The 444,451-nt window shown below is 60.3% G+C and carries 457 protein-coding genes, 10 tRNA genes and 15 pseudogenes (2 of these 482 running past the window's edge); 177 read left to right on the top strand and 305 right to left on the bottom strand.

Going from position 1 to position 444,451, the window contains the following annotated elements:
- From QMO82_RS11310 to QMO82_RS11295, 4 genes are all read right to left on the bottom strand, one after another.
- Positions 1–660, bottom strand: partial view of an ABC transporter ATP-binding protein gene (locus tag QMO82_RS11310; RefSeq protein WP_183607406.1) — the 5' portion only. Its footprint begins 414 nt before the window's first position; 660 of the gene's 1,074 nt are visible here — the first part of the coding sequence; the start codon lies at positions 658–660; its stop codon lies beyond the left edge, outside the window.
- 22 nt (positions 661–682) lie between these two features.
- Positions 683–1,531, bottom strand: a complete 849-nt coding sequence (locus QMO82_RS11305) for a carbohydrate ABC transporter permease (protein ID WP_003539503.1) — start codon at positions 1,529–1,531, stop codon at positions 683–685.
- Positions 1,524–2,462, bottom strand: coding sequence for a carbohydrate ABC transporter permease (locus tag QMO82_RS11300; protein ID WP_183607407.1), 939 nt, complete (start codon positions 2,460–2,462; stop codon positions 1,524–1,526). Before QMO82_RS11300 ends, QMO82_RS11305 begins: the two co-directional genes overlap by 8 nt.
- A gap of 82 nt (positions 2,463–2,544) precedes the next feature.
- A complete protein-coding gene (locus tag QMO82_RS11295; protein ID WP_183607408.1) occupies positions 2,545–3,849 on the bottom strand; it encodes an ABC transporter substrate-binding protein in 1,305 nt (434 codons plus the stop codon).
- 202 nt (positions 3,850–4,051) lie between these two features.
- On the opposite strand from QMO82_RS11295, the gene QMO82_RS11290 reads away from it, so the two are divergent.
- From QMO82_RS11290 to QMO82_RS11280, 3 genes are read left to right on the top strand one after another with little or no spacing between them, the layout of a single operon-like run.
- Positions 4,052–5,251, top strand: a complete 1,200-nt coding sequence (locus QMO82_RS11290) for an ROK family transcriptional regulator (protein WP_183607409.1) — start codon at positions 4,052–4,054, stop codon at positions 5,249–5,251.
- A 34-nt stretch (positions 5,252–5,285) separates the two neighbouring features.
- Positions 5,286–6,386, top strand: coding sequence for a Gfo/Idh/MocA family protein (locus QMO82_RS11285; protein WP_183607410.1), 1,101 nt, complete (start codon positions 5,286–5,288; stop codon positions 6,384–6,386).
- Positions 6,387–6,404: 18 nt separating this feature from the next.
- Positions 6,405–7,046 (top strand): ThuA domain-containing protein, encoded by a 642-nt coding sequence (locus tag QMO82_RS11280; protein WP_183607411.1) that lies wholly within the window; start codon positions 6,405–6,407, stop codon positions 7,044–7,046.
- Between the two features lie 264 nt (positions 7,047–7,310).
- Here the strand turns inward: QMO82_RS11280 and QMO82_RS11275 are convergent, their stop codons facing one another.
- Both QMO82_RS11275 and QMO82_RS11270 read right to left on the bottom strand, forming a co-directional pair.
- The gene (locus QMO82_RS11275; RefSeq protein WP_183607412.1) at positions 7,311–7,787 is read right to left on the bottom strand and encodes a DUF2938 domain-containing protein; all 477 of its coding nucleotides are present in this window, start codon (positions 7,785–7,787) and stop codon (positions 7,311–7,313) included.
- Between the two features lie 111 nt (positions 7,788–7,898).
- Positions 7,899–8,327 carry a MarR family winged helix-turn-helix transcriptional regulator gene (locus QMO82_RS11270; protein ID WP_246718270.1) on the bottom strand — a complete coding sequence of 143 codons (429 nt, stop codon included), beginning with the start codon at positions 8,325–8,327 and terminating at the stop codon, positions 7,899–7,901.
- Between QMO82_RS11270 and QMO82_RS11265 the strand changes: the two are divergent.
- A pseudogene (locus QMO82_RS11265) lies at positions 8,326–8,802 on the top strand (FAD-dependent monooxygenase); the annotation flags it as partial. The gene QMO82_RS11270 and the pseudogene QMO82_RS11265 overlap by 2 nt on opposite strands.
- 217 nt (positions 8,803–9,019) lie before the next feature.
- On the opposite strand, the gene QMO82_RS11260 reads toward QMO82_RS11265, so the two are convergent.
- From QMO82_RS11260 to QMO82_RS11250, 3 genes are all read right to left on the bottom strand, one after another.
- The gene (locus QMO82_RS11260) at positions 9,020–9,271 is read right to left on the bottom strand and encodes a hypothetical protein (protein ID WP_183607413.1); all 252 of its coding nucleotides are present in this window, start codon (positions 9,269–9,271) and stop codon (positions 9,020–9,022) included.
- Positions 9,271–9,441 (bottom strand): hypothetical protein, encoded by a 171-nt coding sequence (locus tag QMO82_RS11255; RefSeq protein ID WP_162039352.1) that lies wholly within the window; start codon positions 9,439–9,441, stop codon positions 9,271–9,273. The genes QMO82_RS11260 and QMO82_RS11255 overlap by 1 nt, the downstream gene beginning before the upstream one ends.
- Positions 9,442–9,564: 123 nt before the next feature.
- On the bottom strand, positions 9,565–9,822 hold the full coding sequence (locus QMO82_RS11250) for a DUF982 domain-containing protein (RefSeq protein ID WP_183607414.1): 258 nt from the start codon (positions 9,820–9,822) through the stop codon (positions 9,565–9,567).
- Between the two features lie 433 nt (positions 9,823–10,255).
- On the opposite strand from QMO82_RS11250, the gene QMO82_RS11245 reads away from it, so the two are divergent.
- Complete coding sequence (locus QMO82_RS11245; protein ID WP_183607415.1) at positions 10,256–11,083, top strand: nickel-binding protein; 828 nt, start codon at positions 10,256–10,258, stop codon at positions 11,081–11,083.
- 137 nt (positions 11,084–11,220) lie between these two features.
- Here QMO82_RS11245 and QMO82_RS11240 read toward each other — a convergent pair whose 3' ends face one another.
- Entirely contained in the window at positions 11,221–11,514 is a 294-nt protein-coding gene (locus QMO82_RS11240) for a DUF982 domain-containing protein (RefSeq protein WP_183607416.1), read from the bottom strand.
- A gap of 317 nt (positions 11,515–11,831) precedes the next feature.
- Here QMO82_RS11240 and QMO82_RS11235 point away from each other — a divergent pair, with 317 nt between their 5' ends.
- Entirely contained in the window at positions 11,832–12,014 is a 183-nt protein-coding gene (locus tag QMO82_RS11235; protein ID WP_097618799.1) for a hypothetical protein, read from the top strand.
- Between the two features lie 480 nt (positions 12,015–12,494).
- Positions 12,495–13,232, top strand: a complete 738-nt coding sequence (locus QMO82_RS11230) for a hypothetical protein (RefSeq protein ID WP_183607417.1) — start codon at positions 12,495–12,497, stop codon at positions 13,230–13,232.
- A gap of 31 nt (positions 13,233–13,263) precedes the next feature.
- Here the strand turns inward: QMO82_RS11230 and QMO82_RS11225 are convergent, their stop codons facing one another.
- Positions 13,264–14,757, bottom strand: a complete 1,494-nt coding sequence (locus tag QMO82_RS11225; RefSeq protein WP_183607418.1) for an FAD-dependent monooxygenase — start codon at positions 14,755–14,757, stop codon at positions 13,264–13,266.
- A 134-nt stretch (positions 14,758–14,891) separates the two neighbouring features.
- Positions 14,892–15,059, bottom strand: a complete 168-nt coding sequence (locus QMO82_RS11220) for a hypothetical protein (protein WP_183607419.1) — start codon at positions 15,057–15,059, stop codon at positions 14,892–14,894.
- 363 nt (positions 15,060–15,422) lie between these two features.
- On the opposite strand from QMO82_RS11220, the gene QMO82_RS11215 reads away from it, so the two are divergent.
- Positions 15,423–15,650, top strand: a complete 228-nt coding sequence (locus QMO82_RS11215) for a hypothetical protein (RefSeq protein ID WP_183607420.1) — start codon at positions 15,423–15,425, stop codon at positions 15,648–15,650.
- A 73-nt stretch (positions 15,651–15,723) separates the two neighbouring features.
- Here QMO82_RS11215 and QMO82_RS11210 read toward each other — a convergent pair whose 3' ends face one another.
- A complete protein-coding gene (locus tag QMO82_RS11210) occupies positions 15,724–15,927 on the bottom strand; it encodes a CsbD family protein (protein WP_183607421.1) in 204 nt (67 codons plus the stop codon).
- Between the two features lie 252 nt (positions 15,928–16,179).
- Here QMO82_RS11210 and QMO82_RS11205 point away from each other — a divergent pair, with 252 nt between their 5' ends.
- Together QMO82_RS11205 and QMO82_RS11200 are read left to right on the top strand one after the other, a co-directional pair.
- Entirely contained in the window at positions 16,180–16,374 is a 195-nt protein-coding gene (locus QMO82_RS11205) for a hypothetical protein (RefSeq protein ID WP_024321921.1), read from the top strand.
- Positions 16,375–16,497: 123 nt separating this feature from the next.
- Positions 16,498–16,697: pseudogene (locus QMO82_RS11200) on the top strand (hypothetical protein).
- Here QMO82_RS11200 and QMO82_RS11195 read toward each other — a convergent pair.
- Positions 16,677–16,847, bottom strand: a complete 171-nt coding sequence (locus QMO82_RS11195; RefSeq protein WP_183607422.1) for a hypothetical protein — start codon at positions 16,845–16,847, stop codon at positions 16,677–16,679. The pseudogene QMO82_RS11200 and the gene QMO82_RS11195 sit on opposite strands and share 21 nt — an antisense overlap.
- Before the next feature lie 377 nt (positions 16,848–17,224).
- Entirely contained in the window at positions 17,225–17,620 is a 396-nt protein-coding gene (locus QMO82_RS11190; RefSeq protein WP_183607423.1) for a hypothetical protein, read from the bottom strand.
- A 226-nt stretch (positions 17,621–17,846) separates the two neighbouring features.
- On the opposite strand from QMO82_RS11190, the gene QMO82_RS11185 reads away from it, so the two are divergent.
- A complete protein-coding gene (locus tag QMO82_RS11185) occupies positions 17,847–18,245 on the top strand; it encodes a hypothetical protein (protein ID WP_183607424.1) in 399 nt (132 codons plus the stop codon).
- A 225-nt stretch (positions 18,246–18,470) separates the two neighbouring features.
- Here QMO82_RS11185 and QMO82_RS11180 read toward each other — a convergent pair whose 3' ends face one another.
- Both QMO82_RS11180 and QMO82_RS11175 read right to left on the bottom strand, forming a co-directional pair.
- Positions 18,471–19,262, bottom strand: coding sequence for a site-specific integrase (locus QMO82_RS11180; protein ID WP_246718271.1), 792 nt, complete (start codon positions 19,260–19,262; stop codon positions 18,471–18,473).
- Between the two features lie 116 nt (positions 19,263–19,378).
- A tRNA-Lys gene (locus QMO82_RS11175) sits at positions 19,379–19,454 on the bottom strand.
- A 210-nt stretch (positions 19,455–19,664) separates the two neighbouring features.
- Here QMO82_RS11175 and QMO82_RS11170 point away from each other — a divergent pair.
- Entirely contained in the window at positions 19,665–20,414 is a 750-nt protein-coding gene (locus QMO82_RS11170; RefSeq protein WP_183607425.1) for a cytochrome c biogenesis CcdA family protein, read from the top strand.
- A 41-nt stretch (positions 20,415–20,455) separates the two neighbouring features.
- Entirely contained in the window at positions 20,456–21,418 is a 963-nt protein-coding gene (locus tag QMO82_RS11165) for an AEC family transporter (protein WP_183607426.1), read from the top strand.
- On the opposite strand, the gene QMO82_RS11160 is transcribed toward QMO82_RS11165, so the two are convergent.
- Genes QMO82_RS11160 through cysG form a run of 5 tightly spaced genes read right to left on the bottom strand, consistent with a single transcriptional unit; the run spans position 21,386 to position 26,588 of the window.
- Complete coding sequence (locus QMO82_RS11160) at positions 21,386–22,594, bottom strand: UbiH/UbiF family hydroxylase (RefSeq protein WP_183607427.1); 1,209 nt, start codon at positions 22,592–22,594, stop codon at positions 21,386–21,388. The two genes, QMO82_RS11165 and QMO82_RS11160, sit on opposite strands and share 33 nt — an antisense overlap.
- A gap of 38 nt (positions 22,595–22,632) precedes the next feature.
- Positions 22,633–23,145 carry a DUF934 domain-containing protein gene (locus QMO82_RS11155; protein ID WP_183607428.1) on the bottom strand — a complete coding sequence of 171 codons (513 nt, stop codon included), beginning with the start codon at positions 23,143–23,145 and terminating at the stop codon, positions 22,633–22,635.
- 10 nt (positions 23,146–23,155) lie between these two features.
- Positions 23,156–24,826 (bottom strand): nitrite/sulfite reductase, encoded by a 1,671-nt coding sequence (locus QMO82_RS11150; RefSeq protein ID WP_183607429.1) that lies wholly within the window; start codon positions 24,824–24,826, stop codon positions 23,156–23,158.
- Positions 24,827–24,834: 8 nt separating this feature from the next.
- On the bottom strand, positions 24,835–25,149 hold the full coding sequence (locus tag QMO82_RS11145) for a DUF2849 domain-containing protein (RefSeq protein WP_003579112.1): 315 nt from the start codon (positions 25,147–25,149) through the stop codon (positions 24,835–24,837).
- 2 nt (positions 25,150–25,151) lie between these two features.
- Complete coding sequence (gene cysG / locus QMO82_RS11140) at positions 25,152–26,588, bottom strand: siroheme synthase CysG (RefSeq protein WP_272782648.1); 1,437 nt, start codon at positions 26,586–26,588, stop codon at positions 25,152–25,154.
- 277 nt (positions 26,589–26,865) lie between these two features.
- Between cysG and QMO82_RS11135 the strand changes: the two genes are divergently transcribed.
- Together QMO82_RS11135 and mazG are read left to right on the top strand one after the other, a co-directional pair.
- Positions 26,866–27,453: a deaminase gene (locus QMO82_RS11135; protein ID WP_183607431.1), complete on the top strand. Its 588-nt coding sequence runs from the start codon at positions 26,866–26,868 to the stop codon at positions 27,451–27,453.
- A gap of 20 nt (positions 27,454–27,473) precedes the next feature.
- Positions 27,474–28,319 carry a nucleoside triphosphate pyrophosphohydrolase gene (gene mazG, locus QMO82_RS11130; protein WP_183607432.1) on the top strand — a complete coding sequence of 282 codons (846 nt, stop codon included), beginning with the start codon at positions 27,474–27,476 and terminating at the stop codon, positions 28,317–28,319.
- Positions 28,320–28,522: 203 nt separating this feature from the next.
- On the opposite strand, the gene hflX is transcribed toward mazG, so the two are convergent.
- From hflX to QMO82_RS11090, 8 genes and pseudogenes are all read right to left on the bottom strand, one after another.
- Positions 28,523–29,848 carry a GTPase HflX gene (gene hflX, locus QMO82_RS11125; RefSeq protein WP_183607433.1) on the bottom strand — a complete coding sequence of 442 codons (1,326 nt, stop codon included), beginning with the start codon at positions 29,846–29,848 and terminating at the stop codon, positions 28,523–28,525.
- 77 nt (positions 29,849–29,925) lie between these two features.
- A complete protein-coding gene (hfq, locus tag QMO82_RS11120; protein WP_003539403.1) occupies positions 29,926–30,168 on the bottom strand; it encodes an RNA chaperone Hfq in 243 nt (80 codons plus the stop codon).
- Between the two features lie 112 nt (positions 30,169–30,280).
- Positions 30,281–31,144: a D-amino-acid transaminase gene (locus QMO82_RS11115; RefSeq protein WP_183607434.1), complete on the bottom strand. Its 864-nt coding sequence runs from the start codon at positions 31,142–31,144 to the stop codon at positions 30,281–30,283.
- Positions 31,145–31,209: 65 nt separating this feature from the next.
- Positions 31,210–32,574: a sigma-54 dependent transcriptional regulator gene (locus QMO82_RS11110; RefSeq protein ID WP_064838387.1), complete on the bottom strand. Its 1,365-nt coding sequence runs from the start codon at positions 32,572–32,574 to the stop codon at positions 31,210–31,212.
- A complete protein-coding gene (locus QMO82_RS11105) occupies positions 32,564–34,834 on the bottom strand; it encodes a PAS domain-containing sensor histidine kinase (protein ID WP_183607435.1) in 2,271 nt (756 codons plus the stop codon). The genes QMO82_RS11110 and QMO82_RS11105 overlap by 11 nt, the downstream gene beginning before the upstream one ends.
- A gap of 206 nt (positions 34,835–35,040) precedes the next feature.
- A complete protein-coding gene (locus QMO82_RS11100) occupies positions 35,041–36,030 on the bottom strand; it encodes an aldo/keto reductase (RefSeq protein WP_183607436.1) in 990 nt (329 codons plus the stop codon).
- 601 nt (positions 36,031–36,631) lie between these two features.
- A pseudogene (locus QMO82_RS11095) lies at positions 36,632–36,946 on the bottom strand (helix-turn-helix domain-containing protein); the annotation flags it as partial.
- Between the two features lie 123 nt (positions 36,947–37,069).
- Positions 37,070–37,366, bottom strand: a pseudogene (locus QMO82_RS11090) (arylsulfatase); the annotation flags it as partial.
- Positions 37,367–37,453: 87 nt separating this feature from the next.
- On the opposite strand from QMO82_RS11090, the pseudogene QMO82_RS11085 reads away from it, so the two are divergent.
- The 8 genes and pseudogenes from QMO82_RS11085 to QMO82_RS11055 all read left to right on the top strand — a co-directional run.
- Positions 37,454–38,679 (top strand): annotated as a pseudogene (locus QMO82_RS11085) (adenylate cyclase); the annotation flags it as partial.
- Positions 38,680–38,849: 170 nt separating this feature from the next.
- Positions 38,850–39,659, top strand: coding sequence for a DUF2092 domain-containing protein (locus QMO82_RS11080; protein WP_183610838.1), 810 nt, complete (start codon positions 38,850–38,852; stop codon positions 39,657–39,659).
- Positions 39,656–39,868, top strand: coding sequence for a hypothetical protein (locus QMO82_RS11075; protein WP_183610839.1), 213 nt, complete (start codon positions 39,656–39,658; stop codon positions 39,866–39,868). Before QMO82_RS11080 ends, QMO82_RS11075 begins: the two co-directional genes overlap by 4 nt.
- A gap of 255 nt (positions 39,869–40,123) precedes the next feature.
- The gene (locus QMO82_RS11070) at positions 40,124–40,912 is read left to right on the top strand and encodes a hypothetical protein (protein ID WP_183610840.1); all 789 of its coding nucleotides are present in this window, start codon (positions 40,124–40,126) and stop codon (positions 40,910–40,912) included.
- Positions 40,913–41,138: 226 nt separating this feature from the next.
- Positions 41,139–41,327 (top strand): annotated as a pseudogene (locus QMO82_RS33810) (hypothetical protein); the annotation flags it as partial.
- A gap of 73 nt (positions 41,328–41,400) precedes the next feature.
- The gene (locus QMO82_RS11065) at positions 41,401–43,374 is read left to right on the top strand and encodes a DUF3604 domain-containing protein (protein ID WP_246788241.1); all 1,974 of its coding nucleotides are present in this window, start codon (positions 41,401–41,403) and stop codon (positions 43,372–43,374) included.
- A 46-nt stretch (positions 43,375–43,420) separates the two neighbouring features.
- Positions 43,421–44,302, top strand: a complete 882-nt coding sequence (locus QMO82_RS11060; protein WP_183610841.1) for a peptidyl-prolyl cis-trans isomerase — start codon at positions 43,421–43,423, stop codon at positions 44,300–44,302.
- A complete protein-coding gene (locus tag QMO82_RS11055; protein ID WP_183610842.1) occupies positions 44,299–45,282 on the top strand; it encodes a HupE/UreJ family protein in 984 nt (327 codons plus the stop codon). Before QMO82_RS11060 ends, QMO82_RS11055 begins: the two co-directional genes overlap by 4 nt.
- Before the next feature lie 178 nt (positions 45,283–45,460).
- On the opposite strand, the gene ntrC is transcribed toward QMO82_RS11055, so the two are convergent.
- From ntrC to dusB, 3 genes are read right to left on the bottom strand one after another with little or no spacing between them, the layout of a single operon-like run.
- Complete coding sequence (gene ntrC, locus QMO82_RS11050) at positions 45,461–46,912, bottom strand: nitrogen regulation protein NR(I) (RefSeq protein ID WP_097618818.1); 1,452 nt, start codon at positions 46,910–46,912, stop codon at positions 45,461–45,463.
- On the bottom strand, positions 46,909–48,063 hold the full coding sequence (locus QMO82_RS11045) for a nitrogen regulation protein NR(II) (RefSeq protein ID WP_097618819.1): 1,155 nt from the start codon (positions 48,061–48,063) through the stop codon (positions 46,909–46,911). Before QMO82_RS11045 ends, ntrC begins: the two co-directional genes overlap by 4 nt.
- Positions 48,060–49,076: a tRNA dihydrouridine synthase DusB gene (gene dusB, locus QMO82_RS11040; RefSeq protein WP_183610844.1), complete on the bottom strand. Its 1,017-nt coding sequence runs from the start codon at positions 49,074–49,076 to the stop codon at positions 48,060–48,062. The genes QMO82_RS11045 and dusB overlap by 4 nt, the downstream gene beginning before the upstream one ends.
- A 145-nt stretch (positions 49,077–49,221) precedes the next feature.
- Here dusB and QMO82_RS11035 point away from each other — a divergent pair, with 145 nt between their 5' ends.
- Both QMO82_RS11035 and QMO82_RS11030 read left to right on the top strand, forming a co-directional pair.
- Entirely contained in the window at positions 49,222–50,439 is a 1,218-nt protein-coding gene (locus QMO82_RS11035) for a bifunctional 2-C-methyl-D-erythritol 4-phosphate cytidylyltransferase/2-C-methyl-D-erythritol 2,4-cyclodiphosphate synthase (RefSeq protein ID WP_183607437.1), read from the top strand.
- On the top strand, positions 50,436–50,939 hold the full coding sequence (locus QMO82_RS11030) for a CinA family protein (protein WP_183607438.1): 504 nt from the start codon (positions 50,436–50,438) through the stop codon (positions 50,937–50,939). Before QMO82_RS11035 ends, QMO82_RS11030 begins: the two co-directional genes overlap by 4 nt.
- 20 nt (positions 50,940–50,959) lie before the next feature.
- On the opposite strand, the gene QMO82_RS11025 is transcribed toward QMO82_RS11030, so the two are convergent.
- The 15 genes and pseudogenes from QMO82_RS11025 to QMO82_RS10955 all read right to left on the bottom strand — a co-directional run bounded on the left by QMO82_RS11025 (position 50,960) and on the right by QMO82_RS10955 (position 63,973).
- Positions 50,960–51,412, bottom strand: a complete 453-nt coding sequence (locus tag QMO82_RS11025; RefSeq protein ID WP_183607439.1) for a type II toxin-antitoxin system RatA family toxin — start codon at positions 51,410–51,412, stop codon at positions 50,960–50,962.
- A 9-nt stretch (positions 51,413–51,421) separates the two neighbouring features.
- A pseudogene (locus QMO82_RS11020) lies at positions 51,422–52,035 on the bottom strand (AAA family ATPase).
- Positions 52,036–52,102: 67 nt separating this feature from the next.
- The gene (gene lipA / locus QMO82_RS11015) at positions 52,103–53,074 is read right to left on the bottom strand and encodes a lipoyl synthase (RefSeq protein ID WP_183607440.1); all 972 of its coding nucleotides are present in this window, start codon (positions 53,072–53,074) and stop codon (positions 52,103–52,105) included.
- Positions 53,075–53,111: 37 nt separating this feature from the next.
- Positions 53,112–53,360 carry a GlsB/YeaQ/YmgE family stress response membrane protein gene (locus QMO82_RS11010; protein ID WP_097614400.1) on the bottom strand — a complete coding sequence of 83 codons (249 nt, stop codon included), beginning with the start codon at positions 53,358–53,360 and terminating at the stop codon, positions 53,112–53,114.
- A gap of 17 nt (positions 53,361–53,377) precedes the next feature.
- The gene (locus tag QMO82_RS11005) at positions 53,378–53,632 is read right to left on the bottom strand and encodes a GlsB/YeaQ/YmgE family stress response membrane protein (RefSeq protein ID WP_085737168.1); all 255 of its coding nucleotides are present in this window, start codon (positions 53,630–53,632) and stop codon (positions 53,378–53,380) included.
- 54 nt (positions 53,633–53,686) lie between these two features.
- A complete protein-coding gene (gene lpdA, locus QMO82_RS11000) occupies positions 53,687–55,150 on the bottom strand; it encodes a dihydrolipoyl dehydrogenase (RefSeq protein ID WP_183607441.1) in 1,464 nt (487 codons plus the stop codon).
- Between the two features lie 16 nt (positions 55,151–55,166).
- Positions 55,167–55,748 carry a GNAT family N-acetyltransferase gene (locus QMO82_RS10995; protein WP_183607442.1) on the bottom strand — a complete coding sequence of 194 codons (582 nt, stop codon included), beginning with the start codon at positions 55,746–55,748 and terminating at the stop codon, positions 55,167–55,169.
- Positions 55,749–55,750: 2 nt separating this feature from the next.
- Positions 55,751–56,392: an SGNH/GDSL hydrolase family protein gene (locus QMO82_RS10990; RefSeq protein ID WP_183607443.1), complete on the bottom strand. Its 642-nt coding sequence runs from the start codon at positions 56,390–56,392 to the stop codon at positions 55,751–55,753.
- A gap of 19 nt (positions 56,393–56,411) precedes the next feature.
- Complete coding sequence (locus QMO82_RS10985) at positions 56,412–57,758, bottom strand: pyruvate dehydrogenase complex dihydrolipoamide acetyltransferase (protein WP_183607444.1); 1,347 nt, start codon at positions 57,756–57,758, stop codon at positions 56,412–56,414.
- A 15-nt stretch (positions 57,759–57,773) separates the two neighbouring features.
- Positions 57,774–59,159 carry a pyruvate dehydrogenase complex E1 component subunit beta gene (locus QMO82_RS10980; RefSeq protein ID WP_183607445.1) on the bottom strand — a complete coding sequence of 462 codons (1,386 nt, stop codon included), beginning with the start codon at positions 59,157–59,159 and terminating at the stop codon, positions 57,774–57,776.
- 15 nt (positions 59,160–59,174) lie between these two features.
- On the bottom strand, positions 59,175–60,221 hold the full coding sequence (gene pdhA, locus QMO82_RS10975; protein WP_183607446.1) for a pyruvate dehydrogenase (acetyl-transferring) E1 component subunit alpha: 1,047 nt from the start codon (positions 60,219–60,221) through the stop codon (positions 59,175–59,177).
- Positions 60,222–60,366: 145 nt separating this feature from the next.
- Complete coding sequence (locus QMO82_RS10970) at positions 60,367–60,687, bottom strand: septum formation initiator family protein (protein WP_011425208.1); 321 nt, start codon at positions 60,685–60,687, stop codon at positions 60,367–60,369.
- 130 nt (positions 60,688–60,817) lie between these two features.
- Complete coding sequence (gene eno / locus QMO82_RS10965) at positions 60,818–62,092, bottom strand: phosphopyruvate hydratase (protein ID WP_183607447.1); 1,275 nt, start codon at positions 62,090–62,092, stop codon at positions 60,818–60,820.
- Positions 62,093–62,234: 142 nt separating this feature from the next.
- Positions 62,235–63,080, bottom strand: coding sequence for a 3-deoxy-8-phosphooctulonate synthase (gene kdsA, locus QMO82_RS10960; protein WP_183607448.1), 846 nt, complete (start codon positions 63,078–63,080; stop codon positions 62,235–62,237).
- Complete coding sequence (locus QMO82_RS10955) at positions 63,077–63,973, bottom strand: VOC family protein (protein ID WP_183607449.1); 897 nt, start codon at positions 63,971–63,973, stop codon at positions 63,077–63,079. The genes kdsA and QMO82_RS10955 overlap by 4 nt, the downstream gene beginning before the upstream one ends.
- 195 nt (positions 63,974–64,168) lie before the next feature.
- Here QMO82_RS10955 and lexA point away from each other — a divergent pair, with 195 nt between their 5' ends.
- A complete protein-coding gene (lexA, locus tag QMO82_RS10950) occupies positions 64,169–64,888 on the top strand; it encodes a transcriptional repressor LexA (RefSeq protein ID WP_029873161.1) in 720 nt (239 codons plus the stop codon).
- Here lexA and QMO82_RS10945 read toward each other — a convergent pair.
- Positions 64,869–67,301: a ComEC/Rec2 family competence protein gene (locus QMO82_RS10945; RefSeq protein ID WP_183607450.1), complete on the bottom strand. Its 2,433-nt coding sequence runs from the start codon at positions 67,299–67,301 to the stop codon at positions 64,869–64,871. The two genes, lexA and QMO82_RS10945, sit on opposite strands and share 20 nt — an antisense overlap.
- Before the next feature lie 290 nt (positions 67,302–67,591).
- Here QMO82_RS10945 and gltA point away from each other — a divergent pair, with 290 nt between their 5' ends.
- Positions 67,592–68,881 (top strand): citrate synthase, encoded by a 1,290-nt coding sequence (gltA, locus tag QMO82_RS10940; RefSeq protein ID WP_097618837.1) that lies wholly within the window; start codon positions 67,592–67,594, stop codon positions 68,879–68,881.
- Positions 68,882–68,909: 28 nt separating this feature from the next.
- Here gltA and lpxB read toward each other — a convergent pair whose 3' ends face one another.
- From lpxB to QMO82_RS10850, 18 genes are all read right to left on the bottom strand, one after another.
- Positions 68,910–70,079 carry a lipid-A-disaccharide synthase gene (gene lpxB, locus QMO82_RS10935; protein ID WP_183607451.1) on the bottom strand — a complete coding sequence of 390 codons (1,170 nt, stop codon included), beginning with the start codon at positions 70,077–70,079 and terminating at the stop codon, positions 68,910–68,912.
- Positions 70,076–70,957 carry an LpxI family protein gene (locus QMO82_RS10930; RefSeq protein WP_183607452.1) on the bottom strand — a complete coding sequence of 294 codons (882 nt, stop codon included), beginning with the start codon at positions 70,955–70,957 and terminating at the stop codon, positions 70,076–70,078. Before QMO82_RS10930 ends, lpxB begins: the two co-directional genes overlap by 4 nt.
- A gap of 3 nt (positions 70,958–70,960) precedes the next feature.
- Positions 70,961–71,779, bottom strand: coding sequence for an acyl-ACP--UDP-N-acetylglucosamine O-acyltransferase (gene lpxA, locus QMO82_RS10925; protein WP_183607453.1), 819 nt, complete (start codon positions 71,777–71,779; stop codon positions 70,961–70,963).
- Entirely contained in the window at positions 71,776–72,243 is a 468-nt protein-coding gene (gene fabZ, locus QMO82_RS10920; RefSeq protein ID WP_097618841.1) for a 3-hydroxyacyl-ACP dehydratase FabZ, read from the bottom strand. Before fabZ ends, lpxA begins: the two co-directional genes overlap by 4 nt.
- Entirely contained in the window at positions 72,236–73,303 is a 1,068-nt protein-coding gene (gene lpxD / locus QMO82_RS10915) for a UDP-3-O-(3-hydroxymyristoyl)glucosamine N-acyltransferase (protein WP_183607454.1), read from the bottom strand. Before lpxD ends, fabZ begins: the two co-directional genes overlap by 8 nt.
- Before the next feature lie 50 nt (positions 73,304–73,353).
- Positions 73,354–75,693, bottom strand: a complete 2,340-nt coding sequence (gene bamA, locus QMO82_RS10910; RefSeq protein WP_183607455.1) for an outer membrane protein assembly factor BamA — start codon at positions 75,691–75,693, stop codon at positions 73,354–73,356.
- Between the two features lie 197 nt (positions 75,694–75,890).
- The gene (rseP, locus tag QMO82_RS10905; protein WP_183607456.1) at positions 75,891–77,024 is read right to left on the bottom strand and encodes an RIP metalloprotease RseP; all 1,134 of its coding nucleotides are present in this window, start codon (positions 77,022–77,024) and stop codon (positions 75,891–75,893) included.
- A gap of 28 nt (positions 77,025–77,052) precedes the next feature.
- Positions 77,053–77,883 (bottom strand): phosphatidate cytidylyltransferase, encoded by an 831-nt coding sequence (locus tag QMO82_RS10900; RefSeq protein ID WP_183607457.1) that lies wholly within the window; start codon positions 77,881–77,883, stop codon positions 77,053–77,055.
- Positions 77,883–78,626, bottom strand: coding sequence for an isoprenyl transferase (locus tag QMO82_RS10895; RefSeq protein WP_183607458.1), 744 nt, complete (start codon positions 78,624–78,626; stop codon positions 77,883–77,885). The genes QMO82_RS10900 and QMO82_RS10895 overlap by 1 nt, the downstream gene beginning before the upstream one ends.
- Positions 78,627–78,663: 37 nt before the next feature.
- Positions 78,664–79,224 carry a ribosome recycling factor gene (gene frr, locus QMO82_RS10890; RefSeq protein ID WP_097625357.1) on the bottom strand — a complete coding sequence of 187 codons (561 nt, stop codon included), beginning with the start codon at positions 79,222–79,224 and terminating at the stop codon, positions 78,664–78,666.
- Between the two features lie 269 nt (positions 79,225–79,493).
- Positions 79,494–80,216, bottom strand: coding sequence for a UMP kinase (gene pyrH, locus QMO82_RS10885; RefSeq protein ID WP_003573378.1), 723 nt, complete (start codon positions 80,214–80,216; stop codon positions 79,494–79,496).
- A 96-nt stretch (positions 80,217–80,312) separates the two neighbouring features.
- Entirely contained in the window at positions 80,313–81,239 is a 927-nt protein-coding gene (tsf, locus tag QMO82_RS10880; protein ID WP_183607459.1) for a translation elongation factor Ts, read from the bottom strand.
- A 239-nt stretch (positions 81,240–81,478) separates the two neighbouring features.
- A complete protein-coding gene (rpsB, locus tag QMO82_RS10875; RefSeq protein WP_003573382.1) occupies positions 81,479–82,246 on the bottom strand; it encodes a 30S ribosomal protein S2 in 768 nt (255 codons plus the stop codon).
- A 242-nt stretch (positions 82,247–82,488) separates the two neighbouring features.
- The gene (locus tag QMO82_RS10870) at positions 82,489–83,595 is read right to left on the bottom strand and encodes a substrate-binding domain-containing protein (protein WP_183607460.1); all 1,107 of its coding nucleotides are present in this window, start codon (positions 83,593–83,595) and stop codon (positions 82,489–82,491) included.
- The gene (locus QMO82_RS10865) at positions 83,595–84,212 is read right to left on the bottom strand and encodes a 5-bromo-4-chloroindolyl phosphate hydrolysis family protein (RefSeq protein ID WP_183607461.1); all 618 of its coding nucleotides are present in this window, start codon (positions 84,210–84,212) and stop codon (positions 83,595–83,597) included. Before QMO82_RS10865 ends, QMO82_RS10870 begins: the two co-directional genes overlap by 1 nt.
- 7 nt (positions 84,213–84,219) lie before the next feature.
- Positions 84,220–85,788, bottom strand: a complete 1,569-nt coding sequence (locus tag QMO82_RS10860) for a substrate-binding domain-containing protein (RefSeq protein ID WP_183607706.1) — start codon at positions 85,786–85,788, stop codon at positions 84,220–84,222.
- A gap of 14 nt (positions 85,789–85,802) precedes the next feature.
- The gene (locus QMO82_RS10855) at positions 85,803–86,879 is read right to left on the bottom strand and encodes a toxic anion resistance protein (protein ID WP_183607462.1); all 1,077 of its coding nucleotides are present in this window, start codon (positions 86,877–86,879) and stop codon (positions 85,803–85,805) included.
- A gap of 199 nt (positions 86,880–87,078) precedes the next feature.
- Positions 87,079–87,915, bottom strand: a complete 837-nt coding sequence (locus QMO82_RS10850) for a cell envelope integrity EipB family protein (protein ID WP_183607463.1) — start codon at positions 87,913–87,915, stop codon at positions 87,079–87,081.
- Positions 87,916–88,051: 136 nt separating this feature from the next.
- Between QMO82_RS10850 and QMO82_RS10845 the strand changes: the two genes are divergently transcribed.
- The 4 genes from QMO82_RS10845 to QMO82_RS10830 all read left to right on the top strand — a co-directional run bounded on the left by QMO82_RS10845 (position 88,052) and on the right by QMO82_RS10830 (position 90,990).
- Positions 88,052–88,522, top strand: a complete 471-nt coding sequence (locus tag QMO82_RS10845) for a RidA family protein (protein ID WP_183607464.1) — start codon at positions 88,052–88,054, stop codon at positions 88,520–88,522.
- Complete coding sequence (locus QMO82_RS10840; protein WP_183607465.1) at positions 88,519–89,235, top strand: glycerophosphodiester phosphodiesterase; 717 nt, start codon at positions 88,519–88,521, stop codon at positions 89,233–89,235. The genes QMO82_RS10845 and QMO82_RS10840 overlap by 4 nt, the downstream gene beginning before the upstream one ends.
- A gap of 78 nt (positions 89,236–89,313) precedes the next feature.
- Entirely contained in the window at positions 89,314–90,504 is a 1,191-nt protein-coding gene (locus QMO82_RS10835) for a GNAT family N-acetyltransferase (protein ID WP_183607466.1), read from the top strand.
- 54 nt (positions 90,505–90,558) lie between these two features.
- Positions 90,559–90,990, top strand: a complete 432-nt coding sequence (locus QMO82_RS10830) for an HIT family protein (RefSeq protein ID WP_097618856.1) — start codon at positions 90,559–90,561, stop codon at positions 90,988–90,990.
- A 2-nt stretch (positions 90,991–90,992) separates the two neighbouring features.
- Here QMO82_RS10830 and QMO82_RS10825 read toward each other — a convergent pair whose 3' ends face one another.
- The 9 genes from QMO82_RS10825 to QMO82_RS10785 form a co-directional block, all read right to left on the bottom strand.
- Positions 90,993–92,159, bottom strand: a complete 1,167-nt coding sequence (locus tag QMO82_RS10825) for an MFS transporter (protein WP_183607467.1) — start codon at positions 92,157–92,159, stop codon at positions 90,993–90,995.
- A 214-nt stretch (positions 92,160–92,373) separates the two neighbouring features.
- Positions 92,374–92,970 (bottom strand): hypothetical protein, encoded by a 597-nt coding sequence (locus QMO82_RS10820; protein WP_183607468.1) that lies wholly within the window; start codon positions 92,968–92,970, stop codon positions 92,374–92,376.
- Positions 92,971–93,005: 35 nt separating this feature from the next.
- On the bottom strand, positions 93,006–93,545 hold the full coding sequence (locus tag QMO82_RS10815) for a GNAT family N-acetyltransferase (protein ID WP_183607469.1): 540 nt from the start codon (positions 93,543–93,545) through the stop codon (positions 93,006–93,008).
- Positions 93,546–93,682: 137 nt separating this feature from the next.
- Positions 93,683–96,175, bottom strand: a complete 2,493-nt coding sequence (clpA, locus tag QMO82_RS10810) for an ATP-dependent Clp protease ATP-binding subunit ClpA (protein ID WP_183607470.1) — start codon at positions 96,173–96,175, stop codon at positions 93,683–93,685.
- A 10-nt stretch (positions 96,176–96,185) separates the two neighbouring features.
- Positions 96,186–96,536 (bottom strand): ATP-dependent Clp protease adapter ClpS, encoded by a 351-nt coding sequence (clpS, locus tag QMO82_RS10805; RefSeq protein ID WP_037094677.1) that lies wholly within the window; start codon positions 96,534–96,536, stop codon positions 96,186–96,188.
- A 371-nt stretch (positions 96,537–96,907) separates the two neighbouring features.
- Entirely contained in the window at positions 96,908–97,279 is a 372-nt protein-coding gene (locus QMO82_RS10800; protein ID WP_183607471.1) for a phasin family protein, read from the bottom strand.
- Positions 97,280–97,550: 271 nt separating this feature from the next.
- Complete coding sequence (locus QMO82_RS10795; protein ID WP_037094675.1) at positions 97,551–97,754, bottom strand: DUF3126 family protein; 204 nt, start codon at positions 97,752–97,754, stop codon at positions 97,551–97,553.
- 139 nt (positions 97,755–97,893) lie between these two features.
- Positions 97,894–98,727: a serine O-acetyltransferase gene (gene cysE / locus QMO82_RS10790; protein ID WP_183607472.1), complete on the bottom strand. Its 834-nt coding sequence runs from the start codon at positions 98,725–98,727 to the stop codon at positions 97,894–97,896.
- A gap of 128 nt (positions 98,728–98,855) precedes the next feature.
- Entirely contained in the window at positions 98,856–99,653 is a 798-nt protein-coding gene (locus QMO82_RS10785) for an alpha/beta fold hydrolase (protein ID WP_183607473.1), read from the bottom strand.
- Positions 99,654–99,823: 170 nt separating this feature from the next.
- Between QMO82_RS10785 and QMO82_RS10780 the strand changes: the two genes are divergently transcribed.
- Both QMO82_RS10780 and QMO82_RS10775 read left to right on the top strand, forming a co-directional pair.
- Complete coding sequence (locus QMO82_RS10780; RefSeq protein WP_097618862.1) at positions 99,824–100,069, top strand: zinc-finger domain-containing protein; 246 nt, start codon at positions 99,824–99,826, stop codon at positions 100,067–100,069.
- Positions 100,070–100,096: 27 nt separating this feature from the next.
- Positions 100,097–101,251, top strand: a complete 1,155-nt coding sequence (locus QMO82_RS10775; protein ID WP_183607474.1) for an FAD-dependent monooxygenase — start codon at positions 100,097–100,099, stop codon at positions 101,249–101,251.
- Positions 101,252–101,282: 31 nt separating this feature from the next.
- Here QMO82_RS10775 and QMO82_RS10770 read toward each other — a convergent pair whose 3' ends face one another.
- Positions 101,283–102,473, bottom strand: coding sequence for a cystathionine beta-lyase (locus QMO82_RS10770; RefSeq protein WP_183607475.1), 1,191 nt, complete (start codon positions 102,471–102,473; stop codon positions 101,283–101,285).
- A 360-nt stretch (positions 102,474–102,833) separates the two neighbouring features.
- Here QMO82_RS10770 and QMO82_RS10765 point away from each other — a divergent pair, with 360 nt between their 5' ends.
- The 4 genes from QMO82_RS10765 (at position 102,834) to QMO82_RS10750 (ending at position 107,110) form a co-directional block, all read left to right on the top strand.
- Positions 102,834–103,859 carry an amino acid ABC transporter substrate-binding protein gene (locus tag QMO82_RS10765; RefSeq protein WP_097618865.1) on the top strand — a complete coding sequence of 342 codons (1,026 nt, stop codon included), beginning with the start codon at positions 102,834–102,836 and terminating at the stop codon, positions 103,857–103,859.
- Positions 103,860–103,960: 101 nt separating this feature from the next.
- Complete coding sequence (locus QMO82_RS10760) at positions 103,961–105,163, top strand: amino acid ABC transporter permease (protein ID WP_097618866.1); 1,203 nt, start codon at positions 103,961–103,963, stop codon at positions 105,161–105,163.
- Position 105,164: 1 nt separating this feature from the next.
- The gene (locus QMO82_RS10755) at positions 105,165–106,319 is read left to right on the top strand and encodes an amino acid ABC transporter permease (RefSeq protein WP_097618867.1); all 1,155 of its coding nucleotides are present in this window, start codon (positions 105,165–105,167) and stop codon (positions 106,317–106,319) included.
- A gap of 17 nt (positions 106,320–106,336) precedes the next feature.
- The gene (locus QMO82_RS10750; protein WP_097618868.1) at positions 106,337–107,110 is read left to right on the top strand and encodes an amino acid ABC transporter ATP-binding protein; all 774 of its coding nucleotides are present in this window, start codon (positions 106,337–106,339) and stop codon (positions 107,108–107,110) included.
- A 64-nt stretch (positions 107,111–107,174) separates the two neighbouring features.
- On the opposite strand, the gene QMO82_RS10745 is transcribed toward QMO82_RS10750, so the two are convergent.
- Positions 107,175–107,840, bottom strand: coding sequence for a hypothetical protein (locus QMO82_RS10745; protein ID WP_183607476.1), 666 nt, complete (start codon positions 107,838–107,840; stop codon positions 107,175–107,177).
- 506 nt (positions 107,841–108,346) lie between these two features.
- On the opposite strand from QMO82_RS10745, the gene QMO82_RS10740 reads away from it, so the two are divergent.
- Positions 108,347–108,781 carry a DUF3597 domain-containing protein gene (locus QMO82_RS10740; RefSeq protein ID WP_183607707.1) on the top strand — a complete coding sequence of 145 codons (435 nt, stop codon included), beginning with the start codon at positions 108,347–108,349 and terminating at the stop codon, positions 108,779–108,781.
- Positions 108,782–108,943: 162 nt separating this feature from the next.
- Complete coding sequence (locus tag QMO82_RS10735) at positions 108,944–109,255, top strand: hypothetical protein (protein WP_183607477.1); 312 nt, start codon at positions 108,944–108,946, stop codon at positions 109,253–109,255.
- A 101-nt stretch (positions 109,256–109,356) separates the two neighbouring features.
- On the opposite strand, the gene QMO82_RS10730 is transcribed toward QMO82_RS10735, so the two are convergent.
- From QMO82_RS10730 to QMO82_RS10710, 5 genes are all read right to left on the bottom strand, one after another.
- Positions 109,357–109,536 (bottom strand): hypothetical protein, encoded by a 180-nt coding sequence (locus QMO82_RS10730; protein WP_183607478.1) that lies wholly within the window; start codon positions 109,534–109,536, stop codon positions 109,357–109,359.
- A gap of 72 nt (positions 109,537–109,608) precedes the next feature.
- Entirely contained in the window at positions 109,609–109,818 is a 210-nt protein-coding gene (locus QMO82_RS10725; protein WP_183607708.1) for a cold-shock protein, read from the bottom strand.
- Between the two features lie 246 nt (positions 109,819–110,064).
- The gene (locus tag QMO82_RS10720; protein ID WP_183607479.1) at positions 110,065–110,673 is read right to left on the bottom strand and encodes a DUF2026 family protein; all 609 of its coding nucleotides are present in this window, start codon (positions 110,671–110,673) and stop codon (positions 110,065–110,067) included.
- Positions 110,674–110,801: 128 nt separating this feature from the next.
- On the bottom strand, positions 110,802–111,446 hold the full coding sequence (locus QMO82_RS10715) for a shikimate kinase (protein WP_183607480.1): 645 nt from the start codon (positions 111,444–111,446) through the stop codon (positions 110,802–110,804).
- A 37-nt stretch (positions 111,447–111,483) separates the two neighbouring features.
- The gene (locus QMO82_RS10710; protein ID WP_183607709.1) at positions 111,484–112,059 is read right to left on the bottom strand and encodes an AAA family ATPase; all 576 of its coding nucleotides are present in this window, start codon (positions 112,057–112,059) and stop codon (positions 111,484–111,486) included.
- 468 nt (positions 112,060–112,527) lie between these two features.
- Between QMO82_RS10710 and QMO82_RS10705 the strand changes: the two genes are divergently transcribed.
- Positions 112,528–114,591: a choice-of-anchor Q domain-containing protein gene (locus QMO82_RS10705; protein ID WP_283196642.1), complete on the top strand. Its 2,064-nt coding sequence runs from the start codon at positions 112,528–112,530 to the stop codon at positions 114,589–114,591.
- Between the two features lie 226 nt (positions 114,592–114,817).
- Here QMO82_RS10705 and QMO82_RS10700 read toward each other — a convergent pair whose 3' ends face one another.
- The 3 genes from QMO82_RS10700 to QMO82_RS10690 form a co-directional block, all read right to left on the bottom strand.
- Complete coding sequence (locus QMO82_RS10700) at positions 114,818–115,321, bottom strand: chloramphenicol phosphotransferase (protein ID WP_246718290.1); 504 nt, start codon at positions 115,319–115,321, stop codon at positions 114,818–114,820.
- 239 nt (positions 115,322–115,560) lie between these two features.
- Positions 115,561–115,637, bottom strand: a tRNA-Arg gene (locus tag QMO82_RS10695).
- Between the two features lie 57 nt (positions 115,638–115,694).
- Positions 115,695–116,000 carry an ETC complex I subunit gene (locus tag QMO82_RS10690; protein WP_003573430.1) on the bottom strand — a complete coding sequence of 102 codons (306 nt, stop codon included), beginning with the start codon at positions 115,998–116,000 and terminating at the stop codon, positions 115,695–115,697.
- 654 nt (positions 116,001–116,654) lie between these two features.
- On the opposite strand from QMO82_RS10690, the gene QMO82_RS10685 reads away from it, so the two are divergent.
- Positions 116,655–116,731 (top strand) — tRNA-Pro (locus tag QMO82_RS10685).
- 70 nt (positions 116,732–116,801) lie between these two features.
- Here the strand turns inward: QMO82_RS10685 and QMO82_RS10680 are convergent.
- Together QMO82_RS10680 and QMO82_RS10675 are read right to left on the bottom strand one after the other, a co-directional pair.
- The gene (locus QMO82_RS10680; protein WP_183607483.1) at positions 116,802–117,290 is read right to left on the bottom strand and encodes a DUF192 domain-containing protein; all 489 of its coding nucleotides are present in this window, start codon (positions 117,288–117,290) and stop codon (positions 116,802–116,804) included.
- 1 nt (position 117,291) lies between these two features.
- The gene (locus tag QMO82_RS10675) at positions 117,292–117,870 is read right to left on the bottom strand and encodes a cold-shock protein (RefSeq protein WP_010067665.1); all 579 of its coding nucleotides are present in this window, start codon (positions 117,868–117,870) and stop codon (positions 117,292–117,294) included.
- A 194-nt stretch (positions 117,871–118,064) separates the two neighbouring features.
- Between QMO82_RS10675 and gloA the strand changes: the two genes are divergently transcribed.
- From gloA to QMO82_RS10650, 5 genes are all read left to right on the top strand, one after another.
- Complete coding sequence (gene gloA / locus QMO82_RS10670) at positions 118,065–118,505, top strand: lactoylglutathione lyase (protein ID WP_003539134.1); 441 nt, start codon at positions 118,065–118,067, stop codon at positions 118,503–118,505.
- Between the two features lie 165 nt (positions 118,506–118,670).
- Positions 118,671–119,741 carry a D-Ala-D-Ala carboxypeptidase family metallohydrolase gene (locus tag QMO82_RS10665; protein ID WP_183607484.1) on the top strand — a complete coding sequence of 357 codons (1,071 nt, stop codon included), beginning with the start codon at positions 118,671–118,673 and terminating at the stop codon, positions 119,739–119,741.
- 198 nt (positions 119,742–119,939) lie between these two features.
- Positions 119,940–120,014, top strand: a tRNA-Glu gene (locus tag QMO82_RS10660).
- 73 nt (positions 120,015–120,087) lie between these two features.
- Positions 120,088–120,162 (top strand) — tRNA-Glu (locus QMO82_RS10655).
- A 178-nt stretch (positions 120,163–120,340) separates the two neighbouring features.
- Positions 120,341–120,415 (top strand) — tRNA-Glu (locus tag QMO82_RS10650).
- Positions 120,416–120,462: 47 nt separating this feature from the next.
- Here the strand turns inward: QMO82_RS10650 and recJ are convergent.
- The 5 genes from recJ to QMO82_RS10625 form a co-directional block, all read right to left on the bottom strand.
- Positions 120,463–122,265: a single-stranded-DNA-specific exonuclease RecJ gene (gene recJ / locus QMO82_RS10645; protein ID WP_183607485.1), complete on the bottom strand. Its 1,803-nt coding sequence runs from the start codon at positions 122,263–122,265 to the stop codon at positions 120,463–120,465.
- A gap of 80 nt (positions 122,266–122,345) precedes the next feature.
- Complete coding sequence (locus QMO82_RS10640) at positions 122,346–122,591, bottom strand: hypothetical protein (RefSeq protein ID WP_183607486.1); 246 nt, start codon at positions 122,589–122,591, stop codon at positions 122,346–122,348.
- A 161-nt stretch (positions 122,592–122,752) separates the two neighbouring features.
- A complete protein-coding gene (locus tag QMO82_RS10635) occupies positions 122,753–124,078 on the bottom strand; it encodes a homoserine dehydrogenase (RefSeq protein WP_183607487.1) in 1,326 nt (441 codons plus the stop codon).
- Between the two features lie 61 nt (positions 124,079–124,139).
- Positions 124,140–125,357, bottom strand: coding sequence for an LL-diaminopimelate aminotransferase (locus QMO82_RS10630; RefSeq protein WP_097618882.1), 1,218 nt, complete (start codon positions 125,355–125,357; stop codon positions 124,140–124,142).
- 221 nt (positions 125,358–125,578) lie between these two features.
- The gene (locus QMO82_RS10625) at positions 125,579–125,992 is read right to left on the bottom strand and encodes a hypothetical protein (protein WP_183607488.1); all 414 of its coding nucleotides are present in this window, start codon (positions 125,990–125,992) and stop codon (positions 125,579–125,581) included.
- A gap of 147 nt (positions 125,993–126,139) precedes the next feature.
- Between QMO82_RS10625 and phaC the strand changes: the two genes are divergently transcribed.
- Together phaC and QMO82_RS10615 are read left to right on the top strand one after the other, a co-directional pair.
- On the top strand, positions 126,140–127,999 hold the full coding sequence (gene phaC / locus QMO82_RS10620) for a class I poly(R)-hydroxyalkanoic acid synthase (RefSeq protein WP_183607489.1): 1,860 nt from the start codon (positions 126,140–126,142) through the stop codon (positions 127,997–127,999).
- Positions 128,000–128,205: 206 nt separating this feature from the next.
- Positions 128,206–129,552, top strand: a complete 1,347-nt coding sequence (locus QMO82_RS10615) for a DUF2778 domain-containing protein (RefSeq protein WP_183607490.1) — start codon at positions 128,206–128,208, stop codon at positions 129,550–129,552.
- A 41-nt stretch (positions 129,553–129,593) separates the two neighbouring features.
- On the opposite strand, the gene QMO82_RS10610 is transcribed toward QMO82_RS10615, so the two are convergent.
- Positions 129,594–130,751 carry a pyridoxal phosphate-dependent aminotransferase gene (locus QMO82_RS10610; protein WP_183607491.1) on the bottom strand — a complete coding sequence of 386 codons (1,158 nt, stop codon included), beginning with the start codon at positions 130,749–130,751 and terminating at the stop codon, positions 129,594–129,596.
- 208 nt (positions 130,752–130,959) lie between these two features.
- On the opposite strand from QMO82_RS10610, the gene QMO82_RS10605 reads away from it, so the two are divergent.
- The 7 genes from QMO82_RS10605 to QMO82_RS10575 all read left to right on the top strand — a co-directional run bounded on the left by QMO82_RS10605 (position 130,960) and on the right by QMO82_RS10575 (position 136,705).
- The gene (locus QMO82_RS10605; RefSeq protein WP_183607710.1) at positions 130,960–131,718 is read left to right on the top strand and encodes a DsbA family protein; all 759 of its coding nucleotides are present in this window, start codon (positions 130,960–130,962) and stop codon (positions 131,716–131,718) included.
- A gap of 160 nt (positions 131,719–131,878) precedes the next feature.
- A complete protein-coding gene (gene aroQ / locus QMO82_RS10600; protein ID WP_183607492.1) occupies positions 131,879–132,316 on the top strand; it encodes a type II 3-dehydroquinate dehydratase in 438 nt (145 codons plus the stop codon).
- Positions 132,317–132,336: 20 nt separating this feature from the next.
- Positions 132,337–132,807: an acetyl-CoA carboxylase biotin carboxyl carrier protein gene (accB, locus tag QMO82_RS10595; RefSeq protein ID WP_183607493.1), complete on the top strand. Its 471-nt coding sequence runs from the start codon at positions 132,337–132,339 to the stop codon at positions 132,805–132,807.
- 4 nt (positions 132,808–132,811) lie between these two features.
- The gene (gene accC / locus QMO82_RS10590) at positions 132,812–134,167 is read left to right on the top strand and encodes an acetyl-CoA carboxylase biotin carboxylase subunit (RefSeq protein WP_183607494.1); all 1,356 of its coding nucleotides are present in this window, start codon (positions 132,812–132,814) and stop codon (positions 134,165–134,167) included.
- 7 nt (positions 134,168–134,174) lie between these two features.
- Positions 134,175–134,789: a leucyl/phenylalanyl-tRNA--protein transferase gene (gene aat, locus QMO82_RS10585; protein WP_183607495.1), complete on the top strand. Its 615-nt coding sequence runs from the start codon at positions 134,175–134,177 to the stop codon at positions 134,787–134,789.
- Positions 134,790–134,863: 74 nt separating this feature from the next.
- Positions 134,864–135,793 carry a DUF2167 domain-containing protein gene (locus QMO82_RS10580; RefSeq protein ID WP_183607496.1) on the top strand — a complete coding sequence of 310 codons (930 nt, stop codon included), beginning with the start codon at positions 134,864–134,866 and terminating at the stop codon, positions 135,791–135,793.
- 132 nt (positions 135,794–135,925) lie between these two features.
- Positions 135,926–136,705 (top strand): class I SAM-dependent methyltransferase, encoded by a 780-nt coding sequence (locus tag QMO82_RS10575; RefSeq protein WP_183607497.1) that lies wholly within the window; start codon positions 135,926–135,928, stop codon positions 136,703–136,705.
- 231 nt (positions 136,706–136,936) lie between these two features.
- On the opposite strand, the gene QMO82_RS10570 is transcribed toward QMO82_RS10575, so the two are convergent.
- From QMO82_RS10570 to gatB, 5 genes are all read right to left on the bottom strand, one after another.
- Entirely contained in the window at positions 136,937–137,377 is a 441-nt protein-coding gene (locus QMO82_RS10570; protein ID WP_183607498.1) for a DUF2155 domain-containing protein, read from the bottom strand.
- A gap of 114 nt (positions 137,378–137,491) precedes the next feature.
- Positions 137,492–137,890, bottom strand: a complete 399-nt coding sequence (locus tag QMO82_RS10565) for an NADH:ubiquinone oxidoreductase subunit NDUFA12 (RefSeq protein WP_183607499.1) — start codon at positions 137,888–137,890, stop codon at positions 137,492–137,494.
- A gap of 103 nt (positions 137,891–137,993) precedes the next feature.
- The gene (locus QMO82_RS10560; RefSeq protein ID WP_183607500.1) at positions 137,994–138,467 is read right to left on the bottom strand and encodes a GNAT family N-acetyltransferase; all 474 of its coding nucleotides are present in this window, start codon (positions 138,465–138,467) and stop codon (positions 137,994–137,996) included.
- Positions 138,468–138,471: 4 nt separating this feature from the next.
- Positions 138,472–138,975 carry a GNAT family N-acetyltransferase gene (locus tag QMO82_RS10555; protein WP_183607501.1) on the bottom strand — a complete coding sequence of 168 codons (504 nt, stop codon included), beginning with the start codon at positions 138,973–138,975 and terminating at the stop codon, positions 138,472–138,474.
- Between the two features lie 3 nt (positions 138,976–138,978).
- Complete coding sequence (gene gatB / locus QMO82_RS10550) at positions 138,979–140,481, bottom strand: Asp-tRNA(Asn)/Glu-tRNA(Gln) amidotransferase subunit GatB (RefSeq protein WP_183607502.1); 1,503 nt, start codon at positions 140,479–140,481, stop codon at positions 138,979–138,981.
- Between the two features lie 130 nt (positions 140,482–140,611).
- On the opposite strand from gatB, the gene QMO82_RS10545 reads away from it, so the two are divergent.
- Positions 140,612–140,914, top strand: coding sequence for a DUF1294 domain-containing protein (locus QMO82_RS10545; protein ID WP_183607503.1), 303 nt, complete (start codon positions 140,612–140,614; stop codon positions 140,912–140,914).
- Positions 140,915–140,927: 13 nt separating this feature from the next.
- Here the strand turns inward: QMO82_RS10545 and QMO82_RS10540 are convergent, their stop codons facing one another.
- On the bottom strand, positions 140,928–141,437 hold the full coding sequence (locus tag QMO82_RS10540; protein ID WP_183607504.1) for a GNAT family N-acetyltransferase: 510 nt from the start codon (positions 141,435–141,437) through the stop codon (positions 140,928–140,930).
- Positions 141,438–141,748: 311 nt separating this feature from the next.
- Here QMO82_RS10540 and QMO82_RS10535 point away from each other — a divergent pair.
- Positions 141,749–142,005 (top strand): annotated as a pseudogene (locus QMO82_RS10535) (YjhX family toxin).
- Between the two features lie 51 nt (positions 142,006–142,056).
- Here the strand turns inward: QMO82_RS10535 and QMO82_RS10530 are convergent.
- The 5 genes from QMO82_RS10530 to QMO82_RS10510 all read right to left on the bottom strand — a co-directional run bounded on the left by QMO82_RS10530 (position 142,057) and on the right by QMO82_RS10510 (position 145,446).
- Positions 142,057–142,332 carry a hypothetical protein gene (locus QMO82_RS10530; protein ID WP_183607505.1) on the bottom strand — a complete coding sequence of 92 codons (276 nt, stop codon included), beginning with the start codon at positions 142,330–142,332 and terminating at the stop codon, positions 142,057–142,059.
- Positions 142,333–142,354: 22 nt separating this feature from the next.
- Positions 142,355–142,855, bottom strand: a complete 501-nt coding sequence (locus QMO82_RS10525; RefSeq protein WP_183607506.1) for a GNAT family N-acetyltransferase — start codon at positions 142,853–142,855, stop codon at positions 142,355–142,357.
- Positions 142,846–144,327 carry an Asp-tRNA(Asn)/Glu-tRNA(Gln) amidotransferase subunit GatA gene (gatA, locus tag QMO82_RS10520; RefSeq protein ID WP_183607507.1) on the bottom strand — a complete coding sequence of 494 codons (1,482 nt, stop codon included), beginning with the start codon at positions 144,325–144,327 and terminating at the stop codon, positions 142,846–142,848. Before gatA ends, QMO82_RS10525 begins: the two co-directional genes overlap by 10 nt.
- 57 nt (positions 144,328–144,384) lie before the next feature.
- The gene (gatC, locus tag QMO82_RS10515) at positions 144,385–144,672 is read right to left on the bottom strand and encodes an Asp-tRNA(Asn)/Glu-tRNA(Gln) amidotransferase subunit GatC (protein WP_003558942.1); all 288 of its coding nucleotides are present in this window, start codon (positions 144,670–144,672) and stop codon (positions 144,385–144,387) included.
- Between the two features lie 69 nt (positions 144,673–144,741).
- Positions 144,742–145,446 carry a metal-dependent hydrolase gene (locus tag QMO82_RS10510; RefSeq protein ID WP_183607508.1) on the bottom strand — a complete coding sequence of 235 codons (705 nt, stop codon included), beginning with the start codon at positions 145,444–145,446 and terminating at the stop codon, positions 144,742–144,744.
- Positions 145,447–145,677: 231 nt separating this feature from the next.
- Here QMO82_RS10510 and ruvX point away from each other — a divergent pair, with 231 nt between their 5' ends.
- Positions 145,678–146,169, top strand: a complete 492-nt coding sequence (gene ruvX, locus QMO82_RS10505) for a Holliday junction resolvase RuvX (protein ID WP_063475658.1) — start codon at positions 145,678–145,680, stop codon at positions 146,167–146,169.
- Here the strand turns inward: ruvX and QMO82_RS10500 are convergent.
- The 3 genes from QMO82_RS10500 to QMO82_RS10490 all read right to left on the bottom strand — a co-directional run bounded on the left by QMO82_RS10500 (position 146,109) and on the right by QMO82_RS10490 (position 147,400).
- The gene (locus QMO82_RS10500) at positions 146,109–146,438 is read right to left on the bottom strand and encodes a DUF6105 family protein (RefSeq protein WP_183607509.1); all 330 of its coding nucleotides are present in this window, start codon (positions 146,436–146,438) and stop codon (positions 146,109–146,111) included. The genes ruvX and QMO82_RS10500 overlap by 61 nt on opposite strands.
- The gene (locus QMO82_RS10495) at positions 146,435–146,608 is read right to left on the bottom strand and encodes a hypothetical protein (RefSeq protein WP_183607510.1); all 174 of its coding nucleotides are present in this window, start codon (positions 146,606–146,608) and stop codon (positions 146,435–146,437) included. The genes QMO82_RS10500 and QMO82_RS10495 overlap by 4 nt, the downstream gene beginning before the upstream one ends.
- A 132-nt stretch (positions 146,609–146,740) precedes the next feature.
- A complete protein-coding gene (locus tag QMO82_RS10490; RefSeq protein ID WP_183607511.1) occupies positions 146,741–147,400 on the bottom strand; it encodes a TetR/AcrR family transcriptional regulator in 660 nt (219 codons plus the stop codon).
- Between the two features lie 248 nt (positions 147,401–147,648).
- Between QMO82_RS10490 and map the strand changes: the two genes are divergently transcribed.
- The 4 genes and pseudogenes from map to QMO82_RS10470 all read left to right on the top strand — a co-directional run bounded on the left by map (position 147,649) and on the right by QMO82_RS10470 (position 150,317).
- Positions 147,649–148,485 (top strand): type I methionyl aminopeptidase, encoded by an 837-nt coding sequence (gene map, locus QMO82_RS10485; RefSeq protein WP_183607512.1) that lies wholly within the window; start codon positions 147,649–147,651, stop codon positions 148,483–148,485.
- A gap of 7 nt (positions 148,486–148,492) precedes the next feature.
- Positions 148,493–149,029: pseudogene (locus QMO82_RS10480) on the top strand (RadC family protein); the annotation flags it as partial.
- Positions 149,030–149,158: 129 nt separating this feature from the next.
- Positions 149,159–149,410 carry a hypothetical protein gene (locus QMO82_RS10475; protein WP_183607711.1) on the top strand — a complete coding sequence of 84 codons (252 nt, stop codon included), beginning with the start codon at positions 149,159–149,161 and terminating at the stop codon, positions 149,408–149,410.
- Complete coding sequence (locus QMO82_RS10470) at positions 149,397–150,317, top strand: hypothetical protein (RefSeq protein ID WP_183607513.1); 921 nt, start codon at positions 149,397–149,399, stop codon at positions 150,315–150,317. The genes QMO82_RS10475 and QMO82_RS10470 overlap by 14 nt, the downstream gene beginning before the upstream one ends.
- Before the next feature lie 66 nt (positions 150,318–150,383).
- Here QMO82_RS10470 and QMO82_RS10465 read toward each other — a convergent pair whose 3' ends face one another.
- From QMO82_RS10465 to QMO82_RS10455, 3 genes are all read right to left on the bottom strand, one after another.
- On the bottom strand, positions 150,384–150,665 hold the full coding sequence (locus tag QMO82_RS10465) for a DUF3892 domain-containing protein (RefSeq protein ID WP_183607514.1): 282 nt from the start codon (positions 150,663–150,665) through the stop codon (positions 150,384–150,386).
- 735 nt (positions 150,666–151,400) lie between these two features.
- Positions 151,401–151,916: a hypothetical protein gene (locus QMO82_RS10460; RefSeq protein ID WP_183607515.1), complete on the bottom strand. Its 516-nt coding sequence runs from the start codon at positions 151,914–151,916 to the stop codon at positions 151,401–151,403.
- On the bottom strand, positions 151,913–152,488 hold the full coding sequence (locus QMO82_RS10455) for a hypothetical protein (RefSeq protein ID WP_183607516.1): 576 nt from the start codon (positions 152,486–152,488) through the stop codon (positions 151,913–151,915). Before QMO82_RS10455 ends, QMO82_RS10460 begins: the two co-directional genes overlap by 4 nt.
- A gap of 236 nt (positions 152,489–152,724) precedes the next feature.
- Here QMO82_RS10455 and QMO82_RS10450 point away from each other — a divergent pair, with 236 nt between their 5' ends.
- The 12 genes from QMO82_RS10450 (at position 152,725) to QMO82_RS10395 (ending at position 161,313) form a co-directional block, all read left to right on the top strand.
- Positions 152,725–153,477, top strand: a complete 753-nt coding sequence (locus QMO82_RS10450) for a hypothetical protein (protein WP_183607517.1) — start codon at positions 152,725–152,727, stop codon at positions 153,475–153,477.
- A gap of 306 nt (positions 153,478–153,783) precedes the next feature.
- Entirely contained in the window at positions 153,784–154,098 is a 315-nt protein-coding gene (locus QMO82_RS10445; RefSeq protein ID WP_183607518.1) for a hypothetical protein, read from the top strand.
- Positions 154,095–154,628 carry a hypothetical protein gene (locus tag QMO82_RS10440; protein WP_183607519.1) on the top strand — a complete coding sequence of 178 codons (534 nt, stop codon included), beginning with the start codon at positions 154,095–154,097 and terminating at the stop codon, positions 154,626–154,628. The genes QMO82_RS10445 and QMO82_RS10440 overlap by 4 nt, the downstream gene beginning before the upstream one ends.
- Entirely contained in the window at positions 154,625–155,185 is a 561-nt protein-coding gene (locus QMO82_RS10435; RefSeq protein ID WP_183607520.1) for a hypothetical protein, read from the top strand. The genes QMO82_RS10440 and QMO82_RS10435 overlap by 4 nt, the downstream gene beginning before the upstream one ends.
- A gap of 164 nt (positions 155,186–155,349) precedes the next feature.
- The gene (locus tag QMO82_RS10430) at positions 155,350–155,865 is read left to right on the top strand and encodes an HK97 family phage prohead protease (protein WP_183607521.1); all 516 of its coding nucleotides are present in this window, start codon (positions 155,350–155,352) and stop codon (positions 155,863–155,865) included.
- A gap of 101 nt (positions 155,866–155,966) precedes the next feature.
- Positions 155,967–156,161 carry an HNH endonuclease gene (locus QMO82_RS10425; protein WP_246718291.1) on the top strand — a complete coding sequence of 65 codons (195 nt, stop codon included), beginning with the start codon at positions 155,967–155,969 and terminating at the stop codon, positions 156,159–156,161.
- A 210-nt stretch (positions 156,162–156,371) separates the two neighbouring features.
- Positions 156,372–156,626 carry a P27 family phage terminase small subunit gene (locus QMO82_RS10420; RefSeq protein WP_246718273.1) on the top strand — a complete coding sequence of 85 codons (255 nt, stop codon included), beginning with the start codon at positions 156,372–156,374 and terminating at the stop codon, positions 156,624–156,626.
- A gap of 2 nt (positions 156,627–156,628) precedes the next feature.
- Positions 156,629–156,895: a hypothetical protein gene (locus QMO82_RS10415; protein ID WP_183607524.1), complete on the top strand. Its 267-nt coding sequence runs from the start codon at positions 156,629–156,631 to the stop codon at positions 156,893–156,895.
- A 401-nt stretch (positions 156,896–157,296) separates the two neighbouring features.
- Positions 157,297–159,264 carry a phage tail length tape measure family protein gene (locus QMO82_RS10410; protein WP_183607525.1) on the top strand — a complete coding sequence of 656 codons (1,968 nt, stop codon included), beginning with the start codon at positions 157,297–157,299 and terminating at the stop codon, positions 159,262–159,264.
- On the top strand, positions 159,261–160,016 hold the full coding sequence (locus tag QMO82_RS10405) for a hypothetical protein (protein ID WP_183607526.1): 756 nt from the start codon (positions 159,261–159,263) through the stop codon (positions 160,014–160,016). Before QMO82_RS10410 ends, QMO82_RS10405 begins: the two co-directional genes overlap by 4 nt.
- Positions 159,994–161,136, top strand: a complete 1,143-nt coding sequence (locus tag QMO82_RS10400) for a hypothetical protein (protein WP_183607527.1) — start codon at positions 159,994–159,996, stop codon at positions 161,134–161,136. The genes QMO82_RS10405 and QMO82_RS10400 overlap by 23 nt, the downstream gene beginning before the upstream one ends.
- Positions 161,137–161,313: a hypothetical protein gene (locus QMO82_RS10395; RefSeq protein ID WP_183607528.1), complete on the top strand. Its 177-nt coding sequence runs from the start codon at positions 161,137–161,139 to the stop codon at positions 161,311–161,313.
- A 35-nt stretch (positions 161,314–161,348) separates the two neighbouring features.
- On the opposite strand, the gene QMO82_RS10390 is transcribed toward QMO82_RS10395, so the two are convergent.
- The 5 genes from QMO82_RS10390 to QMO82_RS10370 form a co-directional block, all read right to left on the bottom strand.
- On the bottom strand, positions 161,349–161,636 hold the full coding sequence (locus QMO82_RS10390) for a hypothetical protein (protein ID WP_183607529.1): 288 nt from the start codon (positions 161,634–161,636) through the stop codon (positions 161,349–161,351).
- A complete protein-coding gene (locus QMO82_RS10385; RefSeq protein WP_183607530.1) occupies positions 161,633–161,890 on the bottom strand; it encodes a hypothetical protein in 258 nt (85 codons plus the stop codon). The genes QMO82_RS10390 and QMO82_RS10385 overlap by 4 nt, the downstream gene beginning before the upstream one ends.
- A gap of 329 nt (positions 161,891–162,219) precedes the next feature.
- Positions 162,220–162,423 (bottom strand): hypothetical protein, encoded by a 204-nt coding sequence (locus QMO82_RS10380; protein ID WP_183607531.1) that lies wholly within the window; start codon positions 162,421–162,423, stop codon positions 162,220–162,222.
- A gap of 219 nt (positions 162,424–162,642) precedes the next feature.
- Positions 162,643–162,897 (bottom strand): hypothetical protein, encoded by a 255-nt coding sequence (locus tag QMO82_RS10375; protein WP_183607532.1) that lies wholly within the window; start codon positions 162,895–162,897, stop codon positions 162,643–162,645.
- A 48-nt stretch (positions 162,898–162,945) separates the two neighbouring features.
- Positions 162,946–163,194, bottom strand: coding sequence for a helix-turn-helix domain-containing protein (locus tag QMO82_RS10370; protein WP_183607533.1), 249 nt, complete (start codon positions 163,192–163,194; stop codon positions 162,946–162,948).
- Positions 163,195–163,296: 102 nt separating this feature from the next.
- Between QMO82_RS10370 and QMO82_RS10365 the strand changes: the two genes are divergently transcribed.
- Both QMO82_RS10365 and QMO82_RS10360 read left to right on the top strand, forming a co-directional pair.
- Positions 163,297–163,545, top strand: coding sequence for a hypothetical protein (locus QMO82_RS10365; RefSeq protein WP_183607534.1), 249 nt, complete (start codon positions 163,297–163,299; stop codon positions 163,543–163,545).
- A gap of 21 nt (positions 163,546–163,566) precedes the next feature.
- Positions 163,567–163,869 carry an HNH endonuclease gene (locus QMO82_RS10360; protein WP_183607535.1) on the top strand — a complete coding sequence of 101 codons (303 nt, stop codon included), beginning with the start codon at positions 163,567–163,569 and terminating at the stop codon, positions 163,867–163,869.
- Here QMO82_RS10360 and QMO82_RS10355 read toward each other — a convergent pair.
- Positions 163,860–164,003, bottom strand: a complete 144-nt coding sequence (locus QMO82_RS10355) for a hypothetical protein (RefSeq protein WP_183607536.1) — start codon at positions 164,001–164,003, stop codon at positions 163,860–163,862. The two genes, QMO82_RS10360 and QMO82_RS10355, sit on opposite strands and share 10 nt — an antisense overlap.
- Before the next feature lie 40 nt (positions 164,004–164,043).
- Here QMO82_RS10355 and QMO82_RS10350 point away from each other — a divergent pair, with 40 nt between their 5' ends.
- From QMO82_RS10350 to QMO82_RS10320, 7 genes are all read left to right on the top strand, one after another.
- A complete protein-coding gene (locus tag QMO82_RS10350) occupies positions 164,044–164,298 on the top strand; it encodes a hypothetical protein (protein WP_183607537.1) in 255 nt (84 codons plus the stop codon).
- A complete protein-coding gene (locus QMO82_RS10345) occupies positions 164,295–165,500 on the top strand; it encodes an integrase (RefSeq protein WP_183607538.1) in 1,206 nt (401 codons plus the stop codon). The genes QMO82_RS10350 and QMO82_RS10345 overlap by 4 nt, the downstream gene beginning before the upstream one ends.
- Positions 165,497–165,880, top strand: a complete 384-nt coding sequence (locus tag QMO82_RS10340) for a RadC family protein (RefSeq protein WP_277546127.1) — start codon at positions 165,497–165,499, stop codon at positions 165,878–165,880. Before QMO82_RS10345 ends, QMO82_RS10340 begins: the two co-directional genes overlap by 4 nt.
- A gap of 76 nt (positions 165,881–165,956) precedes the next feature.
- Entirely contained in the window at positions 165,957–167,144 is a 1,188-nt protein-coding gene (locus QMO82_RS10335; RefSeq protein ID WP_183607539.1) for an alpha-hydroxy acid oxidase, read from the top strand.
- 217 nt (positions 167,145–167,361) lie between these two features.
- Positions 167,362–168,768, top strand: a complete 1,407-nt coding sequence (sthA, locus tag QMO82_RS10330) for a Si-specific NAD(P)(+) transhydrogenase (protein WP_026188372.1) — start codon at positions 167,362–167,364, stop codon at positions 168,766–168,768.
- Between the two features lie 61 nt (positions 168,769–168,829).
- Complete coding sequence (locus QMO82_RS10325) at positions 168,830–169,633, top strand: endonuclease/exonuclease/phosphatase family protein (RefSeq protein ID WP_183607540.1); 804 nt, start codon at positions 168,830–168,832, stop codon at positions 169,631–169,633.
- A 160-nt stretch (positions 169,634–169,793) separates the two neighbouring features.
- Positions 169,794–171,563: a radical SAM protein gene (locus QMO82_RS10320; RefSeq protein ID WP_183607541.1), complete on the top strand. Its 1,770-nt coding sequence runs from the start codon at positions 169,794–169,796 to the stop codon at positions 171,561–171,563.
- A gap of 111 nt (positions 171,564–171,674) precedes the next feature.
- Here QMO82_RS10320 and QMO82_RS10315 read toward each other — a convergent pair whose 3' ends face one another.
- The 5 genes from QMO82_RS10315 to QMO82_RS10295 all read right to left on the bottom strand — a co-directional run bounded on the left by QMO82_RS10315 (position 171,675) and on the right by QMO82_RS10295 (position 175,870).
- On the bottom strand, positions 171,675–172,094 hold the full coding sequence (locus QMO82_RS10315) for a nuclear transport factor 2 family protein (protein ID WP_183607542.1): 420 nt from the start codon (positions 172,092–172,094) through the stop codon (positions 171,675–171,677).
- Between the two features lie 167 nt (positions 172,095–172,261).
- Entirely contained in the window at positions 172,262–173,743 is a 1,482-nt protein-coding gene (tig, locus tag QMO82_RS10310) for a trigger factor (protein ID WP_183607543.1), read from the bottom strand.
- Positions 173,744–173,942: 199 nt separating this feature from the next.
- Positions 173,943–174,027: transfer RNA gene (locus QMO82_RS10305), tRNA-Leu, on the bottom strand.
- Between the two features lie 152 nt (positions 174,028–174,179).
- Positions 174,180–174,770: a GDYXXLXY domain-containing protein gene (locus QMO82_RS10300; RefSeq protein WP_183607544.1), complete on the bottom strand. Its 591-nt coding sequence runs from the start codon at positions 174,768–174,770 to the stop codon at positions 174,180–174,182.
- Positions 174,767–175,870 carry a DUF2157 domain-containing protein gene (locus tag QMO82_RS10295; protein WP_183607545.1) on the bottom strand — a complete coding sequence of 368 codons (1,104 nt, stop codon included), beginning with the start codon at positions 175,868–175,870 and terminating at the stop codon, positions 174,767–174,769. Before QMO82_RS10295 ends, QMO82_RS10300 begins: the two co-directional genes overlap by 4 nt.
- Positions 175,871–176,741: 871 nt before the next feature.
- Between QMO82_RS10295 and QMO82_RS10290 the strand changes: the two genes are divergently transcribed.
- From QMO82_RS10290 to trmFO, 3 genes are all read left to right on the top strand, one after another.
- Positions 176,742–176,888, top strand: coding sequence for a DUF1127 domain-containing protein (locus QMO82_RS10290; protein ID WP_010067591.1), 147 nt, complete (start codon positions 176,742–176,744; stop codon positions 176,886–176,888).
- A gap of 293 nt (positions 176,889–177,181) precedes the next feature.
- A complete protein-coding gene (locus tag QMO82_RS33805; protein WP_003573524.1) occupies positions 177,182–177,325 on the top strand; it encodes a DUF1127 domain-containing protein in 144 nt (47 codons plus the stop codon).
- 93 nt (positions 177,326–177,418) lie between these two features.
- On the top strand, positions 177,419–178,855 hold the full coding sequence (gene trmFO, locus QMO82_RS10280) for a methylenetetrahydrofolate--tRNA-(uracil(54)-C(5))-methyltransferase (FADH(2)-oxidizing) TrmFO (RefSeq protein ID WP_183607546.1): 1,437 nt from the start codon (positions 177,419–177,421) through the stop codon (positions 178,853–178,855).
- A 7-nt stretch (positions 178,856–178,862) separates the two neighbouring features.
- Here the strand turns inward: trmFO and QMO82_RS10275 are convergent, their stop codons facing one another.
- The 5 genes from QMO82_RS10275 to yajC form a co-directional block, all read right to left on the bottom strand.
- On the bottom strand, positions 178,863–179,330 hold the full coding sequence (locus QMO82_RS10275; protein ID WP_183607547.1) for a hypothetical protein: 468 nt from the start codon (positions 179,328–179,330) through the stop codon (positions 178,863–178,865).
- A 72-nt stretch (positions 179,331–179,402) separates the two neighbouring features.
- Complete coding sequence (locus tag QMO82_RS10270; RefSeq protein ID WP_183607548.1) at positions 179,403–180,260, bottom strand: phytoene/squalene synthase family protein; 858 nt, start codon at positions 180,258–180,260, stop codon at positions 179,403–179,405.
- Positions 180,261–180,262: 2 nt separating this feature from the next.
- Positions 180,263–180,649 (bottom strand): Mth938-like domain-containing protein, encoded by a 387-nt coding sequence (locus QMO82_RS10265; RefSeq protein ID WP_183607549.1) that lies wholly within the window; start codon positions 180,647–180,649, stop codon positions 180,263–180,265.
- A 4-nt stretch (positions 180,650–180,653) separates the two neighbouring features.
- Positions 180,654–183,194 carry a protein translocase subunit SecDF gene (gene secDF, locus QMO82_RS10260; RefSeq protein WP_183607550.1) on the bottom strand — a complete coding sequence of 847 codons (2,541 nt, stop codon included), beginning with the start codon at positions 183,192–183,194 and terminating at the stop codon, positions 180,654–180,656.
- 44 nt (positions 183,195–183,238) lie between these two features.
- The gene (gene yajC / locus QMO82_RS10255; protein ID WP_097618919.1) at positions 183,239–183,586 is read right to left on the bottom strand and encodes a preprotein translocase subunit YajC; all 348 of its coding nucleotides are present in this window, start codon (positions 183,584–183,586) and stop codon (positions 183,239–183,241) included.
- A 204-nt stretch (positions 183,587–183,790) separates the two neighbouring features.
- Here yajC and QMO82_RS10250 point away from each other — a divergent pair, with 204 nt between their 5' ends.
- On the top strand, positions 183,791–184,657 hold the full coding sequence (locus QMO82_RS10250; protein WP_183607551.1) for an ATP-binding protein: 867 nt from the start codon (positions 183,791–183,793) through the stop codon (positions 184,655–184,657).
- 104 nt (positions 184,658–184,761) lie between these two features.
- Here QMO82_RS10250 and QMO82_RS10245 read toward each other — a convergent pair whose 3' ends face one another.
- From QMO82_RS10245 to QMO82_RS10185, 13 genes are all read right to left on the bottom strand, one after another.
- Positions 184,762–186,354, bottom strand: coding sequence for a peptidoglycan DD-metalloendopeptidase family protein (locus QMO82_RS10245; protein ID WP_183607552.1), 1,593 nt, complete (start codon positions 186,352–186,354; stop codon positions 184,762–184,764).
- Positions 186,355–186,583: 229 nt separating this feature from the next.
- Positions 186,584–187,237 carry a protein-L-isoaspartate(D-aspartate) O-methyltransferase gene (locus tag QMO82_RS10240; RefSeq protein ID WP_183607553.1) on the bottom strand — a complete coding sequence of 218 codons (654 nt, stop codon included), beginning with the start codon at positions 187,235–187,237 and terminating at the stop codon, positions 186,584–186,586.
- Complete coding sequence (surE, locus tag QMO82_RS10235) at positions 187,234–188,007, bottom strand: 5'/3'-nucleotidase SurE (protein WP_017964058.1); 774 nt, start codon at positions 188,005–188,007, stop codon at positions 187,234–187,236. Before surE ends, QMO82_RS10240 begins: the two co-directional genes overlap by 4 nt.
- A gap of 4 nt (positions 188,008–188,011) precedes the next feature.
- Positions 188,012–189,295: a serine--tRNA ligase gene (gene serS / locus QMO82_RS10230; RefSeq protein ID WP_183607554.1), complete on the bottom strand. Its 1,284-nt coding sequence runs from the start codon at positions 189,293–189,295 to the stop codon at positions 188,012–188,014.
- Between the two features lie 100 nt (positions 189,296–189,395).
- The gene (gene tatC / locus QMO82_RS10225) at positions 189,396–190,223 is read right to left on the bottom strand and encodes a twin-arginine translocase subunit TatC (protein WP_183607555.1); all 828 of its coding nucleotides are present in this window, start codon (positions 190,221–190,223) and stop codon (positions 189,396–189,398) included.
- Positions 190,220–190,831 (bottom strand): Sec-independent protein translocase protein TatB, encoded by a 612-nt coding sequence (gene tatB, locus QMO82_RS10220; RefSeq protein WP_183607556.1) that lies wholly within the window; start codon positions 190,829–190,831, stop codon positions 190,220–190,222. The genes tatC and tatB overlap by 4 nt, the downstream gene beginning before the upstream one ends.
- A gap of 51 nt (positions 190,832–190,882) precedes the next feature.
- Complete coding sequence (locus QMO82_RS10215; RefSeq protein WP_003538990.1) at positions 190,883–191,074, bottom strand: twin-arginine translocase TatA/TatE family subunit; 192 nt, start codon at positions 191,072–191,074, stop codon at positions 190,883–190,885.
- A gap of 182 nt (positions 191,075–191,256) precedes the next feature.
- Positions 191,257–191,973, bottom strand: coding sequence for an SMC-Scp complex subunit ScpB (gene scpB / locus QMO82_RS10210; RefSeq protein WP_183607557.1), 717 nt, complete (start codon positions 191,971–191,973; stop codon positions 191,257–191,259).
- Entirely contained in the window at positions 191,970–192,827 is an 858-nt protein-coding gene (locus QMO82_RS10205; protein ID WP_183607558.1) for a ScpA family protein, read from the bottom strand. Before QMO82_RS10205 ends, scpB begins: the two co-directional genes overlap by 4 nt.
- Positions 192,828–192,845: 18 nt before the next feature.
- Entirely contained in the window at positions 192,846–193,859 is a 1,014-nt protein-coding gene (gene nagZ, locus QMO82_RS10200; RefSeq protein ID WP_183607559.1) for a beta-N-acetylhexosaminidase, read from the bottom strand.
- A 114-nt stretch (positions 193,860–193,973) separates the two neighbouring features.
- The gene (locus QMO82_RS10195; RefSeq protein WP_183607560.1) at positions 193,974–197,243 is read right to left on the bottom strand and encodes an SPOR domain-containing protein; all 3,270 of its coding nucleotides are present in this window, start codon (positions 197,241–197,243) and stop codon (positions 193,974–193,976) included.
- Between the two features lie 61 nt (positions 197,244–197,304).
- On the bottom strand, positions 197,305–199,062 hold the full coding sequence (argS, locus tag QMO82_RS10190) for an arginine--tRNA ligase (protein WP_183607561.1): 1,758 nt from the start codon (positions 199,060–199,062) through the stop codon (positions 197,305–197,307).
- A gap of 64 nt (positions 199,063–199,126) precedes the next feature.
- Positions 199,127–200,344 carry a deoxyguanosinetriphosphate triphosphohydrolase gene (locus QMO82_RS10185; protein WP_183607562.1) on the bottom strand — a complete coding sequence of 406 codons (1,218 nt, stop codon included), beginning with the start codon at positions 200,342–200,344 and terminating at the stop codon, positions 199,127–199,129.
- Between the two features lie 221 nt (positions 200,345–200,565).
- Between QMO82_RS10185 and erpA the strand changes: the two genes are divergently transcribed.
- Positions 200,566–200,898 carry an iron-sulfur cluster insertion protein ErpA gene (gene erpA, locus QMO82_RS10180; RefSeq protein WP_183607563.1) on the top strand — a complete coding sequence of 111 codons (333 nt, stop codon included), beginning with the start codon at positions 200,566–200,568 and terminating at the stop codon, positions 200,896–200,898.
- A gap of 174 nt (positions 200,899–201,072) precedes the next feature.
- Complete coding sequence (gene xth, locus QMO82_RS10175) at positions 201,073–201,864, top strand: exodeoxyribonuclease III (RefSeq protein WP_183607564.1); 792 nt, start codon at positions 201,073–201,075, stop codon at positions 201,862–201,864.
- Positions 201,865–201,896: 32 nt separating this feature from the next.
- Here xth (QMO82_RS10175) and exoR read toward each other — a convergent pair whose 3' ends face one another.
- From exoR to QMO82_RS10140, 7 genes are all read right to left on the bottom strand, one after another.
- Positions 201,897–202,700: an exopolysaccharide production regulator ExoR gene (exoR, locus tag QMO82_RS10170; protein WP_183607565.1), complete on the bottom strand. Its 804-nt coding sequence runs from the start codon at positions 202,698–202,700 to the stop codon at positions 201,897–201,899.
- A gap of 22 nt (positions 202,701–202,722) precedes the next feature.
- The gene (locus QMO82_RS10165) at positions 202,723–203,190 is read right to left on the bottom strand and encodes a hypothetical protein (protein WP_183607566.1); all 468 of its coding nucleotides are present in this window, start codon (positions 203,188–203,190) and stop codon (positions 202,723–202,725) included.
- Positions 203,191–203,420: 230 nt separating this feature from the next.
- The gene (locus QMO82_RS10160) at positions 203,421–204,686 is read right to left on the bottom strand and encodes an OmpP1/FadL family transporter (protein WP_183607567.1); all 1,266 of its coding nucleotides are present in this window, start codon (positions 204,684–204,686) and stop codon (positions 203,421–203,423) included.
- A gap of 400 nt (positions 204,687–205,086) precedes the next feature.
- Positions 205,087–207,930, bottom strand: coding sequence for a valine--tRNA ligase (locus QMO82_RS10155; RefSeq protein ID WP_183607568.1), 2,844 nt, complete (start codon positions 207,928–207,930; stop codon positions 205,087–205,089).
- A gap of 116 nt (positions 207,931–208,046) precedes the next feature.
- The gene (locus tag QMO82_RS10150; RefSeq protein ID WP_183607569.1) at positions 208,047–208,919 is read right to left on the bottom strand and encodes a DUF2497 domain-containing protein; all 873 of its coding nucleotides are present in this window, start codon (positions 208,917–208,919) and stop codon (positions 208,047–208,049) included.
- Between the two features lie 253 nt (positions 208,920–209,172).
- Complete coding sequence (locus QMO82_RS10145) at positions 209,173–209,838, bottom strand: protein-L-isoaspartate O-methyltransferase (RefSeq protein WP_183607570.1); 666 nt, start codon at positions 209,836–209,838, stop codon at positions 209,173–209,175.
- 498 nt (positions 209,839–210,336) lie between these two features.
- A tRNA-Cys gene (locus QMO82_RS10140) sits at positions 210,337–210,410 on the bottom strand.
- 260 nt (positions 210,411–210,670) lie between these two features.
- Between QMO82_RS10140 and QMO82_RS10135 the strand changes: the two genes are divergently transcribed.
- The gene (locus QMO82_RS10135; protein ID WP_183607571.1) at positions 210,671–211,006 is read left to right on the top strand and encodes a KTSC domain-containing protein; all 336 of its coding nucleotides are present in this window, start codon (positions 210,671–210,673) and stop codon (positions 211,004–211,006) included.
- A 141-nt stretch (positions 211,007–211,147) separates the two neighbouring features.
- Here the strand turns inward: QMO82_RS10135 and QMO82_RS10130 are convergent, their stop codons facing one another.
- A complete protein-coding gene (locus QMO82_RS10130; protein WP_183607572.1) occupies positions 211,148–211,447 on the bottom strand; it encodes a hypothetical protein in 300 nt (99 codons plus the stop codon).
- Between the two features lie 100 nt (positions 211,448–211,547).
- Entirely contained in the window at positions 211,548–211,865 is a 318-nt protein-coding gene (locus tag QMO82_RS10125; RefSeq protein WP_183607573.1) for a hypothetical protein, read from the bottom strand.
- 117 nt (positions 211,866–211,982) lie between these two features.
- Between QMO82_RS10125 and QMO82_RS10120 the strand changes: the two genes are divergently transcribed.
- Positions 211,983–212,057, top strand: a tRNA-Asn gene (locus tag QMO82_RS10120).
- A gap of 606 nt (positions 212,058–212,663) precedes the next feature.
- Here the strand turns inward: QMO82_RS10120 and QMO82_RS10115 are convergent.
- The gene (locus tag QMO82_RS10115; protein WP_246718274.1) at positions 212,664–212,843 is read right to left on the bottom strand and encodes a hypothetical protein; all 180 of its coding nucleotides are present in this window, start codon (positions 212,841–212,843) and stop codon (positions 212,664–212,666) included.
- A gap of 330 nt (positions 212,844–213,173) precedes the next feature.
- On the opposite strand from QMO82_RS10115, the gene QMO82_RS10110 reads away from it, so the two are divergent.
- From QMO82_RS10110 to QMO82_RS10100, 3 genes are all read left to right on the top strand, one after another.
- Entirely contained in the window at positions 213,174–214,094 is a 921-nt protein-coding gene (locus tag QMO82_RS10110; protein ID WP_183607574.1) for a hypothetical protein, read from the top strand.
- A 179-nt stretch (positions 214,095–214,273) separates the two neighbouring features.
- Positions 214,274–216,391, top strand: a complete 2,118-nt coding sequence (locus tag QMO82_RS10105; RefSeq protein ID WP_183607575.1) for a catalase — start codon at positions 214,274–214,276, stop codon at positions 216,389–216,391.
- Positions 216,392–216,548: 157 nt separating this feature from the next.
- Entirely contained in the window at positions 216,549–216,908 is a 360-nt protein-coding gene (locus tag QMO82_RS10100; protein ID WP_183607576.1) for a low affinity iron permease family protein, read from the top strand.
- On the opposite strand, the gene QMO82_RS10095 is transcribed toward QMO82_RS10100, so the two are convergent.
- Genes QMO82_RS10095 through QMO82_RS10080 form a run of 4 tightly spaced genes read right to left on the bottom strand, consistent with a single transcriptional unit; the run spans position 216,905 to position 218,497 of the window.
- A complete protein-coding gene (locus QMO82_RS10095; RefSeq protein WP_183607577.1) occupies positions 216,905–217,312 on the bottom strand; it encodes a low affinity iron permease family protein in 408 nt (135 codons plus the stop codon). The two genes, QMO82_RS10100 and QMO82_RS10095, sit on opposite strands and share 4 nt — an antisense overlap.
- On the bottom strand, positions 217,263–217,517 hold the full coding sequence (locus tag QMO82_RS10090) for a hypothetical protein (RefSeq protein ID WP_183607578.1): 255 nt from the start codon (positions 217,515–217,517) through the stop codon (positions 217,263–217,265). Before QMO82_RS10090 ends, QMO82_RS10095 begins: the two co-directional genes overlap by 50 nt.
- 16 nt (positions 217,518–217,533) lie before the next feature.
- On the bottom strand, positions 217,534–218,145 hold the full coding sequence (locus QMO82_RS10085; protein WP_183607579.1) for a general stress protein: 612 nt from the start codon (positions 218,143–218,145) through the stop codon (positions 217,534–217,536).
- 37 nt (positions 218,146–218,182) lie between these two features.
- A complete protein-coding gene (locus QMO82_RS10080; protein ID WP_183607580.1) occupies positions 218,183–218,497 on the bottom strand; it encodes a PepSY domain-containing protein in 315 nt (104 codons plus the stop codon).
- Between the two features lie 254 nt (positions 218,498–218,751).
- Here QMO82_RS10080 and QMO82_RS10075 point away from each other — a divergent pair, with 254 nt between their 5' ends.
- The gene (locus QMO82_RS10075; RefSeq protein ID WP_183607581.1) at positions 218,752–219,843 is read left to right on the top strand and encodes a PHB depolymerase family esterase; all 1,092 of its coding nucleotides are present in this window, start codon (positions 218,752–218,754) and stop codon (positions 219,841–219,843) included.
- Positions 219,844–219,911: 68 nt separating this feature from the next.
- Here QMO82_RS10075 and QMO82_RS10070 read toward each other — a convergent pair whose 3' ends face one another.
- Positions 219,912–220,211, bottom strand: a complete 300-nt coding sequence (locus QMO82_RS10070) for a DUF6074 family protein (protein WP_183607582.1) — start codon at positions 220,209–220,211, stop codon at positions 219,912–219,914.
- Positions 220,212–220,411: 200 nt separating this feature from the next.
- Between QMO82_RS10070 and QMO82_RS10065 the strand changes: the two genes are divergently transcribed.
- On the top strand, positions 220,412–221,677 hold the full coding sequence (locus QMO82_RS10065) for a glycerate kinase (protein ID WP_183607583.1): 1,266 nt from the start codon (positions 220,412–220,414) through the stop codon (positions 221,675–221,677).
- Positions 221,678–221,684: 7 nt separating this feature from the next.
- Here QMO82_RS10065 and QMO82_RS10060 read toward each other — a convergent pair whose 3' ends face one another.
- Both QMO82_RS10060 and QMO82_RS10055 read right to left on the bottom strand, forming a co-directional pair.
- Positions 221,685–222,641 carry an NAD(P)-dependent oxidoreductase gene (locus tag QMO82_RS10060; protein ID WP_183607584.1) on the bottom strand — a complete coding sequence of 319 codons (957 nt, stop codon included), beginning with the start codon at positions 222,639–222,641 and terminating at the stop codon, positions 221,685–221,687.
- Between the two features lie 93 nt (positions 222,642–222,734).
- Positions 222,735–223,718 (bottom strand): lytic transglycosylase domain-containing protein, encoded by a 984-nt coding sequence (locus QMO82_RS10055; RefSeq protein ID WP_183607585.1) that lies wholly within the window; start codon positions 223,716–223,718, stop codon positions 222,735–222,737.
- 170 nt (positions 223,719–223,888) lie between these two features.
- On the opposite strand from QMO82_RS10055, the gene QMO82_RS10050 reads away from it, so the two are divergent.
- Positions 223,889–224,611, top strand: coding sequence for a glutathione binding-like protein (locus QMO82_RS10050; RefSeq protein ID WP_183607586.1), 723 nt, complete (start codon positions 223,889–223,891; stop codon positions 224,609–224,611).
- A 126-nt stretch (positions 224,612–224,737) separates the two neighbouring features.
- Positions 224,738–225,508: a gamma-glutamyl-gamma-aminobutyrate hydrolase family protein gene (locus QMO82_RS10045; protein WP_183607587.1), complete on the top strand. Its 771-nt coding sequence runs from the start codon at positions 224,738–224,740 to the stop codon at positions 225,506–225,508.
- 62 nt (positions 225,509–225,570) lie between these two features.
- Here the strand turns inward: QMO82_RS10045 and QMO82_RS10040 are convergent, their stop codons facing one another.
- From QMO82_RS10040 to QMO82_RS10015, 6 genes are all read right to left on the bottom strand, one after another.
- Entirely contained in the window at positions 225,571–226,230 is a 660-nt protein-coding gene (locus tag QMO82_RS10040; RefSeq protein WP_097618955.1) for a peroxiredoxin, read from the bottom strand.
- Positions 226,227–226,433 (bottom strand): hypothetical protein, encoded by a 207-nt coding sequence (locus tag QMO82_RS10035; RefSeq protein WP_183607588.1) that lies wholly within the window; start codon positions 226,431–226,433, stop codon positions 226,227–226,229. Before QMO82_RS10035 ends, QMO82_RS10040 begins: the two co-directional genes overlap by 4 nt.
- Positions 226,434–226,524: 91 nt before the next feature.
- Positions 226,525–227,523: a TRAP transporter substrate-binding protein gene (locus tag QMO82_RS10030; RefSeq protein WP_183607589.1), complete on the bottom strand. Its 999-nt coding sequence runs from the start codon at positions 227,521–227,523 to the stop codon at positions 226,525–226,527.
- Positions 227,524–227,539: 16 nt separating this feature from the next.
- Entirely contained in the window at positions 227,540–229,369 is a 1,830-nt protein-coding gene (locus QMO82_RS10025) for a TRAP transporter large permease subunit (protein WP_183607590.1), read from the bottom strand.
- A gap of 24 nt (positions 229,370–229,393) precedes the next feature.
- A complete protein-coding gene (locus QMO82_RS10020) occupies positions 229,394–230,524 on the bottom strand; it encodes an LLM class flavin-dependent oxidoreductase (RefSeq protein ID WP_183607591.1) in 1,131 nt (376 codons plus the stop codon).
- Positions 230,525–230,538: 14 nt separating this feature from the next.
- Entirely contained in the window at positions 230,539–231,402 is an 864-nt protein-coding gene (locus QMO82_RS10015) for an ABC transporter substrate-binding protein (protein ID WP_183607592.1), read from the bottom strand.
- Positions 231,403–231,621: 219 nt separating this feature from the next.
- Between QMO82_RS10015 and QMO82_RS10010 the strand changes: the two genes are divergently transcribed.
- From QMO82_RS10010 to QMO82_RS09975, 8 genes are all read left to right on the top strand, one after another.
- Positions 231,622–231,987, top strand: a complete 366-nt coding sequence (locus tag QMO82_RS10010) for a helix-turn-helix transcriptional regulator (protein WP_029873049.1) — start codon at positions 231,622–231,624, stop codon at positions 231,985–231,987.
- Positions 231,988–231,994: 7 nt separating this feature from the next.
- On the top strand, positions 231,995–232,624 hold the full coding sequence (locus QMO82_RS10005) for a glutathione S-transferase family protein (protein ID WP_183607593.1): 630 nt from the start codon (positions 231,995–231,997) through the stop codon (positions 232,622–232,624).
- A gap of 171 nt (positions 232,625–232,795) precedes the next feature.
- Positions 232,796–233,383, top strand: coding sequence for an ANTAR domain-containing response regulator (locus tag QMO82_RS10000; RefSeq protein ID WP_018241751.1), 588 nt, complete (start codon positions 232,796–232,798; stop codon positions 233,381–233,383).
- Between the two features lie 34 nt (positions 233,384–233,417).
- Entirely contained in the window at positions 233,418–234,698 is a 1,281-nt protein-coding gene (locus QMO82_RS09995) for a CmpA/NrtA family ABC transporter substrate-binding protein (RefSeq protein WP_183607594.1), read from the top strand.
- A 479-nt stretch (positions 234,699–235,177) separates the two neighbouring features.
- Positions 235,178–236,446, top strand: a complete 1,269-nt coding sequence (locus tag QMO82_RS09990; protein ID WP_183607595.1) for a nitrate/nitrite transporter — start codon at positions 235,178–235,180, stop codon at positions 236,444–236,446.
- A 17-nt stretch (positions 236,447–236,463) separates the two neighbouring features.
- Positions 236,464–238,914, top strand: a complete 2,451-nt coding sequence (gene nirB, locus QMO82_RS09985; RefSeq protein WP_183607596.1) for a nitrite reductase large subunit NirB — start codon at positions 236,464–236,466, stop codon at positions 238,912–238,914.
- 4 nt (positions 238,915–238,918) lie between these two features.
- The gene (nirD, locus tag QMO82_RS09980; protein ID WP_097618964.1) at positions 238,919–239,269 is read left to right on the top strand and encodes a nitrite reductase small subunit NirD; all 351 of its coding nucleotides are present in this window, start codon (positions 238,919–238,921) and stop codon (positions 239,267–239,269) included.
- Positions 239,270–241,927 carry a nitrate reductase gene (locus QMO82_RS09975; protein WP_183607597.1) on the top strand — a complete coding sequence of 886 codons (2,658 nt, stop codon included), beginning with the start codon at positions 239,270–239,272 and terminating at the stop codon, positions 241,925–241,927.
- A gap of 36 nt (positions 241,928–241,963) precedes the next feature.
- Here QMO82_RS09975 and QMO82_RS09970 read toward each other — a convergent pair whose 3' ends face one another.
- Together QMO82_RS09970 and QMO82_RS09965 are read right to left on the bottom strand one after the other, a co-directional pair.
- A complete protein-coding gene (locus tag QMO82_RS09970; RefSeq protein ID WP_183607598.1) occupies positions 241,964–242,641 on the bottom strand; it encodes an HAD family hydrolase in 678 nt (225 codons plus the stop codon).
- Between the two features lie 131 nt (positions 242,642–242,772).
- Positions 242,773–243,192 (bottom strand): DUF2000 domain-containing protein, encoded by a 420-nt coding sequence (locus tag QMO82_RS09965; protein WP_183607599.1) that lies wholly within the window; start codon positions 243,190–243,192, stop codon positions 242,773–242,775.
- 138 nt (positions 243,193–243,330) lie between these two features.
- On the opposite strand from QMO82_RS09965, the gene QMO82_RS09960 reads away from it, so the two are divergent.
- Positions 243,331–243,816 carry an Lrp/AsnC family transcriptional regulator gene (locus tag QMO82_RS09960; RefSeq protein ID WP_183607600.1) on the top strand — a complete coding sequence of 162 codons (486 nt, stop codon included), beginning with the start codon at positions 243,331–243,333 and terminating at the stop codon, positions 243,814–243,816.
- Positions 243,817–243,856: 40 nt separating this feature from the next.
- On the opposite strand, the gene QMO82_RS09955 is transcribed toward QMO82_RS09960, so the two are convergent.
- The gene (locus QMO82_RS09955) at positions 243,857–244,171 is read right to left on the bottom strand and encodes a hypothetical protein (RefSeq protein ID WP_183607601.1); all 315 of its coding nucleotides are present in this window, start codon (positions 244,169–244,171) and stop codon (positions 243,857–243,859) included.
- 199 nt (positions 244,172–244,370) lie between these two features.
- On the opposite strand from QMO82_RS09955, the gene QMO82_RS09950 reads away from it, so the two are divergent.
- The 3 genes and pseudogenes from QMO82_RS09950 (at position 244,371) to QMO82_RS09940 (ending at position 247,754) form a co-directional block, all read left to right on the top strand.
- Positions 244,371–244,697 (top strand): hypothetical protein, encoded by a 327-nt coding sequence (locus QMO82_RS09950; protein WP_183607602.1) that lies wholly within the window; start codon positions 244,371–244,373, stop codon positions 244,695–244,697.
- 175 nt (positions 244,698–244,872) lie between these two features.
- Positions 244,873–246,320, top strand: a pseudogene (locus QMO82_RS09945) (deoxyribodipyrimidine photo-lyase).
- A 174-nt stretch (positions 246,321–246,494) separates the two neighbouring features.
- The gene (locus QMO82_RS09940; RefSeq protein ID WP_183607603.1) at positions 246,495–247,754 is read left to right on the top strand and encodes a cyclopropane-fatty-acyl-phospholipid synthase family protein; all 1,260 of its coding nucleotides are present in this window, start codon (positions 246,495–246,497) and stop codon (positions 247,752–247,754) included.
- Here QMO82_RS09940 and QMO82_RS09935 read toward each other — a convergent pair whose 3' ends face one another.
- A complete protein-coding gene (locus tag QMO82_RS09935; RefSeq protein WP_183607604.1) occupies positions 247,755–248,588 on the bottom strand; it encodes an SDR family NAD(P)-dependent oxidoreductase in 834 nt (277 codons plus the stop codon).
- 98 nt (positions 248,589–248,686) lie between these two features.
- Complete coding sequence (locus QMO82_RS09930; protein ID WP_183607605.1) at positions 248,687–249,346, bottom strand: ChrR family anti-sigma-E factor; 660 nt, start codon at positions 249,344–249,346, stop codon at positions 248,687–248,689.
- 226 nt (positions 249,347–249,572) lie between these two features.
- Between QMO82_RS09930 and QMO82_RS09925 the strand changes: the two genes are divergently transcribed.
- The 4 genes from QMO82_RS09925 to QMO82_RS09910 are packed head-to-tail and all read left to right on the top strand — an operon-like array spanning position 249,573 to position 252,808.
- Entirely contained in the window at positions 249,573–250,610 is a 1,038-nt protein-coding gene (locus QMO82_RS09925; protein WP_183607606.1) for a cysteine synthase A, read from the top strand.
- 6 nt (positions 250,611–250,616) lie between these two features.
- Positions 250,617–251,354 (top strand): alanyl-tRNA editing protein, encoded by a 738-nt coding sequence (locus tag QMO82_RS09920; protein WP_183607607.1) that lies wholly within the window; start codon positions 250,617–250,619, stop codon positions 251,352–251,354.
- An 18-nt stretch (positions 251,355–251,372) separates the two neighbouring features.
- Positions 251,373–252,242, top strand: coding sequence for a 3-mercaptopyruvate sulfurtransferase (sseA, locus tag QMO82_RS09915; protein ID WP_183607608.1), 870 nt, complete (start codon positions 251,373–251,375; stop codon positions 252,240–252,242).
- A gap of 5 nt (positions 252,243–252,247) precedes the next feature.
- Positions 252,248–252,808 carry a GNAT family N-acetyltransferase gene (locus tag QMO82_RS09910; RefSeq protein WP_183607609.1) on the top strand — a complete coding sequence of 187 codons (561 nt, stop codon included), beginning with the start codon at positions 252,248–252,250 and terminating at the stop codon, positions 252,806–252,808.
- Between the two features lie 30 nt (positions 252,809–252,838).
- Here QMO82_RS09910 and QMO82_RS09905 read toward each other — a convergent pair whose 3' ends face one another.
- Entirely contained in the window at positions 252,839–253,075 is a 237-nt protein-coding gene (locus QMO82_RS09905) for a hypothetical protein (protein WP_183607610.1), read from the bottom strand.
- Between the two features lie 78 nt (positions 253,076–253,153).
- Here QMO82_RS09905 and QMO82_RS09900 point away from each other — a divergent pair, with 78 nt between their 5' ends.
- Positions 253,154–253,663, top strand: coding sequence for a DUF1203 domain-containing protein (locus QMO82_RS09900; RefSeq protein ID WP_183607611.1), 510 nt, complete (start codon positions 253,154–253,156; stop codon positions 253,661–253,663).
- Positions 253,664–253,679: 16 nt separating this feature from the next.
- Here QMO82_RS09900 and ald read toward each other — a convergent pair whose 3' ends face one another.
- Positions 253,680–254,798 carry an alanine dehydrogenase gene (ald, locus tag QMO82_RS09895; RefSeq protein WP_183607612.1) on the bottom strand — a complete coding sequence of 373 codons (1,119 nt, stop codon included), beginning with the start codon at positions 254,796–254,798 and terminating at the stop codon, positions 253,680–253,682.
- Between the two features lie 156 nt (positions 254,799–254,954).
- On the opposite strand from ald, the gene QMO82_RS09890 reads away from it, so the two are divergent.
- From QMO82_RS09890 to QMO82_RS09870, 5 genes are all read left to right on the top strand, one after another.
- Positions 254,955–255,416: an Lrp/AsnC family transcriptional regulator gene (locus QMO82_RS09890; RefSeq protein WP_183607613.1), complete on the top strand. Its 462-nt coding sequence runs from the start codon at positions 254,955–254,957 to the stop codon at positions 255,414–255,416.
- A gap of 70 nt (positions 255,417–255,486) precedes the next feature.
- Positions 255,487–256,383 carry a DMT family transporter gene (locus tag QMO82_RS09885; RefSeq protein WP_183607614.1) on the top strand — a complete coding sequence of 299 codons (897 nt, stop codon included), beginning with the start codon at positions 255,487–255,489 and terminating at the stop codon, positions 256,381–256,383.
- Positions 256,384–256,412: 29 nt separating this feature from the next.
- The gene (locus QMO82_RS09880; RefSeq protein WP_312863032.1) at positions 256,413–256,670 is read left to right on the top strand and encodes an SDR family oxidoreductase; all 258 of its coding nucleotides are present in this window, start codon (positions 256,413–256,415) and stop codon (positions 256,668–256,670) included.
- Between the two features lie 176 nt (positions 256,671–256,846).
- Positions 256,847–257,251, top strand: coding sequence for a PilZ domain-containing protein (locus tag QMO82_RS09875; RefSeq protein ID WP_183607615.1), 405 nt, complete (start codon positions 256,847–256,849; stop codon positions 257,249–257,251).
- Between the two features lie 306 nt (positions 257,252–257,557).
- A complete protein-coding gene (locus QMO82_RS09870; RefSeq protein WP_183607616.1) occupies positions 257,558–259,546 on the top strand; it encodes a bifunctional 2',3'-cyclic-nucleotide 2'-phosphodiesterase/3'-nucleotidase in 1,989 nt (662 codons plus the stop codon).
- Positions 259,547–259,588: 42 nt separating this feature from the next.
- Here QMO82_RS09870 and QMO82_RS09865 read toward each other — a convergent pair whose 3' ends face one another.
- Positions 259,589–260,557, bottom strand: a complete 969-nt coding sequence (locus QMO82_RS09865) for a LysR family transcriptional regulator (RefSeq protein WP_183607617.1) — start codon at positions 260,555–260,557, stop codon at positions 259,589–259,591.
- Positions 260,558–260,695: 138 nt separating this feature from the next.
- Between QMO82_RS09865 and QMO82_RS09860 the strand changes: the two genes are divergently transcribed.
- Entirely contained in the window at positions 260,696–261,310 is a 615-nt protein-coding gene (locus QMO82_RS09860) for an FMN-dependent NADH-azoreductase (RefSeq protein ID WP_183607618.1), read from the top strand.
- Positions 261,311–261,358: 48 nt separating this feature from the next.
- Here QMO82_RS09860 and QMO82_RS09855 read toward each other — a convergent pair whose 3' ends face one another.
- The gene (locus QMO82_RS09855; RefSeq protein ID WP_183607619.1) at positions 261,359–261,934 is read right to left on the bottom strand and encodes a TetR/AcrR family transcriptional regulator; all 576 of its coding nucleotides are present in this window, start codon (positions 261,932–261,934) and stop codon (positions 261,359–261,361) included.
- 108 nt (positions 261,935–262,042) lie between these two features.
- On the opposite strand from QMO82_RS09855, the gene QMO82_RS09850 reads away from it, so the two are divergent.
- Entirely contained in the window at positions 262,043–262,819 is a 777-nt protein-coding gene (locus QMO82_RS09850; protein WP_183607620.1) for an SDR family oxidoreductase, read from the top strand.
- 78 nt (positions 262,820–262,897) lie between these two features.
- Here the strand turns inward: QMO82_RS09850 and QMO82_RS09845 are convergent, their stop codons facing one another.
- The 4 genes from QMO82_RS09845 to ilvA all read right to left on the bottom strand — a co-directional run bounded on the left by QMO82_RS09845 (position 262,898) and on the right by ilvA (position 268,160).
- Positions 262,898–264,109: an MFS transporter gene (locus tag QMO82_RS09845; RefSeq protein WP_183607621.1), complete on the bottom strand. Its 1,212-nt coding sequence runs from the start codon at positions 264,107–264,109 to the stop codon at positions 262,898–262,900.
- Between the two features lie 911 nt (positions 264,110–265,020).
- Complete coding sequence (locus QMO82_RS09840) at positions 265,021–266,292, bottom strand: diguanylate cyclase (protein ID WP_183607622.1); 1,272 nt, start codon at positions 266,290–266,292, stop codon at positions 265,021–265,023.
- Positions 266,293–266,545: 253 nt separating this feature from the next.
- A complete protein-coding gene (locus QMO82_RS09835) occupies positions 266,546–266,872 on the bottom strand; it encodes an HlyU family transcriptional regulator (RefSeq protein WP_065279670.1) in 327 nt (108 codons plus the stop codon).
- Positions 266,873–266,909: 37 nt separating this feature from the next.
- Positions 266,910–268,160 carry a threonine ammonia-lyase gene (ilvA, locus tag QMO82_RS09830; RefSeq protein WP_183607623.1) on the bottom strand — a complete coding sequence of 417 codons (1,251 nt, stop codon included), beginning with the start codon at positions 268,158–268,160 and terminating at the stop codon, positions 266,910–266,912.
- Between the two features lie 191 nt (positions 268,161–268,351).
- Here ilvA and QMO82_RS09825 point away from each other — a divergent pair, with 191 nt between their 5' ends.
- Positions 268,352–268,726: a VanZ family protein gene (locus tag QMO82_RS09825; RefSeq protein ID WP_183607624.1), complete on the top strand. Its 375-nt coding sequence runs from the start codon at positions 268,352–268,354 to the stop codon at positions 268,724–268,726.
- A gap of 504 nt (positions 268,727–269,230) precedes the next feature.
- Here QMO82_RS09825 and QMO82_RS09820 read toward each other — a convergent pair.
- The 3 genes from QMO82_RS09820 to wrbA all read right to left on the bottom strand — a co-directional run bounded on the left by QMO82_RS09820 (position 269,231) and on the right by wrbA (position 272,893).
- Positions 269,231–269,449: a hypothetical protein gene (locus QMO82_RS09820; protein ID WP_183607625.1), complete on the bottom strand. Its 219-nt coding sequence runs from the start codon at positions 269,447–269,449 to the stop codon at positions 269,231–269,233.
- A 27-nt stretch (positions 269,450–269,476) separates the two neighbouring features.
- Positions 269,477–271,408, bottom strand: coding sequence for a hypothetical protein (locus QMO82_RS09815; protein WP_283196641.1), 1,932 nt, complete (start codon positions 271,406–271,408; stop codon positions 269,477–269,479).
- 888 nt (positions 271,409–272,296) lie between these two features.
- Positions 272,297–272,893, bottom strand: coding sequence for an NAD(P)H:quinone oxidoreductase type IV (wrbA, locus tag QMO82_RS09810; RefSeq protein WP_183607627.1), 597 nt, complete (start codon positions 272,891–272,893; stop codon positions 272,297–272,299).
- A 262-nt stretch (positions 272,894–273,155) separates the two neighbouring features.
- Here wrbA and QMO82_RS09805 point away from each other — a divergent pair, with 262 nt between their 5' ends.
- From QMO82_RS09805 to QMO82_RS09785, 5 genes and pseudogenes are all read left to right on the top strand, one after another.
- A complete protein-coding gene (locus QMO82_RS09805; RefSeq protein ID WP_183607628.1) occupies positions 273,156–273,932 on the top strand; it encodes a competence/damage-inducible protein A in 777 nt (258 codons plus the stop codon).
- 107 nt (positions 273,933–274,039) lie between these two features.
- Complete coding sequence (locus tag QMO82_RS09800) at positions 274,040–274,882, top strand: universal stress protein (protein WP_183607629.1); 843 nt, start codon at positions 274,040–274,042, stop codon at positions 274,880–274,882.
- A gap of 201 nt (positions 274,883–275,083) precedes the next feature.
- Positions 275,084–275,578, top strand: coding sequence for a xanthine phosphoribosyltransferase (gene gpt, locus QMO82_RS09795; RefSeq protein WP_183607630.1), 495 nt, complete (start codon positions 275,084–275,086; stop codon positions 275,576–275,578).
- A gap of 194 nt (positions 275,579–275,772) precedes the next feature.
- A pseudogene (locus QMO82_RS09790) lies at positions 275,773–276,362 on the top strand (hypothetical protein).
- A 589-nt stretch (positions 276,363–276,951) separates the two neighbouring features.
- Complete coding sequence (locus QMO82_RS09785; protein WP_183607631.1) at positions 276,952–280,767, top strand: vitamin B12-dependent ribonucleotide reductase; 3,816 nt, start codon at positions 276,952–276,954, stop codon at positions 280,765–280,767.
- 901 nt (positions 280,768–281,668) lie between these two features.
- Here the strand turns inward: QMO82_RS09785 and QMO82_RS09780 are convergent.
- The 3 genes from QMO82_RS09780 to QMO82_RS09770 all read right to left on the bottom strand — a co-directional run bounded on the left by QMO82_RS09780 (position 281,669) and on the right by QMO82_RS09770 (position 284,571).
- Positions 281,669–282,004: a response regulator transcription factor gene (locus QMO82_RS09780; protein WP_183607712.1), complete on the bottom strand. Its 336-nt coding sequence runs from the start codon at positions 282,002–282,004 to the stop codon at positions 281,669–281,671.
- A 150-nt stretch (positions 282,005–282,154) separates the two neighbouring features.
- On the bottom strand, positions 282,155–282,790 hold the full coding sequence (locus QMO82_RS09775) for a response regulator transcription factor (RefSeq protein ID WP_183607632.1): 636 nt from the start codon (positions 282,788–282,790) through the stop codon (positions 282,155–282,157).
- 2 nt (positions 282,791–282,792) lie between these two features.
- Complete coding sequence (locus QMO82_RS09770; RefSeq protein ID WP_246718292.1) at positions 282,793–284,571, bottom strand: sensor histidine kinase; 1,779 nt, start codon at positions 284,569–284,571, stop codon at positions 282,793–282,795.
- A 467-nt stretch (positions 284,572–285,038) separates the two neighbouring features.
- Between QMO82_RS09770 and QMO82_RS09765 the strand changes: the two genes are divergently transcribed.
- The 10 genes from QMO82_RS09765 to QMO82_RS09720 all read left to right on the top strand — a co-directional run bounded on the left by QMO82_RS09765 (position 285,039) and on the right by QMO82_RS09720 (position 298,471).
- Positions 285,039–286,709: an arylsulfatase gene (locus QMO82_RS09765; protein ID WP_183607634.1), complete on the top strand. Its 1,671-nt coding sequence runs from the start codon at positions 285,039–285,041 to the stop codon at positions 286,707–286,709.
- A 97-nt stretch (positions 286,710–286,806) separates the two neighbouring features.
- Positions 286,807–287,826 (top strand): HAD family phosphatase, encoded by a 1,020-nt coding sequence (locus QMO82_RS09760; protein WP_183607713.1) that lies wholly within the window; start codon positions 286,807–286,809, stop codon positions 287,824–287,826.
- Positions 287,827–287,830: 4 nt separating this feature from the next.
- Positions 287,831–290,089 carry a HEAT repeat domain-containing protein gene (locus QMO82_RS09755; protein ID WP_183607635.1) on the top strand — a complete coding sequence of 753 codons (2,259 nt, stop codon included), beginning with the start codon at positions 287,831–287,833 and terminating at the stop codon, positions 290,087–290,089.
- A 329-nt stretch (positions 290,090–290,418) separates the two neighbouring features.
- On the top strand, positions 290,419–291,828 hold the full coding sequence (locus tag QMO82_RS09750; RefSeq protein WP_183607636.1) for a DUF1254 domain-containing protein: 1,410 nt from the start codon (positions 290,419–290,421) through the stop codon (positions 291,826–291,828).
- A 69-nt stretch (positions 291,829–291,897) separates the two neighbouring features.
- Positions 291,898–293,289, top strand: a complete 1,392-nt coding sequence (locus QMO82_RS09745) for a DUF1254 domain-containing protein (RefSeq protein ID WP_246718293.1) — start codon at positions 291,898–291,900, stop codon at positions 293,287–293,289.
- 192 nt (positions 293,290–293,481) lie between these two features.
- The gene (locus QMO82_RS09740; protein WP_183607714.1) at positions 293,482–294,711 is read left to right on the top strand and encodes an alpha/beta hydrolase; all 1,230 of its coding nucleotides are present in this window, start codon (positions 293,482–293,484) and stop codon (positions 294,709–294,711) included.
- A 147-nt stretch (positions 294,712–294,858) separates the two neighbouring features.
- Positions 294,859–295,647, top strand: coding sequence for a hypothetical protein (locus QMO82_RS09735; RefSeq protein ID WP_183607638.1), 789 nt, complete (start codon positions 294,859–294,861; stop codon positions 295,645–295,647).
- A gap of 48 nt (positions 295,648–295,695) precedes the next feature.
- Positions 295,696–296,499 (top strand): transporter, encoded by an 804-nt coding sequence (locus QMO82_RS09730; RefSeq protein ID WP_183607639.1) that lies wholly within the window; start codon positions 295,696–295,698, stop codon positions 296,497–296,499.
- Between the two features lie 178 nt (positions 296,500–296,677).
- Positions 296,678–297,586: a hypothetical protein gene (locus tag QMO82_RS09725; RefSeq protein ID WP_183607715.1), complete on the top strand. Its 909-nt coding sequence runs from the start codon at positions 296,678–296,680 to the stop codon at positions 297,584–297,586.
- 414 nt (positions 297,587–298,000) lie between these two features.
- Positions 298,001–298,471, top strand: a complete 471-nt coding sequence (locus QMO82_RS09720; RefSeq protein ID WP_183607640.1) for an MEKHLA domain-containing protein — start codon at positions 298,001–298,003, stop codon at positions 298,469–298,471.
- 3 nt (positions 298,472–298,474) lie between these two features.
- On the opposite strand, the gene maiA is transcribed toward QMO82_RS09720, so the two are convergent.
- From maiA to hppD, 4 genes are read right to left on the bottom strand one after another with little or no spacing between them, the layout of a single operon-like run.
- The gene (maiA, locus tag QMO82_RS09715; RefSeq protein WP_183607641.1) at positions 298,475–299,107 is read right to left on the bottom strand and encodes a maleylacetoacetate isomerase; all 633 of its coding nucleotides are present in this window, start codon (positions 299,105–299,107) and stop codon (positions 298,475–298,477) included.
- Complete coding sequence (locus tag QMO82_RS09710; protein ID WP_183607642.1) at positions 299,104–300,129, bottom strand: fumarylacetoacetate hydrolase family protein; 1,026 nt, start codon at positions 300,127–300,129, stop codon at positions 299,104–299,106. Before QMO82_RS09710 ends, maiA begins: the two co-directional genes overlap by 4 nt.
- 52 nt (positions 300,130–300,181) lie before the next feature.
- Positions 300,182–301,543: a homogentisate 1,2-dioxygenase gene (gene hmgA, locus QMO82_RS09705; protein WP_183607643.1), complete on the bottom strand. Its 1,362-nt coding sequence runs from the start codon at positions 301,541–301,543 to the stop codon at positions 300,182–300,184.
- 41 nt (positions 301,544–301,584) lie between these two features.
- Positions 301,585–302,694: a 4-hydroxyphenylpyruvate dioxygenase gene (gene hppD, locus QMO82_RS09700; RefSeq protein ID WP_183607644.1), complete on the bottom strand. Its 1,110-nt coding sequence runs from the start codon at positions 302,692–302,694 to the stop codon at positions 301,585–301,587.
- A gap of 129 nt (positions 302,695–302,823) precedes the next feature.
- Between hppD and QMO82_RS09695 the strand changes: the two genes are divergently transcribed.
- Positions 302,824–303,324 carry an Lrp/AsnC family transcriptional regulator gene (locus QMO82_RS09695; protein ID WP_097622179.1) on the top strand — a complete coding sequence of 167 codons (501 nt, stop codon included), beginning with the start codon at positions 302,824–302,826 and terminating at the stop codon, positions 303,322–303,324.
- A gap of 27 nt (positions 303,325–303,351) precedes the next feature.
- Here QMO82_RS09695 and QMO82_RS09690 read toward each other — a convergent pair whose 3' ends face one another.
- Positions 303,352–303,813 (bottom strand): Lrp/AsnC family transcriptional regulator, encoded by a 462-nt coding sequence (locus QMO82_RS09690; protein ID WP_097622178.1) that lies wholly within the window; start codon positions 303,811–303,813, stop codon positions 303,352–303,354.
- A 123-nt stretch (positions 303,814–303,936) separates the two neighbouring features.
- On the opposite strand from QMO82_RS09690, the gene QMO82_RS09685 reads away from it, so the two are divergent.
- Positions 303,937–304,728 carry a phenylalanine 4-monooxygenase gene (locus QMO82_RS09685; RefSeq protein WP_183607645.1) on the top strand — a complete coding sequence of 264 codons (792 nt, stop codon included), beginning with the start codon at positions 303,937–303,939 and terminating at the stop codon, positions 304,726–304,728.
- 32 nt (positions 304,729–304,760) lie between these two features.
- Here QMO82_RS09685 and QMO82_RS09680 read toward each other — a convergent pair whose 3' ends face one another.
- From QMO82_RS09680 to QMO82_RS09650, 7 genes and pseudogenes are all read right to left on the bottom strand, one after another.
- Positions 304,761–305,762 carry a L,D-transpeptidase gene (locus QMO82_RS09680; protein WP_183607646.1) on the bottom strand — a complete coding sequence of 334 codons (1,002 nt, stop codon included), beginning with the start codon at positions 305,760–305,762 and terminating at the stop codon, positions 304,761–304,763.
- 44 nt (positions 305,763–305,806) lie between these two features.
- A pseudogene (locus tag QMO82_RS09675) lies at positions 305,807–306,689 on the bottom strand (hypothetical protein).
- A gap of 107 nt (positions 306,690–306,796) precedes the next feature.
- Positions 306,797–307,111, bottom strand: coding sequence for a hypothetical protein (locus QMO82_RS09670; protein ID WP_183607647.1), 315 nt, complete (start codon positions 307,109–307,111; stop codon positions 306,797–306,799).
- A 103-nt stretch (positions 307,112–307,214) separates the two neighbouring features.
- On the bottom strand, positions 307,215–307,808 hold the full coding sequence (locus tag QMO82_RS09665; RefSeq protein ID WP_183607648.1) for a BA14K family protein: 594 nt from the start codon (positions 307,806–307,808) through the stop codon (positions 307,215–307,217).
- On the bottom strand, positions 307,805–307,972 hold the full coding sequence (locus QMO82_RS09660) for a hypothetical protein (RefSeq protein WP_183607649.1): 168 nt from the start codon (positions 307,970–307,972) through the stop codon (positions 307,805–307,807). The genes QMO82_RS09665 and QMO82_RS09660 overlap by 4 nt, the downstream gene beginning before the upstream one ends.
- Positions 307,973–308,021: 49 nt before the next feature.
- A complete protein-coding gene (locus tag QMO82_RS09655) occupies positions 308,022–308,837 on the bottom strand; it encodes a DUF1236 domain-containing protein (protein ID WP_183607650.1) in 816 nt (271 codons plus the stop codon).
- A gap of 115 nt (positions 308,838–308,952) precedes the next feature.
- Complete coding sequence (locus QMO82_RS09650; RefSeq protein ID WP_183607651.1) at positions 308,953–309,351, bottom strand: DUF1236 domain-containing protein; 399 nt, start codon at positions 309,349–309,351, stop codon at positions 308,953–308,955.
- A gap of 199 nt (positions 309,352–309,550) precedes the next feature.
- Between QMO82_RS09650 and QMO82_RS09645 the strand changes: the two are divergent.
- A pseudogene (locus QMO82_RS09645) lies at positions 309,551–309,770 on the top strand (hypothetical protein); the annotation flags it as partial.
- Between the two features lie 71 nt (positions 309,771–309,841).
- Here QMO82_RS09645 and QMO82_RS09640 read toward each other — a convergent pair.
- Positions 309,842–310,705: a class I SAM-dependent methyltransferase gene (locus QMO82_RS09640; RefSeq protein WP_277546029.1), complete on the bottom strand. Its 864-nt coding sequence runs from the start codon at positions 310,703–310,705 to the stop codon at positions 309,842–309,844.
- 161 nt (positions 310,706–310,866) lie between these two features.
- On the opposite strand from QMO82_RS09640, the gene QMO82_RS09635 reads away from it, so the two are divergent.
- From QMO82_RS09635 to QMO82_RS09625, 3 genes are all read left to right on the top strand, one after another.
- Positions 310,867–311,043, top strand: coding sequence for a hypothetical protein (locus tag QMO82_RS09635; protein WP_183607653.1), 177 nt, complete (start codon positions 310,867–310,869; stop codon positions 311,041–311,043).
- Between the two features lie 75 nt (positions 311,044–311,118).
- On the top strand, positions 311,119–312,507 hold the full coding sequence (locus QMO82_RS09630; protein ID WP_183607654.1) for a sensor histidine kinase: 1,389 nt from the start codon (positions 311,119–311,121) through the stop codon (positions 312,505–312,507).
- 2 nt (positions 312,508–312,509) lie between these two features.
- Complete coding sequence (locus QMO82_RS09625) at positions 312,510–313,133, top strand: response regulator transcription factor (RefSeq protein ID WP_183607655.1); 624 nt, start codon at positions 312,510–312,512, stop codon at positions 313,131–313,133.
- 108 nt (positions 313,134–313,241) lie between these two features.
- On the opposite strand, the gene QMO82_RS09620 is transcribed toward QMO82_RS09625, so the two are convergent.
- Complete coding sequence (locus QMO82_RS09620; protein ID WP_183607656.1) at positions 313,242–313,769, bottom strand: hypothetical protein; 528 nt, start codon at positions 313,767–313,769, stop codon at positions 313,242–313,244.
- Positions 313,770–314,049: 280 nt separating this feature from the next.
- On the opposite strand from QMO82_RS09620, the gene QMO82_RS09615 reads away from it, so the two are divergent.
- The 3 genes from QMO82_RS09615 to QMO82_RS09605 all read left to right on the top strand — a co-directional run bounded on the left by QMO82_RS09615 (position 314,050) and on the right by QMO82_RS09605 (position 315,639).
- Positions 314,050–314,547 carry a hypothetical protein gene (locus QMO82_RS09615; protein ID WP_183607657.1) on the top strand — a complete coding sequence of 166 codons (498 nt, stop codon included), beginning with the start codon at positions 314,050–314,052 and terminating at the stop codon, positions 314,545–314,547.
- 28 nt (positions 314,548–314,575) lie between these two features.
- Positions 314,576–315,370 carry an exodeoxyribonuclease III gene (gene xth, locus QMO82_RS09610; protein WP_183607658.1) on the top strand — a complete coding sequence of 265 codons (795 nt, stop codon included), beginning with the start codon at positions 314,576–314,578 and terminating at the stop codon, positions 315,368–315,370.
- A gap of 86 nt (positions 315,371–315,456) precedes the next feature.
- Positions 315,457–315,639, top strand: coding sequence for a hypothetical protein (locus QMO82_RS09605; protein ID WP_183607659.1), 183 nt, complete (start codon positions 315,457–315,459; stop codon positions 315,637–315,639).
- A gap of 31 nt (positions 315,640–315,670) precedes the next feature.
- Here the strand turns inward: QMO82_RS09605 and QMO82_RS09600 are convergent, their stop codons facing one another.
- The 12 genes from QMO82_RS09600 to QMO82_RS09545 all read right to left on the bottom strand — a co-directional run bounded on the left by QMO82_RS09600 (position 315,671) and on the right by QMO82_RS09545 (position 331,656).
- Entirely contained in the window at positions 315,671–317,752 is a 2,082-nt protein-coding gene (locus QMO82_RS09600) for an FAD-binding protein (protein ID WP_183607660.1), read from the bottom strand.
- Positions 317,749–318,927: a Gfo/Idh/MocA family protein gene (locus QMO82_RS09595; RefSeq protein ID WP_183607661.1), complete on the bottom strand. Its 1,179-nt coding sequence runs from the start codon at positions 318,925–318,927 to the stop codon at positions 317,749–317,751. The genes QMO82_RS09600 and QMO82_RS09595 overlap by 4 nt, the downstream gene beginning before the upstream one ends.
- Positions 318,928–318,951: 24 nt before the next feature.
- Entirely contained in the window at positions 318,952–320,607 is a 1,656-nt protein-coding gene (locus tag QMO82_RS09590; RefSeq protein ID WP_183607662.1) for a GMC family oxidoreductase, read from the bottom strand.
- A 1-nt stretch (position 320,608) separates the two neighbouring features.
- Positions 320,609–322,159, bottom strand: coding sequence for an FAD-dependent oxidoreductase (locus tag QMO82_RS09585; RefSeq protein WP_183607663.1), 1,551 nt, complete (start codon positions 322,157–322,159; stop codon positions 320,609–320,611).
- A gap of 15 nt (positions 322,160–322,174) precedes the next feature.
- Complete coding sequence (locus tag QMO82_RS09580; RefSeq protein ID WP_275038229.1) at positions 322,175–323,290, bottom strand: ABC transporter ATP-binding protein; 1,116 nt, start codon at positions 323,288–323,290, stop codon at positions 322,175–322,177.
- 3 nt (positions 323,291–323,293) lie between these two features.
- Positions 323,294–324,274: a carbohydrate ABC transporter permease gene (locus QMO82_RS09575; protein WP_183610639.1), complete on the bottom strand. Its 981-nt coding sequence runs from the start codon at positions 324,272–324,274 to the stop codon at positions 323,294–323,296.
- Positions 324,271–325,224, bottom strand: coding sequence for a carbohydrate ABC transporter permease (locus QMO82_RS09570; RefSeq protein ID WP_105005730.1), 954 nt, complete (start codon positions 325,222–325,224; stop codon positions 324,271–324,273). The genes QMO82_RS09575 and QMO82_RS09570 overlap by 4 nt, the downstream gene beginning before the upstream one ends.
- 96 nt (positions 325,225–325,320) lie before the next feature.
- Positions 325,321–326,583: an ABC transporter substrate-binding protein gene (locus QMO82_RS09565; RefSeq protein WP_283196640.1), complete on the bottom strand. Its 1,263-nt coding sequence runs from the start codon at positions 326,581–326,583 to the stop codon at positions 325,321–325,323.
- An 88-nt stretch (positions 326,584–326,671) separates the two neighbouring features.
- On the bottom strand, positions 326,672–328,192 hold the full coding sequence (locus QMO82_RS09560) for an aldehyde dehydrogenase family protein (protein WP_183606616.1): 1,521 nt from the start codon (positions 328,190–328,192) through the stop codon (positions 326,672–326,674).
- Complete coding sequence (locus QMO82_RS09555; protein ID WP_283196639.1) at positions 328,192–328,971, bottom strand: enoyl-CoA hydratase/isomerase family protein; 780 nt, start codon at positions 328,969–328,971, stop codon at positions 328,192–328,194. Before QMO82_RS09555 ends, QMO82_RS09560 begins: the two co-directional genes overlap by 1 nt.
- Positions 328,964–330,577, bottom strand: a complete 1,614-nt coding sequence (locus QMO82_RS09550) for an acyl CoA:acetate/3-ketoacid CoA transferase (protein WP_183606684.1) — start codon at positions 330,575–330,577, stop codon at positions 328,964–328,966. The genes QMO82_RS09555 and QMO82_RS09550 overlap by 8 nt, the downstream gene beginning before the upstream one ends.
- Positions 330,578–330,582: 5 nt before the next feature.
- The gene (locus QMO82_RS09545) at positions 330,583–331,656 is read right to left on the bottom strand and encodes a LacI family DNA-binding transcriptional regulator (protein ID WP_183606615.1); all 1,074 of its coding nucleotides are present in this window, start codon (positions 331,654–331,656) and stop codon (positions 330,583–330,585) included.
- A 355-nt stretch (positions 331,657–332,011) separates the two neighbouring features.
- Here QMO82_RS09545 and QMO82_RS09540 point away from each other — a divergent pair, with 355 nt between their 5' ends.
- Together QMO82_RS09540 and QMO82_RS09535 are read left to right on the top strand one after the other, a co-directional pair.
- Positions 332,012–333,562 carry a PAS-domain containing protein gene (locus tag QMO82_RS09540; RefSeq protein WP_183606683.1) on the top strand — a complete coding sequence of 517 codons (1,551 nt, stop codon included), beginning with the start codon at positions 332,012–332,014 and terminating at the stop codon, positions 333,560–333,562.
- A 62-nt stretch (positions 333,563–333,624) separates the two neighbouring features.
- Complete coding sequence (locus tag QMO82_RS09535) at positions 333,625–334,248, top strand: carboxymuconolactone decarboxylase family protein (protein WP_183606614.1); 624 nt, start codon at positions 333,625–333,627, stop codon at positions 334,246–334,248.
- Positions 334,249–334,305: 57 nt separating this feature from the next.
- On the opposite strand, the gene QMO82_RS09530 is transcribed toward QMO82_RS09535, so the two are convergent.
- A complete protein-coding gene (locus QMO82_RS09530; RefSeq protein WP_183606682.1) occupies positions 334,306–335,277 on the bottom strand; it encodes an alpha/beta hydrolase in 972 nt (323 codons plus the stop codon).
- 320 nt (positions 335,278–335,597) lie between these two features.
- On the opposite strand from QMO82_RS09530, the gene QMO82_RS09525 reads away from it, so the two are divergent.
- Positions 335,598–336,188 carry a nucleoside 2-deoxyribosyltransferase gene (locus tag QMO82_RS09525; RefSeq protein WP_183606613.1) on the top strand — a complete coding sequence of 197 codons (591 nt, stop codon included), beginning with the start codon at positions 335,598–335,600 and terminating at the stop codon, positions 336,186–336,188.
- On the opposite strand, the gene QMO82_RS09520 is transcribed toward QMO82_RS09525, so the two are convergent.
- Positions 336,163–337,050 (bottom strand): LysR family transcriptional regulator, encoded by an 888-nt coding sequence (locus QMO82_RS09520; protein WP_183606612.1) that lies wholly within the window; start codon positions 337,048–337,050, stop codon positions 336,163–336,165. The two genes, QMO82_RS09525 and QMO82_RS09520, sit on opposite strands and share 26 nt — an antisense overlap.
- A gap of 121 nt (positions 337,051–337,171) precedes the next feature.
- Here QMO82_RS09520 and QMO82_RS09515 point away from each other — a divergent pair, with 121 nt between their 5' ends.
- Positions 337,172–338,023, top strand: a complete 852-nt coding sequence (locus tag QMO82_RS09515) for an oxidoreductase (protein ID WP_183606611.1) — start codon at positions 337,172–337,174, stop codon at positions 338,021–338,023.
- A 148-nt stretch (positions 338,024–338,171) separates the two neighbouring features.
- Positions 338,172–339,176 (top strand): ketopantoate reductase family protein, encoded by a 1,005-nt coding sequence (locus QMO82_RS09510; protein ID WP_183606610.1) that lies wholly within the window; start codon positions 338,172–338,174, stop codon positions 339,174–339,176.
- 43 nt (positions 339,177–339,219) lie between these two features.
- Here QMO82_RS09510 and QMO82_RS09505 read toward each other — a convergent pair.
- A pseudogene (locus QMO82_RS09505) lies at positions 339,220–339,426 on the bottom strand (alpha/beta hydrolase); the annotation flags it as partial.
- A gap of 67 nt (positions 339,427–339,493) precedes the next feature.
- Here QMO82_RS09505 and QMO82_RS09500 point away from each other — a divergent pair.
- The 3 genes from QMO82_RS09500 (at position 339,494) to QMO82_RS09490 (ending at position 341,095) form a co-directional block, all read left to right on the top strand.
- Positions 339,494–339,649: a hypothetical protein gene (locus QMO82_RS09500; protein WP_183606687.1), complete on the top strand. Its 156-nt coding sequence runs from the start codon at positions 339,494–339,496 to the stop codon at positions 339,647–339,649.
- Positions 339,650–339,856: 207 nt separating this feature from the next.
- Positions 339,857–340,168, top strand: a complete 312-nt coding sequence (locus tag QMO82_RS09495) for a DUF1883 domain-containing protein (protein ID WP_183606609.1) — start codon at positions 339,857–339,859, stop codon at positions 340,166–340,168.
- A 252-nt stretch (positions 340,169–340,420) separates the two neighbouring features.
- Positions 340,421–341,095, top strand: coding sequence for a VIT1/CCC1 transporter family protein (locus tag QMO82_RS09490; protein WP_183606681.1), 675 nt, complete (start codon positions 340,421–340,423; stop codon positions 341,093–341,095).
- A gap of 32 nt (positions 341,096–341,127) precedes the next feature.
- Here QMO82_RS09490 and QMO82_RS09485 read toward each other — a convergent pair whose 3' ends face one another.
- On the bottom strand, positions 341,128–342,444 hold the full coding sequence (locus QMO82_RS09485) for a replication-associated recombination protein A (RefSeq protein WP_183606608.1): 1,317 nt from the start codon (positions 342,442–342,444) through the stop codon (positions 341,128–341,130).
- Positions 342,441–343,844 carry a DegQ family serine endoprotease gene (locus QMO82_RS09480; RefSeq protein WP_183606607.1) on the bottom strand — a complete coding sequence of 468 codons (1,404 nt, stop codon included), beginning with the start codon at positions 343,842–343,844 and terminating at the stop codon, positions 342,441–342,443. The genes QMO82_RS09485 and QMO82_RS09480 overlap by 4 nt, the downstream gene beginning before the upstream one ends.
- A 133-nt stretch (positions 343,845–343,977) precedes the next feature.
- Between QMO82_RS09480 and QMO82_RS09475 the strand changes: the two genes are divergently transcribed.
- Both QMO82_RS09475 and QMO82_RS09470 read left to right on the top strand, forming a co-directional pair.
- Positions 343,978–344,358: a YkvA family protein gene (locus QMO82_RS09475; RefSeq protein ID WP_183606606.1), complete on the top strand. Its 381-nt coding sequence runs from the start codon at positions 343,978–343,980 to the stop codon at positions 344,356–344,358.
- A gap of 21 nt (positions 344,359–344,379) precedes the next feature.
- A complete protein-coding gene (locus QMO82_RS09470) occupies positions 344,380–344,733 on the top strand; it encodes a lysozyme inhibitor LprI family protein (RefSeq protein WP_183606605.1) in 354 nt (117 codons plus the stop codon).
- Between the two features lie 58 nt (positions 344,734–344,791).
- Here QMO82_RS09470 and ilvD read toward each other — a convergent pair whose 3' ends face one another.
- Positions 344,792–346,630 (bottom strand): dihydroxy-acid dehydratase, encoded by a 1,839-nt coding sequence (ilvD, locus tag QMO82_RS09465; RefSeq protein WP_183606604.1) that lies wholly within the window; start codon positions 346,628–346,630, stop codon positions 344,792–344,794.
- A gap of 333 nt (positions 346,631–346,963) precedes the next feature.
- On the opposite strand from ilvD, the gene msrP reads away from it, so the two are divergent.
- Positions 346,964–347,911 (top strand): protein-methionine-sulfoxide reductase catalytic subunit MsrP, encoded by a 948-nt coding sequence (msrP, locus tag QMO82_RS09460; protein ID WP_183606603.1) that lies wholly within the window; start codon positions 346,964–346,966, stop codon positions 347,909–347,911.
- On the top strand, positions 347,911–348,573 hold the full coding sequence (gene msrQ, locus QMO82_RS09455) for a protein-methionine-sulfoxide reductase heme-binding subunit MsrQ (protein ID WP_183606602.1): 663 nt from the start codon (positions 347,911–347,913) through the stop codon (positions 348,571–348,573). The genes msrP and msrQ overlap by 1 nt, the downstream gene beginning before the upstream one ends.
- A gap of 18 nt (positions 348,574–348,591) precedes the next feature.
- Here the strand turns inward: msrQ and QMO82_RS09450 are convergent.
- From QMO82_RS09450 to rpsL, 32 genes and pseudogenes are all read right to left on the bottom strand, one after another.
- Positions 348,592–348,989, bottom strand: a pseudogene (locus QMO82_RS09450) (DUF2809 domain-containing protein).
- Between the two features lie 82 nt (positions 348,990–349,071).
- Positions 349,072–349,494: a 50S ribosomal protein L17 gene (gene rplQ, locus QMO82_RS09445; RefSeq protein WP_003573769.1), complete on the bottom strand. Its 423-nt coding sequence runs from the start codon at positions 349,492–349,494 to the stop codon at positions 349,072–349,074.
- 177 nt (positions 349,495–349,671) lie between these two features.
- Positions 349,672–350,682: a DNA-directed RNA polymerase subunit alpha gene (locus tag QMO82_RS09440; protein ID WP_003547579.1), complete on the bottom strand. Its 1,011-nt coding sequence runs from the start codon at positions 350,680–350,682 to the stop codon at positions 349,672–349,674.
- A gap of 97 nt (positions 350,683–350,779) precedes the next feature.
- Entirely contained in the window at positions 350,780–351,169 is a 390-nt protein-coding gene (rpsK, locus tag QMO82_RS09435) for a 30S ribosomal protein S11 (protein ID WP_003547577.1), read from the bottom strand.
- Positions 351,170–351,302: 133 nt separating this feature from the next.
- Positions 351,303–351,671 carry a 30S ribosomal protein S13 gene (rpsM, locus tag QMO82_RS09430; protein ID WP_003573772.1) on the bottom strand — a complete coding sequence of 123 codons (369 nt, stop codon included), beginning with the start codon at positions 351,669–351,671 and terminating at the stop codon, positions 351,303–351,305.
- 221 nt (positions 351,672–351,892) lie between these two features.
- A complete protein-coding gene (locus QMO82_RS09425) occupies positions 351,893–352,543 on the bottom strand; it encodes an adenylate kinase (protein ID WP_183606601.1) in 651 nt (216 codons plus the stop codon).
- The gene (gene secY, locus QMO82_RS09420; protein ID WP_183606600.1) at positions 352,540–353,880 is read right to left on the bottom strand and encodes a preprotein translocase subunit SecY; all 1,341 of its coding nucleotides are present in this window, start codon (positions 353,878–353,880) and stop codon (positions 352,540–352,542) included. Before secY ends, QMO82_RS09425 begins: the two co-directional genes overlap by 4 nt.
- Before the next feature lie 233 nt (positions 353,881–354,113).
- On the bottom strand, positions 354,114–354,590 hold the full coding sequence (rplO, locus tag QMO82_RS09415) for a 50S ribosomal protein L15 (RefSeq protein WP_097622107.1): 477 nt from the start codon (positions 354,588–354,590) through the stop codon (positions 354,114–354,116).
- A 16-nt stretch (positions 354,591–354,606) separates the two neighbouring features.
- Positions 354,607–354,816 (bottom strand): 50S ribosomal protein L30, encoded by a 210-nt coding sequence (gene rpmD, locus QMO82_RS09410; RefSeq protein ID WP_003547566.1) that lies wholly within the window; start codon positions 354,814–354,816, stop codon positions 354,607–354,609.
- 14 nt (positions 354,817–354,830) lie between these two features.
- Positions 354,831–355,400 (bottom strand): 30S ribosomal protein S5, encoded by a 570-nt coding sequence (gene rpsE / locus QMO82_RS09405; RefSeq protein WP_003573784.1) that lies wholly within the window; start codon positions 355,398–355,400, stop codon positions 354,831–354,833.
- Positions 355,401–355,530: 130 nt separating this feature from the next.
- Positions 355,531–355,893, bottom strand: coding sequence for a 50S ribosomal protein L18 (gene rplR, locus QMO82_RS09400; RefSeq protein ID WP_097615811.1), 363 nt, complete (start codon positions 355,891–355,893; stop codon positions 355,531–355,533).
- Between the two features lie 12 nt (positions 355,894–355,905).
- Positions 355,906–356,439, bottom strand: a complete 534-nt coding sequence (gene rplF / locus QMO82_RS09395) for a 50S ribosomal protein L6 (RefSeq protein WP_003578670.1) — start codon at positions 356,437–356,439, stop codon at positions 355,906–355,908.
- Positions 356,440–356,481: 42 nt separating this feature from the next.
- Positions 356,482–356,880 carry a 30S ribosomal protein S8 gene (gene rpsH, locus QMO82_RS09390; RefSeq protein WP_003547562.1) on the bottom strand — a complete coding sequence of 133 codons (399 nt, stop codon included), beginning with the start codon at positions 356,878–356,880 and terminating at the stop codon, positions 356,482–356,484.
- A 12-nt stretch (positions 356,881–356,892) separates the two neighbouring features.
- Positions 356,893–357,198: a 30S ribosomal protein S14 gene (rpsN, locus tag QMO82_RS09385; RefSeq protein WP_003573787.1), complete on the bottom strand. Its 306-nt coding sequence runs from the start codon at positions 357,196–357,198 to the stop codon at positions 356,893–356,895.
- Positions 357,199–357,230: 32 nt separating this feature from the next.
- Positions 357,231–357,788, bottom strand: a complete 558-nt coding sequence (gene rplE / locus QMO82_RS09380) for a 50S ribosomal protein L5 (protein ID WP_003573788.1) — start codon at positions 357,786–357,788, stop codon at positions 357,231–357,233.
- Positions 357,781–358,089, bottom strand: a complete 309-nt coding sequence (rplX, locus tag QMO82_RS09375; RefSeq protein ID WP_097622109.1) for a 50S ribosomal protein L24 — start codon at positions 358,087–358,089, stop codon at positions 357,781–357,783. Before rplX ends, rplE begins: the two co-directional genes overlap by 8 nt.
- Positions 358,090–358,100: 11 nt before the next feature.
- Entirely contained in the window at positions 358,101–358,469 is a 369-nt protein-coding gene (rplN, locus tag QMO82_RS09370; RefSeq protein WP_003573790.1) for a 50S ribosomal protein L14, read from the bottom strand.
- A 259-nt stretch (positions 358,470–358,728) separates the two neighbouring features.
- The gene (gene rpsQ, locus QMO82_RS09365; protein ID WP_003573791.1) at positions 358,729–358,968 is read right to left on the bottom strand and encodes a 30S ribosomal protein S17; all 240 of its coding nucleotides are present in this window, start codon (positions 358,966–358,968) and stop codon (positions 358,729–358,731) included.
- 12 nt (positions 358,969–358,980) lie between these two features.
- Positions 358,981–359,181, bottom strand: coding sequence for a 50S ribosomal protein L29 (gene rpmC / locus QMO82_RS09360; protein ID WP_003547556.1), 201 nt, complete (start codon positions 359,179–359,181; stop codon positions 358,981–358,983).
- Between the two features lie 12 nt (positions 359,182–359,193).
- On the bottom strand, positions 359,194–359,607 hold the full coding sequence (rplP, locus tag QMO82_RS09355) for a 50S ribosomal protein L16 (RefSeq protein WP_003573792.1): 414 nt from the start codon (positions 359,605–359,607) through the stop codon (positions 359,194–359,196).
- A gap of 36 nt (positions 359,608–359,643) precedes the next feature.
- Complete coding sequence (gene rpsC / locus QMO82_RS09350) at positions 359,644–360,375, bottom strand: 30S ribosomal protein S3 (RefSeq protein ID WP_003587196.1); 732 nt, start codon at positions 360,373–360,375, stop codon at positions 359,644–359,646.
- Positions 360,375–360,764 carry a 50S ribosomal protein L22 gene (gene rplV / locus QMO82_RS09345; protein WP_183606599.1) on the bottom strand — a complete coding sequence of 130 codons (390 nt, stop codon included), beginning with the start codon at positions 360,762–360,764 and terminating at the stop codon, positions 360,375–360,377. Before rplV ends, rpsC begins: the two co-directional genes overlap by 1 nt.
- A gap of 2 nt (positions 360,765–360,766) precedes the next feature.
- Positions 360,767–361,045, bottom strand: coding sequence for a 30S ribosomal protein S19 (rpsS, locus tag QMO82_RS09340; RefSeq protein ID WP_003573797.1), 279 nt, complete (start codon positions 361,043–361,045; stop codon positions 360,767–360,769).
- A gap of 15 nt (positions 361,046–361,060) precedes the next feature.
- Positions 361,061–361,897, bottom strand: a complete 837-nt coding sequence (rplB, locus tag QMO82_RS09335) for a 50S ribosomal protein L2 (RefSeq protein ID WP_003573799.1) — start codon at positions 361,895–361,897, stop codon at positions 361,061–361,063.
- An 11-nt stretch (positions 361,898–361,908) separates the two neighbouring features.
- Positions 361,909–362,202, bottom strand: coding sequence for a 50S ribosomal protein L23 (locus QMO82_RS09330; RefSeq protein WP_003547550.1), 294 nt, complete (start codon positions 362,200–362,202; stop codon positions 361,909–361,911).
- Positions 362,199–362,819, bottom strand: coding sequence for a 50S ribosomal protein L4 (gene rplD, locus QMO82_RS09325; protein ID WP_003578669.1), 621 nt, complete (start codon positions 362,817–362,819; stop codon positions 362,199–362,201). The genes QMO82_RS09330 and rplD overlap by 4 nt, the downstream gene beginning before the upstream one ends.
- Before the next feature lie 13 nt (positions 362,820–362,832).
- Positions 362,833–363,474 (bottom strand): 50S ribosomal protein L3, encoded by a 642-nt coding sequence (gene rplC / locus QMO82_RS09320; RefSeq protein ID WP_003573801.1) that lies wholly within the window; start codon positions 363,472–363,474, stop codon positions 362,833–362,835.
- 39 nt (positions 363,475–363,513) lie between these two features.
- Complete coding sequence (rpsJ, locus tag QMO82_RS09315) at positions 363,514–363,822, bottom strand: 30S ribosomal protein S10 (RefSeq protein WP_003547547.1); 309 nt, start codon at positions 363,820–363,822, stop codon at positions 363,514–363,516.
- Between the two features lie 154 nt (positions 363,823–363,976).
- Positions 363,977–365,152 (bottom strand): elongation factor Tu, encoded by a 1,176-nt coding sequence (gene tuf, locus QMO82_RS09310; protein ID WP_003573803.1) that lies wholly within the window; start codon positions 365,150–365,152, stop codon positions 363,977–363,979.
- Between the two features lie 68 nt (positions 365,153–365,220).
- Entirely contained in the window at positions 365,221–367,320 is a 2,100-nt protein-coding gene (gene fusA / locus QMO82_RS09305; protein WP_183606598.1) for an elongation factor G, read from the bottom strand.
- 29 nt (positions 367,321–367,349) lie between these two features.
- The gene (gene rpsG / locus QMO82_RS09300) at positions 367,350–367,820 is read right to left on the bottom strand and encodes a 30S ribosomal protein S7 (protein ID WP_003573807.1); all 471 of its coding nucleotides are present in this window, start codon (positions 367,818–367,820) and stop codon (positions 367,350–367,352) included.
- Positions 367,821–367,896: 76 nt separating this feature from the next.
- Complete coding sequence (gene rpsL / locus QMO82_RS09295) at positions 367,897–368,268, bottom strand: 30S ribosomal protein S12 (RefSeq protein WP_003547537.1); 372 nt, start codon at positions 368,266–368,268, stop codon at positions 367,897–367,899.
- A 498-nt stretch (positions 368,269–368,766) separates the two neighbouring features.
- On the opposite strand from rpsL, the gene QMO82_RS09290 reads away from it, so the two are divergent.
- The gene (locus tag QMO82_RS09290) at positions 368,767–369,060 is read left to right on the top strand and encodes a hypothetical protein (protein WP_028757598.1); all 294 of its coding nucleotides are present in this window, start codon (positions 368,767–368,769) and stop codon (positions 369,058–369,060) included.
- A gap of 160 nt (positions 369,061–369,220) precedes the next feature.
- Here QMO82_RS09290 and rpoC read toward each other — a convergent pair whose 3' ends face one another.
- From rpoC to QMO82_RS09245, 9 genes are all read right to left on the bottom strand, one after another.
- Positions 369,221–373,429 carry a DNA-directed RNA polymerase subunit beta' gene (rpoC, locus tag QMO82_RS09285; RefSeq protein ID WP_183606597.1) on the bottom strand — a complete coding sequence of 1,403 codons (4,209 nt, stop codon included), beginning with the start codon at positions 373,427–373,429 and terminating at the stop codon, positions 369,221–369,223.
- Positions 373,430–373,619: 190 nt separating this feature from the next.
- Positions 373,620–377,759, bottom strand: coding sequence for a DNA-directed RNA polymerase subunit beta (rpoB, locus tag QMO82_RS09280; RefSeq protein WP_183606596.1), 4,140 nt, complete (start codon positions 377,757–377,759; stop codon positions 373,620–373,622).
- Between the two features lie 261 nt (positions 377,760–378,020).
- Positions 378,021–378,398 carry a 50S ribosomal protein L7/L12 gene (gene rplL / locus QMO82_RS09275; protein ID WP_028757409.1) on the bottom strand — a complete coding sequence of 126 codons (378 nt, stop codon included), beginning with the start codon at positions 378,396–378,398 and terminating at the stop codon, positions 378,021–378,023.
- A gap of 58 nt (positions 378,399–378,456) precedes the next feature.
- Positions 378,457–378,975, bottom strand: coding sequence for a 50S ribosomal protein L10 (gene rplJ / locus QMO82_RS09270; RefSeq protein WP_028757410.1), 519 nt, complete (start codon positions 378,973–378,975; stop codon positions 378,457–378,459).
- A gap of 329 nt (positions 378,976–379,304) precedes the next feature.
- Positions 379,305–380,006 carry a 50S ribosomal protein L1 gene (rplA, locus tag QMO82_RS09265; RefSeq protein ID WP_085736907.1) on the bottom strand — a complete coding sequence of 234 codons (702 nt, stop codon included), beginning with the start codon at positions 380,004–380,006 and terminating at the stop codon, positions 379,305–379,307.
- Between the two features lie 4 nt (positions 380,007–380,010).
- Positions 380,011–380,442 (bottom strand): 50S ribosomal protein L11, encoded by a 432-nt coding sequence (rplK, locus tag QMO82_RS09260; protein ID WP_047620024.1) that lies wholly within the window; start codon positions 380,440–380,442, stop codon positions 380,011–380,013.
- 176 nt (positions 380,443–380,618) lie between these two features.
- Positions 380,619–381,149: a transcription termination/antitermination protein NusG gene (gene nusG, locus QMO82_RS09255; protein ID WP_003547516.1), complete on the bottom strand. Its 531-nt coding sequence runs from the start codon at positions 381,147–381,149 to the stop codon at positions 380,619–380,621.
- A gap of 17 nt (positions 381,150–381,166) precedes the next feature.
- Entirely contained in the window at positions 381,167–381,367 is a 201-nt protein-coding gene (gene secE / locus QMO82_RS09250) for a preprotein translocase subunit SecE (RefSeq protein WP_003547514.1), read from the bottom strand.
- A 194-nt stretch (positions 381,368–381,561) separates the two neighbouring features.
- A tRNA-Trp gene (locus QMO82_RS09245) sits at positions 381,562–381,637 on the bottom strand.
- Positions 381,638–382,561: 924 nt separating this feature from the next.
- On the opposite strand from QMO82_RS09245, the gene QMO82_RS09240 reads away from it, so the two are divergent.
- Both QMO82_RS09240 and QMO82_RS09235 read left to right on the top strand, forming a co-directional pair.
- Positions 382,562–383,914, top strand: a complete 1,353-nt coding sequence (locus tag QMO82_RS09240) for a site-specific integrase (RefSeq protein WP_183606595.1) — start codon at positions 382,562–382,564, stop codon at positions 383,912–383,914.
- Positions 383,911–384,573 carry a tyrosine-type recombinase/integrase gene (locus tag QMO82_RS09235; RefSeq protein WP_183606594.1) on the top strand — a complete coding sequence of 221 codons (663 nt, stop codon included), beginning with the start codon at positions 383,911–383,913 and terminating at the stop codon, positions 384,571–384,573. Before QMO82_RS09240 ends, QMO82_RS09235 begins: the two co-directional genes overlap by 4 nt.
- Before the next feature lie 92 nt (positions 384,574–384,665).
- Here the strand turns inward: QMO82_RS09235 and QMO82_RS09230 are convergent, their stop codons facing one another.
- Together QMO82_RS09230 and QMO82_RS33800 are read right to left on the bottom strand one after the other, a co-directional pair.
- Entirely contained in the window at positions 384,666–384,899 is a 234-nt protein-coding gene (locus QMO82_RS09230) for a helix-turn-helix transcriptional regulator (protein WP_183606593.1), read from the bottom strand.
- Positions 384,896–385,198: a helix-turn-helix transcriptional regulator gene (locus tag QMO82_RS33800; RefSeq protein WP_369685964.1), complete on the bottom strand. Its 303-nt coding sequence runs from the start codon at positions 385,196–385,198 to the stop codon at positions 384,896–384,898. The genes QMO82_RS09230 and QMO82_RS33800 overlap by 4 nt, the downstream gene beginning before the upstream one ends.
- 235 nt (positions 385,199–385,433) lie before the next feature.
- Here QMO82_RS33800 and QMO82_RS09225 point away from each other — a divergent pair, with 235 nt between their 5' ends.
- Both QMO82_RS09225 and QMO82_RS09220 read left to right on the top strand, forming a co-directional pair.
- Positions 385,434–385,745: a DUF6634 family protein gene (locus QMO82_RS09225; protein ID WP_183606591.1), complete on the top strand. Its 312-nt coding sequence runs from the start codon at positions 385,434–385,436 to the stop codon at positions 385,743–385,745.
- Positions 385,742–386,620 carry a metallophosphoesterase gene (locus tag QMO82_RS09220; RefSeq protein WP_183606590.1) on the top strand — a complete coding sequence of 293 codons (879 nt, stop codon included), beginning with the start codon at positions 385,742–385,744 and terminating at the stop codon, positions 386,618–386,620. Before QMO82_RS09225 ends, QMO82_RS09220 begins: the two co-directional genes overlap by 4 nt.
- 2 nt (positions 386,621–386,622) lie before the next feature.
- On the opposite strand, the gene QMO82_RS09215 is transcribed toward QMO82_RS09220, so the two are convergent.
- A complete protein-coding gene (locus QMO82_RS09215; protein WP_183606589.1) occupies positions 386,623–386,859 on the bottom strand; it encodes an AlpA family transcriptional regulator in 237 nt (78 codons plus the stop codon).
- Between the two features lie 451 nt (positions 386,860–387,310).
- On the opposite strand from QMO82_RS09215, the gene QMO82_RS09210 reads away from it, so the two are divergent.
- The 3 genes from QMO82_RS09210 to QMO82_RS09200 all read left to right on the top strand — a co-directional run bounded on the left by QMO82_RS09210 (position 387,311) and on the right by QMO82_RS09200 (position 391,833).
- Complete coding sequence (locus QMO82_RS09210) at positions 387,311–388,072, top strand: metallophosphoesterase (RefSeq protein WP_183606588.1); 762 nt, start codon at positions 387,311–387,313, stop codon at positions 388,070–388,072.
- 213 nt (positions 388,073–388,285) lie between these two features.
- Complete coding sequence (locus QMO82_RS09205) at positions 388,286–389,002, top strand: hypothetical protein (RefSeq protein ID WP_183606587.1); 717 nt, start codon at positions 388,286–388,288, stop codon at positions 389,000–389,002.
- Positions 388,999–391,833: a DEAD/DEAH box helicase gene (locus QMO82_RS09200; protein WP_183606586.1), complete on the top strand. Its 2,835-nt coding sequence runs from the start codon at positions 388,999–389,001 to the stop codon at positions 391,831–391,833. Before QMO82_RS09205 ends, QMO82_RS09200 begins: the two co-directional genes overlap by 4 nt.
- 1,264 nt (positions 391,834–393,097) lie before the next feature.
- On the opposite strand, the gene QMO82_RS09195 is transcribed toward QMO82_RS09200, so the two are convergent.
- The 6 genes from QMO82_RS09195 to QMO82_RS09170 all read right to left on the bottom strand — a co-directional run bounded on the left by QMO82_RS09195 (position 393,098) and on the right by QMO82_RS09170 (position 402,343).
- Positions 393,098–394,126, bottom strand: a complete 1,029-nt coding sequence (locus QMO82_RS09195) for a putative phage abortive infection protein (protein ID WP_183606585.1) — start codon at positions 394,124–394,126, stop codon at positions 393,098–393,100.
- 671 nt (positions 394,127–394,797) lie between these two features.
- A complete protein-coding gene (locus tag QMO82_RS09190) occupies positions 394,798–395,448 on the bottom strand; it encodes a hypothetical protein (RefSeq protein WP_183606584.1) in 651 nt (216 codons plus the stop codon).
- 29 nt (positions 395,449–395,477) lie between these two features.
- Positions 395,478–396,689, bottom strand: a complete 1,212-nt coding sequence (locus QMO82_RS09185; protein ID WP_183606583.1) for a hypothetical protein — start codon at positions 396,687–396,689, stop codon at positions 395,478–395,480.
- Between the two features lie 203 nt (positions 396,690–396,892).
- Positions 396,893–400,156, bottom strand: a complete 3,264-nt coding sequence (locus QMO82_RS09180) for an error-prone DNA polymerase (protein WP_183606680.1) — start codon at positions 400,154–400,156, stop codon at positions 396,893–396,895.
- Positions 400,153–401,667, bottom strand: a complete 1,515-nt coding sequence (locus QMO82_RS09175; RefSeq protein ID WP_183606582.1) for a DNA polymerase Y family protein — start codon at positions 401,665–401,667, stop codon at positions 400,153–400,155. Before QMO82_RS09175 ends, QMO82_RS09180 begins: the two co-directional genes overlap by 4 nt.
- Positions 401,588–402,343: an ImuA family protein gene (locus QMO82_RS09170; protein ID WP_183606581.1), complete on the bottom strand. Its 756-nt coding sequence runs from the start codon at positions 402,341–402,343 to the stop codon at positions 401,588–401,590. The genes QMO82_RS09175 and QMO82_RS09170 overlap by 80 nt, the downstream gene beginning before the upstream one ends.
- Before the next feature lie 287 nt (positions 402,344–402,630).
- Between QMO82_RS09170 and QMO82_RS09165 the strand changes: the two genes are divergently transcribed.
- From QMO82_RS09165 to QMO82_RS09150, 4 genes are all read left to right on the top strand, one after another.
- Positions 402,631–402,987 carry a hypothetical protein gene (locus tag QMO82_RS09165; protein ID WP_183606580.1) on the top strand — a complete coding sequence of 119 codons (357 nt, stop codon included), beginning with the start codon at positions 402,631–402,633 and terminating at the stop codon, positions 402,985–402,987.
- Between the two features lie 19 nt (positions 402,988–403,006).
- Positions 403,007–404,107: a DNA polymerase IV gene (gene dinB, locus QMO82_RS09160; RefSeq protein WP_183606679.1), complete on the top strand. Its 1,101-nt coding sequence runs from the start codon at positions 403,007–403,009 to the stop codon at positions 404,105–404,107.
- A 213-nt stretch (positions 404,108–404,320) separates the two neighbouring features.
- Positions 404,321–405,226, top strand: a complete 906-nt coding sequence (locus QMO82_RS09155; RefSeq protein WP_183606579.1) for a Ku protein — start codon at positions 404,321–404,323, stop codon at positions 405,224–405,226.
- Positions 405,227–405,237: 11 nt separating this feature from the next.
- Positions 405,238–406,050, top strand: a complete 813-nt coding sequence (locus QMO82_RS09150) for a Ku protein (protein WP_183606578.1) — start codon at positions 405,238–405,240, stop codon at positions 406,048–406,050.
- Positions 406,051–406,274: 224 nt separating this feature from the next.
- Here QMO82_RS09150 and QMO82_RS09145 read toward each other — a convergent pair whose 3' ends face one another.
- The 11 genes from QMO82_RS09145 to ligD all read right to left on the bottom strand — a co-directional run bounded on the left by QMO82_RS09145 (position 406,275) and on the right by ligD (position 421,009).
- On the bottom strand, positions 406,275–407,726 hold the full coding sequence (locus tag QMO82_RS09145; protein WP_283196638.1) for a metallophosphoesterase: 1,452 nt from the start codon (positions 407,724–407,726) through the stop codon (positions 406,275–406,277).
- A gap of 223 nt (positions 407,727–407,949) precedes the next feature.
- Complete coding sequence (locus QMO82_RS09140) at positions 407,950–409,158, bottom strand: hypothetical protein (protein ID WP_183606576.1); 1,209 nt, start codon at positions 409,156–409,158, stop codon at positions 407,950–407,952.
- A 20-nt stretch (positions 409,159–409,178) separates the two neighbouring features.
- A complete protein-coding gene (locus QMO82_RS09135; RefSeq protein WP_183606575.1) occupies positions 409,179–410,531 on the bottom strand; it encodes a hypothetical protein in 1,353 nt (450 codons plus the stop codon).
- A gap of 2 nt (positions 410,532–410,533) precedes the next feature.
- Positions 410,534–411,088 carry a hypothetical protein gene (locus QMO82_RS09130; protein WP_183606574.1) on the bottom strand — a complete coding sequence of 185 codons (555 nt, stop codon included), beginning with the start codon at positions 411,086–411,088 and terminating at the stop codon, positions 410,534–410,536.
- Position 411,089: 1 nt separating this feature from the next.
- Complete coding sequence (locus tag QMO82_RS09125; RefSeq protein ID WP_183606573.1) at positions 411,090–412,349, bottom strand: phage tail tip lysozyme; 1,260 nt, start codon at positions 412,347–412,349, stop codon at positions 411,090–411,092.
- A gap of 9 nt (positions 412,350–412,358) precedes the next feature.
- Complete coding sequence (locus tag QMO82_RS09120; protein ID WP_183606572.1) at positions 412,359–413,432, bottom strand: hypothetical protein; 1,074 nt, start codon at positions 413,430–413,432, stop codon at positions 412,359–412,361.
- 499 nt (positions 413,433–413,931) lie between these two features.
- Positions 413,932–414,363, bottom strand: coding sequence for a dsDNA nuclease domain-containing protein (locus QMO82_RS09115; protein ID WP_183606571.1), 432 nt, complete (start codon positions 414,361–414,363; stop codon positions 413,932–413,934).
- Positions 414,364–416,858: 2,495 nt separating this feature from the next.
- Positions 416,859–417,752 carry an NAD(P)-dependent oxidoreductase gene (locus tag QMO82_RS09110; RefSeq protein ID WP_183606570.1) on the bottom strand — a complete coding sequence of 298 codons (894 nt, stop codon included), beginning with the start codon at positions 417,750–417,752 and terminating at the stop codon, positions 416,859–416,861.
- 199 nt (positions 417,753–417,951) lie between these two features.
- Complete coding sequence (locus tag QMO82_RS09105) at positions 417,952–418,086, bottom strand: hypothetical protein (protein ID WP_272783439.1); 135 nt, start codon at positions 418,084–418,086, stop codon at positions 417,952–417,954.
- 204 nt (positions 418,087–418,290) lie between these two features.
- Positions 418,291–419,466 carry an elongation factor Tu gene (gene tuf, locus QMO82_RS09100; RefSeq protein WP_003573803.1) on the bottom strand — a complete coding sequence of 392 codons (1,176 nt, stop codon included), beginning with the start codon at positions 419,464–419,466 and terminating at the stop codon, positions 418,291–418,293.
- 490 nt (positions 419,467–419,956) lie between these two features.
- The gene (gene ligD / locus QMO82_RS09095) at positions 419,957–421,009 is read right to left on the bottom strand and encodes a non-homologous end-joining DNA ligase (protein WP_283196637.1); all 1,053 of its coding nucleotides are present in this window, start codon (positions 421,007–421,009) and stop codon (positions 419,957–419,959) included.
- A 148-nt stretch (positions 421,010–421,157) separates the two neighbouring features.
- Here ligD and QMO82_RS09090 point away from each other — a divergent pair, with 148 nt between their 5' ends.
- Positions 421,158–421,397, top strand: a complete 240-nt coding sequence (locus tag QMO82_RS09090) for a hypothetical protein (protein ID WP_283196636.1) — start codon at positions 421,158–421,160, stop codon at positions 421,395–421,397.
- A 10-nt stretch (positions 421,398–421,407) separates the two neighbouring features.
- Here the strand turns inward: QMO82_RS09090 and QMO82_RS09085 are convergent, their stop codons facing one another.
- From QMO82_RS09085 to QMO82_RS09075, 3 genes are read right to left on the bottom strand one after another with little or no spacing between them, the layout of a single operon-like run.
- On the bottom strand, positions 421,408–421,578 hold the full coding sequence (locus QMO82_RS09085; RefSeq protein WP_283196635.1) for a hypothetical protein: 171 nt from the start codon (positions 421,576–421,578) through the stop codon (positions 421,408–421,410).
- On the bottom strand, positions 421,579–421,977 hold the full coding sequence (locus QMO82_RS09080) for a hypothetical protein (RefSeq protein ID WP_283196634.1): 399 nt from the start codon (positions 421,975–421,977) through the stop codon (positions 421,579–421,581).
- Between the two features lie 34 nt (positions 421,978–422,011).
- Positions 422,012–422,173 (bottom strand): Arc family DNA-binding protein, encoded by a 162-nt coding sequence (locus QMO82_RS09075; RefSeq protein WP_283196633.1) that lies wholly within the window; start codon positions 422,171–422,173, stop codon positions 422,012–422,014.
- A gap of 56 nt (positions 422,174–422,229) precedes the next feature.
- On the opposite strand from QMO82_RS09075, the gene QMO82_RS09070 reads away from it, so the two are divergent.
- The 5 genes from QMO82_RS09070 (at position 422,230) to QMO82_RS09050 (ending at position 426,496) form a co-directional block, all read left to right on the top strand.
- Complete coding sequence (locus QMO82_RS09070; RefSeq protein ID WP_283196632.1) at positions 422,230–422,526, top strand: Arc family DNA-binding protein; 297 nt, start codon at positions 422,230–422,232, stop codon at positions 422,524–422,526.
- Positions 422,527–422,920: 394 nt separating this feature from the next.
- Positions 422,921–423,847, top strand: coding sequence for a glycosyltransferase family 2 protein (locus QMO82_RS09065; protein WP_283196631.1), 927 nt, complete (start codon positions 422,921–422,923; stop codon positions 423,845–423,847).
- On the top strand, positions 423,844–424,599 hold the full coding sequence (locus tag QMO82_RS09060) for a class I SAM-dependent methyltransferase (RefSeq protein ID WP_283196630.1): 756 nt from the start codon (positions 423,844–423,846) through the stop codon (positions 424,597–424,599). Before QMO82_RS09065 ends, QMO82_RS09060 begins: the two co-directional genes overlap by 4 nt.
- The gene (locus QMO82_RS09055) at positions 424,596–426,233 is read left to right on the top strand and encodes an HAD family hydrolase (protein WP_283196629.1); all 1,638 of its coding nucleotides are present in this window, start codon (positions 424,596–424,598) and stop codon (positions 426,231–426,233) included. Before QMO82_RS09060 ends, QMO82_RS09055 begins: the two co-directional genes overlap by 4 nt.
- Positions 426,230–426,496 carry a hypothetical protein gene (locus QMO82_RS09050; protein WP_283196628.1) on the top strand — a complete coding sequence of 89 codons (267 nt, stop codon included), beginning with the start codon at positions 426,230–426,232 and terminating at the stop codon, positions 426,494–426,496. The genes QMO82_RS09055 and QMO82_RS09050 overlap by 4 nt, the downstream gene beginning before the upstream one ends.
- A gap of 94 nt (positions 426,497–426,590) precedes the next feature.
- On the opposite strand, the gene QMO82_RS09045 is transcribed toward QMO82_RS09050, so the two are convergent.
- The 27 genes from QMO82_RS09045 to QMO82_RS08915 all read right to left on the bottom strand — a co-directional run.
- Positions 426,591–426,890: a hypothetical protein gene (locus QMO82_RS09045; protein WP_283196627.1), complete on the bottom strand. Its 300-nt coding sequence runs from the start codon at positions 426,888–426,890 to the stop codon at positions 426,591–426,593.
- Complete coding sequence (locus QMO82_RS09040; protein WP_283196626.1) at positions 426,877–427,335, bottom strand: hypothetical protein; 459 nt, start codon at positions 427,333–427,335, stop codon at positions 426,877–426,879. The genes QMO82_RS09045 and QMO82_RS09040 overlap by 14 nt, the downstream gene beginning before the upstream one ends.
- On the bottom strand, positions 427,332–427,490 hold the full coding sequence (locus QMO82_RS09035; protein WP_283196625.1) for a hypothetical protein: 159 nt from the start codon (positions 427,488–427,490) through the stop codon (positions 427,332–427,334). Before QMO82_RS09035 ends, QMO82_RS09040 begins: the two co-directional genes overlap by 4 nt.
- A 73-nt stretch (positions 427,491–427,563) precedes the next feature.
- Positions 427,564–427,926, bottom strand: a complete 363-nt coding sequence (locus tag QMO82_RS09030; protein ID WP_283196624.1) for a hypothetical protein — start codon at positions 427,924–427,926, stop codon at positions 427,564–427,566.
- Entirely contained in the window at positions 427,926–428,390 is a 465-nt protein-coding gene (locus QMO82_RS09025) for a lysozyme (RefSeq protein ID WP_283196623.1), read from the bottom strand. The genes QMO82_RS09030 and QMO82_RS09025 overlap by 1 nt, the downstream gene beginning before the upstream one ends.
- Positions 428,365–428,622, bottom strand: a complete 258-nt coding sequence (locus QMO82_RS09020; protein WP_283196622.1) for a hypothetical protein — start codon at positions 428,620–428,622, stop codon at positions 428,365–428,367. Before QMO82_RS09020 ends, QMO82_RS09025 begins: the two co-directional genes overlap by 26 nt.
- A gap of 32 nt (positions 428,623–428,654) precedes the next feature.
- A complete protein-coding gene (locus QMO82_RS09015) occupies positions 428,655–430,391 on the bottom strand; it encodes a hypothetical protein (RefSeq protein ID WP_283196621.1) in 1,737 nt (578 codons plus the stop codon).
- Positions 430,392–430,396: 5 nt separating this feature from the next.
- Positions 430,397–431,203 carry a hypothetical protein gene (locus QMO82_RS09010; protein ID WP_283196620.1) on the bottom strand — a complete coding sequence of 269 codons (807 nt, stop codon included), beginning with the start codon at positions 431,201–431,203 and terminating at the stop codon, positions 430,397–430,399.
- A gap of 1 nt (position 431,204) precedes the next feature.
- The gene (locus tag QMO82_RS09005; protein ID WP_283196619.1) at positions 431,205–431,600 is read right to left on the bottom strand and encodes a hypothetical protein; all 396 of its coding nucleotides are present in this window, start codon (positions 431,598–431,600) and stop codon (positions 431,205–431,207) included.
- A gap of 177 nt (positions 431,601–431,777) precedes the next feature.
- A complete protein-coding gene (locus tag QMO82_RS09000) occupies positions 431,778–432,791 on the bottom strand; it encodes a hypothetical protein (RefSeq protein ID WP_283196618.1) in 1,014 nt (337 codons plus the stop codon).
- On the bottom strand, positions 432,791–433,054 hold the full coding sequence (locus QMO82_RS08995; RefSeq protein WP_283196617.1) for a hypothetical protein: 264 nt from the start codon (positions 433,052–433,054) through the stop codon (positions 432,791–432,793). Before QMO82_RS08995 ends, QMO82_RS09000 begins: the two co-directional genes overlap by 1 nt.
- Before the next feature lie 13 nt (positions 433,055–433,067).
- Positions 433,068–433,850 carry a hypothetical protein gene (locus QMO82_RS08990; protein WP_283196616.1) on the bottom strand — a complete coding sequence of 261 codons (783 nt, stop codon included), beginning with the start codon at positions 433,848–433,850 and terminating at the stop codon, positions 433,068–433,070.
- 1 nt (position 433,851) lies between these two features.
- Entirely contained in the window at positions 433,852–434,784 is a 933-nt protein-coding gene (locus QMO82_RS08985) for a hypothetical protein (protein WP_283196615.1), read from the bottom strand.
- 9 nt (positions 434,785–434,793) lie between these two features.
- Positions 434,794–435,579 carry a putative phage tail protein gene (locus QMO82_RS08980; protein WP_283196614.1) on the bottom strand — a complete coding sequence of 262 codons (786 nt, stop codon included), beginning with the start codon at positions 435,577–435,579 and terminating at the stop codon, positions 434,794–434,796.
- A complete protein-coding gene (locus QMO82_RS08975) occupies positions 435,569–436,651 on the bottom strand; it encodes a baseplate J/gp47 family protein (protein ID WP_283196613.1) in 1,083 nt (360 codons plus the stop codon). The genes QMO82_RS08980 and QMO82_RS08975 overlap by 11 nt, the downstream gene beginning before the upstream one ends.
- Entirely contained in the window at positions 436,623–437,159 is a 537-nt protein-coding gene (locus tag QMO82_RS08970; protein WP_283196612.1) for a phage GP46 family protein, read from the bottom strand. Before QMO82_RS08970 ends, QMO82_RS08975 begins: the two co-directional genes overlap by 29 nt.
- Before the next feature lie 3 nt (positions 437,160–437,162).
- Positions 437,163–437,405 (bottom strand): hypothetical protein, encoded by a 243-nt coding sequence (locus QMO82_RS08965; protein ID WP_283196611.1) that lies wholly within the window; start codon positions 437,403–437,405, stop codon positions 437,163–437,165.
- Positions 437,406–437,448: 43 nt separating this feature from the next.
- Positions 437,449–437,910, bottom strand: coding sequence for a phage baseplate assembly protein (locus QMO82_RS08960; protein ID WP_283196610.1), 462 nt, complete (start codon positions 437,908–437,910; stop codon positions 437,449–437,451).
- Positions 437,907–438,956, bottom strand: coding sequence for a hypothetical protein (locus tag QMO82_RS08955; protein WP_283196609.1), 1,050 nt, complete (start codon positions 438,954–438,956; stop codon positions 437,907–437,909). The genes QMO82_RS08960 and QMO82_RS08955 overlap by 4 nt, the downstream gene beginning before the upstream one ends.
- A 9-nt stretch (positions 438,957–438,965) precedes the next feature.
- Positions 438,966–439,589, bottom strand: a complete 624-nt coding sequence (locus QMO82_RS08950; RefSeq protein WP_283196608.1) for a hypothetical protein — start codon at positions 439,587–439,589, stop codon at positions 438,966–438,968.
- Positions 439,590–439,598: 9 nt separating this feature from the next.
- Positions 439,599–440,057: a DNA circularization N-terminal domain-containing protein gene (locus QMO82_RS08945; RefSeq protein WP_283196607.1), complete on the bottom strand. Its 459-nt coding sequence runs from the start codon at positions 440,055–440,057 to the stop codon at positions 439,599–439,601.
- A gap of 1 nt (position 440,058) precedes the next feature.
- Positions 440,059–441,909 carry a phage tail tape measure protein gene (locus QMO82_RS08940; RefSeq protein WP_283196606.1) on the bottom strand — a complete coding sequence of 617 codons (1,851 nt, stop codon included), beginning with the start codon at positions 441,907–441,909 and terminating at the stop codon, positions 440,059–440,061.
- A gap of 103 nt (positions 441,910–442,012) precedes the next feature.
- The gene (locus QMO82_RS08935) at positions 442,013–442,333 is read right to left on the bottom strand and encodes a hypothetical protein (RefSeq protein ID WP_283196605.1); all 321 of its coding nucleotides are present in this window, start codon (positions 442,331–442,333) and stop codon (positions 442,013–442,015) included.
- Entirely contained in the window at positions 442,333–442,704 is a 372-nt protein-coding gene (locus tag QMO82_RS08930; RefSeq protein ID WP_116405707.1) for a phage tail tube protein, read from the bottom strand. Before QMO82_RS08930 ends, QMO82_RS08935 begins: the two co-directional genes overlap by 1 nt.
- Positions 442,705–442,731: 27 nt before the next feature.
- Positions 442,732–444,222 (bottom strand): phage tail sheath subtilisin-like domain-containing protein, encoded by a 1,491-nt coding sequence (locus QMO82_RS08925; RefSeq protein ID WP_283196604.1) that lies wholly within the window; start codon positions 444,220–444,222, stop codon positions 442,732–442,734.
- A complete protein-coding gene (locus QMO82_RS08920) occupies positions 444,223–444,423 on the bottom strand; it encodes a hypothetical protein (RefSeq protein ID WP_283196603.1) in 201 nt (66 codons plus the stop codon).
- A 27-nt stretch (positions 444,424–444,450) separates the two neighbouring features.
- Position 444,451 carries a 1-nt sliver of a hypothetical protein gene (locus QMO82_RS08915; RefSeq protein WP_283196602.1) on the bottom strand. It continues 686 nt past the right edge of the window, so a 1-nt sliver of its 687-nt coding sequence is all that appears in the window; the start codon falls outside the window, past its right edge — the gene reads right to left on this strand; the stop codon is cut by the window's right edge — 1 of its three bases falls inside, at position 444,451.

Below are 444,451 nucleotides of genomic sequence, written 5' to 3'. Positions count from 1 at the left end.
TTCGAGCGGCGTGCCCTGCTGCTCCACCCTGCCCTGATTGAGGACGACGATACGATCGGCAAGCGTCATCGCCTCGATCTGGTCATGGGTGACATAGATCGAGGTCGTCCTGACCTTCTGGTGCAGCGTCTTGATTTCCGAGCGCATCTGCACGCGCAGCTTGGCATCGAGGTTGGAGAGCGGCTCGTCGAACAGGAAGACGGCGGGATTGCGCACGACGGCGCGGCCCATGGCGACGCGCTGGCGCTGGCCGCCGGAAAGCTGGGCCGGCTTGCGGTCGAGGAGTTGGGCGAGATCCAGCATGCGCGCCGCTTCGGCAACGCGGAGCTCGATCTGAGGTTTGGCAACGCCGGCGAGCTTCAGATTGAAGCCCATGTTTTCAGCCACGGTCATGTGCGGATAGAGCGCATAGGATTGGAAGACCATGGCGATGTTGCGTTCGCGCGGCGTCATGCTGTTGACGACCTTGCCGCCGATGGCGATCTCGCCATCGGTGATCTCCTCGAGGCCGGCGATCATTCTGAGCAGCGTCGATTTTCCGCAACCGGACGGGCCGACGAGCGCGACGAATTCGCCATCCTCAATATGAAGCGAAATGCCATGGATGACGTCGACGGCGCCATAGGTCTTGCTGATATCGGTGAGTTCAACGGATGCCATGATTGCACTCCAACGGTTCGGCTCAGGACTTCACGGCGCCGGCGGTCAGTCCGGCGATGATGTGTCTCTGGGCGACGAAAAAGACGATGATGGTGGGAAGGATGGTCAGTGTGATGAAGGCCAGCACCAGCTGCCACTCCGTGCCATACTCACCGCGATAGACCATGATGCCGAGCGGCCAGGGATATTTCGATTCCGAGTTCAGCATGATCAGCGGCAGGATGTAGCTGTTCCAGCTGCCGACGAAGGAAATGATGCTGACGGTGGCGACGATTGGCCGGGAAAGCGGCAGCGAGATGTGCCAGAAGAAGCGGAGATAGCCGCAGCCGTCGACGAAGGCTGCCTGAAACAATTCCTCCGGAAGGTTGCGGAAATAGTTTCGAAACAGCAGGATGCTCATGCCAAGGCCGAAAGCCACCTGCGGCAGCACCACGCCCCAATAGGTATCGAGCAGGCCGAGATCGCGGATCCGGATGAAGAGCGGCAGGATCGCGGTCGCCGCCGGAAACATCAGGCCGAGCAGGAAATAATTGAGCAGGAACGACGATCCGAAAAACCGGACATGGGCAAAGGCGAAAGCCGCCATCGACGAGACGATCAGCGTCAGGAGGACGGTAAGCGACGCGATCACCAGCGAATTGCCGATCTGCAGCCAATAGCGTTCACCGAAAAGAATATCGGTATAGTTCGCCCATTGCCACTCCGTCGGCAGGCCGAAGGGATTGGTGCGCAGGTCGCCCAGCGTCTTGAAGCCGCCGAGCGCCGTCGTCAGCAGCGGCACGAGCACGATCGCGGCAATCAGGCTCAGCGACACGTAGAGATAGACGCGTGTGGACGTGCTCATGCGGATGGAAGAGCTCATATCAGTCATGGCGCATGAATATCCTTTTGTAACCGAAGGCGAGCGTCACGCAGATGATGAAGAGCACGACGCCGACGGCGCTGCCGAGGCCGACCTGCATGCGCATGACGCCATAGGTATAGAGGAAGGTGACCATCGTCTGGGTGGAGTTGGACGGCCCGCCGCCCGTCAGCGGCATGATCATGTCGAAGAGCTGCAGCGAGCCGACGACGGCAAAGAAGATGGAAAGACGCAAGGTCGAGCCGAGCAGCGGCAGCGTGACGTAACGGAACTTCTGCCAGCCGGTGGCGCCGTCGATTTCGGCGGCCTCCAGCACGCTTTTGTCGACAGATTGCAGGCCGGCGATGAACAGCATCATGTGGAAGCCGAAATATTTCCAGACGATCACGCCAAGCACGGCATAGATTGCCACGTCCTTGTCGGCGAGCACATAAGGGTTGGCGAAGCCGAAGAAGTTGGAAACGGCGGCAAACAAGCCGTAATCGCCATCATAGACGAAGCGCCAGATCAGGCCGGCGGCAACGTCCGCCAGCACATAGGGCAGGAAGAAAATCAGCCGGTAGCCGACGACACCCGGAATGCGGTGCGCCAGCATGGTCGCCAGCCAGATGGCGAGCGGCACCTGGATGCAGATCGAGATGACGATGATCAGGCCGTTATTGACCAGTGCCTGCGTGAAGGCCGCATTTCGGAACAGAACCTGGAAATTGCGCAGCGCAATGAACTCGGTCGGCGTGCCGTAGCCGTTCCACTTGTAGAGGCTGTACCAGGCCGCCTCGCCCATCGGCATGATGACGAAGAGCGTGAAAAGCAGCAGCGCCGGCGGCAGGAAAAGCAACAGCACAGTCAGCCGGTCATGCGCGACCGAGCTTCTGCTGTTGGCGACTTTTCTTGCCGGCCTTGCGACCGTCGTTATCGATGGGACTGAGATATTGGCCATGGTTCCTGCTTTCGCATCTCGTCGGCAGCAATCCCGGCGCCCGCTTTCAGCAAGAGCGCCGGGAGGGGTCGGCAGGCGCTGGTTATTGTTCCAGCTCGAAAGCGTCCTGGATCATCTGGGCGCCGTCCTTGGACTTCATCTGACCGGAGACGATTTCCACCGACACGTCGTTGACGACGCGGCCGACCGCAGCACCCAGATCCTGGTCGAAATAGTTCTGATGCCAGGTCGAGGCGGCAAGCTGTTTTGCCGATTCGGCAAGCAGCGGGTTGGTGACGCCGTCACCGGCGCCGACGGCAACCGGCAGCAGCATCCCGGCCTTGGCCATCGCCCGCTCGTTGTCTGCACTCGTCAGGAAAGCGAGGAAATCGATCGCTTCCTTGGAGGCCTTCTTGGTGACGGCCCAGCCGTTCAGACCGCCCAGCGTATCGGTCGGCTTACCGGCGCCGCCATCGACCGCCGGGAAGGCGAAGCGGCCGATATTGTCGGGTGCGAGGCCCTTGCCGTCACCGGCATTCTTGCGCTGGTTGGCTTCGGTATTTTCAAAGCCGAGGATGATTGCAGCCTTGCCGTCACCGAAAACGCCGAGCGCCTGCGGCCAGGTCGAGCCGAGATAGCCGGGCTGGAACGGTTCGAGCTTTCCGAGTTCGGCGAGGTCGTCGCCGGCCTTGATGATCGCCGGATCGAGGAAACCTTCGCCCTGGCCGGTCTTTGCTGCTTCGAAGACCTTCTGGCCGCCTTCGCGCATGACGAGATAGCTCCAGTAGAAGTGGATCGGCCATTTTTCACCGCCGCCGCCGGCGATCGGCACGATGCCGGCAGCCTTGATCTTCTTCACCGTGGCGAGAAAGTCAGCCCAGTTCTTGATGTCCTCGGCCTTCACGCCGGCCTTGGCAAGCAGTTCCTTGTTGTAGAAGAAGCTGACCAGGCCGACCTTGTAGGGAATGGCCCAGGTCTTGCCATCGAATGTCAGGCCACTGACCGACGCCGGGCTATAGGCGCTACGCAACTTGCCGCCATCGGCATCCAGCGCCGGCGTCACATCCTGGAGCGCGCCGGTTTCGGACTGCTGCTTCAGGACGCCGCCGCCCCAGCTGAAGAAGAAATCCGGCACGTCGTCGGACTGCAGCAGCGTGGGAAGCTTGGCCTTGAAGGCCTCGTTTTCCAGAAACTGCATCTGGATGTCGACGTCGGGATGCTGGGCTTCGTATTTCTTGACGATGTCTTCCCAGGCCGCGACATATTTCGGGTCGAGCTCGAGATGCAGCCACTTGACCACCGTCGTCGCCGAGGCGGCACCTGCCCCGGCCAGAAGCATCCCGGCTGCCACGGCCATGGATACGATACGCCTACCGCCGAGAGCGGCGCTCTTCTTCATAAAATTCATGATTTTTCCTCCCAGGGGGCTATCCTCACAATTTTTCCCCTATGCGGATTAATTCAACGGAGCTTTGACCCAATGTCAACCCAATGCCGCTATTTTTATCAAATGCGCTTGACAGAGCCGCCGAATTGCCCGCTATTTATTTCGTAACCCGTTATAAATATTTGGGTTCCGCACCAACGAAACGATCGCCTGGCTAGACCCAATGAAGACCGCAGATCCAGAATTAATGCGCGCGATCAATCGCTTGACCGTGCTCGATACCATCCGGCGCCATGGTCCGATCTCGCGCATCGAGATCAGCGAGCGCACCGAACTCTCCACCACGACCGTTTCCGCCATCACCGCCTCGCTGCTCGACGACGGATTGATCCTGCCGCGTCACGAAGGCGATATCCGCAACGAGGCGGTGCGTGGCAGGCCGCGGGTGATGCTGGAGCTCAATCCTGATGCGGCCCGCGTGGTGGGCGCCAAGATCGCTGCCAACAGGATGGTCTTCGTCGTCACCAATTTCCGCGGCGACGTGCTGTCGAAGCTCGCCCTGCCGATCCGCATCGACCGGCAGCCGATCGGCGTCATCGCCGATCTGGTCGAGGATGGAGTGAGGCGCTGCGTCGTCGATGCCGGGCTGTCATTGGAGGATGTCGACAGTGTCTGCCTCGGCTTTCCCGGCGTTATCGAGCACCGCACCGGCTATATCAGAAGCAGCCCGATCTTTCGCGACACCAATGTCGACTTCGCCGCCGAGATGTCGGCGCGGCTGGCAACGCCGACCATTGTCGAAAGCGACGCCCATGCCATCACGCTCGGCCATCACTGGTTCGGCAAAGCCCGCGATCTCGAGGATATGGTGCTGATTTCGCTGGAACAGACGCTGGGGCTCGGCGTCCTGCACGGCAACAGCCTGTTTCGCGGCGCCGGCGGCCTCAGCCACAATCTCGGCGATCTCGTGCTCGGCATGGGACCGAATGGCGTCGTCCGGCTTTTCAGCCAGGCCGGCGAAAGCGCCATCCTCGGCGAACAGCAGGCCGACGGGCGTTTTGCCGAGGCGATCCGGCTCGGCCGCGGCATGACCCATGCCCAGGCGCTGATCAAGGCCGATGACGATCGGCTGATCGGCGCCGCCATCCGCGCCGGCGAAGCCGTCGGCTTGACCATCGCCAATATCGTCACGCTGTTTGCGCCGCCGCGGGTCATTCTTGTGGGGTCGAGCCTGGCGCTCGGCGAACCGTTTTTGAACAGCCTGCGTGATGCCTATGCGCTCGCGATTCCGCCGTCGTTGCGCGGGGTGAGCGAACTCGTCTTCGACGATTCCAGCGATGATTTCTGGGCCCAAGGTGCGGCTGCGGTGGCGCTATACGAACTCTACGAATCGCCCTGGAGCACGACAGGGCCGGCGCTCTGACGGGCGGCACAATCAAGATTTAATGGAGGAATTCATGGACAAAGTCGGTATCGGCATCATCGGATGCGGCAATATTTCGGGCGCCTATCTCACCGCGATGGCATCCTTCCCCATTCTCGACATCCGCGGCGTCGCCGACCTCAATCGGGAGCTGGCAGAGGCAAAGGCCGCCGAATTCAACGTTCCGGTCAAATCCGTCGAGGAGCTTATCGCCGACCCCAAGGTCGAAATCATCGTCAATCTGACGATCCCGAAGGCGCATGTCGCAGTGGCGCTGCAGGCGCTCGAAGCCGGCAAACACACCTATTCGGAAAAGCCGCTGGGGATTAATTTCGCGGAAGGGAAAAAATTGGCGGAGGTCGCCAAAGCGAGGAATCTGCGTATCGGCGCCGCGCCCGACACCTTCCTCGGCGGCGGCCACCAGACGGCCCGCGCCTTGATCGACCAGGGCGTCATCGGCCAGCCGGTCGGCGGCACGGCGACCTTCATGTGCCCCGGGCATGAGCGCTGGCATCCGAACCCGGCCTTCTACTACGAAGTCGGCGGTGGGCCGATGCTCGATATGGGCCCCTATTACATCACCGATCTCGTCAATCTTCTCGGACCGGTTTCGCAAGTTGCCGGCTTTGCGACGACGCCGCGATCGGAACGGCTTGTTACCAGCGAGCCGCGTCGTGGCGAGAGCATTCCCGTGCATGTGCCGACCCATGTTGCCGGCATGATGGCCTTTGCCAACGGCGCGGTCGTCCAGATCGCCATGAGCTTCGATGTCGCCGGCCACAAGCATGTGCCGCTTGAAGTCTACGGAACCGAGGGCACGCTGATCGTTCCCGATCCAAACAAATTCGCCGGCCCGGTGGAATATCTGAAGAAGGGCGGTTCGTTCGAGGACCAGCCGGTGACGGCACCCTATGCCGACGGCAATTATCGCTCGCTCGGCGTCGCCGACTTGGCACATGCGATCCGCTCCAACCGGCGGCACCGCGCCAATGGCGATCTGGCACTGCATGTGCTCGAAGTCATGGAAGCCTTCCACACCGCTGCCGCAACCGGCCGAACGGTCACGATCACCACGGCAACGGAGCGCCCTGCCCCTTTGTCCGATTCCATCGTCGACGGACGGCTGGCGAAATAAAATTCAGGAGGAAAGACTATGCGTGAAGCACTGATCGTCTGGGGCGGCTGGAGCGGGCATGAGCCGCAGGAATGCGCCGAAATCATCAAGACCATGCTCGAGGAAGACGGTTTCAAGGTCTATCTCGAACACGGCACCGAGGCCCTTGCCGACCCTTCCGTCCACGATCTCAGCCTCGTCGTGCCGATCATGACGATGTCGAAGATCGAGAAGGAGGAGGTCAAGAACCTCGCCACGGCGATCGAAAGCGGCGTCGGTATCGCCGGCTATCACGGCGGTGCGGGCGATGCCTTCCGCGATTCCGTCGACTACCAGTTCATCATCGGCGGCCAGTGGGTGGCTCACCCCGGCAACATCATCGACTATACCGTCAACATCACCCGGCCCGATGACCCCCTCGTGGAAGGGATTGCCGATTTCCCCTATACGTCAGAGCAATATTACATGCATGTCGACCCCTCGAACGAGGTTCTGGCAACGACGAAATTCACCGGCGATCACGCCTACTGGATCGACGGCGTCGTCATGCCGGTCGTCTGGAAGCGCAAATACGGCAAGGGCCGCGTCTTCTATTCCTCGCTCGGCCATCAGGCCAAGGAATTCGACGTGCCGGAGATGAAGACCATCTTCCGCCGCGGCGCCAACTGGGCGGCGCGGTAGGGTTAGGCTGTTGAGGCGGATGCCGCATGAGGGGCCAAGACATGGAGCCCTCTGGCAAGGGTTGCCCCTCATCCGCCTGCCGCCACCGACCGGGGTCGAGCCACGGGTCTCGACCCGTCCTTCGGACCCCCGCTTGCGGGGCGAAGGGGGATGCCGCGACCTCTCCGTTCCTCGCCAACGCAGGGCACGTCCCCTCGCCCCGTTTACGGGGAGAGGGTTAGGGTGAGGGGCAGGCGGCAATTTCAGAGCGAGCCGACCCCGCGCTCACCCAATAATCAACGCCGTCCCGTAAAGCCCCAGCGCAAACACCGTATGAGCCAGCAGGTTAAAGCAGCGGACCTTGTTCGGGGTCGGATGTTTGGAGGCGGCCCAGCCGAGCCCAAGGCCCGGCTGTAGCAGGAACCACCCCGCCCCGACGGTGACGATGCCGAAGATCCAGGCGGGAAGAAATGTCGGGTCCGCCAGCCAGGCCGGCCCCATGATGACGGCAAAGATCAGTCCATAGAGAATGCCGACGGCGTAATGGCTGATCCAGCCGAGCGCCAGTTCATTGGCATAGGGCTCAGCATCCGCAATGCTCTCGTGAAAGACCTTGCCGCGTCGGAGGTGCCAGAACCATCGCCCCACAGGTGCCCAGTTGGGCGCCGCCTGGCCGAACTGGGTGAGCAGGATCGCCCAGAGGTCCATGAGGATGGTTGCGCCGGCGCCGATCACCAGGCCGCGCCACAGAATATCGAACATGGGGAATCACCGGAAAACGTTGCGATTGCAGGACGCTACAAAACCATTGCAAACACGCCGGCGCAATGGCTTCGGCGAATTCACCCGACATATCAGGGAGGAATTTAGAGACTAATCCGCCTGCGGTCCGCCCTCGCCCTCAGTTTCTCCCGCGCCCTTGCCGATATCGCCGCTGATATCCTCGGCAAACTTCCGCATGAGCCGCACGAGTTCATTGAAGTCATGTTCCTCCCAGCCCTCGAAGATGGCGCGGCCCATCCGCTCGCGGGCGACGTCGATGCGATCGGTCATTGCCTTGCCCTTCGGACTGATGACCGCCTCGCGCACGCGGCGGTCGGCAATATTGCCCCGGCGCTCGACCAGATGGAGGCTTTCGAGCTTGGCGACCTGCCGGCTGACGGTGGTGTAGTCACGCCCGGCGAGTTCGACCACCCCGATGGGACCGAGCCGTTCTATCGTGACGAGCAGCGGAAACAGCGCGCGATCAAGCGAAATTCCTGCCTCCCGGACCATCTGCTCATCGGGCTGCGGGCGGTTCATGACGCTGAGGATCTCGATCAAAGCCCCATGCAGTTCGCGCAATTTTTCGCTGATATGTGTGACGCTGGCGATCGAGCTGGCGCGGCGCGGCGTATCCTTTCGCCTGATCGAAAAATTGAACGACCCGTTCCGCGGCTCCCACGGCAAGGGGATCCAGCCGCGAACGCAGGAGGTTTTTGAAGATCTCGGCATTCTCGACCGGATCGTCGCGCTCGGCGGCGTCTATCCCCGGCAGCGGGAATATCGCGTCGACGGAAGCTTTGCCGAATCCGACGTCGTGCCCCATGAGGAACCGACGGCTGCCGAACCCTATCATCTCGCCCTGATGGCGCCGCAGTTCCTGACCGAAGGCGTGATGCGCGAGCGCCTGCTCGAACTTGGGCATCGGCCCGAATTCGGATGCGAACTCATCGGCTTCGAACAGGATGAGACTGTGGTCACCGCCCGGCTCAGGGGTCCGTACGGCGAAGAAACGACGACGCCTACGCCCTGACGCCAGGCGACTGGGTGCTGGTGCGCCCGGACGGTTATGTCGGCGCTATCGTCGCCTCCGGCGAAGCTTCGGCGCTGGAGGCCTATTTCGCCAATGTCGGCCTCGGTCCGGCGGCAAAGGCGGCAGGTGGCTGACATCCTTGCCGGCTCCCGAAATCCCGATCAGCATCCAGAGCTGCGTGCTTCCGAGGGCGCCGGGTTCAAAGGGCGTCACGCTCGTATCGGGGCGTCCAACCGCGTGTCATCCCCCGGCTCATCGCGCATTCGGCCAGCGCCAGTTGCTGGCGGAGATGTTTGCAGTCGTCAAGCAGCGAGCGGATCGTCGCCTTGGCATCGTCGTCATGCCAGGCCAGCACGGCTTCGACTTCCCATGCTTGATCGGGCCACGCTTGATCGGGCCATGCTTGATCGGGCCAAGCCGGGTCGGGTTGCAGTTTTTTTGCGGGCTGCATCAGTTCAGCGCCAATGGTAATTGAACCGGACGCGGCAAGGGCGGCAGCGGCCGGCTGAGTTCGACCTTTCTCTGCCAGGCGGCACGCCGCTGCTGATCCCGCTCGCGCGCTGCACGAGACGCTTCGACAAGGGCTAGGGCGTTGGCGATCACCTGTTCCGTATGCGTCATGACCATCTCCAATGTTCCTGTTTTGTTCTAATTTAGAACGCCGGCCGGAAATGTCAAGATAGAACGATCAACTGTTCGGGATGGACGGTCAAACCGGAGCTTGCGTCGAACAGAGCGGGGCGTTCAATCCGCAGCTTCGATGACGGCGATGCCGGCTTCATGTGCGGCCCTGATGAAGGATGCCCGCACCTCATCCGGCTGGAGATCGCCGATAATCGCATCCAGGCATGACTTTACGGCTTCGAAATATTCTTCGCCGTCGTCGACCGGCCAGTCGTGCAGCAGCGTGCGCGCGGCATCCCATACAGAGTTAATGACGGCATAATGGCCGAGCCCCATTGAGGCCAAGCCAACCGGTCGAAAGTTTGCCGTCTGTCTCACTTTGCTACAGCTTTTCCAGTTTTGGTGGGCTTATGGGGTGCGATGCAATTTTCGTGCCTTTGGCGGGCCACCTTCCCTGCCGGCGTGCGGCTTTGATCTTTGGCTGAGAATGACCATAACAGACGTAGCTCTTCATCCCTCCGGATTCCCAGGCGCTTGAAACCGCGGAGCGCCGGAAGCGGAATAGCCAGGAAAACCCCATGACCAGTCTTTAAACGGCCGATTATGGTAAATATCGGGCTTTCACGCAAATCACACTGATTAAAACGCAACCATTCCTTTCGTATTCTATAGGATCTACAGCAACGCGTAGGATTTCCTCAATGCAACGGGCCTAATAATCACTTCTTGATTGTCCCAAAGGTGGACGGAGCCGCATCTGGATCGTACAATGCCGGTTCTTGCACGTGACGGATTTCTGGGAGGACCCGCGATGCCTATCTTCATGGATCGGCACTTTCTCGAGGGAACGTCGGCAGCCGACGTTGCCCGGGCACATCGCATGGACCTCGACATTCAGGATCGCTACGGCGTCAAGTTTCTCACCTATTGGTTCGATCAGCGGCGCGGGACCGCCTTCTGTCTCGTGGATGCGCCTGACATGGAAACCGCCCAATGCGTGCATCGCGAGGCACACGGCTTCGTCGCCGGCGAGATCGTCGAGGTCGCGTTGTCTGCGGTCGAGGCTTTTCTCGGCCGAATTCATGATCCCGAGCCGGCGCCGGGCCAATCCACCGCCGACGTGGATCCCGGTCACCGGGCAATCCTCTTTACCGACATCGTCGGGTCGACCGAGATGACAGCGCGGCTCGGCGACCGCATCGGAACCGAAATGGTGCGGGCCCATGACGCGATCGTGCGCCGATGCCTCGGCCAGACGTCAGGCCGGGAAGTGAAGCACACCGGCGACGGCATCATGGCCGCCTTTTCCGCAACAGCGGCCGCCGTCAAATGCGCCATGAGGATCCAGCAGGAATTCGAGCATTACAACGGTGGAAACACCGAGCCGATCCATGTCCGCATCGGGCTGGATTGCGGCGAGCCCGTCGAGGACAGCAACGACCTCTTCGGCTCGACCGTGCAGCTTGCGGCACGTCTCTGCGCGGCAGCCGCCAGCGACCAGATCCTCGTCTCGGAGAATATCTTTCGGGAATATGGCGCCGCCGATCTCTTCGGTCACGCCTCACGCCGACGCCTCAAGGGCTTTTCGAAGCCTATGCTGGTCTTCCGATGCGACTGGATGAATGGCGGCCCTGCCTGAGATGTGTCGAGAGGATCGCCATCTGCGGTTTTTCGCGCTTTTTGTGGCGAAGAGATCGGCGCGCGGAAGGCAGCCGATATCGAAACCAGAACGCGCCGCACATGATGTGACGGCGCGCTCTCGGCTACCCTATCCTATCAAGCATTGCCAATATTTCGATCGCCCATCAGCTGCTCGAATTTGGGGGCGCCCTCGACCTTTGCCAGCACGCCCGACATCTTCAGAAAGCGCCGGAAATTCTCGCGCGCAGCACTCAGCGGGAAACGGCCATTGGCCGCATCCCGGCACGCCCTCAACAGGGTGTCATATGCCAAACCTCGTTTGTCCTCCGGCCACTCATCCAGAAAATCGAAAATTTCGTCGAGACACGTGATTTCAGCGACGAAATGGTTGCGATGAAGCAAAACCGGATCAAACCGAGTTTCAGTCATAGTATCCTCCCATTTATATTACTTTTTATGCTATAAATTTACTGAAAAAACGTGATAATTTCAAGACAAAATCGGCCAACCCCAGCTCCCGACGCAGTTAAAACTACTTTCCATAACGACGGAATAGCCCAATTCGATTACAATAAAGCGTATCTGATCATCGATGCGGTTCGACACATCACGAATTCAGATTGGTTGATCAATCACAGGAATGTTTCGGATCAAGTGCACGTGATCAAGCGTGTCGACAGTTGTCGTATCAGGCTTGCGATGGCATGCGGATTTTGACCACGCCAAACTCGTAAGGAGAGGCTTACATGAACCGATTTCTCACATTTGCAGCTGCCGGGGCGCTGCTTGCTGTGGCAGCGATTGCCTCTTCCTGCACATCGCCCGTGAGCCACAACAACGAGGATTTTCAGTATCAACGGAATAGCTCGATCAATCCGGCATGCGCGGGTGGATTCAGACCCGGTAATGCTCGCTCCTGCAGCTACTGAAAGACAAGAGATGATCTAAAGCGGCTGCAGAACCGCGCATTGCGCGGAGCCGGATTCGCGAGAGGCGCGCTGCTGCGATCGATTGGTCGGGAACCGCAAGCCCTGCGCCGCAGTTAAGTCATTGGGTCGCGGATGACTCAACTCGAACAGGAGAACGGTTCCCATGAACAATTTGATCTGGCTTGTCGGCGCTGTCGTTATTGTGCTCGCGATCTTGAGCTTCTTCGGCTTCCGCTGATTGCAGACGCGAACGTCAATATGGCGGTCAACCGCGCCTTCTCCGCTCGGCGATCCGCCGAGTGTAGCTGCAATGCTCTGGTATTTACAGATGTAGCGTCGGGGTCGAATCCTGCTCGACCGCCGCCTCTTCCGCATCCATAGAATGGCGTGTGAACAGCATCAAGAGTGGATGATCACCCCCTCGGTCTTCGTGTACGATCCGGTGTTTCGACCTTTCAGGGCAGATCGCAGGGGAAATCGATGGATCGCCTTGTTGGCGCAGATGAAGCGGCTCAATCGGAGAAACGAGCTTCGAAAGCGGAGCAACCGGCTGGTCTGGCGCGGGATCTTACGGCGATCAAGCTCGGCGACTGCCTGCTGGGTTATAAGGCCGTTCAGCGCCGCGCGCGGGGTGGCCGTTGGAACCATTTCCATGGTCGGATGCGCGAGATCGAAAGGCTGATCAGGCATCGTCACGGAGCGATCGTGCCCGAGGCCGATGACGCATTGATCTATGTCGAGGTGATCGCCGGCCTCGCGTTTGTCGAGTTCCGGCAAGAGTTTGCCGAGGTGGTTCTCGGCTGGTCGGCGCGATGGCTCCCATGGGCCGGCAAAGCCTGCATAGAGGAAGTCATCTACGAGCGGACGAAGGTGCGTTTTTCTCCCTTGTCCGCCGACGCGCTCGGTCACGCCCTGCATTTGAGCTACGCTGAGCGGTGCGCCCTCGATATCCGCACGATCGGTGCCTTCGATGTGCCGAAACGGAAAAGAGCAAAGCTCCAAAAGGAAAAGCGGCGGCAGCGGGACCGAAGCCGGAAAGAAGAGCAACGCCGCGCCGCAGGCGGGATTTCCAGAGCCGACTATCTCGCCAACTCCGTCAGCCAGGTGCGCCCATGGGAGGCATTCGGCATCAGCCGCCGGACTTGGGAACGCCGCGGCAAACCGATGCCGGAGGCCGAGACGATAGCCGAGTGCGGTTCGATTTCGCTTGCCGCCTAAGACGCGCGTCGCGACCTTTCTGATTCGCTCCTTAGCCGGGCGATCCGAACCAGGCGTTCATCGACTCGCGGAGACCATCCTGCGTCCCATCGCCTACCCACGCCACATAGCCATCGGGCCGGATCAAGACTGCGGCGGGCGCCGGGACCGCACCGATCGCCGGCAGCTCCCATGGCCCGCCATAGCCGGCGTGCACCAACCGAATACGGTCTGACCACGGCGTGATTTCGAGGCTGCCGGGCGCGCCGAGATCGAGGAGCACTGGCCGCGCATTCTTGAGCAGCGTATAGACACGTAAGCGGCCATCGGGCGTCGCCAGCTCAAGGTCGGGCATGCGGCGGCCGAGCAGCGGATGCCCCTCGCCGAGGTCGTAATGGATGGCCAGTCCGGACATTTCGGCGGCGATCTTTTTGCGCGGCTCTTCCATGGCGAGCAGCTCCAATACGATGTCTCGCAAGGCTTCGGTGCGATCGTCGGTGCGCTGCAACGCGACCTGCGCCATCGTCGTGTGCAACATACGGGCGGCCACCGGATGGCGCTCGGCGTGATAGGTGTCGAGCAAGGTTTCCGGCGATATTCCTTTCACCACCTGGGCCAGCTTCCAACCGAGATTCACCGCATCCTGCACACCGGTATTGAGGCCCTGCCCGCCCACCGGAGAATGGACATGCGCGGCATCGCCGGCGAGGAGTACCCTCCCCTTGCGGTAGGTTGCCGCCTGGCGCGACATGTCGGTGAACCTCGAAATCCACTTCAGGCTGTGGATTCCGTAATCCGTTCCGCATGCATCGATCAGCGCTTGCCTGAGATCGCCAAGTGTCGGTTCGCCTGTGCCGCCGGCAGTCTTTTCCGTCACCATGACGTTGATCGGACCTTCGCTGGCAAAGACCACCTTGCCGTCGCGAATTTCGTATTCCTCGCGGCCGAAGGCATGCATGCCGAGGGCGGTGCGATGGACGCCGAGCGGCGGCTCCGCCTCCATCTCGGCCTCGGCGAGAATGTTGCTGGTCGTCGCATCCCATCCCGGAAACGCAATGCCCGCAATCTTGCGAACCAGGCTGCGACCGCCATCGCAGCCGACGAGATAGCTTGCCCTGAGCTCTGAACCGTCGGAGAGCTCGACGGTGAGACCTGTCCCGTCCTCAGCAAAACCCGTCAGTTCCCGGCCGCGATAGATCGGCACCGGCAGCTCGCCGACCCAACCGGCCAGGATGCGCTCGATATGTTTCTGCCGCAGCGCCAGCCCGTAATTGTGCCGGGTCGGGAAGTCGCTGATATCAAGCCGTGTGACCGCAAATCCCGTGACCTGGGCGATCTGCCCTTCCTTGAGGAACCGATCGACGATGCCGCGCTGGTCGAGTACCTCGAGCGTGCGCGAACTCAGGCCGCCGGCCCGCGAACCGACGATTTCCTGGTTCTCGCGACGTTCGACGATGGCGACATCGATGCCCGCCAAAGCCAATTCACCCGCCAGCATCAGCCCGGTCGGCCCGCCTCCGGATATCGCGACCGCATGTTCTCTCATCCAAACACTCCTCTGTTCAGACTGTCCGAGCGCAATATCTCAGCGTCCCAGGCAGACCTGCCCGATGGCACCTGGGACGACAATTCAATAGGTCCAGACCCAGGCACCGATTTCGGTGTCGCAGGTTGTTCGCCCTATAAATATAGCTCTCTACTGGTTGGAAGGACTTGCGACAGGATTTCTGCCTTGCTTTCCAAAGCGATATCAGTTGCAGCTTGCTGATCTTCTGCAATCGCGCACAGGCTTTTCAGCACGACCTGACCAGGTGCACGCCGGGTACGGCAGGCGCTTTCCCCGGTCATGCTTTGTTCTCGAAGGGCGACCTGTCGATTCCCCGGTACGACCTATCTCACTGGGGAGCCGTGGCTTTTTCCGGAATCGTCTCGGCAGCCGGTCGCTCAGACGGATCGCCGGGATGGCCGTAGATTGTGTACAGGGCGCCCGCGAGAATGCCCAGGGCGAGAAGCGCCAGTACGTACAACACATTCCGCGGATAGCCGTCTTCGGTGTCTTGTCCATCGGGATCTCCAGGATTGCAAAACGGTCAGATTCAATGCGAGCGCTCTGGGTTCCGACGCGGGGGCTTTAAACGCGAGTTGCCATTCACGGAACGATCAGGTCGCGATCTTGTTTACCCAACATCCATGTCGTTCGCGGAGGCCACTATGTTGGCAATCCTGACAGGTGCCGCCCTTATCATCGGCGGACTTCTCTTTCTCTTCTCTTCGGCGCTTGGTCGAAAGCCGAGCAATCCGCATCAATTGCCCCAGGGCGGCACCACGCTGGAACCACGACGCCAAGGTCTCAGGTTCCTCGGCTTATCGAAAAACTGGCCAGCCCTCGCGATTATCGTGGCCGGTGCGTTTCTCCTAGCTGTTGGTGGATATTCATGAGAAAAGACAGCCCTTGGCAGCCTTAGCTTCCTCAACAGCAAAAACCCGGTTTTCACCGGGTTTTTGTTTGGCACTACCAGCTCTGGCGACCGCTCCAGTCATCGATATCGCGTTTAACACGGTCCTTTTCGATGCCGTACCGCTCCTGGATCTTACCTTCCAGTTGGTCGCGCTTGCCGGCGATTTGGTCGAGATCATCGTCGGTGAGTTTGCCCCACTGCTCCTTGATCTTGCCCTTCGCCCGCTTCCAATTTCCTTCGATACGATTCCAGTCCATGATCGATTTCTCCTGTTTGTGGATGAGAAGAAAACGGACCGCAAGGGAAGTTGGTTCCTCAGTTTCAGCGGATTTCCGCGAAACTCAATTCCTGCGGCAGACGCAAGGCGCTACCGATGTCAAATATCTACGCCCCACAAAGAAAATCGTAAATAATTCGTTAATAACTAATAGATGTACAAAATATTTATTCGTGTATGAAACAAATATTCCTCCGTTCTTGTGCTATACTGCGCCACGAGGAGAGGAACAATGGCACTCGATGTATTCGTAAACCTCTACAATTTAGGTGGCCTGGACGCACTTAACGTTTCTTTGCGAAGCCTGTCAGATGACGAAAGGCTTGGCGCTTTACTCTCACTTGAGAAGATAGGGTACGAAGTGATCTGGAATGCCCAGAGAAAGCCGGCTTCTGCATATGTGTGGAGCGGGCCGAACGAGAACTAGTTGCTAGATGAGACAAAGACCTATCACGACAATGGGGTGAGACCTCACGACCTTGTCTCCCTCCATGCGCTTAAAAGGGAGATGTTCCATCCTCCCATCGATCCGAAGGAAGCGAGGGCGATCGTGATCCGATCCCAGATAGCCGACGCACAGACCGTGTTGAGCGACGAAGACGTTGCCCTCTGCAAGAGAGTGTTTGACCACATCAGCTCGGTGCGACAAATCACAACAGATACCGAGCGCGAAGATCTGGCTCGGCGGGTTATCCATGCGTACCAGCAGGGGTGAAGGCTGAGGCCGCATTAATGCGACTGCTGATCTGAGATCGCGGCAACCGCGGCATCGAGCCCATCAACCATGCGGTCATGCAACACTCGAGAGAAATCGCCGTCAGAGCAGGCACGGCTCGCGAGGACGGCCAATCGGAAGCCGGCGAGCTTGGCATAGAGCTTCAGGAGGTTATTGGATGGCATAGGATCTCCTTCATCCTGGTGGCGGCGATCGGCGCATGGCCGAGGGTCTCCGTTTCATTATCAAAATGGGGATTCGATTGGATGCAGAGACGCCCCCGGCGGAACGACCGCAGGCGGATGAGGACATAAAAGGTCTCGGAGATAATCGCGATGTCCCACGCTGTTGCGGCGCGGGTCGTTAACGAACATATGAATCATGCCATATGGCCGTATCTGCCGCAACGGCTTGCACAATCGGCCCGAAGTAATCGGGATATCGCACTTGTCGCCGCGTACCCGGCGTTCCGTGGTTTCATGGCAGGCCGGACACCTTGCTCAAGGTCTGTCACGGCCGTTGGTGACACGTTCGTTTCATCGGTTGATATACGGCGGTTGTCCTACCGCCGGCGATAATAGGCGTCCCACGCCAGTTTGATGTCAAAAAACGTCCATTCCCGGCGACGTCCGTAGGCCGGGCTCGGCCGATTGAAGCACTCATTCAGGCTTGTTTCGCGCTGGAACTTCATGAACCACGCAGTGGATTTGGGCTTGCCGCGTGCCGTGGCCGCGATCTGGCAGATGATACCACTGTGCGCCCAATGATCGTGCGGGTTGGCAAGGGAAGCTGGGTCGGCCAGATATGTTCGAAGCTTTTGCAGGGTAGCATCGTCCGGCGCCTGGTGGAGCTGCGCACGAAGCTCGGCGACGGCCAAAGCCGCCCCTCGCTTGGCGGCCTCGGTCAGCATCTCGTGCAATTGCGCATCGGTCAGGACAAGCGCGTGCAATGCTTCCATGAGCAATGACTTTCATTGGGTGGGATTGGTGCGGTTCTAGATGATCGCAACCCATTGCCTCACAGGTAAAAAATGACGTCAAGGCTATATCGAACCGAGTGGCAAACGCGGCAGAATTCCCCGCTGTTCGATCGCTCGTGCGGCAATTCTAGCCATTGTGTTTGCCTTCGAAGCCTATAGTGTCCGCCACATTTCACGTTTTTTCCCCAGCTTGGAGTAGCACATAGTGCAGGATAATGAAGCCAATCCTAGTCTTGCTCGTGGCCTTTACAGGGTCAGCGTACTCGTCGGCTGTATTGCTGTTGTCACATATTTCTTCTGGGATATGTTCAGCGCGACCGCTGCCGTTAATCGGCTTTCAGCTGCAGCAAACAATTTCCACTATACTCAAAGGTGTGATTCCAACGGCAATCTGATTGACACAGGCGAACCTAACTGCGTTGATCTGGGTGATTATCTGCTCATAAATGGCCCTGTTCTCAAGGCTCTTCGAAGAGCTTGTGCATACGGTTCAACACCGGCTATGCTGATACTTGAGAAAGGCAAAGCGTCGAGGATCGATATCGCTCGCATAGAAAAGTCCCTGGCTTGGCGAGTGACGAACAAAGTAGCCGCCCCCTGTTAACCGCCTACCCGGACACCCGGAGCGAAATGCAATCTCTCGCCAACGACCGTTTGGGTTGGCGACTGGAGAATAAGGTACGACAGTAAGCTCCTACTATACGCAGTGCATGCCTCCATCCGAACCGAAGATGTTACGCCGCGTCCAGAAAATGGGGTCACACCTCAGATCACAGGCGAATTCGTCTAACACTAGCCAGACTGAATTGCGTACGTGACTAGACCTTTATCAGGCCGAGCGCCTGTTGCCCTCATGGTCGAATTTCAATTCACAATCCGCCAGCACCCTGTTGAACTGCTTTTTGTGGTCTTGGGGGAAAACCAGGTCGGTAGGCTTGGGAGTGTTCCGTTTCACAAGCCGCTCAAAGGGATGCACCGCACCGGTGGTGCTCCTGCAGTAGCCGACGCCACGCTTGCCACGCACTTCGATCAGCAATATCCGCTCACCGCTACCCGCATCCTCTTCAATGGTCACGTCTCGGTATTCCAGCCGGTTGGCTTCGTCGGGCCGCAGGCCGGTATTGGCCATGAAGAGGATATAGTCGTGCAACTGTTCAACGGCATGCTGATAGCTTTCGCCGTGGACCGCGGTGACGCGGCCGCGGGTATAGGTGTAGAGCCGCTTGTATTCCTCGGGCGAGAACCACGCCCGGTAGCTGACTTTACCCGACGCCCGATACGGCGCGGAAAAGTCCGGCAGGTGGCTGAGCCAGCCATGCAGCAGGGCGGTTTTCATCACCTGCCGGAGCGTCACCGTTTCATGATGCAGGGTGCTGCGTGTCGGCACTTTGCCAGTCACCGGGTGCGGCTGGAGCCGCATGACCCGGTATTCCTGGACCTTGCCCGCCGTCAGAGCACTGAGCCCAATGGCGCCGAAGTAAGGGAGTAGATGGTTGTCCAGCCGCGCCTCGTGGTCCTTCACGTAGCGCGGATTTCGTTCGCCATTGGTCAGCGGCACATATTCCCGAACGAACTGCTTGGCCGCGTCGGCAAAGGTTCTTTCCTGCTTCAGCTGACCCACCCGGCTTTTGCCCCGGAGCGCGAGGTCATTTCATCCCCTCAGACTGTGCGAGACATGTGTGAGGGCATTATAGCCGGTAATCTGGCTAATCCAAGGCCGCAAGCCTTTGAATTTGTTGGTGAGAGCGTCGGGGTTCGAACCCGAGACCTACTGATTAAAAGTCAGTTGCTCTACCGGCTGAGCTACGCTCTCCCTCTCCGCGGATGTGACCACCCCGGCCGGAAGTGGGCGGAACATAGGCAGGCGACCCATTGCGGTCAACCGAAAAATTCGGCTTTTTTCGGCGATCGGCACATTTCTTGCCGAGCTTGAGGCATATTGCCTGCGTGCGCAAAAAGGTGATTGGCAATGATGGGCCTGCAAAGCTAGGAACATCACGCAGATTGCAGCCGGAGAGAATGCGTGTCGATTGCCAATATTTCCCTGTGGAGCGCCTTGATAGCAGGGGCGCTTTCCTTTCTTTCGCCCTGCGTGCTTCCCCTCGTCCCGCCCTATCTCTGCTATATGGCTGGCATTTCAGTCGAGCAGTTCCGCGGCGGCGGCGCGGTGGCGGTCTCGCCCGATATCAGGCGCGGCGTGCTGTTCTCGGCGCTGCTCTTCACGCTCGGCTTTGCCACCGTCTTCGTCGCGCTCGGCGCCGGCGCCTCCAGCATCGGCATGGCGCTTCGCCAGCATCTCGATCTGCTCTCCAAGCTCGGCGGGCTGATCATCATCGTCATGGGGCTGAATTTCCTCGGCCTCTTCCGAATCGGGCTGCTTGCCCGCGAGGCGCGCTTCCAGGGCGGCGGCAGGCCGGCGACGCTGACGGGCGCTTACATCATGGGCCTTGCCTTCGCCTTCGGCTGGACGCCCTGCATCGGCCCGGTGCTCGGCGCGATTCTCGGCGTTGCCGCCTCGCGCGAGACGGTCGGCTCCGGCGCCGGGCTGCTCGCCGTCTATTCGCTCGGCCTGGCCATTCCCTTCTGGATCGCCGCCGGCTTTTCCGGCGCTTTCATGCGCTTCCTGTCGCGCTTCCGCCGCCATCTCGGCACGGTGGAGAAAGTGATGGGCGTTTTCCTCATCCTCACCGGCCTCGCCTTCCTGTTCGGCTGGGTCAGCGATGTGGCGATCTGGTTCCAGCAGACCTTTCCGATTCTGATGCAAATCGGTTAGAGCTTTTACCCGCCGATCGTTCCCGTCCACTGGAAGACCTCTTGGCCGATATCATCAGCCTGCTGCTGCCGTTCTTCGGCCTGATCCTGATCGGTTTCATCGCCGGCAAGGCGACGAAGCAGCCGGCCGAGGCGCTTGGCTGGCTGAACACCTTCATCATCTATGCCGCCCTGCCCGCCTTGTTCTTCAAGCTCGTCTCGCGCACACCGATCGAACAGCTGACGCGGGTCGATTTCATCGTCACCGATATCGCAGCGACCTATGCGATTTTCATCCTGCTCTTCGCCATCGGCCGCTTCCTGCGCGGCAATTCGCTTGCCGATTGCACCATCCAGGCCTTTGCCGGCGCCTATGGCAATATCGGCTATATGGGACCGGGCCTGGCGCTCTTGGCGCTCGGCGAAGGTGCGGCCGTGCCGGTGGCGCTGATCATCTGCTTCGAGAACGCGCTGCATTTCATCGTCGCACCGGCGCTGATGGCGGCGGCCGGCGACGACAAGCGTTCGGCCGGGCGGCTTGCCGCCGATATCGCCCGGAAGGTCGCCCTGCATCCCTTCATCCTGTCGACGGCTGCAGGCTTTGCGGTCGCCGCCCTGCACATTGATCAGCCGCTGGCGTTTCAGCGCCTCGTCGATTATCTCGCCCAGGCCGCCGCCCCGTGCGCCCTCTTTGCCATGGGCGTGACGCTGGCGCTCAGGCCGCTGAAACGGGTTCCAGCTGAGATCGGCTATATCGTGCCGGCGAAGTTGATCCTGCATCCGATCGCGGTTTTCCTGGCGCTGACCGTTGTCGGCGGTTTCGAGCCGGTGTGGATTTATGCGGCCGTGCTGCTCGCCTGCCTGCCGACGGCGACCAATGTCTTCGTCATCGGCCAGCAATATGGCGTCTGGCAGGAGCGCGCCTCGGCGACGATCCTGATCACGACGGTGCTCTCGGTGGCAAGCGTTTCGCTCTGGCTGATCGCGATCCGCTCAGGCCTTCTTCCGCTTCAGCTTTTCCCGTAGCGCATCGGGAATATCGCGGAAACCGCGGCCGGGCTCGATGCCCTCGCGCATGACGATGTTGCGCAGCGGCGGTATGGCCGAGAGGATATGCAGGCCCGCAGCCCGCAGCATCTGGACGGGGAGGAAATCCGAAAGCAGCGAACGGTTGAGAAGATCGACACTTGCCGTGCGCGTCATGATATCGGCGCGGCGTCGGCGCTCGAAGCTGTCGCCGGCATCGGCCGGCACCGGCAATTCGGCCCTGTCGCAGAGGATATCGGCAAGCGCCATGATATCGCGCAGGCTGAGGTTCAGCCCCTGCGCCCCGATCGGCGGGAAGACATGGGCGGCCTCGCCGATCAACGCGATGCGTCCCTTGCCGAAACGATGCGCCATCATGCCCGACAGCGGCCAGACCTGGACGCCCTCCTCCACATCAACCTTGCCAAGCATGGACTGCATCTGCGCCTCGACGAGCAGCCCAAGTTCGGGCAGCGGCAATTCCATGCGGGCAGCCGCCTCGGTAGGATCCTGCACCCAGACGAGGCTGGAACGGCCGCCCGGCAGCGGCACCTGGGTAAAGGGGCCGTGTTTGGTGTGGAACTCGGTCGAGATATTCTGGTGCGGCAGCGAATGGGCGAAGTTCAGCACCATGGCCGATTGCGGATAGGACCACTTGCGGGTGTCGATGCCAGCCGTTTCGCGCAATTTCGAGCCACGGCCATCGGCGCCGACGGCAAAATCGGCCGTCAGCGTCTCGCCGCCGGCAAGCGTGATCGAAACGGCTTCGGTGGTAACGCCGATCGATTCGGCTAGGTCGGTGAAGCGGGTGATATTGCCCTCGCCGGCCGCGGCCGCTTCGAGGATCTCGGTCAAAACCTTGTTGGGAAAATTATAGCCGAAGGCATCGAGGCCAACCTCGGCGGCGCGAAACGTGGTCGTCGGCGCGCGCAGCAGCCGGTCGGTGCCGTCGATGATGCGCATGCTGGTCAGAGGCGCGGCTGACGGGCGCAGCCTTTCCCAGAGCGTCAGGCGATCGAGGAAGCGGATCGACTGATCCATCAGCGCCGTGGTGCGCCGGTCTTCATTCGAAGAAGGTGCCACCAGCGCCACGCTGCGACCGCCGCGGGCGAGCGCGATTGCGGCGATCATGCCGGCGAGACCGCCACCGATCACCGCCACTTCGAATCTCTTCATGCTATCATTCCGCCATCGTAAAAAGGCGGACCGGCCGCTTATGCGGCCGGTTTCGCCTGACGGCGCCAACTATAGCCCTTGCCGGCGTCGGCGTCACGCACCGCCGGCTGATAATGATGGGGAATGGCGGGAAGACGGTTTTCGGAAAGCCGCTTCAGTGCCGTGGCGTTGGTGACGGAAAAGCTGTCGATGCCGACACGCAGCATCAGCGGCACCTGATCGATCAGCACGTCGCCGACGGCGCGCAGCTCGTTGGCATAGCCCAGGCGCTGGCGCAGCAGCGAGGCATGGCTGAAAGCGCGGCCGTCGTTGAAGGCGGGAAAGGCAACGGCGACGATTGCGAGGCGATCGAGGTAGGGCTCCAGCCGGCGCACATCGTCGGCCGGCTTGATCAGCACGCCGAGGCCGACATCGTTGCTTTCATCGGCCTTGGCGATCAATTCGTCGAGGCCGAGCAGCGGCTTCTGCTCCCCGGTCGCCTTCACCTCGTCGGTTTCGATCACCCAGGGATCGTTTTCGACAAAACCGGTTTCTCTCCAGATCTTGGTCATCATCCCCTCCTTATGCCGCTTCGGCGGCCGAGCCGTAGAGCGCGGTCTTGAATGGCTGCGGTCCGACGCGGCGATAGGCGGCGAGGAAGTTCTCGGACTGATCGAGGCGCAGGCCGAGATAGGTGTCGACGATCGTCTCGATCGCATCCGTCACCCGATCCGGCTCGAAGCCGCGGCCGATGATTTCGCCGATCGAGGTATGTTCGTCGCCGGAGCCGCCGAGCGTGATCTGGTAGAGTTCGGCGCCCTTCTTCTCGACACCGAGCAGGCCGATATGGCCGACATGGTGATGGCCGCAGGCATTGATGCAGCCGGAGATCTTGATCTTCAGCTCGCCGATCTCCGCCTGGCGTTCGGCATTGCCGAAGCGGCGGGAGATTTCCTGCGCCAGCGGAATGGAGCGCGCATTGGCGAGCGCGCAGTAGTCCAGCCCGGGACAGGCAATGATATCGGTGATCAGGCCGGCATTGGCTTCGGCCAGATTGATGGCGACCAGGCCGCGATAGACGGCTTCGAGATCGGCAAGCGCCACATGCGGCAGGATCAGGTTCTGCTCATGGCTGACGCGGATTTCGTCGAAGGCATATTCCTCGGCGAGATCAGCGATCGCGTCCATCTGCGCATCCGAGGCATCGCCCGGAATGCCGCCGATCGGCTTCAGCGAGATCGTCACCATGCCGTAATCGGGGTTCTTGTGCGGCTGCACGTTCTGCTGAACCCAGCGGGAGAAACCAGAATCGGCCTTCTTCCAGCGGGCAAGGTTTTCCCAGCCTTCGGCGCGCTCGGGCAGCTCAGGCGGCGCAAAATAGGCTGATATCGACTGGACGTCCTTTTCCGGCAGCTTGAGCTCGGTATCCTTCAACGCGGCGAATTCAGCCTCCACCTGCCGCGTCAGCTCCTCGGTGCCGGTTTCGTGGACGAGGATCTTGATGCGGGCCTTGTATTTGTTGTCGCGGCGGCCGTGCAGATTGTACACGCGCACGATTGCCGTGGTGTAGGAAAGCAGGTCTTCCTCGGGCAGGAAGTCGCGGATCAGCTTGGCGATCATCGGCGTACGGCCCTGGCCGCCGCCGACATAGACGGCAAAGCCGATCTCGCCCTTGTCGTTCGTCTTCACGTGCAGGCCGATATCATGGACCTGGATGGCGGCGCGGTCGCGCTCGGCGCCGGTGACGGCGATCTTGAACTTGCGCGGCAGGAAGGAGAATTCCGGATGGACCGACGACCACTGGCGCAGGATTTCGGCGTAAGGACGCGGATCGGCGATCTCATCGGCGGCGGCACCGGCGAAGTGATCGGCGGTAACGTTTCTGATGCAGTTGCCCGAGGTCTGCAGGGCATGCATTTCGACGCTGGCAAGGTCGGCCAGCGCATCGGGAATGTCGGATAGTTTCGGCCAGTTGAACTGCAGGTTCTGGCGCGTGGTGAAGTGGCCGTAGCCGCGGTCATAGGTGCGGGCGATATGGGCGAGCATGCGCAGCTGGCGCGCGCTCAGCGTGCCATAGGGAATGGCAATGCGCAGCATATAGGCGTGGAGCTGCAGGTAGACGCCGTTCATCAGGCGCAGCGGCTTGAACGCATCCTCGGCCAACTCGCCGGCAAGGCGGCGCTGGACCTGATCGCGAAACTGCTCGACGCGCTCGGTGACAAAGGCATGGTCAAATTCGTCGTAACGGTACATCGTCTTCCTCAGACTGCAATGAATTCGGGATCGGCCGGAGCGTAGCCCGGGGCATATTCCATGGTCGGGCCCTGGGCGCGGATGCGCTCGCGAAGGCGCAGCGGCCATAAAATGCCGTCGGTTTCCTGAACGTCGACGACGGCGACGTCAACCACCTCGTTGTCGGCGTATGATTTCTTGCCGATCGCCTCCAGCGCTTCAACCGCTTCGTTGTGACGGGCGACAAGCGCCTCCTGCAGCGAGGTGGACCACTTCCCGTTCGCATCCAGCCAGACGGCAATGCCATCCGTCAGCCGGTTGGCCGTCAGAACCTTGTCACCCATATTCAGCTCCTTGCAAGTTCCTCGAGCCGGGCGTTCGCACGCACCAGCGGCTCGGACAGTTCGAAATTGGCACCGGCGACCGCATCGCCGATAATGACCATGACCGGGCCGGTCAACTCGTCGCGATGCTGCAGATCGGGCAGATCGGCGAGCGTACCATGCAGCAGGCGGCGCTCGGCGCGGCTGGCATTCTCGATGACGGCGACGGTGGTTTCGGCCGGAATGCCCGCCTGCATCAGCCGTTCGGCGACGGAGGCGGCGACGGTGCGGCCCATATAGACGGCGATCGTCGCACCCGACACCGCAAGGCTTGCCCAGTCGGGCAGCACGTCGCCGGTGAGATCATGGCCTGTCGTGAAGACCAGCGAGGAGGCAACGCCGCGCAGCGTCAGCGGCAGCTCGAAATCGGCAGCGGCGGCGAAAGCCGAGGTGATGCCAGGCACGACCTCATAGGTGATGCCGGCAGCACGCAGTGCCGCCATCTCTTCCCCTGCCCGGCCATAAACCAGGGGATCGCCTGACTTCAGGCGGACGACGCGCTTGCCCTGGCGGCCGAGATCGACCAGCAGGTCGTTGATTTCTTCCTGCGACTTCGAATGACAGCCCTTGCGCTTGCCGACCGAAAGCCGCTCGGCATCGCGGCGGCCCATATCGACGATCGCCTGCGGCACCAGCGCGTCATAGACGATGACGTCAGCTTCCATCATCACGCGCTGAGCGCGCAGCGTCAGCAGATCCTCGGCACCCGGACCGGCACCGACCAGCCAGACGTGGCCGGCGACCTTGTCGACCGCCTGCAACAGCCGGTCGGCGGCATGCTGGGCCTGCGTCAGGTTGCCGTTGGCGACCGCATCGGCAACGGCACCGGAAAAGAAGCGGCGCCAGAAGACGCGGCGGGAAACGCCGCGCGGCACCATCTGTTCGACCGCCTTGCGGTAGCTTGTCGCCAGCGCGGCAAGGCGGCCGAGCGAAGGCGAAAGCAGCTGATCGATCTGCGCACGGATCATCTGCGCCAGAACCGGCCCTGCCCCTTCGGTGCCGATCGCAACGGCGACAGGCGCGCGATTGACCAGCGCCGGTGTGAAGAAATCGCAGTAGTCGGGCTGATCGACGGCATTGGCCGGAATTCTGGCAGTACGGGCGGCATCGACGATATCGCGGTCGTCGGCGTCATCGCCGGTGGCGGCGAAGACGAGTGCCGCCCCCTCGACCTGCTCTGCGGAGAAGGCAGTGCGCACGGTCTCGATGCGGTTGGCGATCAGGAAGGCATGATAATCGGCTTCCGGCCGGTCGGCATAGGCGACGATCCGCGCCCGCGTGTTGAGCAGCAACCGCACCTTGGCGAAAGCTTCGTCGCCATTGCCGAAGACAGCCGTCTTCTGGCCTTCCACGCGAAAGAAGGCGGGAAATACCGAAAGCTGTTCACTCCTGGAAGGCATCACGAATCCACTTCGAAGTTGCCGGAATATGCCCTTTGTCGACAAGCGATTGAAGGAACAGAAATCCGAAAGCCCAGGCAAGCGCGTATTCTTTTGCTCGCGCGATCAATGATTTGAGAAAAGTCACCCATGCTGACAAAAATGCCTCACCAACTGCCCCACCCTGGCCCATTGCTGCAGCGCAGTGTAAAGCCTGTGACAAACGGCGTCCACCAGCGTTTGGCGCATTTCACTCGCGCCGCCAAGGCGATAGACTGAGGGAAAACCGGAGATGTCCATGCCTGACAAGACCATCGCCTCCCGCCTGCTTGCGGTCATGGAAGAGGATATCCTGCCGTTGACCGAGCACGGGGTTTCGCTCGGCAATAAGGTGTTCGGGGCGGCAATCCTGCGCAAATCCGATCTGTCACTCGTCGTCGCCGAGACCAACAACGAACTCGAGAACCCGCTCTGGCATGGCGAGGTGCATACGCTGAAGCGCTTCTACGAGCTTGGCGACAAGCCGGCGACCAAAGACCTGATCTTCCTGTCGACGCACGAACCCTGCACCATGTGCATGTCGGCGATCACCTGGGCAGGCTTCGACAATTTCTACTATTTCTTCAGCCATGAGGATTCCCGCGATGCCTTCGCCATTCCGCACGACCTGAAGATCCTGAAGGAGGTCTTTGGGCTTGAACCCGGCGGCTATCGCAGGCAAAACGCCTTCTGGAACAGCTTTGCCATCGCCGATCTCGTCGAGACCGAAGAGGCTTCTCTGAAGACCGCGCTGAAGGCGCAGACCGCCCGCATCAAGGCACGCTACGATGCGCTGTCGTCCAGTTACCAGTCGTCGAAGAGCGCCAACGATATTCCTCTTAACTGAGGCCCCTGAACCGAGGAACCATGGAACCTTCCAAAGATATTTCACGGCTGATCGAGATCATGGCGGCGCTGCGCCATCCCGAAACCGGCTGCCCCTGGGACATCGAGCAGAACTTCGAGACGATCAAGCCCTATACGATCGAGGAGGCTTATGAGGTCTCCGATGCGATCGAGCGCGGCGATATGGACGATCTCTGCGACGAACTCGGCGACCTCCTGCTGCAGGTGGTCTTCCATGCCCGCATGGCGGAGGAGGCCGGGGAATTTTCCTTCGGCGACGTGGTCAACGCCATCACCACCAAGATGATCCGCCGCCACCCGCACGTCTTTGCCCGCTCGGCGGCGGACACGCCCGACGCGGTGAAGATCCAGTGGGACGAGATCAAGCAGGCGGAAAAACGCGAGCGCGCCGAGCGCCGGGCAAGGCGCGGCATCAGCGAGGATTTCAAGAGCGGTTTCCTCGGCTCGGTGCAGCGCAGTTTCCCGGCTCTGACGGAAGCGCTGAAGCTGCAGGAACGCGCCGCCAAGGTCGGCTTCGACTGGTCGGCCCCCGAACCGATCCTCGACAAGATCGAGGAGGAGATCGGCGAATTGCGGGCCGCACTTCGGGAAGGCGATCGGGCGAAGGTCAGCGACGAACTCGGCGACCTGATCTTCGCGGTCGTCAATATCGGCCGGCATGTGAAGGCGGATCCGGAACAGGCAGTGCGCGGGACGAATACGAAATTCAGGCGTCGGTTCAGCCATATAGAGAACGTTCTTGAAGCGGAAGGTGAGACGCTGGAAGACGCGACGCTGGAACGGATGGAAGAAATCTGGCAGGCGGCCAAGGCGATCGAGCGGGCGATCGTGGTTGGGGCGGAGTGAGTTAATGTCGGCGATTTTGGCCAGCCCCTCATCTGGCTGCCGCCACCTTCTCCCCGCCTGCGGGGCGAAGGGGGATAACCGCGACCTCTCGATTCCTCGCTCACCTCTCGCAGGGCACGTCCCCTCGCCCCGTTTACGGGGAGAGGGTTAGGGGCAGGCACTAGCGCCAACCGGACAGCAGTGGCACAAGCGCCACGCGCGCCTTACCGCTCCCAATCTTCCTTACCAGACTTCGGCCCGTTGCCGATGCGGCGTTCGAGTTCGGTCGCCTCGGTCTCGGACAGCCGCAGATCGAGCGTGATCGTGCCGTCCTCATTATCCTCGCGGCCGTCGACGATCGCGTGGTCGTAAAGCCAGGGCAGCAGCGCCAGCTTGTCGACGGGAAGGCGGATCGTTGCTTCGGTCATCACGCCTGAGAGGCGGCGGCTGATCTCGTCCATCAGCGTGCCGACGCCCTCGCCGCTGACGGCAGACACCGCCACCACGTTGCTGGCGCCTGATGATTTCTGCACCATGGTGTCGTGTACTTCGGGCTCCAGCCGGTCGATCTTGTTCCAGACCTCGATCAGCCGCTTGGCGGACTCGGCCTCGTCAATGCCGAGGTCGTTCAGGATGCGCATGACGTCGGAGCTCTGCGCCTGGTTGTCGGGATCTGACATGTCGCGGACATGCAGGATGAGATCGGCTTCCAGCACCTCTTCGAGCGTTGCCCGGAAGGCGGCGACGAGATGGGTCGGCAGGTCGGAGATGAAGCCGACGGTGTCGGACAGGATGACGGTGCGGCCGTGCGGCAGCTTCATGCGCCGCAGCGTCGGGTCGAGCGTGGCAAAGAGCATGTCCTCGGCCAGCACGCCGGCGCCGGTGATGCGGTTGAACAGCGTCGACTTGCCGGCATTGGTATAACCGACGAGCGCCACGATCGGATGCGGCACCTTACGGCGCTTGGCGCGGTGGAGCTGGCGGGTGCGCACGACCTGCTCCAGCTCGCGTTCGAGCTTGATGATGCGGTCCTGCAAGAGCCGCCGGTCGGCTTCGATCTGGGTTTCGCCGGGGCCGCCCATGAAGCCGCCGCCGCCGCGCTGGCGTTCAAGGTGGGTCCAGCTTCGCACCAGTCGGCCCTTCTGGTAGTTCAGATGGGCGAGATCGACCTGCAGCGTGCCTTCCTTGGTGGAGGCGCGGCGGCCGAAGATTTCGAGGATGAGGCCCGTCCGGTCGATGACCTTGGCGTTCCATTCCTTTTCGAGGTTGCGCTGTTGCACCGGCGTCAACGGATGATCGACGATGACGAGACCGGAATCGCGCTCATCGAGCAGCGCCTTGATCTCCTCGATCTTGCCTGTGCCGAGCAGCGTCGCCGGTCTCGGATCATTGACCGGCACGATCGAGCCATTGACGACATCGAGGTCGATCGCCTGGGCCAGGCCCGTCGCCTCCTCGAGACGGCTTTCCGGCGTGCGGGTCGAGGCCGATTCACTCTGGCCGCCGCGACTGCGCGATTTCAGAACCGGCACGACGACAGTCGCGCGCATGTCGTCCCTGTGCTTGGCGGCCTCAGGGATGATCGAATCGTTCTTGGTATCGCGTGTCGAAATGACGGCTGATCCTGTTAGGACGCTGCTTCTTCGCTCTCGAACATCTGCATGGGCTGGCCCGGCATGATCGTCGAGATCGCATGTTTATACACGAGCTGCGAATGGCCGTCACGGCGAAGAAGAACACAGAAATTGTCGAAAGACGTAACAACGCCCGTGAGTTTCACGCCGTTGATCAAAAAGATTGTCAGGGAAATCTTTTGCTTGCGAACAGTATTGAGAAATAAGTCCTGCAGATTCTGAGAACGTTCCGCCATCGCGCCGCTTCTTTCTTTATTGCCGACCTGATCTGGCCGGTAGAATATCAATCAACCTCACCATGCGAAGACCGGCGGCACCCTCATTCCACCTGTCCAGCAAATCTTGGTATCAAATCGCAATCTTTTCCGCAACGTCGAAAAAAGCCTCGCGGACTTTCTGCGAGAGGCTGCCGGGATGACCGTTGGCAATGGTCTGGCCATCGACGGAAACGACCGGAAAACAAATACTTGTGGCTGCGGTGAGGAAGACCTCGCGGGCCGCGAGCATTTCTGAAACGGAGAAATTCCGCTCGGCGATCGGCAATCCGAGCTTGGCCGCGACGTCGATCAAGGTGGTGCGGGTTATGCCGCGCAGAATGCCGTGTTCGGCCGGCCGCGTCACCAGCGTTCCATTCGAATCGACGATCCAGACATTGGTCGCCGCCCCCTCCTTCACCATGCCGTCGCCATCGACATAGATCGCCTCCTGGGCGCCGGCCTCCTTGGCCTGCTGGCGAGCCAAGGCATTCGGCAGCAGGCCGACGGATTTGATGTCGACGCGGTCCCAGCGGTTGTCGGTCACTGTGATTGCCTTGATGCCGTTGGCATTCTTGGCGGCGATGATTTTGGGATCGGTGCTCTTGGCGGTGATGACAAGCGAAGGCGGCGTTCCCTCGGCCGGGAAGACATGATCGCGCCGCGCCACGCCGCGCGTCACCTGCATATAAAAAAGCCCGTTGCGGACATGGTTGCGGCGCAGCGTCTCGCGAATGACCTGGGTCAGCGCCGCCCGGCCCATCGGCCAGCCGATGCTGAGTTCACCGAGCGAACGGTCGAGACGGTTCAGATGGCGGGTGAGATCGACGATATAGCCATGGCGCACCTCGCAGACCTCATAAACGCCGTCGGCAAATTGATAACCGCGATCCTCGATATGCACGCTGGCATCGGAATGTTTGACGTAACGGCCATTCACATAGGCAATTCTCGGCATGGGAAACCTGGTCTTCCGGGGGCGATATAAGGGGCACGGCGCGGCGTCGGCAGCGCCGGAAAGGATCAGACGCCGAGCGACTTCAGCTTGCGGTGCAGCGCCGAGCGCTCCATGCCGACGAATTCGGCGGTGCGCGAGATATTGCCGCCGAAGCGGTTGATCTGGGCGATCAGATAGTCCTTCTCGAACATCTCGCGGGCTTCGCGCAGCGGAAGCGTCATGATGTGATAATCGTTCTTGGCGGAAACTTTCGGCAGCATGTCGCCGAGATCGGTCGGCAGCATGTCGGCAGTGATCGGCGCATCCGGCCCGTCGGTGCGGGCAAGGATCATCAGCCGTTCGATATTGTTGCGCAACTGGCGGATGTTGCCCGGCCAATCATGCGCCTGCAGCACGGCCATGGCGTCGTCGCCGATGCGGCGCGGACGGATGCCGGCCTGCTCTGATATCTGGCGCATCAGTTGGTCGACGAGGAAGGGAATGTCCTCGCGCCGCTCGGCAAGTGCCGGCACCCGCACCGGCACGACGGCGAGGCGATGATAGAGATCCTCGCGGAACCAGCCCTCGGTGATGCGGCTCTCAAGATTATAGGCGGTCGAGGAGATGATACGGACATCGACCTTGACGCGCTTGGAGCCGCCGACGCGCTCGAACTGCTGATCGACCAGCACCCGCAGGATCTTGTTCTGCGTCTCGCGCGGCATCTCGCCGACTTCGTCGAGATAGAGGATGCCGCGATGGGCTTCCTCAAGCGCGCCGATCTTGCGCGCCTGACCGGGCGTCCCCTCGGTGCCGAACAGCGCCACCTCCATGCGATCGGGCGTGATATTGGCAGCGTTGATCGCCACGAAGGGGCCGTTGGCACGGGCCGACTTCTTGTGGATCATCCGCGCCACCAGCTCCTTGCCGGAGCCGGATGCGCCGAGGATCATGATGCGGCTGTTGGTCGGCGAGACCTTCTCAATCGTCTGGCGCAGCTGCGAAACGGCGACCGAGGTGCCGATCAGCTCCAGCGCGTCGCCGGTGCGGCGCTTCAGCTCGGAGACCTCGCGCTTCAGCTTGGAATTTTCCAGCGCCCGCTCGGCGATCAGGATCAACCGGTCGGCCTTGAAAGGCTTCTCGATGAAATCGAAGGCGCCGCGCTTGATCGCCGAGACGGCGGTCTCGATGTTGCCATGGCCTGATATCATCACCACGGGCAGATCCGGATGGCGGGTCCGGATCTCGTCGAGCAGCGACAGACCATCGAGCTTGCTGCCCTGCATCCAGATATCGAGGAAGATCAGCCGCGGCACGCGGTCGGATATCGCCGCCAGCGCACTGTCGCTGTCGTGGGCCGTGCGCGTTTCGTGGCCCTCGTCCGAGAGAATGCCGGAAACGATCTCGCGAATATCGTGCTCGTCGTCGACGACGAGAATATCAGAGGCCATAAACGCTTTCCTTGTCATTGGCTGCGGGAGCAGCGGGTGTCGGATCCAGGCGTGGCAGATGCACGCGGATCATGGCCCCTCTTCCCCGGTCAAAATCGGCGGGCGCATCGTGCAGTTCGAGCTGCCCGCCATGTTCCTCGATGATTTTCTTGACGATGGCGAGGCCAAGGCCGGTGCCCTTCTCGCGCATCGTCATATAGGGTTCCAGAATGCTGTGGCGGTTCTCCACCGGCAGGCCACGGCCATTGTCGATGACATCGACGGTGAACCGGTCGCGGCCGGAATCGAAGGCGGCGCGAACGAGAATCTTGCGTTCGTCCCGTTCGTCGCTCGGAACGGCTTCGATCGCTTCCACGGCATTCTTGATCAGATTTCCGAAAGCCTGGCCGAGCATGCGGCTATCGAACAGGCCCTCCAGCGGCTGCTCGCCGAAATCCTGCGCAAAGCTGACATGATGATTGCCCATCTCGCGCAGGAAGATCGCGTCGCGCAGGATGTCGCGCAAGTCGCTCGGCTCCTTGGTCGGCTTCGGCATGCGGGCGAAGGCGGAGAATTCGTCGACCATGCGGCCGATATCGCCGACTTGGCGGATGATCGTATCGGTGCATTGGTCGAAGACGGTCCGGTCATTCGGGTCGATCTGCTTGCCGTAACGCCGCTGGATGCGCTCGGCGGAAAGCTGGATCGGGGTCAGCGGGTTCTTGATCTCGTGGGCGATGCGTCTTGCCACGTCGCCCCAGGCGGTCGAGCGCTGGGCGATGACGAGGTCGGTGATGTCGTCGAGCGTAATCACATAGGATTCGCTCATATCGCGCACTTCCTCGCGGGTGACCTGCACGCTCAGCGTCCTCACAGTGCCGCCACGCACCAACGCGATCTGCTTGCGGAAATCGCCGCGATGACGCGACGCCGCCTCGGTCAGCACGTGATCGACCTCAGGCGCGATGTCGACCAGCTGCTTGCCGAGCATCTCGTCGGCCGATAGCGACATCAGCGTTTCGGCCGAACTGTTGACGATGGCGACGCGACGATCCTGCTCGACGCCGATGACGGCGGCAGTGACGCCCGACAGCACCGCTTCGATGAAGCGGCGGCGGTCGTCGACCTCGTCCTTGGCTTCGAGGATCTCGTCGCGCTGGGTGCGGATCTCAGAGATCATCTTGTTGAAGGTGCGCGACAGATTGGCCACGTCGCCATCGACGGCGTGCACCGGCACGACGATATCCATATTGCCCGATGCGACGCTGTCGGCCGCGGTGATCAGCAGGCGAATCGGCCGGACGATGCGGTCGGCAACGGCGATCGCCGTCCAGATCGCCGCGAGCAGCACGATCAGCGCGAAGCCGATGTAGAGCACGGCGAAGGCGACCTGCAGCGAGAAGCGGTTGGCCTCCATCGACCGGTATTCGGTGGCGTTCTCCTCCATCATCCGCATGGCGCCCATGACCTTGGGATCGACGGCGCGCACCGTATAGAGGAAGGTGCCCTGGATGGCGTCGAGCTTGATGATGGCGCCGACGAGGTTGGTAACGCCGGGCGGGATCAGCGTCGGCTGGCCGGCAGCGGCCTTTTCCAGCGCATCCTGCGGGATCGCCGGCAACGGTTTTTCGGTGGCGATGTCAGCCTGGACGATCACCGAGCCGTCGCGCTCGACGAGGAAGGAGCCGAGCAGGCCGCGGCCCCTCGCCTGGCGTGTCATCAGGTCGGCAAAACCCGTCCGGTCGAGGCTATAGAGCGCCCGGTTGCGCTCCAGATCGTTGGCCATGGAGACTGTCTGCCCCTGGAGATAGCTGGCATTCTCCATCATGTAGGCCTGGCCGATATTGCGCGACGAGCTGACGATCGACTGGGTGCGCAGCGCAAACCAGCGGTCGAGACCGGCGTTCAGCGTGATACTGGCGAAGATGGCGACGAGGATCGCCGGGGTGATCGCGACGATCGAGAACAGCACGACGATGCGGATGTGCAGACGGGCGGCCGCACGGCCGCGGGTACGCGCCTTGAGCAGCCTTGCCACCTCGCGCCCGATCAGCGCCAGCAGCGTCAGGACAAAGAAGGAATTGACGATCACCGAGGTGATGACGACATGCGAACTCGGCGCGATCGGGGTGAGACCAAGCAGCACGAAAAGCGTCACCGTGGCGCAGAGAAGCGCGCCGCCGGCAAGCACCAGGCCGGGCACGGCGAAAAGGGCGCGACGATCGGTCACCGTCGTCACCGCCTCGCCTGCCGCCGCCGGCGATACCCCATCCTGCGTCATTCGGCCTCTCTTCAGACGGCAGCCGCCGCCTTCGCCATCCGATCGAAACCGAGCAACGCCGGCTTAAGAAAGCCAGCGCGCTAACGACTCGATCGGGAGCGAAATACCAAAACCCTTGCGTGACCTTTAAGCAACGCATTGTGGCGAAAATGCAACGCACCCCGTCACGTTGTCAAGCCGTGCATGCCCTCGGCCCGTCACAGTTTTTAGAAGCGACGCGGTTCTTCCGGCTTGTTTCCAACGATCAGGTCGATCCGATCCAGCACGTCGGACGTGACTTTGTGCCTGTGCTGGAGGGCCGCGAGATTGTCCTGCAACTGGCTGGCGCGCGACGCGCCGAGAATGACGGTCGAGACGTTCCGATTGGCGAGGCACCACAAAAGCGCGAGATGGGTGATCGACATGCCGATCTCGTCGGCAAGCTTTGCCAGTTCGCCAACTTGTGCGAGCTGGGCGCGGCCGGCATCGCTGGACCATTTTTCCTTCAGCCACTCGTAGCCCGGCAGGTTCATGCGGCTGTCGGCCGGCACACCGTTGTTGTATTTGCCGGTCAGGACGCCGGAGGCGAGCGGCGACCAGATCGTTGTGCCGAGGCCGATGAGGTCGTAGAGTCTGAGATAGTCGGACTCGACCTTCTGGCGTTCGAAGATGTTGTATTGCGGCTGCTCCATGGTCGGCGGCGTGATGCGCAGGTCCCGGGCAACGGCGTAGGCTTCCGTCAGTTGCTGCGCGGACCATTCCGACGTTCCCCAGTAGAGCACCTTGCCTTGGGCGACGAGATCATGCATCGCCCGGACGGTTTCCTCGACAGGCGTGTCGATGTCGGGGCGGTGGCAGAAATAGAGGTCGAGGTAATCGACCTGAAGCCTCTTGAGCGCCGCGTGGCAGGCATCGGTCACATGCTTGCGCGACAGACCGCGCTGCGTCGGTTTCTGACCGCCCCAGAAGACCTTGCTCGAGACGACGAAGCTGTCGCGGCTCCAACCAAGCGACCTGAGCGCCTCGCCCATGACAATTTCGGACTTGCCGCTTTCGTAACCTTCGGCATTGTCGAAAAAGTTCACCCCGTTGTCATAGGCAAGCTTCATGAGGTCGACGGCGTCGCCGCCGTTGACCTGCTTGCCGAACGTGACCCATGAGCCGAAGGAGAACTCGCTCACTTGCAGCCCCGACTTTCCCAAACGACGATATTCCATCATGCAGCTCCCGAAAATTTTGAACTGGGCCGGCCGATCACCGGCGTCGCGCGATCGATCGACGACCGACTCGCGTAATCTATGGCATGCGCAACGATATGCGAGGCTCATCCCGCCAAGTTGACCAAAACACGATGTCGCAGTTCCCGTCAGCCCCTGAGCGTAAAGAAAAAGGGCGCTCCACGACAACAGTCGGAGCGCCCGTGGCATGCGATCGACGACGTTTGCGGCGGAGGTCGACGGCAGCAACGGCAAATAATGAGATTCGGAACGGATAGGCAACATGCGATTGGAATCGGCGACGTTATCGACCGCTGATTGATCGTGTCGTCCACCGGATATCCACAGCTTATCCACAGGCAAGGCGACGACGACCGCAGCAACTTCAATGACATTCGCCTGGCGTCAAATCACTCCTCACAAATACTTATGTGACTGTAGAATGACACCGCAGTTTTGTTTCTCTGCTTGGATATAAACCGCGACCTGGCTCAGATAGGCTCACCTCTCCTCCCGACCGTGGCGGCGGACGCCGGGAGGGGTGGGCGGTGGGCAAACATGAGGGCCCGCCGCCTTCTTTTTTATCGCGCCCTCGACGCGCTCAGGCGGTGCGGGAACTCCTATAGACCGAGACACCCAGTTCCCTGATCTTCTTGCGCAAGGTATTGCGGTTGAGACCGAGAAGATCGGCCGCCTTGATCTGGTTGCCGCGCGTCGCCGTCAGGGCGGCGAGGATCAGCGGATACTCCATTTCCGTCAGCACACGATCATAGAGGCCGGGCGGCGGCAGGCGCAGCGGCACGACATTGAAGCGGTAATAGAGATCCTGGCGGAAGAGGCCCTGGTTGATCGCCTGCTTCAGGTCCTTGTTGGTGGCGGCAACAATGCGCACATCGGTGCGGATCAGCGTGCGGCCGCAAGCCGATCGGCGTGAGGAGGCTTGACGCCGTCCCTCGACAAAAGCTGGTTCAATGCGGCTGGAGGCAGAAAAGCCCTCCACCCGCATTGACGTGCCGCGCCATGCGACGTGCAACTTGGCTTACTGTGCGTGTTGCTTGCGCATGGCCTCGGCGATTTGTGCCTTGACTGCGTCTATTCCGAAGCTTGCGCCCTTCTGCATCGGCGGAAATTCAATGGCAGTCTTCGCCAGCTCTTCAACTTTTTGCTGAACGAGGACGAAACGCCAAAACTCGAACTTGTACCATTCAAAGTATTCTTGTGAACCAACGTTACCCTTGAAAAAGGCCGTACGCTCGAACGGATCAAGGCGCAGGTTTACAACGGTCGGCACGTCCAATTTCACCGTGTTGCCTGTCCAACCGTCCGGCTGTTCCAATCAGGCGGCGCTGCAGCCCTGGCCGACTTGACCTCCATTCGATTTGGCTGGATCTGGCCCTTCCCGACTGCCGACATAGCGGGATCTGATGGCCCGACATTGGTGATCGCTCCATTTGCTAATCTCGGTGATGGTCCTCAGGCGGAACTCTACAAGACTGGCCTGACAGAGGAACTGCTCACTGCCCTTCCCCGCTTCAAGGAGATCAGGGTCTTCGGGTCGCGAGACGTCCAAATCGTTGCCGCCAGAGGTGGAGACATCGCGGATTCGCCGGGAACTTGGCGTACGTTTCCTGCTGGCAGGCGGTGTCCGCGTTTCCGGAAGCCGAGTGCGTGTGACGGCACGTCTGCTCGACACAGAGACCGATGAGATCCTCTGGTCGCAGACCTACGACGACGACATCGGCGTCCGCGACCTGTTCACCATCCAGTCCGACGTCGCAAACAAGGTTGCGACCGCGGTGGCGCAGCCCTATGGCATCATCGCCCAGGCCGATGTCTCCAACCCGCCTGATGATCTCGGCGTCTACGGCTGCACGCTGAGCTTTTATGCTTACCGTGCCGAGTTGAGCACCGAGCGGCACGGCGAGGTTCGAAACTGCCTCGAAAGCGCTGTCGCCCGCTATCCATCCTTTGCGACCGCCTGGGCGATGTTGTCCATCCTCTATCTCGACGAGGATCGTTTCAGGTTCAATCGGAAGCCCATTTCGTCCGCGCCGATAGATCGCAGCTTTCAGGCCGCCCGCCGTGCCGTTCAACTGGATCCCGGCAACGGCGCTGTTTTTCAGCCAGCGGGTTCCGGAAGCACTTCAGATCGGCGAACGGGCACTGGCGACCAATCCGAACGACACCGAATTGCTAGGAGAGTTTGGCACCCGGCTGGCGATGAGCGGGGAGTGGCAGCGCGGGGCCGCATTGCTGGATAGTGCCATTGCTCTCAACCCTGCCGGCTGCGGCTACTATCGCGGAACGCGCGCACTCGCAGCCTACATGCTGCACGACGACAAGACTGCGGTCATCGACATCAGGCAGGCGGACCTGCAGAAGTTCCCGCTATTCCATGCGGTGGCTGCCGTCATCTACGTCGACGCCGGAATGATTGAGGGCGCCCGCAGAGAGGCCGCGCGGTTCAACGAAATGAGACCCGATTTCATTCCGAACATCGTGGCCGAACTCAACACGCGCAATTTCCAGCCGCAGGACCGCGCACGGGTGATCGCCGATCTGCGAACGGCCGGACTGCTTGCAATGGACGAGGCGCAGGCGACGATGTCGCGGCCGATCGACGGCTCCGAGGCCCTTGAGCCGCGGTAGTGCTTGTAGAAGCGGATGTCAGGAAAACTGCCAACAGAACATACCCGATGTTACACGCGCGCGCCGTCCTGTCCGTGTAGGCTGTAGGTCGCTGACAGTCGTTCTTTCATACTCGGGACCCATGGAGCGATCTCAGTCGTCCGACCAAACCAATTCGAAGGGATTCGTCGATGACCAAAGCACCCCAGCGAGCCTTGCACCCTGCCGTGGCGGCGGCGTCTTCCGCGGCACTCGGCTTGATGGTCACCTTGGGATGTGGATCGGCTGCAAGCGCAGCCGACGCAGACGCCAAGAAGCTCGTTAAAACCATGTCCGACTACCTGGCCGCAGAAAAGGCGATCTCCTTTTCGTATGACACCAACCTGGAGGTGGTCACCGTCGACCATCAGAAGCTTCTGCTGGCAAGTTCCGGCAAGATTGAAATGGGCCGACCGGATAAACTCCGGGTTACCCGGTTTGGTGGGTTCGCCAACGTCGAGGTCACATTCGACGGCAAGACGCTCTCGCTGCTCGGCAAGAACGCCAACCTCTATGCCCAGACAGAAGTTCCAGGCACCATAGATCACCTGATCGACGAATTGCGGGACAAGCTCCATAGACCCGTTCCGGGTGCCGATCTTCTGCTCCCGGATGCCTATGACGAGTTGATGCGCGACGTGGTCGACGTCAAGGACCTCGGCAGCGGTGTGATCGGCGGCGTCGAATGCGACCACCTTGCATTCCGCACCAAGGAAGTCGACTGGCAGATATGGATCGCTCAGGGCGAGCATCCATATCCCTGTCGATATGTCATCACCGCAAGCCAGGTGGATCAAAGCCCACAATACAGCATCCAGATCAGTGACTGGAAGACAGGCACCGATGTCGTTGCTGACGATTTCGGTTTCAAAAACATCACGAACGCCGAGAAAGTCGACCTGACGAAGCTTGCCGATATTGACGAGCTTCCTGATCACCTTGCCATGGGAGGCACCAAATGACCGTCGTAAGAAAACTGAAAACCCTGCTGCTCGCTACGGCGATCGGCGTGTCCGGCCTCGAACTTGGAAACGGGCTTTCGATCCCGGGAGTGGATGGGGTCTTCACGCCAGCAGAGGCCAGGATTGGCCGCCCGCTGACGCCTGTGAGTGTCGCTGGAGTTGCGCGCCGCACGGTCCGGCGTTGCGCCGCCGGCGTCTATTATTGCTAGAAAAACTGGCCTGGCGAACGCATTCGACAAGCGCCCAGCATGAAGGAAAAGCTAGGACGAGGTACGCCCAACGCCGAGCTGCAGACCCTGACTCCGACATCGGCGGGACAAATGCGGGCAATGCCACAGACGGACAGATGCTACTGTAACATACTTATCCGCAGGCGGGTGTTGCGCCAGAGTTGAGCGGAGATCGATGATATGTTCGATTGGTCGGCGACCACGATGGAGACCGACAAAGCAGGGGGGACTTTCATGACGGCTTTTCTTCTACGCGCGGCGGTCCTTTGCGCGGGTCTCGTGGCAACCTCGCCCGGCTGGGCAGCCGATCCGACGCCGCTAACACCCGATGCAAAAGTAGTCGAGAGCCCGAGCGGCTGGACCTTCACCGTCGCGCCGTATTTCTGGATGGCAGGGATTTCCGGAGACATTGCACAGTTCGGATTGCCGGAGGTTCATATCGACTCCGATTTCGGCGACATCCTGCAGAACCTCGATTTCGCCTTCATGGCCGCCGGTGAAGCGCGGTACGACCGGTTCAGCATCTTCGGCGACATCATCTACACCAAGCTTGGCGCAGACGCGAATACGCCGCTTGGCATTCTCGCCGACAGCGTCGACGTCACCTCAAAGACCTTCGCCGGACTTCTCGGGGTCGGCTACTCGGTGCTGGAGGACCAGTCGGGACACCTCGATGTCGTCGGCGGCATCCGAGTGTGGTCGGTCGACACCAACATCTCCTTCCATGGCGGGATCCTCGGTGGCGTCGAGGCCGATGACAGCGCGACCTGGGTCGACGGTCTGGTCGGCGTCCGAGGCAACTACTTCTTCACGCCGGAGATCTATCTGACAGGATGGGGTCTCGTCGGCGCCGGCGGCGCGGATCTAGACTGGGATCTGGCGCTCGCGCTCGGCTACAAGTTCACCGACACGATCTCGGCCGTTGCGGGATACCGCGCACTCGGCGTTGATTACGACAACGACGGCTTTGTCTTCGACGTCGTCCAGCAGGGTCCGATCCTCGGCGTCGTCATCCAGTTCTGAGAACGACGCCTGGAACAGCAGATCGAGTTTGGTACGGTGGAGACGTCAATGAAGCTCATGACTTTTCGGCTGATGCCGCTTGCCGCGGCGCATGGAACGCTGATGGATGAGGATCACAGAGCGATCCTCCCCGTGCTCACCGCAGCACACCGTGCAAACCCGGACACGCTCAGGCGGTGCAGGAACTCCTGTAGACCGAGACGCCAAGTTCCCTGATCTTCTTGCGACGCCAGGCAGCGTGGCAGGCGTGGCTCGCCGGACAACGCGCAGAACCATCCGTCGTACTTCGATGTATGTCGCCGCCCTGCCTGCCGGCTGTGCGAAGACGAGCGTCGGCGGAGCGGTCGTCTGGCGATGTGGAGGAGCATACTATCAGTCCGCCGGGCGCCGCTACGTCGTCGTCAATGTGGACTGATCAAAACCTGGAACTTGCGATTTCGAGATTCCGACATGGAAGCCGAAACTGTGTTCGCTAGAGGAGAACGAGAATGTACTTGAAGAGCAGTCGTAACAGACGCGACTTGTGGACGGGTATCGCCTTGGTCGGACTTCTGTCCGCCGGAATGCCTCACCCGGTCTGGTCCCAGGATGCAGTTCATACCGACATCGGTGACATCACCAAGGCCACCGGTGCCGATATCTTTCCGAAGAAGCGGCCCTATTCGCCCTGGGCCGGACGTAACTTTCCGATGCGGCCGCTCTTCGGCGACACCCACCTGCATACCAACCTGTCGTTCGACGCGGGCGCGGCAGGGGCCAGGATAGGGCCGCGCGAGGCCTATAGACTTGCAAAGGGTGCGGAGATCACCGCCTCGAGCGGCCAGCCGGTCAAGCTCTCAAGGCCCCTCGACTTCCTGGTTGTCACCGATCACTCCGACAATCTCGGCTTCATTGCCGACTTTATGGCAGGCAAGCCGGAGATTCTGAAGAACGCCCAGGCCCGGAGCTGGTTCGACATGATCCAGAATGGCCAAGGGGCGGCGGCCGCCTACGACATCGTCACCACGTTCTCCCAAGGGAAATTCCCTCCTGATCTCCTTTATCGACCCGGAACAGCCGCCTACAGGTCCACCTGGCAGAGCATCATCGATGCCGCCGAGGAGGCGAATGAGCCGGGCCGCTTCACCGCGCTGATCGGCTACGAATGGACGTCGCTTGCCACGGGCAACAACCTCCACCGCAACGTCATCTTCCGTGACAACGGCGACAAGGCGGCGATGATCGAGCCTTACACTACCCAGCCGCCTCTCGGCAGCAACAATCCCCGCGATCTGTGGAAGTGGCTTGCAGCCTATGAGGACAAGACAGGCGGCCAGGCGCTGGCGATCGCCCATAACGGCAATCTCAGCAACGGTACCATGTTCCCGATCATCGAGTCGTTCACGGGCAAACCCATCGACCGGGAATATGCGGAGCAGCGCACGCGCTGGGAGGTTCTCTACGAGACCACCCAGATGAAAGGCGACGGCGAGACGCACCCGTTGCTTTCTCCCAACGACGAATTCGCCAATTTTGAGCGCTGGGACAAGGGTAATCTGGATGTCAGCCAGAAGAAGACGCCTGACATGCTGCAGTACGAGTATACCCGCTCCGCGCTTCAGACCGGCTTGAAGCTCGAAAAGGAACTCGGGGTCAATCCCTACAAGTTCGGTTTGGTGGGCAGCACGGATTCCCATACCGGCCTTTCCACCGCGGACGACGACAACTTCTGGGGAAAGATCTCGAGCAATGAGCCGAATGCCGAGCGCTGGAAACATCCGTTCATGAAGAATCCCAGCCTTGGCATAACCATTACGGGCTGGGAGCAGACGGCATCTGGCTACGCGGCAGTCTGGGCGCAAGACAACACCCGCGCATCCATCTTCGACGCGATGAAACGGCGGGAAACCTATGCGACCACGGGACCACGGATGTTGGTGCGTTTCTTCGGCGGGTTCGATTTCGATGAGGCCGACGCCACCAGCCGCAGCCCGGCAATCGCCGGATATACGAAGGGTGTCCCAATGGGCGGCGACATCGGCCCCGCTCCGAACGAAAAGGTTCCCACCTTCCTGGTCGCCGCTTTGAAGGATCCGATCGGTGCCAACCTCGACCGCTACCAGGTGGTGAAGGGCTGGCTCGATGCGGCGGGCGAAGTCCACGAGAAGGTCTACGACGTCGCCTGGTCCGACGCGCGCAAACCAGGGGCGGATGGAAAGCTGCCCCCCGTCGGCGATACCGTCGATGTCGCCAACGCCACCTTCACGAACACGATCGGCTCCTCCGAACTGATCGCGTTCTGGAAGGACCCTGAATTCGATCCGAGCCAGAGGGCGTTCTACTATGGTCGCGTTCTCGAAATTCCCACGCCGCGGTGGACCGCCTACGACGCCAAATATTTCGGCATCGAGATGGGACCCGAGGTGCGGATGAAGACCCAGGAGCGGGCCTACACCTCGCCGATCTGGTACAATCCAGCATGAGGACCACCGTGCGCATGCCGAGTTTACGGACAGCCAGGAGCCTGGGATGAAGATCCTCAAAACGATCATTAGGGAACCGTTGGTGCACTTTCTACTGCTGGGCGTCACGGTCTTCGGTCTGTATTCGGCCGTGACCCGCTCGCCGGTGTCGGCGGATGGCCAGGTGATCGAGCTCGGACAGGGCGAGCTCGGCCAGTTGTTCGAGAGCTTCTCGCGAACCTGGCAGCGACCGCCGACCGAAGCGGAGTTCGCAAACATGGTCGACAGCCGCGTCAAGGAGGAGGTCTTCTACAGGGAGGGATTGAAGATGAGCCTCGACAAGGACGACACCCTCGTGCGGCGTCGCATGCAGCAGAAGATGGAGTTCCTGCTCGAACCGAGCGCTGAAGAACTGATACCGAAGGAGGGAGAACTGGAGGCGTATCTCGCGGCAAATGCCGGAAAGTTCCGCACTCAGGACAGGTTGGCGTTCCGCCAGATCTTCTTCGACGGCAAAGTTTCATCCGAGAGCACCGTAGAAAGAGCGAAAATTGTCCGGGCGCGCCTCGAAACAGCTGCGACTTCAGAGGAAACCGCTGGCGATCCGACCCTTCTTCCCGAACGAATGGAACTGTCGGATGCCGACGTCGTTGCCAGCATCTTCGGCGAGGACTTCGTCGCGGCCCTGAAACTCGTCCCCGAAGGCGAGTGGGTCGGACCCTTGAACTCTCCTTTCGGCGGCCACCTGGTCTATGTCGATGAGAAGAAAGAGGGAGGCACGCCGCCGCTTGCGGATGTGCGAGAGGCTGTCCGGCTTGACTGGGAGAGTGGAAGACGGTCGCAGATCGCCGCCCAGCGCTACGAAGACATGAAGAAGCACTACGAGGTGCGCGTGGTCTGGCCGACCGGCATGTCCGCATCGGCAATCAAGACATCGGGGGTCAGATGACCCGATTCATCTACCTTATCATCGGCTTCGTTCTTCTCGCCTGTTCCGCAGCCGGTGCGCATGAGCTGAGGCCGGCCTACCTCGAGATCAACGAGGTTGCAACGCATCACTACGCATTGACGTGGAAGGTTCCCGCCCAGGGCGACTACAAGATGGCGCTCGACGTGCTCCTCCCTCCGTCCTGCATGCAGGACGGCGACCGCGCAGGCGGTTTCATCGACAATGCTTTCATCACCCGCTGGCAGGCGGTGTGCGAGGGCGGTCTGGCGGGCGGCGTGGTCGCCATCAACGGCCTCGCGTCGACCTACACGGATGCGCTGATCAGAGTGGTCAATTTCGATGGCACAACGCAGACGAGCCGCGTTTCGCCCGACTATCCGGACGTCGTGATCGCCGCGACGCCAACTGCGATGGCCACGGCCCGGACGTATTTCGTACTCGGCGTCCAGCACATCGTGACGGGCGTGGACCATCTCCTGTTCGTGTTCGCGCTCCTGCTTTTGATCGGGAATCCAAGGGCGCTACTTGCGACCATTACCTCCTTCACGGTAGCGCACTCGGTGACGCTCGCCTTCGCCACGCTCGGGATCGCGGCCGTGCCGCAGCCTCCGGTAGAAGCGCTGATAGCGCTCAGCATCATGTTCGTCGGCGCGGAGATCATTCGGTCAGATCAAGGAAGGCGGGATCTCTCAAGCCGGTATCCATGGATCATAAGTTTCCTCTTCGGTTTGTTGCACGGCTTCGGCTTCGGCGGTGCCTTGCGGGAAATCGGTTTGCCGCAGAAGGACGTGCCGCTGGCACTACTTACTTTCAATCTAGGGGTCGAGGCAGGACAGCTTGTCTTCGTTGCCGCGGCCCTGCTGACGATGGCCGGTGTTCGACTGTTGGTGGCCGACATTCTCCGGCTGCGCCTCCGTCTCGCGTACGTGATTGGATCGGTGTCGGCGTTCTGGCTGGTTCAGCGGCTTGCGGGATTTTGACGAGTGTAACCGTCGATGACGTCAGCGGTCACCCGATTGCGAGCGCTAAATTGGGTGCCTGGGGGCCGAAATCAGCGCCAGACGCTCGCAGAACGTTATCGCAAGAAATATAATTGTCTCAACCACTTAGATGGGTAGTCCTAAGATTTCCGGGAGCACCGTACAAGCGCGAACGCGCTCAGGCGGTGCGGGAACTCCTATAGACCGAGACACCCAGTTCCCTGATCTTCTTGCGCAAGGTATTGCGGTTGAGACCGAGAAGATCGGCCGCCTTGATCTGGTTGCCGCGCGTCGCCGTCAGGGCGGCGAGGATCAGCGGATACTCCATTTCCGTCAGCACACGATCATAGAGGCCGGGCGGCGGCAGGCTTTCGCCGAAGCCCGAGAAGTAGGTGCGCATGTTTTCCTCGACGGCTTGCGCGATCGTCATCGAGCCGCTGCGGATCGGCCCCTTGTCGATCGGGCTGTCGGGTACGTCGGAGCGCAGCTCCGCGTCGATGATCTCGCGGGTGATGACATCCTGCGGATAGAGCGCCATCAGACGGCGGATGAGATTTTCCAGCTCGCGGACGTTGCCCGGCCAGGCATAGGCCTTCATCAATTCCAGCGCTTCCTGATCGAAGCGCTTGGATCCCAAGCCTTCCTTTTCGGCCTGCTGGATGAAATGGCGCACGAGATCGGGAATATCCTCGGCGCGGTCGCGCAGTGGCGGTAGCCGCAGCGGCACGACATTGAGGCGGTAATAAAGATCCTCGCGGAACAGGCCCTGGTTGATCGCCTGTTTCAGGTCCTTGTTGGTGGCGGCGACGATGCGCACGTCGGTGCGGATCGGCGTGCGGCCGCCGACGGTGGTGTATTCGCCCTGCTGCAGGACACGCAGCAGCCTGGTCTGGGCATCCATCGGCATGTCGCCGATCTCGTCGAGGAAGAGCGTGCCGCCTTCGGCCTGCTCGAAGCGGCCGGTCGACCGGGTCTGCGCACCGGTAAAGGCGCCCTTCTCGTGACCGAAGAGTTCCGATTCGATCAGGTCGCGCGGGATCGCCGCCATGTTGATCGCAACGAACGGGCCGTTGCGGCGCTTGCCGTAGTCATGCAGGGCGCGGGCGACGAGCTCCTTGCCGGTGCCGGATTCGCCGGTGATCATCAGCGTCAGGTCCGTCTGCATCAGGCGGGCGAGAACGCGATAGATTTCCTGCATCGCCGCCGAACGGCCGACCAGCGGCATGCCGTCCTGCACGTCGTCTTCGAGTTTGGCGGGCTTGCGCTTCGGCTCAGCGAGCGCGCGGCCGATGATGCCGATCAATTCGGTGAGGTCGAAGGGTTTCGGCAGGTAATCGTAGGCGCCCTTCTCGGAGGCCTTGATGGCGGTCATGAAGGTGTTCTGCGCACTCATGACCAGGACCGGCAGTTCGGGGCGCGCCTTCTTGATGCGCGGCAGCAGGTCGAAGGCGTTCTCGTCGGGCATCACCACATCGGTGACGACCAGATCGCCCTCACCTGCCGAAATCCAGCGCCAGAGGGTAGCGGCGTTGGAAGTGATGCGGACGTCATAACCGGCGCGGCTCAAAGCCTGGTTGAGCACGGTCCGGATGGCCGCATCATCATCTGCAACGAGGATCGTGGCTGTCATCGAGAAGGTCCTGTCGAGCTTGCGGAAGAGGCGTCTTCGAGCGAGGCGTCCTTCGACGCCGGCATGAGGACGCGGAATGTCGTGCGGCTGTTCTGGCTGTCGCATTCGATGATGCCGCCGTGATCGCCGATGATCTTGGCGACCAGCGCCAGGCCGAGGCCGCTGCCGTTCGGCTTGGTGGTGATGAAGGGGTCGAAGAGATGCGGCAGCAGATCGGCGGGAACGCCGGGGCCATTGTCGTGGACGCAGAATTCCAGCGGCAGCGAGATTTTTTCACGGGTGCCGGCGACGGAGAGCCGGATGCCGGGGCGATAGGCCGTCGTCAGCATGATCTCGCCATCCGGCCGATCGCCGACCGCTTCGGCGGCGTTCTTCACCAGATTGAGGAAGACCTGGACGAGCTGGTCGCGATTGGCATAGACCGCCGGCAGCGACGGGTCGTAACTCTCGGTGACACGGATGTTGCGGGCAAAACCCGCCCTGGCGACGGCCTTCACATGATCGAGCACGGAATGGATGTTGACCGGCATGCGGTCGACGGGGCGTTCGTCGGAAAAGACTTCCATGCGATCGACCAGCGATACGATGCGGTCGGTCTCGTCGCAGATCAGCCGGGTCAGCGCCCGGTCGTCGTCGACCGCCGACTGTTCGAGCAGCTGGGCGGCACCGCGGATGCCGGAGAGCGGGTTCTTGATCTCGTGCGCCAGCATCGAGGCGAGACCGGTGACTGAGCGGGCGGCGGCGCGATGCGTCAGCTGCCGGTCGATCTTGTCGGCCATCGAGCGTTCCTGGAAGACGATGACGACAGCGCCGGGCTCGCTGAGCACGGGGGCAACGTAGAGATCGACGAGTTTGTCCTGGCCGAGGCGGGGCGAACTCAGATCGACGCGATATTCGTTGACCGGGGCCTTGCGCTCACGCACCTGGTCGATCAGGGCGAGCAGCGGGCTGCCGAAGGGAATGAAGGTGGAGATGCGGTAACGCGCCAGATGCGAGGCGCTGGCGCCGAAGAAGGCCTCCGCCTCCCAATTGGCGAACACGACGAAGCCGGATTCGTCGACCATGATGACAGGGTTCTGGATGGCGTTGAGCACGGCCATGGCGACGGTTCCGCCGGCCTGATCGGACGGAGATGTCATATCCTTCATCATGCCGCCTCCCGGCTGTCGACAACAGCTGCCGCCAATGCATCGTAAAGCCGTGCTGCCACCTCGCTGGGATTGCGCGAGGTCATGATCGCAGCCTTTTCGTCGTCGGCGAGATCAGCGGCGAAACGCTGGAGATACCAGCCGAGATGCTTGCGGGCGTGGCGGATCGCCACCGCCTCCCCGTAGAAATCCAGCATCATCGCATAGTGTTCGACGGCAATATCGGCGATCTCCTGTGATCGCGGCTCGGCGGCACCTGATATGACGCCGGCATGCCATGGCCTGCCCTGGCAGCCCCTGCCGATCATCACGGCATCGGCGCCGGAACGGCGCAGGATTTCCTGCGCATCTTCCGCGGTCTCGACATCGCCATTGGCAATCAGCGGAATGGAGATCACCTCGCGGACGGCGCGGATCGCGTCCCAATCGGCGCGACCTTCGTAGAATTGCATGCGGGTGCGCCCATGAATGGTCACAAGCTGAATGCCGGCCGCCTCGGCGCGGCGGGCGATCTCGGGCGCGTTGATCGAATTCTCATCCCAGCCGAGACGCATCTTCAGCGTCACGGGAATATCGGCAGCCTTGACCGTCGCCTCGATGAGGCCGAGCGCGTGATCTGGATCGCGCATCAGCGCCGAGCCGGAGTATCCGCCGATGACCTTCTTGGCCGGGCAGCCCATGTTGATGTCGATGATATCGGCGCCGTGATCGGCGGCGATCTTGGCCGCCTCCGCCATCCAGTGCGCCTCTCGGCCGGCAAGCTGCACCATATGCGGCCGGAAGCCGGCCGCCCGCAGCCGCGACCAGGATTCAGCCGTGTCATTGACCAGTTCGCGGCTCGCCACCATTTCGGTGACGACGAGGCCGGCGCCGAAGCGCCAGGCGAGCTCGCGGAAAGGCATGTCCGTGACGCCGGACATCGGCGCCAGCACAACACGGTTCCGCACGGACACGGGTCCGATTCGGAAAGGCGCTGCGAGGTCCTTGGAAATCAAATGATTATCTTTCGGGCACACAATAGAACTGCATTATTTTTAGCCATTATTCCCTAGCTTGCCAAGGGGGCTGGGATGGGAATTGATATTTTTCGGGCAGATGCTGGAAAAGGCCAAAGCAAGACGTTAGAGCACTCGGATCAATTCCGCATATTTTAGGGGATTTATGCTGCAAATGCCTTCTAAGCAACCGATATCGGCTGGAATTGTCATCGTTGCCGCCGGCCGCGGCGAGCGCGCAGGCGCCTCCCAGGAAGGCCCCAAGCAATATCGCCTGATCGGCGGCAAGCCGGTTATCGTCCATACGCTTGAAAACTTCATGACATGGGAGCTGGCAACTCAGATCGTCGTCGTTATTCATCCCGACGACGAGGCGCTGTTTGCCAAAGCGTTCCGTCACATCATTTCGGCAACGCCGATCGAAACCGTGCACGGCGGTGCGACCCGGCAGCAATCCGTGCTGGCCGGCCTCAGATATCTCAAGGACAAGCATGTCAGCCATGTGCTGATCCATGATGCCGTGCGGCCGTTCTTCGACCATGGGCTACTGGACCGCATTGCCGAGAGCCTTGGCGACGGCGCGGCGGCAGTGCTGCCGGCAACGCCTGTGACCGATACGCTGAAACGCGCCGACAGCGCCGGCACGGTGCTGACGACGGTTTCACGCGAGCATCTTTACGCGGCGCAGACGCCGCAATCCTTCGCTTTCGAAACGATTCTCGATGCACATGAGAAGGCAGCGGCGAGCGGGCGAAGCGATTTCACCGACGATGCCTCGATCGCCGAATGGCTGGGCATTCCGGTGACGATCGTCGAGGGCACGCCCGATAACGTCAAGCTGACCGTCAAGCGCGATATATCAATGGCCGACGACAAGCTGTCGGCGTGCCTGCTGCCGGACGTGCGCACCGGCAATGGCTACGACGTGCACCAGCTCGAAGCGGGCGATGGCGTCACACTTTGCGGCGTGTTCATTCCGCATGATCAGAAGCTGAAAGGCCATTCTGATGCCGACGTGGCGCTGCATGCGCTGACGGATGCGCTGCTGGCAACCTGCGGCGCCGGCGATATCGGCGATCATTTCCCGCCGTCCGACCCGCAATGGAAGGGCGCAGCCTCAAAAATCTTCATCGAGCATGCCGCCCGGATCGTGCGCGAGCACGGCGGCACGATCATGAATGCCGACGTCTCGCTGATCGCCGAGGCGCCGAGGGTCGGTCCGCATCGCGACGCCATGCGGGCGAAACTGTCGGATTATCTCGGCATCGATATAGAGCGCTGCTCGGTCAAGGCGACGACCAACGAGACGATCGGCTTCGTCGGCCGGCGCGAAGGCATTGCGGCGATCGCGACTGCGACCGTCGTCTATCGCGGAAGGAAATGATGAGCCTTTTCCCTCAGGATATCATTTCGACGGCGGAGGCGATCATCCGCGACTTCACGGCCGCCGGGCTGATGCTCTCGACCGCCGAATCCTGCACCGGCGGATTGATCGCCGGGGCGCTGACCGAGATATCCGGTTCATCCGCCGTCGTCGACCGCGGCTTCGTCACCTATACGAATACAGCCAAGATCGAGCTGCTCGGCGTGCAGGAGGAAACATTGCTGCGGTTCGGAGCAGTGTCGGAAGAAACCGCCCGGCAGATGGTGCACGGCGCCCTCTTCCGCTCGCGTGCCGCGATCGCCGTTGCCGTCACCGGCATTGCCGGTCCCGGCGGCGGATCGGCTGGAAAGCCGGTCGGCCTCGTGCATCTCGCCGCCAAATCGCGCGCCGGCGCGCTCATCCACCGAAAGATGCTTTACGGCGATATCGGCCGCAGCGAGGTTCGGCTGGCAACGGTGAGGACGGCGCTGGAGATGGTGCATTCGCTCCTGGCAGGCTGAGGGCGCCTGCAATCGCCCCCTCAGACCGCAGCGTAGATCCTGTTTGCCCTAGTCTCGAAGGCTTCGGTGAACATGCGGAAGGCGCGATCGAACATCGAGCCCATCAACGCGCCCAAGATGCGGCTCTTGAACTCGTAATCGATGAAGAAATCGACGGTGCAGCCGCCAGATGGCGTCTCGGCGAAATGCCAGCGATTGTCGAGATATTTGAATGGGCCATCGATATATTTGACCTCGATGACGTGCTCGGCCCGGTTCAGCAGCACCTGTGTGGTGAAAGTCTCGCGGATCGCCTTGTAGCCGACCGTCATGTCGGCAACGAGCAAGATCTTGCCGTCGCGTTCCTTGCGGCTTCGGATGGCCAGCGCTTCGCAGAGCGGCAGAAATTCCGGATAACGCTCGACATCGGCGACGAGGTCGAACATCTGTTCGGGCGTGTGCGGGACGGGACGGTGCGTTTCGAATTGCGGCATAGGCGGCACTTAAGCGGGCCGGCGAAGAAGATCAAGAAGCTCGCGCATCTGGCCGCGGGATTTTAGCTGGAGAACCGGGCACGCCAGGGCCAGCGGCGAACCGGTTAGCTGCTTTGCGCGATCTTATGATGACGGTGGAATCTGCAAGCCCGTGTTCCTGAAGCGCCGCTTCGATCAAGGGTACGGCATCGCGCTCGAAATTCCAGATATAGGCAAGCGCGTCCCGCGAGAGGCGTTCAGGGCTGCCGGCAGGCAGTTCGGGGCGGTTGCGCCCGAAATACCGGAACGCTCTCGAGATGGCGCCGTACAGGCATGCATATCTGGGCAGCCGAAGCCAAATGACGGCGTCTGCGCGCGGCAGGCGAAGATGGAAGGAGCTGAGGCCCGTCCCATCCATGATCCACTTCCGCCACCGCCTTGGCGATCCGGCGGTCGATCTCGTCGCGCGGCCTTTTTCTCCAGCCCGGTAGCCAGTAGAAATCGCGGTCCATGGAGATGTAGTCAAGGTCGAGCGCTTGCGAGAGCCGCTTTGCCAGCGTGCTTTTGCCGCTGCCGGGGCAGCCGATCACCAGAATACGGTCGGCTTCGATCAGCGTCGATTTCAAACCGCAGATGACTTTCATCGTCGACTGCTCAAAGAAAAACCGCGGCAAAAATCGCCGCGGTTCAATCAAAAAGCAAGTGCCGGACCTACTCAGCCGCCATCAGCAGCTTCTTCTCCCGCGCCGCACGCAGCCGAGCGAAATCGTCGCCGGCGTGGTGGGAGGAGCGGGTCAGCGGGCTGGAGGCGACCATCAGGAAGCCCTTGCTGTAGGCGACCGTCTCGTAGGATTTGAACTCGTCGGGCGTGACGAAGCTCATGACCTGATGGTGCTTGCGGGTCGGCTGCAGGTATTGGCCGATCGTCAGGAAATCGACATCGGCGGTGCGCAGATCGTCCATCAGCTGCAGCACTTCGTTGCGCTCCTCGCCGAGGCCGACCATGATGCCCGACTTGGTGAACATGGTGGGATCGAGTTCCTTCACCCGCTGCAGCAAGCGGATGGAATGGAAATAACGCGCACCGGGGCGAACGGTCAGATAGTTGCCGGGCACCGTTTCCATATTGTGGTTGAAGACGTCGGGCTTGGCGGCGACGACACGTTCCAGCGCCCCAGGCTTCTTCAGGAAGTCGGGCGTCAGGATCTCGATCGTCGTCATCGGCGAGGCCGCACGGATCGCCCAGATCACCTTTTCGAAGTGTTCGGCGCCGCCGTCTTCCAGATCGTCACGGTCGACCGAGGTGATGACGACGTGAGACAGACCCATCTCCTTGACCGCCTTGGCGACGTTCTCCGGCTCGGCCATGTCGAGCGCATTCGGCTTGCCGGTGGCGACGTTGCAGAAGGCGCAGGCGCGGGTACAGATTTCGCCCATGATCATGAAGGTGGCGTGCTTCTTGTCCCAGCACTCGCCGATATTCGGGCAGCCGGCCTCTTCGCAGACGGTGACGAGCTTGTGCTCCTTCACGATCGCGCGCGTCTCGGCATAACCCTTGGAGGTCGGCGCCTTCACACGGATCCAGTCCGGCTTGCGCATGACCTCCGTATCTGGCCGATGCGCCTTCTCGGGATGACGCACGCGCTTGGCGTCGGGATTGATCGTATCGAGGATGGTCACCATTGCAGTTTCAGCTTTCTACCGCTCCTATGCGGCAAATCTAGCGCCGCACCAGCCGCGCAAGGAATATCAACAGGCAGGCGCCGAGGAAACCCGTCACGAAGTAGCCGAGCCGCCCGCCAACCACCGCGACATGAAACTGCGCGAGGATGGCGCTGGCGACGACAGAGCCGACGATGCCGAGCACGATGTTCAGGAAAATCCCGTAGCGCGCTTCCATCAGCTTGCCGGCCAGCCAGCCCGCCAGTCCGCCGATGATGATTGCCGAAATCCAGCCGACGCCTTCCATGCCTGCCCTCTTTGCCTTTAAGCGACCGCCCTGGCGATCAGCACCACGACGATGGCGCCGACCGTGGCGTGGATGATCTGCACAACAAGCGCGTTTTCAATACCCAGCGAAATGCCGAGCGCGCTGAACAGATAACCGCCGACGAAGGCGCCGATGATGCCGCTGAGCAGGCATCTTATCAAGCCGCCGCCACCGACGACCAAACTTGCGAGGAAGCCTGCAACCAGGCCGATCAGCAAAAACACCAGCAACGCCTGCGTCTCCATAGACATGATGATTTCCTTTCGTTTTTTCCACTCCGTGATACAGGGCGGATTGGGAAATTATCAAGCGTTCAGCACACGGCCATAGGCATCGAGCACCGCTTCCTTCATCGTTTCGGACACAGTCGGATGCGGGAAGATCGTGTGCATCAGCTCTTCCTCGGTTGTTTCGAGGTTCATCGCGACGACGAAACCCTGGATGAGCTCGGTGACTTCGGCGCCGACCATATGGGCGCCGAGCAGCTCGCCGGTCTTCTTGTCGAAGATTACCTTGACCATGCCCTGGTCTTCGCCGAGCGCGATCGCCTTGCCGTTTGCCGCGAAGGAGAAGCGGCCGACGCGGATGTCGCGGCCCAGCTCCTTGGCTTTGGCTTCGGTGAGGCCGACGGAGGCGACCTGCGGATTGCAATAGGTGCAGCCCGGGACCTTGCCCTTGTCGGTGGGATGAACGTTCGGCAGGCCGGCGATCTTTTCGACGCAGACCACACCTTCATGCTCGGCCTTGTGGGCCAGCATCGGCGGGCCGGCGACATCGCCGATTGCATAGATGCCGGCGATATTGGTCTTGCCGTAACCGTCGGTGACGACGCAGCCGCGGTCGGTCTTGATGCCGAGCGCCTCGAGGCCGAGGTTTTCGATATTGCCCTGAACGCCGACGGCCGAAATCAGCCGGTCGGCGGTGATCTGCTGCACCTTGCCATCTGAAGTTTCGACATGGGCGGTGACGCTGCCCGCACCCTTCTCGACCTTGGTAACCTTGGCACTGGTGAAGATCTTGAGGCCGCGCTTTTCCAGCTGCTTGCGGGCGATGGCGGTGATTTCGGCATCCTCGACCGGCATGATGGTCGGCATGACTTCGACAACCGTCACGTCGACGCCCATCGAGCGGTAGAAGCTTGCGAATTCGATGCCGATCGCGCCCGAACCCATGACGATCAGCGACTTCGGCAGCGCATCCGGCTTCAGCGCCTCGAAATAGGTCCAGATCAGCTTGCCGTCCGGCTCGATGCCGGGCAGCGCACGCGGACGGGCGCCGGTCGCGATGATGATGTGCTTGGCGGTGTAGGTGCCCTCGCCCTTGACGTTTTTCGGCAGCGGGTGCTGCGGTTCGACCACCGGCTTCGACGACTTGCCGACGACGATCTCGCCGGGCTGAGCCCCAGTCGAAGCCTTGGAAAGCTTTCCTTCGCCCCAGATGATGTCGATCTTGTTCTTCTTCATCAGGAAGCCGACGCCGGCATTCAGGCGGGCGGAGACGGCGCGCGAGCGGCCAACGACGGCCTTGGCATCCGGCTTGACCGTGCCTTCGAGAACCAGGCCGTAATCCTTGAAGTGATTGGCATGGTCGAGCACCTCGGCCGAGCGCAGCAGCGCCTTTGTGGGTATGCAGCCCCAGTTCAGGCAGATGCCGCCCATATGCTCGCGCTCGACGATCGCGGTCTTGAGGCCGAGCTGGGCTGCACGGATGGCGGCGACGTAGCCGCCGGGGCCGGAGCCGATGATGATGACGTCGTAGGATTCAGCCATGTGTTTCCTGCCTTTGTTACGCTGCGCTGCGGGTCATGAGCACCCACGCATGTCTTTTGCTGTTGTCGAAAAGCGGCACGGCATCGGCGCGCGCAGCCTCCAGGAATCCGTTTCTTCCATAAAGCGACAGAGCCGCCTCGTTATCACTTGCGGTAATGAGACTGACGGGGCGGCAATCCGCCCTGTCGATCTGATCGTCTAGCAGCCTGCGCCCGATGCCGATGCCGCGCAGATGGCGGTAAACGCCGAGACTGCCGATGAACCAGCTTCCCACAACCGTTTTCTGCAGGGCGAGCATCGGTTCGATCGCCGGGATGCTCGCCTCGATATCGGCTATGCCCTCCTCCAGCGGATGGCCGATCGCCACGCCTGCCACTTCGCCATAGGCCTCGGCGATAACGGCATCCCGCCAGCCGCCAACGGCCTCCTCCTCGCTCATCTTCAGCCGACCCCGCTCCAGCGGCGTGTCGCTGACGCCGTTCGCCACATCGGCGAACCAGAGCCAGGAGGCAAAACCGTGCGATGCGATATCCGCCAGGATCGCCAGCTCCGAGGCATCGCGCCGTGAGGCCTGCCGCAGCGCGATGAAGGCGGTCATGCTCAGATCCCCAGCATCATCCGCACGATCGATTCCAGCCCGCGCCCGAGCGCCCGTGTATTGTCCGCATCGAGGTGAATGCCATCGATCGGCGTGGTCTGGGCAACGGAATTGCCATCGAAGAAGCCACAGCCGAGTTCGTCGGCAAGATCACGATAAAGCGTTGCGAGCTTTGCCGATTCCTCGATGCCACCGGGAAACGACGCGGCGAAGGGCACATTGCCCGTCGCGCAGATCGCCGGCGGCGCCACGATCAAGATCTCCGGCCCATCGAATTCGAAGGGCCAGGCATGATTGCGGATGAGCCGCACGAGCCGGCTGATGCCTTGGCACGCGGCAAAGGCGGAACCTGATACAACCGGCTTCATGTCGTTGGTGCCGAGCAGCAGGATGACGAGATCGAGCGGTGCGTGCGTCTGCAGGATCGTCGGCAGGATGCGCGCACCGTTGCGATCGCAATCGGCGAGGTGGTCGTCGAAAGCGGTCGTGCGCCCATTCAGGCCTTCGGCGATGACACGCGCCTCACTGCCGAGCACTGCCTGGAGCACGCTCGGCCAGCGGTTTTTGTAATCATGACGGCCGATCGTCTCGGCGTCATAACCCCAGGTTAGCGAGTCACCATAGCAAAGAACGGTCTTGGTCATTTCCGCCTCCGCGCTGCTATCAGACAAGCATGCCCATCGGGTTTTCGATATAGCCCTTGAAGGCCTGGAGCAGCTCGGCGCCGAGCGCGCCGTCGACGCAGCGATGGTCGGTCGACAGCGTGACCGACATCACGGTGGCGATCGCCATTTCGCCCTTCTTGACGACGACCCGCTGTTCCCCAGCGCCGACCGCGAGGATCGTCGCATGCGGCGGATTGACGACGGCGGCGAAGTTCTTCACGCCCATCATGCCCATGTTCGAAACCGAGCTGGTGCCGCCCTGATATTCCTCGGGCTTCAGCTTGCGGTCCTTGGCCCGCTTGCCGAGATCGCGCATCTCGTTGGAGATGACAGACAGCGTCTTCTGCTCGGCCTTGCGGATGATCGGCGTGATCAGGCCGCCGGGGATCGAGACGGCGACGCCGACATCGGCATGCTTGTGCTTGACCATGTTGCTGTCGGTCCACGATACGTTGGCGTCGGGAACGTCGCGCAACGCCAGCGCCATGGCCTTGATGACCATGTCGTTGACCGAGAGCTTGTAGGCCGGAGCGTTGTCCTTGCGCGGCGCCGCATCGTTCAGCTGGGCACGCAGCGCCATCAGAGCGTCGAGTTCGCAATCGACGCTGACGTAGAAATGCGGGATCGTCTGCTTGGATTCGACCAGGCGCCGAGCGATGGTCTTGCGCATGCCGTCATGCGGCACGAGCTCGTAGGAGCCCGGCTCGAAGAGCTTGAGAACGGCTTCCTCGGAAGCGCCCTTCGGCGCTGCAGCGGCCGGGGCCGGGGCTGCGGCGGCCTGCGGAGCGGCCGCCGGTGCGGCCGCAGCCTTGGCGCCACCGCCGGCAACGGCAGCTTCGACATCGCTCTTGACGACGCGGCCATGCGGGCCGGAGCCTGCGACGGCCGAGAGGTCGATGCCGGCTTCCTTGGCCAGACGGCGCGCGAGCGGCGAAGAGAAAGTGCGGTTGCCGTCAGCCGAAACCGCCGCGGGTGCGACGGCAGGCGCCGGTGCGGACGGGGCCGCAGCCGGTGCAGCTTCGGCCTTCGGCGCAGGTGCGGCTTCAGCCTTGGGCGCCGGAGCGGCGGCACCCGCGCCGCTTGCGGCAGCGGCGACATCCTCACCATCGGCGGCGAGAATGGCAATCAGCGCATTGACCTTAACGCCCTCGGTGCCGGCGGCAACGACGAGCTTGGCGACCGTGCCTTCATCGACGGCTTCGACTTCCATCGTCGCCTTGTCGGTCTCGATCTCGGCGATCACATCGCCAGACTTGACCGTGTCGCCTTCCTTGACCAGCCACTTGGAAAGATTGCCTTCTTCCATGGTCGGAGAGAGGGCGGGCATCGTGATATTGATCGGCATCGAGATACCCTCCCCTTATTTGTAGCAAACAGCCTTCACCGCATCGACGACTTCGCCGACGTTCGGAAGGGCGAGCTTTTCGAGATTGGCGGCGTAGGGCATCGGCACGTCCTTGCCCGCAATCGTCAGGATCGGCGCATCGAGATAGTCGAAGGCCTGTTGCATGACGCGGGTGGCGATTTCAGTCCCGACCGACGACTGCGGATAACCTTCCTCGACGGTGACCAAGCGACCGGTCTTCTTGACCGATTCGATGATCGTCGGAAGATCCATCGGGCGGATGGTGCGAAGGTCGATCAGTTCGACGTCGATACCGATCTTCTCGAGTTCGGCAACCGCCTTGGTCGCATAGGTCATGCCGATGCCGAAGGAGACGACCGTGGCGTCCTTGCCCGAACGATGGATGCGGGCCTTGCCGATCGGCAGGACGAAATTGTCGAGCTTCGGCACGTCGAAGTGCTGACCGTAGAGAATTTCGTTTTCGAGGAAGATGACCGGGTTCGGATCGCGGATCGCCGCCTTCAGCAGGCCCTTGGCGTCGGAGGCCGTGTAGGGCATGACGACTTTCAGGCCGGGGATGGCGCTGTACCAGGCCGCATAGTCCTGGCTGTGCTGGGCGCCGACGCGGGCAGCCGCACCGTTCGGGCCGCGGAAGACGATCGGAGCACCCATCTGGCCGCCGGACATATAGAGCGTCTTGGCGGCCGAGTTGATGATGTGGTCGATCGCCTGCATGGCGAAGTTGAAGGTCATGAATTCGACGATCGGGCGAAGGCCTGCCATCGCGGCGCCGACACCGACGCCGGCAAAGCCGTGCTCGGTGATCGGCGTGTCGATGACACGGCGGGGGCCGAATTCCTGCAGCAGGCCTTGCGTGACCTTGTAGGCGCCCTGGTACTCGGCAACTTCCTCGCCCATGACGAAGACGTCTTCGCTGGCGCGCATTTCTTCGGCCATGGCGTCGCGCAGCGCTTCGCGCACGGTCGTCGACACCATTTCGGTGCCGGCCGGGATTTCGGGATCGTTCGGAACGACGGCCTTCGGCTCGGCCGGAAGCGGTGCGGAGGCGGAACCGGTATTGGTCGGCTTCTCTTCCTGGGCAACAGCGGGCGCTGCCGCGGCGGCCGGCTTAGCGGCGGAAATGTCCGAAGCGGATTCGCCGTCCTGCAGCAGCACGGCGATCTTGGTGTTGACCTTGACACCTTCGGTGCCGGCATCGACGAGCAGCTTGCCGATGATCCCTTCATCGACGGCTTCGACTTCCATCGTCGCCTTGTCGGTTTCGATTTCGGCAATCACGTCGCCGGAGGTGACTTTGTCACCTTCCTGCTTCAGCCATTTGGACAGCGTGCCTTCTTCCATCGTCGGAGAGAGGGCGGGCATGAGGATATCGATAGGCATGGGTTCCCTCCCCGATTAGAGCAGAATGTCGGTATAGAGCTCGGATGCATCCGGCTCCGGATCGGCCTGGGCGAAATCGGCGCTGTCGGCGACGATGTCGCGGACATCCTTGTCGATCGCCTTCAGATCGTCTTCGGAAGCCCAACCCTTTTCGATGAGGCGCGCCTTGACCTGTTCGATCGGATCCTGCTCGGAGCGCATCTTCTGCACTTCCTCCTTGGAGCGATACTTCGCCGGATCGGACATGGAGTGACCGCGATAGCGATAGGTCAGCATTTCCAAGATGATCGGGCCCTTGCCGGAGCGGCAATGTTCGAGCGCCTCGTCGGCCGCGGCCTTGACGGCGCGAACATCCATGCCGTCGACCTGAATTCCGGGGATGCCGAAGCCGGAGCCGCGCAGCGAGTAGTTCGACTGCGCCGTCGCGCGGGCGGTCGAGGTGCCCATGGCGTAACGGTTGTTCTCGACGATATAGACGATCGGCAGCTTCCAGAGAGCCGCCATGTTGAAGCTCTCGTAGACCTGGCCCTGGTTGGCGGCGCCGTCGCCGAAATAGGCGATGGAGACATTGCCGTTGCCGCGGTAGCGGTTTGCAAAGGCAAGACCCGTTCCGAGCGAAACCTGGGCGCCGACGATGCCGTGACCGCCGTAGAAATGCTTTTCTTTCGAGAACATGTGCATCGAGCCGCCCTTCCCGTGGGAATAGCCGCTGCGGCGCCCGGTCAGTTCCGCCATGACGCCGCGCGCTTCCATGCCGGTTGCCAGCATGTGGCCGTGGTCGCGATAGGCGGTGATGACCTGGTCGCCTTCCTTCTGCGCCATCTGCATGCCGACGACGACAGCTTCCTGACCGATGTAGAGGTGGCAAAAGCCGCCGATGAAGCCCATGCCGTAAAGCTGACCGGCCTTCTCCTCGAAGCGGCGGATCAGCAGCATTTCGCGATAGGCCTTAAGCTCCTCATCGCGATCGAAGTCGGCCACAGGGCCTCCATTCGATGCCTTGGCTGCCGGTTTTGCTGCAGTTTTGCGGCTGGAAACGGTCGCGGTCTTTCGCGGCGCCATTCAACCCTCCCTATGGGTTTGTCGTTTCTCGGTGGCGCGTACCATAGGGAAGAAACATGACCACAGCAATGCCATAATTGCATGGCTCGTATTCGGCACTAAATTATTGATAAAACAGAGAAAAATACAATTAACCCAATTCAGGTTAATTGGAATAATGATTGAATATGACGATCTCGTCGGCGCGCGACATATTGAGCTGATAGCGCGCTTTTTCGTCCAGCATATCCTTGTCGAGCGAACCGTCACTCAGCAGCGCGACCTGATTTTCCAGATGTTCGCGCTTCGCCTTCAAGATCGCAAGCTCTTTTTCGCGTGCGACACGCTGATGCTCGAACGTTTCCGTCGCGCGCAGGCCGTAATCGCCATGAATGCAATGATAACCGAAATAGGAAAGGAAGGCGACCGTCATGGCCGGAATGACGAAGCGGCCGAGCTTTCTCTTCTTATGATGCTTTGTCCACATACACGCATGCTCTTGAACGCATTACCAATTCGTTCAATCTACCGCGCAGAGATTAACCGTTCGTTGACTCTAAAGAAGCGCAACAAAAAACCCGCGCCGGGAGGGCGCGGGTCGAGCATTGCCAATCAGATCAGCCGCGGATGATCGAACGGCCGGCATACTGGGCCTGGGGGCCGAGACCTTCTTCGATGCGGATCAGTTGGTTGTACTTGGCAAGGCGGTCGGAACGCGACAGCGAGCCGGTCTTGATCTGACCGCAGTTGGTGGCGACCGCGAGATCGGCGATGGTCGAATCTTCGGTTTCACCGGAGCGGTGCGACATGACGGCGGTGTAGGCTGCCTTGTGCGCCGTGTTGACGGCGTCAAGGGTCTCCGTCAGCGAGCCGATCTGGTTGACCTTGACGAGGATCGAATTGGCGACGCCCATGCGGATGCCGTCGCGAAGACGGGCGGAATTGGTGACGAAGAGATCGTCGCCGACGAGCTGGGTCTTCTTGCCGGCCAGGTCGGTCAGCGTCTTCCAGCCGTCCCAGTCGTCTTCGGCCATGCCGTCCTCGATCGAGATGATCGGATATTTGGCGGCGAGTTCGGCCAGATATTCGGCCATGGCGCCCGATTCGAGCGTGCGGCCTTCACCTTCGAGAACGTATTTGCCGTCCTTGAAGAATTCCGTCGAGGCGCAATCGAGGCCGAGGTAGATGTCCTCACCCGGCCTGTAGCCGGCTTTCTCGACCGACTTGACGATGAAGTCGAGGGCTTCCGAAGCGCTCTTCAGGCCCGGTGCGAAACCGCCTTCGTCGCCGACATTGGTGTTGTGGCCCTGTGCGGCAAGTTCCTTGCGGAGCGTATGGAAGACTTCCGAGCCCATGCGCACGGCTTCGGCGATCGTGTCGGCGCCGACCGGCAGGATCATGAACTCCTGGAAATCGATCGGGTTGTCGGCATGGGCGCCGCCGTTGATGATGTTCATCATCGGCACCGGCAGGAGGCTGGCGGAAGCGCCGCCGACATAACGGTAAAGCGGCAGGCCGGAGGCCTGGGCGGCAGCCTTGGCGACGGCGAGCGAGACGCCGAGGATGGCGTTGGCGCCGAGGCGCGACTTGTTCGGCGTGCCGTCCAGCTCGATCATGATGTTGTCGATCTGGATCTGGTTTTCGGCGTCGATGCCGCCGATCGCGTCGAAGATCTCGGTGTTGGCGGCATCGACCGCCTTCTGGACGCCCTTGCCGAGGTAGCGCTTGCCGCCGTCGCGCAGCTCGACCGCCTCATGCGCGCCCGTCGAGGCACCCGAGGGAACGGCCGCGCGGCCCATGCTGCCGTCTTCGAGATAGACATCGACTTCGACGGTGGGGTTGCCACGGCTATCGAGAATCTCGCGGGCGATGATATCGGTGATTGCAGTCATGGGTTCTTCCTGCTCGGTGGGTGATAAGTCGTTCGAAGCCTGTCATAATCGAAGGCGTGCAAATTACAATGGCGCAGTTTTCCGCCTTCGAACCAGCTTGTCCGATCTCGCCTACAGCACGATCATGTCAGGCTGTTGAACGTCAGGCCTTGGCGACCGCGTCGAAGGCGAGCAGCTTTTCCAGAAGCCGCGGCATGTCCTTGAGATAGACCATGTTCGGGCCATCGGAAGGCGCATTGTCCGGGTCCTGATGGGTTTCGACGAAGACGCCGGCAATGCCGGTCGCTACCGCTGCACGCGCCAGCGTTTCCACGAATTCCCGTTGACCGCCGGAGGAATCCCCCTGCCCGCCCGGCTGCGCCACGGAATGTGTGGCATCGAAAACAACGGGGGCGCCCATCGCTGCCATGATCGGCAACGAACGCATATCGGAAACCAGAGTGTTGTAACCGAAGGAGGCGCCGCGCTCGCACAGCAGCACGTTCGGATTGCCGCTGGCGTTGAGCTTCTTCAGGACGTTCTTCATATCCCAGGGAGCGAGGAACTGGCCCTTCTTGACGTTGACGACGCGGCCGGTCTTGGCGGCGGCGATGAGAAGATCGGTCTGGCGGCAGAGAAAGGCTGGAATCTGCAGCACATCGATCACCTCTGCCACTTCGGCGCATTGCTCGGCGGTATGGACATCGGTCAGGACGGGAAAGCCGAATTCCTTCTTCAGGTCGGCAAAGACCTCCATACCCTTTTCAATCCCGATGCCGCGTTCGGCCGAAAGCGAAGTGCGGTTCGCCTTGTCGAACGAGCTCTTATAGACGAGGCCGATGCCGAGCTTTTCGCAAAGCTCCTTCAGCGTGCCGGCGACCATGAAGGCGTGGTCGCGGCTCTCCATCTGGCAGGGGCCGGCAATCAGCGACAGGCGGCCGGCATTTGAAAAGGTGACCTGGCCCTGGCCTTCGCCGATCTTGACTTCGGAATTCGTATCGGTGCTCATCGTGTTTCCTCGAAGGCGAAGAGCGTGCCCTGCCCGGGCGCGGGCTTCACCAGAATGCGATTGTTCTTGCGCGTATACGTCACTCCGTTAGCAGCCAAATGCGCTTCTGTCACGGCAAGATCGGCGACAGCAAAGAGGATTGCCCGGCCGCGCAGGCCGCGGTCGGCGGATGAGACGGCGATCTCGAAATAGGCCTCCAGCCCTTCCGGCGTCATCAGGCTGATTCTCGCATTCGACGCGGCGATATTGACGCCGAAACCGGTTTTCTCGATTGCCGGCTGCGCCGCGACGAGGCTGACGAAGGCGCCGAATGCGGCGGCATCAGGCGCGCAAAGCGCAACCTCGGTTATGCCGATGACGCCATTGGCATGTTTCTCCAGCGCACCACGGTCAGCCGGGAGCGGGTTGATGCGCTGACAGGTGAAGAGGAAGAAATCAGGCGCCCGCAGATCGCTGGCGAAAGCCAATTTGAAGCTGCCGACGCTCTCGGAACCATCCGGCATCATCATCGGCCGGCTGAACTCCAGCATCTCGCCGGCGCTCGATCCCTTGCTGGCGAAATTCTTATGATCACGGGCAGAATCTTCGGTGGCGAAGACGATTGCCGAAAGCCCCTCCTCGCCGCAGCGGAAACGGAAAGCCTGGTTGCGGGCGGTGAAGACATTGCCTTGCCGCGCCGACGTCTCGCTCTCGGCGATGCTCGCAACCCCGAGCGGCTCCAGATAGGTCTTGTCGGCAAAAAAGACGCAGGCATTTTCCGTTCCGAAGGGATGGCGCGCCTCGGCGGCAACGGTAAAGCCGAGCTTGCCGAGCCTTTCGCGCGCCAGATCGATATTGACGACGGGCAGCACGACGTGATCCAGCGGATGCGGTTTGGCGGAATGCGCGTTCATGATATCCCCTCTCGTGGCAAAGCAGAGATGTGTGAGAGTGCCACCCAAGGCAAGACTTGTCCGCCAATCCGGCGAACGAAAATAAAAATCTCAACGAGTTGGCGGCAAGTTTTACGGAAATTTAGCCACTTGCGGAACACATATGGAACATATAGTGTCTGTTCTGGATTTGTTTCAATCAGGGGTCTGACGTCGATGCTCACGCGCAAACAACAGGAGCTTCTCCTTTTCATTCATGAGCGCATGAAGGAGTCCGGCGTTCCGCCGTCTTTCGACGAAATGAAGGATGCCCTCGATCTTGCCTCGAAGTCCGGCATTCATCGCCTGATTACAGCGCTCGAAGAACGCGGCTTCATTCGCCGCCTACCGAACCGGGCCCGGGCACTCGAGGTCATCAAGCTTCCGGAGGCCTACAGCCCCAGCATCCAGCCACGGCGGGGCTTTTCGCCGAGCGTCATCGAAGGCAGCCTCGGCAAGCCCCAGCCGGTCGCCGCTCCCGCTCCTGCCAAACCTGTCGCCGATAACGGCAACTCGGTCTCCGTGCCTGTTATGGGCCGGATCGCCGCCGGCGTGCCGATCTCGGCGATCCAGAACAATACCCACGACATCGTCGTTCCCGCCGACATGCTCGGCTCCGGTGAACATTATGCGCTCGAGGTCAAGGGCGATTCGATGATCGATGCCGGCATCTTCGACGGCGACACCGTGATCATCCGCAACGGCAGCACCGCAAGTCCCGGCGACATCGTCGTTGCCCTCGTCGATGACGAGGAAGCGACGCTGAAGCGCTTCCGCCGCAAAGGCGCCTCGATCGCGCTGGAGGCCGCCAACCCGGCATACGAGACCCGGATCTTCGGGCCGGACCGCGTCAAGGTACAGGGCAAGCTCGTCGGCCTCATTCGCCGCTATCACTGACACCAGACAGGCCGGATTCGGCAAAACTGTTGCTGCGCCAGTCATAGGCGCGATGGCGCATCCATGGCCGCGACAGGGTCTCGAATGCGCTCACGACCTCCAGGCCGGCATCGGTGAAGCGCAACTCCACGGAGCCTGTCCTGCGCAGCGTCTCGCCGGTAAAGAGCGTCCCACCAGAGCGGCAGCTGTTGAAACGCAGGCGGACCGATGTCACGACGATATCGGCCGCATCGCAGGCCGGACCGAGATAGGCGGCATTGTCGATGACGGTGACGATATGGCCATTGCCGAGCCTTGATGTGCACCAGGCCTTCTTGACGCAGGAAAAACGGTTTGCGTCGCCGCCCGCGGCCGCCGCCTGCATCGCCGTCCTCGCTTCGTTCTGCTGATCGCGGGAGAGCCTGACGCGGCGGTCTTCTCCTTCCGGCGGGATAGCGGGACCATCCAGCATCTTCGGCGCTGCATGCGTCGGCAGGACCAGCGCTCGCTGCCACTGGTCGAAGATGAAATCCGGCGGGTTTTCACGGTTGGAAGCGATCGCCGCGACCGCGACGACCGCAACCAGACTACCATCCTCCGAAATCACCAGGTCCGGCGGCCGGGGAACCGGCAGAAGCAGCAGGATAAGAGTCGCGACTGATATGATCGATGTGCCGACATGGCGCAGCCGGGTGCGCAGCAGCGTCAGCAGCAGAAAGCCTGCCACGGCAACAGCGAAATACCAGGCGGGCAAGCGGCCGATGCCGATATCACCGCCCCAGCCGGACACCGTCTTGGCGACCGCAATCACCAGATCGAGGCCGAATCCGACCACCTCCCAGAGGGGAGCGTCCAGACCGAAAGGCATGAGCAACATCGCCAGCAGCCCGGCCGGCATGACGATGAAGGAAATGATCGGCATCGTCGCGAGGTTTGCCGGCAGGCCGTAAGCGGTCAGGCGATGAAAATGCTCGATCGAAAACAGCGCGGTGGAAAAACCGCCGATCAGCGAGGTCAGAAAGACGCCGCCGAAGAAACCGGCGACGGCGACCACCGGCCTGACGATCGGCAGTTTCAGCAAGGCGTTTTCCCGGACACGCCGATCCTTCCACAGCTGATAACCCGATACCAAAGCCAATGTCGCGGCAAAGGACATTTGAAAGCTCGGGCCCAAGACTTCGGAGGGTGAAATGGCGATGATGACCAACGCGGAGAGAACGACATTGCGCAGGCTGATCGATGGCCGATCGAAGAACACGGCAACCAGCATGATGGCCATCATGATAAAGGCGCGTTCGGCCGAGACCCCGAAACCGGAGATCAGGAAATAGGCGGTGACGGCGATGAGCGCGCCGGCGGCGGCGATCTTCTTGGTCGGATAGGCCTGGGCGACGCCGGGAAAGAGGCTGAGCAGCATCCGGAAACCGACGAAGAAGATGCCGGCCGACAACGCCATATTGAGGCCCGAGATCGCAACGATATGGGCAAGGCCGGACTGGCGCAGCGCCTCCGTCGTCGCATTCGAGATGGCGCGCCGCTCATCCGTCACCAGAGCAGCGGCAAAAGCGCCCGTGTCGCCGGGCAGGATCGATCGTATGCGGTCGCCGATGCCGCTGCGCAGCCGGTAGAGCCATTCGAGCAGAGCGTCCGACGTCGACCTGGCAGCCTGCGGGCCTGCCTGCACGTCGACTTTCTCAGGCGCGCCATAGAAGAAACCATTGGCGCCGATGCCATCGAAATAAGCACCGAATGAGAAGTCGTTGAGCGCAGGAAGTGCGGGGCCTGCCGGTGGCGTCAGCCGTGCCCTGCCGGTGATAATGTCGCCGATCTCGAAAGGCGCGTCGGCGCCACGGACGATTGCGGTTATGCGTCCCGGCGGCCGCTTCAACTCCGGCGCCTCCGTGCCCGCGACGGCAAGAATGTAGCGCCAGCGCCCGCGGCCGTCGCCTTCCCGCCGTTCGACACGGCCCGTCACCGTCGTCGTCACGGATGAATCGAGGATGACGGTCGAAGCCCGCCAGCTCTCGAACTCAGCCGAGAGCATGCCGCAGGCGAAAAGTGCAAGCGCAGCGAACGTCGCCCGCAATGCCGGCCGGCTGCGGCCGGTCAGGAAAACCGCGGCCGCCGGCACCAGCAGGCAAAGCAGCGATGCAACGAGGGGAAAATCCGATGCGGCGAGAAACCAGACGGCCGAGCCGGCGCCGAGGAAGACCGGCGAGAACAGCAGCAGACGGCCATGATCGGCTTCCTCGGCCAGCATGCAGGCCCCGGCACGCAGCGATTGCATGGCTGCGGCCGGCAGCCGGTGGCGCAACGGCACTGCCGACTGTGTCCTTGCCGGTCGCGTCACCACGACAGACGCAGCAAAATCCGGCTGATCGGCGACGCCGGTGCCCGCTTCCGGCCGCAATTCGACTGTCGTCAATTCCTGCATATGCCGCCCAAGGTCACCCGCACTGGCGGCCAGAATGCAACCTTCAATCAAAACGAGCAAGAATAATCGATTGAAATATGAGGGGAAATCGCGAGCGCCAAAAGACCAGTCGAATCATTGGCTTCCGCTATGCGTGCGGCTCATCGCTGCAGTGCCTAAAAGGTGATGCCGCAATGCACAAAATGCCATCGGGGTAACTTGGCATTAGCTTCGCGATCATATAGCTATCGGTGAGGACGCTTAACCCCTATGGCGCTTTTGTGGCGCCACCGCCAGTTCGGAGGATCAGCATGACGGATCAAAGCGCAACAATAAAAATCGGTGACAAATCAGTCGACCTCGCTGTCAAAAGCGGCACGATCGGCCCGAGCGTCATCGATATCGGTGCTCTCTACAAGAACACCGCTTCCTTCACCTACGATCCGGGTTTTACCTCGACCGCATCCTGTGAATCCAAAATCACCTATATCGACGGCGACGAGGGTGTGCTGCTGCATCGCGGCTATCCGATCGAGCAGTTGGCCGAGCATGGCGACTTCCTCGAGGTCTGCTACCTGCTTCTCTACGGCGAACTGCCGACCACCGCGCAGAAGAAGGATTTCGATTATCGCGTCACGCACCACACCATGGTGCACGAGCAGATGAGCCGCTTCTTTACCGGCTTCCGCCGTGATGCGCATCCGATGGCCGTCATGTGCGGCTGTGTCGGCGCGCTGTCGGCCTTCTATCACGACTCCACCGACATCACCGATCCGCACCAGCGCATGGTCGCCAGCCTGCGCATGATCGCCAAGATGCCGACGCTCGCCGCCATGGCCTACAAGTACCATATCGGCCAGCCCTTCGTTTACCCGAAGAACGATCTCGACTACGCCTCGAACTTCCTGCGCATGTGCTTTGCCGTGCCCTGCGAGGAATATGTGGTCAATCCGGTGCTTGCCCGCGCCATGGATCGTATCTTCATCCTGCATGCCGACCACGAGCAGAACGCCTCGACCTCGACCGTCCGGCTCGCCGGCTCGTCGGGCGCCAACCCGTTCGCCTGCATCGCCGCCGGCATCGCCTGCCTCTGGGGCCCCGCCCATGGCGGCGCCAACGAAGCGGCGCTCAACATGCTTTCGGAAATCGGCTCGGTCGACCACATTCCGGAATATATCGCCCGCGCCAAGGACAAGAACGATCCGTTCCGCCTGATGGGCTTCGGTCACCGCGTCTACAAGAACTATGATCCGCGCGCCAAGATCATGCAGAAGACGACGCATGAAGTGCTCGGCGAACTCGGCATCAAGGACGATCCGTTGCTCGAAGTGGCGATGGAGCTGGAGCGCATCGCGCTCACCGACGAATATTTCATCGAGAAGAAGCTCTATCCGAATATCGACTTCTATTCCGGTATCACGCTGAAGGCGCTGGGCTTCCCCACGACCATGTTCACCGTGCTGTTCGCGCTCGCCCGCACCGTCGGCTGGATCGCCCAGTGGAACGAGATGATCGAAGATCCGGAACAGCGCATCGGCCGTCCGCGCCAGCTCTATGTCGGCGAACCGAAGCGCGATTACGTGCCGGTTTCGAAACGCTGATTGCTTCGAACTCCAAAAGAAAACCCGGTCAGGAATGGCCGGGTTTTTTGTTGGCTAAAACAGCGAGCACGATCTGCGCCGAATGCTCACCAGGCGGTATTTCCGTCTGCATTCGCTGCCAGATAAGTTCGTAGCCTTCCTTCATTGCCTTGAGCTGGTAGGTGTCGGCCGACAGCCTTTCCATCCAGCGCGCAAGGCTTGCGCCGCGAACGACGTCGTTCAGATATTCCGGCACAACCGGGTAATCCGCGATCAGGTTCGGCAGTGCGCCGGTCCAGGTCTTGATGCGCCCTGTCAGCATTCGCATGATCCAGTCGACCTTGTAGGCGGAGACGACGGGAACGTCGGCAAGTGCAAGTTCAAGAATAACGGTTCCGGACGCCGCCATGGCTGCATCGGCCGCAGTGAAGGCTTTCCATTTCGCTTCCGCCCCGACAACGATCTCCGGCTTTAGCGCCCATCCCGCCGTCATTTCGCGGACAAGCGCCTCTTTGTGCGTCACCGTCGGCAGAATGAAACGCGTCGGCCCGTTGCGCGCGACAAGCTCCTTCGTTGCCGCTTCAAAATAAGGCAGGAGATTCTTGATCTCAGAGGAACGCGATCCGGGAAGAAGAAGGATCGTGCCGTTGCCGGGCTGCCGGCCGGCGCGCGCGCTTCGGGTTTGCAGCAACGCGGGGTCGGCCGTCAGGCGATGCCCGACATAGGTCGTCGGCGGCCCGCCGAGCGCGCGCATCGTTGCCGGCTCGAAGGGGAGAACGGCGAGTACGTGATCGACATAGGCGAGCATGCGCGTGGCGCGATATTCCTTCCAGGCCCACACACTCGGACAGACATAATTGACGACAGGCAGATCGGGCAGCGCGGTGCGGACCCGCTTTGCGACGCGATGGGTGAAATCCGGGCTGTCGATAATCAGCAGAATGTCAGGCCTTGCAGCGATGATGGCAGCGGTCGTCTGGCGGATCAGCGTATAGAGCTTCGGCAGCCGGCTCAGCACCTGGGTGATGCCCATGATCGAAAGCTCGGAAAAATCGAACAGGGATGTCAGGCCCTCGGCCTGCAGCCCCTCGCCGCCGACGCCGACGAGTTCCACCGGCCCGCCGTGAATCCGCTTCAGGGCAGCGATGAGATCGGCGCCGAGCAGATCACCCGACACCTCGCCGGCAATGACGGCGATTTTCAGCGGCGACCCATTCATTCGAGCCCCCATGTCGGCAGGCCGCGATCGATACCGCAGACAAAAAGACCGGACTCATCGGCGGCCTTGATGACGGCGGCGCGATCGAGCACCAGCGCGCGGCCGGCCTCGACGGCGACGCCGGCAAGGCCGGCATTCGCAGCGTTCAGAATCGTGGAAACGCCGATCGCCGGCAGGTCGGCGCGGATATCCTGTTGCGGCTTGCAGAGCTTGACGAGCGCGCCGCGCCGCCGCGGCGAGATGCGCCCGGCAGCCCTGAGACCCGCGACACGGTCCAGCATCTCATCCGTGCCCTCAAGACCCTCGAGTGCCACGACCCGTCCGCCGATGCTGATAGCACCCTGCCCGACGTCGAGCCGGCCGAGCATGTCCGCGGCTTCGGCGGCCCGGCTGATATCGCGCCGATCTTCCTCGCCGGGCACGACCGCGCCAAGCGGGCCGACGGAGGCCAGCAGGTCGGGGGCGATTTCATGGGCGCCGACGACGCGGCGGCCGTTTCCCTCGATCAGCCGGATCACCATCTGCAGAACCGTGTCGTCGCCGCCGGAGAGCAGCGTGCGGATGGCGGCCGGCACCTTCATCAGGATGCGCAGCGTCGGGCGCACCTCGCGCCATTCCGGCCGGCGGCGCACGCTGCCCGACATCACGACACGGCCGACGCCATAACGGTTGAAGAGCCCATCGAGGGCGGCGAAATCGCCGATGCCGATGACGGCATGATCATAACCCTCCCAGCGCCGGTCGCTTTCATCCTTCAGCGCGACAATGACGGGATTTTCACCCGCCGCGCGCGCGGCTTCGGCGACATAGGAAGGCAGAAGACCGCCGCCGGCAATGATCGCCAGCCGCCCCGCAGCGGTTTCGCCTGATAAAACCACGGATTAGCCCTTCTGCCCCCGGGTCGGCGAGGACAAGGCGCGGTCGCTGTCGGCGGCGATGAAATCGAGGATGTGGACCACCTGCTCGCAATCGGCATATTCGTCACGGATGGCGGCGGCGTTTTCGCGGATCGAGGCCGTTCCTTCGAAGATCGATTTATAGGCGCGGCGCACCCTGTGGATGACGGCGCGGTCGACGCCGGCCCGCGTCATGCCGACGACATTGAGACCGCCCAGCAGCCCGGGATTGCCGTTCAGCATGCCATAGGGAATGACGTCGTAACTCACCGCCGAAAGCCCGCCGACGAAGGCCTGACGGCCGACGCGGGTGAACTGGTGAACGGCCGAGCCGCCGCCCAGGATGACGCGATCCTCGATGACGACATGGCCGGCGAGCATGACGTTGTTCGACATGATCACGTGGTTGCCGACCCTGCAGTCATGCGCGACATGGGAATTGGCCAGGAAGAGGTTGTTGTCGCCGACGATCGTCTGGCCGCCGAAATCGGCCGTGCCGGTGTTCATCGTCACACCTTCGCGGATCGTGCAATTGGCGCCGACCGTCAGCGTCGTCTCCTCGCCGCCGTGATGCACGCTCTGGGGATCACCGCCGACGACGGCCATAGGGAAGATGCGTGTGCCCTTGCCGATCACGGTGCGGCCGGTGACGACCGCATGCGCCAGGAGCTCGACATTCGCATGGAGCACGACATGCGGGCCGACATAGCAGAAGGGACCGATCTTGACGCCCTCACCGACAACAGCGCCGTCTTCGACGACAGCCATCGGATGAATATGGGCGCTTTCGGCGATATTGCTCATGCCTGATCCTTACGAACGATCATCGCGCCGATATCGGCCTCGGCGACAAGCGCGCCGTCAACCTTGGCGTCGCAATGGAATTTCCAGATATTGCCGCGCTGCTTATGCTTCTTGACATGGAATTCGACGCGATCGCCGGGCAGGACGGGCTTGCGAAAACGCGCATTCTCGATGGTCATGAAATAGACGAGGTTGCCGGGCTGACCTTCCTTCTTGGCACAGATCGCACCCGCGGTCTGCGCCATGCCCTCGATCAAGAGCACACCAGGCATGATCGGAGCTTCCGGAAAATGGCCGGTGAAATGCGGCTCGTTCACCGTGACATTCTTGATGCCGATCGCGCTGTTGTCGCCATCGATCTCGATGATCTTGTCGACCATGAGAAACGGATACCGATGCGGCAGCAGCTTCATGATCTCGATGATGTCAGCCGAAGAAAGCGTTGTCGTGGCTTCCTCAGTCATTTTCCTTGCCTCCAGGGTTCCTTCCACGCAGCTTGCTTTTCGACACCTGCTGTGCGGCCTCTCTCAGATAGTCTTTTAGCGGACGTGCTGGGACACCGCCATATTGTCCGCCGGCTGGAAGGTCGGTCATGATACCGCTTTTGGCGGCAATCTGCACGCCGTCGCCGATCGTCACATGCCCCTTGATGCCGACCTGGCCGCCGATCTGCACGCCATTGCCGATCTTCGTGCTGCCGGCGATGCCGACTTGCGCAACGATGGCGCAATGGCGACCGATCTGGACATTGTGGCCAATCTGCACCTGGTTGTCGATCTTGGTGCCTTCGCCGATGACGGTATCGTCCATGGCGCCGCGGTCGATCGTGGTGTTGGCGCCGATTTCGACTTTGTCCTGGATGATCACACGGCCGATCTGGACGATCTTGATCATGCCGCGCGGACCCGGTGCATAACCGAAACCATCCTGGCCGATGCGCACGCCGTTGTGGATGATGACACCGTTGCCGATCAGCGCGCAGAGAACGCTCGCACCGGCTGCGATCGAACAATCCCGGCCGATCTTGACGCCTGGACCGATAAGGCTGTGTGCGCCGATCCGTGTCCCTTCACCGATCTCGGCATGCGGACCGATGACCGCCATCGGCTCGACGATCACGCCCTTTTCGAGTTTGGCGCTCGGGTCGATCACAGCGCTGGGTGCGATTTCGCCTTCGCCTGAGGAAAAAACGACCGGGCGCAATGCCGCGGGATAGAGCAGACCGCCCGCCATCGCGAAGGCCGCATGCGGATTGGACGACAGGATGACCGGGATATGCTCGGGGACGAGATCGGCGAGCGCCTTGTCGCAGATCACCGCCGAGGCTTCGCATGTCGCCAGTTCATCGCGGCTGCGGCGCGACAGGATATAACAGAGATCGCCCGCGCGCGCCCGGTTGAGAGGGGCAACGGAGCTGACGACAACATCTGAATGGTCGGAATTGACGAGTTCCGCCCCAAGAAACTCTGCCAGCTCAGCGAGCTTCAGACCTTCATGGGGCAGAAAAAAAACGTTTTGCTCCATCGGCAATGCTCCAGAACGGAATTGAGTCTTACAGTTCCGGACTGCCGATATCAGAATTGGTTGTTGATGCCAAACTTGAAGTTCTGCGTCTTGTCGAAGTCTTCCTTGAGAACCGGGATCGCGTAATCCAGGCGCAATGAACCAAAGGGAGACTGCCAGACAACACCGAGACCGACGGAAGCGCGCAGAGAAGCGTCTTCGCCATCGATGCCGTCACCCCTCAGGTCAACGTCGTTGCCGAACAACGTGCCCGCGTCGGCGAAGACCGCGCCGCGCAGGTTGAAGTCACGCGGGAAGCCCGGCATCGGGAAGGTCGCTTCGGCCGACGCCGTGAAATAAGTCGTACCACCCAGCGGATCGTCGTTGGTGCCGGAAACGCGCGGGCCGATACCCTTGTTTTCGAAGCCGCGAATATCACCATTGCTGAGGGTGAACTGGTCGAAAACATTCAGGTGCTCCCCGAAGCCGACGACATAACCCGCCGAGGCCGAAACCGAGCCGATGATATCGGCATCGTCGGCGAGCAGGTGATAGTAACGGGCCTTGCCGTAGATCTTGTAGAACTGTGAGTCGCCGCCGAGGCCGGCTATTTCCTGCGTCGCCGTCGCATAGATGCCTTCGCGTGGCAGGACCGTATCGTCGAGGGTGTTATAGGTCAGCGTCTGCGAGATGGAAGAGCGCGTCCAAGGGCTGTCCTCGACGAGGTGCTGATACGGAGCGGACAGATCAGAAAGATCGTTATTGTCAGCGTCGTACTTCATCTGCTTGTAGTTATAGCGGAAGGTCGTCGCCAGATCCTCGGTGATCGGCGCGGTGACGCGCAGGACGACGCTGGTTTCCTCGTAATCGTAGTTGTCATTGCTCGACGTTTCGCTGTGGTTGACGTCGAAGCCCGCCGCCAGGCGGTAGCCAAGGAAATAAGGCTCAGTGAAGCTGACGCCGTAGGCGCGCGAACCTTCCTGACCGCCGCCAGCCGAAATGCGGATGTATTGACCCCGGCCGAGGAAGTTCTTTTCCTCGATCGAGGCTTCCAGCAGCAGACCATCGCCGCCGGCGGCATAACCCGCGCCGACACCAAACGAACCCGTGGACTGATCCTGCACGTCGACGACCACCACGACACGGTCCGGGGAGCTGCCCGGCTGGGTGGAGATATTGACGGAAGAGAAGTAACCGAGCGCTTCGAGGCGGCGCTTGGCCTTGGTGATCATCTGCTGGTTGAAGGCGTCGCCTTCGCTCATGTCGAATTCGCGGCGGATCACGTAGTCGCGCGTGCGGCTGTTGCCACGGATCTCGATGCGCTCGACATAGGCGCGCTCGCCCTGGTCGACCAGGTATTCGACACCGATCGTATTGTTGTTGAGGTCGCGGTTACCGCGCGGCGTGACGCGCGCAAAGGGATAACCGGCAGAAGCAACCTGATCGGAGATCGCTTCGATCGACTTCTGCACTTCCTTGGCGCTGTAGACGTGGCCTTCTTTCGTGCGCACGAGCGGCTGCAGCTGATCGGAGCCGACTCCTTCGACTGTGGACTGAACAGTCACCGGTCCGAAGTCGTAACGCTGGCCCTCCTCGATGTTGAAGGTGAGCGTGTACTTGTTGGTCGCGTCGTCGAAGGTGGCATCGGAAGAGACGATGCGCATGTCGGCGTAACCGCGATTGTAATAGAACTGGCGCAGCGCTTCCTCGTCGGCATGCAGCTTGTCTTCGTTATAGACGTCCTTGCGGGTCAGGAACGAGAGGAAGTTCGAACGCTTGGTGTTGATGACGGCAGCCAGGCGGCCGGCGCTGTAGGCATTGTTGCCGACGAAGTTGATCGAATCGATCTTGGTGCGGTCACCCTCGTTGATGACGAAGGCAAGGTTGACGCGGCCTTCGCCGAGCGGCACCACCTGCGTCGTCACTTCGACCTCGCTGCGGCCGGTGGCGGCATAAGCTTCCTTGATCGACTGGATGTCGGCCTGGATCTGGGTGTCGCTGTAGGGGCCGGCAGCGTGGGTCTGGACGATCGTCGCGAGCTTGTCGTCCTTGATCTTGCGGTTGCCGTTGAAGACGACCTGATTGACCAGCTGGGCTTCCTGGACGTTGACGACCAGCGTGCTGCCAGAGACCGAGATCTTGACGTCGGAGAAGTAACCCGTCCCGTAGAGCTGCTTGACCGAGGCATCGATATCGCTGTTGGAAAAACTCTTTCCGGGAGCGATGGTAAGGTTCGATCGGACGGCTTCCGCGCCGACACGGCTTGCACCGCGCACATCGATGCGCTGGATAACCGCGGCCTCAGCGGCCGTAGCGGAAACGAACGTCAAAGCACCTGCGCCCGAAGCAACAACACTAGCAGACAGCGCAACCGCCGATACTGCGTTCAAAAACTTTGAACCAGCCTTCATTTCACCTATTACCTTTGTTTCCCTCGTCCCCGTTGCCGGGAGAACCCGATTCCGGTCACGTGTGTCGTTTTACCCGCTTTTGACATACAAGCAAGCGAGGCCGTTAATTTCTGTTTACTTCATTTGCAAGCGTGACCCATTCGCCACTACAGCCTTGAAACATCGTAAATAAATAGTAATTCCCATGCCTTGCTCGTTTACCCTATCCACGAGCCGATGTCGTTCCAGGTCGTGAAAACCATCAATGTCAGTATCATCGCCAGGCCGATGCGAAATGCAATTTCCTGGGCCGCCGAGCCCAATGGTTTCCCCCTCACCGCCTCCACCGCATAGAACATCAGATGGCCGCCATCAAGTACCGGGACCGGCATCAGGTTAAGCAATCCTATCGAAACCGACAGCATGGCGGCAAGCTGCAACACTGCGCCTATACCAAGCGTCGCCATCTGGCCCGAAGCTTGCGCCACGCGTATCGGTCCACCCAGTTGATCGGCCCGCATCGTTCCGGCGAAGATGTTGCCGATATATTTGAAGGTGCCGGTGACGATATCCCGGGTCTGGATTACGCCCTCACGCAGCGCCTGGAGCGGCGTATAGGTTTGCAGGCGGAAATTGCCGGCCTGCTGGTTGGTGACGATGCCGATCTGGCCGAGCTCGATCTTGTTGCCGAACTGGTCCGTCTGGTCGACGCGCTCCGGCACCATCGGCAAGTCGAGCTTCTGGCCGGCGCGCTCGATCGTCACGACGATCTTCTGGCTGGGGCGGATGCTGACATAGCGGCGCACGTCGTCGAAGGTCTCGACCTTGCTGCCGTCGATGGCGACCAGGAGATCGCCGGGAAGGACACCGGCGGCGGCAGCGGCGCCCTCCGGCTTGACCTCGGCGACAACAGGATCGGCGATCGTGCGACCATAGACAGAGAAAAGAATGGTGAAGATGGCGATCGCCAACAGAAAATTGGCGATCGGGCCGGCCGCAACGGTTGCAGCGCGTTTCCACAGCTTGGCGCCGGCAAAGGAGCGCGCCCTGTCCTCCTCGGACATGGCGGCGATCCCCTCGCTGTCGGGCTTGCTCGAGGCATCCTCGTCACCGAAGAAACGGACGTAGCCGCCAAGCGGGATCACCGAAATCTTCCACCGCGTTCCATGGCGGTCGGTGAAGCCGAATAGTTCCGGGCCGAAACCGACGGAAAAAGCAAGGATGCGGATACCGCTCCAGCGCCCGACGAGGTAATGACCCATCTCATGCACGAAGACGAGCAGCGAGAGCACGAGGATGAAGGTGACGATATTCCCCATCAGGAATGCGTATATACCGGCCATCACGTCCATGAGTTCCTTCCGTCGGGCTGCCGCGTCATCAGAGTCCGAACAATGCCGCTCCGAGCGAGGTCATTTCGGCCCCCTTTATCAGGGAAAAAGCTCCAGCAAGCAAGAACGCCGAAAAACAGGCAAAAATCAGTCCGTCGACACGGTCCATGACACCGCCGTGACCCGGAATGAGACGGCTTGAATCCTTGACGCCGAATTTTCGCTTGATGAAGGATTCAAACAGATCTCCCGACTGGCTGCAGACCGAGAGAACGAGTGCTGCGCCGGCGGCGATGATTTCAGCGCCCGGAATGAGAAAGTGGATAAGAACGACGCCGGCTGCGACCGCCGAAACGGCACCGCCGATGGCGCCAGACCATGTTTTTCCCGGCGAGATCGAAGGGGCAAGCTTCGGCCCGCCAAGCGCCCTGCCGACGAAATAAGCCAGGATGTCGGTTGCCCAGACGACGGCAAAGACGAAGAGCATGGCGTAAAGACCGGGCCGGTCATCGCTTCTGATCGCGGCGAGCGCCAGGCCGGTGGCGCCGGCATAAAACAGGCCGACCGGCAACCAGCGGCTGGTGCCGTGCAGGATGATCAGCGCTATGCCGACGGCAGTAACGCCGACCACCATACCGGCGGCGAATTCGAAATGGCCGACAAGCACCAGGGAGGCGATCGCCGCCTGGCCGATCCAGCCGACAGCGTTGGCGACCCAATCACGCGCGATGCCGGTTATTTTCGACCACTCATAATAGATCAACAGGCCGATCACGGCAGCCAGGATGCGGAAGGTAAACCCGCCATACCAGGTGGCAACAAGAACGATGACCGCCAGAATCAGTCCTGAAACGATGCGGAGCTTCAATTCCCTCTGCATCAGGTGCCGACCGCGGCAGCCTGCGACGACAGGCCGCCGAAGCGCCGGTCGCGAGAGGCGAATTTCTCGAGCGCCTGGCGGAAGATCTCGGGGCTGAAATCCGGCCAGTATTCCGGAAGGAAGATGAATTCCGAATAGGCGGCCTGCCAGAGCAGGAAGTTCGACAGCCGCTCCTCGCCGCTGGTGCGGATGATCAGATCCGGATCGGGAATACCCGCCGTGTCGAGACGGGCGTCGATCAATGCGGGGGTGATGTCCTGGGCCCGCAGGCGGCCTGCCTCGACGTCCCTCGCCAGGCTCGCCACAGCCCGGGAGATCTCGTCGCGCGAACCGTAGTTGAAGGCGATGACCAGCGTCAGCGCCGTATTGTCCTTGGTCGTTTCCTCAGCCTCGAGCAACAGGCCGAGAATGTCGCTGCGCAGGCTGTGGCGGTCGCCGATCACCTTGATGCGCACGTTCTGGCGATGAAGCTCGGCAAGGTCACGCCGGATGAAAGCCTTGAGCAGACCGAGCAGATCGGAAACCTCGGCCTCCGGCCGGCGCCAGTTCTCAGAGGAGAAGGCAAAGAGGGTCAGATATTTTATGCCGACGGCACCTGCGGCGCGAACTGTCTCGCGGACCGCCTCAACGCCCTTGCGATGGCCCATCGTGCGCGGCAAGCCGCGCTGCTTGGCCCAACGGCCATTGCCGTCCATGATGATGGCAACATGCTCTGGCACAGTCACAAATACAGTTTCCGACATTTCCCGTCCGGTCTTTCCAGGCAAAGGCACAGATCCGCTAGACCTGCATGATTTCCTTTTCCTTCTCGCCAAGCAAGCGGTCGATTTCGGAAATCGTCTCGTCCGTCATCTTCTGTACACGTTCCGACTGCGCCCTGCCCTCGTCCTGGCCGATTACGCCATCCTTTTCGGCCTTCTTAAGGCCGTCCATGCCATCGCGGCGAACATGCCGAATCGCGACCTTGCTCTTTTCCGCATAATCATGAGCGACCTTGACAAGCGACTTGCGGCGCTCCTCATTCAGCTCCGGCAGCGGAATACGCAGGTTCTGGCCGTCGACGATCGGGTTGAGGCCGAGATTGGATTCGCGGATGCCGCGCTCGACGGCGCTGACCATCGACTTGTCCCAGACGGAGACCGACAGCATGCGCGGCTCGGGGACAGTGATGTTGGCGACCTGGTTCAGCGGCATGCGCGAACCATAGGCCTCGATCGTGACCGGATCGAGAATGTTGGCCGAAGCACGGCCGGTGCGCAGCGACGCGATGTCGCTCTTGAATGCGGAAACCGCGCCGTCCATGCGGCGCTTCAGTTCCTTGATGTCGATACCTTCACTCATGTCGATGCTCCCGTATAAAGCGCGTCGCGATCTTTCAGATTCGCTTGCCGCGCTTTAAGTCCTGGTTCTACGCATGTCGTTTTCGCAAAACCGCTGCACACTTTTGCGCGACCTGCTCTAGAGCATGATGCCGAAAAGTATCAGCGTCTTTCGAACGACATCATGCTCTAACTATTTAATGTAGAACATGATTCAGATTTTAGGCCAAGCGGGCCCAAGATCATCATGCTCCAGCGAGGGCTGCGCCTGATAAAGCGGCGCAGCTTATATCAGTTGTCGGAGACGATGGTCTTGAGGCCACCGCCCGTCAAGATTTCAGCAAAACCGCCTTTCTCGTGGATCGAGAAGACAATGATCGGAATGGAATTCTCCCTGGCGAGCGCGACAGCCGCAACGTCCATCACCGCCAGTCCCCTGTCCAGCACTTCCTGGTGGGTCAGGCGGTCGAGGCGGGTAGCATCGGGATATTTCTTCGGGTCGGCGGTGTAGATGCCGTCCACCTGCGTGCCCTTGAAGATCGCTTGCGCGCCCATTTCGGCAGCGCGCAGTGCGGCGGCGGAATCGGTGGTGAAGAAGGGGTTGCCGGTGCCGCCGGCAAAGATCACCACGCGTCCCATCGACAAATGATAGAGGGTTGCGCGCTGCGAAAAGCTCTCGCAGATCTCCGGCATGGAGATGGCCGACAGCACCACCGTATCGATGTTCAGCTTGCGCAGCGAGGTCGCCAACGCCAGCGCATTGATGATGGTGCCGAGCATGCCCATGTGGTCGCCGGTGACCCGGTCGCCGCCCTTGGACGCCACCGCGACACCGCGGAAGATATTGCCGCCACCGACGACGACTCCGACTTCCACACCCATATGCCTTGCTTCGGCGATATCGGATGCAATGCGGTCCGCCACCGCGACATCGATGCCGAAACCCTGGCTACCCATGAGTGCTTCGCCGGAAGCCTTGAGTAGAACGCGTTTATAGACAGGCTCTAAAGACATCTTGGCTCCTCGTAAATTGCCGTGAATGCCCGATACACGAAGGGCATCGCGTTGTCACGCGATGCCCTTCTTGTTTTCCCAATTATGGCTGGAAGATCAACCCTTGACGGCAGCGGCGACTTCGGCTGCGAAATCGGTCTCTTCCTTTTCGACGCCTTCGCCGAGCAGCAGACGGGCCATGCCGGCGACTTCGATCGGTGCGCCAACAGCCTTTTCAGCGTCCTTGATGGCAGCTGCGACCGTCAGGTCCGGATTGATGACGAAAGCCTGCGAGAGAAGGGCGACTTCCTCGAAGAACTTGCGCATGCGGCCTTCAACCATCTTCTCGATAATGTTGTCGGGCTTGCCGGAAGCGCGCGACTGCTCGATGAAGACATTGCGCTCGCGCTCGGCGACGGCGGCATCGACTTCTTCCGGGCGGATCGCCAGCGGCGCGGTTGCAGCGATGTGCATGGCAACCTGGCGGCCGATCGCGTTCAGGGCTTCCTTGTCGCCGGTCGACTTCAGCGCGACGAGAACGCCGAGCTTGCCGAGGCCGTCGGAAACAGCATTGTGGATATAGGTGGCGACGACGCCGTCCTCGACGGAGAGAGCGACTGAACGGCGCAGGTTCATGTTCTCGCCGATCGTTGCGATCGCATCCTTGATCGTGTCGGAAACGGACTTGCCGGATGCCGGGTAGGTCGCAGCCGCAACGGCTTCGACGGTGCCGTCTGTGGAAACGGCGACCTTGGCGATGCCGCGGACGAGATCCTGGAAGGCATCGTTACGGGCGACGAAGTCGGTTTCGGAATTGACTTCGACGACGACGGCCTTGGTGCCCTGGCTCGCAACGCCGATGAGGCCTTCGGCGGCAGTGCGGCCGGACTTCTTGTCGGCCTTGGCGATGCCCTTGGCGCGCAGCCAGTCGATCGCCGCTTCCATGTCGCCGCTGGTTTCGGCAAGAGCCTTCTTGCAGTCCATCATGCCTGCGCCGGTCTTTTCGCGCAGTTCCTTCACCATTGCAGCCGTAATCTCGCTCATTAGCTTCCTCTTGTCGGTTCAAACGGTGGACCGCAAAGCGCGGCTCGGCACCGGATTGAGGCACGAAATGTACCTGTATGTATGACAGCGTGATGAAGACGCGTCATAACGAAACTTGTTTGGCGAGGCTTTGCGCCCTCGCCCTGAAACAGGCAAGGCCGCCGAACTTCGATGAGTCGCGAGCGGCCTTGCCCCAGTCTCTGTAAGCTTTGGCGGAGCTTTCGATCCGCCCGCTTTCATCAGCCTTCGGCTGCTTCCTCGAGAGCCGGCTCGACCGGTACTTCAGAGGATGCGCCGAGATCGCGGCCGGAAGAGCTCTGCTGACGCGCGATGCCGTCGATGGCAGCGCGGGAGATCAGCTCGCAGTAAAGGGCGATAGCGCGCGACGCGTCGTCGTTGCCCGGGATCGGATAGTCGATCAGGTCCGGGTCGCAGTTCGAATCGATGATGGCGACGACCGGGATGCCGAGGCGCTTGGCTTCGTCGATCGCGATCTTTTCCTTGTTGGTGTCGATGATGAACATCAGGTCCGGCGTGCCGCCCATATCGCGGATACCGCCGAGAGCCTTGTCGAGCTTTTCGCGCTCGCGCTCGAGGTTCAGGCGTTCCTTCTTGGTGAAGCCCTGGGCTTCGCCGTTGAGGATCTCATCGAGCTTGCGCAGGCGCTGGATCGAGTTGGAGATCGTCTTCCAGTTCGTCATCATGCCGCCGAGCCAGCGCGAGTTGACGTAGTACTGGGCCGAACGCTTGGCGCTGTCGGCGATGATCTCGGACGCCTGGCGCTTGGTGCCGACGAAGAGAACGCGGCCGCCGCGGGCAACGGTGTCGCTGACGACCTGAAGGGCGCGCGACAGCATCGGAACGGTCTGGGCCAGATCGATGATGTGGATGTTGTTACGATCGCCGAAGATGTACGGCTTCATCTTCGGGTTCCAGCGGTGCGTCTGGTGGCCGAAGTGGACGCCTGCTTCGAGAAGCTGGCGCATAGAGAAATCGGGCAATGCCATGCCTTTTTATCCTTTTCCGGTTGAACCTCCGCAAGGCGAACAGCATCCTCTTCGAAGATGCCACCGGGCGGAACGATCCGGATTTCTCCCGGACAATCCCATGCCTTACGTGTGGAATGGTGGTGCCCATACATTCCGTTCGGCATAAAAGCAAGGAAAACATTCCATTCGGCATAAAAACACGGGTCATGCCGAAGATCCGGCCGGCTACCCTGCCCTTCCCTGTCCTGCAATGCCGCCACTCAGCTTGCCAGCGTCGGCAGCAGCGACAGCATGACACCGGCATCGGGCATCGGCAGGACGGCATCGACCTCGGTCGGCAGCAAGCCCGATATGGCGCCGTCGGCATTGCCCGTGACAGCTCCCAGGGGACCGCGGAACCCGTGCCTCGTCCAGGCGAGCTCCTGCAGCCGCGGGCTCACCAGCGCTTCGATCAGCCGGTTGGCGTTCTCGTCGACAACGATCAACGGATGCGCGGAATAGACGGTCGGGCGCGGATAGAGCAGCACCGGCTTTGCGCCGGGGCTCGTCTTGATGCGGTCCCAGCGCACGGGATCGGCAAGGATCCATTCGACCAGCTGGTTCTCGTAGCCGACGATCATCGGTTCTCCGCCGAGGCCGCCGGCCAGATACTGGTCGAAAAGCTTGCCTGACGACGGCGACTTGAAGCCCATGTTGCGGAAGATCGCCTGCACCTTACCGCCGAACGTGGCAAGATCGCCTGATGTCGCGACATTGCCGCTGAAAAGGCTGAGCACCAGGCCTGAGAACATGAAGCCGGAATTGGAGCGGTTGGGATCGGTCGAGACGATGCGGGCGCGGCCATAGAGCGAGTTGACGCCGAGTTTCGACCAGTCGGCGCCGGCAAGGATCGCATCGAGCAGCGCCTTGAGATCAAGCTGATGATGACCTTCGTTGCTGATCGTCACCAATCCGGCTTTCATCAGCCCATCGACCACGGGCTGCCAGGAATAGACGACGATCGGCGTATTCAGCACGACGCGGTCGTTGCGGATGCCAATGCCGTTCTGCCTGGCGATATCGACCATGATCGAGGAGGACGGCCAGAGGAATTGCGGATGCTGCGACAGCAATGCCTGTTCACGCACCATCTCGACGGAGCCGGCGACGCGGCTGTCCACCGTCAATCCGTAGGCTCCGAGCGCCTTGATGACGTCTGAGTCGGCGAGGAAGGCCTCCTTCTCGCCGCCGACGAAGCCGAACAACGTCGTGCGGGCGCCGAGCAGCCCCTGCAATTCCGGCCGATCCCGGACGGCGAAATAACCGCCGGTGCCGACGACGCCGGCTCCGAGCAGTCCCACTCCAAAGGCGCGACGAGAAAGGGCCATCAGCGTCCGATATCCTCTTTGAGCGATGCCTGAATAAGGCGCAGATCGGTGTCAAGCGTGCCGAGCGCCTCGTCGACCAGGCTGTCGGCATAATGGACGAAGGCCTCTTCGAGCTTCACCAGCACGGTGCGGACCTCCTCCAATTGCTTGGGGTCGGGGACGCGTTTGGCCTCTATGACGGCAAAACCTTCCGCCACCTCGGCCGCACGCGGCAGATAATAGGAGAGGAACCGCCGCACGGCATTGGCGCTCTCCGGCTTGGCCTCGACCTTGCGAAAGACATCGGCGGCGATTTCGGCAAGATGGCGGACTGCGGCTGCCATCTTCCGATCGCTGATCGTGTCGGCGGCGGTCTCCAGCCTCTCGGCAAAGGGAACGGCGGCTTCCAGCAGGTCGCGGGCAAAGGCGATGCGTCCGTTGCCGATGCTTTTGATATCGATACCTTCGAACAGCCGGCGTGGCGCCAACAGAATGACGAGGCCGGCAAAGACCAGAAGGGCGATGATGGCAGCGATCCAGAAGGGCATGCCGGCGACAAAGCTCAAGAGCGGCACGGTGATTGCCGCCACCAATCCCGCCACGATCCAGTTGCCGTCATTGCCGAGCCAGTTGCGCATGCCCGTCCTAATTATAACCGCGCGCGGTGCGGAAGGCGGTGGCGAGATCCGAACCCCCGTCGAACACGCGCGCCGAGGTCAGCTTGGCGAGGCTGTCGAGCTGGGTCTTGTCGGCATCGCCGAATGTGATGCCGAAGATCGGCACATGCGGTTCCATCGCGTTCCAGTCGCGCATAAAATCCTGGCTTCGATCATCGGACTTGCCATCGGTCATGATGACGATGGCAGGCAGATAAGTCGAGGGCCTGTCGGTTCTGGCGATCTGCTGCAAGGCGCGTTCGGCGCAATCATACATATTGGTGCCGCCATTGGCCTTCTGCCTCGAAATCTCGTTCAGCAACGCTTCCTGCTCCAGCGGGTTTCCGCTCGCCGTGAAAGTATTGCGCACGCTGCCGTCGAAAGGAATGACGATGATCTGGTCGGCGGGCGACCATTGCACCAGCACCTTGCTCGCTTCGTCTGGAGTCAGCAGGAAGCGCATCGCCTTCTGCAGCTGGTCCTCGCCGTCACCCTGCATCGAGCCGGAAAAATCGAGGCAGAGTGCGGTCAGCGACGGTTTGCGCAGCGCCGACTGATAAAGCGTGAGCGCCTGGCGGATGACACCCGGCTCCGGCATGCGGATCGCCGTCACCAGCCGGGCCGGATCGAAATTCCAATTCGGTTCCGGTTTGGCGGTAACGCCGGTCAGCGGGATGCGCCGGCCGGTATCGGCGATGCGCTGCTGCACGGGGGCCGAACGGAGATAGGCGAGCAGATCATTGAAGAAGGTCTGGACTTCGGGCCCACGACCATGATCGACGAAGCCGAGCGGCGAATCCGCCATGGCCACACCGTCGGCCGGATAGATCGCGTAAAGCGGCTCCTGCGACAAGGCAGCAAGCTTGTCGTTGGTCTCCTTCAGGACAGCCTCGTAATTCCACATGGCGTCGTAGACCGTGCCCTTGCCGGCGGATTCGACATAAAGATCGGCAAGCCAGCCGGAAGAGCCGGAAGAGCGCACGACACCCGACAGCAGCGACCGGACGCTCTCCTGAACGTTTTTGTCGTCGAGATCGCCGGGTTCGATCACCGGCTTGTTGCCGAGTGCGCTCGACAACATGGCAAGATAGGCGCTGGCGCCCGAGTTGGATTGCGTCGCCGAGGTCATCAGGAATTTCAGCGATCCGTTTTCGACGGCGGCGAGAATGTCCTTCATGAACACATCCCTGCCGATCCAGCCGAGCTGCTGCGCCTTCGACTTGCGCACACCCAAGACCACCGGCGTCTGGGCGATCGAGGTCAGGCTCTTGACGCGGCGCCTGGTGTCGAACATGTCGACCCAGACGCTGGAGGCCGGCCAGACCGCATCCTGCTCGACGCCCTGATCACTCTGCAGCGCCAGGCCGATATCGAGCGTGCCTTCATATTTGAAGGTGCAGGTGGCGTTCTTCTGCTTGCAGAATTCCTCGACGATCGGCTGCAGAACAGTGTTCTCCGATCCCGACACGATCGAAAACTCCGGCCCCTGGCCGAAGAGATTGCAGCCGGCCAAGGGCAACGCGGCAAGAAGCGCCAGGCCAGAAAGCAGTGCTCGCATCGTCATCCTGCCGATCACGCCTGGGTCATCGCCTTCTTGAGTTCGACCGTCATCTGCTCCATCTGCTTTTCGGCGAGCCCCCGCTTCCGACGCCCCTCCTCCTGCACCTGCAGCACGCCGGATATGGTGTCGATCAGATCTCTGTTTGCCTTGGCAAGCGTGTCGATATCGACGATGCCGCGCTGCGATTGCTGCTCGATTGCGATCGCCTGATCCTTCATCATCTCGGATGCCTGACGGATCATGTCATTGGTCGCGTCGGTCACCGCTTTCTGCAGCTCGAGCGCCGATTTCTGCCGCGTCAGGCCGAGCAGGATCACCATCTTCTGCTTCCAGGCCGGCACCGTCAGCGCCGACGTCGCCTGCAGGTTCTCGATCAGCGTCTCGTCGCCCGCCTGGACGATGCGGATCTGCGGCAATTGCTGGATGCCGAGCTGGCGGGCCTGCTGCAAATAGAAGACCCGCTTTTCCAGCCGGTCGAGCGCCTGCAGGCTGTCCTGATAGGTCTGTGCCTCCAGCATGCCGCCGCCGGGGCCGGTCGCTGCCGCTTCGGCTTGCGCCTTCAGCCTCGGCAGATCGACGTTGCGAAACCGCTCGGCGAACGTCTTGCCGGCCTGAACATAGGCCTCGAGCCGCATGATCGATTGCTTGGTTTCCTCGTGCAGATCGTCGAGCAGCGCGATGTCGCGCCGCAGCGTATCCTTATGGCGGTCGAGCTCCAGGCCGATCCGGTCGATCTGGCCGGCGACGTCCTCAAACTCCGCCTTGAACCGTTCCAGGCGCGCCTTGGCGGAGAGGAATATGCGGCTGAGAAAACCCTTATCCTTCAGCGACGCCGGATCGAGGCTCTTCGACTTCAGGATGATGTCTGTCAAGAGACGGCCGATCTCACCGAGATCCTTGTTGCGAACCTCGCGCAGGATCCTGTCGGCATAGTCGCTGACCGACTGCTGGGCGCGGTCGCCATAGACCGAGATGCCGGCTCGGTCGGTGATGTCGATGCCATCGGATATGCGGGCAATTTCCGCCGGGTCGGCAGCGACAACCGGCAGGGCGGTGTTTTGAACAGTCGCGAGATCGGTATCGGCCATCGGTAGGGCTTTCCAGGCTGCGGGCACAATCGTCTGGAAGCCCATTTTCGCAATAAACGGGCCCCATCGTGATGGACTGGCCGCTAGGATCGCACCGACCCGAAAAACAGGACGACAGAAGGCGACTCAATCATCGCTGGTCGCCGCACCATAGTGAACTTTATGCTACAGTTTTATGACAGTCGAAAAACCGGTGCGCCTATTTGCAAACCTCAGCGCTGCGATCGAGCAGTTCCAGCTTGGCGAGCTTGCCCGTGAGGACGAAATCGCCGTAATCCATCGTCAGGTCGCGGGTGATGCCGTTCTCATAGAGCTTGAAGGACATGCGGTAGACCGGCAAGGCATCCGATTTCGCATTCTCGTTGAAATAGGCGATCGTCACCGGCCAGAAGGCCGTTTTTGAGAAGGCGCCGGCATTGCCGGCATCGGCCTCCTCAGCAACCGGCGTCTGCTGCTTGCCGACGATCGTCGTCGTCACCAGCGATTTGTCGCCGTCGTCGGAGCCGTCGAAGACACGCGCCTCGAAGAAGCGCTTGCCGTCCTTGGCGTTCTGGATCACGTCGAGCATATGTTCCGTGGGAAAGCGGCTTTCGGCCAGCTGCAATTCGCGGCTCGACGGCTGTTTGAGATCGACCTTGACGCCATCCGGCTGATCCTGAGCCGCACCGTTAACCTCCTTGTCGAGCTGTTCGTCGGTGAAGGATTTGGTGTCGAAGGTGAACTTGCCGTCCTTGAGATTCTCGAAAGTCTTCGTCTGCTGGTCGCTGACGCGGACGCTGTCGCCGGTGTCGATCTGCGTCACGAAGCGGAAATTGGTGGTGAAGCCCTGGCAATAGTTGCCGTCGAACTCATAGACCATGCGACCGTACATGCCGGCGATGCCGGAGCGGTCCGACGCATCCTTCAGTTCCAGATCGTAGACCGCGCGATGTGCGACGAGGCCGGTCGCGATCGCAGCGCTTACCGCGGGCGCAGCCGCCCATGCATTGGCGGAAACGCTGGCGAAAAGCAGAGCGACAAGACCTGATCGGAACATTCATTAACTCCTGTTGGACTCGGTCGCGATGTTATAAGAACGCTTTCGGCCAAATCGAGGCTCGAACCTGTCATATTAAAGATTCTAGTCTTGATGCATAATTTTTGAAACATTGACAACAAAAGCGGAGACGAAAATGTCCGATGAAATTACATCACGCCTGACTGAGATGGGGATAACCCTGCCCGAAGCAGCAGCACCTGCTGCAAATTACGTTCCCTACGTCATCAGCGGCAATCTTCTCTACATCTCCGGCCAACTGCCACTCGAAGGCGGCAAGGTCGCCGTATCCGGCCATCTCGGCAAGACCGTCGACGTCGCGAGCGGCCAGCGCGGCGCCGAACTCTGCGCCATCAACATCCTTGCCCAGGCGAAGGCAGCACTTGGCGGTGATCTCGGCCGCATCCGGCGCGTCATCAAGCTGAACGGCTTCGTCGCCTCGGCGCCCGACTTCGTCGAGCAGCATCTCGTCATCAACGGCGCTTCGAACCTGATTGCCGGCGTGCTCGGCGAGGCCGGCAAACATGCGCGTGCCGCCGTCGGCATGGCCGCCCTGCCGCTGAACGCCGCCGTCGAAATCGATGCTATCATGGAAATCGCAGAATGACCAATGCGGCCTGGATCAGGGACCTGCCGGTCGCCCACCGCGGCTATCACGACCTCAACCGCCTCGTCTGGGAAAATACGCTTTCGGCCTTCGCGCGCGCCGTCGAAGCCGGCTTTGCGATCGAGTGCGATCTGCATTACGCCTCCGACGGCGTACCGGTCATCTTTCACGACGAGGACCTGCAGCGCCTCTGCAATCTCAATGGCGACATCCGCGAGCGCACCTCCAGGGAACTCGGGCTGATCGCCGTCGGCGGCACGAGCGACAAGGTGCCGACGCTCCGCCAGCTCCTCGATCTCGTCCAGGGTAAGGTGCCGCTGGTGCTGGAACTCAAGGGTCGGGAGGCCGATGACGAAGGTTTTGCCGAAGCCGTGCTCGAGGTGCTTCAGGAGTATCGGGGCAAGGTGGCGCTGATGAGCTTCGACCATTGGCTGCTGCGCGACCTGAAAGCGCTTGGTTCCCCCTACCCGCTCGGGCTGACCGCCAACGGCAATACGCCGGAGGAGTTCAGGACGCATGCGGATGCGATGGAGATCGGTCTCGATTTCATCTCCTATTATTATGACGAGCTGCCGAACGCCTTCATCACAGCTCAACGCGAAAAGGGCATTCCCGTCATTACCTGGACGGTGCGCGACGAAGAGGCGCGCCAGCGGACCTTCGCCAACGCAGACCAGATGACCTTCGAAGGTTTCGACCCGCGTGCGGTTTGACGCTCGCTTTTTGGCCAAGATCATGCGCAGACTGAAACAGAGCCGAGACCACCCTCCCACAGGCTTCGCATCTGCCGCATGACTGACGAACTATCCATTCGCGTAGAACGCTCCTTCACCGCGATTTCCCCGGAGAGCTGGTCCAGGCTTTCCGGGGCGTCGAAGACTGGCAAGACGCTTGCCTACAATCCCTTCGTTTCGCACGCCTTTTTGTCGTCGCTGGAGGAATCCGGCTCGGCCGCCGCCGAGACCGGCTGGCTCGGCCACCACCTGCTGCTCGAGACCGACCGCGGCGAACTGATCGGCGCCCTGGCCGGCTATCTCAAGAACCACAGCCAGGGTGAATATGTCTTCGACCATGGCTGGGCCGATGCCTTCGAGCGGGCCGGCGGGCGTTATTATCCCAAACTTCAATGCTCCATTCCGTTCACGCCGGCGACAGGCCCGCGTCTTCTTGTCGCCGAGGGCTTGCAGCGGCTGCCGATCCAGAGCGCCATTGCCGAAAGCCTAAAGGAAGTCGTGCGCCGGCTCGGCATCTCCTCGGCCCATGTCACCTTCGTGCCGGACGAAGAGATCGGCGTCTTCGAGATGGACGGCTATCTGCACCGCACCGACCAGCAGTTTCATTTCATCAATGACGGCTATGCCGATCACGAGGCGTTTCTGGAAACGCTGGCCTCGCGCAAACGCAAGGCGCTGCGCAAGGAGCGCCGCGCCGCCCTCGAAAACGGCATCAGCATCGACTGGCTGACCGGCCGCGACCTGACGGAACGCATCTGGGATCAGTTCTTCAGGTTCTACATGGATACCGGCGGCCGCAAGTGGGGCCGGCCCTACCTCACCCGCAAGTTCTATTCGCTGATCGGTGAGCGCATGGCCGACGACATCCTGCTGGTCATGGCCAAACGCGACGGGCGTTATATCGCCGGCGCGATCAACTTCATCGGCGGCGATACGCTCTATGGCCGTCACTGGGGCTGTATCGAGGATCATCCCTTCCTGCATTTCGAGGTCTGCTATCACCAGGCGATCGACTTCGCTCTTTCGAAAGGGCTGAAACGGGTCGAGGCCGGCGCGCAGGGCGAACATAAGCTCGCCCGGGGCTACCTGCCGGTGACCACGCATTCCGCCCATTATGTCGCCCATGCCGGCCTTCGCCGGGCGATCGGCGATTATCTCGCCCGCGAGCGCGCCGATGTCGAACATATGAGCGAGGTGCTCACCGAGCACAGCCCTTTCCGCAAGGGCGAGCGCCAGCAGGAGGATTGACGCCGCCCCGGCGGCCGCGTTACCCGATCAATGAGGACATGAGGAGATTTCGCGATGACCAGCCCGGCCGACTATGACGACAACAACATCTTCGCCAAGATCCTGCGCGGCGAAATCCCGTCGCACCGGATCTATGAGGACGCGCATACAGTCGCCTTCATGGATGTGATGCCGCAGGCGCCGGGCCACGTGCTCGTCGTTCCCAAAGCGGCATCGCGCAATATCCTCGATGCCGATCCAGCCACCCTCGCCCATGCGATATCCGTCGTCCAGAAGATCGCTGTTGCGGTCAAGGACGTCTTCGACGCCGACGGCGTGTTCATCGCCCAATTCAACGAACCGGCGGCAGGACAGACGGTGTTCCATCTGCATTTCCACGTCATCCCGCGCCATGAGGGCGCAGCGCTCAAGCCGCATTCCGGCAAGATGGAAGATGGCGCCGTGCTTGCCGCCAATGCCGAAAAGATCAGGGCGGCACTGGCGTAAGGTCATTCGGCCGGCGCTGGTCGCACCCTCATGCCGTTCAGTTGCAGCAGAACCGCGAAAGCCGCCATGCTCAGCCCGCCGAGAACCGCGAACGTCGCCTGCGCCCCGATAGCGGCCATCAGCGCCGCTATGCCAGGCGGGGCGAGCGCGTTGATCAGGTTCATCGGCAGGGCGATGGTTGCCATCGCCGCCGCATAATCGGCCTTCTCGAAGAAAACGAGCGGCATCGTCGCCCGGGCCACGGCAAAGGCACCGCTGCCGACCCCGAACAGGAAGAGGTACCCACCCACTGACAGAATGCCGGCGCCGCCGATCCAGATCACAACCAGTCCCATCGGGATCATCGCACCCGAGACAATTGCGCTGGACAGTCCGTCCCATTTCCGCCCGCCCAGAAGGTCGATCACACGCCCGCCGACCTTGAAGACCCCAAGGAGCGAGGCGATCGCGACGGCGCCGGCAAGGTCCGTCCCCATCGACTGCAAGAGTTTGATTCCCACAGCTTCGACGCCGAAGGTGACAAAGCTGTTCAAGGCGATGGCGGCGACCAACAGGACGAAGACAGGTCCCCACCGCCCGCGTCCCGCCTGAGCGGTCTTGGCGGTCGCAGCCTCGGTCGTGGGCAGGCCGAACCGAACCAACGGGCAGACAATCAAAACCATGACGCCGGCATAACAGACGAAAACCCCTCGCCAGCCGATCAGATGGTCGAGAAAGGCGGTTATGGGCCAGAAGACGCTGCCTGCCAGACCTGTCACCAGCATCAGTGTTCCAATCAAGCTGCGCGCCCGATCCTCCGCATATTCCGCGACATAGGCATAGGCCGCGGTCGTCAGGAACATCGCGCCTGCCAGCCCGGTCAGCGCCCAGGCGACCCAGAAAACCGGCAGGCTGGGAGAGAGCGCGAGCAGGCCGAGACCCAGCCCGATCAGGCCCGCTCCCGCCGCCATGACCCGACGCGTACCAAACCGGCGAAATGCGCGGCCGGCAAAGGGCGCGGCGAGCCCCATGGCGACAAACATCACCGAGGTTCCCAGAAAGACCGACGGCAGTGAGGCTCCGAAGTCCGCCGCCACCGGCGTCGCAATCACGGGCAGGACGCCGACTACGCCCCAGCCGGTAATCTGGGTCAATGCGAGAACAAACAGGACAAGGAAATGACGTTGCATTCGTTCATCCGTAGGTCCGCCACGATAACACCCGCAAAGGCGCAGCTTCACCCCACGGAGTTGACATCCAGGTGATCAATAATAGAGGCAGGGTGCCTCGCCTGCGGGAAGCGCAAAACCGTCGCAAAAGTCGGCAACAAACCACCGGCTTGGCTATGATTTTTTCAGGAGCGCCGATTGTGTCGCGCGGGGCAGATTGCGCGACAGGGCAGCCTTACCGACTGTTATTGCCTGGTGTCCTGATTGGCGCGTCCGTCCAGACCTGTACCTCAATGTATCGTTCGAATTCACGTAGATGATAATCGGCATAGGCGGCGCTATCATCTGCATCATCTCGTGGAAGACCATATTTGTTGATGATCTCCTCCAATTCTCCGATGCGAAAGACCTTCTCGTGATAAGGACGCGGAGGATCGGGCGGCAGGCCGAAGTTTGGCCCCAACCTCATGGATACGCAGCTGTCGGGATAGGTGAAGCTGATCGTCTCAGGCTTAAACGCGCTGAGGGGAAACTGTACGTTGCCGGCTTTGGGATATAGGTTGGCAAACCAGTTCGACCTGCCGAGGACAAAATAGTGAGGGGCGCTTCGTTCTGGTTTCCCTCCTGTTTTCTCAAATAAGTCCTTTAGCTTGGCTTCGGTCTGCCGACGATAGTCCATATAGACACGACCGAAAATCCGCTTTGAGCCGGCTGCTCTACGCTGCGAGAGCCGGGCAATGATCATCGGCAGTTCGCCGTCAGAAGCATCGCTGAGACTTTGAAACGGCGGATCTTCGACAGGGTGATAGTGGGTGATGAAATCAGGAATCATGACCGCCTCCGAAAAGAAAGTCAGGAATGATCCGGCTATGGACGTTCAATCAAGGGCGCGAGTCCATGCCAGCCATAGGCGACTTCAAGCAGGACGGCGTTTTCGCGCTTCTCCTCTTTCTCGGCCACCACCTGACCACCCAAGTATCGGTAGAATTCCCGAGCGGCTTTGTTGTCGCGCAACACCCACAAGGCCGCAGCCTCAAACTCACGAGACCGAAGTTCCATCGCCATCTCATGCATCAAGGCTAGACCGAACCCCTTTCGTTGCTGTGATCGAAGCATATAGATCGCGCTTATTTCTCCATCAAAACCTAGCTCCCTCAAGTGAGAATCGCGCTGGCGGCCACATGCACCGAAACCAACGACGGAGCCGGTGTCCTCGACCGCGTAAACCGAAGTTTCGGCAAAGGCAGATGGGTCGCTCAGTATTTTGGCCCACATGGCAGACCGGACCTCTACCGACAGGCCATCGAGCATGTCCCTGGGCAAGAGATCGTCGTAGGTCTCCTTCCATGCGGCGACATGAACCGCGCCGATTTTGCCTGCGTCGTCTATCGTGGCTTTACGCAACATTTTCACAGCTCATGCTGAAATCTACGATTAGTTTAGCGACGGGCTCACGATGGAATGCAAGGCCGGCTCAGCCGAAGAAAGGTCCCACAACGAAAAAGGCCGCGGGTGACGCGGCCTTTTCCATTCTGTGAGGAATCTCACTTCTTGCGCGGAACCTTCGGAACCGTGCTTCCCTTCTTCGGGGCATCGCGGACCTCAGGCTCGGCCTGCGGCACGGTCTTGGCGCGGGCCTTGGGCGCTGCCTTCGTCTTCAGCTCGCCATCGCCCTCATCGTCGGTTTCGGGATGCACGACCTCAGCTTCCGGCTTCGGCTTGATCGGCGCCGTATCCGGAATGGCTTCCAGCACGATACCGGGCTTGCCGTCTTCCTTCGGACCGACAGTAACGTTGACGACGCCGCCCTTCTTCAGCTTGCCGAAGAGGATTTCGTTGGCCAGCGGCTTCTTGATGGTGTCCTGGATGACGCGGGCAAGCGGGCGGGCGCCCATCTTCTCGTCGTAACCCTTTTCCGCCAGCCAGGCGATCGCATCCTCATGCAGGTCGAAGGTGACGTTCCTTTCGGAAAGCTGCGCCTCCAACTGCATGATGAACTTCTGCACGACCTTGTGGATGACGGCCGTCGGCAGCGCCGCAAACGGGATGATCGCGTCGAGACGATTGCGGAACTCCGGCGTGAACAGACGGGTCAGCGCCTCCTCGTCCTCGCCGGTGCGCTTGGACGAGCCGAAGCCGATCGCCGCCTTGGCCATCTCCGAAGCGCCCGCATTGGTCGTCATGATCAGGATGACGTTGCGGAAATCGATCTTCTTGCCGTTATGGTCGGTGAGCGTGCCGTGGTCCATGACCTGCAGCAGGATATTGTAGATATCCGGATGCGCCTTCTCGATTTCGTCGAGCAGCACCACGCAATGCGGGTGCTGGTCGACGCCATCAGTGAGAAGACCACCCTGATCGAAACCGACATAGCCGGGAGGTGCACCGAGCAGACGCGAAACCGTGTGCCGCTCCATGTATTCGGACATGTCGAAGCGCAGGAGTTCGACGCCGAGCGACGAGGCCAGCTGCTTTGCCACCTCGGTCTTGCCGACGCCGGTCGGACCGGAGAAAACATAGGAGCCAATTGGCTTGTTCGGCTCGCGAAGGCCGGCGCGCGCCAGCTTGATCGAGGTCGAAAGCGCTTCGATGGCGATATCCTGGCCGTAGACGACCGAACGCAGTTCCTGCTCGAGATTGGCAAGCACCGCTTCATCGTCCTTGGAGACGGTCTTCGGCGGAATGCGCGCCATCGTCGCGACCGTCGCCTCGATCTCCTTTTCGGTGATCAGCTTGCGGCGCTTCGACGGCGGCAGCAGCATCTGGGCCGCGCCCGTTTCGTCGATCACGTCGATCGCCTTGTCCGGCAGTTTGCGGTCGGAAATGTAGCGGGCCGAGAGTTCGACGGCCGACTTGATCGCATCGTTCGAATACCTGAGATGGTGATACTCTTCGAAATAGGGCTTCAGGCCCTTCATGATCTCGATCGCATCATCGATCGACGGTTCGCTGACGTCGATCTTCTGGAAGCGGCGGACCAGCGCCCGGTCCTTCTCGAAGAACTGGCGGTATTCCTTGTAGGTGGTCGATCCGATGCAACGGATCGCGCCCGACGACAGGGCCGGCTTCAGCAGGTTCGATGCATCCATCGCACCGCCCGAGGTGGCGCCGGCGCCGATCACCGTATGGATCTCGTCGATGAAGAGCACGGCACCCGGATATTCTTCCAGTTCCTTGACGACCTGCTTCAGGCGCTCTTCGAAATCGCCGCGGTAACGCGTGCCGGCCAAGAGTGTGCCCATGTCGAGCGAGAAGATCGTCGCATCGGCGAGCGCTTCGGGAACCTTGCCTTCGACGATGCGCTTGGCAAGGCCTTCGGCAATCGCCGTCTTGCCGACGCCGGGATCACCGACATAGAGCGGATTGTTCTTCGAACGGCGGCACAGGATCTGGATGGTGCGGCTCACCTCGGCGTGACGGCCGATCAATGGGTCGATCTTGCCGCCCTTGGCCTTCTCGTTGAGATTGACGCAATAGGCCTTAAGGGCGTCCTGCTGCTTTTTGGGACCGCCCTCTTCCTCGCCGCCGCGCGCCGTCGGCTTGCTGCTTTCGGCTTCCTCCTCGGCGCCGCGCGGCGGGCGTGCTTCCGAAGCACCCGGGCGCTTGCCGATGCCGTGGGAGATGTAGTTGACGGCGTCGTAGCGGGTCATCTCCTGCTCCTGCAGGAAATAGGCGGCATGGCTTTCGCGTTCGGCAAAGATCGCGACGAGCACATTGGCGCCGGTCACCTCTTCGCGGCCGGAGGATTGCACGTGGATGACGGCACGCTGGATGACGCGCTGGAAACCGGAGGTCGGCTTCGAATCCTCGTCATAACCGGTGATCAGATTGGACAGTTCATTGTCGACATATTCGACAAGCGTCTTGCGCAGCGCGTCGAGATCGACATTGCAGGCCCCCATGACCGCGGCCGCATCGGCATCGTCGATCAGGGCGAGCAGCAGATGCTCGAGCGTCGCATATTCGTGGTGCCGCTCGTTGGCAAAGGTCAGTGCCTGATGGAGCGCCTTCTCTAAACTAGGCGAAAATGTTGGCACGTTCAGATCCTCACTTCTTTTCCATGACGCATTGCAGCGGATGCTGGTGCTGCCGGGCGAAGTCCATCACCTGGCTGACCTTCGTTTCCGCTACCTCGTATGTGAATATTCCGCATTCGCCGACGCCGTGGTTATGGACATGGAGCATAATGCGGGTGGCACTTTCACGATCCTTTTGAAAAAAACGCTCCAGAATATGGATGACGAATTCCATGGGAGTGTAGTCGTCATTCAAAAGCAGCACGCGGTAGAGGTTGGGCTTCTTGGTCTTCGGCTTGGTGCGTGTGATGACCGAGGTTCGATTTCCGTTCTCCCCGTTCCTTTCGCTATCGTTCTGCATCCGGATCGGCTTTGCGATCATTGTCATTCATTCCTCAAGCAATCCGGCGGAGCATGGGAGGGTGCTTTTCCCGCCGAATATCTGAAACACTAACTTAGTTCATAATAGGCCGATTTTAAGCCCCCTGTCAGTCACTGCAATCAAGAAATGGCCGGCATGCACGGGAAAGACCAAAAAAGTCCCCAAAGCATGTCGCGCAACGCCGTGCAGCGATTTTGCGGCAACGACATGCGTAAAACCAAAGACCTAAAGCGCGAAGAGCGAATCCGAAAGATTGCGACGCGCTTTAGCCGATCCATGCGGACGCTGCGGCGAAAGTGGAAACAAAAAAGACCGGCTACAGATGCGTAGCCGGTCCCGGTATTTCAATATATAGCGCAGGTTGCGCTAATTCATGCGGCTGCAGACGTTGCCGGCTGTGTCTGCCGGGGTGTCTTGGCGACGGCAGTGGTGATCGGCGCCTCATAGGGCTTGTAAGCGGATTTGGCGAGATCGGCATACATTTCGCCGAGTTTCGTCGTCTCGGAAACCAGGCCTTCGAAATACGCCTTGACGTAGTTGGTCTGAAGTTCGAAAGCGGCTTCGAAGCTCTTGACGCTGGCCAGCGTTTCGAAATGCGTCACCGCGTCCTGAAAGGATTTCTTTGAATAGTCAGCGGCTTCGGCGGCGATCGCCTGGAATCCCCTGGTCGTGTCGGAATAGGTTTTCAGCGCCGTATCGACGGCTTCCTTGCTCTTCCGGTTTGCATCGTCAAAGTTGAACATGACCGTCCTCCGTTGGGCTGTGGGATGGCGGCAGGGTAGCTGCAACGCACAAAGAGTCAAGTAGTCTTGTGCGCCGCAAAACAGCCAAAAGTTGTGCTACAATAATAACACAGAGAATGCGCGCCGGGGCACGTACGTCTTTAACTGATTTTGCTAATATATATCAGAATGCCACAACCGGAAGCTTCAAAAAAAATTTTGTTCGGCAGCGAAAAAATAAAAAAAACCGGGCGGAACGCGCCGCCCGGTCTCTTGAAGCAGTCGGGTGCGATCAAAGATCGACGTCGAGGATCGCCATCGAAAAGTTGTAGGAGCGATCGCCGTCCTCGTCATCGATATAGACGACGCCCAGAAATTCTTCGCCGAGATAGACTTCCGCAGAATCATTCTTGCGCGGACGCGCCTTGACGACGATCTGTGGGTTCAACATGCGTTTGAAATAGGCGTCGAGCTTCTTGATTTCTTCTGGCTTCACTCTGTCATCTCCGTAAACGGTCTTGATTGGCCGCTTCTTGCACAGGAAAAGCAGCGGTGTAAAGGCAAGGGTTGCCGCTTGGCGATTTCTGCCCCGCTCCGGTTCCGCCGACTTTACCTATCCTTTTTCCAACAGGCGCTCAGATATCGGCGCCGATGACCTGATCCATGTTGCGCGACGGCTCGGAACAGCCGGCTTCGCCGACGACCTTGGCCGGCACGCCTGCGACCGTCTTCTTGGGCGGCACCGCCTTCAAGACGACGGAGCCGGCGGCGACGCGCGAGCAGTAGCCGATCTCGATATTGCCGAGGATCTTCGCGCCGGCGCCGATCATGACGCCGCTGCCGATCTTCGGATGGCGGTCGGCGCCCTCTTTGCCGGTGCCGCCGAGTGTGACGCCGTGCAGGATCGAAACGTTGTCGCCGATAACGGCCGTCTCGCCGACGACGAGGCCGGTGGCGTGATCGAGGAAGATGCCCTTGCCGATACGGGCAGCGGGATTGATGTCGGTCTGGAAGACGCTGGAGGAGCGGCTCTGCAGATAGAGCGCGAAATCACGCCGGCCGCGATTCAGCAGCCAATGGGCCAGACGATGCGTCTGCAGCGCGTGGAAACCCTTGAAATAGAGCACCGCCTCCATGAAGCGCAGGCAGGCGGGATCGCGGTCGTAGATTGCCTGGATATCGACACGCAGGATGGAGCTCCATTCCGGCCAGTCGAGAAGCATTTCCTCGAAGGTCTGGCGGAGCAGGTTCGCCTGCATGTCGGGATGATCGAGACGTTCGCAGATGCGGTGGATGACGCATTCCTCGAGCGAATGATAGTTGATCACCGTCGAATAGAGGAAGGCGGCGAGAACCGGGTCCCGTTCGGCAGCGAGCCGGGCTTCCTCGCGCAGGCTGTCCCAGATGGGATCCATCACCTTCACCGGATGGCCTGTCTCAAAAGCACGGATGTCAGTCTTTGCGACCATCGCCGCTCTCCTCGTTGCCATCAGGAATGCCGTTTTCGGAATGCCAATATATAGAGGAAAACGCCAATAACATAAATGGGTGCCGCTGCCATGGTTTTTTAGCATGGTTTTTCGGCATCACGATGATGTCACACCCGATGTCCCCCCTTGGCGACCCTTGCATAGAAGGCCAGCACCGCCTGCTTGAAAATCTTGTCGCCGACGGCGAGCATATGGTCGCGGCCCGGAATGTCGAGCGCTTCGGCATTGGGCATCAGCGCCGCCAGTTCCTGCGGCGAGCCGGCAATATCGTCCTTGGTGCCGACGCCGATGAGTGCCGGCATGTCGAGCTTTCCCATATCCGAGCGGGCGACGAGATCGCGCGAGCCGCGGATACAGAGGGCAAGGGCGACGCGGTCGCTTTTCGTCTGCTCGGCGAAGGCACGGAACATTCGGCCGCGGTCATGCGTCACCTCATCCAGCGAAGGGGCCAGCAGCGCATCGGCGATCGGGTCCCAGTCGCCGACGCCGTCGGTCATACCGATACCGAGGCCGCCGAGTACCAGTGAACGGACGCGATGCGGATTGGCGAGGGCGGCAAAGACGGAAATGCGCGCGCCCATCGAATAACCCATGACATTGGCTTCCGGGATGCCGAGATGATCCAGCAACGCGATCGCATCGCCCGCCATCACCCATGGACGATAGGCTTCGGCATCATGCGGCTTATCGCTTGCGCCGTGGCCGCGATTGTCGATGGCGATCACCCGGTAGCCGGCATCGCCCAGCGTCTTCAGCCAGCCCGGATGCACCCAGTTGACGTTTGCCGTCGAGGCAAAACCGTGGATCAGCAAGACGGGCACGCCGGCCGGATCGCCCTCGTCGAAGAAGGCGAGCTGCAATCCGTCATGGGTAAAGCTTGAAAATGTGGGCGTGTTCAGGTTCATCGGGTCTTCCTTTTGGCGCGACCATAATCGAGCGGCCTTTCAGCGTGAAGCCAAAAACTGCGGCCCAAAACTGCGGCTGAAAACTGTGCCTGGCGCGGCGCTTTGGCTCTACACATTTGCGGCGAAGGATTATAAGGTCCGCGCACATTTCAAAGCATTCGGAGAGCGACATGGCCGGCCACAACATTCCCCACTTCCAGAACGACGGCGGTCACCGGGTTATCGAGGTCGGCGTCAAGGAATTCATGTGCACCGGCGCTTCGGCTCCCTTCGACCATCCGCATATCTTCATCGACATGGGCGACGACAACGAGAAGGTCTGTTCCTACTGCTCGACGCTCTACCGCTTCAATTCCGCGCTCAAGGCCAACCAGACCAACCCGGCCGGCTGCGTTTTCCACGTGAAGGCGGCGTAATCAGTCGAGTTCGGAATCGGACGGACAATGCCGGTCGAACATGCCGCCATCATCGGCGCCGGAATATCGGGGCTGACCGCTGCCCTTTCGCTTTCGCAGCGCGGCATCAGCTCGGAGATTTTCGAGCAGGCGGGCGAACTCACCGATATCGGCGCCGGATTGCAGATCTCGCCGAACGCCGCCCGCATCCTTGCCGAACTCGGTATCCTGGGAGACCTGTCAAAGGTCTGGCTCGAGCCGGAAACGATCCGGCTGATATCGGGCAGTTCGCTGCGCCAGCTCGCGGCCGTGCCGGCGGGCAAATTCGCGCGGCAACGCTGGGGCGCTCCCTATGGCGTCCTGCATCGCACCACATTGCAGAAAGCGCTTCTGGCGGCGGTCGAGGCCGATCCGCTCTGCCGGCTTCATCTCGGCGTGCGGATGGAATCGAGCCTGCCGGCTTTCGACCGGGCCGCCGATGTCGTCATCGGTGCGGACGGCGTCTGGTCGAAGCTCCGGCAATCCGTTCCTGATAGTCCCTCCCCGCGCTTTTCCGGCAATATCGCCTACCGCTTCACCATTGCCGAAACGGAAGCGCCGGGCTTTCTCGATCGGACAAGCGTTTGTGCTTTCCTCGGCGGTTCAGCCCATCTCGTCTGCTACCCGCTGAAGGAGACCGGCAGTTTCAACATGGTGGCGATCACCGCCGGCAACATCGCGCCGCAGGCCTGGCAAAGCGAGCCGACGCAAGAACAGCGCGCGCAGCTCAGGGCGCGGCTTTCCGGCTGGAACGCCGCGATCGTCTCGCTGCTCGAACAACAGCGCAAGCTGACGTTCTGGCCGCTGTTCGAAACCACATCGGGCGCATGGCAGGACGGCCGAAAGACGGTTCTGATCGGCGACGCCGCGCATGCGATGATGCCTTTTGCCGCCCAGGGAGCGGCGATGGCGATCGAAGACGCCTACGAACTCGCTGCGTTTCTATCGAACCATTCGGTAGCAAAGGCCCTGGCACTCTTCGAAAGACATCGGGCGCCGCGCATTGCCAAGCTTCGCCAGCGCGGCGCCTTCAACCGGTTCGCCTATCATGCGAAAGGGCCGATCCGGATCGGCCGCGATCTGGTGCTCGGCCTCAAGCCGCCGCAAAGCCTGGCGGCGGACCTCGACTGGATCTACGGCTACCGGGCTCTCAGTCTGCCATAACAGCAAGCGGCGGCAGCGCCCATGCCTGTGGTCAGACGGCGCTTGCGGCGGCAAAACCCCGTTCGATATCGGCTTTCAAGTCGGCGACGTCCTCAAGACCGATCTGCAGGCGGATGACCGCACCATCCGTCGGCGCCTTGGCGACCCTGCGGTCTTTGAGATTGGCGTGCAGGGCCAGGCTTTCAAAGCCGCCCCAGGAATAGCCGAGGCCGAAAATCCTGAGCGCGTCGAGGAAGGCATGTGCCTTTGCCTTGAACTTCTCCGGGCTGTCTGCGGCAAGCACGAAGGAAAAGATGCCGCTGGCGCCCTTGAAGTCGCGCTTCCAGAGATCATGGGACGGGAAACTCGGCAGGGCCGGATGCAGCACGCGGGCGACGTCCTCCCTGCCCTCCAGCCATTCGGCGATTTCAAGCGCGCTTTCATAATGCCGCTCCAGGCGCAGGCCCATAGTGCGCAATCCGCGCAGGATCTGGTAGGCATCATCGGGTGCGCCGCAGATGCCGAGCACGCCGTTCGATTCCTTCAGCCGCTCCCAGTGCTCGGCATTGGCCGAAACCGTTCCGAGCAGGATGTCGGAATGGCCGGACGGATATTTCGTCGACGCGTGGATCGAGATGTCGACACCATGATCAAGCGGCCGGAAATAGAGCGGCGTCGCCCAGGTATTGTCCATCATGACGATAGCGCCATGGCGGTGCGCAACCGCCGAGATCGCCGGAATATCCTGCATTTCGAAGGTGTTGGAGCCGGGAGCCTCGGTGTGGACAAGCTTGGTGTTCGGCCGGAACAGCGTCTCGATGCCGGCGCCGATCGAAGGGTCGTAATATTCCACCTCGACGCCGAGGCGCTTCAGCATCGTATCGCAGAAATGGCGCGTCGGGCCGTAGACCGAATCGACGACGAGCGCGTGATCGCCGGCGGCGGAAAAGCCCAGGAACGGAATGGTGACGGCCGCAAGACCCGAAGGCACGAGGATCGTGCCGGCCGAACCTTCGAGCGCGTCGATCGCCTCACAAAGCGCATCCGTCGTCGGTGTGCCGCGCGTCCCGTAAGTGTATTTCTGCGCATGCGTCTCCATTATGCGGGCATTGGGAAACAACACTGTCGAGGCATGCACGACCGGCGGATTGATGAAGCCGTGATAATCGAAAGGGTCGTTGCCGATATGGGTCAGGCGGGTGTTGATGCCGGCATTCTGCAGCACGCTGTCTTTGTCTTTCATGTCGGAAATAGCCTTTGCGAAGGGTCGCGAAACCAGACTTTTGGACGGCCTGCGGTTTCCGGTCAACCCCTCGAAGAGCTTTGCAGGGGACGTCGGAGAATGGCGGAATTTTCGATTTTCGCGTTATTTTTCCGCAATCGGACGCCTATTTCATAGTCAGCCGCCTTCGAATGCGGCGTAATCTACCAAAATTCTGAATTTTGCCGCAATTATTGATGGCGACACTTGACCATAGTGACATTTGCGACTGTGATAGAACAACTCGCGCCGGGAGGGTGTCGAGACATTGGGAGGCGGCAGAGTTTTCGGCCGGACCTTCCCACAAGAAAATACAAGACAACGGAAAAGGTTGGGAAAAAAATGAAGAACAAGCTTCTGTCCGCCACAATCGGCGCAGCAGTTTTCGCTCTTGGCGCTTCGGCTGCTTCGGCCACGACACTCACAGATGTTAAGGCAAAGGGTTTCGTTCAGTGCGGCGTCAACACCGGCCTTACCGGCTTTGCAGCACCCGACGCTTCCGGCAATTGGGCCGGCTTCGACGTCGACTTCTGCAAGGCCGTCGCGTCGGCGGTCTTCGGCGACCCCACCAAGGTCAAGTACACGCCGACCAACGCAAAGGAACGCTTTACTGCGCTGCAGTCCGGCGAAATCGACGTTCTCTCGCGCAATACGACCTGGACGATCAATCGCGACACCGCACTCGGCTTCAACTTCCGTCCTGTCACCTATTATGACGGTCAGGGCTTCATGGTGCGCAAGAGCCTGAACGTGAAGTCAGCTCTCGAACTCTCCGGCGCCGCAATCTGCGTGCAGTCGGGCACGACCACGGAACTGAACCTCGCCGATTACTTCAAGACGAACAATCTGCAGTACAATCCGGTCGTCTTCGAAAATCTTCCTGAGGTCAACGCTGCCTACGACGCCGGTCGTTGCGACGTTTACACGACCGACCAATCCGGTCTCTATTCGTTGCGTCTGACGCTGAAAAATCCGGACGAACACGTCATCCTTCCCGAGATCATCTCCAAGGAGCCGCTTGGCCCAGCCGTCCGTCAGGGTGATGATCAGTGGTTCGATATCGTTTCCTGGACGGCTTATGCGCTGATTAATGCCGAAGAGTTCGGCATCACCCAGGCAAATGTCGACGAGATGAAGAACTCGCCGAACCCTGACATCAAGCGCTTCCTCGGCAGCGAGGCCGACACCAAGATTGGTACCGATCTCGGCCTGACCAATGATTGGGCCGCCAACGTCATCAAGGGCGTCGGCAACTATGGCGAAATCTTCGAGCGCAACATCGGCCAGGGAAGCCCGCTCAAGATCGCACGCGGCCTGAATGCTCTCTGGAACAAGGGCGGCATCCAGTACGCACCGCCGGTTCGTTAATCGAGCTTCAGCATGAAATCCGGGAAGGCGGCCGAGCCGCCCTCCCATCGTCCAAGAGCAAAAAGAAAGCCCGAAAACGGGCACAAGGGGATTGGCGCGGCATGACGCATGGGGCTGTGGATAGGACACCTTTGCATGACACCGGCTGGAGTTTCCGGTCGGCAATGTACGACCCGAAATACCGGAGCATATTTTTCCAGGTTCTAACGATCGTTGTTCTCGTGGCGTTTGTGTGGTGGGTGGCCCACAACACGGCCGTGAACCTTGCCCGCAGCAATACGGCGTCGGGTTTCGGCTTTCTGAGCGGGCGCGCCGGTTTCGAAATCGGCCAGTCGCTGATCGGCTATTCAAGCGACTCGACGTATGCACGCGCGCTTCTCGTCGGCATTCTCAACACCTTGCTGGTGGCGGTAAGCGGTATCGTCACGGCGACCATCATCGGCTTCCTCATCGGGATCGGCCGACTGTCGCACAACTGGCTGATTGCCAAGCTCTGCACGGTCTATGTGGAAATCTTCCGCAACATTCCGCCGCTGCTCGTCATCTTCTTCTGGTATCTCGGCGTTCTCTCCGTCCTGCCGCAGCCGCGCGAATCGCTGGGGCTGCCGTTCAGCATGTTCCTCAACAACAGAGGACTAGCCTTCCCGAAGCCGATCTTCGAGACAGGGATGATAGCGGTCGGCATCGCCCTGCTGATTGCGATTGTCGTCACCATCGTCATGGCGCGCTGGGCCCACAAACGCCAGGCCGCAACCGGCCAGCCGTTCCACACGGTATGGGCATCGATCGGGCTGATCGTCGGTTTGCCGCTGCTGGTCTTCGTTGTCTCCGGCTTCCCGCTCAGCTTCGACGTTCCGGTCGCCGGAAAGTTCAACCTGACGGGCGGCTCCGTCGTCGGCCCCGAATTCATATCGCTGTATCTCGCTCTGTCCTTCTATACCGCTTCGTTCATCGCCGAGATCGTTCGGGGCGGCATTCGCGGCGTTCCAAAGGGGCAATCCGAGGCAGCCGGCGCGCTGGGGCTGCATCCGTCTGGTGTGACGAGACTCGTCGTGGTGCCACAGGCGCTACGCATCATCATTCCGCCGCTGACGAGCCAGTACCTGAACCTGACCAAGAACTCCTCCCTCGCCATCGCGATCGGTTTCTCGGATCTCGTTGCCGTCGGCGGCACGATCCTCAATCAGAGCGGTCAAGCGATCGAGATCGTGTGCATCTGGGGTATCGTCTATCTCAGCTTGAGCATTCTCACGTCGCTGTTCATGAACTGGTTCAATGCCAAGATGGCACTGGTGGAGAGATAAGATGTCGGTCGCCGATAAACCCTTCGTCAGAACGTCCATCCTTGCGGCCGAACCGCCGCCCCGCGGCGAGCGCGGAGCCGCCGCCTGGATACGCCGCAATCTCCTGGCAACCCCGAAAGATATTATCCTGACGATCCTGGCTCTTGCGCTGATCGCATGGGCCGTGCCGCATCTCGTCAACTGGCTGTTCATCCAGGCCGTATGGTCCGGGCCGGACCGCACATTCTGCGCGACGACGATCCAGGGCGGCATCCAGCCCGATGGCTGGAGTGGGGCATGCTGGGCCTTCGTCAGCGCCAAGTACGATCAATTTATCTTCGGCCGCTATCCGCTCGATGAGCGTTGGAGGCCGGCGATCGTCGGGATCCTGTTCATTCTGCTGCTGGTTCCGATGCTGATCCCGTCGGCACCGCGCAAAGGGCTAAACGCCATTCTTCTGTTCGGAGTCCTGCCGGTCATCGCCTTCTGGCTTCTTCACGGCGGCTTCGGCCTCGAAGTGGTGGACACCCCCCTCTGGGGCGGCTTGATGGTGACGCTCGTCCTGTCCTTTGTCGGTATTGCCGTCTCCTTGCCTTGCGGCATTCTGCTTGCGCTGGGGCGCCGCTCGAAGATGCCGGTCATCCGGATGCTCTGCGTGACCTTCATCGAGGTAATTCGAGGCGTTCCGCTGATCACCGTTCTGTTCATGGCAAGCGTCATGCTGCCGCTCTTCCTGCCGACAGGCTGGAACGTGGACAAATTGCTTCGGGCGCTGATCGGTGTTTCGATCTTCACCTCGGCCTATATGGCCGAAGTGATCCGCGGCGGTCTGCAGGCGATCCCGAAGGGACAGTTCGAAGGCGCCGATTCGCTTGGCCTCGGCTATTGGCAGAAGACGCGGCTGATCATCATGCCGCAGGCGATCAAGCTCGTGATCCCGAGCATCGTCAACACCTTCATCGGAACGTTCAAGGACACGTCGCTGGTCACCATTATCGGCATGTTCGACCTGCTCGGCATCGTCAAGCAGAACTTCTCCGATGCCAACTGGGCAAGCGCCGTCACGCCGATCACGGGTCTGATCTTCGCCGGCTTCATCTTCTGGCTGTTCTGCTTCGGCATGTCGCGCTATTCAGGCTTCATGGAACGCCATCTCGATACCGGCCACAAACGATAAGAATGAGGGAAAAAATCATGGCTGAAGCTCCAGCTAAAAAGCTCACCGTTTCCGCAACGGAAGTGGCGGTCGAGATCATCAACATGAACAAGTGGTACGGCGATTTCCACGTACTGCGCGATATCAATCTGAAGGTCATGCGCGGCGAGCGCATCGTCATTGCCGGCCCGTCCGGTTCGGGCAAATCGACGATGATCCGCTGCATCAACCGCCTGGAAGAGCATCAGAAGGGCAAGATCGTCGTCGACGGCACCGAACTGACCAACGATCTGAAAAAGATCGACGAGGTGCGGCGCGAAGTCGGCATGGTGTTCCAGCACTTCAACCTCTTCCCGCACCTGACGATCCTCGAAAACTGCACGCTGGCGCCGATCTGGGTGCGCAAGATGCCGAAGAAGCAGGCGGAAGAGATCGCCATGCACTTCCTCAAGCGCGTCAAGATTCCCGAGCAGGCCAACAAATATCCGGGACAGCTTTCCGGCGGCCAGCAGCAGCGCGTGGCGATCGCCAGGTCGCTGTGCATGAACCCGAAGATCATGCTGTTCGACGAGCCGACCTCGGCGCTCGATCCTGAAATGATCAAGGAAGTGCTCGACACCATGGTGGGTCTTGCCGAAGAAGGCATGACCATGCTCTGCGTCACCCATGAAATGGGCTTTGCCCGCCAGGTCGCCAACCGCGTCATCTTCATGGACCAGGGCCAGATCGTCGAGCAGAATTCGCCGGCCGAGTTCTTCGACAATCCGCAGCACGAACGCACCAAGCTATTCCTCAGCCAGATCCTGCATTAAGCTTGGGAGCTGAAAGCTTCTTAAAGGACCCGCCGCGCCTTCCGGTTCGGCGGGTCTTTCACGTTCAGCGCGAGGCTGACGCCTGCAGCAGCAGACTGCAGAGGCCGGCAAGACCGGAATCGGAGCCGCCTGGTGCGGAGCCGCTTGAGGCGGAGATATCCGCGCAGCGGACAAGCATCTTGCGCTGCTCATTGACGGGCCTCGCCCGGAAATCTTCCAGGGTGCGGGCCTGCGATGCGCTGAGGGTCCCCACAGCCGCAGATCTGTTGCTGCTGCCTGCCCCGTCTGCTTCGCCGATGGCGAGATCGGCATCGCTGCCGCGTCTGACCGAGGCCGTGGCGTTGGTATCATCAAGCCGATCGGAACCGCCGATGCGTGCATTGAGATCGGCATTGACGCCGCGCCCGCCGCCGAGCCTGGCATTGGCGTTCGCATCGAGACCATTGCCGCCACCGATGCCGGCATTGACATCGGCATCAACGCCCCGTCTGCCGCCGGCATTGGCGGTCGCGTCGGCATTGACACCGTTCGAACCGCCGATAGAAGCATTGGCACCGGCGCTGATGCCACTGCCGCCGCCGAGTGATGTACCAACATCGGCGCTGACGGCGTTGCCGGCATTCACCGAGACGCCGACATCGATAGCCCGCGCATCGCTTGCCGGTATCGCAAGCAGGGCGCAGCTGGATGCAAGCACTGCCAGGATTAGTCTCTTGTGAGTATGGATCATGTTTTCCTCCGTTTCCCTTCGCCGAGCGGTCTGCCCGGCAGCCGAAAATCGAGGAACGCGCGTGCCTTCGATCGTCTGGATCGCCTGCAACCGGCAGGACGTCCATGGCAAGGCAACGTGAAGACATGAGGAATGTTTCACAATACAGCACGGCAAGTCGGTTCGACGGCGTGCAATGATCTTTCACGGTTATTGAAATACAAATTGCCAACCAGACTGTGCCAGAATTCAACATGTTTTGCAGCGACTGGAGCACTGAGCGAGTATTTCCGTCCCAGTTGCGCCAGGAATCTTCAGAGCCGGCAAACAAAGCTCGGTTCTCGATACGATTGGCGGCGGTTGATCCATTTGCAGCGTTTTCGCTGTGATCACCTGCACCCTGCTTCCGAACTTGATAGTTCACCATTGATTGGATGACTAAAAATAACGCCCCTGCCGCCTGGATATGTCAGGCAGGAAGTCCATGTTTAAGCATGTTCTCATTTGATGGAACTGGAGGTTCAAGAATGGGCATTTTCGATAAGATCAAACATGCAATCTTCGGGGAAGCGAAAGCAGCCGAACCCACTGCCGCCGGCACGCCAAAGACTGAGCCCGCCCAGGCTCCTGCCGCGCCGTCGGCAGCGCCCAGTCCCACCCCTGCGGCCTCTGCCGCTCAGAGTAAGCCGGCGACATCAACAGCGACAGTCGACATAGTCCCAATCCTCGATGCAGCCGCGAAAAAAAGCGGCCAGAAACTCGATTGGCGCCACTCGATCGTGGACTTGATGAAAGCCGTCGGGATGGATGCGAGCCTTTCTGAGCGCAAGGAACTTGCCACCGAGCTCGGCTATACCGGCGACAGCGGCGATTCCGCAAAGATGAATATGTGGCTGCACAAGGCGCTGATGAAGCGGCTTTCGGAAAATGGCGGCAAAGTCCCGGCCGATCTCCTGGATTGAGCGATGACACATAGCTGCCGCAGGTTACGGCGGCAGCTATCCAACCGCCAGGGAGGCCGCGGCCGGAGCAGGCGTGAAACAAGGAGCCCCTTGTCCGCAGTCGCTGGAACCCATACCATTCACCTCGATACTTCGATAATCGATCAGGGAGAATTAAATCCGATGAGATTGATGGCAGTCGTTGGTCTTGCGCTTAGCTTGGGCTGTATTTCGGCCGCAGAATCTCCTTCAAACTATCAATCCTATAGCGGCATTCGGGTCGATACCGATCCGGTTCTTCTGGCTCGCTTCGAGAAAGCGCTCCAACGCTGCGTGCCGGAGGCAGGGTCATGGCGACGAGGCTCGCCCGACCCGCGAAGCCTGCACTACAATACGGCTCTGAGAAGTTGCCTCTATAGACGCAGCTTTGTCGACAGAGGCGTCTACGCCTACCCGATCCCTCAAGTCTACTTCGATCATTTCCTGGATCGCTGAGAAAAGCCGAACAGCTCCACCCCACCATAGGCCTTCACAGGCCATCAAACACAAACCCCGCCAGATTGGCGGGGCTGTATGCAATTGGCGACTGCCATATATCAGCGTTTAGCGCCACCTGATGGCCGGCCCTTGCCCGCCTGGCGATTGCCGCTTCCGGACGCGGTCTTGGCATCGTTGCCCTGACCGAAGTTGGTGCCGCCGAGATGGCCGCCGCCGCTGGTGTTGGCGACCTGGCGCTGCATTTTGCGCAACAGCGCCTCTGCATTGGTCTTGCTCATGAAATTCTCCTCAATGGCCGGAAGATCCAGCCGAAATGCTGCGCTTGCATCCGCGGTCAAAGACCGCGGCATTCAGGCAGCGACGATATTGCCGGCCGTGCTTTTGCCGGAGCGGCTGTCCTGGATGATGTCGAACCCAACCTTCTGCCCTTTATCCAAGGACGCCATGCCAGCCTGTTCAACGGCTGAAATATGGACGAAGATATCGGCCGCGCCGTTGTCCGGCTGAATGAATCCGAAGCCCCGCGTCGGATCAAAGAATTTGACTGTGCCTGTGTTCATGAACATTCTCCTCTCAAGCGCATAAACAATCGCCATCCGGCAACTGCCGGGCGGCTAGAAATCGATTTTGAAAGGAAAGATCAGCTGGGCCGCCTGAGGCGCGAACCAAGCTCGACAAGCAATTTCGATGGAAGAATCCCTAGGCCGGCAATGTGTTTAAAACAAGTTTCAGGTGACGGGGCTGGGCGTTACAACCCGGATAACACGTATAGCGGCGTTCTCTTGGCCAAGACGTCGGGACAGCGATCACCACACACCAAGGAGCGCGTTGCCGGAAAGCGGGACCTTTTTCAGCTTTCCGTTTTGATCCGCAACCGATAGCGACGGCAGCAATTGCTTCGGCGATTTTCGAAACCAGTTCGCGGCGATCGTGGCAAGGTCACCGATCATCGCGTGTTTGTGCCAGTCCGCGAAGCGCCGGGCAGTTGCCTCGGCTTCGGCTTGATAAAAGAAATCGCCGGATTGGCCGAGATTGTTGATCGACGAAGCCATTGATGAGAGCGGACGTTGAAACATTTTCGGAGGCACGGAAAGCTCTCGCGCGGTCTCGGAAAATGCCGGGGCCATGAAGTCGATAGCCCAACCATCCGCCTCTACCCAGCAATGGAAATTTTCCCCTGCGCCGGTTACATAGCCGTCTTCGCGATAGTCTGCGAACAGTATGAGCGTGCCCCCGAGATTGTAAGCAGCAAGCCCGCCCTTCGGCTTGGCTTTGATTTTGTAATGCTGTTCGAGGATGAAAGCCCCGAACGTGCTGAAGTACATGCAGGCCGTGGCAGGGTCGGCAGCTTCGTTGATGAGCAGGCTATTGATAACGCGGTAAATCCGATGGTAGTCGCTCTGCTTGATCAACATGGTCGTTCGCCCATAAACTTTAAGGTTTCGCGCAATCACTAAGCGACGGCGGAAACGATGTAAACGACGGGGCGCTGATGTCCATGTGGCTTGGCCGAGTGGCAAGCGTGATCCGAAATCCGGCCAGGCTAGGTTCGAAGCATTGATGTAAAACCATCAAGAGAGCGAATGACAGCGTCTGCAACATCGGCGGGCTGCTCCATGGATGCCACCAGGGCGTTCCCCTCCCTGAGATATATCGGAAAGCGCTCCCTAAATTTTCGATCTTCCGTCGCGTGTTGAAATCCGAACCCTCGTTTCAGTTGGCGTTCGACAACAACCGCGGTTGCGGCCTCAATGTCCAGCGACGGCAGCAAGACCATGCCATAGCCGGTGGAAACCAATCGTCGCGCTTCGCCGTAATCATGGCTGCCTGCTTGCGCCGCCAGGAACCCCGATGGTGTGACAAAAATATTTGGTGCTGGATTTGTCATCACCAGATGTTTCGCGAGCGCCAGGTTTTCCGCGCGATAACGCTCATAACCGTGGGAAGCAATGAACGTTCCGATCGTCTCCAGACGCTCGCAGAACTCCAGATCGAGGTCGATAAGCCCCCAACCGAGTTTCTCTGCGAGTTCACGACCAAGCGTCGATTTTCCGACGCCGCCCGGTCCCAGAAGGAAAATGGTCTCACATGGCCGCCACGGCCTGCGAACCTCAATGTGCGTTTGTGCCATCGACCGCAGCCTCAATTGCCGCCGTTCCAGCAGCAATAGCTGGTCAGAACGACTCACCTACCCGCCTTCAGGCGTATCGACGATCGTAGCGATTTCACGCCGACCGGTCGGCAAGAACCTTCAAAATATGATCCTGGATCGCGGTGGCTGTTTTTTCCGGTGATGCGGAAGTGACGTCGAGGACCAATGTGTTTGGATGAAGTGGATCTAAGACCTGTGCTTTCCGGCTGCGGTTCCTGGAGGCTGCCACGTCAGTGGATTTCAACTTTTCGCGTCGCACGGGGTTCGAAACGCGGCGAGCCAGCTCCTCTTCATCACACAGCAATCGCACCGGCACCAGAACGGCGTCACAGGCTTCAGCGGCATTGGCGATCTGTTGAAAGGTAAGAAGGCTTCGCTCGTCACCCTCGAGACCGGCATGCGTGAAAATGAAGTTGGCGGACGGCGCGTAAGCGGTGATTGCGTCAAGGACGGTTTGCCGAACGCGCCCGGTGAACTCCCATACTCCCTTTGGAAGCGCCGCCGTTCCATCCTCATCCAGCAGGCGCAGTATCGGGTTATTGATCCAGTGGTTATCGACAATTTTTGCCGAAACCATGGCGCTCAACTCTTGCGCGATGGTCAACTTCCCAGCTCCCGGGAATCCTATGAGCACTATGCGAATACCCATCTTTCGCGACACCTTTTGGAGGCAGAGGAGGGTCGAATCGGCGGCCATCACCGCCGCCTATTGCTATCTCAACAGTCCCAATATTGAGGCGATTCAGCCCAAAATAGCTAGATTCGGAAAAAAAATGTCGATTCCGCCATTGGCGGGAGGAATCCCGTCACGCCCATCAGATTTTTCAAATGTTTTCAATGGATGCATATCGCCATAGTTGCAGAAAGAATAATTCGCGGTAGGCGAGATATAAATATTGACATAATTTGGGCGACTCGAAATTCACCAAGTATTTCAAACTGTAACTTCTGATAGATTTGGATAATGTGGCAGCAATATGGCTATGATTCTCAAGCACTTACTGTCTGGTTGCTGTTGCGCCCTCCGGAACCTCGCCCTATAACCCGCCGCCGTAACGACTGATTAACTAACATTAGTAATTGGTAAAGAACAACGCTAAGGTTGAGGAACCAGATCATGACGACATACTACGTAGCGACGACCGGCAGCAGCGGCGGTAACGGCAGTGCCACGTCTCCTTTTCACACGATCAGCGAGGCGATGGCGGCGGACCTTAAGCCCGGCGACGAGGTCGTGGTGCGCGCCGGCGTCTATAATGAGTCGGTGAATATGTACAAGGATGGTTCCGCCGCCGGCTACATTACCTTGCGGTCGGAGGTACCGGGTGGAGCGGTGATCCACTCAGCATCCGGCGGCGCAAATGGTATTAACATCACTGCTAACTATGTGGCGGTCGAGGGCTTCGAGGTCTACGGGAGCGATTCGCACGGCATTGTTGGTGATGGCGTCCACCATGTGAGGATCGCCGATAACGTTTCCCACGACAACGGTGCGTCCGGCATCGCCTTCGCCGGATCCGACTTCATCACGATCGAGGGGAACGAGACTTACAAAAATGCGAGTTCCGGCTGGTTTTCAGGCATCTCTCTCTACCAGAACCGGAATATCACCGGGGCGCCGGACGATGGCAGCTTCCGCAACATCATCCGGAACAACATCTCGCACGACAACGTCACGAAGTCTGGTGCGCACACCGATGGCAACGGCATCATCATCGACGATTTCCAGAGCACGCAGACGAGCGGTCATCCGAACTACACGTTTAAGACCCTGGTCGACAACAACCTCGTCTATGAGAACGGCAGCAAAGGCATCCAAGTTACCTGGAGCGACTCCGTCACGGTGAAAAACAACACCGCATACCACAACAATCAGGACCTGCTGAACGACGGCACCTGGCGCGGCGAACTCAGCAACGCGCAGTCGAGCAACAACACCTGGATCAATAACATCGCCGTAGCCGACCCGTCGGTGAACAAGAACAACACTGCGGTCGATAACACGTCGTACGGCGGCTATACCAACGCCAACGTCGTCTGGGCCAACAACAACACCTACAACGGCACGGCCGGCCAGGCCTCGGTCAGGACCGACGGCGGCAACGCTATGCCGAGCACGGCGAACGGCAACAAGCTCGGCATCGACCCGCATTTCGCGGGGGCAGCGACCGACAACTTCCACCTCGCCTCGGGCTCGGCAGCGATCGACGGTGGAACCGCCAAGTACGGCGTCGGCTCGGTCGATCTGGACGGCCACGCTCGCGTCGTTGGAACTGTCGACATGGGTGCCTACGAATCGGGCTCCAGTGCGACACCGGGAACGCCGACGCAACCGACAACCCCAACCACGCCGACGAATCCGACAACGCCAACCACCCCGACGCAACCGACAACGCCGACCACGCCGACGCAACCGACAACGCCAACGGCGCCGACAAAGGAATTCATCGGCACCAACGGTAACGACATCCTACCGCACACCGGCCAGTCCAACGGCGGCAACGAAACCTTCAAGGGTCTCGGCGGTAGTGACGTGTTGAAGGGCGGGGCCGGCGCGGACGTGCTCGACGGCGGTACTGGCAATGACACGGCCAGCTATGAGGGCTCCGACGCGGTCAACGTCAACTTGGCGACTAAGGCCGCATCGGGCGGCCAGGCGACCGGTGACAAGATCGCCAGCATCGAAAACTTGACCGGCTCAAGCTACAACGACGTACTGACCGGCGGCAACGGCGGCGGCAACGTTCTCACTGGCGGGGCTGGCGCGGACAAGCTGGACGGCGGCGCCGGCAATGATGTCCTCATTGGTGGTGCCGGAAAGGACATTATGACCGGTGGCACCGGCGAGGATACGTTTATCTTGAAGGCACCGACGGAAACCGGGTCCGGCTTGAACCGCGACGTCATCACCGACTTCCAGCACGGCGTCGATAAGATCGACCTCTCGGCGATCGATGCGAATGGCTCTGCGGCGGGCAATGGAACCTTCCATTTCCAGGCACAGGAGAATGCCTTGTTCGACCACAAGGCTGGCGCGCTCGCTTGGCACTATGACGACAATGCTGGATCCGCGAACGATGTTACCGTTATCCAGGCCGACACGAACGGCGACGGCATTCATGACTTCGAGGTTCAGCTGAAGGGCCTCGTCCACCTGGGGGCAGGCGATTTTCTCCTGTAACGATAGCGTTGTGGCGGTCGTCCGACCGCCACAACACGCAAGCCGCAAAAATCGGCTACTTCGGCGCGTGGATGAGGGAGCCCCATCCGCGCGCTGCGATCTTTCGACGGGTGTCAGCCGGCCTTCCGGGCCGGCTTTGCGTAAACCGATAGCTCGTCAGAACGCCTCACCTCCCGCCGTCAGGCGTATCGGCGATCGTAGCGAATAGAATCAACTCCGACGAATTTCAGGCTGACAGGTTGCCAAGGACCTTCAGAATATGCTCTCGGATCGCGATGGCCGTTTTTCCCGGTGATGCAGAAGTGACGTCGAGCACCAATGTGTTTGGGTGGAATGGATCGAAAACGCCCGCCCTCCGGCTGCGATCTCTCGAGGCTGCCACATCCGTGGATTTCAATCTTTGGCGTCGCTCGGGGTTCGAACCCCGGCGAGCCAGTTCCTCTTCATCACACAGCAATCGCACCGGCACCAGAACGGCGTCGGAGGCTTCGGCAGCACCGGCGATCTGTTGAAAGGTACGAAGCCTCCGCTCATCACCCTCGATACCGGCATGCGTGAAAATGAAATTGGCGGACGGCGCGTAAGCGGTGATTGCATCAAGGATGGTTTGCCGCACCCGACCTGTGAACTCCCATATCCCCTTTGGAAGCGACGCAGTTCCATCCTCATCCAGCAGCCGCAGGATCGGGTTGTTGATCCAGTGGTTGTCGACAACTTTTGCCGAAACCATGGCGCTCAACTCGTTCGCGATGGACAACTTCCCAACGCCCGGGAAGCCTATGAGCACGATGCGGACACCCGTCTTTCGCGACACCTACATAGTTTTCGTTGATAATCATGTCGCCCGAAGACATGGCCGTAAATGCGTGTTCCAATCGGAAGATCGTCCACGGCCCAGCGGCTTCGTTTTACGGAAGCCACTCTGCCTGTTTGGCGGATGGCATGCTGCATGGATGGACACTTGAAAAATGGCGACCCCTGCAGGAATCGAACCTGCGACAACCTGCTTAGAAGGCAGGTGCTCTATCCAGCTGAGCTAAGGGGCCGTCCGGCGGTCGCGTTCAGGGAGCGCGACCGGATGCGGCAGTTCTGGACGAGAAATCTCAATGCGTCCAGGGCTGTGTACGGGTATAGCGGAAATTATCCGGATAGGCGACAACCTGGCGGACCGGGTCCTTCGGCGCGATGACGCGGTATTCGATGCCGTTGCGCTGGGCATAGGCTTCGGCCAGTTCCTGCGTTTCGAAGGTGAGTTTCACCTGCTGGCGCGTATCGCCGGAGGAGGTGTAACCCATCATCGGATCGATCTTGCGCGGCGACTCCTGATCGAATTCGAGCACCCAGAGATGGGTCTTGGCCTTGCCGGACTGCATGGCGGTCTTGGCTGGACGATAGATCTTGGCAGACATGACTGCGGCGTCTCCGACTGTGCGGGCAGCGCCCGCCTTTCATGGTCTCGTTCCCCGCTGCCGGGGCTTTGCTTCGCCGCTAGACATAGCACGAAGAGATGAATTTTGCTTATCCGCGATTCCTCGGCTTTTCAAGAAAAAAGGCGGTACAGGTGCGCTGTCGATACCATCCCGATGACGAGGTGATGCCGCGGAAACATGGATATCGGCGGACAGGCCGGCTGCGGATATTCCCGCCCCTGTCAGCCGCCGCCTGAAGCTTAACGGTTCCGGCCGGTTGCGCGATATTACCGCCTGTCTCATGTTGTGATAACAAGCTGATTGCCGCGGCTAGCCCTCGGCACTAGTTTACGGCTCAGCTAATTTCAGTGGATTTGCACGCATGATGAGACGTTCGGCGGAGTTCAATGCCATCGTGATAGGGGCTGCGATTACGGCGTTCTTCTACGTTGCCATCAGCTACGCCCAATATATCGGCCTGCTCGAACACGGCTGAGCAGCCTTCTGCTGACGTCCGGCGCGCCCGGCAGGGCAGACCGGCGGCCCATCACGATTTTTCTGTATGCATCCCAATATCAGGCGGGAATCTTCGGCCAGGGCTGGATTTATGGGTTGCGACGGCGAAGTGAACCGTGTATCTCCCCGCCCACGGCACGGAGTGTAGCGCAGTCTGGTAGCGCATCTGGTTTGGGACCAGAGGGTCGGGAGTTCGAATCTCTCCACTCCGACCATTCAATATCCCGATATTCTTGGATCTTTGACAGCCGGATCACGGCCCGCCTTGTCGGGGCGTGCGCGCCGTCACTTCGTCTTCTTCGTCGTCGTGGCGCTGACGATCCTGTCGCCCGGCTTGATTCCGAGTTTGGCGACGATGCCGGCATTGAGTTCGACGACATATTTCACCGGGCTCATCGAATCGATGATGTCGCGCGAATAGGGCGTTGCGTTTTCCTTGATGTGGCGGATCGTGCCGGTGTCGTCGGCAAATAGCATGTCGAGCGGCAGGATGGTGTTTTCCATCCACATGGTGACGCGCCGCGGCTCGTCGAAATCGAAGATCATGCCGGCATCATCGGCCATCACTTTGCGAAACATCAGTCCATAGGCGCGCTGATCGGGCGTCGAGGCGATCTCGACGGTGAAATGCAGCACCTTTCCCGCAGCGGTCTGGATTAGCAGCGGCTCCTTGTCGAACCCCATCTGCTCTTCGGCCAGAGCCGGCAGGGCGACCATGAAAAAAAGCGCCAGGATGGCGCTTCTGATCGCATGAAACAGGACTGGACCGCGCATATCAATGCGACCGGCTGGCCGGGCTCGGAACGTCGGGATGGATCTCCGCGGCCATCAGGCCCTTCTCGCCGTCGCCGAAGCGGACAAGCACCACCTGGCCGGGGCGCAGTTCGGTCAGGCCGAAGCGGCGGAGCGTTTCCATATGCACGAAGATGTCTTCGGTGCCCTCGCCGCGCGTCAGGAAGCCGAAGCCCTTGGTGCGGTTGAACCATTTGACGAGCGCACGCTCGAGCCCGCTCGTCGCGGTCACCTGCACATGGGTGCGCACCGGCGGCATCTGCGAGGGATGAACCGCCGTCGACTGGTCCATCGAGAGGATCTTGAAAGCCTGGTAGCCGCGCTCGCGGCGCTGGATGAGGGCGACGATGCGCGTTCCCTCGAGGATCGTCTGGTAACCGTCGCGGCGCAGGCAGGTCACATGCAAGAGAACGTCCTGCATGCCGTTGTCGGGCACGATGAAGCCGAAACCCTTGGCGACGTCGAACCACTTGACGACGCCGGTGATTTCAACAAGATCGACCGCCTCTGCCGATAGCTCGTCAAGGTCGGAGTATTCGTTCGATGAAATCCTATCAGCCATTTCGCCAGCCCCTCGAATACGCGTCACACTGTTACGGTTAACTGATTCTTGAAATCAAGATTAACATCTTGGTAACGGATAAGCGCAAGTCCTAGTTTTCGGTTATTCCCAGCTGCACATTTTATAAAGATGACTTGCCCGAAGCTGACCTCGGCTCGCCGAAAAAAGCTAGCCCCAATAAAGGAGTAAATAGAATGCGTTATCTCCACACTATGGTTCGCGTCAAAGACCTCGACGCCTCGCTCGCCTTTTACACCACGCTGTTCGGGCTGGAGGAGATTCGCCGCCACGAAAACGAGAAGGGCCGCTTCACCCTGGTTTTCCTGGCCGCCCGCGACGATCTCGACCGTGCGCGCAGCGAAAAGGCTCCCTGCCTCGAGCTCACCTATAATTGGGACACGGAAGATTATAGCGGCGGACGCAATTTCGGCCACCTCGCCTATGAGGTCGACGATATTTATGCAACCTGCCAGAATCTGATGGACAACGGTATCACCATCAACCGGCCGCCACGCGACGGGAACATGGCCTTCGTGCGCTCGCCCGACGGCATCTCGATCGAAATCCTGCAGAAAGGCAGCCCGCTTCCGGCCGCTGAGCCCTGGGCCTCGATGGGCAATACCGGCGCCTGGTAAGGTTTTTTCCGCAAGGCTTTTGCGAGGCTTGCGGGTTTTTCGATTTCGGGTCCGGCCGGCGCCTTGGCGCTTGCCGCGATCCGACCCCGCAGGCAATCTCCCGGTGACTCGAAGCGGACGGCGGCGTTTTTCGCCCATTTTCCGCATTAACCGGAGACTGGTCGCTTGCCTAACATGCAAATGCGGATGCCCGTGACGGGCGCTTTGCTGATCGCCACTTCGGTGCTGGCGCTGTTGTCCGGCTGCGCGTCGGACAAGAAGGCGCTGGATTCCGCCGCGGTGGCGCCGGCGGCGCAGGCCGCCGCACCTGAGCTTGCCGCGGCAGCGCCTGCAAGCCCTGCCCCGCGTTCGGTCTATACCGATCCCCGGCTCGTCAATGTCTCCGGCGCTCAGGCCGCACCTCAGACCGTGGCAGCGAATCCGAATGCCGCTGCCCCGGCGGCCGATCCGGCGGCATCGGCGCCCGCCAATATCGGCGGGCTCGTCATGCAGTCGACCCGGATCAACGCCCAGGCGATGAGCATCTTTTCCGATCACCAGCCGGCGCCGCAGAACAACAGTACATCCACCGTCATTCAGCCGCAGGCCTATGCGCCGGTGGAAGGTGCAGTGCCCGCGAGAAGCAGCGTCTACAGCCAGCAGCCCGCACCAGCACAGCCGGCGGAGCCGGTGCTGCCGCAGCAATCCTCGCAGAATGGCAGCACGCAGCCTGCGCCGGTTCAAACAGCGTCGCTGGCGACCGGCAGCATTCCGACCTCGACTGTGAATGCACTCTACAGCGCGCCGAAACAGAACCTGCTCGGCAGCCTCACCGGCCTGCTGCAGAAGGCATCCCTGCCCGGCATGACGCGTATCGCGCCGAACGGGCTGCATCTTCAGAACGACAAGGTCGAAGTCGGCTGTTTCAAGCCCGACCTGCTGAACGTGATCAAGACGGTCGAAAGCCATTTCGGCCGGCCGGTTATCGTGACGTCAGGCTACCGCGACGAAGAGCATAACCGCCTGGTCGGCGGTGCTGACGAATCGATGCACAAGAGCTGCGAGGCAGCCGACATCCAGATCGACGGAGTCACGAAATGGGACATCGCCGCCTATATCCGCTCGCTGCCGAACCGCGGCGGCGTCGGCACCTATTGCCACACGGATTCGGTCCATCTCGATACCGGCAAAACCCGTGACTGGAACTGGGGCTGCGGCGGCAAACGCGCGCCGCTGACGACCGCAAGAGCGATCTGACGGCCGCGCGCTTTTCGCATCACGTTAGGGCAGCGCCGCCTCGCGCTGTTCAAGAAACAACCGGCAGCCTATTGATTCAGCTTCAATAATCGGCGTTTGCAACGCGGCAGGATTTCTTGTCATTTTTTTGAAAGAAAACCGCATTTGCCGCTTGCGGGATTCAAAACGCCTGACTATAAGGGCGCCACCACGAAGGAAGCGCCCTTCGTCTATCGGTTAGGACACCAGATTTTCATTCTGGGAAGAGGGGTTCGACTCCCCTAGGGCGTGCCACTTTCTCTCTATATAGAAGCCATCGCATCCGCTTGCAGAAGCCGGCGCGCGCGCCTATTTTAATGAATGGCTTGCGCCCTTCGTCTATCGGTTAGGACGACAGATTCTCATTCTGTAAAGAGGGGTTCGACTCCCCTAGGGCGTACCACCGGGCTTGAGCCAATGGCGCCTAAACCAGCCCGCTGGCCTATTTTTCCTGGTTCCCTCGCCTCACGATACCAAGTTTTTCCACAGCCGAAATAAATCGGCGAAAACGATGATTTTTTCGCGTCTTGGCGCTTGCGGCTTTCGAAGGTGCTGACTATAAGGGCGCCACCACGAAGGAAGCGCCCTTCGTCTATCGGTTAGGACACCAGATTTTCATTCTGGGAAGAGGGGTTCGACTCCCCTAGGGCGTGCCACTTCTTCTCTCTAAATTCCATGTCTTTCAAGCGGTTGCTCGACAGCCCTATTTCGCCGGCGCGGCATCGCAGACGCGCAGCTGAATGCGGCGCGCACCCTGGTAATGCTCGGCACTGAGCGAACCCGCGACATGCAGGCTGGCGCCGCGTGAATTGATGAGAAGATTGCCGAGCGGCGTATCGGCGGCGCGGAAGGCGATGCCGTCGAGCCGCGATCCGTCCATGGCCTCCAGCGTTACCTTCACATGTTTCTCGCCGACCAGGCGCGCGTCGCGGACGCGATGGGCCGGTACGGCAAAGAGCGGCTGGGCATGGCCGGAGCCATAGGGGCCGGCCGCCTCCAGGCGGTCGATAAGTTCGAGCGTGGCGCCGCTGGCGCCGATCGCCCCGTCGATCTTCAAGGTCTCGTTGGCGACGAGGTTTGCCACCGTCCTTGCCGACTTCTCCGTGAAGAAGGTCCTCAACCTGCCGAGATCGGCGCGCTCGACCGTCAGCCCCGCGGCCATGGCGTGGCCGCCGCCCTTGACGAGAATTCCCTCGTCGACTGCAGCCCGCACCATCCTGCCCATATCGAAGCCGTTGATCGAGCGGCCCGAGCCGGTGCCGCGGCCGGAGGCATCGAAGGCGATCGCGAAGGCCGGCCGTTTGAACTTCTCCTTCAGCCGCGCCGCGATCAGCCCGACGATGCCGGGATGCCATTTCTCATGGGCAGTGACGATGACGGAGGCGCCCTCGCCGTCGCCATATTCGGCGAGCGCCTCGGCTTCCGCCTCCTGCAGCATGACGGTCTCCATCGCCTGGCGCTCGCGGTTGAGCTCGTCGAGGCGCTGCGCGATCACCTCCGCCTCCCCGGCATCGTCGAGCGTCAGCAGGCGGCTTCCGAGGGCCGCGTCGCCGATCCGCCCGCCGGCATTGATGCGCGGGCCGATCAGGAAGCCGAAATGATAGGGCGTCACCGGGCCGGCGAGACCGGCCTTACGGAAGAGTGCCGCAAGCCCGGCATTGCTCTGGTGGCGGGCAGCGACCAGTCCTTTCACCACATAGGCCCGGTTGAGGCCCTTCAGCGGCACGACATCGCAGACCGTCGCCAGTGCGACGATGTCCAGCCATTGCAGCAGGTCGATCGCCAGGATCTGTTTATTGCCGGCGGCGCGCAGCAGCCTCAGCGTCGCGACCAGCACCATGAAGACGACACCGGCGGCGCAAAGATGCCCCTGCCCCGAGAGATCGTCCTCACGGTTCGGATTAACAAGCGCGTGGCAGGGCGGCAGCTCATGTGTCACCTGGTGGTGATCGATGACGACGACATCGATATTGCGCGCGGCCGCCGCCGCCAGCGCTTCGTGACTGGTGGAGCCGCAATCGACGGTGACGATCAGCTCAGCACCTTTGTCGATCAACTGGTTGATCGCCGCCGGATTGGGGCCGTAACCTTCGAAGACGCGGTCGGGAATGTAAATATTCGCCCTGACGCCGAAATGGCTGAGAAAGCGGAACATCAGCGCCGAGGAGGCCGCGCCGTCGACGTCATAGTCGCCGAAGATCGCAACACTCTCGCCGCGCTCGATCGCGCGCAGCAGGCGGGTTGCGGCCTTTTCGCAATCTGTCAGCTTATGGGGATCGGGCATCAGGCTGCGGATGGTGGGCTCGAGGAATTCGATCGCCTCGTCCACCGTCACGCCGCGCCCGGCCAGCACGCGGGCGATCAGATCCGGCAGTCCGTGAACCTGCGACATGGCGAGCGCCCGGTTCTGCCCGGCCTGGTCGAGCCGCGCCACCCAGCGATTGTCGAGCGCGGATTTCTCCACGCCGAGAAACGCGCGCTGTACCGGATCGACGGGATCTGCCATGCCACACTCCGCTGACTTCAACTACTCTTTCTACAGGAGCAGCGGAGATAACATAGCGGCGGATTTGCAGACACGGATTTTTACCAAAACACCGCCCAGATGATCATGGCAATGCCGGCGAACTGCACCAGCAGGAACGAAAACAGCGTCAGCAGAATGGCCCAGTTGCGGCCTTCCGTGTTTTCCTCATCGCCGTCAGCCTCGTCATGGCGCCCCTGACTGATATCACGGTGCGCCGGCTTGAGGATTTCCTCAAGCATATCAGGAGGGTCCGGCTGGTCGCATGGGCCGCCATACCCTTTCCCGGCATGGTTGTCCTTGCTCATGAAATTCTCCACGCCGGCGACTCACCATCTATGGTTTTATTTATATCAATATTTCGGTATTTGTTAATATAAACTTCCGTTAGGGAAGCTGAATATTCAACAGAAAAAACCGCCCTGCCAGAGGCAGGGCGGCTCAACCATTCCGAAACGGGTAGAAGGACTCAGCCTTCCTCTTTCGGACGTTCGATTCGAATCACCTGCGGCTCGCCGAAGAGATAACCTTCCGACTTGATCGAGGCGACGGCCTTGCGCACCGACTCTTCCATCGTCGCGTGAGTGACGAGAATGATCGTCTGGTGGTGCGACGGCGCCAGATGCTGTTTGGAGCGCTGGACGATCGATTCCAGCGAGATGTTGTTTTCGGCCATGCGGGTTGCGACGCTGGCAAAGACGCCGGTGCGGTCGAGCACGGTCAGGCGGATGAAATAGCCACCCTCGTGGCTCTGCATCTGCGCCTTGCGGTAGGGCTCCAGCGCCGATGCGGGATGGCCGAGAACCGGCACGCGCTGGGCGCCCGGCTGGCTCTTGGCGATATCGGCGATGTCGCCGAGGACCGACGAGGCCGTGGCGTTGCCGCCGGCGCCGGGGCCGACCATCAGCAGTTCGCCGAGCACGTCGGATTCGATCGCCACCGCATTGGTGACACCGTCGACCTGGGCAATGACCGAATCGACCGGCACCATGGTCGGGTGCACGCGCTGCTCGATGCCGGTATCGGTGCGCTGGGCAACACCCAGCAGCTTGATGCGATAACCGAGCTCGGCGGCGGCGTGGATATCCTCGATCGAGATGTTGGTGATGCCTTCGAGATAGATATCGTCGGCCGCGATTTTATTGCCGAAGGCGAGCGTCGTCAGGATGGAAAGCTTGTGGGCCGTGTCGTTGCCCTCGATGTCGAAGGCCGGATCGGCTTCGGCATAACCCAGCCGCTGCGCTTCCTTGAGGCATTCGGCGAAGGAAAGCCCCTCCTTCTCCATCTTGGTCAGGATGTAATTGCAGGTGCCGTTCATGATGCCGTAGATGCGCGAGACGGCATTGCCCGTCAGCGATTCGCGCAGCGCCTTGATGACGGGGATGCCGCCGGCGACCGCCGCCTCGAAGTTTAGGAGCGCGCCCTTCTCTTCCGCGATCGTCGCAAGCTCGACGCCGTGATAGGCAAGTAGCGCCTTGTTGGCTGTCACCACATGGAGACCACGCTGGAGTGCGGCGCGCACCGAGATGTTGGCCGCCCCTTCGGCGCCGCCCATCAGCTCGACGAAGACGTCGATATCGCCCTTTTCGGCAAGCTCTTCCGGCCGGTCGAACCAGATAACAGCGGAAAGATCGATGCCGCGGTCCCTCGACTTGTCACGCGCGGAGACCGCGGTGATGGTGATCGGACGCCCGCAGGTGACGGCAAGTTCGTTGCTCTTCTGCTGAATGATGCGGACTAGCGAGGCGCCAACGGTGCCCAAGCCCGCAATGCCGATTTTTAGGGCATCTGCCATGGATCGATCCTGAAATATCTGGGTGGCGGCAGCCGCTTGAGGCGGCTGCCCAATGGTTGGATTAACGGTGCGCGTTCAGCGAAATGACGTTATGCATCGTTTCGTCTGCCGTCGACATGAACTTCTTGATGTTGCGCGCAGCCTGACGGATGCGGTGTTCGTTCTCGACAAGCGCCAGACGGACGTAGTCGTCGCCCATCTCGCCGAAGCCGATGCCCGGGGCAACGGCGACGTCGGCCTTCTCGACCAGCAGCTTGGAAAACTCCAGCGAGCCGAGATGGCGGAACTTTTCCGGGATCTTCGCCCAGGCGAACATGGTGGCAGCCGGCGGCGGCACGTCGAAGCCGGCCTTGCCGAAGCTTTCGACCATGACGTCGCGACGACGTTTATAGACATTGCGGACTTCAGCAATGTCGGAGCCGTCGCCGTTCAGCGCATGCGTCGCCGCCACCTGGATCGGCGTGAAGGCGCCGTAATCGAGGTAGGACTTGACGCGGGTGAGCGCCGCGATCAGCCGCTCGTTGCCGACGGCAAAGCCCATGCGCCAGCCGGGCATGGAGAAGGTCTTCGACATCGAGGTGAACTCGACCGTCACATCCATGGCGCCCGGCACTTCGAGAACCGACGGCGGCGGGACGTCGTCGAAATAGATCTCCGAATAGGCAAGGTCGGACAGCACGATGATGTCGTGCTTCTTGGCGAAGGCGATGACGTCCTTGTAGAAATCGAGCGTCGCGACAAAAGCCGTCGGGTTCGAAGGATAGTTGAGGATCAGCGCCAACGGCTTCGGGATCGAATGGCGGACCGCGCGCTCAAGCGGCGGGAAAAAGGTCTCGTCCGGCTCCACCGACATCGAGCGGATCACGCCGCCTGCCATCAGGAAGCCGAAGGCGTGGATCGGATAGGTCGGGTTCGGGCAGAGGATGACGTCACCGGGCGCCGTGATCGCCTGCGCCATGTTGGCAAAGCCTTCCTTGGAGCCGAGGGTGGCGACCACCTGCGTATCCGGGTTGAGCTTGACACCGAAACGGCGGGCATAATAGGCGGCCTGAGCGCGGCGCAGCCCCGGAATGCCCTTGGAAGAGGAATAACGGTGCGTGCGCGGATCCTGCACGACCTCGCACAGCTTGTCGACGATCGACTGGGGAGTGGGAAGGTCGGGGTTTCCCATGCCGAGATCGATGATATCGGCGCCGCCCGCTCGCGCGCTTGCTTTCAAACGGTTGACCTGTTCGAAAACATAAGGCGGCAAACGCCGGACTTTGTGAAACTCTTCCATTTCATTCCCCATGGAAAGGCGGCCTTTCGGGCCGCAGTCGAAGTTCGTTCCGTCTCCCGGCGGCTGCGACACGAACTTCAGAATCGCAACGCCGTATTCATCAGACCTAAGCCACGCGGCAAATCTTTGACGGAAAGGCCGCGTAACGCGCTTTATCGGGAAAATCGTATCTTCCGATCCTTGCCGAAGGCTTTGCGTCCAAATCGCTTGAAAGGCAAGGTCTATTTGGAGATTTCGGAGAGCGTATCCGTGCCATGTTCGGCGGCGAGGCGGCGCATTTCGGCGACCTTGGCCTGATATTCGGCTTCCGAGAGCGTGCCGGCCTTGCGCCGGGCGGCGAGTGCCGTCAGCTGATGCTGCAGTTCGGCCGCCTGCTCGTCGCTCATCTGGACATTGGCCGCCGTCAGCGGCGCGCCGAAATTCGGATAGCCGTCCGGCGACTTTGCCAGGCCGCCTTCGACCGCATCGCCTTTGGTCGCCGGCATGACGACGGCGGTCGGCGCCGCCCGCTTGGCGGCGGCCGCGGCTTTCTCTTCCGCCGTCAGATTGCATCCGGCAAGGGCCATCGCCACCGCGGCGCAGATCAATGCGGTGCGGTTGAAGGTTGCGATGCGCAAAATGCCGTTCTTCGTCATGCCTCAAAATCCAGTTCTGACTGCGTCGACTGTTAAATTTGTCGCAGCCACAAAGCAATAGCATGAGCCGGCGCGGGTGGAACTTGTTTTCTCGTTCGATCACGATGTACAACGAACGGATAAAAACAGTGCTGCCGCCGGGAGGACATGGTGACCGACAGCAAGCAGGAAAATGGCGGCCAGAAGAATGGCGGCAAGGCCGGTTTCGACGCGACTGATCTCGATCCCTATGTGTTGAAGGATCCCGAGGCCATGGCGATGAATTTCGCCCGGGCGCTCGAAAATCTCGGGCAAGCTGCCTCGGCCTGGCTTGCGCCGCGCAAACGCGGCGAGATCAGCGAAAGCACAGTCGATCCGATGACCGACATGGTCAAGACGCTTTCCAAGGTCAGCGAATACTGGATTGCCGATCCCCGCCGCACCTTCGAGGCGCAGACGCAGCTGATGTCCTCGTTCTTCGGCATCTGGATGCGCTCGATGCAGCGCATGCAGGGCACGCAGGGCGAGCCGCTGCCGCCTGAGCCCGACACCCGCAAGGACAAGCGCTTCTCCGACGAGGACTGGCAGAAGAACCCGTTCTTCGATTTTCTCCGCCAGGTCTATTTCGTCACATCGGACTGGGTGGAAAAGCTGGTGTCGGAGACCGATGGCCTCGACGAGCACACCAAGCACAAGGCCGGCTTCTACGTGAAGCAGATCACCGCGGCGCTTTCGCCGAGCAACTTCATCGCCACCAATCCGCAGCTCTACCGCGAGACGATCGCCAGCAGCGGCGAAAACCTGGTGCGGGGAATGAAGATGCTGGCCGAGGACATCGCCGCCGGAAACGGCGATCTTCGCCTTCGCCAGACCGACATGACGAAATTCGCCGTCGGCCGCGACATGGCGCTGACACCGGGCAAGGTGATCGCCCAGAACGACATCTGCCAGATCATTCAATACGCGGCTTCGACCGAAACGGTGCTGAAGCGGCCGCTGCTGATCTGCCCGCCCTGGATCAACAAATTCTATATTCTCGACCTCAATCCGCAGAAATCCTTCATCAAATGGTGCGTCGACCAGGGGCAGACCGTCTTCGTCATTTCCTGGGTCAACCCGGATGCGCGTCACGCTGGGAAAGACTGGGCGGCCTATGCCCGTGAGGGCATCGATTTCGCGCTCGAGACGATCGAGAAGGCGACCGGCGAAAAGGATGTCAACGCCGTCGGCTATTGCGTCGGCGGCACGCTGCTGGCCGCGACGCTGGCGCTGCATGCCAAGGAGAAGAACAAGCGCATCAAGACCGCGACACTCTTCACCACGCAGGTCGACTTCACCCATGCCGGCGACCTCAAGGTCTTCGTCGACGAGGAGCAGCTTGCAGCGCTCGAAGAGCATATGCAGGCGGTCGGTTATCTCGACGGCTCGAAAATGTCGATGGCCTTCAACATGCTGCGCGCTTCCGAGCTGATCTGGCCTTATTTCGTCAACAGCTACCTCAAGGGCCAGGATCCCCTGCCCTTCGACCTCTTGTTCTGGAACGCTGATTCGACCCGCATGGCGGCGGCAAACCATGCCTTCTACCTGCGCAATTGCTATCTCAAGAATGCGCTGACGCGGAACGAGATGATCCTCGACGGCAAGCCCATATCGCTGAAGGATGTGAAGATCCCGATCTATAATCTCGCCACGCGCGAGGATCACATCGCGCCTGCCAAGTCGGTCTTCGTCGGCAGCCGGTTCTTCGGCGGCAAGGTGGAATTCGTTGTCACCGGCTCGGGACATATTGCCGGCGTCGTCAACCCGCCCGACAAGAAGAAGTATCAATATTGGACCGGCGGCCCCACCAAGGGGGACTACGAGACCTGGATCGAGCAGGCAACCGAGACTGCTGGATCCTGGTGGCCGCACTGGCGGGCCTGGATCGAGACGCATGACGACAGGCGCGTGCCGGCGCGCAAACCCGGCGGCGATGCGCTGAACGCGATCGAGGAAGCGCCGGGAAGCTATGTGATGGAACGCACCTGAAAAGGCCCTGCGCATCTCTTTTTGAGACACCGCGCGAAAGAGCGACCGGCGTAAACAAATTAGAAACCATAATTCGTCATCCTTGCGAAACAGTCGGAAGTCGCGAGCGGTCTAAATTCGGCCCACTTGCGCCTTTACCGGCCCCGGCGAAGTGTAGACAGTCAGTGCCGCCGGCCTGCGTAGCGAGTTTGAAAGACGAGTGTAGTATGGCGTTTGCGGTCGGGTCGTTCAACGACGTCACCCCTCTTGGCGGATCTGCTTTTCGTTTGCGCAGATCTCGCGGCTTTCTTTACGGCGTCGTCGGCGCCGGATTTCTGACCTCCACATGGTTGATCGCGACATTCGCGACAATGCATTCAATCAGCGTTCCCGCTTCTTCGTCCGACAGCTTCACGCAAGTCGCATCGGCGCCGAAGCCCAAGCCGGCGACGCACCACGAACGGCTGGTCCATGTCGGCAAAGCCGACCGGCTGGCCGCCTTCAACGCCAAGCCGGTCGTGCCTCTGACGGCCGAGCTCGTGCGATCACACGCGCAAAAGACCGACGCTGCCGCGATGGCATCGCTGGCGCTTGCAAAGAATAATCGCATCGTCACGCCTGCCGCACCCCCGGTCGCCATTGCCACCGCAACACCTTCCGAGCCCGCGACATTCGTCAAGGACGACAGCGTCGCGCCACCGGTCGAGCTTGCGCAGGTTGAGACGCAAGGGGACAGCGACGATCGTATCATCATTCCTTCCAAGGAAGCCGTCGCCGCCGTCGAACTCCCTGCCCTGCTCGCACTCGCCGACGCCGGACCGCAGCAGATTGCGCCGGCCCCGGTCGAGCCGGCCGCGCCTGCGGCCAGGGCGGCGTCACTGCCGCAGGAAAAACCTGCGCCTGTAGAAGTTGCCGAGGCCGAAGAGCAACCGCCCTTCGATCTTGTCCTGGCGCCGGACGAAGGCTCCGTGCCGCTGCCGATGGCGCGTCCCGATGGCCTCGTCGGCAAACCGGCACCGGCCGCCAAGGGTTCGCAGCGCGCCGGCGCGCCTGCCCTTGCCTACGCCCAGCCGAACTCGCCGATCGAGGACGACGCGGACGATGCCGTGCCGCGCTACGACAAGCCGGTCTTCTCGCCGAAGCTGCGCGCAGGCGTTGCGATCTACGACATCGAGAACAGCACTGTCTATCTGCCGAACGGCGAGAGGCTGGAAGCCCATTCCGGCCTCGGCAAGATGCGCGACAACCCGCGTTATGCAAACCAGAAGATGCGCGGACCGACGCCACCGCACACCTACGCCCTCACCATGCGCGAGAGCCTTTTCCATGGCGTCGCGGCGATCCGGCTGACGCCGCTCGAGGGCTCGGACGCCATCTATGACCGCGTCGGCCTGCTCGCCCACACCTACATGCTCGGCAAGAACGGCGATTCCAACGGCTGCGTCTCCTTCAAGGACTACAAGCGCTTCCTCGCCGCCTATAGGCGCGGCGACATCAAGCAGCTCGTGGTGGTGCCGCGACTGAACAACAAACCGGCTTCGACACTCGCCTCGCTGTTTTCGTCGCGCAGCTGACGGATTAGAAGAGTTCGCGGCCGGTTGACCGGCCGCGACAGCTATTTCAACCAGGCTGCGATTCGCTCTACCGCCTCGGCGATCTCGGCTTCCGAGCCCGCGTAGGACAGACGCAGGGTCCGATGTCCTTCGAGCGGATCGAAGTCGAGACCGGGCGTTGCAGCGACGTCGATTTCCGCGAGCATGCGTTTGGCAAAACCCATGCTGTCATTGGTGAAGCGGGTGACGTCGAGATAGGCATAAAAGGCGCCGTCCATCGGTGACGCAATCGAAAGGCCGATCTGCGGCAGGCGCCGCATCAGCAGCTCGCGATTGGCGGCATAACTTGCCTTATAGCGATCGAGTTCGTCGCCGGCGCCAAGAGCGGCGGTGGCTGCCATCTGGGAGAGTTCGGGCGGGGAGATATAGAGGCTCTGCGCCACCCGCTCGATCGGCCGCACCAGGCGTTCTGGCAGCACCATCCAGCCTATCCGCCAGCCGGTCATGCAATAATATTTGGAGAAGGAGTTGATGACGATCGCCTCGTCGGTCAACTCGAGCGCGCTCGCCTCCTCGCCGGCGAAAGTCAGCCCGTGATAGATCTCGTCGGAGATGAAGGCGATGGAATGAGCCGCGCAATGATCCGCAAGCGCCTTCAGCCCATTGCGACCGGTCACCGTGCCGGTCGGGTTGGCGGGGCTTGCGAGCAGCACGCCTTTCAGCGTCACGCCGCTTTCCTTCTGCACCGCCTCGAGGCTCTCAGGCGTCAGGGTAAAGTGAGTCTCGGCTGTAACAGGCACCTCGACCACCTTCAGGCCCAGCGCTCCGAGAATATTGCGATAGGCGGGATAACCGGGTCTTGCGATCGCCACCGCATCGCCGGCATCGAAGAGCGACAGAAAGGCGAGATTGAAACCAGCCGAGGAACCTGTGGTGATGGCGATCCGCATGGGGTCGATCTCCAGGCCGTGGCGATCCCTATAGTGCCGGGCAAGTGCCGATTTCAGCCGTGCCGTGCCTAGCGCATCGGTATAACCGATCCGGCCTTCGGCAAGGGCTTCGCGCGCCGCTTCGAGGGCCGCCTGTGGGGCGGGATGCGAGGGTTGACCGACGGCCATCGAGATGACGGGGTGACCGGCCGCCCGCCGCTTCGTCGCCTCCGCCAGCACGTCCATGGCATGAAAGGGCTCGACTTCGCTGCGTTTCGATATGGAAAACAAGATCGCTTCTCGCTCGGCTTCTTCGATGTTGGCCAGACAATTGCCGCATTAATCGGCTCATCACAATCCCGCGAGGGCGGCGCGGCGGTGAAAATTCCTGTTTGAGCAGAACTCGACGCGCCGTACCTTGACGCGACGCATTCAAGTCCATAACCCGGCCAACGGTCTTCTCGACCAAGACGACCACATTGCCGATGACGAGGATATCATGGCCTTCTTCTCGAAAAGCTTTACCGCACTGGCGCTTGCCGCATCGATCGCTCTTCCGTTTCCGGCGGCAGCGCTCGACGACCAGCAGAAGAAGGAGTTCGGCGAATTCATCAAGCAATATCTGATCGAGAATCCCGAGATCATGCTCGAAGTCCAGGATGCACTGCAAAAGAAGCAGGAAGCCCAGCGGCTGGTGAAGGCCAATATGGCCATCGATGAGAACACCGCCGACATCTTCGATTCGAAGAACGACGTCACGCTCGGCAATCCCAAGGGCGATGTCACCGTCGTGGAATTCTTCGATTATAATTGCAGCTACTGCCGTCACGCGCTTCCCGACATGCAGGCAATGCTGAAGAAGGACAAGAACGTCCGCTTCGTGCTCAAGGAGTTTCCGATCCTCGGGCCGGATTCGGTCGCCGCCCACAAGGTCGCCGACGCCTTCCGCAAGCTGGCGCCGGAGAAATATGCCGATTTCCACGTCGCCCTTCTCGGCAGCGAAGGCCGCGCCTCAGACGAAACAGCGATCGCGGTTGCCACTTCGCTCGGCGTCAGCGAGGATAAGATCCGCGCCGAGATGGCCAAGAGCCCGAATGACGGTATCGTCCAGGCGACCTACCAGCTCGCCTCCAGTCTCGGCATCAGCGGCACGCCATCCTATGTGATCGGCAAAGAACTGGTGCCGGGCGCCGTCGGGCTCGACGATCTCGAAGCCAAGGTCAAGAACATGCGCAGCTGCGGCAAGACCGCCTGCTGAGCAGAGAGCCGCCGATCGGCCGCCCATCAAATCGCCAAAATCGAAGCGTTTCAACCATGTGGACAAATGTGGCGCGATTCCGACTGGCCAATCCGTAAGGGCTTTCAATCGGCCTTCGCGGAGTCTATAGGTTGCCGTCGTACATTTTTCGGAACATTCGATGACGCAAACGATTTTTGTCCTGAACGGCCCCAACCTGAACATGCTGGGCAAAAGAGAGCCCGGCATTTATGGCGGCAAGACGCTGAAGGACATCGAAGCGGACTGCAAGGCGACCGGCCGCGAACTCGGTTTCGATATCGATTTCCGTCAGAGCAACCACGAAGGCACGCTTGTGGACTGGTTCCACGAGGCGGACGAAAAGGCTGCCGGCGTTGCCATCAATGCGGGCGCCTACACGCATACATCGGTTGCGTTGCATGATGCGATCCGCGCGATATCAGTTCCCGTCATCGAACTCCACATATCCAACGTGCATGCACGGGAAGAATTCCGCCACAAGTCGATGATCGCGCCGGCATGCAAGGGCGTGATCTGCGGCTTCGGGCCTCACAGCTACATCCTGGCGCTCCACGCGCTGAAGAACATCACGGCATAAAAAGAAGACAGGGCAACACCATGGCTGAAAAGAAATCGGGTATCGATCAGGCACTGATCCGCGATCTCGCCAACATTCTCAACGAGACGGATCTGACCGAGATCGAGGTCGAGCAGGACGATCTGCGCATCCGCGTTTCGCGCAACGGCGCGACGCAATACGTCCAGGCGCCGATCGCAGCGCCGGCCTTTGCGCCCGCAGCCGCCGCACCGGCGGCAGCTGCTGCCGCCCCGGCCGCAGCTCCCAGCCGCAACCCCGCAAACGTCGTCAGTGCACCGATGGTCGGCACCGTCTACATGGCCCCGGCTCCGGGCGCGCGTCCCTTCATCGAGATCGGCGCGACCGTTAAGGAAGGCCAGACGTTGATCATCATCGAAGCGATGAAGACGATGAACCAGATCCCTTCGCCGAAGTCAGGCAAGGTGACCGAAATCCTCGTCGATGACGGACATCCCGTCGAATACGGCCAAGCCCTCGTCGTCATCGAATAGGCCCATGCCCATGATTTCGAAAATCCTCATCGCCAATCGCGGGGAAATCGCCCTTCGCGTGCTCCGGGCCTGCAAGGAGCTTGGCATTGCCTGCGTCGTGGTTCATTCCACCGCCGACGCCGATGCCATGCATGTGCGCCTTGCCGACGAAAGTGTCTGCATCGGCCCGCCGTCCTCGCGCGAGAGCTATCTCAATATCCACCAGATCGTCGCCGCCTGCGAGATCACCGGCGCGGACGCCGTGCATCCGGGCTACGGCTTCCTGTCCGAGAATGCCAAGTTCGCCGATATTCTTGAAGCCCACGGCATCACCTTCATCGGGCCGACGGCGGACCACATCCGCATCATGGGCGACAAGATCACCGCCAAGACGACGGCACTGGAACTCGGCATTCCCGTTGTTCCGGGCTCTGACGGCGAAGTGAAGACCGAAGAGGATGCGGTGAAGACGGCCGCCGAAATCGGCTATCCCGTGCTGATCAAGGCCACGGCCGGCGGCGGCGGACGCGGCATGAAGGTCGCCAAGAGCGAGGCCGACCTGATCGAAGCCTGGTCGACGGCGCGCACGGAAGCGGCAGCCGCCTTCGGCAACGATGCCGTCTACATGGAAAAATATCTCGGCAAGCCGCGCCACATCGAGATCCAGGTGTTCGGCGACGGGGAAGGCAATGCCATTCATCTCGGTGAGCGCGACTGCTCGCTGCAGCGCCGCCATCAGAAGGTCTGGGAAGAAGCGAATTCGCCGGCGCTCAACGTCGAGCAGCGCATGAAGATCGGCCAAATCTGTGCCGACGCCATGAAGAAGCTGAAATATCGCGGCGCCGGCACGATCGAATTCCTCTACGAGAACGGCGAGTTCTATTTTATCGAAATGAACACCCGACTGCAGGTGGAGCATCCGATCACCGAAGCGATCACCGGCATCGACCTGGTGCATGAGCAGATCCGCGTCGCCTCCGGCGGCGGTCTATCGGTGACGCAGGACGAAGTGCATTTTTCCGGCCACGCCATCGAGTGCCGCATCAATGCCGAGCACCCGCGCACCTTCGTGCCCTCGCCCGGCACGATCACGCATTTCCACGCGCCGGGCGGTCTCGGCGTGCGCATCGATTCCGGCGCCTATCAGGGCTACAAGATCCCGCCCTATTACGACAGCCTCATCGGCAAGCTGATCGTGCACGGCCGGACCCGCGTCGAATGCATGATGCGCCTGCGCCGGGCGCTCGACGAATTCGTCGTCGACGGTATCAACACGACGTTGCCGCTGTTCCAGGACCTCGTCTCCAACCAGGATATCGCCAACGGCGATTACGACATCCATTGGCTGGAACACTACCTCGCCAACACACCGGCGGCATAGGACAGGAATGGCAGGATCGCGCAGGAAATCACCAGGCATTACCCCTGACATCCTCCTGCGCGCCTATTCCATCGGCCTCTTCCCGATGGCCGAGTCCGCCGACGACCCGGAGATTTTCTGGGTCGAGCCGGAACTGCGCGGCGTGTTGCCGCTCGATCATTTCCACGTGTCGAGGAGCCTTGCCAAGACGGTACGCAGGAACCCCTTCGAAATCCGGTTCGATCACGCTTTCGATCAGGTGATCGCGGCCTGCGCCGAGGAGACATTCGGGCGCCCGAGCACCTGGATCAACAGGACGATCCGATCGCTCTATTCGACGCTCTTCGACATGGGCCATGCCCACACCGTCGAAGCCTGGGACGGCGATGAACTGGTCGGCGGCCTCTACGGCGTCTCGCTCGGCTCCGCCTTCTTCGGCGAAAGCATGTTTTCGCGCCGGACGGATGCCTCGAAGATCTGCCTCGTGCATCTGGTCGAGCGGCTCAGGGAAAGAGGCTTCACCCTGCTCGATACACAGTTCACCACCGAGCACCTGAAGACGTTCGGAGCGGTCGACGTGGCGAAAGCCGATTATGCCCTGATGCTGGCCGCGGCGATGGAGTCGCCGCACCTTAAGTTTTAGGCCCGGTCTATTCATCCAGGCGTTGATTTTTCAACCGAGTTCGTTAGCTTCCGAGCCGCAACGGGGGATAGAAGTTGAAACGATATTTTGCGGCCGCGATTCTTTTCGCCTTGTTCACAGGCCAGGCCGATGCGCGCCCTTACCAGGAGATGTTCCCGAACAGGAGCGATTTTTCCGACGCCGAAAAGCCATTGCTGGAGAAGCTCAATTTTCAGCAGGGCGTGATCAAGCTGCCTGAAGCCAAGGCAACGCTGAACGTGCCCGCCGACTTCTATTATCTCAGCCCTGCCGACGCGAAGACGGTGCTCGTCGACATCTGGGGAAATCCTCCGGCGGCGGCGGAGGGAACGAAGGGAATGATCTTCCCGGCGAAATACGCGCCGACCGATATCGAGGCCTGGGGTTCCACCGTCGAATATAGCGCCGACGGCTATGTCTCGGACGCCGATGCCGCCACGACAAATTACGACGAATTGCTGCAAAATATCAAAGATGCGATCAGCGAAAACAACCCCGAACGCGAAAAGCAGGGTTTTCCGAAGATCACGCTTGTCGGCTGGGCTTCCACCCCGCACTACGACAGATCTGCGCACGCGCTGCACTGGGCACGGGATCTGCTGTTCGGCGATGACGCACAGCCGCAGCACACGCTAAATTATTCCGTGCGTGTGTTCGGCCGCGAGGGCGTATTTCAATTCAACTTCGTCGCCGGCCTCGATCAGTTGAAGGAAATCGAAGGCGCCATTCCCACAGTGACCAAGCTGGTGCAGTTCGACAAGGGAATGGCCTACACCGACTACGTTGAAGGCGACAAGATCGCAGCCTATGGGATGGCGGGAATGATCGCCGCAGGCGCCGGCGCCAAGATTGCCGCAAAAGTTGGATTGCTGGCACTCGCCCTCGCCTTCTTCAAAAAGGCCGGCATCGTCGTCATTGTCGTGCTTGGCGGCGCGCTCCGCTTTGCCAAGGGCCTTTTCAAAGGGAATAAGACACCCACTGCATAAGGTGCGCCCAGGCTAAAAGCTGCGATAACCCGTTTCAGAGGACCGGCCTGCACTGCTCGACCAGCCTCTAGAATGTTGTCGTGCGAATGAAGAATGGCTTTACTGAGCTATTCTCGCACGCAGGGCAAATCTATGGAACAGCGCTTCACATTCGATCAGGTCGCGAGCGTATACAGGGAAACACGCCCCGACTATCCCGAAGCTCTCGTCGATGATGTTGTCTCGTATGCCAAACTGAAACCAGGCGATACCCTTCTCGAAGTCGGCTGCGGAACGGGTCAGGCAACGAAGAGCTTCGCGACGCGGGATTTGCAGATCCTTGCGATTGATCCCGGGCCGGAAATGGTCCGCACCGCACGTGAAACCCTAACGAAATTTGCCAACGTTGAACTGCTCGAGACGACGTTCGAGGCTTGGCCTGCTAACAAAGCAGTCTTCCCACTCATCATTGCGGCTCAGTCGTGGCACTGGGTCTCTCCGGAGGTGCGGTTCGTAAAAGCCGCTGAAGTGCTTTCGCCTAACGGATCATTGGCGGTCTTCGGACATGTCCCTGTAGGGATACCCACGCCCCTGCTTGAACAGTTCAAAGGAATATTCCTGCATCACACTGGCGGCTGGGGGACTCCGCCCGAAGCTTGGTACCTGCCTAGTGGTCCATTCAAACGCTGGTTTGACGAGTCGAGATTGTTCGGGGCGGTGGAGCACCGATGCTATTCGTGGAAGTGGCAGCACACAACATCGAGCTATATAAATTTCTTGCGCACCCGATCGGATGTTCGGATGCTCAGTTCAGCGATACGTGAAGAGCTGCTCGGCGAAATCACAAAAGCGATCGACGGTGAAGGTGGAGAGTTCAATTTGGACTACGAAACTCACCTGTACATTGCTCGCCGTGTTGACCACGGCGACTAGAGCGGTTCAGCTTTTAACGGAAGCGCCGAATCGCTCTATCCCTTTGTTTTTACGCAACTTCGGACGAAAAACCGCTTCGCACTTTTCCTGGAATTGCTCTAGATTCTGATTCTGTTTCTTTGCTAAGGACGAACGGAGACCACAATGCGCAGGACTGATTTCCGTACTCATACGGCGCTTGGCAAGGTAGCGATACTGTTAGGCACCTTTTAGCGTCAGGCTCCGAGGGCTTTAGCGTGATGTCGCCTTGGCGCCGTCGGGCGCAGGGACGTCCGAGCTCGTCTTGCAGTCCTTCAGCCAGACGTCGTAGATCGGGTGCTCGACGGCATTGAGGCCGGGGCTGGCGGCGAACATCCAGCCGGTGAAGATGCGGCGGATCTTGCGGTCGAGGGTGATCTCGTCGACCTCGACGAAACCGTCGATCTTCTGCGCTTCCGCCTGGTCGCGCGAATAGCAGGCCTTGGGCGTCACCTGTAGCGCGCCGAACTGCACCGTCTCGTTGACATAGACGTCGAAGGTCGTGATGCGGCCGGTAATCTTGTCGAGGCCGGAGAAGACGGCGACCGGATTTTCGATGCGGGCGGCATTTGCCGCAACTGGGGGAAGCAGGGCCGAGAGCGCCAGCAGCGATCCGGCGGCACGCAGCACGATGTTCCGCGTGAAGAGCTTCATATCTACCCGTCTCCAGACATTTTCAGTTCAACACCGCGGTCAAGCGCGGCCAACCTGCGGGTATAGGTCAATTGTGGCCAAAAGCCGGGCTTGGGATCGCCCGGTCAAGCCGTCTCAGTTGCCCGGCGTCCAGGCGTCGTAATCGCCGGTGACGCGCGGCCGCTCGCCCGGAACGGCGATGGAACCCGGCGGACGGTAAGCCTGCGGTGAACCGGTGAAGTTGGGGCGATGCGCCTTCTGCCATTCCTTGGAGACGTAGCTCTCCTTGGACGGGGGAACATCGGTGCGATGATGCATCCAGCCATGCCAGCCCGGCGGAATGGCGGAAGCATCGGCATAACCCTTGTAGATTACCCAGCGCTTCGGCAGGCCGTAGGACGACATGCCGCCTTCGTAATAGATGTTGCCGAATTCATCCTCGCCGACGCGCTTGCCGAAACGCCAGGTCGCAAAACGCGTGCCCATCGTCTGACCGTTCCACCAGGTAAAGGTTTGAACCAGAAGATTCCACATGTCTTTTCCTTGTGCCCGCCAGATGCGAGCCAAACCAGAATTCGTTTCCTCGCTTATGCCGTCGCCAAGGCGAATTGTCCAGCGATTCCACGACAAGCGCGGGTCATTTCAAAGCCATCTTGAAGCCCAGATGCGACGGCTTGAAGCCCAGCCTTTCATAGAAACGATGGGCGTCCTTGCGCAACGCATTCGAGGTCAACTGCACCAGCCTCACACCGCGGCCTTTTGCCTCGGCAATGGCGAATTCGATCATAGCCGCACCGATCCCCTGCCCGCGCCTATCGGCCCGCGTCTGCACCGCCTCGATGATCATCCCCGAGGAGCCGCGGCCGGTCAGCGAGGTCGTCACCATCGTCTGGAATGTACCGACCACCTCGCCGCCACACTCCGCGACGTAAAGCGTCTGGTCGGGTGAAGCCTCGATGACCGCGAAGGCGCCGAGATAATCCTGAATGGCTTCGGGGTCGGTTGTATCGCCATGACCGCCGACAGCGTCGGCAGCAAATATTGCCACCAGTGCCGGCAGGTCGTCCTTGCGGGCCTGGCGAATGAGAAAGTCGGGCAACTCGACTACCACGGCCTCAATGCCCCTCGAGCGGTTTTTCGAAGATCAACGAGGGAATGCCGGATTGCCCGGCCCCGCTATTCTCGTTGCGGCCGACCTCGGTGAAGCCGTGCGAGAGATAAAAGGCGATTGCCGCCGCATTCCGCGGCTCAACTTCGAGACGCATGATCTCCGCATCCGGGAAGCAGGTTTCAAGCTCGGCGAAGAGATCGCGGCCGATGCCCTGGCGCTGCAGCGCCGGGCTGACATAGAGGAGATGCAGCATGACCGTCTTCGTCAACGCCTCTGACATTGCCGCGTAACCCATGCCGCCGATATTGCGGCCGTCGTCGGCAACAAGGAATTCGGCGTCCTTTCGCACCAGGCGCGCCTTCAGCGCCGCCGGCGAAAAGAGATGGGCGGCCAGCTCAGCAACCCTGGCAGCACCGTGGATGCCGTCGTAAGTCGCATGAAAACTGTCGACCAGCAGGGCGCGAACCTTCTCCAGGTCGCGCTCGCCGGCAGTGCGGACGAAATACACCGCTTATTCCTCGATGCCGAGCTTCGCCTTGACGAGCGCCTGGACGGCCTGCGGATTGGCCTTGCCGCCGGTCGCCTTCATCACCTGGCCGACGAACCATGCGGCCAGGGTCGGCTTCGCCTTGACCTTTTCCACCTGATCGGGATTGGCGGCAATGATCTCGTCGACGGCCTTTTCGATCGCGCCGGTATCCGTCACCTGCTTCATGCCACGGGTTTCGACGATCTCGGCGGGATCGCCGCCTTCGGTCAGCACGATCTCGAAGAGATCCTTGGCGATCTTGCCGGAGATGGTTCCGGCCTTGATGAGATCGATGATGGCGCCGAGCTGGGCCGGCGAAACCGGCGTCTGCTCGATGTCCTTGCCGGTGCGGTTCAGGGCGCCGAGCAGATCGTTGATCACCCAGTTTGCCGCCGTCTTGCCGTCACGGCCTGCGGCGACGGCTTCGAAATAATCGGCAATCGCTTTTTCGGAAACGAGCACCGAGGCGTCGTAGATCGACAGGCCGAGCTCGCGCACGAAGCGCTCCTTCTTGTCGTCAGGCAGTTCCGGCAGATCGGCTTCGAGCGCCTTGATGAAGGCATCGTCGAATTCGAGCGGCAGCAGATCCGGATCGGGGAAATAACGATAGTCGTGCGCATCCTCCTTGGAACGCATCGAACGCGTCTCGCCCTTGTTCGGATCGAAGAGGCGGGTCTCCTGATCGATCGTGCCGCCATCTTCCAAAATGCCGATCTGGCGGCGAGCTTCATATTCGATCGCCTGGCCGATGAAGCGGATGGAATTGACGTTCTTGATCTCGCAGCGCGTGCCGAAGTCCTCACCCGGACGGCGGACGGAGACGTTGACGTCGGCACGCATCGATCCTTCGTCCATGTTGCCGTCGCAGGTGCCAAGATAGCGCACGATCGAGCGCAGCTTGGTCATATAGGCCTTGGCCTCGTCGGACGAGCGCATGTCAGGCTTGGAGACGATCTCCATCAGTGCGACGCCGGAACGGTTCAGATCGACATAGGACATGGTCGCGTGCTGGTCGTGCATCGACTTGCCGGCATCCTGCTCCAGGTGCAGGCGCTCGATGCCGATCTCGATATCTTCGAACTGGCCCTGGCGGTCCGGCCCGAGCGAAATGACGATTTTCCCCTCGCCGACGATCGGATCCTTGAACTGCGAGATCTGATAGCCCTGCGGCAGGTCGGGATAGAAATAGTTCTTGCGATCAAACAGGGAGCGCTTGTTGATCTGGGCTTTCAGGCCGAGGCCGGTGCGAACCGCCTGCTTGACGCATTCCTCGTTGATGACGGGCAGCATGCCGGGCATGGCGGCATCGACCATCGAGACGTTCGAATTCTGCGGCTTGCCGAATTCCGTCGAGGCGCCCGAGAAGAGCTTCGAATTGGACAGCACCTGGGCATGGACTTCCATGCCGACGATGACTTCCCAGTCGCCGGTGGCGCCGGGGATGAAGCGTTTCGGATCAGGCGTGCGGACGTCGACAAGGGTCATCTGATGCTCTTTGCAGGCTGTTCTTTTCCACTGGTGAGGTAAAGGAAATGGCGTGCCGGTGCAAGGCTTTCGCCATGGCGCGCATCGTGGTTTTGCCATCCATTAACGGAGCCACGGTAGGGTTCCCCCGATGACGATGATCGATATTATCAAATGGGCCGTACTGCTTCTGGCGCTGAACCTCTCGGTGTTCTCGATCTATTTCTTCGACAAGCAGGCGGCGCGCCACGGCAGGCGGCGCATCAGCGAGCGCACGCTTCTCATCCTTGCCCTGATCGGCGGCAGCCTTGGCGCGCTGGCTGCACAGCAGTTGCTGCGGCACAAGACGAGAAAGGAGCCGTTCCGGTCGATCCTGGCGGCGATCTTGATCCTGCACGGCGCACTGATTGCTGTGCTGGCCTTCTTGCCGCAATGGAGCCCTCTCCTTCTTTAGGATTTTTGAAGCATCAGAATTCCAGCCCATACTCACCTTGGCTATCCGAAACGAGCTGTTTCGTCAGTCCAACGGAGGGCACGTCGCGGTCGAGCTTCGGATTATAGGCGACCGAGAGCCAATGGATGCTGTAGCGGTGCTTCCGGAAGAAGCCGATCGCCTCGCCATTGCCGGAATGGGTCTGCATCGCCGCCGTCTCGAAGCCCTGGCCGGCGATGTCCTTTTCGATGCGCTCGAGAAGAGCCGAACCAAGCCCCTGGCGGGTGAAGGCGGGATCGATCCAGAAATCAGAGATGGTTTCATCCAGCCCCTCGCGCGCCGCCCAGCCTGCGACCTGGCCGTTCTGCTCGACGACGGTGATGGTCAGCCAGTTATTTCCCACGAAATTGCGAAAGGCATTGCGGGCTGCGTCGATCATCGCGTCCGATTCGCCGATCGACGCCATCGCCTTTTGCCAGGCCCTCAGGCCGATCTCGCTCAATAGCTCCGCTTCGCCGTCGCGAGCATTGCGAATGTGGATCAACGACACCTCCGCGTTACCCCGCAACTAGACCATTGAGTCGCGGAATTTACCAGTACCTCCAAAGGGATGATCGGCCAAAAGTAAAGGTTTTCGACTGGTTTTGACCTGAGACCACGCTCTTGACCGAATTTTCCGGGCTGAATAATAAACCCTATCGAGGTGTTTTATGTTGAGCCTGCCTGAGACCCGGTAAAGGCCCTGCCCGCAAGTTCGCTTGCGCGCATGGGCCCGAAAAAACGAAGCCCTGACGTTCGAATGAGCGCCAGATCGTTTTTCTGCGCCCCGCCGGGCGCGACACCGGATCTCAACACATGGACATTTCTCGCACGGAGCAGCGCATCCTGCATCTCATGGCCCAGGGCGGCCGCATTGAAATTACCCGCGACGACGACAGGAAGATCGAGGCGGTCAGTTGCTTCACCCGCGACGGCTGGCTCTATCCCGGCGTCGACCTCGATCTCTCCGCAGGCTGAAGCGGCTGAGGGCAATCAAGTCCAAAAGCGGCCAGCCCTACCGGATCACCGAAAGAGGGCTGAGGTTGGTGAGGTCACAGCTCAACAACAGGTAATTCGGCAACCATCCTGACCGCGCTGGAAACCGGTGCGGTCAGGGCATGCTCTCAACCTTTTGCAGAAAGTTCCGTCCGCATCATCGACCACTCATCGGCCATCGTGCCCGTGCCGCGCGTCTTGCCGGCGCGGCGATACCAGTAGTCGGCATTCCAGTCGTCGCCCTCGATGCGATGGCAAAGCGCATGGCCCCAGTCGAACGGCTGTTCGCCTTCGTGGCGCTGACAGATGTCGTGTACCGCCTGCCAATCCGCGCCCATGGTGAAACCGCCGGCAGCAAGGCGATCCGCTGCCTCGATCAATCGCGCAAGATCATTGTTCGGCATAAAACCTCCTTGCCGCTTCCGGCTATCGATCAGCCAACCGCTTCTCCAGATGCACCTTTTCGAGTTCGACGCCCATGCTCTTGGAAAATTCGCGGCCGCGCCAGACGATGGTGAAGCCACAGCGTTGGTAGAGCCGGATCGCGCCGTCGTTCCCGGCATGCGTGTCGAGCCTGGCGGTCGCCAGCCCCTCCGCCGCCATCAGCTCGCACAAATGCAGCAGGAGAGCCCGGCCGACGCCTTTACCCTGATGATCGGGATGTACCCAGAGATCGGACACATAATTCGGTTCGTTTTCGCGCGCGCCCCAGCCGATGATCATTTCGCCCCGTTCGGCAACGAAGATCTCACCTATCGTTTCCTTAGGAAAGATGGCGAACTCGTGCCGCACCCGGGCAATCACATCGGGATCGCGATAGCTGTCCTCGAAGGCATCGCTTGCGGCCCATGCGGCGAAGCCGACGGCGCCGACCGCTTGGTGGTCGGCAGCCGCTATCTTTCGGATCGTGAGGTCCGTTACCACCACTTGGCCGGGGTAAACCGGCCGGCCGCCTGCTCGATGACATGAGCGGTCTTGAACAGGGTTTCTTCATCGAAGGGCTTGCCGATCAGCTGCAGGCCGAGCGGCAGGCCCTTCTGGTCGAGGCCGGCGGGCACGGCGATGCCGGGCAGGCCTGCCATGTTGACCGTCACCGTGAAAATGTCGTTCAGATACATCTTCACCGGATCGGCGGCGAGGTTCTCATCGGCAATGCCGAAGGCCGACGACGGGGTTGCCGGCGTCAGGATCGCGTCGACGCCGGCGTCGAAGGCCAGTTCGAAATCGCGCTTGATCAGCGTGCGCACCTTCTGGGCGCGGATGTAATAGGCATCGTAATAACCGGCCGACAGCACATAGGTGCCGATCATGATGCGGCGCTTGACTTCCTTGCCGAAGCCAGCAGCGCGCGTCTTCTCGTACATGTCGACGATATCCTTGCCGTCGACACGCAGGCCGTAACGCACGCCGTCGTAACGCGCAAGGTTCGAGGATGCCTCGGCCGGAGCGACGATGTAATAGGCCGGGAGGGCGTATTTGGTGTGCGGCAGCGAGATGTCGACGATTTCGGCGCCGGCGTCCCTCAGCCAGGCGATGCCCTGGCGCCAGATGGCTTCGATCTCATCCGGCATACCATCGACGCGGTATTCGTTCGGGATGCCGATCTTCATGCCCTTCAGCGACTGGCCAATCGCGGCTTCATAATCCGGAACCGGCAGATCGACCGACGTCGTATCCTTGGCATCGACGCTTGCCATCGACTTCAAAAGGATCGCGGCATCACGCACGTCGCGGGCGATCGGGCCTGCCTGGTCGAGCGAGGAGGCGAAGGCGACGGTGCCCCAGCGCGAGCAGCGGCCATAGGTCGGCTTGATGCCGACGGTGCCGGTGAAGGCGGCCGGCTGGCGGATCGAGCCCCCGGTATCGGTCGCCGTGGCGCCGGCGCAAAGATGCGCGGCGACAGCTGCGGCCGAACCGCCGGAGGAGCCGCCGGGCACGAGTTGCTGGTTGGAGCCTGCGGCACGCCAGGGATTGATCACCGCACCATAATGCGAGGTCTCGTTGGAGGAGCCCATGGCGAACTCATCCATGTTCAGCTTGCCGAGCATAACGGCGCCGTCATCCCAAAGGTTCTGCGTGACGGTCGATTCATAACGCGGCTCGAAACCATCGAGAATGTGGCTGCAGGCCTGGGTGTGAACGCCGACGGTGGCAAAGAGATCCTTGATGCCGAGCGGAATACCTTCGAGCTCGCCTGCCTTGCCGGTGGCGATGCGCTCGTCGGAGTTCTTCGCCATGACGCGGGCAAGATCCGGCGTCACCTTGATATAGGCGTTCAGCCGGCCGTTGGCCGCATCGATCGCCGAGATATAGGCTTCGGTCAGTTCGGTCGCGGTGATTTCCTTGGCGCGCAGCTTCTGGCGGGCTTCGTCAATGGTCAGGCTGGTGAGTTCGCTCATCGTGTTTTCGCTTCAGATCTGGAAATGGCAACAGGGTCGGAAAGAGGCTTCGAAGCCTTATTCGACGACTTTCGGCACCAGGAAAAAATTGTGATCGGTGACAGGCGCATTGGCGACGATATCGGCTGCCTTGCTGCCGTCGGTCACCTCATCGGTCCGCTTCTTCATCGCCATCGGGGTAACCGAGGTCATCGCCTCGACGCCGTCGACATTAACTTCGGAGAGTTGCTCGACGAAGCCAAGGATGCCGTTCAGCTCACCGACCATGCGATTTGCCTCGTCTTCGGAGACGGCAATACGGGCAAGGCGGGCGACGCGCTTCACGGTGGCAAGATCGACGGACATGGCATTCTCCGGACAGGATTTTTCCTACCCGCTATAAAGGCCATGTCCGCCTTACGCAACGGGGTTTCGTCAGATCGACAGGCTCTCGGAAGGCTTCATTGCCTTCACATCCGTCTGCGATCCTTCCATGCCGGCAACGAATTTTTCGGCCGTCTGCTCGATGATCGGGAAGGTTCCGTAATGGCAGGGGATCGCGGTCTTGAAGTTGAAATAGCGCCGGCAGGCAAGGGCTGCCACGGCGCCGCCCATGGTGAAGCGGTCGCCGACCGGCACGAAGCCGATATCGGGCTGGTGCAATTCATTGATCAGCGCCATGTCGGAGAAGATGTCGGTGTCGCCCATGGCAAGGATCGAGGCTTCGTCGTCGAAATGCAGCATCAGGCCGTTGGCGTTGCCGAGCGCGTGCGAGACACCGTCCTCGGTGATCTGGGCGGAGGAATGCAGCGCATTGGTGAAGGTCGCTGAGAAGCTGCCGAGCGCGATCGTGCCGCCGGTATTGCCCATCTCGATCTTGTCGACGCCCTTGGAGCCGAGCCAGGCGGCGAGATCGGCATTGGCGAGAACGACGGCGCCGGTTTCCTTGGCGAGTGCCACGGTATCGCCGACATGGTCGCCATGGCCATGCGTCAGCAGGATGTGGGTAATGCCTGCCGCAACATCCTTGATATCCTGGCCGGAAAAGGAGGCATTATAGCTGAGGAACGGGTCGAGCAGGATCTTCGCCTTTGATGTCTCGATGCGGAAGGCGGAATGGCCGAGCCAGGTGATCTTCATGAAATCTCTCCTTTATTACGTTATGTAAAAGCCGGTTTGGATGGGAGATCCGGATGTTTTTGGGCCGGATCGGCCCAAAATCTGAATCCGCATCTCAATCAAAGAATTGGAGCATGATGGCGTCCGAAAACCGCTCACAGTTTTCGGCATCATGCTCTAAGGACATATCTTATACGGCCGCAAAGAAAAGCGGCGGCGACTTCAATTTCTTTTGACGGAGTGAAAACGGCGATGACGGTGCTGACAATCGAGGAAATGGCCGAGACGCTCGCCCCGCGGCAGGCGATTGCCGGCCTCGATCTCGGCACCAAGACGATCGGGCTTTCGATGTCCGATCTCGGGCGGCGGTTCGCTACGCCGCGCACGGTGATCCGGCGCGTCAAATTCACCATCGATGCGCAGGCGCTCTTGGACTTCGCGCAATCGGAAAAGGTCGCAGGCTTCATCATCGGCCTGCCGATGAATATGGACGGATCTGCGGGTCCGCGGGTGCAGGCGACGCGCGCCTTCGTGCGCAACATGGAGCAGAAGACGGCGCTGCCCTTCGTCTATTGGGACGAACGGCTTTCGACGGTGGCGGCCGAACGGACGCTGCTCGAAATGGACGTCTCGCGCGCCAAGCGGGCCGAACGGATCGATTCGGCCGCCGCAAGCTTCATCCTTCAGGGCGCGCTCGACAGGCTTTCCTTGCTGGCAAGGTCGGGAGACGAATTCAGCGCCTGACGCGCCTTCCACCAGGTGATGATCGACTTGCGCTTTCTGAAGCCGAGGAGGGCGAAGACGACGAGGCTGTCGACCGCGATCGCGCGGGCTACGAGCGGCGGGATGGTCTCCGGAGGAATGCCGAGCGCCTTTCCGTAAAGCTCGAAGGTCAGGTCATGGACCTGCCGCGTCAGCATGAAGATACCGAAATTCATGTCGTAATAGGAGAGCCAGTACCATCCGCCAAGAAAGACAATGGGGCCGGCCCAGAAGAATAGAAACCACTTCATGCGGCCTCTCCTCCATGCTTGCGCGCAACGGGCAGATCGAGGGAGACCAACCAGGTCGACAATGCCATGATGCAAAGCACCAGCGTGGGAATTGCGATATCCAGCGCCAGGACTGCGAAGAACATCATCGCCGTTACAAAAAACGTGGCTTTAGCGATCTTGGTTCCCATGGATGTCAACTCGGGGGCTCTCACTCATTCCATCTCTGCTCACCACCACACTGCCGAGTTAACCGCGGCCGGGCAACGTAAACCATTCGTTAGGGTTAACAGGGCGGCCGCCCCCTGTGGATGAAGCAGCTGTCAGCCGTAGACGCCGCGCACGATGCGCTTCAGTGCCGTCGCCGCCTTCTCCCAATCCTTCGATGTCTTCAACGACAGGCCGGCGCACTGCCCGCCGGCCGCTGCGGCAAGCACGAGGTGCTGGATCGCAGCGATGATGACGGCGTTGACGGCTGCCGCATCCACGCCCTTCGGCGGCGCCAGCGAGCCGCGCATGCGCTCCAGCCAGAGAGCGAGCGCCTTCGACCGCGCTTCAGACAGCCGCCTCACCTGCTCGGTATTTTCCGATATTTCCCAGGCGAGGATGCGGCGCATCAGCGGATCATCTCTCAACGCGCCGAGGAGGAGAAGCGACAGCCGCTCCATCAGGTCGCCGTAGGTGAGCAGGAACATGCCGCCGGCATCTTCCGGAATGCGATCCTTAACCCAGGTGCCGAGATCGGCGCCGATCGCCTCGATCAGGCCGTCGAGGCCGCCATAGTAGCGGTAGATCAGCTGCTTGTCGCAGCCGGCGCGGCGGGCGACCGCATTGATGCCGAAATTCTGGAAGCCTTCCTCGGCCAGCAGACCCTTGGCGGCAACAAGGATTGCACGCTCGGTGGCGCCGCGATCACGCACGCGCCGTTCCGGCTCGACGCCAGCCTCCGGTAAAATCCCAAGATTTATCGCTTCATTCAGCATGAATGACCCTTCCCCACTGTCACCAATCGGTGAGTAGCGGGCGGGCCTCATGCAATCAATCCTATCCCCTTGGGAAGATTGTGGATATTTCCACCGGGCCGATGATCTGCCGTCGAATGGATGTGGAAAGCAGCATGGCAGGCGGGTCGGAACCATTCAGAAATCTCGTCCGGGCGGTTGATCGCGATGGACGAACCCGGCATAGCTGCATTATGAACAATTCTAATATTCTCCACTAAGGCCCTGCAATGGTGAACTATATCGAAGCCTCTTCCGCGCCCTCGAAGAATACGGGCGCCATCCGGCTTTATGACGCTGAAGCATTCGAGGGCATGCGCAGGGCGTGCCAGCTGACGGCGCGCTGCCTCGACGCGCTGGCCGACATCGTCAAACCGGGGCTGGTGACCGATGACATCGACCGGTTCGTCTTCGATTTCGGCATGGATCACGGCGCCCATCCGGCGACTCTGAACTATCGCGGCTACACCAAATCGACCTGCACCTCGATCAACCACGTCGTCTGCCACGGCATTCCGAACGACAAGCCGCTGCGCGAAGGCGATATCGTCAATATCGACGTCACCTTCGTGCTCGACGGCTGGCACGGCGATTCCAGCCGGATGTATCCTGTCGGTACGATCAAGCGCGCCGCCGAGCGGCTGCTCGAGGTTACCTATGAATCGCTGATGCGCGGCATTGGCGCCGTCAGGCCCGGCGCCCGCACCGGTGCGATCGGCGAGGCGATCCAGACCTATGCGGAGGCAGAGCGCTGTTCGGTGGTGCGCGATTTCTGCGGCCACGGCGTCGGCCGGCTGTTCCATGATTCACCGAATATCCTGCATTACGGCCGCGCCAACGAAGGGCCGGAGCTGCGCGAAGGCATGATCTTCACCATCGAGCCGATGATCAATCTCGGCCGGCCGCATGTGAAGGTGCTCGCCGACGGCTGGACGGCAGTCACCCGCGACCGCTCGCTTTCGGCGCAGTACGAACATACCGTCGGCGTCACCTCCGACGGCTGCGAGATCTTCACGCTGTCGCCTGGTGGCCTCGATCGCCCGGGCCTGCCGTCCCACAACGGGTGACGCTCCGATGGCGAAAGGCCCTGTTTCGACATCCTCCGACGACGAGCTGCCTTTCCCAACGCAAGAGCCGATTGCCGCCGACGAACGCTCGTTCTTCGGCAAACAGCCGCAAAAACCATTCGTGCCGAATGCCAGGACCGCCCTGCCCGCCTCGCTCGCCGGCCAGGAGCATTATCATGGCCATCGCGAGCGGTTGCGTGACCGCTTCCGCGAGCTGGGCGACACCGCGCTTGCCGACTACGAAATCCTCGAACTCTTGCTTTTCCGGCTGATCCCGCGGCGCGACACCAAGCCGATCGCCAAGGCGCTGATCGAACGCTTCGGCTCGCTTTCCGGCGTCTTCGGCGCGCCCGCAGCGCTGCTGACGGAGGTGAAGGGTGTCGGCGAGGCCGTGGCGCTAGACCTGAAGCTGATCTCGACCGTGGCCCACCGGACACTAAAGAGCGAGCTCAGGAGCAAGCAGGTGCTGTCTTCGTGGTCGTCGGTCATCCAGTATTGCCATGCCGCCATGGCGCACGAGACCCGCGAACAATTCCGCATTCTGTCCTAAGATATTGAAAAGCTTAGCACGCGTCCCCGTTGCCGTAAGGTAACGTCCCCCAACCCTATGACCACAACCACCTGCCGGCTCTCCGGCGGGCGCGCCGTCGTGCGCGATAATCAGGAGCGAGACATGAAAATCCTCTATACCCATCCCACCAGAGAAACCGGCCAGCGCGATTGCGTCGCCTTCGTTGACGTCGAGCTCAACGACGACATCAGACTTTACGGCCTTCGCCTTGTCCGGCAGGCCGACGGCCGGCATCTTCTGTACGCGCCGCAGGCGGGCCACCGGCGCACCGCCACCTTCTCGAAGCCCCTGGCCGAGCAGCTTACCGCTCTAGCCCTCGAGGCTTTTGAGGCGGTGCGCCATGACCAGCGATAAGGCGCCGGATAAGATCGGGTCGCTCGACCAGTTCCAGATCGCACTGTACGCATCGAAGGACAAGCGATTATCCGCCTGCGATCTCGCTTGCCTGTTTGAGATCGTCGACCGCTTCCTGAAGGATAAAGGAATCACACGTCCGACCGGAAAGGCTCACCTTGAGAGAGAGACCGGTCGGTCCAACGGCTCGATCAAGGAGTCTATCCGCCGCCTTATTGAGTGGGAATACATCAGGGTTGCCCGCACTGGTGTCGGCACTCGCGGGAACGAATATTTGCCAAATTTTGAATGGGCGCACCGGATCGCCGCTACCATAAAAGTGGAAATCCGCGAACGCGCAACCGCGAAACAAAAGCGTCGTAGTGGGGCGGAAAACCGCCCTACTAGCACGCAAAAGCTAGTGGGGCACAATTCCGCCCCACTACGCAACTTAGTGGGGCGGCCAACCGCCCCACTAGAGCAATTAGTAGGGCGGAATCCCGCCCCCCAAACCTACGTCATCCCTACGGGGGATGACTACGTAGGTATATCTGCACCCGCCTCGGCGCACGGCCTTTCGGCCGCGCCGGTCGGGGCAGATTTTGAAGTTGATACGGCGATCGTCGAACTGACTGTCACGGCGGCAGAAGTCGACCAAGATGACGAAGGAACCTTCATCTACATTGTGATGACTGATGATGTTGGCGGCGAGCGCGACGATAGCTTTACGGTCGAGTCCCAATCTCAGCGGGCGCAGGAAGCTGGCCAGGCCCAGCTTGCCGAGTTCCTGCGGGCACTGGGTGCGGATATGCCTGGCGATGTGGGCGAACTGGTTGGTAAGCAGGTGCATGTTATCGGACGCCACGGGCCGCCGAAGTACGTTCCCGCGGATGAGTGGGGCCGCCGTGCGATGAGGGTGGCGGCGTGAATCCGGTTGAGAGTGTCACCAAGAGTTGCCGAAGGAGGCCGGCATTCGCGCCGGCCGATTCTCACTTTACGAGCATTCCGGAAGGGCAAGCAGATTGTCATTCCACTTTCCGTCGGCGTAGGTACGAACGTATTTGCCGTTCGGCCCGTCTACGACGCCGATGTTGCCGCGATTACCGTTCACCAGTGTGTAGAACGTATTGTCTTTCGCTTCGATTGAGGCGATCACCTGCGCGCGAGTCCATTTCCAGCCGCCGTTGGCGGAATTTGGGTTGCCGAGGTGGGTAATGCCTTCATGCGTGCTGTTACGATCCCGCTTGTTGATGCAGGAAACCAGTACATCTGCCATATTGAGAAAACTCCGACTGATAGGGGTCGCAAGTGGCGTGAGACATCACGCCACTTGCTGCATCAATCACTTACCGGTCTTGGTGGGATCCACGAGACGGTAGGTAGAGCCCGGCTTCGGTGTTGGCGGGAGGGGCTTGCCTTGAACGGCAGTCCTCTCAGGTCCAGCACCACCACGAGGACCGATGATCTGGTATTGACCAGAGCGCGGTGTCTCGTTGCCGGGGCGAAGAGGTGGCTTGTTTGCCATCTGCATCTCCCTAGTGGGTTACTGGCTTGCCAAATGGGCCTTTGGGCGCTATCTACGGAGTTGCCTAGACTACCGCTTCGGCGCACGGCTTGCTTCACGGCAAGCCAGCCAGCCGCGGCAAACACACAAAAGCACGTCGATTTCGTCGACGTGCTTTTTTCATGCCCGAATCAGTGGATTCGCGCAAGGTGGTTACCAAACTTTTAACGGGAAAATTTCACTTATCCCCGCTTATACGCCAATAGTTAACAGTGTCAACGCAGAAACGTTAAGAAATTGTTTGATGCGGACGTTTTCCAGTGGAAAGTGACGCCCGGCATCTTGAAAGTTCAACTGCCGATACCCATGCGCAACGCAGGGGCGCCCTCGATCTCTCCCGCCACTCTCCCTCGGACCGGCGCCCCCGTCGAGCACTAACGCAAATACAGATTTTCCTCCCCGCGTGCGCACCGCGCGCGAGAAATCATTGAGCTTTTCGGTCCGAAATTACAGATCTTTGAGATACCATTGTCGGTGGAAGTCGCTGTGATCTTCCATCTGCTTGTTCATGACGCCGAGTAAGCCGCCTGTCCAAGTGCTGAAGGCGCTGCCTCCGTCAGTTTGTTTCACGTTCTCAGTTAATGTCCGAATGGTGTAAACTGGATTTTGCCACTTTCGCTCTTCTCCAAGCTTCTTGAAGTATTTACCGTCGAGAATGAATCTGGCCTCGCCGCGATAGGCCAAAAATATCTCAGAATATTCCCGGTCCTTGAACGCCTCGGCGGTGTCAAAGAGGACACGATCGACATCCACCATGGCTGCCTCAGGAGATAGCGACCACAGGTCCAAGACGATAGAGCGAGGGTCAATTCCATATCGATAGTAGGTGTATAGCCCGACCTTCTTATTTCTTGGATCCTGTGATTTTGAGTTCAGCGCGGGCCAAGTGACAAACGCAATGTTCGCTACCGCGGCCAAGGCGAAGGCAGAAACAACCCAGACAACGACCTTGGAAAGCTTCATAGGGCGCTGCGTCCCTTTGCGCCGATCTCCTGCAAGCAATCGTCAACATTATCGAAAATGTACAGCAAGGTTACCATGCCGGAGTCACGGGACTGTCCCGCCAGCGATAATCTGATTTCCCGAATTCCAGATTTCTCGGCGCTGTTAGAAATTTTCCATTCTGCCGAATACACCCGTTCACGTTTTGTAAGCGCCATCGTCCATTCACTATTATCGTTGTAAAGCGCCGAGTTTCCAAGTGTGTCGTAAAGCGTTGATGATCCATAGTTTTGAGCAAGCTGTGATCGAATGTTTTCGAATTTTGCTCGGAGTGCTACCCCGTACCGATCATTCTCAATTTCGGCAGACATTGCTACTATTCGACAGACCCCCGCCTGCTCACCGAGTGTAACTGCGTACATTTGGAAGTCGTCATGCGGCTTTGGCACGCTTTTGAGAAGATAAGCTCCGGCTTCCATGGGTGCCTGGATATCTAACGCACCCTGTTTCATACCCTTGTCCAAGCCAAACGGCCCTGCAAATGCTCCAGATACTGAAATCAAGAGCATCGCCATACTTAGAGTTAATTTCATCGCCCTTCCCCATAAACTCACTTTGCAACTGTTAGGGGAATCCCGGCCGAAATCAAGCGTTCGAGACCCTCAGCGCCTTGATTTTCCGAAATCAAAATCTCGTGGTCTTTTTCGTTTGTTTACACTACATTTCGTGACTGCAGCCATCATCACCCAAGAGAGCCGGAACGGCCTTCGCCCCAATGACGAGATCCGCGAAAAGCGGACGGTTCAACTCCCAAAGTCAAGGTGACAGCATGACTGAAGAAATCCCGGTCTTCGACCGGCGCGATACTATTTTGCCTATCGTCCAGAGCGCCGACGAATGGACGCCGGCGCGAACGCGCATCAGATCCCAAGGCGAGCCTGTTCTACAGCCGAATGATGGTCCATCAGAAGAATATCGGATCCGCGCTGGCGTAGCATGGTACTCCTCTCACCACTTCCGCGGCCAGCACGCAAATGACAACGAAGACTGGCCGCTGGCAAAGCTTCTGCGCACCGAGCGCAATGATCTGTGTCTGAGGCTCGCCGAGCGATATCGAGCACTGCATGACGCGGCAACAATGCCGACGCAGTTGATCGGCCGAGAGGCGACAAACCTTTTCCTAGTCCACCGCGAGGATGGCAACGGCAAGAGCAAAGGCGTGAAAGTGGTGGCCGGCCGGAAGGCGAATTTGGACACCCCAGCCAAGCGCATTGCCATGGCTGGCGTCGACGGCAAGGCCATGGGCGCACCGGTCGCCAAAAAGTGGAACGGCGACCAGGTCATACTTGCCGCCATTGATGCCAAGCGCGAGCTCGCAATCTTGCGCGCGCGATTGGCCTACGTACCGAAGATCCTAGACGCCTTCGAGTGGGCAGTTTGTGACGGCCTCACGCTCGACGCCATAGGCAAACGGCTCGGTGCCGGCAGCAAGGGGGCAAAGGGCGAGGCTCGCGCGCGCATCTTTGACGGCTTCGAAATCGTCGATCGCTTTTGGCGTGGTCGTCGACGCGCGGCGGCGTAGAGGTACCCCATTTCCAAATCCCAACGGGTAAGGGAGAGAGATCGGCGGCAGCGATGCTGCCTTTTCTATTTCAGGGAGCTGTCACTCCCTGAAGGTGGGCGGCCGCGCGCGGTTGCTCACCAACATTCTCTGGCGACCGCGGATGAACCGGCGCCGAGGAATTGCTGTCCCCACCTGAGGGGGCTGCGATCGGGCTATTGAGCGCGGCTTCGGCCGCTGCTCGCCTGGCCCATCAACCGACCGGCCTTCGGGGCGGCTTTTTTATTGCCCACTCACCCCTCAATTCTCCAAATAAGGACAAACACAATGGCTTTCTCAGGCCTCCATGTCGTTTGCGGTTATGCTGGATCCCAGTCGCAGCGCTTCGCTTCCCAAGCTCTTCTTGGCAAAATTTCGTGGAGCGAAGCGCCGGCATCCGGCGTCACTTCGACAAACGCCGCACCGGCGGCATCGGATATCGCCGCCGACCCCATCTTCCGCATCAACGCGGCTGCCGACTCGTGGGTATCAATCGGCCCTGCGCCCAACGCGACTTCCGGCACTCGTTTCCTCGTTCGCGCCGGCGCTGACTACGACGTCTATGCTCAGCAAGGCGACAAACTGCAGTGGGTAGCCGCATGACGAAGACCGCCACTCTCGCCGCGGCGATCGCGGCACTTGAGCGCCACGTCGGCTTCCGTCGTGGGCGCCTTGTCTCGATGGCACAGCGCCTGCAACAGGCCGGAGTCATCCCAACCGGAGCCCCCCGCACCGCGCCGCAGCTTTCGCTCGTCGACGTGGTCAATCTTGTCGTCGCCTATGCGGCCGCAGCCCCGCTGCATCTCGCGGCCCGCTCCGTGGCGACATATGGCGAGCTTTCGCCCGGCGGCGCCAACCTCTCCGGCGCACCCGCAAACATCAAGGTCACGGCCGCCGATTACTTGGCCTCGATCGCGGCCCTCGCTGTCGAAGGCGACGTCGGCATACGGCGTTTGAAGTTGGAGTTCGTTTCGACCTGGCCTGAGCTGGCCGTCATTTTCGAAGACGGCTCCACGCACCGCTTCCAGGCCGTCGGCGCTTTCGCTGGTTACTGGCAGTCGTCAGGACATCGGCAATCACTCACGATCAACGGCGCCGCGCTCGCGGACGCTCTGCAGGAGATCTTTTCTTGAAAACAGATAAATTCCGCGTCCCAGCGCTCAGCGACCTCGATCCGGTCTATAAGGATTTCGAAACCCGCCGCGGCATCCTACTCGACAAGCAGACAGCAAACACACGTGAGCAGCGGAGCGTCGAGGAGAAGCTCGCGACACGCCCGCCGGCGCAGTATTCCCAAAAAGTCGCTGAGCTTCTCGGCGAAAGCAGCAGCGGCGGGGAGACCGAGCACGGTCTAGCCGAGAAGTTGAAGACACTTCGGGCCGAAGCTGTTGACATCGAAAAAGCTCTCTCCGTCATAAACCAAAGACTGGAAGAGCAGCGGATCCAGGCCAATAAATTGGTCGTCGATGCCTGCCGCAAGGAGTACGGCCGTCGTGTTGCCGCCCTCGTTCATGCGCTTCAGGGCGTTGCCGGAGCACGCGCTGATTACGATGAACTGCGGTTTCAGTTCGAAGATCTGGACATTCGCTGGTCTTCGCTCGGCCCAATGTCGCTGGGCTTTCTCGGCGAGGCTAATGACGGTCATGTCCATCGCGTGACCAAAGAAGCAAAGGACCTTGGGTATGTTTGAACGCGCAAACACAAAGGCCGGCGGCGCTGGTCGTACGGTGAAACTACCCGGTAAGACGGCACAACATAGCGACGCCAGGCCGGTCGACATCGCACGAGAACTGAGAGCTAAGTCTGAGCTCGGTCTGCGGGAGGCGCAGCTTGCGAGGGCCGAGGCGAAACTGGATGGCTGAGCGCATCTCTGGCTATGCTGCCAGGTTTAACAGCGAGACGGTCATCGGCGGCGAATTCCGAGAAATGCTGGCGCCCGGCGTCTTTGCTCGCACCCTCCGAGAGCGTCCCGACGTGGTGATGCTCCTCGATCACGATACAGGCCGGGTCGTCGGGCGCACCACAGCTCACACGTTATATCTGCGGGAAGATAGCGCCGGTCTCTGGTTTGATCTCGAACCGAATCCGACAACGCCGAGTGGCCAAGAGGCCATTGGCACAGTGAAGCGGGGCGACGTGCGCGGATGCAGTTTCGGTTTTCGGGTTCGAGCTGAGGAATGGAGGGACGGCAAGAACCGCTTACCCCTTCGGATCATCAAGGACGTCGACCTGTTCGAGGTCACGCTCACCTGCCTTCCCGCCTACGGCGATACCAGCGCCAGCTTCCGGGTGGCTAGCAGCAACGATGCAGCTGAGCGCGTGAAGGCGAAGGCCGAGGCGGCGATGAGGGCGCGAGGGCTGCCGGTGTGACATCGCGCAGCCAGGAAGCCCAGCAATACCACTCGCTCTACCGGACAGCACTTTGGAAGCAGCTGCGGCTCGCCCAGCTGGCACGAGAACCGCTATGCTGGATGTGTGAAGAACTTGGCGTGGTGACAGCAGCAAACACGGTCGACCATCGCACGCCTCACAAGGGCGACCTTGCGTTGTTCTTCGATCCTGGCAACCTGGCTAGCCTTTGCCCATCATGCCATTCGCGGCACAAGCAGCGTCAAGAGCGCGGCGGGAAGGTCGTTCGGTTCGGGGTCGATGGGTTCCCGGTGTGACCGACCGGGAGGGGTGCATCAGATCCCGTTCCGCATGCCTACCGGGTTACCGGTCGTCCCCCTTCGTGTGCGCAGCCGAGTCCCCCGTTCAATAAAATATTCGGAGGTGCGAAAGTGCCAGAAACTAAGGCTTACGGACCCCCGAGAGCCCCTAAACACCTGCGGCCAGCTACCCGAAAGTGGTTCCGATCTGTTGTCGAGGAGTGGGATTTGGACGCCCATCACCATCATCTGCTCACCTTAGCCTGCGAGGCGCTAGACCAGACCGAATCCTGCCGGGAGACGATCGAACGGGACGGCCAGACATTTACCGACAGATTTGGGCAGCCCAAGGAGCGCCCCGAAGTCTCGATCATGCACAACAGCCGACTCGCGTTCGCGCGGCTTGTCCGGGAGCTCGATCTGGACTTCGACGGCGGAAGCGACACCGCCAGGCCGCCTGCACTTAGATCAAATCGGAGATAATCGTGCCTCGCAAGCGACGGAAATCAAAAGTCCAGCCCGATGACCTGATCGCCTGGGAAATGATCTTTCAGGCCGGTAGCGACTATTTCGGCGACGCGAAAGACGCCGGCATTGAGGTGGACGAGTACGGCCGTGCTGACGACGCAACGGTTGCGGAAGCCTGGCAGCGCCTCGGCGCCGAATACATGGAAACCTGGACTGACAAGCACTCGGAGCCTTGGGCGCTTCGTGAGTTCGGGCAGCCGGCCGTTCGCCGCCGGCGGCGCTAGGATGCGATACTGGAGGTTGCCACCGTCAGCCCGATTTACGAAGCCGGGTTAAAAGTCAAATGAAAGCTGCCTAGGCCAGGAGCGGAAATGGGCGCAGACGTGTTCTAGACGACCAAGCCGGAACCTCACGTACGCTCTCACTTTCACGACTTTTGATTTCAACATGTGCGACATGCCTACATCTCCTTTCGTTCCAAAGCAGGACTAAGCCTGCCACTCGCAATCCACCTGATCGTGGATCGTCACCCGTGTGAGTGCGGCTCGAAAGCCGATGTAGGAAAGTCGACGATGGCAACCCCAGGTCAGGTTAATCGATTCGCGCAGAAATAGTCTAGCGCGCCATATCCAAGGAAAAATTATGAACAAAACGAACGCCCCATCGGGCGCGCGGAGGCCAGTCCATGGCTGACAATACCGATGACCTGATTATCAGCATCTCGACCGATCAGGCCGCGCTGCGTCGCTCCATAAAGCGGATTGAGCAGGATCTTGGCACTCTCGCCGGTAGCGTCCAGAAGCAATTCACTGCCGTCGGCAAGTCGATCGACAACTCGGTTTCTACAACCCTACAGAAGCGCATTGAGGCCACAGTCGGCATCGGTACCAAGGCCTCGAAAGAGTGGACTGGCGCGCTTGCCGATCAGGGCAAGGAGCTTGAGCGGCTTCGTGCGAAATACAATCCACTGTTTGCCGCGCAGCAAAGCTATGCGGCAAGCCTAAAAGAGATCAAGGCGACCCATGCCCTCGGAGCCATCTCAGCCAGCGAGATGACGTCAGCACTAGACCGAGAGAAGTCGGCGTTTACCTCGCAGATCGCCGCCATAAAGGCGCGTAATGCAGCTCTCGCAGACACTCCTGCCAACGACAATCGCGCCGGCCGAGGCTTCCAGACCGCGAACATTGCGGCACAATTCCAGGACATTGCCGTAACTTCCGCAATGGGCGCGAATCCCCTGCAGATTGCGTTGCAGCAGGGAACGCAGTTATCGTCAGTGCTCGCGACGATGGGGAACGGCCGACAGGTAGTCGGCGGTCTCGGCGCGGCTTTCGCCTCCTTGCTTTCGCCAATCTCTCTCGTGACCATCGGCCTGGTGGCTGGATCCGCGGCGCTCATTGAGTACTTCACCGCTGGCGAAGACGGCGCGAAGAAAACCACGCCGCTGATCGAGAAGCAGAACGAGGTGATCCGCGACGCTGCGGCCGCCTGGGGCGAAGCGCTGCCGTCTGTCACGAAGGTCGTCGACGAGCTCGACCGTGCAAAACAGATCTCTACCGGCCGGGAAGCCGGCGACATCTTGGGCGCCAAAGCGCTCGAGGGTCTCGGCGACAAGCTTGAAGGCATCAACAGGCAATTCACCGAAGCCATGCGCGGACTCCGCGGCATTCAGGCAGATCCGGCATTCATTCGTGATTTTGGCAAGGCGTTCAGCGACCTGAAGGAGCGGCTAGACAGCGGCACTGCATCAATCGGCGATATCAATGCCGCGCAACAAATGTTGGCAACGGCCGTCGACCAGTATGGCATCAAGTCGGTTTTGGGCTTTCGTGACGCATTCGACCAGATCACACAATCGATCCAGAAGTCGATTGCCGCATCGAAAGAGGCGCGCGAGGAGTGGATCAAGGCGCTGGCCGGCGCCACGAGCGTTCAGGACATCACTGCCGGCTCCACTTTCCGGGATGAGAATGGCAAGACCCACCAGACAGGCACGTTTACGCCGGCCGTAGGGCCCACCCCCCAGAGCCGGCCGTTGATCGAGCTCGAGGGCCTGCCCGGCGCCGAGAAAGCCGACAAGCAGGCGGAAACTGCAGCCACGAAAGCGGCGAACGCTTACCGCGATCTCTTGAAAGCGGCCGACGACAGGCTCGGCCAAATGCAGCAAGAGATCGAGCTACTCGGCAAGTATGGCGTGGCGGCCGATACGGCGCGTTTCCGTCTCGACCTGCTCCAGCAGTCGGAGGACAAGGGCCGGTCGCTAAATGCGGAGCAAAAGGCCGCCATCGAGCAGAAGGTCGCGCTCTACGAGAAATATGCAGGCGTCCTGTCGAAGACGAAACTGCAGCAGGATCTGATCAGTCAGACGCGATTCAATTCCCTGTCAAAGCAAGATCAGCAAGTCACCACGACGCTCAGGCAATACGGCCTACCGGAAGATTTGAACAGCCAAGAAGCTGGGCAGATCCGACAGTCGATCCGCATTGGAAACATGCGAGATGACCTCCGGTCTTTCTTCAACGATTTCAGAACCGCGCTCGTAGAGAACGGCGGAAACGCCGGCAAAGCACTCGCAGATTCCATTCAAAATGCCCTGATGAGAGCCGCGGCAACAGCGTGTGTCGGGCCGGTCGCTACCTTGGAGATTCAATGACCCTTGTTCTCGCATTTGTCCATCCGGACCGAGTCGAAATCCTAACCGATCGGGCAGCCATCGATCCTAATGGCGTCGTCGTCGACATCGCCCCCAAGGTCCGAACGCGTCAGCATCCAACCATGGCTGTCGCTGGTCGTGGACGTGCCGCGCTTCTGGACGTCTTCGCTGCAGCGCTGGACGCGGCGGTGGAGCGCCACGGCTTCGACGGCGGCCTTTCTTTGCTGGGGGACCTTGTTGCCGAGCAGCGGGCGCTATTCGACGCCCATGGTGCTGACTTTGAGCTCTTGGTTGCAGGTATATCCGAAACCAGTGGCCTCGGCCTCTGGGCGCTTCCCTCTCACAACTTGATGCCTGGCATGCCGGCATGGAGGATTACGAAAGCGCCGATCGGCTTCAATTTAGCGATGGGCGGCAAGATCGATTTACAGGCCCTGATCGCGAAGGGCGCATCTCAAGACGCGCTGGTTGCCTCATTCTATGGTGGCACTTTGCTGCCAGACTATGGCGTCGTCATCGCCGAGACGATGCGCGAGGCAAGCGGCTTTGATGATGAGACTGATCCCGAACGATTCGGGCAATGCACCATTGGTGGCGGCGTCGACCTCACCACAGTGACCGCGACCAGCGTCGAAACAACGCCCCTGCGAATCTGGTCGGAAGACTTACTCGGCCGTCCGATCCGAACCTTGATTAACCCCTCCAAAAAAGAACAGGTCTGTTCGCAATATGACGCAAGCAACAATCTTTAGTGTTCCGACAACTGGACCGGCGACGCCATCAGCTATGGCGTCGCGCATCGATGATAACTTCAAGGCGGCCGTGAGCGCTCACTCTGGCGCTTCGCGGCCGTCCTATGCTGTGGCTGGCACTATCTGGATCTCGACGGCCACGGCTGGCCAACTGAAGCTCTACCTTTATGATGGATCTGACGACACTCTGCTGATGGTGCTCGACACGGCAACAAACGCGGTGACGTTCAGCGGCCTCGGCACGACTATAAGTGCCGCCACCGCAAAGGCAGCACCAACCGGCGCGGACAAGCTCGGTATCTGGGACAGCGCTGCGGGAGACACGAAGAGCCTAACGCTCACGAACCTGAGCGCATGGCTTGCTTCCGCGCTTGGCCCTGATTTTGTTGAGGGAGGTATCGTACTCCCCAATGGATCAAATCCTCAAACGCATCTTGACATTGCTTCGTTCACTGTGAAGGCCCTCAGCAAAGTCGCGGTCTCGTCCGGCACGCTCACCAAGAACCTCAATAGTACATGGGTGGCCGGCAACAACGGCGGGCTCGATACCGGCGTGAAGGCAGCCAACGCCACTTACTTCGTCTACGCGCTTCGCAAGCAGTCGGACGGGACTGGTGAGGTGGTGCTGTCGACGTCGGCAACAGTCGGCGGCGTCAATACGTCGCTGCTGACCGGCTACGATGTCTTGGCGCCGATCGGCGTTGTGCTGACTGACGGCAGTTCGAACATTCGAGAGTTCACGATGGAGGCGGACGGCGAATATACCTTCATTTCACCAGTGAAGGATGCCGCCAACATCGCCATTTCCACAACCTCAACGCTTTTGGCGCTGACAGTCCCTAACGGGGTCAGGGTCAAAGCTAAGTTGCGGTTTGAGTTCACGTCATCGGCGACCACCAACGCGGCGTTGCTGTCCGATCCTGCGCAGGGCGCGCTGGTCGCGGGCATCGGCAATGACGGACCCAGCGTTGGCTCGATCCAGGTTGCCAGCGGCTTCGCGGTAGGCGCCCGCGATATCTTGACCAACACGAGCAAACAGATTCGCTACGTGGCCGGTGCCGCCGGCAATCTTTGGGTCTGGACTGACGGTTTTATTTTCCCCTGCAAAAGGACTGCGTAAATGCCTTACGTGACACGAAATGACGACGGCGAAATCGCCGGACTGTTTGAACAGCCTCAGGAAGGTTATGGCGAGGAATTTCTGCCTGATGACGCCGCGGAGGTCGTCGAATTCTCCGCGAAAGCGAACGCGGTGCTGGCGGATCTCCGGGAAAAATTAAAAAAGGACTGGCTTTAAGCGGATCGAGACGGGCGGGCTTCGGCCCGCTCAGCTCACTCGCAACTCCATTCCTTGCGAAGAATGTAGACGTCCGCGTTCACCAAGCCGCCCCGTGGCGACATCAGATTCCCTCGCAAGTATTTTCCGGTACCATCCTCTGCCTTGCCATGGACGACAAAGCTCCAACTGGTCCCGACATACGAATCTCCACGCCAATCAGGATGAATATCGTTCGGGCTCGCTGATGAGAGAATTCTGGCAGAGTTGTCTTTAGGATAGCACGTTTCTGCAGATGCTACGGAGGGCGCGACCAGTGCGGCGATAAGGATCGCGTATTTCATTTCGAGCCTTCCACCTTTCTGGCTAGCGCGATGCCGATTTCGGCCAGCGTGCCAAGCGCGATGGCGACCAGCAGGGCGTAAACACCTCTGTCGATAATTGCTCCGGAGCTCTCCGCCCTGCCACCGAACCGGCGCAGAGCTTCCTCATAAGGTCCAAGGATTTCGGTGGCGACACCGATGCCGGTGATGATCCGCATGACACTACCGACTAGGACAATCCAGGCCACGATCCTGGCGAGTTTTGCGAAAATCATTGTGCCCCCAGCACTCATATAATCGCGGACGATTTTCCGCGACCGTGGAAAAGTTGCGTTTCACGCAACTCCTTCGTTGCCGTATTCAACATTCTGTTGCACGGTAGCTTTGCCGAAAGGAGAGGATGGCTGCAACCATCCTCTCCCGACGCGGGCGTAGCGCCAGCAGTCTCGGAGCGACCATTACGCTTTGTCAGAGCGGTCGTTTCCGTGACTGCAGGCAAAGCAAACTGTGTACGCAGGCCGAGGTCAATTGCAACGTCGGCGTTTAATCCCTAGATACGCGGCAATTCCACAGGATTCACATTAGTGGGCCGCGGCACACGACGTTACGCGTTCCCGTCGACCTCCCCGTCTTCATCCAACTCGTGGACGGGCAGATACGTGTTCTGCTGCAGCCATTCCACGACGATCGTCCTGATCGTGTCGTTGCGCGTTAGGCCGAGCTCGCTGGCCACCTGCCGCAAGGCGTCCTCGATGTAATCGTCGAACGATATAGTTGCGGCCGGCTGAAGCTGGATTACGTTAGTCATATGGATGCTCCCTCACCCATTTGTCATAAGGATCCTCTTTCTCGGCTGGCGTAAGTCCGCTTATCTCGTCAAGCTTGGCGTCAATCGCTCTTTTGTCCCATTTACGGGTGCCGGGGATCGCCGGTGGCATTTTGTAAGTGGCCACCCATAAAGAGAACGTTGATTCGGCGATTCCGAGGTAGACGGCCGCTTGCTTGCGGCCGATTAGGCGGGGCTCGGTCACTTTCGAAATTTGCCTTTCTCGCACCAATAACGGACGGTGACGCCTGGCTGCGTCACAAAGAGGCCCGCCGCTATTTGGCAGTTTTCGGAGTTGTAAGACTCGCCGTCCGCGCTGTCGAACGATGCGACATGCAAGCGCATGTTCGCGTCAAGAGCGCTGTTTCGATACAGGGTATATTGGCGGCTATCGTCGTCGCAGCTGGCGAGCAAAACAAGAGGCATAAAGAGCGTCAGACGCAACTTGGGAGTCATTCGCGATCTTCCAACGTGGCTTCGGCAAGCGGTTTGCCCTCCTCCATCTCAGGCCCCCGATTTTGATGGCGCCGCGAGGCGTACGCCTGGGCCGCCAGAGCCGGCATATTCGCCGTCGATGAAGACGATGCCGGCCGCCTCGAGGGCGAGCTGCAATGCATCCATTGTCGATTGCTTTGCGTCTGATCCATTCTCAATTCGATTGACCGTGTTGGCGGCCACTCCCGACTTTGCGGCGAGATCGCGCACTCCCCAACCCAATGCGGCCCGGGCCATTTTTATCTGCACGCCCCTCATTTGTGTACCCTGTACAAATACGTGTTGACACGGAACAAAATCCGTTTATGAATATGGACACTGTACAAATGCAGCGACACAAAAGCAACGAGGAGAGCGACAATGTCAGCAGAAGAGATCAATATTCCGAGAGTTCAGTTGCCTCGCAGTTTGCTTGGCAGAAGACGAAGCTATGTAGCAGCGTACCGCTTTCGCATCGGCCAGTTGGTCGACTTCCACGGCGACCTAGCCATCGTCATCTCCCGCTCTCGCACCGCAATGGGCCGCGAGCATTATGGGATCGTCCTGCTGGACGCCCACGAGCGCCCGGCTAGGGATGTGCTGGGCTCGGCCCTTAAGCACACTCACTGACCATCCGGCAGGAGCTAAGCCATGAAGTCAAAGGTGCGGCTTCCAGTCCTTCTTAAGTTATTCGAACGCCAGAACGGGCGGTGCTGCTATTGCGAGCGGTTCGTTGTTCTGAGCGCAGATTATAAAATTCAGCAGCGGTCAGACGCAGCCACGATTGAGCATCTGCGACGGCGCGCCGACGGCGGCACCAACCAACCGCATAACCTTTCCCTCGCATGCAAGCGTTGCAACCAGGAGCGTGGTTCGTTGTCATGGATTCTATACGCAACGTTCCGGCGAGGTGAGTTTCTGGAGTTTATGGAGGCCATCAAGCCTCAGAGATAGCCGGTGGCGGCCGGCTGAGCTGCCCGTGGGCGCTTGCCCTGTCGCCCGCGGGCAGCATGAACACCAAAGGCCGGCGCGATCACCACCTGCGCCCACACCAGCAGCGCGCCGGCCGGTATTGACCTGATGGGCATGTTTACACTTTGCTGTGTGCTCAACAAAACTGGAGGAACGATGCCAGCTGCCGCCAACGACAATAACCCGCTGTACCTATCAGAGGCGTCGATCGCGCAGCGCGTCCTCGGCGCCAAGTCCAGGACGGCTTGGGATGCGCTTGCCATCGTCTGGGAGCGTGAAGGTCTACCGCGCATCGATCCGATGACGGGCTGCCGTTACTGGCCGGCAGTGCGCGCCTTCCTAGACCGTCGGCACGGGCTGCATCAGACGGCCCTGCCCGCCACCGTCGACGGCGCCGAGAACTGGTCATGACAGATGCACCCGGGCTGAAACGCAAGCGCAACAAAGACGGCAGCATTCGGGAATACTGGGAAGCGCGTGCGGATCTGGTGAAGCGCGGCTATAGGCCTTCGAGCGTGCGACTTCACTACCCGGTGACACCTGAAGGCCGCACACAGTTGGCCGCGCGCTGCCGGATCCTGCAAGCGGAAATGTTGGCGTGGGCCGCTAACGGCGAACACGCTGCGCCTGGATATGACGGAACTCTCAAGAGCCTGTCTCGGCTCTATCAGACGAACCCCGATTCTCCTTTTCATTCCCTCAAGTACAACAGCCGCGAAAACGTCCTGAAGTCGCTTATCATCATCGAGGCGACCGTCGGAGCCCGTAACGTGGGGAAGCTCCTTGGCCCGGACTTCAAGCGCTGGCATGGTCAGTGGGGAGAGCCGAAAGCGCCTGGCAAGCCCCACCGCCCATGGCGCGCCAAGCACGCCATTGATGCCGTCCGGCAGCTGATAAGCTACGGCGTTACGCTGGGCTTCGACGATTGCTTTCGCGCAGATACCATCCTCGGCAAAATCCGGTTCAAGACGCCACCTGCTCGCACATCTGTGATGACGGCGGAACATGTTGCTGCCATCCGCGTCACAGCGCATGCTGAGGGCTTTCCGTCAATCGCGCTGGCGACCGTTCTGCAGTTCGAGCTCACTATGCGCCAGAAGGATGTGGTGGGCGAATGGGAGCCTGGTGCGAGCGCTGAAGACGGCGGCATCACATATAGGGATACGCGGTGGGTTAACGGGCTTGTCTGGTCCGATATCGGCGACGACATGATCCTGCGCAAGATCCACACGAAGACGGGTTTTCCGGTCGAGCATGACCTGAAGCTTCATCCCGCGGCGATCGAGGAAATAAATCGCGTCCCGCTTGAAAAGCGTGTGGGCCCTGTGATCATATCCGAGGCAACGGGCGTACCCTATAAAAATCGGAAATTCACCGAGCGTTGGCGTAAAGTCGCAGATAAAGCCGGCATCCCGCGGACCATTTGGAATATGGATGCGCGCGCAGGCGCCATCACGGAAGCCTATGACCTAGGCGCGGCCGAGACCGACGTCATGAAATCCGCCGGCCATAAAAACCGGCAGACAAGCGCCCGCTATAACCGCGGGACGATCAAGCAGACCAGTCGCGTTGCCGAGATGCGGCTGGCAAAACGTAACGAGAACAACGAATGAGGGACGCGTTGGGGACGTTTGGGGGACGTTTAGTGCAAAGTGTTGAAAGGGCTGCAAAATTCGGAGCCGAGAAACACATCCGCATCCTCTTTCTCGACAAGCGCAATGTGCTGATCGCCGACGAGGTGCAAGGCCGCGGCACGGTAGACCATACGCCGGTCTATCCGCGCGAGGTGGTGAAACGCGCGCTCGAGCTTTCGGCAACGGCGATGATCCTCGTCCACAACCACCCCTCCGGCGACCCGACGCCATCACGCGCCGACATCGACATGACTAAGGTGATCATCGATGCCGCCAAGGCTCTCGACATCACCGTCCACGACCACGTCATCATCGGCAAGGACGGCCATGTCAGCCTGAAGGGGCTTAAGCTGATCTGAACAAACATTGCGGCTGATCGCCGACGAAATGCAGAGCCCTGGCGCGGCGCCCGAAATACCGAGAAGATGAAGCTCAATGACGATCCATAGCGGAAATACCGAACGATCGACCCGGCTCTGCCGCGACGTGCTCTGCCTCGATGATTTTGAAATGAAGGCGCGGCGGCATCTGCCAAAGCCTCTCTTCGGTTATATCGCCGGCGCAACCGAGACCAATGCCTCGCTGCGGTATAATGCACAGGCTTTCCAGGCCTATGCCTTCCGGCCTCGTGTCCTTCGGGACGTCTCGAAACGCAGCACCGAGACGAGCCTCTTTGGCAAGACCCATGCCGCGCCCTTTGGCATCGCGCCGATGGGTATCAGCGCGCTGATGGCCTATCGAGGTGACATCGTGCTCGCGCAAGGAGCGGATCAATCGGGAATCCCGATGATCATAAGCGGTTCATCACTTATCCCTCTAGAAGAGATCGCCGCGATTTCGCCGCAAGCATGGTTTCAGGCCTATCTCCCCGGCGAACCCGACCGTATCGACGCTCTCATCGACCGCGTCGGCGCGGCCGGCTTGCGCACACTTCTGCTCACCGTGGACACGGCCACGCTGCCAAATCGTGAAAACAATGTAAGGGCCGGATTTTCGACGCCTTTGCGTCCTGGTCTCCGCTTGGCATGGCAGGGCATCTCGCACCCGCGCTGGACCACCGGCACATTCCTGCGAACGATCGTCCGGCACGGCATTCCGCATTTTGAAAATTCCTATGCCACAAGGGGCGCGCCGATCATCTCCTCGAACGTCACGCGCGATTTCGGCAGGCGCGACCATCTCAACTGGAATCATTTGGAGCGAATACGCAACAGGTGGTCCGGCAAACTTGTGGTCAAGGGGATCATGCACCCTGACGACGCGGCGCGGGCTGTCGACACCGGGGCCGATGGAGTGATCGTCTCCAACCATGGCGGTCGCCAGCTCGACGGTACCGCATCTCCCCTTCAGGTCCTTCCGGAGATTGCGGCACGTGTCGGAGGCAGCGTTGCCGTGATGGTCGATGGCGGTTTCAGGCGTGGAACGGATATCATGAAGGCACTCGCGCTCGGGGCCTGTTTCGTGTTCGTCGGCAGGCCGTTCCTTTATGCCGCAGCCGTCGCGGGCCTGCCGGGCGTGCTGAAGGCGGCCGATATCCTAAGGACGGAACTGCATAGCAACATGGCGTTGCTCGGCGTCACCAAGGTCGGCGATATTTCCGCAGACTACATCACCCGTGCATGAAGGCCATAGATCTCGTCGAGAGCAAGCGCCCTCCGCCGGTGTTCGTCGGCTACGACTCATGGCGCAAAGCTGTTTCCCGAAGGGCTCACGTCCCCGAAAAAGCGCCCGTCAGGAGCAATCATGCAGCCGTAAAACAATCTGTAACATTGACCGGCTAACGATGGACGGGCGACATTTTGCGTTGCAAAATGATTCCTTTCCAATCCGGGGCTTGATGATGCTTCAGTACGATCTCGTTGTGGTGGGCAGCGGCCCCGCAGGGCGCCGCGGCGCGATCCAGGCGGCAAAACTCGGCAAGAAAGTGCTTGTCATCGAGCAGGGCAAACGCGTCGGCGGCGTGTCCGTGCATACTGGCACCATTCCTTCCAAAACGCTGCGCGAGACCGCACTTAATCTTTCCGGCTGGCGCGAACGCGGCTTCTATGGCCGGTCTTACCGCGTCAAGGAAGAGATCAGTGCCGATGACCTGCGCCGCCGCCTGCTGATTACGCTCAACCACGAGGTCGAGGTGCTAGAACACCAGTTCGCCCGCAACCGCGTGCAGCATATTCGCGGCAAGGCGAGCTTCATCGATGCGTCGACGCTGCAGGTGATCAAGGATGACGGCGAGACCACGCAGGTCACCGGCGCCAGCGTGCTGCTTGCCGTCGGCACAAAGCCTTTCCGCCCAGATTACATACCCTTCGACGGCAAGACCGTTCTCGACAGCGACGAACTGCTCGACATCCAGGACTTGCCGCGATCGATGGTCGTCATCGGCGCCGGCGTCATCGGCATCGAATACGCGACGATCTTCAGCGCGCTCGACACGGCCGTCACCGTGATCGACCCGAAGGCGACAATGCTCGACTTCATCGACAAGGAAATCATCGAGGATTTTACCTACCAGCTGCGCGACCGCAACATGAAGCTGCTGCTCGGCCAGAAGGCCGACAAGGTGGAGACGCTTGAGAATGGCAAGGTCGAGCTGACGCTCGACAGTGGCCGGCGCCTGACCACCGACATGGTGCTTTTCGCCGCCGGCCGCATGGGGGCGACCGATGCGCTGAACCTTCAGGCCATCGGCCTCGAAGCCGACAGCCGCGGCCGTCTCAAGGTCAATCCGGAAACCTTCCAGACATCGGTTGCCAACGTCTACGCCGCCGGCGACGTCGTCGGCTTTCCGAGCCTTGCCTCGACCTCGATGGAACAGGGCCGCATCGCCGCCCGCGTCGCGATCGGCGCGGTCGCCAAGGAGCCGCCGAAATATTTCCCCTACGGCATCTATGCCGTGCCGGAGATTTCGACCTGCGGCCTGACCGAAGAAGAGATGAAGGAGCGCGGCATTCCCTATGAATGCGGCATCGCCCGCTTCCGCGAGACGTCGCGCGGTCATATTATGGGCCTCGACACCGGGCTTCTGAAGCTGATCTTCTCGCTGAAGACGCGCCGCCTGCTCGGCGTCCATATCGTCGGCGAAGGCGCCACCGAGTTGGTGCATATCGGCCAGGCCGTGCTCAACCTCAAAGGCACGGTCGAATATTTCGTCGAAAACACCTTCAACTATCCGACACTTGCCGAAGCCTACAAGATCGCCGGCCTCGATGCCTGGAACCGGATGGGCGACATCAAGTCGGAACTTTGAAACGCGTCTTTTAGACGGCGCCGTCGTCTAAATCCGGCCGCCAAAACGGAGCCGAACGGCATTGCGCATCATATCTCTGAACGCATGGGGCGGCAGGCTGCACGAAGCCCTGATCGCCTATGTCAGACAGGCCGATCCGGATGTGCTATGCCTGCAGGAAGTGTTGCGGGCACCGGGTGCGGATTGCGGATGGTCGATCTATCGGGATGCGGGGCTCGAGCTGCCGCAGCGCTTCAATCTATTCGCGGAGATCAGCGCCGCCCTGCCCGGCCACGACGGCTTCTTCTACCCGACATCGAGAGGCGAGCTCTTCGACGGAGATCGCGCCATCGCCGCCGAATTCGGACTGGCGACCTTCGTGCGCAAAACGCATTCCGTCATCGCAGAGGGGCTGGATTTCGTGCATGGCCGTTTTTCCGCCGATGGCTGGGGCGACCATCCGCGGCCGCGAAACGCCCATTGCATCCGCGTCTTCAGCCATGAGTGCAGCCGCGCCGTGACGATCGCCCACATGCATGGCCTGCGCGATCCCGCGGGCAAGGGCGACACGGCGGCGCGGCAGGACCAGGCTGCAGCGCTGGTCAGGCTCATCGAACGCGTCTGGCCCGGCGACGAAGGGCTTGTCGTCTGCGGCGATTTCAACGTGCTGCCCGACAGCGCGACCTTTGCGATTCTCGCCAGACTCGGGCTTTCGGATCTCGTCACCGGAAACGGCCTTGTAGACACGCGAACCTCCTACTATTTGAAGCAGAGCCGCTTTGCCGACTACATGCTGGTCACACCGGGGGTGAAGGTTGGCAAATTCGAGGTGGTCGAAGCGCCCGAGGTCTCCGACCACCGCGCATTGCTGCTCGATATCGGGTAGTATATTGAGGAATGATACGCTGCGCGGAGCGTTTCGCGCGCAGTGCCGTTTTTTAAGCCTAGTTTGAACCCGCATAAGTCGCATTGATACGCCATGCATGATATGTGCCTTCAACTCCATTTTGCCTCCGGCAAAAGCTTCTGAAGAAAGATAGATACTCTTGTCCCATGTCTCGGAAGCTGCGCGCCGACGTTTTCAGCTGATCCTGATCAAGCCGTCGCATTATGACGATGACGGCTACGTCATCCGCTGGTGGCGGGCGATGATCCCGTCCAATTCGCTCGCGGCTCTCTACGGCATCGCCGCCGAATGCGCCGAGCGCAAGGTGCTCGGGCCCGATACGGCAATCGACATTACGGTGATCGACGAGACCAATACGCGGATCGATGTCGCCGGATTGCTCGCACAGTTCAAGCGCCATGACAATTTCGGCATGATCGCGCTCGTCGGCGTCCAGACCAATCAGTATCCGCGCGCCCTCGATATTGCCCGGCCGTTCCGCGATGCCGGTCTGCCGGTTTCGATCGGCGGCTTCCATGTTTCCGGCTGCCTGTCGATGCTGGATGGCAAGGCCGTCGGGCTCGATGCCTGCCGCGACATGGGCATTTCGATGTTTGCCGGCGAGGCCGAGGGCCGGCTGGAGATGGTGCTGCGCGATGCAGCGGCCGGCGAGTTGAAGCCGCTCTACAATTTCATGAACGACCTTCCCGGCATCGGCGGCACGCCGGTTCCCTTCCTGCCCAAGGACAATATCCAGCGCACGCTCGGGCTCAGCACCAGCTTCGATGCCGGGCGCGGCTGTCCCTATCAGTGCTCGTTCTGCACCATCATCAACGTGCAGGGACGCAAATCGCGCTTCCGCTCGGCCGACGACGTCGAAAAGCTGGTGCGGATGAACTGGGCGCAGGGCATCCACAAATTCTTCATCACCGACGACAATTTCGCCCGCAACAAGGATTGGGAAGCGATCTTCGACCGGTTGATCGAGCTCAAAGAGCGGGACGGCATTCCGCTCGGCCTGATGATCCAGGTCGACACGCTCTGCCACAAGATCCCGAATTTCATCGAGAAATCCCGGCGCGCCGGTGTCACCCGCGTCTTCATAGGCCTCGAAAACGTCAATCCGGACAATCTGACCGCCGCCAAGAAGAACCAGAACAAGATCACCGAATACCGCAAGATGCTGCTCGCCTGGAAGGCACAGGGCATCATGACGCTCGCCGGTTATATCCTGGGCTTCCCCGCCGACACGCCGGAATCGATCCGCCGCGACATCGCGATCATCCAGGAAGAGCTGCCGCTCGACGTCATCGAATTCTTCATCCTGACGCCGCTGCCGGGCTCCGAGGACCACCAGGTCCTGTGGAAGAAGGGCGTCGAGATGGATGCCGATCTCAACATCTACGATGTCGAACATGTCTGTACCGCGCATCCGAAGATGAGCAAGCAGCAATGGGAAGACATCTACCACGAGGCCTGGGCACTTTATTACTCGCCTGATCACATGAAGACGCTGTTGCGCCGCGCCGTGGCGACCGGGGTGCCGCTGGCAAGGCTCGTCAAGGTTCTCGTTTCCTTCGCGACCACCGTGCCGCTGGAAAACGTGCATCCGCTGCAAAGTGGCCTGCTGCGCCTGAAGACGCCGTCGGAGCGGCGCCCCGACCTGCCGCGCGAAAATCCGCTGGTCTTCTGGCCGCGCTTTGCCTGGGAAACCTTCCGCAAACATGCGTCGCTCGCCGGCACGATCATTGGCCTGACGATCTCGGCCTTCCTGATTTCAAGGGATGCGAAGTCGAAGACATATATGGATCAAGCCCTGACGCCGGTCGCCGACGACGAAGAGGAAACGCTCCACCTTTTCACCCAGACCGCCGGCGGCGCCGCAGCCGTCAGCCATGTCAGGAAAGTCGCGCAACTGACAGGGCATTGAGCTGCAATTCTTGCAACGGCGGCCGACGCCTGGCGGCCGAAAACATGGGCGGCTTCAAACTTAGATCAAGTTTGAAGCCGCGCTTTTAAGCGCTTCGACCTGGATGCCCGTTTAAGCAATTTGGATTATCTGGGCCGTCTCGGCCACTTGCAGCGTGTCGACGAATTCGACGATCTTGACCGGTTTGCCATCCTGGAAATGGATCTTGTCGACGAATTCCGTTTGGAAGCTCACGCCCGATGGGATGTGCCTGACCTCGCCTTCGCGGTGGGCAAAGACCATCTGCTCGTCTTCGTCCACATAGATGGCTGTCCTGATCTTCGATAGATCCCATACTGTGATCAGCTGCGTTATCGCCTGGCGAAAGGCATTCCCGCTCGATTCAGTTGAAAAGGGCGCCAGCCGCGTATTGCCAACCATGCGAAAGGTGCAACCCTCGCCGATCAGCGTCAGCGTGCCCTCGATATCGCCGCGGTCACGCACAGCATACATATCCTCCACGAGCTTCTTCATGTCGTGCTTTGCAGTCATTGTCAGGTCCTCCCACCATCAACGAAATCTGCATTGAATTATACTGTATTGCAACTCTTTGTTGCTGCAGCTGCATCGGAGAAGACGGTCGAGAATGAACTGCCCTGGATAAACAAAAAGCCCCGCGCGATGGCGGGGCTCTTCCAAACTTCTGAACTGAAAAGCGATTATTCAGCGCTTTCGTCAGCTGCCTTCTTCTTCGGAGCAGCCTTCTTCTTCGGTGCGGCTTCTTCGCCTTCACCGGCCTCAGCTGCTTCGGCCTTGGCGGCCTTCTTCTTCGGCGCGGCCTTCTTGGTCTCGGCCTTGGTCTCGCCTTCTTCCTCGGCGAGCAGCTCTTCCTTCGTCACCTTCTTGTCGGTAACGTCGATTTCGGTCAGCAGGTGATCGATGACCTTCTCTTCGAAGATCGGTGCGCGGATCGAAGCGGCAGCACCCGGCTGGCTGCGGAAGAATTCGAGGATCTGCTTTTCCTGGCCCGGATACTGGCGCAGCTGATCGTAGATGGCGCGCTGCATTTCGTCTTCGCTGACTTCGACGCCGGCCTTTTCGCCGATTTCGGAGAGAACGAGGCCGAGGCGGACGCGACGCTCGGCGAGCGTCTTGTATTCCTCACGTGCCTTTTCTTCAGTCGTGTCTTCGTCCTCGAAGGTCTTGCCTGATTGAGCGAGGTCGTTGTTCACTTGGCTCCAGATGCCGTTATATTCGGCGTCAACGAGCGAGTTCGGGGTCTCGAACTTGTACATCTCGTCGAGCTGGTCGAGGATCTGGCGCTTCAGCTTCTGGCGGGTCAGCGAGCCGTACTGCGATTCGATCTGGCCGCGGACGATTTCCTTCAGGCGGTCGGCGGATTCGATGCCGAGCTTGGAGGCGAGTTCGTCGTTGATCTCGACATCGGCAGGTGCTGCGACATCCTTGACCGATACGTCGAAGGTCGCTTCCTTGCCGGCGAGGTTCTTGGCCGGATAGTCGGCCGGGAAGGTCACGGTGATGGTCTTCTCATCGCCGGCCTTGACGCCGACGAGCTGGTCTTCGAAGCCCGGAATGAAGCGGCCGGAGCCGAGCACCAGTTCGGCGCCCTGGTCGGTGCCGCCTTCGAAGGCTTCGCCGTCGACCTTGCCGACGTAATCCATGGTGATGCGGTCGCCGTTCGCGGCCTTGCCGGTCTTGGTCTCGTAGGCGCGGGCGCTTTCGGCGACCTTCAGGACCTGCTCGTTGACTTCGTCGTCCGAGATGTCGATCACTTCGCGCGTGACCTTGATGCCCTTGACCGACTTCAGTTCGATCGGCGGCAGAACTTCATAGGAGAGCGTGAATTCGAAATCCTGCTCGGCAGCGAGGATCTTGTCGGCTTCGTCCTTGTCCTCAGTCATGGCGATTTCGGGCTGCGTGGCCGACTTTTCGCCGCGGCTGGAGAGGATGGCGGCCGGCTGCTCGCGGACGATCTCGTTGACGAGGTCGGCCATGATCGACTTGCCGTAAACCTTCTTCAGGTGAGCAGCGGGGACCTTGCCCGGACGGAAGCCGTTGATGCGAACCTTGTCCTTCACATCGGCAAGACGCTCATTCATCTTGTCCTGCATGTCCTTGGCCGGGATAACGACCTTGATTTCGCGCTTCAGCCCTTCAGCGAGCGTTTCGATAACCTGCATGTCTTCCTACCTTCATGTCGTGGCGGCCGTGCCCAGACGCCGTTCGTTTCTATGAGCACGACGCCGGCAGCGTGCCGCGCGTGGCTTTTCCCAATTCCGTATCATTCCGCCCGAAGCGGAACGGCACTCGCGGGCTATTCGGGACAACTCTCAATTGTTGTGGAACAACCGATTCTTAGTCTCCCGCCTGCAAACAGCTTGGTGCGGGTAGAGAGACTTGAACTCCCACGCCTTGCGGCACCAGAACCTAAATCTGGCGTGTCTACCAATTTCACCATACCCGCGTTCACAAAACCGCATGCCTATGCCTGCACATGAGGCCTTCCGGAGCGCGGCGTCTCTATATCACCCGATTTGGCCGAGGCAAAGGAAAAATGAACGGTCAATGACAGCGATCTGCGCCTCGGAAGCCGCCTTGCTGCGAAGTGCCATCGGATCAGTAAAGCGGCTCGTCGTAAACCGGCTTGCCGTCAACGAGAAGGCTGCGAATCTGCGGGCTTCCCGCTGGCGAGACGCGCACCGATATTGCGACATTGCCGCCATTGCGGGCCTCCTCGATCGGTTTCCCCTCGCCTTCTGGAACGTAGTAGCGCTCGATGCCATATTCGACACGGATGCTGTCGCCCGCGGCAAGTCCGCCACTGTAGAATGGTTGGCTGCGCAGGATCACGGTCTCCGGCTGCGGCGGCAGCTCATGAAAGGACGATTCGATCACTGTCCAGAAACCGTCCTCCTGCTTCTTCAACCGGACCCATAACACGCGTTCGCCGGGGTCGGCCGGAATGCCGCCGGAAACTGTCTGCACCGGCACCGAGGAAATGTCATAATTCAAGACGACATAATCGCCGCGCAGGAAATCGCGCGGATCGACGGGCGCCGTCTTCAGCAGAACCTCGGCGCCATTGCTGAGGATCGAGGCCCGGCTCTGGATGATCGTGCCGAGGATCAGGGTCTGCAGGCCGGCGACGATAGTTGCCGAAAGCAGATAACCCTTGCCGGATTGCAGCCTTGCCATGAACGAGCTCATGCGCCCTCCCCCTGTGCATTCGCCGAAAACCGCCGCTCGAGACGGATGACGATCCAGGCGACAAGCGCCACCACGAGACCGGAGAACAGGAAGAGGCTTGACGTGCCGAGAATCGAGCCGACAGTGACGGAGGCAAGATAAAGCATCTCCGCGGCGAAGGTGGTGTAGGCGAGATAACGGACCGCACCGTTGTCCCTGCCGTGCAGGGCGATCGCCAGCACGGAAGCGGCGAGCGTCGCCAGCCCGAGCACCACCAGCCGCCAGCCATCCTCGATCTCGATATGCAGCAGCAGGAAACCGATCGCCGCCACGAGGAAGCTGTAGAAGGCCGGGGCAGCACCAGCGCTCCTGACCAGGGAAGCGATGCGCGGGAGCGGCAACGCCGTCAGGACGACGGCGGCCATGCCGCCAACGGCGAAGGCGAGCGCCACGGCGATCTCCTCATAAAGACTATAGAGCCAGGCGAGCCAGCCGATCAAAAGTAGATAGGCCAGATGCCTAGCCCGCTCGGCGCCGGTATAACGCACCAGGGCGATCGTGATCACCGCCATGACGGGCGCCATCCAGGGATCGAAGCCGAGCCAGTGCGTGTCATTATTCTGCAGGTAGACGGCAAACGACGCCCAGGAGAGGAAGCCGGCGACGACGGTCACGGCGCCCGAGCGGAACAGGATTGCCGAGATCGTCGCGATGGCGAACCAGAGATACATCACCGTTTGCTCGTCGCCGGAGAGATGATACATCTGTCCGACGAGCGAGATGGCGCCGCCGAAGCTCATCGCGCCGATGACCAGCAAGCCGCCTGCGGCGGCCGTCGCGCCGCGGGCAAGCATCCGGGCGGCGGCGATGTGCACGACCCAGATCAGGGCGAGGATGACGCCGACGCGGACAAGGCGCGGGATGGCCTCCCAGTTGGAGGCGACGACCAGCAGGACGGCGGCTGCAAGCAGAACCGCCGCCAGCGCCATCAGCACCCGGCCGAGGCTGAAGCTTGCCGGACGACCGTCATATTCGGCGAGTAGCAGGGCCGCCGTTTCCTGCCCGAGCAGGCCCTTGCCTACCCAGACCGAGAGATCCCGCTCCAATCTGCCGCGATACATGCTCCACCCCTTCGTTTCGCGACGCCGACTGCGGCGCTGCGGCTCATGTCGTTATAGCCGCAGCCGGGGTGTTCGCAAACGCTGTGGCGACAAATGTACAAGTTCCTCATTGGTCTAACTTGTATCGAATGTTAACCGGCCGCTAACGGCAGAAGCGCATATATAAGAATATGACGGGAGAGCTATGCGGATTTTGCACACCCCTCATGAATTTATTGCACTGCAATATTGGAATTAGTCATACTATTTGTATAGTCACCGAAGCACGGGGATGGCGCCCCGGCCCGGCTCAGCCGGATGCCCGCGGATCTTTTGTCCGTGACGAGATTCGCAGCTGCGCACTCCTCCTCCCAGCGCGCTGCGATAGGCTGGCAACACTCCTCCTCCCAGTTGTCAGTCACCATAATGCGCCCGCCGGATCCTCCCCCGGCGGGCGTTTTTGTTCAGTCGAAGCTCGATTAAAACGTTGACGGCCCGATGCTTTTCCGTCGCATGGCGCCCTCGCGCCACATTGTCGTCACGCCGCCCCACCGACCCTGCGACCGGATGGGCAGCTGCCGATCCGAAGCGGAACTGCTCTTTGCAGCGGATGGACGGCCGGAACAGCCCGAGGGAGCGGCGTTTTTCGCCAGCCGCACCCACTCGACACTCTAAACTGGTTTGCTTTCGCCGGCGCCATTCTGCCTATTCGTTGACCAAAAAATGGTAAGTCTGCGTCAAATGCCCCTAGAGCATTGCATACCTCGCATAGGTGATCTGAAAACTTGGCTGTTTTAGTCTTTCGCGCCGCAACATATATTCCGGTCATCAAATAGAGGTCAGCGCCGATCGGTGGCTGCTGGCAGATGAAACCCTCGGAAAGGGGCTTAACATGAACTTCTCTCGCTCTTTCAATAACTGGCGCAAGTATCGTCAGACCGTCACGGAACTCGGCCGCATGACCAACCGCGAATTGCACGATCTCGGCATCGACCGTTCGGACATCCATCGCGTCGCCCGTGAGGCTTCTTCCCGCTAATTCCAGGCGATCGCGGCCCTCCCAAGCGTGATTGTTCTCGATTAAAAACGCCCGCTGTACCCACAGCGGGCGTTTTCTTTTGTCTGCATGCGACGGCCGCGGGGTTGCATGTTTTCCCGCCTGCTTAGCCCGCTCAAAAAATATTCATCGCCCAATTTGCGAGCATCATATTGCACAATTGCATGGCAGACGCCTTTTATTTGCACTGCACAATAGGACTGATATCGCCTATATAAACACCAACCGCAGAGAGACAGGCGATCCCGCCGTCCCGCGGACATAGGAAGAAGACGATGAACCCGATCCGCATTGCAAAAAGCTGGCTCAGCTACCGCCGTACGCTCAACGAACTCGGCGGCCTCTCCAACCAGACCCTGTCCGACATCGGCGTCAGCCGCTACGACATCCGCAATATCGCATCCCGCTCGTTCCGCTAATAGCGAGCGCGATGCTTCCAAGACGGCGCCTCGGGGCGCCGTTTTTGATTCCGGGGTGTTGGATCGCACCTGTCGACATGATATCAGCCCGGAATGAACACGATGTCCTCCTACTCCCCCATCCACGTCGTCGGCGGCGGGCTTGCCGGTTCGGAAGCCGCCTGGCAGATCGCCAATTCCGGCGTTCCCGTTATTCTGCATGAAATGCGCGGTGTGCGCGGCACGGATGCGCATAAGACCGACGGCCTTGCCGAACTGGTCTGCTCCAATTCCTTCCGTTCCGACGATGCGACCAGCAATGCCGTCGGCGTCATCCATGCCGAGATGCGCATGGCTGGCTCGCTGATCATGGCCACTGCCGATCGGCACCAGGTGCCGGCCGGCGGCGCACTCGCCGTCGATCGCGATGGCTTCTCCGAGGCAGTCACCCAGGCGATCCACGACCACCCGCTCATCACGGTGGTGCGGGAAGAGGTCATCGGTCTGCCGCCCAGAGACTGGGATCTTGCCATCGTCGCCACCGGGCCGCTGACGGCGCCGTCGCTTGCCGGCGCCATCCAGGCGGAAACGGGCGCGGATTCGCTGGCCTTCTTCGACGCCATCGCGCCGATCGTCTACCGCGAGAGTATCGACATGGATATTTGCTGGTACCAGTCGCGCTACGACAAGGTCGGACCCGGCGGCACCGGCAAGGATTACATCAATTGCCCGATGGACGAAGCGCAGTACAATGCCTTCGTCGACGCGCTGATCACAGGCGACACGGTCGGTTTCAAGGAATGGGAAGGCACGCCTTATTTCGACGGCTGCCTGCCGATCGAGGTGATGGCAGAACGCGGCCGCGAGACGCTGCGTCACGGGCCGATGAAGCCGATGGGGCTGACGAATGCGCATAACCCGACGGTCAAGGCCTATGCCGTCGTGCAGCTGCGCCAGGACAATGCGCTCGGGACGCTTTACAATATGGTCGGCTTCCAGACGAAGCTGAAATATGGCGCGCAGGCGGAAATCTTCCGGATGATCCCGGGCCTGGAAAATGCGGAATTTGCCCGTCTCGGCGGCCTGCATCGCAACACCTACATCAACTCCCCCACCCTGCTTGACCAGTCGCTCACGTTGAAATCGCGGCCCGGCCTGCGTTTCGCCGGCCAGATCACCGGCTGTGAGGGTTATGTCGAAAGCGCCAGCGTCGGGCTGATGGCCGGCCGCTTCGCCGCCGCCGAGCGCAAGGGCGAGGCGATCTCGCTGCCGCCGGCGACGACGGCGCTCGGCTCGCTGCTCGGCCATATCACCGGTGGCCACATCGTCACCGACGAGGAGCCGGGGAAACGATCGTTCCAGCCGATGAACATCAATTTCGGGCTGTTTCCGGAGCTCCAGCCGGGTTCGATCGTCAAGCCCGAGGGCGTCAAGCGGTTCCGCGGCAAGGACAAGACGATTATGAAGCGGCAGTTGATCGCGCGCCGCGCGCTTGCAGACTGCGCCGCCTGGCTTGGGCAACAGACTTCAACGCTTGCCGAAAGCGCCTAAGCAGCGCTTACTGCTTGTTGGCCGCCGAAATACTGCCTGATGGCAGGTCCTTATCCGACTCGGCGATATAATTGCCGAGCAGCCAGAGCGAAACTTCCGCGGCTTCCTTGGGGGACGCGAATTCGAAACCGCCGTTGTGATGAGGCGCATCGAGGAAGTCGATCACCAGTCCCCTGCCCGTTTCCGAGCTGACGACCCGCACGCGGCCGGGCTCGATCAGATGGCAGGCGAAATGGCGCGACATGTTGCGCATGAATCCCGCCTTGTCGTCATGCAGGCGCACGAAAATGGCTTGGCCGTTTTCCGTCGCCTGCAACTGGCGGATCGCCTCGTTCGGAAAGGCGCGGCCGAACTCGATGATGGCGAGGCCCGTGTCATGCAGGCCGTCTTCCCTGTTCTGTGCGGCCATGCGTGTGGCCACAAAAGCAAAGAAGATGACGATGGCGAAAAGAACGCACCAGACGATAATGCCCACGCCGAGTCTCCGATCAAAGGGGTAGCGGTGTCAGCGCTATAACGTGCGAGACTTGCGCGAGTTTGACCGGCGTCAGATTTTTCTCCGGGCTGCGGAGAGCGCCATCCTGAGCTGACGGCGCCATTGCGGCGGCTGCAGCGGCCGGTCGAATAGCAAGGCACCGCGTTTCTGCCCCTTGGCGAGCACCGGTTCGGCAAGCGTCGCCGGCAGGAAGGCCGGAAAGACGGCTGATGCAATCGGCCCTGCCGCCCTCGCCTTTGCCAAATGTTCGTAACCAAGGCCGGCGAAGGCCTCGATGGCGGCAGAGATGCGCGGCCCGTCGTCGCCGGCAAGGAAGGCATCGCGGTCGAGACCGGTGGCGGACAGGATCTGCAGCGGAATATAGACCTGGCCGCGGCGGCGATGCAGCGGCATCAGCAGCAACAGGCCGGCAACCGCCTGGGCGACGCCGGCATGGCCGGCAGCGTCGGCCGATCGAGCCGCCTCTTCAGGCGAAAGCACGAGGCTTGCCAGCTGGATCAGGGCGGATGCAGTTTCGCCGGCATAACCTTCAAGCGAGAGACGTGTCTCCATCGGATCGTCATAGAGATCGAAAGTGCGAGCCTCGATCATGTCGATCAGCGTCTGGCGCGGCAGGCGGTGCGCTTCAATCGCCGTCAGAAGTGCCGCGGCGACGGGGTTGGCGGCTGTCGAACCATGCGCGCTGCCTTCCAGCAGGTCGCGCCAGTATTGCAGCCTGACCTCGCCGGGCAACGGCTCGTGCACGAGATCGCGGATACGGGCAAGCTCGGCGTTGAAGGCGTAGAGGGCGGCAAGCGCGCCGCGCTTTTCCTCCGGCGACAGAAGACAGGCGAGATAGCGGTCGCGATCGCTGTCGCGCAGCATCGTCAGGCAGATCTCCTGGTTCGTCGTACTATTCGCTTCCGACATCGTCAGACCGCGATCAATGCCGCGGCGACGGCGCGCTGCTCGGCGAGCATGATATTGAAAGTGCGCACCGCAGCCCCGGTGCTCATCGGATCAGAGGAGATGCCGCGCGATTTCAGTGCCAGCCTCAATTCCTCCGGCAGACGGCGAAGCTCGGTTCCGGTGCCAACGAGCAGAACTTCGATATCACTGGCTTCATCCAGCACGCGACGGAAATTTTCCGGCGACAGCGGTTTCGACATATCCATGTCCCAGCCATGAATGCCGGAGGGCAGGCAAAGGATCGAGCCGCGATGCGACATGTCGGCAAAGCGGAAGCCGCCATTGCCGTAGGTATCGATCGGCGCGCGCCCGGGAAAATGCGCCGCGCGGATTTCTATGCCTTTTGCCATGTTTTCAAACCACCGTGCCGGATCTTACACCAGCATCCGTCTTGTTGCTCTCTTCCTCGTCGGGAGCCTCCGGCCGCAGCCGGAAGACGATCAATACAGGAGCGGCGATATAGATCGAAGAGAAGGTGCCGAGAGCGACGCCGAAGAGCATCGCAAAAGTGAAGGAGCGGATGACTTCGCCCCCGAAGAGATAGAGCGCCAGCAAGGCGAGCAGCGTCGTCGCAGCGGTCAGAACGGTGCGTGACAGCGTCTGGTTGATCGAGGCATCGATCAGGATCGGCAGCGGCATCTTCTTGTATCGCTTGAGGTTCTCGCGCATCCGGTCATAGACGACGACCGTGTCGTTCAGGGAATAACCGACGATAGTCAGCACGGCGGCGATGCTCGTCAGGTTGAAGTCGATGCCTGATAGCACGAAGAGACCGAGCATGATGATGACATCGTGCAGCGTGGCAATGATGGCACCGATCGCGAACTGCCATTCGAAGCGGATCCAGATGTAGATCAGGATCGCCGCCAATGCTGCCAGCACGCCGAGCGTCGCCATCATCGTCAATTCGCCCGAGATGGCGGGGCCGACGACCTCGACGCGGCGGAAATCATAATCCTCCTGGAGCTCGCCGCGAACCAGCGTCGCGGCCGACTGCTCGGCATTCTCGCCGCCGCCCTGGGAGGCGATGCGAATCTGCGCATTCGACGGCCCGCCCGTGCGCTCAACGCTAACCTCACCGAGATTGAGATCATTGAGGCGCGAGCTGAGATCTGCGATGTCGGCATTGCCCTGCTTCGCCGTCACCTCGATGAGCGAGCCGCCGGTGAAATCGATGCCGAGACGCAGGCCGGCGGTGGCAAAGGCAGCCATGGCGATCAGTGAGATGACCGCTGACGCCGTAAAGACATAACGGCGGATCCCCATGAACCGGATATTGGCATGCTCGAAAAGATGGGTCAGGGCGCTCTTCGGCAGATGCCGGGGATGGCGCCCTCTCAGCCAGATCGCGACAATCGAGCGTGTCAGCGTGAAAGCCGTGAACACGGTCGTCAGGATGCCGACCGCCAATGTCACCGCGAAACCGCGGATGGATTCGCTGCCGAGGAAAAAGAGGATGATGGCGGCGATGAAGATCGTGACATTGGCGTCGACGATCGTTGCGAATGCCCGCTGGAAACCACGACCGACGGCCTCTGCAAAGGCATGGGTGGTCTTCTCCTCTTCCCGGATGCGCTCGTAGATCAGCACGTTCGAATCGACGGCCATGCCGACGATGAGCACGATGCCGGCAATGCCCGGCAAGGTGAGCGTCGCGCCGGCAAGGCTGAGCGCCGCGACGATGAGGATCAGATTGAAGAAGAGCGAGACGACGGCGATGACGCCGAGAATGCGGTAGAGCGCGATCATCAGTGCTGCGACCAGCACGACCGCGACGAGGCCGGCAACAAGGCCGCTGAAGATGGAATCGGCGCCGAATCTCGGGCTGACGCTGCGTTCCTCAACGCTCGTCAGCGTCGCCGGCAGGGCGCCGGCGCGCAGCATGATCGCCAGGTCGCGGACGCCGTCCTCGGAGAAATTCGCCGAAATCCGACCCTCGCCACCGGTGATCGCCGCATCGATGCTGGGCGCCGACATCACCTGGTCGTCGAAGACGATGGCAAGGTGCTTGCCGATATTCCGGCCCGTCACCTCAGCCAGCCGCTGCGTGCTTGCGGCATCGAGGCGGTAGGCAATCGAACCATCCTTGGTCTGCGGATCGACGACAGGCTCGATATCGACCATGTTGCTGCCGTTGGCGAAAGCCGTGCGGTCGACGAGATAAGGGACCGGCGGATCGTCCAGCGAATAGAGCACCTGCGATGTGGCCGGCCAGCGGCCGTTCAGCGCCTCCTGCCCGGTCATGCTTTCGTCGATCAGATGAAAGGAAAGCTTGGCCGGCTGGTTAAGCAAGTTCTTCAGCCGTTCGGCATCGACCGATCCCAGCACCTGCACGACGATCCGGTCGATGCCATCGGGGCGAACGAGGAAATTATCATAGCCGAATCCGGCGATGCGGCTGCCAACGATATCGAGTGACCGGGTCCGCGCGGCGGCGACGTCAGCAGTGATGCCGGCGTCGGAAATCTGCAGCGAGAGCTGGCCCTCTTCGCCCTGCTGCAGCGCGACCTCAGGTCCCGAATGCCCGCCGGCCACCGTCAAAGGCTTCAAAAGATCGACCGCCTTCTGTGTCTCAGCCGGATCGGTGATGCGGACGGTGACGGTCTGGCCGTTGCCGGTCAGCCCGGTATAGCGGATTCCGGCGCCGCGCAGCGCGTTACGCACATTGGCGACCACCTCTTCCAGGCGGTCCTTGACGATATCGGAGCGCTCGACCTTCAGAACGATATGCGAGCCGCCCTGCAGATCGAGACCGAGCGTCATGCGATCATGCCGTAACCAGCCCGGCAGGGAGGAACGCTGCGCCTCGGTGAGCAGATTGGGCGCAGCGATGATGATGGCGGCAAACGCGGCCAGCCAAATCAGAAGTGTTTTCCAGCGGGAAAAATGCAACATTCTCTCGACGATCTTCCGATCCGGCGGCCTGCCATTATCGTGTGTTACGCAGCGTCGGCCTTGACTGGTTCACCCTTGACGCGAACGTCCGAAATGCCGCTGCGGACGATGCGAACGCGAACGCCTTCGGCGATCTCGACTTCGACTTCCTTGTCGTCGACGACCTTGGTGACTTTGCCGACAAGACCGCCGCCGGTGACGACCTGGTCGCCGCGACGAATTGCCTTCAGGGTCTCCTCACGCTTTTTTGCCTGCGCGCGCTGCGGACGGATCAGCAGGAAGTACCAGACGACCATCAGCGGCACGAACAGGATGATCATTTCGAAACCGGAGCCGCCGAAACCGGTTGCGGTGTCGGTCGCGCTCTGGGCGAATGCCGGGGTGATGAACATGCTAAACTCCTCAGGCTTGGCGGCGGAACTCCGCCTCTTTTTTCAGGTTGCCGGACTATAATTGCCGCTTCGATGAATGCAACAGAAACAGCCGGAAACAGTACCGATTCCGCTGCCTCATAACCTTTCCGCCGGTAAAACGCCATGGTAGGCGGCATCGAAAGATCAAAGCGGAATGACGCAGCGAAAAACAGGAGGCCTGCGATGACCGAGGAAATCAACACCGCCCTGCTTGCCGAACTGAAACGGCTCGCCGATGCCGTCCAGCGCCTTGCCGGGCCGCCTCCTGCCGTCAACGACTGGGGTGCGGCGGACTGTTTCGTCTGGGCGCCGATGCGGCAGCATTTGCAGCCTGTGAAGAAGCCGAACCGGGTGGCGTTGAAGCTCATCCGCGGCGTCGACCATGTCCGCGACATCCTGCATGAAAATACGGTGCGTTTCGCCGAGGGTTATGCCGCCAACAACGTGTTGCTCTGGGGGGCACGCGGCATGGGCAAATCCTCGCTTGTTAAAGCCGTGCACGAGGATGTCAGGCGCGAAAGCGGCGTCGCGCTGAAGCTGGTCGAAGTCCATCGCGAGGATATTGCCAGCCTCCCCAATCTGCTCGACCTCCTGAAGGACACGCCGTACCGCGTGATCGTCTTCTGCGACGATCTCTCCTTCGATCACGACGACACCGCCTACAAGTCGCTGAAGGCAGCGCTCGACGGCGGCGTCGAAGGGCGGCCGGACAATGTGCTCTTCTATGCCACATCCAACCGGCGCCATCTCCTGCCGCGCCACATGATGGAAAACGAGCAGTCGACGGCGATCAATCCGTCGGAGGCGGTCGAAGAGAAGGTTTCGCTTTCCGACCGCTTCGGCCTCTGGCTCGGCTTCCACAAATGCAGCCAGGAGGATTATCTCGGCATGATCGACGGCTATGCCGATCACTTCAAGCTCGGGCTAGACCGCGGCAAGATGCATGCCGAGGCGCTGGAATGGGCAACGACGCGCGGAGCCCGCTCGGGCCGTGTCGCCTGGCAGTATATCCAGGACCTCGCCGGGCGCATGCGCGTTCACATCGACTGAGCCTAAATCACTTCTCATCAATCCGGCACAGTTTGGTGCGACATGCGTGAAAAAACAAAAGCCCGGCTGTTGGCCGGGCTTTTGCGCTTCCTGGTACGCTGTACCTATTCCAGGAAAGTCATCGGGTTGACCGGAGATGCGTCCTTGCGCACCTCGAAATGGACTTGCGGCTGCTTGACGTCGCCGCTCATGCCGGAGACGGCGACGGTCTGGCCGCGCTGGATCTTCTGGCCGCGGGTGACGCTCAGCGTATCGGCATTGCCGTAGACGGTGACGGTGCCGTCGTCGTGACGAACCAGAACCGTGTTGCCGAGTTCCTTCAGGCCGTTGCCGGCATAGATGACGACGCCGTTTTCGGCGGCCTTGATCGGCGTGCCCTGCGGTACCGAAATGTCGATGCCGTCATTACGGTTGCCGTTGACGTTGGCGCCGTATGAAGCAATGACCTGGCCGCGGACCGGCCAGCGATACTTGCCGATGCCGGTCGATTCCGGCGCGGCCGAGCTGACGTCAGACTTCTTCTCGACATCATCGACCGTCTGGGTGGCAGCCGGCGCCTTGTAGGGCGCGGGCTGAGCGGAGGCCGTCTGCTGGGCGGGTGCCAGCTGGGTCGGCTTCGGATCGACCTTTTCGGCCGGGATCGACGCGGTCTTGATATTGTCGGCAGTGCCGTTCGGGATCTTCAGGGCTTGGCCGACGCGGAGCGAGTTGGCCGAAAGATTGTTGGCCGCCTTGAGATCGTCGACATTGGAACCGGTCGCCTTGGCGATCTTTGCCAGCGAATCGCCTTGTTTGACGACATAGCTGCCGGCGGGCGCTTTCGGATCCTTGCCGGCACCGGCCGGGATCTTGCCGGCGGGATCGGCGCTCGCCATGGTCTTGTCGCGGGCGGAATTGGCGCCGGGAACGACGGCAACCTTCTGCTCCGGCGCCTTGGCCGGTTCCGGCATCTGGCCGGGCTTGGAGAGATCGGCCGCCTGCGACGCCGCCTTGGCGGCATTGCCGCCGTTGAGGGTTGGGATCAGGATCGCCTGGCCGGGCTGGGCGGCAGATGCCGTCTTCAAGGCGTTGACGCGCAGGATTTCCTTTTCCGGAACACCGTAGCGCCTGGCGAGCGTGGCGATGCTTTCACCCGGACGCAGCGTCACGGACGGCGCATTGGTCGCGGACCAGCCGGAGACCTTGGGCGTCGTGCCCGTCGTCAGGGGATCGGGCGTTACCTTCGGCTGCGCGGGAGCCACCAAACGGGGCTTTTCAGCCTGCGGTGAGGCCGGGAAAGGCTGAGCGAGCGCGACTTCCCTTTCCCGCTGCCGGGAGGGCGCAACCGCCGTCGGCGCAGCAAGCTCGGAACGCTGCACCGAAACCGGCGCGGAAGCCATGCGCGCACTCGACGTACGGACCGGATCGTAGCTCGGACGCGAGGGATAGGGCTGGTTCAGCGCATCATTGCCGCCGCCGTAACCCGACTGGCTGGCAACGGCAGAGCCGCCGAGATCGGCGCGCGGCACCGGATCAGCCTGAGAACCGCCCCTGCGCGGAATGGAACTGGTGGTGATCTGATCCTGCCCTGAGGAAGAAAACAAACCGCCGAACCGTGTCACATCGGAACTGCAGCCTGTTGCGGCACTTGCAAGCAGACCCACAACCAGAAGATTACCGGCTGACTTCCCGAACTTCGGCGAAAGACTGAAACGCATTGACTCGACCCACTGAGAACGCAACCATTTGTGAGTCTATTAAAACGCGTTAGTATTACCACACGGTTAAGATGCTGGAATCAGTGCGATATTTTTGAGAAGTTGATAACCATAGCTTACGGGTGAAAAATCGCAGGTGCACGGAGCATCATCTCGAAAACGGCGAGCGGCCTCTCTGATCGTGATGGATGTTCAGATTTTAGGCCGATCCGGCTGAAATCATCTGCACCTATAGCAGCGAGGCAAGGCGCGGAACGATCGGCAGGTATGGTGCTTCGAACAGTTCCTCGCGTTCGAAGCGGCTGCCGGTTTTGGTCAGCCGCACCATGCGACATTCGTTCTCGGAAATCATCAGCGGCGCAATCATCGAGCCGCCGGAAACCAGCTGGTCGGTATAAAAGCGCGGCATCGCGTTGAAGGCCGCCGTCACCAGGATGCGGTCGAAGGTGCCCTCACCCTGCATGCCGGCGCTGCCGTCGGCGTGGCGGATGATGACGTTGCGCAGAGAAAGCGATTCCATGCGCCGCTGCGCAGCCGATGTCAGTGTCTTGTAGCGGTCGATGGACAGAACACGCTCGGCCATGCGGCCTATGACGGCGGCGGTAAAGCCGCTGCCGGTACCGATTTCCAGGACGCGCTGTCCCGGTTTGACCTTGAGGTGATGCAGGATGCGGACGACAAAATCGATGCCTTCAAGGAAGGAGCCGCATTCGATCGGAATCGTCCGGCTCGAATAGGCGTCATCGGCAAATTGCGGCGGCACGAAGAGCGAGCGCTGCGTCTGCTCGACCGCCGTCAGCAGATCGAGGTCGGAGATGCCTTCGGCACGCAATCTGAGGACGAGCGCCGCAAAGCCCTCCTTCTCGGCCAGTCTTGCCGTCAAACCTGTGCTCCGTATCCCAAGGCCCGCGCCACGCGGTCCGTTACGGAATAATCGGTCAGATCCAGTTTCAAAGGCGTTACCGAAATCTTGTTATGCTTCAAAGCGTGAATATCGGTGCCTTCGATGAAGGCGCCGGCGCGTTCGCCGAATTTCAGCCAGTAATAGGGAAAACCGCGGCCATCGGAACGAGCATCGACCTGCAGGTTGAAGGCGAGCTTGCCTTGCATGGTCACCTCGGCGCCATCGACCTCATCGGGACGGCAATTCGGAAAGTTCAGATTGAGGAACGTGCCCTCCGGCAGGTCGAGCACCATCAGCTTTTCCAGAAGAGCCGGCGCATGCGTCTCGCAGACTTCCCAGGGCACGATGCGCGCACCGTCCTCGTAGAGATAGGCCTGGCTCAGCGCGAAGGAGCGCACACCCTGCATGGTGCCCTCGATGGCGCCGGCGATCGTGCCGGAATAGGTGACGTCGTCGGCGACGTTCGAGCCTGAATTGACGCCTGACAGCACGAGATCGGGCTTGATGTCCATCACCTGCCGGATGCCCATGATGACGCAATCGGTCGGCGTGCCGCGCAGCGCGAAATGCTTGTCGGAAATCTTGCGCAGCCGCAACGGTTCGGACAGGCTCAGCGAATGGGCAAGGCCGCTCTGGTCGGTCTCCGGCGCCACGATCCAGACGTCGTCCGACAGTGTGCGCGCGATCCGCTCCAGGGCGGCGAGCCCTTCGGCGTGAATGCCGTCGTCATTCGTAAGCAGGATGCGCATCGCCTCAGGCCGCCCGTTCGATTTTGGTCAATCCGCCCATATAGGGGAGCAAAACGTCCGGAATCGTGACGGAACCATCCTCGTTCAGATAATTTTCGAGGACCGCGATCAGGCAGCGGCCGACGGCAGTGCCGGAACCGTTCAGCGTATGGACGAACCTGTTGCTCTTGTCGTCTTTGCCGCGGTAGCGCGCATTCATCCGCCGAGCCTGGAAATCGCCGCAGACCGAGCAGGAAGAGATTTCACGGAAGGCATTCTGCCCCGGCAGCCAGACTTCGAGATCGTAGGTCTTGCGCGAGCCGAAGCCCATATCGCCGGTGCAGAGCGTCATGGTGCGGAAATGCAGGCCGAGGCGCTTCAGCACCTCCTCGGCGCAGGCGGTCATCCGCTCATGCTCGGCAACGGCGCTTTCGGCATCGGTGATCGAGACGAGTTCGCATTTCCAGAACTGGTGCTGGCGCAGCATGCCGCGCGTGTCGCGGCCGGCAGAGCCTGCTTCCGAACGGAAGGACGGCGTCAGCGCGGTGAAGCGCAGCGGCAGCTTTTCCTGATCGAGGATTTCCTCGCGCACCAGATTGGTCAGCGTCACCTCCGCCGTCGGAATGAGATAGCGGCCATCCGTGGTCTTGAAGAGGTCTTCTTCGAACTTCGGCAGGCTGCCGGTGCCGAACACCGCCTCGGCGCGCACCATCAGCGGCGAGCTGACTTCGGTATAGCCGTGCTCGCGGGTGTGGAGATCGATCATGAACTGGCCGAGCGCCCGCTCGAGCTTCGCCAGCGGCCCCGTCAGAACCGTGAAGCGCGAGCCGGAGAGCTTGGCGGCGCGCTCGAAATCCATGTAGCCGAGCGCCTCGCCGATTTCGAAGTGTTCCCTAGGCGTGTGGTTCCAGCGCGGCTTTTCGCCAACGACACGGGTGACAACATTGTGGTGCTCGTCCTTGCCGACCGGAACGTCATCAAAGGGGATATTCGGGATGCGCGAAAGGGCATCGTTGAGTTCGGCCGTCAGTTGCCGGTCTTCTTCCTCGATCACCGGCAGCAGCGTCTTCAGTTCGGCGACCTCGGCCTTCAGCTTCTCGGCAAGCTCGCCGTTCTTCTGGGCCATCGCCGCGCCAATCTCCTTGGAGGCGAGGTTGCGGCGGGACAGCAAGTCCTGCGCCTTCTGCACGGCGGAGCGGCGCTTTTCATCGAGGGTGACGAGGCTTTGGGCCAGAGGCTCGGCACCGCGCTTGGCAAGGGCGGCATCGAGCGCTTCGGGATTCTCACGGATCCATTTGATATCGAGCATCGTCGTTCCAGGTCGTTGCAACAGAAATGACCCGGCCAAAGCCTGATCAGGCCTCGACCGGATGTTAAGCGGCGTTCACAAAGGGGATTGGGATCGCCGCTCAGACACTGTCCGTCTTGGCAACGTCCGCGGATCCGGTGTCCTTTTCGACCGCCTGCCGGGCACGCTGGCGCTCCACGAGTCGCGCCGCATGGATGGAAATCTCGTAGAGAAGGATCGTCGGTATCGCAAGGCCGATCTGGGACATCGGATCCGGCGGCGTCAACACGGCGGCGACGACGAAGGCCAGCACGATGGCGAACTTGCGCTTTTCGGCGAGCCATTGCGACGTCAGAAGACCGACACGGGCAAGCAGCGTGGTGACCACAGGCAGCTGGAAGACGAGGCCGAAGGAGAAGACCAGCGTCATGATCAGGCTCAGATATTCCGAGACCTTCGGCATCAGGGAAATCGCCACCTCGTCGTGACCCGGCGCCTGCTGCATCGACAGGAAGAACCACATGACCATCGGCGTGAAGAAGAAATAGACGAGCGCGCCGCCCATCAGGAACAGGACCGGCGAGGCGATCAGGAACGGCAGGAAGGCCTGGCGCTCATTCTTGTAAAGGCCGGGGGCAACGAACTTGTAGACCTGGGCGGCAATGATCGGGAAAGCGACCACCAGGCCGCCGAACATCGCCACCTTGACCTGGGTGAAGAAGAATTCCTGCGGCGCGGTATAGATGAGCTGAGCCTTCTCGACGTCGAGATGCGCCCAAATTACGGCTGTCTTGTAGGGAATGACCAGATAGTTGAAGAGATGCTTGGCAAAAAAGAAGCATGCGATGAAGGCGACGAAAAACGCGCCGATCGACCAGATCAGCCGTGTGCGCAGCTCCATCAGGTGCTCGATCAGCGGCTGCGGCTTGTCTTCGATATCACCGCTCATGCCTCGTCCTTCTTCGTCTGCGCCGGCTTCTTCGGCGTTGCAGTCTTTTTGACTGCCGTCGTGCGCTTCGGTTTTTCCACAGGCACGGCAACGGTCGCCGCAGCATCGACCTTGTCGGCAGCCTTCACGCGCGGCTTGCGCACGGGTTTCGGCTTGGCGGCAAGCGTATCGGCCTGGACAGCCGCTGCTGCGACAGGTTCAGGCTGCGCAGGCGCCGACACCAGCGGCGGCGTTTCCGGCAAGCTCATCGACGGCGTCGGGGCCGAAACGGCAGCAGCCGGCACCTCGGTCTTGTTTTCCGTGACCACGGTCGCCTTCTGCAGGTCGGCCTTGATCTCGTTGCCCATCTGGCGAAGCGGGTTCATCGCCTCGCGCAGGCTGTTGACCGGGTTGAGCTTCTGGGCGTCGCTGATCGTCTGGCGGACATCGTCAAGCTCGGCTTCACGCAACGCCTCGTCGAACTGCGCCCGGAATTCACCCGCCACCTTGCGGGCACGCTGCGTCATCTTGCCGAAAGCGCGCAGCATCGGCGGCAAATCCTTGGGACCGACAACCACGATCAGGACGACCGCGATGACCAAAAGCTCGGTCCAGCCAATATCGAACATGCAAGGCTCCTGGACGGGAAGCGCGGGGGCTGCGCTTTTTCCCGGACTTGTTTACTTCGTTTCGTCGGCCTTGTGATCGACGGTCTTTGCCGTATCCGGCGCGTCCTCGTCCGTCATGCCCTTCTTGAAGCTCTTGATGCCCTTGGCAACGTCGCCCATCAGTTCCGGAATCTTGCCGCGACCGAACAACAACAGCACGATGACCAGAACGATCAGCCAGTGCCACATGCTAAAAGAACCCATTACGCTAACTCCCTGTTTCTATGTTCCCACGATGTAAGGATTTCCGACACCGTTTCCAACATCAAGCCCTTCGAACTGCGCTTAATGTCACGGTATCGCCCTTTGTGACAAGCCATTGACCCGCCGAAAAGTGCTGGCTCCATTGTTTTCGCCATGCATGGCAAAAGCAAGACGCAAACCCCTCAATCTTCAGAGGTGCCGCGCGGCGCCAACAACCCCAATTCCTCGAGGTCCATCTGGGTGATCGGGTCTTCGTCCTCGGTCAGTTCGTCGTTCATCAACGGCGAGGGAATATTGAAGTTCGCCGGAATGCGGCCCGACAGCAAGCCCGCTCCCTTCAACTCTTCGAGACCGGGCAGATCACGCAGCTCTTCGAGACCGAAATGGTCGAGGAAATCGCGCGTCGTGCCCAATGTCACCGGCCGGCCCGGCGTGCGTCGGCGGCCGCGGAAACGCACCCAGCCGGCTTCCATCAGCACGTCGAGCGTGCCGCGCGAGGTCTGGACGCCGCGGATATCCTCGATCTCGGCGCGCGTCACCGGCTGGTGATAGGCAATGATCGCCAGCACTTCGAGAGCGGCGCGCGAAAGCTTCTTCACCTCATTGTCATCACGGCGGATGACGAAGGAGAGATCGGCGGCGGTGCGGAAGGCCCAGGCGCCCTCGACCTGCACGAGATTGACGCCGCGCGGCGCGTAGTGCTCCTTCAGCCGCAGCATGATGGCACGCACGTCGGTCTTCTCAGGCAGGCGCTCGGCGAGGAAGCCTTCGGAGACCGGCTGCGACGAGGCGAAGACCAGAGCCTCGGCGATGCGCTCGGCCTCGATCTCGGCCTGCAGGTCGCGGCTCCTGTCTTCGAAATCGCCTTCGAAATCCTCTTCGCCCTTCGGATCAATCAAACCGGCTGCTCCTGCTCCACCACCTGCAGCGTGGCGTGTTTGGGACCGCGGCGCATATAGATCGGCTGAAAGGCACCATCCTGGCGGATTTCGAGCTTGCCCTCGCGCACCAGTTCCAGCGAGGCGGCAAAGGCACTGGCGATTGCCGTGACGCGTTCCTCGGGCGCTGCGAGATAACGCAGCAGATAATGCTCCATCGCCGTCCAGTCACCCACCTCGCCGATCATCTGGGTCAACAGCTCGCGGGCATCGGTCAGCGACCAGACGCTGCGCCGCTCGATCGTCACCTGGGTGACGGCATTGCGCTGCCGCAGCGCTGCATAGGCGGTCAAGAGATCGTAGAGGCTTGCCGCATAAGCGGACTGCTGCCGGTCGGGAATATGCTCGGGCGCGCCGCGCACGAAGATATCGCGGCCGAGGCGGTTGCGGTTAACGAGGCCCTCCGCCGCCCGGCGCATGGCTTCGAGGCGCTTCAGCCGGAAGGCGAGCGTTGCCGCCAGTTCCTCGCCGGAAGGACCGTCGTCCTTGACCTGCTGAGGAATGAGCAGCCGTGACTTGAGATAGGCAAGCCAAGCCGCCATGACGAGATAATCGGCGGCAAGCTCGATGCGGATACGCCGGGCGCTTTCGACGAACTGCAGATATTGCTCGGCGAGCGCCAACACCGAGATACGCGACAGGTCGACCTTCTGGTTGCGGGCGAGATAGAGCAACAGGTCGAGCGGGCCTTCGAAGCCGGCGACGTCGATCACCAGCGCCGGCTCGTGGCTGGCGCGTTCGGCACCATTATCCTGCCACAACTTGTCCATCGGCGTTGCCGCCTGCGGACGTTCCGTGCCCTTCACCGTGTTCACCACCCTGCCCCTCTGCGATCACACGATCGCAAACATCGCCTCGAATTCCGCCCTCAATTCCGCTTCATCGGCGCTATCCGGCGCCGCGAAGCCTGCTTCTACCGCTTTTGCACGGGCAAGCGATAGACCGGCGAGCGGCGGAACATTTGCCACGACATCCAGCATCTCGTCCATATGGCCATTGCAATGCAGCACGATATCGCATCCGCCTGCAATGATATTCGCCGCGCGTTCTCCGATCGTGCCGGAAAGCGCATTCATCGAACTGTCGTCGGAAAGCAGCAGACCGGTAAAGCCGATATGCTGACGGATGATGCCGTCGATCACCTTGCGCGAGGTCGTCGCCGGATTGTCCGGGTCGATAGCGGTGAAGACGAGGTGGCAGGTCATCGCCATCAGTTCGTCCTTCATCGCAATAAAGGGCGGGAAATCATGGGCCTCCAGCTCATCGCGCGAGACGGTGACGACAGGCAGCTCCAGATGTGAATCCGCAAAGCCGCGGCCGTGGCCGGGCATATGCTTCATGACAGGCAACAGGCCGCCGGCCTTCAGCCCTTCGGCAGCCGCCCGGCCCATGGCGATAACGGTCTCGGGATCGCCGCCATAGGCACGGTCGCCGATGACGTTGCTGCTGCCCTCGACCGGCACGTCGAGCACCGGCAGGCAGTCGACATCGATGCCGAGGCTGGAAAGGTCGAAGGCATGCAGCCGCGACATCAGCCAGGCGGCACGCAGGCCGAGCGCCGGATCGCGGCGATAGAGATCGCCGAGCGCCTGGCCTGAGGGATAGCGGGAGAAAACCGGCGGCCGGATGCGCTGGACGCGACCGCCCTCCTGGTCGATCAACACCGGTGCATGCCAGCCGACGCTGTCGCGCAGTTCGGCGACGAGATCGGTGATCTGCTCGGCTTCGGAGATGTTGCGCCCGAAGAGGATGAAGCCCCAGGGCCGCTCGCCCCGGTAAAAGGCCTTCTCTTCGGATGTGAGGGCAAGGCCGCTGCAGCCAAGGATCATCGCTTTTGATTCGGTCATGTCAGAATCATAGACGGCGCCCCGCCAAATGCGAGCAAGGTCCAGCGCGATGCACAAAAAAGAGCGGCGGACCGATCCGGCCCGCCGCTCTTGATGCTGTATTCAGAACCGATCCTATTTGGAGATCAGGCAGCTTCCGCCCGCCGCACGATACTGTTCGCAGAGCGCCGCGGCCTCGTCCTTGGAGCCGGCCGGAATACGGACGCGGTAGAAGGTGCCCTTGCCGGCGATATCGGCCCTGCGAATCTCGTGAGCGCGGCCACCCAGCACGCCGGCGAATTTCTTCGACAGATTGGCATAGGATTTGTTCGCCTCGTCTTCCGACGGCAGCGAGGCGATCTGGATGCCGTAGCCGCCGGCCGACGCGGCCGGCTGCGGCTTTGCGGCAACCGGTGCCGCGGCCGCGACCTCAGTCGTCGTCTGCTGTGCGGCCTTGGGCTGCTGTGCCGGCGGGCGGACATTGCCCTTCTCGGTCACGGTGCCGACGACGTTGACGGGCTGATCGACCGGGCGGGCGGTCGGGATCGGCGCCGTATCACCAATCGCCGCGGTCTTGACCGGACGCACCGGCGGCTCGACCGGGGCGGGATTTGCGGCCTGCGCGTCGGCATTGGCAAGCGGCGGCGCGGCTTCGGCGGGCGCTGCGGAACGCGCATCGGCGGAAGCAACCTCGGCGCTCGCCGGGAAGCTTGCGGCCGTTCCAGCGACCGGCGGGGTCGATGGGGTCGTCTGGGCCGTCAGCGGCGGTAGAGCCGCGGGCGTCGGCTGGGCAGACGGGGTCGCCTTGGCAGACTGTGTCGCCTGGGCAGACTGCGTCGCCTGGGCAGACGGAGTCGGCTGGTCGACGGGCTCCGGCTCCTCACGGGCGACCAGGGTGCCGTCAGGCTTGACGATCATCGTGCGGACCTTGCGCGGCGAAACGGACGGCGTCTTGTCGGTATCGCTTGCCGCGGCGTTGCCGGCGCCGTCCTGGTTCGGCAGCAGACGCGGATCCTCCGTCTCACCGACCGCGGTCGGCGTGACCTGATCGCCGGCGTTGGCGTTCTCGTCGTCCTCAGGCAAGGATTCCGGTGTCAGCGTGCGCTGGACGACATCGACGGGCGCCTCGTCGGAAGACACGAGCGCCTTCTGCTTCGGCTCCTCAGCAGAACCGGCAACGCGGTCGTAGACGGCCTTGTCCTGGTTCGGCACGGTCTTGCCGCCGGGATTTTCCGGAACGACCTTGACCGGCTCCTTGTCGGCAACGATCACGCGCGGCTCGCCGGTTGCGACAATGCCGAGCCCCTCGCCGTTCCAGACGGAGGAATAGACACCATAACCGACACCGGCGAAGACGACGAGCGCGACGGCTCCGGCAAGCAGCCGGCGCATCGACCGGGCACGGCTGAAATCAGCCGCCTGGCTTGCCGATTCAATCCGGACCTCGGAGGTCTCGCGGCGCTCGACCGGCTCGCGCACGCTGCGGCGGAAATCCTCCTCCAGCGCCCGCTCGAAATCGTCAAGGCCATCGGCGATGGTGGGCTTGACCTGCTTTGCCGTGGCGGCGGCCGTATCCCTGGCCGGCGCCGGGTTCTCCCGCGGCTTGGCCGGCTCGAAGAAGCTCGCGATCTCCGCGTCGAGATCGAAATCCAAATCCTGCGTTTTCGCGACCGGCGCGGGCTGCTCGACCGGCGGCAGCGCCGGCACGTGCATGTCCTCGACCGTCTCAGGACGCTCCTCCGGATCGGAGATCATCGCCGGATCGAATGGCAGATCTTCGGTGGAGTCGGCGGCAGGCGCCGCCCAGTTAAAAACCGGAGCAGGAGCCGGCGCCTGCGGCTCAGGAACGACGGCCGGAGCCGGCCGTGCAGAGGCGGCGGACGGCTGAAAAGCCGGAGTTAGCGGCTCAGGCGCAAAAACGGGAGCGGGCCGCGGAGCGACGGCGGCGACCTGCTGCGGCGCAGGGGTTATCGGCTGGGGCGCAGCTTCGATCTGCTCGGAGAAATCGAGATCGGCGAGTTCAAGTTCGATGCCGGCAAGATCCAGCTCGAAATCGTGGCCGGCGAAGGGGTCGTCGGCTTCAGTTACAGGCTGTGGCGCCTGCGAATGTGCCGTTGCGGCAGGCTGGGGCGCAATGACCTCGGCAAGCTGCGGCGCGACCGGCCTTGCGGCTCCAGCTGCATTGGCGGGAACCGGCTCGATCGTAGCCGGCCGGACGGTTGCAGCAGCGACCGGTGCGGGCGCGGTCACTTGCGGCTGGGCAAATGCGGCGGCAACGGGAGCGGCAGCGAAGGGGACTGCCTCGATCGATGTGTCCTGAGGCGAAACAGGCGGCGGATTGGGGCGTTGCGGCACCGGATAACGCGAGACGTCGGCGAGCAGGTCGTCAAGATCGAAAGTGCCGGCGGTGTGCGGAACCTCGGGCACGACCTCGGTCAGCGCAGCATCGGCCTGGATCTCGCCTTCGACAGCGGCGGCGATGAGATCAAAACCGGCGTCTGACCCGAAATCTTCCAACTCGTCTTCGATTTCGACGAAGTCTTCGGCCTCGGCAGGCTCTTCCGACGCGATCACCTCGTCATGGCGATCGAGTTCGGCGGGGAAGCCAAGCGATGGAGACGCGGATTCGAATTCCTCAGACGGCTCGACAGCGACGACGGGGGCCAACTGCTCGACGACGGGGGCGGTCGGCTCGATCACTAGCTGCGGCTCTGCAGCGGGAAGATCGACGTACGGCGCTTCAGCCACCGGCGCTGCTGCGATAGCTTCGGCCGCAGACACCGGCGGAACAACCGTTTCCTCGCGTTTTGCGGCGTGGAAATTGGCAAGCGGCAGCCTGATGCTGGCGGCCGACCATTGCGGCGCCTTGGCGGGCTGCGGCAGCGAAGAGACCGGAGCAGTGCCGATCGACAGCTCAAGCTCCTCGATCAGGTCACGTGCACCGCCGAAGGCCGATTGCACCGATGCCCCGGCAGGCTCGACGGCAAGCTGCTGCGACCGGACCGCCCGGTCGTCGTCGACCGCGTCCCAGTTGCTTGCGGCGGGCTCAACTGCTTCCTCAGCTTCAACGGAGGTGACGGAAGCCGGCTCGGCAACCTCCGCTCTCTCGGCAGCGGGAGAAACATCGAGCGCGGGCTCGATGTAATCGTCAGGAGCGACGTCATCAGAGATCGGCTCGGCGGGCCGGTCAAGCTCTGCGAGCGGACGTGGCGAATCGTAACGATCGAACTCGCGGCCAAGCTCATCCTCGAGATCGAGGGCAGGCTCGCGCCGCGCTTCGGTCGTCGTATTTGCTGCAACACGCGGCTCGAAGCCGACGATCCGGGCAAGTTCAGCCAACGGATCGTCGTCGGCAAACAGATCGCCTTTTCCGCGCGCATCATACGCAAGTTGTTTCTCAGCCATGCCTATCCCACTCGCAAACGCCAACGCTCAAATGCCAGCGCAATGTGGGGAAATGGTGACGTTATCGCATTTCGTCCGGTGCGGCAGTGCCTGTAATGGCAAGTCCCGACTTCAAAACCGACGCGACGGCGTACACCAGCCCAAGTCTGGCAATACTTGATTCTCGGTTTTTATCATTAACAAATCGTAATTCCGGCTGATCTTTACCTTTGTTCCAGTGCGCGTGGAACGAACTGGCGAGGTCGTAGAGGTAAAAAGCGACGCGATGGGGCTCCTGCGACTGGGCCGCCGCTTCGATGATCCGCGGGAATTCAGCAAGCTTGGCGACGAGCTGCAATTCGGCCGGATCGCCAATGCCTGCAACGGTTTTCGCGAGTTGCTCGGGTGAAACTTCGAGGTCGGGAAAAGCCTCCCTCGCCTGCCGAAAGACCGACATGCAGCGGGCATGCGCATACTGCACGTAAAAAACCGGATTATCTTTCGACTGTTCCGTCACTTTGGCGAAATCGAAGTCGAGCGGTTCGGAATTCTTGCGGTAAAGCATCATGAAACGGACCGAATCACGGCCGACTTCCTCGACGACATCCCGAAGCGTGACGAAATCGCCCGAACGTTTCGACATCTTCACCGGCTCGCCGTTGCGATAGAGCTTGACGAGCTGGCAGAGCAGCACCGTCAGTTTCGCCTTACCATCCGACACGCCGCGTGCAACCGCTTCCAGGCGCTTGACGTAGCCGCCATGGTCGGCGCCGAGCACATAGATCATTTCGTCGAAACCACGATCGAACTTGTTCTTGAAGTAGGCGACGTCGGCGGCGAAATAGGTGTAGGAGCCGTCCGACTTGATCAGCGGCCGGTCCATGTCGTCGCCCACTTCGGTCGAGCGGAACAGCGTCTGCTCGCGATCCTCCCAGTCCTCGGCAAGCTGGCCCTTCGGCGGCGGCAGCGTGCCCTTGTAGACATAGCCCTTGAAGGTCAGGTCGTTGATTGCCGTGCGGATCGCGGCCGCGCCATTGGCATGCAGCGTACGCTCGGAGAAGAAGACGTCGTGATGGACGTTCAGCGCCGCCAGATCTTCGCGGATCATCACCAGCATCGCATCGATTGTGCGGTCCTTGACGATCGGCATCCATTGGTCTTCCGGCATGTTGTGCAACCGCACGCCATAATCGGCGGCAAGCGACTGGCCGACGGGCACCAGATAGTCACCCGGATAAAGACCCGAGGGGATTTCGCCGATCTTTTCGCCGAGCGCTTCGCGATAGCGCAGGAAGACGGAACGGGCGAGCACGTCGATCTGCGAGCCGGCATCGTTGATGTAATATTCCTTCTCGACGCCGTAGCCGGCAAAGGCGAGCAGGTTGGCCAGCGCATCGCCGACGACGGCGCCGCGGCAATGGCCGACATGCATCGGGCCGGTCGGATTGGCCGAGACATATTCGACGTTGACCTTCCTGCCCGCGCCGAGCGTCGAGCGGCCGTAATCGGTGCTGGCGCCGATCATAGCGGCGAGCAGCCGCTGCCAGTAACCGACGGCGAGCCGAATGTTGATGAAACCGGGACCCGCGACCGAAACATCGGCGACGTCGGCATCCTCCTTCAGCTTGGCGATGATGACGTCGGCCAGCGCGCGCGGGTTGGTTCCGAGCGGTTTTGCCAGCACCATTGCGGCATTGGTGGCGACATCTCCGTGGCTCGCGTCACGCGGCGGCTCGACGGCGATGCGGCCGAAATCGAGCTCGGATCGCTTTTCCCTGACCAGATCGATCTGTTCAAGGGCGGTTTTGATCCTGGCTTCGAAGTCGGTAAAAAGGTTCATCGCACTCTTCCATGCATAGGCTGTGCCAAAAGCTCAAATCGGCCCTTGGCTGGGCGACCGCTGCCTATCGCAAATCCGGAGTGTGGTCAAACAATCGCCTGTGGGCGCTGATCGCGTAGGTGTCGGTCATACCGGCGAGATAATCGCCGACGTGGCGGGCCTTCGGCGCATCGGAGAGGCCGGCAATATGATCGACCCAGTAATGGCTCTGCATCTCCTTGGGATTGGCCATGTAGGCGGCAAAGAGATCGGTGACGATCTGGGCCGCACCGGCGCGGATGCGCATGATATCGGGATTGCGATAGATGCGCTTGAAGAGCATCGCCTTGATCTGCCGGTCGGTTTCGGCCATCCCCTCGGAGAAGGTGGCAACAACCCGGTCGGCGCCGCGGATGTCGGTTGCGCTCCCGGGGCGCAGCAGGGAAAGGCGCTGCTGCGCCACGCCGATCACGTCTTCGACCATGCGGGTGATCTGCCGGCGCATGATTTCATGGGTGAAACGGCTCGGCTCCAGATGCGGGTATCGTGCCCTCACCTCGGCCATCAGCCCGGCAAGGAACGGGATTTCCTCGAGCATATCGAAAGTCAGGTAGCCGGAGCGCAGGCCGTCGTCGATATCGTGGGTGTTATAGGCGATGTCGTCGGCGATTGCGGCGACCTGGGCCTCCAGGCTGGCATAGGTCGCAAGCTCAAGATCGTGCAGTTCGCAATAATCGAGGATCGGCTGCGGAACCGGGCCGCGTGTACCCACGCCATCGGGTGTCAGCAGCGGCCCATTATGCTTGACGAGACCTTCGAGGCTTTCCCAGGTCAGGTTGATGCCGTCGAATTCGGCATAACGCCGCTCCAGCTTGGTCACGATGCGCAGCGATTGTGCATTGTGGTCGAAGCCGCCATAGGGCAGTAGCACCTCGTGCAGCGCGTCCTCGCCGGTATGGCCGAACGGCGTGTGGCCGAAATCGTGGACCAGCGCCACGCCCTCGGCCAGATCCTCGTCGAGCTTCAGGGCGCGGGCGAGCGCGCGGGCAATCTGCGCCACCTCGATCGTGTGCGTCAGCCGGGTGCGGTAGTGATCGCCGTCCTGGGCGATGAAGACCTGGGTCTTATGCTTCAGCCGGCGAAAGGCGGTGGTGTGGACGATGCGGTCGCGGTCGCGCTGGAAATCGGAGCGCGTCGGGCTTCCGTCCTCCGGATAAAGCCGTCCGCGCGTCGTCCAGGGGTCGGCCGCATAGACCGCTCTTTCACTGCTGCCGAAACCTAAAGCACGCGTATCGATCGTCATTCTTCACCGTCATCCTGCATGTTGGCGCATCTGCCCATTGACGCCGCTTTGCGCTCTTCATACCTATAGCCCGACCAAACGGCAAAGAGGCGCTTTTTTACCGCTTCGGCGCATCATGGCCTTTTTTCGAAGATCATGATAAGTTTGTTTGATATCAGGCATTTGAACATTTGAGTGCCAAAACCCATTCTCTCCGGATCTTGACCCCGGCAGGAGGAAACATGACGGATACGAGTGTAACCCTTTCAGATGCCGCAGCAAAGCGTATCGCTGCGATCGTCGGCGCCGAAGCCGGCAAGAGCGCCCTGCGCGTTTCCGTCGAAGGCGGCGGCTGTTCGGGCTTTTCCTACAAGTTCGATCTTGCCGACGGCGCTGGTGACGACGACGTCGTCGTCGAAAAGAACAATGCCAAAGTGCTGATCGACAGCCTGTCGCTCGTCTACATGGCCGGCTCGGAGATCGACTTCGTCGACAATCTGCTGGGTCAATCCTTCCAGATCAAGAACCCGAATGCGGTGGCGAGCTGCGGTTGCGGCACCAGCTTCTCGATCTGAACATCCAGGCGCATCGCATTCCCCCATCGAACCGGCCGAAGAATTGTTCTCGGCCGGTTTATCGTCTTGTCCTGTTGTAAAAGACCGCGATAAAAGAAGCGCGTCGCGCTTCGAAACACACGCCGGACGACATGCAACAATGGGGCGACATGCAATGACGGGAACGGGAGAGCCATGAAGATCGCGACCTGGAACATCAACGGCGTCAAGGCGCGCATCGACAATCTCACGCAATGGCTCAAGGATTCCGATCCGGATATCGTCTGCCTGCAGGAGATCAAGACGGTCGACGAAGGCTTTCCCCGGCTGGAGATCGAGGCGCTCGGCTATCACGTCGAGACGCACGGCCAGAAGGGCTTCAATGGCGTGGCGATCCTCTCCAAGAGTTCACCTTTCGAAGTGAACCGCGGCTTGCCCGGCGATCCGCTCGACGAACAGTCGCGCTTCCTCGAAGCGGTGTTCACACTGCCCGACACGCGGATCCTGCGCGTCTGCTGCCTCTACCTGCCGAACGGCAATCCCGTCGACACGGAGAAGTATCCCTACAAGCTCGCCTGGATGGAGCGCCTGCGGACGTTTGCCGCCGAGCGGCTGGCCTATGAAGAGATGCTGGTCCTTGCCGGCGATTACAATGTCATTCCGGAACCGCACGACTGCTTCGACCCCAAGGTCTGGGAAAACGACGCGCTGTTTCTGCCGCAGACGCGGGAGGCGTTCCGCAAGCTCGAAAATCTCGGGCTGACGGATGCGGTGCGCGCGACGACGGATGCGACGCAGTTCTATTCCTTCTGGGATTATCAGGCCGGCGCCTGGCCGAAGAACAACGGCATCCGCATCGACCATCTGCTGCTGTCGCCGGAAGCTGCCGACCGGATGACGTCGGCTGCGATCGAAAAACACGTGCGGGCCTGGGAAAAGCCGTCCGACCACGTGCCTGTTATCGCCTATTTCGATTTCGCCGCTTGAGGCTCCCGCCTCAGGTCGCCTGAGGCTCAACCTCAATCGTCGGAGCCGGTCGCGATGTTGTGCGAGAGGGATACCGCCGTGCGGCGGTCGGCCTCGTTGGCAACTGAGAAGGCCTGTTCCTGCAGCGCTTCCATCCAGCTGCAATCCTTCGGCTTGCAGCGGTCGAGTGCCGCCGTCATCAGCGCCAGGCCACGGGCTGTCTGGCCTTCGTCGAAAAGAATATTGCCGAAGACCGCCATGGCGCCGGGATGACCGCTCTTGCGGGCCTGGTTCAGCCATTTCTTCGCCTGCTGCGGGCTGGCATTGCCGCCCTCGCCGGCCAGCATCATCTGCGCCAGCTGGAACTGCGCCTCGGGAACGCCAAAGGTGGAGGCGACCTGAAAATAAAGCTGGCGTGCCTGGCTGAGGTCGATCCGGACCGGACTGCCTGAAATGCCGTGCTTGTAATAATTGGCGAGCGAGAGCAGCGCGTTGACGAAGAAGCCGGTATCTTCCGAGCCGGGTTCGACGCCCTGCTGGGCGATCTCGCTGTAGATCTTGAAGGCTTCGAAATCATCCTGCGTGACGCCATCGCCGTCGGCATACATATTGGCGAGCGCCCAGCGCGAGCCGGTGTGCCCCTTTTCGGCGGCGTATTTATAGGCTTCGACGGCCTCTTCCTTCTGTCCGTTCTTATAGGCTTTGAAGCCGAACTTGAAGAGATCGAAGGGTCCGGATTCCTTGCTGACGCCCGCCTTGATGTCGAATGCGAGGACCGGACCGGACAGCGCCAGCGCTACGGCCATAGACATGCCCAACAGCATGAATTTGAACAGTTTGAACTCGGACGTCACCATTTCAACCGATTTCTTTCGCTCATCACAGGCAGGAGGCAGCGGCGCTGGCGCCGTGCATTCCGCGGATGTATGTCTTCGAGGCGAGCGATCCCGCGGCGAGCTCCATGGCTCCTTTGCCCGCGTCGCATCCAGCCCACTGGCCCTTTCTCAAAGGCCGTATTTTCAGCGCATCGTTCAGAACCACCCGGCTCCCGGCATGGCCCGACTGCAATCTCCGTGGCACTCTTTCAGCAGGTGCGGTATCCGCCTTCCCGCCTTTATCGCATTCGTAACCAGCAAATGTGACGAAACCGGTATCGACATCTCCGGCAATGCCGGGCTGCTCATCCGAGCGGGGCGAAAACCGCAACAATGAACGGCTCGTCGGCGTCGCCGCGGAGCCGGATTGGCGGCTGGAACAGCCTTGTGCGGAAAGCAAAACGACCACAAACAAACGATTGTTGCCAATCGTATCGCGCGATCTGCTGTTACCGGAAAAAAATCGACCCATGCTACTAACTACACGCACCGTAAGCCTGCCATCTCCTCGCCTGCAAATAGCGGTGCTCCCTCTTTGTGGCGGGAAATGGACAAATTCGCCTCACGGCTATCATACGCAAACCGTCGTAAAAAAGTGTTGCTGAATCGTCACAAAACGGGACCGGGAAATGGCATGATTAACGGGCGCGAATAAAGAAGAGCCCGGCAGTGCCGGGCTCCTCAATTCTTCAAATCGTGGAATTAGAACTTGACCTTTAGGCTCGTCGACAGTGCAGCAACTAGATCGTTGCCAAAGGAATAGGAGACATCATCTCCAAACGTGACGCCATTCTGGGTCACAACGCCGGACGAACCGCTCGTCAACACGCCCACGGCACCGGCAAAGCGCCATTCGATATGTTCGGTCGGCGTGTAGGCGGCACCGAGGCCCACCGTCCAGCTGTCGGTCTGCGTGCCATAGCCCTGGCTGGTGCCGCGGTCCCATGTCAGGCTGACGGCGCCTGCCCACTGATCGTTGAACTTGTGGCCGACACCACCGCTGATCGTCCAGCCGTCGCGATAAAGAAGGTCGAGCGAGGTCAACTCCGTCGCACCGCCGGAAGTACAGGCAGCGAGGCCTTTCGTCGACTTCGGGCAGAAAGGCACAGATTGGAGGACACTCCAGTTCGTCCACTTGACCGATCCGAAGGCGAGCCAATCCGGAGCGATACCGCTTTGCAACTTCAGCTCCAGCGAATCCGGCGCTTCGGCAGAGCCGAAGACGTCCGTGACTTGACCTCCAAATGTCGGCACAACTGGAACCTGACGGAGATCAACGGTGCCGGTCAGGTTATCGTACTTGACGCGGCTGTTATAAACGAGACTCGCGCGCATCGCATATTCCGGGATCTCGTAAGCCAGACCGGCGCGCCAGCCCCAGCCGCTATCTTCGAGATCGAGGCGGCCGATGCCGTTGCCGGTGCCGAGCAGAAGCGGAAGCGTGGAAACTAACCGCTCCTTGAAGCCCTCGACTTCCTGATAGAAGGCGCCGCCAATGAAGCGAAGCTGTCCCGGGCCGACGTCGAAGCGATAGGAGCAAGTGCCGCCATAGTTGCGGGTTTTGATCTCGGTTTCGATATTGTTGTTGGCGCCCGCCCAGTTCATACCGGGATTGGAATGCCCGCCAAAGGGCTCGGAATAGTCGATGAGGCAGTCGATCGTATCGGCGAAGCCGGCTTTGAAGCCGATATAGGGAATGGTGTAATTCGCCGTCTCATCGGCGCTGTTTGGACGGGTGTTCAGATTGCCACCCCCGGTGAAGACGGAGGTATTCGTGTCACGGACGTCCTTCAGCCTGCGCTGCGGCGTGACGTAGGTCACGCCCGACTGAAATGAGAAAGGCGACGTATCGAACAGCTGATCGATATTGTATCCGCCGCGCTCCAGACCGCCGGCGAAGGACGGCGATGCAAGCGACGAAAAAAGAACCAGCGACGTTACGCCCTTGGAAAACCTACGCGATGCCATTGTGTCTCCCCCACTCCAGCAATTGATGTCACGCCACTCTAGTAAGTGTTTCCTCGCCATGGCAACGCGCCCCACGGCGGCGCTCCCAGGCATTGCAGCGGCCAACTTACGTAAAGAAATTGACGGACACGTCAAAAAATCTGGTTAATAAAATTTTATTCCAGAGTTTTGGATTTTCAGATGGGCTTTTGGGTTTTCATTCCAAACATTGCGGAAGCTGTATCAATCCGACAACAGTGACAGTTTTCGCCGGTCGGATTGCCGTAAAGCCACAATCCACAGGCTCAGCGCCTGAAGCCGGCCGCTTTCCAGACCGAATCATGCACGCCCAAAACGACAAAAAGACGCGCCCGCAGCGGGGCGCGTCTTTGAAATAACTTACCAAAATGGACGGTGAAACTTATCCGGCTTCGCTCACCCTGGAAAGGGCGGTCTTCAGGCTGCTGATCTGGCCCTTCAGTTCTTCGAGGCGCTCGCGCTCGGCCTCCACCACTTCGGGATTGGCGTTGGCGACGAACTTCTCGTTGGAGAGCTTGCCGTTGATGCGGGCGATCTCTGCTTCCATCTTGGCAATCGCTTTTTCAAGCCGAGCCTTTTCGGCGGAGAGGTCGATTAGATTGCCGAGCGGCAGGCAGATCGTGGCCTCGGCGACGACGATCTGAGCGGCGCCCTTCGGCGCATTGTCGGCCAGCGATATCGCCTCCACACGCGCAAGCCGCTTGATGGCGGCGTCGTGGCGGAACAGCCTTTCGCGCGTCAGGTTGTTGGCCTTGACGACGACGAGCGGGGCTGTCGCCGATGGCGGCACGTTCATTTCGGCGCGCACCGAGCGGATGCCGGAGACGAGGTCGATTAGCCAGTTGATCTCGTCGGCGGCCGCGTCATCGGCATAAGACGGCGACGGCCATTCGGCATGGCAGACCAGTGTGTCGCGCTCCTTGCCCTCGCCGGCCGTATGCGCCCAGAGCTCTTCGGTCATGAAGGGCATGAAGGGATGCAGCAGCTTGTAAATCTCTTCGAGAATATAGGCGCTGCAGGCCTGGGCCTCGGCCTTGGCGCCTTCATCCTCGCCGTTGAAGACAGGCTTCAGGAGCTCGAGATACCAGTCGCAGACCTCGTTCCAGACGAAGCGATAGAGCGCGCCGGCGGCATCGTTGAAGCGGAAGGCTTCGAGCGCTTCCGTAACGTCACGTTCCGTACGGGCAAGCTCCGTCAGGATCCAGCGATTGATGGTGAGTTCGGCGGCTTCAGGAACGAAATGCGGGTCGCTTTTGGCGCCGTTCATCTCGGCGAAGCGCGTGGCGTTCCAGAGCTTGGTGCCGAAATTGCGGTAGCCGGCGATGCGGGCCGGATCGAGCTTCACGTCGCGGCCCTGCGCAGCCATGATCGCCAAGGTGAAACGCAGCGCGTCGGCGCCGTATTCGTCGATCAGTTCCAGGGGATCGATGACGTTGCCCTTCGACTTCGACATCTTCTGCCCATTCTTGTCGCGCACCAGCGCGTGAATGTAGATCGTATGGAAGGGCTCGACGGGATCGCCATTCTCATCCTTCATGAAATGCAGGCCCATCTGCATCATGCGAACGACCCAGAAGGGGATGATATCGAAACCGGTGACGAGAACGTTGGTCGGGTAATAACGTGCAAGTTCCGGCGTCTCATCCGGCCAGCCGAGTGTCGAGAAGGGCCAGAGTGCCGAGGAGAACCATGTGTCGAGCACGTCCTCGTCACGCGTCAGGATCTCGCCCGGCTTGAAGTTTTCCAGCAGGTCCTCGACATAGGCCTTCATCGGCCCCTCATGTGAGAGGTAATGCTGGATCGCCGCCTGGAGCGCCTCTTCCTCGGTCTTTTCGACGAAGACTTGGCCATCCGGGCCATACCAAGCGGGAATCTGATGCCCCCACCAGAGCTGGCGGGAAATGCACCACGGCTCGATGTTCTCCAGCCAGTTGAAATAGGTGTTTTCCCAGTTCCTGGGGATAAACCTTGCTCTTCCCTCGCGAACGGATTCCAGCGCGGGTTGTCCCAAGGTCTTGTTGTCGACAAACCATTGTTCCGTCAACCGCGGTTCGATCGGCACGCCACCGCGATCGCCGTGCGGGACCATGTGCTTGTGCGGCTCGATCTTATCGAGGAGGCCGGCCTCCTCGAAAATCTCGACGATGACCTTGCGTGCATAGAAACGGTCCTGCCCTTCCAGGCGATCCCAGGCGCCATGGAGTGCCGCCGGATTGTCGAGACCCTCGAGGAAGTCCTCATTGTCCTTGATGGCGATCGTGCCGTCGATATTCATGATGTTGATGGCACGCAGCTTTGCCCGCTTGCCGACCTCGAAGTCGTTGAAGTCATGCGCAGGCGTGACCTTCACCGCGCCGGTGCCAGCCGTCGGGTCCGCATAGGAATCGGCGACAATCGGAATTTTGCGACCGACGATCGGTAGGATGACATGCTTGCCGACGATCGGCTTATAACGCTCATCCTCGGGGTTCACGGCAATGCCGGTATCGCCCAGCATCGTTTCCGGCCGCGTCGTCGCGACGACGATATAGTCACGCGTCTCGAATTCGGTCGGCTTGCCCTCCTCGTCGAAGGCAATCGGATATTGATAGGTAACACCAGGCTCGAGCGGATAGCGCAGATGCCAGAGATGCCCCTTCACCTCCTGTTGTTCGACCTCCATATCGGAGATAGCAGTCAAGAGTTTGGGGTCCCAATTGACGAGGCGCTTGTCCTTGTAAATCAGGCCTTCCTTGTAGAGCGTGACGAAGACTTCGAGAACGGCCTTCGACAGGCCTTCGTCCATGGTGAAGCGCTCACGCGACCAGTCGCATGATGCGCCAAGGCGCTTCAGCTGGTTGAAGATCAGGCCGCCCGATTCGGCCTTCCACTCCCAAATCTTGTCGATGAAGGCGTCGCGGCCCATCTCGCGGCGGCCCGGCAGCTGCTGCTCCATCAGCTTGCGCTCGACGACCATCTGCGTGGCGATGCCGGCATGGTCCATGCCCGGCTGCCAGAGCACGTCCTTGCCGCGCATGCGCTCGAATCGCACCAGGATATCCTGCAGCGTGTTGTTCAGCGCGTGACCCATGTGCAGCGAGCCGGTGACGTTCGGCGGCGGGATCACGATGGTGAAGGTCTCGGCCCCGGGCTTGGCGTTCGCGCCGGCGCGGAAGGCGTCCGCATCATCCCATTTGGCGGCGATTTTCGGTTCGACGGCAGCAGAATCATAGGTCTTGTCGAGCATTTTCTGACCAATTTCGAGGTTCGAGGGTGGCGTTTGTAAATAGGATGGCCACGGCCAAGTCAATAAAAAAGCCGCCCCGGAGACCGGAGCGGCTCTTCCACGAAAAAGCAATCCGATCAGCGGCGCGGGCCGCGCGCCACGCGCTCGATTTCCTCGCGCACCAGCCGTTCAACCAGAGTCGGCAGATTATCATCCAACCATTCGCGCAGCATCGGGCGCAGCATATCCTCGGCGATCTCATCCAGCGAGCGGCGCTCGGCCCCGTCGATCGCGGCGGCGAGCTCCTCGAAGGAGCGGCTGATCTGCAGGCCGGCATCCGCCGAAAGCAGCGCCGGCTGGACCTCGTCCATAACGCTTGGCAGGAAACGCTCGGCCGACGACTGAGCGGGTTCAAAAGCCGGCGGCGGCGTTTCGATAGCAGGCGCCGGCTCGGCGACGACCACCTCAGGCGCTTCCATCAGCACCGGCGCGGCCGGCTGCTCCGGAGCGTGCTGAACAGGCGCTGCAGCGGCCGGGAAAACAGGCTGTGCCGGTTGGGTTTGAGGTTGTGACGCCGCGGCGCGCGGCGGCTCCGGTATTGCGGCCGGCTGCGGTTCGGGCTGGCGGAAACCGCTCGGAATTTCACGCAGCGCCTGGCCGGCCTGCACGGCGCTGCGCTCGGAAGCGGCGCGCACGCGGGCGGCGACATCGGCAAGCGACAGGGCGCGGGCCGGCACTTCTGCTTCGGGCGCGGTGCCGGCCGAATTGGCGGCGACGAAACGGGGATCGGAGGAGCGCATGGCCGGTTCGGGGAACTCCACGCCGGCATAGGTGTCATCCACCGTCAGATGGATCTCGGAGCCGTTCTCATCCTCGTCGGCGCCGTAGACCGGCGGCAGGGATGCGGAAATCGCCTTGCCGGCGCCGGGCTCATTGCTTTCGATGATCTGGCGGATGGACGCCAGAATTTCTTCCATGGACGGTTCACGCGCTACGCTTGGCTGAGCCATTTCTATCCCCGTTATCCAAAAACAACGACCGGATGATGTGGAGCGTTCACCCGAATCACCACGACCTTAGAATACCCCAGCCATGAAAAAAATCATCGCGAATCAAATGAATGCGGCCATGCACAGTTTTGTTACCTGATGGCTGCGCCGTGGCGGCGTCAGGATAAATCATGTTTGTGAAGGCTCTCGTGTGGCCCGGACAAAAAACGGGCGCCGATGGCGCCCGTCGCTGAATGCATCGATAAAATCGGCCTTAGAAAACGAATTCGCGCGCCTTGGCAAAACCCGGCAGCGGCTTGACCGAAGCGTTGAAAAAGACGTTTTCCGAAACGGCGCCGCGCTCGGCGACGAACACCTTGGCGCGGGCGGCATTGCCGTAACCTTCGACTGTGATCAGACGGCCGCCATCGCGCAATTGACCGAGAAGAGCTGCCGGAACCTCCTCGACTGCGCCGTTGACGAAGATCAAATCATAGGGAGCGCCGGCAGCGTAACCCTTTTCGAGCGGGCCGGTGACGACCTCGACCTTGGCATAGTCGGCAAGCTTCGCCTTCGCTTCGGCGGCAAGCGCCTCGTCACATTCGAGTGCGATGACGGAGCCGGCAATGATCGACAGCAGCGCCGATGTGTAACCGGTGCCGCAGCCGACTTCGAGGACAAAATCATCCTTGGTGATCTCAGCCAGTTGCAGCAGCTTGGCAAGCGGCGATGCCTCCATCAAGAATCGGGCCGGCTTCCCGGGTGCGGCGGCCGATATCTCGACATCATTGTCGATGTAAGCCAACAGCTTTGCCTTCTCCGGCACGAATGCCTCACGCGGCACCGTGAGAAGCGCCGTCAGCACGGAATGCGAGGTAACGTCCGTCGTGCGAACCTGGGTGTCGACCATCTTTGCGCGCGCTGCTTCGAAATCCATCATGTCCTCTCGCTCGTTGAAAAGCGGTTCCTGTCCCTCGTCTCTTAATCCCCGCCACGGATGCTTTCAAGGCTTGGCAGCCGTCGGCGAAAAGAATCCGGCAGGCGCCTCTTCCACGCCACAGCGGACACGCGGCGCTGCAGCTCAAGCGTGGCATCCCCTGCCCCTTCATGTTATGATTTGCAGCGGAGGAAATAGGAGGAGCAGGCCGTGTCTGCGATTTTCGAATATTTCACGCTGTTCGATTTCTTCATCGTCGCAGCGCTCATCGGCATATTCTGCTGCGGGCTGCTGGACGGCGAAACGACCCTGAAGTGACAGGGCACGAACCGCGCTCGAAGATAGCCCCTGCATGGCGTCTGCGGCAATATCACGCCGGTGGACGCAGGATATCCGCTCGGTTCCTTTGGAAGATCAATGCGATTGCCGGCCGCGCCCCATGCGCGACGCCGCATCGCCGAACCAGCCGCAATCAGACCATCTATGTCGCGTGGAATTTTTTGGAGGCCTCGCCCGGAATTGAACCGGGGTACAAGGATTTGCAGTCCTCTGCGTCACCACTCCGCCACGAGGCCTCACACGCTCATTATCTGAGCCGTGGCGAGCGTTTAGAATGATCGTAAGGAAATCGCAAGGGGGCATTTCGGAAAAACGCCATTCCGCCGCTGCCGAAAATGCCATTTTCCCGTCCCGCAACGGAACGGGCGCAGGCTGGAAATTCCATGACCGGGACGATGCTCTATTCCCTGCCGATGATTGCCTTCGAAACAAATTGTCAGCTTGACGATCGTCCGCCAGGCTTCATATTGCCACCGGGAGGGTGATAGGAGCTGCAATGAATTGGGCTACCCTCAAATCGAAGCACGTGCGTGCGGCATACAATGCCGAGAGCCGGGATCTCCATGTAAAGTTTCCGGGTTCTCCACCGGTGAAACATGCGGACATTCCGCCGCACGTCTACCAGAACCTGCTGGAAACCAGCGATCCGGACTTCTATTACAAATATTATATTGCGCCTTCCCGCGTATCACCGGGCCGCGGACATGCGGTTTCCGTGTCCTACGCGATGAAGCTCGTCCTCATCCTTGCCGGCTGCAGCCTGTTCATGGCAACCAGCCTTGATCCGGACCATGGCGGCATTTTCGAGGAAAGCGAACTCAGATCGAACTAAAGCATGTCGCGCAAAAGTGTGCCGCGGTTTTGCCAGGCAAAGCGTGAAACGCTTTTGCCGAGACATGCGAGAAAATAAACAGCTAAAGCGCAAGGAGCGAATCTGAAAGATTGCGACGCGCTTTAGGCTGGACCGGCTCAATCACAGAGCGGCAATGCGGCTGGATGCAGCGTCGAAAATGTCGCTTCTGTTCTGACTGCGGTAGCGGCGGTCGTCCCGGTTGCGGTCGTTGCCGCCATCACGCTCGTTCCGACCGTTGAAATTGCGATAGTTGCGAGGCCCGTTATAGCTGCCGCCTTGGCCGTGGTCGACCACGCAGCCTTCGGGACGGCGGCAAATGCCGCGAGCGTCAAAACCGCGGCTGTCGATGGCTTGGGCCGCGGCGGGAACGCCGGAGAGAATCGTCGCCGCCGACAGCGCGATTACAAACAATGCCTTCATTCCTCACCTCGACCATTGTGACGCATTTTTCGCGTTTTACATTCCATAAACCACGAATACGAAAAGCGCTCACCGTTCCATGAACATCTCAGAGGTGGCGTCAGCCAGCCGGGTTCCGACGCCTATGCCACCAGACCGCCAGCCGCCGCCGAAGCCGGCGTGCAACAGGCAGATCGTGGGAAAGCACGAGGAAGCCGAGCGGCAGCATCCAGAAGCCCAAGATCGGCAGGAAGCCCAGGAGCCCACAGAGAATGAGGGCCACGCCGATCGCCATCCGCGCGATGCGCGAGCGCGGCATGCCGATGCTGAAGGAGCCGAGCATAAGCCTGCCGCTGGCGTGATCGATACCGAAGCGCCGTGCCCGCTTCTTGGGCTTTTCGCCGCTTCTCATCTCTTCGCGATCATTCCCGTTCGTCATTCCCCAGAGATGGGCACCGACACCCCAAATACAAGTTCATTTCATTTTTTTGAAAAAACTGCTTGGCAAATCGGGAAAGCGTTTGTATTAGCCCACTCACACCGCGCCAAGCAGTGATCCCTGGTAGCTCAGCGGTAGAGCATTCGACTGTTAATCGACAGGTCGCCGGTTCGAATCCGGCCCGGGGAGCCATTTTTCAAGCAAGCGCCTGTTTCGTTGATGAGTCCGAAAGCAGGCGTTTTCTTCCTTCCTTTCTCCCGCTGTTGAAATCGATTTCTGCCGTTGGCTGGTTCTAGCCAGAAATCGGTAGCCCCGTAATCCTTGCCATAATTCACAAGCCGCCTACACTTACTGCATGAAATCAGATTGCTGGCGACCACGGATGAACTGGCGCTTTGCTGATGATGATTGAAAAAGGTCGGCGCGAACTCTCGCGTCGACCTTTTGTCTTCTTTGCGTTGGGAAAGGCCGTACTCCGAGCACCAGCATGCAAAGCCCTACGCAGCCGACCAGCTTTGCGTTGACGATCAGATGATATACGACTGCGGCAGGACGCGACTGCCATTAACTTTAGAATGGGGTCGGGCGGCAGATTGACGTCACGTCGCCGCCACGAGATCACGTGGCCGTTCTCTCTTCACCATTGGAGAAATTTGAAAGACCGAACTCCCGGCTCCTGCCGCGGAACGCATTCTATCGCCACGGCAGCCGTATAGGGTCACGGCCATGGCTCTCGGTATGGCAATCGGAATGAGCGCCGCACAAGCGCCGCTCTTTGCGGACAGGAGCCGACCGCCTCTAATAGCTGCACGAACGACCCTCGCGGGGGCGGAAGCCGTCCGCACAGGCCGGGTTCATCGAATCTCCCGGCTGATATCCGGATGCGGAGCCATATGAATTCGGCGGTGTCGAGCAGGCCGAGGTCAAGGCGGCAAGGCTGATTGCTCCGGCTGCTAGAAATGCCCGAAATCTGCTCATCAAATGCTCTCCAGTTTACGGCGGGAGTGATGAGAGCCTCTGCTCTCTCCTCCGGATCACTCTTCAACCAAGGATATAGGCGCGCTCCCCGCTGGCGTTAACTCCGGGCGCGCAAGATTTTCGTCGATCTCCATGAGATCCGCATGAAGATCGTCGATGAGTAAGCCGGCCGGGAACAAAGACCGTGGTTAAAAGTTGAGTGGCATCAACAACGTAACGTCAGTTTCTGACAGGAGGTCTCTCATGGGTCGCGGTATTCTACTTTGGCTGCTCGGTGTTCCACTGCCGATCATCATTCTTCTTGCTCTGTTTATGCGATAGGAACAGATCATGTCGGTTTCAATGACAGGTTCCGGAGAGATTGCCACTCCGGTCGAATCCTCCAAATCGGCAATGACATGGGGGCCTATCTTCGGGGGTGCCGCCGCCGCCATCGGCGTGACCCTCATCCTTTTGCTTCTCGGATCCGGGCTCGGGCTGACAATGGTGTCGCCCTGGTCGGGCCAAAGCAGTTCGCTCGGGACGCTCGGCGTGGCGGCGGCGATCTGGCTGGTGCTGGTGCAATGGCTCTCTTCGGCGCTCGGAGGCTATATTACCGGCCGGCTGCGCACGAAATGGGCGGCCGTCCACACCGATGAAGTTTTCTTCCGCGACACCGCGCATGGTTTCATAAGCTGGGCTCTGGCGACGGTCTTCGTCGCCGGATTTCTTGCCTCGTCGCTGACGTCGCTGGCCGGCGCGGGTGCACAAGCCGTGGGTTCGGCCGCACAGGCGGTGGGATCGACGGCCACTGTCGCCGGTGCGGCAGCAGCATCGCCGGCAACTGCCCCGGTGGACCTCTCCACTTCCTATTTTACCGACGCATTGCTGCGCCCTGGCCAGGTGCGTGAGGCGGCGACATCCAATGATGCCGCGGCAACATCCGAGGTATCGCGCATCCTTCTCAAGGGCGCCGCCGAGGGCCAAATCCCGGATGACGACAAGGCCTATCTCGCCAGCATCGTCTCTGCTCGGACCGGCCTTTCCGAAGCCGATGCGCGCACCCGCGTCGATACGGTGCTGAAGCGTATCGATGACGCCAAGGTCGCCGCCCAGAAAGCGGCCGACGAGGCCCGCAAAGCGGCATCCACCACGGCCTTGCTCGGCTCGTTGTCGCTGCTGATCGGGGCTTTCATCGCCTCTGCCGCTGCAGCGCTTGGCGGATCGCAACGCGACGAAGAGGAAGACCTCCTCGTTCGGCCCCGGGTCTGAGAAACTAGGGAAACCGGAGGCGCGGGGTCGAAAGTCCCGCGCCCCTTTATATGAGCCCAGCGTCCTTTGCGCATTGGATAAGACGCGCGGGACTGTCGGTGGCGGTTTATTTCGCATTGAACGGAACATGTGGCCGGTTTTGAGCTTCGGTTAAGTCAAACCCTTTCCGGAGAAAATAGATGGCCAAGAAGACGTCCAAGACCTCGCCCTCGGACACCGCAACGATCCATGATCAAAAACTGCAGCGGGGTGCAGGTGGTGAGCTTCATCAGTTCGCCGAAGACGGCATGCCGGTGCTGACCACAGCGCAAGGCGGCCCGGTCTCAGACGATCAGAATACACTTCGTCTCGGCGCCCGCGGCCCCGCCCTCATCGACGACTTCCATTTCCGCGAGAAGATCTTTCATTTCGACCACGAGCGCATCCCCGAGCGGGTCGTCCATGCCCGCGGGTACGGCGCTCACGGCTACTTCGAAACCTACGAATCCCTGGCCGCCTATACCCGGGCCGATCTTTTCCAGCGGCCCGGCGAAAAAACACCGGCTTTCGTCCGGTTTTCGACCGTCGCCGGCAGCAAGGGTTCCTTCGATCTGGCGCGCGACGTGCGCGGCTTCGCGGTGAAGCTCTACACCCAGCAGGGAAATTGGGATCTGGTCGGCAATAATATCCCCGTTTTCTTCATTCAGGATGCGATCAAATTTCCCGATGTCATCCATTCGGTAAAGCCGGAGCCTGACAAGGAATTTCCGCAGGCGCAGTCGGCGCATGACAATTTCTGGGACTTCATCACCCTCACGCCGGAAAGCATGCACATGATCATGTGGGTGATGTCGGACCGGGCGATTCCGCGCTCGTTCCGCTTCATGGAGGGTTTCGGCGTTCACACCTTCCGCTTCGTCAATGCAGCGGATGAATCGACCTTCGTCAAATTCCACTGGAAACCGAAACTCGGCCTGCAGTCGGTCGCCTGGAACGAAGCAGTCAAAATCAATGGTGCGGATCCGGATTTCCATCGCCGCGACCTCTGGCAGTCGATCCAGGCTGGAAACTTCCCGGAATGGGAACTTTGCGTGCAGCTTTTCGATCAGGACTTTGCCGACACGTTCGATTTCGACATTCTCGATCCGACGAAGATCATTCCGGAGGAGATTCTTCCGGTTAAACCGATCGGCCGTCTCGTGCTCGACCGTATGCCCGAGAACTTTTTCGCAGAGACCGAACAGGTCGCCTTCATGACGCAGAACGTTCCCCCCGGCATCGACTTCAGCAACGATCCGCTTCTGCAGGGACGGAACTTCTCCTATCTCGACACGCAACTGAAACGTCTGGGCGGTCCGAATTTCACACATCTGCCGATCAACGCCCCGAAGTGTCCCTTCCACAATTTCCAGCAGGATGGGCATATGGCGATGCGCAATCCCGTCGGGCGCGTCAACTACCAACCGAACTCGTGGAATCAGGGACCACGGGAATCGCCGGTTCAAGGCTATCGTCACTTCGCCGCCGAGGAACAGGGTCCCAAGGTGCGGCTGCGGCCGGAAAGCTTTGCCGATCATTACAGCCAGGCGCGGCAATTCTACATCAGCCAGACTCCGCCGGAGCAACGCCATATCGCCGCAGCGCTGACCTTCGAACTGAGCAAGGTCGAGACACCGGTCATTCGCGAGCGGATGGTTTCGCATCTGATGAACATCGACGAGACGCTGGCCAGCAAGGTCGGCCACGCACTCGGCTTCAAGTCAATGCCGAAGCCTGCCGATGCCGCCATGCCGACGCGGCAGGATCTCGAGCCGTCGCCGGCGCTCAGCATCATCGAGCGCGGTCCGAAACGGTTCGAAGGACGCAAGCTCGGTATTCTTGTCAGCGACGGCACCGATGCCGCAGTCTTCAAGGCGCTGCTTGCCGAGATCACCGAGCAGAAGGCGACGTTCGAAGTGATCGCACCAAAGATCGGCGGCGTGACGCTCTCGGACGGCAATTGGATCGAGGCCCATCAGATGATCGACGGCGGGCCTTCGGTGCTTTACGACGCCGTCGCCCTCCTCCCCTCGGCCGAGGGAACCGGCGATCTGCTGAAGGAGGCGACGGCCCGCGATTTCGTGTCGGATGCCTTCGCCCACTGTAAGTTCATCGGTTATGTGGAAACAGCGCTGCCGCTCATGCAAAAGGCCGGCATTGCCGATTCCCTGGATGAGGGCGTGATTGCGCTCGGCGCGGCGAAGGATGTCAGCGCCTTCATCAAGGCGCTTGGCAAACTCCGGGTCTGGGGTCGGGAGCCATCGGTCAAGCTGAATTGACCGTCTCGTCGTCATCCGTAAGGGAACGACTTGTCGTCAGCATAAACCCGCGGAAACGCGGGTTTTATGTACGTTTACGGCGTTATTTGTTGAGCCCAGGCGATGGAAGTAACTCCAATCTGCTCTATCTTCTCTTTGGCGCGCTGTGGAGAGCCGTATGCACTGGCGCTTTCGACAGATCTCTGACTTGGCCGTCTCATGGGCAGGGCATCGCGTGGTCCCTGTCACGCTGATCGCGTTCATAGCTCTATGGGTGGCCGTGGGTCTCAGCTTTTCCTTCCCACGGCAGTGGTTTCTGCTGACCAATATGCTCGGGACACTCATTGTATTTTTTATCTTGCTGCTGGTGCAGCACTCCCAAAATCGGGACATGATGGCACTCCATGCCAAGCTCGATGAGCTGATCCGCTCAAGCAAGGCAGGAAGCCATTGGATTGCGGCTGAGAAGAAGGACGCCGACGCCATCGAGGGAATGCGCCAGCAACACCACGGCCAAACCTCAGAGACCGTGAGTTAGGTGGACGTTGCTTCCGCCGCGGATTTCTCATCCGCTTTTTCCTCGACGCATTCGGCCTTTTCGGCAAGGGTCTTGCTCATTTCCCTGAGTTCGTCCTCATCCAGCTTTTCGATACCGACAAATTTGTTGGCGGCCTGGCTCGTCAGGATGAGTTCGTCAAGCTTGGCCTGCAGAGCCTTACCGTCACGGTTCTGGCTGTTCTGCAACACAAACACCATCAGGAAGGTGATGATGGTCGTGGTGGTATTGATGACAAGCTGCCAGGTTTCAGAATAGCCGAAAAAGGGGCCGGACACCGCCCAGACAAGCACGAGCGCAAGAGCCGCGACAAAGGTGAACGGCTTTCCCGAGAGGTCAGCGACGGTAGTTGCAAAGTGCGAGAAGAAGTTGGGTTTGTTCGACATCTGAAAAGCCTCGTTCGATCGCAGCATCAGTGCTGTCAATCGACAGCATCAACTCCATATCCAGGCCGAAGTTCCTCGCGCCGCCGAGGTCGATCAAATTGAACGGCGCGGTCTTGCTGTGCCCGCAAGCTGCCATCGAATTGGCAGCATTCAAAAGTTGAGCCCCCGTCATGAAAAAGCCGGCCCTGATGAGGCCGGCTTCCAAAGCTATTCGGAGAACATCAGATACGCGTGCCGGTCGAATAACGCCCGCGTTCGGCATCGACTTCGGCCGGCGTATAGGGATCGAGCGTATCGTCGAAGCGTTCCCAGCCATTTTTGGCATAGGATGCACGCCGCTCGGCAACGTCGACACTTTGGGAACGGTCAAGAATCGCCTTGGCTACCATGGCCTTATCATCCTCGACACGCGCTGTGACCAGCGAGCCGCCTCGGCGGACGCCTTCGGCGTAGACGTGGGCGTCTTCTTCGGGCACACCCGATTTGACGAGTGCCCCAACCACGCCGCCTGCGGCCCCTCCGACGACTGCGCCGGCAGTTGCTCCGGCCAACGTTGCGACCAGCCATCCGGCGGCAACAACGGGGCCGACACCCGGAATGGCGATCATGCCAAGACCCGTCAGCAGACCGCCGGCACCGCCTGCGAGAGCGCCAATCCCGGCGCCGGTGCCGGCGCCTTCAGCGGTATTGCTACCCTGCTCCTCGACGGCGCGGCCATCGCCGGTATTCGAAACGATGCTGATTTCCTTCGATGCAATGCCGGCAGCTTCGAGCTGACCAACGGCCGATTTCGCATCTTCATAAGTGTCGAACAGTCCTGTTACAGTCTTCATAATGTTATCCTTCGATGTTGAGGAAAGGCTCGGCCCCTCACTTGACGACGATGTTGCCCTGGTAATCGAGTGCCACCTGCACCTGCTTGGCATCCTTCGTTGCAGACGCACGCCACACGCCCTTATCGTCAAGCTTGAGGCCGGTGACGGCGCTATAGCCGGCATCCGCAAGCCGCGACTTGGCCTGGTCTTCCGTGAAACTGTTCTTGCCTTGGACAGGCGCGCCCGGATTTTGGGTATCAGGCGTCGCCACAGCTGGCGTTTCCTGGGTTGTCGTCGGTGTCTGGCTCTGGGCGAGCGAAACGGAGGCGGCGATCAGGAAGGCAGCCGTTGTTAATAGAATCTTTTTCATTGGTTTCCTCGCGTTCATATCTTCGTCGGAAGATTGCCGCTGATAACCCGGTGCCGGCGGGTATGTTCCCCTCGCCTGCAAAAGAAAATAAGATATCTGAATAACTTAGCTGGTGGACTCCTGATCAAGAGCGCCCCCGGATCCGGAAATGTGGTCACTCCGGAAAAATATTGTGCAGCGCAGCAACCATTCGCTAACTGATACGTTTAGTTAAGCATCACCGCCATCCCGGCTGCTGATTGGCGGAGACTTTCATGAGATCTATGTCAGACACCATCGCGCGCCTCGCTGCGCTGCGAGGAACGCTTCGCCCCCAACCCGGGCAGGACAACCCCGATCTCGTCGCCTTGGCCGCGTTCGGCTCAAATCCGGGGAACTTGGCGGGTTATACCTACCTGCCGTCAAAGCGCGGGAAAAACATGGCCCTGGTCGTCGTCCTGCACGGCTGCACGCAGACTGCCGCCGGCTATGATATCGGGTCGGGGTGGTCTGGATTGGCCGAGGACTATGGTTTTGCGCTGCTGTTTGCCGAGCAACACAGGGCAAACAATCCAAACCTCTGCTTCAACTGGTTCAACCCGGAGGATATCCGCCGGGATCACGGCGAGGTCTTTTCCATTCGCCAGATGATCGCAAAGGTCACCGCGGAACACGGCATCGACGGCAGGCGCGTGTTCGTGACCGGGCTTTCGGCCGGCGGCGCCATGGCCGCCGCCATGCTTGCCGCCTATCCCGAGGTTTTTGCCGGTGGCGCGATCATTGCAGGCCTGCCATATGCAAGTGCGGCAACCATTCCCGAGGCATTCGACAGAATGCGCGGCCACGGCGGTCCGACTGGCCAAGAACTGGAACTGCGGGTGAGAAACGCTTCGGCGCATGAAGGCCCGTGGCCGACATTGTCGCTCTGGCAGGGAACCGCAGACAGAACCGTCGCGCCATCCAATGCGAATGCGATGGTCGAGCAATGGAGACATATCCACGGCGTCGACGCATTGCCGGCGCGCGTCGAAAATATCGGAGGACATCAGCGAAAGGTCTGGACCGATGCGCAGGGTGTCGAGGCGATCGAGCTCTATACGATTGCCGGGATGGGTCACGGCACGCCGCTCGATGTCGGCACCGGCTACGAGGCAAGCGGCCCCTTCATGCTGGACGTCGGCATTTCCTCGACCGTCGAAACCGCCAGATCCTGGGGTCTGGTTCCCTCGTTTGAAAAGCGGCGCGCCCCAAGACCCTCTGCTGCGCAACAGGAAAACGCCACAGCTTCATTCGCCGCGGGCGGCGACCGCGGCGGCATTCAGAAGGTCATCGAAGACGCCCTCCGCTCCGCCGGGCTGCTGCGGTAATATTCGCGACAAACTGGCCTGCATGCCAAGCAGCGGCTACTCGACGGCATGATCCAGCGAGATTGCCGCTATCGGTTTTGAGACTTGGGCAGCGGCCCGTTTTGATGGTTGAGGACGAGTTCGATCTGGACATCTTGCTGAAACTGCAGCACCCGCTGACCGACCTCACTCTCCGGCATGCCGGCTGCCAGAAGCTGATCGGCTATCCTGCGGCATTCGGCTCTCCAGAATTCGATCGCCTCCGCGCCATGCCGCCGGCCGAGTTCGCGGGCGCAGCGCTCGATATTGGCCGTTCCGGTCCCAGAGGGAAAAGCAATAACCCTGCCTTCACGAGAGGCGGCGGGGCGGCAGGTCATTTCAGTAGCCATCGAACACAGGTTCCTTTGATCCTGTTCGTTGTCTACGGGACTATGGTTAATGCTTTCTATCGTTCGTATCCGCTCCTTTGGAGGAGGCAGAATTTGCAGTCCACGGCTGTCACGCCGCCTCGTCTTCGACCTTGACGCCGGCACGCCGATGCGTCGACAGTCCGCATCATGACCGACACTCGAGGCAACTGGGACCACCGATGACGATATCAGCTCCCCGCGATTTCCTGAAAAGCCTGTTCGACGCGGCGGTTCGCGCCGCCGATCCGCTGACCGGCATCAAGGCGCATCTGCCTGACAGGCCGAAGGGACAGACCGTGGTGATCGGCGCCGGCAAGGGCGCGGCGCAGATGGCGCGGGCGCTCGAAAGCGTGTGGGACGGAGCGCTCGAAGGCCTGGTGATCACCCGCTACGGCTATGGCTGCGAGACGCGCGATATCGAGATCATCGAGGCCGCCCATCCGGTGCCGGATGCCGCGGGGCTTGCCGGCGCAAAGCGGCTGATGGAGACGGTGAACGGGCTGAGCGAGGACGATCTGGTGATCGCGCTGATCTGCGGCGGCGGCTCGGCGCTGCTGCCCGCCCCGCCCCCGGGGCTGAGCCTTGAAGACGAGATCGCACTCAACCAAATGCTGCTTGCCTCGGGCGCGCCGATCTCGGCGATGAATGTCGTGCGCAAGCATCTCTCCACCATCAAGGGCGGAAGACTTGCAGCAGCGACCAAAGCGAAGGTCGTCAGTCTGATCGTCTCCGATATTCCCGGCGACAACCCGGCCCATGTCGCCTCCGGGCCGACGGTGCCGGATGGCTCGACGCGGCACGATGCGCTCGAGATCGTCAGGCAATACGGATTGCAGCTGCAGCAGGCAGCACTCGACCATTTGAACTCGCCGAAAGCCGATGCGCCACGGCCGGACGATCCGGTCTTCTTACGGCATGAGCACCACATCATCGCTTCCGCCGGCGTCTCGCTGGAGGCAGCGGCGGCGCTCGCGAAGTCGCAGGGGATCGAGCCGGCGATTCTCTCGGATGCAATCGAGGGGGAATCGCGCGACGTGGCGCTGGTGCATGCGGCGATCGCCCGCGAAGTGTCGGGCCGCAACAGGCCGTTTTCGAAGCCGGTCGCCATCCTCTCCGGCGGCGAGACGACGGTGACGCTGAGAGCCAAGGGCGGCAAGGGCGGACGCAATGGCGAATTCGCGCTCGCCATGGCGCTGGCGATCGACGGACAGGAGGGCATTCATGTCCTGGCCGCCGACACGGACGGGATCGACGGCTCGGAGGATAATGCCGGCGCCTTTGCCGATGGCGGCACGGCAAGGCGCCTGCGCGCCGCCGGCCTCGATCCGCGCCGGCTGCTCGACAGCAATGACAGCTATTCTGGCTTCGCGGCCACCGGTGATCTCTTCGAAACCGGCCCGACCGGCACCAATGTCAATGATTTCAGGGCCATCTTGATCCGCTAGACCGGGGTCAGGTCTCGATCCGCCCCTGCCCGACCAGCCAGCCGACAGATTCCTCCACCGCCTGCAGGGAGGTGTATCTCGGGGTGTAACCGAGCAGGCGTTTGGCCTTGGCAATCGAGCAATTCGGGCTGCGGGCGATATGTTCCCAGGTCGCCTCCGCATCCTCGGCCGTCTGGCTTTCGGCCCAGGCGTCGAATGGGGCGAAGGTGAGCTTCGGCTCGTGACCAAACCAGCGCGACATGGCTTCGGCATAGCCGCGAAGCGTCAAAGCCTGCTCCGAAACCGCGTGGAAACTTTCGCCGATCGAGGCATTCCAGTTGGCAATCGCATTCGTGAACATCGCCGCCACGTCATCGGCATGGACGTGATGAACGGTCTCCAAGCCGAAATTGGGCAGCGCCAGGGCCTCCCCGCGGGCAAGGGTCGAAAAGACCTGCAGGTTGAAATTGCCGGCCGGATTGAGCGGCGCCCAGCCGGGGCCGACAATGTGGCCGGGATGGATGATGGTTGCCGGAAATCCGCGAAGCCTTGCCTGCTGCAGCAGATAGGTTTCGATCGCAGCCTTCTGTGTGCCGTAGTCGCCGAAAGGAGACTTCGGCGCCTCTTCCAGCGTCGGCACGGCGCTGGGGTAGCCATGCGTCCAGATCGTGCCGGTATGCAGGAAATGGCCGACATGCCCGGACAGCGCCGTCACCAGTTGCTCGGCGCTTTCCAGCGTGAAGCAGATCATGTCGATGACGATATCGGCTTTCACTGCGCGCACGGCCGGGCCGAACTCACCCGTGCGCTGCATCGCTGCCCGGTCCATCTGACGCTGATCGACCGAAGCCCATGCGTAGTTTGCCATGTAAGGCTTTGCCCTGCCGCGGCTGATCGTAACGACGTCGTGACCTGCCTCCACCAGACGGGGAACGAGATAGGTTCCGACATGGCCCGTTGCCCCGATTACCAAAACCCGCATCATCGTTCCTCCCTTGGTATTTCCGTGTCGAATATGCTGTGCTCAGGCGATCCTGCAAGCAGACTTTTCGTGACCCAGGCGGCTCGATCGGGCTCGCTATCGATTCTTGAAGACAAGGCAGGTGCCGCCGTGTTTGCGGATCTGGTTACAGAGGTCATTGGCTTCCAAGCGTGTCTGCCGGCCGATGCGGGCGGCATAACGCGGGCGAAAACCGAAGCTGCGGTCGCGCTGGCGCAGGATCAGCGGTTGCTCGGCGTTCAATGGCGCAGGCAGATCCTGCACGGCATCGAGAAACATGCGCCGGGCTATCGCGACATTGGCGTTCGCCGCAAGCTGGACGCCCCAGGGTGCCCATTCGCCCTCCTGACGCCAGGGCGTGTCCTTCAACGTCCGTCTCTCCGCAAGCGCCACGCAGCCATCGAGAAACGGTTTGTCCTTGTCGAGCGGGGCGGCCGCATTTTCCGGCGGGTTATCCTTCCATTCCTCGATCGTATGCGCGGTGATCGCCATCACGTAGCCGCGCGTCTCGTAAGGCAATCTTCCTGACGTAAGGTAAGAGGCAAGGCCATTTTCGCCGGCGTTATAGGCAGCGGCGGCAAGGCCGAGATTGCCGAAGCGATTGCGCAATTCGTCGAGATACTGCGCCGATTTCCTTAAGGCTTCCAACACCTGGTAGCTGTCTTCGAGGCCGCGGAGTTTCGCCGTTCCGGGCATGAACTGCGCAATCCCCTGGGCTCCTTTGAAGCTGACGGCATCCGGGCGAAAGGTGCTTTCCCGCCAGATGAGACGAGCGAAATAATCCGGCGGCAATTGATTGGCGCTGGCGAAATGCTCGATCGCGACGCAGAGGTCACGGTTGAAACTGTCCTTACGGATGCAGAGCGTTTCACCCAATCCAGACGCCGAAGGACCTGAATAGAGACAGGCCGGCGGCGCCGCGCTTCCTTCCGGCTGAGCCATGACCGCGTCGACATGAGAAAACAGAAGGCAGAGCGAAAGCATGGCCTTCGCCGATCTCCTTCCCATGTCGGACTGACGTTTCCGGCCTATCATCGGATCTCGGCGGGTTCGAACTTCCATCGCGACGCTGGATTCTCAATACCATCGATACGGGTAGGAAGCTTCCCCCATTTCCACCTCTGCACCAGGTTTCTAATTTCGTCCTCAATTTTGGAACAGATATATTCGACCTGCCACGGTCGCAGCGTCATCCTGATCGCCAGAATACATCAGCGAACGAGGACGCGTAGATGATTGATCTCCATTACTGGCCGACGCCGAACGGCAAGAAGGTTTCGATCTTCCTGGAGGAAACCGGCACGCCCTACCGGCTGGTGCCGGTCAATATCAGCCGCGGCGACCAGTTCAAACCCGATTATCTCCAACTCAATCCCAATCACCGCATGCCTGCTATCGTCGACCACGCGCCTGCCGACGGCGGCGGGCCGCTCAGCGTCTTCGAATCCGGCGCGATCCTCTTCTACCTCGCCGAAAAGACCGGCAAATTCTGGCCGCAGGATCTGCGCGGCAAATACGAGGTGACGCAATGGGTGATCTGGCAGATGGCCAACCAAGGGCCGAAGCTCGGTGAAGCCGGGCACTTCCGCCGCCTCGGCGATCGCGAAGGCGATCAGTCCTATGCCGTGCGGCGCTTCACCGACGAAGCCAACCGCCTCTACGGCGTTCTCAACATGCGGCTTCGCGACCGGCGTTATCTCGCCGGCGACGAATTCACCATCGCCGACATCATCAGCTATCCCTGGACCGTCAACTGGCAGGCGCAGGGTCAGGACATCGACGAATTCAAGCATTTCAAGCGATGGTTCGAGGAGGTCGGCGCACGGCCCGGCGTCCAGCGCGGCCTTGCGGTGGGCGCCGATCTCGGCACCGACAACAGCAAACCTTCCGAAGAAGAACAGGCGCGCATCCGCAAGATCCTCTACAACCAGCGCGCCCTTCCCGTTCCGGATTGAGCTTCGGCCCAGCTAAGGATAATCATGGTGGCGGCCGGCCAGAGGCCGATCCGGCTACACGGTGTTTAATCATCTGCCCGGGGGCTCTGGCATTATCCGGCGTTGCGACTTGGGGTGTGACCAGCAATGACAAGACCCGTAATCGGCATCATCGGGAATGCCCGCGTTGTCGAAAGCCGATTTCCGGCTCAGCTTGTCGGAGAAAACAATCTGCGGGCCGTGGCCGATGTCGCCGATGCCTTGCCGCTGATGTTTGCCGGCAATCCCAAACTGGCCGATATCGCAGATCTGCTGGCTGTCGTCGACGGCATCCTACTGACGGGCGCCAGAGCCAATGTCCATCCCAGCCGTTTCAACACTGTGCCGGATCCCAAGCATGAACCTTATGACGAGGATCGTGACGGGCTGGCGTTGCCGTTGATCGAAGCCTGTGTTGCGCGCGGCGTTCCCATTTTCGGCATATGCCGCGGTTTTCAGGAAATGAACGTCGCGGCCGGCGGCTCGCTGCATCCCGAAATCCGGGAATTGCCCGGACGCATGAACCACCGAATGCCGCGCCTGGAAACCGGCGAGATCCATCCCGACCTCGCCATCGTTTTCGGCGATCGTCACGATGTTCGACTTATAGAGGACGGGATGTTTGCGCGCATCCTCGGGCGGGAGACGATCCGGGTGAATTCCCTGCATGGACAGGGCATTCTCGAGCTTGGCGAGAAGGTCGTTGCCGAAGGTATTGCCGAGGACGGGACGATCGAGGCGATACGGTTCAAGGACGCGCCGGGATTTGCGCTCGGCGTTCAATGGCATGCCGAATACGATCCGCAGACCAACCCTGTGAACCGTGCGCTGTTTCAGGCATTCGGCGATGCGGTGCGGGCACGAAAAGCCACCGCTTAGCTGATCAGTAAAAAGCCGCCGCGACGTGCTCGCGGCGGCTTGGAGAATCTTAAGAACAGCGATCAGGCAGTCGGCTGCTTGGTCTTGCGGAGATAAGGCAGCACCGTATCGAAGGAACCGAAACGCGTGATCGCGTCTTCGTTGGAAACCGCGGCGGTGATGATGACGTCCTCGCCCTGGTTCCAGTTCGCCGGTGTCGCCACCTGGTGCTTCGCCGTCAGCTGGATAGAGTCGATGGCGCGCAGGATCTCGTTGAAATTCCGGCCCGTCGTCATCGGATAGGTCAGGATCAGCTTGATCTTCTTATCCGGACCGATGATGAAAACCGAACGCACCGTCGCATTGTCGGCTGGCGTGCGGCCTTCCGAGCTCTCGCCGGCGCCGGCCGGCAGCATATCGTAGAGCTTGGCGACCTTGAGGTCCTTGTCACCGATCAGGGGATATTCGACGTCGAAACCGGTGGCGGTCTTGATGTCGTTCTTCCACTTGGCATGGCTTTCCACCGGATCGACGGAGATGCCGATGATCTTGGCGCCGCGCTTGGAAAATTCTCCCGCGAGGCCTGCCATGGCACCGAGCTCGGTGGTGCAGACAGGCGTGAAATTCTTCGGATGCGAGAACAGGACGGCCCAGCCATTGCCGATCCAATCATGGAAACTGACCGGTCCCTGGGTGGTGTCGGCGGTAAAATCGGGGGCAATATCGTTGATGCGTAAGCTCATGGTCGGCCCTCCAAAGCCTTGTGTTCAAAGTTGTTCAGCTCAAATCGAGGCCATGGGATCCGTCCGCCGGAAGCGGTCGCGAGATTGCGGTCAACAGGATCGCACCGGCCGAAGGTAAAGACTTCCCAGTCCAGGATTTTAAGTAAGTCATATACCACGATAACCGAAGGCATGCTCTTTCGATTTCCGGCCTGCTGCGGCATTATTTTTCCGGCAAGTGCGCGCGACGAAGAGACCGATGGTTTTCCATCGGTCCCGTCAAAAGCGGCAGGCACAAACCGCCCTGCCCCTTGCTCAGGCGGCCTGGACCGATTTGATCCTGTCGAGGCCGCCGACGACAGCCGCGAAATCGTCCCAGACGCCCTGGGCGCCCTTCTGCCATTCGTCGAAGGCTTCCGGCTTCAAGAGCTTTCCGCCATGGCCAAGCGCCGTCTCGACGGATTTGGCTTCGTCGTCGACGATCAGCTGGTTGAAATAGGCGGCCCCTTCGCTGGAGGCCTGCTGGAACACCGCCTTCTGCTCGTCGTTGAGGCCGGCCCAGAAGGTCGAGGAATAATAGACGATGCCGGATGCCCAGATGTGGCCGGTCTCGGTCATATCGGGCACGACCTCATAGAGCTTGAAGCCGGCATAGGCCGATTTGGTCAGGTCCATCGCGTCGGCGACGCCGGTTGCAAGGGCATTGTAGGTCTCGGTGATCGGAATGCCGATCGGCGTCGTGCCGAATGCGCTCCACAGCTTGGTGTGCAGCGGGCTCTGGATGACGCGGATGCGCTTGCCCTTGAGCTGCTCCGGCCGTGTCACCGGCTCCTTGGTGAGGAGATGACGGGCGCCGTAATTGATGAAATCGCCGACGACGAAATTCTGCGCCTGCAGCTTCTGCTTGAGATCGGCGCCGACATCTCCGCTGACGGTCCGGCGCACATGGTCGGCATCGCGGAAGAGGAAGGGCAGATCGAGGATCTGCAGTTCCGGCGCCCAGCCGGAGAGCGACGAGACCGTCGAGAGGCTGGCCTGGATGGAACCGAGACGCACGCCTTCGGCCACTTCCTTCTCGCCGCCGAGCGCACCGTTCCTGACGATATTGAACTTGAACTGGCCGGGAAGCTTCGCCTCGACCAATTCGCCGATCTTCACCCAGATCTTCGTCTCCGGCTTGTCGTCGCCGAGCAGCGAGGCGATCGTGATCGTCGTCGTGCGGGCAGCCGCCGTGCGGACGAAGGCGGGCGCTGCAAGCGCCGCACCAGTGAGGGCTGCGGTCTTTAAGAAATTGCGTCGGTTGAGATCGTCCATGGGGTTGTCCTGTTGGTTAGAAGATGATGGCCCAGGCGCAAAGGATTGCGAGCGAGACCAGAAGGGCGGAGAGATAGGGAACGACCGCCCGGAAGAGTGCCGAAGCGGGAATGCGCGTGACGCCGCTGACGACGAAGATCAGCATGCCAAGCGGCGGCGTCAGTCCGTGGATCATCAGGTTGACGACGATGATCACCCCGAACTGAATGGGATCGATGCCGGCGGCGACCGCTGCCGGCAGCAGGATCGGGCCGAAGAGCAGGATCGCCGCGCCGATGTCGAGAACGAGGCCGACGACCAGCAGGATGACGTTCGACAGCAGGATCACCGCAAGCGCGCTGCCGCCGAGCACAGTCGTCAGATGCGAAATCAGCCCGGACACATCGTCGACTGCCAGCAGAAAGGCGAAGGGGCCAGCCGTACCGATGAGAAGACCGATCGCCGCCGCCTCGACAGCCGCCTGGCGGAAGGCGCTATAGAGCGAGAGGATGCCGAGGCGCGCGCCGATACCGAGCAGCAGCGTGTAGAAGGCGGCAAGGGCGGCAGCTTCCGTGGTGGTGACGATGCCGATGCGGATGCCGACGACGACGATGACGCCGAGCCCGAAGGCCGGGATCGCCTGGACCGCCGACTGCCAGCGCTGTTTCGCATTGGCGCGCGGCAAGGGCACCTGCTCACGCACGGTCAGATGGATGGCGACCGCCAGGCATATGGCCATCAGCCCGCCGGCGAAGAAGCCGCCGACGAGCAGCGAGCCGACGGAAAGATTGGTCGCGGTCGCAAGGATGAGGAAGGCGATCGACGGCGGGATGACATTATCGAGAACCGATGTCGAGGCGATGATCGCCGCCGCCTGCGCCGGCCGATAGCCGTGTTTGACCAGCTCGGGCTGGAAGGTCGATGCGCCGAAAGCGGCATTTGCGACCGACGAGCCGGAGGCGCCGGAAAAGAGAACGCTGGTGAGCAGCGTCGTCTGCGCCAGTCCGGCCCTGCGATGGCCGACCATGGCGGCAGCGAAGCGCACAAGCTGGTTGGCAACGCCGGAGGCAGTGAGGAGACCGCCGACGAGTAGGAAGAAGGGAATGGCGAGCAGCAGGAATTTCGAGATGCCGGTGACGGTTGCCGAGACGATCGCCGGCTCCGGCAGGCTGCTGCCGAAGGCAATGACGACATAGGCTGCGGCAAGAAAGGCGTGAGGCAGCGGCGCGGCGAGCACGAGACCGACCGCGGCGATCAGTCCGAGGAAGATGCTCGGCGGCCAATCGAGATCGAGCGCGACATGCGGGATACCGGCATAGAGCCCGACGCCGACCGCAAGCGAAATCACAACCGGCAGGACCTTGCCTTCGGCGATGCGTTGCAGAAGCAGCACGACGAGGATCAGCGCGCCGCCGGCGCCGAGGAAACCGAAGCGGATCCATTCCGGCACGCCGAGTGTCGGCGAGACGCCGCCGAGCATCGTCATGATCTCGCTGCCGCCGAAGCTCAGAATCAGCGCCGAAAGCACGGTGAAAACATCGGCGCCGATCCGCGTGACCGGCTGGAGGCTTTCCGGCAGCATCTTAACGAAGACGTCGAGGCGCATGGCAAGCGCGCTGTTGAGGCTGAGCGGCGCGCCGAGCGCAATCAGGCCCACATGCAGCCAGATGCCGAGATCCTCGGCACCAATGAAGCCGGCACTGAAGAAATAGCGCAGGCAGACCGTCACCAGCACCATCACGAGCAGCACGGCGAGAACAAGCGCCGCGGCAATGCCGAGAACCGCCTCGATCGCCCGCAGCAGGCGCGCTGCCACCCTGCTGTCTGGAGCGGCCTGTTCGATCGGATGAAATTCACTGGTGGCCACAAAACTTACCTTCAGGCGAGAGGATCAGGCATTCTTGACGGTCGAAAGATCGCGATCGAAGAGCGTCGACCAGGTGTAGTTCCGCGCCTTCGAGACCTCCCTGCTGACATCGAGCCGCGGCAGCACCTTTTCGCCGAAACGATAGGCTTCCTCAAGCAGCGGCATGCCAGAAAGAATAAAAGTATCGACACCCGCCTTCTGGTAGGCTTCGAGCGTGCGCAGAACCGTATCCGGCGAACCGACGATCGCCGTGCCGGGGCCGGGCCTCACCAAGCCAATGCCGGCCCAGAGGTTCGGCGCGACTTCGAGATCGCGCAGGTTTTCTGGCTTGAGGCCGCCATGCAGTGCGGTCATGCGCTGCTGGCCGACGGAATCGCTTCTTGCGACGAAACGCTGGTTGGCGGTGATCGCCGCATCATCCATGCGACCATAGAGATCGGCCGCCGCCTCCCAGGCCTTTTCGTCTGTGTCGCGAACGATGACATAGAGGCGGATGCCATATTCCAGCTCACGCCCGTATTGGGCGGCACGCGCCTTCACCGCTTCGACCTTCTCGCCGATCTGGGCGGGCGTCTCGCCCCAGGAGAGATAGGTGTCCACATGTCTTGCCGCGACATCCAATGCCTTGTCCGACGAGCCGCCGAACCAGAGTGGCGGCGGTGCGATGCTCTCGCCGACCGGCAAGGCGAGCTTGGCGCCGTCGGTCGAGAAATACTTGCCCTGATAGGTGACGCTCTCGCCGGCAAAGAGCCGGTGCCAGAGCTGCAGATATTCGTCCGCCATGTCATAACGCTCGTCATGCGGCAGCATCATGCCATAGGCGCCGAGCATCTTGGCGTCGCCGGAGACGACGTTGATCAGCAGCCGGCCGCGGGCGAACTCCTGGAAGGTCGCGGCCATCTTGGCAAGCAATGTCGGCGCGACGAGGCCGGGATGGATGGCGACGAGAAAACGCAGCCGCTCGGTGTGGGCCAGCAGCGCGCTCGCCAGCACCCAGACGTCGTGGGCGCCGGTCGCAAACAGGGCGCCGGTGTAGCCAAGATGATCGTAGGCCTGGGCAAGCTGCTTGTAGTAGCCGTAGTCAACCTGACGTGAGCCTTCCGGCTGCCAGGGATAGGCGCCGTCGGGCGCGCACATGTACCAGAAAACGTTCATCTCCTGATTCCTCGTTATTTCACGGTTTCGAGCGGACGTTTCAGCACGATGGGCTTGTCGAAATGGCCGTGGCGCAGCAGCGTGTCGGCCTCTTCCTGTTGTTCGGCAATGATCTCGTCGTCGATCGGAAACACCGTGAAGTCGCGCGAGCGCACCACCTTTTCCCAGGCATCGATATCCGTTCCGCCGCGGTCGCCAGATCCGCCGCGGTCGCCCGATGCAAGAAGTCTGGCAGCGGTGCGTGGATCGGCAGCGATCTCGTTACCGATCCGGCTGAGTTCGGAGACGACCGCCCCAATTTCCGCCGCCGAAAGGCCGTTCCGCTCCAATGTCCAGAACAAAGAACGGTTGGGAATGGCCGCGCCGCAACGGACGATCAACCTGACGTCATCGCGCTCCAGCGCCTTTTCGAGACGCGGCGACATGGCGACCCAGGCATCGACGCGCCCTTCGAGCAGGTCGGCGAGCGAATCGCGCGCGCCGCTTTCGATCCGCTCGACATCGGGCAGGCTCAGTCCCTCGCCTTCCAGGCTGCGGGCCAGGAGATAGGTGTGAAACGAACCATCGATCAAGGAGATCCGGCGGCCCTTCAGCTCCGCGACGGAGCCGATCGGGCTGTCGCTTCTGACGAAGATGGCGCCATTGGCCGGACGCGGTGCGGAGGCGGCGATATATTCGACGCCGAGGCCGCGCATGTCCGCCTCAAGCGGCGGCGTCGAGCCGGTGCCGCCGAGATCGATGTCGCCACTTTCCAGCAGCACCGCGGTATCGCGGCCTTCGGCATAGGAGACGAATATTGGCTGCAGATCGACGAAGGCGCCGGGCCAGAGCCGCGCGAGGCGAAGATGCAGATTGTTGGGATGAACACCAATTTTCATTCTATGCGACCGATAACGTGGCTCCTAGCAGTCAATTTACTTTTTTATAAATTGATTGCGAGGAAGCGATTATCGTCAGCAGGAGAAAATCGTCTTTGAAATCCTATAAAATCGATAGGCAATGAAATCTTTTACCAGATCGAGCGAAGTGAGCGAGCCGGAGTTGAAAATTCAGCGCCGTCACTTTACTTTTTTATAGAACCTTCAAGGACGACACCATTGACGAAGCCCGTTTCCTCAAGAGTCTGCCGCGATGTCGGCGCAGCAAGCGAATTGCTGAAGCTGATCGCCAACGCCAACCGCCTGGCGATCGTCTGCTATCTGATAGAGACGGAAGCCTCGGTCTCGGCGATGGAGGACGAACTCGGTATCCGCCAGCCGACGCTTTCCCAGCAGTTAAGCGAGCTTCGCGAGGCCGGGGTGATCGAAGGGCGCCGCGACGGCAAGGCGATCGTCTATCGCGTCATTGATCCGCGCGTCGAGACGATTGTGCAAACTCTGCGAGACATGTTCTCTGGCCTCGACGATGTCACCGGGCGCTTCGGAATGACGAAGCTGCCGGTCGACGAAATGATGTTCGATTGAACCTGGGATGATCGACCTCTATACCTGGATCACGCCGAACGGGCTCAAAGTATCCATCGCGCTCGAGGAGTTCGGCCTCCCCTACCGCCCCCACACGATCGACATCACCAAGGGGGACCAATTCCAGCAAGACTATCTCGCCATCAATCCGGGCGGCAAGATTCCGGCTATCATCGATCACGAGACCGGTGTTACGCTTGCTGAATCCGGCGCCATCCTGCTCTACCTCGCCGAAAAGACCGGCCGCTTCCTGCCCCGGCAGGGTGCCGCCCGGCATCACACGATCGAATGGCTAATGTGGCAGATGGGCGGTTTCGGGCCGACGCTCGGTCACGCCCACTATTTTTTGACCTACAATAGCGGCGAAGCGCCATTCGCGGAGGATCTCTTTCATAGGGACACCCGCCGCCTGTACAAGACGCTGAACGCGCGGCTCGAAGGCCGCGACTACCTCGTCGACGCCTATTCCATCGCCGACATGGCGGTCTGGCCATGGGTCTCCCGCTTCCAGCGTCACAAGATCGACCTGAACGCCTTTCCCAATGTCAAGCAATGGTATCTCAGGCTTGCCGCCCGACCACAGGTCAAGCGCGGTTACGCCGTTCCTCATTTCACATCCGACATACCGCTGCCCTGAAGAGACCTTGCCCGTCAGCAATTCTTCGCCGATTTTTGCTGGCTAAGCTACGCGGCGTATTGATTCCGCCCGAAAGTGCGGCAGTTTGATTATTTTTTGCGCACACGTATTTGTGCACACTTTTCAGGCGAACGCCTTGCCAAAATTGCTGCAGTGCGTCATGAATAGACAATGACGCATCTCGATCTGACAATTCTGGTGATCGACGAAAATGCCATACGCGCCTCCATCATCGAAGAAGGACTGCGCGAGGCAGGGCATGTGCGCGTCACCGTGGTCCACGAGGTCAACGGCATCGCGCGAATCATCGAAACGCTGATGCCCGACGTGATCATCATCGATATCGAGAATCCCAACCGCGACATGATGGAGCATCTGTTCCAGCTGACGCGCACGGTCAGCCGCCCGATTGCCATGTTCGTCGATCGCTCCGACACGGCCTCGATCGAGGCTGCCGTCGATGCCGGCGTCTCGGCTTATATCGTCGACGGATTGAAGAAGGAACGGGTCAAACCGATCCTCGACATGGCCGTCAGTCGCTTCAATGCCTTCAACCGGCTACGGCGGGAGCTTGCCGATGCCCGCTCCGCGCTGGAGGAACGCAAGCTGGTCGAGCGCGCCAAGGGCATATTGATGAAGATGCGCGGCCTGTCGGAGGAAGAGGCTTTCGCCCTGCTGCGCCAGACAGCGATGAACGAAAAGAAGAAGATGTCGGAAATCGCCCAGAGCGTCGTCACTGCCGCGGGGCTGTTGATGTAATGGCCGACCTGATGAATTTCCGGAGGAAACCGGAGTGGATATGATGACAACGACCTCCAACTCCGGCGGCGACATGCCCTCGCCCGTGCGGGTGAACAACGAAGGACCGAAAGTACTGCGGGCCGGTTTCATTCCGCTCGTCGATGCATCGGTGCTGATTGCGGCCGCAGAATTCGGCTTCGCGCGGAAGGAAGGCCTGACGCTCGATCTCGTCAAGGACGTCTCCTGGGCGAATGTGCGTGACCGCCTGGCATTCCGACAGTTCGACATTGCCCACATGCTGTCGCCGATGCCCGTCGCCTCCATGCTCGGCCTCGGCTCCAATCCCTCACCGACGATCACGCCATTTTCGCTGGGGCGCGGCGGCAACGCGATCACGCTGTCGACGCGGCTCTTCGACAGGATGCGGGATGAAGCAGGATTGCCGGAAACGGCAAGCGCGCTCGACAATGCCCGCGCCCTGGCAAAAACATTGGCGGCAATGAAAGCGCGCGGCGAGCCGCTGCCGACCTTCGGCGTCACCTATCCCTTCTCCTCGCACAACTACGAATTCCGCTACTGGCTGGCGGCCGGCGGCATCGATCCCGACAAGGACGTCAAGCTCGTCGTCGTGCCGCCGCCCATGACTTCGGATGCGCTGGCAGCCGGTGCGATTGACGGTTTCTGCGTCGGTGCGCCGTGGAACATGGTCGCTTCGGAGCGCGGCGTCGGCCGCATCGTCGCTGCCAAGCAGGATATCTGGCCGTCGGCACCGGAAAAGGTGATCGGCATGCGGCCGGATTGGGCGGATAGCCATCCGGAAACCGTTTCCAGGCTGATCGTGGCGCTCGACGCGGCAGCCCGTTGGTGCGACCAGGCGGAAAATCACAACGCGCTGGCGGCAGCTCTTGCCGACCCCCGCTATATCGCTGCCCCCGTCGAGATCATTCGCCGTGTACTCGCCGGCGAATTCAGCCTCGATGCAAAGGGTAACCGCCGCATCATCGCCGATTATTTCATGTTCCATTCCGGCTTCGCCAATTATCCCCGGCCGAGCCAGGCGCTGTGGATCTACAGCCAGATGATCCGCTGGGGACAGGCCGAGGTCAGCCTCAACATGGCAAGGGCGGCCGCCTCCGCCTACCGTCCGGATCTCTACCGGACGGCTCTCGGCGACAGGAACACACCTGATGATGCCGATATCCGCATCGAGGGTGTCGACGAGGGCGACCGTTTCATGGACGGCCACGTCTTCGACCCGGCGAAGCTGCCGGACTATGTCGCAGGCTTTGCCGTCAAAAGCGCCCTGCCCTTTATATCCGACGACGAGGTCTGATTGACGCCGGCCTGCACAAAACGCCAGCAAGGATCTGCCTGCCTCACAACAAGCGCACAAAAGATTTGCACGACTGATGACGGCCCGAAAAACAAGCATCCGTTATATTTCGGAAAATATTATTTACAGTCAACGACTTACACAAACGACAACAAACTGGCACGCAGTTTGCAGGAGGTATATTGCGCCGATCAATGGCGATCAGCGCAGAATGAGCGTGTGATAGGCGTTCATAGAAGACACAAAGATTACTCTTCAGATTGAAGAGATAGGTTTTAGCCTGAGCAATCTGGCCTAAGGATTGCATCCAGGCAAATGGGCCAGAAGGCCACATATTCGGCGTCCAACGGCGGGCGCCACCAGCAAAGCCGCTGATCAGGATATTTCGCGCACCTCGTGTATGCGCGTCCTGACCAGCGGCTTTTTGTTTTAACCCTCAGCGATGGATCGGCACGACCTTGTCGAGCCTCGGAGAAGTTATGTCTGTCATCGAGAAAGCACTGCCCATGTCGGCCGGCGAACCAGCCAAAGCATTGTGGATCTCCACTGTAGCCTTCACCCTCTGTTTTGCCGTGTGGACGATCTTCGCGATCATCGGCATTCGCATCAAGCAGGATCTCGGGCTGAACGAGGCCGAGTTCGGATTGCTGGTCGGCACCCCCGTCCTTACCGGCTCGCTGGTGCGCATCGTTCTTGGCATCTGGACGGGGCGCTACGGCGGCCGTCTCGTCTACACGCTCACCATGCTGGCCGCCGCATTGGCGACTTTCCTGCTCTCCTACGCCCAGACCTATACGCAGATGTTGATCGCCGGCCTCGGCGTCGGCCTGGCCGGCGGTTCCTTTGCGGTCGGTGTCGCCTATGTCTCGCCTTTCTTCCCGGCGGAGAAACAGGGAACCGCACTCGGCATCTTCGGTGCCGGCAATGTCGGCGCGGCCGTAACCAAATTCGCCGCCCCTTTTGTACTGCTCGCATGGGGCTGGCAGGCGGTCGCGGAGATCTGGGCCGTCTGTCTGGCGCTGATGGCAATCGTCTTCTGGTTCACCACGACCGATGATCCGGCCTACCGTCTCCGCCGCGAACGCCGCGTCGCCTCCAGGAGTTTTGCCGAGGAATTCGCGCCGCTGCAGAACGTCCAGGTCTGGCGCTTCTCGCTCTACTATTTCTTCGCCTTCGGCGGCTTCGTCGCCCTGTCGCTGTGGCTGCCGCGCTATCTGGTCGGCGTCTACGGCTTCCATCTGGAAACCGCCGGCATGATCGCGGCCGCCTACTCCATCCCGGGCAGTATCTTCCGCGCCTTCGGCGGCGTGCTGTCGGACAAGAAGGGCGCGCGCAGCGTGATGTATACGATGCTTGCCGTATCGGCCGTGGCCACCCTCATCCTTTCGCTGCCGGCTGCTTCTGGGGACGGGACGGGTCCGGCCTTCGGTATCACCCCCGTCATCTTCATCGTCGTCATCTTCGTGCTCGGGTTCTTCATGAGCCTCGGCAAGGCTGCCGTCTACAAGCACATTCCGGCCTACTACCCCGAAAACGTCGGCGCCGTCGGCGGTATCGTCGGGATGATGGGCGGCCTTGGCGGCTTCATCCTTCCGATCGCCTTTGGCCTCCTCAAAGACATGACCGGCTTATGGTCCAGCTGTTTCCTGCTGCTCTTTGCGATCGTCGTGATCTCTCTCATCTGGATGCACCTGTCCGTCAAGCAACTGTCGCGCCAAGGGCACGCGGCGCCCCTGGCTGCAACCTGATCTAAGGACCTGGAAATATGACCGAAAAACTTGTCATCATCGGCAATGGCATGGCGCCCGGGCGCATGCTGGAGCACCTCTTCGAGCAGGCGCCGGGTCGCTATGAAGTTACGATCTTCAATGCCGAGCCGCGCGTCAATTACGACCGCATCATGCTGTCGCCGGTTCTCTCGGGAGAAAAGGACTACGAGCAGATCATCATTCACGGCGACGGCTGGTATATCAAGCATGGCATCATGCTCTACAAGGGCCACAAGATCGTCAATATCGATCGTGAAGCCAAGACCGTCACCTCCGACCACGGCGTCACCGAAAGCTACGACAAGCTGGTGATCGCAACCGGTTCCGTGCCCTTCATCATCCCGGTTCCCGGGAAGGATCTGCCCGGCGTCATCACCTATCGCGATCTCGACGACGTGCAGGCCATGCTGCTCGCCGCTCAGTCGCGCGAAAAGGCTGTTGTCATCGGTGGCGGCCTGCTTGGCCTGGAAGCGGCGGCCGGTCTTGCCCAGCGCGGCATGGACGTCACCGTCCTGCACGTCATGCCGACGCTGATGGAGCGCCAGCTCGATCCTGCCGCCGGCTATCTGCTGCAGAAGGCGGTCGAGGAACGCGGCATCAAGGTCATCTGCAAGGCCAATACCAAGGCGATTATCGGCGACGGCCGGGTCGAGGGCATCGAGCTTGACGACGGCCGCATCATCCCGGCAACACTGGTCGTCATGGCCGTCGGCATTCGTCCGAGTGTCGGCCTGGCGAAGGACGCCGGCATTGCGGTCAATCGCGGCATCGTCGTCGATGCCGGCATGCAGACCTCGGATGGCGATATTCTCGCGCTCGGCGAATGTGCCGAGGTCGGCGGCATGGTCTATGGCCTCGTTGCGCCGCTCTATGAAATGGCCCGTATCGCCGCCGCGCATCTCTCCGGCGATCGCTCGCCCGCCTTCGTTCACGCGGATACGCCAACCAAGCTCAAGGTCACCGGCATCGAGCTTTATTCGCTCGGCGATTTCGCCGACGGCGACGACCGCGAGGAGATCGTGCTGCGCGATGCCAGCGCCGGCGTCTACAAGCGCCTGGTGCTCAAGGACAATAAGATCATCGGCACCGTGCTTTACGGCGAAACCGCCGACGGCGCCTGGTTCAACGACCTGAAAAAGAAGGCAACCGATATTTCGGAGATGCGCGAGACGCTGATCTTCGGACAGGCCTATCAGGGAGGGTCGCCGCTGGACCCTATGGCGGCCGTTGCAGCCTTGCCGGATGACGCGGAGATCTGTGGCTGCAACGGCGTATGCAAGGGTAAAATCATCTCGACGATTTCAGGCAAAGGGCTGACGTCGCTCGACGACGTGCGTGCGCACACGAAGGCATCCGCCTCGTGCGGCTCCTGCACCGGCCTCGTCGAACAACTCATGGCGCTGACGCTCGGCGACAGCTACAATCCGACTGCCGTACAGCCGATGTGCACCTGCACCGAACTCGGCCATGACGACGTTCGCCGGCTGATCAAGGCCAAGGGTCTGAAGAGCATCCCTGCCGTCATGCAGGAGCTCGAATGGAAGACTTCCTGCGGCTGCGCCAAATGTCGGCCGGCGCTCAACTATTACCTCGTCTGCGACTGGCCGGATGAATATGCCGACGACTACCAGTCGCGGTTCATCAATGAGCGCGTCCACGCCAACATCCAGAAGGACGGCACCTACTCCGTCGTTCCGCGCATGTGGGGCGGCGTCACCAATGCGAACGAGCTGCGCGCCATCGCCGATGTCGTCGACAAGTTCGAGATTCCGATGGTGAAGGTCACGGGCGGCCAGCGCATCGACCTGCTCGGCATCGAGAAGGAAGACCTGCCCGCCGTCTGGGCCGATCTCGGCAAGGCCGGTTTCGTCTCCGGCCAGGCTTATGCCAAGGGTCTGCGCACGGTGAAGACCTGCGTCGGCTCTGACTGGTGTCGCTTCGGCACACAGGATTCCACCGGTCTCGGCATTCGCATCGAGAGGTTCATGTGGGGCTCCTGGACGCCGGCCAAGCTGAAGATGGCCGTCTCCGGCTGCCCGCGCAACTGCGCGGAAGCAACCTGCAAGGATATCGGCGTGATCTGCGTGGATTCCGGTTTCGAGATCCATTTCGCCGGTGCGGCCGGTCTCGACATCAAGGGCACGGAAGTGCTCGGCCTCGTGAAGACCGAAGACGAGGCGCTGGAGCATATCGTGGCACTGACGCAGATGTACCGCGAGCAGGCCCGCTATCTCGAGCGCATCTACAAGTGGGCCAAGCGCATCGGCCTGGAGGAAATCCGCCGCCAGATCATGGGTGATGCCGAAAAGCGCAAGGCCTATTACGACCGCTTCGTCTTCAGCCAGAAATTTGCCCAGGTCGATCCCTGGTCGGAGCGTGTTTCCGGCAAGGACAAGCACGAGTTCAAGCCGATGGCGACGATCGGCTATCCGCAGGCAGCCGAGTAAGGAGATGGACATGAACTGGCCCAATGAAAACTGGCATCCGATCGGTGACATCTCCGATATTCCGCTGCGCGGCGCGCGTTGCGTGAAGACGCCGCAGGGCAAGATCGCCGTCTTCCGCACGGCCGAAAACGAGGTCTTCGCCATCGAGGATCACTGCCCGCATAAGGGCGGTCCGCTCTCCCAGGGCATTGTGCATGCCAAGGCCGTCACCTGCCCGCTGCACAATTGGGTGATTTCTCTCGAAACCGGCAAGGCGCTCGGCGCCGACCAGGGCGAGGTGCGGACCATACCGGTCCGCAACGAGGACGGCGCCCTCTTCATCGCGCTTGAAAGCCTGATGATGGCGGCGGAATAGATGGCGGCTGAGGTCAAGACCACCTGTCCCTATTGCGGTGTCGGCTGCGGCGTTATCGCCACGGTCGACGAGGCCGGAACCGTCAGCGTCAAGGGCGATCCCGAGCATCCGTCGAATTTCGGCCGGCTCTGCTCGAAGGGGTCGGCGCTTGCCGAAACCATCGATCTCGACGGCCGGCTTCTCCATCCCGAAATTGCAGGCGAGCGCAGCGGCTGGGACGAAGCGCTTGACTTAGTCGCCCGGCGTTTCTCCGAAACGATCGCTGAACACGGGCCAGATTCCGTTGCCTTCTATGTCTCTGGCCAGCTGCTGACCGAGGATTATTACCTCGCCAACAAGCTGATGAAGGGCTTCATCGGCTCGGCCAATATCGACACCAATTCAAGGCTCTGCATGTCCTCCTCGGTGGCGGGGCATCGCCGCGCCTTCGGCGCCGATACCGTGCCCGGGACCTATGAGGATATCGAACTTGCGGATCTGGTGATCCTGATCGGCTCCAATCTTGCCTGGTGTCATCCCGTCATCTACCAGCGGCTTGCCGCCGCGAAGACAGCGCGGCCCAACTTGCGGATCGTCGTCATCGATCCGCGCCGGACGATGACATGCGATATCGCCGACCTGCACCTGGCGATCCGACCCGATGGCGACGTCGCGCTGTTCATGGGACTGCTTGCCCATCTCGCGACAAGCCCGGCCATCGACCAGAATTATATCGCCGCTCATACCGAAGGTTTCGGCGACGCTTTTGCGGCGGCCGCAGCACTTGATATCAACGATCTCCTGGAACGCACCGGGCTGCCGGCCATGCAGATCCGGGAGTTCTTCCGCCTGTTCGAGACGACGCCGAAAGTCGTGACCTGCTACAGCCAGGGCGTCAACCAGTCCTCCTCCGGCACCGACAAGGTCAATGCCATCCTTAACTGCCATCTGGCGACCGGCCGCATCGGCCGCCCGGGCATGGGGCCGTTCTCGCTGACCGGCCAACCGAACGCCATGGGCGGGCGCGAGGTCGGCGGCCTTGCCAACATGCTGGCAGCTCATATGGCAATCGAAAATGCTGACGATCGCGACCGGGTGCAGCGCTTCTGGAATTCGCCGGTCATCGCCGCAAAACCCGGCCTGAAGGCGGTCGACATGTTCCGTGCGGTGGCCGACGGGCGCATCAAGGCGCTCTGGATCATGGCCACCAATCCGGTCGTCTCGATGCCGGATGCCGACAGCGTCGAAAGGGCGATCGCCGCCTGTCCCTTCGTCGTCGTCTCGGACATCCGGAGAGAGACGGATACGGCCCGGCATGCAGATGTGCTTCTGCCTTCGCTCGGCTGGGGCGAGAAGGACGGCACCGTCACCAATTCCGAACGGCGCATTTCACGGCAGCGGCCGTTTCTCGGGCTCCCCGGCGATGCGAAAGCCGACTGGTGGCAGCTTGCCGAGGTCGGACGCCGGATGGGCTTTGCCGCCGCTTTCGATTTCGACGCGCCGGTGGAGATCTTCTCCGAACATGCCGCCCTTTCCGCCTTCGAAAATAACGGCAGCCGCGATTTCGATATCGGCGCGCGCGCCGGCATGAGCGGGGACGTCTATGACGCGCTGTCGCCTTTCCAGTGGCCACAGGCGGCAGGGACCGAAGCCGGCGTCACCCGCTTCTTCGCCGAGGGCGGTTTCTACCATGCCGATGGCAAGGCGCGTTTTGTCGCGGTCAAGCCACCCGAAACGAACCGCACCAATGCCGACTTCCCCTTCACGCTGAATACCGGGCGCATTCGCGACCAGTGGCACACGATGACCCGCACCGGAAAGAGCGCACGGCTTTCCGCCCATATCGCCGAACCTTTCGCGGAGATCCATCCACGCGACGCGATCGAGACCGGCATATCGAGCGCCGGTCTCGTCGAGATCGACAGTCCGTATGGCAAGGCAATCGTCCGGGCGCTGGTGACCGATCGCCAGGCCCGCGGCGGCATCTTTGCGCCGATGCACTGGAACGACCAGTTCGCGGCCAAAGCACGGATCGACGCCGTGGTCGCGCCGATCACCGATCCCGTTTCCGGCCAGCCGGCGTCGAAGAACGTCGCCGTCGCCGTCCGGCCCTTCCGCGCCACGCATTACGGCTTCGCCGTCTCGGCGACAAAACCGGAAACACCAGATGCCGCCTATTGGGCGCTGGCGAAAGCCGATGGCGGCTGGCGGCTGGAGCTTGCCTTCACTGAGGCCGTCGAAGACTGGACGGCCTGGTGCCGGGCGGTTTTCGCCATTCCGGCAGAGATCGAACCGCTTGGTTATGCCGACCGGCAATCCGGCGACCTTAGGCTCGCCTTCTTCGATGCCGAGGTCCTGCTTGCCGCGCTGTTTCTGGCACGCGAGCCCGTCGCCGTCGCACGCAACTGGGCGATCTCGCAGCTTTCAGCCTCGCATGGCGATCTCCGGAAACGCTTTGCGCTCGTTGCAGGCCGCCCCGGCGCCGGCAGGCCGGATCCAGGCGCCACCGTCTGCTCCTGCTTCTGTGTCGGGGTCAACCAGATCGCTGCCGCCGTGCGCGGCGGATGCCACAGCGTCGAGGCGGTCGGCAAGGAAACCAGCGCCGGAACCAATTGCGGCTCCTGCCGCAGCGAAATCGGCAGGATCATCGATCGCTGTCTGACTGCCGCCGCGGAGTGAAAGCGCAAAGGACGCTATAGCGCGGCCGGACTGATGTCAGGCCGCATTGGGAACGATCAGCATTCTGCGATCGGCGGAGATGCGGACGGAAATCTCATTATAGGATGAGAGGGTCGGATGCGACGTTTCCATCTTCTGGTGATGGGTTGCGGTCACGACCATGACATCGGCGCCCGCCGCCTCGCCGGCGGTGATGCCGGCTTTGACATCCTCGAACACCAGGCAGTCCTGCGTGCCGACGCCGAGGCGTTCGGCGCCTAAGATGTAACATTGCGGGTCGGGTTTTCCGACCTTGACGTCCTCCGCCGTCACCATGAATTTCGGCAGCGGCAGGCCTGCCGCCTCCAGCCGCCGATGGGCAAGGCGCAAGGGCGAGGAGGTGACGATCGCCCAGCGATCGGGCGGCAACGCGCTCAGGAATGCCGCGGCGCCAGGGATGGCAACGACATCGCCGACATCGGCGATTTCAGCCTCGGTCACCAGCCCGGATTCATGTTCGGGATCAACGCCCGGCAGGTTCAGCCGGGCGATCGTGTCGACCCCGCGCGATCCATGCATCTTCGGTAGGAAAGCGGCGACATCGAGCCCGTGGCGTCTCGCCCAATCGCTCCATACACGCTCGGCGGCACGGATCGAATTGAGGATGGTACCGTCCATATCGAACAGGAAGGCGGCATAAGGCTTCTCGAAGCCGCGGGGCATCGGCAGGGACAAAGGCGGATCCTTTAAGGAAGAGCATCGGATGGTTGTCGCTATCGCCCGATGAAACGGCAAATCGTCGCCTTTTGCAAGCTTTGGCAGGGACGGGCCGGTCTATACGCCGCGGCAAGCCTTACCCACATGCGTCAACGCAGCAGCTTCAGTGAACCCGTCAGCGAACGGATCCACTTCGTCGGACCGGCGAGCCCGACACCGTCGATGGTTTCGCGGGAGAGGTCGCGTTCCGGTATCGAAGCCTCGTATTCGGCATAGACGTGCAGGGTGCGGGCAAAACGTGGGAACGGCACGACCAGGGCGCCGTCAGGCGCCGGCAAAGCCTTCAGCAGCAGCGATCTCAGATCCGCGGCCGCCGCCTGCAGCACCGGCACCGGCTTGTTGGCGCTGACATGAAATATCCGGCCGGCCTGATCGGTCAGCCGCGCACCGGCAAGCGCGGGGGCTGCAGCGCCGAGGCCGATCGACAGCACGGCGACAGTATTGGCGAGTTCGCCGGCCAGCAGCCCCGGCTCGACAATCACCGCGACACGCCAGTCCTCACCCGTCATCCCTCAGTCTCCCTTCCTCGTTCGACCTCCCCAACCTATCGAAAGCCATGGAAATATCCTGCCTATTCCTGTCGTCTCGCCTGCGATTTTGGTAGGATCTTCCCGTACATCAACAAAATGAGAAAGGACTCACCTGTTATGGAATTCGAGCCGGGAGATATCCGGATATTGAAGGCGCTTCAAAGCGAAGGACGGCTGACCAACCAGGAGCTGGCGGAACGCGTGGGGATGTCGACCTCGCCCTGCTGGCGCAGAGTAAAGCGGCTTGAAGAGTCCGGTGTCATCCGCGGCTATCAAGCCCTCGTCGATCGCCGCGCCGTCGGCCTCGGTGTCCTCGCCTTCGTGCGTGTGCAGATCGATACGCATTCCCATGACGAGGCCGAACGTTTCGAGCGCGAGGTCGGCGAGCTGGAGGCGGTCATCGCCTGCTATTCCGTCGCCGGCGAGGCTGACTTCCTGCTGCAAGTGGTTGCCACCGATCTCGACAACTATGCCGAATTCGCCATGACGGTGATCCGCCGACTGCCCGGCATCAAGGAGATGCATACGATGTTCGTGCTGAAGGACATCAAGGCATCGACAATTCTGCCCGTGCAGCTAGCGGCCACCGGCCGTTCGCGCTGAAGCGCAGCCCTTGCTTCCCAGGCGGCTCCGAAGAGGCGGCCTAAAAGGCTGTGCTGGCGGTGGCGATCAAGTCGCAGGAGAGACGCAGGCCGATCCGGTCATAACACTGATCATCGCGGCCGCCGGCGAGTTTTAGCCCGGTGGGAGCATCGGCGCGCAGAGGGGCCTGCGTCGTCGGGTCGACGCGCATCGGGACTGTGCTCCATAACGAGGGGCGGCTGAGGTCAATCGGGGAAACACCGGCCTTCTCGCCGCCCATGGCAGAGGACGCGATTGCCATGCCGCTTGCCGTCAAGGCGAGCGCAAGCGCAATCTGCAGACCGAGATCTGCGGCCTCGCGAGGGGAAACGAACATAGCGGCCTCATGCTGCTGAATTTAGCGTTTCATCAGGTCACTAAGGCAGGCGGCGGCGGCGATCCAGCGGCTTCGGCCGTTAAGGTTTATGCGTAACCATGCAAGGCCGCGTGCAAGTTTTCGCGAATTTCGGAACCATGATTCCACCCAGCAGTTACACCAGGGTCATCCAAGATGAAAATCAAAGGAGGATATCCTCATGACCAAATCCCTTGTCGCCGCTTCTCTGCTTGCACTCGGCCTGGCATCGTCGGCCTTTGCCCAGTCGAACCCCGATCCGATCGGGCCGACCAATGGCGGCTCGACCGATCCGAGTTCGGGCAACTACTCGTCCGATTACACCAATGACGACAATGGCATGTATCCGGTGCGCACGGCGCCGGTCGATCCGATGACGACACAGAGCATCGGACAGCCGCAAACGATGGAATGCCCCGGCATGCCACAGCAGATGTCCGGCGTCGACACGCGTGGCGGCCAGAGCGGCGCCTCGATCAGCGAAGCCTGCCGCGAATACGACAACTAAGCATTTCTACGCTTCAAGCATGTCGCGCGGTGCGCCACGCTTGGAAAAGGCCGGTTCACGCCGGCCTTTTCATGTCCCGGCAGCGACGAACGCTTCTTCTTCCGGATGAAACTTTTAATCCGGCCGTTCCGTACCTCCGTAGCAGGTTGAAAGAACACGAGCAGGGACGGACTCATTGGCAAAGGACACGGCAAAACCGGTCATTCTGTGGTTTCGCAAGGATTTGCGCCTTGACGACAACCAGGCTCTCAATGCAGCCCATCTCTCCGGGCGGCCGGTCATCCTCCTCTATATCAGCGAGCCCGCGGCCCATACCGGTCCGCTCGGGGCCGCGCAGGCCTGGTGGCTGCATCATTCGCTGGCAGCGCTCGACAGAGCGCTGCGCAGGCGCCAGGGACGGCTGGTGCTTGCCTGCGGCGAGGCGCTCGAGGTTCTTCGTGCTATCATCAGAGAGAGCGGCGCCGAAGCCGTCTTCTGGAACCGGCGCTACGATCCATCCGGCACCGCCGTCGACATCCGCATCGAGCACGAATTGGACAAGCAGGCGATCGAGGCGAGAAGCTTCGGGGGCCAGCTGCTGCACGAACCTTCCCGGCTGATGACCGACAGCGGCACCCCCTACCGTGTCTATACGCCTTTCTGGCACGCGCTGGAGGGCGCCGCGAACCGGAGCCGCCGCTGGAGGCGCCGGCGAAACTGCGGCTGGCATCGCCGCTTCCGAAATCGGAAAGGCTGGAGAGCTGGAAACTGCTGCCGACGAAGCCGGACTGGGCGAGGGATTTTGGTGATCTCTGGACGCCGGGCGAACAAGGCGCGCGGGAAAAGCTCCGTTCCTTCGTCGAGGACATGCTCGACGGCTATAAGGAAAACCGCGACTATCCGGCGAAGCAGGCGACATCGATGCTGTCGCCACATCTAGCGCTCGGCGAGATCTCCCCTGCCCGCATATGGGACGCGACCCGTGGTCTGTCGAAACGGGTGCCGGCGGCCGACATCGTGCATTTCCGCAAGGAGATCGCCTGGCGCGAATTCTCCTATCACCTGCTTTTCCATTTCCCGCGTCTTGCCTCGGACAACTGGAACGATCGTTTCGACGGCTTCGAATGGCGCAATGACGATGACGATTTCGAGGCGTGGCGCCGAGGGCTGACCGGCTACCCGATCGTCGACGCCGGCATGCGCCAGCTCTGGCGGCATGGCTGGATGCACAATCGCGTGCGGATGATCGTCGCCTCCTTCCTCATCAAGGATCTGATGGTTGACTGGCGCCGGGGCGAGGCCTGGTTTCGCGACACGCTTGTCGATGCCGATCCCGCCAACAACGCGGCAAGCTGGCAGTGGGTGGCGGGTTCCGGCGCCGATGCCTCGCCGTTCTTCCGGATATTCAATCCGGTGCTCCAGGGCGAGACTTTCGATCCGGACGGCTGTTATGTCAGGGCTCATGTGCCGGAGCTTCGACAACTCGGGGCAAAATACATCCACAGGCCGTTCGAGGCGCCGAAGAGCATGCTCGACGAGGCCGGCGTCACGCTTGGCCAAACCTATCCGAAACCGATCGTGGACCATGCCAGTGCGCGCAACCGCGCGCTCGCCGCCTACAACGCCACGAGGGGTGCAGCCTGAACGCGCACGCCGATCCCGCTTCCATTGAACTGCTCTTATGATCTTCTCTTAAATCGGTTCCGATTTGAGCAATTATGCAGTAGCCTTCGATACAATGGCCGGGGGGGCGGCCGCGCATATCATAACGGGTGCTTCGTCGTCCCTAACCGGCAGGAAAATGCGGGAGGAGGAGAGATGAGCAAGGCGCAGGACTGGAATCTGCTGGCTCGTGACGCGGTGACGCTGACGGCCGAAAACATGTCCCGCATGGTGAAGGGCCTGCCCTTCAAGGCAAGGCTGGCGCTGCGTGGACTTCTGCACATGCAGCACGGTTCGCTTGCCGTGACCCTCCCCGACGGCCGCAGGCTGCTGGTCGAGGGCAAGAAGGCCGGGCCGAAGGCGGCACTCAGCCTCCACAACTGGAACCTTGCCTATCGGGCGCTGGCGAGCGGCACGATCGGGGTTGCCGAAACCTATATGGACGGCGACTGGGACAGCCCCGACATCGCCGCCTTCCTCGAACTCTTTCTCGTCAACGGCGAAGCCGCCTTCAGCTACGCGCATGGCAAGGGCGGCCTTGGCCGCCTCTTCGAGCGGATGCGCCATTGGATGAATGCCAACACCAGGACGGGCTCGAAGCGCAACATCTCAGCCCATTACGATCTCGGCAATGATTTCTACAGGGAATGGCTCGATCCGAGCATGACCTATTCCTCGGCACTCTATTCCACCGGCGCCAACGACCTGCAATCGGCCCAGAACGCCAAATACCGCGCGCTCGCCGAAGCGACCGGCATCGGTCCCGGCGATCACGTGCTGGAGATCGGCTGCGGCTGGGGCGGTTTTGCCGAATTTGCCGCCGGCGAGCTGAACTGCAAGGTGACCGGGCTGACGATCAGCCGCGAGCAGCTCGTCTTTGCCGAGGAGCGCATCCGCAAGGCCGGCCTCGGCGACCGCGTCGAATTCCGCTTCCAGGATTACCGCGACGAGACTGGACTCTATGACCGGATCGTCTCGATCGAGATGTTCGAAGCGGTCGGCGAGAAATACTGGCCATCCTATTTCTCCAAGCTCAGGCAATGCCTAAAGCCGGGCGGCAAGGCCGGCCTGCAGATCATCACGATCAAGCCCGAGTCCTTCGACCAGTATCGCGGCAATCCTGACTTCATCCAGAAATACGTGTTTCCCGGCGGCATGCTGCCAACGCGCAATCATCTCGCTGAACTCGCCGGCAAGGTCGAGCTGTCGCTGGTCAAGGATTTCGGCTTCGGGCTCGACTATGCCCGCACGCTTGCCGAATGGCGCGAGCGCTTCTGGTCGGTCTGGGAGCGCATCCGCCCGATGGGCTTCGACGAGCGTTTCAAGCGGCTCTGGGAATTCTATCTGTTCTATTGCGAGGCCGGCTTCCGCGCCCGCAATATCGATGTGCGCCAGGTTGTGTTCTCGCGCCGTTGATCATTCCGCCGGGTGCGGTGTCGCCGGATGATGGCCAGTCGATGACCGCCGCTCCCGCCAGCCGGTGACGCGGTTCACCAAGGGGAAATAAGCGCCATAGGGAAGCAGGCGCGCGAGTTTCAGTATGGTGATGAAGCGCCTAGGGAAGGTGATCTCGAAGGCCTGCGATTTCAGGCCGGCGGCAATCTGCCGGGCGGCCTCCTCGACCGATACCAAGGCTGACATCGCAAAGGCGTTCCTCCTCGTCGCCGGCGTATCGACAAAACCCGGACTGACGAGTTGGATGCGGATGCCGATCTTATCGAGATCGAATTTCAGGCTTTCGGCCATATTGATCAACGCCGCCTTGGTGGCGCCATAGGCCGCACCCGTCGGCAGGCCGCCATAGCCGGTGACGCAGGAGACGATGGCGATCTGCCCCTGCCCTTTCGCCTTCATATGGCCGATCGCCGGCAACAGGCAGTTGACGACGCCGGAAAGATTGACGGCAAAGCTTTTGTCGAAATCGGCCCGGTTCAGATCCTCGGCATGAACAGGCAGGCAGACGCCGGCATTGAGGATCGCCATGGCGAGCGTGCCGTGTTCATATTCAATGGAGGCCATGACATGTTCCATGTCCTCGGCATCGGTGACGTCGCCGTCGAGAACGACGATGCTGCCGGAAAGGCCGCGGGCCTCGGCCTGCAGTTCGACCAGCTTTTCGTGACTTCTGGCTGTGACCGCGACCTTGTATCCTTCGGCCGCGAGCTTCAGCGCAAGCGCCCGGCCGATACCCGAGCTCGCCCCGGTGATCCAGACGATTCCATGTTCGGGACGGGCGATGAAATCACGCATGACATGTTCCTCCGGCTCTGCCTGATCAACACGAAACAGGTCCGGAAGTTCACTGCTCCTCCCGGATTTATGGCTCTATCACACCATTGTGGCTGCTTTCAGCCGATCAGGTCGCCGATCATCTGTCGAAAGGATCCCGTCAGCCTGACCGGCCCGTCCGAAACGGCAAAGGCGATGCAAGGTCTGTCCTTTTCGGCGACCGGCCGGTGGTCGACCGTCTCGTCGGCAATTGAGATGTCGCCGGGACCGAAACGGCCGCGCTCATCGTTGAAGGCGCCGTCGAGGATGAGGATCAGTTCCATGCCTTTATGCGTGTGTGCCGGCAAGGCGCGGCCCGGACGGATCCACATCAGATTGACCTCGCAGCCGTCCATGTCGAGCGGATACTCCTTGAAGCCCGGCAGCCGCGTGCGCCAGGGCACGTCCTCGGCCTCGAAACCGACGAAATCGCGCAATGCCTGAGGAAACAGGGCATGCTCCGGCCGCTCGATCGCAGCAGGCTCCATGATGGGAGAATCGGAGGCAAAAATCGCCGCAAGCCGCCGGTCGCGGTCGGCAATGGAAGCTTGCTGCACACTTTCCAGGGCTTCGCCCGCCAGCAGCTCGAGGCTGTTCACCAGGCTGCGATTGTCCGGTTTCATTTCAAGATGAGCCTGCACCAGCACACGCGCCGGCTCGGGCAAGGAGCCGGCAACATAATGCGCCATCAATGCATCGATCGTGTCGATCTGCTCGTGAACCATGTCTGTTTCGGTCACGCCCTGTTGCCGGGCTCCGTTGTCGCTTTGTCGTCATCCGTACGGGGAAAGTCAATCTTCGGATCACCCCGCCCAAGGCGGGATTGCCGGCCATGCGTCATTTCGGGGGACGGAGGCCAAATTTTATCGTGTCCGACAGAGGCGTGGAATAGCATTTCTTGCCAACACAGCCTTGTGAAGGGAAAAGACCGTTCCTAAAGTAAGAGTTCGAATAGAGGCAGATTCCATGACCTTTCACCCCTCCGTCCTCGAAGCCATCGGCAACACGCCCCTGATCCAGCTCAAGGGCGCCTCAGCGGCAACCGGCTGCACCATTCTCGGCAAGGCGGAGTTCCTGAACCCCGGCCAATCGGTGAAGGATCGTGCCGCGCTCTACATCATCCGCGACGCAGAGCGGAAGGGATTGCTTCGCCCGGGCGGCGTCATCGTCGAAGGCACGGCCGGCAATACCGGCATCGGCCTGACGCTGGTCGCCAAAGCGCTCGGCTACCGCACCGTCATCGTCATCCCGGAAACGCAGAGCCAGGAAAAGAAGGACGCGCTGAAGCTGCTCGGCGCCGAACTCGTCGAAGTGCCGGCCGTCGCCTATAAGAACCCGAACAATTACGTGAAAGTGTCCGGGCGGCTTGCCGAGCAGCTGGCGAAGACCGAGCCGAACGGGGCGATCTGGGCAAACCAATTCGACAACGTCGCCAACCGTCAGGCGCATATCGAAACCACCGCCAGGGAAATTTGGAAAGATACCGACGGCAAGGTCGACGGCTTCATCTGCTCTGTCGGTTCCGGCGGCACGCTGGCAGGCGTCGCCGCCGGCCTCAAGGCTTTCAATGCGGACGTCAAGATCGGCATCGCCGATCCCGACGGCGCCGCACTTTACGAATTCTACCAGAACGGCACGCTGATATCCGAGGGATCGTCGATCACCGAGGGCATCGGCCAGGGCCGCATCACCGCCAATCTCGAAGGCTTCACGCCCGATTTCTCCTATCGGGTTTCCGATGCCGAAGCGCTTCCCTATCTTTTCGACCTCGTCGAAAACGAGGGCCTTTGCCTCGGCGGCTCGACGGCGATCAACGTTGCCGGCGCGGTCAAACTCGCGAGGGATCTCGGGCCCGGCCACACGGTGGTGACGATCCTGTGCGACTACGGCAACCGCTATCAGTCGAAGCTCTTCAACCCGGATTTCCTGACCTCGAAAGGACTGCCCGTTCCGGGCTGGATGGCCAAGTCGTCCGAGATAGACGTTCCCTACGAACCCGCGTGAGACCCCATGCCCGTCAATGCCCTCTATCGTGACGACTTCTATCTCTCGACATGCGAGGCTGTTGTTACCGCCGTTCACGAGGACGGGGGCATCGAACTCGACCAGACCTGTTTCTATGCGACATCAGGCGGTCAGCCGGGTGATACCGGCGCGCTGGAACGCGCCGACGGCACCAAGATCGCGCTCGGCCAGACGAAGCACGGACCCAGCAAGGATATCGTCATCCATGTGCCGCTCGAAAACGAGCCGCGCCCGGAAGTCGGCGAGACGCTGGTGCTGCATGTCGACTGGCAGCGCCGCTACAGGCTGATGCGTATGCACACGGCCTGCCACCTGCTATCCGTCGTCTGCTCTTATCCGATCACCGGGGCTGCCGTCGGCGAGGAGGAAAGCCGCGTCGACTTCGACATGACCGAAACGATCGACAAGGACCAGGTGACATCAAAGCTGATGGAACTGGTCGCCGAAAACCATCCGGTCTATCTGCAGTGGATCACCGATGAGGAATTGGCGGCCAATCCAGACATCGTCAAATCGAAGAACGTGCGCCCGCCGATTGGGCTCGGGCGCGTCAGCCTCGTCTGCATCGGTGAGAACTCCTCGATTGACAGCCAGCCCTGCGGCGGCACACATGTCTCCGAAACGCAGGAAGTCGGCCAGATCCATATCGCCAAGATCGAGAAAAAGGGCAAGGAGAACCGGCGCTTCCGAATCCGCTTCGGCACGCCCGGCGACGAAGCCTGATCATCAAGGGAGAGCATAATGAGTGAGAGCAAGAGCCGTTTCGTGGTGTCGGCCGACTGGCTGCAGGCTGAGCTCGGGAAGCCGGATCTGCGCGTGCTGGACGCCTCCTTCTATCTGCCGGCGCAGAAGCGCGATGCCGATGCCGAATATGCGGCCGGCCATATTCCCGGCGCCATCCGCTTCGACCAGGACAAGATCGCCGACCATTCGACGTCGCTGCCGCACACGATCCCCTCGCCCGACTATTTCGCCACTGAGGCCGGCCGGCTCGGCATCAGCGAGAACGATCGCATCGTCGTCTATGACGGCATCGGCCTGTTCGCCTCGCCGCGCGTCTGGTGGCTGTTCCGGGTGATGGGCGCGAAAAACGTCTTCGTGCTCGACGGCGGTCTCGATGGCTGGAAGGCCGAGGGCCGTCGGCTCGAAACGACGACGCCCAGCCATGCGCCGGCGACCTTCACGCCTGACTTCGACGAAAGCCGCGTGGTGGCGCTCGATAGGATGCGCGATATCGTCGCGAGCGGCGCGATGCAGATCGCCGATGCCCGCAGCGCCGGCCGCTTCGCCGCCGCCGAGCCCGAGCCGCGTGCCGGCATGCGCTCCGGCCATATGCCCGGCGCCCGCAGCCTGCCCTCCGGTACCTTCGCCAACCAGGGCCGATTCAAATCGCTGCCGGAACTCCGCCAGACGATCGAGGAGGCCGGCATCGACCTTTCCAAGCCCGTCGTCACCTCCTGCGGCTCGGGGATAACAGCCGCGATCATCACGCTGGCGCTGGAATCGCTCGGCCATCACGACAACAAGCTTTATGACGGCTCGTGGAGCGAATGGGGCAGCCGTGACGATACGCCCGTCGTCACCGGCCCGCCGACGCCAGTCAAAGCCTGATCGCCATGGGAAAGACGCCCGCTTCGCTGAAAGCCCACATCACCCGGCTGGAAATGACGGCGCCGCCGAAGGCGAGCATGCCGGTGCCCGTCAATATTCAGACGGCGATCATGCGCGCGCCCCAGATCCCGCTGCCCTTCTATCGCTATCTCTACCGGCAGGTGGGCGCGCGCTGGCAATGGGTGGACCGGCTGCGCATGAGCGACGAGCAGTTGGCCGAGACACTGAACGACAAGCGCAACAATATCAGCGTCCTTTATGTGAATGGCGCGCCCGCCGGTTTCTACGAATATTTCTGCGAGGACGAGGATACGATCGAGCTCAGCCATTTCGGCCTGATCGAACATGCGCTCGGTCTCGGCATCGGCAAATGGTTCCTGCTGCAGGCGCTCTACGCCATCTGGTCACTCAACCCGAAGCGGGTCACCACCACCACCAACAATCTCGACCACCCGCGCGCGCTGCAGCTCTACCAGATGTACGGCTTCTCGCCAGTGTCCACAGGCGCCGGGATTGTGCGTCCGCTGAGCGACAAGGAGCTTCTGGAGATGGCGCGGAAAAGCTGACAGCTTCTTTCCCGAGGTAAGGGGAGATGGCTAACGCTGCGTCAGACTGTTCGGGCGGCGCGGGTCGTTGCGGCGCTCGAAATCGAGCGTGCGGCCCGACTGTTCTTTCAGTTCCGCTACTTCCCGGCGCAGAGCCCTGAGTTCTTCCAGTATTTCAGCATTCTGTTGCGCCAGCAGTGCGAGATCGACGTCGGCCAAGGCCTTCTCCTTTCGGCTTACGGCGTTCGCCCAGAAGATACTCCGCTTTTCGCTCCCCGGCGATCTCATATGCAGACGCAGGCAAGAATCGGGTGGCTTGCCCGCTCGTCGGGGTGCATTTCATGGCAATCACAAAGGAGATCTGCCATGACCGCCATTCGTTTTGTCGCCATGCCGACGACCGACGCCGAACAGCTCTGGAACGGCGGCCGCGACGCCTATGACAGGCTGCCCGAGACGATCGTTTCCGATGGTCCCGGTCATCCCTGCCGCCATTGCCTTCAGAATATCGATGCCGGCGAGGCGTTGCTGGTCTTCGCCTACCGGCCCTTCCCGAAGCTGCAGCCCTATGCCGAAACCGGACCGGTCTTCCTGCACAAGCAACCTTGCGCACGCTATACCGCCGAAGACATCATGCCGCCGGTACTGACGACGAGCCGGGATTTCATCGTCCGCGGCTACAGCGAGAACGACCGCATCGTCTACGGCACCGGCGCGGTGACTGCTATCGGCGATATTCCCGCCTATGGCGAAGAGCTGCTGGGACGATCTGATATCACCTATGTGCATGTGCGCTCGGCGCGCAACAATTGCTTTCAATGCCGGATCGACAAGGTAGAGGCGCCGACCCTTGCGGAGACCGGCGCCTTTAGCTGACGTAGAGACAGGCAGCTTACGCAACGTTCAGTACGCTCTCCGGCGCGAAGGCTTCGTAGCCAAGTGCGTCGGCGACCGGCTTGCTGGTGATGCGGCCCTTGTGGACGTTGAGGCCGTTCCTCAGATGCTTGTCTTCGGCGATGGCGCGCAGGCCGCGATCGGCAAGCGCCAGGCCGTGAACCAGTGTGGCATTGTTCAGTGCGTGCGCCGAGGTGACCGGGACAGCGCCCGGCATATTGGCAACGCAATAATGCACGACGCCGTCGACCTCGTAGGTGGGATCGGAATGGGTCGTCGCATGCGAGGTCTCGAAGCAGCCGCCCTGATCGATGGCGACGTCGACGATGACGGCGCCCTTTTTCATGCCGGAGAGCATCTCGCGGGTGACGAGCTTCGGCGCAGCCGCACCCGGGATCAGAACGGCGCCGATAATCAGATCGGCCGAGAAGACTTCCTCCTCCAGCGCCTGAATGCTGGAATAGCGGGTGTGGATGCGGCCTGAGAAGATATCGTCGAGCTGGCGCAGGCGCGGCAGCGACTTGTCGAGGATGCTGACATCGGCGCCGAGGCCGGCGGCCATCCGGGCCGCATGCAGGCCGACGACGCCGCCGCCGATGACCGCGACCTTGGCCGGCAAGACGCCGGGCACGCCGCCGAGCAGGACGCCGAGGCCGCCATTGGCCTTCTGCAGCGCGGTCGCACCCGCCTGGATCGACAGGCGCCCGGCAACCTCCGACATCGGCGCCAGCAGCGGCAGGCCGCCGCGCTCGTCGGTCACCGTTTCATAGGCGATCGCCGTGACGCCGGAGGCTATCAGACCCTTGGTCTGTTCCGGATCGGGCGCCAGATGCAGATAAGTATAAAGCAGCTGACCGTCGCGGAGCTGCGCCCATTCGGAAGGCTGCGGCTCCTTCACCTTGACGATCATGTCGCACTTTTCGAAGATATCCCTGGCGGAGGCAGCGATCTTCGCGCCAGCCGCGGCATAGGCGGCGTCATCGGCGCCGATGCCGGCGCCCGCCTTGGTCTCCACCCAGACCTCGTGACCGTGGGCGACATATTCGCGCACCGAAGCCGGCGTCAGACCGACGCGATATTCATGATTCTTGATTTCCTTCGGGCAACCGACACGCATTGGCGTTCCTCTCCTGTCATCTCCGCAGCCGCGGATCTCCTCAGATGATGAATCCAACCACCAAGGCCGCGAAATGTCCTTGCAAAGACGATTTGCGAAGAGGCGATTTTTCGGCGATTATTGTGCTCTTCACCTCATTCTTCGAAGGTTCTTCGAATGGCCGATCTCGATACCATCGATCTTGCGATTCTCCGGGCATTGCAGGCCAATGCCCGCATCACCAATGCCGAGCTTGCCGAGAGGATCGGATTGTCGCCTTCGGCCTGTTCGCGCCGGCTCGACATCCTGGAAAGAAGCTGCGTCATCGCCGGCTACCATGCGCGGCTGTCGCACAAGGCGCTCGACTACAAGATGATCGCCATCGTGCATATCTCGCTCTCCGGCCAGTTCGCCAAGACGCTGGCGGAATTCGAGGCGGCGGTGAAGCTCTGTCCCAACGTGCTCGTCTGTTACCTGATGTCAGGCGAATATGATTATATCCTCAGGGTCGCGGCCCGCGATCTCGAGGACTATGAGCGCATCCACCGCGACTGGCTGTCCGCCCTGCCCCACGTCGTCAAGATCAATTCGAGTTTCGCGCTCAGAGAAATCATCGACAAGCCGAATGTCGGGCTTTGAGCCCTTGCAAAGTTTTCGAAAGCCTGCCCAGACTTTCGACGCGCAGGCGTTTCCCGCTCAATGGCAAATCATGACATCGAAGACCCACGGTTATATTTTCGCCCTGCTGGCGCTCACCATCTTTTCGCTGCAGGACGCCATCTCGAAACATCTGGCGACGAGCTATCCGCCGATCTTCGTAACGATGATCCGCTACTGGGCTTTCGCGCTTTTCACGATCATTCTCGCCTCGAGGATGCGTGGTGGCCTCAAGGCGACGGCCCGCACCAAACGCCCGCTCCTGCAGGTGACACGCGGCGTTCTGCTTGCGGTCCAGGTGGTTCTGGCCATCACCTGTTTTGCGATAATCGGCCTTGCCCGTTCGCAGGCGATCTTTTCCGCGACACCGATCCTGATCGCGCTGCTGGCGATGCCGATCCTCGGCGAACGGGTCGGCTGGCGGCGGTGGGCGGCGATCGCCGCCGGACTTTTCGGGGTGCTGCTGATCCTGAAGCCGGAAGGCGAATTTTTCGACGTGAAGCTGCTTCTCGCCGTCGCCTCCTGCTTCAACTTCGCCTTCTACGTTATCGCCACTCGCCTCGTCAGCCGCGACGATTCGTCGATGACCAGCTTCTTTTATACCGGCGTCGTCGGCGGTGTGACGATGACGCTTATCGGACCATTCTACTGGAGCTCGATGTCGCCGGGCGACTGGGGCTGGATGGCGCTCGTTTGCATGACCAGCATTTCCAGCCATTATTTCCTGATCCGCGCCTACGATATTCTCGATGCCGCCGCCGTCCAGCCGCTGACCTATCTGTCACTTGTCTACGCCTCCATCATCGGCATGGTGATCTATGGAGAAACGCTGAGCTTCAACGTGATCGTCGGCTCGGTCATCGTGGTCGCCGCCGGTATCTTCACGGTCTGGCGCGAGCATGTGGTGGGGCGCAGGACGGCCGCCGCCGGAGCACCGCAAGTCGAATAGGACTCTGAAAGGTTCGGCGCAGGACGACCATCCGATGTGGCATCCGCTGCAATGCAGTCGCGCCAGGATGGATCGATACTGACCTCAACGTGGATTTCCTCGAGAGCATGCCGGATCCGCAAGCCTTCCGCCGGGAGATCGGCCGCATCCATCCCGTCGGACGGACAGGAAAGCCGGAAGAAGTGGCCGCACTGGTCGCCTGGCTTGCCTCGCCGGAAGCCGGCTTTGTCACCGGCCAGGTCTGGACCATCGATGGTGGACGCATGGCGAAACTGAGCCTGCCCTAAACGCGTGCAGGATGGTGGTGAGTGCGGCGGTGTGCTGCTTGTCACGCTGGCGCGTGAAGCAGATCTCGAATGGCTGATGTTCGATAAGGTGACATTTCACTGCAATTTTAGCCAAGCCACTAAAACCATTTCAATTTTCGGGCGCTATGCTGCTCCCCATATTCGAGGGAGAATGTATGACTCGCAATTTGAAAATTACGGCCAGAAAGGCCGAACGGCAAAACTGCCGCGTCTTCGGCAGCGTCAAATATTTGAACAGCCAGGTGGATGCACGTATCCTGAATCTGTCGGTGACCGGTGCGGCCCTGGAGATGAAGGGACCGTTTCATGCGGCTTCCGGCAGCAAGGTGCGCATCGAGGCCGAGAACCTCGGGATGCTCGAAGGCGTCATTCGCTGGAAACACAATGGCCGCGTCGGCATCCAATTCGACGTGAATTCCAATGCGCGAGCGCAGGTCTCCTCCTATTTCCGCTTTTTCCATAAGGAAATACGACCGGTTCTGGCGGTACGCCAACTGGTTACGGCCAACGCCAACGGCAAACGGACGCCTCAATTGGCCACATCGACGCCGAAATCGTAAGGCTGCACCGCCTTTGTGCCAAAGGAGCGGCTGTGTGGCCGCTCAGTGGCTGTGGTTGCCGTTGGCGCCGAGCCCGCAGCCGAGCGGACGTCTCGGCACCTCCTGCAATGACGATAATGGCTCCGGCCATGACCCGTTCCTCCGATGGATTTCCGTCGGGAAACTTTACTATAAGTTGTATTTTAAAACCATTGCGCCATCGCCGCCGATTGTTTTGCCGTCCTGTCATTTTCGCAGTGTACTCCTCGCCAAATCGTCCTAATTCTGACGGGCCGGACGATGCATGCTTTTTGAAGGAGAGTTCCCATGTCTTCTATTTTCGACGTTGGCGTCATGAGCCGCCGTTCTCTGCTTGGCGGGCTTGCCGCCACTTCCGCTCTGGTGCTGCTGCACCCTTTCAGCGCCCGCGCCAGCGCCAACCAGGCGCATCTCCGGCTGATGGAAACGACGGATATTCACGTCAACGTCTTCCCCTATGACTATTATGCCGACAAGCCGAACGACACGATGGGTCTTTCCCGCACCGGGACGACCATCGACACTATCCGCGCAGAGGCCGTCAACTCGCTGCTGATCGACAATGGCGACGTGCTGCAGGGCAATCCGATGGGCGATTACATGGCCTACCAGCACGGCATGAAGGACGGCGACGTCCATCCCGTGATCAAGGCGATGAACACGCTCGGCTATACAGTGGGAACGCTTGGCAATCACGAGTTCAACTACGGCCTCGACTTCATGTTCAAGGTCCTGTCGGGCGCGAACTTCCCCTTCGTCTGCGCCAACCTGACCAAGGGCCGGCTCGCCTCGGACCCGAAGCAGGACGATCTCTTCTTCAAGCCCTACATCATCGTGGAAAAACAGATCAAGGACGGCGCCGGCGATGAGAGCCCGGTCAAGATCGGCTTCATCGGCTTCGTACCGCCGCAGATCATGCTCTGGGATATCAAGAACCTCGAAGGCAAGGCGCAGACGCGCGATATCGTCGAGGCGGCCAAGGCCTGGGTTCCAGCCATGAAGGAAGCCGGCGCCGATATCGTCATCGCGCTCTCCCATTCCGGTATCGACGGCAGCGCACCGTCCGAAAAGATGGAAAACGCCTCGCTGCACCTCGCCGCCGTCGAAGGGATCGACGCGATCTTCACCGGCCATCAGCATCTCGTCTTCCCCGGCCCGAAGAGCTGGGACGGCATTGCCAATGCCGATCCCGTCAAGGGCACGCTGCATGGCAAGCCCGCGGTGATGGCCGGCTTCTGGGGCTCGCATCTCGGCCTGATCGACCTGCTGCTCGAAAAGGACGGCAACAGCTGGAAGATCGTCGATTTCACCTCGGAAGCACGGCCGATCTACCATCGTGACGACAAGAAGAAGGTGGTTGCCGACTACGCCGACAAGAAGGACGTGGTCGAAGCCGCCAAGGCCGAGCACGAGGCGACTCTTGCGTATGTCCGCACCCCTGTCGGCAAAACCTCCGCACCGCTCTATTCCTATTTCGCACTGGTCGCCGACGACCCTTCCGTGCAGGTCGTCAGCCAGGCCCAGACCTGGTACATCAAGCAGATGCTCGCCGATACCGCATTCAAGGACCTGCCGGTGCTGTCGGCGGCAGCCCCCTTCAAGGCCGGCGGTCGCGGCGGCGCCGACTATTATACCGACGTTCCGGCCGGCGATATCGCCATCAAGAACGTCGCTGACCTCTATCTCTATCCGAACACGGTGCAGGCTGTCGCCATCACCGGCGCCCAGGTGAAGAACTGGCTGGAAATGTCGGCCGGCATGTTCAATCACATTGCGGCCGGCTCGAAGGATGCGCCGCTGCTCAACAACGACTTCCCGTCCTACAATTTCGACGTCATCGATGGCGTGACCTACCAGATCGACCTGTCGCAGCCGCCGAAATATGATTCCTCCGGCAAGGCGATCAATCCGGATGCCAACCGCATCCAGAACCTGGCCTTCGACGGCAGGCCGATCGATCCCGCCCAGAAGTTCGTCGTCGTCACCAACAATTACCGCGCCGGCGGCGGCGGCAGTTTCCCGGAGATCGCCGCTGATAAGGTGATCTTCCAGGCGCCGGACACCAACCGCGACGTCATCGTCCGCTATGTCCACGACCAGGGCACGATCAATCCGTCGGCCGATGCGAACTGGACCTTCAAACCGCTGCCGGGCACGACCGTGACCTTCGAAAGCGGCCCGAAGGCAAAGCAGTTCCTCGCGGCGGTCAAGAGCGTCAAGATCGAGGATGCCGGCGACGGCGCCGACGGCTTCTCGAAGTTCAGGCTGGTTCTTTAAACCGAAGGAAATGCAGACGAAGGCGCGGCACCCGCGCCTTCGTCATTCAGCCGCGAGCCGTGCCGCGGGTTGCTGGAGCTCCGCCATCTCCGCATGGAAATCGGCCTGGTTCGGGCAATGGGAAAGCCGCGTGCGGAACGCATCGACCATCCAGCTGGCGGCAGGTCCGGGCGGGTTGGCGAGCTGGCGCACCGAATATATCGGATATTCCCCCTGCTCGTAGGCATCCAGATCGAGATGGACGAGCGCGCCGCTGCGGAGATCGTCATGCATTATAGAGGCCGGAAGACCGCCCCAGCCCAGGCCGGCCTTGATGAGCTGGTGCTTCGTCGCAATATCGCTGACGCGCCATGTCTTGTAGGACAGCACGTTGAAATCCCGCCCCTTCGTTCGGCCTGAGGCGTCGGTGACGACGAGCTGCACTTCCTCGCGCACGTCGCCCAGCGTGAGCGGCCGGTCGATGCGGGCCAGCGGGTGGTTGGGGGCGGCAACCGGCAACATGAAGGAATGGCCGATCCGCTCCGTGATAATCGAATCGTCCTGTTTGATGACGGCGCCGCCGATGCCGATCGTCGCCTTGCCGCTGAGGACGAGATCCATGACCATTCCGAGTTCGCCGACGTTGAGGCTCAACGAAACGGACGGGAATATCTCGCGGAATTCATGCAGGACGTCCACCATGGCGCGCGAGGGCACCATGACGCTGATGGCGACAGAAACCTCCGCTTCGAGCCCTTCCCTCAAGCTCTTGACGCGCGCCCGCATGACTTGCAGATCGCCCAGAATGCGCCGCGCATCCTCGAGCATCGCCTTGCCCGCTTCCGTCAGCTTCGGCTGGCGTGCGCCGGAGCGCTCGAAAAGCGGCACTTCGAGCTGCGCTTCCAGGTTGGCGATCGTATAGCTGACGACCGACTGCGCCCGGTTCAATGCCCGCGAAGCGGCCGAAAAGCTGCCGGTTTCGGCAACGGTCAGAAACACCTGCAATTGATCCAGGGTCGGGTTCGGGAGCATGTTCCATCCATTCCATCGATAGTTTCGATCGACATTATCACCGTTTTTTCGATAGCAGGCCAGACCTATTTTGCTCATCGAGACTGCGGCTCACCTCCCAGCAACGGGCCGTCAAATTCAATTCGAAAGGAAATGTACATGTCGTCCATCCTGCTTCTGACGTCCAGCCCGCGTGCCGAATCGCTCTCGACGCCGATCGCCGCCGATCTCGCCGAAAAGCTGAAGGGCCAGAATCCGGGCAGCGTCGTCGTCCGCCGCGACCTCGCCGCCAACCCGCTGCCGCATATCGATGACTTGTTCACCGGCGCGATCCGCAAGCCGGCCGAAGACCGTACCGCCGAAGAAATCGCAGCCATCAAAACCTCCGACGAACTCGTCGCCGAACTGTTTGCCGCCGATACGATCGTCATCAGCACCGGTCTGATCAACTTCAACATCTATTCGTCGCTGAAGACCTGGATCGACAACGTCGCCCGCGCCGGCGTGACCTTCAAGTACACGGAAACCGGCCCGGTCGGCCTCGTCACCGGCAAGAAGGTTTATGTCGTGCTCACCTCCGGCGGCGTCTACTCGCAGGGACCGGCTGCGCCGCTGAACCATGCCGTACCGTATCTGAAGTCGGTTCTCGGCTTCCTCGGCATCACGGATATCGAGACCATCTATGTCGAAGGTCTCGCCTTCGGTCCCGAAGCTGCCGAAAAGGCCATCGACGCCGCCAAGTCGCGCGTCCAGGAAATCGCGCTGGCCGCCTGATCGGCTCGCCAATACAGCTTGGAACGGCCGGCCTTCGCCGGCCGTTTGTCATTTGTCGATGTCGGCGACAAAATCCCGGACCGTCGCCAGGATTTCTGCTGAAAGTTCCTCATCGGAGGAGATCCTGGCAAGGCCGACGCCGCCTGCCATCATCGCAAAGGCCATGATCGCCTTGCGCCGCCTTTCTCCTTCCTCCGTTCCCGCAGCCTTGCTTGCCAAGGCTTCGAAATTGCGCCGCAACCCCTGCGTCGCGATCGCTCGCGCCTTCTCGCCGCTGCGGGATAGATCAGAGGTCAGCGCGGCAAAAGGGCAGCCTTCGCCGGGATTGTCGCGATGATGGGCGCTGACATAACGATCGGCGACATCGGCAGCCGACATCTCCGCCGGGTTCACTCCCTCGGCCTCCAGCCTGCGTCCCCATGAATCGAAAGCGGACTGGATCGCCTCGGCGACCAGATCGTCGCGGGAGGCGAAATGCTTGTAGAAGCCCCCGACGGTCAGTCCTGCTTCCTTCATCAGGTCGGCGACGCCAATACCTTCGAGCCCCTCCTCGCGCAGCCGCTTCGACGCGGTCTCGACAATCTTCTCGTGCGTCTTCTGTTTTTCCAACTGCGAACGGCCCATCGGAAATCTCCCCGGCAATGCCTCTTGACTCACGTAGATTATCATCATAATCCTTGTAGATAACGATCATAATCCATATCGTTGCCAATTCCAAGAGGAGCATGAATCATGCGTCTAAGAAACAAAGTCGCCCTGATCACCGGTGGAAACAGCGGTATCGGTCTTGCGACCGCCAGGGTCTTCATCGACGAGGGTGCCAGGGTGGTGATCACCGGCCGCAACCCGGAAACGCTCGCTGCCGCCGAAAAGGCGCTCGGGGCCGGCGTGCTGGCGCTGAAGGTCGATGTCACCGATGCCGCCGCCACCGAGAAGGCCTTTGCGGAAGCAGCCGGAAAGGTCGGCAAGTTCGACATCGTCTTCGCCAATGCCGGCATCGGCGGCGCGACACCGCTCGGTGACACGTCGCCGGAGCAGTTCAACCAGATCATCAGCACCAACCTCACCGCAGTCTTCTTCACCGTGCAATCAGCCCTGCCGCATCTCAACGACGGCGCTTCGGTGATCCTCAACGGCTCAGTGCATGCCGTGCTGGGCGCTCCCGGCTGGTCTGCCTATGCAGCGACCAAGGCGGCGGTCCGGGCGATGACACGCAATATGGCCTCCGAACTCGCGCCGCGCGGCATCCGCGTCAATCAGGTGACGCCCGGCGGCACGAAGACGCCGATCTGGTCGCCGATGGCACCAACAGAAGACGCGATGTCGGCGCTCGAGGCTCGTATGGGCGGCCTGAGCCCGCTCGGCCGCATGAGCGAAGCCGACGAGATCGCCAAGGCGGCGCTCTACCTGGCATCGGATGATTCCGCCAATGTCACCGGCATCGAGATCACCGTGGACGGCGGCATGACAAGTGCGCCGTCCGGCGCCAAGATCTTCCGCGCCGCTTGAGCAAGCCGGACCCGGGCAAAGTCAGACTTGTCCGGGTCCCCGTCTTGTCAGCGACTTCGGTCGGTCGTCGAGGGCTTCCTATTCCTCTACTAAGGACGCTTTGCCGATCATCACACGGCGGGCAACTCGAAACAGGACGATTGCCAGATTCAGGGCGGCAAGCAGGAGCAACACGGACAGCATGGTCTGAATGCCGGAGGAAACGATTAGATTGCCGGCGATCATCGGAAAGCCGAAGACGCCGATGAAATAGGACAGCGAGAACAAGAGAAGCGATTGCGGCATAAGGCCGGTGGGCGCCTCATTCGCGGCAAGGCCATTGATGACGGAATAGGTCAGCCCGTAGCCCAGGCCCAGCATCGCCGCAGCTCCGAGATAGGCCATCTGACCTGATGTCATCACCAGGAACAGCAGGATGGAGGCCAGCGTCAGGCTCGTCAGCACCAGAAGCGAATAGAATGGATCCTTCTTGACCACATATCCCGCCACGAACAGCCGGCTCAGGATGGCGGCGGACATGAAACCGATGAAGAAGAGCGAATAATCGAATCCGTGCGCCTTGGCGTAGCTGGTCTGAAAGCTGGAAAGCCCGCCGAAAATCGCGCCGCCGATGCCAACCATGGCGATGGAATAGATCGCCGGCGAAGCAATCACCTGACGCGCTGCGGCAAATGAGATCTTGTTGACATGAGGCAAAATCTTGCCGGCTCTGTTCAGCCGGAGATGCAGCCAAAGGTAAAGTGCGCCGCCGGCAAGACTGGACAGGAAGGCAAAGGCGAAGGCCGTCTCGATCGGCATCGACCAGCCGGTGGCAATGCGGCCAATGATCGGTCCGGCGCCGATGCCCGACATCATCGATCCCGAAAGCAGGGCAAAGAACCGGATGCGGTCCGCGGGTTCGGTGATCGCCGCGACCAGGATCGGCCCGAGCGCGTAAAAAGTGCCCCAACCGATTCCGAGGACGAAACCGACAGTCATTAGGCTCAGTCCGGCGGCGGGGACCGTGGCGAATCCCAGCCCGGATGCCGCCAGAAACAGCCCGGAAACCGCCACCGCCCGCGCTGAGCCGATGGCATCGGCGATGTGGCCGGACAGGATCACGAGAATGACGGTGCTGACCGTCGCCGCCGAGATGATCAGGCCGGCGAGCGCCTCGTTCCCGCCCCGCTGTCCGACCAGCACCGGGATGAGAAAGGTCACGCCGTAGGCGATCGAGAGAAGAAATCCTCCGATGCACAAAACGGCAAATTCGCCGCCATCGACCTTGGTTCGCACTGCTGTATCACTCATGTCTCCACGCCCCTCGCAGGAAAGCTCTTCCGTTGCAGCAATGGAGATCACGTTGGCATTTTACGAACAAGCCGTTTTTATGACTCCCATAACCCATTGAAAAATATAATTTCTATAGATCTATGTTATTGTTTATAGAACATCCTCAACACCCGCCGCGGTCTGCCTCGACCGAAGTCGCCTCGTCGACCGCCGGTATACGGTCCGGCCTCTCTTTTGATCGTCTCAGGCCATCGCAATAGAATTGCTGATGCTAACAACACGCGCGAAAAGGGAAAACTTTGAAGCTACTCGGTGAGAGAGCTTTATAAAGGCTGGTTTCCAGCAATGGCCGGCAGACCTTTGGCCTCCGATGGCGGCGATGTGCCGGAAGTTTGTATCGAACGTGGAGCATCCTGTGAACAATCGGCTGCTCTCAACGTGGCCGCTTGTGTATTGCTCTGGTTTATGCAATCTATGGATGAATATTGCCGAGTTGAATCGGGTATCAGGGGGACAAGAAGTTGGTTGGTGTACCCTGGATTTGGAAATGGGGAGTGGTCGGCGCCGCTTGCGTCGCAATTCCGCTTCTGGGACGAATTGACTGGAAGACCTGGGTCCTCGACCATCAACCCCTCGTTACCGGTATTCTTGCTGCCATAGCCGCACTCGGCATGATCGTGCAAATACGCGTCAGCGATCACCGGAACGACACGCGGCACCAGGATTTCATGTTCAGGGCTCCGCCTGTTCAAACCCGTCGCCGAGATGACGAAGAAGATTACTAAAGCGCGTTGCATGAAACTTGATCAAGCGACGCGCTTTGGCTCCTTGTTTTCATGCATGTCGTTATTCCGGCACCGCTGCACTCTTCCGGGCGACATGCATTGGCGCGTAGCGCCGCGCGTCTGTCCAGACAAGCAGCAGCCGCGCTAACTGAGTTTCACCGGGCCGGAACGACCGACGACGCAGTTGCGGCCGCTCTTCTTTGCGGCGTAGAGCCTGCCGTCGGCGGCCGTCAGCACGGCGGTGAAATCGGCGCCGTCCTCGTCGGCGGTGGCGACGCCGATGCTGACCGTGACCGGCCTGTCATCCGGCGTCCTGACGCTGGTCTCGATCGTCCAGCGCAAGCGCTCCGCAAGCAGCAGACCTTCTTCGTGGCCGGTGCCGGGACAGACGGCAACGAACTCCTCGCCGCCGAAGCGGAAGACGCGGTCGCTCGAGCGCAATGTCGTGCCCACACGAGCGGCGATCGCCTTCAGCACCTCGTCGCCCTGAAGATGGCCATAGCCGTCATTGACATCCTTGAAGTGATCGGCGTCGAGAATGAGAATGGTGGTGAATAGTCCCTGCCTCAGCGCCTCGCTCAGCATCAGCGGCGCTTCCAGTTCCATGCGCGTGCGATCGTAGACGCCGGTGAGCATATCGCGGCCGGTGCGCTCCAGAAGATCGTTGTAGCGCTCACGGAATGTCAGGTCGCCGAAGACGTCGCTGATCGAGCGTGCGGACATCGCCGCCCTACCCCGGCGGATACGATATTCATAGATTGCGAACATCGCCGCATAGAGGCAGACGGCCAGCATTTTCGCCTTCCATCCGGCCCAGAATGCGGCGATCGGCACATTCAGGAAATAATGCAGTGCGGCGAAGAAGCCGATCTGGTCGAAAGACAGCAGCACGAATCCCGAAATCAGGAAACGCAGAACGACGCGCCGGCGGAAGAAATCGCCGAGCTTTTCGTAAAGCAGGATGATGCCGAGCGAATCGACATAGAGCAGCGCCGTGCCCCAGACCATCAACCAGCCCATCTCCTTGAGAAAATCGACGTCGGGCGTGTGGTCGGGCGACATCTGCAGCGGCAGGTGCAGTTGCAGCACCCAGGCAATGCCGACGGTGAGCAGGTTGCCGAGGAACAGGCCATAGATCGGCTGGCGCACCGTCGCGGCATCCTCCTGCAGGTAAAGCATCAGGATCATCATCAGCTTGCCGGAGAAGAAGACGGATGAGCCCGGCGACACATCCCCGAACGGCAGCGAGACATAGAAGACCGCCGCCAGATAGGTCTCCATGAAATGCATGACGCCGAGCGCCGTCAGGAAAACCCCGAGACCAAGCCGGTGGCGGAAATGCAGAAGCGTCACCATCAGCGCGAAATAAGCGACGGCTTCGATGGCGAAGAGAACGAGGTTGAGTGTCTCCATCACGATAGCTCAGCGACGGATGTCCGTCCTCGGTATTTTGCCGGCGCGGCGATGGCGACAGCAAATCCTTTGGTCGATCGTCCGAAAAAATCAAACACGAGGGCGTCCCGCAAATCCTGCAGGCGATACCTTTCACCCCAATCCTTTAAGATTGCGTGAGTGAGATCCCGGTCACCGGCGATGTACCGGAGTCACAGGATTGAAAAACAAGAATAATTGTGGCCGGTATCACATGCTGATCGGGCGGATGCCGATTTCAGACCTGCCGAAGCTTCTCGCCGTCGCCGAAGAGTGACGAACCGTGCTGATCGATGATCTGCTGCGCTTTGCGCACCGTGCATTCAAGCGCATCGTCGGACGAGGAAAACAGATCGGCGCGGATGAAATTGCGCACCAAGACCTCGTCGCCGACCTTCTTTTCGATGCGGCCGGCAAGGCGATATTGGCCGCCTTCCTTACGCGGCTCGGCATAGATCGTGCAATCGCCGTAAAGCTGCGGCTCGCCGGAAGGACCGGCCGCTTCCGCGGCGGGTTTGCCGCCGCCGGAGAACATCGAAAAGATATTTGAGATGAACGAAGCCATGTTCCGCCTTTAGCACGATGGTGCTGTTATCGCCAAGTCAAATGATCAGGTTGGCGAGGATCTCGTTTTCGGTGATATCCTCGTAACCCATGCCGGCAGCTTCGAAATTTCCGATCAAACGGGCGAAATTCTCCGGCGCCTTGGTTTCGATGCCGATCAGGATCGAGCCGAAGTTGCGCGCCGATTTCTTCAGATATTCGAAGCGGGCGATATCGTCGTCTGGGCCGAGTAGATTGAGGAAATCCCTGAGCGCGCCGGGGCGCTGGGCAAGCCGCAGGATGAAGTATTTCTTCAGCCCTGCGTAACGCATGGCTCTTTCCTTAACGTCAGGCAGGCGCTCGAAATCGAAGTTGCCGCCGGAAACGACGGCGACGATGGTCTTGCCGCGGATCGCTTGGCGGTCCATCGCGGCAATTGCCGTCAGCGACAGGGCGCCGGCCGGCTCCAGCACGACGCCCTCGACATTCAGCATCTCCTGGATGGTGACGCAGATGGCGTTCTCCGGCATCAGCTGCACCTGGCTTGCCGGAAAATCGCGAAGGGCGGCGAAATTCAGGTCACCGATGCGGGCGACGGCAGCGCCGTCGACGAAATTGTCGACCTTGCCAAGCGTCGTTACCTTGCCCGCCTCGATGCTGCGCCTGAGGCTCGGCGCCCCGGCCGGCTCGGTGAAGACGAAGGCCGATTTCGGCACGGTGCCGTCGAGATAACCGGTGATGCCGGCGGCAAGTCCGCCGCCGCCGACCGGCAGGACGATCATGTCGGGGACCGTTCCTTCCGGCAGCTGCTGCATGATTTCGGCGGCGACCGTCGCCTGGCCCTCGATGATGTCGGCGTGATCGAAGGGCGGCACCATGACGCCGCCGACCGCTTCGACATGGTCGCGGGCGGCCTGGTAGCACTGGTCGAAGAAATCGCCGAACAGCCGGATGGTGATGAATTCGGCGCCGAACATGCGGGTCTTGTCGATCTTCTGCTGCGGCGTCGTCACCGGCATGAAGACGACGCCCGGCACGCCGAAATGGCGGCAGACAAAGGCAAAGCCCTGGGCATGATTGCCGGCCGAGGCGCAGACGAAGGTCTTGCCGGCGGCCCCCTGCCCGATCGCCTTGCGGAAGAAATTGAAAGCGCCGCGGATCTTATAGGAGCGCACCGGCGACAGATCCTCGCGCTTCAGCCAGATATCGGCCCCGTAGCGGGCCGAGAGATGATCGTTGAGCTGCAGCGGCGTTGCCGGAAAGAGGCTGCGCATCGCCTCTTCGGCGCTTTCGACATCAAGTCTCGTCACGGGCGTGGTCCATTCTCATGTTATACAGGGCCGCTATGGCACATGCCGACCGGCAAAAGAAAGCCCGGTGCGGCCATTTCCGGTTCGCCGCCGGGCCTGTTGGCGAAAGGCTTTCTCAAGTCAATCGCAAAATTGGCGGCACATGAACTGATTTTAACTGTCCATGAAAGGGCCCGCCACTATATGAAGCCATGATGATCCTCAAATTCGCAAGACCGCTCGCCTGGCTGCTGCTCGCCTTCATCCTCTTCGTCACGGTCTCGCCGATCGGGCTGCGGCCGGAAACGGTCACGACGGTCAATACCGATCGCGCGGGCGCCTATGTTCTTGTCGGCCTCGCCTTTGCACTCGCCTATCCGAAACAGTGGAAATTGGTGGCCGTGCTGCTGATCGCCGGCTCGATCGCCATCGAATATTTGCAGTATTTTGCGCCGACGCGTCATCCACGCCTGCATGATGCCGGCGTCAAGGCCATGGGCGCCGCCCTCGGGCTGCTGGCCGGCTGGGTCATCAACAGGTGGCGCGAGAGCAAGGCGCCAAACACCGTTCCCTTCGCAGAACGCTGATTATCCCTCAGGTCAGAAACCGCGCAGCTGCGCGGCCCAGAAGAACAGTGGTATCGCAGCCATCACAGTTCCGAGAACAAGTGCGACACTGGTCTTGAAGATCCGGATGCGCCGAACCCTCGCCCCACTCCAATCGTAAACCATCGTCTTACTCCCCACAAAGACAACACTTACTCAACCGCCGCGGCGCAACCTTTGCACCTAAAATGCGGTTGTCAAGCAAAAACACGCTTTCATCCACAATATACAAGCATATTCAAACGGTATTATGAAGGTGATACGGGCGACGGAGATCGAACCCGTATGAGCCCGGGCCGATAGATTATCGCTGACACCCGCTACACTTGATCGGCACCGAGAAAGCACTTTGATCACGTCAATGCAGCGCGTGATTGATGTTCGACGGCGCGCACCACTGCACAATTTCTTAGATCGGAATCAAGTGCTACAGCGTCTTGCACGTCTGAACGACGTGGGCGCTGTAGCACCCAAAATTATCGGCGTTTAGCCGTCATAATGACCCGAGAATGCCGCCTCTGCCGACTTGACGGTGACAGCCACGTTCACGCCCTTTGTCACCGTCGCGCCGGTGGCGCGAAGATCGGTCACCACTTTCAAGCCGCCCGCCTTGGGGGCCGGAAGCGGCACTACGGTGCCGGCGTCCAGATCAGCGACCCAGAGCCCGTCTTGACCATCAACACTTATAACAACAACTGTAGCCATGTTTTGCCCTTTCTAACGATTGATGTTTTAAAATCCAGCTTTCTTCAGGCCTTCACGATAAAGATCTTTATGCCATTGCTCTTTACTTGGAACGGCAGACAACCACTTGTCCACATCGAAGTCCGGATTGCCTTCACGAAACCTTCTTACGAAGATCCGCGCCTTGTCCTGATGGCCCAACATGGCCCAACTTGCGGCAGACAGTCTGTCCGCTAGATTGGGATCCGCCATCTGCCCGATATAGTCCAGCGACGCTTCGAATTCGCCGAGGGCATAGTTTGCTCCCGCAGCGGTCCAGAAATACGTATCGGGACTGAGTGGGTTCAGCTCGATTGCCCGCTCGATCTTTCGCAAGGCCATGGCGGGGAGCGAACAATGAACCAACGTGTCCGCATAGTCGGCAATCACGTCGGCATAGTGTGGCGCAAGGCTTTCGGCCACTTCCATTGCTTCGGCGCTTTGATCAAACGCGCCCTGCAACAGCTTGGCGACTCCGAGCTCGCGATAGCCGTCGGCAAAGTCCGAACGCATCTCGGTGGCCTGCTTGGCGAAAGTCTCGGCCAATTGCAAAAGATCGATATCGCCTCGGGCCGTCAACAACCATTCCTTGGAGTAGGTCCGCGCCATCGAACTCAGCGCCGGTGCGAAATCGGGGCTTACGCTTAGCGCGGCTTTCATTTCCTTGCGGGCGCGCCGCAGGTTCGGAAGTGTCAGCCGCGCCAGGTGCCGCCTGCCGACAAGATATCGATGGTAAGCGACCGGGTTCAGATCTTCGCGCAACGCCTCATGGCGCTCGATTTCGCCGGACACGGAGAGAGCGATCTGCCGGGCAACAACTCTCCTGTCTCTGGCGAGATCCATACGATCGAGACTGAATCTTTCCGCCCAAACAATTTGATTCTGATCGAAAAAGATCAGCTGGGCGAACAGCGTCACTTCATCGCCTGTACTGCTAATCCGGGTGTCGAGGATATAGTTGACGCGATGCCGTTCAAAGAAGGCCTTCTGCGTCTCCACGTGGTGACCGATTTGAACCGCCGAATATGGGGCTATGACCTCCAGGCTGTTGAAGACGCAAAATCCGATCGTGATATCCTCCACCAGAGATGCGGCGAGGAAACCGGCTTGCGGCCGAACCGATTGATTCCTAGGGGGAAGCAGCACCAGGCGGGGAATTGCAATGCGGACATCTTCGGGCTCGAGAGGAAGAGCCGCCTCGAGTTTCGCCTTTGACGGCGCTGACGGCGGACGCAGCGATTTTACGTCACCGTCATCGGATCCGGTGCGCACGGCGATGCCCCGCAAACTCGAATTGCGCCGCTGTTCAAAATAGTTCCGAACAGATTCAACTTCCTCTTCCGCGTTGAATATCCGGATCAGCAATTGCAGCGTTTCCGGATCCTTCGGCTCGGTCCGAAACAGGATCACCGCAGCCTTCCTCAGCAGTTCGGATTCCTCTCGCGACTGAGCCAATCGCGACGCCGTTCTCAGTGTATTTGCGAGAAGCTCGACATGGTAATTTTCACGTTCGGCGAGCCAGCGCTGAAACTGACGGCTATGGCTGTGAACCGGTCCCAGAAAAGGCTGGTTCATCAGCTTCACAAGCTGCCTCAGCCGCGAGAACGGCTCGACCTCTTCCTCCTTGTCCGACAGCAGAATGTCGGAAGACAGAGAACCCCGGTCGAGGGTGAGCATATTGCCCTGAGATGAAAGGATGTTGACTCCGAGATCGATTTGACGGGCCTTAATTCTCGAAATCACCTTGCGCAAAGTCGAAAGCGCAACGTCCCTGTCGGCTTCGCCCCACAGAAAGTGAGCCAAGGTCGTTCGATCCGCCGCCCCTTGATCGGTTGTGAACAAATAGGCGAAGAGCAGCAGGCCCTTCTCGGGAAAGGCGACAGCGCTGCCATTCTCGTCAATGAGGTGTAACCTCCCGAAGGTCTTCAGAACAAAAGCCATTTTGCCCTAGTCACCACATGTCCCGGCGTTCACAATGAAAAGTGAAATGCACGTATTGCAACAGTAGAAGTCGCAAGCACTACCCCTGCCGACACTCTGTCCCAACGTCTACCAAATTCAACAAGCTTGAGTGCCCAGGAGTCATGCTGAGATTTCTACATCAACTTGCATGAAATATTTTTCGCAATCAATCTATCCTGACCTTGCGTAGAAACAATGTCAATTTGCAACTGCGTGACGCGCCGTTGCTTGTCGTGGCCGTGCTCAGCATGTGGGATCGTCGTTTTGCGCCCGAATTCAACTGGACATTCGAAGCAACCCAATATCGGATTGTCGTGAGCGATGAGGGCTTCCAAACTTTGAAACGGAATCGCATCCCAATCCCTGAATATCGGTTGAGAATAGCGTCTCTCTTTGTTAGCAGGAAGAACCACGCGGACGTGGTGGAATCGGTAGACACAAGGGACTTAAAGCAAATTGAGTGCACTGGCGGAAACGCCGGATGTAGAACTGCTCAAAGTCGGGGAAACCTGTCAGATGGCAATCCCGAGCCAAGCCCTGCAAGGGGAAGGTGTAGAGACTAGACGGGCAGCACCTAAGGCAAAGCTAGGGTGAAGGTATAGTCCAGACCACAAACGCCGGAAGGCGGCGGCGAAAGCCGTAGCTGGTAAGAAAATCCCTCGGCCTCGGCTTTGCGGGTTCGACCCCCGCCGTCCGCACCAGCCTACGCTCTGTGAGCCCCGGCTCGGCGAGCCGTAGTTCCGTCGGGAACAAAGGCGGACTGGTTCGACAATATTCCGGTTTGCTGCACCATCTGCCGAGGGCACTAAACGGAAAAGGCGCGGCAGGCCTCATGCCCGCCGCACCTCATCATTCCGGCGTCAAGGATCAAGCGAGCTTGGCAGCAAGCTTGGCGATATGGGCGCCTTGGTATTTCGCGCCTTCCAGCTCGATCTCGGAAGGCTGGCGCGAGCCGTCGCCGTTGGTGATGGTGGAGGCGCCATAGGGCGAGCCGCCCTTGACTTCCTCGGTGCCCATCTGGCCCTGGAAGGCATAGGGAAGGCCGGCAACGACCATGCCCTGGTGCAGGAAGGTGGGGATGAAGCCGAGAATGGTCGATTCCTGGCCGCCGTGCTGGGTAGCCGAAGAGGTGAACACCGAACCGATCTTGCCGACCAGTTTGCCGGCGAACCAGAGGCCGCCCGTCTGATCCCAGAAATTGCGCATCTGCGATGCGACCGTTCCGAAGCGGGTGCCGGCGCCGACGATGATCGCGTCATAATCCGCGAGTTCGTCGACGGTGGCGATCGGAGCGGCCTGATCGACCTTGTAGTAGGAAGCCTTGGCGACGTCTTCCGGAACCAGTTCCGGAACGCGCTTCACGGTGACCTCGGCACCGGCCGACTTCGCGCCTTCGGCGACGGCATAGGCCATGGTTTCGATATGGCCGTAAGCCGAATAATAAAGGACGAGAACCTTCGCCATCTTCTATCTTCCTTGAAACAGGGGGTTGAATTTCGTGACCGAAGGATTTCTATCAGCGCGCCTGGTTGAACAAAGCCCTCCCCTCAAGGACGCAGTGTTCAACTGATGTAGATGAAAATTCACTTGCCTTTTCATTTCAGCAAAATGGACGCAGATGATGCCGTCCGATAACCGCTGGCACTGTGCGGCATCATGCTCCGGCTGTTTGCAAAGCGATCGAACGGGACTACCTATTCACCAGCTTCACATCACGGAACATCCCATGAGCCATACCATCGTCGTCACCGCCGCCATGCTCGCCATCGGCGACGAACTTCTTTCCGGCCGCACCAAGGACAAGAATATCGGCCACCTCGCCGATCTGCTCACCCTTTCCGGCATCGACCTCAAGGAGGTGCGCATTGTCGCCGACGAGGAAGAGGCGATCGTCGAGGCGCTGAACGCGCTTCGCGGCAAATACGACTATGTCTTCACCTCGGGCGGTATCGGGCCGACGCATGACGACATTACCGCCGATGCCATCTCCAAGGCATTCGGCGTGCCCTGCGAATATGACGAAACGGCAATGGCGCTGCTGGCTGATATGTACCGGCGCCGCGAGATGGAGTTCACCGAGGCGCGCCAGCGCATGGCGCGCATGCCGCGCGGTGCTACCCATATCGCCAATCCGGTTTCCACGGCGCCAGGCTTCATCATCGGCAATGTCCATGTCATGGCCGGCGTGCCGCAGGTTTTCCAGGCGATGGTCGACAATGTGCTGCCGACGCTTCGAACCGGCACGCCGGTGCTTTCGCTTGCCATCGCCTGCCCTTACGGCGAAGGCGAAATCGGCACGCCGCTGACCGCGATCCAGAAAGCGCATCCCGAAACCAGCATCGGTTCCTACCCGCGCTATATCGGCCAGAAATTCTCGACCGAGATCGTCGTGCGCGGCCGCTCGCAGGCGGTCATCGAGGCGGCCGGGGCCGAGGTGCAGGCGATGATCGACGCCATCCGCCGGCGGAAAGAGGTCGCCGAAAACCATTCCGCCGAGGCTTGAGGGAAACGCCGGAACGGAGGCCATCCTTGATCCCCATCAAGGAACTTGAGAACGGTCCGCTGCATTCCTTCCCTCGCGGCAGCCATTTCAGCGCAAGGAGAATTGATATGTCTTACAAAACCATTCTCGCCATTCTCGATACATCAGACAATAGTGCTGCGGTTGCCGATTTCGCCTTTGCCCTCGCCGCTGAAAACGGCGCCCATGTGATCGGCCTGCATGCCGAAACCATCTCCGCCGTACCGCTGGTGGCGCCGATGGAAATTCCCGATCCGGTCGCCGTGCAGGCGCTGCAGGACATGGCGCACAGCGAAACGGTTGCGGTGGAGCGGATCTTCCGGGCGAAAGCGGATGCATCGGGCACCTCTTCCGAATGGCGCAGCTTTACCACGTCAACCGGTTACGGCTCGGCGCCGCTGATCGAAAGCGCCCGCAGCGCCGATCTGCTGATCGCCTCGCAGGCCGACCCGGCCAGAGCTTCCGACAGCCATGTCGACGTCGACACCTTCCTCTTCGAAACCGGCCGGCCGGTGCTGATAATCCCCTATATCATCCGCCAGCCGAAGCCGATCAAGCGCGTGCTGATCGCCTGGAACGGCTCGAAAGAGGTGGCCCGCGCCACCTTCGATGCGCTGCCGATCCTCAAGGCGGCCGAGGAGGTGGAGATCTTCTCGGTCGATCCGGCCGACACGGCGCTGCAATCGCCGCTGACGGCAGGCGCCGAGATCGCCGCCACACTGGCCCGCCACGGCGTGAAGACGACGCTTGCCACAGCCCAGAGTGTAGACAAGAGCACCTCGCATGCCATCGAGAACCGGCTTTCCGACGACAGCATCGATCTTCTCGTCATGGGCGCCTCTACGCATTCCTGGCTCTGGCAGATGATTTTCGGCGGCACGACGAAGACCTTGCTGCAATCGATGACGGCGCTGACGCTGATGTCGCGTTGACTTGCCGCGATCATCGGCGCTCTTGCCTTTTGCCGGCAAATTCCGTTAATTGCGGCGACCGATGACAGCTTCGAGCCTCGGCACAGCTCGCGATCTCGCGCAGTTCCGGCTGCGCGATTTCTCGTTTTGCCGATCGCCGCTCCAAGTCCATCCGGTCGCCGGCCAACGGCGTGTTGTTTTTTCATGCCGCGGAGCAGCCCGATGTCCCTTCCCGATAAAGCCTTTCCCGTTTCCTGGGATCAGTTCCACCGCGATGCGCGCGCCCTTGCCTGGCGGCTTGCCGGCCTCGACCAGACCTTCAAGGCGATCGTCTGCATCACCCGCGGCGGCCTCGTCCCGGCCGCGATCATCTCGCGCGAACTGAACATCCGGCTGATCGAGACCGTCTGCGTCGCCTCCTATCATGATTATGTGAACCAGGGCGACATGGTGCTGCTCAAGGGGATCGCCCCCGAACTTCAGGAAAATGGCGGCGAAGGCGTGCTCGTCGTCGACGATCTGACCGATACCGGCAAGACCGCCGTCCAGGTGCGCACCATGCTGCCGCGGGCGCATTTCGCCTGTGTCTATGCCAAGCCGAAGGGCGTTCCGACCGTCGATACCTTCATCACCGAGGTGAGCCAGGACACCTGGATCTATTTCCCTTGGGACATGGGCTTCACCTACCAGGAGCCGATCGCCAAGAGCGCAGGCTGATCGCCACCGACCACAACGCGCGACCTTCGCGTTTACGACTTGAAATTGTTCCAGATTTTGTCGGCGGGGATTCTCGAATCCGCTATCGGGATCCGCACATCTATTTTATCTTCCTCTCATAAACTCGACGGCTGCGAATCGCGGCAGGCTGCGCCTAAGGCGTGCAACGAGCGATACGATGATAGGGAACCAAAATGGCGCGGTGGGGGCATAGAGGAGCGGTTGTGACCGTCGGGCTGGCGGCATGTCTGTTTCCCCTCACGCCTGGCCGCGCCGAGCCTGCCTATATTCCTCTGGTGCGCGACTACCTGGAGACGCGGATCCGGCCGACGGTGGAGACACCGCTGGTGCTGAAAGCCATCGCCGAGCAGGACGCGGAATTCGGCGATGTCAGCGAGATGGACATCCGGGTGCTCGACAAGACCTACCGGTCGGAGATCGATCAGCACCATCTGCACATGGTCAAGCTGCTGCTCGACAAATCCGTGTCGCACTATCTAAAACCAGGCAGGACGCCTCACAGGGCGCGATCCTCGAATTTTTCATGACCGACAGTCACGGGCTGAACGTCGGGCAAAGCATCATCACCGCCGACTATTGGCAGGGTGACGAGGAGAAATACCTCAGAACCTTCGCAAACGGCTCCCGCGAGATCTTCATCGACCGCGCCGAACGCAACGAATCCATCCAGATGCTCGAAACGCAGGCGAGCTTCGTCGTCCTCGACGAAGAGGAACGGCCGATCGGGGTCGTCACCGTCACCATCGCCATCGACGCGCTCTGACAGGCGCTTGCAACAGGGCGAATCGCCATGCCGATTTGCGGCGGAAATGCCATCACAAGATTTGCCGCGGGACGCTTTTTTGCCGTTCCGGCATTTTCCTTAGCCGGCAACGCCCGCAAGCCATTGTATTTTCAGCACTCCCCGGCTTTCCCCAATCTTCACAGGCGCATCCACAAGATGTTGTGGTTAGCAATCAATTAAGATCCAGCCCTTGACGGAATCACCTGTTTCAAACTTACTGTCCCTGATGTTGCGGCGGCGACAGGACCGGAGGTAACGAGCCCGGTTTCCTTTTGAAAAATTGGACGCGGAATCAGGGTGATGGACCGGAAACGGTGTCGGGCCTGACAGGATTTCTGCGCGATTTTCAGCCTCCAAAAAAAGTGACGTCGGGACTGGCGATAATAAGCTGTTAATACTATATTTAGTGTTTGCAGCCACCATCACCACAAGATACAGGAAGGACATCTCCGGATGACACCCCTGTGACAATACGGAAACGAGGCTGGCTGCACGACGACAAAGTGCCGCCGGATAGGAATTTTGCGCCCCGGTCGCGGGGACCGGGCGCCAACACGAGGTCAAGACCATGCGCATCGAACGTCGTTTCACGAAGGCCGGCCAAGGCGCCTATGCGGATATCGAATTCCGCAAGGCGACGAGCGAGATCAAGAACCCCGATGGTTCGATCGTGTTCCGCCTCGAGAACATCGATGTTCCCGCGCAGTTCTCCCAGGTCGCGACCGACGTTCTGGCGCAGAAGTATTTCCGCAAGGCCGGCGTTCCCACTCGGCTGAAGAAGGTCGAGGAAAACGACGTTCCCTCCTTCCTGTGGCGCTCCGTTCCCGACGATGCTGCACTGAAGGCCCTGCCGAAGGACGAACAGACCGGCTCCGAAATCGATGCGCGCCAGGTCTTCGACCGTCTTGCCGGTACCTGGACTTATTGGGGCTGGAAGGGTGGCTATTTCTCCTCCGAAGAAGATGCTGCCGCCTTCAAGGACGAGCTTGCCTATATGCTCGCCACCCAGCGCGTCGCCCCGAACTCGCCGCAGTGGTTCAACACCGGCCTGCACTGGGCCTACGGCATCGACGGTCCCGGCCAGGGCCATTTCTACGTCGATCCCTTCACCGGCAAGCTGACCAAGTCCAAGTCGGCCTACGAACACCCGCAGCCGCATGCCTGCTTCATCCAGTCGGTCGAGGACGATCTCGTCAACGAAGGCGGCATCATGGATCTTTGGGTGCGTGAAGCCCGCCTGTTCAAGTACGGCTCCGGCACCGGCTCCAACTTCTCGATGCTGCGCGGCGAAGGTGAAAAGCTTTCCGGCGGCGGCCGCTCCTCCGGCCTGATGAGCTTCCTGAAGATCGGCGACCGCGCCGCCGGCGCCATCAAGTCGGGCGGCACGACGCGCCGCGCCGCCAAGATGGTGGTCGTCGATATCGACCATCCCGATATCGAGGAATACATCAACTGGAAGGTCAAGGAAGAACAGAAGGTGGCGGCCCTCGTCACCGGCTCAAAAGTGGTCGCCAAGCATCTGAAGGCGATCATGAAGGCCTGCTTCAACTGCGAAGGCGGCGATAACGGCGATTGCTTCGACCCGGCCAAGAACCCTGCCCTGAAGCGCGAAATCCGCGCCGCCAAGAAGGATCAGGTTCCCGAGAACTACGTCCAGCGCGTCATCCAGTTCGCCCGCCAGGGCTACAAGGATCTGCAGTTCAAGACCTACGACACCGATTGGGATTCGGAAGCCTACCTGACGGTATCGGGCCAGAACTCCAACAACTCCGTCTCGATCAAGGACGACTTCCTGCGCGCCGTCGAAAATGACGGCGATTGGAACCTGACCGCCCGCAAGGACGGCCGGGTGATGAAGACGCTGAAGGCGCGCGATCTCTGGGAAACGATCTCCTATGCCGCCTGGGCCTCGGCCGATCCGGGCATCCACTTCAACACGACGATGAACGACTGGCACACCTCGCCGGCCGGCGGCCCGATCCGCGGCTCGAACCCGTGCTCGGAATACATGTTCCTCGACGACACGGCCTGCAACCTTGCCTCGCTGAACCTGCTGCAGTTCAAGGACAAGGCCACCAAGCGCATCAATATCGCCGATTACGAACATGCCGTCCGCCTGTGGACCGTCGTGCTCGAAGTCTCGGTGATGATGGCGCAGTTCCCGTCGAAGCGCATTGCCGAACTCTCCTACGAATACCGCACGCTCGGCCTCGGATATGCCAATATCGGCGGCCTGCTGATGTCGTCGGGCATTCCCTACGACTCTACCGAGGCTCGCGCCATCGCCGGGTCGCTGACCGCGATCATGACCGGCATCTGCTATGCGACCTCGGCCGAAATGGCTGCCGAGCTCGGGCCGTTCCCGAATTTCGCGCCGAACCGCGAGAGCATGCTCAAGGTCATTCGCAACCATCGCCGGGCCGCCCATGGCGAAACCTCAGGCTATGAGGCCCTGTCGATCAACCCGGTCGCGCTGATCCATTCGGAAAACCCCGACCAGGATCTCGTCGCCCACGCCAAATCGGCCTGGGACAAGGCGCTCGAGCTCGGCGAACAGCACGGCTATCGCAATGCCCAGGTCTCGGTGATCGCGCCCACCGGCACGATCGGGCTCGTCATGGATTGCGACACCACCGGCATCGAGCCCGACTTCGCCCTCGTCAAGTTCAAGAAGCTCGCCGGCGGCGGCTACTTCAAGATCATCAACCGCGCCGTACCCGACGCGCTGCGCACGCTCGGCTATTCGGAAAGCCAGATCGCCGAGATCGAGGCCTATGCCGTCGGCCACGGCAACCTGAACCAGGCACCGTCGGTCAACCCGTCGACGCTGAGGGCCAAGGGCTTCACCGACGAGAAGGTCGAAGCCGTCAACGCCGCGCTGAAGAGCGCCTTCGACATCAAGTTCGTCTTCAACCAGTGGACGCTCGGCGCCGACTTCCTCAAGGACACGCTGAAGGTTTCCGACGAACAGTTGGCCGACATGAGCTTCAGCCTGCTCGACCATATCGGCTTCTCGAAGAAGGACATCGAAGCCGCCAACATCCATGTCTGCGGTGCGATGACGCTGGAAGGCGCGCCCTTCCTCAAGGCCGAGCACCTGCCGGTGTTCGATTGCGCCAATCCCTGCGGCAAGATCGGCAAGCGCTACCTCTCGGTGGAAAGCCATATCCGCATGATGGCGGCGGCCCAGCCCTTCATCTCGGGTGCGATTTCCAAGACGATCAACATGCCGAACGAGGCGACCGTCGAGGATTGCAAGAACGCCTACCTGCTCTCCTGGAAGCTTGGCCTCAAGGCCAACGCGCTCTATCGCGACGGCTCCAAGCTGTCGCAACCGCTCAACGCCTCGCTGATCGAAGACGAGAACGAGGAGGATGCGCTGGAGGAACTGCTGCAGGCGCCGGTCGCCGCCCAGGCCGTCACCATCACCGAGAAGATCATCGAGCGGGTGATCGAACGGGTTTCGCGCGAACGTGAGAAGCTGCCGAACCGCCGCCAGGGCTATACCCAGAAGGCCGCCGTCGGTGGACACAAGGTCTATCTCAGAACCGGCGAATTCGGCGACGGCCGCCTCGGCGAGATCTTCATCGACATGCACAAGGAAGGTGCTGCCTTCCGTGCGATGATGAACAATTTCGCCATCGCCATCTCGCTCGGCCTGCAATATGGCGTGCCGCTCGAAGAATATGTCGAGGCCTTCACCTTCACCAAGTTCGAGCCGGCCGGCATGGTCATCGGCAATGATGCGATCAAGAACGCCACCTCGATCCTCGACTATGTCTTCCGCGAGCTTGCTGTCTCCTATCTCGGCCGCCACGATCTGGCGCATGTCGATACGTCGGACTTCTCGAACACGGCACTCGGCAAGGGCATCCAGGAAGGCAAGACCAACCTGCTCTCCACCGGCTGGACCCGCGGCTACAAGCCGACGCTGGTCTCCGGCACCGGCGGCGAACGCCAGGCAGGCGAACCCAAGGGTGCGGCCACATCAGCCCCTGCCCGCGCCGCTTCCTCCGGCACCGTGACCGCCTTTGCAGGAAGTGCCGCCCGCAAGCTGGAGCCGACGGTTGCCATCTCCACCTCCGAAATCGTCGCCTTCAAGCGCGATTACGAGGAGCGGGCCAAGGAGCTGGCGGAAGAGATCGCCGAAGAGGTGACCGAGGAACTCACCAGCGACGCAACGGCCCTCTTCTCCGACAAGGCGGCAGCCGACGCGGCAACGGCCAAGACGGAAGCCAAAAAGGTGGAAGCCGAACGCCGCCAGCGCTCGATCATGCAGGGCTATACCGGCAACATGTGCTCGGAGTGCCAGAACTTTACGATGGTGCGGAACGGCACCTGCGAGAAGTGCGACACGTGCGGTGCTACGAGCGGGTGCAGCTGAGTAGGCGCTGGTCGGGTTCTGTTCTTAGTATAGGCAGCCATTGATTATGTCCGGCAGCCACTGAATTGACGCAGAATTTATCCCGCCCGAGGCCAAAAAGCTCGGGCGGGACAGAGCTAGATCAACAAGATAGATCATCATCAGATCGTCGAAGACAAAATCCAAGCCGTTCACCTCGAATGAGAAGTTAGTTCGACACATTCTGAAAATGTAACGGTCGCCTCAATATTGAAAGACACAGTCCAACAAGCGATTTCTAGTTCATCATAATTGCATCACTTCGGTAACGTGGGCGCCAGCCATCTGTAGAGCTGAGGAATGCCATGAAAGACGCCGAAGTAGCGGTTGATATGAAAGACACCTTGGCCACATGACAGAAGTCGTCCGCGACGCTGCGAAGCAGCAATTTCGCCGAACGTGAAAGGCCATCGTCTGGGCTCGTTCGGCCGGGCGATGTGCATTTTGCAACAAGCTCTTCATCGGCGACCTCATCTCTGGCAAGTCAGACCTTAACACCGCCTATATCGTGCACATCGTTTCGGACGCTCCCAAGGGCCTTCGCCTAGATGTCATCCTCTCCCCCCAAGCTCCAAAGACCCGTCCAACCTGATGCTGCTCTGCGACACGCATCACCGGCGGACCGACGGCGACTATCGACGCTCCGGTGATGCCGAACCTGTTCGAGCGATATCGGCTCTGCGGAAATGCCGGCGTCGAAGCCGGAAGGTGGAAGATCGTTCAAGACTCTGCTGTTCTGTCCGAACGGGTACTTCGCGCACTGCCAGAAGAGCACCCTCGCCATGTCGACGTCCGCCTTCCATACGAGAAAGTGATCGCCTTCGTCGCGGAGCGGCCGATGCTTGCATTGGAGAAGGCGCTATGGAAGGCTCATATTTGCCGTTCAATCGGACGTGGAAGCCGCCAGTGCCTTGTTAACGGCGTTGATCAGCAAGGCACCTGGAAACGGCTTATGCAGATAGGCGATGCATCCCGCTTGCACCGCGTCTGCTTCCACTGCACTCTCTTCGAGAGCCGTGATGAAAATTACCGGAAGCTTGGAACCGGAATCCCTCAATCGTCGCTGCAGCTCTATCCCGGACATACCGCCGAGATCAATATCCAGCACGAGGCATTCAACCTTGCTCGCGGCGTCGCGGCTCAGAAATGCCTCGGCGGACGAATATTCCTCGGTCAAAAAGCCATAGGCATTCAGCAACCTCCGGACGCTCCTGCGCATGCTCGGATCGTCTTCCACGACAGCCACTATGCTTGGTGGGAGTTCCAATTTTGTGCCTCGCTTCAGCCAGCCGAGAAGGCGACCGGCTCTATCGATGATAGAGCCGTCCAAGGCTCTCCGATACTGTCCTAAAGGGAAGCGTTTCCGCGTTCAGACGTGACGCGGTGGGTTTGACGCGGGTTCGAGACGTCCCATTCTTTCGGCGATTGACACCGCCTCGGCAAGCGAACGCGCCCCGAGCTTTTCCATGACGCAGTGGCGGTGGGCCTTGACCGTTCTCTCGGACGTTCCGAGGGCGTAGGCGATTTGCTTGTTGAGCTTACCGCGAACAATCAAATCGAAAACCTGCGCTTCGCGCGGTGTCAGGTTTGCCAGGAGAGTCTCGAATGTATGGATGCGATCATATGCCATACGTCGTCTTTCGTACTGGAGCAGCGCTCGGTCGATCGCCTCCACTACGGTCTTGCCCGATGCCGGCTTCTCCAGGAAGTCTTCCGCACCCGCCTTGATTGCCCGGACGCTGGCTTGAATGTCGCCTTCGCCCGTCAGGTAGATGATCGGCAGCAGCGGGACAGTCTCCGCAAGACGGCTCTGCAGGTCAGATCCGCTCAGACCAGGCAATTGGAGATCGAGAAGGATGCAGCCTGGCCCGGCATTCGGCAGATGCGCGAGAAACTGTTCGCCTGATTCATAGAGCGCCACCCGGAATCCGGACGCCTCGATCATTCGCCCGATCGCGGTTCGGAATGACTGGTCGTCATCGACGATGTGAATGATAGGACCCATGGCTATCGACTCCGCGCAAGCGGCAGGACGAAACGGAAAACCGCGCCGCCCTCCGGATTGTTGTCCGCCCATATCTTGCCGGCGTAGGCTTCGACGATCATCCGTGCGATCGGAAGACCAAGCCCGGTGCCGGTCGGCTTCGTCGTATAGAATGCCTCAAAAACACCGACGAGCTTTTCGCTGGGGATGCCGCGGCCGGTATCGGAAATCGACAGCTCGACCTTGGATTCCTGGGTGAGACGGGTCTGGACCACCAGCCTTCTCTCGGTCGCCGCCACGTCGAGCATGGCATCCATCGCATTGGTTGCGAGGTTGAGAATGACTTGCTGGATATGGACCTTGTCGGCTCGGACATGCAATTCCTCCGTCGGGCCGCTGGAGCTTACCAGGATGTTTCGCCGTTCGGCTTCGGGGTGGAGAATGCGGATCGCGCTGTGGATTACCTCATTGAGGTCGAACTCCTGCCAATCAATCTCGCTGCGCTTCTTAAGCAGCCCCCTCAATCGGAGAATGATATCGCCGGCACGCTGATCGTCATCGAGAATGTCTGCGACAATCTGTTGAATGAGTTTGAGATCGGGCCTCTCGCCCCGGAGTAGGAGCTCTGCCGCCTCGGCGTTGCTGCGGATCGCGCCGAGTGGCTGGTTGAGTTCATGTGCAATGGACGCTGTCAACGCGCCCGCCGTCGCGGACTGGTTGAGATGCACCAGTTCGAGGAGACGAACACGCGATTCCAGTTCCGCAGCACGGCGGCGACGGCGTTCGGCAAGCAGGCCGGCAATGACGACGCCTTGCGCGGCGATGACGGTGATTATGGCGAGGATCACCACCCAGTGCTCCTCCCAGAGTGTTTTTTCCCTGAACCACTGGATCGTTCCGGGCGGAAGTTTGTCCTCCGACAACCCCCAGCGCTCGAGCTGCCTCGCATCTGCAATATAAGTCTGCGGTACATCGACACTGGCAATCGGCTTACCGGCAATCGCATCGACGGCAAGGTCGGCCACCGTCAAGCCCAGCGACTCGAACGTGACCATGTTGCCTCCGACGATGCCGTAGTCGATGTAAGTGGGATAAGGACCGTAGACTGGTGCGCTGGCAGTTGCCGATATCTGTTTGATGGCTTCGCGCGGAATAAAATTGCGGCCGGTGTGATCTCTAAAGATCGTCAGGGCCAGGACGATGCTGTCGGGCGGAAGGTGAGCGGCACGCTCGACGAATTCGTCGATCGTCAAATCCTCCAGGTAGGTGGTTTCATAGTCCTTGGCCAAATCCCTAAGATCGTCACGAGCCGTTGCGAGCCACGCACGGTCGAAGTCTGCCGATCCCCCGATGATGAAAAGATGCCGTGCCTTCGGCTGAAGACTGCGAGCCATCTCAAGCGTCTTTGTGATGTCATACTCGTTGAAGGCCCCGACCACATCGCTCGGCAAGCGCATCGCCCGAGCGGTGGAGCTGCTGAATCCGGTGACAACTATGCGCGCGCCGGGGGCGATGGTCTCGCGGTTGGGGACGATGAAGCTTGCCGATTCCTCGCCAAGCGCAATCACCACATCCGGGCGGCGATCGGCATATTTATCGGTGAGATAGCGTGCCATCCCAGCGACGTGGGTCTCTTCCGGAAATCTCGAAAGGTCGAGAAACTCCGAAAAAATATCGATCTTGCCTGTGGTGGCTTCCAGCAGCCGGGTTCTCACAGCCTCTCCCGCAGCAGTCGTTGCCGCGATCCTTTCGTCATAGGGATAAAGGATGAGTATGCGCGGAACCCGGCCAACGATCTCCATCGAGACGGCTGGTGCGGCGGCGAGGATCACAAGCAACAGGCAACAGAGTGCGACCTGACTCCGGGCAAATCGGCTCGATCGAACCTTCCCATTGTGAACCCTACCCATCGTCCCTGCCCCCACAGGCGGAGCGATAATAGCAGGTTAGCCAAGCAGCGTCATCCGCGCCGACATCGAGACCGCCTGGCCAGCCGCCGTGGCGAAGATCACAAAGAGCCGCGTTGCCCGAAGGTACAATATCGCGGGGGACCGCCGTTAGGTAGGGTGCTCGTTATGGGTGTCTTTGGCCGCAATGGACACTTGAGCTGGACGCCGTTCCAGCCTGAACTGGCGTGCGGAATTTAGGATTGCCCCAGCCGTTTCGATTGAATTCCATGTGAACACACGACCTCCGTCACTCATTGGTTGCCGCTGTGCATCTCGGTGAATCATCGTCCGGCCGGAACGCTCAAAGGGAGGAGAAGAAAATGCATCGCATGATCCTCAGCTACGGCTTTGGTGCCTTGACTGCTACGGCCGCTCTCTACAGCGCATTCACCCCAGTGCAGGCTCAAGAGGCACAGAAAAAGCCCAACATCCTGTTCATCGTGTCCGACGACACCGGCTACGGCGATCTTGGCCCGTATGGCGGCGGCGAAGGACGGGGAATGCCGACCCCGAACATCGACGCGCTTGCCGACGAAGGAATGACCTTCTTTTCGTTCTATGCGCAGCCGAGCTGCACGCCTGGCCGTGCTGCCATGCAGACCGGACGCATTCCGAACAGAAGCGGCATGACCACGGTGGCCTTCCAAGGCCAGGGTGGTGGTCTCCCCGCCGCCGAATGGACGCTAGCCTCGGTACTGAAGCGCGGCGGATATCAGACCTACTTCACGGGAAAGTGGCATCTCGGGGAAGCGGATTATGCGCTACCGATCGCCCAGGGCTACGATGAGATGAAATATGTCGGCCTCTATCATCTCAACGCCTACACCTATGCCGATCCGACGTGGTTTCCGGACATGGATCCGGAACTGCGGGCTATGTTCCAGAAGGTTACGAAGGGCTCCCTCTCCGGCAAGGCCGGTGGCGAGGTCAAGGAGGACTTCAAGATCAACGGTCAGTACGTCAACACACCGGTAATCGACGGCAAGGAAGGTGTAGTCGGCATTCCGTTCTTCGATGGTTACGTCGAGAAGGCGGCGATCGAATTTCTCGACACGGCTTCGAAAAAGCCAGACCAGCCGTTCTTCATCAACGTCAACTTCATGAAGGTGCACCAGCCTAACATGCCAGCACCGGAATTCGAGCATAAGTCGCTCTCGAAGTCGAAATATGCAGACTCGATCGTCGAGCTTGACACGCACATCGGCAGGATCATGGACAAGCTGCGTGAAACTGGCATGGACCGAAACACGCTGGTTTTCTACACGACCGACAACGGAGCCTGGCAGGACGTTTATCCCGATGCCGGATACACCCCGTTTCGCGGCACCAAGGGCACCTTGCGCGAGGGCGGCAATCGCGTTCCCGCAATCGCAGTGTGGCCTGGCAAGATCAAACCTGACACCAAGAACCACGACATCGTTGGCGGTCTCGATCTGATGGCTACCTTCGCCTCGGTCGGCAGCGTACCCTTGCCGGACAAGGACCGCGAAGACAAGCCGATCATCTTCGACAGCTATGACATGTCGCCGATCCTGCTCGGCACGGGCAAGTCGGCACGCAAATCATGGTTCTACTTTACCGAAAACGAGCTCTCGCCGGGGGCGATCCGTGTCAACAATTACAAGTTCGCGTTCAATATCCGTGGCGATGACGGAGCCTCGACCGGTGGGCTCGCCGTCGATTCCAACCTCGGCTGGAAGGGCGCGGAGAAATATGTCGCCACCGTACCCCAGGTGTTCGATTTGTGGCAGGACCCGCAGGAACGCTACGACATTTTCATGAACAACTTTACCGAGCGGACCTGGATGGGCGTGATCATGGGGGAGGAACTGAAGAAGATCATGGCCACGTACGTACAGTATCCGCCACGCAAACAGCAGAGCCTGACCTATACTGGCCCGATCACGCTATCGAACTATGAGCGGTTCCAGTGGGTGCGCGAGCAGCTTGGGAAGGAAGGCGTCGCCATTTCTTTGCCGACCGGCAACTAGGATGCGATTGGCGGCCCCGGCTCAAACCGGGGCCGCCGCATGTTCGGGGAGCGTATCCAAGGAACGAAGCTGTCACCAAACCACGGGAGGACTCCAGATGTTCGAGACCTATGATTTCCTGAGTCTGGCGCGTAGCGCGGCGTTGGGCGTCGCAGCCGTCGTTCTCGTCGCTGCGCCGGCGCTGTGCCAGACCGATCCTCTGCCGTCTTGGAACGGCACCGCTCCGAAAGCGGCCATCGTCGGCTTCGTCGAGAAGGTGAGCAAGGCGGGTTCGCCCGACTTCGTGCCGGAACCGGAACGCATCGCCGTGTTCGACAATGACGGCACGCTATGGGTCGAGCATCCGATGTACATCCAGCTTGCCTTCGCCTTGGACCGCGTGAAGACGCTCGCTCCGGCGCATCCGGAATGGAAAGATGTACAGCCATTCAAGGCGGTGCTCGAAGGCGACATGAAGACGCTGGCCGCATCTGGCGAAAAAGGCCTTCTCGAGCTCATCATGGTCACCCATGCGGGAATGACCAACGACGATTTCCAGAAGGTCGTGACCGACTGGCTTTCCACGGCACGCGATCCCCGATTCAAGCGCCCCTACACCGAACTCGTCTATCAGCCGATGGTCGAGCTTCTGGCCTACCTGCGCGCCAACGGCTTTAAAACATTCATCGTGTCGGGTGGTGGCGTGGAGTTCATGCGGCCATGGGCGGAAAAGATCTACGGTGTCCCGCCGGAGCAGGTTGTCGGCTCCTCGATCAAGACCGAGTTCAAGATGCAGGACGACACTCCGACCTTGCACCGTCTGCCAGAGGTCAACTTCATCGACGACAAGGCCGGAAAGCCGGTCGCGATCAACCAACAGATCGGCCGTCGCCCGATTGCGGCCTTCGGCAATTCCGACGGCGACCTGGAAATGCTGCAGTGGACGACGATGGCGGGTGCGCCGGCGCGCCTGGGCATGCTTGTTCACCACACGGACGCGGAGCGCGAATACGCGTACGACCGCAAGACCGAATTCGGCCGCCTCGACAAGGCTCTCGATGCAGCCGCGATCACCGGCTGGACCGTCATCGACATGAAAGCCGACTGGAAGCAGATCTTCCACGTCCACATGGAGTGATTGAGTGGCAGCAACTGTACGGTCAACAGGTGTCCTGCTTTTCCTGTTGCTCGGCTTTGCCGGACGGAGCCTGGCTGCCGACAGCTTCTCGACACCCGTTCCAGATTCCCGGATATCGAGTCACCAGGGTTTCGCAGACGAAGAGACTTGCGCGTCCTGCCATGGTGATCAAGCGACCGCTTTCGCGAAATCCCACCACGCAAACGCCATGGCTATAGCCGACGAGAAGACTGTCCGGGCAAATTTCAATACTCGGTTTGAACATGACGGCGTTGCTACGACTTTCTCCCGTCGTGACGGCCGCTTCTTCGTCAGAGCTGAAGGTCCAGACGGCAAGGAAACTGAGTTCGAAGTCAAATACACCTTCGCCTATGAGCCTCTTCAACAATACCTCGTTGATATGGGAGGAGGACGACTGCAGGCTCTCGACGTCGCCTGGGATACAGCCAAACACAGGTGGTTCTGGCTCGGCAATGGCGCAGCAGCCAAAGCGGGCTCGACGTATCATTGGACGGGTCCATTCTACCGCTGGAACCGCACCTGTATTGACTGCCATTCGACCGATCCTCAAGCCAACTTTCAACCGGCGACGAACGAATACAATTCGACCTATGTCGCCACCAGCATCGGTTGTCAGTCTTGTCACGGCCCAGCCGCCAACCATGTCGAGTGGGCAAAATCCGAGGAAGTGTCTTCCTCCAAGCCAGACTTCGGCTTGCCGAAAGTCGATGCGAGTATCTGCTTTGCCTGCCATTCCAGGCGCGCCAAACTCTCGGGCGGCTATGAGCCGGGAAAGCCGTTTCTCGACTACTTCTCTCCTGCGCTGCTCCGACAGGATCTTTATTTCCCCGATGGGCAGATCCTCGACGAGGTGTTCGAGTATGGCTCGTTTCAGCAAAGCAAAATGGCAAGGGCGGGGGTGACATGTATCGACTGCCATCGGCCGCACGATGCCCGCCTGAAGGCCGAGGGCAATGCGCTATGCACGCAATGCCATACGCAAACGAAGCCGGAGCGCTTCGTCAAGCAGGATCCAAGCGGCCTGTTCGACGGGCCGAGCCACACCCACCATCCGGTCGGCTCGGCCGGAGCACAATGTGCCAACTGCCACATGCCGGAACGCACATACATGAAGGTCGATCCAAGACGCGACCATTCGTTCGTCATTCCTCGACCCGATCTGTCTGCGAACTTCGGAACGCCGAATGCGTGCACCACCTGCCATGCGGGCAAGGACAATGCCTGGGCAGCAGAGAGCATGGACCAATGGTATGGAACCGAGTGGCGCAGACGTCCGACGATCGCCCATGCTTTCGCCGAAACCACGAATGGTGATCAGGCTGCGATGGCGGCACTCCGCAAGCTCGTCGACGACCACGACCAGGCAGGGATCGTCAGAGGCAGCGCGATAGCCAGAATGAGCCGGATCGGCGGAACGGATGTCACCGCCGACGTTCGAGCAGCTTCGCAGGATGCTGATCCGCTCGTCAGGCTGGGCGCCGCTGAAGCCGCCGGCAACATCCCCCCGGAGCACAGGCTGGAGGCGATCGGCGATCTGCTTGGCGATGAAACGCGGGCCGTGCGCGTGGCAGCAGTGACTGCCCTCGGAAGCACGCCCATGGATCTCCTTGGCGATCAGCGACGCCGCTTTGAAAAAGCTGTCGAAGACTTGCGGGCCTATGTCGAAACGAACGCTGACGTGGCGGAAACGCAAAGTAACTATGGCTTCTTCCTATTCGGCCAACAGCGTACAGCCGATGCCGAAGCCGCCTTCCGGCGAGCTATTTCTCTCGATCCCACCCTGGAAGGCTCGCGCGCCAATCTTGCGGAGTTTTATCGGGCGACCGGACAAAACGACAATTCCGAACAAACTTATCGGGAAGCGATCTCGATCTCGCCTGAACACGCAGACCTGCGTTACGGGCATGCTTTATCCTTGGTGCGCAAAAAAGCGATGGCTGATGCGATCAAGGAACTCGAAGAAGCGGTACGGCTGGATCCTGCAAGCTCGCGCTACAAGACTACACTTGCGGTCGCTCTCGATTCCGTTGGCAGGACCGAGGACTCCCTGGACAATCTGGACCGCTGGGCGGCGCATGGTGATGATGCAGACATTATAGGCCTGGCTCTCCAATACAGTCTCAAGCTTCAACGCTTGCCGGATGCATTGAAATACGCAGAGGTCCTGGCACGACTGAGGCCGCACGACCAGCAGATCTCAGGTCTCATCGGGCAGTTGCGACAGGCGATTAACCCGAAATAGGCGTTTTAGATCGGCGAAGTATTTCCGCCGCACGATTTGGCAGCCGGGAGAAATCGAGCTGATGAAATAACAGCCGGGCCAAGCATTGGCTGGGCCGGTCCTTGCGACATTCAGGGATCGGCCTGCCGGGAGTCCCTAATGTTACCGTTACGCACTTGTAGCGCGTATGATATTATGTTTTGCTAATATTTATAAGAACAGTTGCACGCGTCTATCAATTTTACCGACGCGATCTGAGAGGCCAGCGCCCTCTCCCAGTAGTCCTTCGGTTCCGCGGTCCGCTAATTCGCCTGACGCATTCAACATCAGCATTGTGGGGGGATCCAGTTATGCCAGCCATTACACGAAGACTCTTTGCGTCCGGAATTGCCCTGTCGCCAGCGCTCCGTTTCAGCACCGCGAGGGCACAGGCCAGCGCCACACCCGAGGAAGCCCGCGCCATCGCCAAGGAGGCCTATATCTACGGCTTCCCGATGGTCGACAGCTACCGGGTTCAGTACCAGTACTTCGTCGACGCCACCAATCCCGAGTACAAGGCGCCGTGGAACCATCTCGTCAACACACTGCGCGTATACACGCCGGCCGACAGAGCGTTCCCGTCACCAAATTCGGACACGCCATATTCGTGGCTCGGTATGGACCTGCGCGCCGAACCCATGGTGCTGACCATGCCGGTCATCGACGAGAAACGCTATTTCACCATCCAGCTGATCGATGGGTATACTTACATCATTGATTATATCGGCAGCCGTACGACAGGTAACGGCGGAGGCAGCTACCTCATCGCCGGGCCGGGCTGGAAAGGCGAAACGCCTGCGGGCGTCAAGAAAGTGTTCCGTTCGGACACCAATTTGGCATGGGGCGTCTACCGCACGCAGCTGTTCAATCCGGAAGACATCGACAACGTGAAGAAAGTCCAGGCCGGTTACAAGGCGGAGCCACTGTCGGCGTTTCTCGGCCAGCCCGCGCCTCCAGCTGCATCGACCAATTTCATCAAGCCGCCGACCACGGAAGAAGAGAAGGCCTCGCTTGAGTTTTTCAACACCTTGAATTTCGTACTTCAATTCGGCCCGGCCATTCCATCCGAAACCGAACTGATGGCTCGGTTCGCCAAGATCGGGATCGGCGCAGGAAAGACCTTTGACGCGAGCACGCTCTCGCCCGAAATGAAAACCGCCATCGAACAGGGAATGGCCGACGCCTGGGCCGATCTCGCCAATTTGCAGAAAACGGAAATCAATACGGGAAAGGTGACGATGGGCGACGTGTTCGGCACGCGCGAATTTCTCAAGAACAATTATTTGTACCGGATGGCCGGCGCGGTACTCGGCATTGGGGGCAATGCAAAGCAGGAGGCAATGTATCCCGTGTATTCCGTCGATGCGACGGGTCAGAAGCTCGATGGCATTAACAAGTACACCGTCCACTTTGCCTCGGGCGAGCTACCGCCGGTCAACGCCTTCTGGTCGCTGACGATGTACGAGCTGCCCGGCAGCTTCCTCGTTGCCAATCCGATCGACCGCTACCTGATCAACTCGCCGATGCTGCCGCAATTGGTGAAGGACGCCGATGGCGGCGTTACGCTCTATGTCCAGAATGAATCCCCCGGCAAAGACAAGGAGCCGAACTGGCTGCCGGCTCCCAAAGGTCCTTTCATCGCTTTCATGCGCCTCTATTGGCCGAAGGAAGCAGCGCTCGACGGCACATGGAAGCAGCCGCCGATAACCAAGATGCAGTGATTGCGAGGCTGGAAATTGTCTCGCGGAATAGACGCCAGTACACCGAGGAGGATCATCCCAATGTTACGCATGGCAATGATGGCCCTGGCACTTGCCGGTGGTTTGGCCTCAGCTACCACCAGCGTCCAGGCTCAAGACGTGACGGCGGCAGAAGCCCGCGCTATCGCCAAGGAGGCCTATATCTACGGCTTCCCGATGGTGGACCACTACCGCATCCAGTACGCCTATTTCGAAGACAGCAAGAATCCCGAATACAAGGCGCCCTGGAACACTTTGGTCAACACTCCGCGCGTCTACACGCCGGCGGATACAGCGATCCAGACGCCGAACTCCGATACACCCTACTCGTGGCTCGGCGCGGATCTGCGGGCCGAACCGCTCGTGCTGACCGTGCCGCATATTGAAAAAGAGCGCTATTTCAGCATCCAGTTCATCGACGCCTACACGTTCAACTTTGCCTATGCCGGCACCCGCACGACCGGCAATGATGGCGGCAGCTTCCTGCTCGCAGGCCCGAATTGGAAGGGCGAAAAGCCGGAAGGGGTGAAGGACGTAATCCGCTCCGAGACAGAGTTCGTGTTCGCGGCCTATCGCACCCAGCTCTTCAACCCCGAAGACCTCGACAACGTCAAGAAAGTCCAGGCCGGCTACAAGGTGGAGCCGTTGTCGGCTTTCCTCGGTCAGCCTGCACCGGCAGCCGCGCCGGCGATTGATTTCATCAAGCCGCTGACGCCGGACGAGGAGAAGACGTCGCTCGAGTTTTTCAACATCCTGAACTTCACCTTGCAGTTCTGTCCGACCGATCCTTCCGAGACCGAACTGATGGCGCGTTTCGCCAAGATCGGGATTGGCGCAGGGAAGACCTTTGACGCGAGCGCACTCTCGCCCGAAATCAAAACCGCCATCGAGCAGGGCATGGCCGACGCCTGGACTGACTTCGCCGACATGGAGAAGGAATTTGCCGCGGGGAAGATAACCTCCGGCGATGTCTTCGGCACGCGGGAATACCTGAAGAACAACTACCTGTACCGCATGGCCGCGGCCGTACTCGGCATCTACGGAAATTCGAAGCAAGAGGCGATATATCCGGTCTATTACGTGGATGAAGCGAAGCAGAAGCTAGACGGGGCCAATCGCTACACCTTGCACTTTGCGCCGGGGCAATTGCCGCCGGTCAACGCGTTCTGGTCGCTGACGATGTATGACCAACCTCAGAGCCTGCTCGTCGCCAACCCGATCCACCGCTACCTGCTCAACTCACCGATGCTGCCGCAATTCGTGAAGGATGCCGATGGCGGCCTGACTTTCTATGTGCAGAACGGGTCGCCGGGCAAAGACAAGGAGTCGAACTGGCTGCCTGCGCCCAAGGGACCTTTCTCCTCGATCATGCGCCTCTACTCGCCGAAGGAAGCAGCGCTCGACGGCACGTGGAAGCAGCCGGCGATGACGAAGGCACAGTAAAGGGACAGCCGCAGCTTGCCGCAAGGTCCGGTGCGGCGCTGTCGGCGACGTCTACTATTGTGAGGAAAACGGCACAGAGAACGCATTCGACAAGCGCTAGTATGAGGGAACTCGGTGGGAAGCAAAAACAGAGTTGAAATAGGGTTGAAAGTTAGCGGATGTCTTCACCGGGTTCTTCTGTGCGTCTTGATCATCGTGTTGAATGGATGCGGCGGGCATCCGAAAGGTGTCCTGACCCCGGTCGCGGATACGTCGGTGAAGTCCACGAAGGTCAACATGCTGATTGCGACGACACGCAGCCGCTCGGCGATTCCCGGCGAGATGTTCACCGGCGAACGCGCCTTGAAACCCGCATTCGCCGATATCACCGTATCCATTCCCCCGAACAGCGTCCGCAAGGTCGGCGAAGTCGCCTGGCCGAGAAGGCTGCCTTCCAATCCGGCCACCGATTTCGCGACATTGAAGGCGCAAGAGATCGACGAGGCAGCGGCCAAGGCCTGGCTCAACACCAGTGTCCGCAAAACCCCTGACGGAAGCGTGCTTGTCTTCATTCACGGGTTTAACACCCGTTTCGAAGACTCCGTCTACCGCTTCGCCCAGGTCGTCCACGACTCCGGCGTCCACAGCGCGCCTGTGCTGGTGACATGGCCCTCACGTGGCAGCCTGCTTGCCTACGGATATGACCGCGAGAGCACCAATTACACACGCAATGCCCTCGAACGGCTCTTTCAGTATCTGGCCCAGGACAGGGAAGTGAAGGAGGTGTCCATTCTCGCCCATTCGATGGGCAACTGGCTGACACTGGAATCGCTGCGCCAGATGGCGATCCGCAACGGCCGGCTGCCTGCAAAATTCAAGAACGTCATTCTGGCGGCTCCCGATGTCGATGTCGACGTGTTCAGCCAGCAGATCGTCGATATGGGCAAACAGCACCCGCAGTTCACTCTCTTTGTGTCGCGCGACGATCGAGCCCTCGCAGTATCGCGCCGGGTCTGGGGAGATGTGTCGCGGCTTGGTGCGATCGACCCTGAACAGGCCCCGTACAAGGAGGAACTGGAGATCAACAGGATCAACGTGATCGACCTCACTAAGGTCAAACAGGGCGACAGGCTGCACCACACCAAGTTCGCCGAGTCACCCGAAATCGTCCGCCTCATCGGCTCGCGTATCTCCGAGGGCCAGACATTGACAGACAGCAGGGTGGGTCTGGGCGATCATATCTTGGATGCAACGATCGGAACCGCGGCGGCGGCGGGCCATGCCGCCGGCTTGATCCTGACCGCGCCCGTCGCTGCCGTCGACCAGAATAGCCGAGACAACTATGCAGACCACGTGGGCGCGCTGGCAAGCAAGAGCCAGCCAGCTCGCACGGCCGCAACCGCCTGCGAAGTCGGGCGTCGCCCGCAAGCTTGCAAACGATAGTGCGAGCACTGGTGCACGACACACGGTTTGCAACCAATTGTAACCGTACGTTACTTAGCATTTGCTTATATTCTGACAGATTGTGCAGGAGAGAATCGAAGGCTGGACATCAGGGGCATGTCCATCGCCGATGAAGGGGAGTTGATCATGAAGTCTATCTTGCTACAGGCCGCGATCGTGTGCGCGGGCCTGGGATTGTCGACATCCCTCCAAGCAGCCGATATCACGCCGCTAACACCCGATGCAAAAGTAGTCGAGAGCCCGAGCGGTTGGACATTCACGGTCGCACCGTATTTCTGGATGGCAGGGATTTCCGGAGACATTGCACAGTTCGGATTGCCGGAGGTTCATATCGACTCCGATTTCGGCGACATCCTGCAGAACCTCGATTTCGCCTTCATGGCCGCCGGTGAAGCGCGTTACGACCGGTTCAGCGTCTTCGGCGACATCATCTACACCAAGCTTGGCGCAGACGCGAATACGCCGCTTGGCATTCTCGCCGACAGCGTCGACGTCACCTCAAAGACCTTCGCCGGACTTCTCGGGGTCGGTTACTCGGTGCTGGAGGACCAGTCGGGACACCTCGATGTCGTCGGCGGCATCCGGGTGTGGTCGGTCGACACCAACATCTCCTTCCATGGCGGGATCCTCGGTGGCGTCGAGGCCGATGACAGCGCGACCTGGGTCGACGGTCTGGTCGGCGTCCGAGGCAACTACTTCTTCACGCCGGAGATCTATCTGACAGGATGGGGTCTCGTCGGCGCCGGCGGCGCGGATCTCGACTGGGATGTGGCGCTCGCGCTCGGCTACAAGTTCACCGACACGATCTCGGCCGTTGCGGGATACCGCGCACTCGGCGTTGATTACGACAACGACGGCTTTGTCTTCGACGTCGTCCAGCAGGGTCCGATCCTGGGGATAGCGTTTCACTTCTGAGAACGAAGGCTGCGTCGGGGCTGGTTCGGTCAAATGATTGGGGCATCAATGAAGAACATCGCTGTTTGTATTATGCTGTTCGCTGCGGCGCTCGGTCTCTCTGCAACCTCAGTCAACGCCCAGTCGAGCGAAGAACTCGCGAAGAAGCTGTCGAACCCGATCGCCTCGCTCATCAGCGTGCCGTTCCAGTTCAACTACGACCATGGTTATGGTCCCGAAGATGGCGACAAGGCAACGCTGAACATCCAACCGGTCATCCCCTTCTCTCTCAATGAGGACTGGAACCTCATCTCAAGGACCATCCTCCCGGTCACATGGCAGAACGACATCGCCGGACCGTCCGGCACGCAGTTCGGTCTCGGCGACACGTTGCAGAGCTTCTTTCTCTCCCCTTCTAAGCCGACCGAGAGCGGCATTGTCTGGGGTGCAGGACCGGTGTTCCTCCTTCCGACGGCCACGGACGAGCTCCTCGGGAGCGGCAAATGGGGAGCGGGTCCGACCGCAGTCGTCCTCAAGCAGGATGGCCCCTGGACCTACGGCATGCTCAGCAACCATATCTGGTCGTTTGCAGGTCAGAGTGACCGTCGGGACGTCAGTTCGACCTTCCTCCAGCCCTTCATCTCCTACACGACCAAAGACGCATGGACCTTCTCGCTGAACACGGAATCCACCTACGACTGGGAAACAAACAACTGGTCGGTGCCGATCAACTTCACAGTCGCCAAGCTGATCACTATCGACAAGCAGCCGATCAGCCTGACGGCAGGCATCCGCTATTGGGCGGATGCACCGGAGAACGGCCCGGAAGGCATCGGCTTCCGCGTCGCGCTGACGTTCCTCTTTCCAAAGTGAATCCGCAGGTCGACGATACCGCCTAGTATGTACCTGTAACCGACTTCCCCTCGCATGTCCGCTGCACAAGACATGTCGTCGGACGTGGCCCTAGGCCGCAGTGGCCGAGGTCATAGAGGCTGGCGTCCCTGGACCTCGAACGCAGTCTCCAGTCGGAGCGCTTCAATAGGGCTATGGGATTCGGCGAGTCATCGAGCGTTCTCGAAGTACAAGACTTACGTGCAGGTCTGCAGCGGAGATCGCGCGACAGCCGTTGGAGGGTGACACGGACCTCATCTCGGTCACGGGCGTCTTGAACGACGGTGACGAAATCGTCTTCAGAAACGTAGCCGCTGCCTCCAGCAAGGCCCTGGTTTTTTTGAACAGCGAGGGCGGAGATCTCAAAGCTGGGATCGAGATCGGGCGCGCCGTCCGCCTTCGAGGCTTTGCCACGGCCACCCCACCGGGGACCTTGTGCGCTTCGGCTTGCGCCCTCACCTGGCTTGCCGGTTCGCCCCGGTTTCTTCAGCCCGAATCCAATATCGGCTTCCATGCCGCCTATCGCGTGGTGGACGGCAAGGCCAGCGAGAGTGGTGTCGCCAACGCGCTGGTCGGAGCCTACCTCAACCAGCTGGGATTGTCCGAGACTGCCATCGCCTACGTGACGTCAGCGCCGCCTGAAGGCATCGCGTGGCTGACCGCCGACGAGGCACAGAGCGTGGGCATCACCTACGACGCGATTGACGAGGACGGACCTGATCCGGCGTCCGAGGCGGGCAAGACGTTTCCGCACGACCCGATGGGCGCGGTGACGGCGTTCTACTCCGCGCTCGCAGCAGCCGATGGCGAAACCGCCTCGGCGCTGGTCGTTCCGGAGAAGCGCGGCAAAGGCCCGTTCAACGAAGCGTCGATCCACGCTTTCTACGGCGCGATGTCGCAACCGCTCAAACTCACAGGCACGGCGCTGCGCGGCAATGATGATGTCCGGGTTTCCTACCAATACGTCACCAATGACGGCCGTCGCTGCAAGGGCCGCGCCGATGTCCAGACCACCTATGTGTTTGGCACGACTTTGGTCTCGAGGATCAAGGCGCTTGACGGCTGCTAGCGCATCGGCCCGAAAATCGGAATCGATTTTCGGAAAGCACGATGCGAGGATTGAAAGTGTTAGAGCGCCGTCGCGTTACAACGGTCACCGCGATGACCGCCTCGCCCGATTACGGTCAGAAGAACAATAGCTTCGCAGAGAATGTTGATACCTCCTCCCGCAGTATCCGATCAATGCACAAGGGGCGATCTTCTGGCAAGCGGCACAATCAGAAGTCATGAGACAAGGTAAACGACGGTCCTCGCACAATCGCGATATCCTGTCCGCATTCGTCGGGACGCGCCGGCTGAACCCAGCAGTTCGACGCCCTGCCAGCGATATCCGCCGCGTTCCCGAGCGGTGGGCGTTGTAGACCGATGCAATGAATATCGATTATGTCACCTGCATCCAAGCATTCGACCAACGAGGCACTTCGTGACTTTTGCCTATGACAATCACGCCCTCGATCTGAGGAGCGATGCCGATTTTTTCTCCCTCCTTACCGGAAGCTATCTGCGCATCACCGGCTGTCGTCTTGTCCAGGACGGGCAAGGGCCGAACTGGCTCTACAACGATGCACCTTTCGTGGTCCTTGCTCACAATACCGCGCCTGATCCGCGCTTCATCTACGCCAACCGCACCGCGCAGAACTGCTTCGAATATAGCTGGGATGAATTTACCGCGCTGCCGTCGCGGCTTTCGGCCGAGCAGCCTGATCGCGCCGAGCGCCAGCGGCTGCTGGACGCCGTCACGCGCGATGGTTTTGTCGACAATGCGCGCGGTCTAAGGATCGCGAAATCGGGGCGCCGTTTCTGGATCGAGGAAGTGACCGTCTGGCAGCTCATCGATGAAGCGGGCAAGCGATTGGGCCAGGCTGCGATATTCTCTTCATGGCGGGACGCGTAGTTTCTACGGTTTCACCCGGTCAGGATGCGCCGCCTGGAAAGCGGCTATGTCGGCGCATCTGGTGTCGATATCGGCGATGCGCCTGAAAGCGGTCATATCTAATCCCCAGCGGCGGGCGTTGTAGACCTGTGGAACCAGACAGAGATCCGCCATCGTCGGCCTGTCGCCAAAGCTGAACGCTCCATCAAATTCGCCGATCATGGCTTCCAGTTTGCGCAGACCGTCGGCGATGAAATGCTTCATCCATTCCTCGCGGGCGTCGGCCTTGTCGGTGATGGTCATGAGGTGGGTAACGACATGCATGTTGCAGATCGGATGGATGTCCATGGCAACCGCATATGCAAGCGCCCGCACTTGCTGGCGATCGGCAATGTCGGATGGCAGCAATCCGCATTCCGGCCTGGTTTCGGCGAGATATTCGATGATCGCCAACGACTGCGTCAGTGTTTTCCCATCGATTACCAGCGTCGGCACGAGCCCCTGCGGGTTGAGCGCGAGATAGTCCGGCTTCCTGTGCGCGCCGTCCAACAGGTTGATCGGGACCGCCTTATAGTTGACGCCCAGGAGATTGAGCGCGATGCGGACGCGGTAGCTCGCCGATGATCGCCAGTAGTCGTAGAGAACCACCTCATTCATCGCAGGTCGGCTCCTTCGTATTTTTCGACCGTCTGCTCGATCGCCCCGAATATCGAATGGCCGGCTTGATCCTTCATCTCGATGCGCACCCGATCACCGAATTTCATGAAAGGCGTTTTCGGCGATCCGGTCTCGATCGCCTCGATCATCCGGAGTTCAGCAATGCAGGAGTAGCCGTCTCCTCCCCCTTCCACCGGCTTGCCGGGGCCGCCGTCGCGCTTGTTGGAAACAGTGCCGGAGCCGATGATCGTTCCGGCCAGGAGATGGCGGGTTTTGGCGGCATGGGCGATCAGCTCGCCGAAATCGAATGTCATGTCGATGCCGGCGTTGGCCTTGCCGAATGCCGTGCCGTTCAAGCTCACCAGCAGCGGCAGATGCAGCTTGCCGCCATCCCAGGCATCCCCGAGCTCGTCCGGCGTCACCGCGACCGGGGAAAATGCCGAGGCCGGCTTGGACTGGAAGAAACCAAATCCCTTCGCCAACTCGTCCGGGATCAGGCCGCGCAGCGACACGTCGTTGACGAGCATCAGCAGCCGGATGGCGCTGCGCGCGGCCTCCGGGCTGGAACCCATGGCCACGTCGCCTGTTATGACGGCGACCTCACCCTCCATGTCGATGCCATAGGCCTCGTCCGCCGCCAGGATGGGATCGCGGGGCGCGAGGAAAGCGTCCGAGCCGCCTTGATAGATCAGCGGATCGGTCCAGAAGCTCGCCGGCATCTCGGCGTCGCGCGCCTTGCGCACCAGCTCGACGTGGTTGACGTAAGCGGAACCATCGGCCCATTGGTAGGCCCGCGGCAACGGTGACGTAGCGTCATGTTCGTGAAAGCGGATCGTCGGCTGGGCTCCGGTCTCGATGCCTTCGGCAATCAATGCAAGCCTCGGCGCCACATGCGCCCAGTCATCAAGCGCTGCCTGGAGGGTGCGGGCGATGTGACCGACCTCGGAACAGCGGGTCAGGTCGCGGGAAACGACGACCAGCCGGCCGTCCCGGGTGGAGTCCTTCAACGTCGCAAGTTTCATATCCGAATTCCAATGCCGGAGGGTGTCTTCGCTCGACGCATCACTTGACACGTCACTTGATGCCGGGGGTTCCGTCGAACTTGCGTTCCAGGCCGTCCCAGCATTCGAGGTAATTATCCTGCAGCCCCTCAAGCTCGGCCGCGTATTTCGTCAGCTGCTGCGCGTATCGGGTCTCGAACATGAAGGCCATGGTGTGCTCCAGCTTCACCGGCTTGAGCTCGGTATTGGATGCCTTTTCGAAGGCCAGCGCATCCGGCCCGTGGGGAAGCATCATGTTGTGCAGGCTCATGCCGCCCGGGACGAAACCCTCCTCCTTGGCGTCGTACTGACCGTGGATCAGGCCCATGAATTCGCTCATGATGTTGCGGTGGTACCAGGGCGGACGGAAGGTGTGCTCGGCGACTAGCCAGCGCGGCGGAAAGATCACGAAGTCGACATTGGCCGTGCCGGCATCTTCGGTGGGCGCGGTCAGCACCGAGAAAATCGACGGATCGGGATGGTCGAAGCTGATGGCGCCCACAGGCGAAAACGTCCGCAAGTCGTATTTGTAGGGGGCGTAATTGCCATGCCAGGCGACCACATCGAGCGGCGAGTGGCCGATGTCAGTGACATAGAATTTTCCGCACCACTTCACATGGACGCGGCAAGGCCTTTCCTTATCCTCGAAAGCGGCGACCGGTGTCTTGAAGTCGCGCGGGTTTGCCAGGCAGTTGGCGCCGATCGGGCCGCGATCCGGCAGGGTGAATTTGGCGCCGTAGTTCTCGCAGATATAGCCGCGCCAGACCGTCTGCTCACCACTCGTCAAAATCTTGAACATCATGCCGCGGGGGATGAGGCAAATTTCCAGCGGCTCGACATCCATGATGCCCATTTCGGTGAACACTCTGATGGCGCCGAGCTGCGGCACGATCAGCAGTTCACCATCGGCATTGAAGAAGTAGTCGTCGACCATGTCTTCGTTGAAGAGGTAGGCATGGGCCGACATGCCGACCTGGGTGGTGGCATCGCCTGCCGTCGTGATGGTCCGCACTCCCTCGAGAAAGGTCAGTCTCTCCGCGGGTGCAGGGATGGGGTCCCAGCGAAGCTGGCCGAGCGGCAGCGAATGCTCGTCCAGGCAAGGCGCGGTTTTCCAGAGCGGATAGGAGGCGTTGGAGAAGCGGCTTGTGTGGCGCACGCTCGGGCGAATGCGATACAGCCAGGACCGTTCATTCGTGCCGCGCGGCGCGGTGAAGGGCGAGCCGGAAAGCTGCTCGGCATAGAGACCGTAATTGCATTTCTGCGGGCTGTTCTGGCCCTGCGGCAAGGCGCCGGGCAGCGACTCGGTTTCGAAGTCGTTGCCGAAGCCCGGCATATATTTCAGCGTGTTTGCCGTCGCGGCTTCACCGTCCGACGTCTGGATCGATGTCTGGTCCATGCTCAACTCCTCTCCCCGAGAACTCCAGAGCGCTCCGGAGTTTACTCCGCTGCCGTGCCGATGACACCACGCTTGATCTGATCGGCCTCGATCGACTCGAACAGAGCACGGAAGTTGCCTTCGCCGAAACCCTCGTCGCCCTTGCGCTGGATGAATTCGAAGAAGATCGGACCGATGACGGTTTTGGAGAAAATCTGCAGCAGAATTTTCGTCATGCCGCCATTCACCACGCCTTCGCCGTCGATGAGGATGCCGTGTTTCTTCATGCGGTCGATCGGTTCGCTATGGCCGTTCACCCGTTCATAGGACATGTCGTAATAGGTTTCCGGCGGCCCCGGCATGAAGCGCAGGCCATTGTCGGCCAGCCGGTCGGTGGCGTCGTAGATGTCCTCCGTTCCAACGGCGATGTGCTGGATGCCCTCGCCCCGATACTTCTTCAGATATTCCTCGATCTGGCTGGTATCGTCCTTCGATTCATTCAGCGGAATGCGGATCTTGCCGCAGGGTGAGGTGATGGCGCGGCTGACCAGGCCGGTGATGCGGCCATCAATATCGAAGAAGTGGATCTGCTTGAAATTGAACAGGTTGCGGTAAAAATCCCACCACTTGTCCATGTTGCCGCGGAAGACATTGTGGGTGAGATGGTCGAGGTAATAGAAACCGATCCCCTGAGGATGCGGGTTGCGCTCGCCGAGCCAATCGAACTCGGCATCGTAAGCCGATCCCTTCGCGCCATAGGTCTCGACGAAATAAAGCAGCGAACCGCCGATGCCGACAATCGCCGGCACGTCGAGCATCTTGTCGTCGCCATCATAGGGAATGGCACCTTTCGAAACCGCGTGATCGAAGGCGTGCCGGGCGTCGACGACGCGCCACGCCATCGACGGGGCGCAGGGGCCATGTTCTGCGACGAAACGCGCCGCATGGCTGCCGGATTCGGCGTTGAGGACATAGTTGATATCGCCCTGGCGCCAGACGGTGATGTCTTTCGTCTTGTGCCTGGCGACCGCGACGTAGCCCATGCGTGTGAAGAGCTCGCGGAGCTTCTCCGGCTCGGGATGGGCGAATTCGACGAATTCAAAACCGTCGGTGCCGGCCGGGTTGTCGGCGGTGATTTCCGAAGGCGGCGCATCATGCGGAAAAGGGCCCATTTTCTCCTCCTGGGGATTGAACCTTGATTGATGCAAAGTGTGGCCCAAAACGCGTGCAAAGTTCTTGCATTCTTCATGCTACAGGAAGATATTATGCACGGTTCGTGAGTATTTTTGAGATTTTGCGCAATGGATGAACAGCTCGATAAATTGGATTTGCGCCTGCTCCAGGAACTTCAAAAAGATGGGCGGTTGACGAACAATGAGCTGGGCGAGCGGATCGCGCTTTCACCGTCGCAATGCTCGCGCCGGCGGACGAGATTGGAGGCCGAGGGATATATTCGCAGCTACCGCGCCTATCTCGATCAGCAGAAGCTGGGCCTCGATATGCTGGTGGTCATTTCGGTGACGCTTGCCACCCACAACCGGGACAATGCCCGCCGGTTTTCGCAGCTGATCAACGGACTGCCGGAAGTTCTCGAAGCCTATGCGCTCACCGGTGAAATGGATTATCACCTGAAGGTGGCGACCCGTGGGCTCGCCGATCTCTCGAAATTCGTCAACGACGTTCTGTTGCCGCACGAGTCGGTGCAGCATGTGAAGACGTCGATCGTGCTCGACACGCTGAAGACATTCGAAGGCTTTCCGGTGCATATGCCGGGCAGCTGGCATGGCGACAGCACGCGGTGATCCCGCCGCCTCGTTTGGCGGCAAGCGTCAGAGCGGCAGTTCGGTCGAGAATTTCAGCTCGCGCAGCACGAAGCTCGAGACAACAGTGCGCACATGCGGATTGCGCATGAGGTAGCGGGTCATGAAGACTTCGTAGCTTTCCACGTCCCTCACCCTGATTTTCAGCATGTAATCGAAGGCGCCCGACAGGGCGTAACACTCCATGATCTCCGGCTGAGCCAGCACAACGGACGCGAAAGACGCGACCGCCTCTTCATGGTGATCCTCCAGCGTCACATGGGCGATCACGCAGAGCTTGAGATCGAGTTTTCCCGGATCGAGCAGCGTTACCCGCTTGCGGATAACGCCGTCGGCTTCCAGTTCCTGGATCTTGCGCCAGGCCGAACTCTGCGACATGCCGGCCTTTTCCGCCAGATCCGCCAGCGACAGACTGCCGTCGGCCTGGACGAGCTTCAGAAGGGTGCGGCGGAAGTTCCCAGGTTCTTTCATTTTTGACGTCACTTTCGGGAAGACTTGCCAACAGTATGGCGATAGCCAGCACGAAAGAAAAGAAAATCCTCCAAACCTGGATCATGATGGCAGGAATAGCGCCGTGCCTGGGAGGATCAGCAAATGACCAAGGAAAGCAGCTACACCGCCAAACTGCCCGGACCGGACGGTCTCTACGACTACACCCCTGATGAAGACGCGATCTGGGGCGAACTCTACCGGCGTCAGATGATGATCCTGGCCGATACGGCCTGCCGCGAATATCTCGACGGCGTCGACATGCTGGGGCTCAGGCCGGACAAGGTACCTCAGCTGATCGATGTGAACAGACGCCTGAACGAGACCACCGGCTTCGGCGTCGAAGGCGTGCCGGCGCTCATTCCGCCCTCGCGCTTTTATGAACTTCTGTCGCAAGGCAAATTCCCGCTCGCCACCTTCCTGCGCCGCCGCGAGCATATCGACTATATCGAAGAGCCGGATCTGTTCCACGAGGTCTTCGGTCACTGCCCCATGCTCACCAACCAGAGCTATGCCAATTTCGTCAGGCATTTCGGCGAAACCGCCGTCCGCCTCGGCAAGGGCTATTCCTGGCACCTGTTCCGGATATTCTGGTTCACCGTCGAATTCGGCCTGATCAACACACCGCAAGGCCGCCGCTGCTTCGGCGCCGGCATCGTCTCGTCACCCAGTGAGGCCAAGGCGGCGATGGAGGGCAAGGTGTGCGAGTTCCGGCCGTTCGATCTGCTGAGCGTGCTGAGAACCCCCTATCGCATCGATATCCTCCAGCCGATCTATTACGTCATCGACAGCTTCGCCGATCTCGAAGCGATCGTGGAACAGGATATCGAAGGCACGATCCTCAAGGCGAAATCGCTCGGTGATTTCGCCCCCGCTTTCGAGGCCAAAGCGTCGTGAACTGCTGATGATAAAGCGGCCACGCCGAACCCTCACTTCGGCGTGGCCGCACTTCGGTTGACGAAGTCCACCAGGACGCCGGGCTTGACCATGCCGGCCAGTTCTTCGGCATCCCAGTTCGTCAGCCGCACGCAACCGTGCGATCCAACCTTGTCGATGAACTTCGGCTCCGGTGTCCCATGGATTCCATAAGTCGGTTCGGTCAGGTCGATCCAGACCGTGCCGACCGGGCCGTTCGGCCCTTTCGGGATCGTCAGAACCTTGTTGTTCTTTCCCTGCTTGAAATTGCGCTTCGGGTCATACCGGTAGACCGGCATTCGCGCGACGCCCTTGACCTTGTGTTTTCCCGACGGCGCCGGATTGTCTTCGCTTCCGATCGTCGCGGGATAGACCGCAAGCAGCGATCCGTTGTCGGCATAGGCGAGCACCTGTCCCATCTGCTTGTCGGCCTCGATCCTCTTGACCTTTCCCTCCCTCGGAACGCCGGGGTTCACCACCCACACCGTATCGCCAGGAGCAAACTGCGAAGCCGGGTTGAGCGCGTTCACAAGATCGATACCCATGTGGAAGCGCTCCGATAGTTTTTCGGCAACGCTGGTATATCCCAAGCTCTGCATCTTTGCCTTCTCGCCATAATCTTCAGGGATCCTGTCGACGAGACCCTTGGCGTCCTCTGCCGAAACGACATAGCTCTCGACGATCGGGGCATTGCCTTCCAGGCGGGAGACGACTTCCGGATCCACCCTGCCATCAACAGGAAGCTTGTTCATGGCCTCGAAACCGGCCACCGCCTTATTGACGTTCTCGCCGGAGAGGCCATCGATCACGCCGGGAGACGCGCCGGCGCGGTCGAGCAGGACCTGAAGGCGGACGATCGCGGGGTCTGGATCTGTGGATGAAGGCATCTCCGCCCCAAGAGCGGCAATCGAAGCACCATTGATGGCTTCGGATCGGAGCTCCCGCGCGGCGGCACCGCCAACGGAGATGGCCAGAGCGAGCAGCGACATCGGCAGTGGTGTTTTCATGGACAACAAATGGCCAGCCGCGCAACTTGTTCCACTGAGCAAGAGTGCCGCGGTCACGACGTCTTGGCGCGCCTCCTGGCTTCGCGCGATCTTGCCGTCCGACGGGCGGGTCTGAGTTCCTCGATCGTCGGCAGCCACCACTCGGCGTCCTCAGCCGGAGGGCATCTTCGCAGGCCAAGTGCGGACGAGTTCTTCAAGCGTCGGCACCCGCCAATGTCCCCAGACGTGATCTTCGGTCACGCCCGGATAGAAGTCGGCAACGACGTCCGGATCGACCAGTTCGCCGGATATTTCAGTAAGGACCACAATTCCATAGGCGACGGCCACCGGCCGGCCGATCGGCGGCAAATCGTCGCTTGGAAGCGGGTAACGATGGCGCTTTCGTTCCGCAGAGCGGAGCCGGCTGCGGATCTCCTGCTCGGTCCCTTTCCGCTCCTCGGCCCGCCGCCGTCTCTCCTCCGGCTCGTTTCTGCGGGCAGCCGCTTCGATTTCAGGCCATCGACGTCTGAGGTCCTCATAGGATCGGAAGGGAACGTGCCAAATCCTGAGATCGCCGTCCCAGCGTGAGAATGGCACTTGGCGCAGTTCGTCGACGACGGTTTTTGAATAGGGCGTGCGGATGCGAAAGCCTGCCTTACCGAGTTCAAGGTATGGACTATCGATCGGATCGAAGGTGAAGGCGTCGCGTCCCTTCGCATCCGCATGGGCGTCGGCCTCGGCCTCCAGCTCGGCAAGCCATCGCCCGATGCGGCGAGACGCCGTCCGCCCGGGAACGAACCAGGCCTTGCGAGCGTCGTTCCAGCGGGCACGGGGAAAGCGCTTGCGGAACTGTTCGACGGTCATCCTGTCGTAAGGGAAGGCAATGTCGGCGCCGGACTTCGGGTCATCTTCGGCGGGCGCCTCGTCATGGTCAGCGCGGGATTTCGTTTCGGTCATGGAAAGAGAACGCTCTCGCGACGGGAACGGTTTCCGCTGAGGCAGTCGGTGCACGGATCAGACGACGCCGAGGCCGCAGCCCCGATAAGATCGCGGGCGATCTCTCCTCAGTGGATAGTCTTCGGCAACTTTTCCGCATGCGAGATGTCCTGGAGCGTCGCCATAAGCTTTTCGAATTCGGTCAGGACACGATTGAATTCAACGTCCTGCATGTTGGCGATTTCCGAAATCGTCGAGGAAACGGATGCGATAAGCCTGTCGATCCAAACGCAACGGTCGGCCGGCACATTGCCGAGAGCCTCCTGTCGATGCGTCTTCAGCTCGCGGAGGATGCGAATGATCAGGGCTCCGCGCTCGGTCCGGCTCAAGAACCGGAGCCTTGTCTGCGCCCGTTGAATTTCCGTTATCAGCGTCGTCGCCATCCCTGCTCTCCGACCCAACGAAACCGAATATCACAACCGCAGCGTTTGTAATACGGACTTTGGTCTGACTGCAACTCAGCGCGTTGGCAAACACCGGCTACGATCAATTATTCGTGGCGATGATAACCGGTGCTTCGCAGGTGCGCCGCGGCCCGTCCCGTGGCTGATAGCTATTGTCTTCCGGTCGATACGACCGGTAACGAGCAGCGCACCAGGTCGCCGCCTGTGCATTCACTTTCACGCCGACGCTCCCATCGGCCTCGGCGACAGTCTGCTGATACGGCGAAGAGCAGGTGCGGATCTCGCCGCTAAAGGATCGATAGCTGTTGGCCGCAGGATCGAAGGAGCGATAGCGCTGCGCGCACCAGGCAAGATGCTCGGTCGAAAATTTCGGCTGCGGTGTCTGACGTGCGGTTGACGGGCCGGTATATGCCGGCTTCGCCCCGGCCGTCATGCTTGCCGTCGTGATGGCCGGCGCCTCGGTGACATAGCTGGAATAGAGAGGCGCAATTCGCTCATAACCCTGCCGCTGATGGTCGACTTTCACCGGATTCGTCGTCCAGAGATCGGGCTCTGCAAGATCGTGGAAGGCATGAGATTTGGGATCCGCCACGACGTGGGAGGCAACCGATGCGGCGGCGATACAGGCCCCGACCGAGCTGACAATGCCGAAGGCGACGGATGCGAGCGCGTTCATTTTCCCGCCCCCTGCTGTTGAGCCTGCGGAACCCAGACGCGGCCGGCAGCGTGGCTATCCCGGCCGCCGGTCACAACGAGCATGGCGAGAATGCCGGCGATGGCCAGCAGGATGGCGATCAGAGGCATCGCCAGACCAGCGGATTTCTCTTCTGAATAGATCATGTTTCCTCTCCTCGCCCTCGGTGGCGGAGGCCGCCGAGGGCGCCGGCTGTCATGCCGAAATGATGTAGACGATCGTGAAGGCGGAAGGATCGACGATGACGATCCGGCCGTCCGCGAGAATGAAGAAGCGATAGGCCTTGTACTGCGGTACGATCTTGATGATGCGCGGCGGCAGCGGCTCGAGCCGGATCTTCTTCGGGATGGTCGTGCCGACCGAGACCGTGAAGTCCGCTTCCCGAACCGGCTCGACATGAACTTCCTTCACGACGCTGCGGATTTCCGTCTGCTGCTCGACGGAGATGTTCACGTTGGTCGTGGTCTCGGTCTTCGTGGTGTTTTTCGTGTTGCTGTCGACCGATGTGTTGTTGGTTTCGACGTTGGTCTTGCTGTTCGACTGGGTTTCGGTCGAACCGCCGGAGGACTTGGCGGCGGCGCCGGATTTTTCAGTCTCGCCGGTCGATGTGCCGGTGTCCTGGCTGCCGCCAGGCTTCTGGCTTTCCGTCGAGGTTTGTCCCGGCTTGGATGTCTTCGAGCTGTCAGAGCCGGACGGCGTCTTGGCGCCTGGCTCGGGTGCCGTCTGCCCGGAAGATCCCTCCGTGGCGGTTCCGGAGGATGCGCCCGACGCGCTGTCGTCGGAACCCGAAGGCTGCTGCGTGCCCTGACCGGTCGAGGCTCCCGCGCCACCCGAGGCGGCACCGCTCGCATCCGGCTGCTGGGTCGTCGCACCGCCGCTGGACTGGCCGCTTTGGGCAGCACCTTTCTTGGGAAGGATCGGCGCATCCTGCGCCGAGGCGGAGATGATGCCGACCGGTGAAACGCCGATCGAGAGTGCTGTCATCAGGACGGTAAATGTCTTGGTTTTCATAATAATCTCTCTGCTTTGGCCGCACGACGACACTGCCGGCCGTCGTGCGGCGGTTATCAGACTCTGTACGATGATCTGGGGAAGAAAGACGCGGCAGGGCCGCGTGGAGGTCAGGTCACTTGATGACCTGGATCACCTTGCGTGACGACGGTTCGACGATGATACGTTGATCATTGACCACCGCATACGCATAAGTCGGATCATCGGGAATAGGCGTGACGACGACCGTCTCCGGAAGCGGCTGGCCGACGACAATCTTTTCCTTCACGACCACCCGGGTCGACGGTGCCGGAGCCTCGCGGACATAGGTGACGACCTTTTGCGGCGGCGGATCGATCGCGGTGCCGACGATTGCACCGGCAACGCCGCCGACGGCAGCTCCGACGGGACCGCCGACGATTGCCCCGGTGACCGCGCCACCGGCCGCACCGTTGACAGTCGATGACTGGGCGAATGCGGCGCCCGACATCAGAGTCGCGGCGGTTGCCGCAGCTACGATAAGTTTGGAGAGCATTGTTTTCCTCCTTCTGTTGGAGCGGCCTTGGTGACCGCTGCCAAACCAACTAGGTGGAGGCGCGGTCGTTCCACGCCCCGGACCTCAGTCCGATGGATCCCAGCCTTTGGTCCTAAACGCATTTCAATGTCCGTTGCCGCCGCTATTTCAGGATCGGAAGGCCGCGTCATCGCGGGGCACAGGCAGGAGGCTGAAGGTGATGGCAAGATCCAATCGCCGGGAAGCTGGCCGCAGGCGCCTGGCGATGCGTCTGCCGCTGATCATGGAAGCGCGGCCCCTGGCAGTTCGAGCTCTTCGAGGCCTATCAGATGGCCGTCGAGGCGCGCGACGCTGTTCAAAGGCGCAAGGTCCATGCGAACATTCTGCGGGAATATGACCAGACCTGTTTCGAAATCGAGCAGCACGTCATCCGTGCGATCAACCTTCTCACGCGAGCGAGCAGAAGGCCGGCGAGCCCTCATAGCTCGCCCACCAGCCTTCGCCGAAGAGATTACGCAGCTCGGCCGGCAACCACCAACGCGCTCATGCTGCCGCTGGGACAAGCTCCGTGCCGCGCTTCCAGTCGCTCGGCCACCGCGTCGACGATCTCGGACATGCGCTCCGGCGCCCGCCATTCGATCTCTCCGCGGAGCAGCGTTCCCTGGCAAAACGCGGCTGCGACGTCGTGCGCGCTGGCCGCGACCGATGTCAATTCGAGCCGATCGCAGGTCACCGCCTTAAATCCCGCCGAAGACATTTGCGCCTTGATCGGGCCGGGGTCGAAGTAGGAATATGGCAAGCGCCTCAGAAAATCCGGGGGATTCGACGGGAAGAGGTTCGCCAGACAGTCGTCCACACATCGTGCAAAGTCGTTGGCCTCGATTGAATCCCACGTCGAGAACAGAAAACGGCCTTTGCTGCGCAACACTCTTTCAGCCTCTCCATAGGCTTTCACCTTATCAGGAAAGAACATTGCGCCGAACTGGCAGATGACGAGATCGAACATCTCGGGCGCGAATGGGAGATTTTGTGCATCGGCGTGCATCCAATGAGTCCGCGACATCGTCACCGATGGCGCACCGACGTCGATCATCGCCTGGCTGAGATCGGTAGCAACGATCTCCGTCGGCGGATCAAGCGTCCCGCGCAGAGCACGCGTCAAGGCACCAGTCCCCGCGGCAACCTCAAGAACACTGCCAGGTTTCGATCGGTCGGCGAGAATCGCCATCTCCGCCGCATAGGGCTCGAAGAGGATCGGCACGAGAAGGGCCTGGTAAAGACCGGCGACACTTTCGTCAAATGGAGATCTGGCGTCAAATGGAGACCTGGCGAATGCGGCGTGAGCATTGTCTTCGATGTCGGCAGAAATTGTCACTCGCAAATCTCCAAAGAGCCGGGCCATTCAGTCCTGAAATATGACTGAATCCGCCGACGTCTACGGGGGTCGGACCTAGGTCCCAGACTCGTCGGACCGAAGTCCCGAGAGTGGAACGTGCACAGGACCGTGCCGTTTCAAGGGACGAAGGAGATCCTGATATGACCCAGAGCAACAGATCCCGAGTCAATGACGCCTGCAATGTGTCCGTCATCGCCCTTGTCGTCGTTCTTGCCGCCCTTCTGTACGTCGTCGGCGCAGCCATGTCGGGCGATACGCTCCAATTGACCAAAAGCATAAGAGGCGCTGAAATCTTCGATACGAGGGATGTACCCTGATGCTGTCTGGGATACTGTCTGGAAAAAATTCGAGGAAGCGATAGGTTACTCGGCAAGGCTCTTACCGGTATCAAAATGAATTGGCTTCGCCGCTGGAATGCCCGCTCACTCGCCTCCCAATTCTTCATCGCGGGTGGGCTCATATCAATCGCCGCCATGTTTCTGGTAGGCATTCTCGTTACCCACCTCATAGAGGAGGCGGTCATCCACAATTCCGGCGCTGCGACGGCGCTCTATGTGGACAGCGTGGTCGCGCCGCTGCTTCCCGACATGCAAAAGGCGTCATTGCTGGACGAAGGCAGCGCTCAGGCTCTGGACGAAACGCTCGGTCAGGGCGCGCTCGGCAGGCGTCTTGTTTCGTTCAAGTTGTGGCGAAGCGACGGCACCATCCTCTATTCGAATGAGAAGGAGCTGGTGGGCAGGACGTTTGCGGTCAACGACAAGCTCCGTAGCGCATTCGCGGGGTCGCTGGTCGCGCGCTACGAGATCGCCAGCGATCCGGAAAGCAGCGAGGAGCGTGCACTCGGCAAGCCGCTGATGGAAATATACAACCCGGTGCTCCAGCCATGGTCCGGACAGGCGGTCGCCGTCATCGAATTCTACGAGACGGCGGAAGGATTGAGCGACAGTCTGGCCCATGCCAGGCTGCGCAGCTGGGCCGCCGTCGCCGCTCTCACGGCAATCTTTTTCCTTATTCTCTCCGTCCTGGTGTTTCGGGTTAGCCGCACAATAGAAGCGCAACGCAGGGATCTCAAAGAGCGGGTCAACGAGCTGTCTGCGCTGCTTTCGGAAAACCGCGGGCTTCAGCGGCGGCTGCAGCGCGCCTCACAGCGAGCAGCGGCGCTGAACGAAACATATCTGCGCAGCATCGGCGCCGATCTGCACGACGGTCCGGCCCAGCACATCGCCTATGCCTCTCTGCGCCTGGACAGCGACCTCTTGATCAACGCGTCGACCCAACCCGAAACGCGCGAAAAGGAGCTTGCCTGGATACGCTCGAGCCTTGCCGAGGCGATGACCGAGATCCGCAATATCTGCAGCGGACTGGTGCTCCCGCAGATCGAGAAGTCCTCGATCACCGAGATCGTCACACGGGTGGTCGAAGCGCATCAGCACAAGACCGAAACCCGTGTCGAAACTGTTATCGACGATGATGGACCTGAACTCGCTCCTGCCGTAAAGATCTGCATTTACCGTTTCGTTCAGGAAGCCTTGAACAACGCCTATCGTCATGGTGGGGGTATTCAGCAGGCCGTAAGAGCCGTCTCGCACAATGGTCACGTTCATGTCGAGGTCAGCGACCGCGGCGATGGCTTCGACCTGAGCGAGGTGGGGCCGACAAGCCTCGGCTTGGTGGGGCTTCGCGAACGCATCGACAGCTTGGGAGGATCCTTCGACGTCAAGACAGGCGAAGGAGGGACGACGGTGACCATGACATTCGAGCCTATGGAAGTGGGAGATTAGAGATGACATCCATCACCATCGGCGTCGTTGACGACCACCCGCTTTTTCGCGAAGGCGTAACGCGCAGCCTGTCGGAAATCCCAGGCTTTGCCGTCGTTGGCGAAGGCGCCAGCAGCGACGATGCGGGAATGATCGCTTCGACCAGCCGACCGGACATCATGCTCCTCGATGTCTCGATGCCCGGCGGCGGCCTGTCGGCGATCGGCAACGTGTTGACGCGCAGCCCGACAACGAAAGTGCTGATGTTGACGGTGTCCGAGGAGGTGGACACGCTGCTGGCCGCTTTGCAACAGGGCGCGATGGGCTATGTTCTCAAAGGTGTCGGCTCGCGTGGTCTCGCCGAAGCCATCCAAACAGTGCTGAGCGGATCACGCTATATCTCGCCGACGATGTCGACGAAGGTCATGGAGAGTTCGCTGCAGGGCGGCGCGTCCGAAAAAAACAGTCTGACGCCCCGGGAACGCGAGGTGATGGATCTGGTCTCGCAAGGCTTGTCAAACAAGCATATCGGTTTGCGTCTCAACCTGCAGGAAAAAACCGTGAAGCACCATATGACCCAGATTTTAAGCAAGCTCGGCGTCTCGAACAGGACTGAAGCGGCTCTCCAATGGCGCGAACGGCGCTAAAAACTCTTTGATTTTATGACTGTCGTGTTCCCGGAACTGCGGCACCCTTCCGGGCGACAGGCAGTGGGGCAGAACATCGTCCGCACCACTGACTTTGCGGCTCATGTTTTAGCGAAGGTAGCGGCTTAACCGGCGGGCATCGTTTGCCGTCGCTTGCCGGCTTATGATCGTCCTGCCTTTTCCGTCCTTCATGACGTAGCGGCCACTGCGCAGGGTTTCGGTAATGCCGTTCGCGTGCCGGACGTCGATCGAGCCATCGGAAGCTTCGGTTGCTCTTGCCCCCGACCCTTGTGTCGACCCTGTGGAAGCGGAAGAGGATCCGGTGCTGCTGCTGGAGTTCCCATTTCCTGAACCGTTACTGCCGCCGCCGCCACCGTTGCCATTCCCGCCACCATTGCCGTTCCCGCCGCCGTTCCCCCCGCCGTTCCCGCCACCATTGCCGTTGCCACTCCCTCCCCCATTGCCGTTTCCGCCACCATTTCCATTCCCGTTATTGCCGTCCTTTGCCAACGCGCATCCTGCCGCCAGAACAGGAAGAGGGCCGTCGAGGTTCAATGTCACCGGTGATGCGGCAGCGAAGACGGCGACGGCCGCGCTGCCGCCCAGTCTCAGAAAATCGCGTTTCGAGAGAGTCATGCCGTAGCCTCGTCCGTCCGTTTTTCGCCGTTACCTATGCAATAGAGGCGCGTGAGAATTTTCGCTGTTTAGTAGGCAGAATGCAACGGGACCTAGGTACTAGCAAAGACAGGACTTTGGTCCGGTTACCGATTGCCGGGGTGGATGCGCCAGCAAAGCGCAAACGATGTCATCGCGAGCGCCGGATTGCACAGCGCCGCATGGAGCGATGACGCATTTTTCTGGAACTTCTTTCCTTGTCGCCGATTTGATTGTCCAAGAGCAACGAGAGGAAACCCCAATGGCAAACCCGAACGAATCCCCCGCAGTTCAGTCCATGCGGAAAGAGCAGGCAGAGCAGCGGAAGCAGGGGCGAAGAAGCGATCTCACTCAAGCAATCGAGGATACCTTTCCCGCCTCTGACCCGGTGTCGGCCACCCACACCTCAATTCCTGCCGGCCGCAGCGACGTCGAGGCGGCTGAGCGGGTGAAGCGGGAGCCCGACCCAACCAAGCTGGACGAAGAGTTTCCGTTCGTCGATCGAGCCCTGCGCTCGACCGGCGAAACCACCGGCTCCTCCGAAGGATTCGATGGCGATCGCAAGGACATGCGCGCACTTCAGAAGGACGCTGGCCGGATCGCGGAGTCGGCTTCGGAACTGGCTTCCGGAACAGCCCGCCTGGCAAAGGCGGAAGCGCGCAGCTTCGTCCACGAGATCGAGGATCGCATACGCCGGCAGCCGCTGACATCAGTCGCGATCGTCGCCGGCATCGCCTTCGTCCTCGGTGCGACGCGTTGAGGAGCCAGCCTCGACGTCCGGGATTGCAGTGAAAATCGCGACCTACAACGTCAATGGGATCAATGGGCGGTTGGCCATACTGTTGCGCTGGCTGAAGGAGGACGCTCCCGATGTGGCCTGCCTCCAGGAACTGAAGACCGACGATGCCGGGTTTCCGCGAAAGGAGATCGAACGGGCCGGCTACGGCGCCGTCTGGCACGGACAGAGATCCTGGAACGGGGTCGCCATCCTGGCGAGGGGCAAGACTCCGATCCTGACACGACGCGGTCTTCCCGGCGATCCTGATGACACCCATCGCCGGTATATCGAAGCCGTCATCGACGGTATCGTCATCGGATGCCTATATCTGCCGAACGGCAATCCGTTCCCGAGTGTCAAGTTCGACTACAAGCTTAGCTGGTTCCGGCGGCTGCACGGCTACGCCGCCGAACTCCTCGAACTCGAGGTGCCTGCGATCCTGGCCGGTGACTTCAACGTCATGCCGACGGAGATCGACGTCTACAAACCGGAGCGCTGGCTGGACGATGCGCTCTTCAGGCCGGAGGTCCGCACGGCCTATACTTATCTCGTCGCCCAGGGCTGGACCGACGCCGTCAGACATCTGCATCCGGAAGAGCGCGTCTACACTTTCTGGAAATACTGGCGGAACAGCTTCGAACGTGATGCGGGGCTGCGGATCGACCACGTCCTGCTCAGTCCGGCCGTCGCGCCATGGCTTCGATCGGCAACCGTTCGAAGAAAGCCGCGAGGCTGGGAGCACACGAGCGACCATGCCCCCGTCATGATCGAACTCGACGTTCCCGAAGCTCAGACCAATCTATGAGCCGCGGTGCTCGGGCGCGGTCCGCAGAGGAGCGGGGGAACCCGGCCATATCGCCGGGAGTTTTCTTGTAAAGGGAGCTGACCGCAATGAACGAGAGCAAAAACTACCTGAACACCGACGAAATCCAGGCCGACGACCAGTTGTCGCCCAAGCCGGTCGAAGGAAAGGACCCGCCAAGGCGGGTGCAGAGAAGCGAGGAAGCCATCGCCGAAGGGTCCGACGATACCGAGCGCGTCCGGGTTCCGCCCCCGGTTCCGAACCCCGATTGATCGGCAGACCTGCACCCCGCGCGTGGCCGCCTCAGTCGTCGGCGAGATCATAGATGCGGCCCGTCAGCCAAGCCGGCCAATCCCGCTCGAAGAAGGACCTGGCGCTTTCATCGAACGTGCGGTTTGCCCGCGTCGACAGCCTGATCTCATCACCTTCGAGGCGAACGACGATTTGCTTGTCCCGATCTGCTTCGCGTTCTCTCCGGAAACGATATTCCTCCAACGGACCTGCACTCGCCAACGGCAGGGATTCACCCACCGCATCGCATATTGCGCGGGCCCCACGGCTGCCGCCGCCATTCCGAATGAAGAAGTCGAGCGCGCTGAGCACGGCTTCCGAGGCGAGCGCCATGTGCCGCCATTGCACGCCTCGGACCGCCTCGGCTGCACGACCGTAGGCGACCCCGCGAGCGCGAATGTCAGCATTGAGCTGCCGCGCCTCGATCAAGGCTTGGGCGACGCTCTGCTGATCGCAGAGGATGCCGGCCTTCTCGCTCATTCGTGCCTGCACCTCCGAGCGGATCGATTTGACGGTGAGTGGGCTCGCGGTGCGAAGGGCGGCAAGGACGTCAATAATGCCTGCCTCTGCCGTACCGGTTATATCCTCTGTGGCCGTCCGCTTGGCCCTGCCGCTCGCGCTGATGTGCTCGGCCGCGCGGGTGCCGAAGACCTGCCCGGCGTTCAGCGCCGCTCCACCCGGTCTCGTCACTCCGTGAGTGCCCGCTGCCTCCCCGACCGCGTAACAGCCGCCGAGATTGCTGCGACCCCAGGTGTCGACCATGATGCCGCCGTTCATGTGCTGGTTGTTGACCGCAAATTCCAGCGGCTCTTCGGCAATATCGATCTTATAGCGGCGGTAGAGCTCGATCGCGAGCGGGTTCATATGCCTCAATCGATCGATCGGCCTATTCTGGCCGGCGCCGGCCTTGCCGAGATAAAGGCCGACGTCTTCGTCCAGTCTTTCCAGGCTGAACGGCAGGTCGCCCGGCACGGGTGGCGGATTGCGATTGAAATCCATAAAGACGCGCCGCCCGGCGGCGGTTTCGCTCGATATGGCGAGATCCACCAGGCTTGAGCCGAATTCGAGCATGCGCGTCGCATGAAAGGGCCATTGATAGCCTTTACGGAAGACGTTCGATGCCAGCTCCTGAGTGCTGCGGTAATATTCTCCCAGGAAGTGATGCTCCACGCCTTTGCTATCGAGCGAGTAGATATGCGGGATTGCCTGGACATAGGTGCCGGACAGGTTCCATGGGAAGCCTTCCCGGCGCGTTCCGATGCCGAACTGGCTTTCGGTGAGGTTCACCAGCTCGACGCCGGCTTCCAGCGCCAATCCAAGACAGCCGAAGCAGCCGTTGGGATAAACGCTGTCGCGATAGAGTTCGCCCGGCCCGCCGGCCGCGAGGACGATCACGTCGCTGATGAACAGCGCGATACCCAGCGGATTCTGCTCCGTACGGTCGCCGGCGCGCATGACAAGTATGCCAACAACATGACGGCCAACCCCCTCACCCACAGTGAGGATCTTGACCGCCGTGGTCTGGTTGTAGAACGGCACGCCCAGCCGGATCGCCTCCTCGGCCAGCACCTTGACCATCAGGCGCGAGGTGCGCGGGCCGCAGCTGGTGGCGCGGCCGACCTCATCGTGATCGGTCTGGTATCTCAGCGTCCCACCAAGCGGATCCTGAGGCAGCGGCAGGCCTAAAAACTGCAGCGACGCCATCATCCGGGACGAGCCGACGGCCTCGACGTAAGCCGTGTCCTCGTCCATGGCGCCGCCGCTGCGGATGGCGCGGGCCATCGCCTTGTAATTGTCACCCTGATCGGCGGTGTTTGCCGTGTGCAGGGTCTGCTTGTCGGATCCCGAACAGGCCGAAGTTCCACCCCAGGCGCTTTGGCTGACGATGACGACGTCATCGCCGCGCCGCTTCAATTCCACCGCCGCCCGCAGACCGGCAGCACCGGATCCGACGACGACGCAACCGGCTCGATAGATCGGCACCTCGATGCCGGCGCGCCGGACAGTTTCTGACGGGGCAGCCTCGGGCGGCAGCCGCGGCATGTCGACGTCGGTCAGTGCGTCAAGAATTTCCTGCCGAACGTCTATGGTCATTGGCGTTCAGCCAGCGGGATGTCGACCCAGCGCCTCTCGCGGGAAGACTGCATGCATGCGTCGACGATCTGGCAGATGTGGTGGCCGGTCTCGAATGTCGGCCACATCGGCCTGTGGGCAACGATCGAACGGATCACCTCGGCCGCTTCGATGATCTTGCTTTCATTGTAGCCCAAGCCGAAATTCGGCAGAGGAAGGAAAGCCCGGAAGGTCGGGTTTTCGGGCCCCACGTCGATCTCCCGGAAGCCGCGCCGTCCCGTCCGGTCGTCGTTGGAATAGAAGCGCAGCCGGTTTATCTCGTCATAGCTATAGGCGATGCTGCCTTTCGTTCCGTAGATCTCGTAGGTCTGCATGAACTTGCGGCCGGTCGCGACACGGCTGAAATCGACGATCCCGCCGGCGCCGTTTTCGAACCGGCAAAGCAGGTTCGTGGCGTCAGGATTGGTAATGTCTGCCCAGGACTCATTGCCTGTCAGTTTCACCTGCTCGCCATAGGCAAGGCCCCCGACGACGGGCCGGCGCGGCGTGACGATGAGGTTGTCGGCGATCAACGAGCTGACGCGGCCGACCAGGAAATCCATGAAACTGAAGATGTGCGAGCCGGTGTCACCGACGATCCCGGTCGGCGCCAGCTCTCCATCGGCCCGCCACATGAAGGGGGCGTAGGGATCGCCATACATGTCGACATGCTGGCAGCCGCGGAACAGTTTGATGTCGCCGATTTCGTCGGATTGAATGATGTCTTTCGCCAGATCATGGACGGGGTTTCGGGGAAAGGCGTGTCCGACACGGGTAATCACACCCTTTTCCCTGGCGATGTCGGCCAGTTCCCACGCTTCGGCAGCGGTGTTTGCCAATGGCTTCTCGCAGTAGACATGTTTGCCGGCCAGCAGCGCGGCCTTGGCCACCTCGTAGTGAAGATGATCAGGCAGGCAGATATCGATTAGATCGACATCAGGATCAGCGACCGCCAGTTTCCAATCCTGAAGAATCCTTGCGCCCGGCGCCCTGTGGGCGAGATCCTCGGCTGCCGTCGAGGGGCCTTCGACGAGAGCGACGATCCGTGCCGTTCCGTCCGACACTCCGAAGAAATGCGGAAAGGCCTGATAGGCCATCGTGTGGACCTTTCCCATCCAGCCCGAGGCGCCAAGCACTGCAACTCTGACTTCAGACATTGTCGTCTCTCCTCTCGACAGGACTTACCGGATTTCGGCGCGGGCCCGAGGCCTCGCATCGTTGCGTTCATAGGCGAAGATGGTGGGGGCAAGTGCCGGCAGGCCGCGAATGAGGTCCGATCCCTTTTCGCCGACCATGATTGTCGGAGCGTTGGTGTTGCAGGACGGCACGCGCGGCATGACGGATGAATCGCAGACCCTCAGGCCTTCCAGGCCATGGACCTTGAGATCAAGCCCGACAACCGCGTCCGGTCCCCTCCCCATCTTGCAGGTGCCGACCGGATGATGGTCGGTCTTGGCGTTGGCGCAGCCATAATCGAAAAGCTGCTCGTCGGTCATGACCTTCGGTCCGGGAAGCCGTTCGGCCATGACATAGGGCTTCAGCGCCGCCTGCTGCATGATCTCGCGTGCGAGCTTGAGCCCCTCCAGCGACATCGTCCTGTCATGGGGATCGGACCAGTAGTTGGGGTCGATCAAGGGAGCGGCAGCCGGGTCGGGGGATGACAGACGCACCGTCCCACGCGAGCGCGGATGCAGATAGGCGGAGTTGAGCGTCACGCCCGCGTTTTTCAGGCGCTCGACGCCTGCTTCGATGCCCGATCCCAGGCCAAGGTGGAACTGGATATCGGGAGAACGGGCTTCAGGATCGGCGTACCAGAAGCCGCCGGTCTCGAAGAGCGACGAGGCGACCGGACCGGTGCGGAACAGGACATATTGAAGCCCGGCCCAAAGTGTGCGGTGGAGCTTCGCGACACCGTCATAGGTGTGATCGCCGGTGCATTCGGAAATGACGAATAGATCCAGGTGATCCTGCAGGTTGCCGCCGACACCCGGCAGATCGTGCAGCACCTTGACGCCCACCGAGCGCAGATGGTCGGCCGGTCCGATGCCGGACTGCAGAAGCAGCTTCGGCGATCCGATCGCGCCCGATGAGACCAGCACTTCGCGATCGGCGCGGACGATCTCCTGGCCGCGCGAGGTCACGATCTCGACGCCTGTCGCACGGCCTCCTTCCACGATGATGCGCGCGACGCGAGCGCCCGTCCGGACCGTCAGGTTCTTTCGGTCCTTGATCGGCGAGAGATAGGCGAGCGAAGCCGACGACCGGCGGCGGTTGCGCTGCGTCAGCTGGTAAAACCCTACGCCCGCCTGCTGACGGCCGTTGAAATCGTGATTATAGGGAATGCCGAGCTCCTGCCCTGCGCGGATATAGGCGTCGCAGATCGGCAGCGCCGCTGCCGGCATCGAGACCCCCAGCGGGCCGCCATAGGCGTGGTAGTCGTCGGCAAAGCGCTGGTTGTCCTCGGCGCGTTTGAAATAAGGAAGGATCGAACGGTAGTCCCAGCCCTCGCAACCGTCTTCTCGCGCCCAGAGGTCATAATCCGCGCCGTTTCCGCGGGTATAGAGCTGCGCGTTGATCGACGAGCCGCCGCCGATGACCTTTGCCTGCGTATAACGAAGCACCCGGCCTTTCATGTGCTTCTGGGGAACGGTTTCCCATCCCCAGCTGGCGACACCTTTGGTCATCTTGGCGAAGCCGGCCGGCATATGAAAAAGCGGATTCCAATCACCGCCACCCGCCTCGAGCAGGAGCACGTTGACATCGGGATCTTCGCTCAGCCGGCTTGCCAGAACGCATCCTGCCGGACCGGCGCCGGTGATGATGTAATCGAATCCCATTTTACTGTCCTGTTGCATCCGGCCTGGCAACCGCCAGCGCCTGTGTCATGTCTGCAAAGTCCTTCGACGCAATGTGATCTGCCACTCGCAGCGCCTGGGCGGCGACGGTGAGCGCAGGATTGACCGCAGCCGAGGTGGGGAGGAAACCGGCGTCGACGACGAAGAGGTTTTCGTGATCATAGGAACGGCAGTACGGGTCCAACGGCGCTGTCGCGGGATCGTTGCCGATGCGGACCGTTCCGCATTGATGGGAAGGCGTGCGCTTGTCGAAGGGCCGCGACAGCACGATCGGAAATCCGATCGATTTCAGGATGAGCTTCAGCTTGGCGACAAGGGCCAGATGCGCATCCCAGTTGGTTCGCTGCCATTGGAGAATAATCCGGTCTCCATCGACCGTGACGCGGCTTTCGGGATTAGGCACGTCCTCGCTCATCGCATAGAAGTCGATGGAATGGCTCGTGATGAAGCGCAGGAACCATTCCGGAGCCTGCGGCAGAGAGCCCTTGAGAACTTTTTCGGAGATGCGGCCGAGGAGCTGCACATTGCCGAGCGGCGGTCCTCCCTCCCCGTCCGAGAGATAGAAATCGTTGAAGGCAAATGTCTTCTGATATACTGCGGTGTTCCTGAACTTTGGCGAGACGCCGATGACGGCGGAGGCATTGTGGTTCATGAAGTTGCGGCCCACCTGATCGGAGGAATTCGCCAGGCCCCTTGGGAAGCGGTCGTTTTTCGAGCGCAGCAAAAGCACCGATGACTGGACGGCGCCTGCCGAAAGGATGACGATCTTCGGTGACACCGTCAGCGTCTGACCGTTCCTGACATAGGTGACCCGGTCGATCCGGTTCCCCGCCCCCGTGTCGAGCCTTATCACGCGCGCATTGGTTTCGAGCCGCACGTTCTCGTGCTTCAGCGCCACCGCAAGGGCCGCGGTCTCGGCATCCATCTTGCCGTCGCGTGCGTTCGGATGGGCATCCCATGGTGTCTGCGCCTTGGAGAGCCAAGCGTCGAGGTCCAGGCCGAGCGGTAGGGAAAACGGATGCAGGCCTTTCTGTTTGAGGCGCGCCCTGATATCGGCGATCGGCTCCTCGTCGGGCACGGGCGGGTACGCGTAGCCAGCCGAGTGGTACGGTTCGGTGGGATCTTCGCCCAGGCTGCCGCGAACCTGATACAACAGTTCCGCCTTTGAGTACCACGGCTCCAGCGCCTCATAGGGGAACGGCCAGGCCGGCGACACACCCTCGCGGTGCTTGATGACGTCGAAATCCTCCCTGCGATAACGCGACAGCACGGCGCCGTAGAATTTCGAATTGCCGCCGACATTGTAATAGTTGCCCGGATTGAAGCCTCTGCCGTCTGCCTCGTACCAGGTTTCCTTCGGTCGGAAATGTCCCCGCTGGAAGATGGCGCGCTGGTCCCGATTGACGGGAAGATCGGCGATATGATCGCCAGCTTCGAGGATCAATATCCGCGCGCCTAATACAGCCAGGCCGGCCGCGACGGTGGAGCCGCCGACGCCTGAACCGATGATGACGATGTCTGGTGAATTGCTCATATCAGCACCTGGCCGTCACACGATCCTGGCTTGCGTTTCCGGATCGAAGAAGACGGCCTTGTCGAGATTGAAGGCGAGGCGGGTGTTTTGTCCTGGAGCGATGCCGGTATCGGCGCGCAGGCGGGCGATGACGGATTTGCCGCCGAGCTTGGTGACGGCGAAGGTGTCGGAGCCGGCCGGTTCGACCACCTCGATCAGGCAGTCGCCCTCGCTCAGCATGCGCGCCTTGCGGTCGGCGCCATCGGGATCGGTCAGCGCCTCCGGCCGGATGCCGAAGATCACCTGCCTGCCGGTATAGCCGCTCAGGCCATTATTGCCCGAGATGACCGGGAGCCTCAGCGGGGCGGCATTCGGCCGCTCCAGCGAGACCTCAAGCCCGCCGGCGCCGGTCTCGACGGTGGCGGTGAGCAGGTTCATCGCCGGCGAGCCCATGAAGTCGGCGACGAAGATATTGGCGGGGCTGTTATAGATCTCGGCCGGCGTGCCGAACTGCTGCAGCACGCCGTCCTTCAGCACGGCGATCTTGGTCGCCAGCGTCATCGCCTCGATCTGGTCATGGGTGACATAGACGAAGGTGGTGCCCATGCGCTGGTGCAGCCGCTTGATCTCGGTGCGCATGTCGACGCGCAGCTTGGCATCGAGATTGGAGAGCGGCTCGTCGAACAGGAAGACCTGCGGATTGCGCACCAAGGCTCTCCCCATGGCGACACGCTGGCGCTGGCCGCCCGACAGCTGGCTCGGCTTGCGGTCGAGCAGATGGCCGATCTGCAGCATGTCGGAGACCTGTTTGATCGCCTTTTCCCGTTCCTCCTTGGGAACGCCGCGGATCTCCATGCCGAAAGCGATGTTTCCCGCCACCGTCATGTTCGGATAGAGCGCATAGGACTGGAACACCATGGCGATGTCGCGCTTGGAGGGATGCAGACCGCTGATGTCGCGCCCGTCGATCCTGATATCGCCAGAGGTGATCGTCTCCAGCCCGGCAATGGTGTTGAGCAGGGTCGACTTGCCGCAGCCGGACGGGCCGACCAGCACGAGAAAGCCGCCCTTGTCGAGTTCGAGGTCGATCCCCTTGAGAATGTCGACGGCGCCGAAGCGTTTTTTAAGACCGGAGATTTCGAGGAAGGCCATGGATTACCCTTTGACAGCGCCCGCCATCAGGCCACGCACGAAGTAGCGGCCGGCGAGGATATAGACGATGAGCGTCGGCACGGCGGCGATCATCGCCGCCGCCATGTTGACATTGTATTCGACCACCCCGGTCGAGGTGTTGACGACATTGTTCAGCGCCACCGTCATCGGCATGGAGTCACCGGTGCCGGCGTAAGCCGAGGCAAACAGGAAGTCGTTCCAGATATTGGTGAACTGGTAGATCACGGTGACGACGATGATCGGCAGCGAGTTCGGCAGCATGATGCGGCGGAAGATCTGGAAGAAGCTGGCGCCATCGACCTGGGCGGCCCGCACCAGTTCGGTCGGGAAGGCCTCGTAGAAATTGCGGAAGAACAGGGTGGTGAAGCCCAAGCCATAGACGACATGGACGAAGACCAGATTGACCGTCGGATTGCCGAAGCCGAAGTTCCAGCCGGTGGCATTCTGCAGCGTCATGCCGAAGCGGCCGAGGCTGCCGAGGATCGTCGCCATCGGCAGCAGCACCGACTGGAACGGGATGAAGCAGGCAAACAGCATCAGCCCGAACACCAGCGTGTGGCCGGGAAAGCGCCATTTGGTCAGGACATAGCCGTTCAGCGCCCCCATGATGGTGGAGATCGCGACAGCCGGCACCACCATCTTGATCGAGTTCCAGAAGTAACCCTTGATGCCGGCGCAGGTGAGCCCCACACAGGTCTCGCCCCAGGCCTTGATCCAGGGATCGAAGGTCGGCGATTGCGGCAGCGCCAGCATGTTGCCGTTCTGGATCTCGTCCATGGTCTTGAACGAGGTCGTCAGCATGACGAAGAGCGGCATCAGGTAGAGGATCGCGAAGATCACCAGCAGGCCGTAGATGACGATGCGGCCGATCCAGCGGGCATTGTTGTTGCTGTCGTTCCTGTCGTCGCTGGCCTGCGAAAGCGTTGCTGCCGAGGTTACTGTTGAAGAGGTCAGACTGCTCATCGCGCCTTCTCCTTCAGTTCGGAATAGAGATAGGGCACGATGATCGCCGAGATGGTCATCAGCATGATGATGGCGCTGGCCGAGCCGACGGCCATCTCGTTGCGCTTGAAGGTGTATTCATACATGAAGTTCGACGGCAGCCAGGCCGAGCCGCCGGGGCCGCCCGAGGTCAGCGCCACCACCAGGTCGTAGGACTTGATCGCCATATGGGCGAGCACGATGAAGGCGGAGAGAAAGATCGGCCGCAGCAGCGGAATGACGATGCGGCGGTAGAGCTGGAAGGGCGAGGCGCCGTCGATCTGGGCGGCCTTCATGATCTCGCCGTCGATGCCGCGCAGGCCCGCCAGGAACATCGCCATGACGAAGCCCGACGCCTGCCAGACGCCGGCGATGACGACGGTGTAGATGACGAAGTCCTTGTTCTTGATCCAGTCGAAGTGGAAGCTCGTCCAGCCGAAGTGGTGCAGCGTCTGTTCCAGCCCGAGGCCGGGATCGAGGAACCATTTCCAGGCAACGCCTGTCACAATGAAGGAGAGCGCCATCGGATAGAGGAAGATCGGTCTGAGCAGACCCTCGCCGCGGATCTTCTGGTCGAGCAGGATGGCCAGGAACAGACCGAGCGCCAGGCAGATGCCGATATAGAGAAAGCCGAAGATCGCCATATTGGTGATCGAGGTGTACCAGGAGGACGGCGGATCGCTCTCGAAGGTCCAGCGCCACAGCCGCTGATAGGCGCGCGCTCCCGTCAGCGCATAAGACGGAAAGGTCTTGGAATTGGTGAAGGACAGATAGGCCGTCCAGACGATGAAGCCGTAGACGAAGATGATGGTGATGACGAAGCTCGGCGCCAGCACGATCTTCGGCAGCGCATCCTGCAGTCGGCCCCGCAGCGAGATCCCCGTCGATTGCCGCGGCGTCAGAACCGGATCGGTGGTCGCAACTGTGCTCATGGAATGTCATCTCCCCTACATTCTCGGCCCCACATGATCGGCGCGGCGCCTGAAGCTTCCCCGCGACGATGCGGGGAAGCGTTTGTCACAATGGTCTCAGCGGGCGTCGTCGATCGCCTGGACGAGCTGCTTGACGGCCTCGTCGGAGGTCTTGATCTGGCCGTGGACGAACTTCGAGACGACATCCTTATAGGCATTGGCGATGGCCGGAGGAGCGCCGTAGCCTTGCGCCAGCGAGCCGAACAGCGTGCCGCCCTCATTGGCGGCCTTCAGGTCGGCGATGCCCTTCTTGCCGCAGGCGTCGAAGTCGGTATCGGGAACATCGGTACGAGCCGGCACCGAACCCTTGACGACGTTGAAGGCCGACTGGAAGCTCTTCGACAGCGTCGCCGTTGCCAGCGCCACCTGCGCCGCCTTGCGGTCGTCGGGGACGTTGAACATGCCGAACATGTCGGAGTTGTAGATCACGCTGCCGTCGGTGCCGGGGAAGCGGTAGCACAGGAAGTCGGTGTCCGGCGTCTTCTTGGCGGCGACGAATTCGCCCTTGGCCCAGTCGCCCATCACCTGCACCAGCGCGTCACCCTTGATGACCATGGCGGTGGCGAGGTTCCAGTCGCGGCCCGAGAAGTTCGGGTCGACATATTTGATGATCGTCGCCAGATTGTCGAAGGACTTCTTCATCGTGTCGGACTTCAGCGATTCCTCGTCGAGGTCGTTGAAGGCCTTCTTGTAGAACTCCGGACCGCCGGTCGACAGTACGATGGAATCGAACATCGTCGCTTCCTGCCAGTTCTGGCCGCCAAGGGCGAGCGGGATGACACCGGCGGCCTTGGCCTTGTCGAGCAGGGCGATCAGATCCTCGAAGGTCTTCGGCTGCGTGCCGCCGATCTTGTCCATCACAGCCTTGTTGATCCACAGCCAGTTGACCGAATGCACGTTGACCGGGGCTGCAACCCATTTGCCGTCATAGACCGAGAACTTCTGCAGCGCTGCCGGCACCGACTTGTCCCAGCCTTCCTTCTTCGCCGTCTCCGTCAGATCGCCCATGACGCCGGCCTGGGCATAATCGAGCACGGTATAACCCAGCATCTGCGAGGCTGTCGGATAGGTGCCGGCCGCAACCATCGCCTTCAGCGCCGTCATCGCCGCGTCACCGCCACCGCCGGCAACAGGAACGTCCTTCCAGGCAAAACCTTCCTTCGACAGATCCTGCTTCAAGACGTTCAACGCCGCTGCCTCACCGCCAGACGTCCACCAGTGCAGCATCTGCACTTCCTTCACGTCGGCAGCTCGTGCGGACACGTGAGCGCCGGCCAGAGCCAATGCGATCATTGCGGTGGTGGTCAAAAACCTTTTCATCGAAGAACCTCCCAGTTCCAGTTTGGAAGATGCGGGACCCATTCCCGCACCAATCACCCGCCCTCATCGAGCGTAGTTCGGCCGCCGGCTAAGCCGGCTTTTCCGTCTGCGGCATCCACCAGCTGGTGCGTTTGCCGATATGCATGTTGAGCGTCTTGGTCTCCGTGTAGTCTTCGACCGCATGGCGGCCGAGCTCGCGGCCGAGGCCGCTCTGTTTGTAGCCGCCAAAGGGAAGCTCCGAGGCGCCATCCATGAAGGTGTTCATCCAGACCGTGCCGGCCCGCACCGAGCGGCCGATCGTGAGGCAGGTGTCGAAATCGCGGCTCCAGATACCGGCCGACAGGCCGTAGTCGATGGAATTGGCAATCCTGATCGCTTCGGCTGACGTCTCGAATGTCAGCACCGAAAGCACCGGCCCAAAGACTTCCTCGCGCGCCACCGCCATATCAGGGGTGACCGCTTCAAGGATCGTCGGCGACATGAATTGCCCCATGCCGAGGTCAAGCGTCTCGCCGCCATGAGCGACCAGGGCGCCGCCGCTTCTTGCACCGGCGACATATCTCGAGATTTTCTCCAGATGCTCAGGCGTGATGATCGCGCCCACCTGCGTCGAGGGATCGAGCGGGTCGCCGACCTTCACGGCCTTCGACAATTCGGCAATCCGCTCGACGACATCGGAAGCGATTGATTTGTGAAGGATCAGCCGCGAGCCGGCATTGCAGCACTCGCCGGCATTGAAGTAGGCGCCGAAGACCGCGGCATCGATGAATGCATCGAGATCGGCATCCGGAAACACGATCTGCGGGTTCTTCCCACCAAGTTCCAGCGAGACTTTCTTCAGCGTTTGTGCGGCATTCGACATCGTCAGCTTTCCGACGCCGGTCGAGCCGGTGAAGGAGACCATGTCGACGTCGGGATGCGACGTCATGACCGCGCCGACCTCAGGTCCCCTACCGGTGACAATGTTGACGACGCCATCCGGAATGCCGGCCTGCTGCAGGATCTCTCCCAGCACCAGCGTCGATCCCGAGGTCAGTTCCGAGGGCTTGACGACGGTCGTGCAGCCGGCAGCCAAGGCGAATGGCAGCTTCTGGCCGACGATTAGGAACGGAAAGTTCCAAGGCGTGATGATCGACACCACCCCGATCGCTTCGCGCAAGACGACGCCGAGGGTGCCATCGCCGAGTGTGTTGTAGCTCTCACCGTGGAGGTCGCGCGCAAGAGCTGCCGCATAGCGCCATATGTCGACGGAGCCTGCAATTTCTCCCCGCACCTGGGTGATCGGCTTTCCCGCCTCGATCGCATCGAGAAATGCCAACTCCTCCGCGCGCGCCGCAATCAGATCGGCAGCCTTGAGCAGGATGGCGGAGCGTTCGGAAGCGGTCATCCGCGGCCACGGCCCGAGATCGAAGGCCTTGCGCGCCGCGGCAATGGCGCGCTCGGCATCCGTCCTGCTGCCTGTGGGGAAGCGGCTGACCACGACCCCGTGGCTCGGCGCGATACGCTCGATCGGATCGGAGCCGCCGGCCTCCCATTTGCCGTCGATGAGCATCTTGAAATCACGCGCGCTGTGATTGCTCAGTGCCGTGGGGTTGACGAGGACCGTCATTACCATTCTCCCTTGAATGTTGCCGGGCGCTTCTCGCTGAATGATGCGACGCCCTCCTTCAGATCGCCGGTCTTCGCAGCGAGGATCGAGCCCAGGGCTTCGACCGCGGTTCCGTTGTCTTCGCCGTTCGCCGATGCGATCATCAACTTGGCGATCTCGACGGCAGCCGGGCCCCTTGCGGCAATCCGCTCAGCGTATTCCCTGGCGGCAGCAAGCGAGCTTCCCGAGGGAACCACCGCGTCGACGATCCCGAGCAGACGCGCCTCCTCGGCGGTGAATATCTCGCCGCCCAAGGCCATGCGCCGGACGGCCTGCGCGCCGAACCGGCGCACCAGACGCTGTGTCCCCGACCAGCCCGGCACCATTCCCAAGCCGGTCTCCGGCAGGCCGATCTTGATGTGCTGCTCGGCGAGGCGAATGTCGGCAACCCCCGCAAGCTCAAGCCCCCCTCCGAGGGCGTGGCCGTTCAGAGCCGCGACCAGCGGCACCCTGAGCGTCGCCAGTCTCTCGAAGATACGGTGGCCGTGGCGAACCCAGAGATGACCGAACTCCTGAGGCGACATTCCGCCCCAGGCCTTGATATCGCCGCCGGCGGAAAAGCCCTTTCCTTCGCCCGTGAGAACGGCAGCGCGCACATTGGCGTTCGCCTCCACCGCGTCGGCCGCGTCTGCCAGCGCTTTCAGCATGTCGAGGTCGAGCGCGTTCAGCTTCTCCGGACGAGAAATCGTCAGCGTCGCAAAATGTCCATCGACGTCAATTCTGACGGTTCCGCTAGCCATGGAAGCTGCCCTCCAGCGTCCGTGCCTTTTTCCCCGGAAGCGACAGGCCGATCGCAGACTCCGCGAAGAGCGCGGCGTCCATGACCTTCAAATCAGGCGCAACGATCAATGGAAACTCCGACTGATCGAGGATGTGGGATTGGAGATCGATACCGGGGGCAATCTCGGTGAGGACGATGCCGTCGGGCGTCAGCTTCATCACGCACCGCTCGGTGACATAGGTGATATCCTGCCCCTGCTCGATCGCGCGCCTGCCGCTGAAGGTCACGTGTTCGACCTCGTTCACCAGCTTCTTCAGCCTGCCTTCCCTCTCGATCAGAAGGGCGCCATTGGCGATCGAAAGCTTCGCTCCGGCGTTGAACATGCCGGAGAAGACGATCTTCTTCGCCCGCGCGGTGATGTCGACGAAGCCGCCGGCGCCAGCCGTCACATGCGGCCGGAAGGAGAGCTTGGAGACGTTGACCGAGCCGTCCTTGCCGATCTCGAGGAAGGAGAGCAACGACGCATCGAAGCCTGCCCCCTGGAAATAGGTGAACTGATAGGGAGACGGCATGTAGGCGTCGGCGTTCGACGCGCAGCCGAAGGCGAAGTCGAGCAGCGGCACGCCCCCGACCGCCCCTTGCTCGATGACCCAGGTGACCGCGCCGTGGAGCCCCTCCTCCAGCAGAATGCGCGGCACATTGGCCGAGATGCCGAAGCCGAGATTGACGCAACTTCCCGCCTGAAGCTCCTGCGCGACACGGCGCGCAATGACCTTCTGAACATTGAACTCCGGAACGCTGAAGCTATCGAGCGGGCGGAAGATCTCCCCTGATATCGCCGGATCATACTGCGTCTGCGTCGTCTGCTTCTGCTCCGGATCGACGACCACATAATCAACCAGCATCCCCGGCACGCGGACGTCATGCGGCTTCAGCGAGCCTTCCTTGGTGATCCGCTTGACCTGGGCGATGACAATGCCGCCATTGTTGCGGGCGGCCAGCGCCTGATCGAGGCCGCCGAGATAGGCGCCTTCGTGTTCGTAGGTCAGGTTGCCGCGCTCGTCGGCGGTGGTGGCCCGGATGATGGCGACCTCGGGGACGATTGCCGGAAAGAACAGCCAGTCCTCGCCCTCGAAGCTGACGCGCTTGACCACCGGATGCTCCGACGCCAGGCCGTTCATCGCGCAACCCTGCCGCTCCGGATCGACGAAGGTGTCGATGCCGATCTTGGTCAGCACGCCCGGCCGCTTGGCAGCGGCTTCGCGATGAATGTCGAAGAGGATGCCGGAGGGAATGTTGTAGGCCGGGATCTCGTTGTTGGTGATCATCTGCCAGATCAGCGGCGGCTCTGATGACGACGGACCTGAGGGATAGGAGCCGCCGATGATGCGTTTGAGCAGGCCCTTTTTTGCAATGTAATCGACACCCTTGATGCCGCTCATGTCGCCGGCTGCGATGGGATGAAGAGTGGTAATATCCTTGGGATGGCCGGTCGCATCGAAACGCTCGCCAATCGCCTTCAGCATGAGATCAGGGCAACCGAGACCGCTCGAAGACGACACCGTGACAAAAGCGCCATCCGGGATCAGCGCTGCCGCTTCGGCTGGGGTGAGATGCTTCTCCATGTGCATTACTCAGCGTCCTGTTTCGATTTTACACTCTTGCCGGTCCTTGCCGGCGCGGTCTTGCCGGCGCCGCAGCTTTCGCGAACGACCAGCCGAACGGCTGTCGTCACCGTCTCCGCCTCGGCCTTGCCCGCATTGATCTGCTTGAGCAGCATCTGTGCGCCCCGTCGCCCGATGCCCTGCGGATCGACAGAGACCGTCGTCAGCGCGGGAACCGCCGCCTGAGCCTCGATGACGTCGTCGAAACCCACCACGGCGAAGTCGGCGCCAGGCTCCAGACGGCGAGCGCGCAATCCGTCACAGACACCGAAGGCGACTGCATCGTTGAAGCAGACGGCTGCGGTCGGCCGACGGGCAAGAGCAATCGCTTTGCCGATCGCCTCCACCCCGCCGGCCCGCGAAGGTGCCGACGCGATGACGAGTTCTTCGTGATAGTCAAGCCCTGCCGTCTCCACACCGCTCCGGTAGCCGGCAAGCCGGTCGTCGAAGACGGCGGTGTCGGGAAAGCCTCCGAGAAAAGCGATACGCTTGTGGCCGAGCCCCACCAAATGCTTGACCGCCGACATCATGCCGGCTCGGTTGTCGGAGACGATCGACGAGACTTTGGCGCCGGGCAGGTTTCGCACGACGACCACCACCGGAATGCCGGCTGCGACGAGCGGCTTGAAGTCTGCGGCATCGGTGGCGCGCGCCGGCGAGACGATCAGGCCGGAAATGCCATGCTCGCGCATCGATGCGACAACCTCACGCTGCCGGTCGATGCTCTCGCCGGTATTCGACAGGAATTGCACGAAGCCGGCCGATTGGACGACCATATCGACGCCGACCGCCAGTTCCGCAAAGAAGCTGTTCGTCAGGTCGTTGACGACGACCCCGACGATCCGCGATTTGGCGCCGGCCTGGCGAAGATTGGCGGCGCCGCGATTATAGACGTAGCCGAGTTCGCGCATCACAGAGTTGACCTTGGCGCGCGTCACCTCATTGACCAGGGAGGAGCCCTGAAGCACCAGCGACACCGTCGACTTGGAGACGCCGGCGGCCTTTGCGATGTCAATGACGGTTACCCGCGCCTTTGTCACGTCTTTCTCCGACCACCAAACGTTGATTGATCGTTAAATATTTGGAACGTTCCAATTCTGTCAAGATAAATCTAATGAGTCACCAAGAATTCAGTCTCGTCCCGCATCAAAATGCAATCCAGAAAATTGGAACGATCTAAATTACCGCAACTGGACGGCGTATCAGGGAAGATTCGGGGCTTGTCGCCGTGGACGAGGCGCGCCTTTGCATCGGCGGCCGCCTTGAGGGATGTGACCGATGCCCCGCTATCCAAGTTTCCGTCGAGGAACTCCCGCCGATTGGATTAGCGAAACTTTATCATTTCTGACGAATGCTACGCATACGTGCAACGCGCCAGATCTGAAGCAGGGCCGGATGATGCCACACTCGTTTGAATCCATTCTGGAGAACCTGCCGCAGGGCATTGTTCTCCTTGATCCTGCCAATAAGGTGACGGCTTTCAACGCCCGCACGCTCGAAATTCTCGGCCTCCCGGATGGAGCCATCAGCAGAGGAATGAATATTGACGGATTGCCGGGCACCGCCGATTGCCGCGCAGCGGCACAGTCGTCGACGATCGGCAGACCGCGCACGTCCCAGTTTGCGCTTTCCGACGGACGGATGGTCTCATTGACCTCAGCCCCGTCGAAAGAGGGAGGCTGGATCTTGAGCTATGAAGACATCTCGACCCTCATCCGCGTCGAAGACAGTCTCACCGAACAACATCACAGGTTCGACGCGGCCCTCAGCAACATGCCGCATGGACTGTGCATGTTCGATTCGAAAAAGAACCTGATCCTGTGCAACCCGTCCTATGCACGGATGTACAATCTACCGGATTTGCTGACGAAACCAGGAACGCCACTTGTCGATATCCTGGCCTTTCGCAGCCGCGAGGGAAATGGCCCGGCCGATACCGCCACCTATTTTGACGTCGTCTTCGAAGCGACGGTCCGCGGTGCGGTGGCCAGCCAGAATATCGTGCTCACCGATGGTCGCGTCATCAAGATCACCCACAATCCGATGCAAAACGGTGGTTACGTCGCCACCCACGAAGACGTCACCAAGACGGTGCGACTTGCGGAAGAGCTGCGCCGGCATCACGATCAGCTCGAAACGACGGTGAAGAGCCGCACGGCGGAAGTCGAGCGCCAGGCGCGGGAACTCGAGCGAATGCTGGCGCAGGAGCGGAACATCAACGAATTGCAACGGCAGTTCGTGGCGATGGCGTCCCATGAATTCAGGACCCCGCTGGCCATCATCGACGCGGCCGCCCAGCGGCTGTTGCGTAAGAGAGGGGCCGTCGAACCCGAATTTCTCAGCGACAAGGTCGACCAGATCCGCGCATCGGTGAACCGGATTGTCGATCTCATGGAGAGCATCCTGTCGGCCGGGCGTCTTGACACCGGTAAGATCGATATCAGCTACGACGCCTGCGCCTTAAGATCATTGATAAGAACCTGTTGCGAGCGGCAGTCGACGATCGCCAAGACACACAGCTTCATGTTGGACATTGACCGGCTGCCGGAGGTCATCGATGCCGATCCCCGCGCTTTGGCGCAGGTCTTTACCAACCTGCTGTCCAATGCCGTCAAATACGCGCCCGGAACCTCCGAAATTCGCATCACGGCGTGGGAGGAGACGGGAAACGTCAAAGTTTCGATCAGCGATGACGGGGTGGGGATCGACCCCGAAGACGTACCCCGGCTATTCCAGCGCTATTTCCGTGCCGGGACCTCGACCGGGATTGCCGGAACGGGCATCGGCCTCAACCTGGTGAAGCAGATCGTCGAACTGCACCACGGCGCGATAGAGGTTCGAAGCGCAAGAGGATGCGGATCGACATTCACCGTCACTCTTCCCATCGAGAGAACTGGTCCCATCGAGAGAACTGGTAACGCTTCTGCGAGCAGCGACGCTGCCTGATATTTCAGGATTGCTGTCCTGCATATCTACCCTATCCTTCTCGCATAGAGGAGGATCTGGCCATGGCTTTCATTCACACCCCCAATGCATCCGCCAGCGAGAAGACGACGTCGATGTACGCGTCAGCGGAGGCGAACTATGGTTATCTACCGAACATGTATCGTGCCTTCGGCCACCGGCCGGAGGTGATGGAGAACTGGGTGGCGCTGCTTTCGAGCATTCGCGGCCATATGAGCCTGCGGCGCTACGAATTGGTGACGCTGGCGGCGGCCAAGGAGCTGAAATCCTCCTATTGCATGCTGGCGCATGGCTCGGTGCTGCTGCGCGAGGGCTTTACCAGCGACGGGCTGACGGCTGTTGTCAACGAGACGGAGAAGGCGCCGATCGATGCCGGCGAACGCGCCATCATGGCCTTTGCCGCCAAGGTGGCGCGCGACGCGACATCGGTCACCCAGCAGGATATAGACGGACTGAAGAAACACGGGCTGAGCGATGCCGAGGTCTTCGACGTCACGGCTGCGGCAGCGGCCCGGTGTTTCTTCTCGAAAATGCTGGATGCGCTGGGTGCCGCTCCCGACCACGCCTATATGGAGCGGCTGGAGCCGAATGTACGAAGGGCGCTCAGCGTCGGACGGGAGGTCGAACGGCCTTTGGCGCCTTCAACCTCCCGCGGCACATCGCAATGATGGGGTAAATGGAGGATGCTTGGGCGGCGGCCTTTGCTGTCCTGCTCCTCCGGCCCCCTACTCCGGTTTGTCTGCAAAATGTCGGATCGCGAACTCGGCGATATTCTGGCTCGACCGATCGGCATCGTCGAGCAGAGAGGGAAACAGCTGCCACTGATGCGGCATGCCCGGCCAAACCTCGGTGGTGACGTCCACTCCCGCCTGGCGCGCTTTGTCGGCGAGCCGCAGCGTATCGTCCAGCAGGACTTCGCCGGAGCCGACCTGCAGCAACAGCGGCGGAAAGCCGGTCATGTCGGCATAAAGCGGCGATGCCTGGGGATCGGTCGGAGACCGGGTGCGGAGATAGGTCTGGCGCAGGGTCTCGATCCAGTCCTTGCCGACCAGCGGATCGCTTCCGGCGTTTGATGTCATGGATCCGCCTGTCGCGGCAAGATCGGTGATGGGGCTGAGCGCAATCACAGCCGCCGGCAACGGCTTTGCCGCCTGCATCTGCCTCAGCACCGTCTCGATCGCGATATTGCCGCCGGCGCCGTCTCCGGCCACGATGACGTTCTCGCTCCGATAGCCGTTGTCGAGAAGCCAGCGATAGGCGGTCAGCGCGTCGTTGATCTGAGCAGGATAGGCATATTCGGGCATCAGCCGATAATCAATGAGAAGAATGTCGCTGGATGCGGCCTTGGCAAGCGAGCCGGCAAGCAGGCTATGTGTGCGAATGGAGCCGCTGGAAAAGCCGCCGCCATGGATATAGAGGATCACCCTTTGGCCGATCGGGTGATGAAGACGGGCAGGCCACATCAGCTCGGCGTCGACGCCGTCGGCATCGACCTGCCGCACCTGGATGCGCGTTGGCCCAGGCATCGTCTCCATCAGCGTCCTGAAGGCCGTTCGCCGCTGCTGCAGGCTGTCGGCGCCGGCAAAATGACCCTTCCAGAGGCCGACGAGTTTCTCGACCTGCTGGCGCGAGGCCTGACTTTGCGGCCCGATGCCCTGCCCGACCGCTGCCGATCCCATCGGCGTCAACGCGACCAAGACGAAAGACAGACATCCGAGCCGCTTGGACGCTCTTCGAATACCAGCTGGCAAAATCCCACCGTTCATCAACTTCTCCCGACGATGCTGGCCATGCGGCATATTTGGCCGGTTCGTCCTCCGGAGTCAAAAGGTGCCGGGACTGAACCTCAAGCTTTTTCATTTCTCCCGCACCGCCTCGACGGCTGTCTTACTTTCAAAAAAATCGCCAATGCCCGCCGGCACGGCTTGCCATTTGCCGCGCATCCGTCGGAAATGGGCTCCGCGTCTGGCTGCCCCCAACCCCGGCGCTTCGTCTCGCATGTGAGTGAAGGATGTCGATGACCACCATTTACCTTGCCGGCCCGGAAGTCTTTCTTCCGGATGCCATGCCCATCATGGCCGAAAAACGCCGATTGGCGCGCCAGTTCGGCTTCGAGCCGACCGGTCCCGGCAGCGACGAAAACCAGACACCGGTGAAGCGGACCGCCGCAGAGATCTACGCACGCAACGACGACGCCATGCGCCGAGCCGAGATCTGCCTTGCCAACATCACTCCCTTTCGAGGCGTCAGCGCCGATCCGGGTACGGTCTACGAAATCGGCTTCATGATTGCGCTCGGAAAAGCGGTCTTTGCCTATTCCAACCACCCCGACGACTACGGCCTGCGTGTTCGCTCGATCTGGTATGCGGGGCTCGAGATCGATGAGACGAGCGGACGCCCCCGCGGACCGGATGGCATCGCGATCGAAAATCACGGCATGGCCGACAACCTGATGATCGACGGAGGGATCGAGGCGACCGGAGGCAAGGTGTTTCGTGCAGCGACGCTCCCGGCGGACCCTGCCCGCGACCTTACGGTTTACTTCAAGGCGCTTCAGACGATCGCCGGCATCCCGGCCTCTTTTACTCCGCCTTCATCGCCTCGATGACCGCCCTGAAGCCCGCCGACATATGGCGGCGGCTCGGATAGTAGAGATAGAGCGGTTCCTCCGGCTGGCACCAGTCGTCCAGGACCTGGATCAGTTCGCCGCCGGCAACGGCTTTTTCCACGCGCGGCTCCCAGATGTAGGCAAGGCCGACGCCGCCGAGCGCTGCCTGCATCATCAGCTCGTGATCGTCGAGCGACAGCGGTCCGGCCGGCTGAAAGCTCACCGCCTGGCCGTCCTTCTCGAACTCCCAGGCATAACGCGCGCCTGACGGAAACATGTTCTGAATGCAGAGATGGCGCTTGAGCTCGTGCGGTGTCGCCGGCTTCGGCCGGGTCTCGAAATAGGCAGGCGAACCGACGACGACCAAGCGGATGCGCGGTTTTATGCGCAGCGCGATCATGCCCTCGGTGACGCGCTCCCCGAAGCGGATACCGGCATCGAAACCCTCCTCGACGATATCGACCAGCCTGTCGGTCGCGTTGATCTCCAGCTGCAAGTTGGGGTTCTTTTTCAGCAGCGGACCGATGATGCGGCCGATAACGAAGGGGCCGATCGAATTCGGCACGTTGATCCTCACCTTGCCGAACGGCGTGTCGCGATAGCGGTTCAGTGCATCGAGCGCCGCCGTCATCTCGCCGAAAGCCGGGTCGAGATGCGAGATCAGCAGGTCGCCGGCCTCCGTCAGCGAGACGCTGCGCGTCGTGCGGTTGAGCAGGCGGATGCCGATCCGGTCTTCGAGATTGAGCACGGCATGGCTGACCGCAGACGCGGTGACACCCCGCTCCTCGCCCGCCTTGCGGAAGCTCTTATGCCGCGCGACGGCGGCAAAGGCCGCGAGTTCGGACAATTCGGTGGCGCGCATTGCTGAATTAAACTCATCATAGTTTCAAGAATAACAAATCTTATACAGCAACGGTTTTTCGGTCAAATTCACCCCGTCGGCACAGAGATGCCACCACCCACCGAACAGAAAGGAATTCGTCATGAAAGTCTGGTTCATCACTGGTGCATCCCGCGGCTTCGGCGCGCTGATGACCAAGGAAGCCCTTGCGTCAGGCGATGCCGTCATCGCCACCGCCCGCAACCCGAAGACCGTGACCGGGCAGTTCGGCGATCATCCGAACCTGCTTGCCGTCGCCCTCGACGTCACCAACGAGGCACAGGCGAAGGAGGCCGCGGCTGCCGGCATCGCCCGCTTCGGCCGCATCGATGTCCTTGCCAACAATGCCGGCTACGGCTTGCTGGGTGCTGTCGAGGAAGCCACGGCCGAAGAGGTCGAAAGGCTCTATGCCACGAACGTCTTCGGCCTGCTGAAGGTGACGCGCGCGGTGCTGCCCTATATGCGCCGCCAGCGCTCCGGCCATGTCCTGAACTTTTCCTCGATCGGCGGTTATTTCGGCTATCCCGGGTGGGGCGTCTACGGCTCGACGAAGTTCGCCGTCGAAGGCCTGTCGGAATCGATGGCCGCCGAACTCGAACCTTTCGGCATCAAGGTGACGATCGTCGAGCCTGGCTTCTTCCGCACCGACTTCCTCGCCGACACATCGCTGGCTATCAGCCCGGCTTCGATTGCGGACTACGAGGGTACGCCGGCCGGCAACATGCGCAGTTTCGCTGCCGACGCCAACCATGCCCAGCCCGGCAATCCCGCCAAGCTGGCCGCCGGCATCATGACGATCGTCAATTCGCCCAATCCGCCGCTGCGCATGCCGTTCGGCAGCGATACGGTTGCGGTGATCGAGGAGCAGCATGCCAGCGTCGAAAAGGAACTTGCTATCTGGCGTCAGCTCGCTTTGTCCACGGATTTTCCAAACGAGGCAACGGCCTCTGCCTGAAGCGCCCTGCCCGCCGCATCCCAGGACTCGGGGATGCGGCTGCAGCGCCGCTGTGACTGCGGGAAAGTGCGGCATGCGGCAAATTAGCGTTCGCCTCACCTCTGGAATGGCCTAGATCTAGGTCGATCACCACCATGAAGAGGCGAGCATGTCCATCAAGTCCATCTGCATCTATGGCGCTGGCGCACTCGGCGGCGCTATCGCCGTCAAGCTTGCTAGCCAAGCCGGAAACGACGTCACCATCTCCGTCGTCGCGCGTGGAGCCCATCTCGACGCCATCCGCGACAACGGTCTCAGCCTGCGCGAAGCCGATGCGGAAAGGCCGCTCAACGTCCGCCTCACCGCGACCGACGATCCCCAGACATTGCCGCCGCAGGATCTTGTCATCACCGGCCTCAAGGGGCATCAGCTGGCACCCGCTGCCGAAGGCATTGCAGGACTCCTCAAGGAAGGTACCCGCGTCGTCATGATCCTTAACGGCATTCCGTGGTGGTATTTTCACCGCGATAGCCAGAGCCGGCATGCCGAGCTGCAGTTCAACGAGCTCGATCCCGGCCGCAGGCTTTGGCGGCTGATCGGACCGGAACGGGTCATCGGCTGCGTCGCTTATCAAGGCGCAGAGGTGATCAATCCCGGCGAGATCCAGCTTGCCAACAACGGCCGCTTCCTGCTCGGCGAGCCCTCGGGCGAGATCTCGCCCGATCTCGAGGCGATCGCCGCGGTGCTGACCGACGCCGGCCTCAACATCACGACGACGGCTGTTATCCGCAACGAGATCTGGAGCAAGCTGATGGGCAATGCCGCCTTCAACCCGATCAGCGCGCTGACCAGGGCTCTGATGACCGACATCATGGCGGATCCGGCACTTTCAGCCACGGTCGGCAAGGTGATGAACGAGGTCCGCGCCGTCGGCGAGGCCTTGGGTGCGCGTTTCAGCATGACCGTCGAGCAGCGGCTCGAACAATCGCGCCATATCGGCGCCGTGCGCACATCGATGCTGCAAGATCTGATCGGCGGCAAGGCGCTCGAAATCACGCCGCTGGTCGGCATGGTGGTGGCGCTCGGACGCCTGAGTGCCGTGCCGACGCCGGTCTCGGAAACGATCCTGGCGCTGGTGACGCAGTTGGATCGGGAAAACCAGCGCAGCGGCTGATTGCAGAGGAAAGGGCGGCCGGGAAAAACCCGGCCGTCTTCGCTTACTTTCCGACCTGCTCAGCCCAGTTCGGCGCCTTGCCGCCGCCATCGAGGAAGGTCGTTGCCATATTCGCCATGAGGGGCGAGGCGAAGGTCTCGTAATGGGTGAGATCAGGCAGGATCGCCAGCCGGTTCTTCGGCATGTTTTCCCGCATCCAGCCCGCATCGCGCAGACCGCCGCCGAGCTTGTGGTAGAAGTCGATCATATGCGCTCCGAATGGATTTCCTATCGCAAACGGCAGTAGGCTTTTGCCATCGTTGCAAAAGTCAAACGCCATGCGAAATATGATGTCCTCCGCCTTCCACCCTCTTCGCCCGCATGGGATCACGCGCGGTAACCGGCAGATCCGCGAGAAACGCACCGCCTGGGCGCTGATCGTCTTCGGCATCGTGCTCGCCTGCATAGAGCTTTACATCGTTTACTCCGCTTGAGGTCCATCCGGGGAAACAGCGAGGATGCCGCGCCTTGACGGCGCAATCACCGCCCTCGTTGCGCCGTTTCGTCATGACGGTCGCGACAAGCCAGCACTTCTCCCGCCGTTTTCACCTGCCGGAAGAACGAGGGGGCCAATTCCAACTTTTCCTTAACCGGCATGCTGGTAAAATCTTTGCGCAGAGACTTCAGACGCCACGAGACCGATGCCGAAACCGAACTTCCGCTTCACCCATTACGATCTCAAAGAACAGCGCGCCGGAACGATCGTCGAGGTGTCGTTGAATGCGGTGAACAATGTCCGCCTGATGACGGCTCCGAATTTCCAGCGGTTCACCGAGGTTCTCGATTTCAAATATATCGGCGGTGTGGCGCGCAAATCGCCGATCAAGATTGCTGTTCCCGAAAGCGGTCACTGGCATATCGTCGTCGATATGGAAGGCCATCACGGGCTGGCGGAATCTTCCGTCAAGGTGATCGCCACGCCCGCAAACCAGAAGATGCCGCGGCCCTCCTGAACTTTGCATCGCCGCGCATCTTTCGGACGCGCAAAGGCAAGCGCTGAACGTGCTCTGTCGAAAAACCTTGATCACGAGACGCCCAAACGTGCTGATCTTTGATTACGATCAATGAATCAGACCGCGATGTCGGTCACAGTTCTTTCGTCGCGAAGCTTACCCGCGCCGCCAGCCGCAAGTCGGCTCCTCATTCGTGCTCTGCTAGGGAGTGAAGAACAGCAGACCATGATCTTCATCACGTGGGGGCCGTCCATGACCTCGAACCCGATCGGTCATATCACCAACATCATCGATCCCGGCGATGCGCTCGGCGAAGTCCTTTTCGGATTGATCATGGCGCTGACATTGACGGTAGGTTCTAGGCTTGTTTTTGAAGATGAAGGGTTAGATGTCCATGAGTTGATCGTCGCAACAATCGGATGCAACGTCGCTTGGGGGATCATTGACGCCGTGTTGTTCATTCTGGGCACGACGTTTTACAAAAGCAGGCGCTTGCGCCTTTTTCGGCAAATTAAAGCCGCCAGAAGCGAGACTGCGGCGCTCAAGATGCTCACGCAAGAATTCCCGATAGAAGAAGCACCGTTTTCTGCAAAAGCCGCCGACACGGACGCGCTCTATCGATCACTCCTGACGCTCGCATCCCGCGCCGATCCCCGGAAGGCGTCATTATCGAAAGATGAACTCTTGGCCGCAATCGCGGTTTTCTTTCTGGTCTCGGTCACCTCCATTCCAGCAGTGACCCCTTTTCTTCTCATCGACAACGCTCACCTTGCTCTGAGAGTCAGCAACCTGTTTCTCATCATACTGCTGTTTGTGACGGGCTATGCGTGGGCGGAATTTTCGGGAGGCAGGCCTTTTCATGCCGGGATGACGATGACTTGTCTCGGATTGCTTCTGGTTGCAATAGCAATCGCCCTTGGCGGTTGAGCCCTTTCGCCGACCGAACAGGCACAAACGCGTCAGCGGGGATTGCGCTCCTTGCGCAGTTTTCCCCACCATTCCAGCCGCTTGCGGATATCGCGCTCGAAGCCGCGCTCCGGCGGATCGTAGAAGGTCTGGCGGCCCATCTTCTCCGGGAAATAATCCTGGCCTGAAAAGGCATCCGGCTCGTCGTGATCGTAGCGGTAGCCATCGCCATAACCTTCGCCCTTCATCAGCTTGGTCGGCGCGTTGAGGATATGCTTCGGCGGTAGCAGCGAGCCGTTCTGCTTGGCCGCCTGGCTGGCCGCCTTGAAGGCGGTGTAGACGGCATTCGATTTCGGCGCGGTGGCGAGATAGACGCAGGCTTGGGCCAGCGCCAGCTCCCCTTCCGGAGAGCCGAGATACTCATAGGCATCCTTGGCGGCATTGCAGATCACCAGCGCCTGCGGATCGGCAAGGCCGATATCCTCCACTGCCATGCGCACCAGCCGCCGGCCGAGATAAAGCGGATCCTCGCCGGCATCGAACATGCGAGCGAGATAATAAAGAGCGGCATCCGGGTCCGAACCGCGCACGGACTTATGTAGCGCCGAGATCAGATTGTAATGACCGTCCTGCGCCTTGTCATAGACAGGAGCGCGACGCTGGACGATGCGGGTCAGGCCTTCGGTGTCGAAGCTCTCGCCCTCGCGCACGGCGCGCCAGACCTCTTCGGCGAGCGTCAACACCGCGCGGCCGTCGCCATCGGCCATGCGGACCAGGCTGGCGCGCGCCTCTTCGGTCAGCGGTAGCGGCTTCTGCTCGATCACCTCGGCGCGCTTCAGCAGCTCCTCTAGGCTCTCCTCGTCATGCGACTTGAAGGTGAGGACCCGGGCCCGCGACAAGAGAGCGGCGTTGAGCTCGAAGGACGGGTTCTCGGTGGTGGCGCCGACGAGAATGACGGTGCCGTCCTCCATGACGGGAAGGAAACTATCCTGCTGGGCGCGGTTGAAACGATGGATCTCATCGACGAAGAGCAGCGTCTGACGGCCGTCCATGCGTCGCAGGCGGGCTGTCTCGAACACCTTCTTCAGATCGGCAACGCCTGAGAAGATCGCCGATATCTGCTCGAAGGCCAGCCCCGCCTCGCCGGACAGCAGCCGCGCCACCGTCGTCTTGCCGGTGCCGGGCGGCCCCCAGAAGATCATCGAGCCGAGCGAGCCGCTTTCGATCATCCGTTTCAAGACGCCGTCTTCACCGGTCAGATGTTCCTGACCGGTGACATCAGCAAGGGTCTTCGGCCGCAAGCGATCGGCAAGCGGCCGCCTGGCGGCGACCTCCTCCGGAACACGCGGTGCGAAGAGATCGTTGCTCATCGGAAGAACTGCCGGATGCGCTGGCCGTCGCGCTCGATCTCCACCCGCCAGAGGCCGGGGTCGCTGTCGGCGATCTCGGACAGTTCGCTGGTCGACTTCACATCGGTGCCGTTGATCGAGACGATGATATCCTTCGGCTCGAAACCAAGACGGGCGGCAGGCGAATCTTCTTTCACCTCGGATACGACGACGCCGGACGATTCCGGCGGCATGCGCAGCTCGTCGGCCACCCGCGGCGACAGGTTTTCGACGACAGCGCCGCTAAAGGGGGTGCGCCCGCCGATCGTGCGCTGGTCGCGCGGCGAGGTTTCCGGGGCACGGGCCAGCGTCAGCGGCAGTTGCTGCTCGCGGCCGTTCTCGACGACGGTGAGCTTGACCGATTTGCCGAGACCGGCCGTCGTCAGCCGGTAGAGCAGCGCATCCGGATGTTCGACGGAAATGCCATCGACCGCCGTGACGATTTCGCCGGCCTTTAGACCGGCCTTGGCGGCCGGTCCGCCTTCCGAAACCTTGACGACGAGCGCGCCGCGGGCCTTGTTCAGCCCCAGCGCTTCGGCCACCTCAGAGGTCACGGCATCGAAGCTCGCGCCGACATAGGGCCGCTCAAAGGATTTGACGCCGGCATCGGCCGAGGCGAGGAAGACCTTGACGAGATTGGCAGGGATGGCAAAGCCGATGCCGTTCGAGCCGCCGCCGCGCGAGAAGATCGCGGTGTTGATGCCGATCAGCTCGCCCTTCATGTTCATCAGGGCGCCACCGGAATTGCCGGGATTGATCGAGGCATCGGTCTGGATGAAGAAGCCGAATTCGTTCCTGACCACCTGGTTGCGCGCCAGTGCCGAGACGATGCCGCTCGTTACCGTCTGGCCGACGCCGAAGGGGTTGCCGATCGCCAGCACGAGATCGCCGACCTCGACCGAATCGGAATTGCCGATCGGCAATGTCGGGAAGCTTTCCTTGGTGTTGATCTTCAGCACAGCAAGATCGACACGGTCATCGCGCAGAACCACCTTGCAGGGGAATTCGCGGCCATCCGACAGCGCGATCTTGATATCGTCGGCGCCGTCGACGACGTGATTGTTGGTGACGACGGTGCCGTTCGCCTCGACGATGACGCCCGAGCCGAGCGATGACTGCTTTTCCGAACGGTTTGGCATCTGCTGGCCGAAAAACTGCTCGAAGAAGGGATCGCCGGCAAAGGGCGACTGCCGCTGGACGATCTTTTCCGCATAGACATTGACGACGGCGCCTGACGTCTGCTTGACGAGCGGCGCGAAGGAGAGCTGCATCTGCATCTGGCTCTCGGGTACGGACTTTGCCGTCTGTGCATCGGCCGCAGCCGGCAGAACGAGTATCAGTGCGAATAGCGAGACGGACGCGCGCTTGAACAGGCCTTGCATGGGTATCCCTTTTGAATCCTCTTGAGCAACGTTGTAGCGCCCGACGCTAGAAAGGAAAGAGGGCGGAAGCATGGAAGAACAAGGCAGGGGAATGTCTTGAAGTCGTTGTGAATTTGATTCAGGAAGTTTGGCCATGCAGCTGATATCAAAAGCCAAAACCTGGGCGAAGTCACTGAAGCGTGACATCGTTGCGCTGTGGCTGGCCGCGCGTGATGCGCGCGTGCCGTGGTATGCGAAAGCGGTGGCCGGCGCCGTTGCCGCCTACGCGCTGTCGCCCGTCGATCTGATCCCGGATTTCATTCCGGTGCTCGGCTATCTCGACGATCTGCTGATCGTGCCGCTCGGCATCCTGCTGGCGACGCGGCTTGTCCCGGCCGAGGTGATGAACGAGCTTCGCGCTGAGGCGGCAAGACGCATCGAGCGCCCTTCCGGCCGTCTCGGATTGATCTTCATCCTTGCCGTCTGGCTCGCCTGCATCATCTTCCTGGCTCTGGCACTCAGCAAGCTGGCCTGATCGGCGGCAAGAAAGATGATGATGATGATGACACGCGCAATGTCCGCCGCTCTCAGTTTGGCGATCCTGCTCCTCACATCGCATCTGGCACAGGCGGCCAGTTTCGATTGCGAGGCGAAAGAATTGAAGTCGGATGAAAAGGCGATCTGCGACAACCGCGCGCTCAACGACGCCGATGTGAAGATGGTGACGACTTTCGAGCTGCTCTCCGGCCTGCTGGCGATGGGTTCGCGCGGAACCCTGCAGGACGAACAGACGGCCTGGCTGAAGAAACGGCAGGAATGTGGGGCCGATGCAACTTGCATTAAGGCTGCCTATGACGAGCGGCTGAAGCAGCTCGGCGAGTCTTATAAAAACATCAACCGGCCGCTTTGAAAGCGACCGGTTGGAAGAGCAGCTGACTTTTAATCAGTAAGTCGTCGGTTCAGATGAGTCAGCGGGCGTTCAGATCGCGCACGGCACCGCGATCGGCACTCGTTGCGAAGGCGGCGTAGGCCTTCAGCGCGGTCGTGACGTTGCGCTTGCGGACTTCTGTGGGATACCAGCCCTTGGCGTCCTGTTCGGCGCGGCGGGCGGCAAGTTCGCTCTCGCTGACACGCAGGCTGATCGTGCGGTTGGGGATGTCGACGTCGATCATGTCGCCTTCGCGCACCAGGCCGATCGTGCCGCCATTTGCCGCTTCCGGCGAGACGTGGCCGATCGACAGGCCGGAGGTGCCGCCGGAGAAGCGGCCGTCGGTGATCAGCGCGCAGGCTTTGCCCAGGCCCTTCGACTTCAGATAGCTCGTCGGATAGAGCATTTCCTGCATGCCCGGGCCGCCCTTCGGGCCCTCGTAGCGGATGACGACGACGTCGCCGGCCTTCACCTCGTTGGCAAGGATCGCCTTGACGGAGGCATCCTGGCTTTCGAAGACGCGGGCGGGGCCGGAGAATTTCAAGATCGATTCATCGACGCCGGCCGTCTTGACGATGCAGCCGTCAACCGCAAGGTTGCCCTTGAGCACGGCAAGGCCGCCATCCTTGGAGAAGGGATGTTCGACCGAGCGGATGACGCCGTTCTGGCGGTCGGTGTCGAGTTCGTCCCAGCGGGCCTCTTGGCTGAAAGCGACCTGGGTGGGGATGCCGCCGGGTGCGGCGCGATAGAAATTGCGGACGGTTTCGCTGTTGGTGCGGGTGATATCCCAGCGGTCGATCGCATCGCCCAGCGTCTCGGCATGCACGGTCGGGCAATCGCGGTTCAAGAGACCGCCCTTATCGAGTTCGCCGAGGATCGACATGATGCCGCCGGCGCGGTGCACGTCTTCCATATGAACATCGCTCTTGGCCGGTGCGACCTTCGACAGGCACGGCACGCGGCGCGACAGCGCGTCGATATCGCTCATGGTGAAATCGATCTCGCCTTCATGGGCGGCAGCCAGGATGTGCAGGACCGTATTGGTCGAACCGCCCATGGCGATGTCGAGCGCCATGGCATTCTCGAAGGCCTGCTTGGAGGCGATGGTGCGCGGCAGCGCCTTGAGGTCGTCCTGCTCGTAATAACGGCGGGCGAGATCGACGATCAGGTGGCCGGCCTCGACGAACAGCCGCTTGCGGTCGGCGTGGGTGGCGAGCGTCGAGCCGTTGCCGGGCAGCGACAGACCGAGCGCTTCCGTCAGGCAGTTCATCGAATTAGCAGTGAACATGCCGGAGCAGGAGCCGCAGGTCGGACAGGCCGAGCGTTCGATGGTCTGGACGTCCTCGTCGCTGATCTTGTCGTCGGCTGCGGCGACCATGGCATCGACCAGGTCGAGGGCGTGCGTCTTGCCGTGCAGCACGACCTTGCCGGCTTCCATCGGGCCACCGGAGACGAAGACTGTGGGGATGTTGAGGCGCAGCGACGCCATCAGCATGCCGGGAGTGATCTTGTCGCAGTTGGAGATGCAGACCATGGCGTCGGCGCAATGGGCATTGACCATGTATTCGACGCTGTCGGCGATGAGCTCGCGCGAGGGCAGCGAATAGAGCATGCCGTCATGGCCCATGGCGATGCCGTCATCGACCGCGATGGTGTTGAATTCCTTGGCGACACCGCCAGCCGCCTCGATTTCCCGGGCAACGAGCTGGCCGAGGTCCTTCAGGTGCACGTGGCCGGGCACGAACTGGGTGAAGGAATTCACCACCGCGATGATCGGCTTGCCGAAATCCGAATCCTTCATGCCCGTGGCGCGCCAAAGGCCGCGCGCGCCTGCCATGTTGCGGCCGTGGGTCGTGGTTCTGGAACGGTAAGCTGGCATCGGTGTCTTCCTCGATGTGTCGGAATAGTCAGGCGAAGCGGGGCGGCATAGAGCCTGCGGGCCGGGCAACGCTGCTTTTTGGAATTGTCCTAATCCAATCGACGGGGGCTGTCACTACCGCGAAGCTCAAATCCGGTACGCCATCGGCCAAGCGTCATAGGCCCATCTTTCATATACGGTTCGGCGCGACGTTTCGTTACAGCCTATTCCATCACGGCCGAACACAAAAAATTGGCTTCCCGTTAGCAATATTCAAGGCTTAGAGACTCATCCGAACATGCGGATGGTTCGTTTAAAGACTATATTGCAGAAATCCGCCCAGGAGGTTTCGCCATGCCAAGCTATCGCCCGCCGAAGATCGCGTCATCGGAGATCACGCCGCGCCAGGTCTATGTGCGCCGTCGTGAATTTCTCGGCGCGGCAGCGCTTGGCGCCATGGCGCTCTACAGCGCCGGCAAGGCGAGTGCTGCGGCGCTTTCCGCCGTAGAGAGCAAGTACAAGGTCGACGAGAAGCCGACGCCGATCAAGGACGTCACCACCTACAACAACTTCTATGAATTCGGCCTCGACAAGGGTGACCCCGCCGCTCTTTCCGGCGATTTCAAGCCGCTGCCCTGGACGGTCAAGGTCGACGGCATGGTCAACAAGCCCGGCACTTTCGACCTCGAGGCGCTGATCAAGGAATTCCCGATCGAGGAGCGCACCTATCGGATGCGCTGCGTCGAGGCCTGGTCGATGGTCATTCCCTGGGACGGCTTTCCACTGGCATCGCTGCTCGACAAGGTGGAGCCGCTCGGCAGCGCCAAATACGTCGCCTTCGAAACCGTGGTGCGGCCGGAGGAGATGCCGGGGCAGAAGGGCTTCTTCCAGTCACTCGACTGGCCCTATGTCGAGGGTCTGCGCCTGGACGAGGCGCGCCATCCGCTGACGCTGCTTGCCGTCGGGCTTTATGGCGAAACGCTGCCGAACCAGAACGGCGCGCCCATCCGGCTCGTCGTGCCGTGGAAATACGGCTTCAAGGGCATCAAGTCGATCGTCAGGATCACACTCACCGACCAGCAGCCCGAGAATACCTGGCAGGTCACCAATGCGCAGGAATACGGCTTCTACGCCAACGTCAACCCTGCCGTCGACCATCCACGCTGGAGCCAGGCCAGCGAACGGCGCATCGGCGAAAGCGGCTTCTTTGGCGCAAGCCGCCATCCCACCCTACCCTTCAACGGCTATGCCGACGAGGTGGCGAGCCTCTATGCCGGCATGGATCTGAAGGCGAATTTCTGATGGCGGAACTGTCGCTCGCCATCCCCAAGCGCTGGCAGCCCGCTTCCATCTGGCTGCTTTATGTCGTCGGGCTCGCGCCCGCCGCCTGGACCTTCTATCTCGGGGCGACCGATCAGCTCGGCGCCGATCCGGTCAAGACCTTCGAGCTCTTCCTCGGCATCTGGACGATCCGTTTCCTGATCGCAACGCTTGCCGTCTCCCCTGCCCGCGAGCTTTTCGGCTGGAACTATCTGCGCTATCGCCGCGCGCTCGGCCTGCTGACCTTTTATTACGCGCTGATGCACTTCACCGTCTACATGGTGCTCGACCAGGCGATGGACATTCCTGCGGTCATCAACGATGTGCTGAAGCGCCCCTTCATCATGTTCGGCATGGCCGGGCTTGCAATGCTCATTCCGCTGGCGCTGACATCCAACAATTTTTCGATCCGCCGCCTCGGCAAGAATTGGATCTGGCTGCACCGCCTCGTCTACATCATAGCCGCCAGCGGGGCGCTGCATTTCGCGCTCTCGACCAAGATCCTCGATCTCGAGCAATATATCTATGTCGGGCTGATCATCGCGCTCATCCTCTACCGCTCCTATCGGCCGATCGCACGCAGCCGAAAGAAGGGCCAAGGACGACCACGCAATCGCGCCGTGGCGTCGCCATCCGAGGCGTAAGCGACCGGCGAGAATGGATCACCGATATGCTGGATCAAGGGCCCAGCCGCGGCGATGCCGATGGCATAAGCCAGCATATTCCAAAGCGAGAATATCCGCCCAAGCAGCAGCGCGCCCGCCGTGGTCAGCCGAAAGGCGTCGAGCCAGGGCGTATGATAGAGCCGGAACAATTCCACTGAGATCGCTATGAACAGCGCTGCGACGGCAATTGCTGTCGGCCGTGACCTTGCGACCAAGAGCGCCACGAGCAGATAGACCATCGCTCCCCAGAGCGCCGATCCGCCATATTTGACGACGATGAAAGGCAGATCGGCCGCATAGCCAAACCTGCGGAGCACCAGCCCGAGAACGATAACGAGAAACAGGGCGGCCAGACGAAGGAGCTGCGGAGAGCGAGTCTGAATGATTTTGCGCAATGGAGCCGGTCCCGTCACTATATCAGAAACAAAAAAAGCCGGACTTTGCAGCCCGGCTGTTTTGTTCCGCCGGAGCGAAAGATTAAGCGGCGACGGCCTGTTCTTCGGCAGCGACGCGGGCCTTGTCGGCTGCGCCCTTGGCAAAGGTGTCGCGATCAACGAATTCGACAACGGCCATGGCGGCGTTGTCGCCCTGGCGGAAGCCGGCCTTCATGATGCGCAGGTAACCGCCATTGCGGGTGGCGTAACGCGTTGCGATCGTGTCGAACAGCTTCGAAACGACGGCAGCATCGCGGATCTGCGAGATCGCCTGGCGGCGAGCATGCAGGTCGCCGCGCTTGCCGAGCGTGACGAGCTTCTCGACGATCGGACGGATTTCCTTGGCCTTCGGCAGGGTCGTGACGATCTGCTCGTGGGTAATCAGCGAAGCCGCCATGTTGGCGAACATCGCCTTGCGGTGGCTTGCAGTTCTATTCAGCTTGCGGCCGGCTTTACCATGGCGCATTGCTATTCTCCTTTAATGCAGGTGCCCTTACGCTAAGTGGGCCTGCCGTTTCCTGGCACATGCAGGCGATCGGCCTGCTGTTTGACGGGGAAAGGCAGCCGAAAGAGCCTGCCTTTTGTTATGTTCTCGCGATCGGCGTGCGGGCGGAAAACCGCTTCACACTTTTCCTCACGCCGCTCAGTATTGGTCTTCGTAACGCTTGGCGAGATCTTCGATGTTCTCGGGCGGCCATGCCGGCACTTCCATGCCGAGGTGCAGGCCCATGGAAGCGAGAACTTCCTTGATTTCGTTCAGCGACTTGCGACCAAAATTCGGCGTGCGGAGCATTTCTGCTTCGGTCTTCTGAATGAGGTCGCCAATGTAGACGATGTTGTCGTTCTTCAGGCAGTTTGCCGAACGGACCGACAGTTCGAGTTCGTCCACCTTCTTGAGGAGAGCCGGGTTGAAAGCGAGTTCGGTGACTGCTTCCTCTTCGGTTTCCTTCTGCGGCTCGTCGAAGTTGACGAAGACGCCAAGCTGATCCTGGAGGATGCGCGCCGCGAAAGCGACGGCGTCTTCGCCGGTGATCGAGCCATCGGTTTCGATGGTCATGTTCAGCTTGTCGTAGTCGAGAACCTGTCCTTCGCGGGTATTTTCAACCTTGTAGGACACCTTCTTGACCGGCGAATAGAGGCTGTCGACCGGGATGAGACCGATCGGAGCATCTTCCGCACGATTGCGTTCGGCCGGAACATAGCCCTTGCCGTTGTTGACGGTGAACTCCATGCGGATTTCGGCGCCCTCATCGAGCGTGCAGATCACATGCTCGGGGTTGAGGATTTCGATATCGCCGACCGTCTGAATGTCGCCAGCCGTGACAACGCCCGGGCCCTGCTTGCGCACGACCATGCGCTTTGCGTCGTCGCCATCCATCTTGATGGCGATTTCCTTGATGTTGAGCACGATGTCCGTCACGTCTTCGCGGACGCCCGGAATCGAGGAGAATTCATGCAGCACGCCATCGATCTGCACCGCCGTGACGGCAGCGCCGCGCAGCGAGGAGAGCAGAACGCGGCGAAGCGCATTGCCGAGGGTCAGGCCGAAGCCGCGCTCCAGCGGTTCGGCAACAAGCGTCGCCCTGGTGCGCGAGCTCGAAGAGAACTCCACCTTGTTCGGCTTGATCAGTTCCTGCCAGTTCTTCTGAATCATGAGTTTGCCTTCCGTTCGTTGCCACCATCCAATCGTGGCAACCGAGCTTGAAAACCACCGGGAGCGCCAAGGCGCTCACCAGTGACGAGAGCGATGATCAGACGCGGCGCTTCTTGCGCGGACGGCAGCCATTGTGCGGGATCGGGGTCACGTCGCGGATGGACGTGATCATGAAACCTGCAGCCTGGAGCGCACGCAGAGCCGATTCGCGACCCGAACCCGGACCGCAGACTTCGACTTCCAGCGACTTCATGCCGTGTTCCTGAGCCTTCTTGGCGCAGTCTTCGGCAGCGATCTGGGCAGCGAACGGGGTCGACTTGCGCGAGCCCTTGAAGCCCTTGGCGCCAGCCGACGACCAAGCGATCGCATTGCCCTGCGCATCGGTGATGGTGATCATCGTGTTGTTGAAGGTCGAGTTGACGTGGGCGACACCCGACGAGATATTCTTGCGCTCGCGACGGCGAACGCGGACGGCTTCCTTAGCCATGGTATTCCTTTCGTTGATCTCTTCACCGCCGTAATGCCAGCGGCTACACCGGAACGGCGCCTATATGGTCCCGCTCCAAACTCAAAAGAGGCCGGCGCAGACCGCCAGCCTCCCTACCCCGGTTTCCCGGAAATTACTTCTTCTTACCAGCGATTGCCTTTGCCGGACCCTTACGGGTGCGGGCATTGGTGTGCGTGCGCTGACCGCGGACCGGAAGGCCGCGGCGATGACGCAGGCCGCGGTAGCAGCCGAGGTCCATCAGACGCTTGATGTTCATCGCGGTATCGCGACGAAGATCACCTTCGACCTGATAGTCGCGGTCGATGGCTTCGCGGATCTGAAGGACTTCTGCGTCCGTCAGCTGATGCACACGACGCTCAGCCGGGATACCGACCTTCTCGACGATTTCCTGTGCGAATTTCGGACCGATCCCGTGAATGTAGGTCAGCGCGATAACAACGCGCTTCGCAGTCGGGATGTTGACGCCAGCGATACGTGCCACGCCTGTTCTCCTTGCATTCCAGTTGCCATCCGGCAAGTGGGCTTCGTTACGCGGCCTTTGGAACCGCTCGTTCAGATTTACGTCCGCAACATGTCAAAACGACCGCACCCGGACTTCCCTGGGAAATCCGCGCCGATCGCATGGAATGTCGCGAGTTGGCGCGGTGTTTAGCGGAATCACTGCTGAAAAGCAACCGTTCCACCAAGTTTATTTTCAAAGCCTTAAAGCTTGGAAAGAATGCTTTCGACCTCTGCCGTCACCTGATCGATCTCCGCCATGCCGTCCACGGACCTGAGTTTGCCCTTGGCATGGTAATAGCCGATCAGCGGCGAGGTTTCCTTGTAGTAGACCTGCAGCCGCGCCGTCATGGTCTCCGGATTGTCATCCGGACGGCGCTTGAAGTGGGTGGAACCGCACTTGTCGCACACGCCTTCGGCAGCAGGAACCTTGTCGGTATCGTGATAGACGCCGCCGCACTGTGCGCAGGAGTAGCGACCGGCGACACGACGGACCAGTTCCTCATCATCGACACGGAATTCGATGACGACGGACAGGCCGAGGCCCTTTGCCCTCAGCATTGCCTCGGTGGCATCCGCCTGGACGAGCGTCCTCGGGAAACCGTCGAGAATGAAGCCATTGGCGCAATCGGGCTGATCGATTCGCTCGGAAACGATAGCGATAACGATCTCATCGGAGACAAGCTTGCCGGCGTCCATGACCGCTTTGGCGCGCTTACCGACATCCGTACCGGCGTTGACCGCTGCACGCAGCATGTCCCCCGTGGAAAGCTGCGGAATGCCGTGCTTTTCCACGATCCGCTGGGCCTGGGTTCCCTTACCCGCGCCCGGCGGCCCCAAAAGGATAAGTCTCATCGCCCCCTCTTTCCTCCACGCAACTTCGATTTCTTGATCAGGCCTTCGTATTGCTGCGCGATCAGGTGACCCTGGATCTGTGCAACCGTATCAAGAGTTACGCTAACCACGATCAAAAGCGAAGTCCCACCAAGGGATAATGGGATGCCGGTTTGCGACACCAAGATCTCCGGAAGGATGCAGACGAAGACGAGATAGAGCGCGCCGATCACCGTGATTCGGGTCAGCACGTAGTCGATATATTCGGCGGTGCGCTCGCCCGGGCGGATGCCGGGAATGAAGCCGCCATGCTTCTTCAGATTGTCGGCCGTGTCCTTCGGATTGAAGACGATGGCCGTATAGAAGAAGGCAAAGAAGGCGATCAGCGCTGCATAGAGCACCATGTAGAGCGGCTGGCCGTGGCCGAGCGCCGCGACGATCGACGTCGCCCAGGAGGGCATCGCCGTGGTGTTGGCAAAGCCCGCAAGCGTTGCCGGCAGCAGCAGCAGCGACGAGGCGAAGATCGCCGGAATGACGCCCGAGGTGTTGAGCTTCAGCGGCAGGTGCGAGGTATCGCCCTGGAACATGCGGTTGCCGACCTGGCGCTTCGGATACTGGATCAGCAGCCGGCGCTGCGCCCGCTCGACGAAGACGATGACGCCGATGACGCCGATCGCGACGATAATGACGAGCAGGATGAGGAAGGTCGACAGTGCGCCGGTGCGGCCGAGTTCGAGCGTGCCGGCAAGAGCTGTCGGAAGACCGGCGGCGATGCCGGCGAAGATGATCAGCGAGATGCCGTTGCCGATGCCGCGCGAGGTGATCTGCTCGCCGAGCCACATCAGGAACATCGTGCCGCCGAGCAGCGTCAGAACGGTCGACACACGGAAGAACCAGCCCGGCTCGACGACGAGGCCCTGGCCGCTCTCAAGGCCGGCGGCAATGCCGTAGGCCTGCAGCGCACCGAGGATGACGGTGCCATAGCGGGTATACTGGTTGATGATCTTGCGGCCCTGCTCGCCCTCCTTCTTGAGGTTTTCGAGCGCCGGCACGACCGAGGTCATGAGCTGCACGATGATCGAAGCAGAGATATAGGGCATGATGCCGAGCGCGAAGATCGCCATGCGCTGGACAGCACCGCCCGAGAACATGTTGAAAAGGCCGAGAATGCCGCCTGCCTGGCCGCGGAAAGCCTGGGCATAGGCTTCGGGATTGAGACCCGGAAGCGGAATATGGGTGCCGAGCCTGTAGACGAGGAGAGCTGCCAGTGTGAACCACAAGCGCTTCTTCAAATCCTCGGCTTTGGCAAAGGTCGAAAAATTGAGGTTGGATGCCAATTGTTCCGCTGCAGAAGCCATGCGATTCTCCGCGCTACCAATTCCGGCGTCTCTGGGGGATAGGCCGGCCCCGGAATCAGTATGAAAATTATTCAAAACCGGGTTCAGAACGGATTGCAATGCAACCCCATGCCTCACCCTCGTTTTAGTCTTACCGGCATGACGCGGGCGCGCCAGCCAAGTTTTTGTGAGGCCCACATATGGGAGCAAAATCGCCCGGTGTGAAGCACCCCGGGCGATATATCATCAGATTATTATTCGGCAGCAGCCGGAGCCGAAAGCAGCGTCACGGCGCCGCCGGCCTTTTCGATCTTCTCGACGGCAGGCTTGGAAGCGCCTGCAACGACGATGGTGATCTTGGCCTTGAGCTCGCCGTCGGCGAGAACGCGCACGCCATCCTTCGGGCGACGGATGACGCCAGCGGCCTTGAGGGCAGCTGCGTCAACGGTCGCCTTGGCGTCGAGCTTGCCGGCGTCGATCGCGGCCTGGATACGGCCGAGCGACACGACAACAAAATCGGAAGCGAAAATGTTGTTGAAGCCGCGCTTCGGCAGGCGACGATAGATCGGCATCTGGCCGCCTTCGAAGCCGTTGATGGCGACGCCCGAACGGGACTTCTGACCCTTCACACCGCGACCGCCGGTCTTGCCCGAGCCCGAACCGATACCGCGGCCGAGGCGCTTGCGGCTGTGAGTCGAGCCTTCGTTGTCTTTAATTTCATTGAGTTTCATGAGCGTTTCCTCCGTCTCACTTCTCGTCGACGACGCGAACGAGATGCTGGACAGCACGGATCATGCCACGAACGGAAGGAGTATCCTCCAGCGTGCGGCGACGGTGCATCTTGTTCAGTCCGAGACCGATCAGCGTGCGCTGCTGAACATCCGGACGGCGAATCGGGCTGCCGATCTGTTCGATCGTGACAGTCTTCGCTTCAGCCTTCTTGGTAGCCTTGGCCATCTGTCAGACTCCTCTTATTCTTCAGAGGCGTTGCCGGAGGCGCTACGACGAGCCTGCAGCGTTGCATACTTGATGCCGCGCTGAGCTGCGATGTCCTTCGGGTGAACCTGGTGCTTCAGAGCGTCGAAGGTGGCGCGAACCATGTTGTAGGGGTTCGACGAACCAGTCGACTTGGCGACGACGTCATGCATGCCGAGGGTTTCGAATACGGCGCGCATCGGACCGCCGGCGATGATGCCGGTACCGACCTTGGCCGAGCGCAGCAGAACCTTGCCGGCGCCGTGGCGGCCATGAACGTCGTGATGCAGCGTACGGCCGTCACGCAGCGGTACGAAGATCAGTTCGCGCTTGGCGGCTTCGGTTGCCTTGCGGATGGCTTCCGGCACTTCGCGTGCCTTGCCATGGCCGAAGCCGACGCGGCCCTTCTGGTCGCCGACGACGACGAGTGCTGCGAAACCGAAACGACGGCCGCCCTTGACGACCTTGGCGACGCGGTTGATCGCGACCAGCTTGTCGACGAACTCGCTATCGCGCTCTTCACGGCTCTGGCGGTCTTCCCGCTGCGGCCTTCTTTCCTGTGCCATTGTCCTCTTCCTTTTTCTTTTCCGGGTGCAATCGGCAAACAAATGTGGACCGCATCAGCCTCCCCTTTCGGAGAGTGCCTGCGGTCCGGTGAAATCCGGCCGGCGCTAAAAGCGTCCGGCCGGAAACTGATCAGAAGGTGAGACCGCCTTCGCGGGCTGCATCGGCGAGAGCCTTGATGCGGCCGTGATAGATGAAGGCGCCACGGTCGAACACGACTTCCGTAACACCGGCCTTGGAGGCGCGCTCGGCAACGAGCTTGCCGACAACGGCAGCGGCGGCGGTATCGGCACCGGTCTTCAGAGAACCGCGCAGATCCTTATCGAGGGTGGAGGCAGACGCAAGCGTCTTGCCGGCCACATCATCAATGACCTGGGCGTAGATGTTCTTCGAGGAGCGATGAACCGACAGGCGCGGACGGCCATTGGCCACCGACTTGAGATGACGGCGCACGCGGTTGGCACGACGTGCAAGTGCTTCTTTCCTGCTAGCCATTTCGCGTGATCCTTACTTCTTCTTGCCTTCTTTGCGGACGATCCGCTCGTCAGCGTACTTGACGCCCTTGCCCTTGTAGGGCTCGGGACCGCGATATTCGCGGATTTCAGCGGCGACCTGACCAACCTGCTGCTTATTGATGCCGGAGACAACAATTTCAGTCGGCTTCGGAACGGCGATCGTGATGCCGACCGGCGGCTCATAGATCACGTCATGGCTGAAACCGAGAGCCAGCTGCAGGTTCTTGCCCTGCAGAGAAGCGCGGTAACCGACGCCGTTGATTTCAAGCTTGCGCTCAAAGCCGTCCTTGACGCCCTTGAAGATGCCTTCGATCATCGTGCGGGACATGCCCCACTTCGAACGTGCATCCTTGGTCTGGTTTACGGGCGTCACGACGACCGCGTTGTTTTCGAGCTTGAGGCTGATTTCGTCATTTGCAACGAAAAACAGCTCGCCCTTCGGGCCCTTTGCAGTCACCTTCTGGCCATCGACCGTAGCCGTGATCCCAGCAGGCACCTGAACGGGCTTTTTACCGATACGAGACATGTTTCAATCCTGTCTGTTCGCTATGGAAATCCTTGCCCGGCCTTAGAAGACCGAGCAAAGAACCTCGCCACCAACGTTCTGTTCGCGAGCCTGGTGATCGGCCATCACACCCTTCGGAGTCGAAAGGATGGTGATGCCGAGGCCGTTCGCGACCTGCGGAATGGACTTGACCGAGACATAAACCCGGCGGCCCGGCTTGGACACACGGCCGATCTCACGGATCACCGATGCGCCTTCATAATATTTCAGCTCGATGCTGAGTTCCGACTTGCCATTGCCGAAATCGACAACGGAATAGCCACGGATGTAGCCTTCGGACTGCAGGACATCGAGAACACGTGCACGGAGCTTGGACGCAGGCGTCGAGACCGACGACTTGCGGCGGGAAGCGCCGTTACGGATACGGGTGAGCATATCGCCCAACGGATCAGTCATTGTCATGTAACCTGCTCCTTACCAGCTCGACTTGACGATACCCGGCACCTTGCCGAGATTGCCCAGTTCACGCAGCGCAATACGCGACATGCGCAGTTTGCGGTAATATGCGCGCGGACGCCCCGAGACTTCGCAACGGTTGCGAATACGGGTCTTCGATCCATCACGCGGCAGGGATGCCAGCTTGATCGAGGCCTTGAACCGCTCTTCGATCGGAAGAGCCTGGTTCATGATGATCGCCTTCAACGCAGCCCGCTTCGCGGCCTGGTTTGCGACCGTAGTACGGCGGCGCTTGTTCTTTTCAACTGCGCTTGTCTTCGCCATGTCAGGTTCCTTTTCTACGCTCGTCGTTACGGTTATTGACGGAACGGGAAGCTGAACTCTTTCAGAAGAGCCCGTGCTTCGTCGTCGGTCGTCGCCGTCGTGCAAACGATGATGTCCATGCCCCACATCTGATCAACCTTGTCGTAGTTGATCTCAGGGAACACAATGTGCTCCTTGATGCCCATGGCGAAGTTGCCACGGCCGTCAAAGCTCTTCGGGTTCAGGCCGCGGAAGTCGCGAACGCGCGGGAGCGCGATGTTCACGAGACGGTCCAGGAACTCGTACATGCGGGCGCCGCGCAGGGTGACCTTCGCGCCGATCGGCATCTGTTCGCGGACCTTGAAGCCTGCGATGGAGTTGCGTGCGCGGGTGATGACCGGCTTCTGGCCGGCGATCGCTGCGAGGTCGGCGGCAGCAACCGTCGGCTTCTTCGAGTCAGCGGTCGCTTCGCCAACACCCATGTTGATCACGATCTTGTCGAGCTTCGGAATCATCATCTCGTTGGCGTAGGAGAACTGCTCCTGCATCGCCTTGCGGATGCGCTCGACATATTCCTTCTTGAGCCGCGGCTCGTATTTTGCCTCAGCCATCGATCACTTCTCCAGAACGCTTGGCCACACGGACCTTCTTGCCGTCAACAACCTTGAAACCGACGCGGGTCGGCTTGCCGTCCTTGTCGACGATTGCAACGTTGGACAGGTGAACCGGGGCTTCCTTGTTGATGATGCCGGCTTCCTGGGTCTGCGTCTGGCGCTGATGGCGCTTGACGACGTTGACGCCACGAACAACGGCACGATCTTCCTTCGGCATGACCTGGACAACTTCGCCGGTACGGCCCTTGTCCTTGCCAGCGAGCATGACGACCTTGTCGCCCTTACGAATCTTCTGCATCGCTTCGCTCCTTACAGTACTTCGGGAGCCAGCGAGATGATCTTCATGTGGTTCTTGGCGCGAAGTTCGCGCGGAACCGGTCCGAAGATACGGGTGCCGATCGGCTCTTTTTTGTTGTCGATGAGGACTGCTGCGTTGGTGTCGAAGCGGATGACGGAGCCATCCGGACGACGGATATCCTTGGCGGTGCGAACGACAACCGCCTTCATCACGTCACCCTTCTTCACACGGCCGCGCGGGATCGCTTCCTTGATCGAAACGACGATAACGTCGCCGATCGAGGCATACTTGCGCTTCGAGCCGCCCAGCACCTTGATGCACATGACACGACGTGCGCCGGAATTATCCGCGACGTCGAGGTTTGTTTGCATCTGAATCATATCAGGTCGCCTTCTTGGTTTACCGGAATGGTTGGGCTAGCCCCCTACTCCGGCTTATGAAAATTTTCGCCGGCCGAACTGCCATGACGGCAACACAGACGCGGCAATAGCTGAATAGCGCGGGATCGATCGTGCCAGGGTGGTTTCCCGAACGGGACCTTCCGTGCGCTCAAAGCAAAAGAACGCCCGGCATTCGAGCGTTCTGACGCTGCTTCATACAGATATTTCGGCGAGACGCAAGGCCTCGCACAAAATTCTGTTACTGGCCCTGGGCGGAAATCACCGTCCAGCGCTTGTCCTTGGAGATCGGCGCGCATTCCTCGATGGATACGGTATCGCCAATCTTGTACTGGTTGTTCTCGTCGTGGGCCTTGTACTTCTTGGAACGACGAACGGTCTTCTGGAGCAGCGGGTGAGCGAAACGACGCTCGACGCGAACCACTACCGTCTTCTCGTTCTTGTCGCCAACGACGACGCCCTGCAGGATGCGCTTCGGCATATTTTTCTTCCTTTAGGCCTTAACTTCTGCCGCCTTCTGGCGGGCAATGGTTTTCACGCGGGCGATGTCCTTGCGGACCTCGTTGATGCGCGAGGACTTTTCGAGCTGGCCGGTCGCCTTCTGGAAGCGCAGGTTGAACTGCTCCTTCTTCAGCTTGGCAAGCTCGTCCTTGAGTTGGTCGGCGGTGAAGCCGCGAACATCTGAGGCTTTCATGAGCTCAATCCCTTACTCTGCAATGCGCTGAACGAAGCGCGTCTTGACCGAGAGCTTGGCAGAGCCGAGACGAAGCGCCTCGCGGGCGATTTCTTCGCTGACACCATCGATCTCGAACATCATACGGCCGGGCTTGACCTTGCATGCCCAGTATTCAACGGAGCCCTTACCCTTACCCATGCGGACTTCGGTCGGCTTTGCGGTTACCGGAACGTCCGGGAACACGCGGATCCATACACGGCCGGCGCGCTTCATATAACGCGTGATCGCGCGGCGGGCCGCTTCGATCTCGCGCGCGTTGACGCGGTTGGGTTCCTGAGCCTTCAGGCCGAATTCGCCGAATGCTAGGTCAGAACCGCCCTTGGCGACGCCCTTGATGCGGCCCTTGAACTGCTTGCGGTACTTGGTACGCTTTGGCTGCAACATTTTCTTATTCTCCGAACTTCTCTGCCACGCGCGCTATCAAGCGTTGTCGCGGCGACGGTCTCTGTCGCGGTCACGATCACGGCTTGCCGGACCCTGGGCGTCACCTTCCATCGCACGGCGCTCGGAAGCCATCGGATCGTGCTCAAGGATTTCGCCCTTGAAGATCCAGACCTTGATGCCGCAGATGCCGAATGCGGTTTCTGCTTCAGCCGTGCCGTAGTCGATGTCGGCGCGCAGCGTGTGCAGCGGCACACGACCTTCGCGGTACCATTCCGTACGAGCGATTTCAGCGCCGCCAAGACGACCGGCGCAGGTGATCTTGATGCCTTCGGCGCCAAGACGCATCGCGGACTGAACGGCGCGCTTCATGGCGCGGCGGAAAGCCACGCGGCGCTCGAGCTGCTGGGCGATCGACTGAGCGACCAGCGTCGCATCGACTTCGGGCTTGCGCACTTCGACGATGTTGAGGTGCGTTTCCGAATTCGTCATGTCCGACAGCTTCTTGCGGAGCTTGTCGATGTCGGCGCCCTTGCGGCCGATGATCAGGCCCGGACGTGCGGAGTGGATCGTGACGCGGCACTTCTTGTGCGGACGCTCGATGACCACCTTGGAGATCCCGGCCTGCTTCAGTTCGCTCATGACGAACTTGCGCATCTTCAGGTCTTCGTGCAGCAGCTGGCCGTACTCGGCATTGTCCGCAAACCAGCGGCTATCCCAGGTACGGTTGATGCCAAGACGGAAACCGATTGGATTGATTTTCTGACCCATTATGCGGCCTCCTCTACTGCCTGCACTTCACGAACGACGATCGTCAGGTGCGCGAAGGGCTTTTCAATGCGCGACGCACGACCGCGACCACGAGCGTGGAAACGCTTCATGACGATCGACTTGCCGACATAGGCCTCGGCGACGACGAGACCGTCGACGTCGAGATCGTGGTTGTTCTCGGCGTTGGCGATCGCAGATTCGAGCGTCTTCTTGACGGCACCTGCGATGCGCTTGCGGGAGAACTCCAGCTCAGCGAGTGCGCGCTCGACCTTCTTGCCGCGGATAGCCGCAGCAACCAGGTTGAGCTTCTGGGGGCTGACGCGGAGCGTGCGGGCGACTGCTTGCGCCTCGTTGTCCTTCAGCCGGCGTTCGGCTTTTGCCTTGCCCATTGTTACTTCCTCTTCGCCTTCTTGTCCGCGCCGTGACCGTAGTAGGTGCGGGTCGGAGAGAATTCACCGAATTTGTGACCGACCATGTCTTCATTGACGCTGACCGGGATATGCTTGCTGCCGTTGTAGACGCCGAAGGTAAGACCGACGAACTGCGGCAGGATCGTGGAGCGACGGCTCCAGATCTTGATCACTTCTGCACGTCCGCCTTCACGAACCTTCTCAGCCTTCTTGAGAAGATAGCCGTCAACGAACGGACCTTTCCATACTGAACGAGCCATTGGAGACTTCCTCTCTTACTTCTTACGCTGATGACGCGAGCGCATGATCATCTTGTCGGTCGACTTGTTCGACCGGGTGCGCTTGCCCTTGGTCGGCTTGCCCCACGGTGTCACCGGATGGCGACCACCGGAGGTGCGGCCTTCACCACCGCCGTGCGGATGGTCGACCGGGTTCATGACGACACCGCGGTTGTGCGGACGCTTGCCGCGCCAAACGGTACGACCGGCCTTGCCGTCGTTGATGTTGGCGTGATCCGGGTTGGACACGGCGCCGATCGAAGCAAGGCAGGAGCCATGAACGAGACGCTGTTCACCGGAGTTCAGGCGAAGGATCGCCATGCCCTGGTCGCGGCCGACGAGCTGCGCGTAGCCACCGGCGGAGCGAGCGATCTGACCACCCTTGCCCGGCTTCATTTCCACATTGTGGATGATGGAGCCGACCGGGATGAACTGCAGCGGCATGGTGTTGCCGGGCTTGACGTCGACAGCCTTCTCGGAAGCGATGACCTTGTCACCGGCAGCGAGACGCTGAGGAGCGAGAATGTAAGCCTTCTCACCGTCAGCATAGGTCACCAGCGCGATGAAAGCCGTGCGGTTCGGATCGTATTCGATACGCTCGACCGTGCCCTCGACGTCGAACTTGCGACGCTTGAAGTCGATCAGACGATAGGTGCGCTTGTGACCGCCGCCGATGAAGCGGGCGGTGATGCGGCCGAGGTTGTTACGACCGCCGCTCTTGGTCAGGCCTTCCGTCAGCGCCTTGACCGGCTTGCCCTTGTAGAGGGCCGAACGGTCGACGATGACCAGCTGGCGCTGGCTCGGGGTGATCGGATTGAATGTTTTCAATGCCATTTTCTTATACCTCAGAGACCGGTGGAGACGTCGATCGTCTGGCCTTCAGCCAGGGTCACAACAGCCTTCTTCACGTCCTTCTGCTTGCCGACGAAACCGCGGAACCGCTTGGTCTTGCCCTTGCGCAGCAGAGTGTTGACGGCCGTGACCTTGACGCCGAACAGCGCCTCGACAGCAGCCTTGATTTCCGGCTTTGTCGCCTGCTTGGCGACATTGAAAACAACCTGGTTGTTTTCGGAGACCAGCGTGGACTTTTCGGTGATCGCCGGAGAGACGATCACATCGTAGTGGCGAAGATCGGTCACTTGAATCGCTCCTCTAGCGCTTCAACCGCAGCCTTGGAAAGCACGAGCTTGCCGCGGCGCACGATGTCGTAAACGTTGATGCCCTGGATCGGCAGAACATCGATGTTCGGGATGTTCTGAGCTGCGAGCTTGAAGTTGCCGTCAAGTTCTGCGCCGCCGATGAAGAGGGCGTTGGTCAGGCCGAGCGTCTCGAATACGGACGCGAGAGCCTTGGTCTTGGCTTCGGCGGCAACCAGGTTGTCGATGACGATGACGTCATCGGCCTTGATCTTGGCCGAAAGGGCGTGGCGAAGGCCAAGTGCGCGAACCTTTTTCGGAAGGTCGTGCTCGTGGCTGCGGACGACCGGGCCGTGAGCCTTGCCGCCGCCGCGGAACTGCGGAGCGCGAGCCGAATGGTGGCGGGCGCGGCCCGTACCCTTCTGCTTGTACATCTTGGCGCCGGTGCGCGAAACTTCAGCGCGGCCCTTTGCCTTGTGGGTGCCCTGCTGCTTCTTGGCAAGCTGCCAGCGGATGACGCGGGCGAGAATGTCTTCGCGGGGCTCGAGGCCGAAAATCGCATCAGAAAGAGAAACCTTCCCTGCGTCTTTTCCCTCGAGGGTCTTGACGTTGAATTCCATTGGTCCGGCTCCCTTACTTCGCTGCCGACTTGACGGCATCGCGCACGATGATCCAGGCACCCTTGGAACCGGGCACTGCACCCTTGATCAGGATCAGACCGCGATCTTCATCGGTCGAAACCACTTCCAGGTTCTGAGTCGTTACGCGCGTCTGGCCCATGTGACCAGCCATCTTCTTGTTCTTGAATACCTTGCCCGGATCCTGGCGCGAGCCGGTCGAACCGTGCGAGCGGTGCGAAACCGACACACCGTGCGTGGCGCGCAGACCGCCGAAACCATGGCGCTTCATAGCGCCGGCAAAACCCTTACCGATCGTCGTGCCCGTGACGTCGACGAGCTGACCGGCTGCAAAGTGGCCGGCTTTAAGCTCAGTACCGATCTCCAGAAGATTGTCTTCGGAGACACGAAATTCCTGAAGCTTCGCCTTCGGCTCGACGTTGGCGACAGCAAAGTTGCCGCGCATCGCCTTCGACGTGTTCTTCACCTTCGCCTGGCCGGCACCGAGCTGAACTGCGGTATAGCCATTCTTTTCGACAGTACGCGTGGCAACGACCTGGACGGCCTCCATGCGCAGTACCGTTACCGGGACATGCTCACCGGCGTCGTTATAGACGCGGGTCATTCCCACCTTCTGTGCAATCACACCTGAACGCATCGGTTCAATCCTTCTCACTCAGCCCGAAGACCCGAGGTCTCAGAGCTTGATCTCAACATCGACACCGGCGGCGAGATCGAGCTTCATCAGCGCGTCTACCGTCTGCGGGGTCGGGTCAACGATATCGAGAAGGCGCTTGTGCGTGCGCATCTCGAACTGTTCGCGGCTCTTCTTGTCGATGTGCGGGGACCGGTTGACCGTAAACTTCTCGATGCGGGTCGGAAGCGGAACGGGGCCCCGGACGCTTGCACCGGTGCGCTTAGCCGTCGATACGATCTCGCGCGTGGAGGCATCGAGAATCCGGTGATCGAACGCCTTCAGGCGGATGCGGATATTCTGGCCGTTCATTCGACTTTATCCTTGTGTCTGTTATCCGCGTGTCACCATTCAGGGACACGACTTACCTTCAGTTACGTTAGCGGGCCACCGGTTTCAAAGATCGAGAGGGACACCGAGATCGGCGTCCCTATCCTTTCCTTGGGCCTGGTGGCCCAGCCGCTCATTACTCGACGATCGAAGCAACGATACCGGCGCCGACGGTGCGGCCACCTTCGCGGATCGCGAAGCGCAGCTTTTCTTCCATCGCGATCGGAACGATCAGCTCGACGGCAACCGTGACGTTGTCGCCAGGCATAACCATTTCCGTGCCTTCCGGCAGCGTCACGATGCCCGTCACGTCGGTCGTGCGGAAGTAGAACTGCGGACGGTAGTTGGTGAAGAACGGCGTATGACGGCCACCCTCTTCCTTCGTCAGGATGTAGGCTTCAGCCATGAACTTCTTGTGCGGCTTGACAGAGCCCGGCTTGCACAGGATCTGGCCACGCTCGACGCCGTCACGGTTCACACCGCGAACCAGAGCGCCGATGTTGTCGCCGGCCTGGCCCTGATCGAGCAGCTTGCGGAACATTTCAACGCCGGTCACCGTCGTCTTCGAGGTCGCACGGATGCCGACGATCTCGACTTCTTCGCCAACCTTGACGATGCCACGCTCGACGCGGCCGGTCACAACCGTACCGCGGCCCGAGATCGAGAACACGTCTTCGATCGGCATCAGGAACGGCTGGTCGATCGGGCGCTCAGGCGTCGGGATGTAGGCATCGACCGCAGCCATCAGCTCGCGGATCGCGTCTTCGCCGATCTTCTTGTCGCTGTCTTCAAGAGCAGCAAGCGCCGAACCCTTGACGACCGGGATATCGTCGCCCGGGAAGTCGTAGGACGACAGAAGTTCGCGAACTTCGAGCTCGACCAGTTCGAGAAGCTCGGCGTCGTCAACCTGGTCGACCTTGTTCAGGAACACCACGATCGCCGGAACGCCAACCTGGCGGGCCAGCAGAATGTGTTCGCGCGTCTGCGGCATCGGGCCGTCGGCGGCCGAGCACACCAGGATCGCGCCGTCCATCTGGGCAGCACCGGTGATCATGTTCTTGACGTAGTCGGCGTGGCCGGGGCAGTCGACGTGCGCATAGTGACGGGCCGGCGTCTCATATTCGACGTGCGCCGTCGAAATGGTGATGCCACGGGCCTTTTCTTCCGGAGCCGCGTCGATCTGATCGTACGCCTTGAACTCACCGAAGTACTTCGTGATCGCTGCCGTCAGAGACGTCTTGCCGTGGTCAACGTGGCCGATCGTGCCGATGTTGACGTGCGGCTTGTTGCGCTCAAACTTACTCTTTGCCATTTTCGGCTCTCCGTTTTGCTAGTCCCCGAGGGGATCTAATTCTTGTTATCGGTCAATTGGTATTCCGGTCACTTCTGACCGGAATACTTTGCCTGGATTTCTGTTGCGACGTTCGACGGGACCGGCGAATAGTGATCGAAGGTCATCGTGTACTGGGCGCGGCCCTGGGACATGGAGCGCAGGTTGTCGACGTACTTGAACATGTTCGCGAGCGGGACGTTCGCGTTGATGACGACGGCGATACCACGGCTTTCCTGGCCCTGGATCTGACCGCGACGGGAGTTCAGGTCGCCGATAACGTCGCCGACATAATCTTCCGGAGTAACGACTTCGACCTTCATCATCGGCTCGAGCAGCTGAGCGCCGGCCTTCTTGGCTGCTTCACGGAAGCAGGCACGCGATGCGATTTCGAAGGCGAGAACCGAGGAGTCAACGTCGTGGAAGGCGCCGTCGATGAGGGTCGCCTTGACACCGAGCATCGGGAAGCCTGCGAGCGGACCGGAAGACAGAACGCTTTCGATGCCCTTCTGGACGCCGGGGATGTATTCCTTCGGAACGGAACCGCCGACGATCTTCGATTCGAACTTGAAGTCGTCGCCTTCCGGGTTCGGTTCGAAGATGATCTTGACGCGCGCGAACTGGCCGGTACCGCCGGACTGCTTCTTGTGCGTGTAGTCTTCTTCGTGCGTCTTGGTGATGGTTTCGCGGTAGGCAACCTGCGGCGCACCGACGGTTGCTTCAACCTTGAATTCACGACGCATGCGGTCGACGATGATGTCGAGATGCAGTTCGCCCATGCCGGCGATGATGGTCTGGCCGGATTCCTGGTCGGTCTTGACGCGGAAGGACGGATCCTCAGCAGCCAGGCGGTTGAGCGCGAGGCCCATCTTTTCCTGGTCGCCCTTGGTCTTCGGCTCGATGGCGATCTGGATGACCGGCTCGGGGAATTCCATGCGCTCGAGGATAACCGGCTTCAGCGGATCGCAGAGCGTATCGCCGGTCGTGGTTTCCTTGAGGCCGGCAAGAGCGACGATGTCGCCTGCAAAAGCTTCTTCGATGTCTTCACGCGAGTTGGAGTGCATTTGCAGCATGCGGCCGACGCGCTCGCGCTTGTCCTTAACCGTGTTCATGACCGACGCGCCCTTTTCGAGCTTGCCGGAATAGATGCGGGCGAAGGTCAGCGAACCGACGAAGGGGTCGTTCATGATCTTGAAGGCGAGCATGGAGAGCGGCTCGCTGTCATCGGCGTGACGCTCGATTTCAGCTTCCGTCTTGAAGTCGATGCCCTTGATCGCCGGGATGTCCATCGGCGAAGGCAGGTAGTCGACAACGGCGTCGAGCAGCGGCTGCACGCCCTTGTTCTTGAAGGCGGTGCCGCAGAACATCGGGTGGAACTTGACGTCGATCGTGCCGCGGCGAACCAGCGCACGGATCTGGTCGTTGTCCGGCAGAATGCCTTCGAGATAAGCTTCCATCGCGGCTTCGTCGATGTCGACGACCGTCTCGATCAGCTTTTCGCGATATTCTTCAGCCTTGGCCTTCATGTCCTCGGGAATCTCGACGACATCCCACTGGGCGCCGAGCGACTCGTCGCGCCAGATGAGAGCGTTCATCTCGATCAGGTCGATGACGCCCTTGAATTCGGTTTCAGCACCGATCGGCAGCTGCATGACGACAGCCGTTGCGCCGAGACGGGTCTTGATCATCTCGACGGAGCGGTAGAAGTCGGCGCCGGTCTTGTCCATCTTGTTGCAGAAGATCATCCGCGGGACATTGTACTTCTCGGCCTGGCGCCAAACGGTTTCCGTCTGCGGCTCGACACCAGCATTGGCGTCGAGCAGCGCGATGGCGCCGTCGAGAACGCGCAGCGAACGCTCGACTTCGATGGTGAAGTCGACGTGGCCGGGGGTGTCGATGATGTTGAAGCGGCGCATCTTGCCGTCACGACCCTTCCAGAAGGTCGTGGTGGCAGCGGAGGTGATCGTGATGCCACGCTCCTGCTCCTGCTCCATCCAGTCCATGGTGGCTGCGCCGTCGTGAACTTCGCCGATCTTGTGCGACTTGCCGGTGTAATAAAGGATACGCTCGGTGGTCGTGGTCTTGCCGGCGTCGATATGCGCCATGATACCGAAATTACGGTAGTCTTCGATCTTATATTCGCGAGCCATTGTGGACTGCCTTTCGATACCGTTCGGAATTACCAGCGATAGTGCGAGAACGCGCGGTTGGCGTCAGCCATCTTGTGCGTGTCTTCGCGCTTCTTGACGGCGGAGCCGCGGTTGTTGGACGCATCGAGCAGTTCGCCGGACAGGCGATCGATCATGGTGGTTTCGTTGCGCTTGCGGGCGGCGGCAATCAGCCAGCGAATGGCGAGAGCCTGGCGGCGCTCCGGGCGAACGTCGACCGGGACCTGATAGGTCGCACCACCGACACGGCGCGAGCGAACTTCAACGTGCGGCGCAATGTTGTCGAGCGCAGAATGGAAAACCGTAAGCGGCTCCTGCTTGGACTTGCCCTGGACGACGTCGAACGCGCCATAAACGATGTTTTCAGCAACCGACTTTTTGCCGTCGAGCATGATGGCATTCATGAACTTGGTGACGACCAGATCGCCGAACTTCGGGTCCGGATTGATCTCGCGCTTTTCTGCTTTATGACGTCTGGACATACTTTTGTCTCTTCAACCGTTAAGGCGCTTCATGACGCGGAGGACCTCGCGCAGCGCCGGATTATTCAAAACCGAATTACTTCGGACGCTTCGCGCCGTACTTGGAGCGGCGCTGCTTGCGGTTCTTGACACCCTGAGTATCGAGAACGCCGCGGATGATGTGATAACGGACACCCGGAAGGTCCTTGACGCGGCCGCCACGGATCATGACGACGGAGTGTTCCTGAAGGTTGTGACCTTCGCCGGGGATGTAACCAATGACTTCGAAGCCGTTGGTCAGGCGGATCTTTGCGACCTTACGCAGAGCCGAGTTCGGCTTCTTCGGCGTCGTCGTGTAGACGCGCGTGCAAACGCCGCGCTTCTGCGGGTTCTCCTGGAGTGCGGGAACCTTGTTACGCTTTACGTTCGCCTGGCGAGGCTTGCGGATCAGCTGGTTTACGGTAGGCATTCAACCATCCCTTACGTTTTATCTCAGTACCCTTGCGGGCTTGAACTCGCGCCGTCTCCGGCAGTGACGTACGTTTTCCGTCAATGCGCAAAATATGGCCCGATCCGCTTCCGCAGATGGACCACAAGGAGCAGAGGACACATAAAATATGCGTCGTGCGTGCAGCATCATGACTTCAACGTGCGTTTAGAACCTTGTTTGAGGTGAACTTCAGGGCGCGTCGCCCCGAACAGCCAAGCCTCACATGGGATCTGATGGCCGGGGTACTACTGGTTTCCACCTGTCTCGTCAAGGCCGGTTAAGAAATAAACTCGCCGTATCGCCTTGATCTCAGGGCCTGAGGCCCTGATTTCATCCTTCTAGACGAAATGGCGGCCGTGCACCAAGATAAAAACTTGGGCATTGCGGCAAAAGCAGTTAAGGAATCAGCAATTGCGGCGTGCGGCCCTCACAGCGGGATTCGGGCGACCGAATCGTTAAAGAGCCGAAGGACAGGCGATGATTACGACACCTGATAACGACAATAATTTCGACGGGCCGATGATCTTCATCATCATCGGCAAGGGCTACGAGTCCGACGCCAGCGAAGGCATCGACCTGCACATCATGCTGAAAGCGCCCGACGACGACACGGCCGTCCGCGAGGCCTTGAACGCGCTTGCCGAGGAAGGCTTCATCGAAGCCGATCTCGACCAGATCGGCATGCTGACCGAAGTGCCCGCCGAAGAGCCGCACGCCTCCGCCTACCAGGGCGCCGTCGACGGCGAGGTTGCGATCATCCGCTTCAACTGAAGGAGGCCGCCGCTCGCGCTGCCGGTCGCCAATGCAGCCTAAGCGGAACGAGCCGCCTTCCCTCCCCCAGACCAATCAGATCAGACCAAAAACAAAAACCGCCCGGATCGCTCCGGGCGGTTTTTCAATTGGCGTTTTATTCGCGGGCTTCAGCCGCGGATTATTCCGCGGCCGGAGCCTTTTCGGCCATGTCCTGCAGCATCGGCGTGGCAACGGCAGCACCGGTGCCCTTGCGGCGCTCTTCGAGGATCAGCTCGTCGCGCGATGTGGCGATACGGCGGATCTGGGTCATGGTGCCGCCGGTGCCGGCCGGGATGAGGCGGCCGACGATGACGTTTTCCTTCAGACCCTGCAGGCCGTCGGTCTTGCCGGCGATCGCAGCTTCCGTCAGCACCTTGGTCGTTTCCTGGAAGGACGCGGCCGAGATGAAGGACGGGGTCTGCAGCGACGCCTTGGTGATGCCGAGAAGAACCGGATCGCCATAGGCGGGCTTCTTGCCCTGCTCGATCAGATGGTCGTTGACGTCTTCGAGCTCGATCCGGTCGACATTGTCGCCGACGATATAGGTCGAGTCGCCTGCATCGGTGATTTCCACCTTCTGCAGCATCTGACGGACAATCACCTCGATGTGCTTGTCGTTGATGACAACGCCCTGCAGGCGGTAGACTTCCTGGATCTCGTTGACGAGGTAGGAGGCCAGAGCCTCCACGCCCTTGATCGCCAGGATGTCGTGCGGAGCCGGGTTACCGTCGAGGATGTAGTCACCCTTTTCGATATAGTCGCCTTCCTGAAGGTGGAAGGGCTTGCCCTTCGGGATCAGGTATTCGACCGGCTCGACACCGTCTTCCGCCGGCTCGATGATGACACGGCGCTTGTTCTTGTAGTCGCGGCCGAGGCGGATCGTACCATCGATCTCTGCGATGATGGCGTGGTCCTTCGGACGGCGGGCCTCGAACAGCTCGGCAACACGCGGCAAACCGCCGGTGATGTCCTTGGTCTTTGCGCTTTCCAGCGGCGAACGCGCAAGCACGTCACCCTGGGAGACCTTGGTGCCCGGTTCGACCGACAGGATCGCGTCGACCGAGAGCAGGAAGCGGGCGTCACCGCCGCGGGACAGCTTCGCGACATTGCCGCTGGCATCCTTGATGACGATCGCCGGCTTGAGGTCCGAACCGCGCGGGGTCGAACGCCAGTCGATGACCTGACGCTTGGTGATGCCCGTGGACTCGTCGGTCGCTTCCAGAACGGAGAGACCGTCGACCAGGTCTTCGAACTGAACGGTACCGGCCACTTCCGTCATCATCGGACGGGTGTAGGGGTCCCACTCTGCCAGACGCTGGCCGCGCTTGACCTTGTCGCCTTCGTCGACATGCAGCTTCGAACCGTAGGCAACACGCTGCGACGAACGTTCGACGCCACGCTCGTCCAGGATCTGGACGGTCATGTTGCGGCCCATAGCAACGAGGTTGCCATCGGAGTTGCGCAGGATGTTGCGGTTCTTGATCTGCACCGTACCTTCGTACGACGCTTCCAGGAACGACTGGTCGACCACGGTTGCCGTACCGCCAAGGTGGAAGGTACGCATGGTGAGCTGGGTGCCCGGCTCGCCGATCGACTGAGCAGCGATGACGCCCACGGCTTCGCCCATGTTGACAGGCGTACCACGCGCGAGGTCGCGGCCGTAGCAGACCGAGCAGACGCCCGTCTGGATTTCGCAGGTCAGCGCCGAACGAATGCGGATCGACTGGATACCCGCCTTCTCGATCTCGATGACATCGGGCTCGAGGATCATCTTGCCGGCATCGACGATGCGCTCACCCGTGACCGGATGATCGATATCGTCGAGCGCCGTGCGGCCGAGGATACGGGCGCCGAGCGAGGCAACGACCTGACCGGCATCGACGATGGCGGTCATGGTGAGGCCGGTTTCGGTGCCGCAATCGACATGCGTGACGATGCAATCCTGCGCGACGTCGACGAGACGGCGCGTGAGGTAACCCGAATTGGCGGTCTTCAGGGCGGTGTCTGCCAGACCCTTGCGGGCGCCGTGCGTCGAGTTGAAGTACTCGTTGACGGTCAGGCCTTCCTTGAAGTTCGAGATGATCGGCGTCTCGATGATTTCACCCGACGGCTTGGCCATGAGGCCGCGCATGCCGCCCAGCTGACGCATCTGGTTCGGAGAACCGCGGGCGCCGGAATGGCTCATCATGTAGATCGAATTCATCGGCTTCTGACGGCCGGTCTTGTCGTCGAATTCGACCGCCTTAATGCGGGCCATCATCTCTTCGGCGACCTTTTCGGTCGCCTTGCCCCAGGCGTCGACAACCTTGTTGTACTTTTCGCCCTGGGTGATCAGGCCGTCATTGTACTGCTGCTCGTATTCCTTCACCAGGCTCTCGGTGTCGGCCACGATCTTGGCCTTGGCATCCGGAATGACCATGTCGTCCTTGCCGAACGAAATGCCGGCGCGGCAGGCATGCGAGAAGCCGAGCTGCATGATACGGTCGCAGAAGATGACCGTGTCCTTCTGGCCGCAGTGACGGTAGACCGTGTCGATCATCTTGGAGATGTTCTTCTTGGTCATTTCCTGGTTGCAGATGTCGAAGGGCACCTTGCCGTTTTTCGGCAGCAGTTCGCCGATGAGCAGACGGCCAGGCGTCGTCTCATAGATCTTCGAGTAGGGCTTGCCATCCTCGTCGACCGACTTGAAACGGCCGCGGATCTTGGTGTGCAGCGTCACGACCTTGCTTTCCAGCGCGTGATGCAGCTCGCCGAGATCGGAGAAGGCCATGCCTTCGCCCGGCTCGTTCTGGTTCAGGATCGACAGATAATAGAGGCCGAGAACCATGTCCTGCGAGGGAACGATGATCGGCGCGCCGTTGGCCGGGTGCAGGATGTTGTTGGTCGACATCATCAGCACGCGGGCTTCGAGCTGGGCCTCAAGCGACAGCGGCACGTGAACGGCCATCTGGTCGCCGTCGAAGTCGGCGTTGAACGCCGTGCAGACGAGCGGATGCAGCTGGATTGCCTTGCCTTCGACCAGGGTAGGTTCGAAGGCCTGGATGCCCAGGCGGTGCAGCGTCGGTGCGCGGTTCAGGAGAACCGGATGCTCGCGGATGACCTCGTCGAGGATATCCCAGACTTCAGGCTTTTCCTTTTCGACCAGCTTCTTGGCCTGCTTGACGGTCGAGGAGTAACCCTTGGCGTCGAGGCGGGCATAGATGAACGGCTTGAAGAGTTCGAGCGCCATCTTCTTCGGCAGGCCGCACTGGTGCAGCTTCAGTTCCGGACCGGTGACGATGACCGAACGGCCGGAATAGTCGACGCGCTTGCCGAGCAGGTTCTGGCGGAAGCGGCCCTGCTTGCCCTTCAGCATGTCGGACAGCGACTTCAGCGGACGCTTGTTGGCGCCGGTGATGACGCGACCGCGGCGGCCGTTGTCGAACAGCGCGTCAACCGATTCCTGCAGCATGCGCTTTTCGTTGCGGATGATGATGCCAGGCGCACGAAGCTCGATCAGGCGCTTCAGACGGTTGTTGCGGTTAATCACGCGGCGGTAGAGATCGTTCAGATCCGACGTCGCGAAACGGCCGCCGTCGAGCGGCACCAGCGGGCGCAGGTCCGGCGGAATGACCGGGACGACCTTCATGATCATCCATTCCGGGCGGTTGCCCGACTCCATGAAGTTCTCGACGATCTTCAGGCGCTTCATCAGCTTCTTCTGCTTGAGATCCGACGTGGTGTCGGCAAGCTCGGAGCGCAGATCGCCGGCGATCTTTTCGAGGTTCATCGAGGCCAGCATCTCGTAGATCGCCTCAGCGCCGATCATCGCGGTGAACTGGTCTTCGCCGTATTCGTCGACGGCGAGCATGTACTCTTCTTCCGAGAGGAGCTGGTGCTCCTTCAGGGCGGTCAGGCCCGGCTCGGTGACGATGTAGTTTTCGAAGTAGAGAACGCGTTCGACATCCTTCAGCGTCATGTCGAGCAGCGTCGAGATGCGTGATGGCAGCGACTTCAGGAACCAGATGTGGGCAACGGGAGCGGCGAGCTCGATATGGCCCATGCGCTCACGGCGAACGCGCGACAGCGTGACTTCGACACCGCACTTTTCGCAGATGATGCCCTTGTACTTCATGCGCTTGTACTTACCGCACAGGCATTCGTAGTCCTTGATCGGCCCGAAGATGCGCGCGCAGAACAGACCGTCGCGTTCCGGCTTGAACGTGCGGTAGTTGATGGTTTCCGGCTTCTTGATCTCACCGTAGGACCAGGAGAGGATCTTCTCCGGAGACGCGATCGAAATCCGAATGGAATCGAAATTCTGTGCAGGCACCTGCGGATTGAAAAGATTCATGACCTCTTGGTTCATGCCTGTCTCCTTCATGGGCTAAAGCGCCCTCAAAATGCGATGGTCGGCGGCAATTTCCCGGGAGCCGCCTCCCTCGCTTAAACGAGAATAACCGCAAGATGCGGCGAAACTTCCCTCCCGGGCCGACATGGATACGGCGCCCGGCGGGACCGGCGTGCGCCGCATTGGCAGCGCACGCCCTATCAAGTGCTTACTCGGCCGCGTCGGGCAGCTGAGCTGCCTGCGCCTCGTCAAGCTTGGTGTTTTCGAGCTCGACGCTGAGGCCCAGCGAGCGCATTTCCTTGACGAGAACGTTGAAGCTTTCCGGAATACCGGCTTCGAACGTGTCGTCTCCGCGGACGATGGCTTCGTAGACCTTGGTGCGGCCGGCGACGTCGTCCGACTTCACCGTCAGCATTTCCTGCAGCGTGTAGGCAGCACCGTATGCTTCGAGCGCCCAGACTTCCATTTCGCCGAAGCGCTGGCCGCCGAACTGCGCCTTGCCACCCAGCGGCTGCTGGGTCACGAGCGAGTAAGGACCGATCGAACGGGCATGGATCTTGTCGTCGACCAAGTGGTTGAGCTTCAGCATGTAGATGTAGCCCACCGTCACCTGGCGGTCGAACTGCTCGCCGGTACGGCCGTCATAGAGCGTCGACTGACCGGTATCCTTGAGACCTGCCAGACGCAGCATATCGTTGACGTCGCCTTCATGCGCACCGTCGAAAACAGGCGTCGCAATCGAAACGCCGCGCTTCCACTGGTCGGCGAGACGCAGGACCGACTCATCGTCGAACTCGTGGACCTGTTCGGCCTTCGGACCGTCACCGACGACATCGCCGATGGTCTTGCGCAGCGGCTCGATGTTGCCATTGGCCTTGTAGGCTTCGATCAGCTCGCCGATCTGGCGACCCATGCCGGCGCAGGCCCAACCCAGGTGGGTTTCGAGGATCTGGCCGACGTTCATGCGCGAAGGCACGCCGAGCGGGTTCAAAACGACGTCGACATGCGTGCCGTCTTCGAGGAACGGCATGTCCTCCACCGGCACAATGCGCGAGACGACGCCCTTGTTCCCGTGACGGCCGGCCATCTTGTCGCCCGGCTGGATCTTGCGCTTCACAGCGACGAAGACCTTGACCATCTTCATGACGCCCGGAGGCATTTCATCGCCGCGCTGGACCTTCTCGACCTTGTCCATGAAGCGCTGTTCAAGGCGCGACTTGGATTCGTCGTACTGGCCGCGGAGCGCTTCGAGTTCGCTCTGGACCTTCTCGTCCTCGACCGCGAACATCCACCACTGCGAGCGGGGATATTCGGAGACGACGGCGTTCGAAAGCTCGGTGCCCTTCTTGAAGCCCTTCGGGCCGGCGATGGACGCCTGGCCGCGCAGCATTTCGATCAGACGGCCGTAGACGTTACGGTCGAGGATCGCCTGCTCGTCGTCGCGGTCCTTCGCAAGACGCTCGATTTCTTCGCGCTCGATCGCCATCGCGCGCTCGTCCTTCTCGACGCCATGGCGGTTGAAGACGCGAACTTCGACGATCGTGCCGTAGGTGCCGGGCGGCATGCGCATCGACGTATCGCGCACGTCGGAGGCCTTTTCGCCGAAGATGGCGCGCAGAAGCTTTTCTTCCGGCGTCATCGGGCTTTCGCCCTTCGGCGTGATCTTGCCGACGAGGATATCGCCCGGCTGAACTTCGGCGCCGATATAGACGATGCCGGCTTCGTCGAGGTTCTTCAGCGCTTCTTCCGAAACGTTCGGAATATCGCGGGTGATTTCCTCAGGCCCAAGCTTGGTGTCGCGTGCCATCACTTCGAATTCTTCGATGTGGATGGAGGTGAACACGTCGTCGGCAACGATGCGCTCGGAGAGCAGGATCGAGTCTTCGTAGTTATAGCCGTTCCAGGGCATGAACGCGACGAGCGCGTTGCGGCCGAGCGCCAGATCGCCGAGATCGGTCGACGGGCCGTCGGCGAGGATGTCGCCGCGGTTGACGACGTCACCGACGGTGACCAGCGGACGCTGGTTGACGCAGGTGTTCTGGTTCGAGCGCTGGAACTTCTGCAGGCGGTAGATATCGACGCCGGATTTGCCGGCTTCGAGGTCTTCGGTGGCGCGGATAACGATACGCGTCGCGTCGACCTGGTCGACCACGCCGCCGCGGCGCGCGCCGATGGCAGCGCCCGAGTCACGGGCGACAACCGGCTCCATGCCGGTCCCGACGAACGGGGCTTCGGCACGCAGCAGCGGCACGGCCTGACGCTGCATGTTTGAGCCCATGAGCGCGCGGTTGGCGTCGTCGTTTTCCAGGAACGGAATGAGCGCGGCTGCAACCGAAACGACCTGCTTCGGCGAAACGTCCATCAGGTTCATGCTGTCGCGCGGCGCGAGCATGACTTCGCCGGCATGACGGCAGACGACGAACTCGTCGACGAAGGAACCGTCAGCGTTCATTTCGGCGTTGGCCTGGGCGACGTAGTACTTCGCCTCTTCCATGGCGGAGAGGTAGAGCACGTCGCTCGTCACCTTGCCGTCGACGATGCGACGGTACGGGCTTTCGATGAAGCCGTACTTGTTGACGCGGGCAAAGGTCGCAAGCGAGTTGATGAGACCGATGTTCGGGCCTTCCGGCGTTTCGATCGGGCAAATACGGCCGTAGTGGGTCGGATGCACGTCGCGGACTTCGAAGCCGGCGCGCTCACGGGTCAGACCACCCGGGCCAAGGGCCGAAAGACGGCGCTTGTGGGTGATTTCCGAGAGCGGGTTGACCTGGTCCATGAACTGCGAGAGCTGCGAGGAACCGAAGAATTCGCGAACGGCGGCAGCCGCCGGCTTGGCGTTGATCAGGTCCTGCGGCATGACCGTGTCGATCTCGATCGAGGACATGCGTTCCTTGATCGCGCGCTCCATGCGGAGCAAGCCGAGACGGTACTGGTTTTCCATCAGCTCGCCGACCGACCGGACGCGGCGGTTGCCGAGGTTGTCGATGTCGTCGATCTCGCCCTTGCCGTCGCGCAGTTCGACCAGCATCTTGACCACGGCCAGGATGTCGTCCTTACGCAGGATGCGGACGGTGTCTTCCACCGTCAGGTCTAGACGCATGTTCATCTTGACGCGGCCGACGGCGGAGAGGTCGTAACGCTCCGCATCGAAGAACAGCGAATTGAACATGGCTTCGGCCGATTCCATGGTCGGCGGTTCACCCGGACGCATGACGCGGTAGATGTCGAACAGAGCGTCCTGGCGGTTCTCGTTCTTATCGGCAGACAGCGTGTTGCGGATGTAGGCGCCGACATTGATGTGGTCGATGCCGAGAACCGGGATCTCGTCGAAACCGTTTGCCAGGATGACGCCTAGCGTCTTCTCGTCGATTTCGTCGCCGGCTTCGAGATAGATCTCGCCCGTCGAGTAGTTGACGATGTCGCCGGCAAGGTAGTTGCCGTAGAGATCGTCATCGGCGGCTTTCAGCGCCTTCAGGCCCTTGTCGGAGAGCTGGCGCAGCAGGCGCGGGGTCAGCTTCTTGCCGGCTTCGACGACGACTTCGCCGGTATCGGCGTCGACCATCTCGGTGATCGCCTTGGCACCCTTCAGCGTTTCCGGCTTGAAGGGAATACGCCAGCCTTCGCCGTCGCGCTTGTAGAGCGACTTCGTGTAGAAGGTATCGAGGATTTCCTCGCCGTCCATGCCGAGCGCCATCAGGAGCGACGTAACAGGGATCTTACGGCGGCGGTCGATACGGGCGTAAACGATATCCTTGGCGTCGAATTCGATGTCGAGCCAGGAACCGCGATAGGGGATGACGCGGGCAGCAAAGAGCAGCTTGCCGGAAGAATGGCTCTTGCCCTTGTCGTGGTCGAAGAAGACGCCCGGCGAACGATGCATCTGGGAGACGATCACGCGCTCGGTGCCGTTGACGATGAACGTGCCGTTATTGGTCATGAGCGGCATGTCGCCCATGTAAACGGACTGTTCCTTGATGTCCTTGATCGACTTCGCGCCGGTATCCTCGTCGATATCGAACACGATGAGGCGCAGCGTCACCTTCAGGGGCGCTGCATAGGTCAGGTCGCGCTGACGGCATTCGTCAACGTCGAACTTCGGCGGTTCGAACTCGTAGGACACGAATTCCAGCATGGAAGCGCCGGAGAAATCGGTGATCGGGAAAACCGACTTGAAAACGGCCTGAAGACCCTCGTCGGGCCGGCCGCCTTTCGGCTCTTCAACCATCAAAAACTGGTCGTAGGACGCCTTCTGAACCTCGATGAGGTTCGGCATTTCTGCGACTTCGGGGATCTTACCAAAAAACTTGCGTACGCGCCTGCGACCGTTGAACGAAAGGGTCTGAGCCATCGTCGCTCCTTCAAAATCTTGCACCCGGGCCTGCAACGGACGGGAACCGATGGCCAGTCGATCCCGTCAATCAATGGGTAGTTCAATCTCGTCCGACTCCCGAAAACGCTCAGCTCGGATTGCTGTGCTGCCCTCGGCGAGAGACTATCCTTTTGAAGAACCCATTACCCAAAAGCCGGTTTGACGCGGCTTTTGGGTAATTCGTTCAGAAAAACGGCAAATGGGAGGCAGTCGAGACTGCCTCCCAAAAGCAATTCAAGATTACTTGACGTCGGCCTTGGCGCCAGCGTCTTCAAGCTTCTTCTTGATGTCAGCGGCTTCAGCCTTGTTGACGCCTTCCTTGACAGCCTTCGGAGCGGCCTCGACGAGGTCCTTGGCTTCCTTGAGGCCGAGACCGGTGATGGCGCGGACTTCCTTGATGACGTTGATCTTGTTGGCACCAGCGTCGACGAGGATGACGTCGAATTCGGTCTTTTCTTCTTCAACGACAGCCGGGCCAGCGCCGCCGGCAGCGGCAGCAACAGCTACCGGAGCAGCAGCGGAAACGCCCCACTTTTCTTCGAGAAGCTTCGACAGTTCTGCAGCTTCCAGAACGGTCAGCGAGGAGAGGTCGTCAACGATCTTTGCGAGATCAGCCATTTTACTAGTTCCTTTTGTTCGGTTCGAACCGGTTGATTATAAACAGCGAAAAACCGCCTTAAGCGGCTTCGTCCTTCTTGGCGTAGGCCGCGAACACACGCGCAAGCTGGCTTGCCGGTGCTGCAACAACCCCAGCGATGCGGGTAGCCGGTGTCTGGATCATGCCCAGCAGCTTCGCACGCAGCTCGTCGAGCGAAGGCAGGGTCGCAAGCGACTTGACTGCTTCGGCGTTGAGCGTGGTTGTTCCCATGGCACCGCCCAGAACAATGATCTTGTCATTGGTCTTGGCGAAATCCATGACGACCTTCGGAGCGGTGATCGGGTCATTGCTGTATGCAATCAGCGTCTGACCTTTGAAGAGATTGGTAATCCCTTCCGCTTCCGTACCCTGAAGGGCAATTTTGGCCAGGCGGTTCTTCGCGACTTTGACGGTACCGCCAGCTGCACGCATCTTCGAACGAAAATCGTTCATCTGCGCGACTGTGGCACCAGCATAGTGGGCCACGACAACCGAGCCCGAAGCCTTGAAGACTTCGTTCAGTTCCGTGACGAATTCGCGTTTTTCCGCTCTTTCCACTGCCTATCTCCAGTTGGCAGGACCGAAAACGGGCCTGCCGGGTTGCCTTTGCCTCCTGGGATCATGTGAGATCCCAAGCGACGCTTGAGGATCCTGTCCCCCCGCGCTCCGCGCCAATCAAGGCTAAAGAGGCACAAGGCATCCAAGGCTCGAACCGAGTTACGAGAAGCGAACTTCATGCAATTCGGGTCTTACCCGTCTCATGCAGGCCAAAGTGATTAAGGGAAAACCACCTGCAATCTCGGACAGGATTCCGGATTTCTCCGGAATATTCCGGCCCCTTGCGAGGCCGGAAATTCAGTCGCCGGGCTTTAAAGCCCGGCCATAACTTATGCAGTCGGAGCCGCGGTGACCGAGCCGACTTCGATCTTGACGCCCGGGCCCATGGTCGAGGAAATCGCCACGCGCTTGACGTAGTTGCCCTTGGCGCCAGCCGGCTTCGCCTTGATGACGGCGTCAGCGAAAGCGCGGATGTTTTCTTCCAGAGCCTTGGCGTCGAAAGAGGCCTTGCCGATGCCGGCATGGACGATGCCAGCCTTCTCGACGCGGAACTCGACGGCGCCGCCCTTGGAAGCCTTGACGGCTCCGGCGACGTCCATGGTGACGGTGCCGACCTTCGGGTTCGGCATCATGCCGCGCGGGCCGAGCACCTTACCGAGACGGCCGACGAGCGGCATCATGTCGGGGGTGGCGATGCAGCGATCGAATTCGATCTTGCCGCCCTGGACGATCTCGACGAGGTCTTCGGCGCCGACGACATCGGCACCGGCGGCCTTGGCTTCGTCAGCCTTGGCGCCACGAGCAAAGACCGCAACGCGAACCGTACGGCCCGTGCCGTTCGGCAGGTTGACGACGCCGCGAACCATCTGGTCCGCATGGCGCGGGTCGACACCGAGGTTCATCGAGACTTCGATGGTTTCGTCGAACTTGGCCACAGCCCGTTCCTTGACCATGCCGATGGCCAGGCTCAGAGCGTAGAGCTTGGTGGGATCAACACCTTCGTTGATCTTCTGCGTGCGCTTACCTGCCATGATCTTAACCCACCACTTCCAGGCCCATGGCGCGGGCAGAGCCCTCGATCATCGCCATTGCACCTTCGATATCCGCTGCGTTCAGATCCTTCATCTTGGCTTCTGCGATCGTCTTGATCTGAGCCTTGGTGAGGGAGCCGGCCTTGGCGCCCTTGCCAGGCGTCTTGGAACCGGACGTGATCTTCGCTTCCTTCTTCAGCCAGTAGCTGACCGGAGGCTGCTTCATCGCGAAGGTGAAGGACTTGTCCTGGTAATAGGTGATGACGACCGGGATCGGCATACCCTTTTCCATTTCCTGCGTGGCGGCATTGAACGCCTTGCAGAATTCCATGATGTTAATGCCACGCTGACCAAGCGCCGGACCAATCGGCGGGGACGGGTTTGCCGATCCTGCCTTGACCTGAAGCTTGAGCTGGCCTGCAACTTTCTTAGCCATATCTCTCTGCCTTTCATGAACGACCGGTCGCCCGGCCCGTGATGCCGGATCTCTCCGGCGGCTGCGGTTGCGTGGTGCGGATCATTAGGGTCCGGCTAAGACCCCTCACCTTCCACGCGGGTGCGGACAAGGTCCGCGGGAAACAGGCCGCAAGGGCCAGCTTCCAATCTCTGCAATCAGACCTTCTCGACCTGAGCGTATTCCAACTCGACCGGCGTTGCGCGGCCGAAGATCGACACTTCGACCTTCAGGCGTGAACGCTCTTCGTCCACATCCTGAACCGTGCCGTTGAACGAAGCGAACGGGCCATCCGAAACGCGAACCTGCTCGCCGATCTCGAAGGTAATGGAGGCCTTCGGCCGCTCGACACCTTCCTGGACCTGACCGAGAATGCGCTCGGCTTCATAATCCGGAATCGGAACCGGCTTATTGTCGGAACCGAGGAAACCCGTAACCTTCGGCGTATTCTTGATCAGGTGATAGGCTTCATCCGTCAGATTGGCGCGAACCATGACATAGCCCGGGAAGAACTTGCGCTCGGAATCGACCTTGCGGCCGCGACGCACTTCCACCACCTTTTCGGTCGGCACGAGGATCTTCTCGAACAGGTGCTCAAGCCCCTTCTGGCGAGCCTTGTTCTCGATGTCTTCAGCGACCTTCTTCTCAAAATTTGAATATGCGTGGACGATGTACCAACGTGCCGCCATTTTCATCTCCACCCGTATCAATTGCCGGTATTCAGCACGAAGCTCAGAGCCCAGCCGATCAGCTGGTCAGCGGCAAAGAAAAACAGCGCAGCGAAAACCACCATCACAAGCACCATAACCGTCGAGATCATCGTCTCGCGGCGCGACGGCCATGTAACTTTCGACGTCTCGGAGCGAACCTGCTGCAGAAACGCAAACGGATTGGATTTGGATGCCATCGACTGCCCACGCAATTACGGCGCGTAAAGCTGAAACTATCAGCCCCACGCACCGCGTGTCTGTTGAACCCTAAATAAACACCGATTTCCGAATACACAAGAGGGAAACCGAAGTTTAACGAAATTAGTTACCACCCATAATCCCTCGGCCGGAATGCCGCGAGCATGTCCGCGCTGTCCCGCATCAAGGAAAATGGCAGGGGCAGTAGGGCTCGAACCTACGACCTGCGGTTTTGGAGACCGCCGCTCTACCAACTGAGCTATACCCCTATTAACCTGTAAAACCCGCTCCGCCGCGGGGGGCGTCGAAGCAAATCCGCAAGCTTTGCAGTCCCTTTAAGACCCTCGCGCTGCCTTGGCAAGTGGGTTTTTCCCCTTTTTTCGGGCCGCTCCACACGGCGTAGACGACCACCGGGAGCCGAAAGGCCGCGTAGGCGGGGCCGCGCGGGCTTTGTGCCGTCGTTCCAGTGGCTTGGTTGGTCATCCTAATTCACGCCGTGCCACACAGGTCCCGCCTGCCGTGACCTAAGTGTGACCAACATCTCGAGTCGCAACGAACGCCGTCGTCCCCTCACCCGCGGTGCCCGGCGAGCCAGCCGTGGATCGCCAGCGAGGTCTTTAATACGGCGTGCCCACCAATCCGTCCGCTCTTCGCCGCTTTCTCGCCTCAGGTTCGGAGAGCCGGGCCGCAAAGCGCGCCGGATCGCGGCGAACTGAAACGCCGTCCGATGTAACGACCAGCCACCCTTGCGGCGGTAGCGGTTTGCGCGGCAAGTTGGCTTTAGCCCAGCCCTCGCCCAGTGACAACAGATCGCGGCGGCCGCGAAATCTCAGGTGGGATTGCGGCATTGGGCAACGACGTACCGGATCAGCCACTCGTGGAATGACCGCTGCGGCTCGAACCAACCGGGTGGCACCCAGCGCATTACTCAGGCCATTGAGGAAACGACTTTATTTCCAGTCGCCGGTGTTTTCGCAGTCCGCCTAGTACAAACGCATTAGCGAAGCGCGAATGAATTCCGTGGGGCATTTCCGCTCCCGTGATCAAGATGTGTCACCGAGCAGTGCATCGTGTGTCAGCACGTGCCAGACGAGTTCAATAAACTCAGAATAAACATGTAATAACAATAGGTTATTGATATTTCACTTTGCTTTGGCGATCTTCCAAGCACACCAAAACGGAGGTCTACCACCATGGCACGGCAACGAAATGAGCTGACTGTCAAGTTCTGCGACAGCGTTCGACCGTCAAATAAGCCCAAAGAATATCCTGACGGAAAGTCGTCGCTGGCGTTGCGGGTTAGTCCGTCGGGCGCGAAAACGTGGACGATGCGTCACCGCGTAAACGGAAAGCAGAAGCGCTTTCATCTAGGAAACTATTCGGAGATATCCCTTGCCAGCGCCCGAGCGGAGTGCATGGAGATAAAATTGCGCGGTGCTTCGGCACTCACTCCCTTGATATCAAATCCGGTCGCCCTGACGGCAAGCGGCTGCACCATTGCCCGTTTGGCGGACGAGTACATCGCAGCATGCTGGGCCGGCCGGCACAAACACAAGGCCCGTAGGAAAAAGGACACCACGATCAAAAACGAGCGGACATCTGTAGAACAGCACATAAAGCCTTCGTTCGGCGAGACCTTAATAGACCGTGTCCAACGAGAAACTATCCAGACCTTGGTGGATGAGCTTAGGGACAGAGTTTCCGACAGCGCGGCTCGCCGCGCCAAGCAGGCGCTCCACGCCATGTACAGCTACGCTATATGGAACAATTACACCGCAAATAATCCATGCGTTTATGTGTTCTACCCGGAAGCCGGAAGCCGAAAGGTCGTGCTAAGCGACGAACAGCTGCGCACAATCTGGGAAGCCTTTACCCCGCCGGTCAAAGTACCGGGGGTTGCCGTCTCGGATTCGGTCGCCCTGTCGATCCTAATCGCAATGGTGACCGTCCAGCGCATTGGCGAAATTTTGCGGATGAGGGTGTCCGATCTCGATCTCGAAAACTCCGTATGGACCATCCCGCCCCACCTCACCAAGAACAATGCTGAGCATCTGGTGCCGCTCTCGCCGCTTGCAGTCCATCTGATTAAGCTCGCCATCGCCTTGCGCAAAGACGCCTCAAGCGACGCCGTGTTCCAGGGTCGGAGAAACAAGAAAATCTCTGTGACCACGCAAGCCGCCACCAGGGCATTCGGAAGGGTAAAGAAAGCGCTATCCTGGGGTGATATTCGCATCCACGACGAGAGGAGGACCGCGACCACCCATATGGCCAAACCGCCCTTGCGGGTCTTGCCGTTCATCCTCTCCAAGGTACTGAACCACCTAAGCGATACCGGTGGCGCGGCGCGGGTTACCTCGGTCTATAACCGATGGGAATATTTCGATGAAAAGAAGGAGGCATTGGACAAGTGGGAGGCCCGCCTACGTGACATCCTCACGCTCCGGCAGGGTGCAATCGACTCCGGATCGCTGCGACTGGAGGCGCGCCAGGTGTCCCCGGGACGATGGGCGGTGCCGGAGACCGGCGCGGAAGGAAGTTTGCGATGAGCAAACTCGATCTGAGTTGGTATGACAGTAAGGTCCCGTACTCTGTGCGCAAGCCCTTAACCGACCAGCAATTGCGCGTGATCTGGAATGCGTTCTCGTCCCCTGATTCCATCCCGCAGTTAAGCGTCTCGGTGCCTTTGGCGAACAGCGTCCTGCTGGCGGCCCTGACTGTTCAACCAATCGGCGAAGTGCTCGGAATGAAGGTCTCGGAGATTGGTTTCAAAGACGGGACTTGGGCGTCTCGATCCCGGATAGACAGTTTGCACGTTGTACCTCTGACGCCATTCGTCCTGCGTATCGTTGAAGAAACGGCCAATCTCCGGAAAGACGCGGACAGCGATTGGATTTTCCAGAGCCCCCGCGATCCAAGTAATCGGGTGCAGGAGAACGCCTCGTCCAAATTGTTCAGCAAAGTCAGGCGGGTTCTTGAATGGCCCGACATCCGAATCCACGATCTTCAACTGACTGCACGGGTTCGAATGGCCAGCGGTGTGCTCAATGTCGAGCCCGAGACCATCGTCAGGTTCCTCGGCCGCAGCGGCAACCTGACGGACCAAGAGCGTCCGAAGTTTTGCAGGGATTTCGTAGGCGAGAAAAGGAAGGCCCTGCTGAAATGGGAGGCACACTTGATGAATGCGGTTCGAGGCAGGTCCGATTGAGGCAAACGATCCTCGCAGCGCGTGCCAAATCGATCGAAGCGTCGATTGTAACTCGGGAAAAAGCCCCTTCCGCTCCGCTGGGGGCGATATTATCATTGGCGAAACTGCAAGCCGCGGACCGCACCGTGGTCGTCGAAAACCAGTGTCACGCCCTCCTCCCGCAGGACGGCCAATATCTTTTCCAGGATGATGTCCTGCCGCGCCCCTAAATTCTCGCGTCGAAAAACCGTTCGCTTCGCCATTCCGGCTCTTTTCGCCAGAGCTTCCTGGCTCAGGTCCGTGTAGGCGCGCGCCGCCCGCAAAACCGCCGCCGATACCCGCGTCATTTGTCGCTCTCGGACATATCCCCGGAGGACTTTCTCCGTCCGCGCCTCCGAGGCCTCATTTCTGGCGGCGACGACAGGCGCAATCCGTCCAGCGGTTCCCCGGGTTCTCCGAGCAGCACGATGCCGCATTTTCGGAGGTATCTCGTCACGCGCTCCTCCGACTCGTGGGTGACCATCCCGCCTTTTTCGAGGCTGACAACCGTCCCCGGCGCGACACCGGCGAGGTCGGCCAACTCGCGCTGGCTTACGCCGAGCATGGCGCGGGCCGCCCGGGCCACATGGGGTTGCAGAAGTATCATAAAGACGACGAACCGGCGGCGAGAATGAAAGTCAAGAGTACGATCTTTTTAACCAAATAAAGGACTCGACATACTGTATGTTTGATCTATAAGATCAACTCTAGTCGCGGCCTGGTGTGTCCGTTGCGTTCGCCCGAGATTCGTCCGACGGCCTGCAAGGAAACAGCCACGACCTATCCACACGCTTCGCCAGGAGGCTTCAGTGCGAGACAGGGTAATCGGGAGACGGTTCGGCATGTCGATGCACGAGCTAGTGCACGTTCTGAGAAGCCTGGCTGACGACCTCGAGGCGATAACCGTCGCTGGGCCGGCACCCATGTCTCCCGTGACGATAGAGGAATGGTTTCTGGGCATGCGGTCCGTTCCGTGCCTCGTGGGCCGTGCCGTCGGGCATCCCACGACAAGCGAAAGGTCGGTGACGCTCACGAGCGAACTTTTTTATCTCGACGAGGAAAGAGGTGTCGCAAGGACGCTCTCCCGTTGGTACCGGCTCGGAGACCCGGTGATGCCCATGTCAGACGAACACCTTAAAAGGAGGCTTCAGTGAAGGCCTGGATTTTTTCCGATCTGCATCTCGAATTCCCGGAAAGCCGAAAGCAACTGGATGTGCCTGCCGCCGATATCTGCATTTGCGCCGGCGACATCCTCGACGGGGGCGTCGCGCCCAGCGTGCGCTGGCTCGGAGAAAACGTCTCCAAAAAAATGCCGGTCGTGTTTGTCCCGGGCAACCACGAGTATTACCGCGCTTCCCTGGTCGAGGGTTTCGCTGCCGGACTTGAAGAATCCAAGAATTTTCCCGGGGTCTTTGTTTTGGACTGTGGCCTTCTTTCCCTTGATGGCATCCGCTTTCTCGGTGCGACTCTGTGGAGCGATTTCGCGCTTCTGGGCGATCCGCGGATACCCATGATGGAGGCTGAGCAAGGCCTCAACGACTACCGTCTGATCAAGCTCTCCAAACGGCCATTCAAGAAGTTCTCCGCACGTCAGGCCATGGGCCGTCACTTTGAGGCGCGGCTCCTTCTCGCGCACATGCTGGCGACCGAGACGCAGGAAACAACAGTGGTCGTCACCCACTATGCGCCAAGCATCTTGTCGGTGCCTCGGGACCGCATCGACGATCCCCTCACGCCGTCGTTCGCCTCGAGGCTCGAAAGGACCATCCTGACATACCAGCCGCGCCTTTGGATACACGGACACATACATACGCCAAGCAACTATTTGATCGGGTCGACACGGGTGATCTGCAATCCGCGCGGATACCCGGACGAGCTATCGCCGGCATTCCGTCCAGACCTGGTCATCGACGTGAACGAATATTCCTCGACTGCGAACCGGTCCTTCGGGTCGGTATTTGACGACGCGGACGTGCAGTCACTTTCGAGAAAGCGGGTTCCGGTCCATGCCAGGCAAAGACCGATGTGACGTTAATATCGAAGCTCGTTTGGATCGCTTCGATCGTATCTCGGTGGGCGCGGCAAAGGCATGCCACGCTCTTTAAGCCAGCCATGCACGGCGGACTTGAGAAACGCGATCCTCGAGTCGCTCATATCGGTGGCGGCCACAAATTTGCCCCGGCGTCTCATACGGTACAGGGTGGAGCGGCTGATGGTCAGGATTCGGAGTATTTCGTTCAGGCTGTAATGTTCGTAGGATTCGTACATCGTTTTCGCCTCCGTTCGGCGAATCGGTCGCACGCAAAAAAGACCTTGGCAATGGCCATGCACGGTTACCGTAACCGAGGCGTAACAACCACTGCCATCCGGCAGGTCCTACGTCGGTTTTACGCGGAACGCACGACGCGGTGCACTTTAAGCGCATCAATTCAGTGCGGTCGCGAACGCGGGGAGAAGGCGAGGACGAACGGACCACCCGACGCGGCGAGAAGCCCCGTAAACAAGATTGGGAAAGCGTAGACCGCATGAAAATCTGGACGATTTCCGACTTCCACCTCGGATTTGGCGATCTCGATTTCGAAATCGAAATCCCGGACGCGAATGTGTGCGTGTCGTCTCCGGCGACATCGTGTCTCCGCCGCTCGCATCCGTGGGTGGCAGCAAGAAACGATCGCACACCTTTGTTTCCAGTCCTCGGTCCTGGTTAGTGGTTCCGGTCATGAAAATCTGGATAATCTCCGATCTTCATCTAGAGTTCGGCGAACCGTTCGATCTCAAGCCTCCAGCTTGTGCAGACGTCGTGGTCTGTGCCGGCGACGTTCTGACGAAGGGGATCGTCCCTAGCTTGCGGTGGCTGACGAAGCATCTTGCTGGAAAAGTCCCGGTGGTTTTCGTGGCGGGCAATCACGAGTTCTACGGCGAAGCAGTTCAGGAGAGCTTGAAGCAGGCCGTGTCTGAAAGCTGTTCGGGTGTCCACTTTCTCGAAAACGCTGTCGCTGAGATCGATGGCCTTTCGTTTATGGGGGGCACTCTGTGGTCGGATTTCCGTTTGTTCGGCCACAATCCCCAGGTCGCGATGTCGTATGCTGCACACGGTATGAATGACTACAGAAAGATCAAGCTTTCAAAAACTCCGTACTCCAAATTCAGGCCTCTCGATGCCTACAAGAAGCATGTCGAGACGAGAGACTTTATCGCCTCTGAACTTCGCAGGCGGGCAGGTCGCAGGGCCGTCGTCATTACCCATCACGCACCGTCGCCCCGATCGGTAGCCGCCGGGTTTCGACATGATCCGCTTTCGGCTAACTATGCGTCGGATTTGGAAGACCTAATCCTGGATACACGACCGACCCTTTGGGTGCATGGCCATGTCCATCATCGCAACGATTACTACGTTGGGAACACGAGAATTGTCTCGAACCCGAGAGGGTATCCAAGAGAACATACCCACTTTGAACCGGGCCTTATTGTAGAAGTCTGATGCGCGGGCCAGCTCTGGCCTTGGATGTGACGCCAAACGCTGATCCGGACGAGTTGAACCACCCAGGAGTTTACTCGCATACCCTCGGCGCACCTGATCTGCGCTCGGCAATGCTACCGCGCTTAGATGCGCCGCCTGTGTTGACAGCCCCATTGAGCCTTGTGAAATCTGCGTCGATGGTGAACAACCGATTCTGGGGCGATCGATTTTTCAGTGAGCGGCTTCAAGAGAACAAACAAAACTGGTGTGTATGTCCACGTCGGCGATCCCGATTGTGACGCCGCACACGCGAATTTGCTTACACGACTCCAGCATATGGGCGCGCCATTCGATATAGCGGCTGGTGAAGTTGGGAACCGAATTAAGGGGAACCTCGGCGAGTTCATAGCGTTGCACGTCGCGTTAGCGGGTCCCCAAGGAAAGATGGACAAGCACGTCGGCAATGCTCTCCAACCTTTATCACGAATTAGCGGTGCCGGCCTCGACTTAATATATATCCATTTCGACGCTTCAGACGCTGCACACGATCGGCTTTACATCCAGGAGATTAAGACGACGGGTGACATGAGCCTCAACTACTTCGATAATCTAAAGGGTGATTACAAGAAGCTATTCGCGCCCGATCCACAGTTCACGCTGCAGACCCGAATTAGCGCACTGGCGAACAAGTTCGAAGTTGAGCAGAATAATGCAGAGTATGCCGAAAGGGTGACGAGACTTGGCGGCACCACGCCGCAACAAAGCGTTCGTGTGCAGCTACTTCCTACGGGAATCCATGACCTCGCAAGTTCCGATCCGGTATCGAAGATGCTGATGATAAGGTCGTCGATTATGGGCTTTGGCTGGAACGCCTCGCAGATAGAACCTTGGGCGATCGGGCTATCAGACCTCGAAAAACGCCTCCTTCGGCTCCTGAAAGGCCAGTCATGACCCTTTCGGACGAACTTAGACACGCCGATGTCACAGCATTCGCCATGTCGCGCGGCCTCAGCGTCGATCCGATGTCATGGGGATACCTGCTCGCTGTCGCGCAGCAGGAGATCAATCAGTTTCAAAGCAGGAAGCTCCTCGACACCAGTCTCGACTTGCTCGATGAGCAAACCGCGTCGCCTCTGATCGCTGCGGCGCGCGTTTGCTTCGAGGTGGCCAAGCGTCCAGTGCTCAACGACGACGGGTCCGGACCAGAGCACCGGCTAGAGCGAACGCTTCTGCTCCTTTTAAGCGGCTGCGCCTATGCAATGTACGGCAACTTCCCCTCGGCTGCGGCAACTCACAAGCTGGTTGACAAGACACTATTGGAATCTGACGGTCTCTGGCTGACGTTTGCTGTCTGTAACCCAGCGAAAATTCACGAAGCTGTTCTGTCCCGGCATCTGACGTCGGAAAGCCGGGAGTTTCTGGAACGCCTGCATCATTTCCTGCATTCCGGCGATGAATCTGAGAATGCGAAGCTGATCCGGCATTTCGAAGAACTGATGGTAGTGCAAAGGCCAGCTTCTGAAATCACCATGCTCCGGTGCGCGAGGTTGGCCCTTCAACAGATTGTAAACACAGCAACGTCTTCGCTCTACCGATTGGACCAGCACAAACCGTTTCACCACTACATATCCCGACTCATAGACGATCGTCGATTTTGTCTGCTGCCACCGCAACGAAAACTTGTCTTCGATGACGACCTATTGGACGACGATGCAAATTGCATCGTCACCCTACCAACGAGTGCAGGAAAGACGCTTATTGCGGAATTGGTGATCGCTTCCCGTATGCGAAAGGCGGGTCGCGTCGCTGTATACGTCGTGCCGTATATAGCACTTGGAAGGCAGGTACTGGATACCTTTCGAAAGCACGCGCCTACCGAGGTCGGCGTCCTTGGTTACTTTGGCGTCTTCAATTCGAATGATGCCCTTCCAAAAGACAGCTACTCGATTGTCGTCGCCACACCGGAGCGCCTAGATGGACTGCTCAGGAACACCAACTTTTACGCGCGATTGGACACCGTTGTGTTCGATGAGGCTCACGGCATCGAGAATGGCGTTCGCGGGGCGCGGCTTGAATCCCTCATCGTGAGAATGCGATTACAGCAGAAGAAAGCGAACACCTTTCGCATTGTGCTGCTGTCGGCTGTCCTCACGGATGTTCGGTTGCTCCTAAATTGGCTGGGCCCCAGCGCACGGCACTATAATGACAGCTGGCGACCCACGTCTCGCCGCATAGGCATTTGGACATCCGATGGCCTGTTGCGCTGGATATTTGGAGGCGACCCACTCAGGCCACCAAACAAAGGGGCAGCTGACTATGTCGGTTCGAAGCCCTTGCCGGTTCCCCAGCAAGTCTATCCGACCGATCACTTCGGCGGCATAACGGCCCAAAAGCCCGCTACTTTCGGGAACGCAGCTTATCTTGCCCGATATATTCAGTCCACCATCGGTGGACCCATCCTGCTAGCTTGCAGTTCAAAAGCCAATACCAGGGGGCTGGCCGCGAAGATTGCCGAGAACGAGGCCCCAATCCCACGCTTGGAAACCTCACTGACTGTGCTTGAGCTGATCCACTCCGAGTATCCGCATCTCAAGCCGCTAGCGCATATGTTGGCTCGCGGCGTGGCCTACCACAATGCCTCACTTCCCGCGGAGATACGAGAGGCAATCGAGGATGCAATCAAACGCAGGGACCTCAAATATGTAGCTTCCACAACGACACTTGCCGAGGGCGTAGACCTACCGTTCCGCTCTACAATCATTTTTGACTGGCTCACGGGATACAAAGATACCCAGGCACCGATGCATTCTCTCCTTTTCCGTAACATCGCTGGCCGATGCGGTCGCGCAGGTGAGTTTACGGAAGGTGACACGATCATATTCGACAACGTTCTGGGCAAGTCTATCTTCACGAGTAACCAAACGAGAAGGGCCCATCAGACAAAACTGTTTGCCGACCCTCCCCCGGTCGCCAGCATATTCGCCAATGACAATTTGAAGCCTGAAACTAGACGGGCGGTTACAGCTGTGGTCGCGTCGCAACTTTTGGCCAGCATTCCCGAAAACCCGGAAGTCGATGATTTGGAAGTGCAATGGGCAGAAAATAGCTACGCAGCGCAGTATTCAAACTCCCCCCAAGCTCTGCTGTCATCCGCCCGCGCCGAGCTTCTAAGCGAAGCCCACGGAGAGCCGTTTGCCCGTGCGGCAAGTCCCATGCAGTTGACGGGCCTCGGCGAAGCGGCAAATAGAAGCGGTTTCGGGCCTGCCACCTGCCGTACCCTGCTCACTTTCATAGCGCGCGACGACCAACCTCTAAGCCCATCCGACTTTGCGGCGGACCTAATCGACGCACTTGGTACCTGCGACGAACAGGAGAACGAAATTCTTCGAGACATTGCAAACAGGAAGAAGACGCCATTCTTCTTCAAGGCGAGTGATGTCAGCACGGTGGCATCGAGCTGGTTAGAAGGTCAGAATCTAACTGAAACGTTTCTAAATCTACCCAAAGCTAAAGAAAGCAAAGCGACGGTAAGCCCGGCCGACTGGGCTCTCGGCGAGCGCAATTCGGACTCGGTTAGCGCTCAGTACGACAAGTTTGTAGACGTCACCCAATACATGTTTGGGACATTCGTCCCTTGGATATGCAGGGCGATCCACTCGTTCAGGGCCTACGGGACCTCACGCGTCCAGGATACCGACTGGTTGACATGGGCCGAGAGGTTTGAGAATAGCGGTGCGATCGACGCTATCGCAGGCGATCTTTCGGACGCCGACGCCGACTAACTAGCCAATCTAGGAAGACGTAGCCACTCGCCCGGCGCGTCTGGGAGGTGTTCTTTGGGCTTTGCCATGGAGCCTAGAACAAGGCGATGATTTGTCATTCTTGAATGCCCCTCCCGGTCCGCCGTACTGACGGCAGAATGATGAGGGCAAAGAAGATGCAGGCAGTTATCAGCAGACCGAGTCTGATTGGCCGCCGCGTTACGAAAACCGACGGGTTACGCCAAATCCACCAGCCATGTCCGCGCCCACTCCGTTATGCGCCTCGGTCTTGGTGTGTTGCGCGAGTTGCACTGGCACGAGGTGGAAAGAAGTACGTTCGTGCGTGGTTGATGTGCGGGGGCTCATCGAAACGGCGGGACCCACGGCAGATCGCCTTCCAGGCCATCCTTCTGTGTGATCCTCGCCCGCAGATCGTCAGGGAAGCCCAAGAGCGGGACTGCTAGGCCAATCTCTCCACGTGAGACCCCAGTTGGCATTTCGCCGGTCGCCTGCCTAGCAAACTTATATAGCGCAGACGCTTGTGCGAGAACCTCGGCCACGTCGACGATGTATCTCTCGAGGTTCAGTTGAAGAGTGATATGCCCATCTCGGCCGTGCTCCCGCTTTATACCGGTCAAACGTGCGTTTTGAATCTGGAGAGACGCGAGCATTATCGACAGGAAAAACCCGTTCGTTGTCGGTGGCGACTTCGATGAGGTCGGTTACATTCGCCACCGCCGTTGATGGTACCTTAGGAAAATCCGGTATTGGCACTGTTGCAGGCAATAGCCCTTCGACGGTCTGGCCCATAAGATCGCTCAAGTACTTAGCGCACGTGTCTGCATACTCGGACAGCGAGCCTAACGTAAAGGGAAGAGCAGCCCGCAACGCTGCTCTCTTTGTGTCGATCCGTTGCTGTTCTATCTGTTTCGCCTGTCTAATCTGAGCGTGCACGGCGCTCGCCGCCCACCAGGCACCGACGAGTGCTATCAAGGTCTGATAGTCGTAGAGCCAGCGGAAGGTCCCTATCCAATGCACTGCAGTCGCGCCCATCTCCCCGAAAGCGTCATCTCTCGGAAAACCGATAACACTACGACTGTGGTCAAGAATCCGGCGATTCCGGCGAGAAAGATTTTCATGTGTCACTGACGCTTGGATTGCATCTTCGCGTCGATGCTGCACCGATGATATCCAATGATATTTACTCGGGAGGTTGGTCGGCTTCCGTCAACCCTCCAAAACTAGGCGGGAATACCCTGGTAGTTCACGGGCCCGGTGGGGTATGTCATTCAGGATTGGTCACATCTTCGGCTTCGGCCACTTCGTGATTGACATCCTGAAACGAGAGCGGTTGCTTGCGAGCAGCTTCGTCAAAGGCGCTCTCAGCGTAGAACGAGCGATGTGCCGAGCTTAAAAGCGCATTGTCGGGCAGATTGTCGAAAAGTGTGAAGTACTCAACGTATTCCTTAAATCGTGTGCCGTTATCCGTCAGCCCATTATAAAACAACATCGACATTTCAAAGTCAGAAAGCTGCGCCCTCATTATGCGGATATATTTGGTCTTCGAAACCACCTTGTTCTGGTCCACGAAACGAACGAGGTTATAAAGGAATCGATAGTAGTGGGCCAAATCCTTCTGGAATGTCTCCCACACCTTCGAGTGATACGCGTGCAAAACCCTTTGACGGGCGTCAATCATCTCAACCCTGTCGTACTCAGCCTTCATCACATCAAAGTAAAACTTGAAGCATTCGCGGCCGCGTAATGTCTCCTTGGTTTGGCCCTTCCATATGTCAATCGAGTTCACAATTGAGTTGTGGTAGTTCAGCATTTGGAAAAACGTGTTCTCGAACTGTTGCTTTTCGGCCCGCATCCGATCCTTGAATCGTTCGGTCTTTAGGCTGTTTGCCTCCCCTCTAGCTGAATGGACCTCTCGCTGCTGAAGAACGATCGTCAGCAGCAAGGCAATGAAGCTCAGGAACGTTAGGATCGGATTGAGCGTCCCGCCGAGAAAATCGCCGAGCGTGCCGAGATTTTTGTCCTCCCATTCGGTGTGGACGCCGACGACGGTTGCCGCACCTATCATGAGAAAGGCTACGACCAGAAGGAAGGTGAAGATGTGACGGGAATCCCCGCTCTTGGGCTGAACAATGCGGTCAACAGCGACTGATGCCCAGAACGACCCACTCACCGCTGCCATCAGAATTGCCACTGCGGCGTAGTACTCATAGCGAAAATTCGCCATCTGATCGTGCAGGATATACGCCCCGATGGCTATGACTGCCATCGCGATGAACCAGAGTCCAAATCTCATAGAATCCCCCTTTGCGACGCTGCAATCATATGAACAGAGGTTGCATTGTCGAGTTGATTTCCGGGTGAAAAGCAAAGCCGATCGGCGACCGCCTCCTCAGGCTAGAGAGGGCTTTCACCTGGTTCGTCTACTGCCATCGTGTGCGTTTACACCTACAGCCAGAGAGAGCGGTACCTTAGGTTGCATACGAAACAAGAGGGAGATTGAGGATGTTCGAATTTTTAGATTTTTCGTCTTACGGCAAGGCAGACGTAATCCCGGCGTCGATCGCACTGGCGATCGGGTTGCTTTGGGCAACTTTCGTCCCATACCGCAGTTCCGAGCAGTATGGTCTTCATCCCATACAGAGTGTGCTCAGGGCATTCGCCGTCTATCGGCTGCAACGCTGCTTCGATGTCTTTTCGAAGGTTTCCGGCCCGGTCCATGACTCTGTCGTTTCGTGCAGATTGCCATACCTAACCAGGAAGAGCGGAAGAAATTGTAAATTGATGCTTCATTCGGGGGCCAGGGATGACGGACTTCGGCCCTTTGCGGAAAAAGACATGGCTATCTGAAATTGGTGCTGGGAGGGCAGGCGAAACCCCGCTACTTCTCTCGAAGCCCAGCTGATCCCCTCGCCAAGTCTTGACCTTCTGGCTTGGCTGAGAGCGGCTTTGGTTCGTGGGTCCGCGTCATCTCCCGTGTGTCACGTCAAACGCCTCAAAAATTTGGTACACGTTAGATGTTATCTCTTCGCTCAGCGCATTACCTTCCCTTATGGTCGTTTCAAGTCCACTGTCGATAATGTCCTCCCGGATGTAGGTCTCTATCGTTTTTGTAATTATGACTGCCTTGTGGCGAGCAGTTGCGATGCGTAAGAATATTTCGTTGAGCCCGCCCTGCTTCTTGTCCACAATTTGCTCGAAATACTCACCGAGTATAGCGGCCAATGAACCCAAAAGCGCAAGTATAGCGGAAGCAATCGCAAGCCCGTTTTGGGTTATTCCAATCGCCGCCAAAACGCCGGATGTGCCCACAACTGTAATGACCTGACCGCCCATCCGCGTGCGGCGACCAAAGCGCATCTTCCTGCTAGCTTGAGACAAAGCTCTATCACTGAGTTCAATCGTCTTGTTCAATACTACAACGATGACCTGCGCCTTCGCCTTGAGGATGGTTCGCGCTTGAGCGGGACTCAGGTCGGCTTCGCCTGCCATAATCCCCGGGTTCAACTCATCTTTGATTTCAGGAAAACTGTTCTTTAGCTGTTCTAAGTCTTCAGGCGATGCCTTAGAAAGAAAGAATACAGCCTCGTTGATCGGAGCACTTGCAATTCCACCCATTGTTACTCCAAATAAATAGAAATCCGTCGTTAGTTAAACATTCGTCTCATCCAATTTGGTGTCCAGCTTCCCAAAATTCCCGATGAGCGAGGAGTGATGGAAACTTCCGCAACACTGATGTCAGGGGAGCCAAATTCTCCGGAAATAAAATAGTTTGCTCGATATCGGATAATATTCTCAATTGCTTCAGATTCGACCACCACCTTTAAGTCTTGATCAGCGAGTCTTTGCAAAAATTCTGACATATTTGTTGCGTCTATTGCTTTCGACAATTTCCGCGTTGCCTCTACGGTGTTGAAGCGGGTTGTCACCCCCACTTGAAGACCAGCAACAGTATCCCCGACTGAAGCGGTGTTGCAGCCAACTTCGATAAGAAGGACGTTGTTGTCCGAAGCGAGCTTTCTGAGGTGGCTTATCGCCACCCGCGACTTTTCGCTTCCTCCGGCATCTCGCACTACAAAATTGCCGCTCTCAACGTGGCCTAAGACGACAACTTGTTTACCAGACTGCCCCTCGAAAACCTTTTGAAGGTCAGCGGCAGAACGATCTGCCATGTTCATCAGGGCCTTTCCTTCCAGTCCCACCTCTTTTGCTGTTGCGATAGTGGCGCTGTCGGAGACGAGAGAGATAATTCTTGTATCCTTTGGTGATGATTTCAACTCCGTCAGCGCTTGCGCTAACATTATGCCCTTGCCAATGGGCCTTCCATTTAGGCAGCACCCGGCTATTCGCTCGGCAAGTAGTGGAGGTGGCCGGTCACGATTTATGGTGATACCGGCCGTACTCACTCTCGCCTCCCTGTCGATGATCGTAAAGTCGCTTATCCCTTCTAGATTTAGGCTAGAAAGTCCATCCTCATCGAAGACGGACTTATCAATATAAACTCTATTGAGTTGCCGAATCGCATCCTGGACTTCCTGACGTTGAATAAAATCCGGTTGCTCAGTCCAAACGAGATTCTGCGCCGCCCATTCCAGGTCAGTAAGTGATGCTTCTCCGCCGATTTTGGTAACGTTTTCGGCTCCCTCGGACACAAAGTTCGACTGGAAGTAGAGGCCCAGAGATGGATCACGTTCTACATAAATCGCCAGTTTTGAGATGTCATTTGTCTTTGGAGGCAATATAGCTTCAGCTCTTGCACGCGCGTCCTCGAAACCATGAAGGTTCGGTAGCCTGCATACCGTAGCGAACACCGAAACAGGCAATAGAAACGCAATAAGTAGCGTGAAAATTCTTCTCACTCGCATGCCCCCCCATATGCTTATCTTAGGTGAAGATATTTACATACAATTTACCTCTAGTTGTCTAGATAATCAAATAGTTTCCATTACTATTTTTCAAATTACTACGATATTCTGAATACAGACTAGAAAACATTCGACAAAACTCGCACAGGCATATTCAGAATTGGCACTCGAATTGATCGGAGTGTCAAACGTCCCTTCTAATGGACGTTCCGGGCCTTCACCTTGACCTGATCAATATGAAGGTCCGGAATGAAGATGTCCCGAGACTTCATTCCTTGGCCTGAAGGCACGCGCGAGTCCGGTCTGCCTGGCGTACCATGGCCGAATTCGTCACCCCTTCCTGTTGGCAGCCTGAATTCCAGATCGCGGTCCGCAAGACCCGTTAGGCTCCCCGACAGATCAAACAGCTGCTGCGCGACGAGATGCACGACATCGCCTTCTCGTTGGATGCGGCCGTTGATCGCCATCATGGAAGCCCCCAGTGCAATCCGCCTGGACCGCTCGAACAGCTTGGGCCAGATGACGACATTGGCGACGCCCGTCTCGTCCTCAATGGTCACGAAGATCACACCTTTTGCGGAGCCGGGCCGCTGGCGGACCAGCACCAGCCCGGCTGCCATCAGCCACCGGCCATCGCGAGCGGACATCGCTTCGGCACAGGTAACGACCCGACGCGCAAGCAATTCCCTGCGAAGGAAGCTGACGGGATGTTCGCGCAGGGTCAGGCCGGTGTGTCCGTAATCGAGGACGACGTTATGTCCCTGCGTCATCTGCCGCAACTCGACCGTCGGCTCATGCTGCTCGGCAATTGTTCGTGCCTCGCGTTCGGCCGCAGCCGCAAAGAGAGGAAGCGGCTCGTCACGAAGCGCCTTGATTGCCCACAGGGCCTCACGCCGTTCCAGCCCGAGGGACGGAAGAAAGGCGTCAGCCTCGGCGAGTTCCACCAGCGAAGAAGCAGGCACACCAGACCGTCGCCACAAATCGTCGACGCTATCGAAGGGTTGATCGGCGCGCGCGGCAACGATCCGGGCAGCATCCGCCGTTGCCAGGCCTCGCACCATTCGCATACCAAGGCGCACGGCGTGACGCTCTGAGCCGTCGATGGCCTCGAGCGTGCAGTCCCATCGCGACTGGTTGACGCAAACCGGCCGAACCTCGACACCGTGCTCACGGGCATCGCGGACGATTTGAGCCGGCGCGTAGAAGCCCATCGGCTGAGAGTTTAGGAGGGCCGCGCAGAAGACATCGGGGAAGTGACATTTGATGTAGCTCGACGCATAGGCGATCAGCGCGAAACTCGCCGCGTGGCTTTCGGGAAACCCGTAGCTGCCGAAACCTTCGAGCTGGCTGAAGGTCTTCTCCGCGAACCCTTTCGTGTAGCCGTTTCTGATCATTCCACTCACGAGTTTGTCCTGGAAACGCGAGACGCCACCCGTGAATTTGAATGTCGCCATAGATTTCCGAAGTTGGTCGGCTTCGCCCCCGGTGAACCCGGCGCAGACCATCGCCACCTTCATCGCCGATTCCTGAAACAGAGGCACCCCAAGGGTCTTGTGGAGGACCGCTTCCAGTTCAGGCGTCGGGTATTCGACCTTCTCCCTCCCTTCCCGGCGGCGAAGATATGGATGCACCATGTCGCCCTGGATCGGACCGGGACGGACGATGGCTACCTGGATCACGAGATCGTAGAAGGTCTTCGGCTTGATGCGGGGCAACATGGACATCTGAGCGCGGCTCTCGATCTGAAACGTGCCCAGCGTGTCGGCCTTGCGGATCATCGCATAGGTCGCCGGGTCCTCCTGAGGGATGGTTGCCAGATCGAGATCGATGCCCTTTTCCTCACGGAGAAATGCGACGCTTTTGGCCATACAGGTCAGCATTCCCAACGCCAGCACGTCGACCTTCATGAATTTCAAGGCCTCGACGTCGTCCTTGTCCCATTCGATCACCTGCCGATCCGCCATCGACGCCGGTTCGATAGGCACCAGGTCGTCGAGACGATCATGCGTCAGAACGAAACCGCCGGGATGCTGTCCAAGGTGACGTGGGGCTCCCATGAGCTGCTGAGCAAGCTGAAGGGTCAGGGCGAGACGCCGATCACCCGGATTGAGGTTGAGGTCTCTGACCTGCTTTTCACCGACCGCCTCGCTCCATGCCCAGACACCCGACGACAGTGCCTTGATCAGGTCCTCGGGCAGGCCGAGCGCCTTGCCGACATCGCGGATAGCGCCCTTCGTCCGATAGCGGGTGACCGTCGCGCAGAGCGCAGCCTTGTGATGGCCGTATGTCCTGTAAATCCACTGGATGACCTCCTCGCGCCGTTCGTGCTCGAAATCGACGTCGATATCGGGGGGTTCGTCTCGTTCCTGTGAAACGAAGCGCTCGAATAGCAGGTCATTGGTATCCGGATCGATGGAGGTGATGCCGAGCACGAAGCAGACGGCCGAGTTGGCAGCCGAACCTCGCCCCTGGCAGAGGATGCCCTGGGAACGGGCATATCGGACGATGGAAAAAACCGTCAAAAAATAGGGGGCGTATCGCATGGTCTCGATCAGAGCCAGTTCATGGCGGATGATCTTTTCCACACGGGAAGGCAGCCCCTCAGGATATCGGTTGGGCACGCATCCCCAGACATAATGCTCCAGCGATTGCTGAGCAGTCATGCCAGGAACGATAGCCTCCTCTGGATATTGGTAGGTCAACTCTTCCATTGAGAAGGTGCACCGCTCGACGATCTCCATCGTCCGGGCGAGCGCCTCCGGGTAGCGACTGAACAGGCGCTCCATTTCTTCCGGCGGCTTGAGGAACCTATCTGCATGCCGTTCGCGCTCGAAGCCCACGTCGTCGATTGTCGTTCCGGTGCGAATGCAGGTGACCACGTCCTGGAGTTGGCGTCGGGACGGCTCATGGAAGAGGACGTCGTTCGTGACGACGGTCTTCACCCGGTGCCGAGCAGCCATGTTCGAGATTTCGTGCAGCCGCATTTGGTCGTTCGGTCGCCGGCGCAGGCATAGTGAGACATAGGCCCGGTCGCCGAAAATCTCGGCCATCTTCCGGAGCTGGATCGCACAGGTCTCGTCGGGTAGGTCCGGCACTAGGATACCGATGAGACCTTCCGAATAGAGGGCGACATCGTCGAGGTTGAGGATGCATTTGGCTTTGCCACCCCGGCTCTTCCCGAGCGTCAGAAGCCGGGTCATCCGAGAATAGGCGACGCGGTCGGTGGGGTAGACCAGGATAGATATGCCGTCTGCCAAATCGAGCCGGCAACCGACAACCAGCCGTAGGCCGGTCGCACGCGATGCTTCCAGCGCCCGCACGATGCCGGCGAGCGAATTGCGGTCGACGATCCCGAGAGCCTCGATGCCCAGTTCCTTTGCGGTCGCGAACAGCTCATCAGCCGACGATGCGCCCCGCAGGAACGAGAAATGGGTTGTGACCTGCAGTTCCGCGTACCTCATGCGAACGTCCCGTGAAGGAACCAGCGATGGGAGCCGGTGTCGAGATCGACGCCGTCGCCGGAGCGGAAAATCCAGTAACGCTCGCCGCTCTCGTCCTCGACGATGAAATAGTCGCGGACAGCGGCCCATTCGGACGTCCGCTGCCACCATTCGCCGAAGATACGCTCGGGGCCGTCAGCCCGTTTGACGCGCCGGCGCTTGCCGCGCCAGGTAAACCAGACGGGCGGATGGTCAGGCAGCAGAGCCATGACCTCAATCAGTTCGGGCCTATCCATCAGTCTGACCGGACGGGGCCAGACCACTGGCCAGGTTTGCCCGACCTCGGCAGCGACGGCTGATATGCGTTGGACTGATCGTTCCGGGACGTCGCTGGCGACCGGTGCGACGCGATAGATGCGGTAGGTTCCCCGGTTACCAAGGACATCGACGAAAGCCCCGACATCGACCGCGGCGTCTTCTATCAGGCTGGATGCGATCTGCTTGTCATCCAGGGGCTCGACCATGGTGGCGGCGAGACTGAGCTTCTCAATGCCGAAACCGGGATCGATGCGTTCGATGCGGTCACGCAGCAGCTTCGTCAACCAGGCGACGTCGCGCACCGGCTTGGCGGTTCCTGCCCTGAGTGCCTGGATCGTATTGTCGACACGATGGACGATCAAGTCGGTGCGGCGGACGCCCAGTCCCTTTGCCTGTAGCTCGAGACAGAGCTTCGCCACGAGCCGCGAGATGTATTTTCCGATGGTCTCGGCCGCACCGATCGGCTCGGCGAAGGCACGGTGGACTTCGATGATCTCGGGACAACGGATCGGATCAATCGGCTCGGCAACCCGGCCCATCATTTGATCGACACGACGACCGATCTGCGGACCGAAACGAAGTGCCAACGGCGCACGCGGTGTCGCAGCCAGCTCGCCGACGGTCTGGAATCCGAGCGTGCGCAGGCTGACAACGGTCTCGGCATCTAACCGCAGTGACGAGAGCGGCAGCCGCGCAACTGCGTCAGCAGTCCTGCCTGCGGGAATGACCTTGGTCTCGACCGTCATCGATCGAGCCAATCCATATGCGGCTCCCCAGGTGTCGGCAACGACGGCACGAGCTGGCAAACCCCGTGCGCGAAACCGGTTCACGAGACCGGACAGCATCAGTTCCTCGCCGCCCTGAAGATGATCGGCTCCTTGGGTGTCCATGACGATGCCATCCGGTGGATCAGCTGCCACGATCGGCGAATATTGCGACAAAGCCCAGAGCGTCAGGCGTTCGAGGGCTGCACTATCAGCGGCGGGATCGGCATCGATCAGATGGAGGCCCTGTACCACGGCCTGAGCTTTTGCAGCCGCCATGCCAACGTGCAGGCCAAGCCTAACGGCGTTTCCGTCGACAGCGGATAGCCATCGTTTCGAGCCGCTCCTGGCGACAACGACCAGCGGACCGTCAACCGGTATGGACGGATCGGCGCGTCTGATCCGATCTGTCGCCAGTGTCGGAAAGAAGACTGATACGACCCTTGGCATCGCATGCACCTATTTCGAAATCCGCGCTTTCGCCTGCCTTGACCCTGATCAGCTCTGCCAACCATCGCGCTCGCCCAACGCCCGGAACGGGAAGCGGCTCGGATGGCAGAACCGATATTCGCCATCGTGTTGCCGCTGCCGTCGGATGTCCGAAATCCCCCGCCTCGGCCTGCCGTCGCCATCGTCGGATGATCAGACCGATGGTGCCGGAACCCTCGGCGGCCAGTTGCAGACGACGTGACGCGACCATCGGCAAACGCACCGTTTCGGCGACGACCGCGCCCAGCCCCCGGAACCGCAAAGCCTCTTCGAAGGCTTCAAGGACATATTCCTCTTTGATCGCTTCGACATAGATGACGCGATCAGGGTGGAGACCGACCTGGGCCAATGCGGGAGCGAACAGGTCCGGCCGAGCCAGGCACCAGACGACCATGCCCTTCGTCCGGGCCGCGATCCCAGCAACAAAGAGCGCAGCCGCGGCCCCATCAACTGCCCCTGCTCCGCCTCCCGCAAACTCGTGGACCGCGCCGTGGGCCAACCCGCCTCCTGGAAGGCGTTCGTCGATTTCGACCACCCCGAATGGAATGACTGACTTGGATCGCGCGACTGCCCCTTCGAGGTGCTGAATGCGATCTCGCAGGTCGGAGATAATTGGGTTCGCGGCGGTCTGCGCCATTCGGAGCCTTTTCCAAAATCGGGTTTTCATCTCGTTCAAAAGCGAGTATGTTCTCTATTTGTTCCCAAGTGGAATGTGAGTCAATGCGCATATACGGGCGAGCAGCTCTCGAATTGCAACCGAGCGGCATGATCGGAAGCCGAAGATCGAATGGATTCAAACGAGTACGGACGAACTGTCCACAGGCAGCAAATGTCATCGATAAGAAAAAATTCCTGTCGAAAACTCCCGGCGCTACTCGTTCCTGACGTCTTGTCGATGCGGTGTAAAGCACAGGAGAAAAGTCGATGACGGAGAACGTGACCTCATTTGACGGGAGCCAGCAGAGATTGGAAGGCGCACCCTTCGGAGTCACTGCCGACGAATTGCGCATAACCGCCGTTGGGGCCAAAATCGAATTCGCGAAAAGCGAACTGCAGACGGTCCAAGCCTATATTGACGTTGCCTACGCGGGAAGGATCGCTGTGACGACGGATGATGGCAGCGAGCTACCCGCAGACACGCTCGCGCATCTCGGGAGTGTGCTTTCCAACTACGAGCAGGCGTTGTTCGACCAGATCGCGAAGCTTGAATATGAGCAGGAGATGCTGCTCTTCCCGCCAGACGAAGACGAGGACTCGCCAGATGGCGACCGCCTCTCATAAACAAAACGCCCGAACACCCATGAGCGACGCGCCACACGACACAATCAATCGACAGCGCAAGGTCATCCATATCGACATGGATGCCTTCTACGCCTCCGTCGAGCAACGCGATGATCCCGACCTTCGCGGCAAGCCGGTCGCTGTCGGCGGCTCGGAGGCACGCGGCGTCGTTGCTGCGGCAAGTTACGAGGCTCGCAAATTTGGTGTTCACTCGGCGATGCCATCGATAACGGCCAAGCGGAAATGCCCTGACTTGATCTTCGTCAGACCGCGTTTCGACGTCTACAAAGCCGTCTCCCAGCAAATTCGAGAAATCTTTGCCGAATACACGCCGTTGATTGAGCCTCTCTCGCTCGACGAAGCCTACCTCGACGTTACCGAAAACCTTAAAGGCATGGACATCGCGACCGAGATCGCACTGGAGATACGCGCCAAGATCAAGGCGGCTACGGGACTGAACGCGTCTGCAGGGATTTCCTACAACAAATTCCTGGCGAAAATGGCAAGCGACCTCAACAAGCCGAACGGCCAAGCGGTAATCACCCCAAAGAACGGCCCGGCCTTTGTGGAGGTCCTGCCCGTCAAGAAATTCCACGGCGTTGGCCCTGCAACAGCCGAGAAGATGAACCGACTTGGCATCGAGACCGGCGCTGATCTCAAAGCCCGCAGCCTCGAATTCCTGATCAACCATTTCGGAAAGTCGGGCCCCTACTTCCATGGTATCGCACGCGGCATTGACGACCGGCAGGTTAAACCCAACCGCGTCAGAAAATCCGTTGGCGCGGAAGATACGTTCACGGTGGACATTCATTCGTTCGTTCCGGCCTGGGAAGGCATCCGGCCGTTGATTGAGAAGGTCTGGACTTATTGCGATGCCAATGAAATCAGCGCCAAAACGGTGACGCTCAAGGTGAAGTACGACAACTTCACTCAGATCACTCGGAGCAAGACGACTGCGATGCCCTTCGGCTCATACGCCGTTTTGAAGGATGCGGTGAACTCGCTGCTGCGGGCGGTCTTTCCAGTCAGCCGAGGCATCAGACTGCTCGGCGTGACATTGTCGTCATTGGAACGCAAGGCGGCGGACCGCGAACCGCCGCAGTTGCTACTGTTCACGTAGCTGTGCTGGCCTTCCTGTTTCAGGCGCTTGCTTTAGCGACAGCTGATATTGGCTGAGTAGGCCGACGATACGCTAATCTACCCGGCTAAGGCGTCCCCGATTCAGAACCTCAACATCAGGTCGTAACTCATTGAAAAATGATTCGTTTCGAGTCGGAACGAATCACCGTCGCACGTCTTTGAGTCGCGAATCACTGATTCGGAGCGTCGCGTCATGGCGTCAGGACACCGTGCCCAGTGGAAGGGCTTTCTGAAAGTTGGAGAAGTCAGCTGCGGGGTGGCCCTCTACACGGCTGCGTCCACCGCTGAACGCATCACTTTCAACACCGTCAACAAAGCAACGGGCAACCGGGTGAACCGCATTTTCGTCGACGGCGAGACCGAAGAGCCGGTCCCGAAAGAGGAGCAGACCAAGGGTTTCGAGGTCGACGACGGTCGCTACATCATGATCGACCCGGAAGAGATCGCGGCTGCGATCCCCCAAAGCAACAAAACGCTTGAGATCGAAGCATTTGTCCCCTGCTCCGAGATAGACGACGTCTATTTCGACAAGCCTTATTACCTGACACCGAGCGACCGTGCCGGATCGGACGCGTTCACCCTCCTCCGGGACGGAATGAAGAAGGCGAAGGTCGCCGCCATTGCGAAGACGGTGCTGTTCCGGCGGATGCGTACGGTACTCATTCGCCCGCACGGCAACGGGATGATCGCCACGACCCTGCAATACGATTACGAGGTACGATCTTCGAAGGCCGCATTCGAAGGGATACCGAAGGTGAAGATCGAAGGTGAGATGCTCGATCTCGCCAAGCACATCATCTCGACGAAGATCGGGGAGTTCGATCCCGCCACCTTCGACGACCGTTACGAACGGGCGGTCGCGGAACTCGTGAAGGCAAAGCTCGAAGGCAAGTCTCTTCCCAAGCCGAAAAAGGTACAGGTCTCCAAACCCAATGATCTCCTTGCGGCCCTTCGCGAAAGCGCAGGCCTTGCAGGCAAATCCACTGGGCAACCGAAACGCACGGCCGCCAATGCCAACAAAGGCACCCAACGGCAGCGCGCGACGCGCGGGGCGGCCAAGTCCGCCACTCCAGCCGCCCCGCAGCGTAAAGCCGGATAGGACAGCGAACGATGGCACCCCGTCCCTACTGGAAAGGCTACCTCAAGCTTTCCCTCGTCACCTGCCCGGTGGCGATGTCGCCGGCGACATCGGAATCCGAGAAGGTTCGCTTCCATACCCTTAATCGCTCAACCGGGAACCGTGTGGTCTCCAGATACATGGACTCCGTCACGGGGAAACCAGTCAAGGACGAAAACGAGGCTAAGGGCTATGCCCGCGGCGAGAACGACTATGTCATTCTGACGGACGAAGACCTGGACTCCGTGGCGCTCGACACCGTGCGAACGATCGACATCGAAAAGTTCGTTCCTGCCGAATCCATCGGCTGGACCTATCTGGAGAAAGCCCACTACCTGACACCCGACAATCCAGTGGGCTACGAGGCCTTTTCCGTCATCCGCGATGCGATGAAGGCGTCGAAGGTTGTTGGGGTTTCCAGACTGGTCATCGGCCGTCGGGAGCGAGCGGTCATTCTCGAACCCCGTGACGATGGCATCGTGCTTTGGACCCTCAGGTTCGGCGACGAGGTGCGCCCAGAAGAATCCTACTTCGAAGGGATCGACAGCGACTCCGAGAAGGATGCCATGCCTTTGGTGGAGAAGCTGATCAAACAGCGGACGAAACATTGGTCACCGACCATGGCCACCGATCCCATCCAGGAAGCCTTGCTGGCCCTCATCGAGGAGAAAAAGAAAGCCCTAAAACCGAGGAAGACAACGAAAGGCAAAAAACCTGAAACCGCTCCGGCCTCCAATGTCGTCAACATCATGGACGCCCTTCGCAAGTCCGTCGAGAAGGACCTGAAATCGCGTAAGGCCGGATAAAGGAGGAATTAAATGAGCGACATTGCATTCGAACCGATCAGGGAGGTTGCAGTCGGTCTTCCCGATGCGGTCATTTAAGCACCACCACGACCGTCTCCCAAGAGCGCACGCTGGGTCGTCGGCCAGCCGGGACAGCTTCGAGCCTATTTTGGGCGTTGCGACGCTCCTTCTTCCGAAGCCAATCCAGGGCTGAAAACACCTTCCGCGGTGGCAACCCGGCCGGCCTACGCCCTGACCGAATAACTGGAGACCCGTTGTACATCACCCTCGGCAGGGACAGAAAAAATCACCGCAGAGTCACGAGATTCAGCAATGTCCCCATAACAAATTGAGCCAGCGGAGATAATCACAGCTTTCTTGCTTCTGGCGGAATATGCCACGTGTTTATGGCCATGGAACACAACTACATCATGGCCGTCAATGAGCTTCAAGAGCTTTCTAGCATCTGCGAGCTGTAGAAATTTAAGTTGATATGATTTGCGGCCAAATTTATTTTTAATACGCTCTGGCATGCCAATGTGATGATGAACCAAAATCATGACCCGTCGCCCTTTAGCTACATTAAGGAGCAACTCTAGTCTTCGGAGTTGATCTTGCCCTATTCTGCCGAACGCACCATCGGCAACACCCATTGATCCTTCTATATTTGAGTTCAGGCCGATTATAACAAATTCGTCATTATGGAAGAAGACGATCGGAAATATTATTTCCATAAGATTTGACATTAACGGACGCGATCTGGTAGGCCAACACAAGCCCTGCCTTTCAAATTGATCGGCACGTTGGCGCAGTATCTCTGGCGCTTTCAGATAATATATACTGGACGGTTTCGCGGGTAATACAGACACCTCCGGCGGGTATTTAAGATATTCATCGATGTAACTTGTAAACGCCGCTTGAAAATAATCTATGATTTTGAATGATTGATTTTCATGAACAAACTCCCACCTTTTGGGGCAGTCCACGATTACGTTGGCGATGAAATTTAGGCATCGCTTTTCGAACCCTTCAGTGATGTTGCGTTGTGGCGGGCTGAATCCAGTCTCGAGTGAAATGTCATGATTACCTGGAATCACGAGCAGCTTCTCACGATCAAGTTTGATTTGCTTGCACAGTTGTTTAAATATTGCCCACTCTCCAGGAGAACCAGTGTCAGTTACGTCGCCCGTTAAGAATACGAAGTGTGACCTGGGAAGAGCCCACGACAGAGCGGAAGCAGTCGCTTTTGAGACGGATGCAGACGGCAAATCTCCCTCGATGGTAGTGGTTTCGGGAAGATGACAGTCGGACAGATGAGCAATTCGAACCCCTTGTGCCGTTGTGGAGCCCTTAATATCTATCTCACCCAACCTGACAGTTCTGTGAAAAAACGGAAGCAGGGGCACTCCTACCAAAACGAAAGTGAATACCGGCAACTGAATAATCAAAATAAATTCGATAATGGCAACCTGTTTATATTCGAGAGATTCCGATACAAGATAAATATACACCGGAACGACCAGTAGTGCCCAACCAAGTATTTGAATAGGGATGAACAGACCATCGTAGACAGCCAATTCGCCTCTGGTTTTGAAGAACTTCTTCATGTAACGAGAAAATAAAACAAGAGATATTCCAACCAATGTCGCAACGAGAAGAAGTTCGTTTAAGGTAATGCCAAGAATTGGAGTTGTCATCTTGCGCCCCCCTTGAGACGTCATGACTATCTAAAACTTACCTAATATGGTTGCCAAGGGCAAGGCTTGCCGGGGTAGCTTTGGATTCGTCGGCCGATGCGTCTAAGCAAGTGGGCCGTCGGTCAAGGTGATGCTGCCGCTTGCAGGAGTCCAAAACGCGCCGGCTTTAGCCTGACTGACCCAGCCACTGGGAAGATCGTTCGATACGCACTCAATCGTTAGTCTACTTCATGCCGGCTATACCAACGGCTATTTGCTTAACGAGGGGCATCTTGCATTCCTCTCGGGCGTAATCACAATAGTACGGTGGAAGCTGTTGATAGTCGACCTGGCAGGCCGTTATCGCAGCGTTGTCGTTGGCGAACTTGGTGGCGAGGTCGCGTACTTTTCGTTCCAGATTCGATTTGGAGTATGCGAGTGCTATCTGTTCCGTGTTACCCTTGGGAATTACAATGTAACGTGTGACCGCCATCTCCGTGGATGAAGTCAAAATGGGTGGCGCGCTTGATCTCAGTGTTACCCACGATCGACTGTCCCCTTCTTCAGTCTTCCAGAATTTCACCTGAAAGCTGGAGGTATCGACGGCCAGAGGGACGGAGGATTCGTTGGAGAAGGAGATTTCAACGATCAAACCGCCGACGCTATCGAAGGTACACGCGAGATTCGTCGTAAGCTCGTTGTTGGCGAGACTCTCACGCAGATATCCTCCAGCCCACTCACTAAAAGCTCGGAAATAACGCCAGCCTGGGGCGTAGAGCGCAATACTTGCCAACATCAGAATAAGAATACCTCCCACGATGAGACTGGGGATAGTTCTCGGAAATACGAGGTTGACCTTCCCGTATCTAAAAAAAACAGCGGCTAATATCAGCGCCGAAAGAATAAATAACCAAGCAATCCAGGTACTTGTCCCAAGGGTCAGCGCATCGTATATAGGCCAGGCGGAATAGATATAGCGTGTGAGGTAGCCGTCGATGTACTTGAGCGTGAAGAAGAACGCGACGAGGCCTGCAAACACGTATAGCTCCAGCGCAAGCCTCCGGTCTTTGTGTCGCCTGCTGCGTGGTTTTCGATCTAGCGCGTCCATCAACCTGACACCTATGTCCAGGGTCACGAACACCATCGAAGCATCTAATGCCAGATGCCAAATTGTAATGTCGCCAGCCTTCTTGAAACCACCCGCCGCTTCCCGCACAGCTGCACGATGGACGTCCGGATCGTTAAGGAGAATAATCGCAAAGAGGCAACTGCTCACCAGAAGAAGCGAGTGGGGGCCGAATTGTTGGATTTCCCCCCTACGCCATCGACGCCAGAGCATTAGGGTTCCACGCCCAGGAGAACTCCAAATAACTGCCAAGCTGTAGAATACGTTGTAGATCGCAAACACGATCCCTTTGATGACCCGTTCAAGCCAGGCGTTGATCTCAATCATGCCAGCCCCTTCCGAGATCATTAGCCGCGCGGCACTGTCTTTTGTCGAGCCGCCGCCTCTTCCTCGTCGACACCCAGTGCCTGCTTGATGGAGTCAAGCAGCCGGAACAGAATCTCCGTGCAATAGCCGACGACGAATGACGCAGCGGCGGGTGATATCTTTCCGAATACACCGGAGGCATCTTGCCCTGACAGCCATCCGATGACTGTGCCGGCGATCACTGCCAAGATGATCCTTGGTCCATAGGTCTCCGATCGAAGTGGAGACAGGGATACGCTCTCCATCCGCCGTTGAGCATCCCTTAGAATGAACACGACAGCACCCAATAGAGAGGCGATCGCGGGAAGGATAAACGCAGAAATGGTTTTGTTAACATAGCCTTGAATATTCAGGAGCGTTCTCTCGAAGAGACTGTGTTTGCCCTGTGGCGTGGAGACATCCTGTTTGCTTTGATCCCCGAACTGCAGCGTGGCGAAGCGAAGGATTTCGAAGCTATTATTGATTTCCCGATCAATCTCATCGAGAGCCTCGGTGCGTAAAGTGCTGAAATCAAAATCGACGTTAGCGCCGCTTTGCGCCATAGGTAGGGGGAGATCGTCGTTTTTGGGCTGCTGATCGGTTTCGCCAGGAGCTGTTATTGTGGATGTGTTCGCCGCGCGTCCCGGGACCGGAGTGATTGCAAGCTTCTCAAGTCTGGTACCAGCATAAGTTCCGACCCTTATATTGTTGTATTCGTTAATCCTTGCGATTGTATCTGCAACCACGCTTTCCGTGAACGAGACGTACAAGCCGAGTAACAGAGTAACGATGAAGCCGATTACCCCTAGCGTTCTGATGGGACGTTCGACCACCCTATTCGATTTCCTTCCTGAGCCACTCGCTGCATTCATCAACTCACTGTAATAGCTGCTGCGGATAGTATCAGCGGAGGCCGGTCTGGCAAGATTGGACAACTCGGACAGAATTTTCCAAAGAGTTGCTCTCTCTTCATAGCTAGGCGGGTTGGCCGGGTCGAGGATGCGATCCGGCGTTTCCGCGTAGATGCTCAAGGGTTGTTCCAGCAGCTTCTCAGGTTCGAGGCGACCCTCGCGCGAAATGTATGAGTAGAGTATCCGTACGTCCTCCGCAGCTCGCTGCAGCTCCGGACTGAGTGGCGGATACCGCTTCGCTCCGTTGGTCTCCGGTACCGCTCCCACGTTCGAAGGAATTGTAGGGCGTTCCGACATTTTCGGAGTGGATGGAGTTTCCGCTAATGTGACTTCGGGACCGGCGTCGGAAGGTTCGTTCTTGTTCGCAACGGTCCCGGGGACAGTCTTTGGCTCAGAGACATCTTTGCCCGTCGGTTCCTTTTTCGGTATAGCATCCTCAGACATCTCTATTTCCCCTTGATATCAAGAGCGATCTCACAGGCTCCTTCGACCGGACACACTTCAGAATCACCAAAGCGGACGAACAACTCGTACCTTCCCGGGACTAGATAAGTGTTGATCTGGGCATAGAGCCGCCAATCAAAGAATCCGTTATTCCCAGGTAGTGAAGCTTCCCCGCGAACCTCTTCGATCCCAAGCTTTTTGTTGATGAGGTCGAGCCAGGTCCAATGTCCTCGCAAGGCATCGGTTCTGTGCAATCGGATCATGAAGCTGCTAGCGGGTCTGGCTTGATTGGCGAACTTGCGATCGCCTTCTAGCCTCAGCCATACGTAAAGCGGTCGTCCGTCGCGGACCTGGATTTGTCGTTCGAAGCCTGTCGTTGGACAGGCATTAAAACTGCGGTTGACCGCAAACTCGCTAATCATCAAACGCCCGGGCGCTGCTACGCCCCGCACGTTATTCGGCTGGCAGTCAGCAGCCATTGCCCTCGGTGAGACCGATACAATATAGGCAAAGAACGCCAGCATTAATGCCATCGGCGGCATCAACAGCCGTGCCATCTCAGATCACCAGCTCGCGTGCTATACCAACGCGCTTTGCGATTTCCGCGGGTTGATTGGCCGGCCTCTCGAAGTTACGAACAAAGATTGTCACCGCCGCGAGAAGCGATGTCGTACCTCGGAAAGCGACATCGGCCGATTTCTCGTGTTTGGCAATATGATCCAGCATGATGGCGATGTTCCTCTCTGGGTCTTGTAGCTCCGCGTCCGGGAATCCAGTTCCTACGCCACCGTTTTGGTTGAGCTGGAAGAGACCGTGGCTGTGGCCGTGGTCCCCAACAGCTTTAGGGTTGAGACCAGACTCGGCAATTGCGTTGGCGATTGCTGTGATCTGCTGCAGTGATCCATACCCTGCTTCGCCAAACTTGGTTGCAATCAGAACTGCGTTCTGCTTCCTAGTGTTCGGAATGATAGAAGCATCGAAATCGATGTCTAAGTTCGGCACGCCGTCGGGAGCAACACGAGCGTCCTCGGCCCCAAGAAGCTGCGCGCTGGCCTGAGAGGCGAACTGCCGGGTATCATCAATTGCTCGCTGGAGATCAGCCGCGACTAAATCGATGAGCTTTTTTCCTGTATTTGCCTCGGCATATTTTTTGTCTCGCTCGCGACCCAGGCTAATGCCTTCGACATCAAGTTCCGCGGGGGACACAGACGCTATTAGTTCGCTGAGCTTTGCATTGGGTTGCGCCATGATCGCATGCGCAATGGAGGAGCCAAACGTCTGTGCAAGATACAGTTCGACCGCTGTCGGTTGGTCGGACAACTTGGCTGCGACCCTCTGCTGAGCGGAATTGGCCATTGCTGCAAAGACCATGCATTGGGCTATCCAGTTCTTTCGATCCTCGAGTGAGTACGCGAGCTGGAGTTCCGGCTTGTTGCAAAATGTCAACCATTCTTTCTCGTTGAGCGCGAACGGCCCCCAGTCGCCGTCAGTCTCGCACTCGCCGTCTACAAGATCAGTGCGCATTTCAGCGACCGCCAGCATGTAGTGAGCCGACGTCTCTATGAGCAGCGAGTCCCACGCGCAGATGTTTGCGAATACCAACTTGTCGATTGGGCCAAGGGTATCTCTTAATTTATCGACCGCCAACGCGCTTACCCAACCCTCAGGCTCTCCCGGCGCTCCAAGAACTCTGATCTTTAGCCAACCTCCGTCGGCTTCGTCCAGAATGCTGACCTTCGCTCCCCCAGGAGCATCGCTACCGGTACTCTCGCCCCCCGGCTTATTACGAAGAGTTCGCGTGCTCGTTACCACTGGCATTGTGCCCTCCTATTTAAGATGGGTTGCGAGTTCTTCGACCGTCGTGTACTTGACGTCTCCAACGTTTTTCCTGTTTGGTCCGCATTTGAGCGGCTGCGACAACTTTGTCCCAACCTGCAGTGTGGTGATTTCCGTTTTGGTGACGCCAAACGTGGTTATACGGGGGCGTCGATCGCCCAAAGCCTCGAACAGTCTGGCAATCGCTGTTCTTGTTTGGTCGTCCCATCTGCCCGTCGGCTGGACGCACACCATTTCCTGGATGTTTCGGAGTTCGCGGGGCGGCGTGGCTCTTTCATCATCGTTGATGCCGCCTACATCGGTACGTGGTTTCGGGCCTGATGTTGGCCCCGCCAACTTAACGTTTACCGATTGAATTGGCGCAGTGCGATCACTCGCTGCTTTCTGCCACGCGCTGGTTCTGGTTCCAGTAACGATGTCTGTACTGCCAGGTCCATAGATCGCCTCCGCAGTGGCGTCAGCGATGTGGTCGGTCAGCATGGCTTCGATCGTTACAGGGGTGCAGAGTTTGAGATATCCCTGTATTTCGCGGTATGCCGCCGGTCCGCTGTTGATCGATGACTGGTGGGCTGCCGCCGCGTTGCGATACGCGGTCATGATCTTAGAAACGAATTGCTCGGTCTTGCTCGGCGGGAGAGAGAAGAGAAAGTTATCGGCATAAACATTCACGAGGTTTTGCCCTAAGCCAAAAGCTTGAGCCGCAACTGCGATGGATACGGCGCTGGCACCTGTTACCGCCAGGATGGCATTCGTCGTCTGCCCGAACGCGCCCAGGCCCTGTTGCGTAGCGCTTCTTCTGTGTTCAAGATCGTGAAGCGTCTGGAAATAGCTGTTGCACTGGCTGTCAACGAAGTTGAAGCCTGACTCTGTGATGTCGTAAAAACTTACGCTGTCTTTTGCGTAACCAGCATCCGCCGACAAAGCGTTCAAAATCGCTGTCGAAGAAGTCGAGTATGCCGCGACCCTGGTTGCCGTGAACGTTTGATCAATACTTGTCGGCGTCGTTGAGCATGAACTAAGTGATGCTGACAACAGAGCACAATAGAGCGTGGCGACAAATCGCAATGCTGCCTCCAGATGATGAATTTCCCCTCAACTACATCTGAGAGTTCATTAAATGCTAATAAACTCTAATTTGCAATGATTAAATGGATTACTTGCACTACAACGTGTATCTGTCGGCTGCGGAGACTTCGGTAACGGCTAAGGTTTTTAACTGGGATCAGGAGGGAAAGACTGCTAGATACCAGATTTTCCACTTCACGCGGATGAATAGCGGCCGCGAGCTTTTCCGGGATACGAGGTGGCCGTCGTCTGCGAGACCGAAGATGCCGACGAATATTTTATCGCATCAGCGGGATAGAAAGGCCGATGCTGTTGGAAATACCGCCGACAACACTAAAGCTTGGCCTTGTGCCGCGCCTTGATCGCGCGAGCAATTGCCGAACCTGGTCAACGGGCCGTTCTGACCGGATCGTTTCAAAATAGTACGTTGAATCCAGAAATCATCGTCAAGTGGCATGTCGGAGGGGAGTGCTGCAGTGCTTGATGAAAGCGAAGTCTCTCACAGAGAGAAATGGAAGGTCGAACGAAGCTTTCGCGAGCACGAGATCGCCGTCAACAGGGGTCGGTTGATTACAAAGACCACCTTGTCCACGGTCGAGCCGAAGCGCTCAACATTGTCAAACATCTTGCCAGCGTAAGATGGCTTGCGCGTTTCGCCCGACTTCATACGCTGGCTTATCTTCGCCAGGCTCCAACTCGGGCTCTTCGTCGTCTTGACCTGGTAGAAACTCGAACGCGTCGGTGCCGAGAGATTGTCCAGTTCAGCGATATCATCGTGAAATTCGAAAGCCACCGCATATTCCGCGCCAGCAGAGTGCAGCGAGATTACCTTCATAAGGCCCCAAGCCGTCTGGAAGTCGAACCGATCATAGGCCGTCCGCCCGCCGCTCTCCCGCTCGGGCACTTTCAGTAGGTCTTCGAGTATCGTCAATGACATCCCCGCCAAGCCATCGAATCGTGCAACAGCTTCCAAGTTGCGTGGGAACGCACCTTATTGGTGTTTTTAGTCTGCGCAAGCCGACGCCGTCCAACAAGAATCGGTTCTCTGACTACCCAGGGACCGAGGGAGCAGACTTTCGACCTCTCTCGGCGGCAGCTTATTGCGATCGCTAGATGTCCTTGAGGAGAAGATTCAGCAACCGCTCTTGAATCGACTTCCATCGCTCGTGTGGCCAATGAGTTGATCGATCGGGCAGCCATCGACGGCGTCTGATGAATCGCGTTCAGCGCGGAGCGATGACAGCCTATCTCCCAAGAGCGTCCATGCGTTCTCGGAGTCGCGCTTCGCCAGACACGCTGCCCTTCCGCCGGGAGGCGATCGGGAAAGTACACTTATGGGCAATGCTGCCGCGCGTGGCCGGCTTGGCATGTCCAGAAACCATTGACCTGATCGTCATGCAGAACGGTCGGGTCCTCCGCGATCCCGAAAACCCTCATCACGTCTTCCTTGGCGACAACGTTTTCGAGCCTCGGACCCGTGTCGTTTCTATTGGAACCGCGAGAAACTCCACATCGGCCGCCCTCAGCCGCTTTGGATGATCGCCGGCTGCACACTGGGAGTGTCAATTCCCTGCTTGCGGGACATGTAACATCGGGCAATATGGGTTAATTTTCACGAACAAACGCTGCATTCAAGCATGTCCGCAGTTACCCTTGAAGGTTGGGCACCGAGACTGGGATGCCAGATCATGAAGCGTGAGGAGGTCGCGCGGTCGCCTATGCTGTCTGGAGAACAACTTTGGACAAGTGGCGAATGGATAACATACGAAATGGAATCAGGTTCTCCGGAAGCGCTAGACGCTGTAACAAAGGTCCTCAATACATGGAACGCGTTGGAAATTTGCGCTTTCGTCAGTGAATTCGGGTTCCCATGCGGGATGTTTTCCGAGAGGATCGGTAACAAACAATGCTATTCCGTTGATGACTTGCGAAAAGCAATCTCAACGCTCAGGAGGTTAGATGCGATGGTCCGGCTCGGCCGGTTCCATGATGTGAACTACCTTAACAAAACCCGTCATCTCGGGAGGCATCAACCGGCTTTCGAATTTGTTTTAGATACCGTTGATGGCGGTCGCGGTTTTGCGTCGAAATTGGTGACCAGAAGTCTTCACGCATTTTTGGTACACGAGATCACATCCCTCACGCGGCCGGGGCACGTTTTGTGGGCGTGCGCACAGTGCTCTGAGCTTCAATTTACAAAGAAACGTTCAAACGCCAAGTATTGCTCAGACGAGTGCAAAACCGCTAGCAGTCGCCTGCGATAGTGCGGCCGGTCGAACAAGATCACGGCCGAGTCTACCTTCTAAGAATTCCTGCGCGCCATAGGATTTTATTCACAATGCCGCCGGACCGGCTATGACCATCACTTTGAACGTCGTCCCGGCTTAGAGGTCGTAGACGGAGCCCTTGCAGAAGTCCGCTAATCTGGCAGCATGGGCCATCGCTGACGGTCGAAGGCATCCTTACCATGTATGCCATAATACTAGAAGGCCGAAGACCGACATGGGGATGCGAAATCATGTCGTCCGACGAGATCATAAAATCGGGTAAGTTCTTTGGTGATCAAATATGGATGCACTCCGAGTGCACCAAATACGAGCTAGTCTCAGGCTCGCCGAGAGCCAGGGAAGCCGCTGTCAAACTGCTTAACACCTGGTCTCCTCAGGAAATCTGCGCTTACATTGACGAATTCGGATGTCCAGATGGCGGCTTCCCTGTGCTGTGCCAGGGTCGAGAATGTTATGCCGTCACATCGCTCCAGCGGGAATTCTCAGACCTGCGAGAACTCAACAGAATGGTTTGTGCAGGTAGATTTCGGGAAATCAATGGGCTTGAACCAGGAAACCCCAGCGGTCGGTATTCGGTCGGTTTCGCGCAGGTGATCGATCCCATCGGACGCGGTGACGACTTCGTCACGAAGCTCGTAACTTCCAGTCTATATGCATTTCTAGTGCATGAAATAACCTTGCTTGCATTGAAGGGAGAGCCTCTGCTGCCTTGTGCACGGTGCACCAAGGTGCTGCTCGCGAAAAGACGGGCCGACGCCAAGTTTTGCTCGCCCGCTTGCAGAATGGCGAGGAGCCGGGAGCTGCAAAAAAGCCGGAAGTGACCAGAATGTGACCATTTCGGATTTTGTCACTTGAGCTTTTCAAGGGAAATATCTGACGAGCCTGAACAAACTATGCAGGCATGCTTGGTAGAGTACAGTCTTTGGAGACCGCCGCTCTACCAACTGAGCTATACCCCTTCATACCGGTCATTCAGCGTCCAGGCCAAGACCCGCAAATCGCTGTTGAAAAGCATGGCGCTCCCTTTAGGACGACGACAGCGGATTGGCAAGCACGATTTTCGATTTTCAAAGCCATTCTGTGCATATGCGAGCGATCGACTTTTCATCGCGCCACCTCATTGCGCACCGGGCTCCGTTCAGACCTTCACATATTTCCGCCAATCGTGCTCTTCCTTAAAACCCAACACCTCGCGGATCTTGCGATTGGAGAGCAGACCTTCATATTCGCCGACCTCGCGGGTGAAGGGCACGTTCGGGAAGAATCGCTTCGCAAGCTCCTTCGACGGGGTATTGGCCGAGACGGTGTCGTTGGCCGCGTTGAAGACCTGATAGCCGAGACCGTCCTTTTCGATGCAGAGATGGCAGATCTGACCGAGGTCGCGGGCGTCGATATAGCTCCAGGCAATGCGCTTGCGCATCTCGGGATTGGCGAAAAAGGTGGGGAATCGCTCATATTCGTGCGGCTCGATGACGTTGCCGATACGCAACGCATAGATGTCGAAGCCCGAACGTTCGGCAAAGGCGCGGGCCGTCTTTTCATTGACCACCTTGGAAAGCCCGTAGGAATCCATCGGATTGACGTCGTAGTCCTCCTCCAGCGGGAACTGGTGGAAATCGCGATGGCCTTCGGCGAAGCAGACGCCGTATGTCGTCTCGCTCGATGCGACGATGATCTTCCTGATTCCGAGCTTCACCGCCGCCTCGATGACATTATAAGTGCCCATCGTGTTGATGCGGAAGGTTTCGTTGTCAGGCTTGATCAGGATGCGCGGGATGGCGGCGAAGTGTACGACGGCGTCGAAGGGCTGCACGCCCCTGCCCGCATCGAGATCGGGAAAATCGCGGTGCATCGAGAGCGCGTTGAAGACCTGGCCGCTATCGGTGATGTCGGCAATGAGATTGGTGACGCCGGGACTATCCAGCGGCACGAGATCGAGGTTGTGAACCTCGTAGCCTGCATTGACGAGCCACGGCACGGTATGGCGACCTGCCTTGCCCGAACCGCCCGTGAACAGAATTCGCTTCTTCATGGAATAATCCTCCGCGCCATGACATCGGAGGCATAGTTAGACGCTTCCGCGCGAAGAGCAAGCGAGCGTCCGGCAAGGGTTCACCCCCGCATCGCCAGGCGCACCCTATCCGGAGCACCTGGCCGATCAGTTCCGATCACCGCAAAAGCCTGCGATGCTCCGGAGTGTCGTCACTTGACGACACTTACCTCCAGCGGCGTCACTTGACGACGCTTAACTCGTCGATCTGCACTCCGGCTGCCTGAACAACCTCTTGCGGAATTGCAGCGATGAAAAACATCGTGAAAACATACATTGCGAATATCGTCGCAGCGAATGTGGCCTTTGGAATCATCCGGGCTCTCCTCTTTGCAAGAAGGAGTCTGGACTAAACTGGGCAATTCACAAACCGGTTTCTGAACGCTAGATGAACAAAATACTGTGACAGGCCCATTTAACGATATTTTTACAACACCTGTTAAGCCAACCGAGAGGCATCAAAACGAAAAAACCCCGCTGTTTCCAGCGGGGTTTTTCATGAATTGAAGGTAATCCAGGATTACTCGACGATCGAAGCAACGATACCGGCGCCGACGGTGCGGCCACCTTCGCGGATCGCGAAGCGCAGCTTTTCTTCCATCGCGATCGGAACGATCAGCTCGACGGCAACCGTGACGTTGTCGCCAGGCATAACCATTTCCGTGCCTTCCGGCAGCGTCACGATGCCCGTCACGTCGGTCGTGCGGAAGTAGAACTGCGGACGGTAGTTGGTGAAGAACGGCGTATGACGGCCACCCTCTTCCTTCGTCAGGATGTAGGCTTCAGCCATGAACTTCTTGTGCGGCTTGACAGAGCCCGGCTTGCACAGGATCTGGCCACGCTCGACGCCGTCACGGTTCACACCGCGAACCAGAGCGCCGATGTTGTCGCCGGCCTGGCCCTGATCGAGCAGCTTGCGGAACATTTCAACGCCGGTCACCGTCGTCTTCGAGGTCGCACGGATGCCGACGATCTCGACTTCTTCGCCAACCTTGACGATGCCACGCTCGACGCGGCCGGTCACAACCGTACCGCGGCCCGAGATCGAGAACACGTCTTCGATCGGCATCAGGAACGGCTGGTCGATCGGGCGCTCAGGCGTCGGGATGTAGGCATCGACCGCAGCCATCAGCTCGCGGATCGCGTCTTCGCCGATCTTCTTGTCGCTGTCTTCAAGAGCAGCAAGCGCCGAACCCTTGACGACCGGGATATCGTCGCCCGGGAAGTCGTAGGACGACAGAAGTTCGCGAACTTCGAGCTCGACCAGTTCGAGAAGCTCGGCGTCGTCAACCTGGTCGACCTTGTTCAGGAACACCACGATCGCCGGAACGCCAACCTGGCGGGCCAGCAGAATGTGTTCGCGCGTCTGCGGCATCGGGCCGTCGGCGGCCGAGCACACCAGGATCGCGCCGTCCATCTGGGCAGCACCGGTGATCATGTTCTTGACGTAGTCGGCGTGGCCGGGGCAGTCGACGTGCGCATAGTGACGGGCCGGCGTCTCATATTCGACGTGCGCCGTCGAAATGGTGATGCCACGGGCCTTTTCTTCCGGAGCCGCGTCGATCTGATCGTACGCCTTGAACTCACCGAAGTACTTCGTGATCGCTGCCGTCAGAGACGTCTTGCCGTGGTCAACGTGGCCGATCGTGCCGATGTTGACGTGCGGCTTGTTGCGCTCAAACTTACTCTTTGCCATTTGAATGCTTCCTGTGAACGAAATAGTGGACCCCGGCGAACCGGTTTAGTGCCGCCGTTTAAGGCTTTCGGCGACATTGCGCAAGACTTAATTGCAGACGCCATTCTTGGTGTGACAGCGCATATGGGGGACAATTCGCAGCCTGCAAGGCGATTCGCCGAAGCCCCCTTCAAAAACGCTGAAATCCTTGGAGAAAATCGCGTGGACTGCCGGAGACGAGCCACAGGCGCCCCGGGGCCGAGCGCCCTCGCCTGCCGCTATTGCCAGCCTCTTCCAAAACAGGTGCATGCGGAATTGTCGCGGCGGCGCCGGGTATGAATGGGGCTTGGGAAAACTGGAGCGGGTAGCGGGGGTTAAACTTAATACCGCTCCATTGTAAAGACTATATAATCTGGCGTGAGACTCGGCCTCTGTGGCGCATTTTGGGGCTCAATATGGGGCACAATAGCGCGTTTGAATATCGAACCTCAGGCTTATAGCATCCGATCTGTTAGTCCAGCTCAAAAATCGCGGCATTGTCCTGCACTTCGCGCAGCCCCTTGTAGGAGGCGTGCCGAAGCTTCCCGTCGTGCGTCCAGGCTCGATATTCGATCTCAGCAACCAGTGTCGGCTTGATCCAGACGAGATCCTTCCGTCGGCCGGAATATCTGATGGCCGGCTTCGTCGCCTTGATCATGTCCATCGTCGCGCGAAGCTCCATCGCCTGGCTGGCCTTAAAGCCCGTTCCGACGGAGCCGACGTAAACCAGCTCGGCGCCCTTGCGAGCCGCGAGCAGTAGCGCGCCGATATTCCCGAACGCTGCGCCGGATCGCTGATAGCCGACGATCACGAAGCCGTCGCTCTGGATGCACTTGATCTTCAGCCAGTCGCCGAGGCGGCCGCTCCGATAGGTGCTGTTGCGGTCTTTTGCGATGATGCCTTCCAGATCGTGTTCGCAGGCGATGCGCAGAAGCGTATCGCCGTCCGCATCGATCTCTTCGGAAAGCCGGATGGCATCTTCCCCGCCGGGCGGTACCAGCCCCTCGAGGAGGTGTCGCCGCGAGGTGAGTTCGGTTCCTGTGAGGTCATGGCCGTCGAAATAGAGAAGATCGAATGCCATCAAGACCGCTTCCCGCGACGTCCTCTTTCCGCCTCGGCCGCCGAGCGACTGCTGGAGCCTGCCGAAGTCGGACCGGCCCCGCTCGTCGAACACGACGGCCTCGCCATCCAATATCGCAGTGGAAACCGGAAGGCGTCTCGCCTCGGCCGCGATCGCCGGAAAGCGCTCGGTCCAGTCATGGCCGCCGCGGGTGAGGACGCGAACGCCTGATGGCTCGATGTGGACCGCCACCCGGTAGCCGTCCCACTTCACCTCAAAAGCCCATTGCGGACCTTTCGGCGGCCGTGGCTTCAGCAGCGCAAGGCAAGGGTCGAGGCGCGCCGGCATGGAATCAAGGAGGAGTTGCGGCTGGGCAGGATCGCGCCGGCGTCGGGCCTGGCTGCGGATCGGGGCATCAATGTCACCGAGTAGCGGCTTTGAAGATTTGCGAGGCGGCTTTGTCATTCAGCCACTTCATCAGCATTGTCTTAAAAAGCAATTTGCCCGTATTCATTATTGACGAAGGCGCCAACAAGAACATATTAGCAACTCGCTCGGGCGGAGCATTCACCAAACATGCGGCGGAAACGCCTCGCAAGAGGAGAGGATCGCTATGCCCAGGTTTCTGGAAATCGCAAACTGGTCGCCCGGATATATCAACGTGGCGCCGCAGCACATGGTCATCATGGCCGAATGCAAAGCGTGCGGCGAAACAAGACAATTCCTCAAGTCGTCTTTGCCGGAAAGCCTTCGGCACGCACTGATAAGGGAGATAGAAGAGCGGTTGAAGTGCTGCTCATGCGGAGCGAAGGCGGCAAAACTGCGATTCGGCAGCTTCAAAGGTGAGGAGTGAGAAGGGCAAGCTAACCCGCGGATGCCGCTCCGTCATCATCCTCCGAACGCCGGCGATGCTCTTCCTCCGCCTCGACGATCGCCAGATCGAGGAGATAGACGACCATCTCGCTATCGGGCCTGCCGGCGACGATCCGCCTCGCTTCCTTCAGCTGGTCGATGATGAAGGCGATGCGATCCACCTAGACCGATCCTCCCGTCCTGTCGCGGCGAATGGAGGCAAGCAAAGCGAACTTGACCATCGCATCGTAGGAGACGAGTTCCCCCTTGATGCGGCCCTCCCATTCCGCGACGTCGCGCTTGGCGCCGATCGCATCTTCACGCCGCGCCGGCAGCTCCGCCATAATGTTGGCCAGGCGGCCCATCCGATCGGCCGAGCCGTTGTTTATGTCGTTTGAAGAAAGAAACCGCTGCGCTTCCTGCATGAAGCGGTCGCGAAGCCAGATAATGGTCTGATCAACAAATCCGCCCGTTTGAGGAGCCGCTATCGCAGGCACCGCGGCGGCCACTGCCGCCATGCCTGAAATAGCCAGAAACCGCCGCCTGTTGCCAGTTGGCATAGCTTCCGGTATTTTTTGCATGTCATACTTCCTTACTGATCCAAAGCGAAGCGACCTATGCTACGCCCTTTTCCTTTTTCTGACGTTCCATTTTCTCTTTGAGCGCCATGACGATTTCGGCGTTTTTTGATCTCAAGTTCCGCGCCGCCTCCGCTTCTACCCACTCGTTTATATCGCTTGGCATCCTCAGCCCAAACGGCGTTATTTTGCTGTTCATAGCCCACCTCTAAATTAGCAACACAGTGTCGCTATAGCAACATCTTGAAGTGATTGATGTCAACTGCACTTTCGCTACAAAGTGTTGCTATGAGTTCCAAGAAGTCGCCAACTGAAAAAATCGGAAACGTCACCCCGTTTGGCCTGCGATTGCTGCCGGAGCTAAGGGCGCGCGTGGAAGAGGCCGCCCGAAAATCGAAGCGATCTTTGAACGCAGAAATTGTTGCGCGGCTGGAAGCGTCGTTTTCCGACATACTTTCCAGCGATGATGATTTTTCAGACGTGATTACCGAAATCGAAAAGCTGAAACATCGCCTGATCCAGAAGAGGACAGAAGCGGAGAATAAACGCTAAAAAGGCTCGGCATCCCGTTAGAGAGCTGAGCCTGTAAACGACACTGGATGATTGACGACACCATTCCACACCCGCAGCCATGCTGCGGCCGCACGCCGGACGTTCGCTATGGTCCGACCTCAGTCATATACTGTGTGAGGTGCGGAGAGAAAACCATCGTCGACACGGCGCCATTTTTCCGCGACGGCGCCCGTCAGCGCGAGCATGAGATTTGGCGGGCGGTGGAGAAGTGGAACGAAAAACACGAGGCTATCCGCGCCGGCTAATCTCACAAGCCATCGGGCAACACTTCCAGGTTGCCACTTGGCTCCAGCGTTTGATAACAGTCGGGCTGGCCCCAGCTCGCACCTGGCCGGCTCGAAAAGTATTCGCGGCGCGTGCCGCTGGGGAAAGCATGGAACTGTCGATCATAACGACCCTCTATAAATCCGAAGCCCACGTCAGACAGTTCGTGGAGCGAGCTATTTCGGCTGCGCAAGCGAGCTTCGAGACGTTCGAGATAATCCTCGTCGATGATGGGGGCCCCGACAAATCTGCTTCAATCGCGAAAGAACTGGCCGCCGTCGATAGTCGGATTGTGGTGTTAGAGCTATCTCGCAACTTCGGGCATCATGCCGCTGCACTATGCGCCATAGAGTATTCACGCGGCGAGAGAGTATTCCTGATAGATTCAGACCTCGAGGTAGACCCTGGGAAGCTCGACGACTTCCTCGCGATGATGGGGCGCACCGGCGCTGACGTCGTGTATGGCGTCCAGCAAGTCCGACAGGGCTCATTCGCATCTCGACACCTTGGGCAACTCTTCTGGAAACTATTTAACGCTGTTTCGGACGTCACGGTCCCGAACAACGTGATGACAGAGAGGCTTATGACCCGGCGTTACGTGGATTCCCTCGTCCAGTTGGGGGACAAGAACCTGTTCATGGCCGGCATGTTCTATTGGCCCGGATACAGTCAAGTGCCCCTTCCTCTGCGAAAAGAGGCTCGAATGTCCGCGAGCACCTATTCCTTCGGCAAGCGGGCTCGCCTTCTGGTCCAAGCCATCAGTTCGTTCTCCAGCGCACCGCTCCTCATTATCTTCTGGCTCGGCCTAGCGGTCCTCGCGGCATCAGGCGTGTATTCTCTGGGCCTGGTTGCCCACCGCCTGCTATCTCCCGAAACGATCCTCAGTGGGTTCACGTTTCTCGCCGTGCTGTTGCTGCTTTCCTTCGGCGTGAATCTGATGGCGCTTGGCGTCATTGGTCTTTATATCCACCGCATCTTTCGGCAGGTACAGCAACGGCCGAGGTACATCGTAAAAAATATGACGGGGCGAAAATGACCACTGCCAATCAAGAGAACCTGGACAGCTACATCGCAGCTTATGACGAGAGTTTTCCCTACCACGACGACAATATTGGCGTGCTCCGGGCATATGCGAAAGAGTTCGTCGAGGCATGCCATCTGCGGCGGAACATCAGGCTCTGCAGCCTCGGGATCGGCTACGAAATCGTCAGCAAAACGATCGGCAACGCCCTGGCTGACAAGATAGAAAAGTATGTGATCGTCGAGGGCTCCCCCGCGATCATCGATAAGTTCAAGTCCAACATGTCGTTCCCGTTCGAGGTGGAACTGGTCGAGGCGTATTTCGAGGAATTCAAGCCAGAAGAGGGTTTCGATGTCATCGAAATGGGCTTCGTGCTGGAGCACGTCGATGATCCTGCCCTGATTGTGAAAAGGTTCGCGAGCTTCCTCAAGCCCGGAGGGGTCATCATTGCGGCCGTCCCCAATGCCAGGTCGCTTCACCGAGAGCTCGGACATCGCGCCGGCATTCTCGAGGACATGTATGCGCTCTCCAAATGGGACCACGAGCTCGGCCACAAGCGATACTTCGACAACGACACGTTTCGGGATCTGTTTCAGCAAGCCGGATTGACGGTCGATCGAGAGGCCGGGTTGATGCTGAAGCCGTTTTCGACTGCACAGTTGAAAGCACTCGATCTGCCGAAAGCCGTTTGGGAAACGCTATATTTTGCCGGCGATGTATCCGCCAAATATTCTTACAGCCTGTATGTTGAGGCGACAGTACGGTGACGGGCGTCGCTCTGGTAGTAGGCGGCGGGGGGCTGCAAGGCCTCCCCGTGCTGCGGGCGGTGCGGGCGATGGGATGGAAGGCTGTCGTTGCCGACACGATCACCGACAACATAAACCGCTTCGAGGCAGACCGTTACTTCGTAGCACCGCCGGTTGCGCATTTATCCGAATTCTCTGAATTCTTGCGCGATCTCATAGCCAGCGAAAAAATCGACGCCATCTTCCCCACGACAATGTTCGATCTTCCGGCGCTGGCGAAACTTCGTCCGGAATTGGAAATCCTTGGCGCCCGCGTCTTTGCCTCAACTACCGAACTCGTATCGGTTCTCGAAGACAAGCTCCTCGCGACCGAGGCAGCGACTGCCGCCCACCTCCCTACCCTTCCCACTATCGATCCGGAGACTCATGACTTCAGCTTCCCATTGATTGGGAAGCCACGGCGGGGATGGGGCGGCCGGGACATGGTCCATGCCAAAGATCGGGCGGAGTATCTCGAAGCCTCCGCGAATGGAGCGGCTGAAGGCTATCTGTGGCAGCGGAAGATCGGGAGTTTTCAGGAGTGGTCGGTCGATTTCGCTATAGGCGAAGGCGGCGCCGTCTCAGAAATCACCAAGCGACTGCGGGTTCGTGCATCGGGCGGATATGCGGTGATTTCCGAAGTGATCGAGAAGGGTGGCCCCGATCAGTTGGCTAAGGCCACGGCGCAATGGTTGGCGCGGAATGGGGCGCTCGGACTGTTCAATGTCCAGTTTCTTGAAGAGAACGGAAATTACTGGCTGACTGACATCAATCCCCGCCCTGGTACCTCGTCTGTATCGGCGCTTGCAGCAGGGTCGAACCTGGTCACGTTCCTCCTGGAAGGGAGATCAGCCCCAAGCACCGGTGGCTACCTGATCAGGACGCTCCGAGACACCTTCATTGCAAGCGGCATTAGCGGCGCTAAAGGCGTCGTGTTCGACCTCGACGAGACGGTAATCGATCAGAAATCTTGGATGGCGGCCAAGCTGGAGATCGTCATTGACGACCTCTCATCCGAGTTGAATGACCTCAGCCAGTTCAGAGAGATCGCGCTCCAGATCATCGACGAAGGCCCATGGGACCGGCTTATCGATGTGGCTCTGCAGCGGGCTGGGCTGCCTCGATCAATGTCGGAGAGGATGATCACGGCGTGGAGATCGGCGATGCCCACCGGCGTAGCGATCCACCTCGACGCTCAAGGGCTGGCGGAAGACCTTGTGCGGCGGGGCGTGCCGATATCGATCCTGACGGACAACCCAGCGGCATCTCAAAAGCAGAAGATCGGCCTGCTTCCGTCCCCGTGGGGTCAAACTCATGTGATCTTGACGGACGAGCTTGCATCTCCAAAGCCCGCGACGGCGGGTTTCGAATTGGCTGCCAGTCGCCTCGGCATGGCCCCCGGCGATCTTGTCTGCATCGGTGACAGCCCTTGGCGGGATGCTGTCGGCGCACTGCGGGCAGGCTACCGCGGCGCGGTGATCGTTCAACGGGCAGGATCGATGCACAACCCCAGCAAGGGATTGTTCAACCAGCGCTTCCCTGAATTCTCATCGAGGGTAAGCTGGGTGCCGAGCCTCTCCGGGCTCGGTCATTTGCTCGTGAGAGAAAATCGATGAAGCGAACTTATTACAGCTTTGATCCGCAGCGGGCCAGTGATCAGGTCATCATCGCTGCTCCGTCCGAAGGTGACGAGATCTTGGTATATTGCCCACCGATAGGAGTGGATTTCCCCTGGATCGAAAGCGTTGACAGCCTTGAAGCCGCCTATCACCTGGCCGCTGGGATCATTACCCGCACCGGCCAGCCTGAACCAATTGTCACCTTCGACAACCTTCGTTGGTGGATGATTGGTCTCCACCCGGTCAATCTCGCGTCTTGAAAAATCCTGTCGGCGCCATGTCCCCGCGACGGTGCCCGCCAGCGCCGGTATGAGACTTGGCGGGCGGTGCTGATGTGGAACGAGCTGCGGGAGGCTACCCTCGCCGCCGCTCCTCCCTCTCCTTCTCCTCGAGGTCCTCGAGGATCCTGTCGAGCTTGTCTTCGAAACTCGCCTGCTTGCGATCGGCGAGGATGGCCAGGCTGTCGGCGCAGCGCTTCACCTCGGCAATCAATGCATCGACCTGCACCCGGTTGCCGAGCTCGATGCCGATTCCTGCGATCGCCGCGGTGCTGACGGTCGGCGGCGTCGGGCGCTTGCGGAAATAGCCGATCAGCGCGGTGACGATCCCGCCGAAGAAGACGCCCGCATAAGTGACAATGTCATTCGTTTCCACCAACAATTCCCCGCCTGTATGTGTCATCGATCGTGCGGGCGTCGCGCATGGCGCGCATGATGTTGATCATATCCATTCCCAGCCACCCGCAGGCGAGGATGAAGGCAAAGCCGAAGGTTGGAGCGAAAGAAAGGGTGATCTGCGTCCAGAAGAAGCAGGAGAGGAAGGCAGCCAGGGCGCGGAGATGCGGGCTGCGGCGCCACGCCCCGTTGATCAGCAGGACGGAAAGCCGGCATCCCGCAAAGATGATGAGCACGGTCGACCAGAAGGACTGCGACGCGATGATCAGCATCAGCTGATAGTCGAGCTTGCCCGCCTGCATGAGATCGGGATTGGCCGAAAGCATCCAGCCGAGCCCGAGCAGTACGAAGCCGGCCAGCCATTCGGAAAGCCTCGGGAAGAAGGCGGCGGCGAAATTGTCCCGAATGTGGGCGAATACCATCATGGCCGCGCTCCATATCTGGCGCTGACATCGTCGTAGAACTTGACGGTGCGGCCCTGCCGGGCATTGGCCCGGTCGAGCGCCTGCCGCTCGCGGGCGAGCACGGCGATCAGCGGCTGGCCTTCGGCGACGGCCGCGTGCGGTTCCTGCCGGCGCATATCTTCGGGAAGCGGCGGAAGAACGGTGCCGGCCGCCGCCTGTCCTTTCGTGGTAGCCGCACGGTTCAGCCGCTCAGTGGCGGAGCAGCCACTGACGATCAGCAGCAGTGACAGCGCAAGCGCGGTTCTTTTCCGAAAGCTGGAGTGCATAGGATCGGATCTCGGTTTCAAGGGTGTCTCTGGCGGTCTGTTCGGCGGCCTCAGCGGCAGCCAGGCGTTTTCGATGCTCCTCGGTCGCCTGGGCGGCTGCGTTGCGCTGGCGCTCCATCTCCGCCGCTTTTGCATCGGCCGCGGTCTTTTCGGCGAGAGCCACATAGCCGGACCGCGCTTCGCGCGCCGCGGAGGGATAGCCGATCGCGAAGGCATAGAGGTGATAGAGAAGAAGGCCGGCGGCGATACCGGCTCCGAGCTTGAGAGTGTCAAGGACGCCGAACATCAGATCCCCTCGAGGCAGAACTGACGTTCCTTCTGCCGGCGGCGCGTCAGGCCGGGGAAAGTGATGCCGGCGGCGCGATTCCATTTCAGCAGCGCCTCGCAGCCCTCGGCCGTCCTGCCCTGGTTGATGAGCTTGACCGCGCTCGATCCGCAAGCCGCCTTGACGCCGACATTGTAGGCGAAGGATGTCAGCGCCACGAATCGAGGATCGGGCAGCGGCACGCGCACGCAGCTCTCGATGCCTTTGGCATAGGTCTGCAGTTCCAGCGACAGCAGCGCCTTGCACTGCTCCACCGTCCTGTAGTCGCCCGGCTTCACTCCGTTGGTGCTGCCGTAGCAGATCGTCCAGGGCTGTCCCTGTGTTGCCGGATCGGGATAGGCGTTCTGCCGCAATCCCTCGAACGATCCGACAAGCGCCACAGCCATGGCCGCGGCGGCACTACCCTTCTGCAGGCGGTTTGCCATTTGCGATATCCTCTGAAACTTTGCGCTGGAAAATGATGCGGGCGACGATCGCGGCCGCGGTGAGAAGGCCGGTCACCACGGACATGGCGAGCTGCACATAGAAGCTCTTCGCCACCCAGTTGGCGGCGAAGAAGAGATAGACGGGCTCGGCGATGATGATGATGAGCGCAAGCGCCATCAGCCGCACCGACCAGGCGCGTTTCAGCACCGCGCGCCAGTTCTGGACGAGCATGATTGTCTCCGGATTTTGAATGATGGTTGCTATCAGGTCGCGGTAACGGTGATCGCGCTTCGATAGGTGTTGCCCTCGCGATCGGTGATCTCTGCGTAGACCAGATCCCCTGTCGTGACGACGCCACCGGCAAAGGTCTGCGTCCACGTTGACCCGCTCATCTCTGCCCCGATCAACGTCCCGGAGCCAACAGCCGTGTTACCAGAATTCCCCTTGTAGAGACGACGGGTCGCAAAGTCGGCTTCCGTCAGGCCGAACAAGTTCCACGTGCCAGGTTCAACGCGGATCGTGCCGCCGGATGCTTGGCTGATCGTCCCGGTCGGACGAAGACGCCAGTTTGTGTTGAGAACAGTATTGCCGAAGCTATCTTTGAAATCCCCGATATAAGCCATGGCGGCAGCAAGGCGGTTCGATGGCTTGTAGGCAAAGGTTCGCTCGAGCTCGAACGTCCCGGCGAGAGATGTCCCGGATTTCGCGAAGAAAGCCCAAGTGCGCTTCCCGGCAAACGTCGTTGAGTTGCCAGCGGGGACAACGCCCGACGTGCCGCTCAAGCTGCCGTTTACGATGGCGGATGCAATAGCATGAGTTTCGTTCGCGCCGGCTCGCGTGTTGTCCACCAATGACGTTGCGCCGCCGCCCCAAAATCCCCACTGGTTGTTCCACTCGGAGCCTGCGTTGCGGGCGACGTTGGCAGGAATACGAAGGATAGCGCCAGTTCGGAACGGTTGCCCCGGCGTCCCGGCCAGGGAAATGTTCGACTTGTCCTGTATCATGATCTTGCCATCAGCAGACGCAGTGCCTGCGAGGGTCACGACAGTCTTTGTCCTGCCGCCGGAGGTGGCGACCTGCGCGACCGTGATGCCGGTAGCACCTGTGTTGTTGGTGATGACCTTGCTATCTGCAAGCGTACCGGAAATGCCGGGGCCGGTGACCGTTCCGCCAGTTCCTGCCATCGCCTGATCGGTATCGAGCTGCGACCCTGTCATCAGTGGGTATGTTCCGGCGTTGATGGCGTCGATACACTCATCATCGGTCGCCGCTGCTATCTTCCCTGTTATGGCGTTCAACACCGCAAGAGCTGCGTGGTACGAGCCTCGCTCATCCCAATGCGTATAGCTGGAACTTGTGTCGACAGACCATTGTGTCGGATCGGTCATGTCCGTGATGTCGGCAAAAACAACCTTGCTGTCCGAGGCCGTCAGCGCCGCCACAAATGCCTTTTGCGCATTCCAGACAGTCGTTCGATAGGTGCTTTCCCCGACCTTGGTTGATGACGCCGTTGCCATGACCACGAACAGCTTGCCGCCGTAGGCTACGAACTTTGAATAGGCATAGTTGACCGCATCGTACCAATCCTGGAGGTAGACGTTCGTCGTCTGACCGCTAGCAGGGTTGGCGCCAGGGTTGGTAGATAACAGGTTGTCGTTCGCCCCCATGGTGCCGATGATAAAAATATCGGGAACCTGTTTGGCCATAGCGTCTATGGCGTAGGGGTTAATCAGTGCCCGATTTGTTGAGATGTCACGTGCAATCGTTGACCCGGATCGAGCAATGATGGGGAGTGGGACCGGCTGTACGCGCAAGCCCATCAACGCCATGAACTGATGAACAGGGTTTGCTAGACCGGAGCCAACGCCGCCGGATGGAGCATTAAGGCCGTCACCAATCCAGCCCCATGTTGCGCCAGCCGCAACGAGCGATGGCGACCCACCGCCCTTCCCAGCGGCGCTGGCCAGTATCGCCCGCACCTTACGATTTGTCAGCGCCATTGGGATCAGACCTCGACGCGGTGCAGAGTGATCTTGTAGACGGCCTGGGCGGTCGGCGTGTAGGCGGAGACAGCCTGCAGCACGCCATAGACATCGGCGCCGGTGACCTTCATCTGCTTGCCGATATTGTTGACTTCGGTGAGCGCGGTCGCGCCGAGACCGGTGGGCGCCGGGATATCGATATAGCCCAGATAGACGCTCCGGTCGGCGGACGTCACGCTGAAGGCGGCCGCATCGGCCGGCGCCGAGGGCGGCGTGGCGCTGTAGAGGTGCAGGCGGAAGGCTGTCGCCGGCGCGGTCGCGACATCCGCCTCGAGCTGCGCGCTGACGATCATCAGCGACGCGCCGCCGGCCTTGCCGAGACCGGCAAACTGGATCGCGGCGGCCGCGGCGCCGACGACAGCGCCGGCCGCATAGGCGGTTGTGTTGTTCTGCCGGGTAAAGGTCTGCGAAATATCGGCAGCGGCCGAGACCTGGTTGACCGCAAGCGTCGAGCCGAGCGCCGTGGCGATCGTCTTCAGGCGATCGAGCAGCGTGTTCGCCGTCGGGTTGGTCTGCACCTCGCCGATCAGCGAGGATAGCGCCTTCACACGGTCGAGCAGTGTGTTCGCGGTGGGCGAGGCCTGAACCTCGCCCAGGATCGTGGCGAGCGCGTCGCTCGACGTCTTGAGCGCCTTGAGGCGGTCGAGCATCGTGTTTGCCGTCGGCGATGCAATCGCCTCACCGATCAGCGCGATCATCGCGGTGATCGTCGCCACCTCGCGGTCGACGCTGTTGGCATCCTTGACGAGGATAGAAGCTACTTCGGCCATGTCAGATCACCTGTCCAATATATTGGGAGTTGCGGGAAATGCTGAAATTGAGGGCTGACGTGATCGGCGCGAGCACCGTCAGCGTGAAGGTCGTCCGTCGCGGGCTGTTGGCCGCCTCCGGCAGGGTCTCGACGATGGTCACGGAAACCTCGCCCTCTTCGAAGGCTTGGTCGCCGACCAGAAGATTGCCGTCCTCGTCGACCGCGAAGCTGCCGTCGTCCTGCCAGATCGACAGCGCCGAACGCGGCTGCCGGTTGCCGATCGCGCCGATCACCGTCCCCGGCCCGTCGCTGGCATAAAAGCTGTCCGCATCGAGCGTCAGCGTCTTGAGCATGGTGATAAGCCCAGGCACGCCGTTGGCGCTCGCTCCGGAGGAGACGCTAAATCCGATTTCCATGGGATGTCCTTAATGTTGACGTCGCCCAACGAGTAGGTTGGTCGCCAGTCGGTTGGCCGCTCGCTCTGAATGGTTAGATGAACCGTCGTTATCTATTCCGGAGAGCGAAATGTCCGTCGTTGACGTGCGCCTTGACACCGCGGAGTTTGAAGCCAAACGTCGGCAGTTTGTCGGCCATTAAGGCGTGTACGGGTGGTTTGCATCCACGATCACATTGGCCTGGAAATAGCCTGAGTTGATCGTTGCATTCCCGAGGCCGGCTATCTGGAGCCCGGTCTTCGTCGTCAACGGGCACGTCACGGCGCCAAATCCAACTGCCGTGATATTGGACAGGGTGATGACAGGGTAGCGCCGCTTCGTAACCTTGAACGGCAGGCCTATCCACCGGTATTTGCCGCTTTCGACGTATCCGCTCCAGAGAACTTCGGTTTTGTCGAATACCTCAAGCAGTGACTGGCAGCGGAGAAATTCTGCTTCCTCGTCGTAGACCGACCACGGATCGGCCATTGTCACGATTTCGTTGTTAACGTCCTCGCGCAGTTCCATCCGGGCGATTTCGATCCAGCCGCTTGACTGCCCGAGATTGTTGGTGCGCGCGTTGAAATTGGAACCTGCCTCGCAGAACAGCACAATCCCGATGCGGTCGGTGTCCGTCTCGCTGCTACCGAGTATCTTGCCGGCAACGCTGGGCCAGTCGTCGATCGGGATGTGAATATCCTGAAACTCGGTGGTGACCGGGATGGTGATCGGCGCCCCGGTCCATTCTGGGCTTGCCCCGCCTTCGCCGAAATGCTGATTGTGTTCAAGACAAATATTCCGGTTCTGGTCGGCCCGAATCCGAAGGGAAAGCGTACATTTCGACCCGGCATAGTTCCTGACATCGTCGATGTCGCAGGCGATGAGAGAATAGTTGCTGGGGCCGGCAACACTGGCCCAGGTCATACGCATCACGTAACGCTGGGCCAGCGGGTCTCCGAGAGGGACAGGCCGCTGCTCGACGAATACTTTCGAGCCATATCCACGATGCCCCCAATAATCGCACTGGTAGCCGCCAATGGCAGCCGGCGCGGGCATCGCCGGCCCTTTCTGGAAGATCTGACCGCGCGGATTAAAAATCAGGTTCGGGCCGATCCGCCCAGCCGGCGCAGGAGAGATATCCGGGATGTTTATGGTGGCGGTGTAGCTTGCCATTAGAGATTTCCTTCTTCCGGGTAAGGCCGCGCTTCCCATTCATCCGTCTCAAAATCATAGAGCCACCAGCTGGCGCCGGCTGCCGTCTTCGTTTCTCGCCATGTGTCGGGAAAGGTATAGAGATATTCGCCGGTCGGCTCCTGCGTTACAGGATCACGAAGCAGCAATCCGCCCATATTGACGGTCGAAGTGCCCTTCCCGTCTTTCATGCTCATTGTGAAAAAGCGTTCAGGCTTTTCCGAAAATTCGTTGGTGTAGGCCACAGTCCCGCTTCCTCTACAACTGTCCGCCGAGGCAGACTTTCCAGTTTGTGGTGCCGAACGTGATGTTGCCGACGCCCGTGCTGCCATTGATGCCTGTCGCAAGAGCGACGTTGCCGACGCGGCCATAAATATTCGTCGCGTCCGCCCATACGGCTACCCCGACCCCGTTGGAACTTCCGAGGTTATCTGTCGTGATTTGTATCTCCGTCCCGCTGGCATACCCAAGATCCGTACCGCCGGACGTGTTGACAATGCTAGCGAAGAGCGTGCTGATGTCGGGCGTGCCGCCCAACCCGTGGGCGAAGGTGATCAAGCCTCCCAGCGTAGCCGTCTGCTGGGCGCTCTTGGCGCGCCCACTAAGGGGAACGTTGCCCAAATTGACGTTGCGGTCCGGCATAGTCAACGACCTGGTCGTTGCGGAAGAAATTGCCGAAAGCACCCATTGCAACCGTTTCGTGGTGTTCGTTGGGTCAGCGATAAGAGCGGAGACGACAATCGCATTCGATAGCAAATGCGAAGCTATGTCGAGATCGCCGGTCATTGCCCCGCCGGCCTTCGAAAGCTTGGTGTTGATTAGCGTAGTAATGGTGGCGGAGAAAGCCGAATCATCGGCCAACGCCGCCGCCAGCTCGTCAAGCGTATCGAGGGCGCCAGGTGCTGCCCCGATCACCAGATCAAGGAGTTGCCCGACCGTCATGAAGGTCGCGACACCGGCCTTCATGACCGGCAGGCCATGAGTGCGCGAGGGTGACGACTCGGGTGTCAGATCGTCGATTCGGATAAGCGGGTAGTCCATGTCAGGCCCTCGCCGAGAAGTGCATCCAGAGATCCTGCGTATAGTCGCAGGCTACGGTGGATGAGATCCGATAGCGGTTGACGTCGATCACCGGAACGTCAGAGACTGATATCTGCGGCGGCGTGCCGGCAGTCAGCGCCATCAGCATGTAGTCGCTGTCGACGCGATCAGCATTGTTGACGATCTTCGCCGGATAGTAGCTGAAGGATGTCGGCCGCCGCGCCCAAGCCATGCTGTAAACGCAATCGGCAAAGGTCGGGTTACTATCGACGGGTCGAATATTGGTCGCATGGACAAGCTGGTCGAGTGCCAGTGTCGCTTTGTTGGCAAGCTTCGTGATCGTCGCCACGTTGCTGGCGTTGGTAACGATAAGCGCCACGAGCATGTTGTCGAAGCCGCTGTCGAAGATCACATTTCCCTCGGCGAGGGCGCCGGCGTTGTAACCGGAATCTGCGAGATCCTTCAAGACAAAGCCGTCCGCCGGGTTCCAGCGCAGGTGATAGGTTTTGTTCGCACTGGTGGCGAAGTCGGTTTGCACGGTGGTAATGTTGAAGATGCCGCGATGCAGAAAATCGTAACCGGCGGGTACACGCACCGTGCCTGTCGATGGTGACGTGACCGGCAACTGCCCGTCTGCCGTCAGTATCTCCGGAAATATCGGCAGGCGTCCTCGCGCCTGGGTCATCAGCACATAGTTAGGATCGCCTTCGCCGCCGGTCGCAGCCGCAATCAGGGCAGTGATCGCCTGCAGTAGCTGCGTCAGATCATCGTCCGAGCCGGCAATACCCGCGGCGGCGATGACCGCCATGATTTCACGCATAGGGTTCTCGATCGCCTTGGCGGGAACCCTTGATCCAGAGACCGCTCCGGGTGTGTTGCGGTCCTGGTACGACGCATTAGGGTTCGGGTCACCGAAGGGTTGGATATACTTCATGATTGATCCTCAAATTGGGACGAGAAGCGGATTTCCGTATCCGTCGACGAAGGCATTGCCTGCGCCGTCGGACAAAATGCCGTAGTTGATCCACGGCTCGAGCACCGGGAGCGTCCATGCCGGCGCCATCTTGCGCAGCAGGCATAGGATCTGCTCGGCCGCTCCGATCGAGAACAGCGGATCGTATCCGCATTCGCCGACACCGCACTCGAAATAGCCTATGGCGGCGTCGCGGATCCGGACGATCCAATAGGTTTCTTGAATGTAGGATCCCACCGTGTGCCGGCCGCCGCATTCCGAGAAGCCGCATTCGAACATCGCGGGCTCCTCGATCTCGATCTCGAAGCCATAGTCGAGCGCCAGGCGGATGAAATCGCCCGGGGTGTTCACTGCATCCGCCCGCACCTTCCGTGTCAATGCGGTGAGGCGTTGCGCCGTCGTCTGATCGCCGCTGAAGCAGGGTTCCGGCAGGCCGTAATCGCTCTCCCATTCCGGCAACATCTCCGAAGCGCTTTGCGAAATGGCCTCGCGCGTCAGGCCGAAGGCGCGCGCATAAAGCCAGACGAAACCGTCGACCAGCACGCGCACAAAGCGCGCCAGCGTGTGGTTGAGCGGCATCGCCTCGCCGTCAGGCGTTCCCCAGGCGGCACCCTGCGGCAGCATGGTGAGCGCCGAGGTGATGAGATCGTCATTATCAGGCGCCGCCAACGCGTCGAACGCCGCCGGCACGCTCACGCCGCCCGCCGCCACGGCCGGTTCCCGCGTGATCGTGTTGAAGGCGGAACTACGCGCCATAGGTGATCGTCCCCGGAACTGGATATTGGCCGTTGGTATAGGTGATGTCGTCGAGCGGCCACGCCAGCACGTGCCGATCCTCGCCGGTCACGCCCGAAACTGCTTCCGAAATCCACGATCGCGATAGCGTGAAGGTGTCGCCTGGTATGCCCGGCCGCGACCGGTCGACCAGCATCGCGGCAACCGCCGCGGCGATCGCGTCCCGCACCGCCTGGCTGTCGGTCGCCAGCAGGTCGATCGTTAGATCGAGCGGCGAAGGCATCGGCGCCACTGCGACGCTGTCGTCGATCCGGATCAGCCGCTTCGCATCAATCGCCGCCTGGACTATCAGCACGTCGCCCGCAGTCGGGATCAGGTTCGGCCGGCCGGCGAAGAGGAAATAGACCGCGATGAATCCCGGCGCCAACGGCTGGCGGAAGGCCCACGCCTTCAGGACACCCGGCACGTCGAGCGCGATAGCCTCGTAATCGCTGAGCTTGCCGCCGCCTGGCGGATTTGCCTTGCGATAGAGCGTCCGCGCCCGCAGGTCGTCGTCACTTTCATTGTCAGCCCCGCCGCCGATCCCCGCCGGACCGACGGTCCACTCGCTCGAGAGGTCGGGCCAAAGCACCGGATCGGCAAGCGCCATCACGCCGTCGGCGTCGCGATTGGTGGCCGATCCTGTCGCCTCCGCCAGCACGGTGAAGCTCACGGCGCCAAGCGGATCGGCCGAGGCCGGCGCGCTCGAGAGATAGGTGACCGATCCCGATACGAACCGGATGCCGGCGGGATAGACAGCGTTCGCCGTGCCCGAGCCGATGATGGCGCCTTGAGCGGCAGCCGCCGGTTTCCGGTAGATCCCGAATTCCGCCGCATGCTGCACGAGAAACTGCTTCTCGGCCGATCGCGCGAAAAGCTGCTTCGAGAGATAGGCCATGCGCAGCTCGAATTCATGCGCCAGCGCCGCAACGACCTTCGCCGTTACCGTGACGAAATTGTTCTTCAGCGAGGTATCGGTGCCCGGCAGATATTGCCGGAAGGCCCCGCGAACCCGTGCGGAGGCCTCAGTAAGCGAGCGGATCTGCCACGCCATCAATCTGTCTCCAGAGCAGTTCGAATTTATTGTCGTAAAGCTTCGTGCCGTCGCGGCCGTATAGCGCGACAGCAAGATCGAGCCGCTTGGCGGGGCGGTCGGCCGTCGCCGTCGCGTCGACGCGGGCAACAGCGCCCTGACTGATCAGCGGCTGCAGCGCCTCGCGGGCATAATCCTGAGCCTTGATCTCGATCCCCTCGTAAAGCGCCGATCGGCGCAACAGCCAGAGCTTCGAACCGAGCGGCGTCTCGCCTTCCGCCATGTCGAAGCTGTCGCCGATCCAGCCACGGTTTTCGTCGCCACTGCGCAGCTCGCTCGGGTCGACGCGCCGATCAGTCATCAGGCAGATCAGCACCTGCGTCGCTAGCCCCTGCTCGGCTCGAAAGTCGCCGGGTGCCGTCGGATGCGTCAGCGCGTTGAGGATCATATCGCCGGAAAGACCATCCCAGCCGAGATCGGGCGAGCGGTATGGCTCTTCAGCATCGTCGGCTGGAATGATCTTCAGCATGGCTTATTCAGCCGGCCTGAAGTCGAGATAGTATTCCTTGCCGAGTTCGAAACGGGCGACGGTCTCCGGAACAGTGATCGTCATCTCCAGCTTGCCGTTCGGGGTAGCCTGAGACCATTTCTTATTCACGCCGTCCTGCTCCCATACAGGGAACATCTGGATCGTCGCGATCGAGCTATCCGGGCCGGTGTGGGCGTGGCTGATGTTAATGCAGCGGAATTTCGCTGTTACGGTTGGCGCGCTCATGCGTCTTCTCCTTTGATCTGCCCGGAACCGCCGGGCGCGGATCTCAGTGCGTGTGATGCGGCGTGTTGCCGCCTTCGTCGATGATCGAGCCGGTGGCGTGGATATTGCCGTTCACCTCGAGGTCGCCGTTCAGCACGAAATCGCCGTTAAGCGTCCAGGTCCCGGCCGTCACGGTCACCGTCCGGCTTGCCGCGTCTATGACGATCCCGCTACCGACGAACTTGATGATGTTGCCGCTCGAGTCATAGATCGCCGTCCCACCAGCCGGCAGATCGCTCGGCCGATGCGACGGGTGCTCGCCACCGATGACATAGGCCTGGTCGGCGTCCTGGTTCGGCTGCAGCAGCAGCGCCTTCGCGCCCTTGACCGGCATCGAGGCGAAGCCATGCGGCTCGATCCGGTGAATAGCGGTATAGCCGTCGTTGAACAGTGCCCGCCCGGAAACGAATTGCTGCCCGCCCTTCTCGACATTTTCGCCGTCGAGCTCGATCCGCCGGCCGCTCATTGATCCTGATACTCAGGCGTGATCGTGCCCGGCGCCGAATAGGCGTCCGTCGTCTTGCCGCGCGGATTTTCCCCGCCGAGTGCCCGCGGATCGGCAAGCGAAAGCACCGCTACCGTTCCCTGTCCACCGTCGGCGTCCTGTGTCAGCGTCACGCCCTTGATGACCATCATACCCTCGATGCCAATCCAGGAATCTTCGACATAGACTAGCCAGTTGCGGTCCCAGATCTTGCCGCCGCCATCGCGCCATCCGGTCGTGGTGATCGAGGCCGTCGCCGCATATCCGGCGCCGCGCTTCACCTGCCAGTCCGCACGCTTCTTGATCCGGTCCGTCGTCGTCTCGCCTTCATGGGCAATGATCAGCGGCCGCTTGCGTTTGACGCCGGCATCCCGCGCCGTCGCTTCCGGCCGAAGCTGCTGTTTATAGGTGCCCTCGGTCGATTGACCGCGCACCTTGACCTCGCTGTGGCGGCCATATTCGGTGATGGATGACGAGGCCTGCTCGATATTCTGGCCCCATATCAACCCTCCGGAGTGCGTGCCCTCGGGCTTTGTCGCGAGCTTCAGCTTTCCCTTCGGCGTGTCGTAGATCAGAATGCCGCGCCCGCGGGCACGGCGTTCGATCGTCTGAAACAGTGTCTCGCCCGTCCTCAGCTTGTGCCGCGGCTCCACAGGCAGGCTGCCGTCGCTTTCGACGCCGATACCGAGCGTATCGAAGGTCTTGGCTATGCTCGCAAGATCCTGCTTCAGCACTTCGCCGGTTGGATGATCGACCGAACACTCGGTCGCATCAACGGTCCGCGAAACGACAGTGACGGAAAGAGCCCGATCGTTTGCATCGTGGCTCGGCTGCACGTCGCGGACATAGCCTGTGAGCAGCACATCGCTACCAGCCTTGATCGTCACGCTCTGTCCCGGCTGCACCGGCACGCCGATGCCCGCCGGCATCAGGACAATCGAGGCGTTCCGCACCGCCTCCTCGGCCGAATAGCTGATCGTGATCGATTTATATGGCGGCAGCCCTGATATCGTCAGGTTTTCAAACATCGGTCGAGCCTACGAGGCGAGCGCGTCAAAAAGCGTCGGCATGATCATCGGCGTCGCCGATCCCGCCAGGTCGACCATCGCTCCGGCGCGCGTCGCGTCGCCATAGAGCTGATAAGCGAGTACCGTCGAGGGCAGCGATACGCCTGTCTCGACCCGAATGATCGGCGCAGCGTCAGCGGCGATATCGGAAATCAGCCGGCAGGAAACGGCGGTCACCGCCGTCAGCCAGGCATAGAGATCGGCGCCGTCTCCGCCGAGACTTCCGGCAGCAGCTGCACCGGCATCGCCGGCAGCGGAAACCCGCGTTCGTGCCCGCCGTGCTGCCGGCCGCGAAGGCCACTCCACCCGGCATCCCGCAATAGCCGACCCCATCGCGACCAGGATGCTGAATGCCTGCCGCGTCTCGCCGCTGGCAGACGCCGGCGCGGCGATCCTGTCGAACTCGGCGGGCAGTGTCACGCTTTCGGCAATGATCCGCGTGAGTGCCAGCGCCTCGGCCGCGAAGGCAGCGGCTTCGAGTGCTGGCGCGGCCGCGATCCGCTGGCTGATATCGGAAAGATCGTCGACGTCGGTGACAATAGTCGCCGACAGATCCGCAATCCATGAAAGCACCGTCTGCCTGTCCGCCGTCATCGAAACCTCTCAGAAAAACCGTGCGAACTGGCTTGCCGCCGCCGCGATCCCGGCTGCGACCGTCGCCGTGACATCGCCGGTCGACAGCGCCACGCCGCCGGTATTGCTCGCCGGGATAAAGCTCACGTCGAACCCGACATAGCCGTTCTTGTCTTTCCCCCGCGAGCGCCGGAAACCCTGCGCCGTCGCCATCATGCCGCCATCCATCGGCAGCATCAGGAAGCCCGGCCCGGGCGCCAGCATCACACCCTGCAGCGCCAGCGCCTGCGCATCGGCCGTGTCGCCGAGCAGGTAGAGCGTGATGTCGAAGATCGACGTGGAAAGGCCCATCTCTTCGATGGTCGTTTCCCGGCCGCCGGCAACCTCATGCAGCGCTAGCCGCTTTCCGGCCGTCAGCTCGTCATAGTCGACAAAGAACGGCACGCCGCTGAAGCTGGCGGCACGAAGGGTTTTCGCCCAGTTGCGCATATTAGAACCCTCCGCCACCACCGCCGCCCGCAGGCGCATTCGGCGCAGCAGGCGCCATGCTGCGTCCGGTATTAGCATTCACCGCCGCAGCGGCCGACGAACGAACGACAGACGCTCCCTTCGACAACGCGCCAGCAATAACCTGCGCTGCAGCCTCGAGCTTGGCGGCCGCCGAGGAGATCGAGGATCCTGCATCCGTTCCGGCCGACCGGATCTTGTCGGCTGATCCGGTGATCGCGTCCGCCCCTTGCTTGCCGCCATCGGCGACTGATTTGGCGGCAGTTTCGAATCTCGCCTCGATCGGGCCGAAGACGTTCGTTCCCACCTGAGACGTGAACGATTCGGCGATCTGACGCCCGCGTCCATATTCCTGATACTGCCTCTGCAACGAAGCCATTGCCGATGCGCCTGCATCAGGCCGCGCCATCGGAACGGGGGCATCCGTGCCTGGCATGTTCTTCAGCCCGAAATTCCGGCCGCCGCCTGGAAATTCCGGCGTAACCACCGGCGCATTCTGTCGGCCCGACGATGGCCGAACCTTGCCGCGCAGATATTTGTTCTGCCGGTAGCCCTGCAGCCATTCCTCGTTCCGATATCCGCCTTCGTAGGCAAGATCGTCGGCATCGCTTTCGGTGGTGAAGCCGAGATTGCGCCGCAGCCAGGAATAGCCGCGCTTCTTGGCGCCCTCTTCCTTCGCATTGTTGTAATCGAGCCCGCGAGAAACGCTGTCCATCACTGCCGAAGCCGCCGGCGCAATGGTCTCACCGGCCGAAAGCTTGAGTTTGTCCCAGCTGCTGGCAAGCTTGTCGATCTTGGATTGCGTATCCGTGAGCACGCGGCCCACGTCCCGCAGAACCGTGCCGTCGACCTTCGAACTGTTCACCGCGGCGATGAATTTCTCATAGCTGTCAGCGCTGGTCATCAGCGACTGCATGCCAAGGCGGAATTCCTGGTCGGTAAACAGCAGCGGCAGCTTGCTGAGATCGCCCTTGACCGCCTCTTTCGAGAGACGGACGAAGGCCGTTACCGCATCTTCTCCGTTTTTCTTTGCCGCCTCCATCTCCTTGCGCAGGTCGATGCCGAACGACTTGAACTTCGTCGCCGTGTCCGAGGAATACATCTTGCCGAAGATGTTCTGCGCTTGCGTTGCGGCGGCCTCCGCGGAACCGGTATCCTCGCGCAGCGTCTGCAGCAGCGCGATCAATTCCTTGAGGCCGTCCTGTCCGGAATAGCCGAGCGACGAAAAAGAGTTCGCCAGCTCCGGGATGAAGGCCGCCATGTCCTTCAATTCAAACTGGCCGGCCTTGCCGCCGGCGACCATGATGTCGAAGGCCCGCTGCATATCGCCAGCCTCGATCTTCAGAGCCGAAGACGCTTTGATCGCCGTGTTTGCGATATCCTCAGTCGCAGCACCAGAGGCCTGCGCCGTTGCCAGAACAGATGGAAGGAATGCCATCGCATCCTGCAGCGTCAGGCCGGAGGAAACCAACGTGTCAAGCGCGCGAATGCCGTCGTCGAGGGGCATGGCGAACTGCTTCGTTACCTGCTGCAGGCTCTGGAATGCCGTTTTTGTCTGGTCGGCACTCGCATCGGCGGTTATGCCGATGCGTTCCATCTGGCGCTCTACCGCGGCGAAATCGACGACGGCGGCGCGGGCGCCGGCAGCAAGTGCAACACCGGCAACCGCGCCGATCCGGCCGATAGCCGCCATGCGCTCCTGTGTCCGCGCCAGCTTGTTGAATTCGCCCGCCCGGCGGTTCACCTGGTCCATCTTGCCGGCGACCGATTTGAACACCTGCCCGGTGCGATCGACAGCGGATATCCGCAGCCTGGCTTCGATCTCACGCGTCATCGCTTGTTTCTTTCCTTGAACTGCCGGAAGCGATCACCCCAATAGAAGATGTCGGACGGCGTCATCGCTTCGACCCGCTCGGCCGCCCATCCCAGGACGAAGATCAGCCCGTCTGCGATTTCGGCAGTTCCTTCCGTTCCAGAAAAAAACCGCTCACCGCCTCTTCCAGCTTGAGAGAGTCTATGGCGTTCAAGGCGCCGATGCTCTCATAGCCAGGGCTGATGCAGATGCGCTGCAAATAGGCGTCGATAACTTCGGGATATTTGACGAGCATCGGCCCGTGCTGGGTCGGCTGCCAGTCGGTCGGCCGGCCGAGGCCGTCGCGAAAGATCTCCGAATAAGTCGGCTCCCGCAAAGTCACCGCATCAAACGACTTCTCGTGTGCGGTGTAGCTTTTCGAGAGCTTGACGATCGTCTCCGCCATCAGCTCGTGCCCCGGCTATACTGCTCGGAGTTGATCGTCAGGCCGGTGACCTCGCCGGTCAGCCGGTTCGACTGCGGGTCGCCGCTGAAGAAGGCGTTGGTGTAGTAGTGCGTCACGCCGCTGAAATCTTCAGTGATCGTGACGCTGGCGCGGGGCGCGGTCATCAGCGCATTCAAATCGGTGTTGTCGTCGCGGATTGCGACTTCCGCGCTATACGGCATCGGCGTCGCGGTGCGATCGACCGACCCGTCCTGATTGGTGACGACGTCAGTCGACATGCCGGCCGTTTTGACGTTGAACGTGCCGCGCAGCGACATCACCGTGCCATCAGAGAGGCGAACGACCATGCGTCCGCCGAAATCCTTGCCCATGGTTTCGATCCTTCAGTTGGGAAAAAATCAGGCGGCGTCGCGGAACTGGCCGTACACCGTCGCAAGCCCCGCCAGGATGTCCAGCGGATTGACGACGTCGAGCGGCAGTCGCATGTTGACGCGGTTCGGGTTGTCGGCGTCGCGCTCGACCACCATGTTGAGCAGCGCCTGTTCAGAATTCTCCAGCACGCCGGCCATCTGCTTGTAGCTGTGGAACAGCGTCGCCTTGATATCCTTGACCGTCGTCAGCGCGTCAAGGTTAAGGGGATTGGTGTTGGCGATAGCCTTGTTCGAATGCCCGAAAGCGAGATCCGCGCGGAATTTCTTCAGCGCGTAGGTCAGCTGGAAGACGGTCTGAATATCGCGGAAGGTCGTGTCCGGAGCCCCGTTCGTCGTCTGCTGCTGAGTGATGATCTTGTCGATCGTCACCTGGCCGCTGCGGTTGACGTTCCAGGTCGAAACGCCGTTCTTCAGCATCGCGTCGCGCGTCGCATAATCCATCCAGTATGCGCGATCGCGCGGCGCCGACAGCCCCTCGACGACGATGCCGGACTGGTTGCGCGAGACGTCGCCATTGGAGCCGCCGCCCAGCCAGGCGGCGATGCGCCCGACGACGGCCGCTACCCAGATGTAGTCCGGCTCGGCGAAGCCGCCAGAGAGGAAGCGCGGGATCATCGTCAGGTGCCAGGTGTCCCGCGCCAGGGCAAAGGTGACCAGGTTCGTCGAGGTGTCCGTCTTCGGATAGAAGGCGTGGCCATAGAGCTGCTGGATATAGGACCAGCGGCCGCTGACCGCGCCGAGGAAGCTGTTCAGCGTGTCGAGGCTGGTACCGTCGCCGAAGGGCGAGACGATGATCTCGAAGGGATCGTCGTTCATCGCCGCAAGGATGTTCGACAGCGCCGGCGTGCCGGCGCCGGGCGTCGTGGTCGCGAAGGTGAAGAGGCCGGCGAAGGCGTTCACCGTGTCGAGGATCGGCACGAAGATGTCGATACCCGAGGCATAAGTGCCCTTATGCCGCGCCGTCAGCGTCACGACGTTGGTCGCGGCGGTTGCCGTGAACGGCAAAGACATGCCCGTCAGCCGATTGTAGTAGCCGTTGATGGCAGCCGCGAGCGCCGTCGCAAGCGCGTTCGCCGACAGGCCTGCGGCCAGCTCGACCGAGACGGCTTCGCCAGCGATCAGCAGGATCCCCTGGCCGCCTGCGGCCGGCGGCGACCCGATGGTGATCGTCCTGATTTCAGCAGTGCCGCTGTCGGCAACGCGGCCGATCCAGATTTCCTGCGCCGGCGAATTGCGTCGGGCCGCGATGAACATCGCTTCCAGCATCGAGCCGGCGCCGCAAAGCACGCGGGCATCGGTCCTGCTGTTGCAGATCGAAATCTGACCTTCGGCGAGCGTGCCGCCGGCAAGGCCGTGGCCGAGCAGGATCATGCGCGTCTCGTTCTGGAACTGGCCGCCCGACTGCACATCGAAGGTGAAGATCGGCGCCGTCAGTGCGGCTGGGATGTTCGATGCCATTTACTTCTCTCCTTCGCCATCGGGATTTTTGGCCTTGCCGGCCGCGGTCTTCTTCGCCGGAACGATCGTGCCGTCACGGACGAGCCGGTTTTCGAACGGGCTCGTGAAATTCACGGGCCGCCCGTCCTCCGGCCAATCGGGCTGGCCGCCGGGCATGGGAATGCGGCCCTTCTTCGCGGGCACATAGATGTCGTCGCTCATAGGTGATCTCCGATCGGTGCGGCGTGTT

The sequence above is a fragment of the Rhizobium sp. BT04 genome (assembly GCF_030053135.1).
Taxonomy (GTDB): Bacteria; Pseudomonadota; Alphaproteobacteria; order Rhizobiales; family Rhizobiaceae; genus Rhizobium; species Rhizobium binxianense.
Note: the sequence above shows the minus strand (reverse complement) of the source record. Positions and strands in the feature narration are given on the sequence as shown.

Excerpts from the sequence above, each read along its gene's own strand:
- tuf (WP_003573803.1), bottom strand. The coding sequence starts at position 419,466 with ATGGCAAAGAGTAAGTTTGAGCGCAACAAGCCGCACGTCAACATCGGC.
- QMO82_RS10985 (WP_183607444.1), bottom strand. The coding sequence starts at position 57,758 with ATGCCGATCAATATCACGATGCCCGCCCTCTCTCCGACCATGGAAGAA.
- QMO82_RS10365 (WP_183607534.1), top strand. The coding sequence starts at position 163,297 with ATGTCAGCAGAAGAGATCAATATTCCGAGAGTTCAGTTGCCTCGCAGT.
- frr (WP_097625357.1), bottom strand. The coding sequence starts at position 79,224 with ATGAGTGAAGGTATCGACATCAAGGAACTGAAGCGCCGCATGGACGGC.
- hmgA (WP_183607643.1), bottom strand. The coding sequence starts at position 301,543 with ATGGACCAGACATCGATCCAGACGTCGGACGGTGAAGCCGCGACGGCA.
- QMO82_RS09575 (WP_183610639.1), bottom strand. The coding sequence starts at position 324,274 with ATGAGCAGTCTGACCTCTTCAACAGTAACCTCGGCAGCAACGCTTTCG.
- rplP (WP_003573792.1), bottom strand. The coding sequence starts at position 359,607 with ATGTTGCAGCCAAAGCGTACCAAGTACCGCAAGCAGTTCAAGGGCCGC.
- QMO82_RS09595 (WP_183607661.1), bottom strand. The coding sequence starts at position 318,927 with ATGTCTGAAGTCAGAGTTGCAGTGCTTGGCGCCTCGGGCTGGATGGGA.
- QMO82_RS09620 (WP_183607656.1), bottom strand. The coding sequence starts at position 313,769 with ATGACTCTCTCGAAACGCGATTTTCTGAGACTGGGCGGCAGCGCGGCC.
- QMO82_RS09750 (WP_183607636.1), top strand. The coding sequence starts at position 290,419 with ATGCCAGCCATTACACGAAGACTCTTTGCGTCCGGAATTGCCCTGTCG.
- QMO82_RS09875 (WP_183607615.1), top strand. The coding sequence starts at position 256,847 with ATGACTCGCAATTTGAAAATTACGGCCAGAAAGGCCGAACGGCAAAAC.
- wrbA (WP_183607627.1), bottom strand. The coding sequence starts at position 272,893 with ATGGCGAAGGTTCTCGTCCTTTATTATTCGGCTTACGGCCATATCGAA.
- QMO82_RS33805 (WP_003573524.1), top strand. The coding sequence starts at position 177,182 with ATGAACCCGATCCGCATTGCAAAAAGCTGGCTCAGCTACCGCCGTACG.
- lpxB (WP_183607451.1), bottom strand. The coding sequence starts at position 70,079 with ATGAATGGGTCGCCGCTGAAAATCGCCGTCATTGCCGGCGAGGTGTCG.
- QMO82_RS09235 (WP_183606594.1), top strand. The coding sequence starts at position 383,911 with ATGAGCAAACTCGATCTGAGTTGGTATGACAGTAAGGTCCCGTACTCT.
- QMO82_RS09685 (WP_183607645.1), top strand. The coding sequence starts at position 303,937 with ATGACCAAGGAAAGCAGCTACACCGCCAAACTGCCCGGACCGGACGGT.
- QMO82_RS09200 (WP_183606586.1), top strand. The coding sequence starts at position 388,999 with ATGACCCTTTCGGACGAACTTAGACACGCCGATGTCACAGCATTCGCC.
- ruvX (WP_063475658.1), top strand. The coding sequence starts at position 145,678 with ATGACGGTGCTGACAATCGAGGAAATGGCCGAGACGCTCGCCCCGCGG.
- QMO82_RS10865 (WP_183607461.1), bottom strand. The coding sequence starts at position 84,212 with ATGCGCAACTGGCTCGGCAATGACGGCAACTGGATCGTGGCGGGATTG.
- QMO82_RS09775 (WP_183607632.1), bottom strand. The coding sequence starts at position 282,790 with ATGGGTCCTATCATTCACATCGTCGATGACGACCAGTCATTCCGAACC.
- QMO82_RS09150 (WP_183606578.1), top strand. The coding sequence starts at position 405,238 with ATGGCACCCCGTCCCTACTGGAAAGGCTACCTCAAGCTTTCCCTCGTC.
- lpdA (WP_183607441.1), bottom strand. The coding sequence starts at position 55,150 with ATGGCTGAATCCTACGACGTCATCATCATCGGCTCCGGCCCCGGCGGC.
- cysE (WP_183607472.1), bottom strand. The coding sequence starts at position 98,727 with ATGGTCGCAAAGACTGACATCCGTGCTTTTGAGACAGGCCATCCGGTG.
- QMO82_RS09670 (WP_183607647.1), bottom strand. The coding sequence starts at position 307,111 with ATGGCGACGACGCTGATAACGGAAATTCAACGGGCGCAGACAAGGCTC.
- QMO82_RS09165 (WP_183606580.1), top strand. The coding sequence starts at position 402,631 with ATGACGGAGAACGTGACCTCATTTGACGGGAGCCAGCAGAGATTGGAA.
- QMO82_RS10800 (WP_183607471.1), bottom strand. The coding sequence starts at position 97,279 with ATGTTCAACTTTGACGATGCAAACCGGAAGAGCAAGGAAGCCGTCGAT.
- QMO82_RS09885 (WP_183607614.1), top strand. The coding sequence starts at position 255,487 with ATGACATCGAAGACCCACGGTTATATTTTCGCCCTGCTGGCGCTCACC.
- QMO82_RS10295 (WP_183607545.1), bottom strand. The coding sequence starts at position 175,870 with ATGTATCGCGGCAGATTGGAGCGGGATCTCTCGGTCTGGGTAGGCAAG.
- gloA (WP_003539134.1), top strand. The coding sequence starts at position 118,065 with ATGCGTTATCTCCACACTATGGTTCGCGTCAAAGACCTCGACGCCTCG.
- QMO82_RS09290 (WP_028757598.1), top strand. The coding sequence starts at position 368,767 with ATGATTACGACACCTGATAACGACAATAATTTCGACGGGCCGATGATC.
- trmFO (WP_183607546.1), top strand. The coding sequence starts at position 177,419 with ATGAACACGATGTCCTCCTACTCCCCCATCCACGTCGTCGGCGGCGGG.
- rpsN (WP_003573787.1), bottom strand. The coding sequence starts at position 357,198 with ATGGCGAAGACAAGCGCAGTTGAAAAGAACAAGCGCCGCCGTACTACG.
- QMO82_RS11110 (WP_064838387.1), bottom strand. The coding sequence starts at position 32,574 with ATGGCCTCTGATATTCTCGTCGTCGACGACGAGCACGATATTCGCGAG.
- QMO82_RS09525 (WP_183606613.1), top strand. The coding sequence starts at position 335,598 with ATGACCACCATTTACCTTGCCGGCCCGGAAGTCTTTCTTCCGGATGCC.
- rpsB (WP_003573382.1), bottom strand. The coding sequence starts at position 82,246 with ATGGCATTGCCCGATTTCTCTATGCGCCAGCTTCTCGAAGCAGGCGTC.
- QMO82_RS10000 (WP_018241751.1), top strand. The coding sequence starts at position 232,796 with ATGACGCATCTCGATCTGACAATTCTGGTGATCGACGAAAATGCCATA.
- QMO82_RS10510 (WP_183607508.1), bottom strand. The coding sequence starts at position 145,446 with ATGAAGATCACCTGGCTCGGCCATTCCGCCTTCCGCATCGAGACATCA.
- rplX (WP_097622109.1), bottom strand. The coding sequence starts at position 358,089 with ATGCAGAAGATTCGTAAGGGCGACAAGGTCGTCATGCTCGCTGGCAAG.
- QMO82_RS11030 (WP_183607438.1), top strand. The coding sequence starts at position 50,436 with ATGATGAGCCTTTTCCCTCAGGATATCATTTCGACGGCGGAGGCGATC.
- QMO82_RS09495 (WP_183606609.1), top strand. The coding sequence starts at position 339,857 with ATGCCGAAACCGAACTTCCGCTTCACCCATTACGATCTCAAAGAACAG.
- QMO82_RS11255 (WP_162039352.1), bottom strand. The coding sequence starts at position 9,441 with ATGACGCATACGGAACAGGTGATCGCCAACGCCCTAGCCCTTGTCGAA.
- QMO82_RS11190 (WP_183607423.1), bottom strand. The coding sequence starts at position 17,620 with ATGGAAGCATTGCACGCGCTTGTCCTGACCGATGCGCAATTGCACGAG.
- QMO82_RS09155 (WP_183606579.1), top strand. The coding sequence starts at position 404,321 with ATGGCGTCAGGACACCGTGCCCAGTGGAAGGGCTTTCTGAAAGTTGGA.
- QMO82_RS09665 (WP_183607648.1), bottom strand. The coding sequence starts at position 307,808 with ATGAACGCGCTCGCATCCGTCGCCTTCGGCATTGTCAGCTCGGTCGGG.
- QMO82_RS09900 (WP_183607611.1), top strand. The coding sequence starts at position 253,154 with ATGACCGCCATTCGTTTTGTCGCCATGCCGACGACCGACGCCGAACAG.
- nirB (WP_183607596.1), top strand. The coding sequence starts at position 236,464 with ATGACCGAAAAACTTGTCATCATCGGCAATGGCATGGCGCCCGGGCGC.
- rpsQ (WP_003573791.1), bottom strand. The coding sequence starts at position 358,968 with ATGCCGAAGCGCATCCTGCAGGGCGTCGTCGTTGGCGACAAGAACGAG.
- QMO82_RS11225 (WP_183607418.1), bottom strand. The coding sequence starts at position 14,757 with ATGAGAGAACATGCGGTCGCGATATCCGGAGGCGGGCCGACCGGGCTG.
- ald (WP_183607612.1), bottom strand. The coding sequence starts at position 254,798 with ATGCGTGTCGGTTGCCCGAAGGAAATCAAGAATCATGAATATCGCGTC.
- QMO82_RS09605 (WP_183607659.1), top strand. The coding sequence starts at position 315,457 with ATGAACGAGAGCAAAAACTACCTGAACACCGACGAAATCCAGGCCGAC.
- QMO82_RS10745 (WP_183607476.1), bottom strand. The coding sequence starts at position 107,840 with ATGATCCATACTCACAAGAGACTAATCCTGGCAGTGCTTGCATCCAGC.
- rpsG (WP_003573807.1), bottom strand. The coding sequence starts at position 367,820 with ATGTCCAGACGTCATAAAGCAGAAAAGCGCGAGATCAATCCGGACCCG.
- QMO82_RS10835 (WP_183607466.1), top strand. The coding sequence starts at position 89,314 with ATGACTGACGAACTATCCATTCGCGTAGAACGCTCCTTCACCGCGATT.
- QMO82_RS11210 (WP_183607421.1), bottom strand. The coding sequence starts at position 15,927 with ATGGACTGGAATCGTATCGAAGGAAATTGGAAGCGGGCGAAGGGCAAG.
- QMO82_RS09695 (WP_097622179.1), top strand. The coding sequence starts at position 302,824 with ATGGATGAACAGCTCGATAAATTGGATTTGCGCCTGCTCCAGGAACTT.
- QMO82_RS09225 (WP_183606591.1), top strand. The coding sequence starts at position 385,434 with ATGTCGATGCACGAGCTAGTGCACGTTCTGAGAAGCCTGGCTGACGAC.
- QMO82_RS09500 (WP_183606687.1), top strand. The coding sequence starts at position 339,494 with ATGCGAAATATGATGTCCTCCGCCTTCCACCCTCTTCGCCCGCATGGG.
- QMO82_RS09850 (WP_183607620.1), top strand. The coding sequence starts at position 262,043 with ATGCGTCTAAGAAACAAAGTCGCCCTGATCACCGGTGGAAACAGCGGT.
- QMO82_RS10065 (WP_183607583.1), top strand. The coding sequence starts at position 220,412 with ATGACGATATCAGCTCCCCGCGATTTCCTGAAAAGCCTGTTCGACGCG.
- QMO82_RS09635 (WP_183607653.1), top strand. The coding sequence starts at position 310,867 with ATGACCCAGAGCAACAGATCCCGAGTCAATGACGCCTGCAATGTGTCC.
- QMO82_RS10605 (WP_183607710.1), top strand. The coding sequence starts at position 130,960 with ATGGCCTTCTTCTCGAAAAGCTTTACCGCACTGGCGCTTGCCGCATCG.
- QMO82_RS10015 (WP_183607592.1), bottom strand. The coding sequence starts at position 231,402 with ATGAAAATTGGTGTTCATCCCAACAATCTGCATCTTCGCCTCGCGCGG.
- QMO82_RS09580 (WP_275038229.1), bottom strand. The coding sequence starts at position 323,290 with ATGGCCTTCCTCGAAATCTCCGGTCTTAAAAAACGCTTCGGCGCCGTC.
- QMO82_RS11295 (WP_183607408.1), bottom strand. The coding sequence starts at position 3,849 with ATGAATTTTATGAAGAAGAGCGCCGCTCTCGGCGGTAGGCGTATCGTA.
- QMO82_RS10900 (WP_183607457.1), bottom strand. The coding sequence starts at position 77,883 with ATGCAGAGGGAATTGAAGCTCCGCATCGTTTCAGGACTGATTCTGGCG.
- QMO82_RS09890 (WP_183607613.1), top strand. The coding sequence starts at position 254,955 with ATGGCCGATCTCGATACCATCGATCTTGCGATTCTCCGGGCATTGCAG.
- QMO82_RS11260 (WP_183607413.1), bottom strand. The coding sequence starts at position 9,271 with ATGCAGCCCGCAAAAAAACTGCAACCCGACCCGGCTTGGCCCGATCAA.
- xth (WP_183607564.1), top strand. The coding sequence starts at position 201,073 with ATGAAGATCGCGACCTGGAACATCAACGGCGTCAAGGCGCGCATCGAC.
- QMO82_RS10390 (WP_183607529.1), bottom strand. The coding sequence starts at position 161,636 with ATGAAATACGCGATCCTTATCGCCGCACTGGTCGCGCCCTCCGTAGCA.
- msrQ (WP_183606602.1), top strand. The coding sequence starts at position 347,911 with ATGGCGGAACTGTCGCTCGCCATCCCCAAGCGCTGGCAGCCCGCTTCC.
- hflX (WP_183607433.1), bottom strand. The coding sequence starts at position 29,848 with ATGCGCGCGACTGTCGTCGTGCCGGTTCTGAAATCGCGCAGTCGCGGC.
- QMO82_RS10265 (WP_183607549.1), bottom strand. The coding sequence starts at position 180,649 with ATGGCAAAAGGCATAGAAATCCGCGCGGCGCATTTTCCCGGGCGCGCG.
- ligD (WP_283196637.1), bottom strand. The coding sequence starts at position 421,009 with ATGACAAAGCCGCCTCGCAAATCTTCAAAGCCGCTACTCGGTGACATT.
- QMO82_RS10250 (WP_183607551.1), top strand. The coding sequence starts at position 183,791 with ATGACCGAGGAAATCAACACCGCCCTGCTTGCCGAACTGAAACGGCTC.
- QMO82_RS09950 (WP_183607602.1), top strand. The coding sequence starts at position 244,371 with ATGACCAAATCCCTTGTCGCCGCTTCTCTGCTTGCACTCGGCCTGGCA.
- maiA (WP_183607641.1), bottom strand. The coding sequence starts at position 299,107 with ATGAATGAGGTGGTTCTCTACGACTACTGGCGATCATCGGCGAGCTAC.
- QMO82_RS11230 (WP_183607417.1), top strand. The coding sequence starts at position 12,495 with ATGGATCGCCTTGTTGGCGCAGATGAAGCGGCTCAATCGGAGAAACGA.
- QMO82_RS10135 (WP_183607571.1), top strand. The coding sequence starts at position 210,671 with ATGAATTGGGCTACCCTCAAATCGAAGCACGTGCGTGCGGCATACAAT.
- rplO (WP_097622107.1), bottom strand. The coding sequence starts at position 354,590 with ATGAAACTCAATGAAATTAAAGACAACGAAGGCTCGACTCACAGCCGC.
- map (WP_183607512.1), top strand. The coding sequence starts at position 147,649 with ATGGTGAACTATATCGAAGCCTCTTCCGCGCCCTCGAAGAATACGGGC.
- QMO82_RS10440 (WP_183607519.1), top strand. The coding sequence starts at position 154,095 with ATGACGAAGACCGCCACTCTCGCCGCGGCGATCGCGGCACTTGAGCGC.
- QMO82_RS10870 (WP_183607460.1), bottom strand. The coding sequence starts at position 83,595 with ATGGCCCTTTCTCGTCGCGCCTTTGGAGTGGGACTGCTCGGAGCCGGC.
- QMO82_RS09845 (WP_183607621.1), bottom strand. The coding sequence starts at position 264,109 with ATGAGTGATACAGCAGTGCGAACCAAGGTCGATGGCGGCGAATTTGCC.
- QMO82_RS09105 (WP_272783439.1), bottom strand. The coding sequence starts at position 418,086 with ATGATTCCAAAGGCCACATTCGCTGCGACGATATTCGCAATGTATGTT.
- QMO82_RS10945 (WP_183607450.1), bottom strand. The coding sequence starts at position 67,301 with ATGCAGGAATTGACGACAGTCGAATTGCGGCCGGAAGCGGGCACCGGC.
- QMO82_RS09540 (WP_183606683.1), top strand. The coding sequence starts at position 332,012 with ATGATGCCACACTCGTTTGAATCCATTCTGGAGAACCTGCCGCAGGGC.
- QMO82_RS10710 (WP_183607709.1), bottom strand. The coding sequence starts at position 112,059 with ATGGGTATTCGCATAGTGCTCATAGGATTCCCGGGAGCTGGGAAGTTG.
- gatB (WP_183607502.1), bottom strand. The coding sequence starts at position 140,481 with ATGACCCTTGTCGACGTCCGCACGCCTGATCCGAAACGCTTCATCCCC.
- QMO82_RS10080 (WP_183607580.1), bottom strand. The coding sequence starts at position 218,497 with ATGAAAAAGATTCTATTAACAACGGCTGCCTTCCTGATCGCCGCCTCC.
- QMO82_RS10245 (WP_183607552.1), bottom strand. The coding sequence starts at position 186,354 with ATGCGTTTCAGTCTTTCGCCGAAGTTCGGGAAGTCAGCCGGTAATCTT.
- QMO82_RS09145 (WP_283196638.1), bottom strand. The coding sequence starts at position 407,726 with ATGACAACTCCAATTCTTGGCATTACCTTAAACGAACTTCTTCTCGTT.
- QMO82_RS11270 (WP_246718270.1), bottom strand. The coding sequence starts at position 8,327 with ATGAACCGCCCGCAGCCCGATGAGCAGATGGTCCGGGAGGCAGGAATT.
- QMO82_RS10465 (WP_183607514.1), bottom strand. The coding sequence starts at position 150,665 with ATGGCAGATGTACTGGTTTCCTGCATCAACAAGCGGGATCGTAACAGC.
- QMO82_RS10445 (WP_183607518.1), top strand. The coding sequence starts at position 153,784 with ATGGCTTTCTCAGGCCTCCATGTCGTTTGCGGTTATGCTGGATCCCAG.
- QMO82_RS08980 (WP_283196614.1), bottom strand. The coding sequence starts at position 435,579 with ATGGCGCGTAGTTCCGCCTTCAACACGATCACGCGGGAACCGGCCGTG.
- QMO82_RS10980 (WP_183607445.1), bottom strand. The coding sequence starts at position 59,159 with ATGCCTATCGATATCCTCATGCCCGCCCTCTCTCCGACGATGGAAGAA.
- rplV (WP_183606599.1), bottom strand. The coding sequence starts at position 360,764 with ATGGGCAAGGCAAAAGCCGAACGCCGGCTGAAGGACAACGAGGCGCAA.
- QMO82_RS10315 (WP_183607542.1), bottom strand. The coding sequence starts at position 172,094 with ATGACTGCAAAGCACGACATGAAGAAGCTCGTGGAGGATATGTATGCT.
- secY (WP_183606600.1), bottom strand. The coding sequence starts at position 353,880 with ATGGCTTCTGCAGCGGAACAATTGGCATCCAACCTCAATTTTTCGACC.
- QMO82_RS09230 (WP_183606593.1), bottom strand. The coding sequence starts at position 384,899 with ATGACGCGGGTATCGGCGGCGGTTTTGCGGGCGGCGCGCGCCTACACG.
- QMO82_RS09855 (WP_183607619.1), bottom strand. The coding sequence starts at position 261,934 with ATGGGCCGTTCGCAGTTGGAAAAACAGAAGACGCACGAGAAGATTGTC.
- QMO82_RS10050 (WP_183607586.1), top strand. The coding sequence starts at position 223,889 with ATGATTGATCTCCATTACTGGCCGACGCCGAACGGCAAGAAGGTTTCG.
- rpsS (WP_003573797.1), bottom strand. The coding sequence starts at position 361,045 with ATGGCTCGTTCAGTATGGAAAGGTCCGTTCGTTGACGGCTATCTTCTC.
- QMO82_RS10495 (WP_183607510.1), bottom strand. The coding sequence starts at position 146,608 with ATGGGAACCAAGATCGCTAAAGCCACGTTTTTTGTAACGGCGATGATG.
- rpmC (WP_003547556.1), bottom strand. The coding sequence starts at position 359,181 with ATGAAAGCCTCAGATGTTCGCGGCTTCACCGCCGACCAACTCAAGGAC.
- QMO82_RS11220 (WP_183607419.1), bottom strand. The coding sequence starts at position 15,059 with ATGACCGGGGAAAGCGCCTGCCGTACCCGGCGTGCACCTGGTCAGGTC.
- rplC (WP_003573801.1), bottom strand. The coding sequence starts at position 363,474 with ATGCGTTCAGGTGTGATTGCACAGAAGGTGGGAATGACCCGCGTCTAT.
- QMO82_RS09240 (WP_183606595.1), top strand. The coding sequence starts at position 382,562 with ATGGCACGGCAACGAAATGAGCTGACTGTCAAGTTCTGCGACAGCGTT.
- QMO82_RS08955 (WP_283196609.1), bottom strand. The coding sequence starts at position 438,956 with ATGTTTGAAAACCTGACGATATCAGGGCTGCCGCCATATAAATCGATC.
- ilvD (WP_183606604.1), bottom strand. The coding sequence starts at position 346,630 with ATGCCAGCTTACCGTTCCAGAACCACGACCCACGGCCGCAACATGGCA.
- QMO82_RS10635 (WP_183607487.1), bottom strand. The coding sequence starts at position 124,078 with ATGGCAGATGCCCTAAAAATCGGCATTGCGGGCTTGGGCACCGTTGGC.
- QMO82_RS09965 (WP_183607599.1), bottom strand. The coding sequence starts at position 243,192 with ATGACGGGTGAGGACTGGCGTGTCGCGGTGATTGTCGAGCCGGGGCTG.
- QMO82_RS09215 (WP_183606589.1), bottom strand. The coding sequence starts at position 386,859 with ATGTACGAATCCTACGAACATTACAGCCTGAACGAAATACTCCGAATC.
- QMO82_RS09195 (WP_183606585.1), bottom strand. The coding sequence starts at position 394,126 with ATGAGATTTGGACTCTGGTTCATCGCGATGGCAGTCATAGCCATCGGG.
- lpxA (WP_183607453.1), bottom strand. The coding sequence starts at position 71,779 with ATGAGCAATATCGCCGAAAGCGCCCATATTCATCCGATGGCTGTCGTC.
- QMO82_RS10155 (WP_183607568.1), bottom strand. The coding sequence starts at position 207,930 with ATGCTCGACAAGACCTATGATTCTGCTGCCGTCGAACCGAAAATCGCC.
- msrP (WP_183606603.1), top strand. The coding sequence starts at position 346,964 with ATGCCAAGCTATCGCCCGCCGAAGATCGCGTCATCGGAGATCACGCCG.
- QMO82_RS09000 (WP_283196618.1), bottom strand. The coding sequence starts at position 432,791 with ATGGCAAGCTACACCGCCACCATAAACATCCCGGATATCTCTCCTGCG.
- serS (WP_183607554.1), bottom strand. The coding sequence starts at position 189,295 with ATGCTCGATATCAAATGGATCCGTGAGAATCCCGAAGCGCTCGATGCC.
- QMO82_RS10615 (WP_183607490.1), top strand. The coding sequence starts at position 128,206 with ATGGCGTTTGCGGTCGGGTCGTTCAACGACGTCACCCCTCTTGGCGGA.
- QMO82_RS10425 (WP_246718291.1), top strand. The coding sequence starts at position 155,967 with ATGTGTGAAGAACTTGGCGTGGTGACAGCAGCAAACACGGTCGACCAT.
- QMO82_RS09135 (WP_183606575.1), bottom strand. The coding sequence starts at position 410,531 with ATGTCTGAGGATGCTATACCGAAAAAGGAACCGACGGGCAAAGATGTC.
- sthA (WP_026188372.1), top strand. The coding sequence starts at position 167,362 with ATGCTTCAGTACGATCTCGTTGTGGTGGGCAGCGGCCCCGCAGGGCGC.
- QMO82_RS08935 (WP_283196605.1), bottom strand. The coding sequence starts at position 442,333 with ATGGCGGAGACGATCGTCAAGCTCTCGAAAAGCTACACCGCACACGAG.
- QMO82_RS10895 (WP_183607458.1), bottom strand. The coding sequence starts at position 78,626 with ATGTCGGAAACTGTATTTGTGACTGTGCCAGAGCATGTTGCCATCATC.
- QMO82_RS10400 (WP_183607527.1), top strand. The coding sequence starts at position 159,994 with ATGACGCAAGCAACAATCTTTAGTGTTCCGACAACTGGACCGGCGACG.
- QMO82_RS10640 (WP_183607486.1), bottom strand. The coding sequence starts at position 122,591 with ATGAGCAAGGACAACCATGCCGGGAAAGGGTATGGCGGCCCATGCGAC.
- QMO82_RS11275 (WP_183607412.1), bottom strand. The coding sequence starts at position 7,787 with ATGTTCGATATTCTGTGGCGCGGCCTGGTGATCGGCGCCGGCGCAACC.
- QMO82_RS10335 (WP_183607539.1), top strand. The coding sequence starts at position 165,957 with ATGACGATCCATAGCGGAAATACCGAACGATCGACCCGGCTCTGCCGC.
- QMO82_RS10500 (WP_183607509.1), bottom strand. The coding sequence starts at position 146,438 with ATGAAGTGGTTTCTATTCTTCTGGGCCGGCCCCATTGTCTTTCTTGGC.
- QMO82_RS09480 (WP_183606607.1), bottom strand. The coding sequence starts at position 343,844 with ATGCAAGGCCTGTTCAAGCGCGCGTCCGTCTCGCTATTCGCACTGATA.
- QMO82_RS09475 (WP_183606606.1), top strand. The coding sequence starts at position 343,978 with ATGCAGCTGATATCAAAAGCCAAAACCTGGGCGAAGTCACTGAAGCGT.
- QMO82_RS09010 (WP_283196620.1), bottom strand. The coding sequence starts at position 431,203 with ATGGCCGAAGTAGCTTCTATCCTCGTCAAGGATGCCAACAGCGTCGAC.
- QMO82_RS09690 (WP_097622178.1), bottom strand. The coding sequence starts at position 303,813 with ATGAAAGAACCTGGGAACTTCCGCCGCACCCTTCTGAAGCTCGTCCAG.
- hppD (WP_183607644.1), bottom strand. The coding sequence starts at position 302,694 with ATGGGCCCTTTTCCGCATGATGCGCCGCCTTCGGAAATCACCGCCGAC.
- QMO82_RS10395 (WP_183607528.1), top strand. The coding sequence starts at position 161,137 with ATGCCTTACGTGACACGAAATGACGACGGCGAAATCGCCGGACTGTTT.
- QMO82_RS09935 (WP_183607604.1), bottom strand. The coding sequence starts at position 248,588 with ATGCGTGATTTCATCGCCCGTCCCGAACATGGAATCGTCTGGATCACC.
- QMO82_RS09780 (WP_183607712.1), bottom strand. The coding sequence starts at position 282,004 with ATGCGCAGGAGCGTCCGGAGGTTGCTGAATGCCTATGGCTTTTTGACC.
- QMO82_RS10375 (WP_183607532.1), bottom strand. The coding sequence starts at position 162,897 with ATGACTCCCAAGTTGCGTCTGACGCTCTTTATGCCTCTTGTTTTGCTC.
- QMO82_RS09440 (WP_003547579.1), bottom strand. The coding sequence starts at position 350,682 with ATGATTCAGAAGAACTGGCAGGAACTGATCAAGCCGAACAAGGTGGAG.
- QMO82_RS11065 (WP_246788241.1), top strand. The coding sequence starts at position 41,401 with ATGTACTTGAAGAGCAGTCGTAACAGACGCGACTTGTGGACGGGTATC.
- QMO82_RS11145 (WP_003579112.1), bottom strand. The coding sequence starts at position 25,149 with ATGGGTGACAAGGTTCTGACGGCCAACCGGCTGACGGATGGCATTGCC.
- QMO82_RS11075 (WP_183610839.1), top strand. The coding sequence starts at position 39,656 with ATGACCGTCGTAAGAAAACTGAAAACCCTGCTGCTCGCTACGGCGATC.
- QMO82_RS11060 (WP_183610841.1), top strand. The coding sequence starts at position 43,421 with ATGAAGATCCTCAAAACGATCATTAGGGAACCGTTGGTGCACTTTCTA.
- QMO82_RS10765 (WP_097618865.1), top strand. The coding sequence starts at position 102,834 with ATGAAGAACAAGCTTCTGTCCGCCACAATCGGCGCAGCAGTTTTCGCT.
- QMO82_RS09125 (WP_183606573.1), bottom strand. The coding sequence starts at position 412,349 with ATGCCAGTGGTAACGAGCACGCGAACTCTTCGTAATAAGCCGGGGGGC.
- QMO82_RS08945 (WP_283196607.1), bottom strand. The coding sequence starts at position 440,057 with ATGCGCAACTGGGCGAAAACCCTTCGTGCCGCCAGCTTCAGCGGCGTG.
- QMO82_RS11105 (WP_183607435.1), bottom strand. The coding sequence starts at position 34,834 with ATGACGCAGGATGGGGTATCGCCGGCGGCGGCAGGCGAGGCGGTGACG.
- QMO82_RS09485 (WP_183606608.1), bottom strand. The coding sequence starts at position 342,444 with ATGAGCAACGATCTCTTCGCACCGCGTGTTCCGGAGGAGGTCGCCGCC.
- QMO82_RS09560 (WP_183606616.1), bottom strand. The coding sequence starts at position 328,192 with ATGACGGTCCTCGTCAACCCCACGGCACTGAGCAATCACAGCGCGCGT.
- QMO82_RS09825 (WP_183607624.1), top strand. The coding sequence starts at position 268,352 with ATGATGATCCTCAAATTCGCAAGACCGCTCGCCTGGCTGCTGCTCGCC.
- QMO82_RS09565 (WP_283196640.1), bottom strand. The coding sequence starts at position 326,583 with ATGAAAAGGTTTTTGACCACCACCGCAATGATCGCATTGGCTCTGGCC.
- QMO82_RS09140 (WP_183606576.1), bottom strand. The coding sequence starts at position 409,158 with ATGATTGAGATCAACGCCTGGCTTGAACGGGTCATCAAAGGGATCGTG.
- QMO82_RS10005 (WP_183607593.1), top strand. The coding sequence starts at position 231,995 with ATGATCGACCTCTATACCTGGATCACGCCGAACGGGCTCAAAGTATCC.
- QMO82_RS10760 (WP_097618866.1), top strand. The coding sequence starts at position 103,961 with ATGACGCATGGGGCTGTGGATAGGACACCTTTGCATGACACCGGCTGG.
- QMO82_RS10820 (WP_183607468.1), bottom strand. The coding sequence starts at position 92,970 with ATGATTCCTGATTTCATCACCCACTATCACCCTGTCGAAGATCCGCCG.
- lpxD (WP_183607454.1), bottom strand. The coding sequence starts at position 73,303 with ATGGAGCAAAACGTTTTTTTTCTGCCCCATGAAGGTCTGAAGCTCGCT.
- QMO82_RS10450 (WP_183607517.1), top strand. The coding sequence starts at position 152,725 with ATGACTGAAGAAATCCCGGTCTTCGACCGGCGCGATACTATTTTGCCT.
- QMO82_RS10360 (WP_183607535.1), top strand. The coding sequence starts at position 163,567 with ATGAAGTCAAAGGTGCGGCTTCCAGTCCTTCTTAAGTTATTCGAACGC.
- rpoB (WP_183606596.1), bottom strand. The coding sequence starts at position 377,759 with ATGGCTCAGACCCTTTCGTTCAACGGTCGCAGGCGCGTACGCAAGTTT.
- QMO82_RS11235 (WP_097618799.1), top strand. The coding sequence starts at position 11,832 with ATGAACCGATTTCTCACATTTGCAGCTGCCGGGGCGCTGCTTGCTGTG.
- QMO82_RS09975 (WP_183607597.1), top strand. The coding sequence starts at position 239,270 with ATGGCGGCTGAGGTCAAGACCACCTGTCCCTATTGCGGTGTCGGCTGC.
- QMO82_RS10860 (WP_183607706.1), bottom strand. The coding sequence starts at position 85,788 with ATGCGAGCACTGCTTTCTGGCCTGGCGCTTCTTGCCGCGTTGCCCTTG.
- QMO82_RS10290 (WP_010067591.1), top strand. The coding sequence starts at position 176,742 with ATGAACTTCTCTCGCTCTTTCAATAACTGGCGCAAGTATCGTCAGACC.
- QMO82_RS09190 (WP_183606584.1), bottom strand. The coding sequence starts at position 395,448 with ATGGGTGGAATTGCAAGTGCTCCGATCAACGAGGCTGTATTCTTTCTT.
- rseP (WP_183607456.1), bottom strand. The coding sequence starts at position 77,024 with ATGGACGTGATGGCCGGTATATACGCATTCCTGATGGGGAATATCGTC.
- QMO82_RS09835 (WP_065279670.1), bottom strand. The coding sequence starts at position 266,872 with ATGGCTTCGTTCATCTCAAATATCTTTTCGATGTTCTCCGGCGGCGGC.
- QMO82_RS09925 (WP_183607606.1), top strand. The coding sequence starts at position 249,573 with ATGACCTTTCACCCCTCCGTCCTCGAAGCCATCGGCAACACGCCCCTG.
- QMO82_RS10110 (WP_183607574.1), top strand. The coding sequence starts at position 213,174 with ATGTCGGTTTCAATGACAGGTTCCGGAGAGATTGCCACTCCGGTCGAA.
- QMO82_RS10740 (WP_183607707.1), top strand. The coding sequence starts at position 108,347 with ATGGGCATTTTCGATAAGATCAAACATGCAATCTTCGGGGAAGCGAAA.
- QMO82_RS09050 (WP_283196628.1), top strand. The coding sequence starts at position 426,230 with ATGAAGCGAACTTATTACAGCTTTGATCCGCAGCGGGCCAGTGATCAG.
- QMO82_RS10735 (WP_183607477.1), top strand. The coding sequence starts at position 108,944 with ATGAGATTGATGGCAGTCGTTGGTCTTGCGCTTAGCTTGGGCTGTATT.
- QMO82_RS11100 (WP_183607436.1), bottom strand. The coding sequence starts at position 36,030 with ATGGAATATCGTCGTTTGGGAAAGTCGGGGCTGCAAGTGAGCGAGTTC.
- lexA (WP_029873161.1), top strand. The coding sequence starts at position 64,169 with ATGCTCACGCGCAAACAACAGGAGCTTCTCCTTTTCATTCATGAGCGC.
- QMO82_RS10030 (WP_183607589.1), bottom strand. The coding sequence starts at position 227,523 with ATGGACGATCTCAACCGACGCAATTTCTTAAAGACCGCAGCCCTCACT.
- recJ (WP_183607485.1), bottom strand. The coding sequence starts at position 122,265 with ATGGCAGATCCCGTCGATCCGGTACAGCGCGCGTTTCTCGGCGTGGAG.
- QMO82_RS09765 (WP_183607634.1), top strand. The coding sequence starts at position 285,039 with ATGCATCGCATGATCCTCAGCTACGGCTTTGGTGCCTTGACTGCTACG.
- kdsA (WP_183607448.1), bottom strand. The coding sequence starts at position 63,080 with ATGAGCACCGATACGAATTCCGAAGTCAAGATCGGCGAAGGCCAGGGC.
- QMO82_RS09555 (WP_283196639.1), bottom strand. The coding sequence starts at position 328,971 with ATGGCTAGCGGAACCGTCAGAATTGACGTCGATGGACATTTTGCGACG.
- QMO82_RS08930 (WP_116405707.1), bottom strand. The coding sequence starts at position 442,704 with ATGGGCAAGGATTTCGGCGGACGCATGGTCGTTCGCCTCTCTGATGGC.
- QMO82_RS10855 (WP_183607462.1), bottom strand. The coding sequence starts at position 86,879 with ATGGCCGATACCGATCTCGCGACTGTTCAAAACACCGCCCTGCCGGTT.
- QMO82_RS11150 (WP_183607429.1), bottom strand. The coding sequence starts at position 24,826 with ATGTACCGTTACGACGAATTTGACCATGCCTTTGTCACCGAGCGCGTC.
- QMO82_RS11240 (WP_183607416.1), bottom strand. The coding sequence starts at position 11,514 with ATGACTGAAACTCGGTTTGATCCGGTTTTGCTTCATCGCAACCATTTC.
- QMO82_RS09960 (WP_183607600.1), top strand. The coding sequence starts at position 243,331 with ATGGAATTCGAGCCGGGAGATATCCGGATATTGAAGGCGCTTCAAAGC.
- QMO82_RS09060 (WP_283196630.1), top strand. The coding sequence starts at position 423,844 with ATGACCACTGCCAATCAAGAGAACCTGGACAGCTACATCGCAGCTTAT.
- rpsH (WP_003547562.1), bottom strand. The coding sequence starts at position 356,880 with ATGACAATGACTGATCCGTTGGGCGATATGCTCACCCGTATCCGTAAC.
- QMO82_RS09025 (WP_283196623.1), bottom strand. The coding sequence starts at position 428,390 with ATGGCAAACCGCCTGCAGAAGGGTAGTGCCGCCGCGGCCATGGCTGTG.
- QMO82_RS11135 (WP_183607431.1), top strand. The coding sequence starts at position 26,866 with ATGCCTGACAAGACCATCGCCTCCCGCCTGCTTGCGGTCATGGAAGAG.
- QMO82_RS11005 (WP_085737168.1), bottom strand. The coding sequence starts at position 53,632 with ATGTCTATGGAGACGCAGGCGTTGCTGGTGTTTTTGCTGATCGGCCTG.
- aat (WP_183607495.1), top strand. The coding sequence starts at position 134,175 with ATGGCAGGATCGCGCAGGAAATCACCAGGCATTACCCCTGACATCCTC.
- QMO82_RS10630 (WP_097618882.1), bottom strand. The coding sequence starts at position 125,357 with ATGGAAGAGTTTCACAAAGTCCGGCGTTTGCCGCCTTATGTTTTCGAA.
- QMO82_RS10405 (WP_183607526.1), top strand. The coding sequence starts at position 159,261 with ATGACCCTTGTTCTCGCATTTGTCCATCCGGACCGAGTCGAAATCCTA.
- QMO82_RS09035 (WP_283196625.1), bottom strand. The coding sequence starts at position 427,490 with ATGCGCCGGCAGGAACCGCACGCGGCCGTCGCCGAAGGCCAGCCGCTG.
- QMO82_RS10845 (WP_183607464.1), top strand. The coding sequence starts at position 88,052 with ATGTCCGATGAAATTACATCACGCCTGACTGAGATGGGGATAACCCTG.
- rplE (WP_003573788.1), bottom strand. The coding sequence starts at position 357,788 with ATGGCTGAGGCAAAATACGAGCCGCGGCTCAAGAAGGAATATGTCGAG.
- QMO82_RS09865 (WP_183607617.1), bottom strand. The coding sequence starts at position 260,557 with ATGCTCCCGAACCCGACCCTGGATCAATTGCAGGTGTTTCTGACCGTT.
- rplR (WP_097615811.1), bottom strand. The coding sequence starts at position 355,893 with ATGGCTAGCAGGAAAGAAGCACTTGCACGTCGTGCCAACCGCGTGCGC.
- QMO82_RS10725 (WP_183607708.1), bottom strand. The coding sequence starts at position 109,818 with ATGAACACAGGCACAGTCAAATTCTTTGATCCGACGCGGGGCTTCGGA.
- QMO82_RS10490 (WP_183607511.1), bottom strand. The coding sequence starts at position 147,400 with ATGCTGAATGAAGCGATAAATCTTGGGATTTTACCGGAGGCTGGCGTC.
- QMO82_RS11205 (WP_024321921.1), top strand. The coding sequence starts at position 16,180 with ATGGCACTCGATGTATTCGTAAACCTCTACAATTTAGGTGGCCTGGAC.
- QMO82_RS09170 (WP_183606581.1), bottom strand. The coding sequence starts at position 402,343 with ATGGCGCAGACCGCCGCGAACCCAATTATCTCCGACCTGCGAGATCGC.
- QMO82_RS10755 (WP_097618867.1), top strand. The coding sequence starts at position 105,165 with ATGTCGGTCGCCGATAAACCCTTCGTCAGAACGTCCATCCTTGCGGCC.
- QMO82_RS10570 (WP_183607498.1), bottom strand. The coding sequence starts at position 137,377 with ATGAAGCTCTTCACGCGGAACATCGTGCTGCGTGCCGCCGGATCGCTG.
- rplK (WP_047620024.1), bottom strand. The coding sequence starts at position 380,442 with ATGGCTAAGAAAGTTGCAGGCCAGCTCAAGCTTCAGGTCAAGGCAGGA.
- QMO82_RS09815 (WP_283196641.1), bottom strand. The coding sequence starts at position 271,408 with ATGGCTTTTGTTCTGAAGACCTTCGGGAGGTTACACCTCATTGACGAG.
- QMO82_RS09625 (WP_183607655.1), top strand. The coding sequence starts at position 312,510 with ATGACATCCATCACCATCGGCGTCGTTGACGACCACCCGCTTTTTCGC.
- QMO82_RS10070 (WP_183607582.1), bottom strand. The coding sequence starts at position 220,211 with ATGGCTACTGAAATGACCTGCCGCCCCGCCGCCTCTCGTGAAGGCAGG.
- QMO82_RS11245 (WP_183607415.1), top strand. The coding sequence starts at position 10,256 with ATGCCTATCTTCATGGATCGGCACTTTCTCGAGGGAACGTCGGCAGCC.
- QMO82_RS10410 (WP_183607525.1), top strand. The coding sequence starts at position 157,297 with ATGGCTGACAATACCGATGACCTGATTATCAGCATCTCGACCGATCAG.
- QMO82_RS09520 (WP_183606612.1), bottom strand. The coding sequence starts at position 337,050 with ATGCGCGCCACCGAATTGTCCGAACTCGCGGCCTTTGCCGCCGTCGCG.
- QMO82_RS09020 (WP_283196622.1), bottom strand. The coding sequence starts at position 428,622 with ATGCTCGTCCAGAACTGGCGCGCGGTGCTGAAACGCGCCTGGTCGGTG.
- tatB (WP_183607556.1), bottom strand. The coding sequence starts at position 190,831 with ATGTTCGATATTGGCTGGACCGAGCTTTTGGTCATCGCGGTCGTCCTG.
- QMO82_RS09570 (WP_105005730.1), bottom strand. The coding sequence starts at position 325,224 with ATGAGCACAGTTGCGACCACCGATCCGGTTCTGACGCCGCGGCAATCG.
- QMO82_RS10770 (WP_183607475.1), bottom strand. The coding sequence starts at position 102,473 with ATGAAAGACAAAGACAGCGTGCTGCAGAATGCCGGCATCAACACCCGC.
- QMO82_RS10060 (WP_183607584.1), bottom strand. The coding sequence starts at position 222,641 with ATGATGCGGGTTTTGGTAATCGGGGCAACGGGCCATGTCGGAACCTAT.
- tig (WP_183607543.1), bottom strand. The coding sequence starts at position 173,743 with ATGCAGGTTATCGAAACGCTCGCTGAAGGGCTGAAGCGCGAAATCAAG.
- QMO82_RS09910 (WP_183607609.1), top strand. The coding sequence starts at position 252,248 with ATGGGAAAGACGCCCGCTTCGCTGAAAGCCCACATCACCCGGCTGGAA.
- QMO82_RS10125 (WP_183607573.1), bottom strand. The coding sequence starts at position 211,865 with ATGACGAACGGGAATGATCGCGAAGAGATGAGAAGCGGCGAAAAGCCC.
- QMO82_RS09075 (WP_283196633.1), bottom strand. The coding sequence starts at position 422,173 with ATGAACAGCAAAATAACGCCGTTTGGGCTGAGGATGCCAAGCGATATA.
- QMO82_RS10455 (WP_183607516.1), bottom strand. The coding sequence starts at position 152,488 with ATGAAATTAACTCTAAGTATGGCGATGCTCTTGATTTCAGTATCTGGA.
- QMO82_RS09425 (WP_183606601.1), bottom strand. The coding sequence starts at position 352,543 with ATGAGACTTATCCTTTTGGGGCCGCCGGGCGCGGGTAAGGGAACCCAG.
- QMO82_RS09955 (WP_183607601.1), bottom strand. The coding sequence starts at position 244,171 with ATGTTCGTTTCCCCTCGCGAGGCCGCAGATCTCGGTCTGCAGATTGCG.
- gpt (WP_183607630.1), top strand. The coding sequence starts at position 275,084 with ATGTCCCTTCCCGATAAAGCCTTTCCCGTTTCCTGGGATCAGTTCCAC.
- ntrC (WP_097618818.1), bottom strand. The coding sequence starts at position 46,912 with ATGACAGCCACGATCCTCGTTGCAGATGATGATGCGGCCATCCGGACC.
- mazG (WP_183607432.1), top strand. The coding sequence starts at position 27,474 with ATGGAACCTTCCAAAGATATTTCACGGCTGATCGAGATCATGGCGGCG.
- QMO82_RS10705 (WP_283196642.1), top strand. The coding sequence starts at position 112,528 with ATGACGACATACTACGTAGCGACGACCGGCAGCAGCGGCGGTAACGGC.
- QMO82_RS09860 (WP_183607618.1), top strand. The coding sequence starts at position 260,696 with ATGTCGTCCATCCTGCTTCTGACGTCCAGCCCGCGTGCCGAATCGCTC.
- tsf (WP_183607459.1), bottom strand. The coding sequence starts at position 81,239 with ATGAGCGAGATTACGGCTGCAATGGTGAAGGAACTGCGCGAAAAGACC.
- QMO82_RS10680 (WP_183607483.1), bottom strand. The coding sequence starts at position 117,290 with ATGCGCGGTCCAGTCCTGTTTCATGCGATCAGAAGCGCCATCCTGGCG.
- QMO82_RS09760 (WP_183607713.1), top strand. The coding sequence starts at position 286,807 with ATGTTCGAGACCTATGATTTCCTGAGTCTGGCGCGTAGCGCGGCGTTG.
- QMO82_RS10340 (WP_277546127.1), top strand. The coding sequence starts at position 165,497 with ATGAGGGACGCGTTGGGGACGTTTGGGGGACGTTTAGTGCAAAGTGTT.
- surE (WP_017964058.1), bottom strand. The coding sequence starts at position 188,007 with ATGCGCATCCTGCTTACGAATGACGACGGCATTCACGCCGAAGGGCTC.
- QMO82_RS08925 (WP_283196604.1), bottom strand. The coding sequence starts at position 444,222 with ATGGCATCGAACATCCCAGCCGCACTGACGGCGCCGATCTTCACCTTC.
- pdhA (WP_183607446.1), bottom strand. The coding sequence starts at position 60,221 with ATGGCGCCGCGAAAGACCGCGACCGTTTCCAGCCGCAAAACTGCAGCA.
- yajC (WP_097618919.1), bottom strand. The coding sequence starts at position 183,586 with ATGTTCATCACCCCGGCATTCGCCCAGAGCGCGACCGACACCGCAACC.
- QMO82_RS10470 (WP_183607513.1), top strand. The coding sequence starts at position 149,397 with ATGACCAGCGATAAGGCGCCGGATAAGATCGGGTCGCTCGACCAGTTC.
- bamA (WP_183607455.1), bottom strand. The coding sequence starts at position 75,693 with ATGAAGGCTGGTTCAAAGTTTTTGAACGCAGTATCGGCGGTTGCGCTG.
- QMO82_RS11045 (WP_097618819.1), bottom strand. The coding sequence starts at position 48,063 with ATGATGAAGGATATGACATCTCCGTCCGATCAGGCCGGCGGAACCGTC.
- rpsE (WP_003573784.1), bottom strand. The coding sequence starts at position 355,400 with ATGGCACAGGAAAGAAGGCCGCAGCGGGAAGACCGCCAGAGCCGTGAA.
- QMO82_RS11055 (WP_183610842.1), top strand. The coding sequence starts at position 44,299 with ATGACCCGATTCATCTACCTTATCATCGGCTTCGTTCTTCTCGCCTGT.
- QMO82_RS11025 (WP_183607439.1), bottom strand. The coding sequence starts at position 51,412 with ATGCCGCAATTCGAAACGCACCGTCCCGTCCCGCACACGCCCGAACAG.
- QMO82_RS10785 (WP_183607473.1), bottom strand. The coding sequence starts at position 99,653 with ATGAACCTGAACACGCCCACATTTTCAAGCTTTACCCATGACGGATTG.
- QMO82_RS10350 (WP_183607537.1), top strand. The coding sequence starts at position 164,044 with ATGCCAGCTGCCGCCAACGACAATAACCCGCTGTACCTATCAGAGGCG.
- QMO82_RS08975 (WP_283196613.1), bottom strand. The coding sequence starts at position 436,651 with ATGGCGTGGCAGATCCGCTCGCTTACTGAGGCCTCCGCACGGGTTCGC.
- QMO82_RS11115 (WP_183607434.1), bottom strand. The coding sequence starts at position 31,144 with ATGCCGAGAATTGCCTATGTGAATGGCCGTTACGTCAAACATTCCGAT.
- QMO82_RS10830 (WP_097618856.1), top strand. The coding sequence starts at position 90,559 with ATGACCAGCCCGGCCGACTATGACGACAACAACATCTTCGCCAAGATC.
- gatA (WP_183607507.1), bottom strand. The coding sequence starts at position 144,327 with ATGAGCGAACTCACCAGCCTGACCATTGACGAAGCCCGCCAGAAGCTG.
- fabZ (WP_097618841.1), bottom strand. The coding sequence starts at position 72,243 with ATGACTGAGGAAGCCACGACAACGCTTTCTTCGGCTGACATCATCGAG.
- QMO82_RS10995 (WP_183607442.1), bottom strand. The coding sequence starts at position 55,748 with ATGACCGCCTTCATCGCGCTGCGGCAGGCCTCACGGCGCGATGCCTCG.
- gltA (WP_097618837.1), top strand. The coding sequence starts at position 67,592 with ATGACGGATCAAAGCGCAACAATAAAAATCGGTGACAAATCAGTCGAC.
- QMO82_RS10825 (WP_183607467.1), bottom strand. The coding sequence starts at position 92,159 with ATGCAACGTCATTTCCTTGTCCTGTTTGTTCTCGCATTGACCCAGATT.
- dinB (WP_183606679.1), top strand. The coding sequence starts at position 403,007 with ATGAGCGACGCGCCACACGACACAATCAATCGACAGCGCAAGGTCATC.
- QMO82_RS09490 (WP_183606681.1), top strand. The coding sequence starts at position 340,421 with ATGACCTCGAACCCGATCGGTCATATCACCAACATCATCGATCCCGGC.
- QMO82_RS09065 (WP_283196631.1), top strand. The coding sequence starts at position 422,921 with ATGGAACTGTCGATCATAACGACCCTCTATAAATCCGAAGCCCACGTC.
- QMO82_RS09015 (WP_283196621.1), bottom strand. The coding sequence starts at position 430,391 with ATGGCGCTGACAAATCGTAAGGTGCGGGCGATACTGGCCAGCGCCGCT.
- QMO82_RS09870 (WP_183607616.1), top strand. The coding sequence starts at position 257,558 with ATGTCTTCTATTTTCGACGTTGGCGTCATGAGCCGCCGTTCTCTGCTT.
- QMO82_RS09470 (WP_183606605.1), top strand. The coding sequence starts at position 344,380 with ATGATGATGACACGCGCAATGTCCGCCGCTCTCAGTTTGGCGATCCTG.
- QMO82_RS10780 (WP_097618862.1), top strand. The coding sequence starts at position 99,824 with ATGGCCGGCCACAACATTCCCCACTTCCAGAACGACGGCGGTCACCGG.
- QMO82_RS09615 (WP_183607657.1), top strand. The coding sequence starts at position 314,050 with ATGGCAAACCCGAACGAATCCCCCGCAGTTCAGTCCATGCGGAAAGAG.
- QMO82_RS10075 (WP_183607581.1), top strand. The coding sequence starts at position 218,752 with ATGAGATCTATGTCAGACACCATCGCGCGCCTCGCTGCGCTGCGAGGA.
- QMO82_RS09660 (WP_183607649.1), bottom strand. The coding sequence starts at position 307,972 with ATGATCTATTCAGAAGAGAAATCCGCTGGTCTGGCGATGCCTCTGATC.
- QMO82_RS09210 (WP_183606588.1), top strand. The coding sequence starts at position 387,311 with ATGAAAATCTGGATAATCTCCGATCTTCATCTAGAGTTCGGCGAACCG.
- erpA (WP_183607563.1), top strand. The coding sequence starts at position 200,566 with ATGACGGATACGAGTGTAACCCTTTCAGATGCCGCAGCAAAGCGTATC.
- rplD (WP_003578669.1), bottom strand. The coding sequence starts at position 362,819 with ATGGAATTCAACGTCAAGACCCTCGAGGGAAAAGACGCAGGGAAGGTT.
- QMO82_RS09990 (WP_183607595.1), top strand. The coding sequence starts at position 235,178 with ATGTCTGTCATCGAGAAAGCACTGCCCATGTCGGCCGGCGAACCAGCC.
- QMO82_RS09820 (WP_183607625.1), bottom strand. The coding sequence starts at position 269,449 with ATGGCTACAGTTGTTGTTATAAGTGTTGATGGTCAAGACGGGCTCTGG.
- QMO82_RS11070 (WP_183610840.1), top strand. The coding sequence starts at position 40,124 with ATGACGGCTTTTCTTCTACGCGCGGCGGTCCTTTGCGCGGGTCTCGTG.
- QMO82_RS10045 (WP_183607587.1), top strand. The coding sequence starts at position 224,738 with ATGACAAGACCCGTAATCGGCATCATCGGGAATGCCCGCGTTGTCGAA.
- rplN (WP_003573790.1), bottom strand. The coding sequence starts at position 358,469 with ATGATTCAGATGCAAACAAACCTCGACGTCGCGGATAATTCCGGCGCA.
- QMO82_RS10850 (WP_183607463.1), bottom strand. The coding sequence starts at position 87,915 with ATGTTCCGATCAGGTCTTGTCGCTCTGCTTTTCGCCAGCGTTTCCGCC.
- pyrH (WP_003573378.1), bottom strand. The coding sequence starts at position 80,216 with ATGTCTTTAGAGCCTGTCTATAAACGCGTTCTACTCAAGGCTTCCGGC.
- QMO82_RS10040 (WP_097618955.1), bottom strand. The coding sequence starts at position 226,230 with ATGAGCTTACGCATCAACGATATTGCCCCCGATTTTACCGCCGACACC.
- QMO82_RS09655 (WP_183607650.1), bottom strand. The coding sequence starts at position 308,837 with ATGAAAACCAAGACATTTACCGTCCTGATGACAGCACTCTCGATCGGC.
- QMO82_RS09510 (WP_183606610.1), top strand. The coding sequence starts at position 338,172 with ATGTCCATCAAGTCCATCTGCATCTATGGCGCTGGCGCACTCGGCGGC.
- QMO82_RS10775 (WP_183607474.1), top strand. The coding sequence starts at position 100,097 with ATGCCGGTCGAACATGCCGCCATCATCGGCGCCGGAATATCGGGGCTG.
- QMO82_RS10625 (WP_183607488.1), bottom strand. The coding sequence starts at position 125,992 with ATGACGAAGAACGGCATTTTGCGCATCGCAACCTTCAACCGCACCGCA.
- QMO82_RS08970 (WP_283196612.1), bottom strand. The coding sequence starts at position 437,159 with ATGCTGAAGATCATTCCAGCCGACGATGCTGAAGAGCCATACCGCTCG.
- tuf (WP_003573803.1), bottom strand. The coding sequence starts at position 365,152 with ATGGCAAAGAGTAAGTTTGAGCGCAACAAGCCGCACGTCAACATCGGC.
- QMO82_RS10165 (WP_183607566.1), bottom strand. The coding sequence starts at position 203,190 with ATGGGTCGATTTTTTTCCGGTAACAGCAGATCGCGCGATACGATTGGC.
- QMO82_RS10105 (WP_183607575.1), top strand. The coding sequence starts at position 214,274 with ATGGCCAAGAAGACGTCCAAGACCTCGCCCTCGGACACCGCAACGATC.
- QMO82_RS11285 (WP_183607410.1), top strand. The coding sequence starts at position 5,286 with ATGGACAAAGTCGGTATCGGCATCATCGGATGCGGCAATATTTCGGGC.
- QMO82_RS11290 (WP_183607409.1), top strand. The coding sequence starts at position 4,052 with ATGAAGACCGCAGATCCAGAATTAATGCGCGCGATCAATCGCTTGACC.
- argS (WP_183607561.1), bottom strand. The coding sequence starts at position 199,062 with ATGAACCTTTTTACCGACTTCGAAGCCAGGATCAAAACCGCCCTTGAA.
- QMO82_RS09745 (WP_246718293.1), top strand. The coding sequence starts at position 291,898 with ATGGCAATGATGGCCCTGGCACTTGCCGGTGGTTTGGCCTCAGCTACC.
- QMO82_RS10385 (WP_183607530.1), bottom strand. The coding sequence starts at position 161,890 with ATGATTTTCGCAAAACTCGCCAGGATCGTGGCCTGGATTGTCCTAGTC.
- accB (WP_183607493.1), top strand. The coding sequence starts at position 132,337 with ATGGCTGAAAAGAAATCGGGTATCGATCAGGCACTGATCCGCGATCTC.
- QMO82_RS10700 (WP_246718290.1), bottom strand. The coding sequence starts at position 115,321 with ATGGTTTCGGCAAAAGTTGTCGACAACCACTGGATCAACAACCCGATC.
- QMO82_RS10475 (WP_183607711.1), top strand. The coding sequence starts at position 149,159 with ATGAAAATCCTCTATACCCATCCCACCAGAGAAACCGGCCAGCGCGAT.
- QMO82_RS09920 (WP_183607607.1), top strand. The coding sequence starts at position 250,617 with ATGCCCGTCAATGCCCTCTATCGTGACGACTTCTATCTCTCGACATGC.
- QMO82_RS10055 (WP_183607585.1), bottom strand. The coding sequence starts at position 223,718 with ATGGAAGTTCGAACCCGCCGAGATCCGATGATAGGCCGGAAACGTCAG.
- QMO82_RS11215 (WP_183607420.1), top strand. The coding sequence starts at position 15,423 with ATGTTGGCAATCCTGACAGGTGCCGCCCTTATCATCGGCGGACTTCTC.
- QMO82_RS09130 (WP_183606574.1), bottom strand. The coding sequence starts at position 411,088 with ATGGCACGGCTGTTGATGCCGCCGATGGCATTAATGCTGGCGTTCTTT.
- nirD (WP_097618964.1), top strand. The coding sequence starts at position 238,919 with ATGGACATGAACTGGCCCAATGAAAACTGGCATCCGATCGGTGACATC.
- QMO82_RS10460 (WP_183607515.1), bottom strand. The coding sequence starts at position 151,916 with ATGAAGCTTTCCAAGGTCGTTGTCTGGGTTGTTTCTGCCTTCGCCTTG.
- nusG (WP_003547516.1), bottom strand. The coding sequence starts at position 381,149 with ATGGCGGCACGTTGGTACATCGTCCACGCATATTCAAATTTTGAGAAG.
- QMO82_RS09770 (WP_246718292.1), bottom strand. The coding sequence starts at position 284,571 with ATGGAGATCGTTGGCCGGGTTCCGCGCATACTCATCCTTTATCCCTAT.
- QMO82_RS08940 (WP_283196606.1), bottom strand. The coding sequence starts at position 441,909 with ATGACGCGTGAGATCGAAGCCAGGCTGCGGATATCCGCTGTCGATCGC.
- QMO82_RS10215 (WP_003538990.1), bottom strand. The coding sequence starts at position 191,074 with ATGGGTTCTTTTAGCATGTGGCACTGGCTGATCGTTCTGGTCATCGTG.
- QMO82_RS10675 (WP_010067665.1), bottom strand. The coding sequence starts at position 117,870 with ATGGCTGATAGGATTTCATCGAACGAATACTCCGACCTTGACGAGCTA.
- phaC (WP_183607489.1), top strand. The coding sequence starts at position 126,140 with ATGGTGACCGACAGCAAGCAGGAAAATGGCGGCCAGAAGAATGGCGGC.
- QMO82_RS10955 (WP_183607449.1), bottom strand. The coding sequence starts at position 63,973 with ATGAACGCGCATTCCGCCAAACCGCATCCGCTGGATCACGTCGTGCTG.
- QMO82_RS08985 (WP_283196615.1), bottom strand. The coding sequence starts at position 434,784 with ATGAAGTATATCCAACCCTTCGGTGACCCGAACCCTAATGCGTCGTAC.
- clpS (WP_037094677.1), bottom strand. The coding sequence starts at position 96,536 with ATGATCGCAAAGCCGATCCGGATGCAGAACGATAGCGAAAGGAACGGG.
- QMO82_RS10300 (WP_183607544.1), bottom strand. The coding sequence starts at position 174,770 with ATGAGCTCGTTCATGGCAAGGCTGCAATCCGGCAAGGGTTATCTGCTT.
- cysG (WP_272782648.1), bottom strand. The coding sequence starts at position 26,588 with ATGCCTTCCAGGAGTGAACAGCTTTCGGTATTTCCCGCCTTCTTTCGC.
- QMO82_RS09805 (WP_183607628.1), top strand. The coding sequence starts at position 273,156 with ATGAGCCATACCATCGTCGTCACCGCCGCCATGCTCGCCATCGGCGAC.
- QMO82_RS09650 (WP_183607651.1), bottom strand. The coding sequence starts at position 309,351 with ATGCTCTCCAAACTTATCGTAGCTGCGGCAACCGCCGCGACTCTGATG.
- fusA (WP_183606598.1), bottom strand. The coding sequence starts at position 367,320 with ATGGCTCGCGAATATAAGATCGAAGACTACCGTAATTTCGGTATCATG.
- rpsJ (WP_003547547.1), bottom strand. The coding sequence starts at position 363,822 with ATGAACGGCCAGAATATCCGCATCCGCCTGAAGGCGTTCGATCACCGG.
- secE (WP_003547514.1), bottom strand. The coding sequence starts at position 381,367 with ATGGCATCCAAATCCAATCCGTTTGCGTTTCTGCAGCAGGTTCGCTCC.
- QMO82_RS11155 (WP_183607428.1), bottom strand. The coding sequence starts at position 23,145 with ATGACCAAGATCTGGAGAGAAACCGGTTTTGTCGAAAACGATCCCTGG.
- QMO82_RS11195 (WP_183607422.1), bottom strand. The coding sequence starts at position 16,847 with ATGCCATCCAATAACCTCCTGAAGCTCTATGCCAAGCTCGCCGGCTTC.
- rplL (WP_028757409.1), bottom strand. The coding sequence starts at position 378,398 with ATGGCTGATCTCGCAAAGATCGTTGACGACCTCTCCTCGCTGACCGTT.
- QMO82_RS08965 (WP_283196611.1), bottom strand. The coding sequence starts at position 437,405 with ATGAGCGCGCCAACCGTAACAGCGAAATTCCGCTGCATTAACATCAGC.
- QMO82_RS08990 (WP_283196616.1), bottom strand. The coding sequence starts at position 433,850 with ATGGACTACCCGCTTATCCGAATCGACGATCTGACACCCGAGTCGTCA.
- QMO82_RS09030 (WP_283196624.1), bottom strand. The coding sequence starts at position 427,926 with ATGTTCGGCGTCCTTGACACTCTCAAGCTCGGAGCCGGTATCGCCGCC.
- QMO82_RS10095 (WP_183607577.1), bottom strand. The coding sequence starts at position 217,312 with ATGTCGAACAAACCCAACTTCTTCTCGCACTTTGCAACTACCGTCGCT.
- QMO82_RS09630 (WP_183607654.1), top strand. The coding sequence starts at position 311,119 with ATGAATTGGCTTCGCCGCTGGAATGCCCGCTCACTCGCCTCCCAATTC.
- QMO82_RS09550 (WP_183606684.1), bottom strand. The coding sequence starts at position 330,577 with ATGGAGAAGCATCTCACCCCAGCCGAAGCGGCAGCGCTGATCCCGGAT.
- QMO82_RS09175 (WP_183606582.1), bottom strand. The coding sequence starts at position 401,667 with ATGCCAAGGGTCGTATCAGTCTTCTTTCCGACACTGGCGACAGATCGG.
- QMO82_RS09735 (WP_183607638.1), top strand. The coding sequence starts at position 294,859 with ATGAAGTCTATCTTGCTACAGGCCGCGATCGTGTGCGCGGGCCTGGGA.
- QMO82_RS09585 (WP_183607663.1), bottom strand. The coding sequence starts at position 322,159 with ATGAGCAATTCACCAGACATCGTCATCATCGGTTCAGGCGTCGGCGGC.
- QMO82_RS10145 (WP_183607570.1), bottom strand. The coding sequence starts at position 209,838 with ATGATGGATTTCGAAGCAGCGCGCGCAAAGATGGTCGACACCCAGGTT.
- QMO82_RS08950 (WP_283196608.1), bottom strand. The coding sequence starts at position 439,589 with ATGACGGCGGACAGGCAGACGGTGCTTTCATGGATTGCGGATCTGTCG.
- QMO82_RS10970 (WP_011425208.1), bottom strand. The coding sequence starts at position 60,687 with ATGTGGACAAAGCATCATAAGAAGAGAAAGCTCGGCCGCTTCGTCATT.
- QMO82_RS09905 (WP_183607610.1), bottom strand. The coding sequence starts at position 253,075 with ATGAGATCGCCGGGGAGCGAAAAGCGGAGTATCTTCTGGGCGAACGCC.
- QMO82_RS33800 (WP_369685964.1), bottom strand. The coding sequence starts at position 385,198 with ATGATACTTCTGCAACCCCATGTGGCCCGGGCGGCCCGCGCCATGCTC.
- QMO82_RS11300 (WP_183607407.1), bottom strand. The coding sequence starts at position 2,462 with ATGGCCAATATCTCAGTCCCATCGATAACGACGGTCGCAAGGCCGGCA.
- QMO82_RS09080 (WP_283196634.1), bottom strand. The coding sequence starts at position 421,977 with ATGCAAAAAATACCGGAAGCTATGCCAACTGGCAACAGGCGGCGGTTT.
- QMO82_RS10575 (WP_183607497.1), top strand. The coding sequence starts at position 135,926 with ATGGAACAGCGCTTCACATTCGATCAGGTCGCGAGCGTATACAGGGAA.
- QMO82_RS10100 (WP_183607576.1), top strand. The coding sequence starts at position 216,549 with ATGCACTGGCGCTTTCGACAGATCTCTGACTTGGCCGTCTCATGGGCA.
- QMO82_RS10530 (WP_183607505.1), bottom strand. The coding sequence starts at position 142,332 with ATGCCGAACAATGATCTTGCGCGATTGATCGAGGCAGCGGATCGCCTT.
- QMO82_RS10990 (WP_183607443.1), bottom strand. The coding sequence starts at position 56,392 with ATGACCAAGACCGTTCTTTGCTATGGTGACTCGCTAACCTGGGGTTAT.
- QMO82_RS09730 (WP_183607639.1), top strand. The coding sequence starts at position 295,696 with ATGAAGAACATCGCTGTTTGTATTATGCTGTTCGCTGCGGCGCTCGGT.
- QMO82_RS09710 (WP_183607642.1), bottom strand. The coding sequence starts at position 300,129 with ATGAAACTTGCGACGTTGAAGGACTCCACCCGGGACGGCCGGCTGGTC.
- QMO82_RS10345 (WP_183607538.1), top strand. The coding sequence starts at position 164,295 with ATGACAGATGCACCCGGGCTGAAACGCAAGCGCAACAAAGACGGCAGC.
- QMO82_RS10690 (WP_003573430.1), bottom strand. The coding sequence starts at position 116,000 with ATGTCTGCCAAGATCTATCGTCCAGCCAAGACCGCCATGCAGTCCGGC.
- QMO82_RS09070 (WP_283196632.1), top strand. The coding sequence starts at position 422,230 with ATGTCAACTGCACTTTCGCTACAAAGTGTTGCTATGAGTTCCAAGAAG.
- rplA (WP_085736907.1), bottom strand. The coding sequence starts at position 380,006 with ATGGCAGGTAAGCGCACGCAGAAGATCAACGAAGGTGTTGATCCCACC.
- QMO82_RS10035 (WP_183607588.1), bottom strand. The coding sequence starts at position 226,433 with ATGCCGCAGCAGGCCGGAAATCGAAAGAGCATGCCTTCGGTTATCGTG.
- QMO82_RS09090 (WP_283196636.1), top strand. The coding sequence starts at position 421,158 with ATGCCCAGGTTTCTGGAAATCGCAAACTGGTCGCCCGGATATATCAAC.
- QMO82_RS10840 (WP_183607465.1), top strand. The coding sequence starts at position 88,519 with ATGACCAATGCGGCCTGGATCAGGGACCTGCCGGTCGCCCACCGCGGC.
- QMO82_RS10380 (WP_183607531.1), bottom strand. The coding sequence starts at position 162,423 with ATGACTAACGTAATCCAGCTTCAGCCGGCCGCAACTATATCGTTCGAC.
- QMO82_RS10750 (WP_097618868.1), top strand. The coding sequence starts at position 106,337 with ATGGCTGAAGCTCCAGCTAAAAAGCTCACCGTTTCCGCAACGGAAGTG.
- lipA (WP_183607440.1), bottom strand. The coding sequence starts at position 53,074 with ATGGTGACCATCCTCGATACGATCAATCCCGACGCCAAGCGCGTGCGT.
- QMO82_RS09005 (WP_283196619.1), bottom strand. The coding sequence starts at position 431,600 with ATGGAAATCGGATTTAGCGTCTCCTCCGGAGCGAGCGCCAACGGCGTG.
- rpsL (WP_003547537.1), bottom strand. The coding sequence starts at position 368,268 with ATGCCTACCGTAAACCAGCTGATCCGCAAGCCTCGCCAGGCGAACGTA.
- QMO82_RS11280 (WP_183607411.1), top strand. The coding sequence starts at position 6,405 with ATGCGTGAAGCACTGATCGTCTGGGGCGGCTGGAGCGGGCATGAGCCG.
- QMO82_RS08920 (WP_283196603.1), bottom strand. The coding sequence starts at position 444,423 with ATGAGCGACGACATCTATGTGCCCGCGAAGAAGGGCCGCATTCCCATG.
- QMO82_RS10130 (WP_183607572.1), bottom strand. The coding sequence starts at position 211,447 with ATGAAGGCATTGTTTGTAATCGCGCTGTCGGCGGCGACGATTCTCTCC.
- rplQ (WP_003573769.1), bottom strand. The coding sequence starts at position 349,494 with ATGCGCCATGGTAAAGCCGGCCGCAAGCTGAATAGAACTGCAAGCCAC.
- exoR (WP_183607565.1), bottom strand. The coding sequence starts at position 202,700 with ATGGTGACGTCCGAGTTCAAACTGTTCAAATTCATGCTGTTGGGCATG.
- QMO82_RS08960 (WP_283196610.1), bottom strand. The coding sequence starts at position 437,910 with ATGAGCGGCCGGCGGATCGAGCTCGACGGCGAAAATGTCGAGAAGGGC.
- accC (WP_183607494.1), top strand. The coding sequence starts at position 132,812 with ATGCCCATGATTTCGAAAATCCTCATCGCCAATCGCGGGGAAATCGCC.
- tatC (WP_183607555.1), bottom strand. The coding sequence starts at position 190,223 with ATGAGCGGTGATATCGAAGACAAGCCGCAGCCGCTGATCGAGCACCTG.
- QMO82_RS10185 (WP_183607562.1), bottom strand. The coding sequence starts at position 200,344 with ATGACGATCGATACGCGTGCTTTAGGTTTCGGCAGCAGTGAAAGAGCG.
- QMO82_RS09535 (WP_183606614.1), top strand. The coding sequence starts at position 333,625 with ATGGCTTTCATTCACACCCCCAATGCATCCGCCAGCGAGAAGACGACG.
- QMO82_RS09785 (WP_183607631.1), top strand. The coding sequence starts at position 276,952 with ATGCGCATCGAACGTCGTTTCACGAAGGCCGGCCAAGGCGCCTATGCG.
- QMO82_RS11035 (WP_183607437.1), top strand. The coding sequence starts at position 49,222 with ATGCTGCAAATGCCTTCTAAGCAACCGATATCGGCTGGAATTGTCATC.
- QMO82_RS10020 (WP_183607591.1), bottom strand. The coding sequence starts at position 230,524 with ATGAACGTTTTCTGGTACATGTGCGCGCCCGACGGCGCCTATCCCTGG.
- rpmD (WP_003547566.1), bottom strand. The coding sequence starts at position 354,816 with ATGGCCAAGGCTACCAAGAAGGCTGAAGCGAAGACTGTCACGATCGAA.
- nagZ (WP_183607559.1), bottom strand. The coding sequence starts at position 193,859 with ATGACCGAATCAAAAGCGATGATCCTTGGCTGCAGCGGCCTTGCCCTC.
- QMO82_RS10195 (WP_183607560.1), bottom strand. The coding sequence starts at position 197,243 with ATGGCTGAGAAACAACTTGCGTATGATGCGCGCGGAAAAGGCGATCTG.
- QMO82_RS10115 (WP_246718274.1), bottom strand. The coding sequence starts at position 212,843 with ATGAGCAGATTTCGGGCATTTCTAGCAGCCGGAGCAATCAGCCTTGCC.
- rplB (WP_003573799.1), bottom strand. The coding sequence starts at position 361,897 with ATGGCATTGAAAACATTCAATCCGATCACCCCGAGCCAGCGCCAGCTG.
- QMO82_RS10270 (WP_183607548.1), bottom strand. The coding sequence starts at position 180,260 with ATGTCGGAAGCGAATAGTACGACGAACCAGGAGATCTGCCTGACGATG.
- sseA (WP_183607608.1), top strand. The coding sequence starts at position 251,373 with ATGAGTGAGAGCAAGAGCCGTTTCGTGGTGTCGGCCGACTGGCTGCAG.
- eno (WP_183607447.1), bottom strand. The coding sequence starts at position 62,092 with ATGACTGCAATCACCGATATCATCGCCCGCGAGATTCTCGATAGCCGT.
- rpsK (WP_003547577.1), bottom strand. The coding sequence starts at position 351,169 with ATGGCTAAGGAAGCCGTCCGCGTTCGCCGTCGCGAGCGCAAGAATATC.
- QMO82_RS11080 (WP_183610838.1), top strand. The coding sequence starts at position 38,850 with ATGACCAAAGCACCCCAGCGAGCCTTGCACCCTGCCGTGGCGGCGGCG.
- secDF (WP_183607550.1), bottom strand. The coding sequence starts at position 183,194 with ATGTTGCATTTTTCCCGCTGGAAAACACTTCTGATTTGGCTGGCCGCG.
- rpoC (WP_183606597.1), bottom strand. The coding sequence starts at position 373,429 with ATGAACCAAGAGGTCATGAATCTTTTCAATCCGCAGGTGCCTGCACAG.
- QMO82_RS09110 (WP_183606570.1), bottom strand. The coding sequence starts at position 417,752 with ATGAAGAAGCGAATTCTGTTCACGGGCGGTTCGGGCAAGGCAGGTCGC.
- QMO82_RS11010 (WP_097614400.1), bottom strand. The coding sequence starts at position 53,360 with ATGGAAGGCGTCGGCTGGATTTCGGCAATCATCATCGGCGGACTGGCG.
- QMO82_RS09180 (WP_183606680.1), bottom strand. The coding sequence starts at position 400,156 with ATGAGGTACGCGGAACTGCAGGTCACAACCCATTTCTCGTTCCTGCGG.
- QMO82_RS09515 (WP_183606611.1), top strand. The coding sequence starts at position 337,172 with ATGAAAGTCTGGTTCATCACTGGTGCATCCCGCGGCTTCGGCGCGCTG.
- QMO82_RS11160 (WP_183607427.1), bottom strand. The coding sequence starts at position 22,594 with ATGAAGAGATTCGAAGTGGCGGTGATCGGTGGCGGTCTCGCCGGCATG.
- gatC (WP_003558942.1), bottom strand. The coding sequence starts at position 144,672 with ATGTCCGTCGATCTTGCCACCGTGAAGCGCGTCGCCCGCCTTGCCCGT.
- hfq (WP_003539403.1), bottom strand. The coding sequence starts at position 30,168 with ATGGCGGAACGTTCTCAGAATCTGCAGGACTTATTTCTCAATACTGTT.
- QMO82_RS09940 (WP_183607603.1), top strand. The coding sequence starts at position 246,495 with ATGAGCAAGGCGCAGGACTGGAATCTGCTGGCTCGTGACGCGGTGACG.
- QMO82_RS10430 (WP_183607521.1), top strand. The coding sequence starts at position 155,350 with ATGGCTGAGCGCATCTCTGGCTATGCTGCCAGGTTTAACAGCGAGACG.
- QMO82_RS10160 (WP_183607567.1), bottom strand. The coding sequence starts at position 204,686 with ATGGCATCGCGTAGGTTTTCCAAGGGCGTAACGTCGCTGGTTCTTTTT.
- QMO82_RS09040 (WP_283196626.1), bottom strand. The coding sequence starts at position 427,335 with ATGATGGTATTCGCCCACATTCGGGACAATTTCGCCGCCGCCTTCTTC.
- QMO82_RS10545 (WP_183607503.1), top strand. The coding sequence starts at position 140,612 with ATGACGATGATCGATATTATCAAATGGGCCGTACTGCTTCTGGCGCTG.
- QMO82_RS11305 (WP_003539503.1), bottom strand. The coding sequence starts at position 1,531 with ATGACTGATATGAGCTCTTCCATCCGCATGAGCACGTCCACACGCGTC.
- QMO82_RS10370 (WP_183607533.1), bottom strand. The coding sequence starts at position 163,194 with ATGAGGGGCGTGCAGATAAAAATGGCCCGGGCCGCATTGGGTTGGGGA.
- QMO82_RS09590 (WP_183607662.1), bottom strand. The coding sequence starts at position 320,607 with ATGGGATTCGATTACATCATCACCGGCGCCGGTCCGGCAGGATGCGTT.
- QMO82_RS09800 (WP_183607629.1), top strand. The coding sequence starts at position 274,040 with ATGTCTTACAAAACCATTCTCGCCATTCTCGATACATCAGACAATAGT.
- rplF (WP_003578670.1), bottom strand. The coding sequence starts at position 356,439 with ATGTCTCGTATCGGTAAAAAGCCCGTTCAGGTGCCTGCTGGGATCACG.
- QMO82_RS10720 (WP_183607479.1), bottom strand. The coding sequence starts at position 110,673 with ATGTTGATCAAGCAGAGCGACTACCATCGGATTTACCGCGTTATCAAT.
- QMO82_RS10730 (WP_183607478.1), bottom strand. The coding sequence starts at position 109,536 with ATGAGCAAGACCAATGCAGAGGCGCTGTTGCGCAAAATGCAGCGCCAG.
- QMO82_RS09600 (WP_183607660.1), bottom strand. The coding sequence starts at position 317,752 with ATGACCATAGACGTTCGGCAGGAAATTCTTGACGCACTGACCGACGTC.
- QMO82_RS10565 (WP_183607499.1), bottom strand. The coding sequence starts at position 137,890 with ATGTGGAATCTTCTGGTTCAAACCTTTACCTGGTGGAACGGTCAGACG.
- QMO82_RS10150 (WP_183607569.1), bottom strand. The coding sequence starts at position 208,919 with ATGGCTCAGCCAAGCGTAGCGCGTGAACCGTCCATGGAAGAAATTCTG.
- QMO82_RS10085 (WP_183607579.1), bottom strand. The coding sequence starts at position 218,145 with ATGAAGACTGTAACAGGACTGTTCGACACTTATGAAGATGCGAAATCG.
- QMO82_RS10815 (WP_183607469.1), bottom strand. The coding sequence starts at position 93,545 with ATGTTGCGTAAAGCCACGATAGACGACGCAGGCAAAATCGGCGCGGTT.
- QMO82_RS10355 (WP_183607536.1), bottom strand. The coding sequence starts at position 164,003 with ATGCCCATCAGGTCAATACCGGCCGGCGCGCTGCTGGTGTGGGCGCAG.
- aroQ (WP_183607492.1), top strand. The coding sequence starts at position 131,879 with ATGACGCAAACGATTTTTGTCCTGAACGGCCCCAACCTGAACATGCTG.
- rpsC (WP_003587196.1), bottom strand. The coding sequence starts at position 360,375 with ATGGGTCAGAAAATCAATCCAATCGGTTTCCGTCTTGGCATCAACCGT.